This is a genomic window from Lachnospiraceae bacterium oral taxon 500, from assembly GCA_002999035.1.
Taxonomy (GTDB): Bacteria; Bacillota; Clostridia; order Lachnospirales; family Vallitaleaceae; genus W11650.
Genome location: CP027241.1, coordinates 1,586,102 through 2,047,474 on the forward strand (window position 1 = coordinate 1,586,102; position 461,373 = coordinate 2,047,474).

The 461,373-nt window shown below is 43.2% G+C and carries 391 protein-coding genes, 2 tRNA genes and 13 pseudogenes (2 of these 406 only partly in view); 350 read left to right on the forward strand and 56 right to left on the reverse strand.

What is annotated here, in order from left to right:
* From C3V36_07280 to C3V36_07515, 48 genes and pseudogenes are all read left to right on the forward strand, one after another.
* Positions 1–176: the 3' portion of a hypothetical protein gene (locus C3V36_07280; protein AVM69058.1), read on the forward strand. The gene continues 106 nt to the left of window position 1, outside the view; 176 of the gene's 282 nt are visible here — the last part of the coding sequence; its start codon lies off the left edge, out of view; the stop codon is at positions 174–176.
* A complete protein-coding gene (locus C3V36_07285; protein ID AVM69059.1) occupies positions 173–532 on the forward strand; it encodes a hypothetical protein in 360 nt (119 codons plus the stop codon). The genes C3V36_07280 and C3V36_07285 overlap by 4 nt, the downstream gene beginning before the upstream one ends.
* On the forward strand, positions 504–1,661 hold the full coding sequence (locus C3V36_07290; GenBank protein ID AVM69060.1) for a hypothetical protein: 1,158 nt from the start codon (positions 504–506) through the stop codon (positions 1,659–1,661). Before C3V36_07285 ends, C3V36_07290 begins: the two co-directional genes overlap by 29 nt.
* Entirely contained in the window at positions 1,651–2,178 is a 528-nt protein-coding gene (locus tag C3V36_07295; GenBank protein ID AVM69061.1) for a hypothetical protein, read from the forward strand. Before C3V36_07290 ends, C3V36_07295 begins: the two co-directional genes overlap by 11 nt.
* 3 nt (positions 2,179–2,181) lie before the next feature.
* Positions 2,182–3,123 (forward strand): hypothetical protein, encoded by a 942-nt coding sequence (locus C3V36_07300; GenBank protein AVM69062.1) that lies wholly within the window; start codon positions 2,182–2,184, stop codon positions 3,121–3,123.
* A 317-nt stretch (positions 3,124–3,440) separates the two neighbouring features.
* Entirely contained in the window at positions 3,441–4,415 is a 975-nt protein-coding gene (locus C3V36_07305) for a hypothetical protein (GenBank protein ID AVM69063.1), read from the forward strand.
* Positions 4,416–4,484: 69 nt separating this feature from the next.
* Complete coding sequence (locus C3V36_07310) at positions 4,485–4,787, forward strand: hypothetical protein (protein ID AVM69064.1); 303 nt, start codon at positions 4,485–4,487, stop codon at positions 4,785–4,787.
* A gap of 281 nt (positions 4,788–5,068) precedes the next feature.
* The gene (locus tag C3V36_07315; GenBank protein ID AVM69065.1) at positions 5,069–6,319 is read left to right on the forward strand and encodes a hypothetical protein; all 1,251 of its coding nucleotides are present in this window, start codon (positions 5,069–5,071) and stop codon (positions 6,317–6,319) included.
* Positions 6,320–6,331: 12 nt separating this feature from the next.
* A complete protein-coding gene (locus C3V36_07320) occupies positions 6,332–6,583 on the forward strand; it encodes a hypothetical protein (GenBank protein ID AVM69066.1) in 252 nt (83 codons plus the stop codon).
* Between the two features lie 675 nt (positions 6,584–7,258).
* A complete protein-coding gene (locus C3V36_07325) occupies positions 7,259–7,375 on the forward strand; it encodes a hypothetical protein (GenBank protein ID AVM70477.1) in 117 nt (38 codons plus the stop codon).
* Positions 7,376–7,385: 10 nt separating this feature from the next.
* Positions 7,386–7,595, forward strand: coding sequence for a hypothetical protein (locus tag C3V36_07330; GenBank protein AVM69067.1), 210 nt, complete (start codon positions 7,386–7,388; stop codon positions 7,593–7,595).
* A 101-nt stretch (positions 7,596–7,696) separates the two neighbouring features.
* Positions 7,697–8,440 carry a DNA methylase gene (locus tag C3V36_07335; protein ID AVM69068.1) on the forward strand — a complete coding sequence of 248 codons (744 nt, stop codon included), beginning with the start codon at positions 7,697–7,699 and terminating at the stop codon, positions 8,438–8,440.
* A gap of 106 nt (positions 8,441–8,546) precedes the next feature.
* Positions 8,547–8,810: an XRE family transcriptional regulator gene (locus C3V36_07340; protein ID AVM69069.1), complete on the forward strand. Its 264-nt coding sequence runs from the start codon at positions 8,547–8,549 to the stop codon at positions 8,808–8,810.
* 130 nt (positions 8,811–8,940) lie between these two features.
* A complete protein-coding gene (locus tag C3V36_07345; protein ID AVM69070.1) occupies positions 8,941–9,261 on the forward strand; it encodes a hypothetical protein in 321 nt (106 codons plus the stop codon).
* Positions 9,236–9,424 carry a hypothetical protein gene (locus tag C3V36_07350; GenBank protein AVM69071.1) on the forward strand — a complete coding sequence of 63 codons (189 nt, stop codon included), beginning with the start codon at positions 9,236–9,238 and terminating at the stop codon, positions 9,422–9,424. Before C3V36_07345 ends, C3V36_07350 begins: the two co-directional genes overlap by 26 nt.
* Positions 9,425–9,503: 79 nt before the next feature.
* Positions 9,504–10,964, forward strand: coding sequence for a conjugal transfer protein TraA (locus C3V36_07355; protein ID AVM69072.1), 1,461 nt, complete (start codon positions 9,504–9,506; stop codon positions 10,962–10,964).
* 74 nt (positions 10,965–11,038) lie between these two features.
* Positions 11,039–11,509 (forward strand): N-acetyltransferase, encoded by a 471-nt coding sequence (locus C3V36_07360; GenBank protein ID AVM70478.1) that lies wholly within the window; start codon positions 11,039–11,041, stop codon positions 11,507–11,509.
* A gap of 151 nt (positions 11,510–11,660) precedes the next feature.
* A pseudogene (locus C3V36_07365) lies at positions 11,661–11,912 on the forward strand (conjugal transfer protein TraG).
* A gap of 42 nt (positions 11,913–11,954) precedes the next feature.
* Positions 11,955–13,625, forward strand: a complete 1,671-nt coding sequence (locus tag C3V36_07370; protein ID AVM69073.1) for a recombinase — start codon at positions 11,955–11,957, stop codon at positions 13,623–13,625.
* A gap of 67 nt (positions 13,626–13,692) precedes the next feature.
* Positions 13,693–14,445, forward strand: coding sequence for an alpha/beta hydrolase (locus C3V36_07375; protein ID AVM69074.1), 753 nt, complete (start codon positions 13,693–13,695; stop codon positions 14,443–14,445).
* 131 nt (positions 14,446–14,576) lie between these two features.
* Positions 14,577–14,897: a hypothetical protein gene (locus C3V36_07380; GenBank protein AVM69075.1), complete on the forward strand. Its 321-nt coding sequence runs from the start codon at positions 14,577–14,579 to the stop codon at positions 14,895–14,897.
* A 237-nt stretch (positions 14,898–15,134) separates the two neighbouring features.
* On the forward strand, positions 15,135–16,595 hold the full coding sequence (locus C3V36_07385) for a conjugal transfer protein TraA (GenBank protein AVM69076.1): 1,461 nt from the start codon (positions 15,135–15,137) through the stop codon (positions 16,593–16,595).
* Positions 16,596–16,656: 61 nt separating this feature from the next.
* Positions 16,657–17,076 carry a nuclear transport factor 2 family protein gene (locus tag C3V36_07390; GenBank protein AVM69077.1) on the forward strand — a complete coding sequence of 140 codons (420 nt, stop codon included), beginning with the start codon at positions 16,657–16,659 and terminating at the stop codon, positions 17,074–17,076.
* 15 nt (positions 17,077–17,091) lie between these two features.
* A complete protein-coding gene (locus C3V36_07395; GenBank protein AVM69078.1) occupies positions 17,092–17,706 on the forward strand; it encodes a hypothetical protein in 615 nt (204 codons plus the stop codon).
* Between the two features lie 107 nt (positions 17,707–17,813).
* Positions 17,814–17,978 carry a hypothetical protein gene (locus tag C3V36_07400; GenBank protein ID AVM69079.1) on the forward strand — a complete coding sequence of 55 codons (165 nt, stop codon included), beginning with the start codon at positions 17,814–17,816 and terminating at the stop codon, positions 17,976–17,978.
* Between the two features lie 41 nt (positions 17,979–18,019).
* Positions 18,020–19,255: pseudogene (locus C3V36_07405) on the forward strand (conjugal transfer protein TraG).
* A gap of 51 nt (positions 19,256–19,306) precedes the next feature.
* Positions 19,307–19,418, forward strand: a pseudogene (locus C3V36_07410) (conjugal transfer protein).
* Positions 19,419–19,422: 4 nt separating this feature from the next.
* A complete protein-coding gene (locus tag C3V36_07415; GenBank protein AVM69080.1) occupies positions 19,423–19,734 on the forward strand; it encodes a single-stranded DNA-binding protein in 312 nt (103 codons plus the stop codon).
* 1 nt (position 19,735) lies between these two features.
* The gene (locus C3V36_07420) at positions 19,736–19,876 is read left to right on the forward strand and encodes a hypothetical protein (GenBank protein ID AVM69081.1); all 141 of its coding nucleotides are present in this window, start codon (positions 19,736–19,738) and stop codon (positions 19,874–19,876) included.
* 262 nt (positions 19,877–20,138) lie between these two features.
* Positions 20,139–20,660 (forward strand): ATP-binding protein, encoded by a 522-nt coding sequence (locus tag C3V36_07425; protein ID AVM69082.1) that lies wholly within the window; start codon positions 20,139–20,141, stop codon positions 20,658–20,660.
* Positions 20,661–21,021: 361 nt separating this feature from the next.
* Positions 21,022–22,941, forward strand: a complete 1,920-nt coding sequence (locus C3V36_07430) for a tetracycline resistance ribosomal protection protein Tet(32) (protein AVM69083.1) — start codon at positions 21,022–21,024, stop codon at positions 22,939–22,941.
* 81 nt (positions 22,942–23,022) lie between these two features.
* The gene (locus C3V36_07435) at positions 23,023–23,478 is read left to right on the forward strand and encodes an XRE family transcriptional regulator (protein ID AVM69084.1); all 456 of its coding nucleotides are present in this window, start codon (positions 23,023–23,025) and stop codon (positions 23,476–23,478) included.
* Between the two features lie 213 nt (positions 23,479–23,691).
* Complete coding sequence (locus C3V36_07440; protein AVM69085.1) at positions 23,692–24,459, forward strand: class I SAM-dependent methyltransferase; 768 nt, start codon at positions 23,692–23,694, stop codon at positions 24,457–24,459.
* A gap of 204 nt (positions 24,460–24,663) precedes the next feature.
* The gene (locus tag C3V36_07445) at positions 24,664–25,110 is read left to right on the forward strand and encodes a sigma-70 family RNA polymerase sigma factor (protein AVM69086.1); all 447 of its coding nucleotides are present in this window, start codon (positions 24,664–24,666) and stop codon (positions 25,108–25,110) included.
* Positions 25,100–25,303, forward strand: coding sequence for a helix-turn-helix domain-containing protein (locus C3V36_07450; GenBank protein AVM69087.1), 204 nt, complete (start codon positions 25,100–25,102; stop codon positions 25,301–25,303). The genes C3V36_07445 and C3V36_07450 overlap by 11 nt, the downstream gene beginning before the upstream one ends.
* 624 nt (positions 25,304–25,927) lie before the next feature.
* Positions 25,928–26,326: a plasmid mobilization relaxosome protein MobC gene (locus C3V36_07455; protein AVM69088.1), complete on the forward strand. Its 399-nt coding sequence runs from the start codon at positions 25,928–25,930 to the stop codon at positions 26,324–26,326.
* Positions 26,298–27,920: a relaxase gene (locus C3V36_07460; protein AVM70479.1), complete on the forward strand. Its 1,623-nt coding sequence runs from the start codon at positions 26,298–26,300 to the stop codon at positions 27,918–27,920. The genes C3V36_07455 and C3V36_07460 overlap by 29 nt, the downstream gene beginning before the upstream one ends.
* 13 nt (positions 27,921–27,933) lie before the next feature.
* A complete protein-coding gene (locus C3V36_07465) occupies positions 27,934–28,203 on the forward strand; it encodes a hypothetical protein (protein ID AVM69089.1) in 270 nt (89 codons plus the stop codon).
* The gene (locus tag C3V36_07470) at positions 28,106–28,318 is read left to right on the forward strand and encodes a hypothetical protein (GenBank protein AVM69090.1); all 213 of its coding nucleotides are present in this window, start codon (positions 28,106–28,108) and stop codon (positions 28,316–28,318) included. Before C3V36_07465 ends, C3V36_07470 begins: the two co-directional genes overlap by 98 nt.
* Positions 28,308–29,057: a replication protein gene (locus C3V36_07475; protein ID AVM69091.1), complete on the forward strand. Its 750-nt coding sequence runs from the start codon at positions 28,308–28,310 to the stop codon at positions 29,055–29,057. The genes C3V36_07470 and C3V36_07475 overlap by 11 nt, the downstream gene beginning before the upstream one ends.
* The gene (locus C3V36_07480) at positions 29,054–29,908 is read left to right on the forward strand and encodes an ATP-binding protein (GenBank protein AVM69092.1); all 855 of its coding nucleotides are present in this window, start codon (positions 29,054–29,056) and stop codon (positions 29,906–29,908) included. Before C3V36_07475 ends, C3V36_07480 begins: the two co-directional genes overlap by 4 nt.
* On the forward strand, positions 29,905–30,093 hold the full coding sequence (locus tag C3V36_07485) for a hypothetical protein (GenBank protein ID AVM69093.1): 189 nt from the start codon (positions 29,905–29,907) through the stop codon (positions 30,091–30,093). Before C3V36_07480 ends, C3V36_07485 begins: the two co-directional genes overlap by 4 nt.
* 111 nt (positions 30,094–30,204) lie before the next feature.
* The gene (locus C3V36_07490) at positions 30,205–31,815 is read left to right on the forward strand and encodes a DUF4368 domain-containing protein (GenBank protein ID AVM69094.1); all 1,611 of its coding nucleotides are present in this window, start codon (positions 30,205–30,207) and stop codon (positions 31,813–31,815) included.
* A gap of 21 nt (positions 31,816–31,836) precedes the next feature.
* On the forward strand, positions 31,837–31,998 hold the full coding sequence (locus C3V36_07495) for a hypothetical protein (GenBank protein AVM69095.1): 162 nt from the start codon (positions 31,837–31,839) through the stop codon (positions 31,996–31,998).
* A 19-nt stretch (positions 31,999–32,017) separates the two neighbouring features.
* Positions 32,018–32,881, forward strand: a complete 864-nt coding sequence (locus C3V36_07500; protein ID AVM69096.1) for a hypothetical protein — start codon at positions 32,018–32,020, stop codon at positions 32,879–32,881.
* A 16-nt stretch (positions 32,882–32,897) separates the two neighbouring features.
* A complete protein-coding gene (locus C3V36_07505; protein AVM69097.1) occupies positions 32,898–33,161 on the forward strand; it encodes a conjugal transfer protein in 264 nt (87 codons plus the stop codon).
* A gap of 3 nt (positions 33,162–33,164) precedes the next feature.
* Entirely contained in the window at positions 33,165–33,554 is a 390-nt protein-coding gene (locus C3V36_07510; GenBank protein AVM69098.1) for a PrgI family protein, read from the forward strand.
* Positions 33,466–35,910 carry a conjugal transfer protein TraE gene (locus C3V36_07515; GenBank protein ID AVM69099.1) on the forward strand — a complete coding sequence of 815 codons (2,445 nt, stop codon included), beginning with the start codon at positions 33,466–33,468 and terminating at the stop codon, positions 35,908–35,910. The genes C3V36_07510 and C3V36_07515 overlap by 89 nt, the downstream gene beginning before the upstream one ends.
* 82 nt (positions 35,911–35,992) lie before the next feature.
* Here the strand turns inward: C3V36_07515 and C3V36_07520 are convergent, their stop codons facing one another.
* From C3V36_07520 to C3V36_07530, 3 genes are read right to left on the reverse strand one after another with little or no spacing between them, the layout of a single operon-like run.
* Positions 35,993–37,036 (reverse strand): recombinase XerD, encoded by a 1,044-nt coding sequence (locus C3V36_07520; GenBank protein ID AVM69100.1) that lies wholly within the window; start codon positions 37,034–37,036, stop codon positions 35,993–35,995.
* On the reverse strand, positions 37,026–38,021 hold the full coding sequence (locus tag C3V36_07525; protein AVM69101.1) for a hypothetical protein: 996 nt from the start codon (positions 38,019–38,021) through the stop codon (positions 37,026–37,028). The genes C3V36_07520 and C3V36_07525 overlap by 11 nt, the downstream gene beginning before the upstream one ends.
* Positions 38,005–39,246 (reverse strand): hypothetical protein, encoded by a 1,242-nt coding sequence (locus C3V36_07530; GenBank protein AVM69102.1) that lies wholly within the window; start codon positions 39,244–39,246, stop codon positions 38,005–38,007. The genes C3V36_07525 and C3V36_07530 overlap by 17 nt, the downstream gene beginning before the upstream one ends.
* A 184-nt stretch (positions 39,247–39,430) precedes the next feature.
* Here C3V36_07530 and C3V36_07535 point away from each other — a divergent pair, with 184 nt between their 5' ends.
* The 19 genes and pseudogenes from C3V36_07535 to C3V36_07625 all read left to right on the forward strand — a co-directional run bounded on the left by C3V36_07535 (position 39,431) and on the right by C3V36_07625 (position 64,919).
* Positions 39,431–41,746, forward strand: coding sequence for a CHAP domain-containing protein (locus tag C3V36_07535; GenBank protein AVM69103.1), 2,316 nt, complete (start codon positions 39,431–39,433; stop codon positions 41,744–41,746).
* 17 nt (positions 41,747–41,763) lie between these two features.
* Positions 41,764–42,000 (forward strand): conjugal transfer protein, encoded by a 237-nt coding sequence (locus C3V36_07540; GenBank protein ID AVM69104.1) that lies wholly within the window; start codon positions 41,764–41,766, stop codon positions 41,998–42,000.
* Entirely contained in the window at positions 41,978–42,835 is an 858-nt protein-coding gene (locus C3V36_07545) for a hypothetical protein (protein AVM69105.1), read from the forward strand. Before C3V36_07540 ends, C3V36_07545 begins: the two co-directional genes overlap by 23 nt.
* 85 nt (positions 42,836–42,920) lie before the next feature.
* Positions 42,921–44,294 (forward strand): annotated as a pseudogene (locus C3V36_07550) (DNA topoisomerase III).
* Between the two features lie 50 nt (positions 44,295–44,344).
* Positions 44,345–46,156: a recombinase gene (locus C3V36_07555; GenBank protein ID AVM69106.1), complete on the forward strand. Its 1,812-nt coding sequence runs from the start codon at positions 44,345–44,347 to the stop codon at positions 46,154–46,156.
* A gap of 135 nt (positions 46,157–46,291) precedes the next feature.
* Positions 46,292–46,909 (forward strand): TetR/AcrR family transcriptional regulator, encoded by a 618-nt coding sequence (locus C3V36_07560; GenBank protein AVM69107.1) that lies wholly within the window; start codon positions 46,292–46,294, stop codon positions 46,907–46,909.
* A gap of 111 nt (positions 46,910–47,020) precedes the next feature.
* Positions 47,021–47,749, forward strand: coding sequence for an ABC transporter ATP-binding protein (locus tag C3V36_07565; GenBank protein AVM69108.1), 729 nt, complete (start codon positions 47,021–47,023; stop codon positions 47,747–47,749).
* A complete protein-coding gene (locus C3V36_07570; protein AVM69109.1) occupies positions 47,724–49,280 on the forward strand; it encodes a hypothetical protein in 1,557 nt (518 codons plus the stop codon). The genes C3V36_07565 and C3V36_07570 overlap by 26 nt, the downstream gene beginning before the upstream one ends.
* 19 nt (positions 49,281–49,299) lie before the next feature.
* Complete coding sequence (locus C3V36_07575) at positions 49,300–49,518, forward strand: DUF1648 domain-containing protein (protein ID AVM69110.1); 219 nt, start codon at positions 49,300–49,302, stop codon at positions 49,516–49,518.
* Entirely contained in the window at positions 49,515–49,868 is a 354-nt protein-coding gene (locus C3V36_07580) for a GntR family transcriptional regulator (protein ID AVM69111.1), read from the forward strand. Before C3V36_07575 ends, C3V36_07580 begins: the two co-directional genes overlap by 4 nt.
* A gap of 292 nt (positions 49,869–50,160) precedes the next feature.
* Positions 50,161–50,583 carry an RNA polymerase subunit sigma-70 gene (locus C3V36_07585; protein AVM69112.1) on the forward strand — a complete coding sequence of 141 codons (423 nt, stop codon included), beginning with the start codon at positions 50,161–50,163 and terminating at the stop codon, positions 50,581–50,583.
* A gap of 86 nt (positions 50,584–50,669) precedes the next feature.
* On the forward strand, positions 50,670–51,044 hold the full coding sequence (locus C3V36_07590; GenBank protein ID AVM69113.1) for a hypothetical protein: 375 nt from the start codon (positions 50,670–50,672) through the stop codon (positions 51,042–51,044).
* Between the two features lie 392 nt (positions 51,045–51,436).
* Positions 51,437–53,080, forward strand: a complete 1,644-nt coding sequence (locus tag C3V36_07595; protein ID AVM69114.1) for a MobA/MobL protein — start codon at positions 51,437–51,439, stop codon at positions 53,078–53,080.
* A gap of 241 nt (positions 53,081–53,321) precedes the next feature.
* Positions 53,322–54,041, forward strand: coding sequence for a replisome organizer (locus C3V36_07600; GenBank protein ID AVM69115.1), 720 nt, complete (start codon positions 53,322–53,324; stop codon positions 54,039–54,041).
* Positions 54,042–54,222: 181 nt separating this feature from the next.
* Positions 54,223–54,408, forward strand: a complete 186-nt coding sequence (locus tag C3V36_07605; protein ID AVM69116.1) for a hypothetical protein — start codon at positions 54,223–54,225, stop codon at positions 54,406–54,408.
* 19 nt (positions 54,409–54,427) lie between these two features.
* Positions 54,428–54,775, forward strand: a pseudogene (locus C3V36_07610) (DNA topoisomerase III).
* 3 nt (positions 54,776–54,778) lie between these two features.
* Positions 54,779–55,330, forward strand: a complete 552-nt coding sequence (locus tag C3V36_07615) for a conjugal transfer protein (GenBank protein AVM69117.1) — start codon at positions 54,779–54,781, stop codon at positions 55,328–55,330.
* A 49-nt stretch (positions 55,331–55,379) separates the two neighbouring features.
* Positions 55,380–64,217 (forward strand): helicase, encoded by an 8,838-nt coding sequence (locus C3V36_07620; protein ID AVM69118.1) that lies wholly within the window; start codon positions 55,380–55,382, stop codon positions 64,215–64,217.
* Between the two features lie 42 nt (positions 64,218–64,259).
* Positions 64,260–64,919: a DNA-binding protein gene (locus C3V36_07625; protein AVM69119.1), complete on the forward strand. Its 660-nt coding sequence runs from the start codon at positions 64,260–64,262 to the stop codon at positions 64,917–64,919.
* A gap of 67 nt (positions 64,920–64,986) precedes the next feature.
* On the opposite strand, the gene C3V36_07630 is transcribed toward C3V36_07625, so the two are convergent.
* Both C3V36_07630 and C3V36_07635 read right to left on the reverse strand, forming a co-directional pair.
* Positions 64,987–66,318 carry an endonuclease gene (locus tag C3V36_07630; protein AVM69120.1) on the reverse strand — a complete coding sequence of 444 codons (1,332 nt, stop codon included), beginning with the start codon at positions 66,316–66,318 and terminating at the stop codon, positions 64,987–64,989.
* Between the two features lie 5 nt (positions 66,319–66,323).
* A complete protein-coding gene (locus C3V36_07635; protein AVM69121.1) occupies positions 66,324–66,674 on the reverse strand; it encodes a plasmid mobilization relaxosome protein MobC in 351 nt (116 codons plus the stop codon).
* Between the two features lie 334 nt (positions 66,675–67,008).
* Here C3V36_07635 and C3V36_07640 point away from each other — a divergent pair, with 334 nt between their 5' ends.
* The 36 genes and pseudogenes from C3V36_07640 (at position 67,009) to C3V36_07815 (ending at position 112,078) form a co-directional block, all read left to right on the forward strand.
* Positions 67,009–67,647, forward strand: coding sequence for a TetR/AcrR family transcriptional regulator (locus tag C3V36_07640; protein ID AVM69122.1), 639 nt, complete (start codon positions 67,009–67,011; stop codon positions 67,645–67,647).
* A 143-nt stretch (positions 67,648–67,790) separates the two neighbouring features.
* Positions 67,791–68,387, forward strand: coding sequence for a hypothetical protein (locus tag C3V36_07645; GenBank protein ID AVM69123.1), 597 nt, complete (start codon positions 67,791–67,793; stop codon positions 68,385–68,387).
* Positions 68,377–69,090 carry an ABC transporter permease gene (locus C3V36_07650; GenBank protein ID AVM69124.1) on the forward strand — a complete coding sequence of 238 codons (714 nt, stop codon included), beginning with the start codon at positions 68,377–68,379 and terminating at the stop codon, positions 69,088–69,090. The genes C3V36_07645 and C3V36_07650 overlap by 11 nt, the downstream gene beginning before the upstream one ends.
* Positions 69,075–70,544, forward strand: a complete 1,470-nt coding sequence (locus tag C3V36_07655; GenBank protein ID AVM69125.1) for an ABC transporter — start codon at positions 69,075–69,077, stop codon at positions 70,542–70,544. Before C3V36_07650 ends, C3V36_07655 begins: the two co-directional genes overlap by 16 nt.
* Positions 70,534–71,679 (forward strand): annotated as a pseudogene (locus C3V36_07660) (ABC transporter ATP-binding protein). Before C3V36_07655 ends, C3V36_07660 begins: the two are co-directional and overlap by 11 nt.
* A gap of 175 nt (positions 71,680–71,854) precedes the next feature.
* Positions 71,855–72,628 (forward strand): ParA family protein, encoded by a 774-nt coding sequence (locus tag C3V36_07665; protein AVM69126.1) that lies wholly within the window; start codon positions 71,855–71,857, stop codon positions 72,626–72,628.
* On the forward strand, positions 72,621–73,589 hold the full coding sequence (locus tag C3V36_07670) for a chromosome partitioning protein ParB (GenBank protein ID AVM69127.1): 969 nt from the start codon (positions 72,621–72,623) through the stop codon (positions 73,587–73,589). Before C3V36_07665 ends, C3V36_07670 begins: the two co-directional genes overlap by 8 nt.
* A gap of 95 nt (positions 73,590–73,684) precedes the next feature.
* Positions 73,685–74,563 carry a phage antirepressor protein gene (locus C3V36_07675; protein ID AVM69128.1) on the forward strand — a complete coding sequence of 293 codons (879 nt, stop codon included), beginning with the start codon at positions 73,685–73,687 and terminating at the stop codon, positions 74,561–74,563.
* A 97-nt stretch (positions 74,564–74,660) separates the two neighbouring features.
* Positions 74,661–75,650, forward strand: coding sequence for a replication initiator protein A (locus C3V36_07680; protein ID AVM69129.1), 990 nt, complete (start codon positions 74,661–74,663; stop codon positions 75,648–75,650).
* A gap of 91 nt (positions 75,651–75,741) precedes the next feature.
* The gene (locus C3V36_07685) at positions 75,742–76,596 is read left to right on the forward strand and encodes a DNA replication protein (GenBank protein AVM69130.1); all 855 of its coding nucleotides are present in this window, start codon (positions 75,742–75,744) and stop codon (positions 76,594–76,596) included.
* Between the two features lie 4 nt (positions 76,597–76,600).
* Positions 76,601–77,086, forward strand: coding sequence for a PcfB family protein (locus tag C3V36_07690; GenBank protein AVM69131.1), 486 nt, complete (start codon positions 76,601–76,603; stop codon positions 77,084–77,086).
* 6 nt (positions 77,087–77,092) lie between these two features.
* Entirely contained in the window at positions 77,093–78,901 is a 1,809-nt protein-coding gene (locus C3V36_07695; protein ID AVM69132.1) for a conjugal transfer protein TraG, read from the forward strand.
* Positions 78,902–79,156: 255 nt separating this feature from the next.
* A complete protein-coding gene (locus C3V36_07700; protein ID AVM69133.1) occupies positions 79,157–80,227 on the forward strand; it encodes a cytosine methyltransferase in 1,071 nt (356 codons plus the stop codon).
* Between the two features lie 119 nt (positions 80,228–80,346).
* Positions 80,347–80,691, forward strand: a complete 345-nt coding sequence (locus tag C3V36_07705; protein ID AVM69134.1) for a single-stranded DNA-binding protein — start codon at positions 80,347–80,349, stop codon at positions 80,689–80,691.
* Positions 80,692–80,694: 3 nt separating this feature from the next.
* Complete coding sequence (locus C3V36_07710; protein AVM69135.1) at positions 80,695–80,910, forward strand: conjugal transfer protein; 216 nt, start codon at positions 80,695–80,697, stop codon at positions 80,908–80,910.
* Complete coding sequence (locus C3V36_07715; protein ID AVM69136.1) at positions 80,910–81,773, forward strand: hypothetical protein; 864 nt, start codon at positions 80,910–80,912, stop codon at positions 81,771–81,773. The genes C3V36_07710 and C3V36_07715 overlap by 1 nt, the downstream gene beginning before the upstream one ends.
* A gap of 70 nt (positions 81,774–81,843) precedes the next feature.
* A complete protein-coding gene (locus tag C3V36_07720) occupies positions 81,844–82,296 on the forward strand; it encodes a stress response protein NST1 (GenBank protein ID AVM69137.1) in 453 nt (150 codons plus the stop codon).
* Between the two features lie 3 nt (positions 82,297–82,299).
* A complete protein-coding gene (locus C3V36_07725) occupies positions 82,300–82,710 on the forward strand; it encodes a PrgI family protein (GenBank protein AVM69138.1) in 411 nt (136 codons plus the stop codon).
* The gene (locus tag C3V36_07730) at positions 82,670–84,250 is read left to right on the forward strand and encodes a conjugal transfer protein TraE (protein AVM69139.1); all 1,581 of its coding nucleotides are present in this window, start codon (positions 82,670–82,672) and stop codon (positions 84,248–84,250) included. The genes C3V36_07725 and C3V36_07730 overlap by 41 nt, the downstream gene beginning before the upstream one ends.
* Positions 84,251–84,785: 535 nt before the next feature.
* The gene (ltrA, locus tag C3V36_07735) at positions 84,786–86,462 is read left to right on the forward strand and encodes a group II intron reverse transcriptase/maturase (protein ID AVM69140.1); all 1,677 of its coding nucleotides are present in this window, start codon (positions 84,786–84,788) and stop codon (positions 86,460–86,462) included.
* Positions 86,407–87,486 (forward strand): conjugal transfer protein, encoded by a 1,080-nt coding sequence (locus C3V36_07740; GenBank protein ID AVM69141.1) that lies wholly within the window; start codon positions 86,407–86,409, stop codon positions 87,484–87,486. Before ltrA (C3V36_07735) ends, C3V36_07740 begins: the two co-directional genes overlap by 56 nt.
* Before the next feature lie 126 nt (positions 87,487–87,612).
* Positions 87,613–88,854, forward strand: a complete 1,242-nt coding sequence (locus C3V36_07745; GenBank protein ID AVM69142.1) for a hypothetical protein — start codon at positions 87,613–87,615, stop codon at positions 88,852–88,854.
* Complete coding sequence (locus C3V36_07750) at positions 88,838–89,833, forward strand: hypothetical protein (protein ID AVM69143.1); 996 nt, start codon at positions 88,838–88,840, stop codon at positions 89,831–89,833. The genes C3V36_07745 and C3V36_07750 overlap by 17 nt, the downstream gene beginning before the upstream one ends.
* Positions 89,823–90,866 (forward strand): recombinase XerD, encoded by a 1,044-nt coding sequence (locus C3V36_07755; GenBank protein ID AVM69144.1) that lies wholly within the window; start codon positions 89,823–89,825, stop codon positions 90,864–90,866. The genes C3V36_07750 and C3V36_07755 overlap by 11 nt, the downstream gene beginning before the upstream one ends.
* Before the next feature lie 127 nt (positions 90,867–90,993).
* Positions 90,994–92,007, forward strand: a complete 1,014-nt coding sequence (locus tag C3V36_07760) for a site-specific DNA-methyltransferase (protein ID AVM69145.1) — start codon at positions 90,994–90,996, stop codon at positions 92,005–92,007.
* Positions 91,979–94,177 (forward strand): CHAP domain-containing protein, encoded by a 2,199-nt coding sequence (locus tag C3V36_07765; GenBank protein ID AVM69146.1) that lies wholly within the window; start codon positions 91,979–91,981, stop codon positions 94,175–94,177. The genes C3V36_07760 and C3V36_07765 overlap by 29 nt, the downstream gene beginning before the upstream one ends.
* 11 nt (positions 94,178–94,188) lie before the next feature.
* Positions 94,189–94,476 (forward strand): conjugal transfer protein, encoded by a 288-nt coding sequence (locus tag C3V36_07770; protein AVM69147.1) that lies wholly within the window; start codon positions 94,189–94,191, stop codon positions 94,474–94,476.
* Positions 94,454–95,299: a hypothetical protein gene (locus C3V36_07775; protein AVM69148.1), complete on the forward strand. Its 846-nt coding sequence runs from the start codon at positions 94,454–94,456 to the stop codon at positions 95,297–95,299. The genes C3V36_07770 and C3V36_07775 overlap by 23 nt, the downstream gene beginning before the upstream one ends.
* 92 nt (positions 95,300–95,391) lie before the next feature.
* Positions 95,392–95,985, forward strand: a complete 594-nt coding sequence (locus C3V36_07780) for an abortive phage infection protein (protein AVM69149.1) — start codon at positions 95,392–95,394, stop codon at positions 95,983–95,985.
* On the forward strand, positions 95,978–96,811 hold the full coding sequence (locus tag C3V36_07785; protein AVM69150.1) for an abortive phage infection protein: 834 nt from the start codon (positions 95,978–95,980) through the stop codon (positions 96,809–96,811). The genes C3V36_07780 and C3V36_07785 overlap by 8 nt, the downstream gene beginning before the upstream one ends.
* Before the next feature lie 77 nt (positions 96,812–96,888).
* Positions 96,889–97,194, forward strand: coding sequence for an HTH domain-containing protein (locus C3V36_07790; GenBank protein ID AVM69151.1), 306 nt, complete (start codon positions 96,889–96,891; stop codon positions 97,192–97,194).
* A gap of 109 nt (positions 97,195–97,303) precedes the next feature.
* Entirely contained in the window at positions 97,304–99,019 is a 1,716-nt protein-coding gene (locus C3V36_07795; protein AVM69152.1) for a DNA topoisomerase III, read from the forward strand.
* A gap of 3 nt (positions 99,020–99,022) precedes the next feature.
* Positions 99,023–99,574 carry a conjugal transfer protein gene (locus C3V36_07800; GenBank protein ID AVM69153.1) on the forward strand — a complete coding sequence of 184 codons (552 nt, stop codon included), beginning with the start codon at positions 99,023–99,025 and terminating at the stop codon, positions 99,572–99,574.
* 43 nt (positions 99,575–99,617) lie between these two features.
* Entirely contained in the window at positions 99,618–100,499 is an 882-nt protein-coding gene (locus tag C3V36_07805) for a conjugal transfer protein (protein AVM69154.1), read from the forward strand.
* 14 nt (positions 100,500–100,513) lie between these two features.
* Positions 100,514–110,635 carry a helicase gene (locus C3V36_07810; GenBank protein ID AVM69155.1) on the forward strand — a complete coding sequence of 3,374 codons (10,122 nt, stop codon included), beginning with the start codon at positions 100,514–100,516 and terminating at the stop codon, positions 110,633–110,635.
* 480 nt (positions 110,636–111,115) lie between these two features.
* Positions 111,116–112,078 (forward strand): single-stranded DNA-binding protein, encoded by a 963-nt coding sequence (locus C3V36_07815; protein AVM70480.1) that lies wholly within the window; start codon positions 111,116–111,118, stop codon positions 112,076–112,078.
* A 61-nt stretch (positions 112,079–112,139) separates the two neighbouring features.
* Here C3V36_07815 and C3V36_07820 read toward each other — a convergent pair whose 3' ends face one another.
* Positions 112,140–113,513, reverse strand: a complete 1,374-nt coding sequence (locus C3V36_07820; protein ID AVM69156.1) for an endonuclease — start codon at positions 113,511–113,513, stop codon at positions 112,140–112,142.
* Between the two features lie 23 nt (positions 113,514–113,536).
* A complete protein-coding gene (locus C3V36_07825; GenBank protein AVM69157.1) occupies positions 113,537–113,881 on the reverse strand; it encodes a plasmid mobilization relaxosome protein MobC in 345 nt (114 codons plus the stop codon).
* Positions 113,882–114,574: 693 nt separating this feature from the next.
* Here C3V36_07825 and C3V36_07830 point away from each other — a divergent pair.
* The 15 genes and pseudogenes from C3V36_07830 (at position 114,575) to C3V36_07900 (ending at position 137,998) form a co-directional block, all read left to right on the forward strand.
* Positions 114,575–115,327 carry a DNA-binding response regulator gene (locus C3V36_07830; protein AVM69158.1) on the forward strand — a complete coding sequence of 251 codons (753 nt, stop codon included), beginning with the start codon at positions 114,575–114,577 and terminating at the stop codon, positions 115,325–115,327.
* Entirely contained in the window at positions 115,324–116,646 is a 1,323-nt protein-coding gene (locus tag C3V36_07835; GenBank protein AVM69159.1) for a histidine kinase, read from the forward strand. Before C3V36_07830 ends, C3V36_07835 begins: the two co-directional genes overlap by 4 nt.
* Before the next feature lie 405 nt (positions 116,647–117,051).
* Positions 117,052–124,470, forward strand: coding sequence for a hypothetical protein (locus C3V36_07840; protein ID AVM69160.1), 7,419 nt, complete (start codon positions 117,052–117,054; stop codon positions 124,468–124,470).
* A gap of 435 nt (positions 124,471–124,905) precedes the next feature.
* Positions 124,906–125,307, forward strand: coding sequence for an RNA polymerase subunit sigma (locus C3V36_07845; GenBank protein ID AVM69161.1), 402 nt, complete (start codon positions 124,906–124,908; stop codon positions 125,305–125,307).
* A 529-nt stretch (positions 125,308–125,836) separates the two neighbouring features.
* The gene (locus C3V36_07850; protein AVM69162.1) at positions 125,837–126,016 is read left to right on the forward strand and encodes a hypothetical protein; all 180 of its coding nucleotides are present in this window, start codon (positions 125,837–125,839) and stop codon (positions 126,014–126,016) included.
* 197 nt (positions 126,017–126,213) lie between these two features.
* Positions 126,214–127,935 carry a recombinase gene (locus C3V36_07855; GenBank protein ID AVM69163.1) on the forward strand — a complete coding sequence of 574 codons (1,722 nt, stop codon included), beginning with the start codon at positions 126,214–126,216 and terminating at the stop codon, positions 127,933–127,935.
* Entirely contained in the window at positions 127,928–129,604 is a 1,677-nt protein-coding gene (locus C3V36_07860; GenBank protein AVM69164.1) for a recombinase, read from the forward strand. Before C3V36_07855 ends, C3V36_07860 begins: the two co-directional genes overlap by 8 nt.
* Complete coding sequence (locus C3V36_07865; GenBank protein AVM69165.1) at positions 129,597–131,120, forward strand: conjugal transfer protein; 1,524 nt, start codon at positions 129,597–129,599, stop codon at positions 131,118–131,120. The genes C3V36_07860 and C3V36_07865 overlap by 8 nt, the downstream gene beginning before the upstream one ends.
* 125 nt (positions 131,121–131,245) lie before the next feature.
* Positions 131,246–132,394, forward strand: a complete 1,149-nt coding sequence (locus C3V36_07870; protein ID AVM69166.1) for a Fic family protein — start codon at positions 131,246–131,248, stop codon at positions 132,392–132,394.
* Positions 132,395–132,462: 68 nt separating this feature from the next.
* A pseudogene (locus tag C3V36_07875) lies at positions 132,463–133,110 on the forward strand (ABC transporter ATP-binding protein).
* Positions 133,103–134,848, forward strand: coding sequence for an ABC transporter ATP-binding protein (locus C3V36_07880; GenBank protein AVM69167.1), 1,746 nt, complete (start codon positions 133,103–133,105; stop codon positions 134,846–134,848). The pseudogene C3V36_07875 and the gene C3V36_07880 overlap by 8 nt, the downstream one beginning before the upstream one ends.
* 30 nt (positions 134,849–134,878) lie before the next feature.
* Entirely contained in the window at positions 134,879–136,225 is a 1,347-nt protein-coding gene (locus C3V36_07885; GenBank protein AVM69168.1) for an MATE family efflux transporter, read from the forward strand.
* Positions 136,226–136,544: 319 nt separating this feature from the next.
* A complete protein-coding gene (locus C3V36_07890; protein ID AVM69169.1) occupies positions 136,545–136,955 on the forward strand; it encodes a sigma-70 family RNA polymerase sigma factor in 411 nt (136 codons plus the stop codon).
* A 464-nt stretch (positions 136,956–137,419) separates the two neighbouring features.
* On the forward strand, positions 137,420–137,650 hold the full coding sequence (locus C3V36_07895) for a hypothetical protein (GenBank protein ID AVM69170.1): 231 nt from the start codon (positions 137,420–137,422) through the stop codon (positions 137,648–137,650).
* A 144-nt stretch (positions 137,651–137,794) separates the two neighbouring features.
* A pseudogene (locus C3V36_07900) lies at positions 137,795–137,998 on the forward strand (recombinase).
* Positions 137,999–138,056: 58 nt separating this feature from the next.
* On the opposite strand, the gene C3V36_07905 reads toward C3V36_07900, so the two are convergent.
* Positions 138,057–139,730 (reverse strand): recombinase, encoded by a 1,674-nt coding sequence (locus C3V36_07905; GenBank protein AVM69171.1) that lies wholly within the window; start codon positions 139,728–139,730, stop codon positions 138,057–138,059.
* A gap of 90 nt (positions 139,731–139,820) precedes the next feature.
* Positions 139,821–140,009 (reverse strand): transposase, encoded by a 189-nt coding sequence (locus C3V36_07910; GenBank protein AVM69172.1) that lies wholly within the window; start codon positions 140,007–140,009, stop codon positions 139,821–139,823.
* A 59-nt stretch (positions 140,010–140,068) separates the two neighbouring features.
* Here C3V36_07910 and C3V36_07915 point away from each other — a divergent pair, with 59 nt between their 5' ends.
* Positions 140,069–140,344, forward strand: coding sequence for a hypothetical protein (locus C3V36_07915; GenBank protein ID AVM69173.1), 276 nt, complete (start codon positions 140,069–140,071; stop codon positions 140,342–140,344).
* A gap of 96 nt (positions 140,345–140,440) precedes the next feature.
* On the opposite strand, the gene C3V36_07920 is transcribed toward C3V36_07915, so the two are convergent.
* From C3V36_07920 to C3V36_07960, 9 genes are all read right to left on the reverse strand, one after another.
* Positions 140,441–140,692: a helix-turn-helix domain-containing protein gene (locus tag C3V36_07920; GenBank protein AVM69174.1), complete on the reverse strand. Its 252-nt coding sequence runs from the start codon at positions 140,690–140,692 to the stop codon at positions 140,441–140,443.
* The gene (locus C3V36_07925) at positions 140,673–141,116 is read right to left on the reverse strand and encodes an RNA polymerase subunit sigma (protein ID AVM69175.1); all 444 of its coding nucleotides are present in this window, start codon (positions 141,114–141,116) and stop codon (positions 140,673–140,675) included. The genes C3V36_07920 and C3V36_07925 overlap by 20 nt, the downstream gene beginning before the upstream one ends.
* 440 nt (positions 141,117–141,556) lie before the next feature.
* Positions 141,557–143,047 carry an ABC transporter gene (locus C3V36_07930; protein AVM69176.1) on the reverse strand — a complete coding sequence of 497 codons (1,491 nt, stop codon included), beginning with the start codon at positions 143,045–143,047 and terminating at the stop codon, positions 141,557–141,559.
* A complete protein-coding gene (locus C3V36_07935; protein AVM69177.1) occupies positions 143,044–143,787 on the reverse strand; it encodes an energy-coupling factor transporter transmembrane protein EcfT in 744 nt (247 codons plus the stop codon). The genes C3V36_07930 and C3V36_07935 overlap by 4 nt, the downstream gene beginning before the upstream one ends.
* Positions 143,787–144,374, reverse strand: coding sequence for a hypothetical protein (locus C3V36_07940; GenBank protein AVM69178.1), 588 nt, complete (start codon positions 144,372–144,374; stop codon positions 143,787–143,789). The genes C3V36_07935 and C3V36_07940 overlap by 1 nt, the downstream gene beginning before the upstream one ends.
* A gap of 18 nt (positions 144,375–144,392) precedes the next feature.
* Complete coding sequence (locus tag C3V36_07945; protein AVM69179.1) at positions 144,393–146,141, reverse strand: multidrug ABC transporter ATP-binding protein; 1,749 nt, start codon at positions 146,139–146,141, stop codon at positions 144,393–144,395.
* Positions 146,138–147,886, reverse strand: a complete 1,749-nt coding sequence (locus tag C3V36_07950; GenBank protein ID AVM69180.1) for a multidrug ABC transporter permease — start codon at positions 147,884–147,886, stop codon at positions 146,138–146,140. Before C3V36_07950 ends, C3V36_07945 begins: the two co-directional genes overlap by 4 nt.
* A gap of 84 nt (positions 147,887–147,970) precedes the next feature.
* Positions 147,971–148,183 (reverse strand): conjugal transfer protein, encoded by a 213-nt coding sequence (locus C3V36_07955; protein ID AVM69181.1) that lies wholly within the window; start codon positions 148,181–148,183, stop codon positions 147,971–147,973.
* Between the two features lie 22 nt (positions 148,184–148,205).
* Complete coding sequence (locus C3V36_07960; protein AVM69182.1) at positions 148,206–148,823, reverse strand: TetR/AcrR family transcriptional regulator; 618 nt, start codon at positions 148,821–148,823, stop codon at positions 148,206–148,208.
* Positions 148,824–149,182: 359 nt separating this feature from the next.
* Between C3V36_07960 and C3V36_07965 the strand changes: the two genes are divergently transcribed.
* From C3V36_07965 to C3V36_07975, 3 genes are all read left to right on the forward strand, one after another.
* A complete protein-coding gene (locus tag C3V36_07965; GenBank protein ID AVM69183.1) occupies positions 149,183–149,512 on the forward strand; it encodes a plasmid mobilization relaxosome protein MobC in 330 nt (109 codons plus the stop codon).
* On the forward strand, positions 149,473–150,816 hold the full coding sequence (locus tag C3V36_07970) for an endonuclease (GenBank protein ID AVM69184.1): 1,344 nt from the start codon (positions 149,473–149,475) through the stop codon (positions 150,814–150,816). Before C3V36_07965 ends, C3V36_07970 begins: the two co-directional genes overlap by 40 nt.
* Positions 150,817–150,930: 114 nt before the next feature.
* The gene (locus C3V36_07975; protein AVM69185.1) at positions 150,931–151,263 is read left to right on the forward strand and encodes a hypothetical protein; all 333 of its coding nucleotides are present in this window, start codon (positions 150,931–150,933) and stop codon (positions 151,261–151,263) included.
* A gap of 186 nt (positions 151,264–151,449) precedes the next feature.
* On the opposite strand, the gene C3V36_07980 is transcribed toward C3V36_07975, so the two are convergent.
* The 20 genes and pseudogenes from C3V36_07980 to C3V36_08075 form a co-directional block, all read right to left on the reverse strand.
* On the reverse strand, positions 151,450–151,815 hold the full coding sequence (locus tag C3V36_07980) for a conjugal transfer protein (protein ID AVM69186.1): 366 nt from the start codon (positions 151,813–151,815) through the stop codon (positions 151,450–151,452).
* Positions 151,812–152,018: a conjugal transfer protein gene (locus tag C3V36_07985; GenBank protein AVM69187.1), complete on the reverse strand. Its 207-nt coding sequence runs from the start codon at positions 152,016–152,018 to the stop codon at positions 151,812–151,814. Before C3V36_07985 ends, C3V36_07980 begins: the two co-directional genes overlap by 4 nt.
* Before the next feature lies 1 nt (position 152,019).
* Complete coding sequence (locus tag C3V36_07990; protein AVM69188.1) at positions 152,020–154,872, reverse strand: hypothetical protein; 2,853 nt, start codon at positions 154,870–154,872, stop codon at positions 152,020–152,022.
* Between the two features lie 111 nt (positions 154,873–154,983).
* On the reverse strand, positions 154,984–157,074 hold the full coding sequence (locus tag C3V36_07995; protein AVM69189.1) for a DNA topoisomerase III: 2,091 nt from the start codon (positions 157,072–157,074) through the stop codon (positions 154,984–154,986).
* Between the two features lie 12 nt (positions 157,075–157,086).
* A pseudogene (locus C3V36_08000) lies at positions 157,087–157,270 on the reverse strand (hypothetical protein).
* Positions 157,267–157,935 (reverse strand): DUF4366 domain-containing protein, encoded by a 669-nt coding sequence (locus C3V36_08005; protein AVM69190.1) that lies wholly within the window; start codon positions 157,933–157,935, stop codon positions 157,267–157,269. Before C3V36_08005 ends, C3V36_08000 begins: the two are co-directional and overlap by 4 nt.
* Positions 157,925–158,179 (reverse strand): DUF4315 domain-containing protein, encoded by a 255-nt coding sequence (locus C3V36_08010; protein AVM69191.1) that lies wholly within the window; start codon positions 158,177–158,179, stop codon positions 157,925–157,927. The genes C3V36_08005 and C3V36_08010 overlap by 11 nt, the downstream gene beginning before the upstream one ends.
* A 25-nt stretch (positions 158,180–158,204) precedes the next feature.
* On the reverse strand, positions 158,205–160,109 hold the full coding sequence (locus C3V36_08015; protein AVM69192.1) for a CHAP domain-containing protein: 1,905 nt from the start codon (positions 160,107–160,109) through the stop codon (positions 158,205–158,207).
* Positions 160,106–161,023: a DNA cytosine methyltransferase gene (locus C3V36_08020; GenBank protein AVM69193.1), complete on the reverse strand. Its 918-nt coding sequence runs from the start codon at positions 161,021–161,023 to the stop codon at positions 160,106–160,108. The genes C3V36_08015 and C3V36_08020 overlap by 4 nt, the downstream gene beginning before the upstream one ends.
* On the reverse strand, positions 161,020–163,425 hold the full coding sequence (locus tag C3V36_08025) for a conjugal transfer protein TraE (protein ID AVM69194.1): 2,406 nt from the start codon (positions 163,423–163,425) through the stop codon (positions 161,020–161,022). Before C3V36_08025 ends, C3V36_08020 begins: the two co-directional genes overlap by 4 nt.
* Positions 163,382–163,777 (reverse strand): PrgI family protein, encoded by a 396-nt coding sequence (locus C3V36_08030; protein AVM69195.1) that lies wholly within the window; start codon positions 163,775–163,777, stop codon positions 163,382–163,384. Before C3V36_08030 ends, C3V36_08025 begins: the two co-directional genes overlap by 44 nt.
* Before the next feature lie 16 nt (positions 163,778–163,793).
* Positions 163,794–164,330 carry a DNA methyltransferase gene (locus C3V36_08035; GenBank protein ID AVM69196.1) on the reverse strand — a complete coding sequence of 179 codons (537 nt, stop codon included), beginning with the start codon at positions 164,328–164,330 and terminating at the stop codon, positions 163,794–163,796.
* A 27-nt stretch (positions 164,331–164,357) separates the two neighbouring features.
* Positions 164,358–165,227: a hypothetical protein gene (locus tag C3V36_08040; protein ID AVM69197.1), complete on the reverse strand. Its 870-nt coding sequence runs from the start codon at positions 165,225–165,227 to the stop codon at positions 164,358–164,360.
* Positions 165,228–165,238: 11 nt separating this feature from the next.
* A pseudogene (locus C3V36_08045) lies at positions 165,239–165,337 on the reverse strand (conjugal transfer protein).
* 152 nt (positions 165,338–165,489) lie between these two features.
* Positions 165,490–167,349 (reverse strand): group II intron reverse transcriptase/maturase, encoded by a 1,860-nt coding sequence (gene ltrA / locus C3V36_08050; protein ID AVM69198.1) that lies wholly within the window; start codon positions 167,347–167,349, stop codon positions 165,490–165,492.
* A 722-nt stretch (positions 167,350–168,071) separates the two neighbouring features.
* Positions 168,072–168,203 (reverse strand): hypothetical protein, encoded by a 132-nt coding sequence (locus tag C3V36_08055; GenBank protein AVM70481.1) that lies wholly within the window; start codon positions 168,201–168,203, stop codon positions 168,072–168,074.
* 153 nt (positions 168,204–168,356) lie between these two features.
* Positions 168,357–170,132 carry a conjugal transfer protein TraG gene (locus C3V36_08060; protein ID AVM69199.1) on the reverse strand — a complete coding sequence of 592 codons (1,776 nt, stop codon included), beginning with the start codon at positions 170,130–170,132 and terminating at the stop codon, positions 168,357–168,359.
* Positions 170,129–170,611: a PcfB family protein gene (locus C3V36_08065; protein AVM69200.1), complete on the reverse strand. Its 483-nt coding sequence runs from the start codon at positions 170,609–170,611 to the stop codon at positions 170,129–170,131. Before C3V36_08065 ends, C3V36_08060 begins: the two co-directional genes overlap by 4 nt.
* A gap of 33 nt (positions 170,612–170,644) precedes the next feature.
* Complete coding sequence (locus C3V36_08070) at positions 170,645–170,866, reverse strand: hypothetical protein (protein ID AVM69201.1); 222 nt, start codon at positions 170,864–170,866, stop codon at positions 170,645–170,647.
* A 12-nt stretch (positions 170,867–170,878) separates the two neighbouring features.
* Entirely contained in the window at positions 170,879–171,796 is a 918-nt protein-coding gene (locus C3V36_08075) for a helix-turn-helix domain-containing protein (protein ID AVM69202.1), read from the reverse strand.
* Between the two features lie 303 nt (positions 171,797–172,099).
* Here C3V36_08075 and C3V36_08080 point away from each other — a divergent pair.
* The 59 genes and pseudogenes from C3V36_08080 to C3V36_08370 all read left to right on the forward strand — a co-directional run bounded on the left by C3V36_08080 (position 172,100) and on the right by C3V36_08370 (position 240,187).
* Positions 172,100–173,560 (forward strand): annotated as a pseudogene (locus C3V36_08080) (recombinase).
* 57 nt (positions 173,561–173,617) lie between these two features.
* Positions 173,618–175,135: a recombinase gene (locus C3V36_08085; GenBank protein ID AVM70483.1), complete on the forward strand. Its 1,518-nt coding sequence runs from the start codon at positions 173,618–173,620 to the stop codon at positions 175,133–175,135.
* A gap of 13 nt (positions 175,136–175,148) precedes the next feature.
* Complete coding sequence (locus tag C3V36_08090) at positions 175,149–176,195, forward strand: DNA-binding protein (GenBank protein ID AVM70482.1); 1,047 nt, start codon at positions 175,149–175,151, stop codon at positions 176,193–176,195.
* Positions 176,196–176,281: 86 nt separating this feature from the next.
* Positions 176,282–176,389, forward strand: a pseudogene (locus tag C3V36_08095) (single-stranded DNA-binding protein).
* Between the two features lie 103 nt (positions 176,390–176,492).
* The gene (locus C3V36_08100; protein AVM69203.1) at positions 176,493–177,086 is read left to right on the forward strand and encodes an abortive phage infection protein; all 594 of its coding nucleotides are present in this window, start codon (positions 176,493–176,495) and stop codon (positions 177,084–177,086) included.
* Positions 177,086–177,952: a nucleotidyl transferase AbiEii/AbiGii toxin family protein gene (locus C3V36_08105; GenBank protein ID AVM69204.1), complete on the forward strand. Its 867-nt coding sequence runs from the start codon at positions 177,086–177,088 to the stop codon at positions 177,950–177,952. Before C3V36_08100 ends, C3V36_08105 begins: the two co-directional genes overlap by 1 nt.
* A gap of 124 nt (positions 177,953–178,076) precedes the next feature.
* Positions 178,077–178,691 (forward strand): TetR/AcrR family transcriptional regulator, encoded by a 615-nt coding sequence (locus C3V36_08110; GenBank protein AVM69205.1) that lies wholly within the window; start codon positions 178,077–178,079, stop codon positions 178,689–178,691.
* A 61-nt stretch (positions 178,692–178,752) separates the two neighbouring features.
* Positions 178,753–179,355: a hypothetical protein gene (locus C3V36_08115; protein ID AVM69206.1), complete on the forward strand. Its 603-nt coding sequence runs from the start codon at positions 178,753–178,755 to the stop codon at positions 179,353–179,355.
* On the forward strand, positions 179,356–180,048 hold the full coding sequence (locus C3V36_08120; GenBank protein ID AVM69207.1) for an energy-coupling factor transporter transmembrane protein EcfT: 693 nt from the start codon (positions 179,356–179,358) through the stop codon (positions 180,046–180,048).
* Positions 180,049–180,129: 81 nt separating this feature from the next.
* The gene (locus tag C3V36_08125; GenBank protein AVM69208.1) at positions 180,130–181,569 is read left to right on the forward strand and encodes an ABC transporter ATP-binding protein; all 1,440 of its coding nucleotides are present in this window, start codon (positions 180,130–180,132) and stop codon (positions 181,567–181,569) included.
* Positions 181,570–181,759: 190 nt separating this feature from the next.
* On the forward strand, positions 181,760–183,526 hold the full coding sequence (locus C3V36_08130) for a multidrug ABC transporter permease (protein ID AVM69209.1): 1,767 nt from the start codon (positions 181,760–181,762) through the stop codon (positions 183,524–183,526).
* Positions 183,519–185,267 carry a multidrug ABC transporter ATP-binding protein gene (locus tag C3V36_08135; GenBank protein ID AVM69210.1) on the forward strand — a complete coding sequence of 583 codons (1,749 nt, stop codon included), beginning with the start codon at positions 183,519–183,521 and terminating at the stop codon, positions 185,265–185,267. Before C3V36_08130 ends, C3V36_08135 begins: the two co-directional genes overlap by 8 nt.
* A gap of 1 nt (position 185,268) precedes the next feature.
* Positions 185,269–185,856 carry an L-2-amino-thiazoline-4-carboxylic acid hydrolase gene (locus tag C3V36_08140; protein AVM69211.1) on the forward strand — a complete coding sequence of 196 codons (588 nt, stop codon included), beginning with the start codon at positions 185,269–185,271 and terminating at the stop codon, positions 185,854–185,856.
* 66 nt (positions 185,857–185,922) lie between these two features.
* Positions 185,923–187,284: an MATE family efflux transporter gene (locus C3V36_08145; GenBank protein ID AVM69212.1), complete on the forward strand. Its 1,362-nt coding sequence runs from the start codon at positions 185,923–185,925 to the stop codon at positions 187,282–187,284.
* Positions 187,285–187,387: 103 nt separating this feature from the next.
* Complete coding sequence (locus C3V36_08150; GenBank protein ID AVM69213.1) at positions 187,388–189,559, forward strand: hypothetical protein; 2,172 nt, start codon at positions 187,388–187,390, stop codon at positions 189,557–189,559.
* A gap of 346 nt (positions 189,560–189,905) precedes the next feature.
* Positions 189,906–190,877 carry a hypothetical protein gene (locus tag C3V36_08155; protein ID AVM69214.1) on the forward strand — a complete coding sequence of 324 codons (972 nt, stop codon included), beginning with the start codon at positions 189,906–189,908 and terminating at the stop codon, positions 190,875–190,877.
* 249 nt (positions 190,878–191,126) lie between these two features.
* A complete protein-coding gene (locus C3V36_08160) occupies positions 191,127–192,794 on the forward strand; it encodes a hypothetical protein (protein AVM69215.1) in 1,668 nt (555 codons plus the stop codon).
* A gap of 100 nt (positions 192,795–192,894) precedes the next feature.
* The gene (locus tag C3V36_08165) at positions 192,895–194,880 is read left to right on the forward strand and encodes a hypothetical protein (protein ID AVM69216.1); all 1,986 of its coding nucleotides are present in this window, start codon (positions 192,895–192,897) and stop codon (positions 194,878–194,880) included.
* Between the two features lie 4 nt (positions 194,881–194,884).
* Positions 194,885–195,724 carry a carbohydrate ABC transporter permease gene (locus tag C3V36_08170; protein ID AVM69217.1) on the forward strand — a complete coding sequence of 280 codons (840 nt, stop codon included), beginning with the start codon at positions 194,885–194,887 and terminating at the stop codon, positions 195,722–195,724.
* A 20-nt stretch (positions 195,725–195,744) separates the two neighbouring features.
* Positions 195,745–198,528 (forward strand): alfa-L-rhamnosidase RamA, encoded by a 2,784-nt coding sequence (locus C3V36_08175; protein AVM69218.1) that lies wholly within the window; start codon positions 195,745–195,747, stop codon positions 198,526–198,528.
* Between the two features lie 260 nt (positions 198,529–198,788).
* Positions 198,789–199,307, forward strand: coding sequence for an RNA polymerase sigma factor (locus C3V36_08180; GenBank protein ID AVM70484.1), 519 nt, complete (start codon positions 198,789–198,791; stop codon positions 199,305–199,307).
* A gap of 1 nt (position 199,308) precedes the next feature.
* Complete coding sequence (locus tag C3V36_08185) at positions 199,309–200,064, forward strand: hypothetical protein (GenBank protein AVM69219.1); 756 nt, start codon at positions 199,309–199,311, stop codon at positions 200,062–200,064.
* Positions 200,045–200,923: an ABC transporter ATP-binding protein gene (locus tag C3V36_08190; GenBank protein ID AVM69220.1), complete on the forward strand. Its 879-nt coding sequence runs from the start codon at positions 200,045–200,047 to the stop codon at positions 200,921–200,923. The genes C3V36_08185 and C3V36_08190 overlap by 20 nt, the downstream gene beginning before the upstream one ends.
* On the forward strand, positions 200,920–202,083 hold the full coding sequence (locus C3V36_08195; GenBank protein AVM69221.1) for an ABC transporter permease: 1,164 nt from the start codon (positions 200,920–200,922) through the stop codon (positions 202,081–202,083). Before C3V36_08190 ends, C3V36_08195 begins: the two co-directional genes overlap by 4 nt.
* Before the next feature lie 158 nt (positions 202,084–202,241).
* Entirely contained in the window at positions 202,242–203,219 is a 978-nt protein-coding gene (locus C3V36_08200; protein ID AVM69222.1) for a fructosamine deglycase, read from the forward strand.
* 104 nt (positions 203,220–203,323) lie between these two features.
* Positions 203,324–204,655, forward strand: a complete 1,332-nt coding sequence (locus C3V36_08205) for an ABC transporter substrate-binding protein (GenBank protein AVM70485.1) — start codon at positions 203,324–203,326, stop codon at positions 204,653–204,655.
* A gap of 63 nt (positions 204,656–204,718) precedes the next feature.
* On the forward strand, positions 204,719–205,612 hold the full coding sequence (locus C3V36_08210) for an ABC transporter permease (protein AVM69223.1): 894 nt from the start codon (positions 204,719–204,721) through the stop codon (positions 205,610–205,612).
* Positions 205,609–206,454: an ABC transporter permease gene (locus C3V36_08215; protein AVM69224.1), complete on the forward strand. Its 846-nt coding sequence runs from the start codon at positions 205,609–205,611 to the stop codon at positions 206,452–206,454. Before C3V36_08210 ends, C3V36_08215 begins: the two co-directional genes overlap by 4 nt.
* A gap of 60 nt (positions 206,455–206,514) precedes the next feature.
* Positions 206,515–207,330, forward strand: a complete 816-nt coding sequence (locus C3V36_08220; protein AVM69225.1) for a carbohydrate kinase — start codon at positions 206,515–206,517, stop codon at positions 207,328–207,330.
* Positions 207,331–207,578: 248 nt separating this feature from the next.
* Entirely contained in the window at positions 207,579–208,346 is a 768-nt protein-coding gene (locus tag C3V36_08225; GenBank protein AVM69226.1) for a GntR family transcriptional regulator, read from the forward strand.
* Between the two features lie 819 nt (positions 208,347–209,165).
* Positions 209,166–210,260: a redox-regulated ATPase YchF gene (locus C3V36_08230; GenBank protein ID AVM69227.1), complete on the forward strand. Its 1,095-nt coding sequence runs from the start codon at positions 209,166–209,168 to the stop codon at positions 210,258–210,260.
* A gap of 367 nt (positions 210,261–210,627) precedes the next feature.
* Entirely contained in the window at positions 210,628–211,455 is an 828-nt protein-coding gene (locus C3V36_08235; protein AVM69228.1) for a metal-dependent hydrolase, read from the forward strand.
* Positions 211,456–211,710: 255 nt separating this feature from the next.
* Positions 211,711–212,154: a 50S ribosomal protein L13 gene (locus tag C3V36_08240; protein ID AVM69229.1), complete on the forward strand. Its 444-nt coding sequence runs from the start codon at positions 211,711–211,713 to the stop codon at positions 212,152–212,154.
* A 16-nt stretch (positions 212,155–212,170) separates the two neighbouring features.
* Positions 212,171–212,563 (forward strand): 30S ribosomal protein S9, encoded by a 393-nt coding sequence (locus C3V36_08245; GenBank protein AVM69230.1) that lies wholly within the window; start codon positions 212,171–212,173, stop codon positions 212,561–212,563.
* 111 nt (positions 212,564–212,674) lie between these two features.
* Positions 212,675–212,899 carry a hypothetical protein gene (locus C3V36_08250; GenBank protein AVM69231.1) on the forward strand — a complete coding sequence of 75 codons (225 nt, stop codon included), beginning with the start codon at positions 212,675–212,677 and terminating at the stop codon, positions 212,897–212,899.
* Between the two features lie 41 nt (positions 212,900–212,940).
* Positions 212,941–213,165, forward strand: a complete 225-nt coding sequence (locus C3V36_08255; protein ID AVM69232.1) for a hypothetical protein — start codon at positions 212,941–212,943, stop codon at positions 213,163–213,165.
* A 496-nt stretch (positions 213,166–213,661) separates the two neighbouring features.
* Positions 213,662–214,402: a hypothetical protein gene (locus tag C3V36_08260; GenBank protein AVM69233.1), complete on the forward strand. Its 741-nt coding sequence runs from the start codon at positions 213,662–213,664 to the stop codon at positions 214,400–214,402.
* A 331-nt stretch (positions 214,403–214,733) separates the two neighbouring features.
* The gene (locus tag C3V36_08265; GenBank protein AVM69234.1) at positions 214,734–215,138 is read left to right on the forward strand and encodes a DUF1722 domain-containing protein; all 405 of its coding nucleotides are present in this window, start codon (positions 214,734–214,736) and stop codon (positions 215,136–215,138) included.
* Positions 215,122–215,490, forward strand: coding sequence for a hypothetical protein (locus C3V36_08270; GenBank protein AVM69235.1), 369 nt, complete (start codon positions 215,122–215,124; stop codon positions 215,488–215,490). Before C3V36_08265 ends, C3V36_08270 begins: the two co-directional genes overlap by 17 nt.
* Before the next feature lie 111 nt (positions 215,491–215,601).
* Positions 215,602–217,110, forward strand: coding sequence for a dehydrosqualene desaturase (locus C3V36_08275; protein AVM69236.1), 1,509 nt, complete (start codon positions 215,602–215,604; stop codon positions 217,108–217,110).
* Positions 217,107–217,772 carry a hypothetical protein gene (locus C3V36_08280; protein ID AVM69237.1) on the forward strand — a complete coding sequence of 222 codons (666 nt, stop codon included), beginning with the start codon at positions 217,107–217,109 and terminating at the stop codon, positions 217,770–217,772. Before C3V36_08275 ends, C3V36_08280 begins: the two co-directional genes overlap by 4 nt.
* Before the next feature lie 45 nt (positions 217,773–217,817).
* Positions 217,818–218,123: a hypothetical protein gene (locus tag C3V36_08285; GenBank protein AVM69238.1), complete on the forward strand. Its 306-nt coding sequence runs from the start codon at positions 217,818–217,820 to the stop codon at positions 218,121–218,123.
* Positions 218,120–219,571, forward strand: a complete 1,452-nt coding sequence (locus C3V36_08290) for a hypothetical protein (GenBank protein ID AVM69239.1) — start codon at positions 218,120–218,122, stop codon at positions 219,569–219,571. The genes C3V36_08285 and C3V36_08290 overlap by 4 nt, the downstream gene beginning before the upstream one ends.
* Positions 219,572–219,579: 8 nt before the next feature.
* Positions 219,580–219,927, forward strand: coding sequence for a hypothetical protein (locus C3V36_08295; GenBank protein AVM69240.1), 348 nt, complete (start codon positions 219,580–219,582; stop codon positions 219,925–219,927).
* Between the two features lie 155 nt (positions 219,928–220,082).
* Complete coding sequence (locus C3V36_08300) at positions 220,083–220,745, forward strand: TetR/AcrR family transcriptional regulator (GenBank protein AVM69241.1); 663 nt, start codon at positions 220,083–220,085, stop codon at positions 220,743–220,745.
* A gap of 161 nt (positions 220,746–220,906) precedes the next feature.
* Positions 220,907–222,622 (forward strand): ABC transporter ATP-binding protein, encoded by a 1,716-nt coding sequence (locus C3V36_08305; protein AVM69242.1) that lies wholly within the window; start codon positions 220,907–220,909, stop codon positions 222,620–222,622.
* A 1-nt stretch (position 222,623) separates the two neighbouring features.
* Complete coding sequence (locus tag C3V36_08310) at positions 222,624–224,372, forward strand: ABC transporter ATP-binding protein (protein ID AVM69243.1); 1,749 nt, start codon at positions 222,624–222,626, stop codon at positions 224,370–224,372.
* Positions 224,373–224,684: 312 nt separating this feature from the next.
* On the forward strand, positions 224,685–226,232 hold the full coding sequence (locus C3V36_08315) for a hypothetical protein (GenBank protein ID AVM69244.1): 1,548 nt from the start codon (positions 224,685–224,687) through the stop codon (positions 226,230–226,232).
* Positions 226,233–226,234: 2 nt separating this feature from the next.
* Positions 226,235–228,361: an RNA degradosome polyphosphate kinase gene (locus C3V36_08320; protein ID AVM70486.1), complete on the forward strand. Its 2,127-nt coding sequence runs from the start codon at positions 226,235–226,237 to the stop codon at positions 228,359–228,361.
* Between the two features lie 281 nt (positions 228,362–228,642).
* On the forward strand, positions 228,643–229,758 hold the full coding sequence (locus tag C3V36_08325; GenBank protein ID AVM69245.1) for a hypothetical protein: 1,116 nt from the start codon (positions 228,643–228,645) through the stop codon (positions 229,756–229,758).
* A gap of 1 nt (position 229,759) precedes the next feature.
* Positions 229,760–231,145 (forward strand): hypothetical protein, encoded by a 1,386-nt coding sequence (locus tag C3V36_08330; protein ID AVM69246.1) that lies wholly within the window; start codon positions 229,760–229,762, stop codon positions 231,143–231,145.
* Positions 231,146–231,282: 137 nt separating this feature from the next.
* On the forward strand, positions 231,283–232,047 hold the full coding sequence (locus tag C3V36_08335; protein AVM69247.1) for a glycosyltransferase: 765 nt from the start codon (positions 231,283–231,285) through the stop codon (positions 232,045–232,047).
* A complete protein-coding gene (locus C3V36_08340; GenBank protein ID AVM69248.1) occupies positions 232,041–232,943 on the forward strand; it encodes a YitT family protein in 903 nt (300 codons plus the stop codon). The genes C3V36_08335 and C3V36_08340 overlap by 7 nt, the downstream gene beginning before the upstream one ends.
* Before the next feature lie 271 nt (positions 232,944–233,214).
* Positions 233,215–234,324 carry a sugar ABC transporter ATP-binding protein gene (locus C3V36_08345; GenBank protein AVM69249.1) on the forward strand — a complete coding sequence of 370 codons (1,110 nt, stop codon included), beginning with the start codon at positions 233,215–233,217 and terminating at the stop codon, positions 234,322–234,324.
* A gap of 275 nt (positions 234,325–234,599) precedes the next feature.
* Positions 234,600–235,694 (forward strand): CdaR family transcriptional regulator, encoded by a 1,095-nt coding sequence (locus C3V36_08350; GenBank protein ID AVM69250.1) that lies wholly within the window; start codon positions 234,600–234,602, stop codon positions 235,692–235,694.
* A gap of 211 nt (positions 235,695–235,905) precedes the next feature.
* Positions 235,906–236,607, forward strand: coding sequence for a cell division ATP-binding protein FtsE (gene ftsE, locus C3V36_08355; GenBank protein AVM69251.1), 702 nt, complete (start codon positions 235,906–235,908; stop codon positions 236,605–236,607).
* Entirely contained in the window at positions 236,582–237,490 is a 909-nt protein-coding gene (locus tag C3V36_08360; GenBank protein ID AVM69252.1) for an ABC transporter permease, read from the forward strand. The genes ftsE and C3V36_08360 overlap by 26 nt, the downstream gene beginning before the upstream one ends.
* A 209-nt stretch (positions 237,491–237,699) precedes the next feature.
* Positions 237,700–238,884, forward strand: coding sequence for a hypothetical protein (locus C3V36_08365; protein ID AVM69253.1), 1,185 nt, complete (start codon positions 237,700–237,702; stop codon positions 238,882–238,884).
* A gap of 1 nt (position 238,885) precedes the next feature.
* Entirely contained in the window at positions 238,886–240,187 is a 1,302-nt protein-coding gene (locus tag C3V36_08370) for a hypothetical protein (protein AVM69254.1), read from the forward strand.
* A gap of 228 nt (positions 240,188–240,415) precedes the next feature.
* On the opposite strand, the gene C3V36_08375 is transcribed toward C3V36_08370, so the two are convergent.
* Together C3V36_08375 and C3V36_08380 are read right to left on the reverse strand one after the other, a co-directional pair.
* Positions 240,416–240,832, reverse strand: coding sequence for a hypothetical protein (locus C3V36_08375; protein AVM69255.1), 417 nt, complete (start codon positions 240,830–240,832; stop codon positions 240,416–240,418).
* Positions 240,823–241,368: a hypothetical protein gene (locus tag C3V36_08380; GenBank protein ID AVM69256.1), complete on the reverse strand. Its 546-nt coding sequence runs from the start codon at positions 241,366–241,368 to the stop codon at positions 240,823–240,825. Before C3V36_08380 ends, C3V36_08375 begins: the two co-directional genes overlap by 10 nt.
* Before the next feature lie 332 nt (positions 241,369–241,700).
* Between C3V36_08380 and C3V36_08385 the strand changes: the two genes are divergently transcribed.
* From C3V36_08385 to C3V36_08430, 10 genes are all read left to right on the forward strand, one after another.
* Positions 241,701–243,683, forward strand: coding sequence for an excinuclease ABC subunit B (locus C3V36_08385; GenBank protein AVM69257.1), 1,983 nt, complete (start codon positions 241,701–241,703; stop codon positions 243,681–243,683).
* A gap of 16 nt (positions 243,684–243,699) precedes the next feature.
* Positions 243,700–246,519: an ABC-ATPase UvrA gene (gene uvrA / locus C3V36_08390; protein ID AVM69258.1), complete on the forward strand. Its 2,820-nt coding sequence runs from the start codon at positions 243,700–243,702 to the stop codon at positions 246,517–246,519.
* A gap of 147 nt (positions 246,520–246,666) precedes the next feature.
* Positions 246,667–247,158 (forward strand): hypothetical protein, encoded by a 492-nt coding sequence (locus C3V36_08395; protein AVM70487.1) that lies wholly within the window; start codon positions 246,667–246,669, stop codon positions 247,156–247,158.
* Between the two features lie 223 nt (positions 247,159–247,381).
* Complete coding sequence (locus tag C3V36_08400; protein ID AVM70488.1) at positions 247,382–247,882, forward strand: translation initiation factor IF-3; 501 nt, start codon at positions 247,382–247,384, stop codon at positions 247,880–247,882.
* A 26-nt stretch (positions 247,883–247,908) separates the two neighbouring features.
* The gene (locus C3V36_08405) at positions 247,909–248,106 is read left to right on the forward strand and encodes a 50S ribosomal protein L35 (protein ID AVM69259.1); all 198 of its coding nucleotides are present in this window, start codon (positions 247,909–247,911) and stop codon (positions 248,104–248,106) included.
* Positions 248,107–248,118: 12 nt separating this feature from the next.
* Entirely contained in the window at positions 248,119–248,472 is a 354-nt protein-coding gene (locus C3V36_08410) for a 50S ribosomal protein L20 (protein AVM69260.1), read from the forward strand.
* Positions 248,473–248,763: 291 nt separating this feature from the next.
* Entirely contained in the window at positions 248,764–249,174 is a 411-nt protein-coding gene (locus C3V36_08415) for a GNAT family N-acetyltransferase (protein ID AVM69261.1), read from the forward strand.
* Positions 249,175–249,399: 225 nt separating this feature from the next.
* Positions 249,400–250,383 (forward strand): oxidoreductase, encoded by a 984-nt coding sequence (locus C3V36_08420; protein AVM69262.1) that lies wholly within the window; start codon positions 249,400–249,402, stop codon positions 250,381–250,383.
* A gap of 148 nt (positions 250,384–250,531) precedes the next feature.
* Positions 250,532–251,776: a beta-hexosaminidase gene (locus C3V36_08425; protein AVM69263.1), complete on the forward strand. Its 1,245-nt coding sequence runs from the start codon at positions 250,532–250,534 to the stop codon at positions 251,774–251,776.
* 186 nt (positions 251,777–251,962) lie between these two features.
* Positions 251,963–253,234: a hypothetical protein gene (locus C3V36_08430; protein AVM69264.1), complete on the forward strand. Its 1,272-nt coding sequence runs from the start codon at positions 251,963–251,965 to the stop codon at positions 253,232–253,234.
* A gap of 152 nt (positions 253,235–253,386) precedes the next feature.
* Here the strand turns inward: C3V36_08430 and C3V36_08435 are convergent, their stop codons facing one another.
* The gene (locus tag C3V36_08435) at positions 253,387–253,572 is read right to left on the reverse strand and encodes a 50S ribosomal protein L28 (GenBank protein ID AVM69265.1); all 186 of its coding nucleotides are present in this window, start codon (positions 253,570–253,572) and stop codon (positions 253,387–253,389) included.
* Between the two features lie 319 nt (positions 253,573–253,891).
* Here C3V36_08435 and C3V36_08440 point away from each other — a divergent pair, with 319 nt between their 5' ends.
* The 20 genes from C3V36_08440 (at position 253,892) to C3V36_08535 (ending at position 278,506) form a co-directional block, all read left to right on the forward strand.
* On the forward strand, positions 253,892–254,668 hold the full coding sequence (locus C3V36_08440) for an ABC transporter ATP-binding protein (protein ID AVM69266.1): 777 nt from the start codon (positions 253,892–253,894) through the stop codon (positions 254,666–254,668).
* Position 254,669: 1 nt separating this feature from the next.
* Complete coding sequence (locus tag C3V36_08445; protein AVM69267.1) at positions 254,670–255,884, forward strand: hypothetical protein; 1,215 nt, start codon at positions 254,670–254,672, stop codon at positions 255,882–255,884.
* Between the two features lie 98 nt (positions 255,885–255,982).
* The gene (locus C3V36_08450) at positions 255,983–256,372 is read left to right on the forward strand and encodes a GntR family transcriptional regulator (GenBank protein AVM69268.1); all 390 of its coding nucleotides are present in this window, start codon (positions 255,983–255,985) and stop codon (positions 256,370–256,372) included.
* 4 nt (positions 256,373–256,376) lie between these two features.
* Positions 256,377–257,249, forward strand: a complete 873-nt coding sequence (locus C3V36_08455; protein AVM69269.1) for a hypothetical protein — start codon at positions 256,377–256,379, stop codon at positions 257,247–257,249.
* Entirely contained in the window at positions 257,246–257,941 is a 696-nt protein-coding gene (locus C3V36_08460) for a hypothetical protein (GenBank protein AVM69270.1), read from the forward strand. Before C3V36_08455 ends, C3V36_08460 begins: the two co-directional genes overlap by 4 nt.
* Positions 257,941–258,462, forward strand: a complete 522-nt coding sequence (locus C3V36_08465) for a hypothetical protein (GenBank protein ID AVM69271.1) — start codon at positions 257,941–257,943, stop codon at positions 258,460–258,462. The genes C3V36_08460 and C3V36_08465 overlap by 1 nt, the downstream gene beginning before the upstream one ends.
* Before the next feature lie 78 nt (positions 258,463–258,540).
* A tRNA-Pro gene (locus C3V36_08470) sits at positions 258,541–258,614 on the forward strand.
* A gap of 554 nt (positions 258,615–259,168) precedes the next feature.
* On the forward strand, positions 259,169–259,567 hold the full coding sequence (locus C3V36_08475) for a conjugal transfer protein (protein ID AVM69272.1): 399 nt from the start codon (positions 259,169–259,171) through the stop codon (positions 259,565–259,567).
* A gap of 70 nt (positions 259,568–259,637) precedes the next feature.
* A complete protein-coding gene (mutY, locus tag C3V36_08480) occupies positions 259,638–260,855 on the forward strand; it encodes an A/G-specific adenine glycosylase (GenBank protein AVM69273.1) in 1,218 nt (405 codons plus the stop codon).
* Positions 260,856–261,015: 160 nt separating this feature from the next.
* Entirely contained in the window at positions 261,016–262,977 is a 1,962-nt protein-coding gene (locus C3V36_08485; protein AVM69274.1) for a DNA mismatch repair protein MutL, read from the forward strand.
* A 17-nt stretch (positions 262,978–262,994) separates the two neighbouring features.
* On the forward strand, positions 262,995–263,936 hold the full coding sequence (locus tag C3V36_08490; GenBank protein AVM69275.1) for a tRNA (adenosine(37)-N6)-dimethylallyltransferase MiaA: 942 nt from the start codon (positions 262,995–262,997) through the stop codon (positions 263,934–263,936).
* 23 nt (positions 263,937–263,959) lie between these two features.
* Positions 263,960–264,199 (forward strand): RNA chaperone Hfq, encoded by a 240-nt coding sequence (locus tag C3V36_08495; GenBank protein AVM69276.1) that lies wholly within the window; start codon positions 263,960–263,962, stop codon positions 264,197–264,199.
* Between the two features lie 2 nt (positions 264,200–264,201).
* On the forward strand, positions 264,202–266,001 hold the full coding sequence (locus C3V36_08500; GenBank protein ID AVM69277.1) for a hypothetical protein: 1,800 nt from the start codon (positions 264,202–264,204) through the stop codon (positions 265,999–266,001).
* Between the two features lie 394 nt (positions 266,002–266,395).
* On the forward strand, positions 266,396–266,572 hold the full coding sequence (locus tag C3V36_08505; GenBank protein ID AVM69278.1) for a 30S ribosomal protein S21: 177 nt from the start codon (positions 266,396–266,398) through the stop codon (positions 266,570–266,572).
* Between the two features lie 256 nt (positions 266,573–266,828).
* Positions 266,829–267,371: a ribosome-associated translation inhibitor RaiA gene (raiA, locus tag C3V36_08510; protein AVM69279.1), complete on the forward strand. Its 543-nt coding sequence runs from the start codon at positions 266,829–266,831 to the stop codon at positions 267,369–267,371.
* A 414-nt stretch (positions 267,372–267,785) separates the two neighbouring features.
* Complete coding sequence (locus C3V36_08515) at positions 267,786–270,362, forward strand: preprotein translocase subunit SecA (GenBank protein ID AVM69280.1); 2,577 nt, start codon at positions 267,786–267,788, stop codon at positions 270,360–270,362.
* A gap of 74 nt (positions 270,363–270,436) precedes the next feature.
* Positions 270,437–271,556, forward strand: a protein-coding gene (locus C3V36_08520; GenBank protein AVM69281.1) for a peptide chain release factor 2 whose coding sequence is annotated in 2 segments (ribosomal slippage) — positions 270,437–270,511 and positions 270,513–271,556 — 1,119 coding nt in all. Because the reading frame shifts where the segments join, the coding sequence is not laid out codon by codon here.
* A gap of 26 nt (positions 271,557–271,582) precedes the next feature.
* Positions 271,583–272,050: a chemotaxis protein CheW gene (locus C3V36_08525; protein ID AVM69282.1), complete on the forward strand. Its 468-nt coding sequence runs from the start codon at positions 271,583–271,585 to the stop codon at positions 272,048–272,050.
* Between the two features lie 68 nt (positions 272,051–272,118).
* Positions 272,119–273,330, forward strand: a complete 1,212-nt coding sequence (locus C3V36_08530) for an aspartate kinase (GenBank protein ID AVM69283.1) — start codon at positions 272,119–272,121, stop codon at positions 273,328–273,330.
* A gap of 391 nt (positions 273,331–273,721) precedes the next feature.
* Entirely contained in the window at positions 273,722–278,506 is a 4,785-nt protein-coding gene (locus tag C3V36_08535; GenBank protein AVM69284.1) for a hypothetical protein, read from the forward strand.
* A 111-nt stretch (positions 278,507–278,617) separates the two neighbouring features.
* On the opposite strand, the gene C3V36_08540 is transcribed toward C3V36_08535, so the two are convergent.
* On the reverse strand, positions 278,618–279,646 hold the full coding sequence (locus tag C3V36_08540; GenBank protein ID AVM69285.1) for a LacI family transcriptional regulator: 1,029 nt from the start codon (positions 279,644–279,646) through the stop codon (positions 278,618–278,620).
* A 473-nt stretch (positions 279,647–280,119) separates the two neighbouring features.
* On the opposite strand from C3V36_08540, the gene C3V36_08545 reads away from it, so the two are divergent.
* The 11 genes and pseudogenes from C3V36_08545 (at position 280,120) to C3V36_08595 (ending at position 294,418) form a co-directional block, all read left to right on the forward strand.
* Positions 280,120–283,248 carry an alpha-mannosidase gene (locus tag C3V36_08545; protein AVM69286.1) on the forward strand — a complete coding sequence of 1,043 codons (3,129 nt, stop codon included), beginning with the start codon at positions 280,120–280,122 and terminating at the stop codon, positions 283,246–283,248.
* Between the two features lie 529 nt (positions 283,249–283,777).
* A complete protein-coding gene (locus C3V36_08550; GenBank protein ID AVM69287.1) occupies positions 283,778–284,737 on the forward strand; it encodes a sugar ABC transporter permease in 960 nt (319 codons plus the stop codon).
* Between the two features lie 10 nt (positions 284,738–284,747).
* Entirely contained in the window at positions 284,748–285,641 is an 894-nt protein-coding gene (locus C3V36_08555) for a sugar ABC transporter permease (GenBank protein ID AVM69288.1), read from the forward strand.
* A gap of 236 nt (positions 285,642–285,877) precedes the next feature.
* Positions 285,878–287,389 (forward strand): ABC transporter substrate-binding protein, encoded by a 1,512-nt coding sequence (locus C3V36_08560; protein ID AVM69289.1) that lies wholly within the window; start codon positions 285,878–285,880, stop codon positions 287,387–287,389.
* A gap of 110 nt (positions 287,390–287,499) precedes the next feature.
* Complete coding sequence (locus tag C3V36_08565; GenBank protein ID AVM69290.1) at positions 287,500–288,489, forward strand: glycosidase; 990 nt, start codon at positions 287,500–287,502, stop codon at positions 288,487–288,489.
* Positions 288,490–288,708: 219 nt separating this feature from the next.
* Complete coding sequence (locus tag C3V36_08570; protein AVM69291.1) at positions 288,709–289,398, forward strand: DNA-binding response regulator; 690 nt, start codon at positions 288,709–288,711, stop codon at positions 289,396–289,398.
* Complete coding sequence (locus C3V36_08575) at positions 289,391–290,404, forward strand: sensor histidine kinase (protein ID AVM69292.1); 1,014 nt, start codon at positions 289,391–289,393, stop codon at positions 290,402–290,404. Before C3V36_08570 ends, C3V36_08575 begins: the two co-directional genes overlap by 8 nt.
* 354 nt (positions 290,405–290,758) lie before the next feature.
* Positions 290,759–291,511, forward strand: coding sequence for an ABC transporter ATP-binding protein (locus tag C3V36_08580; GenBank protein ID AVM69293.1), 753 nt, complete (start codon positions 290,759–290,761; stop codon positions 291,509–291,511).
* An 87-nt stretch (positions 291,512–291,598) separates the two neighbouring features.
* Positions 291,599–293,641, forward strand: coding sequence for a hypothetical protein (locus C3V36_08585; GenBank protein ID AVM69294.1), 2,043 nt, complete (start codon positions 291,599–291,601; stop codon positions 293,639–293,641).
* Positions 293,642–293,763: 122 nt separating this feature from the next.
* Positions 293,764–293,907 carry a hypothetical protein gene (locus tag C3V36_08590; GenBank protein AVM69295.1) on the forward strand — a complete coding sequence of 48 codons (144 nt, stop codon included), beginning with the start codon at positions 293,764–293,766 and terminating at the stop codon, positions 293,905–293,907.
* Positions 293,882–294,418: pseudogene (locus tag C3V36_08595) on the forward strand (recombinase). Before C3V36_08590 ends, C3V36_08595 begins: the two are co-directional and overlap by 26 nt.
* Positions 294,419–294,438: 20 nt before the next feature.
* On the opposite strand, the gene C3V36_08600 reads toward C3V36_08595, so the two are convergent.
* Positions 294,439–295,401 carry an AraC family transcriptional regulator gene (locus C3V36_08600; GenBank protein AVM69296.1) on the reverse strand — a complete coding sequence of 321 codons (963 nt, stop codon included), beginning with the start codon at positions 295,399–295,401 and terminating at the stop codon, positions 294,439–294,441.
* Between the two features lie 225 nt (positions 295,402–295,626).
* Between C3V36_08600 and C3V36_08605 the strand changes: the two genes are divergently transcribed.
* The 8 genes from C3V36_08605 to C3V36_08640 all read left to right on the forward strand — a co-directional run bounded on the left by C3V36_08605 (position 295,627) and on the right by C3V36_08640 (position 304,478).
* The gene (locus tag C3V36_08605) at positions 295,627–297,384 is read left to right on the forward strand and encodes an ABC transporter ATP-binding protein (protein ID AVM69297.1); all 1,758 of its coding nucleotides are present in this window, start codon (positions 295,627–295,629) and stop codon (positions 297,382–297,384) included.
* 3 nt (positions 297,385–297,387) lie between these two features.
* Positions 297,388–299,112, forward strand: a complete 1,725-nt coding sequence (locus C3V36_08610) for an ABC transporter ATP-binding protein (GenBank protein ID AVM69298.1) — start codon at positions 297,388–297,390, stop codon at positions 299,110–299,112.
* 10 nt (positions 299,113–299,122) lie between these two features.
* Entirely contained in the window at positions 299,123–299,710 is a 588-nt protein-coding gene (locus C3V36_08615; protein ID AVM69299.1) for a hypothetical protein, read from the forward strand.
* The gene (locus C3V36_08620; GenBank protein AVM69300.1) at positions 299,710–300,399 is read left to right on the forward strand and encodes an energy-coupling factor transporter transmembrane protein EcfT; all 690 of its coding nucleotides are present in this window, start codon (positions 299,710–299,712) and stop codon (positions 300,397–300,399) included. Before C3V36_08615 ends, C3V36_08620 begins: the two co-directional genes overlap by 1 nt.
* Positions 300,393–301,763 carry an ABC transporter ATP-binding protein gene (locus C3V36_08625; protein ID AVM69301.1) on the forward strand — a complete coding sequence of 457 codons (1,371 nt, stop codon included), beginning with the start codon at positions 300,393–300,395 and terminating at the stop codon, positions 301,761–301,763. Before C3V36_08620 ends, C3V36_08625 begins: the two co-directional genes overlap by 7 nt.
* Positions 301,764–301,947: 184 nt before the next feature.
* On the forward strand, positions 301,948–303,075 hold the full coding sequence (locus tag C3V36_08630; protein ID AVM69302.1) for a glycoside hydrolase 105 family protein: 1,128 nt from the start codon (positions 301,948–301,950) through the stop codon (positions 303,073–303,075).
* A 14-nt stretch (positions 303,076–303,089) separates the two neighbouring features.
* Positions 303,090–303,908, forward strand: a complete 819-nt coding sequence (locus C3V36_08635) for a sugar phosphate isomerase/epimerase (protein AVM69303.1) — start codon at positions 303,090–303,092, stop codon at positions 303,906–303,908.
* 381 nt (positions 303,909–304,289) lie between these two features.
* A complete protein-coding gene (locus tag C3V36_08640; GenBank protein AVM69304.1) occupies positions 304,290–304,478 on the forward strand; it encodes a hypothetical protein in 189 nt (62 codons plus the stop codon).
* Positions 304,479–304,570: 92 nt separating this feature from the next.
* Here C3V36_08640 and C3V36_08645 read toward each other — a convergent pair whose 3' ends face one another.
* Positions 304,571–304,969: a reactive intermediate/imine deaminase gene (locus tag C3V36_08645; protein AVM69305.1), complete on the reverse strand. Its 399-nt coding sequence runs from the start codon at positions 304,967–304,969 to the stop codon at positions 304,571–304,573.
* Between the two features lie 572 nt (positions 304,970–305,541).
* Here C3V36_08645 and C3V36_08650 point away from each other — a divergent pair.
* From C3V36_08650 to C3V36_08665, 4 genes are all read left to right on the forward strand, one after another.
* Positions 305,542–306,228 (forward strand): Crp/Fnr family transcriptional regulator, encoded by a 687-nt coding sequence (locus C3V36_08650; protein ID AVM69306.1) that lies wholly within the window; start codon positions 305,542–305,544, stop codon positions 306,226–306,228.
* A gap of 285 nt (positions 306,229–306,513) precedes the next feature.
* Positions 306,514–306,741 (forward strand): hypothetical protein, encoded by a 228-nt coding sequence (locus C3V36_08655; protein AVM69307.1) that lies wholly within the window; start codon positions 306,514–306,516, stop codon positions 306,739–306,741.
* Positions 306,742–306,745: 4 nt separating this feature from the next.
* Complete coding sequence (locus C3V36_08660; GenBank protein AVM69308.1) at positions 306,746–307,399, forward strand: cupin domain-containing protein; 654 nt, start codon at positions 306,746–306,748, stop codon at positions 307,397–307,399.
* A 336-nt stretch (positions 307,400–307,735) separates the two neighbouring features.
* Entirely contained in the window at positions 307,736–311,638 is a 3,903-nt protein-coding gene (locus C3V36_08665) for a CoA-substrate-specific enzyme activase (GenBank protein ID AVM69309.1), read from the forward strand.
* A gap of 154 nt (positions 311,639–311,792) precedes the next feature.
* On the opposite strand, the gene C3V36_08670 is transcribed toward C3V36_08665, so the two are convergent.
* Positions 311,793–311,999 (reverse strand): hypothetical protein, encoded by a 207-nt coding sequence (locus C3V36_08670; protein AVM69310.1) that lies wholly within the window; start codon positions 311,997–311,999, stop codon positions 311,793–311,795.
* A 398-nt stretch (positions 312,000–312,397) separates the two neighbouring features.
* Here C3V36_08670 and C3V36_08675 point away from each other — a divergent pair, with 398 nt between their 5' ends.
* Positions 312,398–312,886 (forward strand): hypothetical protein, encoded by a 489-nt coding sequence (locus C3V36_08675; protein ID AVM69311.1) that lies wholly within the window; start codon positions 312,398–312,400, stop codon positions 312,884–312,886.
* Positions 312,887–312,908: 22 nt separating this feature from the next.
* Here C3V36_08675 and C3V36_08680 read toward each other — a convergent pair whose 3' ends face one another.
* Positions 312,909–313,244, reverse strand: a complete 336-nt coding sequence (locus C3V36_08680; GenBank protein AVM69312.1) for a hypothetical protein — start codon at positions 313,242–313,244, stop codon at positions 312,909–312,911.
* Between the two features lie 24 nt (positions 313,245–313,268).
* On the opposite strand from C3V36_08680, the gene C3V36_08685 reads away from it, so the two are divergent.
* The 11 genes from C3V36_08685 (at position 313,269) to C3V36_08735 (ending at position 326,510) form a co-directional block, all read left to right on the forward strand.
* Positions 313,269–313,490, forward strand: coding sequence for a hypothetical protein (locus C3V36_08685; GenBank protein ID AVM69313.1), 222 nt, complete (start codon positions 313,269–313,271; stop codon positions 313,488–313,490).
* On the forward strand, positions 313,487–314,074 hold the full coding sequence (locus tag C3V36_08690; protein AVM69314.1) for a hypothetical protein: 588 nt from the start codon (positions 313,487–313,489) through the stop codon (positions 314,072–314,074). The genes C3V36_08685 and C3V36_08690 overlap by 4 nt, the downstream gene beginning before the upstream one ends.
* A 638-nt stretch (positions 314,075–314,712) precedes the next feature.
* Positions 314,713–315,363, forward strand: a complete 651-nt coding sequence (locus tag C3V36_08695; GenBank protein ID AVM69315.1) for a hypothetical protein — start codon at positions 314,713–314,715, stop codon at positions 315,361–315,363.
* A 169-nt stretch (positions 315,364–315,532) separates the two neighbouring features.
* Positions 315,533–316,234 carry a hypothetical protein gene (locus C3V36_08700; GenBank protein AVM69316.1) on the forward strand — a complete coding sequence of 234 codons (702 nt, stop codon included), beginning with the start codon at positions 315,533–315,535 and terminating at the stop codon, positions 316,232–316,234.
* Between the two features lie 222 nt (positions 316,235–316,456).
* Positions 316,457–318,862 carry an ATP-dependent Clp protease ATP-binding subunit ClpC gene (locus tag C3V36_08705; protein AVM69317.1) on the forward strand — a complete coding sequence of 802 codons (2,406 nt, stop codon included), beginning with the start codon at positions 316,457–316,459 and terminating at the stop codon, positions 318,860–318,862.
* 9 nt (positions 318,863–318,871) lie between these two features.
* Complete coding sequence (locus tag C3V36_08710) at positions 318,872–319,276, forward strand: endosialidase (protein ID AVM69318.1); 405 nt, start codon at positions 318,872–318,874, stop codon at positions 319,274–319,276.
* Between the two features lies 1 nt (position 319,277).
* A complete protein-coding gene (locus C3V36_08715; protein AVM69319.1) occupies positions 319,278–320,657 on the forward strand; it encodes a DNA repair protein RadA in 1,380 nt (459 codons plus the stop codon).
* Positions 320,658–320,869: 212 nt separating this feature from the next.
* Positions 320,870–321,718 (forward strand): DegV family protein, encoded by an 849-nt coding sequence (locus C3V36_08720; GenBank protein AVM69320.1) that lies wholly within the window; start codon positions 320,870–320,872, stop codon positions 321,716–321,718.
* A 20-nt stretch (positions 321,719–321,738) separates the two neighbouring features.
* Complete coding sequence (locus C3V36_08725) at positions 321,739–322,611, forward strand: hypothetical protein (GenBank protein ID AVM69321.1); 873 nt, start codon at positions 321,739–321,741, stop codon at positions 322,609–322,611.
* Positions 322,612–322,850: 239 nt separating this feature from the next.
* Positions 322,851–325,253 carry a leucine--tRNA ligase gene (locus C3V36_08730; GenBank protein AVM70489.1) on the forward strand — a complete coding sequence of 801 codons (2,403 nt, stop codon included), beginning with the start codon at positions 322,851–322,853 and terminating at the stop codon, positions 325,251–325,253.
* Between the two features lie 102 nt (positions 325,254–325,355).
* The gene (locus C3V36_08735) at positions 325,356–326,510 is read left to right on the forward strand and encodes an isocitrate dehydrogenase (protein AVM69322.1); all 1,155 of its coding nucleotides are present in this window, start codon (positions 325,356–325,358) and stop codon (positions 326,508–326,510) included.
* On the opposite strand, the gene C3V36_08740 is transcribed toward C3V36_08735, so the two are convergent.
* A complete protein-coding gene (locus tag C3V36_08740) occupies positions 326,491–328,299 on the reverse strand; it encodes a heparinase (protein AVM70490.1) in 1,809 nt (602 codons plus the stop codon). The genes C3V36_08735 and C3V36_08740 overlap by 20 nt on opposite strands.
* 246 nt (positions 328,300–328,545) lie before the next feature.
* Between C3V36_08740 and C3V36_08745 the strand changes: the two genes are divergently transcribed.
* The 23 genes from C3V36_08745 (at position 328,546) to C3V36_08855 (ending at position 354,148) form a co-directional block, all read left to right on the forward strand.
* Positions 328,546–328,833: a hypothetical protein gene (locus tag C3V36_08745; protein AVM69323.1), complete on the forward strand. Its 288-nt coding sequence runs from the start codon at positions 328,546–328,548 to the stop codon at positions 328,831–328,833.
* 201 nt (positions 328,834–329,034) lie between these two features.
* Positions 329,035–331,224, forward strand: a complete 2,190-nt coding sequence (locus C3V36_08750) for a hypothetical protein (GenBank protein AVM69324.1) — start codon at positions 329,035–329,037, stop codon at positions 331,222–331,224.
* Positions 331,225–331,603: 379 nt separating this feature from the next.
* Positions 331,604–332,275 carry a DUF1961 domain-containing protein gene (locus C3V36_08755; GenBank protein AVM69325.1) on the forward strand — a complete coding sequence of 224 codons (672 nt, stop codon included), beginning with the start codon at positions 331,604–331,606 and terminating at the stop codon, positions 332,273–332,275.
* A gap of 62 nt (positions 332,276–332,337) precedes the next feature.
* Positions 332,338–334,872 carry a hypothetical protein gene (locus C3V36_08760; protein AVM69326.1) on the forward strand — a complete coding sequence of 845 codons (2,535 nt, stop codon included), beginning with the start codon at positions 332,338–332,340 and terminating at the stop codon, positions 334,870–334,872.
* A gap of 64 nt (positions 334,873–334,936) precedes the next feature.
* A complete protein-coding gene (locus tag C3V36_08765; protein ID AVM70491.1) occupies positions 334,937–336,511 on the forward strand; it encodes an ABC transporter substrate-binding protein in 1,575 nt (524 codons plus the stop codon).
* Between the two features lie 6 nt (positions 336,512–336,517).
* Positions 336,518–337,468 carry a protein lplB gene (locus tag C3V36_08770; protein AVM70492.1) on the forward strand — a complete coding sequence of 317 codons (951 nt, stop codon included), beginning with the start codon at positions 336,518–336,520 and terminating at the stop codon, positions 337,466–337,468.
* 19 nt (positions 337,469–337,487) lie between these two features.
* Positions 337,488–338,369 (forward strand): ABC transporter permease, encoded by an 882-nt coding sequence (locus tag C3V36_08775; GenBank protein AVM69327.1) that lies wholly within the window; start codon positions 337,488–337,490, stop codon positions 338,367–338,369.
* Between the two features lie 3 nt (positions 338,370–338,372).
* Positions 338,373–339,059: a hypothetical protein gene (locus tag C3V36_08780; GenBank protein AVM69328.1), complete on the forward strand. Its 687-nt coding sequence runs from the start codon at positions 338,373–338,375 to the stop codon at positions 339,057–339,059.
* Between the two features lie 21 nt (positions 339,060–339,080).
* Complete coding sequence (locus tag C3V36_08785) at positions 339,081–340,208, forward strand: glycoside hydrolase 105 family protein (protein AVM69329.1); 1,128 nt, start codon at positions 339,081–339,083, stop codon at positions 340,206–340,208.
* A 38-nt stretch (positions 340,209–340,246) separates the two neighbouring features.
* Positions 340,247–341,062 (forward strand): sugar phosphate isomerase/epimerase, encoded by an 816-nt coding sequence (locus C3V36_08790; GenBank protein ID AVM69330.1) that lies wholly within the window; start codon positions 340,247–340,249, stop codon positions 341,060–341,062.
* 93 nt (positions 341,063–341,155) lie between these two features.
* A complete protein-coding gene (locus C3V36_08795; GenBank protein ID AVM69331.1) occupies positions 341,156–341,815 on the forward strand; it encodes a cupin domain-containing protein in 660 nt (219 codons plus the stop codon).
* A gap of 529 nt (positions 341,816–342,344) precedes the next feature.
* Positions 342,345–344,687, forward strand: a complete 2,343-nt coding sequence (locus tag C3V36_08800) for a copper-translocating P-type ATPase (protein ID AVM69332.1) — start codon at positions 342,345–342,347, stop codon at positions 344,685–344,687.
* Complete coding sequence (locus C3V36_08805) at positions 344,687–345,484, forward strand: Cof-type HAD-IIB family hydrolase (GenBank protein ID AVM70493.1); 798 nt, start codon at positions 344,687–344,689, stop codon at positions 345,482–345,484. The genes C3V36_08800 and C3V36_08805 overlap by 1 nt, the downstream gene beginning before the upstream one ends.
* A 7-nt stretch (positions 345,485–345,491) precedes the next feature.
* Entirely contained in the window at positions 345,492–345,758 is a 267-nt protein-coding gene (locus C3V36_08810) for a hypothetical protein (protein ID AVM69333.1), read from the forward strand.
* Complete coding sequence (locus tag C3V36_08815; protein ID AVM69334.1) at positions 345,736–346,404, forward strand: hypothetical protein; 669 nt, start codon at positions 345,736–345,738, stop codon at positions 346,402–346,404. Before C3V36_08810 ends, C3V36_08815 begins: the two co-directional genes overlap by 23 nt.
* A gap of 101 nt (positions 346,405–346,505) precedes the next feature.
* Positions 346,506–347,342 carry a rod shape-determining protein MreC gene (gene mreC, locus C3V36_08820; GenBank protein ID AVM69335.1) on the forward strand — a complete coding sequence of 279 codons (837 nt, stop codon included), beginning with the start codon at positions 346,506–346,508 and terminating at the stop codon, positions 347,340–347,342.
* Positions 347,339–347,860: a rod shape-determining protein MreD gene (gene mreD, locus C3V36_08825; protein ID AVM69336.1), complete on the forward strand. Its 522-nt coding sequence runs from the start codon at positions 347,339–347,341 to the stop codon at positions 347,858–347,860. Before mreC ends, mreD begins: the two co-directional genes overlap by 4 nt.
* Positions 347,857–350,637, forward strand: coding sequence for a hypothetical protein (locus C3V36_08830; GenBank protein AVM69337.1), 2,781 nt, complete (start codon positions 347,857–347,859; stop codon positions 350,635–350,637). Before mreD ends, C3V36_08830 begins: the two co-directional genes overlap by 4 nt.
* Before the next feature lie 105 nt (positions 350,638–350,742).
* Complete coding sequence (locus tag C3V36_08835; GenBank protein ID AVM69338.1) at positions 350,743–351,414, forward strand: hypothetical protein; 672 nt, start codon at positions 350,743–350,745, stop codon at positions 351,412–351,414.
* A 17-nt stretch (positions 351,415–351,431) separates the two neighbouring features.
* Positions 351,432–352,229 (forward strand): septum site-determining protein MinD, encoded by a 798-nt coding sequence (gene minD, locus C3V36_08840; protein AVM69339.1) that lies wholly within the window; start codon positions 351,432–351,434, stop codon positions 352,227–352,229.
* A gap of 10 nt (positions 352,230–352,239) precedes the next feature.
* A complete protein-coding gene (locus C3V36_08845; GenBank protein AVM69340.1) occupies positions 352,240–352,515 on the forward strand; it encodes a cell division topological specificity factor MinE in 276 nt (91 codons plus the stop codon).
* On the forward strand, positions 352,516–353,652 hold the full coding sequence (locus C3V36_08850) for a hypothetical protein (GenBank protein ID AVM69341.1): 1,137 nt from the start codon (positions 352,516–352,518) through the stop codon (positions 353,650–353,652).
* Positions 353,653–353,752: 100 nt separating this feature from the next.
* Positions 353,753–354,148, forward strand: coding sequence for a methylglyoxal synthase (locus C3V36_08855; GenBank protein ID AVM69342.1), 396 nt, complete (start codon positions 353,753–353,755; stop codon positions 354,146–354,148).
* A 120-nt stretch (positions 354,149–354,268) separates the two neighbouring features.
* Here C3V36_08855 and C3V36_08860 read toward each other — a convergent pair whose 3' ends face one another.
* From C3V36_08860 to C3V36_08870, 3 genes are all read right to left on the reverse strand, one after another.
* Complete coding sequence (locus C3V36_08860) at positions 354,269–354,688, reverse strand: twitching motility protein PilT (GenBank protein ID AVM69343.1); 420 nt, start codon at positions 354,686–354,688, stop codon at positions 354,269–354,271.
* Between the two features lie 118 nt (positions 354,689–354,806).
* Complete coding sequence (locus C3V36_08865) at positions 354,807–355,418, reverse strand: cytidylate kinase-like family protein (GenBank protein AVM69344.1); 612 nt, start codon at positions 355,416–355,418, stop codon at positions 354,807–354,809.
* A gap of 85 nt (positions 355,419–355,503) precedes the next feature.
* Positions 355,504–355,576: transfer RNA gene (locus C3V36_08870), tRNA-Ala, on the reverse strand.
* Between the two features lie 597 nt (positions 355,577–356,173).
* On the opposite strand from C3V36_08870, the gene C3V36_08875 reads away from it, so the two are divergent.
* The 14 genes from C3V36_08875 (at position 356,174) to C3V36_08940 (ending at position 373,548) form a co-directional block, all read left to right on the forward strand.
* Positions 356,174–358,132 carry a multifunctional 2',3'-cyclic-nucleotide 2'-phosphodiesterase/5'-nucleotidase/3'-nucleotidase gene (locus C3V36_08875; protein ID AVM70494.1) on the forward strand — a complete coding sequence of 653 codons (1,959 nt, stop codon included), beginning with the start codon at positions 356,174–356,176 and terminating at the stop codon, positions 358,130–358,132.
* A gap of 99 nt (positions 358,133–358,231) precedes the next feature.
* Complete coding sequence (locus tag C3V36_08880; protein AVM69345.1) at positions 358,232–359,407, forward strand: YibE/F family protein; 1,176 nt, start codon at positions 358,232–358,234, stop codon at positions 359,405–359,407.
* On the forward strand, positions 359,400–360,683 hold the full coding sequence (locus tag C3V36_08885; protein ID AVM69346.1) for a M18 family aminopeptidase: 1,284 nt from the start codon (positions 359,400–359,402) through the stop codon (positions 360,681–360,683). The genes C3V36_08880 and C3V36_08885 overlap by 8 nt, the downstream gene beginning before the upstream one ends.
* Positions 360,684–360,939: 256 nt before the next feature.
* On the forward strand, positions 360,940–361,773 hold the full coding sequence (locus C3V36_08890; GenBank protein ID AVM69347.1) for a DegV family protein: 834 nt from the start codon (positions 360,940–360,942) through the stop codon (positions 361,771–361,773).
* Between the two features lie 54 nt (positions 361,774–361,827).
* Positions 361,828–364,050, forward strand: coding sequence for a DNA helicase PcrA (gene pcrA / locus C3V36_08895; GenBank protein ID AVM69348.1), 2,223 nt, complete (start codon positions 361,828–361,830; stop codon positions 364,048–364,050).
* A gap of 192 nt (positions 364,051–364,242) precedes the next feature.
* Positions 364,243–364,824, forward strand: a complete 582-nt coding sequence (locus C3V36_08900) for a hydrolase (GenBank protein AVM70495.1) — start codon at positions 364,243–364,245, stop codon at positions 364,822–364,824.
* Between the two features lie 216 nt (positions 364,825–365,040).
* Entirely contained in the window at positions 365,041–365,658 is a 618-nt protein-coding gene (locus C3V36_08905) for a hypothetical protein (protein AVM69349.1), read from the forward strand.
* Positions 365,636–366,445 carry a hypothetical protein gene (locus tag C3V36_08910; protein ID AVM69350.1) on the forward strand — a complete coding sequence of 270 codons (810 nt, stop codon included), beginning with the start codon at positions 365,636–365,638 and terminating at the stop codon, positions 366,443–366,445. Before C3V36_08905 ends, C3V36_08910 begins: the two co-directional genes overlap by 23 nt.
* 226 nt (positions 366,446–366,671) lie before the next feature.
* Positions 366,672–368,099, forward strand: a complete 1,428-nt coding sequence (locus C3V36_08915; protein AVM69351.1) for a hypothetical protein — start codon at positions 366,672–366,674, stop codon at positions 368,097–368,099.
* Positions 368,100–368,690: 591 nt separating this feature from the next.
* Positions 368,691–369,887: an amidohydrolase gene (locus tag C3V36_08920; protein ID AVM69352.1), complete on the forward strand. Its 1,197-nt coding sequence runs from the start codon at positions 368,691–368,693 to the stop codon at positions 369,885–369,887.
* 24 nt (positions 369,888–369,911) lie between these two features.
* Positions 369,912–370,940: a methionine ABC transporter ATP-binding protein gene (locus C3V36_08925; protein AVM69353.1), complete on the forward strand. Its 1,029-nt coding sequence runs from the start codon at positions 369,912–369,914 to the stop codon at positions 370,938–370,940.
* A complete protein-coding gene (locus C3V36_08930; protein ID AVM69354.1) occupies positions 370,937–371,617 on the forward strand; it encodes an ABC transporter permease in 681 nt (226 codons plus the stop codon). The genes C3V36_08925 and C3V36_08930 overlap by 4 nt, the downstream gene beginning before the upstream one ends.
* 49 nt (positions 371,618–371,666) lie before the next feature.
* The gene (locus tag C3V36_08935) at positions 371,667–372,563 is read left to right on the forward strand and encodes a metal ABC transporter substrate-binding protein (GenBank protein ID AVM69355.1); all 897 of its coding nucleotides are present in this window, start codon (positions 371,667–371,669) and stop codon (positions 372,561–372,563) included.
* Positions 372,564–372,852: 289 nt separating this feature from the next.
* The gene (locus tag C3V36_08940) at positions 372,853–373,548 is read left to right on the forward strand and encodes a hypothetical protein (protein AVM69356.1); all 696 of its coding nucleotides are present in this window, start codon (positions 372,853–372,855) and stop codon (positions 373,546–373,548) included.
* Between the two features lie 13 nt (positions 373,549–373,561).
* On the opposite strand, the gene C3V36_08945 is transcribed toward C3V36_08940, so the two are convergent.
* Together C3V36_08945 and C3V36_08950 are read right to left on the reverse strand one after the other, a co-directional pair.
* Entirely contained in the window at positions 373,562–374,824 is a 1,263-nt protein-coding gene (locus tag C3V36_08945) for an MFS transporter (protein AVM69357.1), read from the reverse strand.
* Between the two features lie 34 nt (positions 374,825–374,858).
* Complete coding sequence (locus tag C3V36_08950) at positions 374,859–376,460, reverse strand: hypothetical protein (GenBank protein AVM69358.1); 1,602 nt, start codon at positions 376,458–376,460, stop codon at positions 374,859–374,861.
* Positions 376,461–377,008: 548 nt separating this feature from the next.
* Between C3V36_08950 and C3V36_08955 the strand changes: the two genes are divergently transcribed.
* The 16 genes from C3V36_08955 (at position 377,009) to C3V36_09030 (ending at position 391,869) form a co-directional block, all read left to right on the forward strand.
* Positions 377,009–378,475, forward strand: coding sequence for a glutamate--tRNA ligase (locus C3V36_08955; protein AVM69359.1), 1,467 nt, complete (start codon positions 377,009–377,011; stop codon positions 378,473–378,475).
* Between the two features lie 150 nt (positions 378,476–378,625).
* Positions 378,626–379,297 carry a uracil-DNA glycosylase gene (locus C3V36_08960; protein ID AVM70496.1) on the forward strand — a complete coding sequence of 224 codons (672 nt, stop codon included), beginning with the start codon at positions 378,626–378,628 and terminating at the stop codon, positions 379,295–379,297.
* Positions 379,245–380,591 (forward strand): homoserine dehydrogenase, encoded by a 1,347-nt coding sequence (locus C3V36_08965; protein ID AVM69360.1) that lies wholly within the window; start codon positions 379,245–379,247, stop codon positions 380,589–380,591. The genes C3V36_08960 and C3V36_08965 overlap by 53 nt, the downstream gene beginning before the upstream one ends.
* Positions 380,592–380,912: 321 nt before the next feature.
* Positions 380,913–381,755, forward strand: a complete 843-nt coding sequence (locus tag C3V36_08970; protein ID AVM69361.1) for a hypothetical protein — start codon at positions 380,913–380,915, stop codon at positions 381,753–381,755.
* A gap of 264 nt (positions 381,756–382,019) precedes the next feature.
* Positions 382,020–382,760, forward strand: a complete 741-nt coding sequence (gene sufC, locus C3V36_08975; protein ID AVM69362.1) for a Fe-S cluster assembly ATPase SufC — start codon at positions 382,020–382,022, stop codon at positions 382,758–382,760.
* A gap of 151 nt (positions 382,761–382,911) precedes the next feature.
* The gene (gene sufB / locus C3V36_08980) at positions 382,912–384,321 is read left to right on the forward strand and encodes a Fe-S cluster assembly protein SufB (protein ID AVM69363.1); all 1,410 of its coding nucleotides are present in this window, start codon (positions 382,912–382,914) and stop codon (positions 384,319–384,321) included.
* A gap of 9 nt (positions 384,322–384,330) precedes the next feature.
* Positions 384,331–385,464 carry a Fe-S cluster assembly protein SufD gene (gene sufD / locus C3V36_08985; protein AVM69364.1) on the forward strand — a complete coding sequence of 378 codons (1,134 nt, stop codon included), beginning with the start codon at positions 384,331–384,333 and terminating at the stop codon, positions 385,462–385,464.
* Positions 385,454–386,677 (forward strand): cysteine desulfurase, encoded by a 1,224-nt coding sequence (locus C3V36_08990; GenBank protein AVM69365.1) that lies wholly within the window; start codon positions 385,454–385,456, stop codon positions 386,675–386,677. Before sufD ends, C3V36_08990 begins: the two co-directional genes overlap by 11 nt.
* Positions 386,667–387,104: an SUF system NifU family Fe-S cluster assembly protein gene (locus tag C3V36_08995; protein AVM69366.1), complete on the forward strand. Its 438-nt coding sequence runs from the start codon at positions 386,667–386,669 to the stop codon at positions 387,102–387,104. Before C3V36_08990 ends, C3V36_08995 begins: the two co-directional genes overlap by 11 nt.
* A 28-nt stretch (positions 387,105–387,132) precedes the next feature.
* On the forward strand, positions 387,133–388,194 hold the full coding sequence (locus C3V36_09000) for a type IV pili twitching motility protein PilT (GenBank protein AVM70497.1): 1,062 nt from the start codon (positions 387,133–387,135) through the stop codon (positions 388,192–388,194).
* 13 nt (positions 388,195–388,207) lie between these two features.
* A complete protein-coding gene (locus tag C3V36_09005; GenBank protein ID AVM69367.1) occupies positions 388,208–389,260 on the forward strand; it encodes a hypothetical protein in 1,053 nt (350 codons plus the stop codon).
* 24 nt (positions 389,261–389,284) lie between these two features.
* Entirely contained in the window at positions 389,285–389,596 is a 312-nt protein-coding gene (locus C3V36_09010) for a hypothetical protein (GenBank protein ID AVM70498.1), read from the forward strand.
* Positions 389,589–390,071: a hypothetical protein gene (locus tag C3V36_09015; protein AVM69368.1), complete on the forward strand. Its 483-nt coding sequence runs from the start codon at positions 389,589–389,591 to the stop codon at positions 390,069–390,071. The genes C3V36_09010 and C3V36_09015 overlap by 8 nt, the downstream gene beginning before the upstream one ends.
* Positions 390,068–390,523 carry a hypothetical protein gene (locus C3V36_09020; GenBank protein ID AVM69369.1) on the forward strand — a complete coding sequence of 152 codons (456 nt, stop codon included), beginning with the start codon at positions 390,068–390,070 and terminating at the stop codon, positions 390,521–390,523. The genes C3V36_09015 and C3V36_09020 overlap by 4 nt, the downstream gene beginning before the upstream one ends.
* A complete protein-coding gene (locus C3V36_09025; GenBank protein AVM69370.1) occupies positions 390,504–391,040 on the forward strand; it encodes a hypothetical protein in 537 nt (178 codons plus the stop codon). Before C3V36_09020 ends, C3V36_09025 begins: the two co-directional genes overlap by 20 nt.
* 94 nt (positions 391,041–391,134) lie before the next feature.
* On the forward strand, positions 391,135–391,869 hold the full coding sequence (locus C3V36_09030) for an HAD-IB family hydrolase (GenBank protein AVM69371.1): 735 nt from the start codon (positions 391,135–391,137) through the stop codon (positions 391,867–391,869).
* A 212-nt stretch (positions 391,870–392,081) separates the two neighbouring features.
* Here C3V36_09030 and C3V36_09035 read toward each other — a convergent pair whose 3' ends face one another.
* Entirely contained in the window at positions 392,082–392,555 is a 474-nt protein-coding gene (locus C3V36_09035) for a PTS glucose transporter subunit IIABC (GenBank protein ID AVM69372.1), read from the reverse strand.
* A 189-nt stretch (positions 392,556–392,744) separates the two neighbouring features.
* Here C3V36_09035 and C3V36_09040 point away from each other — a divergent pair, with 189 nt between their 5' ends.
* Both C3V36_09040 and C3V36_09045 read left to right on the forward strand, forming a co-directional pair.
* A complete protein-coding gene (locus C3V36_09040) occupies positions 392,745–393,656 on the forward strand; it encodes an ATPase (GenBank protein AVM69373.1) in 912 nt (303 codons plus the stop codon).
* Positions 393,657–393,686: 30 nt separating this feature from the next.
* Positions 393,687–395,477, forward strand: a complete 1,791-nt coding sequence (locus C3V36_09045) for a hypothetical protein (protein AVM69374.1) — start codon at positions 393,687–393,689, stop codon at positions 395,475–395,477.
* A gap of 13 nt (positions 395,478–395,490) precedes the next feature.
* Here the strand turns inward: C3V36_09045 and C3V36_09050 are convergent, their stop codons facing one another.
* Positions 395,491–397,455 carry an ABC transporter gene (locus C3V36_09050; GenBank protein AVM69375.1) on the reverse strand — a complete coding sequence of 655 codons (1,965 nt, stop codon included), beginning with the start codon at positions 397,453–397,455 and terminating at the stop codon, positions 395,491–395,493.
* A 292-nt stretch (positions 397,456–397,747) separates the two neighbouring features.
* Here C3V36_09050 and C3V36_09055 point away from each other — a divergent pair, with 292 nt between their 5' ends.
* The 5 genes from C3V36_09055 to C3V36_09075 all read left to right on the forward strand — a co-directional run bounded on the left by C3V36_09055 (position 397,748) and on the right by C3V36_09075 (position 404,027).
* Positions 397,748–399,013, forward strand: a complete 1,266-nt coding sequence (locus tag C3V36_09055; GenBank protein AVM69376.1) for a hypothetical protein — start codon at positions 397,748–397,750, stop codon at positions 399,011–399,013.
* Positions 399,014–399,095: 82 nt separating this feature from the next.
* Positions 399,096–400,817, forward strand: coding sequence for a hypothetical protein (locus C3V36_09060; protein ID AVM69377.1), 1,722 nt, complete (start codon positions 399,096–399,098; stop codon positions 400,815–400,817).
* 249 nt (positions 400,818–401,066) lie between these two features.
* The gene (mvk, locus tag C3V36_09065; protein ID AVM69378.1) at positions 401,067–402,014 is read left to right on the forward strand and encodes a mevalonate kinase; all 948 of its coding nucleotides are present in this window, start codon (positions 401,067–401,069) and stop codon (positions 402,012–402,014) included.
* On the forward strand, positions 401,987–402,994 hold the full coding sequence (gene mvaD, locus C3V36_09070; GenBank protein AVM69379.1) for a diphosphomevalonate decarboxylase: 1,008 nt from the start codon (positions 401,987–401,989) through the stop codon (positions 402,992–402,994). Before mvk ends, mvaD begins: the two co-directional genes overlap by 28 nt.
* Positions 402,972–404,027, forward strand: a complete 1,056-nt coding sequence (locus C3V36_09075; GenBank protein ID AVM69380.1) for a phosphomevalonate kinase — start codon at positions 402,972–402,974, stop codon at positions 404,025–404,027. Before mvaD ends, C3V36_09075 begins: the two co-directional genes overlap by 23 nt.
* Positions 404,028–404,316: 289 nt before the next feature.
* Here C3V36_09075 and pepF read toward each other — a convergent pair whose 3' ends face one another.
* Positions 404,317–406,116, reverse strand: coding sequence for an oligoendopeptidase F (gene pepF, locus C3V36_09080; protein ID AVM69381.1), 1,800 nt, complete (start codon positions 406,114–406,116; stop codon positions 404,317–404,319).
* Positions 406,117–406,287: 171 nt separating this feature from the next.
* Between pepF and C3V36_09085 the strand changes: the two genes are divergently transcribed.
* The 44 genes from C3V36_09085 to C3V36_09300 all read left to right on the forward strand — a co-directional run bounded on the left by C3V36_09085 (position 406,288) and on the right by C3V36_09300 (position 460,592).
* Positions 406,288–406,503, forward strand: a complete 216-nt coding sequence (locus C3V36_09085) for a hypothetical protein (GenBank protein ID AVM69382.1) — start codon at positions 406,288–406,290, stop codon at positions 406,501–406,503.
* A gap of 81 nt (positions 406,504–406,584) precedes the next feature.
* Positions 406,585–406,872, forward strand: coding sequence for a cupin domain-containing protein (locus C3V36_09090; protein AVM70499.1), 288 nt, complete (start codon positions 406,585–406,587; stop codon positions 406,870–406,872).
* 174 nt (positions 406,873–407,046) lie between these two features.
* Positions 407,047–408,996: a hypothetical protein gene (locus tag C3V36_09095; protein AVM69383.1), complete on the forward strand. Its 1,950-nt coding sequence runs from the start codon at positions 407,047–407,049 to the stop codon at positions 408,994–408,996.
* 189 nt (positions 408,997–409,185) lie between these two features.
* Positions 409,186–409,779 carry a hypothetical protein gene (locus C3V36_09100; protein ID AVM69384.1) on the forward strand — a complete coding sequence of 198 codons (594 nt, stop codon included), beginning with the start codon at positions 409,186–409,188 and terminating at the stop codon, positions 409,777–409,779.
* Positions 409,780–410,025: 246 nt separating this feature from the next.
* On the forward strand, positions 410,026–411,054 hold the full coding sequence (locus C3V36_09105) for a deoxyguanosinetriphosphate triphosphohydrolase (protein AVM69385.1): 1,029 nt from the start codon (positions 410,026–410,028) through the stop codon (positions 411,052–411,054).
* 2 nt (positions 411,055–411,056) lie between these two features.
* Entirely contained in the window at positions 411,057–412,817 is a 1,761-nt protein-coding gene (locus tag C3V36_09110; protein AVM69386.1) for a DNA primase, read from the forward strand.
* An 86-nt stretch (positions 412,818–412,903) separates the two neighbouring features.
* On the forward strand, positions 412,904–413,992 hold the full coding sequence (locus C3V36_09115) for an RNA polymerase sigma factor RpoD (GenBank protein ID AVM69387.1): 1,089 nt from the start codon (positions 412,904–412,906) through the stop codon (positions 413,990–413,992).
* A 32-nt stretch (positions 413,993–414,024) separates the two neighbouring features.
* Positions 414,025–414,723: a hypothetical protein gene (locus C3V36_09120; protein AVM69388.1), complete on the forward strand. Its 699-nt coding sequence runs from the start codon at positions 414,025–414,027 to the stop codon at positions 414,721–414,723.
* A gap of 36 nt (positions 414,724–414,759) precedes the next feature.
* Positions 414,760–416,421: a nucleoside kinase gene (locus C3V36_09125; GenBank protein ID AVM70500.1), complete on the forward strand. Its 1,662-nt coding sequence runs from the start codon at positions 414,760–414,762 to the stop codon at positions 416,419–416,421.
* A 50-nt stretch (positions 416,422–416,471) separates the two neighbouring features.
* On the forward strand, positions 416,472–416,837 hold the full coding sequence (locus C3V36_09130) for a hypothetical protein (protein ID AVM69389.1): 366 nt from the start codon (positions 416,472–416,474) through the stop codon (positions 416,835–416,837).
* Positions 416,838–416,866: 29 nt separating this feature from the next.
* On the forward strand, positions 416,867–417,796 hold the full coding sequence (locus C3V36_09135; protein AVM69390.1) for a DUF368 domain-containing protein: 930 nt from the start codon (positions 416,867–416,869) through the stop codon (positions 417,794–417,796).
* A gap of 114 nt (positions 417,797–417,910) precedes the next feature.
* The gene (xth, locus tag C3V36_09140) at positions 417,911–418,672 is read left to right on the forward strand and encodes an exodeoxyribonuclease III (GenBank protein AVM69391.1); all 762 of its coding nucleotides are present in this window, start codon (positions 417,911–417,913) and stop codon (positions 418,670–418,672) included.
* Positions 418,673–418,701: 29 nt separating this feature from the next.
* Positions 418,702–419,706: a glycosyl transferase family 1 gene (locus C3V36_09145; GenBank protein ID AVM69392.1), complete on the forward strand. Its 1,005-nt coding sequence runs from the start codon at positions 418,702–418,704 to the stop codon at positions 419,704–419,706.
* A 1-nt stretch (position 419,707) separates the two neighbouring features.
* Entirely contained in the window at positions 419,708–420,220 is a 513-nt protein-coding gene (locus tag C3V36_09150) for a shikimate kinase (protein AVM69393.1), read from the forward strand.
* Between the two features lie 148 nt (positions 420,221–420,368).
* The gene (gene asnB / locus C3V36_09155; protein ID AVM69394.1) at positions 420,369–422,237 is read left to right on the forward strand and encodes an asparagine synthase (glutamine-hydrolyzing); all 1,869 of its coding nucleotides are present in this window, start codon (positions 420,369–420,371) and stop codon (positions 422,235–422,237) included.
* A gap of 270 nt (positions 422,238–422,507) precedes the next feature.
* Positions 422,508–424,559: a hypothetical protein gene (locus C3V36_09160; protein ID AVM69395.1), complete on the forward strand. Its 2,052-nt coding sequence runs from the start codon at positions 422,508–422,510 to the stop codon at positions 424,557–424,559.
* Positions 424,560–424,753: 194 nt separating this feature from the next.
* Positions 424,754–425,005 carry a type B 50S ribosomal protein L31 gene (rpmE2, locus tag C3V36_09165; protein ID AVM69396.1) on the forward strand — a complete coding sequence of 84 codons (252 nt, stop codon included), beginning with the start codon at positions 424,754–424,756 and terminating at the stop codon, positions 425,003–425,005.
* 292 nt (positions 425,006–425,297) lie between these two features.
* Positions 425,298–427,340, forward strand: a complete 2,043-nt coding sequence (locus C3V36_09170; GenBank protein ID AVM69397.1) for a hypothetical protein — start codon at positions 425,298–425,300, stop codon at positions 427,338–427,340.
* Positions 427,341–427,380: 40 nt separating this feature from the next.
* Entirely contained in the window at positions 427,381–427,614 is a 234-nt protein-coding gene (locus C3V36_09175; GenBank protein AVM69398.1) for a hypothetical protein, read from the forward strand.
* Positions 427,583–427,897: a hypothetical protein gene (locus tag C3V36_09180; GenBank protein AVM69399.1), complete on the forward strand. Its 315-nt coding sequence runs from the start codon at positions 427,583–427,585 to the stop codon at positions 427,895–427,897. Before C3V36_09175 ends, C3V36_09180 begins: the two co-directional genes overlap by 32 nt.
* Before the next feature lie 193 nt (positions 427,898–428,090).
* Positions 428,091–430,904, forward strand: coding sequence for a hypothetical protein (locus C3V36_09185; GenBank protein ID AVM69400.1), 2,814 nt, complete (start codon positions 428,091–428,093; stop codon positions 430,902–430,904).
* Positions 430,905–431,038: 134 nt separating this feature from the next.
* Entirely contained in the window at positions 431,039–432,400 is a 1,362-nt protein-coding gene (locus C3V36_09190; GenBank protein ID AVM69401.1) for a flagellin protein FlaA, read from the forward strand.
* A 44-nt stretch (positions 432,401–432,444) separates the two neighbouring features.
* Positions 432,445–432,912 carry a hypothetical protein gene (locus C3V36_09195; GenBank protein ID AVM69402.1) on the forward strand — a complete coding sequence of 156 codons (468 nt, stop codon included), beginning with the start codon at positions 432,445–432,447 and terminating at the stop codon, positions 432,910–432,912.
* 385 nt (positions 432,913–433,297) lie between these two features.
* Positions 433,298–434,209: a nucleotidyltransferase gene (locus tag C3V36_09200; GenBank protein AVM69403.1), complete on the forward strand. Its 912-nt coding sequence runs from the start codon at positions 433,298–433,300 to the stop codon at positions 434,207–434,209.
* A gap of 3 nt (positions 434,210–434,212) precedes the next feature.
* Positions 434,213–435,295: a mucin desulfatase gene (locus tag C3V36_09205; protein ID AVM69404.1), complete on the forward strand. Its 1,083-nt coding sequence runs from the start codon at positions 434,213–434,215 to the stop codon at positions 435,293–435,295.
* 299 nt (positions 435,296–435,594) lie between these two features.
* Complete coding sequence (locus C3V36_09210) at positions 435,595–436,014, forward strand: flavodoxin (GenBank protein AVM69405.1); 420 nt, start codon at positions 435,595–435,597, stop codon at positions 436,012–436,014.
* Positions 436,015–436,282: 268 nt separating this feature from the next.
* Positions 436,283–437,272 carry a diaminopimelate dehydrogenase gene (locus C3V36_09215; protein ID AVM69406.1) on the forward strand — a complete coding sequence of 330 codons (990 nt, stop codon included), beginning with the start codon at positions 436,283–436,285 and terminating at the stop codon, positions 437,270–437,272.
* 67 nt (positions 437,273–437,339) lie between these two features.
* Positions 437,340–439,301: a hypothetical protein gene (locus C3V36_09220; GenBank protein AVM69407.1), complete on the forward strand. Its 1,962-nt coding sequence runs from the start codon at positions 437,340–437,342 to the stop codon at positions 439,299–439,301.
* A 339-nt stretch (positions 439,302–439,640) separates the two neighbouring features.
* Positions 439,641–440,660, forward strand: a complete 1,020-nt coding sequence (trpS, locus tag C3V36_09225; protein AVM70501.1) for a tryptophan--tRNA ligase — start codon at positions 439,641–439,643, stop codon at positions 440,658–440,660.
* Positions 440,661–440,666: 6 nt separating this feature from the next.
* On the forward strand, positions 440,667–441,413 hold the full coding sequence (gene recO / locus C3V36_09230; GenBank protein AVM69408.1) for a DNA repair protein RecO: 747 nt from the start codon (positions 440,667–440,669) through the stop codon (positions 441,411–441,413).
* A gap of 114 nt (positions 441,414–441,527) precedes the next feature.
* Positions 441,528–442,037: a hypothetical protein gene (locus tag C3V36_09235; GenBank protein AVM69409.1), complete on the forward strand. Its 510-nt coding sequence runs from the start codon at positions 441,528–441,530 to the stop codon at positions 442,035–442,037.
* A gap of 234 nt (positions 442,038–442,271) precedes the next feature.
* Positions 442,272–443,141, forward strand: coding sequence for an amino acid ABC transporter (locus tag C3V36_09240; GenBank protein ID AVM70502.1), 870 nt, complete (start codon positions 442,272–442,274; stop codon positions 443,139–443,141).
* A gap of 36 nt (positions 443,142–443,177) precedes the next feature.
* Positions 443,178–443,840 carry an arginine ABC transporter permease gene (locus tag C3V36_09245; GenBank protein AVM70503.1) on the forward strand — a complete coding sequence of 221 codons (663 nt, stop codon included), beginning with the start codon at positions 443,178–443,180 and terminating at the stop codon, positions 443,838–443,840.
* On the forward strand, positions 443,830–444,594 hold the full coding sequence (gene glnQ / locus C3V36_09250; GenBank protein AVM69410.1) for a glutamine ABC transporter ATP-binding protein: 765 nt from the start codon (positions 443,830–443,832) through the stop codon (positions 444,592–444,594). The genes C3V36_09245 and glnQ overlap by 11 nt, the downstream gene beginning before the upstream one ends.
* Before the next feature lie 131 nt (positions 444,595–444,725).
* On the forward strand, positions 444,726–445,079 hold the full coding sequence (gene rplS / locus C3V36_09255; protein AVM69411.1) for a 50S ribosomal protein L19: 354 nt from the start codon (positions 444,726–444,728) through the stop codon (positions 445,077–445,079).
* Between the two features lie 138 nt (positions 445,080–445,217).
* Positions 445,218–446,105 (forward strand): ribosome biogenesis GTPase YlqF, encoded by an 888-nt coding sequence (gene ylqF / locus C3V36_09260; protein ID AVM69412.1) that lies wholly within the window; start codon positions 445,218–445,220, stop codon positions 446,103–446,105.
* 103 nt (positions 446,106–446,208) lie between these two features.
* Positions 446,209–446,925 (forward strand): hypothetical protein, encoded by a 717-nt coding sequence (locus C3V36_09265; GenBank protein AVM69413.1) that lies wholly within the window; start codon positions 446,209–446,211, stop codon positions 446,923–446,925.
* A 44-nt stretch (positions 446,926–446,969) separates the two neighbouring features.
* A complete protein-coding gene (locus C3V36_09270) occupies positions 446,970–451,724 on the forward strand; it encodes a hypothetical protein (protein AVM69414.1) in 4,755 nt (1,584 codons plus the stop codon).
* Positions 451,725–452,108: 384 nt separating this feature from the next.
* Complete coding sequence (nifJ, locus tag C3V36_09275) at positions 452,109–455,648, forward strand: pyruvate:ferredoxin (flavodoxin) oxidoreductase (protein AVM69415.1); 3,540 nt, start codon at positions 452,109–452,111, stop codon at positions 455,646–455,648.
* A 181-nt stretch (positions 455,649–455,829) separates the two neighbouring features.
* Positions 455,830–456,090, forward strand: coding sequence for a hypothetical protein (locus tag C3V36_09280; GenBank protein AVM69416.1), 261 nt, complete (start codon positions 455,830–455,832; stop codon positions 456,088–456,090).
* A complete protein-coding gene (locus C3V36_09285; protein ID AVM69417.1) occupies positions 456,083–456,361 on the forward strand; it encodes a type II toxin-antitoxin system mRNA interferase toxin, RelE/StbE family in 279 nt (92 codons plus the stop codon). Before C3V36_09280 ends, C3V36_09285 begins: the two co-directional genes overlap by 8 nt.
* 35 nt (positions 456,362–456,396) lie before the next feature.
* Positions 456,397–457,398 carry a serine/threonine protein phosphatase gene (locus tag C3V36_09290; protein ID AVM69418.1) on the forward strand — a complete coding sequence of 334 codons (1,002 nt, stop codon included), beginning with the start codon at positions 456,397–456,399 and terminating at the stop codon, positions 457,396–457,398.
* Positions 457,399–457,524: 126 nt separating this feature from the next.
* Positions 457,525–458,085, forward strand: a complete 561-nt coding sequence (locus tag C3V36_09295) for an RNA polymerase subunit sigma-70 (protein AVM69419.1) — start codon at positions 457,525–457,527, stop codon at positions 458,083–458,085.
* Positions 458,055–460,592: a hypothetical protein gene (locus C3V36_09300; GenBank protein ID AVM69420.1), complete on the forward strand. Its 2,538-nt coding sequence runs from the start codon at positions 458,055–458,057 to the stop codon at positions 460,590–460,592. The genes C3V36_09295 and C3V36_09300 overlap by 31 nt, the downstream gene beginning before the upstream one ends.
* A 257-nt stretch (positions 460,593–460,849) precedes the next feature.
* Here the strand turns inward: C3V36_09300 and C3V36_09305 are convergent, their stop codons facing one another.
* Positions 460,850–461,373, reverse strand: partial view of a hypothetical protein gene (locus C3V36_09305; protein ID AVM69421.1) — the 3' portion only. 1,159 nt of this gene lie beyond the right edge of the window; the window shows 524 of its 1,683 coding nt (coding positions 1,160–1,683); its start codon lies off the right edge, out of view — the gene reads right to left on this strand; its stop codon occupies positions 460,850–460,852.

Sequence of the window (461,373 nt, forward strand, 5' to 3'; positions counted from 1 at the left end):
TACCGCTTTTCGGGAACAAAACACAAGTGGAAAAGCCGATGCTATTGGGAAGTGCGGTTTATGAAGTTGGAGACATTGTGCTTTTAGGTGTTTTGCAAGAGTATGCGGAGGGTGGCATAACGCGAAGATTTGATTTATCAGATGCAGTAGTCTTAGGGAAGGTATTTAATTTATGAAAGATTTACAGGTAAAGGGGAATGACCTTGTGCTGGAAAATGGGGATTTTAAAATAATATCAGGAGAGGATGAGATTTTGCAGTCCTTAGAAAGGATATTGACAACGAGAAAGGGCGAATGGTTTTTAAATGAAGAGATAGGCCTTGATTATTCGGAATTAGAAAAGAAAGAAGTCGACCAGGAACTGCTGCGGCTTTCTGTTATAGAAGCGGTATTGCAGGAAGAAAGAGTGCAGGAGGTTTTGGATTTAATAATCGAATGGGACAGGGCTAAAAGAGCGTTAAAACTAAGTTTTAATCTGGTTTTAAAAGGGAAAGGTGATTTGTATGGCGGGCATTACGAAGTTTGGCTTTGAGAGAAAACGATATGCGGATATTGAAAAAGAAATGTTCCTTTCCGCAAAAGAAAAATGGGGAGAAGAAATCAATTTATCGGAAAAAAGCGCACTGGGGATATTGCTGCGGATTTTTGCGTGGAGCATTGCCAAAATCTGGCAATTAGGGGAATCTATTTATTTTCAATCCTTTCTTCGATATGCTGAAGGAATTCAACTGGACTATATTGCGGAAAGAGGTGGGATAAAAAGATTCCCAAAAGCAAAGTCTAAAGGTAAGCTGATCATTCGTGGGAATACAGGGAAAGAAGTTTATCGTGGATTTCAAGTACGAACAGAAAGCGGAAAGGAATATCAGGTAACAAGGCCGGGTGTTATTTCGGAAAACGGAACGGTTGTTCTTCCGGCAGAAAGCCTGCTATGTGGCTCAGAGCAAAATGCAGAGGTTGGAGAAATAACGATAGTCAGTTATCCAGAGACGGGGATTACTTCAGTAACAAATGAAGAAGCATTCGTGGGTGCAAGAGAAGAAGAAACGGATGAAGAATTAAGACGCCGATATAAGGCGGGTTTAAAAAACAAAGGAAAATCAACGATTGCTGGCATTGAAAAGCGGATTTTAGAAAATCCTTCCGTAAAGAGTGTAATCATTGAAGAAAACGACACGGAAACGGCGAATTACGGTATACCAGCGCATGGAATCCGGGTGATCGTGCAGGGCGGAAGCGATGAGGAAATTGCCAGAGCGATTTTGGAGTCGAAAGCGGCCGGTATTAGCACGGCGGGCGCTGTGGCGGTAACGATACAGGATAACAAAGGAAAAAGCCGGGTAGTGCGGTTTCAAAGAACGACAGCAATCATGGTTTATGCGGTGATTAGACTGTCTTTTTATTTGGGCGTAGAAAATAAAGAGCAGCTAAAAGAAAAAGTACAAACGGATGTTTTAAATTATTTGTTGGGGCTTTATGCAGGGGAAGATATTGTAGTTAGCCGGTTAGTATCCCTTGTTATGGGAAATAAGGAAATTAAGGACGCGGCGGTCAAAATCGGCAAAACAGAGCAAAGTTTGGAAGCAAAAAATATTGTATTAGCCGAGGGCGAGACCGTTATCACGGACAAGGGGAAAGTGAAGGTGAGCGATGACCTTTAAAGAAATATGGCAGCGACTTCCTCAAAATTACAGAAAAGTAAGCGGTAATATGGAAAAACTATTAAGGGTGATTAGCGAGCAGTTTTATTTTGCCGCCTCAATGCTGCGCAGTTTATCAAGTTTGCCTTCCCTTGAAAAAGTAAGCGGTCAGACTTTAGATCTTTTGGGGGAAGAAGAAGGAACGGATCGAAATGGAAAAAGCGACGAGGAGTTTAAGCAAGTCATTCGGTTTCAAATTGCTTCCAAGGACAGAGGAGAGGATATCCATTCTCTTAATTCAGCGCTTGATTTTTATTTGCAAGCGGATTTTGTTGAAATCATAGAAGGCGACGCCAAGATAATCGTTGTGGCCGGCCGTTTTTTAACGGCAGAAGAAAAGAGAAAAATCAAAACTTTGGCGGCTGCCGGAGTAGGAGTTGACTTTAAAACGCAGCATACTCTATATCCAGCGAAGGGGAAGACAAAAAGTATCTGTTTAAGCGGGGAAGAGACAAAATTAGAAACCAGAAAGGGGTAAAAAGTGGCGCAGGAATTTTATACCATAATTACTAAGATTGGGCAGGAGAAATTGGTCAGTGCAACAACCGGGCAAAAATTAGAATTTTACCAGTTTGCGGTTGGCGATGGAAATGGGAGATATTATGAGCCAATGGTTTCTCAGTATGCGTTGGTTAATGAAAAGTATCGCGCGAACACAAATGCAACCACGATCGAAGAAAACAGAATTACCATTGAATGCCTGATACCGGCGCATATCGGCGGATTTACGATTCGGGAAATTGGCATTTTTGATAAGCAAGGAAGTTTGGTTTTAGTTGGGAAATATCCGCAAACGGAAAAACCGGTTGATTCATTCGGCGGATTAAAGGATCTTTATATCAAGGTTCAGCTTGAGGTGGATAACCCGGAAACGATTGCTATGACAGTAGACCCCAATGTGGTTATTGTAACCAAACAAAACTTGAATCAGGAGCTATCAAAGTATTTAAAGAAGAACGAAACTGTGAATGATCTGGATTCGTCTGACAAGGATAGACCGCTGTCAGCCGCGCAAGGGAAGCGGCTGAATGAAAATAAGCTGGGGATAACAGAAAAGGCCGCCGACAGCGATAAGCTGGATGGACAAGACTGCACTTATTTTGCAACATCGCAAAAAGCGGACAGTCTGGAAACACAGATTGAGCAGCTGCGGGCGGACATCCAGAATCTTACCCAGCAATTGAATAATAAAGCGGATAAAAATATGATTACAGCCATTCATTTACCCAGTGTAACTCAAGCATGGATTACAAATGCAGGAATGATTGAAACACAAGTGATTTTTGGCAGAACCGAAAAAGTTATGCAAAACATTGATGGTATTCCAATTTATGGGCAAAATGGGCAAACAGTTCAAGTGTCTGTTGGTATGCATGCGTTGATGTATAGCAAGACGGATCAACGATTTTACTTGATTTTTTAAAAATTTACCCATTCCGTCCAAGGACCATTATTGATTTTGTGCCGCCGTTGATATTGGCCATTTGTATTCCGGCGTTCCTGCCAAATCCAGTTGTCAATATTATTATGTTCCTGATTGGATGAGTTTTGTACTGTTAAAACTCCATAGCCAAAACCGGTTTCTAATCCGAATGTGTACCAGCCTGTTTTCAGGCATTCATCAAAGTTTTTTGTCCATCCGTGATAAATGAATGTATTAGCATTTTTATCCGCTTTATTATTCTAAAGCAGGCGAAAGATGGCATGCTATAATCATTGCAAAAAGGAGATAAAGAGGCAATGATTAAGCTATCAGATGAGATTTACAGGGCAATTAAGAAGTTTACCAATCTAAGCAGGGGGGAGTTTAAGCAGCTAACGAGAGAGGTGATGGAAAAATATGAGATAATCCCCAAAAAAGAACAAAAGGAATATCAGTTGTTGGTTTTGCTGGAAAAATTTCTGTTCTCTTTACGGACGGAAAAGAAGTCAGAAAAAACGATTGATGGTTATCGATTGCAGATTACGAAGTTCAGCGAAAGAGTAAATAAGGATATTCGCCGGATAAGTACAGACGACATCCGGGAATACATCAGCTATTTGGTCAATACCAGAAAGAACGCAGATGGTACAATTAATAATTACCTGCATATTTTGCAAAGCTTTTTTAAGTGGTGCATCGTAGAAGGCTATCTTAGCCAAAATCCCATTGCCAGAATAAAAATCAATAATTTTAAACCAAAAAGAAACAGGGTAGGATTAGATGGTGAGAAGCTGGAAGCGGTCAAATATGCTTGCGAGGATTTGCGGGAAAAGCTGATTATTGAATTATATGTTTCTACTGGTTGTCGGTTATCGGAAATTGCAGAGATAGACGTTAAGGATATAAATCAAAAAGAGCGCAGCATTGAGGTAATTGGGAAAGGGAATAAGAAAAGAACTGTATTTTGCAGTGAAAAATGCAAGTTATTAATAGAAGAGTATATGAAAAAAGAAGCAATTACGGATGGAGCGCTGTTACGAAGTAATAAAAAGCCGCATGGGCGGCTAAAGCCATCGGCAATCCAATCTATTATCAAAGAAATTGGCGAAAGAACCAATATTAAGCTATATCCGCACTTGTTGCGGCATACTTTCGCAACAAATAGCCGGAAGCATGGAATGAGTTTGGAAACTATTCAAATCTTGCTTGGCCATGCAAGTATAACAACAACGCAGATATATGCTAAAGAAGATATGGAAAAGATAAAAAACGAGTATAACAGGATAGCATAAAGCATTTTTAATATGTGAGAAGACACGTTGAAGACGTGTCTTCTTGTCATGCTGAGGAAGGAAAAGAGAATGAAAAAACTGTTAATATGCATTGAAGAATTACAAAATGAGAAACCGAAAATGATAGAATCCCGCTTACTGATAGAGAGCGGGGCGGTGAAATGGAAAGTGATAGATAACCCACCAGTGATAGAAGACCGGCCCGGTGAAGTTGGGAAATATGACATTAACGAACAAGGAGAAATCATGGTTCGTTATGAACAGCGGGAAAAAACGGAAGCGGAAAAACTGAAAGAAGAAATCCAAGAAATCAAAAAAGAGCAGCTTGACATGATGGAAGCATTGGCAGAAATGAAGGAAGGCGGTGCGTAAGATGAAAGATAGATTACTTCTATTTCTCATAAAAATACTATTGAGGGAAGGGGGTGAAGAAATGGTGTGGCGTGATATTTATGTGAAATTAATTATCGCGAAGCGGAGAACCATCGACAAAATCAAGGATCCGGCTCTGAAGCAGTTAGTTTTAGAGGATTTGAAAGAACTTGGTTTTGATGGTTACGGCAATCCGCTGCCGGAACTGGCGGAAGAATAAGGCATAATGGCATGGGGCGGCGGCAGCTGCCCCATAGTCAAAAAAGAGGGAGGATTGATACATGGAAGAAACAATCAGAGTGAGCGAGCAAATTTTTGGTGCGCTTCCGTCTAATAGAAGTCCAAAAGATTTTCCGGTTTTGGCGGAAAGCGGAATCACCTTAGAAGTGGCTTATAAGCCGGAGAACATTGAAACCATATTGAATATGGTTATGTATAATCAGCTGCTTTCCGGTAGCTGTGTCGGGCAGGCGCTGGCCAAGGCAAAATCTTTGCTGGAGTATATTCAGAACCCGGACAATATATTTTTGTTCAGCGGCTGGTTTTTATGGATGAACCGGCCAAAGAATATTAGCTACTTGCTGGACACGGAAGGAACATCACTAAAAGATCAGGCCGAAAAGCTGGTCGAGGATGGTGTTTGTTTTCTGGCGCAATATGACTTAAACCCTAAGCAGACAAGTGAGCGCATTTCCTACAAGGACAATAAAGATAAGTTCTATAGGGAAGTACGGCCAGCGCTGTTAAATTCGGCTGCTGGGTACAAGGCAGATAAATACCTTTTTCCAGAAACGGAGTTAGAAATTAAGCAGGCGATTAAAAAGCTTGGGTGTGTCTGTATCTGCATTCCCTTGTATCCATCGTTTAGCTTTGTCCAGAGCAATGGGATTATTCCCAACCCGCAAGACGGTGAAAGCTTAAAGGGCTTTCATACCATGCTAATTTATGGCTGGGACGATAGTAAGGCCGTTTGGTACGGCCATAATTCTTACGGCCGAGGTTGGGGAAAGAACGGCTTTTTCACCATTCGGAAAGATTACCCGATCAAGGAATATGTCGCGATTGCCGATGACAGCTTACTTCATTGGGCGGACAAATATTTTTACTTCCTTTGGAAGAAGGGTGTGACGCTGCATGAACGGAACTTTGACCGGAACATTAGCCGGGGTGAAACAATGGCTATTTTGGCCAGAGTGCTGGCGGGCGGAGATAAGAATGTGTTCCCTGTGATAAACGCTGAACATTGGGCTGACAAGTATTTCAAATATCTTAACAGCCACGGCTGCAAGGTATTTGAAAAGAATTACGACAATAAAGTTACACGCGGCGAGTTTATGACTTTGCTTTACCGAATGCTTAACAAAAATGACGCGACTGACGTGCTGCCGAAAAAGGGCGGACATTGGGCGGAAGCGTATTTTGAAGCACTGCAAAAAAGAGGAATAACAATCCATGAAAAGCGCTTTGACGACTGTATTACCAGAGGTGAAACAATGGCGCTGGTAAGCCGGGCGTTAGGCTACAAAAAATAGAGAGGATTAGCAATGGGAAATAATGAGTTTCAAGAACTTTGCAAAGAACAAGTTGCAGCATACCATAACGAGCGTTTTGAAACGAAAATTTCAAAAGGAAATGTGTATGTGGTGTGGTTATGCAAGGTATTGCAAAACAATAAAGCGCTGCTAAGTACAACACTTTCGGACGGTATGTATTATGAGGTCACTCATAATGAGGACAAAAAGGAATTGTACTTTGACGCGTACAAGAAACAGGAAAATATCAAGATTGACTTATAGGAGGCAATATTGAAAAGAATTGTACTTGATATCGGCCATGGGCAAAATACTTTTCCGCCTTCAAAAGGCGTTTATTTTGACGGGGAGTCTTTGACAGGAAGACCGACAAGCAAATGGTTTGAAGAATACGACTTTAATTCAAAAGTTGCTATACTAGCAAGAGAAAAATTAAAAGAATATGACATTGAAGTTTTGTTTACGCAACAGCCGAGTGCAGATGATGTACCACTTAATGCAAGAATTAATATGGCGAACAAATGGCATAAAGAACAAGCAATTAATCTGCTGGTTTCAATTCATGCCAACGCTCATTATCCAGGAAGTTCCGCGAAAGGGTATGAGTCGTATTACTGGCAAGGTGACGAAGCGGGGGAAAAATTTTGCGGGTTGTGGCACAGATGCATGAAAAACACTGGAATGGTTGACCGAGGGATTAAAGTATCAAGCAATTTAAAAAATGCTTGGTATATCATCAGAAAAAGCCCTTGTACAGCAGTTTTGTTAGAACATTTCTTTTACACTAACTATGCCGAATTGATAAAATTTACAAAACCGGAATGGATTGAGGTTTTGGCAGACAATCTTGTAAATGCAATCATTGAATATTTCAAACTGAGTAGGAATGAGAAAAAAAAGAACACCCTAACAGTTAATATTAACGGCATTGAAAAAGAAATGGATTTTATTGTAAAGGATAACAGGAACTTTGTATCCATTCGGGAAATTGCCGAAAGCTTAGGGGCCGCCGTGGAATGGGACAATGTAAATAAAAAAGTATTAATCAGCAAATGAGGAGGTAAAAATTATGAAAATTGATTGGAAAAGAAAATTAACAAGCAGAAAGTTTTGGCTATCGGTTGCGGGATTTGTAACTTTAGTTATGATCGCATTAGGTCAAGACAAAAGCCAAGCGGAACAAATTGCTGCAATTATTATGGCAGGGGCAACAGTGGTAGGATATACCCTTGGTGAGGGGCTGGCAGACAGCAGACCGATTGAACCAGAAGAATAATTCAAGGGTAGAAAAACGAAAAGGGGTATTGCGAAATATCCCTTTTAAAAGCGTTTAAATGGTATTAAAATAATAGTTAGACAGCATAGGAGGACTGGAATATGAATAGTTTTATTAGTTGGATTGGCGGGAAGAAGTTATTAAGAAAGCAGATAATAAGTCAGTTTCCCAAGGAAATGGATAGGTACATAGAGGTATTTGGAGGAGCGGGCTGGGTTTTATTTGGAAAGGCAAAAGGCCGTGAATTAGAAGTGTTTAATGATATTGATGGAGAGTTGATCAATCTATATCGCTGTGTAAAGTATCATTGTAAGGCGTTGCAGGAAGAATTGGCATATTCTTTATCATCAAGAGAAATCTTTTATACGGATAAGGAACGAATAAGGGTAAAAGGAACAACAGATATTCAAAGGGCTGCGGCCTATTTTAGACTAATAAGGACAAGCTTTGGCTCAGATAGAAGAAGTTTTAATACGAGTTCCAGAAGACTATCCGATAAAATTGAGTATCTATCAGAAATTAGCCAAAGATTGGAATCTGTAGTGATTGAAAATAAGGATTTTCAAAATTTAATTGAAGTTTATGACAGAAAAAATGCGTTGTTTTATCTTGATCCACCCTATTACAAAAGTGAAAAATATTATGATGAGGAATTCGGGGAACACGACCATATAAGATTGTTTGAAACGCTTAAAAAGATAAAAGGGAAATGGATTCTTTCCTATAATAATCATGATAGGATTAAAGAAATATACCGGGAGTTTCAAATCGTAGAAATAAACAGGTTCAATAACCTGTCTAACAAAAATAGGGAATATAAGGAGTTGCTTATCAAGAATTATTAAAGTGTATTTTTTTTATGATATAAATAACCAATAAAGTTATATTATAACAAAAACACATTTTAAATATCACAAAATGATATCATCATTTGGTAGGAGGTACTAAGTGATGATAAAGATACATCTATCAAAGCTGCTTGGAGAAAGGAAGATGAGCCAAAAAGAACTTGCGCAGCTAACCGGAATAAGGCCAAATACAATTTCGGAATATTATCATGAGTTGACGGGAAAATTTGAGCAGCTGGATTTGATATGTGAAGCGTTAAATTGCAGTGTAAGCGACATTCTTGAGTATATTCCAAATCAGCAAAAAAGGACTGGTGAGCATAGGATTATTGAGCAGCACGGCAACAGAAAGAGCATAGAAAAATGACTGAAATTTCTTCTATGCTCTTTTTTATTTTGCGTGTCAGATTTTTTTGATTTGCGCGTCAAGCAACAGTAAATCAAAAAAGGTTTACTGTTTTTCTTTACTCAAAATTAGAAAGGGAGGAAACGAGAAAATGAAAAACATTGAAGAAAAAATCTTAATGGCAGATGAAGAAATCAAGCAGTTACAAAACAAAAGGAAAAAGCTCATCAGTCAGCAGAAACAGGAAGAAAGAAAAAAGAGAGATAAAAGAATATATGAAAAAGGAGCAGTCTTTGAAAGTATCTTTACCGAAAGCAAGAACTTAACCAAAGATGAATTTTATCAGCTAATCACATCTCTAATTCGTAAAGAAGAAGCCAATCTCAAAATACAGAAAATCATAGAGAAAAGAGAACAAACAGGAGCAGAAAATACAGGAAAAGAAGATGAAGAAATGGACATCGAAGAATAGTCCCTTGTTTACAAGGGCGCACATATACACCTTAACAGGTGCGTGCGTTCTCCGAAGGCTCTTAGCAGAGGGCATATCAGCTAACGCTGATACAGGGGAACTACATTCCCCTACGGAAATAAATTTCCTACCCCTTGTGTACTTCCCAAAAGAAATCGGATAAAAAGCTATCCAATTTTTTTAGGAAGTCTTATCTATCGCCACCATAACCATATCGAAAAATGGAAAGGAGGTTTTCTTTTATGGCGATATATCATCTTTGCATAAAGATTATTTCAAGAGGCAAAGGCAAAAGTGCAGTAGCAGCTTCCGCCTATCGAAGTGGCGAAAAGATAAAAAACGAATATGACGGAATAGTCCATGACTTTACAAGAAAAGGTGGAATAGCCCATACAGAAATTCTTTTACCACAAAATGCACCACAGAAATTTTCAGATAGAGGAACATTATGGAACAGTGTAGAGAAAATAGAAAAGAATAAAAATTCACAGCTTGCAAGAGAAATTGAAGTAGCCTTACCCAAAGAATTAGACCGAGAAAAACAAATAAATCTTGTAAGAGAATATGTAAAAGAAAATTTTGTAAAAGTAGGTATGTGTGCCGATATTGCCTTACATGATAAAAATGATGGAAACCCACACTGTCATATCCTACTTACTATGCGACCACTAAACGAAGATACAACATGGGGAGCAAAATCAAAAAAGGAATATATCATTGATGAAAACGGAGAAAAGGTAAAACTAAAAAATGGCAATTACAAAACAAGAAAAATAAATACAACCGATTGGAACGAGCAAGACAAAGCAGAAGAGTGGAGAAAATCATGGGCAGACATTACAAACAAATATCTTGAAGAAAATAGCATACAGGACAAAGTGGATCATCGTTCTTATCAAAGACAGGGCATAGAACAAATACCGACCATTCATTTAGGAATATCAGCAACCCAAATGGAGAAGAAAGGCATAGCCACAGACAGAGGGAATATCAACCGAGAAATCAAAAAGCAAAATGCGATTTTAAGAGAAATTTCAAGAAGAATAAAGGCATTACTAAATTGGATAAGAGGAATAGGAAAAGAAGAAAAAGCAGATAGTGAAAATATAAAGTCCACCCTCCCACCCAAAGAAAATTTATTGTCAATCTTTGAAAATCTTATCCGTAAAAATGCAGATAAGAATAATGCAGACTTGGAAAAATATATTGAGAGTTGTCAATTACTAAAAGAAAAAAATATCACTTCATTATCTGAACTGAAAGAGAGCATTACTAATTTACGAGATAAGAATTATAAGACCACAAGAGCCTTAAAAGATACCGAGAAAAAGATTGATGAAAAAACACAACTTATTGACCAATCAGAAAAATATTTGAAGAATAAAGACACCTACAAAGTCTATGCAAAATTAAAGAAAAGTAAACAGGAAGATTTTTATAACGAACATGCGGCAGAGCTTATTTTATTTGAAAGTGCTAAGAGATATCTCAAAGAACATTTAGGAGAAAGTAAAACCTTAGCCATCAGTAAATGGAAATCAGAACTTGCCAATTTGAAGAAAGATAAAAAGAGCCTATACAATAAAATATTAGAGATACGAGAAGAAGTAGAACAATCAGAAAAAGTTAAAACCTGTATAGAGCAGATACAGGAACAAGAAAAGCAACTATTACAGGTAAAGCGGAACGAGTTAGACCTATAAAACTTGGCTTAAATGTGGTATAATATTACAAATATTGCGTAAAACAAATTTGAAGTTGTGGGGGAGTAATGGACATGGGTGTTGAACTTATTCAAGCAATAAAAGAAGATATGGAGACTATTTGGAAGATGCAACTGGAAGCATTTGCAGGGCTTTTGGAAAAATATAATGATTATGATATAAGCCCTGCCGCTGAAACATTTGACAAGGTAATGGCAAGGTTTGAACAGCCATGGACAACTTATTATTTTATTGTTGCTAATTCCGAAAGAATTGGTGTAGTTCGTATCATTGATAAGAAAGATGGAAGCAGGAAGAAAATAGCTCCAATATGGATAATGCCGGAGTTCAGAAATAAAGGATATGCTCAACAAGCCATCAAGGCTGCTGAAAAAATACATGGCAGTGAAAATTGGTGTTTAGACACTATTTTACAGGAAAAAGGTAATTGTCATCTCTATGAAAAGCTTGGATATCACAGAATCGGAAAGATAGATAATATCAGCGATATTATGGATATAGTGTACTATGAGAAAGATAGCTGAGGCTGATAGATCCCATTTGTCGAAATGAAATAATTAAATAAAAACACTAATATAGTGACTTATGAAGCAGTAAACCAAATCGATTTATTGCTTTTTCTTTATCAAATGTCAAAATAAAAAGTGTCCATAAATATAAAAAGGTACTTGACAAAACGCTTTCTGGGGAAATAAAAAAGACATTGAGCCGTACATGGATGAAAAGTTTCAAAATAATATCCTGCTTACCCAGACAGAACGATTAACCATGAACGGCAGACCGGCTAATCCAAAGTATGCAAGAAATAAAAATGTACTTGTCATAGGTGGATCAGGAAGTGGCAAGACTCGATTTTTTGTAAAACCCAACCTTATGCAAATGCACTCGTCATATTGTGTTACCGATCCGAAAGGATTAACCTTTTAGGGACAGAGAAAATAACAAAAACTTGGAAAGGAGGTAATTCTCATGTCAAATACGAAAAGAACAGGACAAACAGCCCTTTATGAGCGTTTAAGTCGAGATGATGAAATGCAAGGAGAAAGCAATTCCATCACCAATCAAAAGCAACTACTTGAAAGCTATGCCAAAAGAAACGGCTTTGTAAATATCTATCACTATACCGATGATGGAGTAAGCGGAACAACCTTTGATAGAGAGGGATTTCAAAAAATGATAAAAGCAGTAGAAGAAAACAAAGTATCTACTGTGATAGTAAAAGATATGAGTAGGTTTGGCAGAGACTACCTCAAAGTAGGTTTTTACACCGAAATACTTTTCAAAGAAAAGGGAGTAAGGTTTATCGCCATCAATAACGGAATAGACAGTGAAAAACAAGCAGAAAGCGACTTTACCCCATTTCTAAATATCATGAACGAATGGTATGCAAGAGATACATCAAGAAAAATACAATCTATCTTCAGGGCAAGAATGGAAGAGGGGAAAAGAGTATCTCCAAGCGTACCATACGGCTATTATAGAAACCCAAAGAACAAACAGGAGCTACTTGTCGATAAAGAGAGTGCAAAGGTCGTAAAACGCATTTACAGGCTTGTAATAGAGGGATATGGAGTAACACAGATAGCAGATATACTAACCAAAGACAAAATCCTTATCCCATCAGCCTATGCAGAAACCCATTATCCCGAAAATAACCATAGCTCAAAGAAAAGAGGAATAGAAGACCCATATTTTTGGACACCGACCACAGTAGGTTATATCTTAGAAAAAAGAGAATATATGGGGCATACTGTATTAGGAAAGACAATTAGTTTAGACTATAAAACCAAAAAAAGAAGAAAGGCAAAAGAAAATGAACTCATTATCTTCAAAAATACCCACGAAGCCATCATTGACGAAGAAACATGGAATAACGCCCAAAGGTTAAGAAAAACAGTGAGAAGAAGTCCAAAGTATGGTACAACCTCACACCCATTCACAGGGCTTTTAATCTGTTCCGACTGTGGAGGAAAGCTAAGCTATAGAGAGCCGGCAGAACATAAAGAAAAGAAGTACGATTGCGATTATTGTTTTGTATGTCAACATTACAGACACAGAAAAGGCTCTTGCAGTATGCACTACATCAAAGTAAAAACAGTAAATGAAATTCTCCTAAAATCAATCAAAGAAATCACAGACTTTGCAAAAGAAGAAAAGCAAGAGTTTCTAAAAGTGATGAACAAGTTATCCGACGAAAAAAGAGAAGAAAAGTATCAAGAGGATAAAGAAAAGTTAGAAAAACTGTCATCAAGAAATGCAGAGCTAACAACACTCATTACAAAGCTGTATGAAGACCACGCACTTGGTAAAATTCCTGTAAAACATTTTGACAGATTATTTAATACCTATGATATGGAGCAACAAGACTTAGAAAAGCAAATACAGTATTTTGAACAAGAAATAGAAAGCTATCATCAGAGAAAAGTTGATACCGATAAATTCTTAAAGATGATAGAAAAATATACAGATATTGAAAAACTTACAGTACCAATGATAAATGAGTATATAGAAAAAGTTGTAGTCTACGAAGCGACAGGAGGAAGACAAGGCAAATATAGAAAACAACAAGTTGATGTGTACTTTAACTTTATAGGTAACTGTCAAGTGCCACAGAAAGTAGATATAGAAAAAATGGCTTAAAAGTGGTATAATATTATGAGTATTGAGTGAAGTAAATTAGAATTTGTACACAGGATGGATTAGACTAATGAATATACATGAATTTGGAAAAGGTAATGAACAAGCAATTCTGCTGATACATCCTTCTGTTGTAAGATGGGATTATTTTGAACATTTAATTCCGCTTCTCAAAAACAAATATCATCTGATTATTCCGGCTCTTCCCGGATATGATTCTGAGGATGAAAGTGACTTTACAAGCATTGAGAAGATCGCTGCCGAATTGAATGAGTGGCTTCAGGCTGAAGAGATTGCCGAATTGTATGCAGTATATGGGTGCTCGATGGGCGGCTCCGTTGCTTTAATGGTAACGCTTGGACAACTTATTCCAATCAGACACTGCATTATGGACGGAGGCATTACACCATATCAGCTACCATGGCTTGTCACACGCTTTATCGCCTTGAGAGACTATCTCATGATGATGCTGGGCAGGACAGGTGGAGTGCGCTTGCTTGAGAAGGCTTTTGCTACCGATGAATATTCGAAGGAAGATCTTCAATATGTTGCAGATGTTTTGAAGTGCTCCAGTAGAAAAACGTTATGGAGAACTTTTGACTCATGCAACAACTATAAGATTCCACAGCCCATTCCGAAGGTCGATACGCAAATGCATTACTGGTATGCCGATGGCGAAGAAAAGGAGCGAAAACTTGATATCGCCTACATGAATCAGCATTTTCCGCAAACAGAATTCAAGGTTTTGCCTAAACTGGGGCATGCAGGTCTTGTTTTATTGAAACCGGATTTATTTGTGACAATGATAAACGAATTGTTTTGAGACAGACAAATTCCAGTTTGTCGAAATGAAATAATTAAATAGAAACAATAGTATAGCAGCTTACGAAACAGTAAATCAAATCGGTTTACTGTTTTTTCTTTGCTCAAAACATAAAGAAAGGAAAACAGAAGATGAAAAACATAGACGAAAAAATTTTAATGACAGAAGAAAAAATCAAGCAGTTACAAAACAAAAGGAAAAAACTTATCAGTCAGCAGAAACAGAAGGAACGAAAAAAGAGAGATAGACGGCTTTATGAAAAAGGAGCAGTCTTTGAAAGTATCTTTACTGAAAGCAAGGACTTCACCAAAGATGAATTTTATCAGCTAATCACATATCCAAATCTCAAAGAAATAGTCAATCAAAAAATCAAGAAAATCATAGACAGCAGAGAAGAAAGTAAAAATCAAAATACAGAAAATCGAGAGGAAAGAATGGAAACAGAGGAATAGTCCCTTGTTTACAAGGGCGCACTTATACACCCTAAAGGGTGTGTGCGTTCTCCGAAGGCTCTTGCAGAGAGCATATCAGCTAAAGCTGATACAGGGGAGCTACACTCCCCTACGGAAATAAATTTCCTACCCCTTGTGTACTTACCAAAAGAAATCGGATAAAAACAATCCGATTTTTTTAGTAAGTCTTTATCATCGCCACCTTGCCCACATCAAAAAGAGAGGAGGTTTTTTCTTATGGCGATATATCATCTTTGCATAAAGATTATCTCAAGAGGTAAAGGCAAAAGTGCAGTAGCAGCTTCCGCTTATCGAAGTGGCGAAAAGATAAAAAACGAATATGACGGCATAGTCCACGACTTTACAAGAAAAGGCGGAATAGCCCATACAGAAATCCTATTGCCTCAAAATGCACCACAGGAATTTTCAGGCAGAGGAACATTATGGAATAGCGTAGAGAAAATCGAAAAGAGTAAAAACTCACAGCTTGCAAGAGAAATTGAAGTTGCCTTACCCAAAGAATTAGACAGGGAAAAACAGATTGAGCTTGTAAGAGAGTATGTAAAAGAAAATTTTGTGAAAGTTGGTATGTGTGCCGACATTGCCCTACATGATAAAAATGACGGAAACCCACATGCACATATTCTATTAACTATGCGACCGCTAAACGAAGATACAACATGGGGAGCAAAATCAAAAAAGGAATATATACTTGATGAAAACGGAGAGAAAGTAAAACTTAAAAATGGCAACTTCAAAACAAGAAAAATCAATACAGTGGACTGGAACGAACAAGACAAAGCAGAGCATTGGCGAAAAGCATGGGCAGATATTACAAATAAATATCTTGAAGAAAATAGCATACAGGAAAAAGTGGATCACCGTTCCTATGAAAGACAGGGCATAGAACAAATACCGACCATTCATTTAGGCGTATCAGCCACCCAAATGGAAAAGAAAGGCATAACTACCGACAGGGGAAATATCAACCGAGAAATCAAACATCAGAATAAGATATTAAAAGAGATTGCAAGAAGAATAAAAGCCTTACTAAATTGGATAAGAGGAATAGGAAAAGAAGAAAAGGCAGAAACTGATAATTTCAAATCTACCCTCCCATTCAAAGAAAATTTGCTATCCGTTTTTGAAAATCTTATCCGTAAAAATGCAGATAACCATAATACAGATTTAGAACAATACATCGGAAGCTATCAATTCTTAAAAGAGAAAAATATCATTTCCGTATCTGAACTGAAAGAAAACATAGTTACTTTAAGAGATAAGAACTACAAGACCACAAGAGCTATTAAAGATACCGAAAAGCGGATTGACAATAAAGTACAACTTATCGACCACGCCGAAAAATATTTGAAGCATAAAGATACCTATACAGCTTATACCAAGCTAAAGAAAAACAAACAAGATACTTTCTACAATGAGCATACCGCAGAGATTATTTTGTTTGAAAGTGCCAAGAAATATCTGAAAGAACATTTAGGAGAAAGCAAGACCTTAAATATATCCAAATGGAAATCGGAAGTTGCCAATATGAAGAAAGAGAAAAATAGCCTATACAATCAAATATTAGAGATACGAGAGGAAGTAGAACAGGCTGAAAAAGTTAAGACTTGTATTGAACAGTTACAGGAACATTCAAAGCAACTAACACAGGTAAAACGGAACGAGTTAGACCTATAAAATCAAGCGAAAAAATGGTATAATATTAGACAAGTATTTGATTTTGGAGGTGCTTAAATTCATGGATGAAAGAGAGAAAATCATTCGTTTATGGTTTGATATGTGGCTTACACAACAAGACTTAGGAATAGATGATATTTTTTTGGATGATGTGATTTATATTGAGAGTTGGTGTCCTAAGTATGAAAATCGGCAAACAGTAAAGCACTGGTTTAATGAGTGGAATACAAGAGGAAAAGTTCTTGCGTGGGATATAAAGCAATTTTTTCATAAGGATAATCAAACTATTGTAGAATGGCACTTCAAAAATAAAATGAATGAGGGGAAAGTTGAAGAATTTGACGGTATCTCTTTGATTGTTTGGACAGCCGATAATAAGATAAAAGCGTTGAAAGAGTTTGGTTGTAATTGTAACAACTACAATCCTTACAAAGAGAGTGAAACACCATTATTTAGAGATGAAAAAGTAAATTGGTTTTGAGGAGATAAAATATTGATGGAAAGTAGACCTGAGTTTGACAAAATTACATCGTTTGATGAATTTACTAAATACTATTGGTATCGTGAAGAACTTTCACAGATATGCAAGTCATTAGGATTAGAATATAGAGGCACAAAACAGGAACTCAATTATATTATTGAGCAATACTTTAAGGGCAATTTGATTAAAAAATCATCAATAAAAAATGAAAAGAAGCAAGTGGAAAATATTACTTTAGATACACCATTACTTGAATGTGGTTTTTCTTTTAATGCAAAGTTCAGAGAATATTTCGCTGTTTTAACAGGTATCTCACCATTTAAATTTACTGCTGATATGGCAACAGTTTGGAGAAAAGTAAAAAGAGAAAATGATTTGAGTTTTACAATTCAAGATATGCTAAAAGTTTATTATGGGAAATCAGATTATGCAAAGTATGATAATTCGGTTTGTCAATGGAATCAATTTTTAAAGGATTTCTGTGCAGACGAAAATAGTTGCAACTACTCAAACAAATTAAAAGTAGCTTCTATTCTTTGGAAAGAAGTCAGAAATTCAAGAAATGAAAAAATTTATTCAAAGAATCTTTTGACTGAATATGCCGATAAAATAAAAGAGTATTGCAAGTAGGATATTTTTAGCTTGCTAAACTAACAATTCAATAAAAGCTAACACGAAAGCAGTAAATCAAAAAGGTTTGCTGTTTTTTCTTTGCTTAAAAACGGAAAGGAGGACACATGGAAGAAGAAAAAAGAGTAATAAAAGAACCACAACATAAACAGTTAATAATGGATATTGGAAAAACAAAATACACCGTAAACCTATATTTCAAGCAAGGTACAGGGGAAACATACAAGGATAAAATACTAAAGCTAATCAAGAGAGAAACAGAGAAGATATAAATTTATCAAAAAAATTTTGTTTATGTCCTTGACAAATCTTCCCAAAAGGAACGATAGTTCTTGAATGTGGTAAAATGCTTGAAGATAATGGCTATGAGATAAAAATCTTAAACACCATTAACTTCAAAAAGAGTATGAAATACAATCCATTTGCTTATCTTAGAAGTGAAAAAGACATACTCAAATTAGTACAGACAATCATTGCAAACACCAAGGGTGAAGGAGAAAAAGCAGGTGAAGATTTCTGGGTGAAAGCCGAAAAACTCTACTATACGGCTTTGATAGGATATATCTTCTACGAAGCACCAAGAGAGGAAAAGAACTTTGCAACACTCCTTGATATGATTGATGCTTCAGAAGTCAGAGAAGATGACGAAACATACATGAATCCGATAGATAGACTCTTTGAAGCACTGGAAAAGAAAGAACCGACACACTTTGCGGTGAAGCAATACAAAAAGTACAAATTGGCAGCCGGAAAAACAGCGAAATCTATTTTAATTTCCTGTGGTGCAAGGCTTGCTCCATTTGACATTCAGGAACTTAGGGACTTGATGCAAGAAGATGAATTGGAACTGGATACTCTTGGTGATAGAAAGACTGCCCTCTTTGTTATTATCTCCGATACCGATGATACTTTTAACTTTGTAGTGTCCATTATGTACTCGCAATTATTTAATCTGCTCTGTGATAAGGCGGATGATGTTTACGGCGGAAGATTACCTGTTCATGTAAGATGCCTACTTGATGAGTTTGCAAACATCGGCTTAATTCCAAAGTTTGAAAAGCTCATAGCTACAATCCGTTCCAGAGAAATATCCGCAAGTATTATCTTACAGGCACAATCTCAGCTAAAGGCAATCTACAAAGATAACGCCGATACAATCGTGGGTAACTGTGATAGTACCTTGTTTCTTGGTGGAAAAGAAAAGACCACATTAAAAGAGCTTTCGGAAACACTTGGAAAAGAAACCATCGACCTTTACAACACTTCGGAAACAAGAAGTAATCAAAAGAGCTTTGGACTGAATTACCAAAAGACCGGTAAAGAGCTGATGAGCCAAGATGAAATAACAGTAATGGACGGCAGTAAATGTATCTTTCAACTTCGTGGTGTTCGCCCTTTCCTATCGGATAAATTCGACATTACAAAGCACAAGAATTACAAACTCCTTGAGGACTATGACAAGAAGAATTTGTTTGATATTGAAAGCTACATGAAGCGAAAAGGAAAAGCAAAACTGAATAGGGATACGGTTATTACAAGAATGCAGTAAGTCTAAAAAATAGATTTGCTGCTTTTTTATTACTCAAAATCAGGAGGAAAGATGATAAGGATAAGAAGTCCCACTAAGGAAAAAACTAAATAGCAAAAGCATCAGCGATTGGAAAATGAAACTTTCAGTCGCTTTTTTTATTGAAAAGAAAAGGAGAAATTAAAAATATGAAGCAGGAAATGATGAACATCAATGCCAACTTGGTTGCAGAGCCTACTTTCTCAAGTTTTGAAAAAGACGGAGAAACAGTAGAAGTCGTTAATTTTGCACTTGTAAAGAAGTACGGGAAAGGCAAGGAGTATATCAACTGTGCCGCTTACGGTGAAAAGGTGGAAACAGCGAAAGACTTTGTAAAAGGCGATCTCATTCATATCTTTGGATATTTCAAAGAGCGTGAAAAAGGCGGTAAGACTTACAAAAACTTTGTAGTAAAGTCATACAACAAAATTGAGAAGAAAGAAAATAAGGAGGAAAAATAAAATGGAATTTTTTACACAGGCAGTAGATGTACTGAAAGTATTGGTAATGGCGGTAGGAGCAGGACTCGGTGCGTGGGGCGTGATCAACTTGATGGAAGGTTACGGGAACGATAATCCCGGCGCAAATGCTCATGTACGGTAAGGAAGCAAGCAACCGAAAACAAGAGATAGACCGCCAGCACTACACTATTCCGAACCAAAGACCAAAAGATAAGCATTGTGGGAAAATCTAAACTTTTGGATTTTCCTACAATGCCGACTACGGCGGAATCCCTCCCACTCCTTATATCTTTCTTTCCGTATACATTGAATTTGTATTTAGTAAATGCTATAATGTCCCTATTCAAATTATAAATGTGTTGAATTAGTTACATGTACATATTTTTTGTGCCGGAGGAAGTGAAATGAAACAAAAAATTTATCTCATTACAGGCTTAATGGCTTCTGGAAAATCTACAGTTTCCGATTTACTGGCAAAATCAATAGAAAAATGCGTCCATCTTCGTGGTGATGTGTTCCGAAAAATGATTATTTCAGGCAGAGAAAATATGTCAGCTACCCCATCAGCGGAAGCAGTCCGCCAGCTGTACCTTCGATACAAATTGACTGCTGATGCGGCAAGGTCATACTTTGACAACGGCTTTTCTGTAGTGATCCAAGATAACTACTACGGTGATGAATTAAACCGAATGATAAATTATCTGCATAAATACCCTGTTGAGGTTGTCGTTCTTTGTCCAGATGTGGAAACAATAAAAGAAAGGGAACGATACAGGGAGAAAACAGGCTATTCCGGCTTTACGGTTGAAACCTTATACGATACATTTATGCAGACAACACCACGGATCGGCTTTTGGCTGGACAATTCCAATCAAACACCACAGCAGACAGCAGAAACCATTCTGAACACCAGGAAGCCGGTATGATTGTTACATATAAGGGGAAGAAAAATTTCTTTTAAGTACTTTCTTTCCTAAAACTGATGTGATATAATAGCTTCATTCCAGAAAAGGAGTAAAAAATATGCGGCAAGGTATTCTTAAATAAAACTATAATCAAATAGTGGGAACAAAGAATTATGATAGCTCCTTTTGTGGGGGCTTGGTTTTTTGTACCCAATTTAAGAATACTTTTGCCTTATCAATTTTGACATATTCAAAAAACAGCAATCACAAATAGGTGTATGCTGTATATGTGTATGTCCGCAAATTAGAATCCCCAGTGGTAAAAGTATTTTACTGCTGGGGATTTTTATGCCCTTTGGGGCTGTAAAGGGAGGACAATCACATGAAAATAATCAATATCGGCATTCTGGCCCATGTAGACGCAGGAAAAACTACATTGACAGAAAGTCTGCTATACACCAGTGGAGCGATTGCGGAACAGGGAAACGTGGATAAAGGGACCACAAGAACAGACACTATGATTTTGGAACGGCAACGGGGAATTACCATTCAGACAGCGGTTACTTCTTTTTATTGGAATGATTATAAAATCAATATCGTGGACACTCCCGGTCATATGGATTTTTTAACCGAAGCATACCGCTCTTTATCTGTCCTTGACGGAGCTGTTTTAGTCATTTCAGCAAAAGACGGCGTACAGGCACAAACCCGTATATTATTCCATGCGCTTCAGAAAATGGACATTCCGACAATTATCTTTATAAATAAGATAGACCAAAATGGGATCGACCTGCAGTGTGTTTACCAAAGCATTAAAGATAAACTTACCAGTGATATGATTGTCATGCAGGAGGTTTCCCTGTCGCCAAAGATAACCATGACCGATATTTCTGATTTAGACAAATGGGATATGATTATTTCCGGAAGCGATGAACTATTAGAACGATATGTTGCAGAGGATTCTTTGGATATACAGGAATTACAATATGAAAAGTGCAAAAGAACCAGATGCTGCTCTTTGTTTCCTGTTTATCATGGGAGTGCAAAAGACAATTTAGGAACAGAAAAACTGATTGAAGCGATTATAGAAACTTTCATTACAGAAACGGACGATATTCAGTCTGAATTATGTGGATATGTTTTTAAGGTTGAGTATACAGAGCGGAAAAAACGGCTTTCTTATTTACGCCTGTATCATGGGACGCTCCATTTACGGGATACCCTGCTGCTGTCAAAAAAGGAAAAAATAAAGATTACAGAAATGTGTATTCCGTCAAATGGTGAAATCGTCCCGGCTGACCATGCCTGTCCGGGAGAAATTGTTATTTTAGCTGATGATACTTTGAAACTGAACGATATCCTGGGAAATGAAAAACTCCTGCCTCACAAAACACGGATTGATAATCCCATGCCATTACTTCGGACAACGGTAGAGCCGCAAAAGCCGGAGCAAAGGGAAGCCCTGTTAAATGCCCTCGCAGAGATTGCTGATACAGACCCTCTTTTGCATTTTGACATTGATACTGTTACCCATGAGATTATGTTATCTTTTTTGGGAAAAGTACAGTTAGAAGTTATTTGTTCGCTATTAGAAGAAAAATATCATGTGGGCGTGGCTATGAAAGAGCCTTCGGTTATTTATCTGGAAAGACCGCAAAAAAAAGCGAGCTGCACGATTCATATTGAAGTGCCGCCGAATCCGTTTTGGGCATCTATTGGTTTGACTGTAACACCGCTTCCTGTTGGAAGCGGAACACAATATAAAAGCGAGGTATCTCTCGGCTATTTAAACCAAAGTTTTCAAAATGCCGTCATGGAGGGTGTGCGTTATGGAATGGAGCAGGGCTTATATGGCTGGGGAGTGACAGACTGCCAAATTTGTTTTGATTATGGAGTTTATTACAGCCCGGTCAGCACCCCCGCTGATTTTCGTTTTCTTGCGCCTGTCGTGTTGGAGCAGGCATTGAAAAAAGCAGGGACACAACTGTTGGAACCATACCTTTCCTTTACCCTTTTTGCACCGCAGGAATATCTTTCACGGGCTTATAATGATGCACCAAAGTATTGCGCAATCATTGAATCAACCAGACTTGAAAAAGATGAAGTTATTTTTAAGGGTGAAATCCCTGCCCGTTGTATCGGTGAATATAGGAATGATCTGAATTTTTATACAAATGGAAGAAGTGTCTGCATTACAGAATTAAAAGGGTATCAGGAAACTTCCGGCGAGCCTGTATTTCAGCCACGCCGCCCGAACAGCCGTTTAGACAAGATCCGGCATATGTTTCAGAAGATAATGTAACGTCTTGCGCAATGCAAGCGTTCATTGCTGGCTATTGCGAAATATCATTGATAAAATCAGCATCAGAGAGGAGGAACCATTTTGAACCAGAAACAGACGGATATTACAACAGGAAAGCAAATACGTCATCTGCGAACACAATCGGGAATGACACAGGAAGAACTGGCTGGGGAATTGAATGTTACCCGGCAGGCGCTATCGAATTGGGAGAGAGATGTTAATGAACCCGATTTAAATACGTTGAAAAAAATTTGTTTTCTTTTTGGAGTCCACATGGACGATTTTGCGAAGGAGGTAATAACAAAAATGGAAACATGTGAAAAAAAAGAGAAACGACAATTTAATAAGTATGATATGGCAATTGGACTTTTTTATGGTGTCGGGATATTTCTTGGCATTGGTATTTTCTTTGTTGGCGGTTTTATGACAATGTCGGGTGCAGGGTGGGGAGCATCACTATTTGGCGGTGGCTGTTTTTCTCTTGTATTTGGCTTGATATGCCATGCAGTTATTACATTGAGAAGAAATGACAAATGATGACATATCCTGCTTTCTAGACTTTTCGGTCATATCGCGTAAAAAAGCCGCTGCTTTTGGCTTTCCAATAGCGGCGGCAAAGGGAAATATCCTTTGAATACCTTACAGAAGAAAAGTTTTGCAGCATTATAAAAATAAAAGCCTATACCATTTTGGAAAGAAAAGATACATAATAGTCAAGACGGCAACAATCAGAAGTTATGGAGGGTAACAATGGAATATAGTAAGGAAGATTTAATGGAAGCAAAAAGGCAAATTTTGGGAGTGGGAGAGAACATGGGAACAGAGGAAAGTAAAAAAATCTGGGAGAAAAACGCACAATTTTGGGATAATGCAATGGGTGACAAATCTAATGAATTTCACAGAGAGGTAGTGCGTCCCAAAGTAACGGAACTTCTATCTCCTAATCCTGCGGATTACATTTTGGATATTGCGTGTGGCAATGGAAATTATTCTTCGTATCTTGCACAAAGAGGCGCTTCGATTGTCGCTTTTGATTACAGCAAAAAAATGATAGAATTGGCTAAAAGACGGCAATCACAATATGCAAAACAAATTGAATTTTGTGTAGCGGATGCGACCAATAGAGAAAGTATATTAGAATTAAAAAGAAATCGAGCCTTTACGAAAGCAGTTTCTAATATGGCAATTATGGATATTACGGATATTGAACCACTTCTTATGGCTGTTTATGAACTGTTGGAGGAAAGCGGAATTTTTGTCTTTGCAACGCAACACCCTTGTTTTATCACGTTGACTGAAAAATATATGACACCGCACAGTTACTATGGTATAGCGATTGAAGGGCAACCGGAGGAGCAGATTTATTATCATCGTTCCATACAAGATATTTTTAACCTTTGTTTTAGAGCTGGATTTGTCATTGATGGATTTTATGAAGAATGTTTCAAAAACAACAAAGAAATTCCTATGGTAATGATAGTAAGGCTTAAAAAGGTAAAACGTGATAGCTTAAAATAAATTCAAGTTTGCCGGATAAATAGCAAACCTGGCCGAGCCAGTCAACGGTCAAGATGAACGGGCTTCGCCCGCCGTTGACAGCCCCGCCCGGTTTTGCAGTTAGGCAGTCAAGGAGCGACAGCCTAAAGTGCTGCCGCCCCTTACTATCATAAAAAGCAACTACTAACCAGCCACAGCCCTTTTGGGAGGAAAGGGGGATTTTCCATGACCTGTACAGAAGAATATCGGGAACATATCGAGTACACTTTCCATGCCTTTTGCAAAGTCGTTATCCGAAATGCAACGATCAACGCAGCGAGGACACGGAGCAGGAAGCACAAAAGAGAAATATCCCTTGAATACCTCACAGACGAAAAGCACTACCCTTTAGGCACGACAGATGAATATTTCCAAGCCCCGGAGCCGGACGAGGAATACATACTTACCCTTTGCGGCGATACGGTCATTTTCAGCAGCGGCTTACTTGCGGAAGCCCTGTCACGGCTGGACGAACGGGAGCGGGAAATGATTTACCTGTCCTTTTTCAAGCGTATTCCACAGCACGAAATTGGCAGACAGTACGGGCGCAGCCGCAGCACAGCGGGCTACCATATCCGAAAAGTCCTACGGCAGCTCCAAGCGGAAATGGAGGGAATGGCATATGAGAAATAATAGGCTTCTCCCCTATGAAACAATCGTCCAAGCCACCAGCGGGGAGCCGGAAGCGGTGGGAACTGTATTGCAGTATTACCGCCGCCGCATACAATGTGCCGCCCGTGTGAATGGACGGGTAGACCAAGATACAGAGGACTACATCACCCAGACGCTTCTCACAGCTATTTTCAAGTTCCGCTTTGGGAGATAGCCCTACCGCCTACAACTGAATAACCGCCGCTTCGCCGGCAACCAGAAAGCAGTAAATCTATTCAACAGATTTGCTGCTTTTTTTCGTTCCTGTTTGGCATTTTTGAAAATCCCCAGTATGAAAAAACAAAAGGGAAAATTGCCGCCGCAGTTGGCAAAATCCCTTACTTATCCGTGGAGGGTATCAAAGAAAAAAATACTGCCATTGTCCGCCTTTTTCGGCTTGCGTGGTGTTGTAGGGAATAAGGGGAAATTCTAAAAATCTCCGTCCATTTTGCTTTGCGTGGTGTTGTAGGTAGTGAAAGGAAAATTTTCAAGATATGCCGGAATAGCGGGTAGCAAAGCCCTTTTGAAACGTCTTGTTAGCGGAAAGTACGGAAGCCGGGGAACGCCGGAGTTTTTCAGAGCAAGATTCTACCGCAGTACCAAAATTCGCTTATCGCTCATTTTGCCCCTGCGGGAATCTTGTTGGGGAGTGCCTTCCCCAAACCCTGCTTATGCGGCTTACGCCGCTGGAAAATCCCTCAAAATAATTTTTCGGATTTTTCAAAAACAGTTCCGCTTTACACCCTGTTTTTCTCCTATTAGTGAGAGGACACCACGCACAGCCGAAGGAGGTTTTACCATGCGAAAACGATATAACACGCCGCACCGCAGCCGGGTAGTCAAGACACGCATGACCGAGGAAGAATACGCCGAGTTTGCGGAAAGGCTTTCTGCTTACAACATGAGCCAAGCCGAGTTTATCCGGCAAGCCATAACCGGGGCAGCCATACGCCCCATCATAACCGTTTCCCCCGTCAATGACGAGTTGCTTGCCGCTGTCGGGAAGCTGACCGCCGAATACGGCAGGATCGGCGGCAACTTAAACCAGATAGCCCGGACGCTGAACGAGTGGCACAGCCCCTACCCGCAGCTTGCCGGGGAGGTACGGGCGGCGGTTTCCGACCTTGCTGCCCTAAAGTTTGAAGTCTTGCAGAAAGTGGGTGACGCTGTTGGCAACATTCAAACATATCAGCTCTAAAAATGCGGACTATGGCGCAGCGGAAGCCTATCTCACATTTGAGCATGACGAGTTTACCATGAAGCCCACCCTTGATGAAAACGGGCGGCTGATACCGAGGGAGGATTACCGCATTTCTTCCCTCAACTGTGGGGGCGAGGATTTCGCTGTTGCCTGTATGCGGGCTAATCTCCGCTATGAGAAAAACCAAAAACGGGAAGATGTGAAAAGCCACCACTATATCATCAGCTTTGACCCACGGGACGGGACAGACAACGGCTTGACCGTAGACCGGGCGCAGGAGCTGGGCGAGCAGTTCTGTAAAGAGCATTTCCCCGGACACCAAGCCTTAGTCTGCACCCACCCGGACGGGCATAACCACAGCGGCAATATCCATGTGCATATCGTCATCAACTCCCTGCGGATTTATGAAGTCCCGCTTCTGCCCTACATGGACAGACCAGCCGACACACGGGAGGGCTGCAAGCACCGCTGCACCAACGCCGCTATGGAATATTTCAAGAGTGAAGTCATGGAGATGTGCCACCGGGAGGGGCTTTACCAAATCGACCTCCTAAGCGGCAGCAAGGAACGGATAACCGAACGGGAATACTGGGCGGCAAAGAAAGGACAGCTTGCCCTTGATAAAGAGAACGCTGTCAGAGAAGCCGCAGGACAGCCGACCAAGCCCACCAAGTTTGAAACGGACAAGGCGAAGCTGCGCCGGACGATACGGCAGGCACTTTCCCAAGCTGGCAGCTTTGACGAATTTTCTTCCCTTTTGCTGCGGGAGGGTGTGACCGTCAAGGAGAGCCGGGGGCGGCTTTCCTACCTCACGCCGGACAGGACAAAGCCTATCACAGCCCGGAAGCTGGGGGACGATTTTGACAAGGCTGCTGTCCTTGTCCTGCTTACGCAGAACGCCCACAGAGCCGCCGAACAGAGCAAAGCCATACTCGAATACCCTGCCGCGGTTAAAAAGCTGTCACAAGGGGAAAAAACCACAAAAACCACCCCGGCAGACAACACCTTGCAGCGCATGGTTGACCGGGAAGCCAAGCGAGCCGAGGGCAAGGGCGTGGGCTATGACCGCTGGGCGGCAAAGCACAACCTAAAGCAAATGGCAGCTACCGTTACCGCCTATCAGCAGTACGGCTTTTCTTCCCCGGAGGAACTGGACGAAGCCTGTTCTGCCGCCTATACCGCCATGCGGGAAAGCCTTACAGAGCTGAAGCAGATGGAAAAGACGCTGAACGGGAAAAAGGAGCTGCAACGGCAGGTGCTTGCCTATTCCAAGACCCGCCCTGTCCGGGACGGGCTGAAACAGCAGAAAAACGCCAAAGCAAAAGCAGCCTACCGTCAGAAGTACGAAAGCGACTTTATCATAGCAGACGCAGCCGCCCGCTATTTCAGGGAAAACGGCATTTCCAAGCTGCCGAGCTATAAAGCCCTGCAAGCAGAGATTGAAACCCTTATCCAAGAGAAAAACAGCGGCTACAACGATTACCGGGCAAAACGGGAGGAATACCGCCGCTTACAGACTGTCAAGGGCAATATCGACCAGATTTTACACCGGGAGCGCAAGCCTGTGAAAAGGCAGGAACAGGAACGATAAAAACCGCCCCAAAATGTACCCGAACCTATACAGAACAAGGGGGCTGCCCCGTACCCTATCCGCAAATACCAAAGGATTTTTTAACGGGCTTATAGGGCAGAAAAAACCCGAAAATGATACCGAGATGATACAGAATTACCGCCGATACCGCCACACCAGCGGAAACGGCAGAAAGGAGCGCACCCATGCCAAGAATGAGCAAGAAACGGCGGCTGGAATGGTCTTTTTTCCTGCGGCAAGTGAAAGTCGGGAATTCCACCTGCGATCGTATCACATACAATGACCTCTGCCGGGGCTGTACCCATAGCTGCAAGCAGAGCTTCCGGGCGGTTATCATACTCTGCCCCCACTACTACTCCAAACGCCGGAAAAAGGAGGACAGGGACAATGGCAGATAACCGCAAGTATTACTACCTCAAGCTGAAAGAGAACTTTTTTGACAGCGACTCCATTGTGCTGCTGGAAGATATGAAAGACGGGATTTTATACTCCAATATCCTCTTGAAGCTGTACTTAAAATCGCTGAAAAACGGCGGGAAATTGCAGCTTGACGAGCATATCCCCTACACAGCGCAGATGATAGCGACACTGACCCGCCACCAGATAGGGACGGTTGAGAGGGCTTTAGAGATTTTCCGGCAGTTGGGGCTTGTGGAGCAGCTTGACAGCGGGGCTTTCTATATGACCGACATTGAGCTGATGATAGGACAGTCCTCTACCGAAGCCGAGCGGAAACGGGCTGCAAGACTGGAAAACAAGGCACTTTTACCGCCCCGGACAAAAGGCGGACATTTGTCCGACATTCGTCCACCAGAGATAGAGATAGAGTTAGAGAAAGAGATAGAGATAGAAAAAGAGAGAGAGGGAGAAACGGGACACCCCGCCCCCGCCGCTTATGGCAGATACAACAATGTGATACTGACCGATACAGAGCTTTCCGGGCTAAAAACAGAGTTGCCCGACAAGTGGGAGTATTATATTGACCGGCTTTCCTGCCATATCGCTTCCACCGGGAAACAGTACCACAGCCATGCAGCCACCATTTACAAGTGGGCGCAGGAGGACGCTGCCAAAGGCAAGGCTGCCCCGAAACAGGGCATACCCGATTATTCATGCAAGGAGGGCGAGAGCTTATGAAAAACGGAATTGAAGCTATGATTACGGACATTACAGCCACTACCGCCGAAGCGGAGGACTACACAGGCGAGGACGGGCTTTTATACTGCGGTAAGTGCCATACGCCCAAAGAAGCCTATTTTGCAGAGGGAAAGACTTGTTTCGGGCGTGACCGCCACCCGGCAGAGTGCGACTGCCAGCGGGCAGCCCGTGAAAAGCAGCAAGCCGCCGAAAGCCGACAGAAGCACCTTGAAAAAGTGGAGGACTTGAAACGCCGGGGCTTTACCGACCCTGCTATGCGGAACTGGACATTTGAGCATGACAACGGCAGAAACCCGCAGACCGAAACCGCCCGCTTTTATGTGGAGAGCTGGGAAACCATGCAGGCTGAAAATATCGGCTACCTGTTTTGGGGCGGCGTGGGGACGGGAAAAAGCTACCTTGCCGCCTGTATCGCCAACGCCCTTATGGAAAAAGAGGTTGCCGTCTGCATGACAAACTTTGCAACGATACTGGGTGACCTTGCCGCCAGCTTTGAGGGCAGGAACGAATATATTTCCCGCCTTTGCAGCTACCCTCTGCTGATACTTGATGATTTCGGTATGGAGCGAGGAACAGAATACGGGCTGGAACAGGTTTACAGCGTGATTGACAGCCGTTACCGAAGCGGCAAGCCGCTGATCGCCACGACCAACCTCACGCTGGAGGAATTGCAGCACCCGCAGGACACGCCCCACGCCCGTATCTATGACAGGCTGACTTCCATGTGCGCCCCCGTCCGCTTCACGGGCAGCAACTTCCGAAAGGAAACCGCACAGGAAAAGCTGGAACGCTTAAAGCAACTGATGAAGCAGCGAAAGGAGAGCCTATGACAGAAACGAAACAGACAAGCACCACCAAAACAGACCGCCGCCCGGACTGTGTGACGGAAATCCGCATGGGCAACTCCGTCCTTACCGTTTCCGGCTTCTTCAAGCAGGGCGCAACCGACACCGCAGCCGACAAGATGATGAAAGTGCTGGAAGCGGAAGCTGCTACACAAAAAACGGCGATTTGACCGACCATAAAGAAGCAGATTTGACGCTTTTGCCGCTATACAGACAGCCGCCCCATGTGGTACAATCAAGGTACGGAATAGTGGGGCTGGCTGTCGGAAACGGAGGATTTTATGTTAAGACAGACCAACCAACAACCAATTACCGCCCTTTACCCAAGACTATCCCATGAGGACGAGCTGCAAGGCGAAAGCAATTCCATTTCCAATCAGAAGCGTATCCTTGAAACCTATGCAAAGCAGAACGGCTTTTCCAATCTGCGCTGGTACACGGACGACGGTTATTCTGGTGCGAACTTTCAAAGACCCGGTTTTCAAGCCATGCTTGCGGACATTGAAGCCGGAAAAGTCGGGACAGTTATCGTAAAGGATATGTCGAGGTTAGGGCGAAACTACCTGCAAGTGGGAATGTACACGGAAATGATTTTCCCACAGAAAGGTGTCCGCTTCATCGCTATCAATGACGGAGTGGACAGCGCACAGGGCGACAATGACTTTGCCCCGCTGCGGAATATCTTTAACGAATGGCTGGTGAGAGATACGAGCAAGAAAATCAAAGCAGTAAAACGCTCAAAAGGCATGAATGGCAAGCCCATCACAAGCAAGCCTGTGTATGGCTACCTCATGGACGAGGATGAAAATTTCATTATTGACGAGGAAGCTGCACCCGTAGTCAAGCAGATATACAACCTCTGTCTTGCCGGGAATGGTCCGACCAAGATAGCCCGTATGCTCACAGAGCAGCAAATCCCCACGCCGGGAACGCTTGAATACCGCAGGACGGGCAGCACCCGCCGCTACCACCCCGGCTATGAGTGCAAGTGGGCGACCAATACCGTAGTGCATATCCTTGAAAACCGGGAATACACAGGCTGTCTGGTAAATTTCAAGACAGAAAAACTTTCTTACAAAGTCAAGCACAGTGTAGAAAATCCCCCGGAAAAGCAAGTGATTTTCGAGAACCACCACGAGCCTATCATAGACACCCAAACATGGGAACGGGTGCAGGAGCTTCGCAAACAGCGCAAACGCCCAAACCGCTATGATGAAGTGGGTTTGTTCTCCGGCATACTGTTCTGTGCGGACTGCGGCAGCGTGATGTATCAGCAGCGATACCAGACGGACAAGCGCAAGCAGGACTGTTATATCTGCGGCAACTACAAGAAACGCACCCATGACTGTACGGCGCACTTTATCCGCACCGACCTCTTGACCGCTGGTGTACTCTCCAATCTGCGGAAAGTGACCAGCTATGCGGCAAAGCATGAAGCCCGGTTTATGAAACTCTTGATTGAGCAGAACGAGGACGGGGGCAAACGCAGGAACGCCGCCAAGAAAAAGGAACTGGAAGCCTCCGAGAAACGCATAGCCGAGTTATCCGCTATCTTCAAGCGGCTGTATGAGGACAGCGTGACCGGGCGCATATCAGACGAGCGTTTCACAGAGCTGTCGGCAGACTATGAAGCAGAGCAACGGGAGCTGAAAGAAAGAGCCGCTGCTATTCAAGCGGAGCTTTCCAAAGCACAGGAAGCCACCGTGAACGCAGAAAAGTTTATGAATGTTGTCCGGCGGCATACCAGCTTTGAAGAACTTACCCCTACTCTGCTGCGGGAGTTTGTAGAGAAAATCGTTGTGCATGAGTGCAGCTATGACGAGAACAAGACCCGCAGACAGGACATTGAGATTTATTATTCTTTTGTTGGCAAGGTGGACTTGCCCGAATAACCGCCCGACCTATCCGACACAATGCGCAAGTGCCGGATAGGAACGGCAAAATTTTTTACACTTCTATTACTTCTTTATCGCACATCAGTAAAGAGTCAAGGCGTGAAGCAGCTCATGGCGGGAGGCGGTATCGTCCTTATCGGCTTAAAACTCATTCCGCTTCTTGCCAATGTACTAAAGTAGGAAGAAAAGGAGCGATGAAATGTTTGGGATATTCGACAAGATAGAAGAATTTTTCAAGGAGCTTCTACTGGGCGGTATCCAAGCAAACTTAGAGTCTATGTTTCTTGACATTAACAATCAGGTTGGGAAAGTGGCAGCAGATGTAGGACAGACACCGATGGGATGGAACGGAGAAGTATTTAACTTTATCAAGAGTATTAACGACTCCGTTATCATTCCAATAGCAGGACTAATCATAACGGCAGTCCTTTGTATCGAGCTTATCAATATGGTCATGCAAAAGAACAATATGCACGATACGGACACCTTTGACTTTTTCAAATACATCATCAAGATGTGGGTTGCCGTATGGTTAGTATCCCATGCCTTTGAATTTTCGATGGCAGTCTTTGATGTGGCACAAAGTATGGTAAACAAAGCGGCGGGGGTGATTAACACCTCTGCTGTTGTTTCCGGAGATCAAATTGTTCAGATGGTAGAAGCTTTAAAAGATAAGGGACTTGGAGAACTCATTATGATTCTCTTTGAAACCTCACTCATTAAGGTTGCCATACAGGGAATCTCCATTGTTATCATGCTCGTTGTATATGGAAGAATGTTTGAAATCTATGTTTACTCATCGGTTTCAGCCATACCGTTTGCGACAATGGGCAATAAAGAATGGGGACAGATCGGAACAAACTACATTAAAGGACTGTTTGCCCTTGGACTGCAAGGACTCTTTTTAATGGTTTGCCTTGGAATTTACGCAGTATTAGTTAAGACCATACAGATTACAGACATTCATACCAGTACCTTTACGATACTTGGGTATGCGATTTTGTTGGGACTGATGATGTTAAAAAGCGGAACACTGGCAAAAAGTGTTCTCAATGCTCACTAAAAGAAAGGAAGATAGTATGAAGAAAAGAAAAAAAATATGGAAAGCAGCCCTTCTTGTAACAGGCATTGCCTTTGTGATGGATAGCATAAAAAAACATAAGAAAATGAAAGAATTGAGCGAAAGAATCACAAGAATCGGACATTGCCACAATGATTTTTGTCTGATGCAGGGAAGAATCAATCAAAGCACAGATGAACAGCTTGCCAGTATTCAGGAAGAAATCGGCTCCGTATATGAACACATGGAGGAGCTGTCAAAGGAAAAAGAAGATGGGAGGTAAGCTATGGCGTATGTACCGATCCCGAAAGACTTAAAGAAAGTAAAAACGAAGGTCGCTTTTAACTTAACCAAAAGACAGCTAATCGGCTTTACTTTCGCAGGACTGGTAGGAATACCGGTCTATTTATTTATGAGAAAGTTTGTAGCAAATGATATAGCGATTCTATTTCTCATCGTGTCCACACTTCCCATTTTTTTCATTACACTGTTTGAAAAAGACGGACTGACCTTTGAAAAATATTTTAAGTATATTTATTTACACAAGTTTTACCAACCGCAAAAGCGTGTGAGAAAGGAGGTTTACCTTGAACAGCAAAAGAAAAATTCAGCAGATAAAGCTCACGCAAAACAAAAAGGCGTTAAGAAGGGAGAAACAGGAATTAAAGCAAGATAAAACAAAGATAAAAAAAGAGAAAGGCGGATTTTTAAGCCTTATCTTTAAGAAAGAGCCGAAACGCTATACCGTAGAAGATACCCTTCCCTATCTTAGACTCTTGAAAAACGGGATATGTCAGCTTGACGAAAAGCATTTCAGTAAGAGCATTGTCTTTGAGGATATTAACTATCAGCTTGCCTTAGAGGAAGATCGAGATTTGATTTTTAATCAGTTTGCCAACTTCTTAAATTCCTTTGATCCGAGTGTCGGGATTGAACTGTCATATATCAATCAGCTTGGAAGAAACGAAGAAATGCAGTCGGCAATTCAGATACCGGATAAAAAAGACGGCTTTGACGAGATACGCCTTGAGTTTCGAGAAATGCTAAAAAATCAGATTGTAAAGGGAAATAACGGGATTAGAAAATCAAAGTATATTACTTTTACTGTCGAAGCGGACAATTTAGAGCAGGCAATCTCAAAACTGGAAAGACTGGAGATTGACATCTTATCGTCCCTAAAAAGTATGGGCGTGCGTGCAGAAAGCCTAAATGGAGAAGAAAGGCTGAAAATCCTTCACGATATATTAAATCCGGGCAAGACCTTTGAGTTTTCCTACAAAGACTTAAAGAAAAAAGAAAGCACCAAAAGCTACATTACTCCTAATGAATTTAACTTTACACCGAGTAGATACTTTAAGTTCGGGAAGTTTATCGGAGCGACAAGCCATTTTCAAATCCTTGCCAGTGAGCTTTCAGACCGTATGCTTGCCGAGTTTTTGGATATTGATGATAACATCAATATTTCCTTTCATATTAAGGCAATCGAGCAGTCGGAAGCCATTAAGATGGTAAAGAGAAAAAACACCGACATCGACAAAATGAGAATTGAGGAAAACAAAAAGGCGGTAAGAGCGGGTTATGATATGGACATTTTACCCTCAGACCTAATCACCTATGGTGAAGATGTGAAAAGCCTACTCAAAGACTTGCAGACAAGAGATGAGCGTATGTTTGTCGTAACCATTGTCTTTATGAACTTTGCAAGGACAGTACAGAAACTGGAAAACACCATTGCACAAATCAGCTCCATTGCCAATAAGCATAATTGCAAGATAAAAAGACTTGACCATGCACAGGAGCAAGGACTTATAAGCGTACTTCCTCTTGGAGTAAATAAGCTTGAGATTAACAGAGGACTAACTTCCTCATCAACAGCCGTCTTTATACCGTTTACCACAGAGGAGCTTTTTATCAATTCAAGCAACAGTCTTTACTACGGACTGAATGCACTAAGTCATAACCTAATTATGGCGGATCGAAAGAAACTCAAAAATCCAAATGGGTTAATCTTAGGAACTCCGGGCAGTGGTAAGTCATTCTCGGCAAAGCGTGAAATGGCAAATGCGATTTTGGTAACGGACGATGATGTCATCATCTGCGATCCGGAGGGCGAATATGGCAACCTTGTGCGTCAGTTTAACGGAGAGGTCATTAAGGTTAGCAGTAAATCAAAAGACTACCTCAATCCCCTTGACATCAATATGAACTACGGCGATGGAGACGCACCGCTGAAAGACAAGGCAAATTTTATCATGAGTATGCTTGAGCTTGTAGTAGGCGGTAGTGGTCTTACTGCAGAAGAAAAGTCGGTCATAGACAGGTGCTTACCTAAGATTTATGAAAAGTATTTTAACGAACCTGAACCGAAAAACATGCCTATCTTACAAGACCTATACGATATGTTAAAAAATCAGGAAGAAAAGGTCGGGAAAAAACTGGCAACGGAGATGGAGATTTATGTAACAGGCTCTCTTAATGTCTTTAACCATCAGTCCAATGTGGACTTAAATAAACAGCTCCTTTGTTTCGATATTAAGGAATTGGGATCGCAACTTAAAAAAATAGGTATGCTTGTGATTCAGGATCAGGTTTGGAATAAGGTATCCCAAAACAGAGGAAACAAGGCAACAAGGTATTACATCGATGAGTTTCACCTACTTTTAAAAGAAGAACAGACCGCCTCCTACTCCGTTGAGATATGGAAACGATTCAGAAAATGGGGAGGAATTCCGACAGGCATTACGCAGAATGTCAAAGACCTACTGATGAGTAAGGAGATAGAAAACATCTTTGATAACACAGATTTTGTTTTAATGCTCAATCAAGCAAGCGGAGATCGGGAAATTTTAGCAAGAAAACTGAAAATCTCCAAACCGCAGCTTAAATATGTTACCAATTCCAATGCGGGAGAAGGACTGTTATTCTTTGGGAACACCATTGTTCCCTTTATTGACAAGTTCCCGAAAGATACCATTCTCTATCAGAAGATGACAACTAAATTATCCGACATGTCAGATAATTTAGTTTATTAGGTAACTATTGTTATTAGAGAAGCCCATAAAACACTCCAATATGGAAGTGTTTTCGAGCTTCTCACCGAATAACGATACAGTATTATTTCAGAAAATCAGGGATCTGATTATTATCCTTTAGAATCTCTGTATCGCTCGGATTATTTTGTGAAAACCATTTTTCGTTCCATTCTTCCAATGTACGATCAACAGTCTGCTGAGAAATATCCAAGTAAATCTGAGTTGTTTGTATCGAAGAATGTCCTAAAATGTTTTTCACAATAGCTAATGGAACACCTGCTTCTATCAGATGTGTTGCCGTTGTGTGTCTCATTACATGAGGGGTATACGGTCCATGAACAAACATCTCCGGATGTTCTGATTTGGCAAGAGTAACATATTTTGCAAATATGTCTTCAATTGCCGATACAGATAAATGTTCATTTCTTTGACTTGGAAAAACATGTCGTTCATAGTCGATGCTAATTTTCCTTGAGGCAACATATTTATCCAAAAGTCTTGTTGCCTCAGATGTTATTTTTACACGGCGTGCCTTATCCCCTTTTCCAATAAGAGTAAGGATTGCATTCCCTTTTTCATCGTGTGCAATATCTCCAACAGTCAGGTCACAGATCTCTTGCGCTCGTGCTCCACTGGAATACATCACAGTAAAAAGAACTAGATCCCGCCACCCAAGTTTTTCAGACGGATCCGGCAATGAAAATAGGATGCTCAATTCAGGACGTGTAAATGATGTTCGGCTTTTCCCTTTTACTTTGCGTAATGATTTCTTTGAAATTTTCTGCAAACTGTTTTTGAAAACATATGCGGCCGTAAGATTCCTTCCCCCGGCATAGTCTGCAAATGAAGCAAGTGCTCCCATGCGCTGTTTCGCTGTTGTTCGGCTGTTACCACGCTCTGTAATAAGCCAGTCGAAAAAATCGGTTAACAGTTCAAAGTTCAGAAATTCAAAGGTGATAGCTTCAAACTTTGTACCGGTATTATCTCTGATATATTGAAATAGCAGTCGGAAGGCACATTTATACGAGGTCATTGTATTCGGACTTGCATTTACTGTATTTGGAAGATAGTTCGTAAAGAATCTTCCAAGTAGAGCGATAAATTCTTCTTCTGTTTTATTCTTCATAAGGCACCTCCACAGACGGAATCAAGCCTGATGAAAAAGTCTCAAAAGCATCCAGAGAATCCGAAACCTGCACACCGGAAAAACGCATGTATTTATCTGTATCAAGCAGACACTCATGCCCTAAATAGGTTGGCAACAAGAGATCATTCATATCAACAGATCTTCCCGCCGTTTCCAATTGCTTAATAGCTTTCAAAACAAAAAGATGACGAAAGCTATGCAGGCAGGCTCCACGCTTATTAGGAGATTTTTCCCGCTGATCAATATTTGCAAGCTTCAATATTTCAGAGAACCAAGTAACAACTTGTCTGGTTGTATAGTGGGTGCCGGATTTCATTCCGGGAAAAAGATAGGCGTCCGGCTGTTCCATTATTCCGGTAACTACGCAATAATGGAACAGGATTTTATTCAGAGAATCATGAATCGGGATTAGACGTTCTTTAGAATTCTTTGTTTCTCTAAGAAATAAGGTTCTATTTTGGAAATCAATATCGCTTCTTTTAATGGCGACGGTTTCTCCGATTCTTGTTCCACACCCATATAGAATCCGCAGAATCATCGGTACTTTAATGGTATGATACGGTCTTTTGTGACTTGTTTGTTTTAAGGGAAGACGATCGGCATAGTAGAAAATCTTCTGTATCTCTTCGTTAGAATAGATATACGGCATAAAATCTGATTTGACAGTGGGTACATCCGGAATGAAAGCTGTGTATCCAAGTGCGTTAAGAAAACGTGTAAACCCTCGAATTGTACCGACCTTGTTATAAATGGTTTTGCTTTTTCCGGTTAATGTAGCAATAAAATCGGTCAGAATTTCTTCCGTCAACTCTTTGTCTGTGACTTCGGCTTTTACAAGAAATTCGTCTAGGTCATCCAAGACTTTTTCATCCGCATTTGCGGTGGATACAGATACAAAAGCATATCTGAGTCTTATATAATCTGCTATTTCAGAAGAAAGCAGGCTGTTAAGCATTTGAATCATCTCCTTTCGGGTGGAGTTCTTTTAAAAATGTTCCACTTGGAGAAATGACTTCAAGTGGACAAAGACGCATGCTTTCTATGTCCAGCCTTGCATAATGTTTGATAGCATGTTTCGTTCCGTGACCTAAAATACGACGAACAACCTCTGTAGGAACATGGTCATTTACCATGTTGCTTGCAATTGATGAACGGAATGCTCGACTGCCATGTCGTCGTCCGGATATTTCTATCCCTGATTTCTTGAAAAGTGTCCAAACTGCTGTATCAATAGCAAGATAATTCAATGGTTTATATGGTATCTGTGATGTAATAAAAAGGGTTGGGGAATTCGTAAGATTGGCTCTGACAGAGAGAAGATAGTTCAAAATCGCCTCTTTTACTTCGGGAAGCAATTCACTTTCCCATGGCTTATCTGTCTTTAATTGAACGAATTGGATTCGATTGTTTTCGAAATCGAAGTTATCCAAAGTAAGTGCCGCAATATCCCTTGAGCGAATGCCATATCTGGACATCAGTAACATAATGGCATAATTTCTGATTCCGGCCGGGGTAGAACGCTCGATAGACCTTTCTACAATTGCTATCTCATCGGGCGAATATACCGTAGGAAAAGGATTCTTTTTCTTACGATAAACAAACAGTTTATCATAGTTACGAGATACCATTCCTTGTTCATACAGAAAGCGCAGAAAAAGACGGATACGACACCAGTACTCATCGTATTTCAGAGCAAGAAATGCTTGCAGCACTTGCTCTCCTGTGAGCTTGGATAAATTCGGACACCTGAGACCGGCAACATTTTCTAAGAATTTGCCACAAACAAGAAATTTGATATGAACAGTGGATGCTCTGTTGCCGGCTTTAAGACAATGATTCGCATATTTGTTCAATACATCCATATATTCGCCTGGAATATCCGGAACATAGCATTTATTGCCCCATAAAGCTGCATCCCCATCCAATCCTTGCGATAAGCGATTCAGCTTTCTTACAATTCCTTTTGCACGCTTTACTCGGGATTTACAAACATGAAGCTTATCGCTACAGTATTCGACCATTTGGTCACCAATTTCCGGAGAATATTCTTCCAGCTTCATCACCTTCATATAAGAAGCAAACGCTTGAAGAACAAACTCCATATCTTTTGTAGTGGAATCACTGTAGGAAGCTTTCTTCATAAGTTCCCGCAAATGTAATTCCAACTTAAAATAATTTGATTGATTCATTTAAAAATCCTCCTCTGTATATTTGTATCGGGTCGACACGATTTTATTATACAGAAGAGTTCATATAGATAATTATTATTCAAGAAGTTTTTAAAAAATATAGTAAATATAAGGAGGAAATATGACTTACCGAATAACATTACTTGCCGAATACACGAAACCGGAAGAAGTGAGGTGATAGCTTGTGGAAAAGAAATTAAGGCGAGATTTTAAGGAAAGGCAGAAAATCAAAGAGGAAGCAAAACTGTTAGGGAAAGAATATATGGATGCGGATGAAGCCGGTAAATTAAAGCATGGCGATGATTACCGAGGGAAAATTATTCACGAGAAAGACCGATTTCAGGATAAGATCCACGAAAAGGAAAGCAAAAGAAATTCCAAGAATGAGCTTTTGCAAGGAAGTCCTAAAAGAAAGGGAAAACAGCCTAAAAATGTTGTAAAAGACAAGGAAACAGATACATTAAAAGAAGATACTAAATCCCCTCTTGTATCCGGCGATGAAAACAGTGCTTTTAATCCCTTTGCAAATGATGAAACCATAGCCGGTGAGATAGTTTCTGCATCAGAAGGCGTAAAAAAAGAGAAAGTTTTTCCTCAAAGGTCAAATGAAAATTCCTTTGAGAAACAAAAAGCCGAGCTTTTAAATAAAAGAAAAATGGCTGAAAAGGTCAGAAAAGACCTAAACTCAAAAGAAACATCTCAACAAAATGAAGAAGTCTATGATCCTTTAGGAAAAGACCTTGATAATGACGGGATCATCGACCGTTATGACAATGATTTTAGGGACAGCGACTATTTTGAATCGACTTATGATGTGGAAGATAATCTTCATACCAAAGAGGATATAACGGAAAGCTCTTCTAAAAAGCACAATGCTCAAAAGAAGCTGTATAAACGAAAAAACTACTCGGATAAGGTCTATACAAGGAAAAAGGAAGATAATCCCGCAGACGATAAGACGGAAGGGAAAAAGTCTTCCAAAGAGATGATTCAGGGCAGAGAAAAGAAAAAGTCTGCAAAGGTATCCGTTCTGTCAGGCTTAGCAAAAGGAAGTGAAGCGGTAAGGGATTACTTATCCCATGGCAGCGATGAAAATCAGGGTGTGGAAACAGGAGAAAAGATTGCAGACGCAAATTCAAAATTACTTCATGGGATAAAAAACTATGCCGATAAGAAAAAGGCTAAAAAAAGCTATAACCTAAGCAAAAAAGATTACAAGATACGAAAGCGTAAATCAAAATTGGAGTTTCGGGAAGCCAAAGAGGAATTAAAGAAAACAAAGGAATATAAGCAAGCAAAAGCCTTTAAGAAGTTTCAAAAGAAAAAGCAGATGAAATCCACTATTGGAAAACGAAATAAATCAAGGCTTAGAGATCGTATCAAAGAAAGTCTGATCGGAACACTGAAAAGCTCCAAAGAAATGCTGATACGAAAAGCAAAGGGACTTATGATGATTGTCATAGGTCTTATTATTTTGGGGACTTTTATCATTCAATTTGCAGGCACCTCCATGACCGGAATGATAAACTCTACAAGCGGCGTATTAACTACAACCTATCTTTCCGACCAAAATGTACTAAGTGAAATCAATCAGCAGTTTTCGGGATTGGAGGAAGGACTACAGGACGAGATAGATTCCGTAGAGGGAAATTATCCCGGCTATGATGAATATCTCATAGAAAAAGAGGGAGAAATCGGACATAACACCCATGAGCTTTTATCCTATATCACTTCAAGATGTGGAGAAATTAAGGATTCAAAGGAAGTTCAAAGTATCATCCATGACCTTTTTACAAAGATGTATGATTTATCTTATCGGGAAGAAATTGAAATCCGATACAGGACAGTTACGGAAACATATACCGATGAAGATGGCAATGAGCATACCGAAAGTCATGAAGAAGCCTACGAATATAAGAAGCTCATAGTAACACTGAAGAAAAGGGAAATGGACAGTATCGTAAGAGAAATCTTTGAAGAGTATCCCGATAATGTTCTTCACTATGAAGCCTTGCTTGCCTCTAAAGGAAATATGGAAACTGTCTTTGGAAGCGGAAACGGAAATTTATCGGAGATTGTAGACAATCCCGACTTTTCAAATCCGGGGATTGCCTTTGATGATGTAACGGTGAAGGCATTGTTTAACGAAGCGGAAAAGCATATCGGAAAGAGATATGTATTTGGGGCGAACGGGCCGAATAACTTCGACTGTTCGTCCTTTGTGTGTTGGAGCTTTACCCATTTGGGCGTAAAAAATATGCCAAGGACGACCGCTTGGGGAATTTACAAAACTTACTGCAATCCTGTATCTCCATCGGAAGCAAAGGCGGGAGATATAATCTTTTTCAAAAACACCTATAACAGTGGAAGTCCAATATCTCACGTTGGCATTTACGCAGGAAACGGAATGATGATACACGCCGGTGATCCGATTCGCTTTGTCAGTATCAATACACCTTACTGGAGGGAGCATTTTTACGGCTTCGGCAGAGTAAAATAAAGAAAGGACGGTAAAATGTGAAAAAAGAACTTACAGCAGTAAAAAACAGGATAAAGAAGTTAAAGGATAAAAAGGCTCTGATTGATGAAGAATTGGAGCCTTTATTGATTCGTGAAGAAGAACTTGAAAATGAGGAGATTATTGCCATTTGCAGGAAGAACAACATCACAATTACGGATTTAATGGCAAAGGCTAAAAAGGAACAAACGGAAATAAAAAAGGAGAAAAATCATGAGAACAGTTATGAAAAATAAGGTATTTACAAGGTTAATGACAGCATTACTTCTTGCTGTTATGGTCATTATGGCAACTTACCCATCGGTAGTCTATGCACAAGTTGATGAAAAAGAAGCAGCACAGGAAACACTAAAAGAAGAACCGAAAAAACCGGAAATTACAGTTATTAAAAAGGAAGAAGAAAAAGAAGTGCGTTATCCCAATAAATTGACTGCAAAAGAGCCGGAGAATTTAAAGCAAAAAATGGCTTCAAACGGAGAAACAACCAATACCAATAAAGGGATTCCGACCGAACCTACCAAATCAAGGGCAAGTGTTACAGAGAATGTAAATAATGCCAATCAGGAGTATCCCATTCATCATGGAGATAGTAGCGATAACAAAGAAACAGACAAATATTCAGCCGATGCAAGACAGTTTATTACCTTTCAGACGAAGAACGGTAAGACCTTTCACCTGATTATCAATCACGATGAACAGGGAGAAAATGTAATGCTCCTTACCGAAGTTTCCGAAGATGATTTACTAAATATGGTTGAAGCAAAGGAAAAACCGAAAGAAGTAGTTAAGGAAGAACCTGTAAAACAAGAGAAAACGGAAGAAGCAAAGTCTGAAAAAAAGGAAGAAAAAAGCAGCACCGGAACATATATCCTGCTTGCTCTTGTAACTTTGGGGGCATTGGGAGCGGGCTATTATTTTAAGGTGGCAAAAAAGAAAGAAGATAAGGAACTGGAAGCCTTCGAGGAAGATGATGATTTCTTCTCGGAAGCGGAAGGCAGTGAAGAAACGGAAAATGAAGAAGTTGAAAATCAGGAACTGGAAGATGAAACAGAGGACAGCGAAGAAGATTAGGAGTAAAAAAGATACTATTTGCTGTAAAACACAGGGCGAGAGAAAATCTTTCGCCCTCTTATATTGAAACAGGAGGAAAATATACATGGAACATAAACTTGTGATAGCAGAAAAACCGAGCGTAGCCATATCTATCGCAAAGGTTATCGGAGCGAAAAATAAAAAGGACGGATATTACGAGGGAAACGGCTATAAAGTATCATGGTGCGTTGGACACTTAATTCAGATGGCAAATCCCGATGCTTACGATGAAAAATATGCAAAATGGAAGATTGATGACTTGCCGATTATTCCAAAAGAGTACAAATATGAAGTGGCAAAGGCAACAAAGAAGCAGTTTGCAGTCCTAAAAAAACTGATGAATGATAAGGAGATTGATACTGTTATCAATGCCTGCGATGCAGGTCGTGAGGGAGAAGCAATCTTTAGACTTGTATATCTTCAGGCAAGCTGTAAAAAGAAAATGAAAAGGCTTTGGATTTCCTCCATGGAAGATAGTGCTATTAAAGAGGGCTTTGATAATCTAAAAGACGGAAATGTTTATGATAATCTCTTTGAATCAGCACAGGCAAGAGCCATTGCAGATTGGCTTGTTGGAATGAACATCAGCAGGCTATACTCTTGCCTATATAAGCAAAATTACAGTGTTGGGAGAGTTCAGACACCTACCCTTTCCATGATTGTTAAAAGAGATGACGAGATAGCAAACTTTAAGAAAGAAAAATACTATACGGTAGAACTTGAACTTGACGGCTTTACTCTCTCGACAGAACGAATTGACAGCTTGGAAGTGGCGGAACAGCTTAAAAACTTACTCGAAAACAGAATAGAAATTGCGGATGTGGTACAGAAAGAAAAAGTTACAAAACCTGACTTGCCATTTGATTTGACAACACTTCAAAGAGAGTGCAATAAGCATTTCGGATACTCAGCCAAACAGACACTTGATTATGCTCAAAGTCTTTATGAGAAAAAGCTTATCACCTATCCAAGAACAGACAGCAGATGTCTTACCGAAGATATGATTACAAGTACAGTCAATAATATACTGGGACAAAATGATTTTGATACAGAGCGTATCAAGGTAGTATTCAACTCTAAAAAAGTTACGGATCATCATGCGATTATTCCTACAGTAAGCTCACTGAGTGAAGATTTATCGGGTATTCCTGAGAGTGAAGCAAAGGTATATAGGCTTATTTCTAATAAGCTCCATGCAAGTGTGGGCTATCCTTTAGTGGAAAATACAACGAAGATTGTAGCTGAATTTGACGGCTTTCAATTTACGAGTACTGGTAAGGTTATTAAAGACGAGGGATTTACTAAGTATTTGAAAGAATATATGTCTAAGAAAAATGAGGAACCTGTTTTGCCGGAGGTAAATGTGGGAGATGTCCTTGAAATAAAGGAGAAAGAGATTAAAGAAAAGTACACTCAAGCTCCGAAACACTTTACAGAGGTTATATTCTATGAAGTGTAGATTAGAAAAATAAAAAGGGGGAAAAGTCAATGGCTACAAACAAAAAGATAACTGCCCTCTACGAAAGACTTTCTCGTGATGATGAAATGGTAGGGGACAGTAATTCAATTATAAACCAAAAGAAAATGCTTGAAGATTATGCTAATAAAAATGGCTATACCAATATCTTGCATTTTACCGATGACGGATATTCAGGAGGCTCATTTGAAAGACCGGCTTGGAAGAAACTCATTGAGGGAGTAGAAAATAACATCATAGATACTGTGATAGTTAAGGATATGAGTCGTGTCGGGCGTGATTATCTTCAGGTAGGCTTTTATACCGAAGTGATGTTTAGAGAAAAGGGAGTACACTTTATAGCTGTCGCAAATAGTGTTGATAGCAATAAAACAGAAAGTGCCGAATTTGCTCCATTTCTAAATATTATGAATGAATGGTACATTAGAGATGCCAGTAAAAAGATAAAGAGTGTATTAAAGTCAAGAGGATTGGAGGGAGGACATCATACATCAAACCATGCTATATATGGCTATCGTAAAGATAAAGACAATCCAAGCAAATGGATTATTGATGAAGAAGCTGCTGAAGTAGTAAGACGCATATTTCAAATGAGTTTAGAGGGAAACGGTCCGTATCAAATAGCCAAGATTCTAACAGAAGAAAAGGTTGAAAGACCATCGTATTATCTTGCTCAAAGAGGAATGGGAAACCATATATCTAACTATAACTCAACAGAGCCATATCTTTGGAGAGGAACAACTATAAGCAATATTCTAAGTAGACCTGAGTATATGGGACATACTGTGAACTTTCGTACCTACAAAGAGTCCTATAAAAGTCATAAAAGCAAGAAAACGTCCAAAGACGAATGGGTAATCTTTGAAAATACACAAGAAGCCATTATTGATGAAGAAACCTTTAATACAGTTCAAAAACTTAGAAAGACCATTAGAAGAACGGATAGCGTAGGCATAGCAAATCCATTAACCGGACTTGTTTTTTGTGCAGATTGCGGAGCTAAAATGTATAATCATCGTGGAAAAGCAGGATTTAAGAGAGATTGGTTAGGGAGAAAAACAGATAAAAGGCGTCCTCTAAAAGATGAATATATTTGCTCAACCTATAACTTGGCAAGGGGAAATTTTGAAGAAAAATGCTCATCACACTATATCCGAAGTGAAGTTATCAATAAATTAGTTTTAGATACCATAAGGGAAGTAAGCGAATATGTAAAATTGAATGAAGAAGAGTTTATTAAAAAAGTATATCGGGCATCAAAGGAGCAACAGGAAAAAACCTCAAAGCTATTAAAGAAAAGATTAGCAAAAGAAGAAAAAAGAATATCTGAAATAAATAGTTTAATCCGAAAGCTATATGAAGATAATGTAAGCGGAAAACTCTCTAATAAGCATTTTGATATGATGTTAAAAGACTTTGAAACAGAACAGACGGCATTAGAAAAATCAATAGAGCAAACAAAAGACACATTAAGAGATTTTGAAGAAGACAGTATCAGAGCGGATAAGTTTATTGCACTTGTAAAGAAATATACTGACTTTAGCGAACTCACAACCCAAATGATCAATGAATTTGTAGATAAAATATTGGTTCATGAGGGTAAGTGGGAAAACTATGAGAGAATACAGGAAGTTGAAATCTACCTAAATTTTATCGGTAAGTTTGAACTACCACAGAAAGAAGCTAAAGAACTGACACAAGAAGAACTTGAGGAACTCGAAAAACTAAGGAAAAAGAGAGAAAAGAAGCGTGAGTACAATTATAGGTATATGAAAAAAGTAAAGGATAGAATTGAAGCAGAGGGAATATCAGGAAAGGTATAAAGTAAGGAGAGAGAAAAAAACATGAAAAGCTAAAGAGTTTAAGAAAAGACTATGAAAAAGCATAAAATAACAAGATTAAAATCAATTGACAATTTGTCAGTTTAGATGTATTATATAAATAATAGGAGGTATAAAATGAGAGATGTAAAAGAACCTGAAATACGACGTGCAGAGATTATGGATGCTGCAATGATACTCTTTATGGAGAAAGGATATACTAATACAACAACTCAGGATATAGTTGATAAAGTAAATATATCAAGAGGGTTGTTATATTATCACTTTAAGAATAAAGAGGATATCTTATATTGTCTTGTAGAACAATATTCAGATAGACTACTGAAAGATATTTATATTATTGCTTATGATGAAGATAAAACTGCCATAGAAAAAATCAGATCTTTTATAGATGTCACAATTATATCTTCGGAAAATATTTCAGCAGAGGGTATAGTGCTACAAAAAACTGTTGACCTTAAAGAAAATCAATATATGATAGATAAGTTATCTCATAAACTTGTCGAAAAACTAACAATATATTTTGAAAAGATTATAAATCAAGGAATAACAGAAAAAGTTTTTTCTGTAAAATATCCATTAGAAACAGCAGAATTTCTTATGACAGCTTATGTTTTTGTTTCAAATAACATAAGTATAAGATATCTAAAGAAAGAACCTGTTAATAGTTACTTAAATGCATTTAAGGTAATGCTTGAACAAAGCTTAAATACGAAAAAGCTCTTTAGTAATTAAAAAAAGAATAGAATGTTTACAAGGAGAATAATATGCCGATAGCTACTGCTAAACAAGTTATCGGTTTTATTTCAAGGAATAACTGACAAATTGTCAATGGAGGTGGAAATTATGTTAGAGATAAAGAATTTTAGTAAATTCTATGGGAACAAAAAGGCTGTTGAAAACTTATCCATTTCAGTACAGTCTGGAGATATTTATGGATTCATTGGTGCAAATGGAGCCGGAAAAACTACAACGATAAAAGCGGTAGTTGGAATTCATGATTTTGAGAATGGAAGTATAACGATTGACGGGCATTCTATTAAAGAAGAGCCTGTTATTTGTAAGAAAATAATGGCATACATTCCGGATAATCCGGATTTATATGAACATCTGACAGGATTTCAGTACATCAATTTTATTGCAGATTTATTTGAAGTTTCTACTGAAATACGCAGAGAAAGAATTCAGAGATACGGCGATTTATTTGAAATGACGAAACATCTTTCGGGAATGATATCTTCGTATTCACATGGCATGAAGCAAAGAACGGCGATTATTTCTGCACTGGTGCATTCTCCAAAGTTACTAATTTTAGATGAACCTTTTGTTGGACTTGATCCGAAAGCAACTTTTCTACTAAAGAAAATAATGCACGAATGCGTATCAGATGGAGGAGCTATTTTCTTTTCAACACATGTATTGGATGTTGCAGAAAAATTATGTAATAAAATTGCAATTATAAAAAATGGAAAGTTAATTGCGAGCGGAAATACAGAAGAAGTCAAAGGCAATAAATCTTTGGAAACTTTTTTCATGGAGGTGCAGGATAATGAGCAAAATTTGGATACTAATTAGAGCACAATTGATAAATTTCTTTCCGATCAACGAAATGAAAGAGCCGGGAAATAAAAAACAAAGTTCAATTGTTATTGCAAGTTTTGGAATAATAACTCTTGCTATATTTTTCTTTGTTTATAATATCATAACAGCCAAAACATTGGTACAACTGGGACAGCAGGAGTTGATACCGGCATATATGGTATCGGTATCAAGCTTTGCAATATTATTTTTGACAATATTTTATTCGAATGGGATTTTATTTGGCAGTCGTGATATGGAAAATCTTTTGTCATTGCCTGTAAAAAGTTCGGATATTATAAGCAGCAAGTTTATGTTTATGTATTTATTGAATTTTTTAATAGGATTGATGTTTATGCTTCCGGGGGGAATTGTTTGGGTGTTAAACGGAAGTTTAAATGCATTACAGATTATATTGTATTTTACTTCCATAATTTTTGTTCCGTTGATACCTATGTGTATAGCAGCATGTATGGGAATCATTATTGTTGTTGCTTCATCTTTCTTTAAGAGAAAAAATGTTATTGCTTTAATTTTTTCATTTGCAATGATAGGGATAATTGGATATATTGCAGTGTCAGCTATGAAATCAGGTAATGAAAATAGTATTGGGATTATGCTTTCTAAGCAAATTACCGGATTGTACCCGTTATCTAAGCTATTTATGGAATACTATAATTTTCCAATGTACATTGGAGTAGGATTATTTATTGTTCTTTCAATAGTATTTTTTTATATATTTGCCAAAGTGGTTTCATTGAAGTATGGGTTGCTTAATACTCTTGCTAAAACAACAACAAGATATTCTGACAACAAAAATTCGAATAATAGAAAATCAGTATTTTTTGCCCTATATAAAAAAGAAATGGGACGATTTCTAAATTCATATATGGCAGTATTGAATGCAGGTCTTGGTGTAATACTTTTATGTGTTTTCAGCATATTTCTTCTTTTTAATTCTTTACAACAAATAGGGGAATATTCGGGAATCGAAAATGTTAATGAATATCTTTCAAATTTTGCTCCGATGTGTATTGCTTCAATGTTTTTACTTAGTTGTCCGGCAGCATTTTCCATATCTTTAGAAGGTAAAAATGTTTGGATTTTGCAAAGTTCTCCTATTAGGGTAAAAACGATTTTAAATTCTAAGATTGCAGTAAATCTTACGCTTCATTTAATTGGATATATTGTTTCTGTGTTTATATTTTTGCTAAAGCTTGATATGGACATTATTCAAACCATCAGCTTAATAATTGTTCCTATTTGTTATTCCGTTTTTATAACAGTGATTGGAATTTCTTTGAATAAAAAATTTCCCAACTTTGAATGGGAAAGTGAGATGATGATAGTAAAACAGAGTATGCCTGTTATTGTGTCTGCAATTATTGGAATGGCTGCGTTAGTTATACCAATTCTTCTCCATTGGTTTTTGCATTTTCCTATATTATTAACATTGTTAGGAGTAGCATTTATTTTGCTTATTATTGCAGGTGGTGTTTATATAAAAACTTGTAAATTAAATTTTTAGTTTAAGGAGGCGATGTTCTATGAAAAAAAGATTTTTAAAAGATGTATTGGTGTTGATAGGGATAATGTTTGTAATATTTATTGTTTGCATATTTCTCCCAGAGAAAATTCCTGTTCATTTCAATGCAAAAGGAATCCCCGATATGTTTGCTAATAAATATTATCTTCTATTTGCTGCGGTTATTCCATATTCTGCATATTGGAAATTCGTACGAGGAAGAAAAAATAAAAATAAATGAATGTATATCTATATTTGCAAATTGCTTCAGCGTTAAGAGTGTCTATTTTAAGAGGCGATTATATTACGGAACAACAGATGCCACCTATAAGGGCTTTAGCACAGAGGGAGGGATGTAATCCTGCAACAGTTCAAAAAGCTTTAAAAGTTCTTGAGAAACAGGGACTGATTGTTAGTCGTGGAAGTAAAGGATATTTTGTTATTGAAAGTGATCAGAAAATAATTGAGTTAAGAAATCAGGATTCGAATACACTAACAAAAATGTTGTTGGAAAAACTATATGAGTTAGGATTTTCGGATACTGAGATAATCAAGATGTTTGAAGAATATGTTGCAACTAAAAATAAATGATTAACATGGAAAAACTAATCTAAGAAGGGAGAAAGATTTGATTTATATAAGTTTTATGGAGGGATAAATAATGGGAACATCAAATTCTGTTATTAGCATAAGATATATTTATCCTTTTTTATGTTTGTAATTGCTTACACATAGCAATATCATTTTATCAAAACCAACAAAGTAGAAAATCATATAAAGTATTAGTTTTTAACCTAAGAGGACATTTTACGCCAAAGTGTAGAAGTCCTCCTTTTTTATTCTCAAAAAGCAAAATCAGAGAATAGAAAAGGAGGAATACTGGGTGGATAAAGATAAAAGAGAATATTTCATTTATGTCAAAGGAAAAGCGGTTAAGGTAAGTGAAGAAGTATATAAAGCCTATTGGAAGATAACCGAGCATGAAAAATACCTTATCAAGAAAGATTGGAAAAACAATGTAATACCGTTTTCAGCACTGGATTATGACGGACACTTTGTAGACAATATCATAGATGAAAGAGTAGACTTAGAAAAAATTGTAGAGGTCAAAATGCAGATTGAAGAATTAAACAAGGCGTTGGCAACACTCACAAAAAAAGAAAGAGAGCTGATAGAAGCCATTTTCTACAAAGAAGAAAGTCTAAGGTCGATTGGTAAAAAAGAAAAAGTAAGCTATCAAGCAATCGGAAAAAGGAGGGACAAGATTTTAGAAAAACTAAGAAAACTTTTAGAAGATAAATTCTAAAAAATGCTGAAAGGTTAAGTATCAAAGAAAGGTGCTTAGCCTTTCTTTGTTTGGAACACAACAATATTGAAATGGAGGAATGAAAAATGAAAGAGTTAGAAAATGTAATGAGCCAGTTGGAAAAAGAAACTAAGAAAAAAGAACAGGCGGAAAACAAAATCAAGCAACTAAGACAAAAGAAATCACAGCTAAAAAGAAAGGCGGACACGAAACGAAAAGTAGAAAAAGGAGGCGTGTTTGAGAAATTTGAAAAACAGATAACCGGAGTAGAAGAAAATACAGATAATGATTTAATCTATGCCTTTTTAGATTATGTACTTTCTGATAATCGAAATAGAGAAAAGCTAAAAGAACTTACAGAAATTCATTTAAGAGAAAAAGAAATCTCATTAGAAGAAAATCCAAATCTTGAAGAAGAAAACACAAATGATAATTTTGAAGAACCGACTGATGAAGAATAAGAAAAACAGAAAATGTATTAGGAATTGAGATGGAGCAAAGTGAGAAACATTTTAACACTTTGCTTTTTTGTGGATTTAAAAATCTACAAAAAGCAAAGTTCACAGGGGTCTAAGGGGGAGTAGCCCCCTTGAACAAATAAAAATGCTTTAGCGTTTTTGTTTCCTTAGCGGAGCGTATAGCTTTCCGCAGGAACGCAAAGCACCGAATGTAGTCGGTGTATCTTTGCGCCCTTTGAAAAAGGGAGTAAAGATACCTTTCAACATCAGGATATTAAAATATGAAAATTAAATAATGGATAAAGATAAGCAGATAGAAAATTATTAAAGAAAATCTATCTGCTTTTCTTATGCCCGAAAATACAAAAATCATAAATCAAAAGGAGCGAAAAAGAATGGAAATCAAAAGTTTGCATACCCATGTAGATATTGTTACAAGGTCAAAGGGACATAGCGTAATTGCAAAAGCTGCATATAATGCAAGAGATAAATTACAAGATGAATACTATGGAAAAACACATGACTATTCTAAAAAAGAAGACCTTGTATTTTCAAAAATCTTTCTGCCGGAACATATCCCAAAAGAGTTTTCAAACAGAGAATACCTATGGAATAGTGTTGAAAAAATCGAAAAAAGTAAAAACTCACAACTTGCAAGAAATCTACTCTTTGAATTGCCAAGAGAATTAAATGAACAGAACAGAATAAAGTTAATCAGCGAATTTATAGAAGAAAACTTTACTTCGAAAGGTATGATAGCGGACTGTAATATTCATAATCCTATGGCAAGCGATCATGAAGAACAACCACACGCACATATCTTACTTACCCTAAGAGAAATGGATAGTGAGGGAAAATGGAAACCGAAATGCAGAAAAGAATATATCCTTGATGAAGACGGAGAAAAGATAAAACTGAAAAGCGGAAACTATAAATCAAGAAAAGTAAACTTAAATGATTGGAACGAACCTGACAAAGCAAAAGAGTGGAGAGAAAACTTTTCAAAAAAAGCAAACGAATATTTAGCAAGGAACAACATAGCTAAAAGGATAGATCCACGCACCTTTGAAGAACAAGGCAGAGAAGAACTCCCGCAAATCCATTTAGGAACAAGCAGTTACCAAATGGAGAAAAAAGGCATACAGACAGAAAGAGGGAACCAAAACAGAAAAATCATCGCCTTGAATTTAGAATTTAGAAAATTAAAAGAGGAGCTATCCAAACTTACAGCTTGGATAGGCTCGTTACTTGGAAGTCTGCAAGTAAAATATGATGAATACAAACAGGAGAAAAAAGAAGAATATGAGAACAAGGCGGAACTCTTTAATCTCTATGAGTACATCAGTATTTATTATGACTTACAGGGAGAAAAAGCAAGAAAGCTAAACCCCTATGTAAGCAACAAAAAGATAGGTGCAGACTTAAGACGATTTTCAAAGGCAAGAATATATCTGAAAGACAATAACCTTAAAACCATAGCAGACCTACAAGAAAAGATAAGCACATTACAATCCCAAAATAAGAAGATTAGTCAAGACATCAAAGTCAAAACCCAAAGAATAGAAACACTTCATCAGTGCCTTGTCTATGCAGACATCATCAAAGCAAACAGAAAGGTTTATGAGGAGTGGAAAGGTAAAACCTTTTTGTTCAAAGATAGCTTCTACAATGTCCATCAAGAGGAAATCGACAAATACCAAAGAGCAAAAGGACGGATTGAAAAACTAAGCGGTGAAAGTGCCTTAAAGCCAAAGAGTTGGAAGAAAGAGATTGAAAGCCTTGAACAAGAGATAAAGAACTTAAACCGTCAATCTCAGCGAATAAAAGACGAATACGAGCAAATCAATCATATCAAGTATGCCGTAAAAACCGTCAATGATGATTATGGAATAGACCTATCCATTGAGATTGATAAGGCAGTCAAGAGAGGAGAAAAACCGAGTGTCATTGCTCAGATTAAGAAGTACCAAGAGCAACAAGAAGCCTATGAAAAACGAAAGGAAAGGACAAAAGATTATTACAGGAATGAGGAAAGATGAAGTCCTGAAATGGGATACCATTTAAGGGGGGTGAACAAATCGTTCACTCCTACAAGCAGACGCACTGTTTCAGTGAATAAGGTCTGTATACCCATTTTAGGAACGCAGATATAAAGCAGAGTCCTTGTTTTAGGGACTTGCACAAAAACGAAGGGTGTCGTAAATCACGACTTCCTTAAAGACTATGAGGGGAGTAATGATTTGTTACTCCCTTTTGCGTAAGAAAAGAAAGGAGAGAAAAATGGCAGAAAGACGAATGTTTTCCAAGTCCGTTATCTGGTGCGATATGTTTTTAGAAATGCCTTTATCCTCACAGGCACTTTATATGCACCTGAATATGAGTGCCGATGATGATGGATTTGTAGGCAATCCCAAAACAATCTTGAGAATGATAGGAGCAAGTGAAGATGATTTTAAGATATTAGTTACCAAAGGCTTTGTGATTGTATTTGAGAGCGGAATTATTGTGATTACCCATTGGAAACGAAACAACTACATTCAGAAAGATAGGTACAAGGGGACAATCTATAAAGACGAAAAAAGCTATCTAAACATCAGTAACAACAATCTTTACGAGAAAACGGAGCGTATCTGTATCCAAAATGTATCCGATTTGGATACACAGGATAGGATAGGTAAGGATAGGTTAGATAAGGGTAGTATAGATAAGGGTAGAGGAGAAGAAGAAAGCCCCCCACCCCCAAACTCAAAAACCTACGGGGAATTTCATAATGTCAAATTAAGCGATGAAGAATATCAAAGACTAAAGGAAAAGTTAAAAAGCCACACAAACACAATGATTGAAAAACTGTCAAGATATATCAAGAGTACAGGAAAGACATATCAAGACCACTATGTAACTATCCTTAATTGGTATGAACAGGATAAAGAAAAACTATCACAGAAAAAGACCGGCAAGATTCCGACTATTGAAGATTATGACAAGGGAGAACATTTATAGTTATCCTATAAGGCGGTGTAAAGGCATTTTTAGAGCGTTAAGACTAAAAGAGGTATCAAAGTATACCTAAGATAAAAATTAAGCTTTAAAACTCGATTTATCCCTTAATCAAATAAAAATATTTAGAGTGATTAGAAAAATAAAAGTCTAATCGCTTTTTTTTATTGCAAGGAAAGGAGCAATGCAAATGACAGATGTGAAAAGCAAAGCTGAAAATACATTCCATAAAAAGATTGGAAAAACAAATTATAAAGTTACAGTACATTTCAGCGAAACAAGTAATGAAACAATTACAGATAAAATAAATAGGCTTATTCAAAAAGAATGTGAATATATGAGTTATAAAAAAGGCGAAGAAATTTCTTAAATACCCTTGACAAAAGCTATCAGAGGACACACTTTTAAAGGCGATGGAGATAGCCGGAAATGACAGTTTAGACAAGAATGTGGAAGTCGAACGAAAAGGACTGGGAACTCCTGCAACTCGTGCCGGAATCATAGAGAACTTGATCTACAAAGGCTTTATTGAAAGGGATAAGAAAAATTTGATTGCAACACTGAAAGGAAAAAGTCTGATTGAGATTGTTGCAGATAACTTTAAATCAGCAGAAATGACGGCACAGTGGGAAATGGAGTTGTCTGATATAGCACAGGGCAAATCTTCCAAAAAAGAGTTTTTAGAGGGTATAGAGGCGGAAATAAAAAATACTATAGCTAAGTATAAAGAGGTTTAGCCTATGTTTGATACTTTAATGAAACTTGATGAAAATAGAGAGATTTTAGATTTTTATGCAACTGATAAAAGAGCCATAGAAGAACTTTTAAATAGAGAAAAATTCAGAACAACAGTCTATGAGCCTGCGTGCGGACAAGGACATATTGGTAAGGTGCTTAAAGAATATGGATATAAAGTGAAAGCGACAGATATTTGTTACAGAGGTTATGGAGAAGAAAGAGAAGTAGATTTTTTCACAGTTAAAGAAAATACCTTAGACATAGTAACTAATCCGCCCTATTTTTGTGCTGACAAGTTTATAAAACACGCTCTTGAAATATCTAAATCAGGAACAAAAATAGCGATGCTTTTTCGTTTGGCATTTTTGGAAGGACAAAAAAGATATGAGATGTTTAAAAAATATCCGCCTGAAAGAGTATATGTATTTTCCAAAAGGCTTAATTGTGCTAAGAATGCTGAATTTGAGAAGTATAAAAGCAGTGCGATCGCTTTTGCATGGTTTGTATGGGAGGTGGGCTATACAGGAATAACAGAGCTTAGGTGGATAAAATAATTTAGTTTAAATCCCTCGAAATCGGGGGAATTAGAAGAAGGAGGTAAAAATGCGAATCAATGATTTTCATAACATTTTGGAGCTTGTAAAACAGGATATTTTGCAAAGTGAAGCGGAATATTTAAAGCTCCTAAAGGTTGTCGGAAACAATCAACGATATGATTTTAGAAGTCAGTTAAGTATCTATGATAAAAATCCGGAAGCAGTGGCTTGTGCCAAGTTCGATTATTGGCGTGAACGCTTTCACCGAACTGTTATGCGAGGACAAAAAGGGATTCCGATTTTAGAGGACTACGGCACATACAAAAAGGTTGACTACATTTTTGATGTAAGTCAAACCGTTTCAAGGAACAGAGATGTTAATGAGGTCAATCTTTGGAAATTTGATAAAGAAGCTCATCAAGATGTCTTAAAGGAAATGATAGCAAGTGAAGGCTATGAAGAAAGCGAAAGTAACCTTGAAAATATCTTTTCTTTAAGCAGAATTTACGGTGATGAAAAGATAGACAGCCTGATGAATGAGCTTAGAATCGCCGATGAGGACAGCATATCCTTTGTCAAATTTGTAAGGGATTCCATCAGCTATGCGGTAGCTTCAAGATTTAAGATGGATTATCCGATGGATAAGGAGCTGTTAAGAGAAAATTTCAAAAGACTGGACAGCATATCCATTATGAGTCTTGGTGAAACCGTATCGGATATTAGCGGAAATATTATAGATACAACCATTCAAAAGAGCAAAGAGATAGAGCTTCAAAAAGGAGTTTTAAGAAGCAGAGAAGCAGGATATAATAAGATTAGAGAAGAAATTGAGAAAGGAGATAACCATGTACTTCGACGAGATGATCAGGAAAGAATTAGTGAAACAGAGCGAGTTCTCCGAAATGGAGAGTACGGACGAGATAGCAGGCAAAATCAGGGAGAATACACTGAACAGTTTGGAGGAACAGACGGAATTCATCGAGAAATATCCCAATCCGACCTACGCAGTGATGAGGCTGGATTATCTTTCACAGAGCGAGGAACAGAGCCGCTTCGAGATGTTAGTGGATCTATACAAGGAGAAGAAGCTGACAGAACACCTGATGGACATTCAGAAACAGGCGATAGCATTTATGAGAACAGAGAAGCCGAAACTGATGGAAGCTTGGAAAATAGAGAGCGAGGAAAGTCCTCAGTATGGAGCGATGATTTCAGCCCTGAAGGAAATGACCATCAAGGAAATCGTGGAAATCTAAAAGAAAATACCGAATCAGAGATAAGAGAAGCGGACGAGGCTTCTTTTTCTTTGCCTGAAAATGCTTATGGACAACTGATCCTGACTATTCCTCTTAGTCAAAAGGAAAAAGATGTGTTCTTGATCAACGGAGGAAATCATGATGGCGGCAGACTTCCTGTTATCGCCGAGTTTTCTAAAGGAAAAAGCAATGAAGAATTAGGAGAATACCTTAAAAACACTTTTCAAGGGGGAAACGGCTATATCATTGACGGAAATGAAATCTCAGCGTGGTATTCGGATAAGGGGATTCATTTTGCTTCCGGAACATCGGCAAGAGAGGATCATACGCAGGTTTTAAGTTGGAGTGATGCTGCAAGTAGGATAAATGAACTTCTTAATAGCGGAGAGTTTGCCACAAATGTGGAGCTGAAAGAAGCCTTAGACTATGAAAGAGATCGGATTTCAGAGTCCCTATGGTATCTCATTCACGATTTGAGTGAGGAAGGAAAAGAACAAGGCTTTTTTGAATTTCTCGAAAAGGGAGGTGGCTTTCCGGATGAAACAAAACGATTATCCGAGGCACTGAAAAATCCTGAATACCTAAAGGAAACAATCAAAGAATATGATAGATTTTTAGCAGGATACAAAGAAAACAGAGATATACTAAGGTTTCACTATCATAAGGTGGACAGCCTTTATCAGAAGTTACAGGAGCTTGCACTGCCAAGAAAAGAATATACTTCTAATCTTATTGAACTTCCGATAGTGAATGCCTTTATTACGGAAGATGAAGTCCTTGCTACCCTTTCAAGGGGAAGCGGAATTGATAGAGGAAAAGAGCGAATTACAAAGTTTTTCAAAGAAAATCACACTTTACAGGAAAAAGCCAACTTTTTAAAAGATGAGTATGGAACAGGAGGAAGAAGCCATGCGGTATCAGGCTTGACAGGTAGTGGAGAATGGCACGATGCCAAAGGAATAAAACTGGAAAAGGATAATTGTAAAGATGTGTTTCTTACTTGGTCAAGCGTGGCAAAGCATATTGATGAGCTGCTTTCTAAAAATCTTTATCTTGAAGAAAAGACGGTAGAGGAAAAGAAAGCGGAAGATCAGAAACCAAGCTATTACTCGAAAGATAATCCCGAAAACCTGATGACTGAGGAAATGCTGAAAAGAGTACCGGAGCTTTATGCACAGGAAGATGTGGAGTTAGCGGATAAGGAAGTTCATGCAGCATATATCATTCCTTTCCGTTCTAACTGGACTTGGTATATGACAGAGTACGACAGAGAAAGCGGTGATGCTTTTGGTCTTGTTTTAGGGATTGAACCTGAATGGGGATATTTTAACCTTGAAGAATTAAAGGAACTTAATGCTGAGAGGCTTATCTTGGAAGATTTTCCAAAGACTTTTCGAGAAATCAAAGATACCGAGCTTGTAAAACAGATGAGCGAGGAAGAAATAGACCGAGTATTTAACGGACAGCTTTCCTCAAAAGATAATCATAAGGAACAGGAAATTTTTTATCTTAGTGATAAAATGGGAATTTCCTTAGAAGAAGCCGAGGGTATTATCAACGATAGGAGCAGGTTGTCAGGGGTTAGTACAGAGAATACAAACAACAAAGATAATTTACTTGATGAAAAAAGTCCTGTTCAATCTACCCTATTTGACTACATTCAGCAAAAAGAAGAAGTAGAGCTGAATGAAAAAGAAGAAAGTCTTGCAGAACAATTTGCAGTGAAACAAGGTGATACCGTATATTTTGACCATGAAGCATATATCGCAAGGGATATTGAAAAAAATAAGGTAAATGGAAAACCGGAGGTATGGCTTTATCCGGCAAGAGATGGGAATAGGCAAATTGCAATCGTACCGTTTATGGATAATGAGGATCTGTTAAGAAAGATAAGCCTTGAAAGACCGAGCTTTTTAGTTGGCGATGAAGTGAAATACAAGGATAAGGACTGTACTATCACACGCTTTGACAATATGGGAAACAACTTAAAGACGGTAACGGTTAAGGATAATACCGAATATCTTGGAGGCATGATAACAGGCTCCGATGTCATTCCCTATCGTTTAGAAAGCGATCTTGATCGAATATTTGAAAATCTGACATACACGAAAGCTAAAGATACGATTCAAGATATTGATGAAAAGGCAGAAAAACCTAAAATAGAAGCTCATAACTTTAAGATTACCGAAGAAATCCTCCCTGAAAAAATAACGCCAAGTGAAAGGTTAAACCAAAACCTTGAAGCAATCTCCATGCTTAAACGAGTGGAGAGTGGACAAAGAGAGCTTGACAATACAGCTCAGGAAGTCTTGGTAAAATATGTCGGTTGGGGCGGATTATCTGAAGTATTTGATGAAGACAGAGGTGGTCAATGGAAAGAAGCAAGAGCATTCTTAAAAGAAAATCTATCGCCATCAGAATACGAAGCTGCTAAGGAATCAACCTTAACAGCTTTTTATACGCCTAAAACAGTCATTGACAGTATCTACTCTACCCTCTCAGGAATGGGTTTTAAGAGTGGTAATATCTTAGAGCCGTCAATGGGCATCGGAAACTTTATCGGCAATCTTCCTGATGAAATGAGTGAGTCAAAGTTTTATGGCGTGGAGATTGACAGTATAAGCGGTCGCATTGGAAAACTCCTTTATCCGGAAAGTGATATACAGATTAAAGGATTTGAGGAAACTTCCTTTTCCAATAACTTCTTTGATGCGGTGATTGGAAACGTGCCGTTCGGAGAATACAGGCTCAATGACAGAGAGTACAACAAAAATAACTTTCTTATCCACGATTATTTCTTTGCAAAATCCATTGATAAGGTAAGAAATGGCGGTGTTATCGCCTTTATCACATCTTCAGGTACGATGGATAAAAAGGACGAAAGTGTTAGACGATACCTTGCAGCAAGAGCGGGGTTTTTAGGAGCAATCAGACTTCCGAACGATACTTTTAAGGGTGTTGCCGGAACAGAAGTAACCTCGGATATTATCTTCCTAAAGAAAAGGGACAGTATCAGAGAGCGTGAGGAGGACTGGATACATCTATCTGAAGATGAAAATGGTCTGACATATAACAAATACTTTGTAGATCATCCTGAACAGGTACTCGGCACAATGCGTGAAGTATCAGGCAGATTTGGAAATACCCTTGCTTGTTTGCCAAAAGAAAATACAGACATAAAGGAACTTCTTACAAAAGCAAGCGAAGAAATTTCTAAAGATGCTAATTATGAAGAAATAGAGCTGCTTGATGATGAAATCACATCTATCCCTGCCACAGATGATGTCAAAAATTTTTCATATACTATCATTGATGACGAAGTGTATTACAGAGAAAATTCCCTTTTTGTAAAGAAAGAGATAATCGACAAAAATAAGGAAAAGATTAAGGACTATCTTGAACTGAATACTGCCCTTAAAGATGTTATCTACAAGCAGAAAGAGGACTATTCCGATGACGAAGTGAAAAAAGCTCAGGAAAAGCTCAATGAAGTCTATGACGGTTTTTCAAAGAAACATGGCTTTGTAAATAACCTTTCCAATACCAGAGCCTTGAAAGAGGACAGTAACTTCCCGCTTGTTTCCTCCATTGAAATCCTTGATGAAGAAGAAAACTTTAAGGCAAAGGGAGATATTTTTTCAAAAAGAACAATAACAAAGGCAAAGACAATCGAACATGTAGATACTTCCCTTGAAGCCCTTGTCTTATCTATGTCTGAAAAAGGTTATGTGGACTTTGACTATATGGAAAGCTTGACAGGAAAAGAGCGACCTACTTTGATTGAGGAGCTTCGAGGAGAAATCTATCTAAATATCAGAGAGGAGCAAAACTTTTACAGACCGATATCCTTTAACTTGGAAGATGGGGATTTACCTTTCGCCTGTGCAAATGGCAGCAATTCATATAAGTATGGCTATGTTACAAAGGACGAATACCTATCCGGAAATATCAGAGAAAAGATTACCATCGTAGACAGTTATCTTGCAAAGTTAAGACAGACGGAACGGGAACTACCTCATCTTGGCTATGCGGAAGATGGCAAAGAAAAAGAGCTGATAAGCTATGAGATGAACCGTTTGGAATATCAAAAAGCTGAACTTACCAAAGTATTACCGAAAGAGCTTGAAGCAAGTGAGATTAGTGTTCGTCTTGGTGCTACTTGGATACCGATGAAGGATATTGAAAAATTTATCTTTGAAACACTGAAAACTCCGGGTTATGCCAAATGGGATATTAAGGTTAAATTTTCAAATCTTACAAGTGAATGGAATATTGAAGGAAAGAGCAGAGATAAGGGTAACGATCTTGCAGAAATGACCTATGGAACATCAAGGGTAAACGGATATAAGCTGATTGAAGATGCCTTAAACCTTAAAGAAACGAAAGTATTTGACCAGATTGAAAATCTGGATGGCTCGAAAAGTTCTGTACTAAATAAAAAGGAAACTCTCCTTGCAGGACAAAAGCAGGAGCTTCTAAAAGAAGAATTTAAGAACTGGATATTTAGCGATCAGGAAAGAAGAAACAGACTCGTAAAACTGTATAATGAGCGTTTTAACTCTATCCGAAATCGTGAATATGACGGAAGTAATCTCTCTTTTGAAGGAATGAATACGGAAATCAAACTCAGACCACACCAAAGAAATGCCATTGCACGAAGTTTGTATGGAGGAAATACCTTGCTTGCCCATGTGGTGGGAAGCGGAAAGACCTTTGAGATGGTCGCTTCCGCAATGGAAAGTAAAAGGCTTGGAATGTGCAGTAAATCTCTCTTTGTTGTACCGAATCACCTAACAGGACAGATTGGCAGAGAGTTTATGCAGCTTTATCCGTCAGCTAACATTATGGTGGCGGATAAAAAAGACTTTGAGCCGAAAAACAGAAAAAGATTTATCGGCAAAATTGCAACAGGCGAATATGATGCGGTTGTAATCGGTCATACGCAATTTGAAAAAATCTCGATGTCAAAAGAATACCAAGAGAAGCATATTCAGGATCAGATTGATGAAATTTTGAACTATATTGAGGAATATAAGCACGACAGAAACCAAAATTTTACGGTTAAGCAACTTGAAAAGACCAAGAAAAAACTGGAAGCAAGGCTTGAGAAACTAAACGATGATTTTAAGAAAGACGATGTCATTACTTTCGAGGAACTTGGTGTAGATAAGCTTTTTGTGGACGAAGCACATGGATTTAAGAATTTGTATCTTCATACAAAAATGCGTAATGTTGCAGGAATCGGGCAATCGGAAGCCTTTAAGTCCTCCGATATGTTTATGAAATGCAGATACATGGATGAGATGACAAACGGGAAAGGTATTGTCTTTGCCACAGGGACTCCTGTATCAAATTCCATGACAGAGCTTTATACTATGCAGCGTTATCTTCAGTATGAAAACCTAAAGAAAAATCACTTGGAGCATTTTGATGCTTGGGCAAGTACCTTTGGAGAAACTCAGTCCGCCTTTGAACTTGCTCCTGAAGGAACAGGATACAGAGTGAAAACAAGATTTTCCAAGTTCTACAATCTGCCTGAGCTGATGAGTATGTTTAAGGAAGTGGCTGACATTCAGACCGCAGATATGCTTAATCTTCCTACACCTGAAGCTAATTATGAAGTTATTAAGACTGAGCCGTCTGAGGAACAAAAGGAAATTCTAAAGAGCCTTTCTGAAAGGGCAGATGATGTAAGAAATAAGGTTGTTGAGCCTGATGTTGATAATATGCTTAAAATTACCAACGATGGTAAAAAGCTTGCCTTAGATCAGCGTTTAATCAATCCCCTACTTCCTGATAATCCTGACAGCAAGGTGAATGTTTGCGTGAAAAATGTCTTTAGTATTTGGGATAAGACAAAAGATGATAGGTCAACACAGCTTCTATTTTCCGATATGTCCACACCGAAAGGCGATGGAGAGTTTAATATCTATGATGATATTCGAGAAAAACTTGTAGCTATGGGCATACCGAAAGAAGAAATCGCCTTTATCCATGAAGCTAATTCAGATAAACAAAAAGATGAACTCTTTGCAAAGGTGCGAAAAGGAGATGTGAGGATATTACTCGGTTCAACACAGAAAATGGGAGCCGGTACAAATGTTCAAAACAAGCTGATTGCACTTCATGATTTAGATGTCCCTTGGCGTCCAGCGGATTTAGAGCAGCGTGCGGGTAGAATTGTTCGTCAGGGAAATGAAAATAAGGAAGTGAATATCTATCGTTATGTAACGGAAAATACCTTTGATGCCTATTTGTGGCAGACCATAGAGAATAAGCAGAAGTTCATTTCTCAGATTATGACAAGTAAAACACCTGTCAGAGTGGCAGAAGATGTGGACGAAAGTTCCCTTAATTATGCAGAGATTAAAGCACTTGCCACAGGTGATCCGAAGATTAAGGAAAAGATGGATTTGGACAATGAGGTTACGAAACTTAAAATGCTGGAAGCAAACTTCAAGTCCAATCGTTATAGATTAGAGGACAAGGTTGCTAAAAATTATCCGGAAGAAATCACAAGAACGGAAAAGCTGATTGAAGCTGTAAAGAAAGATATAGCTGATGTAGAGCCGCAAGGAGAAGGCGAAAATAAATTTACTTCCATTACCATTTTGGGAGAAAAGATTACTGATAAGAAATTAGCAGGAGAAAAGCTCCTTGAAGCCATTTCTAAAGTAAAACTCAATGAAAGCAAAGTCATCGGTCAGTATCGAAATATGGATTTAGAGGTCAGTTACAACTTCTTTACCAATGAGCATAACTTCAGCTTAAACGGTGCTGCAAAGCATTCAGGAGAGCTTGGCACAAGTGCAGACGGAAATATCATAAGATTGGATAATGCTCTTGAGAAAATGCCTGAGAAATTAAATAGACTTGAAGAAAAACTCATCAGCACCAAAGAACAGCTGGAAAATGCTAAAGAAGAACTTAAAAAGCCGTTTGAAAAGGCTGATGAGCTGAAAACTAAGGTATTAAGACTTGCGGAACTGAATAAACTGCTTGATATGGGAGAAGTGGAAGAAAAGAGAAATGACAATCCTCTTGTGGAAGATGTAAAAAGAGCGATTATTGACTTCTGCAACAGAGAGTATGAAGAAAACCACAGCTATGATGAGTTTGACAAGTTATACCCTGACTTAAAGCATATCGGGATTGCCTATACCGATACACCGGATGAAAGGCATGGGATTCAGTACGAACTGAATTTAGAAGCTAAAACATGGACACAGTATATTGATGATACTCCAATCAAAACAGAGAGCTTCGACTATGAAAACAAGGGAGAAAATGAAGCTCTAAAGAACATGAAAAATGAGATTGAGCTATCCTCTTTTGAAGATTTGATCTATGTGGATTCCGAAGATTTAAGAGCAGCAACGGGACTTGATATTGATGATGAGGGGAACTTCTACGATCCGCTTGCAAAAGACCTCGATAATGACGGTATCATCGACAGATATGACAATGATTTCAGGGACAGTGATTACTTTGAATCAACCTATGATGTGGAAGATAATCTTCATACAAAAGAAGAAACTGCTCAAAGAACAGATGACAAGCCTTCTATTTTAGGACAGATAAGAGCTTATCAAAGTGAAAGCAAAACGGAAGAAAAACAAACTACAAAAGAACAGGAATATGCAAGATAAGGGAGCGAACAGCTCCCTTTTACCATGAAAGGAGATAAAAACATGGATTACAAAACAATAAGGGATAGGATTGAAGATATGGCAAAGGATAACCACAAAGATTTTGTGAAGGCGGTTATCAGCATGGAAAAAGGCATCAATGATGAGAGTGCCTTGGATAAGCTTTATGATGCTTATATGGCAAATGATACCATCAATCTGCTTCATGAAGATTTCGACTATATGATTGAAGATTTAAGAGAACAGGGACAGATAAAAGACCTGCCCTATGTTCAGCAGGAGAAAGATGACCTTGTAAATATCGTCGGAAATGTTGTAGGAGAGGTCGATGTAATCGAAAGAGAAAATAAGAACGGAGAAGCCTTTAAGGTGGCAAATTTCTCTGTTGTGTCCAAAGATGATGCAGGAAACAAGGTCTATCATAATTGCTCCGCTTATGGAGAAAAGAGTGATATTCCAAAGGACTTTAAACAGGGAGATTTTGTGAAACTCTTTGGACAAATCAGAACTTCCGTTGATGATAACGGCAAGGAACATACTAACATCAGGATACTTTCTTCAAAACTGTTAAAGGCAAAAGAACAGATGAAAGGACAGGAGGAAAAGAAAGAATCCGTCCTTGGAGCTATCAAGAAATATCAGGTGGAAGATAAGGAAAAGCCTAAAGTAAAGCAGGAATCGTCAAAAGAAGCAGAGAGATAAATTTATGGTCGGTGCGGTCTTCGGATTGCACCGGCTCTTTTTTGTTGCTCAAAAAAGGAGATAAAGATTATCTCTCCATCTCCTTACCCATGTAAATTCCATAGTTTTTGCGTATCTTGTAAAGTTCGTCCATTGTGGATTTTGAGGAAGAATACTCTTTCATCAGGGTATTCTTTTTTTCTTGCAGATTATCAAGTCTTTCTAAAATATCTTTTGAATTTGGAAGTTTGGAATAAGACTTTTTAAGTTCAGAAAGAGCATTTTCATAGAGGGTAATCTGAGTTTTGTATTCTTCAAAGAATGCCTTATCAGATGGATTAGAACGATATTCTTTGTAGTATCCTCGATATTTTTTAACGGTATGGACTTGCTCCATCGTAGCGGATAACTGTTCCATTTCCTTATCAATGGATTTGATTTTATCTTGCAGATGTTGTCTTTCATCAGCGGTTTTTTGAATGTATTCGTCAAGCTGCTGAACGGATTTAATCCCATGTTCTCTGATAAAGATAACGGATTCCGCCATCGTATTAAGATTATGTTTCGTTGCCCAGTATTCATAGCCTTTACTCTCTTTGACTTTAGCATTGGTATTCATATCAATGATATTTCCGATGCGTTTTTTAACAGGAGGAGTCTTAATCATTTCCCTTTCTGCTATGCGTTCTTTTAATCGTTCTTCAGTATAATCTTCACCAATCGTCTTAGCTCTTGTAAATCTCGGTTTATCTTTCGGCTTAAAAGCGATGTGCTTGCCATGCTTTATTTCATAGCCAAGCTCAGCCATTTTCTTTAGAAATTCGTCCCAATCCTTAGACTGTTTTATCATGCGATCAATATCAAATTGTAACCTGCTTTTCCAAGAAGTACCTTTCTTTGCTTGCTCATTTTCATACCAAGACTTACCGTTCGTCCTATATTTTTTCTTAAAGCTTTCGTAGTGTTCATCAATGACGGAGAGGTTGTTTTCTTTGCATAGCTTATCACTCTGGTAACGGATCTTATGATAGCTTTTCTTGTTCGACTGATAGCATTTACCGGTAACCATATTTACATTATTGAAGATGATATGATTATGGATATGCCCTTTATCTATGTGCGTCGATAACACAAACTCATACTCATCTTTGAGTATCTTTTTACATAATTCAAGACCGATTCGATGTGCCATTTCAGGCGTTGTTTCTCCCGGTAAAAAAGATTGAATCAGATGTCTTGCAAGGACAGTTCCCTTAGTTCCCGCCTCCCCTCTTGTCCTTAAAAACTGAGTATGAGCAGTTGACTGATGGCATTTATGCGTACTGACTAAAAGCTGTTCATCTGTTTTATCTCCATTAACAATATAGTCAATAGCAAGATGAAGGGTTGATTTTATAGGATGTATTTTTGTAATCGCCATAAATTTTAATCACCTCCGGAAGTCCTGTTTAGAAGCAAGGAATGAATTTGCCACAGTTCTTTTGAAAAATGTTCAATCTCTTGTTTCATATCGCCTATGTCCTCTTTGTAGATAACACCGGTCGAATTTACACGCTTTGCAATCTGATTGATGTTGTTTGTTGCGTTGGAAAGTAAGCCTTGTAAATCCCTAAAAGGCTCTAAATCTACCTGATAAATTTCCTTTTCCAAAACGCATTTGCGGATAAAGTGGCTCATATTTCTACACTTTGCAAGTTTCCTTTTCTCCTCAAAAAGAGCTTTTTCTTCTTTGGTCAACTTAATTTCAAGTCGTTCATTTCGTATTCTGTTTGCCATAGATATTTCCTCCTTTGTATGATTTTCGGGGTATTAGGGTTCTCCCTAACAAGCTAAAAATTGATAAAAAAAGAAGCAGATCCCGAAGGGCTGCTTCATCAATTTTCCGTAAGTGTCCGTACACTTACTGTGCTTGCTCTTATACTAATAGTATAAGAACAGCGTTAAGCATAAATTAGATTCAATGATTTATTATAACATGGAAAAAGAGGTGTTGTCACATTTATTGTTATTCTTTTAGAAAATGAAAAAATAATTATTTTTACTTGAAATGAAATATAACAAGTGTTATAATATAACAAAGTTATTTTTGGAGAAAGGAGGTTGAAATAAGGTGGCAAATGGAGATTATGATTTAACTCATAAAAAGATATTGGAGAGTGGCAAGAAGATTTTTAAAGAGCAAGGATTTGAAAAAGCAAATTTAAGGGCTATATGCAAAGAAGCGGGTGTTACGACTGGTGCTTTTTATGGTCATTTTGAGGATAAAGAAAGTCTTTTTGCAGAATTAGTAGAACCTCTTATAGCTGAAATTAAAAGATATTATGCTATGTATGAGAATAAGAGCTTTGATGCTTATAAAAAGGAAAAAAGAATAGGAAAAGAAACTATTCAAAAGATTTTGGAGTCAAAAGCACAGGGCACGATTGATACAGTTTTGCATTTTTTTGAAAACAAAGATGTGTTTGAACTTTTAGTATTTGGATCTTATGGAACTAAATATAGCAGTTTTTTAGATGAACTTATAGAAATTGAAGATAAAAATCATTTTAAAATATTAAGTATGATTTATGGTGCAAATCATGTTAATGACAGAATAACAAACAGAGGTATTCATTTGCTTAATCATGCGTATTTTTATGCCTTGTCTGAGATTGCTGTACATTCTGAAGATAAAGAAGAAGTAAGACAAAACGCAATTCTAATTTCAAACTTTTTTAATGAAGGATGGGGGAAAATACGAGGATTATAAAAAAGTTTTTTTTACACTAAAAATAACTAAGTTATTTTTAAGTTCAATAAGACTATATTTTTTCTTTCAAAAATAAAATTAAGAATATTATTTCTGGAGGATAAACAGAAAAATATTAAATAAAAAACTAAGGAGGAAGTATCATGAATTTAAAAGGTATTGTAAAGATAGCAGTATTCTCTGTTATTGGATTTGTTTTGACGATGGGATTGGGATTTTTGACAGGATCATTTGGTATGATTCCAAGTTTGTATTTGTCATCTGCATTGCCAACAATCATTGTTGCACCCGTTTTTGTAATTATGTGCAAGCAGGTTGGACAGAGAGGAACTGCTTTTTCATACTTTCTGTTGCTGGGGGTATTCTATGCTCTCATGGGAATGTGGCCCGTAATTGTTGTTTGTGCTATTGCAGGAATTTTGGCGGAATTTGTAATTGGTAAAAAAGAGAACTATACAAGCAAAAATATGAAAGTTGGAATTGCTTTTGGAACAGGTATGTTTATCTATTCCTTACATGCTATGTATTTTGCTTTTGTATTTGGTGTCGAAGGACTTACAAAGCAATTTCCAAAGATGTTTACAACCGATTACGCAACATTCCTTTACAATTTTTACACACCTAAAAATATCTTGATTTGTTTATTGATTGCAATTGTGGCTTCAGTTATAGGTGCTTATTTTGGAACATATATTTACAACAAATTTTTTAGCGATAGGAAGAAAAAAAGTGTTTTGTAAAAATGATAAAAAGAATATAAATCAATACCAACTATCAGATAAAATCAACCCACTTACTATAGTTGGGTTGATTTTATTCTTTTCGGTGGTTTTAACAGTGGGCGAACAATTACACTACCTCATTTCACTTGTTTTTGTTTTAGTGTTACTACTATTATTCTCTCCTAAAAAAGCATTTAGAATGATATGCTCATTGATCATAGTATGGGGAATTGTTCATTTACTAAAACCTTATTTAGGAAATGTTTTGATTGGTTCCATATATATGATGCTACTTATAGTATTGAAATTTTCGCCGCTTTTCATTTTGGGGAGAGTCTTATCTTCATATAGTTCATCTCATCTCATGGCGGCATTTAGAAAAGTTGGTATAGATGGTGGAATAGGTATAGGAATTACAGTGTTTTTTCGCTTTATTCCAGAAATTTCTATTCGAATGAAAGAAATAAACAACGGCATGAAAATTAGAGGATTCAGAGCAAGTATATTTAAACCACTGAAGACATTTGAATTATATTTTGTTCCGCTTATGTATAAGTGCATAGATATAAGTGATACTTTGACTTGTTCAATCATATCAAAAGGTATTGAGTATGACGGTAAAAAAACAAGTTTTCATGAAGTGAAAATCACATTGATTGATATTGCAATGCTGATGGGTGGAATAGCTTTAGTGGGGGTGAGTGCATGGAAAATATTTTAGAAGCAGAAATACGAGCTTTTTCTTATGGAGAAGATTTAATACTAAAAGATTTAAAACTATCTGTGAAAAAAGGCGAAATCGTTGTTTTGACAGGACTTTCAGGTTGTGGCAAAACCACGCTTTTAAGGCTTTTGAATGGGTTGATACCATCCTTTTATGATGGTTGTCTAAACGGCGAAATCAAGTTATTAGGAAAGGATATAACTCTATATAAAAAAGGAGAACTTGCAAAATATATAGGGAATGTATTCCAAAACCCTAAAGATCAATTTTTCTGTGATGTGGTTGAAGATGAAATTGCTTTAGTGGGTGAAAATTTAGGGTTAGAGAAAAAAATCTTAAGAGAAAAAGTTGACGAAGCAATGCAGTTACTTGAAATAGAGTATCTAAGAAAAAAGTCTATCTTCGAGTTATCCGGAGGTGAAAGACAAAAAGTAGCAATAGCAGGAACTCTTATTTATGACACAGACATTATCTTTTTTGATGAACCATCAAGCAGTTTGGATTATAACAGTATAAGGAAATTTACGGAGATCCTTATTAATTTAAAAGCATTAGGAAAGACAATCATTATAGCCGAACATAGACTTTACTACTTAAAAGATATGTTTAGTAGATTAGTCTATATCAAAGATGGAACAATACAAGATGTTTTTCAAAATGGACAGCTTAATAATGAAAAATGTAGAGAACTTGAATTGAGGACATTTAATGAAAAGGAGCTTGTGTCAGAAATGGAGCATATTGATACTGAAATCTGTATCAAAGTCAATAAAGCTAATATTCATCAAGGCAAAAGACTTTTGATAAAAGATTTGACTTTTGATATTAAAGAAAAAGAAATCATGGGAATCATCGGCTCTAATGGAATTGGGAAAACGACATTGGGGAAAGCGTTGTGCGGACTTTCTGAAAAATATTTAGATGTCAGCTATGGGCAGAAACAAAGAGAAAGGCTTAAAAATTCATATTGCGTGTTACAAGATGTAGATGCTCAGATTTTTTTAGACACAGTAGAAAATGAATTGATATTTTGTAAAGATAAAAACTCGGAAAGTGATTTAGAAAAAATACGAGAATATCTAAAAGATACAGACCTGTGGCATAAAAAAACCAATCATCCGCAGAAATTATCCGGTGGACAAAAACAACGATTGGCGATTATTACTTCGTTTTTATCTGGTCGTAAACTGATAATTTTGGATGAACCAACATCAGGTCTTGATTATAAAAGTATGAAAATTATGTCCGATTTAATGACAGAAAAAGCAAAGGAGATTCCAATTATAATAATTACTCATGACTTAGAGTTGTTATTTAAAACCTGTAATTCCGTCTTAATGCTCGGCGATAAGGATTATAAAAAAATATCTGTAAAGGGAAATGAAGCGTTAATCATGGATTTTATGGATAAAAAAGGAAATTTATTGAAGGAGAAAAACTATGTTAAATAAGGTTTTTGAATATGCAGGTTCGCATAAAAAATCAATTCACTTAGCAAGTTTTATTATGCTTATTAGTGTAATTATGGGTGTGCTACCCTTTCTATTTGCATATCAGATTATCAATCCACTTATTTTAGGTGAGCAATTAGAATTTGAAAGACTTGCTATTTTATTGATCAGTATTTTAGTTTGTTTAGTGTTGCAAGCTGTCTTAGGAGGTTTAGGTCTTAATGTATCCCATAAAGCAGCATACAACACGCTACTTGGACTTCGAACATCCTTACAGAAAAAAATGGAAAATCTACCATTGGGTGTTGTTGAAGAAAAAGGGACTGGTACAATCAAAAAAATGTTCGTGGATGATATTGGCAGTTTAGAAGTGCTTTTAGCTCATTCACTTCCTGAAGGAATAGCGAACCTAATTGTACCTATTATGGTTTATATTTCAATGTTTTTTATTGACTGGAGATTAGCGTTAATGTCATTAGCTTCTATTCCGATTAGCATTCTTGCAATGATGATTATGTACTCTGTAGGTATGAAGCAAATGGGACCATATTATATGGCAAGTGGAAAAATGAACAATACCATTATTGAGTATGTAAATGGTATGGAAGTTGTAAAAGTATTTAATAAGCAAACAGAGTCTTATGAACGTCTTTCTAAAGATATCAGCAGTTATAGAGATTATGCACTCGCTTGGTATAAGACGGCATGGCCATGGATGGCGTTATATAGTGCCTTACTTCCATGCACGATTATTTTAACATTGCCTCTTGGTGGTTACTTTGTGTATATGGGCTATGCAAGTCTTTCTAACTTAATATTAGTGTTATGTCTTTCTTTAAGTATAGGATTGCCACTCTTGAAAGCTCTCGGATTTTTACCAACTATGCCGCAGTTAAATTATAAGATTTCTGCTTTAGAACAAGCCTTAAATATGGCTCCTTTAAAGCAGGGAGAAAATGATTTTAAGGGAACAGGACAGACTATTTTATATGATAATGTTACCTTTGGCTATCAGCTAAACAAGATGGGAGAAAATGGACAGCCCGAAACCTATATTAAGAATGTTATTCATAATGTAAGTTTTACGGCAAGAGCTGGTGAAAAGACAGCGATTGTCGGTGAATCAGGTTCAGGAGATAATGATATAATGATGATAGTGCAATAAATCCAAGAAAAATCAATGGTTAAAGGCTTCCACAAAACTTTTAAACTTGATGATGGATTGAGACTATCATCTTTTTTTATACTTAAAATCATATAAAAGTATATCACAAAATGAAATCTCTGTATAGAGAAGAAAGGGGCGTTCTATGGCACAAGTTATAACTATAGCTAATCGAAAAGGCGGAGTCGGTAAAACAACCACAACTCTAAACCTTGCCTGCTCGCTAAGAGAACTGGGTAAAAAAATATTAGTAATTGACCTTGATCCGCAAGCTAATCTTACAAGATGTTTTGATGTGGGAAATTCAGAAAACATAAAAACAGTAGGACATTTGCTGACAGCTGAATTAGAAGAGGAAAGTTATTCAGTAGAGGAATATATCCTATCTTATGATGAAATGGATATTATCCCCTCAAGCATTTTCTTATCAGCCGTTGAAACACAAATGAGGTCAGAAACAGGGAGCGAAAGAATATTATCAGAAATTATCAATCAGATAAGAGAGCATTACGACTATATCCTTATAGATACATCTCCATCACTTAATATTCTAAACATCAATGCCCTTTGTGCATCAGACAGTGTGCTTATCACAGCCGATACCGGAGTTTTTGCAGTAGTAGGAATTGGTGAACTCTTAAAAACCGTTCAGAAAATTAAAAAGAGAGTGAATCCGAAACTGAAAGTGCAGGGGATTTTACTAACCATGTGCGATAACAGAACAAATCTTTCAAAACTCCTTACTCAGCAGGTAGAAGAAATGTACCAAGGAAAGATAGCGGTATTTAAAACCAAAATACCCAAAACGGTCAAAGTGGGAGAAGCCATATACAGCGGACAAAGCATAAAAAAATATGCAAAAGGCAGCAGTGTAGATATTGCATACGACAATCTGGCAAAGGAGATCTGCTATGAGTAAAAAACTTGTAAAAAGAGAAATAACCGATGCCGTAGATTTTTTACTTGATGATACAGGCACCTTGGAACAGGGAGATATACAGAATATAGAAATCAATCTACTTGAAAACTACCACGACCATCCATTTACCCTATACACAGGCAAGAGATTAGACGATATGGTGGAAAGTATCAAAGAAAATGGGATACTTAATCCAATCATTGTTCTAAAAAAAGAGGATGGAGCTTATGAAATACTTTCTGGACATAACAGAGTAAATGCAGCCAGACTTGTGAATCTAAAAACTGTTCCTTGTATTATTAAAGAAAATCTTTCCGAAGAACAAACCTATACCTATGTGATTGAAACCAACCTTATGCAGCGTTCTTTCTCCGACTTGCTGCCGACAGAAAAAGCCTTTGTTCTTAAAATGCGATATGAAAAAATAGCAAGTCAGGGAAAGAGAAATGATTTGCAAAAAGATATAAACAATTTAGAGCAGGGTATCATAGAAAAAGAAAGCAAGGAAGAAGATAAGACAGACAGCAGAAAAGTACTTGGAAAAGAATACAATCTTTCAGGTGCATCTATTGCAAGGTATCTTAGATTAAATGAATTGTCAGACTCTTGGAAAAAAGAGATTGATAATGAAAAAATAGGACTGACAATGGCAGTAGACTTATCCTATCTTTCAAAAGAAATACAGGAATATCTGTATCAGCAGAGCGAAGAACTGGAACTAACCTTAAAACCAAGCGACACCAAAGCACTTCATCTGATGAACCGACAGGAAGAGCTAAATCAAGAGATGGTTACAGCATATTTGTTGAACTTGAAAAAACCGAAGATAAAAGAGTATCAGAATATCAAGCTGTCTCGGAGTGTATACAAAAAATTCTTTCATGATGAAACAAAAGAAGATGTGGAGGAAATCATAGAAAAAGCACTAGAAATATATTTTAAAGGGTATACCGACAAGTGAAAAGACAAAATTATAAATTTAGGGTATAATATAAAACAATACACAAGAGAAAAGGCTGTTTAACAAACTAATATATAAAAGAGGCAGGTGTCATAATGGACGAAATAAAACTATATGAAAATAAAGAGATACGCTCCGTTTGGGACGAAGAAAAAGAAGAATGGTATTTTTCAGTAGTAGATGTAGTATCGGTACTGACAGAAAGTAAAGATCCACAAGTATACTGGAGAGTACTGAAAAAGAGATTAAAAGATGAAGGCAACGAAACCGTTACAAATTGTAACGCTTTGAAAATGAAAGCAGCAGATGGGAAAATGCGTCTAACTGATGTGGCGGATATGCAGGGAATTTTCCGTATTATCCAGTCCATTCCATCACCAAAGGCAGAACCTTTCAAATTATGGCTTGCGGAAGTAGGAAAAGAGCGAATTGATGAAATCATCGATCCGGAACTTACGATTGACAGAGCCTTAGAAACCTATTTGAAGAAAGGGTACAGTCGCGAATGGATTAACCAACGCCTTCAAGCAATCCAAGTGAGAAAAGAGCTAACCGATGCTTGGGATGATCATGGGATTGAAAAAGGAATTGAATATGCAATACTAACCGATGAAATTACAAAAGCATGGTCAGGCATGACAACAAGAGGATATAAAAATCTGAAAGGTTTGAAAAAAGAAAATCTAAGAGATAATATGACCACTCTTGAAATTGTTCTAAATATGCTTGCAGAAGCTACAACAACAGAGCTTACAAAAACCACCAACCCACAGGGTTTGGAAGAAAATAAGAAAGTTGCAAAAAGAGGAGGCAGTATAGCAGGAAACACAAGGAAAGAAATTGAGAAAGAAACCGGGAAACCTGTAATTACCTCAAAAAATGCAGTAGATTTATCAAGACTGATTGAAGATGTGGTCAAAGAACCTTTCAATAAAAAACAAGATAAAAAAGACGATACCGATAAGGAAAAATAGATAAAAATAAAAGATAAAGAATTCATTTATCAAGAGATAGCAAAGAAAAACAGCTATCTCTTTTTTGATGCTTAAAACATAGGAGGAGGTAGAGAGCATGGATATAAAATTTAACTACTATTACGGAAAAGAAGCGGAAAACTTCTCTTTTTTTCGTATTCCCAAGCTGTTATTTACAGATCCCATATTTACAAAACTGAGTAGTGATGCCAAAGTGCTATACGGGATTTTACTTGACCGAATGAACCTGTCCATGAAAAATAACTGGATTGATGAAGAAAACAAGGTATATATCATCTTTACCATAGAAGAGATTGCAGAAATTATGTGTTGTGCCACCCAGAAAGCGACAAAGATACTTCAGGAATTGGATGATAAAAAAGGGATAGGACTTATTGAAAAGAAAAGATTGGGACTTGGCAAACCCAACATACTCTATGTGAAGAACTTTATCATTCAGGAAACAAATGAGCAGGAAAATTCTGTGCAGGATAAAATCACCAATCAGGAATTATGGAAATCACAATTTAAGAATGATGAAAATCACAATTCAGGAAATGTGAATTTCACAAAACAAGAATTGTTAAAATCACAATGTAATAAGACTAATATAAATAAGACTGAATATAGTGATACTGAATATAATAACACCTCCCCCATATCCCCCTCAAAAGAAAATAAAAAAGAGGATATGGAAGTAGAGGAAATAACAAAAATACTCAAACAAAATATTAACTACACTTTTCTTGTGGAAGAACAATTAAAAGACAAAGAAAAAATTGACCTTATCGTAAACTTAATGGCAGAGGCAATTCAAAGTAAGACAGACATAAGAATCAATCAGAAGATGACAGCGTATGAAACCGTAAAAGAACAGTTTTTATCACTACAAAAAGAACATATCAGCTATGTTCTGCTTGTTCTTGATGAAAACAAGAGAAAAATTACAAACCTGAGAGCCTATTTGTTATCCCTGCTATATAATGCACCCATCAATATCTTAGGGATGACAGCATATCAAGAGACAGATGATGCTGATTACAGCAAAGATAAAGAAATATGGCAGGAGCTTTTCAATGCCACGTAGTAGTTACACATAGCAGTTAAAGATGATGATAGGAAATATGTTTAAGGTTTAGGAAAATTAAATGAAACTATAAAGATTACGGAGGAATCATATGGATAATACGGAAAACATCTTCGGGAGAGTATTTGAACGTTTGCAAAAAGATATTTTAAACGAAAAGAACGGAGATTATGTCAATGAGAATGACGGACTTGTTTATTGTGGAGTATGTCATAGTCCCAAACAGCAAATCAGTAATATAGGTGGAGGTTTAAGGAAAATACCTAAAAACTGTATTTGCAGAGAAAAAGAATTGGAGAAGGAAAGACAGCATTGGAAAGAACTGGAGCATCAAAGTATCCTGTCGGATTTAAGAAAACAGGCATTTGAAGATAAGCTGTTGCAAAATCAAACCTTTGAAGCGGAAGATGGCAGCTTAGAGCATAGAAAAATCGGAGAAAACTATGTGAAAAAATTTGAAGAAATGGAAAAGGAAAATATAGGCTTACTCCTTACAGGACCTGTGGGAACCGGAAAAACCTATTTGGCATCGGCAATAGCAAATGCCCTAATTGAAAAAGAAATTTCCGTTAAAATGACCAACTTTGCCACCATTCTAAACGATATGATGAATTTGGACATCAACAAAAATAAGTATATTGAAAAGCTTAATAAACATAGACTTCTTATCATTGATGATTTCGGAATGGAAAGAGATACCCCTTTTGCCACAGAGCATATCTTTAATATCATTGACAGCAGATACAGAGCAAATAAACCGATAATTTTGACTACGAATCTTAGTGCAAAGCAGCTTACAAGCCCCAATAATCTAAAAGAACAGAGAATTTATTCAAGGCTTCTTGAAATGGCAACACCCATTCTTTTTACAGGAGAAAACAGAAGAATATCAAAGATGAAAGAAAAAGCACGAAAGGTAAACACAATACTCATGGAAAGCAGGTGATATATTGATCAATGAAGAAGTTACAAGGCAAGTAATTGCAGTAAAGAAAAAAGCACTTCATCTAACGGCAAGAGAAGTAATAAAACTGATGAAAATGATACTTAACAAGGCGGAAAAAGAGAAAAACGGATTGAAGGATTTCATCGGCAAGCAAAAGCCAACTACGGTAAAAGATTTAGTAAAAAAGGGAAAAGTTGAAACCTTAGAGTTAAATGATGTGGACTTAAAGAACTTAAAAAGAGACTTAAATAAAAATGGAGTGAAATTCAGTATTAAAAAAGATTTGACAACAGGAAACAATATTATCTTTTTTCAGGCAAAAGATGAAAAGGTAATGGAACAGGCATTTAAAGAAGCAGTAGCAAAATTTGCAGGAAAGAATAAGAAAAGAGAATCTGTAATAGACAAGCTAAATCACTTTAAAGAGAAAGTGAAAAATACACCTCAAAAAGATAAAATCAAAGAAAAACATAAGGAGCAGAGTTTGTAGGAAGGAGTGGTAAAGACGAAGATTGTAAAAGAAATACTAAAAGATATAAAAAATATATTTCACATAAGAGATAAGAAAAAGTTTGTAATTAAAAACTTTCCTTATCTCTTTTTCTTTTATCTGGCGAATATATTTTCAAGGCATATAAACAGTTATGTAGGTAGTGATTATGTAGATAAGATGATAGTAGCTTTATCTGATATAGGAACACTGTCTTATCTGCCATCATTTCATATAGATGACTTATTTGCAGGTATTTGTTTTTCAGCAGTTATTTGGCTTATTGTTTATCAAAAAAAGAAAAATGCAAAGAAATTTCGCCAAGGAGTAGAATACGGTTCGGCAAGATGGGGAGGTCCGAAAGACATCGAACCGTACTTGGATGAAAGGTTTGATAATAATATCTTACTGACCAATACGGAACGATTGACTATGAATTCAAGACCGAAAAATCCTAAATTTGCCCGTAATAAAAATGTGCTTGTAGTAGGAGGATCCGGAAGTGGAAAGACCCGATTTTTCTTAAAACCCAATTTAATGCAAATGCACTCATCCTATGTTGTAACCGATCCGAAAGGCACCGTTCTTGTCGAATGCGGAAAGATGCTTGAGAAAAACGGATATGATATTAAGGTGCTAAACACCATCAATTTCAAAAAATCCATGCACTACAATCCCTTTGCATATTTAAGGAGTGAGAAAGACATATTAAAACTGGTACAGACGATTATGGCAAATACAAAGGGGGAAGGAGAAAAGGCTACGGAGGATTTTTGGAGTAAAGCGGAACGCCTGTATTATACGGCACTTATCGGATACCTTTACTATGAAGCACCGCAGGAAGAACAAAACTTTGAAAGTCTGCTTGCCTTTATTGATGCAAGTGAAGTCAGGGAAGAAGATGAAAATTTCAAAAATGCGGTAGACTATATCTTTGATGCACTGGAAAAAGAAAAGCCGAATCATTTTGCAGTCAAACAATATAAAAAGTATAAACTGGCTGCCGGAAAAACGGCGAAAAGTATATTGATTAGTTGTGGTGCAAGACTTGCAGCATTTGACATTGAAGAACTTAAAAACCTTATGGAATATGATGAAATGGGCTTGGATACCATAGGAGATAAAAAGACAGCCCTTTTTATTATCATATCAGACACTGATGATACCTTTAACTTTGTGGTAGCAATGATGTATACCCAGCTTTTTAATCTTTTATGTGATAAGGCAGATGATGTATATGGCGGTAGACTCCCTGTTCATGTGAGGTGCCTGCTTGATGAGTTCAGCAACATCGGGCAGATACCCAAGTTTGAAAAACTCATTGCCACCATTCGTTCCAGAGAAATATCGGCAAGCATTATCTTGCAAGCAAAATCACAACTAAAAGCCATATATAAAGACCATGCCGACACCATTCTGGGCAATTGTGATAGTGAGCTGTTTTTAGGAGGAAAGGAAGGAACAACAATAAAGGAACTTTCAGAAAACTTAGGGAAGGAAACCATAGACCTTTACAATACAAGTGAAACACGCTCCAATCAAAAATCTTTCGGACTAAACTATCAAAAACTTGGGAAGGAACTCATGAGCAGGGATGAACTGAAAGTAATGGACGGTGGAAAGTGCATCTTGGAAATAAGGGGAGCAAGACCTTTTTACTCCGATAAATTTGATATTACCAAGCATAAGAATTACAAACTGCTTTCCGATTACAATAAGAAAAATGCCTTTGATATAGAAAAATATCTAAAGAGAAAAGATAAAGTTAAGCTAAAAGAAAATATGCAAGTAACAGTGGTTGATATGGATGTATAAGAATTTAAGGCGACCTTTGTTCAAAATGAGCAGAAGTGCCTATCGAATTAAACTTTGTAAAGGAATATTAAAAAATGACTGAGCCTAAAAAATAGAAAGATGAATTGAAAAAATAAAGGAGAAATAATTCAATGAAAGAAAAAGGAAGAAGCCCGCCAACTTTTGTTCATAATGAACAGAAGTAAGACGGATAAAAATATGAAGTAAATATAGGAAATTATAAAAATAGAAAAGAGGTGATGTAAGGTAAAAGAAATAACACTTGGAAGCTTATTTGACGGAATCGGAGTATTTCCTTTAGCGGCAAGAAAAGTAGGGATAAAGACAGTATGGGCAAGCGAAATTGATAAAAATGCAATCTCTATATCAAAGAGGCATTTTCCTGATGTAGAGCATTTAGGGGACATCACAAAATTAAAGGCAAGAGATATAAAGCCGGTGGATATTATTACATTCGGCTCTCCTTGTCAAAATTTTTCAAAAGCAGGAGATTTAACAGGACTTAGTGGAGAAAAATCATCTCTTTTTTATCATGCAATAAGAATTATTAAAGAGATGAGGAGGTTTACAAATGGCAAGTATCCAACTTTCGCTATTTGGGAGAACGTCATGGGAGCTTTTGTATCAGGAAATAGGTTGGATTTTAGAGCCGTCCTCGAATCCTTCAGCAGCACCTGCCTTCCAATGCCTGAGTCTAAATGGGCAAATGCAGGAGTGGTGCGAGGGAGGGAATTTGAACTTTCTTGGAGAGTCTTGGATGCCCAATATTTCGGAGAGCCTAAGCTCCTTCAAAGAAGAAAGAGAATATTTATTGTCTGTGATTTTGGAGGATTCCGTTCCCACAAAATACTATATAAGCCCGAAAACCTGTTCAAAAATTCTAAGATTATCAGAAAACTCGAAGATAAGAATACCCGATCCAATCGAAGGTATTCTGATAAAGCAGGGAGGCAAATACCAAACGTCAGACCCTTTCAAGATAGAAAAATGCGAGGAGGAGCAAAAAGAAAAAATAAAACCCTTTTTAGAAACAGCTTCGTGAAGCCAAATGAACCTTTTCCAACCCTATTAGCATCCAATCCTACAATGTTTGCGTACTGGAAAAATGGAAAAGAAGAGGAGGGATTTATCAGGTATTTAACACCGGTAGAATGCGAAAGGCTGATGGGACTGCCGGATAACTACACAAAGTACGGAGCGGATGGGAATATCATACTTGACAGTGCAAGGTATAAGGCACTGGGAAATGCGATAGCACTGCCCTGTGTAGAGTATATTATGGCAGGAATAAAAGAAGAATTTCTAACCTCTGCTCAAAATGAATAGAAGTTGGAATGAACAAAGGATAAAATTGAATATGAAAAAATATAGACAAGACCATAACAAAGTAAAACGTTGTGGTCTTTTTTTTATGGAATCAAAAGAAATGAAAATGGAGGAAAGAGATGCAAAAAGAAATGCTGAATATTAACGGAAACCTGATAGGTGATGTAGAAATCAAAACCATTTTAGGAAAAGATGGGGAAGTTTCAGTTGCAAACTTTACACTTTTTAGAAAGATGGGAAAGACAGGAGAAAAAAAGAAAGAATATATCAACTGTAATGTCTACGGTGAAAAGACGCAGCTTGTGAAAGACTTTGAAAAAGGCGATTTTATCCATGTCTACGGATATTACAAAGAGGTTCAAAAAGCGGATAAGACATACAGGAATTTTATTGTAAAGCATGTCAACAAAATTGATAAAGAAATGGAAAATAAAAAAGAACAGGAAGAAAATGAGGAGGAATAAGTTATGGATTTTTTTGTACAGGCGGTAAATATATTAAAGATACTCGTTACGGCAATCGGAGCAGGACTTGGTGCATGGGGAATTGTTAATCTGCTTGAAGGATACGGCTCGGATAATCCCGGAGCCAAATCACAGGGTATAAAGCAGCTTATGAGCGGTGGAGGAATTGTTTTAATAGGGCTAAAACTTATTCCGCTACTTGCTAATGTCTTGAAATAATGTTTGATTTATTTGAAAAGATACATGAGTTTTTCAAGAATATTATGATTGATATTATTAAAGATAATCTTTCTGCAATGCTTGTAGATATTAACGACAAAGTAGGAACCGTTGCAGGAGAAGTGGGAAAGACCCCGAGTTCTTGGAACTCGGAGGTCTTTGCCTTCATCAAATCAATCAATACCAATGTTGTTTTGCCCATAGCAGCCATAATTCTAACCGCAATACTTTGTATAGAGTTAATTCAAGTTGTGCTTAGGAAAAATTCCATGCAAGACACGGATACCTTTGAATTTTTTAAATACATTATCAAAATGTGGATTGCCGTATGGCTTGTTTCTCACGCTTTTGAATTTTCTATGGCAGTCTTTGATGCCTCACAGGTCATGATAGGAAAGGCGGCAGGTGTTGTGGGAAGCAGTGCAAATATTACGCCGGGTAATTTTGATGCTATGGTCGATGCCCTAAAAACAAAGGAACTTGGAACACTCATCGGGATTGCACTTGAGACGGGATTGGTTAAATTTTCTTTAATGATTCTGTCAGTTTTAATCACTGTAATCCTATATGGAAGAATGATTGAAATATATGTCTATTGCTCCATTTGTGCAATACCGTTTGCTACAATGGGAAACAGGGACTGGTCAAGTATCGGAACAAACTATATTAAAAGTCTGTTTGCCCTTGGGCTTCAGGGATTTTTCATCCTAATCTTTTTTGGAATCTATGCAGTTTTAGTAAAAACCGTAAACTTTACGGATATTCATGCAAGTATTTTACAAGTGCTTGCATATGGACTGATTCTTGGAGTTATGATGATGAAATCCGGAAGTATCGCAAAGGCAATCTTAAACAGCCATTAGAAAACTTTTGTTCATAATGAGCAGAAGTTGATGAAATAATCCAAGCAAAAAAATATACAAGGAGGCAGTTATGAAAAATATCAACAAGAAAACAGGAATATTTTTAGGAGTTGCAACGGTAATCTCACTTGCCTTTGCAGTGGCAAGAGTGGCAGGAATGATAAAAGTGAAAAGCAAAAAGCAGGACAGATTTTGCGAATTTGAAGAAGATGATATGGAAACGGACGATGATATTCAGTTTTGGAAAGAAGAATATCTTAAAGAGGAAGAAAAACAGCAGGAATTTAGAGAACTGTCAATTACGGCATTAGAGGCTCTTTTCAAAGAAGTTCTTTTCATTAGTGAAACGGTAAAGAATGTGGAGGAAGAAGTAAAAAAACAAAGCGAATATAAAGGACTGTTAGAAGAATTGGAGAGAGGGAAAGAGGAAATCATCTCACTTTGGGAGCATTTAGAAGCACTTTCCAATATGAGAGAAGAAAACATAATAGAAAAAGATAGTATAGAAAAAGATAGGAGATAAGCGATGGCATATGTAAAAATACCAAAGGATCTGACAAAAGTAAAAACTAAAGTAGCCCTGAATATGACAAAAAGGCAGCTGATTGGATTTAGCATAGCGGGGCTTATCGGTTTTCCTGTATATATGCTTTGTAAAAATTATCTGAGTACGGATATTTCTATGATTGTAATGAGTATAGTAGTCTTACCTGTTCTTTTTGCAACGCTTTATGAAAAGGACAATTTACCCTTTGAAAAACATTTGGCATATATCTTGAAGTTTCATAACAGTAAAAAGATTAGGCTATACAAAGCAAAAAGTATTTATCATACCAAGAGAACAAAAAAGCAGGATGCAGGAAGTAAAAATAAGGCAAACGGAAGGAGGAAAAAAATTGAACAAAGACAAAAGAAAAAAACAGGAACAACGAATTAAAAAAGAAGAGTTGGAGCTTAGGAAAAATAAAAAAGAGTTATCGGAACTTAAAAAATCAGGAAAGAAAAAAATAAAGTCTAAAACAAATGGGAAATCATCAAGGAAAAACGGGTGGTTTCCTTTTTTTATGAAAGAGGAGAAAAAGGAAACCGTACAAGATACCATTCCCTATAAGCGAATGTTAAAGGACGGAATTTGCCAGATTGAAAAGAATAAATTTAATAAAACCATTCGATTTTTGGATATCAACTATCGCTTAATGGAAGAAGCAGATCAAGAAAGTATTTTCTCGGAATTTTCTTCTTTTCTAAATTTCTTTAATTCCTCTGTGGAAGTGGAATTCAGTTATGTCAACAGTATCGGTGAAAATGACGAAATAAGTAAACTGATTGACATTAAAGAAAATATAGATGATTTTAACGAAATTAGAAATGAATACAGACAAATGCTCTTAAACCAAAGCTCTAAAGGAAATAACGGACTGTCCAAGAGTATGTACCTTACCTTTACCATAGAGGCGGAGGACTTAAAGCAGGCAAAGAGCAGACTTGAGAGAATGGAAATGGATGTGTTAAATAACTTTAAGCAGATGGGAGTAAAAGCCTATGTACTTGATGGTGAGGAGCGTTTAAAAGTTATTCATGATATTTTAAATCCCAACGATAAACTTGTTTTTTCCTTTGAAGATTTAAAATACAGTGGACTGACGACGAAAGAATATATTGTTCCTCCGTCTTTTAATTTTTCCAAACCGACCTATTTTAAAAGTGGAGAAGTCTTTGCTGAAGTGAATTTCTTACAGCTTTTAGCATCAGATATTAAAGATGAGATGTTATCGGAGTTTTTGGCATTGGAAGAAAATATGGTTGTTACCTTTCATATCAAAGCCATTGATCAGATGGAAGCGATTAAAAATGTAAAAAGAAAAATAACGGATTTAGACAAGATGAAGCTTGAGGAAAATAAGAAAGCCATACGTGCAGGCTATGATATCGACATCTTGCCGAGCGACCTTGTAACTTATGGGACAGAAGCAAAGAACCTGCTATCAGAACTACAAAATCATGATGAAAAGATGTTTTTGGTAACCATTCTCTTTATGAATATGAGTAAAAGTAAGGGGAAACTGGACAATACGGTATTTACCTTAAAATCTATTGCAAACAGACATAATTGCAGTTTGAAAAACCTAAATTACAGACAAGAACAGGGACTTGTTGCAAGTTTGCCGCTTGGAATCAATGAAGTGGAGATAGAACGAGGACTTACCACAAGTGCAGCCGCTATCTTTATACCATTTACAACGGAAGAACTCTTTATCAAGGGAGAAAGTCTATACTATGGTTTAAATGCACTAAGCAGAAATATTATTATGGCAGACCGTAAAAAGTTAAAAAATCCGAATGGACTTATCTTAGGTACACCGGGTTCCGGTAAATCCTTTGCAGCGAAGAGGGAGATTACCAATGCGTTTTTGATTACCGATGATGATATTATCATCGCAGATCCGGAAGCCGAGGTGCGACACGAAGTTGCATAATGAATTGCTGTAATAAACAGATACTCTATCCATTTGGAGTAATCCTACCATAGACCGCTTAACTGGTAACGGTTTCGTTGGTGAGCCTATGGGACAATACAGAAAATCTGACAGCCTAAGTTGGACGTACTGTTAGGATAAGAGTGCTATGGTGAACGTAAAGTGATTCATCGTAAGAGTCGTTACAGGGAATAAGTGAAATAAGGCTGATACACTTACACCAAAATGGTGCAGAGGTGGTTGTTGGAACTTTCTGCTTCGAACAACAAATGGACAAAAATCCTCTCGGCTCAAAGATGGCACCTAAGGCATTCATAATTATTCATTATGTAGAACGTGGTAAGCCCTATATGTTCCTTTTATAACAAAAGGTATGAAACTCGTAAGAGTAACAAAAGACATAGAGGGTAGGGGAAAAGATAAAAAGCGAAAGGTACTGCCGTAATGGCGGTGCATAGGGGTTCAAAATTTGCCCTGACTCGAAAGAGTGCAGACTTATCTTAGGTATTTTATGACAAGAAATGGAGGTAAACCTATGAAAGGTAATAATTCAACGACAGCGAAAGCTGAGAGATTGCCAAACAACAAAGAGCTTTCATATCAATGGAAAACTATTGACTGGAAGAAAGCTGAAAAAGAAGTGAATAGGCTACAAGTCAGGATTGTCAAGGCAACAATGGAAAAGAACTATTTCACAGTAAAAAGACTTCAATATTTACTGACACATTCATTTTATGCGAAAGCTATTGCCGTAAGACGTGTAACAACGAATAAGGGCAAGAAAACAGCGGGAGTAGATAAACAATTGTGGACTACACCTGCAATGAAAATGAAAGCATTGCTTTCATTAACGGATAAAGGCTATAAAGCCAAACCATTAAGACGTGTCTATATCGATAAGAAAAACAAGAAAAAGAAACGCCCTCTTGGTATTCCAACAATGTATGATAGAGCAATGCAAGCATTATATGCACTTGCGTTAGAACCGGTGGCAGAAGCAACTGCTGATACTAAATCATTCGGATTTAGAAAAAGTAGATGCTGTCAAGATGCTTGCGAGTGGATTTTTCACGCACTGTCAAGGGAAACAAGCCCTAAATGGATACTTGAAGGCGATATAAAAGGCTGTTTTGATAACATAAGCCACGACTGGCTTATTGAAAATATTCCTATGGATAAGTCAATATTAAAACAGTTTTTAAAGGCTGGATTTATTTTTAAAGGGGAACTATTTCCTACAGAAGATGGAACGCCACAAGGTGGAGTAATTTCTCCAATCTTAGCAAATATGGCACTCGATGGAATGCAAAAAGTCTTATCTGACAAATTTCACACAAATAGGTTAGGAAAAATAGACCTAAGATTAAAAAATGTTCATAAAGTGAACTTAGTAAGATACGCTGATGATTTTATTGTTACAGCAGCAACTAAGGAAATCGCAGAAGAAGCAAAAGAACTAATTAAGAATTTCTTAACTGAAAGAGGATTAGAATTATCAGAAGAAAAAACTATTATTACACATATTGATGATGGATTTGATATGCTTGGTTGGAATTTCCGTAAATATAAGGGAAAACTAATTGTAAAGCCATCAAAGAAATCTATTCAAACAGTTGTAAGGAGTTTATCTGATACAATACTAAGACGAGGAAAAGCGTGGAATCAAGATGTGTTAATTATGAAGTTAAATCAACAAATCAGAGGGTGGACAAATTACCATCAATCAGTATGTGCAAGCGAAGCATTTGCTCACTTAGACTATATACTGTATGAATTACTATGGAGATGGGCAAAAAGAAGACACCCTAAGAAAGGCAAATGGTGGATATCTACAAGATATTGGCATAGAAAAGGAAGTCGTAACTGGGTTTTCAGTACGGACAAACACGAGCTTATACGAGTAGACCATACACCAATAGTAAGACACACAAAAATCAAACTTTCAGCCAATCCATACCTTGATACAGAATATTTTACAGAACGAAAATTTAATCAAGGAATGAAACGTCTTTCGGGTCGTTTTAAAATAATATGGAGAAATCAAAAAGGCTGTTGTTATCACTGTGGAATGCCACTTGAGGTTGCGGAAAATAGAGAGATATTCTTTAAAGTTCCAAAAGCTGATGGTGGAAAAGAGGAAGTGACAAACATGGCGTATGTACATGCTGATTGTCAACGAATATACATTGAAAGCCGCTCGAAAGAGTTATAAAATGCTTGAGCCGTATGAGGGGAAACTCTCACGTACGGTTCTTAGAGGAGAAGGCGGTAGTAATACCGCTGACTCACTCGACTACGCACCACTGGTAGAAGCTCTAAAAGGTCAGGTTGTTAGAATTTCTCCGACAAGTAAAGACTATGTTAATCCGCTTGATATTAACATAGATTATGCTGATGAAGATAATCCGCTATCCTTAAAATCGGATTTTGTTCTTTCGCTTTTTGAATTGGTAGTTGGAGAAAAGAAATTAAGTGCAGAAGAAATCTCTGTCATAGACCGTTGCTTGCCGATTTTATACAAAGCCTATTTTGAAAATCCTGTGCCGGAGAATATGCCTATTTTAGAAGATTTATATAACCTTCTTCAAAAACAGGAAGAAACAGTAGGAAAGAAACTTGCAGTAGAAATGGAGATTTATGTAAAGGGAAGTTTAAATGTATTTAACCACAGAACGAATGTAGACACTAATAACAGAGTGGTTTGCTATGACATCAAGGAACTGGGAAAACAGCTTAAAAAAATCGGAATGTTAATTATACAAGATCAGGTTTGGAATAGAGTTACTGTCAACAGGGCAAGTAAAAAAACAACAAGATATTTTGTTGATGAATTTCATTTGCTCTTAAAAGAACCGCAAACCGCCAATTATTCCATTGAAATTTGGAAGCGATTTAGAAAATGGGGAGGTATGCCGACTGGACTTACCCAAAACATAAAGGATCTGCTTGCAAGTCCGGAGATTGAAAATATCTTTGACAATACCGACTTTATTTTAATGCTTAATCAGGCAGGAACGGATCGAGATATTTTAGCTAAAAAACTGAATATCTCCAAACACCAGCTTTCCTATGTAACCAATAGCAATGAGGGAGAAGGACTTATCTTTTATGGAAATACGATTGTTCCTTTTATCGATCAGTTTCCGAAAAATACAAAGCTGTACTCCCTAATAACAACGAAATTATCTGACATGTCGGATAATTTAGTGTATTCGGCAAGTAATGTTATTCGGTAAGTCATATTTCCTCCTTATATTTACTATATTTTTTAAAAACTTCTTGAATAATAATTATCTATATGAACTCTTCTGTATAATAAAATCGTGTCGACCCGATACAAATATACAGAGGAGGATTTTTAAATGAATCAATCAAATTATTTTAAGTTGGAATTACATTTGCGGGAACTTATGAAGAAAGCTTCCTACAGTGATTCCACTACAAAAGATATGGAGTTTGTTCTTCAAGCGTTTGCTTCTTATATGAAGGTGATGAAGCTGGAAGAATATTCTCCGGAAATTGGTGACCAAATGGTCGAATACTGTAGCGATAAGCTTCATGTTTGTAAATCCCGAGTAAAGCGTGCAAAAGGAATTGTAAGAAAGCTGAATCGCTTATCGCAAGGATTGGATGGGGATGCAGCTTTATGGGGCAATAAATGCTATGTTCCGGATATTCCAGGCGAATATATGGATGTATTGAACAAATATGCGAATCATTGTCTTAAAGCCGGCAACAGAGCATCCACTGTTCATATCAAATTTCTTGTTTGTGGCAAATTCTTAGAAAATGTTGCCGGTCTCAGGTGTCCGAATTTATCCAAGCTCACAGGAGAGCAAGTGCTGCAAGCATTTCTTGCTCTGAAATACGATGAGTACTGGTGTCGTATCCGTCTTTTTCTGCGCTTTCTGTATGAACAAGGAATGGTATCTCGTAACTATGATAAACTGTTTGTTTATCGTAAGAAAAAGAATCCTTTTCCTACGGTATATTCGCCCGATGAGATAGCAATTGTAGAAAGGTCTATCGAGCGTTCTACCCCGGCCGGAATCAGAAATTATGCCATTATGTTACTGATGTCCAGATATGGCATTCGCTCAAGGGATATTGCGGCACTTACTTTGGATAACTTCGATTTCGAAAACAATCGAATCCAATTCGTTCAATTAAAGACAGATAAGCCATGGGAAAGTGAATTGCTTCCCGAAGTAAAAGAGGCGATTTTGAACTATCTTCTCTCTGTCAGAGCCAATCTTACGAATTCCCCAACCCTTTTTATTACATCACAGATACCATATAAACCATTGAATTATCTTGCTATTGATACAGCAGTTTGGACACTTTTCAAGAAATCAGGGATAGAAATATCCGGACGACGACATGGCAGTCGAGCATTCCGTTCATCAATTGCAAGCAACATGGTAAATGACCATGTTCCTACAGAGGTTGTTCGTCGTATTTTAGGTCACGGAACGAAACATGCTATCAAACATTATGCAAGGCTGGACATAGAAAGCATGCGTCTTTGTCCACTTGAAGTCATTTCTCCAAGTGGAACATTTTTAAAAGAACTCCACCCGAAAGGAGATGATTCAAATGCTTAACAGCCTGCTTTCTTCTGAAATAGCAGATTATATAAGACTCAGATATGCTTTTGTATCTGTATCCACCGCAAATGCGGATGAAAAAGTCTTGGATGACCTAGACGAATTTCTTGTAAAAGCCGAAGTCACAGACAAAGAGTTGACGGAAGAAATTCTGACCGATTTTATTGCTACATTAACCGGAAAAAGCAAAACCATTTATAACAAGGTCGGTACAATTCGAGGGTTTACACGTTTTCTTAACGCACTTGGATACACAGCTTTCATTCCGGATGTACCCACTGTCAAATCAGATTTTATGCCGTATATCTATTCTAACGAAGAGATACAGAAGATTTTCTACTATGCCGATCGTCTTCCCTTAAAACAAACAAGTCACAAAAGACCGTATCATACCATTAAAGTACCGATGATTCTGCGGATTCTATATGGGTGTGGAACAAGAATCGGAGAAACCGTCGCCATTAAAAGAAGCGATATTGATTTCCAAAATAGAACCTTATTTCTTAGAGAAACAAAGAATTCTAAAGAACGTCTAATCCCGATTCATGATTCTCTGAATAAAATCCTGTTCCATTATTGCGTAGTTACCGGAATAATGGAACAGCCGGACGCCTATCTTTTTCCCGGAATGAAATCCGGCACCCACTATACAACCAGACAAGTTGTTACTTGGTTCTCTGAAATATTGAAGCTTGCAAATATTGATCAGCGGGAAAAATCTCCTAATAAGCGTGGAGCCTGCCTGCATAGCTTTCGTCATCTTTTTGTTTTGAAAGCTATTAAGCAATTGGAAACGGCGGGAAGATCTGTTGATATGAATGATCTCTTGTTGCCAACCTATTTAGGGCATGAGTGTCTGCTTGATACAGATAAATACATGCGTTTTTCCGGTGTGCAGGTTTCGGATTCTCTGGATGCTTTTGAGACTTTTTCATCAGGCTTGATTCCGTCTGTGGAGGTGCCTTATGAAGAATAAAACAGAAGAAGAATTTATCGCTCTACTTGGAAGATTCTTTACGAACTATCTTCCAAATACAGTAAATGCAAGTCCGAATACAATGACCTCGTATAAATGTGCCTTCCGACTGCTATTTCAATATATCAGAGATAATACCGGTACAAAGTTTGAAGCTATCACCTTTGAATTTCTGAACTTTGAACTGTTAACCGATTTTTTCGACTGGCTTATTACAGAGCGTGGTAACAGCCGAACAACAGCGAAACAGCGCATGGGAGCACTTGCTTCATTTGCAGACTATGCCGGGGGAAGGAATCTTACGGCCGCATATGTTTTCAAAAACAGTTTGCAGAAAATTTCAAAGAAATCATTACGCAAAGTAAAAGGGAAAAGCCGAACATCATTTACACGTCCTGAATTGAGCATCCTATTTTCATTGCCGGATCCGTCTGAAAAACTTGGGTGGCGGGATCTAGTTCTTTTTACTGTGATGTATTCCAGTGGAGCACGAGCGCAAGAGATCTGTGACCTGACTGTTGGAGATATTGCACACGATGAAAAAGGGAATGCAATCCTTACTCTTATTGGAAAAGGGGATAAGGCACGCCGTGTAAAAATAACATCTGAGGCAACAAGACTTTTGGATAAATATGTTGCCTCAAGGAAAATTAGCATCGACTATGAACGACATGTTTTTCCAAGTCAAAGAAATGAACATTTATCTGTATCGGCAATTGAAGACATATTTGCAAAATATGTTACTCTTGCCAAATCAGAACATCCGGAGATGTTTGTTCATGGACCGTATACCCCTCATGTAATGAGACACACAACGGCAACACATCTGATAGAAGCAGGTGTTCCATTAGCTATTGTGAAAAACATTTTAGGACATTCTTCGATACAAACAACTCAGATTTACTTGGATATTTCTCAGCAGACTGTTGATCGTACATTGGAAGAATGGAACGAAAAATGGTTTTCACAAAATAATCCGAGCGATACAGAGATTCTAAAGGATAATAATCAGATCCCTGATTTTCTGAAATAATACTGTATCGTTATTCGGTGAGAAGCTCGAAAACACTTCCATATTGGAGTGTTTTATGGGCTTCTCTAATAACAATAGTTACCTAATAAACTAAACCTGAAGAAGTAAAAAAGGCAGGTGAATAGGGATGAGCGTGGACAGAAGTAAAGAGGCATTTCTAAAAGAAAATGAAAATAGAATTATTTGTGGGGATGCACTTGAAACATTAAAGAATTTTCCGGATGAAAGTATAAATTGCTCAATTACATCACCCCCGTATTATGGGCTTAGGGATTACCATAAAAAAGAGCAAATCGGAAGAGAAAAAACGGTAGAAGAATACCTCGACAGGCTAATAAATGTATTTAGAGAGGTAAGAAGAGTATTAAAAAAAGACGGCACTTGCTTTATTGTGATTGGGGACTCTTATGCAGGAACAAGCAGTAAGAAAGAACAAAGAGATCCTAAATATCCAAAGGGAAGAAACGGGCAAAATCCCTCGATTACACAAAAGGTGTTAGGATACAAGTCAAAGGATTTAATGGGAATACCTTGGAGATTGGCTTTTGCTTTAAGAGAGGACGGATGGTATCTTCGCTCGGATATTATCTGGCATAAGGAAAATGCCATGCCGGAGGCTTGCAAGGATAGACCTACTCGTTCTTATGAACATATCTTTTTACTTTCCAAATCGCCAAGATACTACTATGACTATGATTCTTTAGCAGAGCCGATGAAAGAAGTCAGTAAAAAAAGATATGTAAGAGGAAGAAGTAAGGAAAATAAGTATCTAAACGAAAATTCCGGAGCAAAGATACAAAAAATCAATGAAGCAAGAGGATATGGGCAGTACAAAGGAGATAATATCCCTCAGTTTCGCAACAAAAGGGATATTTGGACCATCAATACCACCTCTTTTAGGGGAAATCACTATGCAGCCTTTCCTCCAAAATTGGCTGAGATTTGTATGATTGCAGGTTGCCCGAAAGGTGGGATAATCCTTGATCCTTTTATTGGAAGTGGAACAGTTGGACTTATAGCACTGCTTCATAATCGAAAGTATATCGGAATTGAATTAAATGAGGAATATGTAAATCTTACAAAGAAAAGAATTGAAACGGAGGTGAAAAAACTTGGCAAAGAAAAGGAAGATACAGTATAGAAATAACAGGGCAAAATCATTAAATCAAGAAAAGCAGCCTTTGCAGGTTCAAACTCAGGATAATTATAAAGCAGAATATCTCAAAAATCAGAATGAAACTTTTCACTTATCCGATAAGGGAGATATAAAGCAAAATCAGTCTGTCTTTCAAGCCGAAAAACGTAGAAAAAAGATGCAAAAGCAGATCAATAAATTTCATAAGCAAGAAAAAGAGGTTTATGATCTATTGTCTAAAGATATGGATAATGATGGCGTAATAGACAGGTACGATGTGGATTTTAGGGATAGTAAAGTATCGTATCGAACTCTTGCAGATGATGAAAAGTACGATAACAGGCAAAATGATAAGGAAAAAAATTATGATGAATATGTAAAAAATCCAAAACTCAAGAATAAGAGATATAAAAATTATGCAAAAGATACCTTTTTAAAAGAAAGTCCAAAATCGGAAAAGCAGAAGAAATATGTGAGGAGTAATTTTGAGGATAAGGAGTTTACAAGAAATAAGGATACAAAAAAGAATTCCGCTCAGGATGGAAAGGATAAAAGAAAAACTACAAAAACGACGGATAAAAACATATCACAAAAAAAGGCAAGGAAATTTGAAAATAAGGAAAAGAAAATATCTAAGTTACGCAAAAAAAAGCAAAAACAAGAGCAGAAACTAAAAAATAATGGACTTGACGGAAAAACGCAAAGTGCTAAAAGTGCAGTGATAGCAACGGGGATGGTAAATCGGTATTTGGAAAGTGGAAAAGAGGATAATGCCGCAGTTGCGGCTGCTTATAAGGTTACAGATCAAGTCGAAAATATTTCAAGGAAAATATATCATTCTGGAAAAAAGAAAAATTTAAAAAGGCAAAAAAAGATAACAAAATTAGGTAAAAGGATTGAAAATCAAGAAAAGAAACTCTTTTTTCAAAAGAATATGGAAGAGATGAAAAAAAGTGCGGATTACCAAAATACCTCAAGGCTCAGACAGTTCTTTAAGAGAAGGCAGTATAAAAAGCAGATTCAAAAGAAGTATAAAGACAGTGTAAAAAACAGAATAAAAAAATCCTTGATAGAGTCAAGCAAACACTTTGGCGAATTTGTAAAATCCAGAGGGAAAAAGATAGTATTTCTATCGCTCTTAGCGTTAGGAATATTTTTTATGCTCTTTCAGGCGGGAAGTATGATGATGAATATGGGAACGGGGATGGTAGGCAATACCGTTTCAACCACCTACTTATCATCAGAAGATGTACTCAAAGAAACCAATCAGGAGTTTTCATCTTTAGAACAGGCTTTGCAAGAAGAAATGGACAGTGTAGAGGAAAATCATCCGGGTTATGATGAATATATTATAAACGGGAAAGAAAAAATTGGTCATAATGTCCATGAACTCTTGTCTTATATCACAGCCCGTTATGGAATTGTAAAGAATATCTCTGAGGTGGAAAGTGAACTTCAAAGTCTGTTTCAAAATATGTATACCTTAACCTATAAGGAAGAGATCGAAATCAGATATAAAACCGTTACAACAAGCTATACGGATGCTGACGGCAATGAACATACGGAAAGTCATGAAGAACCGTATGAGTATAAGAAACTCATTGTAACCTTAGAAAAAAGAGAGATGGACGATATTATCAGAGAGGCATTTCAGGCTTATCCCGACAACTTATCTCATTACGAAATCTTACTTGCAAGCAAAGGAAATATGGAGCGGGTCTTTGGAACCGGAAGCGGAAATCTGTCGGAGATTGTAGATAATCCCGATTTTTCAAATCCCGGACTTGAGTTTAATGAGGAAAGTGTAAAGAGAATTGTTCATGAGGCGGAAAAACATATCGGAAAAAGATATGTTTTCGGGGCAAATGGACCGAATAACTTTGACTGTTCTTCTTTTGTCTGCTGGGTGTATACCCATTCGGGGATAAAAAACATGCCAAGAACAACAGCTTGGGGAATTTATAAAAATTACTGTAATCCCATTTCACCAAGTGAAGCAAAACCGGGAGATATTATCTTTTTTAAAGGAACATACAATTCAGGCTCGCCAATAAGCCATGTCGGTATCTATGTAGGTGGTGGTTATATGATTCATGCCGGAGATCCGATTCGGTATGCAAAAATAGATACGCCCTATTGGAGAGAGCATCTTTACGGCTACGGCAGACCAAAGTAGGAGGTGGAAATTTGAATAAAAAATACAGAAAAAATATAGAAAAGCAAAAAGATATTCAGAAAAAAATAGAAGAACTGAAGTTAAAACAGGAGATGTTAAAAGAAGAACAGGTGGAAATGGAAAATACCCATGTTCTAAAAGAGTATCGAAGTATTGATATTTCCATAGATGACTTTTTAGAGATGATGAGAAATTATAAAAAAGAGGAAAAACAGGAAAAAAGGAAGTTACAGGAAATGACACATACCAAAAATCATAATAATATGGAGGAAAATCATGAAAATCAAATTGAAAAATAGGAGAACACAATTAAAAAGAGTATTTTGCGTATGGATGCTGCTTCTTATTGCTATCATCCATACAAATACGGCTTTTGCTCAGGTAAAAGAAAGCGAAGCGGAAAAACAAACGGAGCAGGAAACAGAGCAGGTACAGGAGAAAAAAGAAGAAAAAGTGCTGCGATTTCCAAATAAACTGGAAGCCAAAGAACCGCCAAAGAACAGTCAGGATAATGAAAACAGTTCAAACAATAAAGGAACTCCCACAGAGCCAAGCACTGCCAAAGCACAGCTCATAGAAAATGTAAACAATGCCAACGGGAACTATCCGATTCATCATGGAGATGCAGAAGGAGAGATAAAAGATAAATACTCCGCCGATGCCAGACAGTTTATCACCTTTAAGACCAAATCCGGCAAAACCTTTCATCTCATCATTAATCACGATGAAGAAGGACAAAATGTCATGCTCTTAACCGAGGTTAGTGAAGATGATCTGCTCAATATGGTTGAAGTAAAAGAAAAACCGAAAGAGGAAATTAAAAAGATTGAAGATACAGAGATTAAACCTGAAATAAAAAAAGAAGATCCGAAAATAGAAGAAAGCAAAGGCGGAGGCTCTTATATTTTCTTAGGAATCATCGTTCTTGCAGTAGTTGGAGCAGGATACTACTTTAAGATTTATAAGAAGAAGCAAGATGATGACACGGAAGATGAGGAAGAATATGACGAATTGGAAGATGAGTATGAAAGAGAGGATAGTGCAGAAGATATGGCAGAAAAAGAGCCGCAAAACATAGATGATATGGCAATAGATTCCTATGATGATGAAGATGAGGAATAAAGTTATAAAGAGAAATACAAACCTTAATGTTGTAATCGTGCGTACCATATGATATAATGTAAGCATTATTGCAACAAGAAAGGGAATGTACTATGGATTATATAAAAATGATAAAAGAAAAATTGGATAAAACAGGTGGAGTTATTACAAGTAAAGAACTTAAAAACTCTAATATTCCTACCATATATCTCACACGAATGATGGAGAAAGGGGAACTGATTCGTGCGGATAGAGGAATATATATAGATTTAAATGGAGATTATGATGAGTATTATTTTTTTCATAACAGGTGTAAGGTCGCTGTTTTTTCTTATGTATCCGCTCTTTATCTTCAGGGATTTACAGACATTATCCCAAATGAAATGGAAGTTACAGTATACAAAGGGTACAATCCACATCGTATAAGCAAAAATGTGAGAATTCACTATGTAACAAGAACAATTTATAATTTGGGGATTACAAAGTGTCAAACAATGTTTGGGAATATAGTAAAAGTTTATGATTTGGAAAGAACGGTTTGCGACCTTATTAAAAACAGAAGCGAAATAGAAACTGAACTGTTTTCAAAAACGATTAACAAGTATGTCCATTATGAACATAAGGATTTGAACAAACTATATGAGTATTCAAAAACGATGAAGATATATGAAAAAGTAAAAGAAATTTTGGAGGTTGTTTATGAATAAGGATAAGCTAAGGGCTATATGCCAAAAACTGTCAAAAGAAACAGGCCTTAGTTTTAATGCTGTGCAAACACACTATTTTTTAGAAAGTATTTTAGGAAAGATAGCAGATAGTGAAGAAAATGAAAACTTTATTTTCAAAGGAGGTTTTTTACTTGCAAATGTAATCGGAATCAGGCAGAGAAACACAGTAGATATTGATTTTTTGATAAGAAGATTTTCTCTTACCGAAGAAAATATAAAGCAAAGATTTGAAAAAATATTCCAAAGCGGAAAAGATATGGGTATTACTTATGAGATTCAGAAAATAGAAGAAATCCGCAAAGAAGATGAATATGGCGGATTTAGGATTACAGTTCTTTGCAGACTAGAAAATATTAGGCAAATTATTCCGCTTGATATAACAACAGGCGATCCTATTACACCAAGTGAAATATCCTATGAATATAAAAGTATTTTTGATGATAGCATTTTTGAGATTTGTGCATATAATATAGAAACAATCCTTGCCGAGAAGATTCAGACAGTATATCAAAGAGGGGTATTCAACAGCAGGAGTAAAGATTTTTACGATATTTACATTTTATATCATTTGAAAAAAGAAGAGATTGATTTTGAGCGGTTAGAGAAAGCGTGCCAAAATACATTTAAGCATAGGAGCACAATTTTTAATATTGACAGCATTCTTGAGGTATTAAATACTCTAAAAGCTGAGAAAGATCTTAAAATACGATGGAGCAGTTATCAAAAAAGATTTAGTTATGCAGGAGAAATAAGCTTTGATGATGTAATAGATACGATGATAGGATTGGTAAAAAACATAAAATAAATTTAATAAAAAGACGTGACTTCGGACTTAGAAAAATTATTGAAGCCTATGAGTCCTGCAAAAATTATAGAGAAGAATTGAAACCTAAATTCAGGTCAACAGAAAGTGCATTTTTTACGGTTTTGAAAAATCTAAATTATGAGGGTCAAAATGTCGGTCAAAATGTCGGTCAAAGTGTCGGTCAAAAACTAAAGCCTGATGATAGGCGAAAGCATATTATTGAGATTATTGAGGGAAATTCAAAAGTTACTGCCCTTGATCTATCAAAAATATTCTATGTTTCAGAGCGAACAATAGAGAGGGATTTGAAAAAATTAACTGAAGAAAAAGTCATCGAATATGTCGGTGGTGCCAAAGACGGCCATTGGACAGTAAAGAAATAAATAGTAATAAGTAAATATAAACGTTCTTAAATATGGTGCAGTATTTAAGAGAAAACTTTGAGCGAGAGAAAAATCTTTCGCTCTTTTTTTATGGAAAAAGGAGGAATTTATGAAACATAAATTGGTGGTAGCAGAAAAACCGAGCGTTGCCCTATCTATTTCAAAGGTACTTGGGGCAACAAAAAAACAGGACGGATATTATGAAGGAAACGGATACAGGGTTTCTTGGTGTGTGGGACACTTAATTCAGATGGCAAATCCGGAGATTTACGATGAAAAGTATGCAAAATGGAATATAGAGGACTTGCCAATTATTCCAAAACACTACAAGTATGAAGTATCTAAGGCAACGAAGAAGCAGTTTGCTATCCTTAAAAAGCTGATGAATGATAAAGAGCTTGATACTGTTATCAATGCCTGTGATGCAGGACGAGAAGGAGAAAGTATATTTAGACTTGTATATCATAAGGCAAATTGCAAAAAGAAAATAAAACGCCTTTGGATTTCCTCAATGGAAGATAGTGCAATAAAAGAGGGATTTGAGAATTTAAAAGACGGAAAAGATTATGACAATCTCTTTGAATCGGCACAAGCAAGAGCCATAGCCGATTGGCTTGTCGGAATGAATATCAGCAGGTTTTATTCTTGTTTATATAAGCAAAATTACAGCGTTGGCAGAGTTCAAACCCCTACTCTTGCCATGATTGTAAAAAGAGATGATGAGATAGCAAATTTCAAAAAAGAAAAATATTACACGGTTGAGCTTTCTATGAATGATTTTACGCTATCGACAGATAGAATTGATAATTTGGAGATAGCAGAGCAGCTTAAAAATTTAGTCGGAGAAAAAATTGAAATCACTGATGTGATTCAGAAAGAAAAAATCACGAAACCAGACTTACCCTTTGATTTAACCACCTTGCAAAGAGAGTGCAATAAATACTTTGGATATAGTGCAAAACAGACACTTGATTACGCCCAGAGTCTATACGAAAAGAAACTTATTACTTATCCGAGAACGGACAGCAGATACCTTACAACAGATATGGTTACAAGTACGATAAATAACGTATTGGAAAAAAATGAATTTGATAAAGAGCGTATTAAGGTCATTTTTAATTCAAGTAAGGTTACGGATCACCATGCCATTATTCCGACAGCAAGCTCATTGAATGAAGATTTATCGAGTATTCCGGGAAGTGAAACAAAGGTGTATCGGCTTATTTTAAGTAAACTACACGCAAGTGTGGGCTATCCTTTAATTGAAAACACAACAAAGATTGTAGCTTCATTTAATGGATTTCAGTTTACAAGTAACGGCAAAGTGATTGCAGATGAGGGCTTTACTAAGTATTTGAAGGAATATAAGTCTAAAAAGAATGAAGATATTATCTTACCAAGTGTTAGTGTTGGAGATATTCTTGAAATTAAGAAGAAATCAATCAAAGAAAAATATACGCAGCCGCCAAAGCACTTTACAGAGGACACTTTGCTTAAAGCTATGGAGATTGCAGGAAGTGAAGCCTTAGAAAAAGGTGTTGAGGTTGAAAGAAAAGGGCTGGGAACACCTGCAACAAGGGCAGGAATAATTGAGAACCTGATTTACAAAGGCTTTATTGAAAGAGATAAGAAAAATTTGAAAGCAACCCATAAAGGAATCAGCCTTGTAACGATTGTTGCAGATGTCTTTAAGTCCGCTGAAACCACCGCTAAATGGGAAATGGAATTATCGGATATTGCACAGGGAAAATCTTCCAAAGAAAAATTCTTAGAAGGCATTGAAACTGAAATAAAAAATGCTGTTACCAAGTATCAGGAGGCTTAGCCTATGTTTGATACTTTAATAAAATTTGATAAAGACAGAGAAAAATTAGATTTTTATGCCACTGACCAAAGAGCGATTAAGGAATTGCTTAAAAGAGAAACTTTTAGAGAACATATCTATGAACCGGCTTGTGGACAGGGGCATATCGGAAAAGTATTAGAAGAATACGGTTATAGAGTAAAAGCGACAGATATTTATTATAGAGGCTATGGAGAAGAAAAGGAAATTGATTTTTTCACAGTTAAAGAAAATACCTTAGATATTGTAACCAATCCACCCTATTTTTGTGCAGGCGAATTTTTAAGACACGCACTTAAAATATCAAAAGAAGGAGTAAAAATAGCAATGCTTTTTCGGTTGGCATTTTTAGAAGGTCAATCAAGATATGAGTTATTTAGAAAGTATCCGCCAAAAAAAGTGTATGTTTTTTCTAAAAGACTGAATTGTGCAAAAAATGGAGAGTTTGAAAAATGTAAAAGCAGTGCCATAGCATTTGCGTGGTTTCTATGGGAGGTGGGCTATAAAGGATATACAGAGTTAAAGTGGATTCGATAAAAAAATGGAATAAAACGATTGAAAAAAAACGAAGGAGGAAAACATGGATAAGAACAAAGTATTACAATCACAGCAATCACAGGAAAACAGAACAAAAGAAGTAATGAGCGAGATTAAAGAGGAATATACAAAGACAACAGGCTTTTTAGAAGAAAACACTAATCAGCAGCTTAATATAGCTAAGGAAATGAAAGATGAGATGAAAAATAAGGACTTTGATACAAATATCGAAGAATTAAAAGCCTTAAAAGAAGAAATCACAGGACTGAAAGCAGAGATTAAGCGATTAAATGAAATGGAAAACATAGGGTTAAGTTCACTGATTGTGCGAGATATTAAGTCTGTAGGAAATGCCCTTATGAGTTTACAGGAAAAAGCGATAGGAAGTATCAAACATCTGTATGACAATATGAAACATCAGCTTTCCTATAACCTCACCAAAGCACAGGAAAAATTTGTACAGATAAAAATAGGAATTGTAAAAGGGCTGGTAAACTCCATGCAGGATTTTATCAGGGAACAACAAAAGAAACTGGATAGCTGCCTTGAAAAGTTAGATAATCTATCCAAAGAAATTCAAAAAGACGAAGAAAAACTTATCCAAGATGGGCAAAACCATGAAGATAATACACGAAAAGAAGATATATCTATAAAACACAATGAGGATAAACAGCAAGAAGAGAAAGAAACTACTCCAACAGAAAATGAAGAGAAAAAGGAAATAAGCTCAAAAGAAATATTAAAAGCGGAAATGGCGGACAAGGGCATAGTGAAAAGGGAAGAAAAAGAAAAACCAAAAGAAAGACCGGCAGAGAAAAAACCGTCTGTACTCAAAAAATTAAAAGAAAATCAGCAAAAAATCAAGAAGGAGGAAAAAGCAAGGGATGTAAAAGTACCCAAAAAAGATAAGGGAATGGAGCTATAATAGAGGTAAATATTATGGATAATCTCATAAAAAATTATGAAAACATTCCTGATAATCTTAAAAAAGAGAAACGCTGGTGCTTATATAAAATCATTCAAAGAGATGGGAAAAATACAAAACTACCCTTAATGCCAAGTGCAAAACCTGCCAAGTCCAATGATAAAGCGACATGGTATTCCTATGAAGATTGTATAGCCGCACTTAATCGAAATATTGGAGAGGGGCTTGGCTTTTTCTTAGGCGATGGATATATCGGAATTGACATTGACAAAGTAAGCGATGATATTATGGCATATAGTTTAGATTATGATGCAAGCTCTATGACAGCCGATTTTTTAAGAGAAATTTCCACTTATGCCGAATTATCACCGTCCAAGACGGGATTACATTTTATCGGCAAGGGTAAAGTTCCGGGAGAAAGAAAAAGGCATAAAAATTTAGAGATTTATGATGAGGGACGATTTTTTACAGTAACAGGGAATGTAATAAAAGACAAGGATAGAAGCCATATCAAACCTATCGAGCAAGAGTTATTGCCTCTTTATCAAAAGTATATGCCTGCTGTGGGCAATCAAAGTGAAGATAAAGAAAAAAGGAATGAAAAAGAGAAAAAAAGTATAAAAGAGAATCCTTTTGTGCAAAGATACAGGCAATCATCTAATGATGTGTTGGAATTACTCTTTGAAAAAGGATATTTTTCATACACCGGAGAAGATTTAAGAAGAATCTATTATGGTAATTATGAAAGCTATTTTAACAGCCGATCGGAGGCTGATTTTTTTATGCTACAAAGGCTACTTTACTATACAGGAAATGTAGAAATGGCAATATCATTAATGGAAAACAGCGGACTAAAAAGAGAAAAATGGTATAAAAGACGAGGAAATACCAACTATATCCACTATATAGCAAATAAAGCAATAAGCTCTATCAATCAATTTTATCATTGGGAAAAAGCATATAGACCTAAGAGAAAAACAGACAAAGAAGAACAGAAAAAGATAAAGGAGGGAAATGTAGTGCCAAGATATAAATTTGATGAAATCAAACAGATTCTTGATTTTGCAAAAGAAGAATTTAGGGAAAATACAAACAGGTATGAAAGCTATCTAAAAGTTGTAGGAAACAACTATAAATATCCGTATTTTAATCAGCTTAGCATATATACGGTAAATGAAAAGGCAACCGCCTGTGCGGAATACGACTATTGGAAAAGTATTGGAAGAAATGTAAGCAGGGGAGAAAAAGGGATTCCCGTTTTAGATATTCAAAGGGAGAAAATAAAATATATCTTTGATGTAAGTCAGACAGTGAGCTTAAATCATAGTATTTCTGAGGTGAAATTATGGAAATATCATAATGAAAGGCATATCACCGCTTTAGATACCTTGATTGATACTTTTAAAGAAAAAAACAGCAACCTTATATTTTCTACAGAAGATAAGATAAATACGCTTGTTTTGCTATATACAAGGCAGATATTAAATAAGGTGCTTGATTCTTTAAGTGATGAAACCCTAAAAGAAAACAGTAAAGTAAATATACTTCATTTTTTAGAAGAATCTGCAAAGGTGTCGGTATATGAAAGAATGGGGCTTCCTTTTTTAGTTGATAGGGAAAAATTAAATCTGCTATCAAGAGTTTCAAGTACGCAAGATATTGACAGATTACTTGCCTATACTTCAAACAATGTGAAAAGAATCCTTATGGATATAGGTAGAGAAATTTCAAAAGTGGAAGAAAGAGAAAAATTTTCAGAAATTCAAAAAAGGGAGCAGACAAAAAAGGAGCAGGAGCGTTATAATAAGGTTGCAGATGAAATTAACAAAGCTACTGAAATGATAGAAAATGAAAGAAATAAAGGAGGCTTGGAAGATGAAAGAAACCGTAGTATTGGCGAAGAAGGAATACATCTTGGAAAACGAGATTTATACACCGATCGTGAAAGAAAGTCCGTTCGAGAGACAGGGAGGAACTTACAGACTGGAGAAGATGGCAGACGGAGCGGAAGTGTTAATTCCGAATATGAAACTGCCGGAGAAAATCGAGCTTGGCAAGCTGAACCGATTCGGCAAAGCGAGACTGAAATATCTCAAAGAGGAAAGACAGGAAGATTATCAGATTATGCTTATGGAAGAAACCCTGATGAATCATCTGACAGATATTCAGGAACAAGTGGAGAATTTCTTAGAGATGGAGGAGCTGAGAATGAAAGAAGCTTGGGGAATGACACAAGAAATGCAGGATCAGGACTTTCTAAAATACGCAGGGCTGAAGAAGAACTTGGATATGACACTGACAAAAATGGCAATGGAACAAATCGTTTGGGCATAAGTGAGCAACATGAAGAAAATACACAAAACTTAGAACAGGAACATATAGAAGACGAGGAAAAAGAAGTCAATCAGGCTTCTTTTTCTTTTGCTCAAAACGAAAGCTCTAAATGGGACAGACAAAGAGAACAGGAAATCCTAATGCTTCAAGATGAAAGAGAAATATCCTATGAAGAGGCAAAGAAAATTTATGAAAGCAAAATGGAAATAGGGAATAATGGTTTTTCGGCAGATAATGCAGTGCCAAATCAAACTCAAAACGATTATTGGGTTGTAGAGTTTCATGAAGATGGAGGGCTTATAGAAAAAAATTATACCGGAGAGCTTGTTACGAAAGAGTTGCTTGATGAAATCAAAGAAATAGATGAAAAAATTAGAGTTCATAACAAAACGGTAGGTGAAGATGAATATGGAGAAATGACTGACGAGTGGGTAGGTTATTCTAAATTCTATTTTGATCATATTGTAGACGGAGAAGTGGAAGAACACTTCAGAATGGATATCGGGGATGGAAATGAGGTAAACCAAAGAGGTTTTCAGTATCTTTATGAACAGATGAACATAAGCAGAGAAACCGAAGAACACAGTGCAGAAGATATAGATAATACCTTAAAGGATATTTTAGAAAATGAGTCTATGACTGTGGTATCGAGTAAAGATGATTATAAGAAACTGTTACCACATTTTAGAAACTTTGTATATACCGATGGTTTAAAGTTTGATGAATATAATCCTTTTGAGGAAGATAAAGAATTATCCGATTTAGCCCGTTTTACTTTTTTCAAAAATAATGACGGAGAGTATAGAGTAGTATACAACAATACGGACAGCTTAATCTATTCAAGTAATGTTGACAGGTTCTTAGAAAAAATAAAGGCTGTAGAAACTGAGGTAGAAGATGACATAGCAAAGACAGCTACTGAAGATAAGATTGCAGTCAAAGTCGGTAATTACTATGCCGTTGTAGAAAAGGAAAAAGTAAAGGATATATCTTTAGAAGAAACAGGACTTAGAATTTATCCGAAAGAAAATAACTTTGAGGGGAAAATCTATCCGCTATATCGAGGAACAACCTTTGAAGAAAGCACCAAGATTGATGCACTTTTTGACGAGATTGCTGCAAGTATGAAAGAGGTAAATTTAACCTATTTAAATGATGTATTTTATCTTGAAAATCAAGGGATTTATGAAATTTCATCGGATAAGGTAACGGAAGAAAAAGGCGGTTTTGATTTTGAGGTGGCAAGTTTTAATGAACGGTTTCCGGACTACTATAACGATATTTATGTGTATAACAGAAACTTAAAAATAGATGATGCCTATCAAAATATTGCCTATATCAACCGAGAAAATGAAATACACTTTAATGTAAATCTACCGGAAGAAGAAAAAGCCAAAATACTGGAAATCAGAGATAAAAAAGAAATTTTATCAGCCCTTATTTTTAAAGATATAAAGGAAATTGGTGAGTATCAGTTTCGTCCTCAAAGCGAAGAGTTTATCTTAAATGAAAAAAATATATCTAAAGAACACTTAACAGCACCAAAGCATATAACAGACAGCATTGATGGAAGAAAAGGCTATGAGGCAGAGCTTGTTTTGGATATGAAAAATAAGCAGTTAAAACAAAATTTAAGATACAACGGATATATGCTAAACACCAATGTTGCAGTTTCCTATGACAGCTATCATGAAATGCTGCAAAACCTGCCTTATCTGCTTGATGATAATCATAGAAATGTTATGCTCACAGGTTATATTAATCAGCAGATTGAAAGAGCCAACGAGGAAAAGAAAGAACAGACAAAAGAGCCGATTTATCAAGAAAGAATGCAGGTAAAGTATCAGGGCAAAGAATATGTGATTTCTGAAATTCAGGACTATAAAACATATAAGACAATAAAATTAGATGATAATGAAGGCTATTTAAACGGCTTTATAACAGGCAGTGAAATACTTTCTTTTAGAAATGAAAGTGAACTTGATTTAGAGATACTTTCTGAAATGAAAGAGGACAGGGAAAAAAGAGGAGTTCCGAGAGTAGCAGGTTCTTCCATTACCTCACCTATTACGGATGAAATGTTTTGGCAGATGCAGGAATATAAGGAAAAAATAAAAGAAAAAGAAAGATATGCCGAAGATGATGAATATATGGGCGGGATTCCACCGGTTAATTATAAAATAACAAGAGAAGATGAAATCTTGCCGCCGTCGGAAAGGCTTAGAAACAATATTGAGGCAATCAAAGTTTTAAAAGAAATCGAAGAAAGACATAGCCATGCCACCAAGGAAGAACAGGACATATTAAGTAAATACGTTGGTTGGGGCGGACTTTCCGATGTGTTTGATGAAGAAAAACAGGGACAATGGAAAGATGCAAGAGATTTTCTAAAAGAAAACCTGTCATCAGATGAATATGATGCGGCAAGAGAAAGCACCCTTACCGCCTTTTATACCCCAAAGGCAGTGATTGACAGTATCTATCAGACATTATCTAATATGGGTTTTGAAAGCGGAAACATCTTAGAACCGAGCTGTGCAACAGGCAGGTTTATTGGCAATCTGCCTGACAGTATGCAGGAAAGTAAATTTTATGGCGTAGAGCTTGACAGTATCAGCGGACAAATCGCTAAAAAGCTATATCCTAATGCCAATATTCAAATAAAAGGCTTTGAAGAAACAGTCTTTTCAAATAACCTGTTTGATGTAGCGGTGGGAAATGTACCGTTTGGAGAATATAAAATATCGGATCGTGAGTATGAAAAAAATAATTTTCTTATTCACGATTATTTTTTGGCAAAAACTTTAGACAAAATGCGTTCAGGCGGTGTAATAGCCTTTATAACCTCATCCGGCACAATGGATAAAAAAAGCGAAGATGTAAGAAGATATATCAGTGAGAAAGCAGAGTTTTTAGGAGCAATTAGATTACCTAATAACACATTTAAAGCAGAAGCCGGAACAGAGGTAACAAGCGATATTATCTTCCTTAAAAAAAGAGACAGATTATTAAAACTTGATGAAGATTGGATAAAGCTTGATACCGATGAACAAGGACTGACATATAACAAATACTTTGTAGATAATCCCACCATGGTGCTTGGGAATATGCAGGAAATATCAAGCAGGTTCGGGACAGCCTTAGCCTGCATTGCAGATGAAAGTATTACGCTAAAAGAACAGCTAAACCATGCAATCAAAAATATTAAGGGCAGTTATGAAAAAGTAGAGTTAAATAATGAACTGGAAACCGAAACCGTCTCGGCAGATGACAGTGTGAAAAACTATTCCTACGCAGTAATTGATGACAAGATATATTTTAGAGAAAATTCTGTAATGCAAAAGGTGGATTTAAGTAAAACCGATGAGGAGAAAGTAAAGGCATATCTTAAAATTGAAAAAGCATTAAGACAGGTAATTACCTATCAAAAAGAAGATTATTCCGATGAAGAAATTAAAGAAAAGCAAGGGGAGTTAAACCGCCTTTATGATGAGTTTTCTAAGAAATACGGAATTTTAAACAGCAAGGCAAATAAAAAGCTGTTTCGTGAAGATGCCAACTATTCCCTACTTTCCACTTTGGAAAAGCTGGATAAAGAAGGGGCTTTTATCGGCAAATCAGATATATTTACAAAAAGAACCATAAAAAAAGCGGTGGCAATTACTCATACGAATAATTTGATGCAAGCCCTTATTTTATCCGTTTCCCAAAAAGGAAACGTCAATTTTGACTATATTAAGGAGCTGACGGATAAAACAAGAGCAGAAATTATTGACGGACTAAAAGGAGAGATATTCTTAAATCTCGACAGCTTTGAACCGACAGAGATTACGCCTTTTACATCGGCAATAGACTTGGGAGATTTTTCAAGAGCTTATGTAACTTCGGATGAATATTTATCAGGCAATATCAGAGAAAAGATAGAAATAATAGATTCGTATATAAAAAATGTAGAGCATGAAATTAAGCAAAATGAAGCCGATTTTGAAGCTGATTTAGAAAAATTATATGATTTGCAAGGCAGCAATGGATTAGATATAGCAAACAAAGAAGAAATGCCAAATAAAGAAGAAATACGAAAAGACAATGAAATATTAAATAAAGAACTGTCCGCCCTTCATTACCAGAAACAAAAACTATTGGAAGTAATGCCAAAAGAACTTGATGCAAGTGAAATAACCGTAAGAATGGGGGCAACTTGGATACCTGAGAAAGATTATAAGAGTTTTATGTTTCATCTGTTAAAGACATCTGCTTCACATAGATGGAAGATTGATATTAAATATACCAATTTCACAGGGGAATACAAAGTAGAAGGTAAAAGCGTAGATAAAGGAAATGACCTTGCCGATTTCACATACGGAACAATCAGGGTAAGTGCCTATAAGCTGATTGAAGATACCTTAAACCTTAGAGATACCAATGTATACGATCAAATCATTGATGAAGAAGGCAGGAGAAGATCGGTCTTAAACCAAAAAGAAACAATGCTTGCAAGGAGTAAACAGGAAATCATCAAGGAAGAGTTTAAAAACTGGATTTTTGATGATATAGACAGAAGAACAAGACTGGTAGGAGAATACAACAAGAGATTCAATTCCATAAGGCTTAGAGAATATGACGGCAGCAACCTTACTTTTGACGGAATGAATCCCGAAATAGAGCTTAGACCTCATCAAAGAGATGCGATTGCACGAGGACTTTTTGGCGGAAATACTCTGCTTGCACACGAAGTAGGAGCCGGAAAGACCTTTGAAATGATAGGAATTGCTATGGAATCTAAAAGACTTGGTATGAGCAGCAAGTCGATGATTGTAGTTCCCAACCATATCGTGGAACAATTTGGCAGAGAATTTAATGAATTGTATCCTTCCGCTAATATTCTTTGTGCCACAGAAAAAGACTTTGCACCGGATAAACGAAAAAGATTTTGCTCAAGGATTGCAACCGGTGATTACGATGCGGTAATTATAGGGCATAGTCAATACGAGAAAATTCCAATTTCAAAGGAAAGACAGGAGTATGAACTGCAAAGCCAGATTAATGAAATTTTGGATTATATATATGAGTATAAAAGGGATAAAGACCAGAGGTTTACGGTTAAGCAACTGGAAAAAACAAAGAAAAACTTGGAGGCAAAACTTAAAAAACTAAATGATGATTACAAAAAGGATGACGTTGTAACCTTTGAAGAATTGGGGATAGATAAGCTCTTTGTAGACGAGGTGCAGGCGTTTAAAAATTTATATGTATTTACTAAGATGAGAAATGTAGCCGGAATTACAACCACGGATTCACAAAAATCAAGCGATATGTTAATGAAGTGCAGGTATATGGATGAAATTACAAATAATAAAGGCATTGTATTTGCAACGGGAACTCCCGTAAGTAATAGTATGGCAGAGCTTTATACTATGCAGCGTTATCTTCAGTATGATGAGCTTAAAAAGATGCACCATCAGCATTTTGATTCTTGGGCTTCCACCTTTGGAGAAACCGTAACAGCGATTGAACTGAATCCGGAAGGAAACGGATACAGGAGCAAGACCAGATTTGCAAAATTTTTTAATTTACCGGAACTGATGAATATTGTAAAACAGTTTATGGATATAAAGACGGCGGATGTATTAAATTTACCAACGCCAAATGCCCATTATGAAACCATAAAGACAAAGCCGACTGGGGAGCAAAAACAAATTCTTGAAACTTTTTCCGAACGAGCGGATAAGGTTCGCTCAAAACAGGTAGCTTCCTCTGTCGACAATATGCTCCTTATTACCAATGACGGTAAGAAAATGGCACTTGACCAAAGGTTAATCAATCCGTTGCTTCCGGATGATGAAAACAGTAAGGTAAATGCTTGTGTCAGTAATGTATTTAGCATTTGGGATAAATACAAAGATAAGAAGTCAGCACAGTTAGTTTTTTGCGATATGTCTATACCAAGTAATGAATTTAACATCTATAATGATATAAAGGAAAAACTTATAAAAATGGGAGTGCCGGAAAATGAAATAGAATTTATTCATAATGCAAAAAACAACAAAGAAAAAGATGCTATTTTTAATAAGGTGAGAAAAGGAGAAATCAGAGTATTACTGGGTTCTACCGGCAAGTGCGGGGCAGGAACAAACTGTCAGGATAAGCTGATTGCCATTCATGATCTAGATATACCATGGAGACCTGCGGATTTGGCACAAAGAGCAGGTCGTATAGTCCGTCAGGGCAATGAAAATCAAGATGTTTATATCTTTCGCTATATAACGGAAAACACCTTTGATGCTTATCTTTTCCAGACACTTGAAAATAAGCAAAAATATATCTCTCAAATTATGACAAGTAAAACGCCTGTGCGTATTGCAGAAGATGTCGATGAAGCTACATTAAATTATGCCGAAATCAAGGCACTTGCTACAGGAAATCCGCTTATTCGTGAGAAGATGGATCTTGATGTCGAGGTAAGTAAACTTAAAATGCTGGAGTCCAACTTTAAATCCAACTTGTATAAAATGGAAGATAAGGTTGTAAAGGTATATCCAAAAGAAATTGAACGCCTAAAAGAAAAAATAGAAAATTTGAAAAAGGATATCAAAAAAGTAGAGCCGTATGGAGAAGAAAAGACAGCAAAAACAGAAAAGTACGCTCAGACCGCTTTAGAAAATATAGAAAATATAGAGAATATAGAGAATAATAAAAAAGAAACAGAAACAGAGAAAAAGGCGGATAAAGAAACCGCATCAAAATTCACCTCTTTAACTTTAAGTGGGAAAAAATATACCGATAAAAAGCAAGCCGGAGAGTTTTTAATAAACAGAATAAAAGCTATAAAAAAGACAGATGATTTTAAGTCTGAGCAAGTAAAAATCGGAGAGTATCGAAACTTTGATTTATTCGTATATTATGACAGTTTTTCCAATCAGTATAAATTCAATCTCAAAGGAGAAGAGAGTCATTACGGAGAGTTTGGAACAGACGAGATAGGAAATATCACAAGAATGGATAATGTCCTTGATAAGCTGCCGGAGAGATTGGAGCAGACACTTGGAAAACTGAAAGACACCGAAAATCAATTAGAAACGGCAAGACTTGAAATTATTAAGAAATTTACACAGGCAGAGCTTTTAAAAGAAAAGACATTAAGACTTGCAGAGGTAAATCGCTTGCTTGATATGGGACGAAAAGAAGATATAAAAGAAGAGAAAAATCCGCTTTTGGAAGAAGTAAAGGAAGAACTCATTCATTTTCTTAACAAAGAATATGACGAAGCCCATAATGTAGAGGATTTTGACACCATGTTTCCTGATTTGACAGATGTGGGCGTGGCTTATACAACTACACCGGATGAAAAGCATGAAATACAGACAAGCCTTGATTTAATTAATTACAAGCTAAATACCTATGTAGACAGTACCTTAATTGACAGCTTCCAGTATACCTATGATCCGCTTGATGCAAGTGATACAAAGGAACTGATACAAATTAAAACAGGGATTGCATTTTGGGATTTTAATGAACTGGTCTATGTTGATGAAGAAAAGCTAAAAGCAGCACTTGGACTTGAAATAGATGATGACGGCAATTTCTATGATCCGCTCTCAAAGGATATGGACTTAGACGGAGTAGCCGACAGGTACGATGCAGATTTTAGAGATAGTACGGTTCAAAATATCGGTGATTTATATAAAAGAGAAAAAAGTTCGGTAATAGACAGGCTTGGATATTTCAAAGAAAAAATAGAAAAAAGAGATTTACAAGATGAAAATATAGATAGGAAAATAGAGTGTAAGGAGGATGTTAGATAATTGGAATATCACAAAAATATTAGAGCAACAACTATTCAAATGCAACAACTTTTTGAAAATGAGGAGTATAACTACTTAGTAAGATATTTTGAAAGAATAGGAGAAGATTTGTTTAAAACAGTGATTCGTACACCGGAGAATATAGAGTTTCCAAAATCTAAAACTCTGTCTATAAACACAATAAAAAAACTCTTAGAAACAAAAGAAAACATTAATCCTATGTATATAGAAGATGAATTTACAAAAATGAAAGATAAGGTGCATGAATTTAATCAAAGGAAATATCCGGGTTATGAGGATATGGATATAAAACTGATAATATCCAATATTAAGGGTATCGAGGATTTCGATGCCCTTAATGATTTTTATGAAGATTTAAAAAGACAGGGATATTTAAAGGATATAAAAGAAAGCATTAAAAATATTATTGACAAAGAATTAAAAGAAAACACACAAGGTAAAAAACAGGGGGATAATACTATGAGATTAGAAAAAGGCGATGTTATAAAAACGGCATTAAGTGAAAATACAACAGTTTTAGATGTGAAAGACAATCAGGCAATCTTGTTTTCAGGTACTCAGTTTGTACTTGCAACAGGGGTAAAAGAAAACAAGGAAAGCGGAAAATTTGAATGGGATAACGGACGATATGCCGATGACTTAAAAAGCATTTCCGATATGCAAAACAATAACTTTGAAATGATGAAAGATACACTTTCCTTTTTAGCGGAGTACAATCATAGCGATTTTGTAAAAGGAATGATCTCTTTGGAAACCGGAATAGAAAACGAAGATACCCTTGATACTGCCTATGATAACTATATGAATGATAAGATTATGGGCTTGATTGATGAAACATTTTATCATTATATAGATGAAAATGAGATTAAAACGCCTGCTTTAGAAAGCGGAAAAGAAGATAAGAGCAGTGCCTTATCTGCAAAAGAAAATACAAAAGAAAATGAGAACACTATGACAAATGATAAGTCAGATGAAAATATGGAAAAAGCAGATACTATAAATATTGACGGCAATATTGCTTCGGATATAGACATTAAACATTTGACATCAAAAGACGGCAAAGATTTTACGGTTGCAAGTTTTGCGATTGCTGAAAATGACAAAGAAGGAAAAGTAAAATATACCAACTGTTTAGCCTATAACGATAAGGTAAGCAGCGTGGAAAACTTAAAAAAAGGAGATTTTGTGCATATATTCGGAAAAGAAAAAATCAGTCAGGGAAAGGACGGGAAGGAATATATGTCCCTTAAAGTGTACTCTGCGAAGCTGTTAAAAGCCAAAGAACAGGTCAAAACAAATCAAAAGACAAAGGAAACAAAGAAATCTTCAGCACTTGGCAAGTTAAAGGAATATAAGGAAAAGGCAGGCGAAAAATCAAGAGAACAAAGCGGTATCAAGAAAGAGAAAAATGTAGAGCGATAAAATTATAAAAAATTAAAATAGTGGGTAAATAGCTGATATGGCTGTTTATCCACTATTTTTTTTATTTCTCCAAATGATTATCAAGATACAAATCTGTATTTTTCTTTGCCTGTTGCAGGCTATGAAGCATAGAGTTTTGAGAGGAATATTTTTCCATAAGTGTAGCTTTTTCCTGTTCTAAAAGCATATATTTATCAGATAAATTTTGAATGCTTAATAGTTTATGCTTGGAATTTTCAATCCCTTTCATAGCCATTTCATAGGCGATTATCTGCGGCTTATACTCCTCATAAAAGGCTTTATTTTCCTTATCTTTCCTATACATATCATAGATTAGTTGATTTTTAGAGATTGTATTTTTATTTTCAATGGCAGAATAGATTTCTTTCATAGAGCTTTCTATTTGCTTGATTTTACCTAATGTATCTTGCCTTTTGGAAGCCGTTTCTTGCAGTTTTTTATCAAGCTCATTATAAGAATTTACACCATAGTTTCTCATTTCATTTAAGGCATCTGCCATAGTTTTCATATTATGTTTGCCTGCCCATATTTCATAGCCCTTAGAGGATTTTACCTTTTCATTGTTTTTCATATCTACAATAGTATCCGGTTTCTTGTAGAAGCATTTTTCATAATGCCGTTTCTTATTGGCATAAATCTGATATTTATTCGGCTCTTCGATGCGTTCCTTGATTCTCTCTTTTGTATAATCTTCCCCTAAAGTAGATGCTTTGGCACGAGTAAATCTTCCCTTATCTCTTTTATCTTTATGCCGAAAGGAAAGATACTTGCCAATCTTAATTTCATAACCGAACTCTTCCATTGTCTTTAGAAATTCCTCGTAGGTTTTGGCCTTTAAAACAGCTTTATCAATCGCAAGCTGTAGCATATTTTTCCAAGAATTTCCCCTCTTAAATTCCGTATATTCCATATAGCTTTTGCCATTTGTAGAGTATCTGCTTTTGAATTTTTTGTAGTTTTCATCAATAACGGATAAGCCATTTTCTCTACATAAATCATCACTGACCGTTCGGATTTGATGATAGCTTCTTTTGTTACTTTGATATGCCTTGCCTGTTTCAAAGCTGACATTGTTAAACAGAATATGATTGTGCAGATGTCCTTTGTCGATATGGGTAGTAAGTACATACTCATATTTTCCTTGCAATACTCTCTCGCATAGTTCCAGCCCTATTTGATGTGCCTGCTCAGGCGTAGTTTCACCCGGAGCGAATGCTTGGATTAGATGCCTTGCCAAGATTTTTGCTTTGGAATTACATTCTCTTTTTGTCTGTTCAAACTCAAGATGGGCTGTTTTAGGATTGCAGCCAAAAGAGGAAATAAGGATTTTTCCATCGGTTTTATCCTCATTCATAATATAGTCTAAGGCTAAATATAGTGTTTTTTTAATCGGATGAATTTTTGTAACTGCCATTAGATCTCCTCCGTGGGATTTGTTCATAAGTTCCCTAATTCATACAGCTTTTTGCGAAGAAAATAGATGTCTTTTCCTTGCTTTTCCAAAAGTTTTTTTAAATCATTGATGTCATCTTTGTAGATTACAGCTGTTGAATTTACTCTTTTTGCAATTTGATTGATACTGCCTGTAATTCTTCCGATATTTGCGGACATCTCCTTAAACACTTTCATATCCAGTACAAAAATATCTTTTTCCAATATACATTTCATCATAAACTGACGGAGAGTTTTACAACCGGACAGTTCATATTTTTTGTTCAAAATTTCAAGTTCATCATCGGAAAGCATAAGGTATATTCCGTTTTTTCTTATTCTGTTTGCCATATCATATCCCCCAATTCATAGATGTATTAAAAATTTACAAAAGAAAAAAACCTGCAAAATCAAGTCCAAACTCGATTTACAGGTTTCATTTATCTATATATTTCTTTGTCAAGAAATCTCCTGCTAAGAGATAAAATTATCATATAAAATTACAAGGATAGTATATCATTTTTTGAAGAAAAATTCAATAAAATAAAGGCATCACACGACTGAATTTTTGAAAAAATTTCGATAGAAAAATAAAAAATATTGTATTTTTCATAGGGGTTTGGGGACTTCCCCAACAAGCTGAAATGGACGAAAAGAGCAGTTCCCTTGTGGAACGCTAAAGTCCATTTTTTCGTAAGTGCATATGCACTTACTGTGCTTGCTCAATTACCCGGAATTCCGGATAATAATAGTTATACCGACTTTAATATTATGCTGACTTTTAAATGAATTTCTTATATTAAAATGAATTTCGCATAGTTGACAAAACTATAATAGTAAGATTCTGTAAAATAAGTTTCTTATAAATAAACGACAGTATAATAACTTTTAATCCAATAGATTATTCTTCTACTATATGATACAATATACCATATAGTATTATGCAAACTTGTTGAAAGAAAATAAGTATGATCAATCTTATTTACATAAAAATGTCGGTATCTTACCCCCACAACCTGACAATAGAAAAGAGAGTTGATAACTATGAACATTGCCATTGTAGATGACAGGAAAGAGGACAGAGAAAAGCTTGGCGGCATTCTTTTAAAGTATGCGAATGCCGGCGGTGAAAAACTGAATATAGAGCATTTTGAAAGTGCAGAAGCTTTGCTTGACAACTATCAGCCTTTCCTCTATACGATTCTTTTTCTGGACATCTATATGGACGGGATGAGCGGAATGCAGGCGGCTGAAATTATTCGTAAAACAGATTCCGATATTATTTTGGTTTTTCTGACGACCAGTGCGGAACACCATGTAGCAGCCTTGCACAATCATGCCTTTGATTATATCGAAAAACCGGCAAAGCAGGTGCAGGTTTTTCGGATTATGGACGATATTTTAAAGAGAAAGACAGATTTAACTCAGAGCCTTTCCTTTTCTGTAAACAGGACAGAGTATCATCTTGCCCTTAATGATATTGTGGCAGTAAGTGCCTCTGCCCACAATGTTGAGATTTATGATAAATACGGAAATACCTATGCACCCCGCTTGACCTTTTCAAGCGTTTGTGATGAGATTTTTCAGGATAAAAGATTTCTCCTCATCCTACGGGGCGTGATAGTCAATATGGACTTTATACAGAGCTTTAAAAGCGGAGTCTGCTACCTTGAAAGCGGGGTTGAATTTCCCTGCAATCTCAGAAAAGAAAAGCAGTTTGTATCCACTTGGCAAAATTATATTTTCCAGAAATTAAGAAAAGAAGCTATGGAAAGGAGGCACAAGACAAAACAATGAATGAACAGCTTGCCCGAACCTTATTGGAATATTTTGTGCTGATACCGGCGGCTATCCTTTGTTATCTTCCGATGAGAAAGCAGATTAGATACCTGCTTTGCCGGCTTTTGATAATGGCAGTCCTTGCGTTCCTTATCCTTTCCGTTTTAGGCTCTTTTGCGGAGATATATTTTCCTTCCGATGCCAATGTCATCCTGCTTCCTGTACTGATAGGGTGCTTTACTTTTTATGTCCACAGTATAAAGGCACCTATCAGCAAGGCGGCTGCAATATTTGTAAATGTGATGGCGGTGATGTCCATACTGGCAAATTTTGCCGCCTGTTTTGATGCGGCAAAACATCCGAGTCTCGGTATCAATTCTGCGAGCATGGACTACACCCTTTTTCTCTTAGCGGCAAGTACGATACTGGCAATTCCTGTCGGATTTTTCTTTGGAAAATATGGGAGTAAACTGGTGGAACGACTGCATATTGCAAACGTGTATCTTATGACACTCCCTTTTTCAGGCGCTATCTTAATGATTAATCTTTTTATGCGTCCGCTAAAATACGAAACCTTTTATGTAAACAGGGTCGGTACTGCGGTACGGATTATCCTTTCGATTGTCTTTTTTATCTGGATGGTCATGAATGTCGTGTTTTATTTCATTGTAAGTATATTGCTGGATGCAGCAAAGTCCGAGCAGGAAAGAAAAATCCTGAAAATACAGGAAAAGCAATACGATACCCAGATGAAATATATCAGTGATTCGGCGAGGGCAAGACATGATTTCAGACAGATACTGATAACCTTAAAAAATATGGCAGAATTGGGCAATACAGATGCCGTCAATGCCTACCTTGCAGACTATATGAGAGAGCTTCCGACAAACGAAACGCTTATCTATACCAAAAACAATGCCGTAAATGCCGTTTTGAATTTTTATGCGGCACAGGCAAAAAACGAGGGAATAGATGTCAGTTTCAGCATTGACATTGATAAATGGCAGATACTTTCCGATGTTGAGCTGTGTACGATGATTGGCAACCTTTTAGAAAATGCGATAGATGCCGCGAAAAATGCTGACGACAAAGAGCGTTTTATTGAACTCACTATGACGACACACGGAGGCTGTTGGCTCTATATTGTGGAAACCAACGGCTTTGACGGAAATATAAAGAGGAAAAGCGGAGAATATTATTCCACAAAAAGAAACGGCAGAGGTCTTGGGATTGCCTCTATCAAATCCACAGTGGAGAAATACAACGGGCAAGTGGAGTTTTCCCATGACGAACAGGAATTTTATGTCAATATCGCCATTCCGCTTAATGAAGATTAATTTGTCATCTCGTGCCGTTTTGATTGCAACTCATGCCGCTTTTCTTGTATAATTTTCAATTTTATGTTTTAAATAGAATAGACAAATTATGTAGAAAAGGAGTTGACATCCATGGCAAGTAAGAATAGAATTTTCACAGCACAGCACAGCACAGCACAGCACAGCACAGCACAGCACAGCACAGGGATAATTGCGTCTATTTTTACGCTACAATTTTATATAAATCAGGCTAAACGCTACATTTAAGTCTATGACTTGGGTGTGGCGTTTTTACGTGCAAAAAAACAGATTGGCTGAACTATATTTTGGTTTAGTTTGAATATTGTTGCAAGGATTGCGAGAAGCGTAAGCCGTAGCAATCCTGTATCAATTAGCTGTAATATTTAAGATAGGAGATGAAAAAATATGGAAAATAACAAAAGGCGAAGAATGTATCAAAACAGGAGAAGTTTGCCGACCCGTTTGCTTGCTTTTGTCCTGTGCATGGTATTGACTTTGACCTATTCGGGGGTGAATACTTTTGCCATGTCAGACGATGCAAGAGGGGATAGCGAAAAGGAAATTATCGCCTTTTCTTCCTTGCCTGACGGCGTGCGGGAACAGGAAATCCGGCAAGGTGAGGACTTATCGGCAGTAACATTTCCTGATACCTTGCAAATCTTAGTGGAAGAAACTGCCCTTGTAGATAAAAACAGTACGAGCAAGGATAAAGCACTTCCCAAAGCAATGCAAAGTGAACTTCCTTTAGTAGAAACAAAAGAGGAAGAAGCGGAAAACTCTGTAAAAGCAGATGTAGAGGAAACAGCAGAACCGGCAAAAGATAATACATCAGCAGAAGAATCGGTAGAAGCAGAAAAATCTGATACATCAGTAGAGCCGGCTCAAAGCTCCGATGAAAATGAACTGCTAAAAGAAACTACATTAAAAGATGTAACTCTCCAAAATGTAAGATGGGAGATAGACGAAGAAAATAGCAGTAAACCTGTCTTTTCATCCGAAAATATTGGAGATAGCTTTGTATTTGAGCCTGTTATACCGGAGCAGTACAGGATAGCGGAGGATGTGGAACTTCCTAAGATTCATGTAAGCATTAGGGATAAGGAAAGTGTCAAAATAGGCTTTGAGCAGTCGGCAGTTGTAGACGGCGTTAAGATATCCGTCAAAGCGGATGATGGCGTATTCCAAGACGCCAAGGCATTAAAGGTCAGAAAAGTCAGCAATTCAGAGGCAGAAAAGGTCGAAGAGGCCATCGAGGACAAAAGAGAAGGAGACAGAAAGGTCGCCGTCTCTTATACCTTTGATATTTCAGTATTAGACCATGAGGGCAATGAAGTGCAACCTGATACGACAAAGGGAGAAGTGTCTGTCAGCTTTCAGATGGAAGAGGCAAAAAATCAAAACCTAAGTGCAGACATCTATCATGTGGATGAGGACAGTCAAGCAGAAAAGCTTGAGACCGAGGTAAAAGGGGAAGAAGTCAGTGCCAAAACCGACGGTTTTTCTTTCTATACCGTCGAGTTCACTTATGGTAATATGCAGTATGTCCTTGCCGGAGATAGCACAATTGACCTATCCGAGATTTTGGCGAAAGTGGGTCTTAGTGGCGAGGTGACAGCAGTCTCTGTCAGCAATAGCGCCCTCTTTTCTGCCACAAAAAACGCCGACAATCAGTGGCTGATTACAGCACACAGGGCTTTTGACACCAAAGAGTGGATGAAAGTCACGATAAATGGTGTGGTACACGAGATTGCCGTCACAGATAGTCAACACCCTCTAACCGTAACCGGTGGAACGGAGCATGTAGACTATGAATGGAGAGATTACGGCTACATTGAAACTTTAAATAATCACTCTGCTTTTAAAGTAGAAATTAGAAAGAAGTATATCCTTCATATTTTAACCTCGAAAGCCATGGTGATTGAGGGTGATGCCACTAAGTTTAAAGAAACGGACGGTATACTTGCCGGACAAGGCGGTGCCATTGTCATAGCTGAGGGCGTACAGGCAAATATCACCTTAAAAAATACGAAGATATTTCCTATGGTTAATATTCCTCCAATGGTTGTGATGAAAAATGCGGAATGTAAGCTTACCCTTGAGGGAGAGAACACCCTGACACCAAGACTGCTCCATGTAACCGCCGGTGCGGGAGCATTTGATAAAGTGCCTGCCATCTGGGTGCCGGAAGGAGCAAAGCTTACGGTTACCAAAGAAAGCACCGGTACGCTGACAGCAGACTCCGCTTATCAAAATGCTGTTATCGGTGGCTGGCGGTATGGACATGCGGGCACTATTACGATAGATGGCGGAACCTTAAAACTGAATAATGATGGAGATATAAACAGCATAACCAATATATCCGGCCCCTGTATCGGCGGACATGGGAAACTTGACGGTATTACCATCAACGGTGGCAAAATAGAGGCGACCTGTGTGCAAAGTGCCCCTATCGGAATGAGTTATGAGCCTATAGTCGACGTAGACGCAAAAGGAAGAGTTATTGTAAATGGCGGCACGATTGTTACAAAACATCAGACCCGTGATGGTGTTAATCCTTATTATGCAGACGGTATAGGAGATACACAGCATCATACAGCGGTAGACGTTAGAATAAAAGGCGGCAATGTGGATACGGATTTTGATCGGACAAGACCAAAAAATGACAGTGCCGATGTCTATAGAGTAAAGATAAGCTTATCAGGAGTAGGGGAAGGACAGACGATTACAAGCTATACTATGCTTGACGGTACAACTGTCAGCCTAAAAGATGCCAAGACCTTGCCAAACGGAGAGTTGTATCTATGGTTGCCCGTAGATACGATAGTAACAGGCGTTCACTGCAATGGACAGGACTATACAGGTGTGGTAAAAGCGGTAAACAATGATAATGACGCTCAGGCAGTGTTCAGACCGGCAATCGGCACATTAACAGCAGCTATCGGTAAGGCGGAGGATTTTCAAGAGGTTAAGCTTAGTAATACCACAGGCTTGTCAGCAGGGGATACGGTATATCTGTTCTATGCCATAAAACCTGATTGGCGTATATCGGGTATGGCTCTGCGTAAAGCGACAAATCCTGCCATAGTGCCACAGGAAATCAGCAGCGACTTTACTAAGGTCTATGATAACATATACAAGTTTACCATGCCTGATTATAATGTGTGCGTAGACTTAAAATGTGAGGAGATACCAACAAGCGAAACAGAAGCAGGTGATTTTATCATCGATGCCAACTGCAATCACAGCTTTGATGATGTAAGGCGTGTGCTTAGGTTGTCAGGTAATGGCAAAGCAACCATATCAATGAAGCCCGGCGTATCCTCCACTTCAGACCATATCAGAGTAGAACCGGGCTCAAGCATCAATCTGACGATTAGAGACCTGACCGTTTCAACTTCAATTGAAGGTCTATCGGGACTGACTTTCTCTAATAATATCGGAGATTGCCAGCTGATTTTAGAAGGAACGAATAAATTTACCTCAGATGATGAAAATACGCCGGCTGTACGCAAACAAACATTTGGTAAACTGACCATCTCAGGAAAGGGAAAGCTGATAGCGATTGCAACAGGGGCTAAAAGTAACGGGATAGGGTCAGGCGATTGTGGAGATTTGTATATTGAGGGCGGAACCATCTATGCCAAAGCGAGCCATGATAATATGGCAATTGGACATGCAAAAAATGGTTCTGATTCTGTCGTATATTATACAGGAGGCACCGTAGAGGGCATATGCGAAAACGTTCAACTCTACGGCGGACTGACAGGAAAGAATGCACAGGTAATCATTACAGGCGGCAGTCTCCATTCTGTGAATTGGGGCAATTTACCACAAATCCATACTCACCCAACCAACGGCTCTACTAATGTCTATCTGACCACTATCACCCTCGGCGAGGGAGCGACCCTTGCTGCGCAGGCGTATGTAACGGCACTGACAGGCGCAGGCAATTATGGTATCAACCAGATGCACACCGATGATGAGGGTAAGCTCTACCTCTGGTTGCCGGAGAATACAACTGTTACCAAAGTAGAGACGGATAAAGGCATCTATCAAGGCTCAGTGACAACCAATACCGCAAACTATTTTGGCACGGCTAATGCTGTATTTACTTTAGCAGAAAAGCAAGAGGGCAGCGGAAGCGTAGCGATTGAAGGCTGGACTTATGGAGAAAGTGCCAAAGCCCCTGTGCCGACCAGCACAACCAACGGCACAGCTAACGTCAGCTACACCTACTTTACCGATGAAGCTTGCACGACTAAGACCACAAGCGATAACAGCGGTACCGACAACATAGGCAGTGTACCGAAAAATGTAGGAAGATACTGGGTACAGGCAACCTTTGCCGAAACCCCACGCTATAAAGCAGTGATAGCCAAAGCCGGCTTTGCCATCAGCAAGGCGACGGTGTCCTTCACCCCACCGACCCCAAAAACAGGTCTTACCTATACAGGCGAGAGGCAGGAACTTATCAATACCGGCACAGTGGATACTGGCATAGGGAAACTAGCCTATAGCCTAAGTGAAACAGGCACTTATAGCGAAACCATACCGAGGGCACAAGATGCCGGCACCTATCGTGTGTACTACAAAGTTGTCGGCACCAATGCCAACTATGATTACACTAACGCTAAGGGCAGTGTCAATGTATCAATTGCCAAAGTATCAATCACGCCGACAGTGGCGATTACCGGCTGGACTTATAAAGCAAGCCCAAATGCACCGACTGTTACAGGAAATAAAGGAAACGGTGCGGTAACATACGAATACTTTACCGATGAAAATTGCACGACTAAGACCACAGCGGCGAACAGCCTTTCAAACAGCGAGGGCGGAGTGCCTAAAAATGCAGGTAAATACCGGGTTAAGGCAACGATAGCAGAAACAGAAAATTATAATGGTGCTACTGCGAAAGCAGGCTTTGAAATAAAAAAAGCAAATCAGACGGCACTTAGTATTAAGAGTGTTACTGATAAAAAATACGGCGATGCGGATTTTACACTGGAAACAACAGGCGGCAGCGGAAACGGAGCGGTCAGCTACAGCGTGCCTATGGGTAACGGCATACTGGAAATAACCGGCGACACGGCAAAAATCGTCGGAGTCGGTACGGTAACCGTTACGGCAGTAAAAGCCGGCGGCAATAACTACAACGAAACAAGCGCGACCCTTGATATAACCATAGCCAAAGGCGATGAACCTGCGATTGCTTTTCCTACGGCAAGTGAATTGACCTACGGACAAACATTATCCGAAAGCACGCTTACAGGTGGAAGCACCCAGTATGGAACATTTGCGTGGAAAGACGGCAGTATCATTCCTACGATAGATAATACAGGCTATGATGTGGTATTTAAGCCAAATGCTACGGCATTAAAAAACTATAATATTGAGGAAAAAACAAGAACAATAGAAGTAAAAGTAAAGAAAGGAAATCAAACAGGCTTTGCAATTACAGCAATACCTCAAAAGACTTACGGCGATAGCGAATTTAAGCTGACCACAACAGGCGGCAGCGGAAACGGAGCGGTAAGCTACAGCGTATCTGCAAATAACGGCGTGCTTTTCATTGCCGGCGATACTACAAAAATAATAGGAGCCGGAACCGTAGAGATAACAGCCGTAAAAGCAGCAGATGCTAACTACAATGAAGCAAGCAGTAGTATCAGCATTACCATAGCCAAGAAAAAGCTGATAGTAAGAGCCGATGACAAAATGATTGCAAGGAATGACCCGATGCCAACCTTTACAAGTACGGCAGAGGGGCTTGTAAACGGAGATACCTTGATAAATCCAACTTTTACGACAACTGCCGCAAATACAGGCACTAACGGAAAATATGAGATCATAGTAAATGGCGGTACGGTGAAAAATACAGCAGAGGCAGAGGTAACAGGCAACTATGAAATCACCTACCAAAAGGGAGAACTGACAATCGTAGAGAAGCTCTACGAAGCAGAAGTCATAAATGGAAGCGGCAGCGGCAGATACCTTGACGGACAGACCGTTCATATCAAGGCACTTGACAAGTCCGGCTATACCTTTAGCGGCTGGACAAGCCCTGACGGAGTCGTTTTTGCCAAACCATTAGAAAAAGAAACCGACTTTGTAATGCCTGCAAAAGATGTTAAAGTAACAGCAACTTACCGGTCAAACAGCAGCGGTTCCTCGTATGGATATGACAGCAGCGATCCGAAAGACGACGACAGCAGTATAAGCATAAAAACCGAAAAAGCACCGGATTTACCGACAATAGCGGAAATCACTGTCAAAGCCAAAAAAGGAGAGGACAAAACAGCAACGGCGAAACTTTCCGAAAAGACGACCGAAAAAGCCATAAAAAAAGCAAAAGAAGAAGCAAAGAAAAAAGGTAAGGAAGCAAACGGAATAGCCCTTGAAATAAATATGACTATGCCGAAAGGCACAGATAAAGTACAAATGCACCTTTCTGAAAGTACTTTGGAAAAAATGGTAAGTGGTGAAGTAAAACACCTTACTGTAAACGGCTCTTTTGCAAAAGTGGTATTTGATAAAAACGCCATGTTTGAAATCCAAAAGCAAAGCAGTGGAAATGTTACAGTAAATGTCATTCCTGTTAAAAAACTTTCCAAAGCAGCCGAAAAACTCATTGGCAAAAGACCGGTCTATGACATCAGTCTAAGAAGTGGAAACGGCAAGAAAATAACCGCTTTTGGAAACGGCACGGCAACCGTCTTTCTTTCCTATAAGGCAGAGAAAAAGGAAGCAATCGGCGGACTGTATGCAGTGTATGTGGACGAAAAAGAAAAAGCTTCCAAAATAGAGGCTTCCGCATATGATGTAAACAGCAGCTCGGTGATATTTACGACCAATCATTTATCCGTATACGGCGTAGGCTACACCGCACCTTCTGAAAGATTTGACGACACCAAAAACCACTGGGCGAAAGATTATATCGACTATGTGGCAGGCAGAGGACTTATTACCGGAAGCACGGAAAATACATTTTCTCCGAATGAGAAAATGACCAGAGGAATGCTTGTAACGGCACTTGGCAGACTTGCCGGAGTAAATAGTAAAGATTACGATACAAACAGTTTTTCCGATGTGCAAAAGGACAGCACATACCGTCCGTATATCGAATGGGCGTACAGCAAGGGCATTGTTTATGGAATCGGAGACGGAACATTTGCACCGGATAAAAGCATAACGAGAGAAGAAATGGCGATCATCTTGGAAAGATATGCAAAGGCGACAGGCTATAACATTCCCGCATCCCGTGAAGCAAGCACTTATGCAGATAAAGAAAACATCGGAAGCGAGTATAGGACGGCAGTGACAGCTATGCAGCAATCAGGAATTATGATGGGCATAGACGGAAATAAATTCAATCCGAAAGGAACTGCTACCCGTGCGGAAGTATCTGCAATGTTAAGTCGCTATATTAAGCTGACGATTACACCCGAAACGGCACAAGGATTTGCCATAGACGATGCCGGAAAATACCACTGCTACAAAGACGGCAAAGCTATGACAGGAAAACAGACAATTAACGGCATGGTATATTTCTTTGATGAAAGCGGAGTGCTTCAAACAGGCTGGGTCAAAGACGGAAACCGCTGGAGATACTATGACGGAGCTAAGGCACATAAAGGCTGGCTTCACTTAAAAACAGACGGAGAAGAAAAAATCTACTATCTGAATAAGGAAGGACTGCTCGAATCCGGCAAATGGGTAAAGATAGACGGAAAATGGTATTACTTCTATCCCGACGGCACACTTGCGGTAAATACCAAAATAGACGGATACGAGATCGACAGTAAAGGAGTGAGGAAAGAAAAATAGCGATAGTAAAAAAGGCGTTCTACGGGATTTATTCCTAACATAAATTAGCTAAACGCATTAGCGGCTGTTTTTGCACACAGGTGCAGGGATAGCCGCTATTTTTTATGTAATAGAGAATTTCTCTGAAATTCCCTATTACATAAAAAAATCACATTGCGGCAGAACCTGATAATTTTCTTATACGACCCGCCACAGGCGGAAAATCCGGCAAGATTGATTATTTGCTTCTTGAGCAAAACCGTAAACAAGTTGAGGTGCGCAATAAACTTTTGAATGTGATTGGAAAACTTTCGTCAATAACAGAATATAATAAAAATCAAAGAACTTTTCATTGTTTACATCAAAGAGGATTTCGCATGTCAAAATGCCGAGATCCTCCTTTTTTTGTTCAAAGCAGGAATTGTAAAGGTTTGAACAAAAAGGAGGATTTTGCAAATGACAGATGAGAACAAATACATTTATGTCAGAGGCAGGAAGATAAGGGTATCTGACGAGGTGTATAAGGCATATAAAAAAGAATTAAATCACGAAGCTCATTTAAATAGACAAAGCAGAAAGTATAAAGTCTACGGATTTGAGGACTATAAGCTCGATTTAAATTCCATTGCAGATGAACATGTAGATATCGAAAAAATCATTGAAACAAAGATGAGGATTGAGGATCTGTATAAAGCATTGGAAAAGTTAAATGATGAAGAGAAAGAACTGATTTATGCAATCTACTTTGAAGAAAAGACACTCAAAGATATTGCAAATACACACGATACCAATCTGATGAAGATCAGCCGTATTAGAGATAAGATTCTAAGAAAGCTGAGAGATATGTTGGATAGGTAGTTTTTGTGGGGAAGGCAAAGAGATTTATGCTCCTTGCCTTTTCTTTTTTCTCTTAAAAATAAATTTTTCAAAAAAAGTGTTAAAAGCACTTCTGAAAGTAAGGTTTATATATAGAGGGAAAATTTTACCTTGGAAAAATTGAATATATTCTTTTGAAATATAAGAGCGTTGTTCTTTGACAATTTCATAGACCAAAACAGGACGTTAACCATTTATGGAGCAACCTATCTTAAAACGCCAAGACCTTTCTGCTGAGAAAAGATGTATCATAGCAAACGGATATATCCGTTAAAATCTCGGTTTTAATGAATACTTGCAAATGCAGAGGATAAAAGAAAGTGAGCGACAAATTGCAAGGTAAAAAATAGGTGTGGCAGCCTATGTGCGAAGATATAAATGGGGATAATGATACATCTACAGTTGATTGCCGGCTCATCTGGAAAAGGGGCGGAGGTGAAATTCCTATGTTGTCAGCCAAGACACCTGTTAATGTCGTAAAACTTAAAGAAAATGGAAGGAGAAATTTCTTATGAAAGAAAATAACAGAAATCCCACAAAAAAGAAAGCAGGAATGGGACTGCCATATAAAGATAAGCAGAAGATAAATCAAATAGAGGGATATACCGTAACCGTAAGATTTTCCGATAGCGGACTTCACTTAGAATCCTTAATTGACGCATATATCAAAGAAAAACTTTTTGTAACATGATATTAAATCATAATAAAAAGAAAGATATAACGGAAAATAACGGAAACTGACGGAAAATAGAGGAAATTAACGAAAAAGCAGAAGCTTCAGCTTAAAAATCGGTATTGCAATCATTTTTAAGGAGCGGTATAATAAGTACGTGGAAGCCTAACCTTTGTTTGGTTTATTGTATAAATCAAATTGAAGGAGGCTTTTTTATGTTTAAAAATAAGGCTTGTATGTATTTAAGGCTATCAAAAGATGACGGTATGAATAGCGAAAGCAACTCAATTACCAATCAAAGAGAGTTGATACAAAGCTATGCAAAAAACAATGAAATCGAGCTTGTCAAGGAATATGCAGATGACGGATATTCTGGCACAAACTATGACAGACCGGCACTAAAAAATATGTTGGAGGAAATCAGCAAAAAAGACAGGGCATTTGACATCATCCTTGTAAAAGACCTGTCCAGATTCGGAAGAGATTATATCGGAGCCGGAAAGTATATTCAAAAAATATTTCCGCAGCTTCATATCAGATTCATCTCCATCGATGACAACTACGACAGCAAAAATGCGGATATGAGTGATAGTAACCTGATCTTGCCGATTAGAAACTTTATCAATGACAGCTATGCCAGAGATATATCCAATAAGATAAAAAGCTCACAGAAGATTAAAAGAGAAAAAGGAGAGTACATCGGCTCTTTTGCTCCCTACGGCTACAAGAAATCGCAGGAAAATAAGAATAAGCTGATCGCAGATGAAAATGTCAGGGATATTATTAAAAGTATCTTTGATATGAAACTAAAAGGCTATTCTTCTAAAGCCATTGCAGAGGAATTAAATGATTTAGGGATAGATTCTCCTAAAGTATACAAGGAAAAGCAAGGACTAAACTATAAAGGCGGATTTAAGGTAAAAAAGGGAAGAAACTGGTCGGCTAAGTCCATTAACCGAATCATCGAAAATGAAGTATATATCGGCACCATGCTGCAAGGCAAAAGTGCCACAATCAATTACAAAAATAAGAAACAAATTGAAAAAGACAAAAGAGATTGGGTTAAGGTGGAAGATACCCACGAAGGAATCATCAGTAAAGAAGTATTTTACATTGCAAACCGTATGTTAAAAAGAGATTTTTATAATACAAAAGAGAAAAAGACAGACCTTTTCAGTGGAATGTTATTTTGTAAAGATTGCAACAGTGCTCTTGTAAGACGAGTTGTAAAATATAAAGAAAAAGAGCAGGTGTTTTATATCTGCTCAAAGTACAACAAAGAAAAATCCTGCACAAGACACAGCATTAAAAACGAAGATTTGGAAGAAATAATGGCAGGCATTTTTGACCATTACCTGATATTTCACGAAAATTTGTATCGAAAAATTAAAGAGATTGATGTTTCCAAAAATATTACAGACACTCATATAGGGATACTTGAAAGAGAAAAAGAAATGACACAAAATCTATTGTCCTCCCTATATGCAGATTTGGAAGAAGATATTATTTCCAAAGAAGAATATCAGATGTTTCGTGCCAATTACTTGGAGCAAATTGCAAAATTAAATGAAAATATTGAATGCAGGAAGAAAAAACAGGAAACGGTCAAAGAGAGAATTAAAAATAATGAGAGCTGGCTGATAGACATCAAAAAATATAAGGCACTCACAAAACCGGACAGGCTTTCCATTGTTATGCTAATTGATAAAATCCTTGTAGGAGAAAACAAAGAAATTGAAGTAATTTTTAATCATCAGGAAGAAGTCGCCCTGTTGGAAGCTATGGCAAGTAATAGTGAAGAAAAAAACATAACAGATAAAACAGGGATAAACGATAAAAAAGATAAGGAACAATTCTCTCAAGGCTATAAGCAGCAAACATCATTACAGTTTGTAACAACTCAAAAAGCTGTAGGAAGTGAGGTTTGCCATGGCTAGAACAAAAAAGAGGTATGAGGTATCTGTTACAGAGAGAAAAAGCGGAAAGAACAATATTTTCTATCGGGCAGGGATTTATACCAGATTATCCCAAGAGAGAAAAGAAGAATACAGGGATAAAAGCAATTCTCTTGCTATGCAGGAAGAACTTTGTATCAAAGAAGCCAAAGAAAAGGGAATCAGCATAGTTAAAGTCTATCAGGACTATGAATATACCGGAACAAATTTTAAAAGACCTGCTTTTAATGAAATGATGGCAGACATTAAGGAAAGAAAAATCAACTGCATTATTGTAAAAGACCTTTCCAGATTTGGAAGAGAATACTTGGAGATTGGAAACTACATCGAAAAAATATTTCCTTTCTTGGAAGTTCGCTTCATATCCGTAAATGATCATTTTGATACGGAAAATAAAACAGATGATAAAAAATCCTTTGAAGTTACAATCAAAAATATCATCAATGACCTGTATGCGAAAGATATTTCCAAAAAGGTAAGCAGCACCAAGCAGGCAAAGATGAAGCAGGGATACTTTATAGGAACTTTTGCCCCTTACGGCTATAAGGCGGTAAGAAAAGATAAGGGAAAAGTCTTAATCATAGATGAAAAGGTGAGGGAAGTGGTAGAGCTTATGTTTGACTTAGCCTGCAAAGGAGCATCTCAGGTAGAAATTGCAAGAGAGCTGACGAAAAAGTACACAACCCCATGGCAGTATATGAAAACTGGAGAAGTTTTAAGAAGTCCGGATAATAAAAAACAATGGAATCCCGGTGCGATTGGACAGTTTTTTGAAAATGAAGTCTATATCGGAAATATGGTACAGGGGATGCACGAGAAAAAAAGCGTCCGAAAAGAAAAAGGAGCATATAAGCCTGTAGAAGAATGGGTTAAAGTGGAAGATACGCATGAAGCGATTATTGATAAAGAAACATTCTTTGAAGTTCAAAATCTTAGAAAAGAAAAAGGAAATATTCAAAGAGAAAAATATAATTTATATACAAAGACCGAAACAACAGATAACAAATACAAAGGACTTTTGATATGTAAACACTGCGGGCGGTTATTAAAAATGCGGTACAGAAATATTTCTAATGAATATTATTTCTTTTGCAGAGGAGAAGACTGTCTGTTTGAAAATGAAGTACACTGCAAGATACGGGAAAGTGAAATTGACAAAATCCTGTTTCACACTGTAAAAGAGAGCATCGGCAGTTTAAGCCCAAAAGACGACTGGAAGAATAAGCTGGAATATTTTTACAAATGTCAATTAAAAGATATGGAAAATAAGCTTAAAAAGCTTCAAGGAAAGAAAGAGCATAAATTATCAGAGCTTCAAAGGAAATATGAAGAATACGTGAAAGGAGAGCTTTTATTAGAAAATTACCAAAAAGAAAAAGCTGATATTCAAAGGCAAATTTGTTCTGTTGAAAAAGAAAGTGGGATATATTTTGAAAAGCAAAAAATAGCAAAACAAAAAAGAAGAGAGCTTGAATGTTTTATCAACAGTCTGTTTGATATAAAGTCTAAGGATACGGACAGTATAGACGAGGAGTTTATCCGTAAAATCATTGATTTTATTACCATATCAAAGGATAGAAAAGTGATAATACACTTTAAGTTCGATATAGTAGAAGAAATGGAGCTGTTAGGAGGGCTTGGTTATGAGTAAATTAGCTATTTATCTAAGATTATCCATAGAGGATTATCAAAAAGAAGGAGAAAGTGAAAGCATTCATAACCAAAGGGAATATATCAAAAGTTATATAAAAGAGCATAACGATTTAACAGGATATGAAGTATCGGAATATGTAGATGACGGATTTTCAGGCACCAATCCGAACAGACCGGCATACCAAAGATTGCTTGAGGACTTAAAAAACAATCAGATAGACAGCATTATCGTAAAGGATATGTCCAGATTTTCAAGAGATTATATCGAAATGGGAAACTATTTAGAGAATATCTTTCCATTTATGGGCATTCGGTTTATTGCTATCAATGATGCTTATGACAGCTCAAAAGAAAGAAATAACGGAACAGAAATTGATACCCAGTTTAAAAGCCTGTTATATGATTTCTATTCAAAAGAATTATCCCAAAAAATAAGGGGTATCTCTCAAGAGCTAAAATCGCAAGGAAAAAACACGAATGGCTTGGCACCGTTCGGCTACCTGAAAGACCCGAATAATAAACACCGTATTATCATAGATGAAAAGACGGCATTTATTGTAAAAGAAGCCTTTGAACTTATCTTGCAAGGATATTCTTGCAGACAAATAGCAGGAATATTTAATGAAAAAGGATATATTACCCGCTCCGGAAGAAAAGAAGAGCTGGGAATCATAAGCTATGAGAAGAGTTTAAAAACCGGAACGGAAGTAAAAAAGAGAATGTGGCAGGGAATGACAATTACCCAGATGACCGGTATGGAGCTATATACCGGAGATTATGTGTATAATAAACTGAAAGAAACCCATATAGGCGGACGAAAAGTGGAAAGGCTGCCCAAAGAAGAGTGGAAAAGAGTAGAAAACACGCATGAAGCAATTATATCCAAAGAAATCTTTCTAAAAGTGCAGGAGATAAAAAAACAAAGGAGAGGTGAAAATTTTAATCATCGAAAAGAAGCTACAGATGAGTTTATTCCAATATTCAAAAGAAAAGTATTCTGTAAAGAATGTGGAAGCTCGATGTACTATAGAGGAGAAAGCTATCAATTAAAAAAAGGCGTATATCGGTATAAGCGCTATTATTGTCTATATTGCAAAGAGAATAAAAGAAGTAATAATATAAAAGAACAAACTTTGGAAGAAGCTGTGTTGAAACGGTTGAAGAATGCCCCTGCTCTGACGAGTAAAGAAAACCCTGCACTTGATACAAAAGTAAATCAAAATTATATCAAAGAGATTGAGGATATAAACAGCAGCCTGCAAAAAGAATATGAAAAATATAAAAATAAAGAGCTATCGAAGGAGGAATATTTACAGGAAAAACAAAATCTCTTGCTGAAAAAACAAAAGTTAGAGCAGGAATTGGAAAAAGAGAGTATTTCCAAACCTGCAAATGAGCTACCCGATTTCGCAGGTGGTAGCAAAATCACGAAAGAACTTGTGGATACTATGGTGGAAAAAATTGTGGTATCAAGATATGGAGAGGTAGAAATTGAATTAAAAGAAAGGGAATAATTTATGACAAAAAATTTTACTTATAAGGATAACAGATATTTTAAGTAAAAAAAGTGATTGAAAATTTTACTTAAAACTGATATTCTGATTGTAAGTAAAAAAAATTTAACTTAGAGGATTGGATTATGAAATTAGAAACAAATAGAGCCGGTATATTGAAAAGGATGCAAAGTGATTATGAGTGCTTTATTCCCCATAATTTAAAAGAATTGAAATTGGACATAGATGATCAGCTTCAGAGTTTGATAAATAAAGCCTATTTGCTTTTAGGAAGGTTAGACGGTATGGCAATTACCTTGCCGGACATTGATCTTTTTGTGTCTATGTATGTGCAAAAAGAAGCAGTTATCAGCTCTCAAATAGAGGGGACACAGGCTTCTTTGATTGATGTTTTACAAAAAGATAGAAATAACGAAAAAATAAAAGACACAGAGGAAATTGTCAATTATATAAAAGCAACAAATTATGCGTTTAAAAGATTGGAAGAGCTGCCTTTATGTATGAGATTGATTAAAGAAACGCATTCTGTTTTATTGTCGGGTGTCAGAGGCAATGAAAAATCACCGGGAGAGTTTAGAAAATCTCAAAATTGGATTGGATATACCGGATGTACATTAAATACAGCAAGCTTTGTTCCGCCCTCTCCGGAGGAAATGGAGCATTCTCTGAGTGATTTAGAGAAATATATACATGAAGACAGTTCTATTTCAAATCTGATAAAGACTGCATTGATTCACTATCAGTTTGAAACGATACACCCATTCTTAGACGGTAACGGGAGAATGGGAAGATTGCTTATTGTATTGTTTTTGAAAGAGCGAGGGTTGATTGAATATCCCGTTTTGTATTTAAGTTACTTTTTCAAAAAAAATAGAAACAGATATTATGAATTATTGAATAATGTTCGTATCAAAGGAGAATTTGAAGAATGGATTAAATTTTTCATAGAAGGAATATGTGAAATATCTGAGGATGCTATTTCATCAATCCAAAAAATTCTAAAATTAAAAAGGATTGATATGGAAAAAATTCGTAATATACCAAAGGGAAATATTTCAAGTCTTCTTTTGGTATATGATTACCTGTTAAAGCATCCATTCTTGGAAACGGAAGACATCAGGCTCTTGTCAGATTTGAGTAAACCAACGGTAAATAAATTACTTGAAACTTTAACAGAACTTGAAATATTGGAACTCGTGGAGGAAAAGAAAAGATATAAGCAATATGTATATAAAAAGTATGTCGATATTCTTTCTGAAGGAACAATATTATAAAGAACGATTAGAAGAATCACTTAAAGAAATTTAGGTGATTTTTTTATATCATATACTTGACATTGTAGGGAAAAAGTACTTTAGCTAAACTTTTAATTCACTACTATGATGTTTTAGATGGAAGCATAAGCATTGGGGGACAAGACTTACGAGATATAAGATTGGAATCTCTCAATAAGCAAATTTCTTATGTAGCACAAGACCAATATTTATTTAATACTTCGCTTTTAGAGAATATTCGTATTGGTAATTTAGCTGCAAGCGATGATGAGGTTATGGAAGCAGCTAAAAAAGCCCAGTGCATGGAATTCTTAAATAGACTTCCGGATGGTATTTATTCTTTAGCTGGGGAAGCAGGAAAGATGCTTTCAGGTGGAGAAAGGCAAAGAATATCATTAGCGAGAGCTATTTTGAAGAATGCTCCGATTGTTGTACTTGATGAGGCAACAGCCTACGCAGATCCGGAAAATGAAGAAAAAATGGAAGGGGCTATTCGTGAACTTGTAAAAGGAAAAACCTTAATTGTTATTGCACATAAGTTGCCATCTATTGTAGATGCAGATCAGATATTGGTCATGGATCATGGTAATTTAGTTGCGAATGGAAAGCATAAAGATTTATTGGAATCTTCAGCAGAATATCGTAAATTATGGGATGCGACACTATTTAGTAAAGATTGGAAAATCAGCAGAAAGGAAGGTGAAATGAATGTTTAGACTAATTTCAAGAATTTTAAATTTATCAGGTAAATACAAAAACAGAATAAAGTCCGCATTTATATTTGCCTTTGTTGAATCTATATTAAGTAAAATGCCTATATTTGTTGCATTTACCGTTTTGATTGGATTTTATGAAAAAACGAACACCTCCAAAACTTTTCTATATGTAGGAGTAGGACTTGTTTTAGTGGTTTTATTACAAGCAGTGGATCACTTCTTAAGCGATAAATTGCAAAGTGCCGCCGGCTTTATGATTTTTGCTGATAAAAGAATGGAGCTTGGAAATCATCTTAGAAAGCTCCCGATGGGATACTTTACAACAGGTAATTTAGGAAAAATAAATTCTGTTTTAAGTTCGGACATGGCTTTTATTGAAGAAGTTTCCATGAGTACGATTGCAAATATGATGAGCTATGTATTATCAACGCTTGTACTAACAATATTCATGTTTGTTTTAGATTACAGAATTGGACTGATTGCGGTGTGTGTAACATTGGTTGCAACACTGCTTGCAAATAGCATGAATAAGATGTCTTTATCGGAAGCGGCTATTAGACAAGAACAAAGTGAAAAACTAACGGATGCAGTTTTATCATTTGCTGAGGGTATAGGTGTCATTAAAAGTTACAACCTTTTAGGCGAAAATTCTAAATCTCTTACAGATAATTTTGTATCCTCAAAGGACACATCTATAAAATTTGAAAATAAAATAACACCATGGACAACCGGTTTAAATATTATTTATGGAATTGGCATTACATTTATTTTAGCAGCAGCTCTATATCTTAATTATCAAGGAACTTTGGGACTTGCGTATATGTTGGGGCTTATTTTGTTTGTGTTTGACTTATTCAGCCCTTTAAAAACACTTTACGGAGAAGCTACAAGGCTTACCGTAATGAACGCTGCTTTGGATCGCATTGAAGAAGTGTTAAATGAAACTGAATTACAAGATGTAGGCAAAAAACATATCTCAAAATCTGATACCTCAGAACCTGAAATTTGTTTTAATCATGTTAAATTTTCTTATGGCGAAAAAGAGGTCTTACATGATATGAGTTTCAAAATGAATAAGAATACAATGACGGCTTTAGTTGGACAGTCCGGAGGAGGAAAATCCACAGTGGCAAATCTTTTGGCAAGATTCTGGGATGTAGACTCCGGTGAAATTTTGATTAGAGGAGTGAATATAAAGGATGTTTCACTGTCTGAATTGATGTCGGAAATCAGTATGGTTTTCCAGAGAGTTTATTTATTCCAAGATACAATTTTTAATAATATTGCTATGGGAAAAGAAAATGCAACGAAAGAAGAAGTTATAGAAGCTGCCCAAAAAGCAAGATGCTATGATTTTATTATGGCACTTCCTGATGGATTTGACACTATGATTGGAGAGGGAGGAGCAACTCTATCCGGTGGTGAAAAACAAAGAATTTCTATTGCTCGCTGCATATTAAAAGATGCTCCTATTGTAATTCTTGACGAGGCAACAGCAAGTGTTGATGTGGACAATGAAAGCTATATACAGGAAGCAATCAGTGAATTGGTAAAGAATAAAACCTTATTAGTTATTGCTCACAGATTAAATACGATTAGGGATGCCGACAATATTGTTGTAATCAAGGAAGGGAATATTGCAGAACAAGGAAACCATGAGGATTTAATGAATTCAAATGGAATCTATAAAAATATGGTTGAGTTACAAGAAAAGAATAAAGGCATAAAAATCTTATAGAAATATATTTATAGCAATGGAGGAAAATAATTGAAACAAGAAATGAAAGAACAACTACTAAGCAAAAGACCGATAGACTTGCTCTTTCAGCTATCTGTTCCGGCAGTTATAGGAATGATAGTCATCGGTCTATATCCGTTAATGGATGGGATTTTTGCAGGTAAAATCATAGGACAAACAGCAATGACCGCTTGTGGTGTTGCAATGCCCCTCACCTTTTTTAACAGCGGTGTTTCAACCTTGCTTGGTGTAGGTTCTGCGTCTGTCCTATCACGAGCCATTGGAAAAGGGGATCAGAAAACTGTAGATAAAATTATGGGTAACTTAATCTTTTGGGTGATTTTGTTCTCTGCTATCATCACAGTCGGAGGAATCCTCCTCGCACCACACTTTTTAGATATGGTCGGTGCAACAGGTGAAATTAAAGCCTATGGTATCAGATACCTTAGAGTGATTTTTATAGGTTCTCTATTTGTGAACTTTACACAGTCTGCCAATATGGTGATGCGTGGCGAAGGACTGATGAAAAAAGCCATGCTGATTATGGGTTTTGGTGCTTTGCTTAATATCATACTTGATCCGATACTAATGACCGTTATGGGTGAATACGCTATTGAAGGTGCTGCCCTTGCAACGATCACAGCCCAATTTGTTCAAGCTGCTGTAACACTACATTATTTCTTGAAAAAGAGTAAGGTCGTTAAAATTCATAAGATACAGTCTGATGCGGAAATTAAAAAAGAAATGTTTTCTGTCGGTTCATCCGCTATGATGATGCAGCTCTTATTTATGATACAACAAACAATGCTTTATAAAATGGCATTTAAGTATGGTGGGGATACGAACGGAATTTTGATGGCAGCATCGCTTCGTGTATATGCCTTTTCATTTATTCCGCTTTGGGGAATGAGTCAGGGGCTGCAACCTGTGGTTGGTACAAACTTCGGAGCAAAACAGTTTGACAGAGTAAGACAAGGTATGAAGGTATTTTCTATTGGCGGACTTATCCTTGCAGCAATCTTTTGGCTTCCATCTTTACTGTTTTCAAGTCAGATCCTTTCCTTGTTCGGTGTAGAAGCAGGCATTATTGCACAGGGAGTAGGAAACTTCAGATTGTTCTATTCTGTATTTATCTTGTACGGAGTAATGGTGATGACTATTACATTCTTCCAATCAATCGGAAACGGAAAGAAAGCCGGAACTATTGTTATGCTTAGACAGTTATTCTTATTTGTTCCTGCAATGATCTTTTTACCAATGGTATTTGGAATAAAAGCGGTATGGTTCACACAACCACTGGTGGATTTCATTATGATTATGGTTGGAATACTTATGATGCTTAGTGAACTTAATAAAATGGGAAAAGACAAAGCGTAAATACAAGGACATTTGATATAAAAGCGAAAATAATCAAAAGAGGCTGTAGGTATGGATGCTATTTATCTATAATGAACGGAGGGAAAGGGAGATGAACAAGTGTATAAGTTACCTTGTAGAATTGAAATGGAATAAAAACACTCCTTTTTTCTATAATCCTTGTAGTTGTCTGTGATTACGCATACTTTCTTAAACAATTAAATATAATTAGTGTAAAGATACATTTCTTTCATTGTGTAGGACTTCTTATGCCCAGATGCAGAAGTCCTCCTTTTTTTGTCTGAAAAACGGTCAGTCAGAAGAAACGGAGGACTTCAAAATGAAAAAAGAATTTTATCTATATGTAAACGGACAAAAGGTAAAAGTCAGTGAGGAGATATACAAAGTCTACTGGCGGGAAAGAGAACATGAAAAGTATTTAGAGCAGGTGGACAGAAAAAACCACTTGCTCTTTTTTTCGTCCTTGGATCAGGATGGACATTTTGCAGAGAACATCATTGATGAAAGTGTTGATGTCGAAAAGATTGTCGAAACACAGATGATGATTGAAGCAGTCAGAAATGCCATATCAAGACTCAATGCAGAAGAAAGGGACATCATAGAGCGGTTGTACTTTCAGGACGAAACCGTCCGCTCGGTAGCAAGGCTAAAAAGTATCACACACCCGGCTTTGATTAAGAAAAGAAATAAAATCTTAGAGAAGCTGAAGAAATTTATCGAAGAAATTTAGAATTTCGGTAACCAAAGGGGTCAAATTTTCCTTATATAAAGTGAAGGGGAGTTTGACCTCTTTTACTTTCTTTTATTAAGAGATAGGTTGCTATGGCAAATTGGAAAATAGAAAGAAAAATCCCTTTCAAATATTTTGTTCTTTGACAACTGAATAGACCAAGGTAGGACTTTATCTGCTTGTGGAGGATTATGACTTACGCCAAGACCTTTCTGCTGATTGATTTCGGTTTTATGAATACTGGGTAAACCAAGGAAATAAGAAAGTGAGCGACAAATAAGAAAACATAAAAAACAGATGTGGCAGTCTGTTCGTTGATACAAGCAGTGATAATGATACTTCAATAGTTTATGCCGGCTCGTCTGGAATAAGAGGCGGAGGTGAGATTCCTATGTTGTCAGCCAAGACACCTACCAATGTCAAAAAACTTAAAGAAAGAAAATAACGGTGGAAGGAGCTTTTTTATGAACACAGAAGAATTAACAAGATATAAAAATATGTCGGTGAATGAGATTGATCAAAGACTCGTTCCGGACATTGAAGATATAAAGAATAAGAAAAATATGGATCCGCTTTCCATGTATTTTATGAAAGTCGGAAATGTTATCGTCAAATGCAGTTATGCAGGGAACGGAAGAAGCTTAGCGGATTGCTTTTTGTCCTATTTAGAAAAGAAAGCGATGCTGCTTGATTAAAAATATGATAAAAGGGGCAGACTTTTTTACGAATTTATGGTATAATACGAATCAAATAGGGATACAACTTAAATAAGTGCTTGAAAAGACTCCAAGTTATCATATTTCTCTTGAAAAAGAATATGAAAGTTTGGAGGTTTTGTTATGTCTAAAAGAATTTCGGATACCTGTCGGGTAGCCATGTATCTTCGACTATCTCAGGATGACGAAAAATACGATAAAGATTTCAAGGCGGAAAGCAACAGTATTTCCAATCAAAGACTTCAAATCCAAGATTACATTGATAAAAACGAGGAGATGGAGCTTGCAAAGGAATATGTGGATGACGGATATTCAGGAATCAATTTTGTTGAAGTGGGATAACGTAACTTTTTCAAGGGGTGCGTTGTCCCGCTTATTTTTTGCGTCAAATTGCATAGCTCTTGACATTTGCTCCTATCTGTCTGAAATAGGAGATGCTTTCCGTGGGCTGATCGCCCGTTTCTACTCGACCCACAAAGCTATACATGATTTCAATTTTCCGCGTATTTGTTTCCTTGTCCAGCTCGTGGATTAGGATGCGGTCAATAAATTCATGGACATTCTCGTAAGTCAGTTCTTGAATTGCCGTGTACTTGCGCACAATGGCAACAAATTTTCTTACGTCTACGCTGCGCTCGGTAACCTTGTCGATCTCCTGTGACAGCTCTGCAATCCGGCGGGTTAATGTTTCTTTTTCCTCATCATAACCGGAAGTCAGAAACACAAACTGCTCGTCCGAAAGTTTCCCCAAAGCGTTATCCTCATATAGCTTGCGGAACAGGATGTTCAACTCGTTCATTCTTACGGTTGCTTTTTCCAGCTCCTTTTTCTGCCGAGACAATGCCTTTTGCATGGACTTTGCGTTATATTCATTGGCATGCCGGATAAATTCCTTTTCGTGAGTTTTGACATAAGATAATACCCTTTGCAGGTCGGCAAGGACAAGCTCTTTTAGGACACTCTTGCGAATATAGTGGGTGGTGCAAATTTCGCCTGTCCTGATACGGTTACGGTATTTACCGCAGGTGTAGGCGTGTTTTCGCTCCGGCGTTCCGGCTCCCTGTTGTAGATACATCTTGTAGCCACAATCTCCGCAAAAGAGAAGCCCAGAAAACAAATCAATCTCATTTATTTTGTTTGGTCGGTGTTTTGTAGCAATCCGCTTTTGTGCGAGATCGAAGGTTTCTTCGTCAATCAATGCTTCATGGGTATTTGGGAAAAAATATTGCTTTTCTTCAGGGTTTTTCTTTGTCTTTTTTGACTTGTATGACACCTTATAGCTCTTTCCCGTGATAGTATGTCCCAGATATTCCTTTCGGGAGAGAATATCATACAGCGTCTTATCCGGCCAGTTATAGATGCAAGTCGGATGCGGGCGCGGGTGACGGCATTTCCCTGTACGCCGATAGCGTAGTTCGGCGACGGTCAGAATTTTGTTTTCTTTCAGCCAATTCTGTATTTCGCAGATACGGTCGCCTCTTATATACATAGCGAAAATTTGTTTTACTACATGTGTCGTTTCAGGATCGGGCAGGAGATGATTTCGGTTATTTGGATCAGCAATGTATCCGTAAGGTACTTCTCCGTTGACGCGCTCTCCCTTTTGAGCTTTTGCCTGTTTCACGGCACGGATTTTCTTTGAGGTATCGCGGGCATAAAATTCGTTAAACCAATTCCGCAAAGGAGTGAACTCGTTGTCCTCTCTTGCAGTATCCACACCATCATTTATGGCAATATAGCGTACTTCATATTCCGGGAACACAATCTCAATCAGTTCGCCGGTTTTCAAATAGTTACGCCCCAGACGGGAAAGATCTTTGGTGATGACGGTTGACACATTTCCGGCTTCTACCTCTTGTAACATAGCTTGAAGTCCCTTGCGTTCAAAGCTCACTCCGGAAAAACCATCGTCAATGAAAAATCGAGTATTGAAAAAATGGTGTTCATCCGCATACTTCTGTAAAATCAATTTTTGATTTTGTATGGATTCACTCTCACCGGTTTGTACATCCTCTTGACTTAATCGACAATATAAGGCAGTTATCTTGTCTGCTATCATAAAGTAGCCTCCTTTCTATCAGCAGACAAGCATGGTATGTGTACTAATAATATTATACCATAAACCGCTGCTTATATCATGGCTTAAATATTAAAGAACACCCTGATTTCGGGCGTTCTCTTCAATATCTTTTCGGATCAGCTTTTCAATTTTTTTATCAAGGTTGTCCGTTGCTTTATCGCTGAACGACGAACATATAATGTAGGTCGTCTTGCCTATCTTATGCTCCGTCTTTGTGACGGCAAGTTTCTTTTCATTCAAAAGATCAACCCCTTTCATCTGATGTTAAATCAGTCTCTGAATAATGGTTTGTCCATTATTCAGAGTTAATTGATAAAATGGGCTTTAATCGGATGGCTATAAGCATTAGCCTCACGGGAATTTCACCCCTGCATGGTTCTCATCCAGCCCTACCCATTGCCTGCGACGCTTTGAACGCTCGGACTGTGGCTGTAGGGGAGTATCATTATGTATTTTGTGCCGTCATGGCTTGCAAGGTGCTACGCTTGCTTTACGGTAGAATATTTCTCGCTCGGCTTCCGTGTAGGGAAGCGTCATGGCGTATTCTCCGTACAGCTAAGGCACAAAAGGAAAGTGTCCGGTTTGCCCTATGATACGCCGCCGTTATCTTACGGGTATATTTGTCAAAGTACAGGCGGCAGCTTCTTTCTGCCTTGTCTGCGGAAAGGGGAAGGCAGACAGCTGCATTCTTAAATCTTAAAAATCAGGACAGCCTGCATGAGCTTTGAGCGAAGGCGATCCCGCATATCCTCATCTATGCCGTAATAGGTATTTCCCCGTTCATCACGGAGCTTTCTCATAGAAAGGTGTGCGATATAGCCTGCGTAGTGCTGGCAGACAATATTCATTGCCTGCGGCTCTCCTTTGGTTGCGGCTATGATTACCGGATAAGGTAACAGGCCGCGTTCATCGTTTCCTGTTTTACCAGTCGTGGTAGTCATAAGCGTGTTCCTCCAAATAGCGTTTTAACAGCTCAAATGAGCTGGTTCTCCGATACTGCACTGTGCTTCTTGGAATCTGATAGAGCGCTGCTATTTCCGCATCACTCATATCAAAGAAGTAGTAGAGCAGGACGGCTCTTCTTTTTTCTTCCGGCAAGCTGTGGATTGCATCAGCGATAAGCTTTGCACTCAATTCTTTTCCGCCTGCAAAAAAGGTCTGTTCTTCTTTATCTTCTGCAAAGAAATCTTCACAGGTATAAAGCTGATTTTCCTCTTTCGGTGTCAGGTCGGAAAAGTTAATTTCGTTTGCCTGCCGCTTTCTAAGCTCTTTATGGGCATTGATACTTTCGTTCTTCAATGTCCGCTTGCAGAAGCCGTTAAATGCGCAGCGTATCTGCCATTCGGTTCTTTCAGGTTCATCCATGGTATTCACCTCCTTTCGCAGCCGCGAAAGCGGGTAGAATTTCCCCTTTCGTAAACCCTCAACAACGCAGAGCCCAAAACTGCCAAAGAAAAGCGAATATTTTTAGAAAAGAGTTTTTGCGAATGCAAAAAATCCCGACTGCACAGGGCAGCCGGGATCGGACATGAAAAGATAGCTATATGGATATGATTCAACAGGTTATCTGTAAAGACACGGAAACCCGGAAATAGAATATATCCCTTTTAACAAGATTTTAAGATAACGAAGAATGAACACGGCGATACCTCCTTTGATACCGCCGCTTTTCGTAAGCTATGATTGAGTTTAAACTTCCGCTCCTTTATTCATAAGATTAAAACGGCGGCCTTATACAACTCGTATATTGCATTTCTTTGCATAAGAGACTCTCTCCTTTGTAAAATAAGCCGGTAATTACAGCTTCATAAAGTGAAAAATCTTCGTAATCTTTTTCTGCTTATGCTGTTCCAGCCATCACTCCATAACACCCTTCCGTTTTCAATAAATACAAAGTAATTGCAGCACTCCACAATCAATTCGGGATCATGTGTGATTATAAAAATTGTTTTCCCTGTCAGGCTCAATTTTTGCAGATTCTCTGCCACATTTTTCATATGGCGATAATCTAATCCGCTTGTAGGCTCGTCAAAGATAATGACCTGTTTATCGGACGCAATCGCACCGGCAATCGCTACTCGCTGTTTCTGCCCGCCAGACAATGACATAGGATGGGCATCTCTAAATTCTGAAATATGCAGACTTTCCATAATGCTTTCTGCCTCATGCACCGCTTTTTCTTCGTCCGAATTATCCAGACTAAGCAAGATTTCATCCATTACGCTTTCCGTAAAAAGCTGGTGGTTTACATCCTGCATAACCATATAGCAGGTCTTGATTCTCTGATTTGCCATATAAGTTTTTCCATCCATACTCATACAGCCTTTTGCGCTTTGGAGCAATCCGCATAGATTGTGAGCAAATGTCGTTTTTCCGGCTCCATTGTTGCCGACTACTCCAACCACTGAACCTTGCGGAATCATCAAATCTGATATATCAAGCACCTTTCGCTTTTTCTTCTTCCCGCTGGAAGCGCTTTTATAAGAGGCTTCAAAGTCCCTGATATATAGCTGCCTTGTCGCACACACCGCGCTCTGCATTTTGCTAAAATCTTCGGACTGTAAAGCTCTAAGGCCCAGCACGTGCAATTCATCCGTAGATTTCTTTTTGAAGTCAGAAATGGAAAGATTTTCTTTTATTTGCCCGTCCTGCATATACAGAACACGATCTGCAATATCCATCAGGTAATACAGACGGTGTTCTGCAATCACAATCGTTTTTCCTTGTGCTTTCCATTCCCGCAATACATTTTTTAATTCTCTGATTGATTTAATATCCAAATTGGAAGATGGCTCGTCCAATACAAATATATCCGGCTCCATTGCGGAAATGGACGCACAGGCAATTTTTTGTTTTTCACCGCCAGATAATGCAAACAGACTCCGGTTCAACAAATCTTTAATTTTTAATACACCTACGGTTTTTTCTATCCGCAAATTGATTTCATCTGCGTCTATTGCTAAATTCTCGCATCCAAAGGCAATTTCACTGGTGGTATCCACCGTAAAAAACTGTGTTCTTGGATTCTGAAAGACGGAACCAACCACACCGGACAAAGCATAAAGAGATACATTTTTTACATCTATCCCTTTCACAATCGTCTGCCCGGTAAGCGTTCCCTCATAATAATGTGGGATTAAACCATTGATTAAACGTGTGAGCGTTGTCTTTCCGCAGCCGGATTCTCCGCAGATCAAAACAACCTCGCCGTCATGGATTGTCAAATTTATATTTTCGATTTTTCCTTTGGAATTGCCTTGCTCATACTGAAAGGACACATCCTTAAACTCTATCATTTCAGCCCTCCTGAAAAAAGCAGGAACACCAACAGGGCGACAGTAACAATGAACATAAGCGCAAAATCTTTCCAATGGAAACCGATTTTGCAAATGCTTGTACGCTTTTTACCGTTTCCTAATCCCCTTGTCAAAGCTGCCGCAGACAGGTCATTCCCTATTGTTACTACGGACATCATAAGGGGAACAATTCGATATTCTAATACTGCTTGTGGATTCTTGAAGAAATTTTTCCCTGTAATTCCTCTCATACGCATAGCGTTTTCAATAGATTCCGCTTCTTCGGAAATTGTAGGAAAGAACCGGAACATAACAGAAAACGGAATAATAAATGCTTCTGGTATGTGCATACGCTGCATGGCAAGAACAAATTCACTAACCTTTGTAGTCGAAAGAAGATAGTAGCCCATCATGGCGCTGGGAAACCATCTTGTTCCGAATTGAGCCAGCAGCGATATTATAATTGTCCCTATCAGTCCCATATACGGAACAAGAAACACGTTTACCGTCCATGAAACAACAAAAACAATCAGATAGATGATGGCAACCTTTTTCCTCCTGCCCGAAAGCAGGAGGAAGAAGGGTACTAATGCCAGAACCGGCTTTAACCAGAAACTAATACCGTCCGTCTTTCCATCAATCATTACAATACTGAATATTACCAGCATATATAGCTTTGTTCTTGGGTCAAGCCATAAACGCCGCTCCGAATCAACTGACAGTAATAACTCTGGTTTCATTAAACAATGCCCGCCTTTACAAAATGCTTCTTTAAAATGGCCTTGCCTAAATAAGCTCCGATCAATCCGCCAACGATACCTAAAACAATAACCACCGGCAGCATCCAGTTGGCGGTAAGGCCCATCACCGCATTGATGTATTCATCTGTACCTCCTTTGTTTTTGTACGCTTCAAAGAAAGTATCTCTCATAATCCACATAGGCAGCATGGAGCCGATTACCCATTCAGTAAACACACAATATCCCAACACAGTATGCTTCCAGCTTTTATATTCGCCAGCCTTGAACAGCAGATCAGCCAGAAAGCCGAACACGATTCCGAATGGAATTGAAATCCAGCTTTGTCCCATCAAAAAGCAGAGAACACTCACCAGCGTACCCATAATGGTAACAGCGCCGAATTTCCCGGTCTTTGTCAGAAACAGCATGAGCGGGATGCCGCCCAGTATTCCCAACACCAGCGGGATAATGACTGCAAAGATCGGGATGTAGCCCAGCATACCCGCGATGAAGAACATCACAAAGTAGATAACAGTAAAGATACCGATGTTGATAAAATCTTTCGCGTTCAATTTTTTCTTGTCCATTGTAGGAACTCCTTTCTTTTATGCAAGGCTGTCAGCCTTGATTTTCCAACCGATGGCTTTTTCTCTCATTCCAACAAAATCCGCATAAATACCAGCTTGTTTAATAAGCTCGTCATGCGTACCTTGTTGAGAGATTTCGCCCCGGTTGATAACGATGATTTGATCCGCATTTTTTACGGTTTTCAACCGATGAGCAATCATAATGATCGTCTTTCCCCGTGTCAATGCTTCAATCGCTTTCTGAAGCTCTGCCTCGTTTTCAGGATCGACATTTGCCGTGGCTTCGTCAAGAATAATGATGGGAGCATCTTTCATAATTGCCCTTGCAATAGAAATTCTTTGTTTTTCGCCGCCGGAAATGGTTGCGCCGCTTTCTCCAATCACAGTCTGGTAGTCCTCCGACAATGCTGAGATAAAGTCGTGGCACCTTGCAGCCTTTGCCGCCTTTACCACATCTTCATGGGTGGCATTAGGGGAGCCGAATTTGATATTGTTCTCAATCGTGTCCGGGAATAGATACACATTCTGAAATACCATGCTGATATTTTTCATCAGGCTGTCCAGCTTGTAATCTTTGACATCAATACCGCCGATACGGACACTTCCGCTGTCAACATCCCAAAAACGTGCAATCAGATTTACCAGCGTGGTTTTTCCAGAGCCGGACGGACCGACAATCGCTGTCGTGGTTCCTTGTGGAATCGTGAGAGATATATGGTCGATCACTTTTTTATCTCCGTAGGAGAAACTCACATCCTGCATTTCAATATCTAACCGGGCGGGGGACTGCTCCTTACCGTCAATGTCAATCTGAGGACTTTGATTGATTTCCTCTACACGGTCAATAGAGGCGTCGATCATGGAAAGCATAAAGAACATTTCTCCCGCGCTTTCCAACTGGCTATATACCATAAATGCCGACACTAAGATTATCAGGCAATACGTTAATTCCAGCGTACCATTTATAAAAAGCGCGATAGAACAGAAAACGGCGGCGGCACTGGCAATCCGAAGGACAACCTGCTCGGCAGCTATATAGGGAATCCTTTGCCTTTCAATAAGCTGGTTCTTCTTCTGTGTTTCATCAATGGATTTTTCCAGTGTAGTATTTGACTGCTTTGCCATGTGAAACGCCCGCACAACGCCCATTCCCTGTATGTATTCCAGTACGGCATCCATAAATTCCGTTTGCGCCTCTAACCGTTTGGGGGATAATCTTTTTGAGCAGCGCAGGAGCATTGTGTTGATTACCATAAACAAAATCACGCCAGCCAAAAAGATCAAACTGATCTTCCAGCTAAAGTAGCACATGGCGACAGAAAAGATACTGGCGTGGATTACACCTACCAAAGTTCGCACGATGATAGCAAAGGACATACTTTCAAGGTCGCTCATGGTCGCTGTTGAAACGGATGTGAGATTGCCCAGACTATGGCTGTTGAAATAGCCCATCGGCATATATTTCATGCGGTTGCCAATTTGAATCCTCTTGTCCTCACACATTCGGTAGCTACCTTCGCCTTCCTTGCCATGCGCCAGATACCAGAAAATAATGGTGCCGATCACACTGACTAACATAATGCCAAAGGCAAACAGAGCGGTCTGTGCGGTAATATTGTCACGAACCAGTCCATCCAAAACTACCAGAAGGGCGGCAAATTGCAGAGCTTCTAAAATGCAACGTATGATTTCATAAAAGAGTCCCAAATACCAATTCCGGCTCTGGCGGCCTGCAAATTCAAAGAATTTCCGAAAAGAACGTATCATACTGTTTTCACCTCCTTTGCGTCCATATGAGCTGTCCACATCGTATGATAAAGACTGCACTCTTTTAATAATTCCTCGTGCGTTCCTTTTGCCTGAATTGTCCCATCCTTCACAACAACAATCTGGTCGGAATCCGTTGTTGTTGACAGGCGGTGAGCAATTACAATCAATGTTTTTCCCTTTGTCAATCGGCTGATTGCCTCCTGTATCACCGCTTCATTTTCTGGGTCAGTGTAGGAAGTTGCTTCATCAAGAATCACAATCGGGGCGTTTTTCAGCATGGCTCTGGCAATCGCGATTCTCTGGCGTTCTCCACCAGACAAATGCCCTCCGGCACCGCCAACCACAGTTTCATATCCATGATCAAGGTTCATAATAAACTCATGGCAGCCGGAAGCCTTTGCAATCTGTTCCACTTCGGAATCACTCGCCTCCGGCTTTCCCATACGGATATTGTTACGCACCGTATCGTTAAACAGATAATTGTCCTGCGATACATAGGAAATTAAATCGTTCAGTTGGTCGCTGGAGATTTCTTTTACGCTTTTATCGCCAATCGTAATCAATCCCCCTGTCACATCCCAAAATGACGCAATCAATTTTGCAATCGTTGATTTTCCGCTGCCGGACGGACCTACAAAAGCTGTAATCTTTCCCTGTGGAATTGTCAGATCAATTCCTTTCAATACCTCTTTTTCCTCGTATGCAAAATGAACATTTTCCAGAGAAATATCAAGGTTTTGCAAATCGCATTTCCCCTCTGGCCGGACAAGCTCCGGCTGGTTTAATATACTGTCAATCTCACCCATTACAGTGCCTATTTTTGCAATATCATCGGTAAAGAACATTGCGGCTACAAGCGGGCCTGCAATTCCCAACGACAGGACAGTTACCGTAATAAAGGTGGCGGCTGATAGGGAACCATTTATGTAAAACAGGCATCCAACGGGGAGTACACTAATCAACGCTGCAGGCCACACACTCATCATAATCGCTGAATATTTTTGTGTATCTTTCATCCAGTCTAAAATCAAGTCTGCGTTTGCATGGACGGCATCTGTAAATTTCTGATAGGAATTATCTGCCTGATTAAACGCTTTAATGACTTCGATACCGCCGATGTATTCTACCGTTGTTGCGCTCATGTGATTTCCGGCTTTTACAACTTCACCATACTTCTTGGGATATTCCTTCATCATTCCCATGTAACACATCATTCCAACAGGAATAGTAATCAGCGATACTAACGCCATTCGCCAGTCCAGAATGAACAGATAAACGATGATTGCGATTGGGACAAGAAGATTTGAAGTCATTTCCGGGATTACATGAGCAAGGGGAACCTCTAACTGTTCAATTCGCTCCACCATACCGTTTTTTAACTGCCCGGACGGAGTATTGAGAATATAACCCATAGGCACTCTGGTAAGTTTTGAAGCAATTTTCCGCCTTGCCTCGGACAGGACTTCAAAGGTCGCTTCATGGGACGCCCTTGTGGAAATCCCCATCAATATTGCTTTTAGGACAAAGCAGCCGCCGGAAATCAGACACCACACCATGTAAAATAATAAATCCCGATTCCCGGAGAGCAATTCAATCGTCATTCTGGCTGTTGCAAAATATGGAACGATACCAAAGGCAACTCCCAACACAGCAAGGACGACAGAAACGATGTAGCCAGTCTTATGCGGTCTTGCAAACTCTACAAGTCTGCCAAATGGATTGCCGCCCTGTGACTGATTCATATAAATCCCTCCTTTGGTTAGATTTTGCTAACTCTTATTCAAAAGAATAAGCCGATAATCTGTCATGTGATTTACACAAACAAATTATCGGCTCTGCGTCTTAGCGTCTGGCACTACTGATAATCGTATTTTCATGTTGTCAACATTTATCAAACATTCCTGTTTGCATTTAGGGCAAAATATTGGAAAGTTCTTCAATGAAGTGTCTGCCCGTATCTTTGTTCGCGTTCTGCATTTACAAAAGGGACAGTGTATCCATCCGCTTTCGTCCACACAAAATTCTTCTGTCTTCTGCATTTCCTTCGCACCTTCTTTCCTCCTATTTTCGGTAATATTCCTTCCAGCCATTCCCATAAAAAGCACGCAGCTCATTGATATAATTCTTTGCTTCTTCCATCGGCATATCGTGAATCACTACTTCAAAGATACCAGAGTAAAAAGCACTGGAAACAACGTGTAAGAATCCATCTGTAATTCGCCCTTCCGCCAGAGCTTTACTTTTAACTTGAATCAAGAATTTCTTTGTGCAGTCCGTATCCAGTTCTACCAATCCTTCTAAAAATTCCTGATAATAGTTTCCCGGCGCTCTGGTAATCAGCAACTTAAATTCAAAAAAATATTCATAAATATATGCGATCATCTCTTCAAAACCACGATCTGAATGTTCCATAAGTTTTTCGTTCTGCTCGCGCTCCGTCAAAGAAGAAAAACCATTTAATAATTGTCGCAATAATTCTTTCAGACCTTCAGCCGCCGGTTCCACAAGAAAGCGGAACAATCCCTCTTTATCTGAATATCGCGTATATATCGTGCTGGTACTGACACCTGCATTTTGGGCAATCGTTCGTATGGAAGCATCTGCATAACCCTTATTTAAGAATTCTTCTTTTGCACAGGCAATAATTCTTGCGTCAAATCCTTCAATCCTACTTGCCATTGTTATCGCCTTTCTATATAAAACAACGTATTAAAAACATTGTTTTTATTATAGCACCGTACTACGTTAGAGTCAACTAACAAGTTGAATGTTCTCAAAATAAACACAAACTCACAAAATAATTAGCAACCTTACAAATAGATATTTTGCACTTATTAAAGAAGTCAGTATACTTTATAGTATTTTGGTCAAAAACAACTTTTTATTGTTGTAGGGATTAAGGAATAAGAAGAATAGCAAGCATAGGAAAGGGGTACCCTTTCCGTATTTTCAACTCCTTGCACCATTAGTGCATAGGCTGAAAATTGCTTGTTGGGAAGTATCCCAAACCCTCTATGAAAACGGAAAGGAAATTCACCATGAATAACAGAAAAAGAAATGTGCAGATTAAATTTCGTGTGACGAAAGAAGAACGATCCTTGATTGAAGAAAAAATGAAACAGGTGCCTACAAGAAATATGGAAGCGTACCTTCGGAAAATGGCGATAGACGGATATATCATTCAGGTCGATCACAGCGATATAAAGAAAATGACGGCAGAGCTTCAAAAAATCGGGATCAACATCAATCAGATTGCAAAGAGAGCTAATGCCACAGGAAATGTGTATCAGGAAGATATAGAAGAAATCAAAGGAGCCTTAAAAGAGATATGGCGGTTACAAAGATTAAGCCTATTAAAAGCACATTAAAAAAAGCCCTTGAATATATCCAAAACCCTGATAAAACCGATGATAAAATGCTCGTTTCCTCCTTCGGATGCAGCTATGAAACCGCAGATATTGAATTTGAATTTACCTTATCGCAGGCACTTGATAAAGGGAATAACTTAGCCCATCATCTGATACAGTCCTTTGAGCCGGGAGAGGTCAGCTTTGAAAAAGCCCATGAGATCGGAAAACAGCTTGCGGACGCTGTAACAAAAGGTCAGTATGAATATGTCCTAACCACTCATATTGATAAAGGGCACGTCCATAATCACATCATTTTTTGCGCCGTCAATTTCGTGGATTATCACAAATATAATTCCAACAAAAGAAGCTATTACGGGATCAGAAATATCAGTGACCGTTTATGTTATGAAAATGGATTGTCGGTTATTACTCCGGAAAAAGGGCGAAAAGGGAAAAGCTATATTGAGTATCAAACGGCAAAGACAGGTACAAGCTGGAAAGGAAAGCTGAAAGAAGCGGTTGATCTTCTGATTCCTCAGGTAAAGAATTTTGAAGAGCTTTTAGAGAAGCTTCAAGCTTCCGGCTATGAAATAAAACGCGGGAAATATATATCTTGCAGGGCACCCGGACAGGAGCGATTTACAAGATTGAAAACGCTGGGAGCCGATTATACGGAAGAAGCAATCAGAAAACGGATTGCCGGAATAAAGAGCCGCGCTGTAAAGAAATTGACACAGGAGAACGAAATATCTCTACTGATTGATATTGAAAACAATATCAAGCTGCAGCAGTCGGCAGGCTATGAGCATTGGGCGAAAATCCATAATCTGAAACAGGCTGCAAAGACAATGAATTTTCTTACGGAAAATAACATTAGGCAGTATGAGGATTTAATCAGTCGAATAGATGAAATCGTCCTTGATAGTGAGCAGACAGCAGATAACTTGAAGCAGGTGGAAAAGAAGCTTTCCGATATGTCTGTTATGATAAAAAACATCTCAACCTATCAAAAGACAAAGGATATTCACAGAGCATATATCAAGGCAAAAGATAAGGAAGCATATAGAAATGAGCATGAAAGCAGTCTGATTCTTTATGAAGCTTCCGGAAAGGCTCTAAAGGATGCAGGTGTTACGAAACTTCCGGATCTTACTGCATTACAGAAAGAATATTCTGCCCTGCAAAAGAAGAAAGAAGCCATATATTCCGACTACGGAAAGCTGAAAAGGAAAGTAAAGGAATATCAGAAAATCAAGCATAATGTTGATACGATTTTACAAAGAGAAAATACAGGCAAGGAGCATACAAAGACCCTTGAATGATTCTTCTTGTGGATGGGTAATCAACTTCATGGTATGATATAGCTAATTAAAAAACGGGAAAGACAAGATATTTAAGGACAGAAAGCAGTTCCCTAACGAAAAGGAGCTGATATTATGACGCGCGGAGAAATATGGAAAGATTTTTTCAAGAAAGTAATAGTACCTGTTTTGCTGACAGCATTTCTCTTTTATTGGGGAACGAAGATATTTACGCAAAACGGAGAAACAAACTATTTCTATGTATGGCTGTTTTGCGGCGTTCCTTTCGGTATCAGAAGAATGTTTTTATGGCTGATTCCGATAAATCATGACTTTACTGCAACGGTGGGAATATTTGCCGTAAATATCATAGCAGGCGGATTGATCGGCTGCATTGTGATTGTCTGGCAGCTTCTCGTTGCGACGTGGTATATTCCGCTTACGATATACAGACTTATAAAGGAATAACGGATTTTCGGACATAAAAAATACGGACGCAGCGGCCACAAATTCATGGCTGCCGCATCCGTTTTTCTCTTGAAATTTTTCCTTATGTTACGCAGTTAAACCTCGTTTTTAAGGATTTAGGTATGAGTCCCTGTCATACGCTGAAATGCTTCTAAAAAGCAAGGTTTTATAAGGCATTTGCACCCTCTATTTCGTAACAAGGCTCCGTTTTTTTCTCATGCGCTCTGCCGCCTGTTTTCTTGTGATTTTCTTTCTGCAATCGGGGCAATATTTCGCATTGTTGGATTTTGATGCAAAAGGCATCCCGCATACTGTGCAGCGGCGTTTTTCCTCCGGTGCGTAAAGCTCTGCAAAAAGTTCTCCGTCAAGAGGAAGCACCGCATCTGAAAACCAGCGGCAAATAAGCGAACAGGATATAAGCTGCGGACAATGGCAGGCTTCCCCGTCATCAAGTAAAATGCAGTTTCCGTTATCAAAGTTACAGCATTCTTTTCTTACAAGGCGATTGACACGCTTTACCTGCTTAGGTGAAAGCGGCTTTGTTTTTCTCATATTTCATCGGCAGGATCAATGGAAAGCGCGGCAAATTCCTGATCGGACAGGCTGTTTACCTTTTTGACCGTGCGCTTTGCAAGCTCCCGCATATCAGGATCCATAAAGGAAAGTGCAAATGCAATCTTCTCCGTTACTTCCTCCTTGGTTTCGCCTCTGTAAATGCTTAACAAATTCATTTCTTCAACTGTAAAAGGATTCATGCTATACCTCCAATTCATGATTTTTTATTTTCGTGTTATGTTTTTTCTGTTCAGACTGTTTCTTTGCTTCCTTTAGCTGCTCCCTGATAGACGGCTTTTTCTGGGGCTCTCCGGTGCTGCGATTTTCCGCTTTAACCGCCTTTGCAAGCTCGGTAAGGGAAATGGCTTCTCCCGCCTTTATCTTTTGTTCAAGCTCACTTACGGTAGGCGCATTCGGAGTATTGTTGATAATCCCGTCAAAATTATTGTCGTTTTGCTCTACTATATCCTCCACATGCTTTAAGTAATTTTGCGGTTTCAGAAATTCCGGTGCATCCTTGTAACCGAAACGGTCAACATAGTGGGCGCTGTCCTTTCCGTCCTTATGAAGCACGACCACATCGGAAACGGAAAGGCTATGTCCGTAAAAATCCTTTGGATGATCGATATTAAAACGGGTGTAAATATCTTCAAGGGAAAGTCCATTTGTAAGCTCCGCCTCATATACCTTGACATAGTTATCCGTATTAAGTACCTGTCCCGATTCTTTTAAGCGGTCGTAGGATTCAAATTGAAGCTCTCTTGTTTTTTCTCCACGCTTTAGCTGATAAATCCGAAAGGTGTCTTTTTCAGGCTCGGAATTTTCAGCCTTTGCATAAAGCTCTTTTATCTGTCCGTTTGTGAGCTTGCCGGACTGCACCTCATCTAAAAGCTTCTTGCATTGCTCCTTTGTTCCGCCATATAAAAGCTCGGACTGTGCCTTTCCGTTTTCCTTTACGATATAGGCTTCAAGGCGAAAGTTTTTCATGCTGTCTTTTTCAGCAGGATCTTCCAGCACCTTGTAGATATATTCCGGGGCAGCTTTAATGCTGTCTTTCTTTCTGAAATTTCTTTGAAGCTCTATTACCCGTTCTCCCGTAAGGGGCTTTATGCTGCTGACAGCATCCGCCGCATAAATTGCATTGGAATTAAGCTGCCTTTGCCATGCTGAAGCCTTCGGCGACCAGCGAAAGCCGTTTGCCTTTAACTCATCTCTGATTTTGCCGTCCGGCTTATCGTCAAAGAAAAGCTGCAGGCGGTTATCCTTTACATTGATTTCGGCTCTGCCTCCCGCAAACTCCCAGCCGGTATAAAGCTCTTCCTTATTTACGGAAAGGCTTTGAATACGGTCTTTAATTCTTCTGATTTCCGAATTGTTGTTGGAAAGTGTCCATGACGGATAGGGCTTATCATGAACGCCTCTGATTTCCATTCTTGCCTTTAGCTTTTCGATTGCTTCGCTGTCAAGCTCCGGGCAGCCCTCAAGGCTTTTATGCTTTCGGTAGTAGGCGTTGACCGCTTTCATGGTTTCCTGTGCCTTTGTCAGTTTTTCAAGCTTTGCATTCAGTTTTTTTACAGCGTCCGGATCGTCTGCACTGATTCCGCCCATTCCGGTGCTTCTGATTTTTTCAAGAAGTCCTTGAATTTCTTTCCATTCTCCATAGTTTTTATCACGGGCGGCGTTTTGCTTTTCCTTTTTCCGTGTGGGGAAATTGGAACCTCCCGCAATCAAGACAGAGGGAACGCGGGCATCGATGGCAAATCCGTTATTCATATTTGCTGCAAGCTTTTTTGAGTAGGTATCAAGCAGGGCGTCGATTTTGTTATGAAAGGACGGATCAACTCTCTTTTTCTGATTTTCAGCAATTTCCGCCGCCTGATCCACAAGGCTTTTATATTCAAGGGTTGCACTTCCCGGCGTGTAGCCCGCAAAGCTGTTCATTTCCTTTGCCCTCTTTGCCGAAGCCTCATTGATGGGATAATACCTTACTTGTGTGCCTGCATCCCTTTCCTGTGAAGCTTCTTCCTGTTTTTCTTCCTGCAGGGAAGGCTCTGCTTCCTTTTCCGTAAGCTCATTTTCTTTTGTCCTTTGAAGTTCCTTAAAATGCTCGTCTATGCTGTCGATAAGTTCCGATGCGGCAAGGCGGATGGTTTCAAGAGAGCCTTTGAGTTCTGACAGTTCCTTTCCGCTGCTCCAGCCTGCAACATATCCGAAAGAATAGTCGGAGGTATCAAGCCCGTAGTGCCGGCATACCGTATATGCGATACTTTCCGCCTCAACCTCGCGGGTACGCTGATCGAGGCGATTTTCCTGTTTTTCTTTCGGCGCGTTTAAGTCAATATCATAAAGCTTTGCATGGGCGATTTCGTGAATGGCGGTCTTTAATGTTTGCAGCTCGCTCATGTTATCGTCAATGGCAATTCTTTTTTCTGCAAGGTGATAGTAACCGTGGGCGCTTCCCTCGATATGCTCAAGGGCAATCGGAACAGGGGATGCCTTTTTCAGTGCCGTAAAGAAGTCCTCATACTGCGACACATCGCCGGTCAGCTCATTTACTCCGATAGAGGGAATCTCTTTTCCTTCCGTCTGCGATACATCAAAGACAGATACCACCTTGTAGGCCGGGATGGTGATTTCCCTTTCTTCGGTAACTGCCTTTCCGTCCGCTCCCATAACAGGCATATTGGTTTTCGGATCAAGCTTTTCCATTTCCTGCTTTACCTTAAAGGGTGCAGGAGCGATAATGCGGATTCCTTTTTCTCCTTTTTTGACCGTTCTTCCGTGGCTGTTTTTCCATGCACTAAAGCCTGCAATCAGAGAAGCGTCGGGCTTTTGCAGAGCAATCAGCATGGTATTATTAAAGCTGTAATGATGAAACTTTGATATGACGCGAAGATACTCCTTGTACCTTTCGCTTTCAAAAACTTCTAAAATCCCTTGCTCCAAACGATCCGTGATTTCCTTTAGCCTGTCCTTTTGATTTTCAGAGGTCAGGACAATGGGTTGAACTTCTTTTGTTTCTTCCGTTATTTCCGTTTTTTCCATATATGGCATAGTTTTTCTCCTTTCGTTTTTTTAAGGGCCCGGGACTATCCCGGAAAGCAAAAATCTCCGCCGCCGCATCTGCGGAAAACGGAGATTTTTTACGGAAAGGGTACCCCTTTCCTATGCTTGCTGTTCTTCTTTTTTCTTCCTCTCTATCTTAATACGATAGTTCACATACTTATCTCCGGTATCATAAAGAACGACATTTCCGTCATAGGTTTTTCCTGTCTTGTGAGAGTAGATGTTTTTAATCTTTGCCTTTTTATCTTTCAAAAGTGCAGAAGCTATCTTTTGAGTAAAGGTGATTTTCCTGCCCTCAAAGAAGCGGTCGTTTTTCCACATGGAGAAGAGGCAATCCCTGTTACTGCAATAGTAATTTTTCTTTCCCTCATAAACGGGACTTTTACAGCGCGGGCATAAGCCGATTACCGTTTTTTCCTGCTTGAAAAGTTCTGCTTTTACTTTTTCGGCGTCTGCTTTTTCTACAAGCTCTTTTGTCAAGGCTTCTATCTTTTCCATAAAGCTGTCCGCCTCCGTTTCTCCCTTTGCAATCCTTGAAAGCTCATTTTCCCATTCGGCTGTAAGAAGCGGAGAGGTCAGGGCTTCGGGAAGTACGGAGATAAGATTCATTCCGTCTTTGGTCGGGATAAGCTGTTTTCCTTTTCTTGTAACAAAGCCTGCCTTAATGATTTTTTCAATTACGCCTGCACGGGTTGCAGGAGTACCTAAGCCTTTGCGCTCTGCATCCTCTGTTGTTTCCTTGTTTCCTGCACGCTCCATAGAAGATAGAAGCGTGCTTTCCGTGTATGCCTTCGGCGGAAGCGTATCATGCTCCGTAACTTTTATCGGGAAGCTGTCAAAGCGTTCTCCCTCACAAAATGCCGGAAGCTCTTTTTCGTTTTCTTTTTCCTGCTTTTCTTTTACGCTCATAAGAAAGAATCTTTCTATTTCTTTCCAGCCGGAAGAAAGCACCGTTTTTCCCTTTGCTGTAAAGGTATGATCCTCGCAGCTAAATGTAGCCGTAACCGTTTCATAGACATGAGAGGATGCGGAAGCCATAAGAAGCCTTGCACCTGCAAGAAAGAGAATGTTTCTCTCACTTTCGGGAAGCAGGGAAAAATCCGTTTTTTCAAGCTCCATTGTAGGAATCACGGCATGGTGATCCGATACCTTTTTGCTGTTAAGAAGCCTTGTAATCTCCGGTGTAAATTCTATGCTTTGCATAAAGGAAAGCTTTGAAAGAAGCATGAGAATAACCTTATCCGCCGTTTCTTTCATATCGTCCGTCAGGTAATTGCTGTCCGTTCTCGGATAGGTTAAAAGCTTCTTTTCATAAAGGCTCTGCGCAAGGTCAAGGGTCTGCTTTGCGGTGTACCCGAAAATGCGGTTTGCTTCCTTTTGAAGTGCGGTAAGATCAAAGAGCTTCGGCGGCAGCGCTTCTTTTTTTTCAGAGGTAATAGAAGTGCAGACTGCCGTTTTTCCTTTGCAGGATGTTGCTATTTTTTCTGCCGCTTCCTTACTTGAAAATCTATCGCTTACAGCTTCCGTACCGTCTAAAACAAGGTGCACATGGTAATACTTTTCTTTCTTGAAATTGGTAATCGCATCGCTTCGATCCGCAAGTATTTTTAAGGTCGGGCTCTGCACCCGTCCTACATTCAAGGTATGGTTATATAAAAGGGAAAAGAGGCGGGTTGCATTGATTCCGACAATCCAGTCCGCTTTTGCTCTGCACAGGGCGGACTGATAAAGGCTGTCATAGTCCGCTCCGTCTTTCAGGTTTTCAAAGCCTTTTCGGATTGCGCTTTCTTCCATTGAGGAAATCCACAGCCTTTTTACAGGCTTCTTGCAACCTGTTTTTTCCATAACAAAACGGAAAATGAGTTCTCCCTCGCGTCCGGCATCGCAACTGTTTATAACCTCGGTAACATCCTTTCTAAAAAGAAGTGCCTTTAGAATAGAAAATTGCTTTTCCTTATCCTTTGATACGGTAAGCTGCCATGTTTCAGGCAGGATGGGTAAGGCTTCAAGGCTCCACTTTTCATAGCACTTTCCATAACAGGACGGCGCGGAAAGCTCTGCAAGGTGTCCGATGCACCAAGACACAAGAAAGTCCTCGCTTTCCATATATCCGTCTTTTTTCGTTTCGATTCCAAGTGCGGACGCAATCGCTATTCCGACACTCGGTTTTTCACATATAATAAGTTTCATATCTAATCCTTTCTAAAGCTCCGGTTCGCTTTTTTCTTTTATTTTCCTGATACAGTAACCTATGCATGGGGACTTTCCCCTGTAAGGGCAGTTCGCATTTTAAGGAAAAGGAAACGGGCGGCTCTTTTTCAGGCCGCCCGCATTTCGGTTTTTCCGTCATCAGTCGTTCATAGATACTGTCTGTAAACCATGTCATAGTGTTTCATCCGGCTCTGCTTCTTCTAAAGTTTCCTCGCCGTCCTCGTTATCATCCTCTATAAAATCGTCCTCATAGTCCTCAAAGTCGAACTCGTCAAGGTCGGTCGTTCCCTTTATATCCTGCTTCGGTTTTAGGAACTTAAAATAATAGAAGGCTCCGCCTGTAAGTCCAAGAATGAGAATAAGGGATAAAGCGATCATGCCGGCAGGATTCTTTTTCTCCGATTTTTCTTCTTCCTTTGGTTTTTCCGTCTCCGGCTCTTTCTTTTCCTCCTCTTTTGGAAGCTCCGGCTTTGCGGTCAGGCTGCTTTTTTCGTCAATGATAGAGAGCAGATCCTTTTCATCCACCTGATTTAAGAAATGAACCGTGTTTTCTCCCTGCGCCGCATGGTCGATTACAATATAGAAGTAATTTCCTCCCTTGCTTTTTACAATGATAAATTCCTTATCCTTTGCGGCATATCCCTTGACATTATCCACAAGACTCATGTTGCCGTCAGGAGTAAGGGGCGTTTTTTCTTCTTTCTTTTCCTCTGTTTTTACATTGCTGTCATTGGTAGCTTCACCGCCGCCGTTTGCATAAGCGGGAATAGAAAAGCCGCCCATAAGGATCAGGGCGGCAAAGAGAGCTGTCGTTATTCTCATCAAAATTTTATTCTTCATTTTCTATATCCTCCATATACTCATTTTCATCTGCAGACATATCAGCAGGAATCACGCCTTTGGCTAAAAATTCTTCAAGCTCTGCAGGGGTCATGTGAAGCGACCTTACCATTTGCACGATTTCAAGGTTTTCCGCCTCTGTTTTCTGCATCTCAAGTCCTTTCAGCTTGTTCTGATATTCCGTGATTTTCTCACGGGTCTTTTTGATCTCGTTTTCGATTTTCAAGATTTTTCTGTTTGCCATAAATGTTTTCTCCTTTCATTTTTTGTTAATCCCAGTTCATCAGGCCATAGCCTTTAATATAGCCGGAATTTAGGTCATAGCTTTTAATCTTGCAGGCATCGCCTGAATTTCCTTCAACGGTATAAACACGGCTTCCGTCCGTTCCAATGACAATTCCCACATGATCCGCACCGCCGTCACCGTCCCAGTCAAAGAAAATGGCGTCGCCCGGTGCAATGTTTTTGTAGCCTCGGTTTCCCCATTGACCATGAGAGGTAAACCACGGAACGCCCTGCGACTGACAGCCTGCAAAACGCGGCTCGCTTTTTCCAGCCTTGTGATAGCACCACGATACAAAGCAGGCGCACCATTCCACACGTCCGTTAAAGCCGTACCAGCTCCAATAAGGATAACCGCCTACATTTCCGACCTGCTTTTTTGCAAGATTTACAAGCTCCGGATTTCCGGGGCGGGTGCCGTTTACAAAATGAACGCCGCTTAAATCCTCCGAAGCACTGCCGTCAGGGGAACCTCCGCCAAAGACAAGGGGTTTGTTTCCGCTGGTTTCAAGGTAGACACGGTACATTTTAAGCTGCTCTTCATTCAGTATTTCCTTTGCAATATCGGAAAGCGGCATCGTTTTCAGCTTTACATGAAGAATGTAATAGTTGTATGGGACTTCTTCCTCTGTGGTTTCTCCGGTGTCCGGATCGGTATGGGTTTCCGTTTTGTAGCGCACCTCAATTTCTTCCTTAAGAGTAAAAGAATACTGCTCTGTGAAAATTTTCTGTAAGTCAGCCTGCACTTTGGAAAGGGTATAGCTTTGGTGTTTTGCCGTAAGAATAGAAGCAAGCTCATGGGGATTATGTCCGATACTGTCAAGCTCATATTTGTACTCGTCATAGCCGGGATGATTCTTTTCCACCTTGTCGATTTTTCCCTGCAGCTCATTTTCCATAGCAGCATAGGCATTTTCTACCGCCACAAGATCGCTGTCCTCGGATGTATAGCTTGTACCTAAAATCCCGTTTAAGCCTCCCGATAAAAGAGAGGAGCAGGACGATAAGCCGGTAAAGATCAGAATGAAGATTAAAAGCAGGGAAATGATAAGGGCAAGCCCTCGTCTGTGGCGTATGATAAAAGAGCCTGCCTGTTTTATCTTTTCTGCGGATGTTTTTGCCGCCTTTGCCGCACTCTTACCTTTTTTACGAAGCTCCGCCGCATACTTTCTTTTTAGCTTCCTTTTCTGCCACATACGGCTAAAGGGATTTGCAGATGAAAGATTCGGATTTTCATACATGGTTTTTTTGTAAAAGTATTTTGCATTTGCTTTCTCTGCGGCTTTCTCCGCTTTCCTTGCCTTGCGGTAGGGCTTTAGCCTCTGATTTCTGTAATTTTCTCTTGCCTTTCTTACGCTGAATCTTCCAAGTATTTCTGCGGCTTTTTCGGTTTTGTGGGCTGCTTCAACGCCTGCATTGTCATGCTCCGTTTCATGGATTTTCTTATGCACAAAAGCGCCTGCTTTATTAAGGGTAGGAGAAAGAGGATTTGCAGACTTACCGGAGACTATGGGCTTTTCCTTTTCTTCAAAGTGAAGCCTCGTTTTTCCTTTGCCTGTTTTTTCATCAAACTCCCGCTCAAAGGAAAGACTCTTTTTCTTTGGTATTTTATCCCTTGCCTTATCCAGACGGTCCGCCGCCTGATCGGATTTTTTGATATACCTTTGAAGCTCCGGGATATTTCTTTCTTCCTCGGTAAAGGTAAGCCTTGAGGATTTTCTTTTCGGCATTTCCTTATCCGATATAGGATTTTGGGGAATATCATTTTCGGGATTTTCCTGAATCCTTTTTGATATATTTTCCGTTTCTCCGGTTGTCATATTTTCTCTTAAAAGTCCGTCCCGGCTCATTTTCTGCCTGAACTTATCACGGGGCTTTAGCGGTTCTTTCAAAGTGCATCACCTTCCTTTCCTGAAAAGACGCAAGCGCTTTTGCAGCGTCCAAGCTCAATATCCGCAATGTATTTAAGTATCGGGTAAACCTGCGCGGGAACGACGGCATTGCCCAGTGCCTTTAAGCGTTTTACCCTGTCTTTTTTATCCTCTGTAAGCCTCGGAATATCCGTAGGCTCCGTTATCCAGAGGAAATTTCCGTCCATGCTCGCGGGAATCCCATCAGCCACTCTGCCCACTCCGGATTGAAGCGAAGATTGGGATCGGCATCCTTTTCCAGATAATAGATTGCCTCCGAAAGATTCGCCGACCAGTGCCCCGTTTTCTTCTTTCTGCGAAAGGAGCCCGCAGGAGATAGGACTACCTGCGGCACCTTTGGGCGCGTTCCCGTGTCGGAAGCAAGGGGCGTAGGAAACATCTGCCCCCACGATAAAAGTTCGCTTGCGTTCATGCCACGCGCCGACGCTGCAAGCAGGAAGTACGAATGTCCAAACGGCATATCCCGCTTTCTCCAAGTCAAGGATCGTTTTGTTGAGCCCCATATTGATGAAGTTAGCAACATTTTCGCCAAGCACGAAACGGGGCTTAAGTTCTCTAATAACTCTGCACATCTGCGGCCAGAGATAACGGGGGTCTGTAAAGCCCTTCTTTGCTCCGATGGCGGAAAAGGGCTGACACGGGAAGCCTCCGGATATGAGGGTAATGCTGTCTTGTCCTGTTTTTTCAATAAATGCCTCCTTTGTAACTGTGGTAATATCCTGAAAACGCGGAACATCCGGCCAATGCTTTTTTAATACGGCAGTCGGAAAGTCCGCCCATTCGCATTTACAAACAGTAGAAAAGCCTGCGGCCTCCGCCGCAAAGTCGATTCCTCCGATTCCGGTAAACAGGCTGAAATGCGTCAGTTTCTTCATTCGCTGCTCACTTCCTCCGGCTTTGTCGTCATGACCTTGTAGAGCTTTGTATATTTCGGGAAGTGATCTACAAATGGCAGGATCACATTTCCGTAAAAGAGAAGTCCTTCGCCGGATTCCGTATGGGTTACATATTTCATCTGCTGTGGAGAAATATTAAGCTGCTTTGCAAGGATATTTCTGTCGCTTACCGCCTGATTAAGCATCAAGACAAAGTCGCTGTTTTCAAAGATATTTTCCACTTCTCTGCTGGATAAAAGATCCTTTACATTTTGAGTAATCCCTGTGGGAATACCCGACCACTTCCTGAAACGCTTCCAGATTTCAACGCTGTATGCTGCGGTCTGTTCCTCACGGAGCAGAAGATGAAATTCGTCCATGTAGTAGCGGGTTGCTTTCTTTTTTGCTCTGTTTATGGTTACGCGGTTCCAAATCTGATCCTGCACGATTAACATTCCAAGCTTTTTTAGCTGCTTTCCAAGGCTCTTTATATCAAAGCAGACAAGGCGATTATTAAGCTCTACATTGGTTCTGTGATTAAACACATTAAGAGAGCCTGTTACATAAAGCTCAAGGGCTGCCGCAACTCTTGCAGCTTCCGGCTCCGGCTGTCTTAAAAGCTCCTCATAAAGATCCCCTAAAATAGGCATCCTTTCAGGCACGGGTTCTGCAAGAAACTCCCTGTAAACCGTTCTTACTGCACGGTCGATGACCGTTTTTTCCACAGGTGCAAGTCCTTCCTTTCCTCCGACTACAAGCTCACAAAGGGAAAGGATAAAGTCCGATTTTAGGGCAAGGGGGTTATCATCCTCGCTGTAATTTAAGTTTATATCCATCGGGTTGATATATTCTTTACTTGTTGGAGAAATGCGGATGACCTGTCCTAAAAGGCTGTTTACCAAAGGGGCATACTCGGCTTCGGGATCGGATATATAGATGTCATCGTCCGTAATTAAAAAGGCGTTTGTAATTTCACGCTTTGCCGCAAAGGATTTACCGGAACCGGGCGTTCCGAGTATCAGGCCGTTGGGGTTTTTAAGCTGCTTTCTGTCGCATAAAATCATGTTGTTTGAAAGAGCGTTAAGCCCATAATAGAGGGCTTCTCCGCCCTGAAAAAGCTCCTGCGTGATAAAGGGAATGAATACAGCGGTGCTTGAGGTAGTAAGCCCTCTTTGGATTTCAATTTCATTTCTTCCAAGCGGAATACTTGACATCAGGCCTTCCTCCTGCTGAAAGTCAAGACGGGTTAAGGCACAGTTATATTTCTGTGCGATTCCTGCGGCGGCGAACACATCGTTATCCAGCTTTCTTTTACTATTCGCCATATTCACCACTAAAAAGGTAACAAGAAACATTCTTTCGTTTCTGCTCTGTAAATCCTGCAACAGATTTTTCGCTTCGCCTCCGTAGGTGGCAAGGTCGGACGGGATAATATCCATGTCATAGCCGCTTCTGACGGCTTTTTTCTGCTCGTCAATTTTCATCTTGTCAAGGTCGGTGATTTTTCTTTTAATCGTCTTAATTGCCTCCGCCTGATCGATGCTTTTGATATGCAGGTTTACGATCATTCCCGTTTCCAAATCCAAAAGGTCGGATAAAATGCGGTCGTTTAATTCCGGCGCCAAGATTTCAAGAAAGCTCACCGCGCCAAGCTTACTACCCATGCGAAAGGTTCTTCCTTCTCCGAAGTAAAAAGAGGACGGTGCGATAAAATCCTTTGTCGATAATCCCGACGGAACAAGATAGTCCCAAGAGAAGAAAAAAGGCTCTCCCTCCGGGTGAAAGATGCCGTGCATGGTTTTCAGCCTTTCATAGCCGTTCATGGAATGGGCACTTACACCAAGCACCTTAAAATTGTTTAACATATCCGTTTCAATGCGGTTAAGCCTTGCCTTTGCCGCATTCATATTTTCCGCTTCCACGCTGAATGTTACGAATTTCAGCTTTACAAGACCGTTGTTTCCTTTGGAAAGCTGATTAGAAAGCATTGTCTGATACTCGCTTCTTATGGACTGAAAACCATCCTCACGCATTGGAATTTCGATTGCGGCCTTTGCTTCTCCGCGGCTTCCCTGATTGATAAAGGAAAGCTGCACATCCACAGAGGAATCAAAGTAGTTTAGAAAGTCGCACCAGTTTTCAAAGATAGCGGTTTTTTCATCCGCACCTGCAAGCTGATAATTGATGTCGGAAAAATAAATGCACTTGCTGTATCTGTTTTCTGTTACTCTGCATATCCCGTCCGGGTGCATGGAAAGATAGGGGATGCTCTCCTGCGAGGAAGAAGCCTTTTTATCCGGCTTTGCTTTTCGGATAAGCTCCGCAATCTGCTTTTTCTCACTTCTTGTCAGCTTTCTTTTATTTTTGACGCTGTTTTTTTCCTTTGTTTTGTCCTTTAACAATATGAAATACCTCCTTTTCAAGTTCTCGCTGCCTTATGAGCAGGGCATAATAATTTCTCGTCCTGTAGGGACGCTCTTTCTTTCTGATAAACTTTGTCTGCACGATATGCTTTAGGACGACCTCAAGGGGCTGTCCGTGCTTTTCGTACATGGCAAAGAGAAAAAAGGGAAGCATCACTAAAATCATGAAAAATGTCGCAAGGCTTGTTCCTGTGCTTCCCTTTAGGAGAAAGAAAACAGGCAGCCCTGCGATTAAGGCTGCCGTAAAGCAAATGATCTGCCTTTTTGTAAGATTAAAGGCAACCTTTGTTTTGACCTTTGTTAAGTCCTTTGGTACGGGTACATATGCCATAAAAACCTCCTTTCCGTTAAAGCGTAATACTGCTTTTTACTTCGTTTCCCCATACATCCCAGCCGGGACTTTCTTTTCTTGCAAAAAGCTCTATTTTAGGAAGATCTCCCATAAGGGCAACTATGTTTTCCCTTGCTTTCTCCGGCTTTTTGCTGTGTGCTTCAATGGGGCTTACGATAAGCTGATGAACATTTTTCGCCTGCCTTTTGGGATGACCTTTTGTTGCAAGAAGGCAGATTTCCGCATTTCCTCTTGTCCAAAAGCCAAGCCCGTAAAACCATGTTTTCGCTTTTTTATTTGTTTTTAGCCATACGAAAGCAACCGTCTTATACTGAAAGCCCCATGCTTTGATTAGCTGCAGGGCTTCTTTCAGCTGCGGGAAAGTCGCCCATAAAAAAAGTGCGCAGTCCTTTTCCGCGATTTCAGAAACAGGAAGTGCACAAAGCTTTTCTATGCTCATGGTTTTGTAGTGATTTTCCGCCGCACCTTGTACCTTGCTTCGTTCGTACTTCCACGGCGGATCGGCATAGATAATATTATATTTTTTACTGATTGTTCTGATCCCTCCTTTACATTAGGGCTAATGTGCCCCGAAAATTGATTTTGAAATAGCACTTGATTTTAAGAGCATAAAGCAAAGCAGCACGGTATATGCCGCAAGAGAAAATATCGCGGTATGCAGGTTGTCCGATACGGTCATAGCCTTTACCAAGACAGCATATATTCCGACGCATACCATGATTAAAAAGCCCTGAAAACCGAGTGCGAATAAGCTTTTCAGATAGTTGTTTCCGATCTGTCCCCATTCTTTATTTGTCATAGTGGCAAATGGAATCGGGGCGACGGAGCAGACTAAATAGATCTCTATCATTCTGCCGTAGATGACAACGGTAATAAAAACGGACATGATTTTCATAGAAATGCTCACAAGTCCGGTTTCTATGGAAAGCCGTAAAAGCTCCGGTATTTCCATGTCCTTCAGCTTTCCTTGTAGTGCGGTAAGAGAGGATGCCACATCAATGCTTGTGTCCGAGCTGATAACGCCGGATGCGCCCGATACAACGTGCTGCGCCACATCGAATACCGCCATGGTAATATCAAAGGTATGGGTAACGATAAATACCGCTACCCACGCCTTGAAAAACCACTTAAAAAACATAAAGGTGTCCAACTCGTGCAGATTATTTTTATCAATAATCATGCTGATCAGCTCGTAGCAAAGAACATAGGTAATGACAAGCCCCGCAATGGGGACGATCACATTTTCCGACAAGGTTTTTATCATGGAAAATACGCTGCCGTTCCAGCCCTGCGGGGTCTTGCCTACCTCTGCCGCTATGGTTCCTACCTTTTCGTTGACATCTCCGAACAGAGCTTCAAGATTTCCCTGAATGGATCCAATTAAAATTTCCTTGATCCATTCATTGATTGCATCAAGTATGCTCTGCACCTTTTACCTCCTTATCCGAACAGTCCGCGAAGAAGCGGAACAAGGGTTGTACCGATAAGGGCAACGCCTCCTCCTGCCATAAGCTGCTTGATTCCCTGTGATTTAGCGCCCGATAGTGATAGGTAATCCTTTGATTTTATCTCCGGATTTTCCCCCACTTCACACCGTGCATGCGACTTTCACCGCACACGGCGTTCCATCACAAGAAAGATTTTCACGTTTTAACTAAGACTTACACACTTCGTAACAAATTATTTTTTCTCTAAATTAGTGGCAATTCTGCCATTTTTCTAAGCTTATTACATTTCTCAATCTGCTTGACTGTTAACCCAAGCTCTTTTATATATTTTTGGATTGTATCTTCTTTTGTTGCATGGATGAGTATATGAACTGCTTCCGTAACAAGAATTAAGTTGCTGTAACTGTCTGTACCGCCTTGTTCAAGCGGTATCTTGTGATGGCAATGTATATCGTTTGGTATAAGTTTTACACCTGTTACTCCACATCTGCCATATTGAGCTGCAAAGAGCGAGATTCTGTTGTCTGCAAACTCTATACTTTTATCAAGCACAGGGTGTTTCATCAGCCAGACAAGTGTATCTACATCAATTTGTAGATTTTTATGAATGAAAGCTCTGCCCTTTACAGTGTATTTATTTACAACCTTTTTCTTGTGTTTTGCGTCCTTTGTCCTTATATATCCCACCGGAATTAACGGATATCCATTAAGGAAGCGAAGCTGTTTACTTTTTCCATATTTTTCTTTGACAAATCCTTTGTTTAGTGTTCCACTGGTTTTAATATCAAGTCTGTTGTTCATCTGCTTTTTAATGTGAAAGGCTATTTTAGTAAAGTCCAAACTCACGTTTGTTGCTATTTGGTAATAATTATGCAAGCCTGAAACAGTGGCATTATACTTAGCTATTGCTTTGTACTGCTCCTTTTCATTTGCAGGTCTTTTTATATCCGCAACACATTTAGAAATATTTTCTTTTGCCTTTTTCAGTGCCTTATCACTTATATGCGACTGTACAACAAACTTTTTGCCTTTTGGTTTAACCTTAAGCTTGAAGCCTAAGAACTCCGAGTACCTTTGTTTTAGATTTGTTATTTTAGATTTTTCTTCACTTACATTTAGTTTTAATCTGTCTTGCAACCATTTTGTAACTGCCTGATAGGTTCTTTTTGCATCGTAGTAATTACGGCAAAATATCTTGAAATCATCGGCATACCTTACAATGTATATTTCTTTCAGGTTGCTTGTTCTTAAAGCTCTGTAGGTATGGCTTTTTATCTCTGTTCCTTGACTGTTCGTTCTCTGTTTATATGGATAATGAGTGGGCATTGTCAGCCACTGGGAGGACACCCACCAATCTAATTCGTTCAAGACTACATTAGATAGTAGCGGTGATAATATTCCGCCTTGTGGTGTTCCCCTTGTTGGTGTAATTACCTCTTTATCGGGCATAACAATATCTGCTTTCAGCATTTCCTTAATGATACAAAGTAACTTTTTGTCTTGGATTCCCAAATTCCAAAGCTGCCTTATGAGCTTTGCATGATATACATTATCGAAAAATCCTTGTATATCAATATCAACCACATAATGTAAGTGCTGTATCTGCATTAGTCTTGCACATTCTGCGATTGCATGTTCCGTACTCCTGTTAGGTCGAAACCCATAGGAGCTGTCATGAAACTTGGCTTCACATATCGGCTCCAATATTTGCAAGATACATTGTTGTACAATTCTGTCTACAATAGTCGGTATTCCTAAAGGTCTTATTTTCCCATTAGGCTTTAGTATCTCCACTCTCTTTACAGGGCGTGATTTATACCAATGAAACTGTTTTTGTATGAGAGAAATGTATTCTTCTTCATTTAGCCTTGATAGATGTTTTATTGTTCTGCCATCTACTCCGGCTGTATGACTGCCTTTGTTCCCTTTGATACTGCGATAGGCAAGTTTTATATTTTCTCTTGAAGTTATCAACTCCATTAAATTTGAAAATATTTTATTCTTACTACTATCTTCATATAAATCATCAAGGACTTTTTGCAAGTCATAGTATTCCGTATAACGGATTTTGCTTTGTTTCAGTGTTTGTTTCGAAGTGGACACAGTCACCATCTCCTTTCGGATTTGATTTTCTTTGTCATACTCGAAGCTGTGTTTGTCTTAATTTCAGTTCTTGTACTTTCCTGTGACTGGTGGCTATCCCTCCACGAACTTATTATTTTCGCTTCATAGGTACTGTGCCACCGCTTTCACCAAAATAAAGAACGGTTATATGCCGTTTTTACAGTCATTTTCCCATTCAACACTTCATTAGCATTAGACTGCTTCCATGTTCCTGGCTTACCACGTTCCGACAATCTTATCTTTGAATACGTTTAGGGTCTTCCTCTAAGCCTGTGTTTAGCTTTCGCCATATCGCCTGTAACGATATATGGATTTTCATAACAACCATTCTTACTCATCCACAAACACCCCATCTTTGATGGGAATTGCCGTTAGGCAAATTCAAACGTTTAGACTTGTACATTCGGAAGTACGTCAGTGCTTTGGTATACACATTCTCACCATGCGTATTCGACACCCGACATATAGGTAGCACCGTCCACCTCTGAACAGCTTTCGTGTCTGATATGAAATATCAGTCTTACGGCTACTCTCTGCCGACTTCACCGAGCTTTTGACAATGAAATAGTCTAATATTCATTGCCAATCGGAGTATCAGTGTAGGCATTTCAGGGCGTTACCCCATCATTCTACCTATCAGATTGTCAGTTCTCCTAAGTTTTGAACTTTATGTCCTTTGACTTAGTGCATAAGCTTTTCACCTATGAACGTGTCGCACGGTTATCGTTCCCATATCCTTCCAAAAGGTTTACAATGCCCCAGATTCCAAGGCCTGCGCCAAGTGCGATAACAAGTGTCTGTAATACTCCGACTGCTGAATTAAAAAATCCCATAGATTCATCCTTTCTGCCGATACCTCGGCTAAACATAATTTTTGCTGTTTCCCTCATAAAAAAACCGCCGGATTCGGCGGATAAGCATTCAGGCATCAGGTGCCCGCGCTCTATATACTGCTGTCTTATATATCAAGCTTTTTCCTCCTTCTTTTATTCTTCCGTTAATTTTTCCGCATCGATTTCATAGTAGTCAAAGACTTCATTTTGCCTTACGATAGCGGGGCGGCGTTTTATATATCTTTCCGCATCAAAAGAGTTTTTCTTGTCATAGTCGGAAAGATATTTGTAATTTGGGTGAGCTGTAATATCGTACTTATCCGAAAAGAACGGTCTTACGCCTCTTATTTGCAGGATGCATTTTCCTCCGTCCATTACCGCAATCTCATCCTGTGTCATAAGCTCTTTACCGAGCTTTTGGTAGTTCAGCCCGTGAGATAATTCCCGACCTCTTGTTTCAGAGGTGTTAAAGCTGTCGATGGTTTCCTTACCGAGTATTTCAGATACGTCCTTTAGTGTTGTTTTTTCCTTTCCTCCAAGAAAGAGGAAGCTGTCGCAATTTCCTGTGATGGTGTCCGCATTTTCCTTATAGATTGCTTTAAGCTGGGACTGGGACTGCAAAATAATAGAAGCCGATATTTCACGGCTTCTAATGGTGGCAATCAGTTTTTCAAACTTTGGAATCTGCCCGATATTCGCAAATTCATCAAGTAGGCAGCGTACATGAACAGGCAGCCTTCCGCCGTACACATCGTCCGCCTTATCGCAGAGAAGATTAAAAAGCTGAGTGTAAAGAATACTTACAACAAAGTTAAAAGTATCATCGGTATCGCTTATGATAACAAAGAGGGCTGTTTTTCGATCCCCTATGGTATCAAGCTCCATTTCGTCCTTTTCAAGAAGCTCCCTAAGCTCTCGGATGTCAAAGGGGGCAAGACGGGCGCCGCAGGAAATTAATATTGAGGATCTTGTTTTTCCGGCAGAAAGAAGAAACTTCTTATACTGCCTTACCGCAAAATGCTCCGGGTCTTTTTCCTCCAATCTCTGAAACATAAGGTCAACAGGGCTTTGAAACTCCGGATCGTCCTCCCTTGCTTCCGATGCGTTTATCATTTCAAGAAGCGTGGTGAAATTCTTTTCTTCCTCCGGCGCTTCATAGAAGATATATCCGATCAGGGCAGAGTAGAAAAGGCGTTCTGATTTCGTCCAGAAGTCCTCAGCGGCTTTTTCACCGTCGCCTTTGGTGTTCATGATGATTGTGTTTACCAGCTTCAAAATGTCCTTTTCACTGCGAAGATATGCAAAGGGATTGTACCGCATGGATTTTTTGAAATTGATGGTATTAAGTACCTTTATCTTATATCCACCTCGCTGCAGGAGCTTCCCGCAGGAGAGAAGCAGCTCGCCTTTGGGGTCGGTAACCACATAGGAGCTGTGCATCTGCATCAATGACGGCTTTACAAAAAATCTCGTCTTTCCGCTACCGGAGCCTCCGACCACAAGAATGTTTTTGTTTCTTGCGTATTTGGGATTTTTCGGACGGCTATTCATGGTAATGCACTCCGTTTTGGTAAGAGGAATGTTGTTCCTAAATACCGGATCAATATATGGTTTTATGTCTTTTTTATTTCCAAAACGGGCTGATCCGTACTCTGTACCTTTCCTGTATTTTTTTGCATTTTTTCCTTTCACATAGACAGCAAAACGAATGAGTGCAGCCGCTATAACTCCGATAAAAAGATCGGATAAGTGAAAGCTGATAAGGGGAGAAGAAAAGGCTTCTGTAAGTCCTTCAGGAAAATGGAGAAGCTTTATTCCCATATCTATTCCGTATGATAGACGAAAGCCTTGTGCTATCTTGTCAAAGAGATAGACAAAGAACAGATAAGGCAGATGCAGTAAAATTTGTTTCTTTGTTTCTTCCGTCATCTCTCAATCCCCCTGTCCTTATGTTTTACGATATCTCGTCCTTTGTTGATTGCCTTCGCCTGCTCCTTAAAGGCGGAAAGCACTTTTCTTATAGAGGGCAGCTTTTCCCTTGACAATTTCTTTTGTGAAAACTCGGTAAATGCCGCCTTTAGAACATCCGCATCCCGACCCTTAAAAAATACAAGGTGCCGGGGCGGCGAAGTGCTGCTGTCTTTTTTCAGTGCAAAGTCGATTCCGTATTTCTTTGCCGTCGCTTCAAAGGCTTTGATATTCTCATCTGTGATTTCAATGTTGGAAACGCCGGCGTTCTGCTTCATAAGTTGTTTTAGGCTTTGCTTTCCGTGGGGAAGCTGCCGCCTTGCTTCTTGCTTTTTCATCTCCGCAAGGAAAAGCTTTATCGCCTTTTGTAACAGCTTTGCCGTGATTTTTCCACCCTTGATATATAGGGCGATCACTTTTTCGTTCATTTCATCCTGCAAATGTCATCCTCCTTTCCTATAAGCAAAGTTTTCTCACTCCTTTATTCTTACGCGAAGCCCGTTTAACTCTCCGCGGATTCCTTTCAAATACCATTCATCGCTTTTGTTTATGTCCATCTCGGTTTTTTTCCATTTTCCATAGGCAAAGACTTCAAGCTGATCTCCGGGATAAAGACCTCCTAAATAGTCTTTTAGGTCAAAACGGATGTCGTAGCGGTCACGGTATTCGTCAAAAATAAGGGTTCCCTGTTTCATAAATTTTCTCCTTTAGAAGTCATTTCCTCCGTACATATCGTGATTGACAAGTGCGGTGTAATAGTTTCCGATTGTGGACGGAGCATTGAAAAGCACCGCTTTTAGATACTGCTTGATGTTTCTTACCTTTGTGGTATTTTCCTGCATACAGTCAAGGACAAATTCAATATGGCTGCTGTTAAGTTTCATGAATTTTGCCTTTACAAGCTCCGCCGGGTATTCATCACCTGCAATTAAGATTTTCTTTCTTTTGCTGCATACGGTTTCAAGAATGAGGTCAAGGATTTCATCAATTCGATCACGGTCAAGTCGTTTTGCGTTTATGAGGTGTTCATACTCGATATTGTCCTTGATAATTTCCTCATAGATTTTGTATGCGTCTTTCTCATCCGTTCCTTTCTTTTCCGGTAAAGGCTCCTGCTCACGCAAAGGAGAGGGGACAGGGGAAAGGATAGGAATGGAATCGGTATTTAATCCATCTTTATTTTTTTCTTCTTTTTTTGATAGATCCGTATTTTGTATATCTTTATTTAATTGCATTGGATTTTCCGATGTCGGATTATCCGCTTTCGGTTTTTCCAATATCGGCTTATCCGATGTTGGATTTTCCAATACCGGCTGGTCTAATACTGGACTAATCGGCTGCTCATAAATGGTGTAGGTAATGGCTGTCATTTTTCCTTTTTCATCTCTGCCTTGCGTTCTCGTGATATATCCCGCTTTTTCAAGTTCTAAAACTGCTGTACGAATAGCATCGATGCTTTCTTTGTTGATATGGGATAGTCCTGCAAGGGTATAGTCCCAGTTTTCCGGAAGCGACAGCATTTGAGAAAGTAAGCCTTTCGCTTTTAGTGTCAGTTCCTTGTTTCGCAGGTGGTGATTGCTCATGACGGTATAGCCCCTGTTTTTCTCTACTCTGAAAACTGCCATGATTTCTGCTCCTTTCGTTTTTTATTTGTTACGCAGTTAAAGGGCGATTTTGAAAGAAAAGGTATATTGCCCTTACTTTGTCAAAACCGCCCTCAAAAAGCCTTGTATTTCAAGCCTGTATATGCTTCAACTTCGTAACATGGACATGAAAAAAGCGGTGTCCTTATGCTTCCTTTGACAGAAGCGAAAGATCACCGCTTGGGATGTGATATATTCAGTTTTTTGTACAATACCAGCTTGTCTGCTGTTATAAAAATGTTGGATTTACTTGTGTTTTAGAAGTATCGTTATCTAACATCAGCTTTTGAGCGACCGGCATTTAAAGAAATGATGGAGGATGTAATCACAGGCAGTATCAACTGTATTGTGGTAAAAGATTTATCCCGTTTCGGCAGAGATTATATTGATAGCGGGAGATATTTGCAAAGGGTGTTCCCCTCTCTTGATATTCGGTTTATTGCCTTAAATGACAATTATGACAGCTTCACAGCCAGTGAAACGGAAAAGAATTTGGTGATTCCTTTCAAGAATTTCATCAACGACAACTATTGCAGAGATACCTCCGCAAAGGTCAGAAGTGTTTGTAAAGTAAAGAGAAAACAAGGACAGTTTATATCAAACTATGCTCCTTACGGCTATGAAAAAGATAAGGAAGATAAGCACAAAATAGTAATTGATAAAGAAGCGGAATATGTGGTGCGAAAAATCTTCTCCATGAAACTGGAAGGATACAGCTCCTATTCGATTGCCAAACACTTAAACGATAATGGAATCCCCTCACCGATGGAGCATAAAAAGGCAAAGGGAATACGGTATAAGACAGGCTTCAGCACAAAGGCGGTTGCCAAGTGGGATACGCCTGCGGTCAATCGCATTTTAACCAATGAGATCTATATTGGAACACTTCAACAGGGAAAACGAGAAAAGATCAATTATAAACTGGATAAAGTGGTTTCCAAAGATAGAAGCGATTGGATTGAAATTGAAGATAACCATGAGGCGATTATTGATCCCCATGACTTTGAAATCGTCCAAAAACTTTTAAAATGCGATATCAAGGCGAAAACTGTCGGAGAAAAAGCGGATTTGTTTTCCGGACTTCTCTTTTGCAAAGACTGTAACGCACAGATGACAAAGAAAGTCGATAAACGAGGGAAAACACCGACCGTCTATTATATTTGCTCCTCATACAATAAGGGGCAAGATTGTAGCAGGCACTCTATAAAGCAGGAAGAATTGCAAAGGACAGTGCTTGAAATGATTCGGCATTATATTCAGTATCTTGGGGAATACGAAAGTGTTTCAGAGAAAATCAAAGAGATGGAAGTATCCTATGAACTGTTTCAAAAAATAGATAAAAGACAGGAATACACCAAGAAAAGCAAGGCAAAATTTGAGCTTTTAAAATCTTCTCTTTACCAAGATTTGAAAGAAGGCATTATTGCGGAAGAATAATTCTATGATATGAGGGAGTTTTACACGAATCGTATCGTAGAAAGTGAGCTGGTTTTAGAAAAGCAGAGCAAAGAAATTGCAAGGCTCTATAAAAAGAGTGTGGGCAATCAGAATTTCCTTACAGATATCAACAAGTATCAAAACATCGGTACTTTAGAAAGAGGACTTCTTGTTCGACTTGTTGATAAAATCTATGTTTCGGAAGACAAGAAAATAGAAATTCAGTTTAATTATGACGAAACGATCGAGATTCTGGATAAGTTGAGCAGCTATACCTCTCAAACTCCTGAAATCAGGGAGGTGGTATAGATGGCAAGAACAGCAAATCGAAGGATGAAGTCGGAAGAAATGCTTAGCAAAGAAAATATAAACAGCTTTCAAACGGCAATCTATGCAAGAATCTCAAGAGATAAAAAAGAAAAACCGAGTGATTCCATTGAAAATCAAATTGCTCTTTGCGAGAGCTTTATTCAAAAAAGTGAGGATTTCAGTTTAGCAGGAATCTATAAAGATATTGCAAAGACGGGAACGGACTTTAATCGCCCCGCATTTCAAAAGATGATTGCTATGGTCAAGAAAAATGAAGTAAAGACTATACTTGTAAAAGACTTATCTCGTTTTGCCAGAGATTATATCGAATCTGGAGCCTATATTGAGCAAATTTTTCCCTTTATGCAAGTTCGGTTTATTTCTGTGAATGACAATTATGACAGTAAGAACAACGAAAACGGAATCAGCAGTTTGGAAATTCCTTTTAAGAATCTTGTCTATGACTACTATTCCAAGGACATCTCACAGAAAATTCGTTCCTCCGTTAAAATCAGACAAGATAAAGGCTATTACTTCGGTTCAAAAGCACCCTATGGATATGTAAAAGACGAAAATGACCATCATCAGCTCATTGTCGATGAAGCAGTAAGACCGATCGTGAAAGAAGTGTTTGCAAGATATTTAAGCGGAGAAAGTATGCTTGCGATTGCCAAAGACTTGAATGAGAGAAAAGTCTTAACACCCGGAAAGCACATAGGACTGAAAAGAGGAAGCGGAATTTGGACAGGACAGATTGTTCGCTATCTCTTAACCCAACGAGTTTATACCGGAGCAATTGTCGGCGGAAAGACCAGAGTGTATGAAGTCGGCTCGGATCATCGACAATGGACGGATAGCGAGGACTGGATTATACGGGAAAATATGCACGAAGCCATCATATCCCAAGAGGATTTTGCGGAAGTTCAAAACCGATTAAGCAGCAATGCAAAACATATCAGCCGAGAACGGAAGCATTTTCATATTCTTCAGGATAAAGTCTATTGTGGGCAATGCTATCATAAGATGAGTTATACCATTTACTCCGGAAAAAGTGACGGATATTATTGTCCATATCGGTACAAGGCAAAAGACTGCGGCTGCATGAAAGGAAAGATACAAGCCTCGGTACTGGAAGAAATCGTGTCAAAAGAAATTCAGCTTCATACCGAACATTTTCTTGAGGAAGAACAGACGAGAAGGATTGAGTATAGAGTCAAGGAAAGTATTTGTGAGAGCCTGCTTGAGCGAAAGAAAAAGCTGGAAGCGGAACAACAAAAAAATCAAATTTCCAAAATGCAGTGTTATGAAAGGCATAAACAAGGTATCATAGAGAAAGAAGAATACCTTTCAAAACGGGAATCCCTGACACAAAGAGCAAAAAACATCGAGCAGGAAATATTGATCATAGAGGACAAGATACAAGAAAATACCGCTTCAAGACATCATCTAAATGTCGATAAACTAAGAGAAGCAGTAGCCGAAGGAGAACTTGTTTTAGACTGGATCAACGAAGTGATAGACAGAATCTATGTTTATGACAAGGACAAGGTGGAGATTGTTTGGAAATTTGAATAAAGAGGACAAAGAAATGGATAAAAAAGATGAAATGATGATTGTAAATCATGAATCCCTTGTAAAAAAGATTTATATTATTAGGGAACAAAAGGTTATGCTTGACTTTGAATTAGCTGAAATCTATGGATATGAAACGAAAAATTTCAACAGGCAGGTCAAGAATAATATTGAGAAATTTGAAGGCGAAGATTTTATGTTTCAACTAACAACTCAAGAAGTTGAAGAACTTTCAAGGTGCAAAAATTTCACCTTGAACAGAGGCACCGGACGAGGGAGTAATATTAAGTACAATCCTTATGTCTTTACAGAGCAAGGAATCTATATGTTGATGACTGTATTAAAGGGTGATCTTGCAGTAAGGCAAAGTAGAGCTTTAGTTCGTACTTTCAAACAAATGAAAGACCACATTGTAGAAAATCAAGGTTTGATTGGGAAAAGAGAGTTTTTGCAGCTTTCGATGCAGATTACAAGCAATGTCGTGGAAATGCAGGATTTAAGACGGGATTTAATGAATGTGGAAGATAAGGTGGCAGGATTAGTGGACAATTTAGGGAATGTTGTGCATAAATCCGAACTGTCTGACCTGATTCTTGACCTCAGTAATCCACAACTCAAATACGGATTTTTACTCTTGAACGGACAGCCGATCGAAGCCAATCTTGCTTATAAGGACATTTACAGAATAGCGAAACAGAGTATCTATATCGTCGATAACTACATCGGAGTGAAAACTTTGGTCTTGTTAAAAGATGTTCCTTCATCAGTAGAGGTCATTATATTCAGTGATAACATCGGCAAAGGACTGCACAGTCTTGAATATCAGGATTTTTGCCAAGAATATCCTTTTAGAAAGATAACATTCCAAAAATCCGGTGGCGAGTTTCATGACAGGTACATCATTATCGACTGTAATACCGAACAACAACGAATCTATCATTGTGGAGCGTCTTCCAAAGATGCAGGGCAAAGAATCACAAGCATAACGGAAGTGGTCGATCAGATGATTTACACCGACCTTATCAATAATCTCTTGAAAAATCCGGTGTTGCAATTAAAATAGAAGTAAATCAGATTGGAAATTTGAAAAAATATGTATCCAATACTTGACACAAGGGTGGGAATGCAAATATCATATTGGACTATAGTCAAGAAAATGGTAAAAAATCTATATTTGGTGCTATCAAAGAATATCAGGCAGAAGATAAGCAAAAGCCGAAAGTAAAGCAGGAATCGTCAAAAGAAGCAGAAAGATAATGATGGTCGGTGTGGTCTTAGGGCTGCACCGGCTCTTTTTTTTCTATATGTTTACTTTTACGCTTATATAATATATAATAAGAGCGTGAAAGGAAGTGAGTTCATGAACCAGTTAGAACAGATTGGGGAAATTTCAACTGTGGGTAATGGAGTTTTAAGAACTTCAGAAGTCATCAGTAAAGGAATTTCTAAAACGACTTTGGCAAAATTTGTAGAAAAATATAATTATGAGCGTATTTCACATGGAATTTATTGTTCTCCAGATGTATGGAAAGATGGACTGTACTTATTACAGCTTCGTTGCCCGAAAACAATCTTTTCTCACGATACAGCCTTGTTTCTGCTTGATATGACAGATCAAGAGCCGCTGCAATATACTGTTACGGTAAAAAGCGGATATAATGCCACTCATTTAAGAGAAGATGGTGTAAAAGTATTCTCTATTAAAAAAGACTTTTTTGAACTTGGGATTTCAAAAGCAAAAACACCTTTTGGAAATGAAGTTTTCATCTATAATCCTGAGCGTACTGTTTGTGATATGATTCGTAGTCGTTCACAAATTGAAATTCAAATTTTTCAGGATGCAATAAAGCAGTATATCAGGCGTAAAGACAAGAATTTGCATCTACTTATGGAATATGCAAAAAAACTTCGAGTAAATCATATGTTAAGTAAATATTTGGAGGTGTTATTATAATGATTCATTCATCAAAACAACTAAAAGATTTGATACGAAATTTGTCAAAAGAAGTCGGTATTGAAGCCCATGTACTGATTAGAAAATATATGATGGAGCGGTTTTTAGAGCGAGTATCTTCATCAAAATACAATGGAAGTTTTATCCTAAAAGGCGGAATGTTGGTAGCAGCTTTTGTAGGGGTAGAGGCAAGGGCTACAATGGATATAGACACTACCATTAAAGGTATTCCTGTAACGATGGTTGATATGGAGCGTACAATTACAGAAATTTCAAATATAGATTTAGAGGATAATGTGAAGTTCAGAATTAAAAAAGTATCGGAAATTATGGATGAAGCAGAATATTCAGGAATACGATTCAGTATGGATGCTGTATTAGATGGAGCAGTTATTCCTTTGAAGATAGATATTTCTACAGGCGATGTAATTACTCCAAGAGAAATAGCCTATTCATACAAACTGATGTTTGAAGATAGAACAATCCCCATTATGACATATCCTATTGAAACAGTCTTGGCAGAAAAGCTGGAGACTGTCATTTCAAGATCCGTAACCAATACAAGAATGAGGGATTTTTATGATATTCACATACTCTTAAAATCACAAAATATAGATGCTGATATATTAGCTTTAGCGTTAGAGAGAACTGCTAAGAAACGAGGAAATTTTAACCTTTTAGAAAATGCAGAAAGTGTATTGAAGGTAGTAAAATCAGATGAAGATATGAAAAGGCTGTGGGATATTTATCAGAAAAAATTTAAATATGCAGGCGAATATACTTGGGATGAAGTAATACATTCGGTTAGGGAACTATCCATAGAAGCTAAATTAGATGTTGAAAAAATATCTGTTGCAGAAAAATAGAGTGAATACAAAAAAAAGACAATGTAGATCCAGGAAACTCAAGATCAAAAATCTTGACGCAACTTTAAATATATGTTAATATACCAGTGGTATATACCACTGGTATATTAACATGGAGGAAAATATGAGTATATCGGAAACACAGCGGAAGATATTGGAAATCGGCAAAAAAGAGTTCTTAGCCAAGGGCTTTAAAGACGCTTCGCTTAGAAAAATCGTGGCGGAGGCGGGTTTTACCAAAGGCGCTTTTTACGGCTATTACCCGGATAAGGCGGCTCTGTTTGAAGCGCTGGTATCAGAGGCGGCAGACGGACTGGTTAAAATGTTCAAGGACGCGCAGGCGGCACATTTTGATTTAGTACCGGCGAATAAGACGGCGGAAAGCAGGGAACTGTCAACCGAGTATTTGCGGCATTTTGTTAATTATGTTTATGACCATTTTGCGGAGTTTAAACTGGTCATTTGCAGTGCGGAAGGTACAAAATATGCGAATTATATCCATGAGTTGGTGGAGCTGGATGTGGAGCGCACCGAGAGGTATTATCAAATCCTGCGCGAGAAAGGGAAAATCAAGGGGCAGGTTAGCCATGAACTGCATCATATGATTACCAGTGCCTATTTTACCGGGGTATTTGAGACGGTTGTCCATGATATGACCAGAAAGCAGGCGCTGGAATACATAGAAGAACTGGCGGTTTTCTTTAATTCTGGCTGGGACGGACTTTTAAGGCTTTTATAGCCTTAAAAAATTTAGAAGCGGGTTAGTTAAAACTAACATGATGACACAAGGAGAAAGAATTATGACAAGCCAAAAGACAGATTCCTTACAAACCAAAGATTTTATTTCCATCGGCATTTTTTCACTGATTTATTTTGTGATTGCCTTTACCATCGGCGGCGTCGCGCAAATGACACCGGTTACCTTTCCGTTTATGCCGATGATTGTGGCCCTCTTTACCGGCAGCATTTTTATGCTGTATACCGCTAAAATCCCGAAACGGGGCGCGATCAGCGTTTTGGGGATTTTATCAGGCATTTTGTTATTTGTGACCGGAATGTTTTGGATGATGTCGGTGTTTTTCATTTTATTTGGCTTTATCGCTGACGCGATTGTATCGGCCGGCGGTTTTCGGTCTTTTAAGAAAAATTTGACAGCTTATTGCGTTTTCGCGTTGGGGCCGATGGGAGCGTATGTGCCGATGGCGGTACTGCCGGAGCAATTTGATCGGTTTATGCGTAAAAAAGGAGATTTTTCGTCTTTTGCCGCGGTAATCAGCTCAATCGGCGCCAATCGGTGGGTAATTCCGGCCATGCTGCTCGGAACGATTATCTGCGCGGCTATTGGCGGCATAATCGGCAAAAAACTGTTGAAGAAACATTTTGAAAAGGCAGGAATTGTATAAATGCGGCTGGATCCAAGAACTAAATTACTAATTCTCGCTCTGACCAGCATATCGGTCTTTTTGAATGAAAACCTTTGGATTGAGTGCGCCTTTGTGCTGATTCCTTTCTTATTGCTTTTACAAGCCAAAAAAATTGGGATTGCTCTTAAAAGCGGCACGTTCTTTATTATTTTGCTGATGATACAGCTATGGGCGGTACCGGCGCTTCCGGCGGCGGCCGGCGGTATTGTCTATATGTTTGCGGTATATATCCGCAAGCTGATTCCCTGCTTTCTGCTCAGTTCCTTTTTAATTCAGACGACTAAGGTCAGCACTTTTCTGGCGGCGATTAGCCGGCTGCCCTTGCCGAAGGGCTTTACGATTGCTCTAGCCATTACGCTCCGCTATTTTCCGACCATGACCGAGGAATGGGGCTTTATCAAAGATGCGATGTCGCTGCGGGGGATATTGGTTTCGCCTTTGGGTTTGCTGCATCATCCGCTGCGGACAATGGAATATGTATATGTGCCGATGCTGGTGTCAGCCTCAAAAATATCGGATGAGATAACCATGGCGGCGGTTACCAGAGGAATTGATCATACCGGAAAGCGAAGCTGTCTGGAAAATGTCCGGTTTTCTGTCCGGGATGGAATATTGCTTGTTATTTACACCGGCATTATTATTTTGCTGATTATTTTTAACTTTATGATATAAGCTAAAAGCATGAAAATCCAATGCGGAACTTCGCGGTAAAAAGATTTATTAATTTCGTTTTGTAAAGGAAGGTATTTTTCTTTGATTACTTTAAATAATGTTTTCTTTTCCTATAAGGGCACGGAAGAAAATAGCCTGCGTGATGTCTCACTTCATATTCCCCGCGGGCAGTGCGTGCTTTTATGCGGCCCGTCCGGCTGCGGCAAAACAACTTTGACCCGGCTGCTAAATGGTCTGATTCCGGATTTTTTTGACGGCGACTTTACAGGAGAAGCGGAAGTGAAGGGGATAAATATCGCGAAAGCGGATATTTTGCAGCTTTCCGAAGTGGTCGGCACGGTGTTCCAAAACCCCAGAACCCAGTTTTTTAATACCGATGCCGACAGTGAAATTGTTTTTGGACTGGAAAATCGAGGGCTGCCGACGGAGCAATTGGTTAGTCGGCTGGAACAGGTGACGGAAGATTTAGGGCTGCGGGATTTGCGGGGGCGCAGTATCTTTGAACTTTCCGGCGGGGAAAAACAGAAGATTGCCTTTGCCTCGGTTTACGCGGCCGGGCCCGAATTATTTGTTCTGGATGAACCGTCCTCCAATCTGGATTATCAATCCATCAAGGAACTAAAAAGACTGATCCAAAAGATAAAAGCGCAGGGCAAAACCATTGTCATTGCCGAGCACCGGATCTGGTATTTAATGGATATTGCCGACCGGGTGATTTTGATGGAAAACGGACAGATTACGGGAGATATGAATATTTCGGAGTTTAATCAGCTTGCGCAAATCAGGCAGAGGAAGCTGCGCTGCCGAAACCTGTCGGAAGTTAAAGCAGAAGCGGCCGGCGCGGCCCTAGGAAAGCATCGTTTTGAAGTGGCCGGACTGAGTGTAAAGCTCGGACATAAAATGGTTTTGCGGAATATTTCATTTAAGGCGGCCGGCGGAGAAATCATCGCTATTACCGGAGAAAACGGCGCCGGCAAGACGACATTAGCCCGCGTTTTGTGCGGTCTTGAACAAGAAGAAATCGGTCAAATCGCCTTTGACGGCCTGACTTTGTCGGGAAAAGCACGGCGGGAAAAGTCCTATCTGGTAATGCAGGATGTGGGGCATCAGCTTTTTACCGACAGCGTCGATGCCGAGTGCCGGCTGGGCATAAAAAAGGACAAGGAGCCCTTTATTGACCGGACTTTAGCGGCGCTTTCACTGGCGGCACTGAAAGACCGGCATCCGCTGTCCCTCTCCGGCGGTCAAAAGCAAAGGCTGGCGGTGGCGGTCAGCCTGCTGTGCGGCAAGGAGGTGCTGATTTTTGACGAACCGACCAGTGGTCTTGACCTTAACAGCATGGAAGAAGTCGGCGGTTTGATTAAAAAACTGGCGGCGGAGCACAAAATCATCTTGATTATGACTCATGATATTGAGTTTATCAAGACTATTTGCTCACGGGTTTTGATTTTATCGCAGGGGGAAATGGCGGGCGAACTTGGCGGGGAAGAAAAAGATGAATTAGAGAAATATCTAAAATAGAGGAAAATAGAGGAAAATAGAGGAAAATAGAGGAAAATAGAGGAAAATAGAGACATAAGCGGCTCTGTCAAGGGGCTGTCTGTTTTGGTACGGGCGTGCGCTCAGCCTAAAAAGGCGGTTCTGACGCAATAGGAAAATGTGAGTAAAAAGAGCAAAAATAAAGAGGGAATGCGCTTCCAAGGGAGAAAAAATGAAAACATCGGAAAACAACATGCGAAAAAGTTCTGCCCGGTATCTGCTTGAATTTGCGGAGCCTTGCCGAAAACTGCTGGTCAGCTCAGTAATTTTGGCAGTATTGGGAGCGGCAGCGGGGATTATCCCGTATCTGGCCGTTTCCAAAGGCATCATTTGGATTTGCGCGGGTGATTACAGGATGTCGGATATTCTTTTAATGGCTTTGGCCGCGCTGACAGGTTATCTGGGACAGCTGGTTTTGTCCACGCTTTCGACGATCCGGTCGCATCGGGCGGCCTTTCTTGTGCTGAAAAACATTCGAACGCGGCTGACAGCCAAGCTTGCGCACGTGCCGATGGGCTTTATTCTGGATACGCCCTCCGGAAAGTTTAAAACCATGCTGGTCGATACAATCGAAAAGCTGGAGCTGCCGCTGGCCCATATGCTCCCGGAGCTGACAGCGAATCTCCTGATTCCGGTTTTGATGCTGATTTATTTCTTTTACCTTGACTGGCGATTAGCATTGACCGCGCTTGCTACTTTTCCGCTGGGATTGCTTTGCTATATGGGCATGATGGAGGATTATGAGAACCGATATGCTAAAGTTTCGGCAGCCGGCAAAAATATGGACGCGGCCATTGTCGAATATATCAGTGGCATTGAGGTGATTAAAGCATTTAATCAAAGCAGCAGCTCATACCGGAAATATACGGATGCTGTCCGGGAAAACGAAGCATCCAAAGCCGAGTGGTTTAAACAAACAAATCCGTATTATGCGGCAGGAATGGCCGTGGCGCCGTCAAGCCTTTTGGGCGTATTGCCGCTGGGCAGTTGGTTTTTTATAAACGGAAGTATCTCCGCCGGCAGTTTTATCGCCTGTATTATTTTATCGCTCGGACTGATTGCGCCGCTGATTCAGGCGCTGCGCTACACCGACAGCTTTGCCATGGTGGACTCGACCATCAAGGAGATTGCCGGCCTTTTGGAAGCGGAGGAAATCCGGCGGCCGCAGGAAGAAGCGGAGCTGGTCGGCAATGAAATTGAGTTTTCCCATGTTTCCTTTGCTTACGGGGTGACGGAAGTGCTGCATGATATCTCTTTCCAGACGGTTACTGACGGGATTACCGCCCTGGTCGGGCCATCCGGTTCAGGCAAGTCCACGGTCGCCCGCCTGATTGCCTCGTTTTGGGAAGCGAGCGCCGGGACTGTCCGAATCGGCGGGCAGGACGCGCGCAATATTCCGCTGGCGCAAGTGATGAAGCAGATTGCCTATGTTTCGCAGGATAATTATTTATTTCATTTATCGATCAAAGAAAATATCCGGCTGGGCAGGCCGAACGCCACGGACGAGGAGGTTAAGCGGGCGGCTGAAAAGGCAAGCTGCCATGATTTTATTGCTGCTCTGCCAAATGGTTATGATACGATGGCAGGCGATGGCGGAAACAGCCTTTCCGGCGGAGAAAAACAGCGGATTGCCATAGCCAGGGCTATTTTAAAGGACAGCCCGATTATTGTGCTGGATGAGGCCACCGCCTTTACCGATCCGGAAAATGAGGCGGTTATTCAGCGCTCGATTGGCGAACTGGTATCCGGCAAGACGCTGATTGTCATTGCTCATCGGCTTTCCACCATTACTATGGCCGATAAAATCATCGTCATGAATCACGGCCGAATTGAGGCCGAGGGTGTTCACGAGGATTTGCTGGAGAGTTGTGCGCTTTACCGGACGCTCTGGAATGCGCATATCAGCGCCAGTGACAGAAAGGAGACGGCGTATGCTTAAAATGTTTAAACGGCTGTTAGCTTTTTCGGGACAGGAAAGCAAAAGGCTGGTTTTATCTTTTGTGTTTCATATGTGCCATTCCTTTTTTGAAATGCTCCCGATTATGGCGATTTTGACGGTTCTGTCGGCGATATTGGGAGCGGTGGCCGGTCGGCCGATGTCCAATCGGGTAATAGGAAGCTCATTGGCAATTATGCTGCTTAGTATTATAGGAAAAATCTTTTTTATCAATTTGTCTGCCGTCAAAAGAACCCTGGGCAGCTTTGCCATGTGCAGCAACTGGCGAATAGAACTTGGTGAAAAATTAAAGCGGGCGCCGATGGGCTATTTCAGCGCGCACCGTTTAGGTAATATTACGGCGGCGGTGACAACCACGCTCGGTGATTTGGAAGCCAGTGCGGTAACCATAATGGAGTCGGTTGCCGGCGGATTTATCCATGCTTTTATTATTGGGATATGGCTTTTGACGTATGAATGGAGAATCGGTCTGCTGATGATAGCGGGGCTTCTTATTTCCTTTCTGATTTATGCTCAAACTCAGGCGGCGGGAGAAAAATATTCCCCCAGACGGCAAGCGGCGCAGGCGCAGCTGGTCGCCGGAATTTTGGAATATATTCAGGGTATGGCAGTGGTTAAGGCTTTTGGACTGGGAGAAAGAGCGGGCAAAGCGGTCGATATTGCCATCGCAGAAAGCGCGGAGGCCAATATTGTTTTGGAAAAAGTTTTCTCCTCTTTAGCGGCGGCGTTTCAAACCGTATTTAAGTTAATCCGAGCGCTGATTCTGACAGCGGCGCCATATCTTTTGCTGCATGGAGAAATTACCGCCGAAAAATGCCTGCTGCTTATGGTTGCCAGCTTTATGATTTATTCGACGGTGGAATTGGCCGGCAGTACGGCGGCGGTTGCCAGGGTAGTGGATGCTTCTCTTGACCGGCTGGAGAAAATATCGAATATGCCGCTTTTGGATGAAAGCGGTCAGGAACAAAGCCCGGATAATTATGATATTAGCGTTCAAAGTGTATCGTTTGCTTATGACCAAAAAGAAGTGCTGCAAGACGTCAGCTTTTTCATACCGCAGGGTACGAGCTGCGCGCTGGTCGGTGCTTCCGGCTCGGGCAAGACTACTTTATGCAGCCTGATTGCCCGGTTTTGGGATGTCAGCCGGGGTGAAATCTTACTGGGCGGCATAAATGTCAAGGATTATACCTGCGACAGCCTTTTAAAGAACTTTTCCATTGTTTTTCAGCAGGTGTATTTATTTGAAGATACGATTGAAAATAATATCCGGTTCGGAAAGCCCGATGCTACGGAAGCAGAAGTAATTGCGGCTGCCAAAAAGGCCTGCTGTCATGAATTTATTGCTGCGCTGCCCGACGGCTATCAGACGAAAATAGGCGAAAACGGGGCGACTTTGTCCGGCGGAGAAAAGCAGAGAATTTCCATTGCCAGGGCAATCTTAAAGGACGCACCGGTAGTAATCTTAGATGAAGCGACCGCCAGCGTTGATCCGGAAAATGAGCAGGAATTGCAGACGGCAATCACAGAACTGACGCAAAATAAAACTTTGCTGATGATTGCTCACCGGCTCAATACAGTGCGCCGGGCGGATCAGATTCTGGTGTTGGAAAACGGGCGGATTACGCAGCGGGGAACGCACAGCGAGCTGATGCAGCAGGAAGGAATGTATAAGCGCTTTGTCGATATTCGGGAAGAAGCCATCGGCTGGAAGGTAGGTGAATAAAATGACATATAAAAAGTTTTATCAGGGAAAGCTGCCGCCGCACTTATTGGAGCAGATTGACGCGGAGCATAAAGCCAAAATGAGTTTGCTGGTTCAAAAAACGGAGCACGGAAACTGGACCAAAGAGCAAAGGAAACGACAAAAAAGCAGTATTTTGCCAAATATTGCCCTATATCAGACTTTTCTGGAGAACGGCATACCGCCGGAAAAGGCGAAAGCACTGGTCAGGGCATATTCGTTTTATAAGGCTGAAAAGTTTCATGGCATTTTGGAAACATTGTTTTATTTGCCCGGCTTTTTCCGGCTGTTCCGTTTTTTTATGCGAATGGGAATGAAAGGACGGGAAATTTGGATCAGTAAACTTCGGACGGATAATACCGCCGAGTATTCCATGGATGTCTTAAAATGCCTGTGGGCGGATACCTGCGCGGCTTTTGGCTGTCCGGAAATTTGCGAGATATTTTGCCTGTGCGACTTCATTGTATTTGGCAATATAAAGCAAATGCGGTTCAAGCGGAGCCAGACCTTGGGCATGGGCGGCGGTAAGTGTGATTTTTGCTTTCGGTCTAAAAAGTCCAAACACCCATGATGAAGAATTGATAGTAAAATGTTGTGATTACAGGTTAAAAATGAAAATTATACGGGGGTATTTGCGATGGATGTGCGAAATAAATTATTGACGGAAAAACCCTGGAAGCTGATGATTAGTTTGAGTATTCCGGCGATTTTAGGGCAATTTATTGTAGGGCTGTATGCTTTTGTGGACTCGATTTACGTGGGGCAAATGGTTGGCACGGACGCGATGAGCGCGGTGTCGGCTGCCTCGCCGTTTGTGCTGGTTAATAATGCGATTGCCGTATTGGTGGGGATTGGTTCCGGTTCGGTGCTTTCCCGGGCGATTGGCCATAAGGATCAAAAAACGGTCGATAAGATTATGGGCAATCTGGCATTTTTGGTGATTTTATTGTCGACGGTCGTGATGGCAATGGGGATTTTATTTGCACCGGCCTTGCTGCAATTATCCGGCGCACAGGGAGAGGTTCTTGAAATGGGCGTTTCTTATCTGAGGACCGTATATTTAGGCTCTGTTTTTGTGAACTTTATGCAGGGCGCCAATATGGTTATTCGGGCAGAAGGACGCATGGGCACGGCGATGGGGATTATGGCGGCGGGGGCGATTTTAAATATTATTTTAGACCCGGTACTGATTCTACTGCTGCCTAACCGCGGTCCGCAGGCAGTGGCAATCGCAACGGTGCTATCTCAGTTCGTTCAGGCGGCGGTAACCTTGCTTTATTTTCTGAAAAAGAGTCCGGTAGTGCGTTTTCATGGAGTAAAACCGGCGAAAGAGTTAAACCCGGAAATCTTTTCGGTCGGGGCCAGCGCTATGCTGATGCAGATTATGATGCTTGTTCAAATGACGGTTGTATATAACACAGCGGTGCGGTTTGGCGGGGACAGTCAAATTGCCCTGATGGGAGCGGCGCAAAGGGTTATGCAGCTGGCTTTTGTTCCGATTTGGGGAATGAGTCAGGGCATGCAGCCGGCGGTTGGGACCAATTTCGGAGCCAAAGAGTACGTCCGGGTGAAAAAGCTGACCAATGTGTTTATCATTGGTTCTACTTGTTTGGCCGGATTATTTTTCCTTGTCATTGAAGTATTTGCAGCGCAGATTTTGTCGGCTTTTATCACCAATCCCGATATCGTTAAAGCAGGTTTATCCAATTTCAGGCTGATGTACTGTATTTTTCCGACTTACGGACTGCTGATTATGGTAGTTACTTATTTTCAATCGCTGGGGAAGGCCAAACAGGCTGGTTTTTTAGTCATCCTCCGTCAACTGGCCCTGGTGATTCCTTTGGTTCTGATCCTGCCTCGTTTATTAGGGGGAAATGTGCTGGGGGTATGGCTGGCTTTGCCGGTGAATGACATTATCATTCTCTTGGCGGCGTTGTTGCTGCTGGTGCGGGAATATAAGGAATTAAAGAAGATGGCAAAGATATTACCTGAACAGTAGCACAATATTTTTTATTTTTCTGATTTTATACACTTTAATTGACAAATTAAACGAAAGAGAGGTATAATGCAAGTGAATTAACACAAATGAGAGGAGGAAAGTCATGAACGGAAAAGGGAGAGAGAAAAAGAAATGGAATAAGCTGTGGAGTTTGCTGCTGTCTGCGGCATTAGTGCTGACCTTGCTGCCGGCGGCAAAAGTCTCGTCATTGGCGGCGGCGCACCCGACCGCGGAGGAGATAATCATAAACAAATTTGATTTTAGCGCTGCTCCGTATTATAAAAATGGCGGGCAAGCGGGAACAGCAACGGACTATAATGTCTGGTACAACGCGGAAACAGGCGTATTGGAACTGAAAGACTTTCACGGAACCGACAGCCCTATTTGGAATCAATCAGCGCTGCCTCTGACCATTAAGGTAACAGGAAAGAATACTTTAAAAATAGCGGTCGGTGATACGGCCAGTGCGATAGGAATAGATTCTTATTATGGTGAGCTTTCCTTTGTCGGCGACGGCTCATTAAATATTGATATCACCGGCGGAAACCCGATGTGTTACGCGATAGGAGGAAAGCGGGTAACGGTTGGCGACCGGGTGACAATGAATATTTCTGCACAGAGCAAGGCGGATGTCTGCGGTATTTACGCGGTGGAGGGTGTCCGAATTAAGGAGAAAGCCGCGGTGAATATCACCAGTACCGGCACCGGCGCCGGTTATGAGGGAATAGCGATATTTGTTGATGGGGGAGATGACTCGGGGGAAATACGGTTTGAGTCCGAAAGACCTACCACCATCAAGTTAGCGGGTGAAACCGGAAAGTTTAATTATGCGGTATATAATACGGTCTATGTTAATCAGAACCCGGGGGCTTTAAATAACGGCAACAGCAATATTTCTTTTTTAGGTAAGGGCCGGGTCAGCATCATCAATACGGGAAAAGTTTATGCAGCCGGGATTGTATCGGATAGTAATCTTGATGGAAAGCCCGGAGAAATCCTGCTGCGGGGAGCAGAGGTTGAAATCCGGGATTGTAATGACGATATTGTGAATAGATATAACAAGACGCCTTTGAACAAGGCTGACATTATCATTAAAGATAACAGCAAAGTGACGGTCGTGTCAGATAAAGAAGCGGGATTCTTTTTGACCGATCGCAAGGGGATCGTATCGGCTGCGAACGGTATTTTGATCGAAGACAGTGAGGTGTCGGTGACAGCAGTAAAAGGCGGACTTGATGTTAATTGGTATTATGAGCATGCCGCTAATCAATCCCCTTATGGGATAGATATCAAGGGAACCTCCAAGGTTTCCCTGACTGGCGGAGAAAACGGAGAAAACAGTTATATTTTGGCAGGCAACAACCGGGCGGTTTGTGATTTTGACCTTTTGCCGGGCGGGTGGATTACGATTAAAGATGGCAGCGGCAAAGCTGCAGATATAACCAGGAATGTTTTCATAAAAACGGGTGCCTGCACCAAAGCTGCGGGAGAAAAAAAGACACAGCACAGTACAGACCCGAATGCTTTTACCTATGTCAATCCTGGCGAAGCACTAAAATTCACGGGAGAGACAGGGATTGCAGATAGAAAAGAGCCAAGTAAGGAAGCGAACAAAGAGCTGATTAAAAACATTGTCGACCCGGAACAGGCAAGGCTGGTGGAAAAACTGTTTGCAAACGGGCCGGTCACAGAAAAGAAAACAGCACTGAGAGCCCTGACTGCGGACACTAAAGCGGCGCTGGCAGCGGGGATGCTGCCGAAGTATACCGATGTCAAAACAGGCCGGTGGTACTCCAGTGATTTGGCTGTGATCATGGCGCTGGGGCTGGCCAAGGGTACCGGCGCAGGTACCTTTTCTCCGGATAGGAATGTTACCGGTCAGGAAATGATGGCTATGCTGGTCAGATGTATGGGCAAAGAAGTAACGCCGGTTACGGGCAATAACTGGTATGCTCCCTATAAGAGCGAAGCGGCAGCGCTGAAGCTGGACGAGGGGCTTCGGTTTGATCTGGCCAAAGAGTTGACCAGAGCGGAAGCAGCGCAAATGATGTACCGGTATATTAAGCTGAACGAAAAAACAGCGGCAAAACCCGATAGCAATGCCCTTGCCCAAATAAAGGATAGGGCAGAAATCCCGACGGAATACCAGACAGCGGTGGCGTATATGTACCAAAAGGGCATCTTCAAGGGGTACGAGGATGGCAGCTTTGCGCCGAATAAGAGTGTTTCCCGAATTGAGGTGATTGTTCTGCTGGTCCGACTGTTGGTAATGTAAAATTATGAATATTTATTGAGGTTTGCACAGGTTTTGTTGTAAAAATAGCCGAAATATATTTACAAAAGAGTGAAGATATGATATACTTTATACAAATAAACGGTTCGAGTGAGCCGATTGCAGTTCGGCAAAATGCAAAATGCAAAATGCAAAATGCAAAATGCAAAATGCAAAATGCAAAATGCAAAATGCAAAATGATTATATGCTAATCATGCTAATAAAAAATGAGTTTTGATGAATTATTCAGGTGAGGGATGAGCAGACATAGATATCTGCTCATCTGAATTACAGCAAATAAGTTACGCGGGTAAATACCTGGCAGAAATCTTTTGAAGGGATGATAAAGTGATAGCTACCAGAAAAGATGTGGCGGAGCTGGCAGGCGTATCGGTGGCAACCGTATCTTATGTCATAAATAGAACGAAAAATGTTACTGCGGAAGTACAGGAGCGGGTTGAGGCGGCGATAAGAGAATTGAATTATTCGCCCAATTTAGTTGCCCGCAGCTTAGCTACCCGTAAGACTCAGCATGTGGCAATGCTTGTCAATAACTTAAAGAATCCATATTATACTGAGATGTTAGCCGGAGCCCAAGCAGTTGCCAGTAAAAAAGGCTATATCGTATCGATTATCATGGTGGATTACGCTGCTCCGGAAGAAACGCTAAAGCTGGCTTCCAGAGGACTGGACGGCGTGATAGTGGCGACAGTTCAGGCGGATGAGACAATAAGGTTCTTAGACGGCCGGATTCCATATGCCACGGCGAGTGAAAATTTGTATTGCAGTTATAAAGAAGGGATTTTTGAAGCGGTTAAATCACTCAAGGAATATGGACATACCGATATTGCCTTTCTTAGCGGTTTGCGGATGGGGGAGAGTCATGAACGGTACCGCTATTTAACGGAAGCCCTGAAATATTATAATCTGCCGGTAAACCGGAACTTAATGGTCGATGGGAATCAGCGGGAGGAAACCAATGAAGCGGCCGGGGTTGAGGCCATGCAGGATCTTATAGACCGGCGGGAATCATTTACGGCGGTTTTTGCGGTAAATGATTTGATGGCATTCGGGGCGATGAGTGCACTGGCTAAGAATGGCCTAAAGGTGCCGGAGGATGTTTCGGTCATAGGCTGCGATAATCTGGAAATCGGGCGCTATTTTTTGCCGGCCCTTTCCACATTGGATGTGTCTGCATTTAAAATGGGAAAATATTTGATGAAAGAACTGATTTCTAAAATTGAAAATAAATCGGAAACAAGAAAAATTGTGATTTCTGCTTATGTGGAGCGAGCGAGCGTAGGCAGACGCAAAGAGTAAGAAAAGGGAAATATTGCGCCGGATATTATTTTTTGGCGCTCAAGTTACACGGGTAACTTTTCCCGTACCCAATCGAACAGCCTTTTTGCTTGGCGGTGTGCGGAATGTCCGTACTGTTTTGATGGAAGTGCACAGCGGAAAATGGCGCCTTTTCGCTGAGCAGGCCGTAGTCAGAAAGACTGTGCCTTTGGATAGGGGAAAGCTGAGTTAAGAACTTTTTCACAATGAAGACTTGAAGGAGGAATAATTATGAAAATGAAGAAACTCATGGCATTGGCCATGGCGGCGGCGATGACTCTCAGCCTTGCCGCATGCGGTTCTAACTCCGCAGATAAGGGGAAAACGGTGACGGATCAACCCACTCAGAATCAAACCGTTAAGGAAGAGACCCCTAAAGACAAGGAAGAAGCCGCTCCCAAAACCGACACAGCGACCATTACCATTTGCACAACGAATGATCCGGGAAAGCAAGCGGCCTGGACAGCGGTGGCGGAAGCTTACATGAAAAAGCACTCGGATGTTAAGGTAGTGGTCGATTTAAAGGCTTCAGAAAACTATGACCAATGGGTTCAGACCGAATTTACATCAAAGGAACCAACCGCGGATATTGTCAATATTAACTTAGCGGGTGATACCAGCAAGGGCAAGTCCATCAACTATATGGAATATTTTGACAATAAGAGCCCTTATTCCGACGGGACATGGGCAGAGCAGTTTGATGTTTCCAAACAAAAGGTGAATATGGCTGACAATACCATGGATGCGTTAAGCCTTGATACCGTTCAGGTTATTTGGCTGTATAATGCGGACATCTTTAATAAGGCCGGAGCCGAGCCGCCGAAAACATGGGATGAGATGATTGCGGCCTGTGAGAAGATTCAAGCCGCGGGCTATCAGCCAATCGCGTGCGATGGGGACTACACCAGCTTCTACGCGTTGACGATGGGCTGGCTGGCACAAATTTACCATGACCAGACCAACAGAAGTGAGGTAGAAATTACCCGGGCGAAAGAAGGCGACTATTGCTATGACCCGGATATTGATGGCAAGTGGAAATATGACCCCACCGATCCCTACAATGATGATGCAGATCATTTGACCCAGAACCCGATCAGAGCGTTTGCAGCCGTTAAAGACGGCTCCAGAAGCGGCAATACAGAAGGATTTAAGGCGGTATGGACTAATCTGGCCAAGGTATATCCTAAATATGCCGGCGGTGAATCCTTCTTCGGGACAAACTTTAATGGTTCAAAGGCATTATTTTATCAGGGCAAGGCGGCGATGATGGTTAATGTTGCCTCCGGTATCGTGGAATTTAACAATGATATGAAGGCGCTGGCTTCCGGTGAAAAGGTACAGGATTCCGAAGGAAAAGCAATTGAGAATGTGCAGAAGTTCACGCTGGGTACATTTAATATGCCTTCCATGGAAGGGCCGGAGTTTGAAGCCAAAGCCAGAACGATTGAAGTTGCGAATGGATTTATTGGCTGTATTTCTAAGGATCAGGATCATGATGACAAAGTTATTGATTTCTTAATGTACTTCTCATCAAGTGAAGGGCAGAGCGTGTACATTGATGCCGGTTTGGAAAACGGTATGGTTCCCGCCGGTCAGAGTCTGGTTTATAATATTTCCTATCCGGATGAAATTCAGAATGCGTTTGATTCGTTGAAACTGATCGGTAATGTCCAGAAAGATTTTAATAATCAGCTGGCCAGAGGAATTGGTGAGTCGGCTGACAACTTCCGTAATTTCTATGAATACAGCTATGATTTCTTAACCGCTAAAATTGATGTTAACGCATGGGCGCAAAAACATCAGGAAAATATTACCAGTCATTTTGAAAAGGCGATGGCAGAAAAAGGCGTTGGCGCAAGCGATTTGGCCAACCCGCAGAATGCACCGACGGGCAACTGATAAATAGTAAGAGAGGTCGTGGGATTTAAGACTGACAGATACGGCAGAGAGACGGGCTTTCTCTGCCGTATTTAAAAAGCGCGGTGAAGGAGACGGAAGGATGAAGGATAAAGTTGCAAAAAATAATATTATCCTTATAGTGATAGCTGCGGTGTGTTTAATAGCCGGCGTCGTTCTGCTGCTGGGCCAGAGATACTGTAATCGTAAAACCCAGGGAATCGAAAGCAGCGGAATTGCGATAGGCGCTCAAAACGGTTGTATCGCTTATGCTGCCGAAAATGATATTCTGATGGTGGGCAATCAAAATAATGAAGCCGTAGCGTTTCGGGGCGGAAATGAGATATGGAGGACTTCCGCCAATGGCGCTTATCGAACGTTTGTCATTGACGCGGATAACAGCAAAGTATATGCGGGCAATGAGGATAATCATATCTATATATATAACATTATAGATGGAACGCTGATTTCAGACATTGATACGCGGCGCAGGATTGTGGCTATGGATGTGGCGGCGGACGGTAAAATTGCAGTCGCGACCAGTACCGGTGCCACCAAGGCCAATGTTATTATTTACGATAAAGACGGGAATGAGCTTTTAAACAGCGGCTATAAGATAAAAATAAATGGGATTCGGTTTACGGCAGACAGTCAAAATATTATTATCGGTAATAACCGCGGTGAGCTAATCAAGTTGGATATAGCCGGCAGTGAGACTGGTATGTTCGCAGCCAAATATACGGTTTTGCAGATGATAAGGTATGGCGAGTATCATTTGGCGGTCTGCAAAAACGGCGGTTACTTTGGATTTGACGATGATTTACAGATAGTCAGAAAAGGAGTGATTACCAATACTGCTCAGGCGGTGGTAAACAGTATCGGAACGGATGCCGCCGGGGAATATATAGCCGTAGGTTCGCAGGAAGGATATGTATATATTTTAGATAAAAAGGATAATCAGGTTTATGTCCAAAACACACATGCGACAGTAAATGCCTTTGCGCCATACGGCGATTATATTTATATGGCAGGTGCCCATGCGTCAATTCAGATTATTCATGTCGCCGATATGGCTCATGTTCGGCTATACGGCACATTGGCTGCGGTCTTACTCGGTGCAGGCGCAATCATCTTTGCTATTGGTATATTTTTGGCGTTTCTGGCTATTCCGGCTGCCAACCGGAAGCTGCGTAAGCTGGGAAAAAATATGTGGAAAAATAAAATCGCATATATTTTGCTGCTGCCGACATTTTTGCTGTTATGGTTCTTTAATTATAGAGGGATTTTAACGGCATTTGTACGAGCCTTTACCAATTGGTCGACTACCAATAATACCGTAGCCAAAATGGATTTTGTCGGCTTAGAGAACTTTCGCCGGATGTTTCATGAAGGCTATTTTCTGATGGGCATGAAAAACTTGGCACTGCTTATTGTGACCGGTATTTTAAAGACAGTTACGATGCCACTGGTAACAGCATGGCTAGTGTATGCCGTCAGAGGAAGTAGAAAAAAATATTTATACCGCTTTCTGTTTGTGCTGCCCGTAGTTGTTCCGGGGGTAGTCATGGCGATGACCTGGCAAAAAATATACGACCCCAATATTGGTCTCTTAAATGAAATTTTAAGGGCAGTGGGGCTTTTTAAGTGGCAGCAGGTTTGGCTGGGGAATTCTAAGACGGCTATCTGGTCAATCATATTTATGGGCTTTCCGTTTATATCGGCAATGGCATTCTTGGTTTATTATGGCGGATTTATCAATATTGGCAGGGAAGTGGAAGAGTCGGCGCGGGTAGACGGCGCCAGCAGAAGCCAGGTGTTTTGGAAGATTCAGCTGCCGATTATAAAGCCGCAGCTGAGCATTATGGTAACCTTAACATTAATCGGTGTCATGCAGGACTTTAATAATATTTATATCATGACTGGCGGCGGTCCGGGAACATCAACCTATGTGCCGGCTTTGGAATTATATTTGAATGTTGCCCAGTTCGGCCGATATGGATATGCTTGTGCGTTGGGCGTGGTGTTGTTTGTCTTTACAATGACGGTCATTTTAGTCAATATGCGGCTGACCCGGGAGAAGGAGGTGTAAGCGGATGGGAAAGAAGCGGGCAAACTTTCGTTTTCAAGTGATGATAACGCTGATTATCCTTTTCCTGATTCTGATATCCTTTGTCCCGATTGCGCTGATGATTATGCTGTCTTTCAAGACCAATGCCGAAGTATACAGCAACTTTTTCGCGCTGCCCAAGAGCTTTAACTGGGGTAATTACTCGTCCGCGCTGGGACTTTTAGGGCAAAATATGTTTAATACCGTAGCGGTTGTGGCGATAGCGGTAGCATTTACACTGGTGCTGTCGGCGGTGGGGGGATATGTCTTTGCGAGAATGAACTTTCCCGGTAAGAAAATGCTGTATCTGCTGCTTATGGCGCTGCTGATGATTCCCGGAATCCTTTACCTGGCGCCCAATTATGCTTTGATTCAGCAATACGGTATATTTAACACATGGTGGGCTCTGATCCTGCCGTGGGTTTCAGGCGGACAGGTGTTGGGCATTATTCTTTGCCGCAACTCCGTAGAGGCTCTGCCGATTGATTTATTTGAGTCGGCCAGGCTGGAAGGCTGCGGAGAAATCCGAACGCTGATTTATATTACCACGCCGTTGATCAAGCCGATTCTGTCAACCATCGCCGTGCTTAAAATGGTGGATTATTACAATGATTTTATTTGGCCGATGATGGTTATTGAATCAAACAGCAAGCAGGTTATTACCGTGGCGGTTCGTGTGTTTGCCGCGTCCCAGTCGGCAGGCGGCGGCCGGATCGGCCCAATGTTTGCCGGTTATGTGATAGCAACCATTCCTGTTTTTGTTCTTTTTTTATTTACTTCTCGGCTATATATGGAAGGAATGACAGCCGGCGCGATAAAAGGATGATTTTTGAAAGGTGAAAAATTATGCGCATTAGAAATTTAAAAACAAATCATTTTGAAAACCCTATCGGATATCAGATTTCGTCCCTTTCCCTATCATGGAAAGTGGAAGCGGCCAAGGGAAAGAAAACAGCACAGGCCCGTGTAAAGATTGCGGAAGATGAAGCATTTGAAAATATTGTATGGGACAGCGGATTAAGAAGCAATATGGACAGTGCGGCTTTTGCACCGGATTTTAAGCCGGCGGCAAGAAGCAGATATTATTGGCAGGTAGAGGTAATTGACGATGCGGGGGAAGGCGGAGTCAGCGATATTGCCTTTTTTGAAACGGCGCCGGAAAAAGTCGAGGGAAAGTGGATAACGATGCCTTTTGCCAAGGAGATTCATGGTCTATATCGGAAATTAATAGAAGTTCCGGCCGAAACCGGAATAAAAGCAGCCCGGCTTTATATTTCCGGTCTTGGACTCTATGAGGCATATCTAAATGGAAAAAAGATTGGTGATGAGTATTTAACGCCTTTTTATAATGACTATAACTACTGGGTTCAGTATCAAAGTTATGATGTGACGGATATGCTGGCAGCGGGCACGAACGAACTGAGAGTTATGCTGGGCAACGGCTGGTACAAAGGGCGGTTTGGCTTTATTGACAAATTGGATAGACTCTATGGCGATACCCAGACCATGATCTGTCAGCTGATAATAGAACTGGCTGATGGAAACCGAATTTCTGTCGGCTCGGATGAAAGTTTTCAGTGCCGGCAGTCGCCCGTATTAGAGAGCAGCATTTATGACGGAGAAGTTTACGATGCCAATCTGGAAGTGGTTGAAGAAAATTGGGAACCGGCAGTTTTGGCTGATGAGGAGATTCAGCGCTGGTCAGAAAAGCTGATGCCGCGCTATAGCTTGCCGCTGACGATTCATGAAGAATTTAAGCCGATAGAGATTATTCATACGCCGGCCGGAGAAACGGTGCTGGATTTCGGGCAGAACCTGACGGGGCTGTTTTACTTTACCTGTGATGAACCGAAAGGTACGCGCGTTTATCTTCAGATGGGAGAAATCCTGCAAAACGGTAATTTTTATAATGAGAATCTGCGGACTGCCAAACAGGAGTTTGTCTATATTTCTGGCGGGAGCTGCCGCGTAGTCAGACCGCATTTTACATTTTACGGATTCCGCTATATGAAAGTCGAGGGGATTGGAGATATCAAGGCGGCTGATGTTACGGCGTGCGCTCTTTATTCGGATATGGAGGAAACGGGGCGGATTCAGACCTCTAATCCGAAAGTCAATAGATTGTTTTTAAATGCGCTGTGGGGTCAAAAAGGTAACTTTGTAGATATACCGACCGATTGTCCGCAGCGGGATGAGCGGATGGGCTGGACCGGTGACGCGCAAGTGTTTGCGGCTACCGCATCTTTTAATATGTATACGCCGGCGTTTTACAGCAAGTTTTTATACGATATGCGTTTGGAACAAGAGGATTTGGATGGGGCAGTACCGCATGTTGTGCCGGATATCTTAGATCAGATTAATGTTGTCCTGAAAGACCCGGAAAGAGCCGGTCAATTGGGGATAAAGACCAAAAAGGCGGACAATGGCAGCGGAGTAGCGCATGCGGTCGGAGCAGATGAGGAAGACGAGGCGGCGGCACCGGTTGAGGAAGGCGGGGCTGATTTGGCCGAGCCGGAAAAAGCGGCGGGTTCCTGCGCATGGGGGGACGCGGCTACTGTGATTCCCTGGACCACTTATATGTTTTATGGAGATAAAGCATTGCTGGCAGCGGAATATCCCAATATGAAGATGTGGATTGATTATATTCATAAGATTGACCGGACAAAGTGCGGTGGTCAATATCTATGGACCCATGGATTTCATTATGGCGATTGGCTGGCCTTGGATAATTTTCACAAGGACACCTGTATCGGGGCGACGGATACTTATTATGTGGCAAGCAGCTACTATTTATATTCAGCTGAACTGACAGCCAAAGCGGCAGCGGCACTTGGCAAGGCGGAGGATGCTGATTATTATGTGAAGCTGGCTGAAAAAGTAAGAGCGGCTATGCGCAGGGAATACTTTACGGCAAGCGGCAGACTGGTGGTAGACACGCAGACCGCTTTGGTCTTGGCTCTTTATTTTAACATTGTCCCGGAGGAAGCAAGAGAGAGGACAATAAAGGCTCTTCAGCGGAAACTGGATGAGGAAAATATTCATCATACGACCGGATTTGTCGGCACGCCGTATTTGTGTCCTACCCTTACCGGGAACGGCCTTGTCGATTATGCGTATACCTTGCTGCTCAACGAGGATTTTCCCAGCTGGCTTTATGAAGTAAACATGGGCGCTACGACTATATGGGAAAGATGGAATTCCGTTCTTCCCGATGGCAGTATAAGCGATACCGGAATGAACAGCTTGAATCACTATGCGTATGGCTCCATTGTTGAGTGGATGTACCGCTATATGTGCGGCATCAATCCAGATGAGAAAAAAGCCGGATTTAAAGAGTTTGTTATAAAGCCCTATCCGGACAGGCGCTTTGAGTATGCCAAGGCAGAATATCAATCGGTTTATGGATTGATTGAAAGCGGTTGGCAAAAGATAGAAAATGGCTGGAGATTTAATATCACCGTTCCATTTGACACCCGGGCGATATTTGTTCTGGAAGATAGATTGGCGGGTGCGGTAACAGTGGAAACCGAAGCGAATATAGAGGCAGCGGATATTGAAAAATTATTAAACGGTGAGCGTCAGGCGGTTTTGCAGCCGGGCAAATATGAAATCCAAGTGACGGAGCGTTAGGCGATAATATAAACTTTCACTGCAAAACAGGCGAAGCTGTCCGGTCAGGGAGATTTGGCGAAACAGGCCCAAGCCGTGTATTATCGGAATGGCAGGCCTGAATCACCGGTGCGTTAATCGCAAGTTGTTGTCCAGTTTAATAGGTTAGAGAAGGCGGTCAGAAGTGGCTGCCTTTTTTGATAACAATACTATCTTTTTTGGTTTCGCAGTTGTTATACAAAGTAAATGGAGATTTTTCCGGAACAGAAAGCAGGGTGCATGTGGATACGGATTATAAGCTGATAAAAAGAATGCGGCAAGGCGACGACGCTGCCTTTAACATTTTTATTCATAAATATTACACGGATATATTGAGGTATTGCACATACCATTGTTACGACAGTGAAGAAGCCAAAGACCTCACGCAAGATACATTTTTGCGCTTTTTTGCCGGATTTTCCGGTTACACGCATAGCGGCAAGGCAAAAAACTATCTTTACACGATTGCCGGCAACCTTTGCAAAAATTATTACAAAAAAGCAAGAGTCCGGTCGGGGGAAGCACTTGATGAGGGAATACTTTCGGAAGACTTAGAAGATGAATTGACTTCTCAAATTACAGTTCGCATGGGTCTTGACCGATTGCCGGAAGAATTGCGGGAGGTGATTATCCTGTATTACTATCAGGGGTTGAAGCAGACCGAAATTGCAAGTATTTTGGGAATCGGACTTCCGCTGGTGAAGTACCGGCTGAAAAAAGCGAGAGAGCAACTGGAAGAATTATTAAGGATGGAGGGATAATGTGGATATAAAGAAATTGCTGGACCAAGGACGCATAGAAATTGCAGCTGAGGAGACGGAGATTCAAGCCGTCACCCGGAAAGCAAAAACAATTTTTCTGGAAAGTGAAAGCAGGCAGCTTCTTTCCTGCCATGAGTTTATCCGGGCGCAATTCCGTATGCTCCGTAAGAGATGGTGGGTGCTTCAATTTGCTGTTTTGTACTTGGCATGGCTGTTCCTTTTAACTGAAAACGAAGCATTTTATGTGCGGCGCGGAATGGGGGTATTTGCGGCTTTATTTGCGGTCATTTTGATTCCGGAATTATGGCGGAATTTGACAAACCGTTGTATGGAAGTTGAGATAGCCTCCTACTATTCCCTGCATCAGATTTATGCGGCAAGAATACTTTTGTTTGGCGCTGTAGATGTACTATTACTGACAGCATTTATTGGCGGTGCACATTATTTTCTTAGGATTGCATTGACGGACCTTGTTACACAATTCCTGTTGCCTATGGTCGTGACCGCCTGCATTTGCTTTGTGGCACTCGGCAAGCAGCACCGTAACGAATGGCTTGCGATAGGACTTTGTGTTTTGTGGAGTGGTGTTTGGTGGGCGATTATTGCTAACGATTCATTATATTTGGCAATTACTCTGCCAATCTGGGTGGCTGTTTTCGCTTTTGCATTTTTGTTCCTTGCATTTTCCGTTTATCGGCTGCTGAAAAACTGTAATAAGTACAGGGAGGTGAATCTAAGTGGAACTGTCTTTGAATAGTTTAACCAAAAAATACGATGCGCTCACGGCGGTAAAAGATGTGAATCTGACCATGACGAGTGGTGTTTATGGCCTACTGGGTGTGAATGGGGCAGGAAAAACAACGCTGATGCGAATGATCTGTACCCTAATCCGACCATCTCGGGGAAACATTACTTACGATGGCAAAGACATCTGGGAAATGGAAGGAACTTATCGGCGGCAGTTAGGGTATCTTCCGCAGGATTTTGGCTATTATCCTGATCTGACGGTGACAGATTACCTGATGTATATCGCGTCCATAAAGGGATTGCGGCCGGCCTTTGCCAAGAGCCGGATTAACGGTCTTTTGGAGCGGGTCGGCATGATAAAGGCGGCTAAAACCAAGATGCGAAAACTATCCGGTGGTATGCTGCGGCGGGTCGGTATTGCGCAAGCCATATTAAATGACCCTAAAATTCTGATTCTGGACGAGCCGACCGCCGGTCTTGACCCGAATGAGCGAATCCGGTTCCGAAATCTTATCAGTGAGCTTGCTGAGGACAGGTTGGTTTTGCTGTCAACCCACATCGTTTCGGATGTTGAGTTTATTGCAAACGAAATTATCCTGATGAACAAGGGCGAGTTTTTCTTTACCGGAACGGCCGCGGAAATCGTGGCTGCCATCGGCAAAGAGGTATGGACTTGCACGGTTCCCCGGCAGGAAGTCGATGAATATTTGAAACGCTATTTGGTGGCAAATGTGAAAACGGCCCCGCACGGTGCGGAACTGCGTATTCTTTCGGCTTATCCTCCCGTGGCGGATGCCCGGCAGGAACAGGTCACTTTGGAAGATGCGTTCCTCTTTTATTTTGGGGAGAAAGCAGGTGAAGCAGAATGATATTGAAATATGAACTAAAGAAAATCCTGAATAAGCGGATGAATCGTGTATTGCTTGCGGCTGCGCTGCTGCTGATGGTTGTTTTCAGCATCTTTGCAGTTGGCAGTTTTCGCGCCCGGACTGTAAGCACCGGCGGAGAAATCGTGACCGGTCTTTCGGCTGCGCGCATTATGATTGCCGATAAAAACCGGTGGCAAGGAGAACTGACGCCGGAAGTAATTGCCAAGAGCGTAGAAAGCAGTCGAGCCGGTGATTCCCAGTCTACCATAGACATCATATTTTGGGCCAGCAGAATGTTGGTTGGTGAGTTTAATAGCTTTGATGACTATGAAGCGATTCTCTCCGCAGATTCAGCTCAAATTGCCTCGCTCTATGATATTTATCATAAGAACTTGAGAAAAATGAGCAAGGAATATGGAGATACCCCGGAGAAACAAGCGTTCCTGATGGAGCAGTATGAAAAAATCGACACTCCTTTTATCTATGAGGCATACGATTCTTGGGAGACGATGCTGCTGTATGCTACAACAGGCAGTCTTATTCTGATTATTGTGATTGGCTTTTTATCTGCCGGCATCTTTGCAGAGGAATTTCAGTATAAGGCTGATGCAGTGTTCTTTTCGACAAGGCATGGACGGAGCAATGCGGTATACGCGAAAATCTGTGCCGGTTTGATTGTTGCAACCTTGGTTTACTGGATTGGGATTGGCGTTCTTTCTGCTATTTCCTTTGCTTTTATGGGTATCAGCGGCGCAGCCACTACGTATCGGTTAAGTCGGCCGTATGCTGTTTATTCTGTTACGTTTGGCCAGATGTATGGCATTCTCGTTTTAGGGGGGTATATCGCAAGCCTGCTTGCCGCCTCTGTGGCCATGTTGATTGCCTCAAAAACAAGGACGATGAGTATTGCGGCAGTGGTTCCGTTTGTTTTATTCTGCGTGTCGCCGTTTATCGGACGCGTCCTGCCGTTTCGCACATTTTTCAGCCTGACGCCGGATCAGTTGACGAACATATTAAACTGCGCCCGTATCCCATACGTCTACCAGATCGGAGGCATCGTTTTCCGGCAAATTCCTTTCATCATAGTTTTTTATGCCGTGCTTGCTGTTGCCCTGCTTCCGCTGGTATATCGAAACTTCCACAGGCTGCTTTTGAAATAAGGGGAAGGCAAAAATCCACGTCCCCCCTTCCGTGTGGAAATTACTTTTTCACTTTACAGTCAAAAAATAATTGACAAACGGCATAATATAATATATTATATTATCACATTATATAACGTTATATACAATGCGAACTAATATAAAAATGGAGGGCGATTATGAAGCAGGAACACATTGACCAGATTAACAAAGCGGTTGCAGCAGTTGCAGCCAAAAAGCGTATCAATCATTTTTATTTTGTGGCGTGTGGGGGATCTCAAGCCTTTATGATGCCGGTGCGGTTTATGTTTGACAAAGAGATTGAGATTCCGGCGAGTATTTATACGGCAAATGAGTTTGTACATGAAAAGCCCAAAGCGTTAGGGGCAGATTCGGTTGTTATTACCTGCTCTCATTCCGGAAATACACCGGAGACAGTCAAGGCGGTTGAGGTTTCCAGGGAAAAGGGAGCAACTACTATCGCATTATCTAATTTGGTAGATTCTCCATTATGGAAAGCGGCAGAGTATCCCATTCATTATGATTGGGGGAAGGATGCGGATGCTAGTGATTTAAATAAAGCTATATTGTATTCTTTGGCATTCCGTATTTTAGATGCTATTTCGCCTTGCGATAAATTCAAAGAAGGAGTCGTTTCGGTAGATCATATAAACGAAGTCTTAAATAAAGCAAAAACACAATATGCAGAGACCTTAAAACAGTGGGGAAAGCAGTATAAGAGAGAAAACTTAATCTATACTATGGGAAGCGGTGCTTGTTACGGCGAGGCGTATTCTTTTGCTATTTGCTTGCTGATGGAAATGCAATGGATTCATTCCAACTGTATCCATGCCGGTGAATATTTCCATGGGCCGTTTGAGGTTACAGATTATGATGTTCCGTTCATTATTATCAAAGGGCTTGGCTCTACCAGACCTTTGGATGAAAGAGCCTATAATTTTTGCCAGAAATATTCGGATAAGATTATGCTGGTGGACTGCGAAAAGTTTGACATGACAGGTATTGCTGAGAGTGTCAGAGAGTACTTTGCCCCATTGGTTGCCGGTGCGGTTCTTCGGGCTTTGGCAGACGAATTTGCATACCAGAGAGGTCATGAACTTAGTGTTCGTCGTTATATGTGGAAATTAGAATATTAATTGGATATTCGATTTTGACGGAAGAAGATGATGTAAGAAGCATAAAAAGGGTGATTTTTCATTGTTTTGTTACCAAGAAGTGATAAGGAGGAAACATTATGAAGATGAAACGAGCAGCAGCAGTATTATTATCCGTAGTCACATTGGCTGTACTTTCTTTGGCAGGATGCGGAAGTAACAGCAAAGAAACAGATACGACAAAGCCGGTAGATGCTTCAAAGCCGGCAGATACCTCAAGTTCTGGTGAGAAAGTGGTGATTAATTTCTTTCATCGCTGGCCAAATGATCCGAAAAACTCTATGTTTAAGGAATTGATTCAGAAATATATGGATGAAAATCCAAACGTTACCATTAACATGGACTGTATTTTGAACGATCAGTACAAAGAGAAAATTCGTATGGTTGTTGGTACGGATGAGATTCCGGATATTTTCTCTTCTTGGTCGGGTACTTTCGCTCAGGAAATGATTGCTCCGGGCAATGTTGCTTCATTAAATGATATGTATAAAGACGATACGGAATGGTCTTCCAAAATTGCTCAAGCCAGCATCGACAAGTTTACATTTGACGGTAAAATTTATGGTGTGCCATGGTCTCAGGACGGCAAAGTGTTTTATTACAATAAGAAAATTTTTGAAGAAAATAAGTTAACGATTCCAAAAACTTGGAACGAGTTTATTGCAGTATTGGATACTTTAAAGGCAGCTGGTTATGAGACGCCGGTTATTGCCGGTTTAGCCGATGGCTTTGAATCTCTTCACTATTTGGGAAGCATGAATCAGAGAATGATTGATCCGGAAGTTTTAGCAAAAGATTATAATGCGGCAACGGGTGAATTTACAGATCCCGGTTATACGGAAGTTTTGAAAAAATGGCAACAGTTAACGACTTATATGGGAATGATGAGTACGGCAATTGATCATCAAACTGCAAGAAATACTTATTTTGCAGCCGAAAAGGCGCCGATTATGTACTTGCAGTTCGCAGAAATTACTATGTTAGAAAAGTCTATTCCGGAGGGGTTTGAGTATGGCTTCTTCAATTTCCCTGCATTTGAAGAGGGGAAGGGTGATGTGAATGCTCTGACAGGCGCACCGGAAGGATTTATGATTAGCAATAAAACGAAAAATCCCGAAGAATGTAAAAAGTTCTTGAAATGGTTGGTAAGTAAGAACGGCGGAGAATATTTGACAACAAAATGTGGCGATATTTCATCTGTTGCAGGTGCGGTAGATGAAACCAATGCGTTACCGGCACAATTAGAGGCTATGAGTATTATTCAAAATGCAAGCCAATTAGTTCCTTGGTTTGATAATGCGTGTGATCCGGCTGTATATACTGTATATGGCCAAATGGCACAGGCAATAGCAACCGGGGATGAAACGCCGGAAAGTGCAATGGAACAGGTAAGAGCAGCAGCGGCATCGTTACATTAATCCTAGATTCAAAGGGGTTCAGGGGCAAAAGCTGCCCCTGAACCAAACAAAAGATGGGGGTGGATGATTTTGACAAAGAAAAAGAACTTGGAAGCATTTATTTTTGCGGTACCAGCACTTCTGCTCCTTGGAACATTTATATATTTTCCCTTGATTGAAAATATTGTATATAGTTTTCAGTCTTTTACGCTTTCTTCGGTTAGCAGAGAATGGGTGGGGCTGACCAATTATAAATATCTGTTTTCTGATAAAACTATTTTGACCTGCTTGGGAAATAATATTCTCTATGCAGTGATTTCAATTATTATTCAGGTAGGATTTGGGCTGTTACTTGCGGCTGTACTGGAGGATACGGTATTTCGTAAAGTGGCTCCATTTTTCAGGAGTGTGTATTTTATCCCGACCGTTATTTCGATGACGGTTGTATGCTTATTGTTCAAATTTATTTATAATCCTCAAATGGGATTGCTAAATAGTTTTTTAAAAACGATGGGGTTGGAAAGCCTTGCCAAGATTTGGCTGGGAAGCAAAAAAACGGCTATGCTTGCTGTTATTGCGGTATCCCAGTGGCAGAGTACGGGCTATGTGGCTATGCTCTTTATTGTAGCAATTCAGAAAATTCCGAAAGATTTGTATGAGTCTGCAGAAATAGACGGTGCTGGAAAAATCAAAAGATTTTTTTATATTACGGTTCCGCAAGTAAAACAAATGTTTTTTGTCACGATGATTTTGACGGTTGTAGGTGCTTTTACCGTATTTAATGAGCCGTATATTTTAACCGGCGGAGGTCCGGGTACAGCGACTATGGTATTATCCTTGCATATGTATCAGACTGGCTTTATAAAAAACAATATGGGCTACGCATCGACGATTGCGATGTTGATTTTTGTAATTACCGCTACACTATCTTCCGTGCAATTTTTCAGTTATGGCACAGAAAAGGAGGATGGCAGATGATGAAAAAACGATTAAAACGGAAAAAAATTGGGATAGGAGAGGCAATATGGTTTATAATCCTTTGTATTTTGGCCGTTTTGATTATTTATCCTTTGTTATGGATTTTAATGTCTTCTTTTAAGGACTATCAAGGGATATATGGTGATGTTTGGGGCTTTCCTCAGAAGTGGCTATGGGGAAATTATGTGACCGCCTGGAATAAGGGAATTTCGCTATACTTTGTAAATAGTTTAATCGTAACTATCGTAACCCTAATCGGAGTAGTGTTCGTGGCATCTTTTGCCGCTTTTGGAGTGTGTCAAATTAAAGGAAAGTTTGGCAATTTTGTGTTTTTACTTTTTTTGTGCGGATTGTTGCTTTCCCCGCAGGTATGCCTACTTCCTTTGTTTATGCTGTTAAAGACGCTAAAACTAAAAAATACGCTCTGGGCAATGATTTTGCCGTACATTGCGTTTCGACTTCCGGTTTCGATTATGCTTGTTCGGTCGTTTTTTGTCACCATTTCCAAGGAGTTGGAGGAAGCGGCTATCATTGATGGAGCAAAACTATTTGGAATTTATAAAAGCATTTATTTGCCGTTATCCAAGCCGATTTTGTCTACGGTGGTGATTATGACGGCATATTATGCATGGAACGAGTTTGTGTTTGCGACAATTTTTGTGGATAGTTCTGCGCTTCGCACGATTCCAGTCGGCTTGATGACTTTTAGCGATGGCTTGATGACGGAATGGGGTGTGGTTTTGGCTGGTATGGTAATTGCTTGTTCCCCGATTATGATTTTATTTATTATCATGCAGAAGAACTTTGTTCGGGGTATGACTGCCGGTGCGGTGAAAGGATAGAGGCCTGCCTATCATAACCAATATTTGAAACTTTGATAAGAAGAGGAAGGGTTTTAAGATATGAGATTGATTGCGATTGGTGATAATGTGACGGATTGCTATATAGATGAAAAAATATATTTTCCGGGTGGAAATGCCCTTAATGTAGCGGTGAATTGTAAAAAAAATGGGGCGGAAAGAGTCAATTATATCGGAATATTTGGAGATGATGAACGTGCGGAGTATATCAAGCAGTGTTTGACGGAAGAGGGGGTTACTTTTGAGCGATCCAGAAAGGTATACGCTCCCACAGCTCAGCCAAGAGTGTATTTAAAAGATGGAGATCGAGTGTTTGCGCCGGGGATACGGGATAGCTGTCAGCACTTGTTTGCTATTAGAATTGTCGAAGAGGACGAAGCGATTATCAAAGAATACGATGTTTGCCATACCAGCTGCTATTCCAGTTTAGAATATGAATTGGAAAGGCTTTCGCAGATTTGCCGGATATCGTTTGATTTTTCTGATAAAAAAGAGCAAGAGTATTTACGGAGAGTCTGTCCATATCTGACATATGCGTTTTTTTCCGGTTCGGATATGACGGTTGAGGAATGTGAAACGTTCTTAAAACAGGTGCACAAGTTGGGAACCAAGATTGGAGGGATTACCAGAGGATCCAAAGGGGCAATTTTTTATGATGGAGAAAAATTTTATCACCAGGGGATTAAAAAAATAAATATAGTAGATACGATGGGAGCGGGGGATAGTTTTATTGCTGGATTTTTGACTGCTTATGAAGATGGAAAAATAATGGAAGATGCTTTGGACTATGCAGCGGAACGAGCGGCTGTCAGTTGCACTATTCATGGAGGATTTGGGCATCCTCATTCGATGGATTAAAGAGCATAGCCGGATAAGGTAAGTTGACAATTTGATTTTAAAAAGGTATGATAAGCAATTGCGAGATATTGAAAGGGAACTTGTAAAAGAAAAGGTTAAAAGAGGAGATTTGGACAGTATGAATCCCGGGTATGACATTGAGGCAAAATAGAAATGAAAAGATTTCTAAAAGGCTCAGTTTTACCTGTACCAGCAGGTTTCATTGAGGAAAGACGTCGTAAAATAAGAGAAAATAGGAGAAGAAGTCAATGCTGGATCAAAATGTGTCAACACCGCTGTATGAACAACTCAAAAATGTAATAAAAAAGGAAATTGAAAGTAAGAAGTATAGCTATAGAGATCGTATGCCCAGTGAAGCGGAATTAGAAAAACAATACAACGTCAGTAGAATTACGGTTCGCCGGGCGATTAAGGAGTTGTGCGACGAGGAGGTATTGGTTAAAAAGCAGGGAAAAGGAACTTTCGTTATTGGTCCGGAAACTAAGGCGAGACTGGATCAAGGCGTGAGCGGCTTTCATGAGGCTATTACCCAAAACGGGAAAAAAGTCAATTCAGAAATCATAGAAAAACAGATTATTAAAGTGACGGAGTCTTACGCAAAAGATTTGGAAATTAACTCGGATGATGAAGTAATTTATTTGAAACGTGTTATGTATGCAGACGAAAGACCGATTATGATTGATAATAATTATATTCCGCTAAAACGATTTCCGGGAATTTATGAAAAGTTAACAGGTGATTTTTCTTTGTATAAGTTGTTAGAACTGGAATATGGAGTAGTTTTAGAAAAGTATTATAAGGTTTTGAAAGTGCAGAAGGCAAATAAAGAGATAAGCCGGATACTACTATGCAAAACCGGCGATCCAATCTTTGATTTGTTTAAACTTACCTTTGATAAAAAAGGAAATGCTCAAATTGTATCCGTGTCTTTGTTAAGGGGAGAAGGTACTTATTATGTACTTTCGAATGAAGAGAGCGATGAAATTAAACATAATGGGATGAAGTGGAAAATATAAATTTTGTTAGTCTAATTTTGAATGGAAAGATTATGAATTTAAATGTCATAGAATGGAATCTTAATTTTGGAAGTTACAATAAGGCGAAACCGGCAGAATTTAGCAGAGATACGGAACATTCTGATGTTCAAGATTTATATCAATATAAAATAAAACCGGAACGAAAGAGCCAAGTGAGTTGAGGTTTTATAATTTTCATAAAATAAGGGATCTACTGGAGAAAAAATATGTATTAAAAGAAATCGAGGGTGAGGAGAACTCGTGGGGCTTAATAAAAAAACGACAAGATTGAGTTTGGGTATGGTTGTGTGAAAAATGATTTGATTTTTTGGTCTATAGATATCAAAGGAGAAGCGGAAGAAGAATTTTTCTTTTGAAAGCTCAAGAGTAGAAGAAAAACCAAGAAGCCCCTTTTTTTAATGGATAGGAAGATAGACTCTTTGTCAAATGGTGTTGGTCAGTTTTTGAGAATAAAATCAGGGCTTAAGGTGAGATGGCATTTGGCTATCTCGCCTTTTATAGTAATATGACAATTCGCTTTTCAAACTTTTGGCCTGCGACAACAAAAATGTCGGGGGTTATTCTGAGAGAGCTTCTGCTCCCTGCCAATTGACAAAGCCCGAAATGCTGATATAATGTTACTGTTATGGCAACAGCCGGTGAAAAGATAAGAATAGATAATGCCCTTAATGCAATTATGACGGCAGCGATAAAAGGGTGTATTTCCAGTGTTTTCATGGGTTTGCCGCTGAATTGGATGAAACAGCAAGTCACAAAATATTCGCAAAATAAAACACAATCAAAGGAGAAGTATATATTATGAAATTAGGAATCATAGGCCTCCCCAATGTGGGCAAGAGTACATTATTCAATTCTTTGACCAAGGATAAGGCAGAGGCTGCCAATTATCCGTTTTGTACGATTGACCCCAATGTCGGGATTGTTACCGTACCGGATAAGCGGCTGCAGGTTTTGACGGAGTTATATCAGTCGCAAAAAACAACGCCGGCGGTGATTGAGTTTGTGGATATTGCGGGCTTGGTGAAAGGAGCCAGTCAAGGCGAAGGACTGGGAAATAAGTTTTTAAGCCATATTCGTGAAGTTGATGCGGTGGTGCATGTTGTTCGCTGTTTCGAGGACAGCAATATCGTCCATGTAGATGGTTCGATTCAGCCTTTGCGCGATATTGAAACCATTCAGCTGGAGCTGATTTTTTCGGATTTGGAAATCTTGGAACGCCGGATTGCCAAAACGGCAAAGACGGTGAAAGCTGATAAATCATTACAGGGCGAGATGGACTTTTTATTGCGGATCAAAGAAGTCTTAGAAGGCGGAAAATCCGTTCGGCGGATGACGATGACGGAAGAAGAAGCCGAAATGCTGAAAGAATTCAATCTGCTCAGCGCCAAGCCGACGATTTATGCGGCCAATGTGGCGGAAGAAGATTTGGCGGACGACGGTGCGGCCAATCCTTTTGTGCAGTCGGTGAAAGAACTGGCGGCAGCTGAGGGGTCAGAGGCTTTTGTGGTCAGTGCTAAGTTAGAGTCGGAAATTGCCGATTTGGACGAAGCGGAAAAGAAAGAGTTTTTGGAAGAACTGGGCTTAAAGGATTCGGGCCTGGATAAATTGATTCATGCTTCCTATTCGCTTCTTGGCCTAATCAGCTATCTGACGGCCGGAGAAAAAGAGGTGCGGGCGTGGACGATTACCAAGGGAACTAAGGCTCCCGGAGCGGCCGGTAAGATTCACAGTGATTTTGAGCGAGGCTTTATCAAAGCGGAGATAGTGTCCTATGATGACCTGATTGCCTGCGGCAATTATCAGGCGGCCAAGGAAAAGGGACTGGTGCGGCAGGAAGGCAAGGAATATGTGGTCAAGGACGGCGACGTTATTCTGTTCCGGTTTAATGTTTAAATAATTAACTCAACTTTCCCATGTTCGCCAGAACAGTCTTTTTTAGACTCGTTGCATGGACTCACTCCCGCGATTTGCAAAGCAAATCGCGGGAGTGAGTCCATGCAGACTGCCCGCCCGGGCAGAAAGCGAAGCTTTCGATCAGGGCATCTGCTCTCCGAGCGGGATAGAGTCAAAAAAGACTATGGCAGATTGCCCGCCCGGGCAGAAGTACGAAGCACTTCGATCAGGGGAAAGTTGAGTAATTAAGTACCGGCAGTTTGACAGGGATGTTGAAAGCGTTAGCCAGGGATTGCTGATGCCGGCGGGTGACAACATCGGCTAAGTTGTCAAGCAAGTTACCGGCGAAAAAGAAAGCAGGGAAAGCATGAAGATAGATAGCCATATTCATATTACGCCACCGGATATTATTCGGGATTTTAAGAAAATCGGAGAAAAAGAGCCCTATTTCCGGCTGTTATCGGAAACGCCGCATAATCGCTTTGCTACTTATGAGCAAGTGACCGCTCATTTGCAGGACAATGATTTTGATAAAGGAGTTGTCTTTGGCTTTGGCTTTCAGGATATGGGGCTGTGTCGCTATGTCAATGATTACACAATGGAAGCGGTGCGGCAAAATCCTGACCGCTTGATTGGGTTTATGGTTTTGCCGGTGCGCCATCCCGATATGGCTCAGGAAATCCGCCGCTGCTATGAAGGTGGATTAAGGGGCGTGGGTGAGCTTTTTCCCGAGGGGCAAAAAATGGATCTGACGACGCTTCATCAGACTCACTTCAAAAATTATTTGCAGGAATACCGACTGCCGCTTTTGCTGCATACGAATGAAACCGTAGGACATGTCTATGCCGGAAAAACCAAGGTAACGATGAAGGAAGTGGAAACCTTTATTTATCACCATCAGGAGTTACCGATTATTTTAGCGCATTTTGGCGGCGGGCTGCTGTTTTTTGAACTAATGAAAGAAATACGGGCGGCGTTTGCAAATGTTTATTATGATACGGCGGCTGCCGTCTTTTTATATGATAAGGCGATTTATCGGGCTGTCCGTGAGATTGGTATTTTGGATAAGATTTTATTTGCAACCGATTATCCGCTGTTGCCGATTTCCAGATATCAGGAAAGTCTGACCGAGTTAAATGATCAGGAACGGGAAAAAGTGCTGGGCACAAATGCAGTCAAGGTTTTGGGTTTATAAAAAAGGATTGCGGCCAGGTGCGTTACGGTTCAGGCATAGCGTTAGAAAATAGGCATAAATGATGGATATACTTTTTTAAGCTAAGATTTTCGCTGGTATCAACCATGCTGGCCGGAACTCTAATCAAAATTCAAAAAAGGTACTTGACAGCAGAAGATAATTTTAATATAATAACTAAATGTGAATTCATATATCCCTTAGCCCCGGATCTTATGAATGACAAAGAAAACCGGAAAAGAACAAGGAGGAAGATTGATGAAAACATTCATGCCAAAGGCAGCCGAAATCAGTAGAAAATGGTATGTTGTTGATGCTGAGGGACAAACTTTAGGAAGACTTGCATCGGAAGTAGCTAAGGTGCTGCGCGGAAAAAATAAACCGACATTTACCCCCCACGCTGATATGGGAGATTTTGTGATTGTAGTGAACGCCGATAAGGTGGTATTGACCGGAAATAAATTGGACAAGAAGTTCCATTATCATCACACCGGATATCCCGGCGGATTGAAGTCAGTTAAGTACAGGGATTTATTAAAGAATAAACCGGAAGAAGTTGTTATGCATGCCGTTAAGGGTATGCTGCCGAAAAACTCTTTGGGCCGTCAGACCTTGAAGAAGCTTCGGGTGTACAGCGGTGCGGAGCATCCGCATGCAGCACAGAAACCGGAAACGATGACACTGAACATTCAATTAGGCTAATAAAGGAGGGTAATCCATGGCTTCAGTACAATATTACGGCACAGGTCGCAGAAAAAGCAGTGTAGCAAGAGTATATTTAGTTCCCGGTAATGGGAATATTACGATAAACGGAAAGAGTATTGACGAATATTTTGGTTTGGAAACCTTAAAGACGATTGTTCGTCAGCCGTTGACTTTGATTGGCGCATTGGGACGCTATGATGCCAAAATCACCGTTAAAGGCGGTGGATTTACCGGTCAGGCCGGTGCAATCCGGCACGGTATTGCCAGAGCACTTTTGGAAGTAGATGCCGACAATCGTCCGGCTCTGAAAAAAGAAGGCTTCTTAACTCGCGACCCGCGGATGAAAGAGAGAAAGAAATACGGTCTCAAAAAAGCCCGTCGCGCCCCTCAATTTTCCAAAAGATAAGCAGATTTGCATTTTCAATCAAAAAAGAAAGCCGGAATGCTTGCATTCAAGGGCTTTCTTTTTTGATTGAAAATATAAGAATGCCAGAAAGGACCGAGGGCGAAGCCCGAGGTGGTTTCTGGCAGCAAATCTGCTTATCGGAGAAGAAGGAAAGGGAAAGAAAGCCGGAATGCTTGCATTCAAGGGCTTTCTTTTTTGATTGAAAATATAAGAATGCCAGAAAGGACCGAGGGCGAAGCCCGAGGTGGTTTCTGGCAGCAAATCTGCTTATCGGAGAAGAAGGAAAGGGAAAGAAAGCCGGAATGCTTGCATTCAAGGGCTTTCTTTTTTGATTGAAAATATAAGAATGCCAGAAAGGACCGAGGGCGAAGCCCGAGGTGATTTCAGGCAGCAAATCTGCTTATCGGAGAAGAAGGAAAGGGAAAGAAAGCCGGAATGCTTGCATTCAAGGGCTTTCTTTTTTGATTGAAAATATAAGAATGCCAGAAAGGACCGAGGGCGAAGCCCGAGGTGGTTTCTGGCAGCAAATCTGTTTATCGGAGAAGAAGGAAAGGGAAAGAAAGCCCGAATGCTTGCATTCAAGGGCTTTCTTTTTTGATTGAAAATATAAGAATGCCAGAAAGGACCGAGGGCGAAGCCCGAGGTGATTTCAGGCAGCAAATCTGCTTATCGGAGAAGAAGGAAAGGGGAAGAAAGCCCGAATGCTTGGCATTCAAGGGCTTTCTTTTTTGATTGAAAATATAAGGATGCCAGAAAGGACCGAGGGCGAAGCCCGAGGTGGTTTCAGGCAGCAAATCTGCTTATCGGAGAAGAAGGAAAGGGGAAGAAAGCCCGAATGCTTGCATTCAAGGGCTTTCTTTTTTGATTGAAAATATAAGGTTCTTTGTCAAATGGTGTTGGTAAAGAATAAAATGATTCTTTGTCAAATGGTGCTGGCAGAAATTAAAGAATAAAATCAAGTTTCAAGGTGAGACGGCGTTAGTGATCTCACCTTTTATAGTTGATGGAATTTTGATATAAAATGAAAAGTTAAAAATACCGTTCATTGATATTGCTAACAGTTTAGAGTATAATAACTTTTTGAAGGGGGGATGTCTTGTGGATTCAAAAACTTTAAAATCAATATTGAAAATCGGTGAAACTGTCGCAGTTGAGTTTAAACGCTGTGGTAATGGTATTGAATCTGATACTTATGAAAGTGTATGCTCCTTTTTGAATCGATTTGGCGGAGACATATTTATGGGAGTACTGGATGATGGAACGGTTAGTGGTATTCCACCGAGAGCCGCACCAGATATGGTGAAGAATTTTATCGCTGTTATCAGCAACCCTGCTATTTTCACTCCAACAATTAACGGATTCATTACGCCGGAAAATCTGGAGCCAAATCCGAAAAATCCATTGATTGCATCTTTTTTCAGAAATATTGGCAGAGCTGACAGATTAGGTTCTGGTGTGCATAAGTTGTTCAAATATACAAGAGCCTATTCTGGAAAAGATCCTGTGTTTGAGGAGGGGGATGTGTTTCGGATTGTTGTGCCATTAGATGATAAGTATTCATTTGATAGGGAAATCGGTTCAGAAACCAATCGAGAAACCAATCGAGAAACCAATCGAGAAACCAATCGAGAAGATTTTCTAAAAATCAATATGGCGAAGGCGTTGGTAATTCTTACAGAGGAACCGTCAATTACACAGCTGGAATTAAAAGATAAACTACAAATTTCTCTGATGTCTGTTAAGCGTGTTATGAAAGGGCTGCAGGACAGCAGCATGATTGAACGAATAGGTTCCAGCCGAAAGGGATATTGGAAGATTATAAAAAGGGATAAGAAATAATTTGGCAATCCGATGGTTTCGGATTGTCGGATCGTGAGATAAATACAAAAACTTTTGAAAGCCCGAATGCTTGGCATTCAAGGGCTTTCTTTTTTGATTGAAAATATAAGAATGCCAGAAAGGACCGAGGGCGAAGCCCGAGGTGGTTTCTGGCAGCAAATGGACGGAAGCTTGATAAAAAATAGATTATAATGTTTTAAGCTATGAGTTGATTAATATGGCTATACATGATAGTATAATAAATATATAGATTTAGGGCATATTTGAATAGGTATAAAGTACTGAGATATTTCATAGATGATGCTGAGAATATTTTGAAAGAAGGCGCAAAGTGAAGCACAAGAATATAAAAAAAGAATGTGAAGATGTATGGGCAAAAAATAAATATTATGTGCTGAGTAAATCGCATAAGGCATATCTGGAGATAAGAGAGTATTTGAAAGCAAAAGAAGTAGATATTTTATTTTTAAATGAAAAAATACAAAAAGCAAGGGATCTAAAAGAAAGTAAAAAAGATTTTAGTAATGCTATTCTTCATGTATGGGGATATTTCAAAAAAGAGGCAAGCGAAATTGAAAAACAAGGATTATTTAATATATTAGAAGAATATATGGCAGGGAAGAATAATCAGAAATCTGTGATTGAATATATCAATACCTTACTAAAGAAATATCCAAATAAATATTTACAAGAATCTACTTTATTAACAGGAGAACAAGATGAGACTCTGGCATGAACAAATGATTCATCTATTGCCTAAAAATCAGCTTCTTGGACAACATAGAGAATGCTGTGCGCTTAGGGGAAATGGGTGGAATAAGAAACATAAAACAGTAGATTATGTATTTTTATATTCTCCATATCACTTATTTATGTATCATTCATTAGTTATGGATGAAATGGAAAAAAGAGGATATAAGGTTTCTGAAGAATGGAGAGATAAGAATTATAGAGGAAAGAAAGCAGAAAATTACTATAATCTTGAAGAAAAAAAGATAGATAGCCCAATTTACAAAGAACATAATACGGAATATCTATTTGAGTGTATAGAAAACTTACGAAAAAAAGGGATACAATTGGAACTATAAAAGTTTTGATTGATTTTACTACTACAACTCATTGTCCCACAAGGGAGGCACGAGCCAATGATTTTTGTAGTGATTTTTTGAGCTGACAAAAAACGCTATTGAAGGAGGATTATGAAAAAAGTATTGGTTATAGGTGCTGGAATTGGTGGACTTTCTGCTGCAATTCGTCTCCAAAATGCCGGATATGAAGTAGAGATTTATGAGAAAAATGCTGTTCCCGGCGGAAAGATGCATCGATTGGAATTTGATGGTCATTCTTTTGATGTCGGGCCGACCTTGGTGATGATGCCGTCAGTTTATCGAGAAATTTTTGAAATCGCGGGGCGCAATCCGGACGACTACATTCCTATGGTCAAATTGGCTCCGATGTATGATGTATATTTTAATTCGTCGACTTTAAGATCCTATTCTATTTCGAATGATTTGGAAGAACTGCATAAAACTTTTGAAAGCAAGGGCTTTGAAAATTCGATGGGATTGTATGATTATCTCAGCTCGATTTACAAGCGCTATCAGGTTGCGTTGGAGCATTTTATTACCAAGCCTTTTAGGCATAAACGTGATTTTTACAACCCGAAGGTTCTTTGGAATGCCTTGAAATTAAAAACTTTTGACAGTGCGGATCAAATGATGGCAAAGTTCATACCGGACAAAGACTTCCAACAGATGCTCAGCTTTCAAACTTTATATATTGGGGTTTCTCCGAAAAAAGGACCTTCTTTATACAATATCATTCCCATGATTGAGTTGCTTTACGGAGTTTGGTTTATAAAAGGCGGAATGTTTACGATGGCTGGTCAGATGGCGAAACTGTTTGAAGAACTTGGCGGGGTGATTCATTACGAGATGCCTGTGGAAGAAATTATTACGAAAAATAATAAGGTGAGAGGTATTTCGGTTTTGGGCAAAGAAATTCCGGCAGATTTGGTGGTTTGTAATGCCGATTTTCCATACGCGATGAAAAATCTGATCCGGGATGATTCCGCCAAAGGAAAATATGATTCCGCCAAGATCGATTCTATGGATTATTCCTGTTCCTGCCTTGTCTTTTATTGGGGAGTGGAAGGAGTTTATCCGGATCTTGCTGCCCATACCTTTGTCGTCGCAGATGATTTGGATTCAAATTTGAAAAGTATTTTTGACGGAAGTAAAATCAAAGAACCATCCGTATATCTTCATATTCCTTCCAATGTCGATTCAACAATGGCACCTGAGGGTAAATCTTCTTTTTATCTTCTGATTCCGGTCTCGGATGTGGAGGCATCGCAGTACGAATGGGATGATGCGACAGTCGGTTATTATAGAGAGCATGCCATTTCTGCATTGGAGAAGTTGCCTTCTTTGAAAAACTTGAGAGAGAAAATCTCTTCCGAGCGCTATTTTACGCCTCGCGATTTTATGAACTCTTTCAATGCCTATCGAGGTGCGACTTTTGGATTGCAGCCTACTTTAACTCAAAGCAATCATCTGAGACCACAGGCAAAATGTCTTTCCTGCGAAGGGTTATATTTTGCCGGCAGCAGCATGCATCCGGGAGCCGGAGTGCCTATTGTGATGCAGAGCGGCAAAATATGCGCCGAGGAACTTCGCCTTGATGTGGAAGGAGCGAATTTCTCATGAACTTACAGCCATCATACCAAGTCGCCGAAGAGATTATGCAAAAAAACGCATCAAGTTTCCATGCGGCATTGGAGAAAATTGAGCGAACCAAGTTTTTAGATATAACGGCGGTCTATGCATTTTGTCGATATGCGGATGATTTGGCAGATATAGAATCGCAGAGCAAGGAGACGCGGCTTCAACTCTTAAACCTTTTGGAAGAAGATGTGAAATCTTTGTATAACGGCAGTAGTCAGAGAGAAAATTATAAAAAATATGCCTGGTGGCCTGCTTTTGAAAATGCCGTTCGAATTCGGCAAATTCCACTTGAAGCATTGCTTGAGCAAATTGACGGACAAAAAAGCGATATTGATTTTAAAATCATAGAGGACAAAGATGATTTAATCCTATACTGCAAAAAAGTAGCCGGTACGGTAGGGCTGATGTTAGCACCGATGCTGCGAGGTGAGAACGCGGATGAGCGCTATGGATCGATGTGTGAAGAATTGGGAATTGCGATGCAGATTACAAATATTCTCAGAGATATCGGAGAGGATTTGAGAAACAGAAACAGAATCTATATTCCGCAAACTTTTATGAAAAAATATAGCGTTACAAGAAAAGAATTGGAAAATCTTTCGGCTTTACCCACCGTTTGGCAAAGATGGCATTCATTTTTTTAACCGAATTTTAAGGTGGCGGATAAAGTGGTTCATCTATGGGAGGAGATGGCTCTGCTCGCGGAGTATTACTATGATAAATTTTATAAGCATTTATATATGTTCAGTTCGGATGCGCTCTTTCCGGTGACGGCTGCGGCTGTATTTTATCAGACGATTTTGGAAGAAGTCAGAAAAAATAATTACAATTGTTTTACCAAAAGATGCTACACCAACGCCAAGTGCAAGAGTGATTTGCTGAAAATGGTGGCGAGCAGAGTTGAGCAAGTTAAGAGGAAGAACTTCAATTGTAACGAAGGACATGAGGAAAAAGGAAAGGTGAACGAACGAGTTCAGGATAAGGAGAATCTATGAATATTTTGTTGATAGGACTATCTTTTATATATATTTTTGCTATAATTGGTTTTTCAACATTGTTTTTTAAGAAGAATCAAGGCGAGCTGAGCCGTAAATTTATTCATATTATGCTGGGGAATTGGGTTTTTGCTTCCGCTTTTTTTACCGATGTCAAAGCGGCAATCTTCGTCCCGGCACTGTTTGTCATTATCAATGCATTGAGCCGAAAATACAATTTGATTTCTTCAATGGAAAGACAGGATGACAGTTGGGGAACGGTATATTATTCCATCAGTCTTTGCGTGACGATCGTGGTTCGCTTTGCTACCGGATGGGATATGTTTCCGATAATCGGAGTCCTGATCATGGCTTATGGTGATGGTTTGGCGGCACTGGTTGGAGCAAAATTCGGAAAGAAAAAGCCCTATTATTTTGCGCCGGATAAAACTTTGGCAGGCAGTGTGACAGTCTTTGTTGTAGCGACGGTGGTCACCGCCATCACTCTACTGACGGTCGGAGAGGCTGAACATATCTTGCGACTCGGCATAGGCATGATTATTTTAATCGCTGTATGCAACGGATTTTTGTCTGCATTTATCGAAGCAGCGGGAATCAAAGGCGCGGATAATTTGACACTGCCAATCGGTTCGGCGCTCTTTGCCACCTTGTCATTTTACTATGGCGATATTTTCTTTTTCATCTACTTCATATTCTCAATTGGCGTTCTTTTGGTGAGTTTCAAGTTCCGATTGCTGACATCAGATGGTGCTGTGGCTGCTATTTTGACGGCGATAACCCTTTATCTTCTGGGTGGCGTTTGGATTGCTTTGAGTCTGTATGCTTTTTATTTTCTGGGAAGCGGTGTCAGCAAGATTAAGAATGAACGAAAGCTGGAAGCAGATCGATTTCAAGAATCTGGTGGTGCCAGGACATGGCGGCAGGTGGTATCCAATTCTTTGCCGGCTTGTATATTGGTATTTTGTAAATATTTTTCGCCGAATAATATGGTGTTTTCTTTACTGAGTTTTGTGGTTTTTGCAGCAGCAACCGCGGATACTTTTTCGTCAGAGATTGGTGTACTCGGGAAAGGAAGGGTTTTTAGCATTATCACAGGAAAAAATGTTCAGCGAGGTGTTTCGGGTGGAATAAGTTGGCTGGGATTGTGGGCAGGATTGACAGGAGGATTTTTATCAGCTTGGCTTGCTTTTCCGCAGTTTGGATATCAGGGCATGGCATTCGTAACACTTATGGCTTTTGCAGGAACTTTGATTGACAGCGTTTTGGGAGCGTTGTTCCAACGAAAATATTTAACAGCGGAAGGTGTTTTTAGCGATAAAAAAATCTATGCGGGGCAAAATCCTGTTCAGGGTTTCTCATGGATGTCCAACAATGCCGTGAATCTATTCACTCTGTTTATTATCGTTATCGTAGGGCATTTCGTAAATTTGATTTGGAAAATTGCTTAAAAAATATATTGCTTTACAGGATTGGAGATAAGCAATGTTGTTTAACGAGGGAAGCAGAAGCCGCAAATGTTTTCCGCGTCATACGGCGTTTGGAGGCACCTCATAGATTTCCTTCCGAAAAGCAAGGAATAAAAAAGTATTTTCCCCGGAGAGAGAACTCTCTTGCTTTTGGGGATAGCATAGAAAAGTGCTTGCAGAGCATCTTGGAGAAATCCGGGGTGCTTTTCTTTTTTGGAATCGATGTGGCGGAGACATATTTATGGAAGTACCGGATGCTGCAGCGGTCAGCAACGTTCCACCCAAAGCCGCACCGGCAGGGTGAAGAACTTTTGTACGCCGTTATATACAAAAAATAAAATGCTATTGACAATCATTCTCAAAAGTGATATCTTTTAGTAAACATTGTTTACCAATCAAGCTTTTTTGATGGCAGACTTTATATTTTTAGCCGTATACGCTCAGCCCTGTCAAAACGCTGCGTACAGTCAGCTTAAAAATATGATTTTTTGGCATGAGCAAGCCAAGCTACCAAAAGAAAGAAGGGATAACTTTGCCTAAGGATAAAACGGATTCTCATCGGCTGATTCTGGAGAATGCGAAGCAGGAGTTTTTGCAGTGCGGCTTTGAAAAAGCATCAATCCGCTCCATCGCGAAAAAATCGGGGTTAACCGGCGGAGCGCTGTACAAGCATTTCGGCAGTAAGGAAGAAATCTTCAATGCGCTGGTTGAACCGGCTTATCGCAAGCTTTTGCGGCTGTTTGACCGGCACACAGATGCGGTGATGAATGATATGAAAGAAAATCCGGAAGAGATGTTTGCAGATTCTCTGCGGGGAACAAGAGAAGCGCTGGCGCTGATTTATGAAAACTTTGATGCGTTTCGGCTGATGTTTAACTGTGCCGGCGGAACAAGATTTGAACACATCAGAGAAACGATTGTTGATATTGAAGCGGCATCGGCCAGGCAGTTCCTTAAAACGGCGGAGAAGCACGGACTGAATCCGGCAAAGTTGTCAGATCAGGAGATTCATATCTTTTCAACCATGTCATTAACACCGATGTTTGAGATGATAACGCATGGTTATCCGTATAAAGAAGCGGTCAAGATAGCAGAACGGATGGCCGAGGCGCAGAATTATGCCTGGGAAAAAATAATAGATTTAAAACTGAAATGATACTTTTGAAATCGAGCTTCGGCTCGGTTTCTTGCATTTTAGGAACAGTAAACAATTTTGCAAAACGATTACTTATGATACAAGAGCATAGGAAAGCTTCAGCCGGAGCCATTGCATCATGGGTACCAAATATTTTTGACATTATAAGGAGAAAAACGAAAGTGAAGGTTTTAAAAAATCATACCGGTCAAATTGTATTTTCGGTTTTGACGGCAATCATCGGAGTAGCCTGCGGCGTGCTGCCGTATTACGGGTTGGCGGATATTGTGGTGAAAATCATCGGTGAGGAGAAAGTGTTTGCGGGTTATCAAAGCGATTTGCTTCTGATTTTTGGCGGATTCATTTTAAATGTTGTTTTTCATGAAATATCGACGCTGACCTCCCACAATTTGGCGTTTCGTATTATTGAAAGCCAAAGAAAAGAACTGACCGGAAAACTGAGCCGGCTGTCGATGGGAGAGATAGAGAAAAAAAGCAGCGGCCAATGGGTGCAGTTTATGGTTGAAACCCTGGATAAGCTGGAACAACCGATTGCGCATGTGATTCCGGAAGTGCTGGCCAATGTCATTATTCCGGTAGTAATTGTAGTTATTATTTTCACGCTGGACTGGCGGATCGGGGTGGCCAATCTTTTGACTTTGCCGCTGGGACTGCTTTTTTCCATGCTGATGATGTCGGGCTATACGGAAAGGTCAAAACGCTATCAGGAAGCGGCTAAGGCTATGAATACAAGCATTGTTGAATATATTCGGGGGATTGAGGTGATTAAGGCTTTCAATCAGTCGGCATCTTCCTACGGCAAGTTCAAAGCGGCAGTTAACAATAACCGCGACGCGATGCTGGACTGGTACCTGCATGTTTGTTTTGCCATGACGGCGGCTATGGAAAGCCTGCCGTCGACCCTTTTCTTTGTCCTGCCGACGGCGCTGTACCTTTATATGACGGGCGGAATCACAGTCAGCACGGCGGTGATGGCCATTCTGCTGTCGTATGCTTCCTACCGGCCGTTGATCAAGGCCATGAGTCATGCCGATACGATGGCCAATGTGGGTGTTATTTTAAATGAAATTAGCCGGGTAATGGAACTGCCGGAGTTAAAACGGGGAGATAAGGCGCTGGATGTTTCGTCTTACGGGGTCAGGTTTGACCATGTGGGCTTTAGTTATGACGGTGATCAGCCGGTATTTGACAATCTCTCCTTTACAGCCGGGGAAAAGAAGCTGACGGCGATTGTCGGCTATTCGGGCAGTGGAAAGTCAACGATTGCCAAGCTTCTGGCCGGGTTTTGGAATGTCAGCGCCGGTCATATTTATATCGGCGAGGCAGATTTATCAGCCATGCCGCTCAGTCAAAACATGGATTTGGTGACTTATGTTTCGCAGGAAAACTTTTTATTTCGGAAAAGCATTCTGGAAAATATGAGATTGGCTAAGTCGGATGCGAGCCTGGCGGAGGTAAAAGCAGCCTGTCAAAAAGCCAGCTGCCATGATTTTATTATGAGCCTGCCAAGGGGCTATGATACGGTGGTGGGCGATGCCGGCGATACTCTTTCCGGTGGGGAAAGGCAGCGGATTACGATTGCCAGAGCCCTGTTAAAGGACAGTCCGATTGTGCTTTTGGACGAAGCGACGGCCTATTCCGACCCGGATAACGAGGCGGAAATCCAAAAGTCAATCAATGAGCTGATTCGGAGCAAAACGGTCATCATGATTGCGCATCGACTTTCGACCATCACTCACGCCGATAATATTTTGGTAATGGACAGGGGCAGGATTGAAAATCAGGGCACACATCCGGAGCTTTTGGCTAAAAGTCCGGTTTACAGAGAACTTTGGGAGGCTCATATCGGAACGGAAAAGCCGGAGGAGGGCAGATAAGATGAGAGAGTTGGTACGCAAACTTTATTTGGTGGCAGGTGAACAGTCCGGCCGGATTACGCAGATGCTGATATTTCATACCCTGAAATCTTTTTTTGAAAGTTTTATGCTGGGCGGGATTTTGTTTTTGCTAATGAAGGCATGTGCAAACATATTTGAAAGCAGGCCGGTGGTTATAAGCGATGTTTACACGCTTGCCTTGATCGCAGCGGCTGGAGTGACGGGAAAAATTATATTCGGATATTTGGCCGATAAAAACAAAAACATTGCTTCCTACAGTTTTGGGGCAGAAAACCGGCTGATCGTCGGTGACCGGCTGAAAAAGGTCAATATGGGATATTTCAGTGATAACGGTCCGGGCGATATTTCCGGTCAGATGTCGGCGGCGATCACTGAGCTGGAAACGGTTGGTATTTTTATTATCACGGCGTTAATTACCGGCACGATTCAAACCGTGATGATGGGGCTGTTTTTGCTCCCCTTTGACGCCGTTACCGGTATTTTGGTCTTAGCCACTATCTTTATAGGTGTTTTTATCAATACCCTGGTTCAGAAAAAAGCGGATCAGCTGACGACGGTGCTGCTGAAAATTAAAATTAAATTAAGTGCCAAAACACTGGAATATGTAAAAGGAATCAGCGTCTTAAAGGCCTTTGGCAAAAATAAAGAGGCAGCAGCGGAACTGCAGACCGCTATTGCCGAAACCAGAAAAGGCTTTCTGGATATTGAAAAAATAACAGCGCCCATTCAGCTTGTGTATTTATCGGTCTTTAAGCTGGGCATAGTCACTATTATTGGGATTTCGCTGCTGCGTTTTATAGCTGGCGGTATTTCTGCCGAAAAAGCCATTATGCTTATCGTTTCAAGTTTTGTGGTATTTTCCGGTATTGAAATGGTGGGCGGAATGCAGAACTTAAAAGGAATTGCGGTACAGGATTTGGATACGGTGATAAAACTCCGGTCTCTGCCGGTGATAGAGGAAGGGAAGCAAACGGAGGTAAAAGAAGCAAAGGTAGAACTGAAAAATGTCAGCTTTTCTTACGGCCAGGGCGAACTGTTTCATAATCTTAATCTGACGATACCGGCCGGCAAAACGACCGCCATTGTCGGATTTTCCGGCAGCGGTAAGACAACGCTCTGCCACTTGGCATCGCGATTTTGGGATGTAACCGGCGGCGAGGTGCTGGTTGACGGCAAAAATGTAAAAGACTTCAATTATGATGCTTTTCTGGCTAACTTTAGCTTTGTGTTTCAGGATGTGTATTTGTTTGATGATACGGTGCGCAGCAATATTAAGTTCGGCAGTCCGGCCGCTTCTGATGAAGAAATGATGGAAGTGGCCAAAAAAGCCAGGTGCCATGATTTTATTATGAGTTTGCCGGCCGGCTATGACACGGTTTTGCAGGAGGGCGGTTCGAACCTTTCCGGCGGGGAGCGGCAGCGGATAGCCATTGCTCGGGCGATGTTAAAGCCCAGCAAAATCGTCATTTTAGATGAAGCTACCTCCAGCATTGACCCGGAAAATGAAAAACAGCTTTTGCAGGCGCTGGCAAATCTGTTAAAGGATAAGACGACCATAGTAATTGCCCATAAGCTGAATACGATTAAAAATGCCGATCAAATCGTGGTGCTGGGGCGGGGCGGCATTGAAAGCAGCGGCACGCATGCCGAGCTGATGGCGAAATCGCCGATTTATCAAAGGTTTGTGGCTTACCGGGAAAGCGCGGCCGGCTGGGAAGTCGGGGTGTAGGCAGGGAGCAGGCGGCAGCCAAGTTGATGGAAAAAGGCTGCGTCAGCTTTGAGTTTATATTTTAACAAGGAAATGTTAAAAGAAAGAAGTGTTGCCAAAATCATCAAACCAGTTAGCAGATAAAACGAAATATGAAAAAAGCACGTTGATGGCAGCGTGCTTTTTTAAATGAAATTTAGCAAAACCGCTTTACTGTTTGATAGATATGAGTTAAAATGAAAAGATAAGGATTAAAGAAAGAAATGCCGGTTGTTTTGGATTTGTGCCTATCATTAAAAAAACGGCTTTTCTTTTACAAGCAGGAGGAGAATTATGCCCAGAAAACAAATCGCAGCCATTGACGTCGGTTCGCATTCGATTCAAATGACCGTCGGCGAGATTAACCGCAAAGGCGAATATCGGGAATTGGATCATTTTTATAAAACGACAACCTTGGGTCGGGATACTTTTAACGACGGCAAGATCAGCTTTGAGTCAGTCGATAAGCTGTGCGAGCTGCTGGAGGTTTTTGCTCAGGTGATTCGAGACTATCAGGTCTCCTATTATAAGGCGGTGGCCACTTCCGCGCTCAGAGAGGCCGGCAACCGGGACTATATTATCGATCAGATTAAACAGAAGACCGGGATTGAGATTCAGGTAATCAGCAATTCGGAGGAGCAGTTTTATCATCACCGGGCGATTAAATCATGCATGAGCGGAATTGATAATATTTTAACAGAAAATACGCTGATGATTGCCGTGGGAGCGGGCAGTATTCAAATTACGGCGTATCATGACCAGACGCTTCATTCCACTCAAAACATCAAAATTGGAGCGCTTCGGCTGCGTGAGGTGTTCGGCACCTTGGAGAATGAGCTTCTGGATTATCAAATGGTGATTGAAGAATATATCAAGGCCAATCTGGATGCGATTGATATTTTTCAGGAAAATCTCTGCTATAAGAATTTGATTGTAGTCGGCGGAGAAATCGAGTTGCTGAACCGGATTCAGCAGTCCTTTTTTGGGCAGAGCAGCGATCGTTTTCCGGCCGAAGATTTTTACCGGCTGTATCAGTTTATTCTCCGGCAAAATGTGGAAGAACTGGGAAAAAATTATGAGATTTCTTATGAGAGAGCGGAAATTCTGCATCCGATCGTTATGCTGTTGGGGAACCTGATTATGCAGATTGATGCCAAACAGATTATTTTGTCCAAGGCCGGTTTAAACGAAGGCATCATCAACGAAATGCATGAAGAAATTTATTCGCTGACCAGCAAAGCGGCTTATGCCGATGATATTTTGGAAAATGCCAGAGAAGTGGCGGGGCGCTTTTATTATCATGAAAAGCATCAGAAAATATTGGAAAACTACGCCGCTTTTATCTTTAAAAAGACAAAGCGCCTGCACGGCATGAATGAAGAAGAGCTGCTGCTGCGGGCGGCCATCATTTTGCAGGATGTGGGCAAAGCGATTGACCAAAGCAATCATTCGCTGCATTCTTATCATATTATCGGAGCGTTGGAGATTTTGGGCTTATCGGAGCGGGAAGTTAATATTATTGCACATGTGGCCGGCAATCATACCGACAGCCGACCGAAGCTGACGGACGCGGCCTACCGGGCTTTGCCGCAGCGGGATCGGATTTTGGTATCTAAGCTGACGGCGATTATCGGTTTGGCCAATGCTCTGGATAAATCGCATCAGGGCAAGTATGTGTTGCAGTCGATCAATATTAAGAATAAAGAATTGATGGTAATTGCCACGACCCGGTTTTTGACCAATACCACTTTAGAAGAATGGAGCTTTCGGTCCAAAGCCAAGTTTTTTAAAGAAGTCTTTGGTATTATGCCGATTTTAAAGATTAAAAAGGAGTATCAATGATGATGCAAAAAGCAGGACAAGCCGTTGATTTATCAAATCCGCAGTATTATGAAAACAGGGAGCTGAGCTGGCTGGAGTTTAACCAAAGAGTATTGGAGGAAGCGGAAAATCCGGAAAATCCTTTATTTGAAAGATTAAAGTTCCTGTCGATTGTCAGTTCCAATTTGGACGAGTTTTTTATGGTTCGGGTTGCCTCGCTCAAAGAACAGGTTGACGCCGGTTATACGAAAGAAGATTTTGCCGGTTTTACGCCGAAAGGTCAGTTAAAAGCGATTTCGGTGCGGACGCATGTGATGGTGGAAGAACAGGTGCAGCATTTTAAAAGAGGAATTTTGCCGCAGCTGCGCAAAAAGAAGATTATTTTTCATTCGGAGCTGCCAAAACTGACGGCCACGCAAAAAAGCTTTGTTGAGCAGTATTTTACCAATATGCTATATCCGATTTTAACACCGATGGGCGTTGATTCTTCGCGGCCTTTTCCGCTGATTATGAATAAAACCCTGAATATCGGGGTGATTGTTGAAAATAAGGGCAGGGAGGAGTTTGCCACCATTCAGGTGCCGTCGATCATTGACCGGCTGATTAAGATTCCGGCGGCGGAGGATGGATATCATGAATTTGTGTACCTGGAAGATGTTATCACGGAATATATCGACCGCCTGTTTGTCGGCCGGCAGGTGCTGGCCTGCGGACAGTACCGGATTACGCGCAATTCTGACCTCTTGATTGATGAAGAAGAAGCCGAAGATTTATTGCTGGAGATTGAAAAGTCCATTCAGCAGCGAAAATGGGGGCAGGCGATCCGGCTGGAGCTGAAAAAAGATATTGACCAGCGGATTGTCGATCATTTGCAGAAATCCCTGGAAATTCACCGCAAAGATGTTTATGCCATTGACGGGCCGCTGGACTTTACTTTTTTGATGAAGTTTTACGGCGACGAGTGCGGCGCTGATATGAAATATTCTGAGTTTACGCCGTGTCAGCCGTGGGCGCTGAAAGAGGATATTTTTGCGACCATAAGGGAGCGCGATTTGTTCTTGCACCATCCGTTTGAAAGTTTTCAGCCGGTGGTTGATTTTGTTAAGACGGCGGCAGAGGATCCGCGGGTGTTGGCGATTAAGCAGACGCTTTACCGGGTCAGCGGCAAATCGCCGATTATTCAGGCACTGGCCAGAGCCGCTCAATCCGGCAAGCAGGTGACGGTGCTTGTCGAATTAAAAGCCAGATTTGATGAGGAGAATAATATTCAGTGGGCCAGAAGCTTGGAAAGAGCGGGCTGCCATGTTATTTACGGCTTGGTTGGTCTGAAAACGCATAGCAAAATTACGCTGGTCGTGCGCCAGGAGGAGGACGGGATCCGCCGTTATGTTCACTTAGGCACCGGCAATTATAACGATGTGACGGCCCGGTTTTATACTGACATGGGCCTGTTGACTTGCAATGAATTGATTGGGGCGGATGCCTCGGCAGTCTTTAACACGCTGTCCGGTTATTCCGAACCGCCGAAGCTCCATAAGCTGACCATGGCGCCGACCGGGCTTAGGGAAAAGTTTTATCAGCTGATTCGCCGGGAAGCGGAGCATGCCCGGCAGGGGCGGCCGGCCAAAATGATTTGCAAGATGAACTCGTTGTGCGACCTCGGCATCATGAAGGAAATCTATCAGGCGGCGATGGCCGGTGTTCAGGTTGAGTTGATTGTCCGGGGAATTTGCGGCCTGATTCCGGGGATTCCGGGCGTCAGCGAAAATATCAGTGTCCGTTCCATTGTCGGCAAATATTTGGAGCACAGCCGGATTTATTATTTTTATAATGACGGCCGGGAGGAAGTTTATTTGTCGAGTGCGGATTTTATGCCGAGAAACTTAGACCGCCGGGTGGAACTTCTCTTTCCGATTGAAGACGAAGAAATCAAGCAAGGCCTTTTTCGGATTTTAGAGATTGTTTTAAAGGATACCGTTAAAGCCAAGCTGAAAACCTTAGAAAAGCAATACCGCAATATTGACCGGCGCGGCAAGGAAGTTTTGAACTCACAGGCTAAGTTCGAAGAATTAGCCCGGGGAAAAAGCAGGCAGCTGGCGGAAAAGGAGCATGCCGATATTTTCATTCCGATTACGGCTCAAAGCGAATAAAAATTTGATTAGAATGAAAAGATAGACTACTCAAATTCGGTCTTTTGTGATATGATGAGTCAGGTGATTACAATGCTGCCGTTTTTAACGGCAAAAGAAAGCCGGTAATTTGGCGCTGTGCATTTTGTTCTGGCGGAAAGAGAGAAGTTCTTTCGGCAGTTTAGGCGTGCCTTGCGTTTTTGCTGCCGCATGGACGATGGTTCTTTGCAGCCGGCAAGAGGTACGGCTCTGAATTTGACTTTCGGAATAAAGATTAAAGTATAGGAGCGTTTTTAAAGAAAATGGGGAAACAAAGTAAGATATTGGCGGTGCTGTGTGGCCTGATTGTTATTTTATTGGTTGGCAGTTATGCGCTGATCCAGATGACAGACAAGGCCAAGGCAAATCAGGCGGAAACGGTTGAACCGGAGCAGGAAAAACAGTCAGAGCCGGAAAAGGAACCGGAACCGGAAAAGGAGGTTGTGCCGGAATCAAAAACCGGCTTAATGATTGGCTTTGACCAGTCCAATAAGCTGACCGATGTGCTGATGGTGGGACGGGTTGATACCGAGCAGAATAAGATTAAGGTTATCTCTGTGCCGCGGGATTTTTATATTGATTTTAGTCAGGAGCCGTTTAAAAGTATTAAAAAGGCCAACCCGAATATTCAGATTGCCCACTGCCGGATTAATGAAATTTATATCAATATGGGCGCTAAAGAAGAGGGGCTGCAAGTACTGAAGCAGGTAATTGAGGCTTTGACCGGCCTGACCGTTGATTATATGGCGACCATCAATGTCAGCGGGTTTAAGGAAGTGGTTGATATTGTCGGCGGCGTTGAGTTTGACGTGCCGGAGCGGATGTACAAAATGGATCCGTACCAAAACCCGCCGCTGCGGATTGATTTACAGCCGGGTCTGCAGCTTCTAAACGGTGAACAAGCGCAGGGCCTGGTCCGGTTCCGTGGCTATAAAATGGGTGATTTTCAGCGGATTAAGGTGCAGCAGAGCTTCATTACGGCTCTGTTTCATAAGATTACCGCCAGCAGTACCGAGCAGATGACGAGCCTTGTAAAGCAGGTTTTTACCATGTTTAAAGCAGATTTCGGCATCGTTGTCATCATGGATTATTTAAATTATTTTTTGGATAAAGATATTGCTCATGTTATGGATACCGACAATATGATTACTTTGGAGGGCTATAACGACAATGTTAACGGGGCGGCTATTCTGCGTTTTGATGTTGAGAAAAATCGTGAAAAGGTTAAACAGCTCCTGACCGGGGAGGCGGCCGAGACAGAAAAAGACGCGGAAAAAGCGGCAGACGAGCCGAAAACAAACGAATCAAAAAAGGCGGACGGCCAAAAGGATTCGGCCGACCGGAATAAGACAGAAGAAAAACAGCAGGAAAAGAAATGAGGTGAAGTTGTTGGCAAATAAAAACAAAGTTCGCAGAAATAAGTTTTTTCGGGTATTTTTTATGGCCGTGGCCGTTTTTGCGGTCATCTCTGCGCTGGCAACGACGATTTATGTGCTGGTTGCCAAAAATAATTTGCTGAGCAAGGTTTTGCAGAATCCGGTCTTAAAAAATGAAGATGCCAAGACATCAGCCAAGGATAAAGCTTTTACCGTAGTTGCTTTGTTTGGGGTCGATCAGGTTGGCGCATACCGGACCGATGTCAATATGCTGGTATTTTTTAATCATAAAAATCAGGAAATCAATGTGGTTTCCGTGCCGAGAGATACCAAGTTTAATTGGCCGGAGGAACTGTATACCGAAATTTCGGCCAAGCGCAGGGACATACCGAAGATTATACCGATTAATGAGGTGCCGGCCTATGTTAATGCCGATGCCCGGAACGAAGCTTCGGTCAAGGTACTGGAAAATGCATTTCATATGAATATTGATTATTATGTTAATTTGGATTTGACGGCCTTTAAATATATTGTTGACGTTGTTGGTCCGATTCCGTTTGAGGTGCCGGAGGACATGAACTATTCCGATCCGGCCCAGAATCTGCACATTCAATTAAGTAAGGGATTACAGAACTTGAACGGAGCCGAGGCTGAGCAGCTGGTTCGCTATCGCGGCTATCCGGACGCCGATTTAGGCCGGATTAAAACCCAGCAGGCATTTTTAAAAGCCTTTATCGAGCAGGTCTTAAAACCGGAAAACAAGGTAAATCTGCCCGGTATTATCAAGGGGATTTATCCTTATATTCAAACGAACTTTAAAGACGCGGCCGATTATTTGGTATACTTGGATCAAATCAGTTTGGATAAGGTTCAGATGACGACGCTGCCCGGCAGCGCCACCGAAGATAAGAAATATGCTTATGATTCGGCCAAGTCCAAGGAATTGTTTGAAACAATTCTGACAACCAAAAACTTGACGCAGGACAGTGAGAAGCCGGGAGAGGCGCCGCAGCCCGATCCGAATCAAAAACCGGATAATCAGGCGCAGCCGGTACCGGATCCGGCACCGGAAAACGATCCCAACACCGGTGTTCAGGTTAAAGAAGTATACGATGTCAAGCTGATGCCGATCGGTGTTTATAACGGCACGGATATCAGCGGCTTAGCGGCGAAGACCAAGGAAACTTTGGAAAAAGCCGGTTATCGGGTGGTAAAAACCGGCAATTATCCGACTAAGCCGGTGGAAAAAACAATTTTAAAGGTTTACGCCGAAGCCATCGGCGAAGAATTACTGCCTTATTTTGCCGGTGCGGAGATTCAGGTCGATGAATCCCTGAAGGGCAAGGAAGAAGAAATTGTGATTGTCTTAGGTCTGACCGAAAAACGGTAAGTCAAGATTACTTTTTTTGGTCGCTCCGAGTTTGGCGGTTTGCCGGCAGAGGGAATGGCGGCCGGAGAAAGAGGAATCAGTATAAAAAAGACGACCCTATCAGTGATAGGGTCATCTTGTGTTAACAGGAGGAAAGAATGCAGCCCCAAAAACAGGAAAAAGAGAAAAAGACAAAAAAAATAGAAATTTTGGGCGTGGGAATTGATGTGCTGACTATGGATCAGGCGGTCAATACCGTCCGTCGCTGGCTGACGGAGCCGGAAAAAAGAATGATTTTTACGGTCAACCCGGAGATCATTATGCTGGCTAAGGATGATCCGGATTTCAGCCGGACGTTAAATCAGGCGGATATGGTGACCGCGGACGGAATCGGTGTGGTGATGGCGGCTAAAAAGTTAGGAACACCCCTGCCGGAGCGGGTAGCCGGTTATGATTTGCAGCTGCGCCTGTTTGCCGAAACAGAAGCAAGTTATTATTTTTTGGGGGCAGCCGAAGGCGTGGCGGCGGAAGCCGCCCAAAAAATCATGGCCAAATATCCGACAGCGAAGGTACTGGGAACGCATAACGGTTACTTTAAAGACATTGAGGAAATTGCCGAGGAAATTAATCGCTGTGCCCCCGATATTCTGTTGGTCGGACTGGGCGCTAAAAAGCAGGAGGAATTGATTGCCCGCTGCAAGGACCGGCTGAATGCCAAAGTTTTTATTGGGGTCGGCGGTTCCTTTGACGGTTTTTCCGGCCGGGTGAAACGGGCACCGCAGTTTTTTATCCGCCTGCATTTGGAATGGTTTTATCGTTTGCTCAAGCAGCCCAGCCGTTGGCGGCGGATGCTGAAGCTTCCGCAGTTTTTACGGGAGGTTCAAAAATACAAAAAAAATAAATCAGGAGTAGTCAAATGTTAAGATGGAAGCAGAAATATAAGGCAATAGATTATGTTTTGATTATAGTAGGAACAACTTTGCTGGCGATTGCGCTCAATGTTTATTTTGAAGCAATGGGACTGGTTATCGGCGGGGTGACGGGACTGGCTATTATCATCAAGGATTTTACACAGGGACTTTGGGCGGGCGGCATACCGCTGTCGGTGACAAACTTGGGAATCAATATTCCGCTGTTTTTCATTGCTTTTATGATCCGGGGCAAAGAGTTCGGCGGCAAGAGCTTATTTGCGACCGTCTTTTTGTCGATTGCACTGGAATATACCAAGTTTTTGCCGAAACTGACGCATGATTTTTTCTTGGGTTCTGTATTTGGCGGGCTTTTGGCCGGACTGGGGATTGGTCTGGTTTTTGCGGCTAACGCGACGACCGGCGGCACGGATCTGGCAGGCGGAATCCTGCACCATTTTTTTCCGGGCTTAAGTATGGCTCGTTGGATGCAGGTTATTGATATTTTCATCATCTTGGGCGGATTTATGGTATTCGGCAGCGAACGGACGATGTACGCAATCATCAGTGTTTATGTTTCGATGAAGGTGATTGATGCGATTTTAGAGGGCCTGAACTTTTCCAAGGCGGCTTATATCATTTCCGACCGGCACGAAGCAATCGCTGCTGAGATTATGAAGCAGATTGAGCGGGGAGTGACCTCACTTCACGGTGTCGGTAAATATACCGGCAATCAAAAAGAGGTGCTGCTGTGTGTTATGTCCAAGCGCCAGATTATTACGGTTAAGGAAATTGTCAAGCGGATCGATCCCCGGGCATTTATGATTGTGACCGATGCCAGAGAGGTGTTTGGTGAAGGTTTTATTGAGCACCCGGAAATTGCCAAGGCCGAAAGCACTATGTCAAAATGACTAAAATATAACAAAGCGTGGTTCAGCGGCCGCAAAATTTGGTTGAAAGCATAAGGATTTGTTTGCTTTTTGTGAAAAACTTTGTAAAAAAAACAGGGAGATGACATTTCCAACAGAAAGCTTTCCTTATTTTTGGGTATTTTATCCATTGTCGATTATTTGAAATTAAGGTATATTAATAGCGATGAAGCTTGAAGAGCAGGGATGCGGCTGCTGGTAAGAGTTAGCGGTGTTCAGGCCAAATATTTTTTTCAGAAGGGAGCTATTGTTAATGGCAAGTTTATCTTTAAGAGGTGTAAAAAAGGTGTATTCCGGTAATGTTACAGCAGTTTCGGATTTTAATCTGGAAATTGCGGACAAGGAATTTATTATTTTCGTTGGTCCGTCCGGCTGTGGTAAGACCACTACGCTGCGGATGATTGCAGGTCTGGAAGAAATTACCGAGGGTGAGCTTTATATCGGCGACCGGTTGGTCAATGATGTTGAGCCGAAGGATAGAGATATCGCCATGGTATTCCAAAACTATGCACTGTATCCGCATATGACCGTATATGACAATATGGCCTTTGGTTTAAAGCTGCGGAAAACACCGAAGGAAGAAATTGAAAGAAGAGTTCGGGAAGCTGCTAAGATTCTTGGTATTGAAGCGCTCCTTGATCGTCGGCCGAAGGCTTTGTCCGGCGGACAAAGACAGCGGGTAGCAATGGGTCGGGCCATCGTGCGGGAACCGAAAGTATTCTTAATGGATGAACCGTTGTCGAACCTTGATGCAAAACTGCGTGTCCAGATGCGGGTTGAGATTTCCAAACTTCATAAAAAGCTGCAAACAACGATTATTTATGTAACGCATGATCAGGTGGAGGCAATGACCCTGGGTACGCGGATTGTTGTTATGAAGGACGGTGTTATTCAGCAGGTGGATTCTCCGTCAACCCTGTACTCCAAGCCGGCTAATCTGTTTGTAGCCGGATTTATCGGTTCGCCGCAGATGAACTTTATTGAAGCAAAAGTATCCAAGGAAGGCGAGCGGGCGAAGTTAACCTTTGGTGCTAACGCGGTTGTTTTATCGGCCGAAAAGTCCAAGGCTGTATTGGGCGGCGGTTATGAAGGCAAGACGGTTATTTTGGGTATCCGGCCGGAAGATATTCATGATGAGGGAGAGTACATGTCCAATAAGGACGCGATTGTTAATTTTGAAGTAGCCGTTACTGAAATGCTGGGTGCGGAAGTAATCTTAATCGGAAGCATTGAAAACTTTGATACCACCGCTAAGGTTGGCCCGCGGACAGTTGCTAAGGCCGGTGATAAGATTCAGCTGGCTTTTGATTTGGAAAGAATTCATGTTTTTGATAAGGATACGGAAAAAGTAATAACAAATTAGTCTGAAATATGTAAAAAAAAGAGGAAATGCACAAATTTTTGCTTTCCTCTTTTTTTTTTGCGCAAAATGCTATACAATATATAATGAGTAATAGTATGACATAAGTGTCAAAAGGATTTAGCGTTTTTTGACAAGCCAAACACATGAGTAAGCAGCCGTTTTTGCAAGGATTACGAATATTTTTTTTGCAAGGATGATGGGAGGCGTTAGCCGAAGCAATTCTGTATCATGGGTGTCCAGGAAATTGGTTCACGGAACCGGTAAAGGAGAAGACAATGATATCAAATCAAATTTTACAGACAACAATTGAGGGACTGAAAACGATCACCCGGATGGATCTGACGGTCATGGATGCCGAAGGCCGGGTACTGGCATCGACGGAAGAGGATGCCTTTAGCGATTATAATTTTTCAGTGGTGGATTTTGTTAATTCACAGGCGGAAAGCCAGTTAGTGCAGGGCTATCAATTTTTTAAGGTGTTTGACGAAACATCGGTCGAATATATCATTACGGTCAAGGGCGAGGCCGAGGATGTTTACAAAATTGGTAAAATTGCTTCTTTTCAAATTCAAAATCTTTTGGTGGCGTACAAAGAACGTTTTGATAAAGATAATTTTATTAAGAACCTGTTGCTGGATAACCTGTTGTTGGTTGATATCTATAATCGCTCCAAAAAGCTGCACATTGAAGTCGATACGCCCCGGGTGGCTTTGATTGTGGAAACGAAGTTAGAAAAAGACAACAGTTCGCTGGAAGTGGTTAAGAGCCTGTTTTCGCCGAAGTCGCAGGATTTTATTACGGCAGTGGATGAAAAGAATATTATTATTGTCAAAGCCTTAAAACCGACCGATACGCGCAAGGATATCATCAATTTGGCCAATATGATTGTCGATACCATTAATTCGGAAGCGATGAGTCAGGCCTATGTAGCGATCGGCACGGTGGTTAATGATATTAAGGATGTATCCAAATCCTATAAGGAAGCCAAAATGTCGCTGGAGGTAGGCAAGATTTTTTATCAGGAATATAATGTCATTGCCTATGAGAATCTGGGGATTGGCCGCTTAATTTATCAGCTGCCGGTAGCGCTTTGCCGGATGTTTATTGATGAAATTTTCCACGGCAAATCGCCGGATCAATTTGATGAGGAAACCTTGACAACGATCAATAAGTTCTTTGAAAACAGTCTGAATGTGTCGGAAACCTCAAGACAGCTGTATATTCACCGTAATACTTTGGTTTACCGGCTGGATAAGCTGCAAAAAAATACCGGCCTTGATTTGCGCGTGTTTGAGGATGCGATTACCTTTAAGATTGCTTTAATGGTTGTCCGCTATATGCGCTATATGCAGGATAACAGCATGTATTAAGAATATACTCAACTTTCCCATGTTCGACAGAACAGTCTTTTTTAGGCTCGTTGCTTCCAGAAAGGCTACGCCTTTCGGCGGCGGGCAGGAATGAAATGCGATTTGCGAAGCAAATTGCGAGAGTGAGTCCATGCAGACCGCCCGCCCGGGCAGAAGTGCGAAGCACTTCGATCAGGGGAAAGTTGAGTAATATATCTATTAAGGAGAAGAAATGATTAGGCTGGAGGATGTAAGTAAGGAATATCCGGGCGGGATTAAGGCATTGGACCGGGTTTCTTTTAAAATCGGCAAGGGCGAGTTTGTTTTTATTGTCGGCGACAGCGGTTCGGGCAAAACAACCTTGTTTAAACTCTTGCTCAGAGAAATTGAAGCCAGCAGCGGCTCAATTTATATTGAGGACGTGGATATCGCCAGACTTCATAAAAATAAAATACCCAAGCTTCGCCGTAGTTTAGGTGTAGTATTTCAGGACTTTCGCCTGCTCAAGGACCGGACGGTTTATGAAAACGTGGCTTTTGCACTGGAAGTGACGGAAACGCCGCGCAGTATGATTCGCAAGACGGTTCCGGCGCTGCTGAATATGGTCGGTTTAAAGGGCTATGAAAAAAAGAAGCCGAACCAGCTCTCCGGCGGTGAACAGCAGCGGGTGGCTTTGGCCAGAGCGATTGCCAATAATCCGCCCATTCTTTTGGCGGATGAGCCAACCGGCAATCTGGATTCGGAACGGTCGTGGGCCATTATTCGCTTGCTCAAGGATATCAATTTGCGCGGCACGACGGTGGTAGTGATCACGCATGACCGGGAAATTGTCAATTCCATGAAAAAAAGGGTCATTACCATTCAGGACGGCAAAGTGATTCGGGACGACGCAAAAGGAGAATACTGGCATGAGCTTACGCACACTGGGATATAGCTTTTCCAAAGGCTTGCAGAATATGTTTAAAAATGGCTGGATGTCAGTGATTTCCATTATGACGATTGCGGTCAATGTCTTTGTCATTATCGTATTTTATACCGTCGTGACCAATGTTGACTTTATGATGACGGAGTTTGAGAAAAACATCGGCGTAGCCGTATTTTTTGAAAAGAATACGACCGAAGAGCAGATTTTGGAACTGAAAGCCAAGATGGAAAAACGAGCCGAAGTGTACCGGGTAGAATATATTTCGGCGGCGGAGGCATGGGAAAGCTTTAAAAGTCAGTATTTCGATCAAAGAGAGGAGCTCCTTACCGGTTTCGGCGAGGATAACCCGCTGGCCGAATCGGCTTCCCTGCAGATTTCACTGGCTGATATTTCTAAGCAGGGAACTTTGGTTCAGGTTTTAAAAGCGGAAAACATTGTCCGCTATGTCCGTGAAACCAGAGATGTTACCTATGTGGTCGAGGCGGTAAATAAGCTGGTTACTTATATCAGCGTCGGATTGCTGACTATTTTGATTTTGCTGGCGCTGTTTTTGATTTCCAATACGATTCGATTGGCGGTGACGCTGCGCAATGAGGAGATTGGAATTATGCGCTATATCGGTGCCAGAAATATGATGATTCGCGGGCCTTTTTTAGTGGAAGGAATTTTGATCGGCTTGATTGGTGCCAGTATTCCGCTGATTTTGTTTTATTATGTCTATCCGGATGTGGTCATTCAAATTCAAAAGAGTTATGCGATTTTAAGCGATTATCTTATCTTTTTAAGCCGTGACCGGATTTTGCAGACATTGATTCCGATTGCCCTGCTTTCAGGCGCGGGAATCGGCTATTTAGGCAGTCGGTTTACCGTTGGAAAATATTTAAAGGTCTGAGCAGTTGTTGCAGTTTTGGGCAGTGCCGTGGTGAAATTTGGCGCTTTGGCTGACCGGCGGCGATGCCGGTAGGCGGCTCAGCCAGCAGGCGGCGTGCCAGCAGGCGGCAATGCCAGCAGGCGGCAATGCTTTAACGAGAGTGAGGGGAGCCGGAACGCTTGAGTTGAACAGGGAAGCGGCCGTGATTTTAGCCGGAAGGAGGAAACAGTTTGAAGCGAGTTTTTTGGCGAGCGGGACTGGCGCTGGTAATTGCTTTGGCTTTTTCCAGTATTATATATGGAACAAGTACCCTGAAAAATATGCAGGAGCAAAAAAAGGCGATTCAGCAGCAGATTAAGAAAGAGTACGAGGAACTGAAAGCCAAGAAAGATGAAATTTCTTTGGTTTATCAGGAAATTTTGAAATATGATCAGCAGTATTTTGAGGTGCAGCAGGTGCTGGATGTACTCGAGACCCGGCTGACGGAAAAAAAGACGGAAATTGAAACTACGCAGGCGCAGTTGGTGACAGCCAAAGAAAAAGAGGATGTTTATTATAAAAATACCAAGGAACGGATTAAAGTCATGTACGAGTACGGCAATACCGAATATATTGCGGTACTGCTTGAATCCAGCAACGCCATGGATTTTTACAATCGGCTGGAGTATTTAAATAAGGTTGTTGAGTATGACAAGACCATGCTTCGGCGCTTAGAGGATATCCGTGAGGAAATTGAGGAAACGGAAGGCCGGCTGATTATTGAAAAGGCGGAAATGGAGCACACGCAAGCGGAGGCTCTTATTCGCAAAAATGATATTGAAAATATCCGGGTCTTAAAATCGCAGCAGATTGCGGCAGCCAATAAGAAAAAAGAATTTATTGAAAGCGAGATTAAGGAGCGCCAGCGGGAAGAAGCGCTGCTGGATAAAAAAATTGAGGAGCATATCGCGGCCATTGAGCGGGAGCGGCAAAAACAGAACAATAACGCGCTTAAGTTTAAAGAAGGGTTTTTAAAATGGCCTTTACCGGGACATTATCGAATTACCTCGCCTTTTGAAAAGAGGGAAGACCCTTTCACACACAAAATTGCCATGCATAATGGTACCGATATTGGCGCGCCGAACGGCACGCCGATTTATGCGGCGGCTGACGGCGAGGTGATTTACGCGGCTTGGATGAACGGCTACGGCAATACGATCATGATTGACCATGGCAAGAATTCGAGCGGCCAGCATGTAATTACGCTTTATGCCCATTGTTCCAGTTTAGTGGCGACCAAGGGCGCGCAGGTGGTCGGCGGCCAGACGGTGGTGGCCAAGGTCGGCAGTACCGGCCGGTCAACCGGCAATCATTTGCATTTTGGCCTGAAAATCGGCGGCGCTTGGGTTGATCCGATGAAGAATACCAAGAAATAATATGGAAGGAAATAAAATGAAAGCAAAATACTATGGACTTGGGGTACTGTCCACCTTGTTAGTGGCGGCCGTGATTTGGCTGGGCGTTTTGGTGGTCAGCAATACCCGCGATATTTTAGAGCAGCTGCCGGCGGCTGAAACCGGAAAAACAGCAGCAAGCGCTTCGGCCGAAGGCAAAACGGCCGAGAGCAAAACCGACAAGTGGTTTCGAGCCAAGATAAGAGATATTGATCAGCAGTTAAATTTGCGCTACATTGAAAAAATTGATAAGAATCAGATGTATGAATCGGCTTTGAAGGCTTATGTTGAGGGCTTAGGCGATCCTTACACCAATTACTTTACCAAAGAAGAATATCAGGCCTTTGAGCAGGATATGTCGGCTACCTATGACGGAATCGGTGCGCCTATATCGAAGGATCAGGAAACCAAGCTGGTGATGATTGTTTCGCCGTATAAAGATTCTCCGGCGGAAAAAGCGGGTTTGAGGACTGGCGATATCATTTTGGCAGTCAACGGAGAGGACGCAACGGCGCTGGATCCGGACGAAGTGGCGAAAAGAATTCGGGGCAAGAAGGGGACACAGGTAACACTGACCATTCAAAGAAAAGCGGGTGAGAAGACGACGATACTGGAAGTTCCGATTATTCGCGATACCATTGAGATTCCGACAATTGCGGCCAGAATGTTAGAGGATAAAATCGGTTATATTGCCATTTACGGCTTTGATGCGCCGACGGCCGATCAGTTCAAAAAAGAGCTGCGCACTTTGAAAAGTCAGGGTATGAAAGGGCTGGTGATTGACCTGCGGGGTAATCCCGGCGGATATTTAGAGATGGCGGTGGAGATTGCCGATGAAATCATATCTCAGGGTCTGGTCGTTTATATTGAAGATAAAAACGGCAACAGGGAGGATTTTTCGGCGGTTAATGCGGCTAAACTGGATATGCCGATTGCCGTCTTAGTCAATAAAGGCAGCGCTTCGGCTTCGGAAATTTTGGCCGGTGCGCTGAAAGATCATGGTTTGGCTACGATTGTTGGTACGACCACTTTTGGTAAGGGGCTGGTGCAAAATACTTTCCCGTTTGCCGATGGTTCGGCGCTGAAGGTCACCATTGCCAAATATTATACGCCAAACGGCAATTATATTCACAGTAAAGGAATTGAGCCGGATGTGACCGTCGAGCTGAAAACAAGCCAAAACGGGGAAGATACGGAAAAACCGGAAAATACGCAGACCGATCAGAAAAAAATGGACAATCAGCTGCAAAAGGCTTGGGAGATATTAAAGAAAAAGCTGAAGTAGCGCGGGAAAAAAACCACGGTCTATGAGTTGGCTTGGGACGAAACAGAGCGCCTGCGCTTGAGTCAGGGAAAAATGAAAAGCCTTGCGGGCTTCTTATCCGCAAGGCTTTTTTGTGTGCCTGGCAACGCATATTTTTAAGGGGTAAAAGTCCTGAATGCATCGGACAGTGGAAGGAGTCGCTGAACCCCAATTTAAAATCCTTTGTATGGCTAACGATAACAGGGCTTTTTACAGCATCAGTCCGGTTACCTTTTGAATATCATCCAAGGAAAAGCCCATGCGTTTCATCTTTTGGGCGATACTCTGTTTTTCATCATTTCGGCCTTCCTCGCGGCCTTTTTCCATTCCTTCTGCCAAAAGATCGTCTCGAGCAGTATCTATTACTTCCGCTCGAATCCGCTCTTCCCACCTCTCTATACTGGTTTTGCTCATAGAATCGACTCCTTTCAAAAGGTCAAGTAAATCTTTGTTTTCTTCTTTTAAATCGTTTCTGGTATTTTCTGCATAAATCAAGATGCGCCGGAAAATAGTGATAAATGTCGCCGAATCTTCACCGGCTGCTTGGTTAATGAAATATAATATCTCAATTAACTGTTTTAAAAAGGTTTCCTTATCTTCTAAATATACGGTTTGAATTATCTGCAATAGCTTTTTAATTCGATGCTTTCCGGCAATTTTTGCAACTTGTTTTCCAAGGAAAAATCAAAAAACAAGGTTTCATACAGTGGTAAATATGCTTTCCACTCATCCGGCAAGTCTTTAAAATATTCCCCTATCTGCGGGTAATTCCATTTGTTTTTGCCTTCATAAATCACGACCGGCAAAATCGGTGTCAGTTTCTCTTTTTTCGCTAACTGGCTTTCCCAGATATCAACAAAATAACGCAAAATCTGAAACGGTGTTTTTCGGTCTTTATAGCTTTTATGTTCCATCAGAAATAGGATATAAATCGGTTTGCCCATCGCCTGTACTTTAACCAGCAAATCCGATTCATTTAGTTGAAAGGTTTCACTGATAAAAGATGGGTTGACCTCTTCAACGGTTGATAAATCAATTTCTTTGGATAGTTCCATCGGCAGATAAGTCTGAAGAAAGCTTTCTTTTACACCTTTGTCTGTAAAAGTTAACTTAAAAAACTTATCATGTGCCTGATACACGGATGGTTTCTTTGCTTTGGCCATGTTTGGATTCCTTTCTGTATCTTTATTTTAAGCATTTTCAGCGTTTTTGTCAAGAAAATTGATGGGGTATAGAGACCCGTTATAATTCTAGTTCAGGCAAGCCATTCGCAATTTGCCGAAATAAATTTCGTCAAATTGCTCATGTATGCGTTAAGCAAATGGGTATTTATGCTTGATATGCCCTTGGAGAGCAAGCTCTCCAGATGCAAATCAATCATAAATACCCGCTTGCCTGAACTAGAACAAACATTCGCTTTGGTGCTGTACTTTTTATTTTTTTTGTGGTATGATAGTCGAGGCATAGAAAAGTGTGCGGCGCAAAGGAGAAAACAATGGAGCATTTTAAATTACATTCCGAATTTCAGCCGACCGGCGATCAGCCGCAGGCAATTGATACGCTGGTTAAAGGCTATCAGGCCGGTAAAAAGAACGGTACTCTTTTGGGTGTGACCGGTTCGGGCAAGACATTTACCATGGCCAATGTGATTGAGCGGCTGAATGTGCCGACGCTGGTGATTGCTCATAACAAAACACTGGCTGCCCAGCTTTACAGCGAGTTTAAGGATTTTTTTCCGGAAAATGCGGTTGAATATTTTGTATCCTATTATGATTATTATCAGCCGGAGGCCTATGTTCCGTCCTCGGATACTTATATTGAAAAGGATTCGTCGATTAACGATGAAATTGATAAGCTGCGCCACTCGGCTACGGCGGCGCTGAGCGAGCGGCGGGATGTCATCATTGTGGCGTCGGTGTCGTGTATTTACGGCCTGGGTTCGCCGATTGATTATCAGCAAATGGTGATTTCACTGCGGCCGGGGATTGAAAAAGAACGGGACGAGTTGCTCCGTAAGCTGATTGATATTCAGTATACCCGCAACGACCTGGACTTTAACCGGACGAACTTTCGGGTGCGTGGTGATGTGGTTGAAATTTTTCCGGCCGGGTCAAGTGAAAATGCGATTCGGGTGGAGTTTTTCGGTGATGAGATTGAGCGCATCAGCGAAATCAATTCCCTGACCGGCGAGATTGTTTGCGAGTTAAGCCATGTGGCTATTTTCCCGGCCTCGCATTATGTTATTCCGCCGGATAAGATGGAAAAAGCAATTGTTGAGATTGAGCGGGAAATGGAAGAAAGAATTGCTTATTTTAAAGCCAATGATAAATTGATTGAGGCACAGCGGATTAAGGAAAGAACGCGGTTTGATATTGAAATGCTGAAAGAAACCGGCTTTTGTTCGGGAATTGAAAACTATTCCCGGGTGCTGGCCGGCAATCCGCCCGGAGCCAAGCCGCATACTCTGCTGGATTATTTTCCCGATGATTTTTTGCTGATTGTCGATGAGTCGCACATGACGATTCCACAGGTCGGGGCAATGTACGCCGGTGACCGGTCACGCAAAACGACATTGGTGGAATATGGTTTTCGGCTGCCGTCAGCACTGGATAACCGGCCGCTGAACTTTGCCGAGTTTGAAAAAATGATTGGTAAGGCGCTGTATGTGTCGGCTACACCGGCCAAATATGAGCGGGAGCGGGAAGAAATTTTTGCCGAGCAAATCATTCGGCCGACCGGCCTTTTGGATCCGGAAATTGATGTTCGCAAAATTGAAGGACAGATTGACGATTTGTTAAATGAACTGCAAAAAACGATTGGAGCGGGCGGTAAGGCGCTGGTAACAACTTTAACCAAAAAAATGGCGGAAAACCTGACCGACTTTTTAAAAGAAGCGGGTGTGCGGGTGCGCTATTTGCATTCCGATATTCAAACCTTGGAACGGGTTGAGATTGTGCGTGATTTGAGAATGAATGTGTTTGATGTGCTGGTCGGCATTAACTTGCTGCGCGAGGGCTTAGACATTCCGGAAGTGTCCTTGATTGCTATTTTGGATGCGGATAAAGAAGGTTTTTTGCGGTCGGAAACCTCGTTGATTCAAACCATTGGCCGGGCGGCTCGAAACGTTGACGGACATGTGATTATGTATGCCGATACGATTACCGGTTCTATGGAGCGGGCCATGAAAGAAACCGAGCGGCGGCGGAGCTTGCAGCAGGCATATAACGATGAGCATGATATTACGCCGCAGTCAGTACGCAAGGCGGTTCGGGATTTGATCAGTGTTTCCAAGGCGGCGGAACCGAGGGCGAAATATACCTTGGATAAAGATGTGGAATCCATGTCGGCCAAGGAGTTGGAGGCACATTTGTTGAAGCTGACCAAGGCGATGAAAAAAGCATCCGATAACTTAAACTTTGAAGAAGCCGCCCTGATTCGGGACGAGATTTTGGAGATAAAAAAGAGCCGGCTGGGCTGATAAAAAGGAGAATAAGGTGTCTAAAAACGAAATAAAAATTAACGGAGCAAAAGAAAATAATTTAAAAAATATCAGTTTGGCGGTGCCCAGGGATAAGCTGGTCGTCTTTACCGGCCTATCCGGTTCGGGCAAAACCTCACTGGCTTTTGATACGATTTACGCCGAAGGGCAAAGGCGCTATATGGAGTCCTTATCTTCCTATTCCCGCCAGTTTTTGGGGCAAATGGAAAAACCGGACGTAGAAAGCATTGAGGGACTTAGCCCGGCGATCTCCATCGACCAGAAAACAACTTCCAAAAACCCGCGTTCGACTGTGGGGACAGTCACCGAGATCTATGATTATTTTCGGCTGCTGTATGCCCGTGTCGGTCGGGTATACTGCCCCAAATGCGGCAAGCCGATTGCACGGCAAACCATTGACCAGATTGTTGATCAGGTCATGGCACTGCCGGAAAAAACCAGAATTCAGCTGCTGGCACCGATTGTCAGGGGGCGTAAGGGTCAGCATGAAAAGGTGCTGGAGCAGGCTAAAAAAAGCGGTTATGTCCGGGTGCTGATTGACGGGCAGATGTATGAACTGTCCGAGGAAATTGCGCTGGAAAAGAATAAAAAACATAGCATTTCGATTGTGGTTGACCGGCTGATTATGAAGCCGGGGATTGAAAAACGGCTGACCGATTCGATTGAAACGGTAATGAAGCTGAGCGGCGGCCTGCTGGAAGTCGATCAAGGCGATAAAATCAGCACTTACAGCCAAAACTTTGCCTGTGTGGATGATGATATCAGTATGCCGGAGTTGGAGCCGCGTTTATTTTCGTTTAATAATCCGTTCGGCGCGTGTAAGGAATGTCATGGTTTGGGTTTTAAAATGGAGTTTGACCCGGATTTGATTATTCCGGATCCGGGTAAAAGCATCAGCGGCGGAGCAATTCAGGTTTTGGGGCAAATGGGGACGCATGAACAAAGCCATACCCGCCGCTTATATGAAGCGCTGGCTCAAAAATATCATTTTTCTCTGGATACGCCCTTTGCCGATTATCCGCAGGAAATCAAGGACTTGCTGTTTTACGGGAGCGGGACGGACACGCTGGAGATTCATTACGAAAACCGAAGCGGTCAGGGCGTTTACAAGACGGTCTTTGAGGGGATTATCCCGATTTTGGAACGGCGCTACCGGGAAACTTCATCGGAATATGCCAAGCAGGAATATGAGTCGCTGATGACCAACTATGACTGTACGGCCTGCCACGGTGCCAGATTAAACGAAGCGGCGCTGTCGGTCCGGGTCGGCAGCAAAAACATTGCAGAACTGATGAATGATTCGATTGTCGAAATTCAAAAGTATGTGAAAAACTTGGAATTAAGCGACCGGGAAAAGCTGATTGGCGAGCGGATTTTAAAGGAGATTACTGCCCGGATTGATTTTTTGGTTGATGTCGGACTGGATTATCTGACGCTTTCCCGCTCGGCCGGTACCCTGTCCGGTGGCGAGGCGCAGCGGATCCGGCTGGCGACGCAAATCGGTTCCGGTCTGATGGGGGTTTTGTATATTTTAGACGAGCCGTCCATCGGTCTGCACCAAAGAGATAATAAAAGGCTGCTGGCGACGCTGAAGCATTTGCGGGATTTGGGCAATACGCTGATTGTGGTTGAGCATGACGAGGAAACGATGTTAGAGTCCGATTTTATTGTAGATATCGGGCCGGGAGCGGGCGTGCATGGCGGGGAAGTGGTTTATGCCGGAACGCCGAAAGGGATTTTAAAATGCAAAAAATCCATTACCGGCGCATATTTAAGCAAGAAAATTGAAATTGCCGTACTGCCGCGCCGTCAGCCCGATGACCGCTGGCTGACGATTGTCGGGGCGGCGGAAAACAATCTCCAAAATATTGATGTCGCCATTCCGCTGGGAGTGCAAACCTGTGTGACCGGCGTGTCCGGCTCCGGCAAATCGTCTTTGGTCAATGAGATTTTGTATAAGCGCTTGGCTCGGGATTTAAACCACGCCAAGACCAAACCGGGCGCGCATCGGGATATTTTGGGACTGGAGCATTTGGATAAGGTGATTGCCATTGACCAGTCGCCAATTGGCCGGACGCCGCGCTCCAACCCAGCTACTTATACGGGTGTTTTTGATGCGATCCGGGATTTGTTTGCCGAAACAAATGACGCCAAGATGCGGGGCTATAAGAAAGGCCGATTCAGCTTTAATGTCAAGGGCGGCCGTTGTGAGGCGTGTGGCGGTGACGGCATTATTACGATTGAAATGCATTTCCTGCCCGATATTTATGTGCCCTGCGAGGTCTGCGCCGGCGCCCGATACAACCGGGAAACACTGGAGGTTCGCTATAAGGGCAAAAATATCTCCGATGTTTTAAATATGACAGTAGAAGAAGCATTGGCTTTTTTTGAAAATATTCCGTCGATTCAGCGCAAGATGCAGACTCTTTATGATGTGGGTTTAAGCTATATCAAGTTAGGGCAGGCCTCGACTACCTTGTCCGGCGGCGAAGCGCAGCGGGTTAAGCTGGCAACGGAACTGTCTAAGCGCTCGACCGGTAAAACGCTGTATATTTTGGATGAACCGACGACCGGCCTGCATTTTGATGATGTCAATAAATTAGTCGGCATTTTGCGGCGCCTGGTTGATCAGGGCAACTCGGTCGTGGTCATTGAGCATAATTTGGATATTATCAAGACTTCCGATTATATCATTGATATCGGGCCGGAGGGCGGCAATCGCGGCGGTACAGTGGTAGCAAAAGGTACGCCGGAAGAAGTGGCCAAGGTCAAGAATTCGTATACCGGCCAGTTTTTGCGGGATTTACTGAATTAATTGTTTAACAAAGCCCGAAAGCCTAATCGAAAAATTGCTAATGTTGCGGGGAAAACGCAAGTGGCAAGAAACCAGTGATTTTGAGTCGGGCTTTTCTACGTAAGGTTTTTAGCGTGAATTGATTTTTGGGGAGGAATGGCTAAAAAAATGGAATCAATAGAAATAAAACTTTTATATGGAGTCTTATTGTTGGGCTTGGGTTTCTTTTTTCTGCGTAAGATGCTAAATCCGCCCCAAGGGCCGAAATATACTTTGAAGTCTATTGCTTTTCGCTCCGGCCGGCTGCCGGCAGATGTTCTTGGCAGTTTGCTCTATACGGCGAAGGGAGCCGGTTTGATTTTGCCGACGGAGTTGGATTTATGGAGCGAAGTGCGCCTGTATGAACATGGGCTTGTTCTGCGTCGAAATAAGAAAGAAAAAACACTTTTTTTCAGTGAAATAGCAGCCATTGAGCCGTTCCTGGTTAATTCCTTATTTGTTAAAGGCAAGTATTACGGCTATGATATTCAGTTGCGGAATAAAGACAGAGGTGGTTCTATCCTGTTAAAAAGTAGCGATATTCCACAGCTGGGAGAGTTGATAGACAAATTGATAGAAACAGCGGGAGAAGAAATAGAGGAAATTGTTAAAATCGGTTGACGAAAAAATTGCTTGACAAACCGAAACGAATCTGATAAGATACAAAAAGCAAGAAGCAGAGATATTCCTCTCACCTAAGGGTAAAGGCGCGCTTGGGTTCATAGATTCCGGTTTCCTTATTTTATTAAGGAAGTTTTTGTGAGCATATGAGAGGATAGAAATATCCTCTTTTTTTGCGGGAAAAATCAAATCAAAACAGGAGGTGCTTACCATTAGCGAACACATCATTAACGAACAAATCAGGGATAAGGAAGTAAGAGTTATCGGCGCGGATGGAGCGCAGTTAGGAATTATGTCCTCGAAAGAAGCCCAAATGTTAGCCAGAGAAGCTAATTTGGACTTAATTAAGATCGCTCCGAAAGCGGTTCCGCCTGTATGCAAAATCATTGATTACGGTAAATACCGCTATGAACAGGCTAAGCGGGAAAAGGAAAACCGTAAGAAGCAAACCGTGATCAGCGTCAAAGAAATTCGCCTGTCACCAAACATTGAAGATCATGACATCAATACCAAAATGAATATGGCGACCAAGTTCTTAAATAATGGCGACAAAGTAAAGGTAGTTGTTCGTTTCCGTGGACGCGAAATGGCACATACTGAATTTGGCAGAGAGATATTAACAGATTGCTTTGCAAAATTAGAGGAAATTGCTGACATCGAAAGCCAGCCGAAGCTTGAAGGCAAGAATATGGTGATGGTTTTGATGCCCAAGAAGACAAAGTAAATTGCAGAAAAAAGGAGGTTATCATTATGCCTAAGATTAAAACACATAGTGGTGCAGCAAAAAGATTTAAGAAGACGGGAACCGGCAAGTTCAAGAGAAGCCAAGCTTTTACCAGCCATATTCTGGAAAAAAAGAGCCCGAAAAGAAAGCGTAATCTGAGAAAGAACGTTGTTGTTTCGGAAGCCGATCAAAAAGAATTGAAGAGATTATTACCATACTTATAGGAGGAAATCAGAATGGCAAGAGTAAAAGGTGCAATGCACACCAGAAAAAGACGCAAGAGAATAATGAAGTTAGCCAAGGGCTATTATGGCGCCAGAAGCCGCCAATTTAGAACCGCGAAACAAGCGGTAATGAAAGCAGGCGTATACGCTTACGCCGGCCGGAAAATGAGGAAGCGGGATTTCCGTCAATTATGGATTGCCCGGATTAACGCCGCTGCCAGAATCGGCGGTCTGAGCTACTCCAAGTTTATGCATGGCTTGAAGTTGGCCGGAATTGAAATGAATAGAAAAATGTTGGCTGAGATGGCAGTAAACGACAGCCAGGGCTTTGCTTCGCTGGTAGAAACAGCCAAAGCGGCGCTCTAAAAAAGAAAAGTATAAGCCGGTTCTGATAGTGAAACCCCTATCCGAACCGGCTTCTTTGTTTCCAGTTCTGGCAAGCAGATATTTAGACGTGCTACGACAAGGGAGAGCGTGCTCTCAATTGTCGTAGCATGGATAAATATCTATTTGCGGAACGCATACACCGATAATTCGCAGCAAGCGAATTATCGGTGCAGCTTGCCTGAACGATAGAGGCAGACAGTTAGGTGGATACGCGGGGAGAGCTTGCCAGAACATTAGGGACGACAGCCTTGTGGTTGAATGGAGGTACCAATGAAATTAAGATTGGAAAATATAGAATCAAAAAGAACACAAGAACTGGGAGATTTGATCAGAGCATATAATAAATCAAAGAGAGAACCGTCGAAAAAGGAACCTCTTAATATCTATGTGGAAGATGAACAAGGAAATCTAATAGCCGGTGTGGCAGCGGAAACTTTTGGAAATTGGCTTGAGATTGAATATTTGTATGTGAGAGAGGATTTGCGGAGACAAGGAATAGGTTCGAAAATTTTAAACAGGGCAGAAAAGGAGGCCGAAGAAAGGAAGTGTAAATATTCATTTGTGAATACTTTTAATTTTCAGGCACCGGTTTTTTATAAAAAGCACGGTTATAAAGAAGTGTTTGCATTGAAAGAATACCCCTATACCGGCGAAAGATACTATTATACAAAAGAGTTATGATTTGGCTGCAAAAATATAGAATCAATTAAGGAAGAAAAGGCAATAATCTGTCGGCAAAGCTCGGATTGGCAATAGTTTGAACTGAATTTCGGTGATTGTACTTGCGTCGTAAAGCGCTTTCGGGTAAAATAAAGAGGAAAATCGATAAACAGGCGGTTAGGCAGGGGAGTTGCCGCGCTGCCGGTTATTTTATGAAACGGCGGTTTGCGGGGAAAGGAGAACGAGATGGTTCGATTTGGCGTAGTGGGAACAAACTTTATTACCGATGAATTGATTCGCTGCGGCCGGCAGGTACAGGATTTTCAGCTGACGGCAGTATATTCCAGGACGGAAGAACGAGCGCGGGAGTATGCCGGCCGGCACGGAGCGACGCATTGGTTCACGGACTTGGCGGCGATGGCGCAAAGCCAGGAGGTGGACGCGGTATATATTGCCAGTCCCAATTCGTTTCACGCATCGCAGGCAATCCTGTGCATGCAGCAGGGCAAACATGTGTTATGTGAAAAGCCGCTGGCTTCCAATGTCAGGGAGGCGGAGGCCATGTTTCAGGCGGCTCGGGAAAACGGCGTTTTGTTAATGGAAGCAATGAAAACCTTATTTTTGCCTAATTTTCAGGCGGTGAAAGATGCCCTGCCGGAAATCGGACGGGTGCGGCGCTATATGGCGCAGTTTTGTCAGTATTCTTCCCGGTATGACCGCTATTTGCAAGGGGAAAGGCCAAATACTTTTCAGCCGGAGTTTTCTAACGGTGCGTTGATGGATTTGGGAGTATACTGTATTCAGCCTTTGATAGCCCTATTTGGCCGGCCGAAAGAAGTAAGGGCCAATGCCGTTATGCTGCCGACGGGGGTTGACGGTGAGGGGAGTCTGCTTTTAAATTATGGGGAAATGGAAGCGGTTATTTTTTATTCCAAGATATCCGATTCGGCTCTGCCGGCTGAGATTCAGGGCGAGCAGGGACGGCTGCAAATGGATAAAGTTTCCCGGCCGGATAAAATCACTTTGATTAAGAACGGACAAAGTTTTGACCGGTCGCGGCAGCAGGCCGATCACATGACTTATGAAATTGCCGAATTTATTCGTTTAATACAGAATGGACAAACCGAATCGCCGGTGCAGAGTTTTGACCAAAGCCTGGCGGTTATGGAAATTGTCGAAGCAGCCAGAAGGCAAACCGGAATTCGCTATCCGGCGGATTTGGATGATTAGGCTGCAATTTGTCGCGGGAAGGCTTTGGCGTTTTTGTTGGTGTGCTAGGAGCGAAATGCGATTGCCGGATTTGGTCAAAAAGGGGAAGCCTTTCGATAGGGCAAAGTTGAGCATAGAAAAATTCAGTTAGGGAAAATGGTGAAAAGCTATGAAAAAAAAGAAAATGATAAAAACGGCCGGTTTGCTGCTTTTATGCCTGCTAATCAGCGCCTGCGGGAAAATGATTGCCGATGAGCCGTTTACACCGATGCCGAAAAAAGAGGATTTGAGGAGTACGAAGCAAAAACAGGCGGATAATAAGGCACAAACACCGGTTCAGGAAACGAAAAAGACACCGGAGCAAACTCCTCCGGATGAATCGCTTTCATCTGACCCCAATTTGGCATTGGCGGATATTGAAACGCTTTTAGCCGGAATGAGTTTGGAACAAAAGGTGGGACAAATGTTTCTGGCCAGATGTCCAGAAACTGGAGCAGCCGAATCGTTAAAAAAATATCATTTGGGCGGTTATCTTTTATTTGGCCGAGATTTTAAGGATAAAAGCAAGGAAGAAGTGATTGCGGTGATTGCCTCTTATCAGAAAGCGGCTGCTGTTCCGCTGTGGATTGCAGTTGACGAGGAGGGCGGCGTGGTTAATCGGGTCAGCCGAAATCCGGCACTGCGGCTGACGCCGTTTGCTTCCCCGCAGTTTTTATACCAAAACGGCGGCTGGGACCGGATTAAAAACGATACTGCCGAGAAAGCCGAACTGTTGAAGTCCTTGGGGATTAACCTCAATATGGCACCGGTTTGCGATATTCCGGAAAAAGAAACGGATTTTATCTATGACCGGGCGGTCAGTACGGATCCCCAGGTGGTTCAGGAATATGCGGGGCGCGTGGTGGCGGTGATGAATGAAGGAAAAATGGGGTCGGTGCTGAAACATTTTCCGGGCTATGGCAATAATATTGATACCCATACCGAGTTTGCCTATGATCAGCGTCCGCTGGAAACCTTTAAAACCCGTGATTTTTTGCCGTTCTTGGCCGGAATTAAAAATGGTGCCGGAGCGGTTTTAGTATCGCATAATGTGATGACAGCGGTGGATGACCGGATGCCGGCTTCTTTATCGGCGCCGGTGCATCAGCTTTTGCGCAAGGATTTAGCCTTTAAAGGAGTGGTTATAACCGACGATTTGATGATGGATGCTGTTAAAAAGCTGATGACGGAGGAAGAAGCAGCGATTTTGGCGGTATTGGCCGGAAATGACATGCTGTGCGCCACTTCCTTTGAAGTACAGGTGCCGGCAGTTATTGAAGCAGTCCGTTCCGGCCGGATTCCGTCAGCCCAAATTGACGCCTCTGTCCGCCGGATTCTTTTATGGAAGCAAAGTTTTTTAAAGGCACAGGATTAGGATTCGATTAAAGCCGGATTAGGAATCGCCGCCCGCCATTGACAAGCCACCAGAAAAAAGCTATGATAAAAATATGGATATTTTATTCAGCTTTTGTCCGGTGAAATGCTGCGCTTTTGGCAGCTTGTCTGAAAAAGAGAAAGCTGAGGTATTATTGACAGGCGAAAGAAGCGGAAAGGAAAAGAAATGCGGAAGATCAGCCGAAAGGGCGAAAAGAAGAGAACTTTGCTGAGGCAGAGTAAGGGCTTTTTTTGGCTGTGTCTGTTTTTACTGCCTTTGCTGGCCGGCTGCGTTCAGGAGAAGAAGGCTGAGGCTTCGGATTTCAAGGGGAGCACCGCAGCAGCGGAATCAAAAGCGGCGGATCCGGTTATGCGGGAGCGGAGCCTGAAAGCGCAGGAGCAAATCGGAACGGAAATAGACAGCACACCGGTTACGGAGACGGAATTTCGGCCGGAACAGGCAGACGGAGAGCAAAAAGAAAAAAAATATATCCGGTCCGTTTATTTAAACGGCAATAAGAACTGGATTGCGCCGGTTTTTTTGCTGGGGTCAGAAGCCGCTGCCGCAGCGAATCGGGAAATCAGAGCAGAGCTTCAGGAAATTACGAAAAACAGCGGCAAAGCCGGGAAAATGCGGATAACATACCAGTCATGGGTTAAAGAAAATATATTGTCAGTTCTCATTCAAGCAGAAAACGGGACGGAAGCCGAGACCTATTTTTCGGCTTACAATTTTGACATCGGCACCGGAGAAAAACTGACGGTTGATCAGCTTTTGCAGACAGCGGGTATGGACTGGCAGGCAGCCGGAGAAATTTTTGCCGGTGAGCGGAAAGCGTATTGGCGGGCAGTAGCCGTTCAAAATGGCCGAATGCAGGACAGCTATCTGCCTTATGCGGAAAAAGAAATAGAAACCTTACGGAACTTTTATGCGGAAGGCCGGTTGGCGATTGTTTTGGATGAAGATAAGCTCCTCAATTTACTTGTTTTTTTAGAGGATGGATACGGGGAATCCTATTGGCGGCTGTATTGCCTGACGACGAACCGGACAACGCTGCTGCAGCGCAACGCTTACGGCGGCGATTTTCCGGCGGTTGTGCTGGCTGATCCGAGTGCGGAGGAGCTGGCCAATGTCAAGATTGTTAAGAAGTTTTTGGAATCGTCCGGAGGTAAGAAAAAGACATATTTACTTTTGCCTTTGTGGGATGGTTTGAGCTTTGAGTGGAGCAAGAAAAATGCGGCTTTGGTCAGATCCGGGGCGGAAACCAAGCTGCTTTGGATGTCAGGCGAGCTGCCTGGTGAAGATACGATTTATATTGAATTAAACGCGGAGAATGAATCCGATGCCTATTATTACGGAGTTTTTCGCCAGTATGGAGAGAAGAGTATCTTTGAGCCAAAAGATTTTCGAACACTGAGTCAGGAAGAAAGAGGAATTTTATATCTGCCGGTACAGTAAGGCCGGCAAACAAAAAAGCGGGAATATCTTGCGCGGTTAAGCATAGCCTAAAATCTAATGCTTGAAAACCGACACAAGAAGCCCGCTTTTTTTGATTCCCTGCCAAGGCAGTTTTTGCCTGAACGCCAAATCCGCTTTAATTGCCCGGCGGCTTATACTCTTTCTACTAAGCCGGAACGCAATGCCTTAGTTGAAACATACATTCTCTTGACTTGTCCATCAATCTTAACCCGAACCTTCTGCAAATTTGATTTCCATTTACGTCTTGATTTATTGACGGCATGGCTTACCTTATTTCCGAATGCCGTAGTTTTTCCGGTGATCGCACATCTTGCCATTTTCCCACCTCCTTGCTCTCAATCTACATAACTTCTATATAATATCAAAAAAAGCGCTAAATAGCAAGAAAAAAATTAAAATCCCTCAAAAAAAGTAATGGCTCCGGCAAGACATTTGTAATCTGCCTGCCGAACCGGAAATAAAATTTTTTTTAAAAAAAGGGGTTGACAATTTTCATTATATGGTATATAGTTAGTTACACAAGTAATTAACCACTTAACGAAATAACAAGTAAACCATGAGAATAATTAAAGCCGGTTCCGATACTGAAACAGCATGCGTTCTCAGTGGGGAAGCGGCATCAGGAAGGAGAAAATGATGTTAGAAGTAAAAGATTTTACCAAAATATATAAGCTCAGCCAAAAGCAGAGAAAAGAAATGCGGACGGACGAGCACAACAAAATAGCGGCTAATCATATTAGCTTTCAGGCCCAGAAGGGTGAGATTTTTGGTTTGCTCGGGCCGAATGGAGCCGGCAAGACCACAACGCTGCGCAGCGTAGCAACACTCCTGGTTCCGACCGAGGGAGAAATTACCGTCGACGGTATCAATGTGGTCAAGGAACCGGATAAAGTCAGAAGTATGATTGGTTTTTTAACCAATGAAATCAAATTAGATGAGCATTTTACCGCGGAATATATGTTTGAGTTTTTCGGCCGACTGCGCGGTATGAGCAAGGAACAGATTGAAAAGCGGAAGCAGGAGTTATTTACTTACTTTCAAATTAATGAATATAAGGACAAAAAGATTGAGGAGCTGTCAACCGGCATGAAGCAAAAGCTGGCGATTGCCGTATGCATCATCCACGATCCGGAACTGATTATTTTTGATGAGCCGACCAATGGACTGGATATCATTACTGCCAGAGCGGTGACGGACTATTTGCAGGAACTGCGGACCCGGGGCAAGACGATCATTATTTCCACACACATTATGGGAGTGGCGGAAAAGATTTGTGACCGGGTGGCAATCATTATTCAGGGCAAAAAGATTGAGGACGGAACAATTCCGGAAATACTGGAACGTTGGCAAAGTGATGATTTAGAGGATGCTTTTTTCAAAATGTATGTGACCCACGGAAAGGAAGATAAATAAAATGTTAAAAACAATTATCGATAAAGAATTAAAACGGATTTTTTCGGACCGGAGGATGGTATTTTCGGTATTTTTATTACCGGCGCTCAGCATTTTTTTGATTTATAATTTAATGGGTATTTTGGCCAGCAACCGCATTAATGAGATTAAGGAGCATCAGGCCAGAGTGGCCGTTGTCCGCGCACCCGAATCTTTTCAGAACTTTTGGGCGGGCTATGAGGAAAAAGAAAAGTATGACCTTAGCTATGATACGCAAATCAGTGCCGAACTCAAAGAAATGGTCAGAAGCGGTGAAGTGGAGGCAATTGTTGAGTTCCCGGCTGACTTTGGCGAAAAGATGACGGCTTATGAGCGGGAGACGACACCGGACATTCATATTTATTACAATCCGACCGAGGATTATTCAGCTACAGCCAATCAGCAGCTGCAAACTTCGCTGCTGAAAAATTATCAGGATGCTTTGCTTCAGGAAAGATTTGGTGATTTAAAAAAGATTAGAGCCTTTACCACCAACGAAGACTTTAAAAATAAGCCGCAGGAATATGAGATTAAAAATGAAAAGAAATCTTCCGGTTTTGGTATCGCTCAGCTTTTGCCGATGATGCTGTCGATTATGCTTTTTGCCAGCGCTATGGGCATTGGCTTGGAAACGATTGCCGGGGAGAAGGAGAGAGGGACGATGGCGGCGCTCCTGTTGACACCGGTCAGCCGCAATACGATTGCCTTGGGCAAAATGATCAGTTTAGGGATATTGGCGATTATCAGCACCTTGACCTCAGTGATAGCGCTGGTGGCCGCATTTCCAAAATTAGCGGCTATTTCCGGCACTATGCCAACCAACCTGATGTATGGTATGACGGATTATCTGCAAATATCTGTTATTCTTCTGTTGGAAGTGGGGATTTTTGTCGGGATGATTTGCCTGATATCGGTCCTTTCCCGCACGGTCAAAGAAGCAAGTACATATGTTACGCCGGCTTATATGGTGGTCATGATGGGAGCATTTGCAGCTATGTTTTCTTTCGGAAAGCCCGGACTTTATGTCTTTGCCATTCCGGTAGCCGGCAATATTTTCGCTTTGAAGTCGGCACTGAACTTTGAGTTGACATTGTCCCAGCTCCTGCTGACCTGCGTGGTTTCGCTAATCAGCATTGCTCTGTTGGTGCTGGCTACGGCGAAGGCCTTTAAGAGCGAAAAAATTATGTTTAACGCATAACTCAGTTTTCCGTACTTGCCGGATATTTCGGAAATATGCAGTTTGCGCAGTCTGAATGTTCCGGCAAGGGAAAGAAAGAGATAAGAGGTGTATGACTTATGAAAGGAGGAGTTGTTTTGATTGATGAAAAGTTGACGATCCCGATTTATCAGCAGATCGCCAATGAAATCGAAGATATGATACTAAACGGAGAATTAAAGGAAGAAAGTCAAGCGCCGTCAATGAATCAGCTGGCCGATCATTACAAGATCAACCCGGCGACGGCCAGAAAAGGGCTGGAGCTGCTGACCAATGAAAATATTTTGTACAAAAAAAGAGGAATTGGCATGTTTATCAGCCTGGGCGCGGCTGACCGGATTATTCTAAGCCGCCGGGAAGCGTTTATGCAGGATTTTATCATTAAATTATTGGAAGAAGCGCAAAAACTGGGATTTAGCAAAGCGGAAGTTATTGCGCTGATTGAAAAAAGCGGAGAAGGAAGGAAGTGATAACATGGATCAGTCCTGTATTTTAGAAATCAAAGAATTGACGAAGCAGTTTGAAGAAACAATGGCGCTGGATCATATTAACCTGAAGCTGGAAAAAGGAAAGGTATACGGTCTGATTGGCCGTAACGGCGCCGGCAAAACCACTCTGCTGAAGTTGATCGGTCGATTGCTTTTTCCGACCGAAGGAGAAGTTGCCGTCAACAGCGATTGGATAAAGGAAAAGACGGAAATTTCTTTTGGCCGGGCGTACAGTATTAAATATTTTTCCTATAAAATAAAAGATATTTTGAAAATTGCAGCGTTGTCTTGTCCGAATTGGAATGAGGAATACGCTGGAGAATTAATTGAGCGTTTTGAGTTGAATACCAAAAAATATTATCACAGCGCCTCGGCCGGGATGCAGACGATGACCAGCTTAGTGCTGGCACTGGCAGCTGATCCGCAGCTTTTGCTGCTGGATGAGCCATATATCGGGCTTGACCCGATTAACCGGGAAGTGCTGTATGACTTTTTGCGACATCATTATTTTGACGGCGAAAAAACGGTGGTCATCTCCAGCCATATGATTAAGGAGATTGAAGGCTATTTTGAACGGGCGGTTATCCTTGATAAAGGCCGGTTACTTTTAAATGAAGAAGTAGAAACTTTGAAAGAGCAGAGCTTTATTATTTCCGCCGATGCGGTGCTGGCCGGGGTAGTGGAGGAAAGCTGCAAGGTGCTGGATCGGGAGAGTCTGGGGCGGCGCAGCACTTATTATGTTTACGGGCGGTTAAGCGAGCAGCAGCGGGAACAAATTTTAGCCGGCGGCGGTGAGCTGCAGAGCATGGATTTGCAGACTTTGATGATTAAAATGCTGACCCGGAAGGAGAGAATATGAGTTTAGCGGCACAATTTAAGATTTTATTCAAGATTATGAAATTAAAAGTGTTTTTAAGCGTGACGGCGATTTATACCATAATTTACGGCCCGATATTTAGCCTGCTGGGAAGAAAAGGATTAAAAGTTGCGATATTTCAAACTTTAGTACAGATGATATTTTTTACATTCATATTTTTGGGCACGGCTTTCGGCTCGGGGATTTTATCTGCGTTTTATATGATGACTTCCTTCGGCTGGGAACGCAAGAAAATCTTTAAACTGTGGTCCAAGGCGATATGGCTTAATTTGCTGATCGGGGGGCTGGTGAGTGGCTTGCTGGTGCTGGTCGGGATTACCTTAAACGCGGATACCAGAGGGGCACTCAACCTTCTTCCGTGGCTGACCATTAATTGGATGGCTAAGCCCGGCGTGCTGGCGGCGATGCTGCTGTTGGGGATGGGCTGCAGTTTGCTGCTGATGCTGCTGATTGCTTTTTTCTGTGTGCTCGGCGGGCGATACGGCTGGCAGATTACAGTCGGGGCGATATTACTGGCACTTGCTTTATTCCTGGTGACTTTTGTGGCTAATATTAATATTTTAGTACTGACCGGTTGCTTTTTGTATCATTATTTAGCCGGAGTTTACGCGGCCTCAGCCCTGCTTTATACGGCCATTTATTTTTTGAGTCAAAAATTGGAGGTGAAAAGCTGATGAATCGGAATGTGGTCAGATATCTTTTTTTATCGGTCAGTATGCTATTGCTTGGCCTTAGCATTTGGTGGCTGGTGCTTCATTTCCAAAAGCCCAATCTGCGGACGGTTAAAATTGAGCAGGATTTTTATGGGGAAGTTCTTAGGCAAAAGGAAAAAGAGAAAGCCGAAGCGCCCATTCTCGTGGAAAACGAAGAGGAGTTTGCAGTTCATGAAAATGAGCGGGTTTATCTAACATTTCGCAAGGGCGGGCAGCTGGCAGGATTGATAGACAGCGGTAAGCTGACACTGCAAAATGCAGAGGGCATTGTCTTTGAACAGGATTTGCTGGCCGATGCTTTCAGCGGAGAAATCCGGCTGGCGGCGGGAAAGTACCGATTGACGGAAAAAGCGGTTATCAATCCGCAGTATTTTGCCAAGGTGGTTTGGCAGGAAGGACAAAGCATGATGCCCGGGGAAAAGAAAAGCGGCGGTTTTGAGCTTTATCCGGAACAGTATGAGCTGGTAATTCAAATTTTTTAAAGAAAATGAAAAAATGGGTTGACAAATTGGTCAAACTTTTATATAATGCTACTTGTCGCTGAGAAATCAGCTGACAATCGAAGTGTGGCTCAGCTTGGTAGAGCGCTGCGTTCGGGACGCAGAGGTCGTGGGTTCGAATCCCGCCACTTCGACTTATTATATATTTGAGCTTTAAAGAGGAAATCTGCTTTCAGGTTTCCTCTTTATTTATCGTTCAGGCAAGAGGCAGTGATGCTTAATGCTGGTATTTGCAATTTACCGCAAACGAATTGCAAGTGCATACCTGAAGGGGAGCCGGTAATGAGTACAGCGCTATTTTGAACTTTCTAATTATTTTCTAATCGTTTCATAATAAGTATTTAACCAAATTCCACAATCAGCGGACGACTTTTGTAAATTGATTTGATATAATCAGCCTAAAGCATGAGAGATATTCAAATCAAAGCAAGTTCTTTGCTTTACCGCTTTTTTCTGGGCGCCAGCCATATCGGGGAATAAAAGAAAGACAAGCAGATAGTTATGCCTGATACGACCGGAAAGTTTACTTTCACGGGAAGTATCAGGCATAACTATCTATTTGCGTGAGTGAAAGCATTTTTCCGAACAGACTATATGAGCGCTGATGCGGAGAGAAAATCCGTAAGGATTTTCTCGCACTCACGCTGAGTTTGTGGTATAATGATAAAACACAAACGGAGGATGCCTAATGAAAGAACGGGAAAAAATCATCAACTTGTGGTTTGATATGTGGCTGCAACAAAAAGATTTGGGAATAGACGATATTTTTACTGAAGATACCATTTATACGGAAAGCTGGGGTCCGAAATATGAAGATCGGCGGACGGTAAAGCATTGGTTTACTGAATGGAATACCCGAGGGAAGGTAGTGGAGTGGGATATCAGACAATATTTTCACGGCGAAAATCAAACCGTAGTGGAATGGTATTTTAAAGCCGAGATGAATGATAGCAGGGTAGATGAGTTTGACGGTATGACCCTGATTGAGTGGACGAAAGACAACAAAATCAAAAGCTTAAAAGAATTCGGCTGCGATATCGATAATTATAACCCCTATCAAAATGGCGAGATCCCTCGGTTTAGATAATAATTCAAAACGGCGAAGCTTTCCGTGGGGGAAGGTTTAGATATTCATTTCCATTGCCGATAAGCTGCATTTGGTGCTGGAAGCAAAGGTTAAAAGGCGCAAGGCCGATAAAAGGACAAAAAAGATGACAGGAAAAGAGCAGGAACAGGATTTAACCGCTGCGATTTTGACGCATTATGACCGGCATAAGCGAAAGCTGCCGTGGCGGGATACCGGCAATCCCTATTATATCTGGCTGTCGGAGATTATGCTCCAGCAAACCAGAGTGGAGGCGGTAAAAGATTATTTTACCCGCTTTGTGGCTGAACTTCCGGATATTAAAGCCTTGGCGGCCTGTGAGGAAGACCGGCTGCTTAAGTTGTGGGAAGGGCTGGGTTATTATTCCCGGGCGCGTAATTTAAAAAAAGCTGCCGGTCAGATTATGGCAGAGTATAACGGGCGCTTGCCGGAAACCAAAGCGGAGTTGCTGCAATTAGCGGGAATCGGTGAATATACGGCGGCGGCGATTGCGGCGATTGCCTTTGGCCAGCCGGAGGTGGCATTAGACGGGAACCTGATTCGGGTGTTTAGCCGGATTTGGGCGAGGGAAGAGGACTTTAGCCGGCAAGCGGCCAAAAATGAACTGCGGGCTAGGATTTCTGTGTATTTGCCGGAAAATCGTGCCGGTGATTTTAACCAAGCGGTGATGGATATCGGTGCGCTGATTTGTCTGCCGAACGGCCGGCCGTTATGCGGAGAGTGTCCGGCGGCTCATTTTTGCCGGGCGAAGGCGGCCGGAGAAGTGATGCGCTATCCCTTAAAAAAAGAAAAGAAAAGCCGGAAAATTGAGGCGAGAACGATTTTAATTATTCAGCGGGGGGAAGCGGTCAGGCTCTGCCGGCGCGGAAACAAAGGTGTGCTGGCGGGATTATGGGAATTTCCGGGATTATCGGGTCATTGCAGTCAGGAAGAGATTCGGGAACAGTTAGCCGAGGAATTTTCGGTACTGGCGGCGGTAACTGCGGAAATAGAAGCGCTGCCGCCCGCAAGGCATATTTTCAGCCATTTGGAATGGGATATGACGGCATATTGGATTTATTTGCCGGAGCCGGATTTGGTGGCGGAAACGGGCGGAGATTATCATGCGAGTGCGGACGGACCGGCGGTTATAGCGGCGGCTGGGCAGTCCTTTGAATTGACCGGGCAAGCAGCAGTCTGGGCAGACAGCCGGATGATTCGGCAGGAGTTATCTTTGCCGTCGGCTTTTAAGCCCTATCAGCAAGAAGCGCTGAAGCGGCTGGACGGGTAAGCAATAGAAAAAAACGGCAATCCGGTAGTTATGGGCTAAGCAGCGGAAAACAGGCGGAAAGTCTTAAAAAGGCTAACACCAAGCGGCAGAATCAAAGGACAAAGTTAGAGGCAGCCGGGTAAGCAAAGCCGGTAAAAAGCGGCGAATAGAAAGGGAAGCAATGAGCAAGCAAATTCGAGAATTAGACGCGCTGACGGTTAATCAGATTGCGGCCGGCGAGGTGGTGGAGCGCCCGCTGTCGGTGGTTAAAGAGCTGGTAGAAAACGCGATTGATGCGGGAGCCACGGCTATTACTGTGGAAATCAGAGAAGGCGGGCTGAAGCTGATTCGCGTGACCGATAATGGCAGCGGGATTGATAAGGAACAGGTCAGAATGGCTTTCCGCCGGCATTTTACCAGCAAACTCCAAAAAATTGAAGATTTGTATGCGATTGAAAGTCTCGGCTTTCGGGGTGAGGCTTTGGCGGCGATTGCCGGGGTCTCGGTCAGCGAAATTATTACCAAAACCGAAGAGGCGCTGACCGGTGTGCGGCTGGTTCAGGAAGGAGTCAGCGAAACGGCGTTTGAGGAAATCGGTGCCCCGAAAGGAACAACACTGCTGATTAAGGAGCTTTTCTTTAATACGCCGGCTCGTAAAAAGTTTTTAAAGTCGGAAAAAACGGAAGGCTCTTATGTGATTGAGTTTATGCAGCGGATTTCATTGGCCTATCGCCAGATTGCCTTTAAGCTGATTACCGACGGCAAGGTCAGGCTGCAAACAAACGGCGACGGTGATTTGCGGGCGGCGATTCTGTATATTTTCGGTGCCGAAACAGCCAAAAAATTAAAGGAAGTCCAATATTCAGAAAAGGGCGTTACAATCAATGGTTTTGTCGGTACGCCGGAATTAAACCGGGGCAACCGCAGTTATGAGATTTATTTTGTTAACGGCCGCTATGTGAAAAGCAAATGGATTCAGGAGGGCATTGAAGAGGGCGCATTTGGCTATGTGATGCAGCATCAGTTTCCGTTTGCGGTTTTGGAAATTGAAGTTGAGCCGGACAAGCTGGATGTCAATGTTCATCCGCAAAAAGCCGAGGTGCGGTTCGAAAACGGCTATTTGGTTAAAGAAGCAGTACGGCGGGCAGTAGCGCAGGCATTTGCGGAAAAAGAAGTTATTCCGGCGGTTCGGCTGGAGGACCGGCCGGCGCCGCATTTTCAACCGGATCAGGCGCAAAAAGCGGCCTATAACCGAGCGGAGCCGTTTGAAATCAATCGGCTGAAAGCGGAAGAAACTAGGACAGATTTTGCGCCAAATCAGAGCAATGCACCGGATTTTGGCAGAGAAGCATTTCCGGTGCCGGCGGAAGGAAAACCGGAAGCACCGAATGAAGCGGGCGCTTTTATCCGTGAGCCGGCAGGAAGCTTTGTGCCTGAATTTTCGGAGTATTCCACCCAACCGGTGGTTATACCGGCCGAGCAGCGCGCCGACCTGCCTTCAAGGGGAAACCAAATGACGCTTTCCGGGCCGGAGGCGACTCAGGAGTTCATTGATTTGAGCAGTGTCAAAAGCCACAAGGTGATTGGTCAGTTGTTTGATACTTATTGGCTGATTGAGTTTCAGGGCGCTTTATACATTATCGACCAGCATGCGGCTCATGAAAAGGTGCTGTATGAGCGGTTTGTTAAGCGCTTTAACGAGAGTGATATTCATACGCAGCAGCTGCTTGAACCGCTGGTGATTGAAGTCAGTGCCGGAGAAATGCAAAACTTTTTGGCGGCGCAGCCCTTTTTTGATCGGCTCGGCTTTGAAACAGAGCCGTTCGGTGCGGGGGCAATTAAAATCAGCGGTGTGCCGTATTTATTCAATCAGGCTATGAAAAAAGAGAACTTCATTTATTTGCTCGATCAAATGGAAGAAAAAAACTTTAAGCTAAATGCCGAAACCATTGACCATGAGCTGGCGACAATGGCCTGTAAAGCGGCGGTCAAGGGCAATGACCGTTTGAGCCGGCAGGAATACGAGGGCTTAATCAGCGAACTTTTAACCTTGAAAAATCCCTATCATTGCCCGCATGGGCGGCCGACTCTGATTAAAATGACGAGGTACGAGCTGGACCGGAAGTTTAAACGAATCCTGTAACAGAAAGCGGAGAGATTATGGCAAAACAACCATTGATTATTATTGCCGGGCCGACGGCGACCGGTAAGACCAAGCTGGCAGTGATGCTGGCCAAACAATTAAACGGAAGTATTATTTCCGCTGACTCAATGCAGGTTTACCGCGGCATGGATATTGGCTCGGCCAAAGCCAGTGCCGAGGAGCAGGCAGCAGTGAAGCACTATTTGCTGGATATTCGCGAACCGGAGGAGAGTTTCAGCGTTTGGGAGTTTCAAAAAGCAGCCAAGGAGGCAATCGCTGAAATTACGGCGGCCGGGAAGATTCCGATCTTAGTCGGCGGAACGGGTTTTTATATTCAGGCGCTGCTCTATGATATTGCCTTTGAGGAAAGCGGACCGACACAGGTCAGGGAAAAATGGGAAGAAATCGCAGCTGACAGGGGGTATGAATATTTATACGAAGAGCTAAAGCGGATTGACCCGGAATCAACGTCTAAAATTCACGCCAATAACCACAAGCGGATTTTACGGGCGCTGGAGTATTATGACCTGACCGGTGAGAAAATCAGCCTGCACAACCAAAGGGAAAGTCAGAAAGAAAGCAGCTATCAGGAGTTATTTTATGTTCTTACCATGGATCGGGCGATGCTGTATCAAAGGATTGAGCAAAGAGTGGATGCGATGCTGGCCGGCGGGCTGATTGAGGAAGTGCAGAAGCTGTATGACCGGGGCTGCCGCCGGGAAATGACGGCAATGCAGGGCCTTGGTTATAAGGAAATTTTAAATTACTTATCCGGCGAGTGGAGCTTGGAAAAGGCGGCCGAGGAACTTAAAAAAGGAACCCGCCATTTTGCCAAACGGCAGATTACTTGGTTTAAGCGGGAAAAAAATGTAGAATGGATTGATTTAAACAATTATACATTTGACTATCAGCAAATATGTGATAAAATAAAGAGAGATTATGCAGTTATTAATAGATAGACTAAAAGAAAGAGAGAAAAACTATGAATAAAACGGTTAATTTACAGGATATATTTTTAAATCAGGTCAGGAAGGAAAAAATTTCAGTTGTGCTTTATTTGACAAATGGCTTTCAAATGAAAGGCTATGTCAAAGGCTTTGACAATTATATTGTGATTTTAGAGGCGGACGGCAAGCAGCAGCTTATTTTTAAGCATGCGATTTCAACGGTTATGCCGTCGCGGGATATTCATTTATCCCTGACGGCTGAGGACGGAGAATAATAATGGGGCAAGCTATGAAATTTCATGAATTGGTAACGAATCCGAAACTGTTAAGAGCAATTAAGGAAATGGGATATGAGGAAGCGACACCGATTCAGGAAGCCGTTATTCCCATGATTGCGGGCGGCGGTGATGTCATTGCCCGGTCGCAGACCGGTACCGGCAAGACGGCAGCTTTTTCTATTCCGGTGTTGGATAAAATTGACGAGAATTTATCAAGACCTCAGGTTTTGATTTTATGCCCGACCAGAGAATTGGCCGTGCAGGTAGCCGGAGAAATTCGAAAGCTGCTTAGCTTTTCCCATAATATTAAGGTTTTGCCGGTTTATGGCGGCGAGCCGATTTATAAGCAGATTATGGCGCTGAAAAAAGGCGTGCAGGTGATTGTCGGCACGCCGGGGCGGATTATGGATCATATGGAGCGGAAAACCCTGCGCTTTAGCGAAGTACATACCGTTATCCTGGATGAGGCGGATGAAATGCTGAAAATGGGATTTCGTGAGGATATTGAGTTCATTTTGACGGCAGTTCCGGCAGAGGTGCAAAAACTGCTCTTTTCGGCCACTATGCCGGCAGAAATTATTGAACTGGCCGGCAAATATTTGAAAGAACCGGGCGAGGTCAAAATCGAGGCCAGCGGCATTACTACCGATACGGTGCTGCAAAGCTACTGCGCGGTGAAAAAGGAATTAAAGCCGGAGGCGCTGTTTCGGATTTTGGATGATAAATCGCCGGAGCGGTGCATGGTATTCTGCAATACGAAAAAAATGGTTGATGAGATCACCGATGCTTTGCAGGAAAGAGGCTTTTGGGGCGATAAGATTCATGGTGATTTAAAGCAGGAACTGCGCATGGGCGTGCTGGAAAAGTTCAATAAGGGTATTTTGCATATTTTGGTCTGCACCGATGTCGCGGCCAGAGGGCTGGACATTCAAAATGTTGATCTGGTAGTCAATTATGACGTACCGGATAAGGAAGAATACTATGTTCACCGGATTGGTCGTTCCGGCCGGGCAGGCAAGGCGGGCGAGTCGATTACGATTGTGACGCGTCCTGACCGGATTCGCTTCCGTAACGTGGAGATTTATATTCAAAAAAAGATTGAGCGGATGGAGATTCCTTCCAGAGTTGAAGTGCGGGAGAAGCAAATTACCCGCTTTACCGAAAACCTGCTAAGTAACATGGAAACCGAGCTTTTGTATGATTATGAAGAAATGGTGGAAAAGTTACAGGCCAAGGGCTATTCGGCCAAGCAGATAGCAGCTGCGCTTTTGAGGCAAACACTGGCCGTTGAGGCAGCGGACGAGGAAAGAGATGTCAATGACTATCGTTTTGACGCGCCCAAACGGGAGCGCTCTGTGCCGGAACGCGGCCGGGAGCGGGGAAAGGAACGCGAACGCAGCAAAGACGGAGGTGCAGAGCGAAAAAGAGAGCGGGCGGAAAAGCCGGCCGGCAGTGAGCGCCGGGAGCGGCCGTTTGAGGAACGGAGTAAGCACGGTAAGCGGAAAGGAAAACCGGAAGAAGTATTTTTCGAGCGGGGCAAAAGAAAGGGGAAAGCGGTAGCCGAGCAGGTTCGGTTGTTCCTGTCGGCCGGCAAGAAGCACAAGGTATCAGTTGGTGATGTGGTCGGTGCGATTGTCGGCGAAGCCGGTATTGATGCGGCACATATCGGTACGATTGATATGTATGATAAGTTTTCCTTTGTCGATGTCAGCAAGGAAAGCGCCAAAAAAGTGCTGAACTCTTTGCAGAATAAGCGGATCAAAGGCCGTAAGCTGAATGTAGAGATTGCCAAGGGCTAATCCTCCATGTTTGTAATTGCTGTAGATGAGCAAGGCTGATGAGCCGAACTTGCAGCCTTTGAGATTGCGGGGGCTTGTATTTACAGGCACAATTCCTTGATATTTCAATGGATTATCAGCGGCTTATCTCATGGCTGCAATTTTTTAAAATAAGTAGTTGACGAAATACCGCTTCATGCGATATAATAAACAAAGTGCTTGAAAAAAAGCTTTTTTGTAGAGTTTTGTTTCGAGGCTTGACGGGCGGCAAATTTGCCGTATCCATCAGAGTTGCAAAGCTTTCTTGAGCTGAGTAACAGCGCAGAGCTTTTTGAAGTCGTAAGGGAATGCTTTGGGTTTGCCGGAGTTTTACCAAGCGGCCAAGCATAAATCGTAACCGGAGGGGGTGTAAAAGGTGTCAACTGTAAAAGTCAAAGAAAACGAGAGCTTGGACAGCGCATTGCGTCGTTTTAAGAGAAACTGCGCCAAGGCCGGTATCATGCAGGAGTTGCGTAAACGCGAGCATTATGAGAAGCCGAGCGTTCGCCGCAAGAAAAAGTCAGAAGCAGCCAGAAAACGGAAGCATAAATAAGCTGGCTTGGTTTCGATGAAATATGCTGAAAAATAAAGAACTCTTTTCCGATTACGGGAAGGGGTTCTTTTAAAATTTAAATCTGAAAAAAGGATTTTCAGTGTGTAAAGAGAATATTAAAATGATATAAGAATTGCGAAGGCGTTAGCTGAAGCAATCCTGTATCGTGGGGACACCACATTATATAATAGGGAAGCCGGCGCAAGCGGCAAGGCTGACATTTTCTCGGAACACGGAGAGGTGAAAGGAGTTTGTTATGAGGTATATTATCAGTGGTAAGAACATGACCGTAAAAGAGGGATTAAAGGAGAGAATCGAGGAAAAGCTGAATAAGCTGGATAAGTTCTTTTCCGAAGAAACAAAGGTGCAGGTAACATTAAGCACCGAAAAAAGAGATAGTATCATTGAAGTAACGATTCCAATCCGTGGGTCGGTGATTCGAGCCGAAGAGCGCGGCGAAACCATGTATATTGCCCTGGATAATGCGGTTGATAAGCTGGAGCGGCAAATGGTTAAGCACCGGAAAAAATTGGTTGACGGTCATCGTCAGGCCAAGGAATTAAAAATTGATTATTTTGAGCAAATCAGCGCTGAGCCTGAGGATGCCATCAATATTGAGCGGACGAAAAAAATCAGCGTGAAGCCGATGGATCCGGAGGAGGCCTGCTTGCAGATGGATTTGCTGGGACATGATTTTTATGTTTTCCGTAACCGCTATACCAATGATATCAATGTAGTTTATAAAAGAAAGAATACCGGTTACGGCCTGATTGAAACAGATGGGGAAGAGGCCGAATAAGCCCAGCCGTTTATCGGAAAATTAAGCGGGCCGCGAATATCATCACAAGGCTGCGGCAAGCGTTAGCCGAAAGATAGAGGCCTGCGTAATTTTATAAAAAATCAGAAAAACAAGGGGCTGTTGCACTTTAAGTCCATTATACAAGATATTGAAAAGATTTATCTGTACCAAAGCAATATCTTGATATCAATCTTAATTATGCAACAGTCCCTTTTCCGTGTCAAAGTTTGGCAGTCAAGTATCGGCCGGCCTAAGCAGTAACGGCTGTGGGAGTGTCAGGGCATTCCCCGCCGGAAAATTTGCCTCCGGAAAACTTTTGCTTGCAAGTCAAAAAGGATAGTGTTAAAATAGAAATAATTATGATTATATGAAGTTTGAAAGCGAAAAGTAAGATAGAGAAAAGAAAGGGAAGGCATGAAACTACTGGAAAAAATATTTGGAACCCACAGCAGCCGGGAGCTGAAAAGAATAGAGCCGATTGTTGAAGAAATTGAAGGGCTGCAGGCGGAATACCGGCAAAAATCCGATGAGGAACTGTTAGCCAAGACAGCAGAGTTTAAAGAAAGACTAAGCAAGGGGGAAACCCTGGATGATATTTTGCCGGAGGCTTTTGCCACGGTCAGAGAAGCGGCGACGCGTACCTTGCAGATGACACCTTACCGGGTTCAGTTGATCGGCGGTATTGTTTTGCACCAAGGCCGGATTGCGGAAATGAAGACCGGTGAAGGTAAGACTTTGGTTGCGCCGCTGGCGGCGTACTTAAATGCGCTTGAAGGCAAAGGCGTACATGTCGTGACGGTCAATGACTATCTGGCTGCCCGTGACGCTGAATGGATGGGAGCTATTTATCGCTTTTTGGGTTTGAGCGTCGGCGTGATTTTAAATGATATGGATAATGACAAGCGTCGGGAAGCCTATAACTGCGATATTACTTATGGCACGAACAATGAGTTCGGTTTTGACTATCTGCGGGATAATATGGTGGTGTATAAGGAAAATCGGGTGCAGCGGGATTTGCATTATGCCATCATTGACGAGGTTGACTCGGTGCTGATTGACGAAGCCAGAACGCCGCTGATTATTTCCGGCAGTTCCAGCAAGTCAACGCATTTGTATGATCAGGCCGATATGATTGCCCGCCGTTTGAAAAAAGGCCGGGTCATCGGTGAGGTCAGTAAATTAGCAGCCGTACTGAATGAAGAAGTAACCGAAGAAGGCGATTTTGTGGTTGATGAAAAATCAAAGCAGGTCAGTCTGACGGCCGAGGGTGTTGCCAAGGTGGAAAGCTTTTTCCAGATTGAAAATCTGTCCGATCCCAATAATATGGAGATTCAGCATCATATCAATTTGGCCTTAAAAGCCAATAACCTGATGCATTTGGATAAGGACTATGTAATCAAAGATGATGAGATTATCATTGTGGACGAGTTTACCGGCCGTCTGATGCCGGGACGGCGGTACAGCAACGGCCTGCATCAGGCAATTGAAGCCAAGGAAAAGGTTAAGGTAAAAAGAGAGTCAAAAACGTTGGCGACGATTACGTTTCAGAATTATTTTAACCGTTATGTCAAAAAGGCCGGTATGACCGGTACGGCGCAGACGGAGGAAGAAGAGTTCCGGGAGATTTACGGCATGGATGTTATTGTCATTCCGCCGAATCGGCCGGTAATTCGGGTGGATCAGGACGATCAGGTTTACCGTAGCCATGAGGAAAAGATCAACGCCATTGTGGAAGCGGTTAAGGAAAGCCATGCCAAAGGTCAGCCGGTGCTGGTCGGCACGATTACAATTGACGCCTCGGAGGAATTAAGCAATCGCCTGCGCAAGGAAGGAATTCAGCATAATGTCTTAAATGCCAAGTTCCATGAAAAGGAAGCCGAAATCGTGGCGGATGCCGGTCAGTTCGGAGCGGTCACGATTGCGACCAATATGGCGGGCCGCGGTACCGATATTAAGCTGGGTGATAAGGTAGTCGAGGCCGGTGGGCTGCGGATTATCGGTACGGAGCGGCATGAGTCGCGGCGGATTGATAATCAGCTGCGGGGCCGGGCCGGACGGCAGGGTGATCCCGGCGAGTCGATTTTTTACATTTCGATGGATGATGAGTTGATGCGCCTGTTTGGCAGCGAGCGGATGAAGGGCACGATTGAACGGCTGCGGCTGCCGGAAGGCGAGCCGATTGCGGCCGGAATTTTAAGCAATACGATTGAAGGTGCCCAGAAGAAGGTGGAAGCCAATAACTTTAGTATCCGTAAGCATTTGCTGGAATACGACCAGGTTATGAACGACCAGCGTGAGATTATTTATGAGGAACGGCTGAAAGTGCTGGGCAATCAAAATCTGCGCCATGTTATTTTGCAGATGATGGATGAAGTCATTACCCGCATGGTTAATAAATACTCTGCTGGTGTCGATGAAATAGATGAATGGGATTTAGCGGGATTAAACGACGCGCTGCGGGAAATTATTCCTTTCCGGACGCTGACCCTGCCGGATACCGAGAAAGAGGACATTACCAGAGAAAAGTTTATTGAATTTTTAAAAGAAGAAGCGCATAAGCTCTATGAGAAGAAAGAGCAGGAGTTTGACGATATTGAAGAGTTCCGGGAAGCGGAAAGAATTCTGCTGCTGAAGGTGATTGACCAGAAGTGGATGGATCATATCGATAACATGGATCAAATGCGGCAGGGCATTGGTTTGCGCTCTTTTGGACAAAAGGATCCGCTGGTTGAGTACAAGTTTATCGGTTTTGAAATGTTTGACGAAACGATTGAAAGTATTCAGGAAGACACCGTGAAGGTGCTGTACCGGGTTGTGCCGAGGGAAAAACTGGAAAGAGAACAGGTTGCTAAAAATATTACCACCAACCGCGGCGGAGAAGAAGTCAGGAGAAGACCGGTTCGCCGGACAGCCGAAAAAATCGGTCGGAATGACCCGTGTCCTTGCGGCAGCGGCAAGAAATACAAGCAGTGCCACGGCCGGGAGGCGTAAAGCAACAGAAAGCGATAACATAATATAACATAACTCAAATAAAACAAATTGACTCTGAAGAAGGAAGTGATTTTGTGCTGGAACTGGAACAGTTAAACGACAGTTTAAAGACCTATACCGACAAGCTTAAAGAATTGGGTGTTTCCCTTTGACCTCGCCGGGATTAGGGAAAGAACAAAAGAATTAGAAGAAAAAATGCTGGCGGACGGCTTTTGGGATGACCCGGAAGCGGCCCAGAAAGTAAATCAGGAGTTAAAGTCGCTGAAAGCCAAAGCTGCCCGGATGGATAAGCTGACCGGTGATTTTGAAGATATGCAGGTGATGATTGAGCTGGGAATCGAGGAAAACTCCGAAGAAATGGTGCGGGAAGTGACGGAGATGCTGGCGGACTTTGAACGGGAAATAGAAAGCCTGCGGGTGGAAACGTTGCTAAACGGCGAGTTTGACCGGGGATCGGCCATTGTTTCGCTCCATGCCGGTGCCGGCGGAACAGAGTCTTGCGACTGGGCATCGATGCTTTACCGGATGTACTGCCGCTGGGCGGAAAACAAGGATTTTCAGGTTGAGGTACTGGATTATCTGGACGGGGAAGAAGCGGGTATTAAATCGGTTACTTTTCAGATTAACGGGGAAAATGCTTACGGCTATTTACAGGCGGAAAAAGGCGTGCACCGTTTGGTTCGGATTTCACCATTTGATGCTTCGGGGCGGCGCCATACTTCTTTTGCTTCCTGCGACGTCCTGCCGGATGTGGAAGCGGACAGCGATATTGAGATTAAAGAAGAAGAAATTCGGGTGGATACTTATCGAGCCAGCGGAGCCGGCGGTCAGCATATCAATAAGACTGATTCGGCCATTCGAATTACGCATTTGCCGACCGGAATTGTGGTGCAGTGCCAAAATGAGCGCTCTCAGCATAAGAATAAGGAAAGAGCCATTAAAATGCTGAAGGCCAAGCTCTATGAGATTAAAGAACGGGAGCACTTGGAAAGAATTCAGGATATTCGCGGCGAAATGAAGGACATCGGCTGGGGCAGCCAAATTCGCTCGTATGTGATGCATCCTTACAGTTTGGTCAAGGATCACCGTACAAACGAAGAGACAGGTAATGTTGATAAGGTAATGGACGGCTACATAGATCCGTTTATCAATGCTTATCTGATTTGGAAATCACAAAAAAATATAGGGATATAAGACATTTGCTTAAAGGAGGTATAAAATTGGCGTCAACCAAACAAGTAGTATTTCATTTGGATAATGAAGAATATGGCGTAGATATTATGAAGGTCAATGTGATTGAAAAATATCAGGAAATTGTGAAAGTCCCGAACAGCCCGGAGTATGTCGAGGGAATCATCAATTTGCGCGGTGAAATTCTGCCGATTTTTAATCTGCGCAAAAAGTTTGGCTTGAAAGAAAAGCCGGTTGATGAAAATACCAAGATTATCGTAGTTTTTTTGGGGCAGATGAAAGTCGGTTTTATTGTGGATTCGGTTTCGCAGATTATTAATATTGATGATACGCAAACCGAAGCGGCACCACGGATTGTAACCGGTGTCAGCCGCCGCTATATTCAATCGGTCGCTAAGGTTGACGAGCGGATGATTGTGCTGCTGGACGTTGATTTGATGCTGGAAGATGAGGAAAAGCTTTCATTGGGAGCCATTCTTGAAGAAGACAGTAAATAACTCTCAAGATAACAATAACTAAGGATAGTAGGCCGGAAATCCTATATTTTCGGCGGTTGGAGCAAAGAATGTTAATTGTAAAAAAGTTTGGCGGCAGTTCGGTGGCGGATGCCGTAAAGATAAAAAACGTAGCAAATCGAATTATTGAAGACTACAATAAAGGGCATCAGATTGTAGTTGTGTTGTCGGCGCAGGGAGATACGACCGATCTTTTACTGGAAAAAGCGGCGGAGATTACGGAAGTACCATCCAAGCGGGAGTTGGATATGCTCCTGACGACCGGCGAACAGCAGTCGGTCGCTTTGATGGCGATGGCGATTAAAGCAGCGGGGTATCCGGCGATCTCGTTGAATGCGTTTCAAACCGGGATATCGACGACCCGGGTTTACGGCAATGCCCGAATTAAAAATATTGAAGTGGAGCGGCTGCAAAATGAGCTGGAAAGACGCAGTATTATTTTGGTCACGGGCTTTCAGGGAATCAATCGTTACGAGGATTATACGACTCTGGGTCGGGGGGGCTCTGATACGACGGCAGTGGCACTGGCAGCAGCGCTCAATGCCGATTTATGTGAGATTTATACAGATGTGGACGGCGTTTACACGGCTGACCCCAGAGTGGTTCCGGATGCTCGCAAGATTGAGGAGATTACCTACGATGAAATGCTGGAACTGGCCTCGCTGGGCGCCAAGGTGCTGCACAACCGTTCGGTTGAATTGGCGAAAAAGTACAAGGTCAATTTGGTGGTGCGTTCCAGTCTGAATAATCATAGCGGAACTTATGTTAAGGAGGAAACAAAAGTGGAAAGAATGTTGATCAGCGGCGTGGCAAGCGATGCCAATGTTTGCCGGCTGGCGGTATCAAATATTAAGGACGAGCCGGGAAAAGCATATGCAATTTTCTCCCTGCTGGCCAGAAACAATGTCAATGTGGATATTATCCTGCAGTCAATCGGCCGGGCGGATAAGAAAGATATTTCCTTTACGGTTGAAAAGAAGGACAAAGACGAGGCTATCCGACTGTTGCAGGAGCATCAGACGACAATTGGCTTTGAAACGATTGAGGCCGAGGACAATATCGCCAAGGTATCCATCGTCGGCGCCGGGATGGCGGCTAATGCCGGCGTAGCATCCAAGATGTTTGAAGCACTTTATGATGCGGGTGTTAATATCAATATGATTTCCACCAGTGAGATTAAGATTTCGGTGCTGGTTAGTGCCGAGGACGAAGAGAAAGCCGTGACGGCGATTCACAATGCCTTTTTCCGCAAGGAGAAATAAGTAATTGCTAGTTTTAAACTTAACAAGACCTATTCCTTTAAAGATAAGGGATAGGTTTTTTTTGTTAGAAAAGATGAGAGAAATATAATAAAGTATTACCAATAACGTTAACAAAAGATAATCAAAAATATATAAAAATAGCAGAATAAAAAAGCAAAAATGTAGAAAAGTTGGAAAATACTTGACGAAAGATAATAAAAAATATATTATCTTACATAAGAGATAAATTAGAAATGCAAAAAAATACAAAAATGATTTAGAAAAGGAAGGAGGAAATTTATACTAAAACAAAATAATTTGTTATGTTTTTGTTTACGAAAAGTTGTTTACAAATATTCAAAGAACTGTAAGCAATGAAAGAAATTATGATTCAAGATTTAAGGAGAAATTGATGAAAAAGCACTTAAACTGGAAGAAAAAGACGAATAAGATAGTATCCTTACTATTAGCGGTGCTGCTTTTGGCAGGAACTTTTGCCAATAATGCTTATGCGGTCAAGGTCAGAGAAAATGAAGAATATAAAGCCGGCTTGACTTTAAGGCCAATCTCGGAGATGTTTTATTTGGATAGAATCTTAGAGTGGACAGCTTGGAAAAACCCGGACGATAATTTAAATCGAGCTAGTGTGCCGCTCAGAGAGAGATTTACCGGTCATGTGGTCAATCCTCTGGCCAGCGCCGAAGCCAAGGTGCAGTCGGTGCCACTGATGAACTCCAAAAATGATGAAGACAACTCGGTCAACGGTGATGAGTTTGACTGTTTTGCTTTTGATTTTTGGCAATATGTTGATCAAATGGTCTTTTGGGATGGCCCGATTCCGACGGCCGATGTAATTGACGCCGGTCATAGAAATGGGGTTCCGGTTTATGGCACTTTGTTTTTTAACTGGTCAAGTTCAGCGTCTGATCGGGAAATTTTGAAAAAGTTTTTAACGAAGCAAATCGTTGATGGAAAAACAATTTTTCCGGTAGCGGATAAACTGATTGATATGGTTGAATTCTATGGTTTTGACGGTTATTTCATCAATCAGGAAACTGATATGTTTGAGCCGTGGGGTGAAACCATGCGTGAGTTTATGCTGTATGCACAGCGTAAAGCTAAAGAACGCAAAGGCCGGATTCGTTTTTCTTGGTATGACGCAATGTCGAACAGTGGTGATAGATTTCATTACGATGGGGTAACGACCGGCAATGATTATTTTGTCAAACCCTATGGTGCGGATCAGCAGTATGCCGCTGATGAGTTTTTTGCTAACTTTAACTGGTCAAGTGCGAAAAATGACAATACGGTCAGACATATGGAAGAAATCGGCCGCAATCCGTTTGATGCCTATGCTGGTTTTGAATTACAGCAAAGAAGCTATAACACGGGTATCAGTTATAGAAGCCTATTGGATGGTGAAGGTAAATTGAAGCTGTCAATCGGTCTTTATACGCCGGACTCGATTCGGGGAATGGCGGTTAGTCCAGAAGATTATCATGAACAGGAAAGAAACTTCTGGGTGGGCTTTGATGGCGATCCGACAACCAGCGGTGATTCTAACAGCAAGGGAAAGATGTGGCGGGGAATTGCCCGATTTGTAGCCGATAAGTCAGCGGTGATGGAGCTGCCGTTTAATACCTATTTTAATACCGGACATGGCCGGCAATGGTTTATCGACGGACAAGTATCCAAAGATGCCGAATGGAACAGCCGCGGCGTGCAGGATATTCTGCCGACTTGGCGCTGGTGGATTCGGACGGAAACAGGAGCCGGGGAGGCGCTAGCGGCCAAATATGACTTTACCGATGCTTATAACAGCGGCGATTCGGTTCAGTTTTACGGGAGCCTGGAAAAGGACAATGCCAATCAGATTATGCTGTACAGCACTCATTTGGAAGCGGGAGCCGATACCAAGCTGAAGGTAGCCTATAAGGGCGGCAAAAACAGCAAAGCATATCTTGAACTGGGAACAGCCGAAGATTATGCTGAGGATGGATTTTATTCCTTTGAACTGCCGCAGGCAGCAGATGAAAACTGGCAGACAGCGGAGATTGGCGTGGGTTCTTTGGCCGGTCAAACGATTCACTCCATTCGGCTGCGTTTGGAAGCCACGGAAAATGAAGCGGATTACCGTTTTAACTTAGGCCAGTTGGCGCTATATGACGATGGGGAAAAGCCGGAGAAAGTGGAAGATTTGCAGGCGGATGAGGTTATGTTCCGCACTTCCGCCAATGCCGAAGCAAGACTTTCTTGGACTCCGGTCAAAGACGCGGAATATTATGAGGTTTATCAGGAGAATGCCGATGGAAGCAAAACCATCGTCAATGCGACCTCCAGTCAATATTTTTACGCTGAAAAGATTTTTCGGACAGCCGATATGACCGGAACAACACAAAAACTTTTTGTGGTAACGGTCGGCAAAAACGGCGTTAAATCCGATCCGGCGGAAATGATACTGGACTGGCAGATGGAAGTAGCGGATACCGATGCACTGCCGAAGAAAAATCCTAATCTTTGCTTAGAAGCGGAAGTAACGGATAAATCACATGAAAATGATTCGGAACCGGCGCGCAATGCTATCAACGGAACAATCAGCGGTAATACGGATAAGTGGTGTGCATCGGGAGCGTCTGGCTGGATGAGCATTGCTTTTCCGGAAGCAAAAACGGTGCGCCGGGTAGCGGTTTATCATGCTGAAGCCGGTGGTGAAGGCGCAATCATGAATACACGTGATTTCAGTATTCAGTATAAGGACAACAATGGCCAGTGGCAGATTGCGCATAGTATTTGGGGCAATACTCAGGCGGTAACGGACTTTGATTTGAGCGAACCGATTACGGCCAAGGAATGGAAACTGGATATTACGCGGGGCGATATGTCCCCATGGACAGCAATTCGGATTTATGAATGGCAGATGTTTGAGCAGGCCAAGGACAATAAGACGAATTATATCCCAATGCGCTGGGTAGAGGCCAAGAATATAGCTGACGATCAATATCAGGTTACTTTCAAAAATATCGAAAAAGATATGGAAGTGAGGATTTATAAAGATAAGGATTTGACGGAACTCTTAGCGGAAAAAACGGCGGATCAAAAGGGCGATTTGGTATTTGACGACCTGACACTGACGATACCGGCCGGTGAAAAATACGGCAAGGTCTATTATGTGTCCAAAGCAGCAGGGATGCTGGACAGTATCCGCATGACTTTGATTTATCATAAGAAAGAAACAGAGATTAAAGAAGTTGAGTTGGTAAAGGTACCGGAAAAGAAGATTTATGCCTTTGGCAGTCCGCTGCGGGTTGGTGACGGAAGATTGAAGTTGATTTATGAGGATGATTCGGAGCAGGAAATTGCACTTACCCCGAGTATGGTAAAAGGCTTTAACTCCAATTCTCCGACCGAGCAGGAACTAACAGTTGAGTACAAAGGCTTTACCGCACCGCAGACTTTTACAGTCACAGTAAAGGCCAAGACGGAAACGATGGCTGTTACAGGTTTAACGATTAAGGAAGAACCGAAAAAGAATTATTTCTTAAATGAACCGCTGGATCTGAGCGGCGGCAAGCTGGAAATAATTTATGAAGATTTGGAAAAAGAAGTGATTACCATGACCGGTGCCGGCATTGAGGTCAGTGGTTTTGATTCGACCACAGAGGGCGAAAAGCAGTTGACATTTACTTATATGGATGTGCAGGCGGTTATGACGATTTATGTCAGCAAGAAGGAACCGGTTAATAAAGAAAAGTTGCAGGAAATCATTGGTCAAGTCCGCCTCTTGATGGAAGAAGAAATGTTTGAAAAAGCGGAAGAAGACTTGCAGCAGGATTTAAAAGCAGCACTTGCCGCAGCGAACGCTGTTTTTGAAGATGAGGACGCAGACAAAGACCAGGTGGCTGAAGCGGCAGCGAGCCTTCAGCAGGCGATTGACCGCTACCTGCAAAGAGTAATCAAGAGCGTCGAGTTGAAACAGGCTCCGGCTAAGATAGAATATGATTTTGGCGAAGAACTGGATCCGGATGGCGGCGTACTGATGCTGACTTATGGCAATGGCCGAACGGAAGAGGTGCCGATGACCAAGGGCATGATTCGGGGCTATGAGGCAGAAAAAGCCGGATATCAGACGTTGACGGTAGTTTATGAAAGCTACTTGGCCGGAGAAATTAAGATTCGGGTCAGAATTGAACAAACCGAAAAAATCAAAGCCCTGAAAGCGGCAATCGAAGCAGGCAAGGCGGCCAAAAACGGTCCGGAATATGAAAGAGCAAGTCGGTTGGCCAAAGAAGCGCTGGATAATATTCTTGACCGAGCCGAACTTTTGGCTGAAGAAGGAGCGGACGAAAATACGCTGACGCAGGTAATTCGTGAAATTGAACAGGCAATTTTGGATTTATCAAGAGAAATTGCGCCGTTGGTACCGTATACGCCTTCGGAAAGCCAAGAACCGCAAACTCCGAGTTTCCCGATTCTTCCCGGTAAAAAAGAGGAAAGAATTGAAGATGAGAAAATCGCACAGGCTTCCGCAGAAACTTTGCGGGCGCAGGAATTATCCAAGACACTGAGTCAGGAAGACGATAAAAGCCGGATTATGGATTGGGCGGCGAAGAGGATTACCGATCGTCAGCTGATTCAAAGTCTGAGTGATACGGCATTAACGGAGTTGGCGGAAAATGTGGCAGCCAAGTTTAAAGACGAAGCCAAAACCAATTGGTACGCCAAGGAATTAAGTGCAATTCAGTTGATCGGCTTGGTAAATGGTTATGAGGATGGTACTTTTGGAGCGAATAAGGAAGTAACCGGTAAAGAATTGACGGCAATATTGCTACGGGCAGCCGGAATGGCACCGGCGAAAGGCGAAAAGGCCGGTGACTGGTTTGCTCCGTATTTACAGGCAGTGGAAAAAGCGGGCTTGCTGAAGAAAGTTTCCTTTGATTTAAGCAAGGAATTGACCCGGGAAGAGGTTGCAGCTTTAGCCTATGCTTTTGCAGAGCTTATCGGCAAGAAACCGTTGGTAGCCGGAACAGAAGTGAAGTTTACGGATAAAGAAATGTTTAGTGCCGGTTATGAGGAAGCAATTACTTATCTGACACAAAACGAAATCCTAAAAGGCTATGAGGACGGCAGCTATCAGCCGAAAGCGCCGGTAAAACGGTCGGAAGTTGTTGCGATTGTATACCGTTTGCTGAAAAAATAGGATTTGGCTGGTATGGCGAGTTTAACAGCAAAAAAATAAAAAACTAAAATAAAAGACGCCGGTTGTTCTGGTAAAAAGAGAACAATCGGCGTTTTTGGTCTTAACTGATCTTTAATCTCCGGTTGAAGCCTTAAATATCAATTCGGACAGAACGTAGGTTACCGCGTAGGCGGAGGTCGGGTATTTCATCCGAAATAAAAGCTGGGCAGCTAAGCGCTTGCCTAAGTTGTCGGTCTGAACCAGCGCTGTGGTCAGCATATCGGCTACATTGCTGTATTCCTTTCGGCCGTCAAAGCCGGTCATAAGAATGTCGCCCGGAATCGAATAACCGTTAGCGGATAAGTAGCTTTCTACATATTGAGCAACAAAATCACTGACGCAGACAAAGGCTTCGGGCATTGATTTCAGCCCTTTTAAAAAGGTATGGATTTCTTCCTCGTAGTGATAAATATTGATCGGATCGGTCAGGCAGATTGCGGGGTCGACCTTTAGCGAGCAGTCGGCCATGGCATCTAAATAGCCGTGGTAGCGTTCAAAATTGGTTTGGGCATAATGGATATCGCCGATAAAGCCGATGCGGGACCGGCCCTTGGCCAGAATATGCGCTGTCAGCCGTTGAGTAGCGGAACGCCCTTCAATCAGCACCAAATCGCCCTTTAGGTTTTCTGTCTTGGTCTGCGGCGGAATATCCAGAAAAACCAGAGGAATCTTTAATTGATTAATCAGCTTCGTCATTTCGGGGTCATTGACATTTAAAACGATAGCGCCGGCAATCTGACCGGAGGTTAAAATGGCCGGCAGCTGATAGCTGCCCTTGCGCTGGGTGGGAACATAGGTATACATTAGATTAATATTATATTTATTTAATTCCTTGGCAATCTGATGAATAATATCCATCCAAAACTTGGAGGAATCCGGTCGGGAAACAATAACTGATACCGTTTGTTCGGCTTCTTTTTCTTGATCGGGGGGAAGCATAGAAGTGATATTATTTTTTAAATAACCCATTTCTTTGGCTTTTAAAAAGATTTCTTCTTTCAGCCGTGCTGAAATTCCGGGATAGTCATGAAAGGCTTTCCAAACAGAAATTCTGAAAATACCGATTGCATCGGCAATATCCTGCATCGTTGTTTTTTTCATAGTCTGCAAACTCCCTCTTTAATGTAAGTAACTCAATTTTATGTTACTCAACTTTCTCCTGATTGAAAGCTCCGCTTTCTGCCCGGGTGGGCAACCTACCTGAAAAAGATTGTTATGGTTTGGCAGAACATAGGAAAGTTGATTATGTTACATAACATTTTACCATAATTTTTTTTTGAGTACAATGGAAAAATGTTATTTTTGTTTACAAAAAAGCAAAAAATGGCAATCTGTCGTGATGCCCTTTGCTCAAAGCAAAAGAGAATAATTAAAAAAAGAAAAGCCATAGAATTTCAAATAGATAGTTAAGTAGGATTTTAACATTTTATAACAGATTTTGTATATAAAAAGTATTTTTCCTCTTTCTTTTTTTAGGTTTTCCGATTATAATAAGAGAGAATTGAGAGTTGGTTAATTGGCGAACATGGGAAAGTTAAGTTAATGAAATATCATATTTCAGACAGGAGGTATTTATGTTTTTTGAAGCAGAGAGAATTCAAAAGATTACGGCTGATTTGCAGGAGTTGATTACCGTCGATAAGCTGGAGCTGGCGGAAATAAAGATGAAAAGGGGATTGTATAACAGTCCGGCCGAGGCGGAAGCGGCAGTCGAGCCGTTTCAGAGTTTTGGCTTTCACGACCGCTGGGGCGGGAAAAATATTTACGTTTGGTTTCGGGCGGAATTTTCTGTGCCGGAGGCCTTTGCCGGCAAGCGCTTGGTTTATCGGGTAACAACCTCGCACGAGGGCGAATGGGACGCCAAGAATCCGCAGTTTTTGATTTTTGTCAATGGCCGGTTAATACAGGGGCTGGACGTTAATCATACGGAAGTTCTGCTGACGGAGCAGGCAGCGGCCGGTCAGAAATATGTTGTTGATTTACAGGCGTTCAGCGGCATGGAAGAACATTTATCAGAGTGCAAAAATGTCGTCTGTGTTTCCGACAGCCGGATTGAGCAGCTTTATTATGATATTCTGGTGCCGTTAGAGGCGGCCAAACTGTTAGCTAAAACCGATTATTACCGGATTGAGATTTTACGCTATTTAACGGCGACTGTTAATTTGATTGATTTGCGTCAGCCTTATTCGCCGGAGTTTTATGCCAGTGTTGACCGGGCGCTGGCCTATATGGCGGATGAGTTTTACGGCAAATACTGCGGTCATTCCGATATGATCGCTAACTGCGTGGGACATACGCATATTGACGTGGCGTGGCTGTGGGATTTGGATCAAACCAAGCATAAGGTAGAGCGGAGCTTTAGTACAGTGCTTGAGCTGATGCGCCAATATAAGGAATACATTTTTATGTCCAGTCAGCCGCAGTTGTATCGCTTTTTGCAAAAGTCCAGACCGGAGCTTTATGATCAGATTAAGGAAAGAGTAAAAGAGGGGCGCTGGGAGCCGGAGGGGGCAATGTGGCTGGAGGCTGACTGCAACCTGAGTTCGGGCGAGTCGTTGATCCGGCAGGTTGTTTTGGGCAAGCGCTTTTTCCGGGAGGAATTCGGCGTGGAAAGCAAGATTCTCTGGCTGCCGGACGTATTCGGCTACAGTGCTGCCTTGCCGCAAATTTTACAAAAGGCGCATATTCCTTATTTTATGACGACCAAAATCAGCTGGAATGAATACAATAAGCTGCCCTATGATACTTTCCGCTGGGTGGGTCTGGACGGCAGCAGTGTTTTGACGCATTTTATCACGACGGCCAATTTTGATGAACTGCCGGAGAAGTTCTTTACTACCTATAACGGCGATATCAATGCCAATTCGGTGCGCGGTGCGTGGGAAAGATACCAGCAAAAGGATTTGAGCAATGAAGTGCTGATTAGTTACGGCTGGGGCGACGGCGGCGGCGGACCGACCAAGCGGATGATTGAATACGGCAAGCGGCTGGCCAAGGGGATTCCGACAATGCCGAAAGTCGAGTTTACCAATTCGCTTAGTTTCTTTGAAAAATTAGAGCAAAAGACGAAAAATAATAAGAAAACGCCGAGCTGGGTGGGTGAGCTGTATTTTGAATATCATCGCGGCACCCTGACCGGTATGGCGCGCAATAAAAAGTATAATCGGAAATCCGAGTTTTTATATGAGGAAATTGAATGGCTGTCGGATATGGCGCTCGAGCTGGGCGGCCAGAGCTATCCGCAGCAGGAAATTACAGATGCATGGGAAATTATCTGCTTGAACCAATTTCATGATATTATTCCCGGTTCTTCGATTAAAAAGGTTTACGAGGATTCCAAGGAACAGTATGAGCAGATATTGGCGGATGGTCAAAAGCTGAAGGATAACGCTTTGAGCAGCTTACTGCCGCAGATTACGGCTGACGGCAAATCAGTGGTGGTGTTTAATCCGACCGGTTTTGAGCGGACAGATGTGGTTGATGTGGCGCTGCCGTCTGCCCATGGTGCATATTTTGCCGGTCAAAAGCTGGCCTCTTATTATTGCCCGAACTGCGGCGAGCTTAGCTTTTTAGCGGAAAAAGTTCCGGCCAAGGGCTATAAGGTCTTTCTCTTAAAGGAGGAAGAAAACGCCGCGCCGGAATATTTGACGGTTAGTCCGACCCATTTGGAAAATGAGTTTTTGCGGATTTCCTTAAATGACAAAGGACAGTTTACCTCGATTTATGATAAGAAAGCGGCGCGGGAGATTTTGCCGGCCGGCAGACTCGGCAATGTCTTGCAGGCGTTTGAAGATCGGCCGCATAACTGGGACGCGTGGGATATCAATATTTACTATCAGGAGAAAATGTGGGAAATCACGGAGATCAGCCAAATAAAAGTGGAAAGAGTTACGCCGCTTAAAGCGGTGCTGAAAATTGTCCGGCCGTTCCTATCTTCAACGATTACGCAGTGGATTACGATTTACGCCCATACGGCCAGAGTCGATATTGTAAATGAAATTGACTGGAAAGAAAAGCAAATCCTTTTGAAAGCGGCCTTCCCGGTGGATATTCATGCCGAAAAGGCAACATATGATATTCAGCTGGGCAATGTCGAGCGGCCGACGCACTGGAATACCAGCTGGGATACGGCCAAGTTTGAGGTGTGCGGCCATAAGTGGGCGGATTTAAGCGAGTATGGTTATGGCGTCAGTTTGCTCAATGACTGCAAATATGGCCATGATATCAAGGACAATGTCATGCGGCTAACGCTCCTTAAGTCGGCGGTGATTCCCAATGAGGATGCGGATCGGGAGGTGCATCACTTTACCTATTCGCTCTTCCCGCACAGCGGCGATTTCCGCAGCGGCCGGGTGGTGCAGGAGGCTTATTTCCTAAATCAGCCGTTGACAGCCCGTCTTGTGGAAAAGCAGGCCGGAAAGCTGCCGGCGGAGATGTCGTTTGCTTTTGTCGATGCAGAAAATGTGGTCATGGAGGTAGTGAAAAGGTCGGAGTATGACGACGCGCTGATTTTGCGGGTGCATGAATGTTACAATCAGCGGACAACAACCAGTATCTGCACCTATTTGCCAATCGAAAGCGTCTGCGAATGTGATTTGGAAGAAAGGGAAACCCTGGAAACCTTAAAAGCAGAGGGCAATCGCTTTGTCTTTACCATCAAACCTTATGAAATCAAGACTTTTAAGATTGTGTTTAAAAAATAGCAGGCTCTCCATTGTTATATTTGGCATAAATATTGGTTTGCCTTAAACTGTAATCAAATAACCGAAACGGTCAAAACAGCCTTTGAGTGGTGGTTTTGACCGTTTTTATTGCAGGGGCTTTAACGTATAAAAAAAGTTGAGTAAACAGAGGCGGAAAAAGTTAAGAATGAGATTAACTTTTTTAATATAAAGAAACAAAAAAAGAAACAAAAGGGCAAGTACTTAGTAATAATCAATGGATTAGAAAGTAATTACTCACCAAAATGCATAAATAAAAAAAGAATCTCTTTAAAAATATAGTAATAAATAAGTGGAAACAGAAAAAAGCCCTTGACATTTAAGAAAGCAAATGTTAAAATCGAGTTAATAAAAGGACGGCAATAAAAAAGAAAATGTTAACTAATTATTTGTTGGTACAGATGACAGCGGTAAATGGCGGGATAAAAAGCAAAATGTTCGCTGTTTTGCGGCCAGGTGAAGGCGCAAGATGCTTAAAGAAAACAAGATGCCAAAAGAAACGAGGAGGAATATGGCAGATCAAAGTAAAAAAAGGCTGAAGAAGAAAAGCTGGACAATGGATGATACCGAATTGGCTTTGTTGGGGCTGCCGACTTTTGTCTGGTATGTGATTTTTTGCTATTTGCCGATGTTTGGATTGATTATTGCATTTAAGAAATATAAGATTGCGACCGGCAAGAGCTTTTTAGTCAGCCTGCTGCAAAGTAAATGGGCGGGTTTCAGCAATTTTACTTTTTTTATTAAATCCAATGCGTTTGGACTTTTGCTGCGCAATACTATTTTATATAATATAGTTTTTATTGTTTTGGGAATTGCAATACCGGTTGTTTTGGCAATGATGATTAGTCAGCTTTACTCAAAATGGAAATCCAAGACCTATCAGACGATGATGTTTTTTCCGCATTTTATGTCATGGGTAGTTGTTAGCTTTTTTGTATATGCTTTCTTAAACCCGGATAAAGGTCTTTTTAATACGATTTTGCAGGCTTTGGGCAAAGATAAAATTGATTGGTACACTGAAGCCGGATATTGGCCGTTTATTTTAACCTTTATGGCATTGTGGAAATCAACCGGTTACAGTATGGTTGTGTATTTGGCCAGTATTACCGGGATTGACCAGAGTTTATATGAGGCAGCGGTGCTGGACGGAGCCAGTAAGTTTCAGCAGGCCAGATATATTACGCTGCCGTCAATCAAGCCGATTATCATTATGATGTTTATTTTGAGTTCAGGGCGAATTTTTTATTCGGATTTCGGTCTGTTTTATCAGGTCACGCAAGGCGTGCCGTCTACGCTTTACGAGGTGGCATCAACCTTTGATACCTATATCTATAATGCGGTTATGAATGGTACTATTAAGTTGGAGAGAATAGCGGCCGCCGGACTCTTTCAATCGGTTGCCTGCTGCCTGACGATTTTGCTGACGAATTACATTGTAACTAAAATTGACAACGACAGCGCTATTATATAAGGAGAAGAAAATGAAGAAAAGAGCCTTAAATCAAATCAAGCCGGCGACAAACTTCATCTTTAATATTATCTTTGCTGTAGCGGCGGCTGTTTCGATTGTACCGGTTATTTTTGTGCTGATGATTTCTTTTAGTTCGGAGTTTTCGTTAAATCATTATGGTTACCGGTTCATCCCGACAGAGTTTTCGATGGCGGCCTATAATTATTTGTGGAGAGAGCGCCGGATTATTTTTAACGCCTTTGGGATTTCAGTGTTTGTTACAGTGGTCGGTGTACTTTTGGGTTTGGTTTTGACAACAACGATGGGCTATGTCCTATCACGGCGGGAATTTAAATTAAGAGGCTTTTATACCGGCGTTGTGTTTGTGCCGATGATTTTTAACGGCGGTATGATTGCCAGCTATGTTGTTATGGTTCATGTGTTGGGACTAAAAGACAGCATTTGGGCGCTGATTTTGCCGATTGCGGTTTCTTCCTTTAATATTATTATCTGTAAGACTTTTTTCCGCAGTACGATTCCCGATTCCATTATTGAATCCGGAAAAATAGACGGTGCTTCACAGCTTCAGATTTTCGGTCAGATTGTACTGCCGATTTCCAAGCCGGTTCTGGCGACCATTGGTTTATTCTTATCCTTTGGCTACTGGAATGACTGGTTTCAGGCGGCACTTTATATTACCAGCACGGAAAAGAACTCTTTGCAGTCGCTCTTAAATCAAATTTTGCAGAATGTGGAATATATGAACAAGCATCCGGAATATGCAACGGCGCTGCAAGAGCAGATTCCGTCCGAGTCAGTGCGGATGGCGATTGCGATTGTGGTTATTATACCGATTGCGCTGGCATATCCGTTCTTTCAAAAATATTTTATTACCGGCCTGACGATTGGTGCGGTTAAGGGCTGATACTTGAAAGATTATCAGGGCAGGTGGTGCGGCTGCTCGGAAAGGGCAAGTCTTTCCGCAGGGGAAAGCAAGTTAAGAAAGGGTATCAGATAGCAGCAGATACTTCCGGCAGCGGAAGGCTGTTTCTATAAAAAAATGTGGCGGCATTTTGAGTGCTGCTGTAAGGAAAGCCGATTTTGACATGCTGTGTCAGGCTTTCAGGAAAAATAACATGCAAAATAAAAGGAGGAAACAACATGAAGAAACTAATGGCGCTGATGTTGTCGCTGGTTATGGCTTTGTCTTTAGCGGCCTGCGGACAGACGACGGAACAGCCGAAAAAGGAAGACACCAAAAAGGAAAATACGGACAAACCGGAGACGAAAGACGAAAAGACGCCGGAAGCAAAGAATGATGAAAAACAGCCGGAAATGAACAAGGATATTGTTCCGTTAAAGTGGGTCTTAATCGGCGGCGGTCAGCCGAAGAATTATGATGCATGGAAAGAGCATATCAACAAGTATTTGGCTGAAAAAATCGGCGTAGAGTTGGATGTTCAGATTATTTCATGGGGTGATTGGGACAGCAAAAGAAAGCTGATGATTAACTCCAATGAGCCGTATGACATTATGTTCACCAATGTAGGAACTTTTGTTGACGATGTAAATGTAGGCGCTTTTGCCGATATTACCGAAATGCTGGATACCGTTCCGGAATTAAAGAAACTGATGCCGGAAAAATACTGGGATGCAGTCAAGGTAAACGGTCAAATCTATGGCGTACCGACCTACAAAGACAGCTCTTTGACCGGATATTTTATCTGGGATAAGGAAATGCTGGATAAGTATGAAGTAAAAGATGTAGAAAAATTAGATACCTTGGAAAAAGCCAAGGATACTTTGCAGAAGATGACGGACGGCGAAAAGAAGCCGGCTTTATATCTGACGACGATTAATAGTATTGATCCGATTGAGTTTTACGATGGCATGGGCTTAAATCTGCCGATTGGCGTTAAGATTGACGATGCTTCCCGCAAGGTAGTTAAGACTTATGAGCAGGAAAATATCATAAAGCATTATGAAACTTTGCACAGCATGTTTAAGAGCGGAATTATCAATTCGGATGCAGCGACCTTAAAGGAAATGCCGAAAATTCGGACTTTCTTCTGGGCACAGGGCTGGAGCGGTGCTGCTAAGACGGTTTGGGGTCCGCAAATGGGCAAAGAAGTAATAGCGATTCAAAACGGCGAAACGATTTTGACCAACGATACGGTTCGCGGTTCGATCAACTGTATTTCGGCGAATTGCAAACATCCGGAAAAGGCATTGCAGCTTTTACAGCTGGTTAATACCGATACTTATGTTCGGGATGCTTTCTTCTATGGCTTAGAAGGCGATAACTTTGATTATACTGCCGATAAAAAAGTACATAAGAATAATACCGATTGGAGCATGGCCGGTTATGCACAGGGAACTTTCTTTAATGTCAGTATGCTGGATGATGTTGATTTCAATCAATGGGACGAAGTAAGGGCATTAAACGAAAAAGCAATCGCTTCTGTTTTACTGGGCTTTAACATTAATACGGAAGAGTTTGAAGATGAATTGGCTAACTGCGCAGAAATTTTCAATAAGTACAGAGATCAAATCGTTACCGGTATAGGCGAACCGTCGGAAGTATTTGCGAAATTGGACGAAGAATTAGAAAAAGCTGGTATTCAGACGATTATAGAAAAAGTACAGGCCCAGATTGACGCAGCGTATAAATAAAACTGCTTGCCTGAACTGACGTAAAGTGTTAAGAGGGAATACCCGGAAAATATGTATGGTATGAACCGGTGTATTTCCTCTTTTCCTTAAAATGTGATAGGAGAAAAGAAATGGCAAAAATTATTGGACATGACCTGCCGAATATTCCGTGGGAAGAAAAACCGGCGAACTGCCGGGAGCCGATTTGGCGTTATAGCCGGAATCCGATTATTGGCCGGAATGTAAGCAAACGCTCGAACAGCGTGTTTAACAGTGCGGTTGTACCCCTTGGCGATGAATTTATCGGCGTTTTTCGGTGCGACAGCCGGTCGATTAGTATGGATATTTTCTTAGGCCGGAGCAAGGACGGACTTGATTGGGAAATTGAAAGTGAGCCGATTCAGTTTGTCGGCGCGGATAAAGAGATTCTGAATCGAGAGTATCGCTATGACCCACGAGTCTGTTTTTTGGAGGATCGCTATTATATTACCTGGTGCAACGGTTATCACGGACCGACCATCGGCGTGGCATATACTTTTGATTTTAAAGAGTTTATTCAGCTGGAGAACGCATTTTTACCGTTTAACCGCAACGGCGTGTTATTTCCCCGCCGGATTGGCGGCAATTATATGATGATGAGCCGACCCAGCGATAACGGTCATACTCCGTTTGGCGATATTTTTGTCAGTCAGTCAAAGGATTTGGAGTTTTGGGGCAGACATCGCTATATGATGGGGGCGGTCAAAGGGGATGTGTCGGCTTGGCAGTCAACTAAAATCGGGCCGGGGCCGATTCCGATTGAAACCGATGAAGGCTGGCTCTTGATTTATCATGGTGTCATTACTACCTGCAACGGTTTTGTCTATCGGATGGGAACAGCGCTGCTGGATTTGGAGGAGCCTTGGAAGGTGCTTAGCCGCAGCCGGGATTATTTGCTGGCGCCGTATGAATATTATGAATGTGTTGGCGATGTGCCGAATGTGGTCTTTCCCTGCGCTGCGCTGACCGATGCTGCCACCGGCCGGATTGCGGTATATTACGGCTGCGCCGATACCGTAACCGGTGTGGCGTTTACAACAATTGATGAATTATTAACATTTACGAAAGAAAATGCGATGTAAAATTGTTTGACAGTTTTTTACTTGCTGCCGGTTGGTTTAATTTCCGACTGGCAGCAGTTTTTTTATCCGCAAAGATAGGCGGTTGATTCCGTAAAATTGGCTGATTTGCTAATCTGACCATGCTTTCTGTAAAAATGTCAATAATCCCAAAAATCTTGACATTTCTTTGCAAATACCGTACGATACAAAAAAATAGTCTACAAAAAATGGAGAATACTTATGTATAAAATAATGCTAATTGAAGATGATCCGGTGATTGCCGGGCAGTTGGCCGATTTTTTAAGAAGCTGGAATTATGAGGTGGTGTTGGCGGTTGATTATACGGCGGTTTTGGCGGAATTCTGCCGGGAGATGCCGCAGCTGGTGCTGTTGGATATCAGCCTCCCCTATTATAACGGCTATTACTGGTGCGAGCAGATTCGCAAGGTATCGAAAGTGCCGATTATTTTTATTTCCGGACAGGCGGATAATATGAATATCATTATGGCGGTCAATCAAGGCGGCGATGATTTTATTGCCAAGCCTTTTGATTTGTCGGTGCTGGCGGCGAAAGTCAGCGCGCTGCTGCGCCGGACGTATGATTTCGGCGAAAGCAGCAGTTTTATGGAATATCAGGGCTTTATCCTGAACTTGGCGGAAGCGCGGCTTTTATATCAGGAAAGAAGTGTGGAGCTGACCAAGAATGAGTACCGCATTTTGCAGACTTTATTTGAAGCCGGCGGCTCGCTGGTCAGCCGGGAGGAAATGATGCGCCGGCTCTGGGAGAGTGAACTGTTTATTGATGATAATACCTTGACTGTGAATATGACCCGGCTGCGAAAAAAGCTGGAAAAAGAGCAGATTCCGGAAATCATTGAAACCAAAAAAGGAATTGGCTATCGGCTCGGAAAGGCAGAAAAAAATGAGTAAAATAGGAGAAACGCTGCGGGCTTATTTGGCCGACCGCTTGGGCGGGGCGCTGCTGTTTTTGGCTGAGGGCGCTGTGATATGGCTGGTATTGTGGTTGGGCGAAGTGGCAATGGATATCCGGGATTATATTCTGCTGCTGCATTTCGTGCTGTGGGGATTGGCGTTTTGTTTTGATTTTAGCAGCTACCACCGGCAGTACCGGTATTTGCAAAAGCTTCGGGATAAAAAGGGTGAGCTTGACCGGCAGGAAAACCGAATCGGTTTAGGGGATAAAAAGCTGTTTCAGCTTTGCGATGAGATCTTGGAAGAACAAAATCATCTGCTCCGTCAGCGGGAAGAGGAAGAAAAAAACCGGCTGAAATCGTATCAGGAATATTACAGTTTGTGGGTACACCAGATAAAAACGCCGATTTTTGCATTAGAGCTTTTGTTGCGCGGCGTAGCTGAGCCGGGACTTTCTTCGCAAATGAACGCGGAGCTTTTAAAAATCAAGGATTATACCCAGTTGGCGCTGCAATATATCCGGCTGGAGGATATGGCGGCTGATTTGGATTTAAAGACATACGCGCTGGAAAACATTGTTAAAAACCAGTTAAAAAAATATGCGCTGCTGTTTATCAACCGAAAAGTTCGGTTGGAGCTGGCGGAGTTTCAGCTGGATGTTATCACCGATGAAAAATGGCTGGCCTTTGTTTTGGGGCAGATTTTAACCAATGCCTTAAAATATACGGCGCCGGGTGGTCAAATTCGGATTTGGTTAAAAGACCGAACGCTGATCATTGCCGATACGGGACTGGGGATTCGGGCGGAAGATATCCCGCGTCTTTTTACCAAGGGCTTTACCGGCGACAATGGCCGGCGGCAAAAAGAGGCCAGCGGTATGGGCCTGTATTTATCGGCCAAGGTCATGCAGACTTTGGGTCATGCGATTTGGCTGGAGTCGGAGCAGGGGAAGGGAACACAGGTGTTTCTAAACTTCCCGGAGCAGTCTTTGCAGGAGTATTAAAGTTGTTTTATGCCTCTTTCTCATTACTGACGTGCAGGCGGTAGCCGCTGTTTGCGCGCATATGGGGAAGAGGATTTTATTTTTCGGTATTCGGTCTTTTAGCAGCTTATATGGCAGAGGACGGTTTCTTACAGTTAAACTTACGATTTTGTAAGATGAAACGGCTTTTTGTAAGTCAGCGGCAAGGACAAAAACGGAAAAACCGGATATAATATTTTCAGACAGAAGGAAAGCCGATGGCCAGAAAAACGCCTTAAAGCAAATCCAAAGAGGCGGCTTTCAGGCGCTCACAGAGGGAAGAAGCTTGCTTCAAACTTCGGAGAAAGCAGAAAAACAGACAAATGGGAGGAATTTATGAAAATATTGGAAGTTCGGGAATTACGAAAGGTATATACGACCAGGTTTAACTTAAATAAATGTGAGGCACTGCGCAGCGTCAGTTTTCAGGTGGAGCCGCAGGAATTCGTGGCGATTATGGGCGAGTCCGGTTCCGGGAAAAGCACCTTGCTCAATATTATTGCCTCATTGCTGAAACCGACCTCCGGTCAGATTTTGCTGAACGGCCGCGATATGGCGGAGGTGAAAGACAGCCAGCTGTCGGCTTTTCGGCGGGAGCACTTGGGCTTTGTTTTTCAGGATTTTAATTTGCTGGATAATTTCAGCGTTAAGGATAATATGCTGCTGCCGCTGGTACTGGCGCAAAAACCCTATCCGGAAATGATGAAAAAGGTAACGGAGGTGGCCGAACTTCTCCGGATCAGCGATTTGCTGGAAAAGTTTCCCTATGAGATTTCCGGCGGTGAAAAGCAGCGGACGGCGATCGGCCGGGCAGTTATTACTGCGCCGGAGCTGCTGCTGGCGGATGAGCCGACCGGGGCGCTGGATTCTAAAGCGTCGGAGCGGATTTTAAAATTATTTCAGCAGATTAACGAGAGCGGACAGACCATTTTGATGGTAACGCATAGTGTCCGGGCGGCCAGTAAGGCAAAGCGGGTGCTGTTTATCAAAGACGGTCAGGTATTTAACGAGATTTATAAAGCGGAGCAGAGCGATGATGATTTCTACCAAAGAATTATGAATACTCTGTCTGTTATGGCGAATAATTAACTCAACTTAAATAATGGATGATATAGAAACCAAGAAAGGAAAATAGACAGTGAATTTCCAGAGGAGTTCATTGTGAAAGGTGAGTAAATGAACAGTCGTTTTTTTTATCTTCAGTTGGCGCGGAATAACCTGAAAAGAAATCAGCGCAATTTTATTCCGTATTGGCTGTCCTGCGTGGTGGTAGTGGCGTTTTTCTTTAATTTGGCCAATTTGCAGAAAATTATAGGGGCAGCCGAGCATGTTTATGGCAATACGACGGTGGCTGGTATTTTGAGTTTTGGTACGGTGATTGTGGCGGTACTGGCGGCGATTTTTATTTTTTATGCCAATAGTTTTTTAATGCGGAACCGGAAAAAAGAGATTGGCTTGTATGGCATTTTGGGACTGGAAAAAAGACATGTGGCCAGGATGCTCTTTTATGAAAGCCTGGCGGTGGCTGTTACTTCGATTGCCGTTGGGCTTTTGCTGGGGATTGTTTTCGGTAAACTCCTGTTTTTGCTGATGGCCAAACTGATTCGCTATCAGGTTGGAGTTAGCTATATGATTTACGGCCAAGCAATCCTGTACAGTATTTTGGTGTTTGCGCTGCTTTTTGTGATGGTACTGATTTTTAATTTGATTTCTATGCACTTGACTGAGCCGATTGAACTGCTTAAAAGCAAGAATCAGGGCGAGAAGAAAATGCGTTTTGTGAAGCTGATAGCGTTGCTGGGGCTGCTTTGCCTATCCGGCGGCTATTATATCGCCATTGCCGTAACTGCCCCGCTGACGGCGCTGCTCCTCTTTTTTGTAGCGGTGCTGCTGGTAATTGCGGCGACGCATTACCTGTTTCGGGCGGGCAGCGTGGTGCTTTTGGGGGCATTAAAGAAAAACCGGCATTTTTATTATCGGCCGTCCAACTTTATTTCAACTTCGGCGCTGATTTACCGGATGAAGAAAAATGCAGCTGGCCTAGCCAATATTTGTATTTTAAGCTGTATGGTGATGGTGACGGTGGCTGGGACGGCGGCGGTCTACCATACGACCGAACGCCGAACGCAGGCGGAGTTTCCGACCGCTTACACGGCATCATGGGGGTGGCAAGAAGACAAGGACTGGTTTTCGCTTTATCGGGATGTGGTGCTGAAATATGCGGAAGAAAGCCATGTCACTGTCGACAGGCTTTATGATACGCAAAGGCTGGGGCTGATGGTGCAGGAAAAAGACGGTGGGTTTATCGGGGTACAGGGCTGGGACAGCAATGAAGCATCGACTTACCGGTATCTGTCTATTCTCCGGCAGGAGGACTATGCCAAAATTACCGGTGAAGATTTGCCGGTTTCTTTGCAGGGCAAAGAGATTGCACTGTCGACCGGGCAGGGCGAAAAACTGCCGGCTGAGTTTGTCCTAGAAGGGGTAAGCTATCCGGTCAAAACCGGACTAAATGAGGAAAAGCTAAAAGACGCGCGCATGGTCGGGCTATCCGGGCAGATTATTTTGCTGGTGGCCGGCGAGGAAGAACTGCGGGCGGTACGGACCAGCATAAAAGAAGCGCAGGCTGCGCGCTCCGATGTGCCGGAATTCAGCAGAGAAGCCTGCTGGATTGAGCAGACTATGTTTTTTGATGTCAAGGGCGATGCGGAAGCAATTGCTGAGTTTGAGCAAAAAGCTAAGGCCGGTACCGGTTTGCCGGAAGAAGAGCGGCCGTTGGGGCTGAGGATTCGGGAAGAGTATCAGGCGGAGTTATACAGTGCGAACGGGGGACTTTATTTTATCGGTATCTTTTTAGGGAGTCTATTTTTGCTGCTGACGGTTTTAATTATTTACTTTAAGCAAATTTCCGAGGGCGAGGAGGACAGAGAGCGTTTTGCTATCTTAAAGCAGGTCGGCTTATCGCAGCGGGAAGCTAAACAGGTGATTCACAAGCAGCTTTTAATGATCTTTTTCCTGCCGCTGGCGACAGCTATTTTGCATGTCAGCGTGGCGACCGTGATTATCGGCCGGATTTTGACGGTCAGCTTTGGGATTTTGACGGCGGAAGTGATTCCCTATATGGCAGTGACGATAGCGGTCTTTGCGCTTCTGTATCTGGTGGTTTATCTGTGGACATCAAGAGTGTATTATGTTACCGTTCAGACCAGCCGTTCGTAATGAGGTGAACGAAGAAAGAGCAGACCAGGGCTATTTTTTAAAACAAGAAAGACGAGGCAGAATGTACCGCCCCCAAAAGTTAGACCAAAAAATCTAAAGACAAGGACGATAAAAATCAGTGGATTATCGACGAAAAAGCGGCAGAGATTGTCCGAAGAATATTTCATCTGACAATGGACGGAAAAGGGCCCTATGCCATTGCAAGGATATTGGAAGCCGACAAGATAGATATACCCGCTTATGATACTGGAGAAGATACCGAATAACCGATATGAAATTCTAAACAATCAGTATGAAACCGAAGGGAACTTAGCAAAGAAATTGATGGGTTGGAAAAAGCCGTCAAGCGATACGAAAAAGAAACAGACAGAGCCAAAAAGTTTATCCGGTTGATTGAACGCTATGATAACTTTGACGAACTGACACCGACCATCATCAACGAGTTTGTAGAAAAAATCTTAGTCTACGAACGAGATCGAAAAGGCAGTCAAACCGCCAATCAGAAAGTCGAAATCTACTTCAACTTTATTGGTAACTATGAACCGTCGAAAGAAGAATTATCTGAAGAAGAAATGTAGAAATTAAAGGAGGAGGAAGAAAAAGAAAGAGCAAGAAAAGACAGGCTTCATCAAAACTACCTCAAGCGTAAAGCAAACGGCAAGCAAAAAGAATATGAGGACAGATATAGGGCAAGGAGAGAGGAGAAAAAAACAGGAGAAACTAAAGGTTTTGAAAAGAGCAGGGATACCGGTAAGTGAATATGAAAAGAGAGATTGAGGTTAATCAATCTCTTTTCATTATGAAGAACCGGTATTTTTTGTGTATTTTTTGATGTCTTTAGGGTAAAACCCTTTGTATTTTTTGAAACAGGTACTAAATTTACTGTGAGAGGAATATCCTACAGCTTCCGCTATATCCAGAATTCTAAGTGTGGAGTTCAACAAAAGAATTTCCGCCATATTCATTCGCCGTCTTTGAGTATATTCTGTAATTGTGCATTGATATTTTTGCTTAAATAATTTTTTTAGCTTTGTACCGCTCATAGTGGATATTTTTTCTAAAGTATCTTGTGAGATTGATGTTGCATAATGATCGTCTATATAATTAGCAACATTTTTCAAAGCTTCATCATCAGCAATTGATATAGGATTGTTGTATTTATTTAAAAATGAGTCTATTGTAATGCTTAGCCATTCTTTTGCCTTTGATTCAAAAAAGATTTCAGCAGCAGGAGATATCATCTTGCAATTAAGTATATCTTTTGCAATTCTTTCTAAAGGTTTGTTTATGATGGTACTGGTATTGAAAAATAAATCTTCATAGTTACAAACTTTATTTTTATAAGAGGACAGGCATTCATCTATCATAGATTGTTTGAAGTTTATGCCTATTCCTAAATATGGAGAATTTTTATGAAGTATGAACCTATAATTCTTAGAATTTTTTGTATTTATAATATAGAGTGAGTTTGAAGAAAGATTTTGATAAGGATTAAAACATTCTCCATTTGCAGTAACTAAATAAGAGGAGTAAAAGGAATAGAAATTATCCAAGCCGGAAAAACTTGTATGGATAATTTCTTTTTTTATGAAGACATCATGGATGTCGATTGTAAAATTTTCTCCTTCATAAAACCAAAATATGCCTTCTGCATCATCCGTATCGAAACGGAATGTATGCCCTACAGCGGAGTATTTTGTATTACCCACACATTCATCTGTAGAAAAAAAGCTTTTAACGAAGTTATAAAAATCACTCATAGAATGCCTCCATCCTTATATTTTATCCCAAACAGACATTATCCCGAATAGACATAGTTATCTGTGTTTAATTGATTAAAATTCTCATTTATTATACAATAAATAAGAGATAAAAACAAGGAAAAGGCATGTGTATTAAAGATGAATTAAAAACAAGTTCATGCAATTAGTCTGGAAAGGCTATTTTTAGAGCTTATTGATTTCAAGAAAAGGAGGAGTTATTCAGTGGAGAATAAGAAAAAATCAATACTGAAAAGATTAATGCCTTACGGTGGTAAAAAAAGTTTTTTGCTGTATATTGCTATGGTTATGTCTGCTGTATCAGGAATCATGGTTTTGATGCCTATGGTTTATATTCATAGAATTGTAAATAACTTAATTTTGAACGGGGCGGTAAATTTTGATTATGTAAAGGAAAACTCGATATATGCGGCAGTCTTTGCCGGAATTGGTCTATTTATATACTTAATAGGTCTAATTTTATCTCATATTTTTGCATTTGAAGTGGAAGATAACATTATTAAGAGTTCAGTGACAAAACTAATAAACAAACCGCTTGGGTATTTCGATGACAAAGAAAGCGGAAGGATAAGAAATGTCATTGTATCCGGAGCTTCTGAAACCCATTCTTTTTTAGCACATCAACTTCCTGATATGGCGATGACGATTATATCACCGATCGTTCTAATTGTGTTTTTCTTTATGTTTAACTGGAAGTTAGGACTTGCCAGCATGATACCGATGATTATCGGCATGACATTAATGTCATCAATGATGACAGCCGAAACCAAGAAAATGAAAGATGAGTATTATGCAGAGCTTTCCAACTTATCTTCTCAGACTGTGGAATATGTTAGAGGAATTCCGGTTGTTAAAACATTTGCGCAAAGTGTTGAGAGTTTTGATAAGCTATATGCCTTAATCATAAAAATAAAAGATAATGTACTTAAACTTACTATGAGTTACACGAATAAAATGTCATGGTTTGAAACAGTTTCTACATCGACTGCATTTTTCTTAGTGCCTGTGGCATTACTCTTAATAAAATTTAATGGAAACTTATCTAATGTAGTTGCAGATTCTGTTATTTACTTTCTGATAGGACCGGCATTTGCTATTTTTATTATGAGAACTGCGACGATTACACAATTCAGCTACTTTGCAGAACTTGCTTTAGATAAAATTGAAAAGATACTTGAATTTGATGATTTTGTTTATGGAGATAAGACAAGTTCAGAGGTTGGGATAGAATTCAAAAATGTAAGCTTTTCTTATGGCGGCGAAAATGTCTTAGATAATATTTCATTTAAAGTAAACAAGGGAGAACGAGTTGCTTTAGTTGGAATGTCGGGCAGTGGTAAAACCACTGTAGCAAGGCTTGCTGCCAGATTTTATGATATTAAATCAGGTGAAATTTTAATTGGTGGGGTTCATATAAAGGATTTTGAAAAAGAGGCTTTGATGAAAAAAATCGCTTTTGTTTTTCAAAATTCCAAGCTATTTAAAATGAGTTTAAGAGATAATCTTTTGCTCGCAAAACCTGATGCGCTGGATAAAGAAATAGATAGTGCTTTGATAAGTTCAGGATCTAAAGATATTGTTCAGGGTTTGGAAGAGGGACTCGATACGGTTTACGGGACAAAAGGCACATATTTTTCGGGCGGAGAAGCTCAAAGGCTTTCTATAGCGAGAGCGTTTCTAAAAGACGCAGATATTATCATTTTGGACGAAGCCACAGCTTTTGCAGATCCTGAAAATGAACATTTGATTCAGGAGTCTTTTAAGAAGCTGTCAAAAAATAAGACAACACTAATGATCGCTCATAGATTATCTACAGTAATCGATGCGGACAAGATTCTCGTTATTGATAAGGGAAAAATTGTAGAAGAAGGCAAGCATGCAGATTTAATAGATATAAATGGGCATTATAAAAAGCTTTGGGATGAATATCAGAGATCCATAAATTGGAAGATAGGAGGTTAAAATATGGTTTCTTATTTTATGAAACGCTATGCCATGTCGGAAAAAGGAGCGATTAACTTAAAAAAAGCCATCCTTTCGCACACCCTTGTTAATTTAACAAAATTATTTTCGCCCATCATTGCCTTTATGTTTTTATTCCAGTATATAGGCATTTTAAAAGGCGTTGAGAGCTATAATTTTACTCCTGTTCATTATATGGCACTAATTGTAGTGATGATGATAGTGATGTTTTTAATAGCAAGGTGGGATTATGTAAGGCTTTACACCAATGTGTACAACGAGAGTGCAAGTTCAAGAATTGATTTGGCGGAAAGATTAAAGAAATTACCTCTTTCTTATTTTGCTAAAAGAGATTTGGCAGACCTTGCTGAAACCATGATGAATGACATGAACTTATATGAAACAATTTTTTCTCACGCTGTACCTCATATATATTCAACGGCTATCTCCACAAGCATTATTGCTTTCATGCTCGTTATCTATAATTGGAAGCTTGCGCTTGCAGCGTTATGGGTGATTCCTATTTCCATCCTGATAATATTCTTAACAAAGAAAAGCCAGAAGAAAATAGTACAAAGCTGGATAGACGATAACCGCATGGTATTTGATGATTTACAGGAAAAGATAGAGCAGATTGAACAAATAAAATCTTACAATTTAGAAGAACGAATGCTGAATGATTTTTTTGAAAAATTAAACAAATCCACAAAACAGAAAACGAAAGGGGAAGTTGTTGCCGGAACGCTTACAGGAGTAGCTACTGCAATTTTAAAGCTTGGAATTATAAGTGTTGCCGTTATCGGAGTAAACATGCTTATGGCAGGTGAGGTAAGTGTGCTGGTTTATATAGCTTTTCTAATGCTGACAACAAGCATTTATCTTCCTATAGAAGGAATCATCACCTTCATGTCCATGATAGTTATGCTTGATGCTGTTGTTGGAAGAATAAAGGAAATAAAAACTATGCCTGTCCAAGAGGGTAAAAAGCATATGAACATCAAAAATTATGATATTGAGTTCAAGGATGTTCATTTCGGTTATGATGATTATTCCGTTATAAACGGTGTGAGTTTTACGGCAAAGCAGGGTGAAATTACGGCTCTAATCGGCTCAAGCGGAAGTGGAAAAACAACACTTACCAAGCTTGCTGCAAGATTTTGGGATGTAGATAAGGGGGAAATCTCTATAGGCGGAGAGGATGTAAGTGAGATTGATCCGGAAGTACTCCTTAAAAATTTCTCTATAGTATTTCAAGATGTTACTCTCTTTAATTCAAGCATCAAAGATAATATAAAAATCGGTAAAAAAGGAGCTACGGACGAAGAGATTGTAAGAGCAGCTAAAATAGCAAGATGCTATGAATTTATTAATAAAATGCCGGAAGGGATAGATACCATAATAGGGGAGAATGGACAAAGACTTTCAGGAGGAGAAAGACAGAGAATATCCATAGCAAGAGCTATTCTGAAAGACGCACCGATTATACTTCTCGATGAGGCTAGTGCTTCTCTTGATGTTGAGAATGAGAGTTTTATTCAAGAAGCACTGTCCGAACTTATAAAAGAAAAGACGGTTATGGTAATTGCCCATAGATTAAGAACGATTAGAAATGCAGATAAAATCGTTTTGTTAAATGCTGGGAAAATAGAAGCCATGGGAACTGATGATGAACTTTGTAAAAGTTCAAAATATTATAAAAATATGTTAGAAAAATCTATCGCAGGTTAAGGAGGGCATTATGAAAACGGAAAAATTAAGAATCAAGGACTTAGTCACAATAGGCGTATTCACAGTAATATATTTTGTGGTGATGTTTATTTCCGGAATGCCTGGTATGATTCCGATTTTATTCTTGGCAAATCCTGCAATAGCCGGAATTACAACCGGTATTGTAATGATGCTGTTTATGGCGAAGATTCAAAAACCTTATGCAGTATTTATTTTAGGCATAATTTGTGCTCTTATTGTATTTGCGATGGGAAACACATATATAGTGTTAATTCATACGATAATTATCATGGTAATTGCTGAACTTTTAAGAAAAAAAGGTGAATATAAATCTTTCAAATATAACACGATCTCTTTTGCTGTGTTTAACACATGGAATTGTGGAATGATCATGCAAATAGCATTAGCAAAAGATAGATTTATAGAAATGGCTAATGCAAGAAATATGAGGCAAGAATTCACAACAGGTCTTTTGAATCTTATCAATTATAGAAACATTTTACTTGTGTACATTGCCGCAATCGTAGGTGCTATTATAGGTGCTTATATTGGGAAACTTTTCTTGAAAAAGCATTTTGAAAAAGCGGGTATTGTATAATGCCTGCTTTTCAAGATAACCCTTATAATCCCAATCCTATTACCAAGATGTGCATTATTATTTTACTTGGATTTACAGTGTTTCATCAAGTAAATATATATTTTGAATGGGGCATAATATTTTTAATTTCATTTCTTTTTTATAAAAATGGATTAAAAAAAGAAGCTTTAAAAAATGCAGCTTTTTTTGCTGTATTTTCTTGCATAGTTCCTAATATTGGGGTTATTAAAAATATGAACCCTTTTATTATGATGTTTTTCATAGTGTTTGTAGTTTGCAGGATGATTTATTTGCCGTATAGTGCCGGTAAATTTTTTATAAGGACATCCGACGTGGGGAGCATTATATCTTCGATGGATAAAATAAAAGTTCCTCAGAATATTTCTATACCTATCGCTGTAATGTTTCGTTTTTTTCCATCATTTAAGGAAGAGTGGAAAAATATAAAAATGGCAATGAAGATCAGAGGAATTACCTTTAAAACCCCTTTTTCTTATATGGAGTATGTAATTGTTCCATTGCTTGTGGTTTCATCAAACATTGCTGATGATATTGCAAAGGCGGCGGAAACAAAATGTATTGAAAATCCTATTAAAAAAACAAGGTATATATCTGTTAAGATAAAAGCAGTTGATTTTGTCTATGTGTTTTTAATGCTAATTATGATTGTAGGAGGAATTTTATGGTAGAAATTGAAAATTTATCTCTATCTTATGGGAATTCCCCCAAAGTGTTAAAAGACATTTCTTTAAGTATAAATAAAGGTGAATGTGTATTATTTACAGGAAAAAGTGGAAGCGGAAAATCTTCGATTATAAATTCTATCAATGGATTAGCTGTACGATATGATGGGGCTATCATGGAGGGGGCTATCAAGATAGAAAATAGAGATGTTAGAGATCTCCAATTGTATGAAATTTCCAGTTTGGTATCAAGCGTATTTCAAAATCCAAAGACACACTTTTTTAATATAAATACTACCCTTGAATTACTTTTTTATTTAGAAAATATAGGGCTTTCAAAAAAACAAATGGATGAAAGACTAAATAATATGTTGGAGTTATTTCCGATAAGGCACCTTTTGAATAGGGATATTTTCAAGCTTTCAGGTGGAGAAAAGCAGATTTTATGTATTGCTGCAAGTTATATAGCAGGAACGGAAATAATTGTTTTAGATGAGCCTTCCTCAAATCTTGACGAAGAAAACATTAAAGTCATAAAAGAAATGCTTACCAAACTTAAAGATAAGGGGAAAACTCTTATAATTTCAGAGCATAGAATATTTTATCTCATGGATATTGTAGATAAAGTTTTTTTGATTAAAGATGGTGAACTACAAAAGGAATATACGAAAACAGATTTTATGAAAATACCGTCTGAAAAACTAAACGAGTTAGGTTTAAGAGATAAAGCTAAAGTAAATCTTACAGTACCTGAAATTCAAAATGGGGGAAGTTTTCAGATAAAAAATATTGAATTTAAGTTTGGCAGAGAAAACAATAAATTGCTTTTCAAAGATATCTCGTTTGAAATGGGCAAAATTTATGGAATAGTGGGAACAAACGGACTTGGGAAATCTACTTTATTGAGGTGTCTTATAGGCTTAGAAAGAAAATCTAAGGATGAAATTTATCTGGATGGTAAAAAACTTTCAAAAACAGACAGGCTTAAGATATCTTCACTTGTAATGCAAGATGTTAATCATCAGCTTTTTACAGATTCTGTTATAAATGAAGTAAGACTTGGAATAAAAAATATTGAAAGTAGTTATGTTGAAAATATTCTAAAAAAGCTTGATTTGTATGAATTGAAAGATTGTCATCCAATGAGCTTATCAGGCGGGCAAAAACAAAGAGTGGCAATTGCATCCGTATTGTGTAAGAATTCTAAACTTATATTTTTTGACGAACCGACAAGCGGAATGGATTATTATAACATGATGAATATATCGCATCTAATTAATGAATGCAAAAGTGATAATAAAATAATATTCATTGTTTCCCATGACCAAGAATTTTTAAATTCTACAGCTGATTATGTTATGCATTTATAAATATCAACAGAGGATACTACTATTTTTCAAGACTAAAATAAAGGAGATTAAAAAATGTTAATGTTAAGGAGATAAAGTTATGCGATGGTATGACATGATAACAGAAAAGAAATGAATGGATATTAGCTAATGACGATTAGAGAAAATCACGAATCGTCATTTTTTATTGCAATGAAGGAAAGCGATGGAGATTAAAAGAGCGGAAATTATTGAAAAATTAGATTTGGTGATTGATAAACTGATGAACTTAGAGGGGCCGGAAAATGAGGAAGAATTGAAAGCCAAAGGCGGCGAGGCGATCGGTTACTTTAAAAGAGATTTCGGCATCAAGGAATGGGACTGGCCGCAGGGCGTCGGTTTATATGGCTTGTTTAAGCTGATTAAATGCCTCGGCCGCGAAGAGTACAAAGATTTCTTGTATCGCTGGTTTAAGGATAATTTAAAAGCCGGTCTGGGGTCGCGCAATATCAATACCACCGCGCCGCTTTTGACCTTGGTGGAGGTCAATGAGTTTTTTCATGATCCGGAGTTTGAGGCGCTGTGTTTGGACTGGGCGGCATGGCTGATGAACTGCCTGCCGCGGACCGAGGAAGGCGGCTTTCAGCATGTGACCAGCGCCAACGGCGACCGTTACGGTGTCCGCTTAAATGAGAACGAGATGTGGATTGACACCATTTTTATGACGGTTTTGTTCTTAAACAAGATGGGCCATCGCTACGGGCGGGCCGACTGGGTGGCGGAAGCCGAGCATCAGGTGCTGATGCATATCAAATATTTGTATGATAAGCAAACCGGGCTGTTTTATCACGGCTGGACCTTTAACGGCCGCAATAACTTCGGCGGTATTTTTTGGTGCCGGGGCAACAGCTGGTTCACCGCCGGGATTCTGGAATATATCGAGGCCTTTGACGGCCGGATGAACGCCGGTTTAAAGACCTTTATCGTTGACACCTATAAAGCCCAGGTCAAAAAGCTGAAGGAACTGCAGGCCCCCTCCGGCTTATGGCACACCGTGCTGACGGATGAGTCCAGCTATGAGGAAGTATCCGGTTCGGCGGCAATCGCGGCCGGCATCCTGCGCGGCGTTAAGACCGGGATTTTAAGCGATGAATACTTAGAATGCGCTTTTCGGGCGATTAAGGCGATCCTGCAAAACATTGCCGCCGACGGAACGGTGCTGAATGTTTCCGGCGGCACCGGCATGGGCTATGACGCCGAGCATTATAAAAATATCCTGATCGCGCCGATGGCGTATGGTCAGTCCTTGACCATTCTGGCGCTGGTCCGGGCGATTGAGTATTTGTCCCGATAAATAAGGAGATTATGATGAAAATAGGAGTTCGGGCCCATGATTATGGGCGGTTTACAGTGGCGGAGCTGGCGGCGCTCTTAAGGCGTGAGGGCTATGACGCAGCCCAGCTGGCACTGCCCAAGGTATTTACCGGGGTGGATAGCTACGCCGTGATTGATGGCCGGCTGATCGAAAGCATTCGGCAGGAGTTTGACCGGCAAAAGATAGAAATCGCCGTATTTGGCTGTTACATGGATCTGGCCAATCCCGATCGGGAAATCCGGCGCAAGGCGGTGGAGACGTTTTGCGCTTGTCTGAAGTGGGCCAAAGAGTTAGGTGCTAGGGTGATCGGCACGGAAACGGCTTATGCTAGGTTAAGCGGTGATGACCGCAAGGCGTGGCGGCCGGATATGCTCGACAGTATTTGGCGCATATTAGAAGCAGCCAACCGGATCGATATGACGGTAGCGCTTGAGCCGGTGTATTGGCACCCGCTGACGGGTTTAGAAGAGGTGCAGGAGCTTTTGCGTCAGGCGCAGGATAAGACGCATTTAAAACTGATTTTTGACCCAGCCAATTTGTTGGAGTTGCCGGAGGCGACCGATCAGGACGCTTACTGGCGGAAGTGGCTGGGCGCGGTCGGCGAGTGGATTGAGATTTTTCATATCAAGGATTTTACGGTATCGCCGGCCGGCGAGTATGTACCCAGACTTTTGGGGGAAGGCGTCATTCGGTACAAGCCGATCGCAGCTTGGATCAAGGCCAACCGGCCGGATAGTTGTCTGATCCGCGAGGAAATGGCGCCGGCCGAGGCGCAAAAGGACATTCGGTTTTTAAAAGAAATGTTTTGCTAAAGCGGAAGATTACCGTCAGGATTCGCGGAAAATTGGCAGATCAGACCATAACCTGCCGGTCTGAATGGTGGGTAAAAAGGAAAGCCTGCCGGATTTTAATCAGAAATCTGGCAGGCTTTTCGATGCTTTTGTGCTAAGGATGACCCGGCGGCGGAAAATCTTGGCGGGCAAAAAAGGATTCGCTTTATTGGCGCCTTACTTTTGAGCGGCGCCGGCTTTTTGTTCTCCTTTTTGGATCTTTGCCGGAACAGAAGAATCCCGCTATCGGCCAATTAGAAATTTATACCGGAGACTTTCCCTGAAAATAAGTCCATCCAACCAGTCCTATCGAAGCGCTCTGTGTTTCTACCATGAGTGCGAGAAACGAGAAGCGTTTCCGCAATGCCGCGCAACCTGCCCTGTCGAAAGGCTTCGCCTTTCTGCGCGGGCGCGCAACCTGCCAAGCAAAACGCCATAGGCGTTCTGCAAACGGCAAATATCGAAGCGCTCCGTGCTTCTGCCAACAACGCAAGCGACCTACTAAGCGGAATACCCAGCGAAAAGGCGAAGCTCTTTGGCGAACATAATTAAGATATTTGACGATCTCTTACCTAAATAAAAAAGATTGCTTTGACGAATGTGGAAAAGTTGAGTAAATCGCTTTGCTCAAACGGAGATAAAAATCATTCGTAAGAAATAGCGCCTCGGACACAGGTGACTTCAATTTCCACTTTCGCGCCCAGCGGCAAGGCAGCTACCTGAACGCAGGAACGAACCGGATAAGGCTCCTCGACATATTCAGCATAAGCTTCGTTGACCGCGGCGAAATCATGGATATCCGCCAAAAAGATAGTGGTACGGACGATATCCCGGTAAGTCAGGTCAGCGTCTTTTAGCAGCGCGCCGATATTTTTCATGGCTTGCCGGGTTTGTTCCCTAATGTCCTCGGTCTCGATCCGGCCGCTGGCGGGGTTGATTGGGAGCTGGCCGGACAGCAAAACCAAACCATTTAGACAAAGGCCGGGCGAATAGCTGCCGATGGCTTTGGGCGCGTTTTCTGATGAAATCACATTATGAAACATTTTATTTTCCTCCTTGGAAAGCTGAAAATTTTCCCCGGTAAGCGCGGCGCGCAATTGCCCCAAAGGCCGTAACCGGGAAAGCTTGGTTTATAATTTCATAAATTTTCCGCTCCGGCCGGGCCGGCGGAACGGGCGATCCCATGCTTTTGGCGCGGCAGCTTTTGTATCGCTGCCGCGCCTGACCGGGAAAAGCAAAGGGTTTTCCACTATTATAATTACTTTTGGCGGATAAGTCAAAGAGTTTATTCGCTTTGACCGGTTCTTATAAGGCACAAATGAAAATGTTCCGTTTATGCCGAGAAAACTAGTTGATAGTGAGTTAACTTTTTGATATACTTGTAGACCAGATAGCTTCATGAAAACGCCCGGCTTAGATAAGCCGCTGAAATGGCGGCGGATCATGAGGATGACTTAAGCCGGCTGGGGGGGCGACCAATATTGGGACTTGACTTACTTTTCCCCTGTTTTATATAATATTCTTAGAAACGACGGGCGCTGGCATACGGCGGCCTATTACATAGGAAGAAAGCGGAAAGCAAGTCAGACCGCTCTTTCCTAGGAATGGAGGGAATATGGAGATTCCGGCAAAATGCCGCCGCTGTCAGCAGCGGTGCATTGACAATGTGACGTTTTTAACGGATCTGACTGAGGAAAAGCAGCAAAAGATCATGCAAAGCGCGGTCAGAAAAAAGTATAAAAAAGACAGTTATCTTTTCATGGCAGAAGACCCGATCGACGCGATTTATATCGTCCACAGCGGAAAAGTAAAGCTAAGCGTGTGCGACCGGGAAGGCCGAGAGCAGATCATCGGCGTTTTCACCGAGCGCGATACTATTTGGGAAGGCATTTTTACCGAGGAAAACAAATATCCCTACGGAGCGGTCTGTATGACGGACGTGGATTGCTGTAAGCTTTATCGCCGGGACGTGGAAAGTATCATGCGGGACTCGGCGGTTGCCCTTCGGGTGATTGGACTGTTGAGCCGGAAGCTGAGTGACGCCAATGAGCGGATCTTGCTGCTGGCGACCGATTCGCCGAAAGCGCGGCTAGCCGGGTTTCTGTTGCAGCGGAGCCGGCAGCTTGGCCGGGATATCTTTGTTTCAAGGCTGGAAGAGATCGCCGCCTCGATCCATTTGCGGCCGGAAACGGTCAGCCGCAAAATTAAGGAAATGGAAAGAGAAGGCCTGATCGTTAAGAGCGGGCAGAGCGGCATTCAGATTTTGGACAGCGAAGGGCTGCGCCGGGTCTTTCAGGAATAGCGGCCATGAAGGAGATAAGTTTTTGCTTTTAGCGGATGGTAAGACAAGCGGCCTTGGTTGAGGAAAATATACGCAGCTTTTGCCGGCCAAAAATAAAGTATTAAAATTTGATTCCAATCAAGTTTTTACTAAAAAGAATAAGATATACTGTCTTCATCAACAGCCAGAAAGGCGGAGCTTTAATTAAAAATATTTCGCGGGCAGGCGGGGCGGAAGAAGCCTAGTCCGAAAGCGGTAATGCTTTGAGCCCGCGTCACTTATCAATAGCAAAACGGAGGAATTAAAATGGCTAAAGTTTTAGATTTAAAGAAAACAGTATTTGAATTGGTGCAGGAAAACCCGGAAGTGGCTGAGGTATTAAGCAGCATTGGACTAACGGAAGTTAAAAATCCTACGGTCTTAAACACGGTCGGCAAGCAGTTTACTATCCCGCAAGGAGTGGGCCAAAGAGGCGTCAGCCTAGAAACTGTGATCGCCGCCTTTCGGGCGCACGGCTTTGAGATCAAGGAATAAAGCGATGGCGCAAGTCTTTTCGATTGCCGCGGACCGGCCGCCCCGAAGCGGCATGACGATATCAACCGTTTCCGGGCTACGGGCTAAGGCGGAGGTCGTTTATTTTTCGCTAGGAGCGGGCACCGATATCAGCGCCGAAACCTATCCCTCACCGAAACTATATATCGGTGCGGCCGGAATGACGGTATTTGAGCTGGGCGGTAAGGAACACAGAAAAAAGGCGGAAGTTAGATCTGGCGAGCTGCTGATCGTACCGGCTGGGACTTTATGCGGCATGGCGGCGGCAGACGGATCAGTTTACACGGAAATTATTCCGGGAGAGGAGCTTACTATGAATCAAGCGGTCAAAGCCGGGGAAGTTTTTCAATTGGCGGATCTGGTCGCCTATGAACCGGGCAGTATCGTGAATATGGATGTGGCCTCGAATGAGGCGATGAAGTTTGTAATCATGGCTTTTGACGAGGGCACGGGGTTATCTCCGCACAGCGCTCCGGGTGACGCGCTGGTGTTTGCGCTGGAAGGTAAAGCCGTAATCGGCTATGAGGGGCAGGATCATCCGATTCGGGCCGGCGAGAACTTTCGTTTTGCCAAGGGCGGATTGCACAGCGTAACGGCTGACGGCCGCTTTAAAATGGCGCTGCTGCTGACGCTGAAATAAGAAAGCGCCGGCCGCTTACGGCGGTCAAAGAAAAGATGGACTAAGCAGAAGCAACCGATGCCATCAGGTTTCCGGTCTTCTGCTTTTTGTTAATTGTGCAGACAAGAAGCCTTTAGGCGGACAGGCCGTAGAAAGCCTGCTCACTATGGTCTGTAAGTCTATTAGGCTATTGGGATGAACGCCCATATGTGTCGCTTAATACGAATTATGCGTGGCTTGTCTGAATTATGGCGCGCAGTAAGCCAGGCAAGATCTCAGCGATACGCCAACGGAAAACTTGTCGTAAATGGCTTGGTAGGGATAAACGGTTATGGTATAACGAAAGGAACATAGGATATGAAACAACTGGGAATGGATATCGGAACGTCCAGTGTCAAGCTGGTGCTGATGGAAGACGGCGTAATTCGCGGGAAGTGGATGGGTAAGCACCACGGGCGGCTGCTGGCAACGATTTTGGCCGGACTGGAGAGCCTTGCACCCCGGGATGAGGATTGGCTGTGCGCTGTGACCGGCGCTAACGCTAGGATCGTGACGGAGCGGACGGACGTCTTTCGCTTGGGGGATGTTCCGGCGCTGACCGAGGGCCTAAAAAAGATTTGCCCAGAAGCCGGGAGCGTGATTGATATCGGCGGTCAGGGTGCCCGGTTTGTCACCGGTCTAACTGCGGGAATGCCGGAATTTAATATCAACGAGCATTGCGCGGGCGGAACCGGTTCTTTTTTTGAGGATCAGATGTCCCGGCTGAACATGAAGATCGAGGATTATTCGGCACTGGTTCGGCAGGCGCGGTCGGTGCCGAGATTATCCGGGCGCTGCGCGGTCTTTGCCAAAAGCGATATTATCCATCATCAGCAGGAAGGTGTGCCGGCACCGGATATTTTGCTGGGGCTATGCTATGCGATGGTCAGAAATTACAAAGCGGCGATTGTCAAAAACTTGCCGGTCGTTAAACCGGTTGCCTTTGTCGGCGGAGTAACCCTGAATGAAGGCGTGGTACGGGCGGTGCGGGAAGTCTTCGCGCTGATGGATGGAGAATTGCTGATCCCGGAGGAGGCGCTTTATGTCTCGGCTATCGGCGCGGCGGTTAAGGCGGAAACGGTAGTATCCTTGGAAGGGCTGACCGCCGACTTGACCAAAGCCGGCGAGCGGGAGGCGGAGCGGATCTTGCCCAAGCTGCTCTTAACGCCCGGAACGGTGCTGGCGGAGCCGAAAATGACCGGACTGATCCCGGCGGACGGCTGCGCGCTGGGAATAGATATCGGCTCGACCAGCACCAATTTGGTACTGATCGGCCGCGATGGCAGGCTGCTTGACGCCCAATACCTGCGGACGGCCGGCGATCCGGAAGCAGCGGTTCGGCGCGGCCTAAACACGATCCGGCGCAAGTACGGGGAAATTCCTTTTCTGTCAGTCGGCGTGACCGGCTCTGGCCGGGAGAGGATCGGCCGGATGATCGGTGCGGACGCGATCAGGGACGAGATTACCGCCCAAGCGAAAGGAGCGGTTTTTGCCGTACCGGAAGCGGATACGGTCTTTGAGATCGGCGGGCAGGACTCCAAGTATATTTCCCTGAAAAACGGAGAAGTTGCTGATTTTCAAATGAATAAAATTTGCGCGGCCGGAACCGGCTCGTTTGTCGAGGAACAGGCGGCTCGAATGAATATTCCGATTGGGGAGTTCGGGGATTTGGCGCTGACCGCAGAAATGCCGGCCGAACTAGGCGAGCGGTGTACAGTTTTTATCGAGACGGCGATTGAGTCAAAACAGGCCGAAGGCGCCGAGCCCAAGGATATTGCCGCTGGGCTTTGCCATGCGATTGTCCGGAATTATCTGCATAAGGTGGTCGGCAATCGGCCGGTCGGCCGGCATATTGTTCTTCAGGGCGGGGTTGCTTATAATCCGGGAATTGTGGCGGCGTTCCAGCAGGAGTACCGGGAGCGGCTGACGGTCTCGCCTTGTTTTTCCGTCAGCGGGGCATTTGGCGTGGCACTGCTGGCGCTGGAAGCGGCCGGTACCGAGCCAAGCGGTTTTAAGGGCTATGATTTTCCGGGCGCCGAAGCCGGGAGCGCGGTCTATTCGGCCGAAGTGGAAAAAAATATTGCGTTTTACCGCCGGGCTAAGCAGTCCTTTTTCAAAGGCTATGAGCCGGCAGCCGTCCCGGGCCGAAAAACCGTGGGTATTCCCTATGTTCTGATGATGCATAAGTTTTTTCCGCTGGCCAACGCGTTTTTTAAAGCGCTGGGCTTTAACGTGCTGTTATCCGACCCGTCTAACCGGGAAACGATCCGGCTCTCCCAGGAAAGCGCCCGGGGCGAAACCTGCTATCCGGTCAAATTGATTTACGGGCATATGCTGGAGCTGGCTGCCAAAAAGGTCGATTATATTTTTCTGCCGCATGTGCGGACAATCAAACATGAAAAATCAGGGGCGGTGTCCAATTATGGCTGCGTTTACATGCAGTCGGCAGCGGTTTCAATTGCCCGTGTCCTTAGACTTGAGGAAAAGGGGATCAAGCTTTTAAATCCAACCTTTGATCTGGACTTTGGCAAAGAAGCAATGGCCGCGGCGATGCTGGCGGTCGGTCAGGAGCTGGGGCGGCCGAAGCCGCTGTGTGTACCGGCGCTGATGGCGGGGGCGATGGCGGTTCGGCAGTATACCGCTGCCGCCGAAAAACTAGGCCGGGAGCTACTGGATACTTTGCGGCCGGAGGACAAGGTGCTGGTCATGATCACCCGAAACTACGGTCTGCAAGATCCGGTGCTGAATATGGGAATTCCGGAGCTGCTGCTGGAAAGAGGCTACAAGGTCATTAATTTGGAGCATTTGCCGGCACATGATCTGTCGCTGGAAGAGGATTACCCCAATCTGTACTGGCCGTTTGGGCAGCATATCCTATCCGGCGCCAAACTGATCGCCCGCCACCCGAACTTATACGCGGTTTATCTGACCAATCACGGCTGCGGGCCGGATACGATGCTGGCGCATATGTTTAAGGAAGAAATGGGCGAAAAACCCTATCTGCAAATTGAGGTTGATGAACATTTTTCCAAGGTTGGGGTAATCACCCGGATCGAGGCGTTTTTGAACAGTCTGTCGCGCCGGCCGGCTCTGCCGCTGCCGGATGATTTTGAGCTGACAGCGGTTAAGCCGCGGCACCGGCGGTTGTTTGTCCGACCGGAGGAGCTGCGCCGGGAGCGGGATTTGTACCTGCCGGAGCTGGGCGCCTACACCGAGTATATCCGCGATTATTTCCGCCGGGCCTATGGTCTGGAAACCAAAGTAATGCCCGGCGCCGGCCGGCTGCAGCTGATGCTGGGCCGGGCGGAAACGAGCGCCAAAGAATACCTGCCGTTTACGGCGCTGCTGGGCAGCGTCTTGCACCAACTGCAAAAAATTAAGCCGGAGGAAAGAGCGCGCGCCGATTTTCTGATTCCGATGACGGAAGGGGCGGAAGCGGACGGACAGTATGCCGGCGGGATTCGCAGCGTGTTAAACGGCAAGGGCTATGAGCAGACGGGGATTTTTGCGCCGATCTTGGAGCAGGCGCCGATCACGCTGAAAGAACCGGAACTCCTGTTTCGAGCCTTGCTGGCCGGTGACCTGTTTTACGCGGCACCGCCGGAGAAGCGGGAAAATACCAAGCGGCAGCGGATACCAGACGCAGCCGAGCTGGTACGGCTGGCGGCCGAGAGCCGGCCGGAGCAAGCGGCGGGGGCGGTCATTGCCGTAGTTGGGACGCCGCTGTGTCAAACCGTCTTAAATGAGGGCGTGCTGGATACGCTGGAAGCGGAAGGGATCCGGATCGTCCGTGCGCCGTTGGCGGAAGCCTTACTCTTTCAGTGGCGGGAAGAGGCGCATGTCCAAAAAAACGGCGCCGAAACGCTGCGGCGAATGCGGGCACTATTAGCGGAAGTGTTTGCTTGTCTTGGTCAGGCATCGGCCGTTACGGCCGATATGGATCAGTTGACGCAAACGGCCGACCGCTATGTGAAAGGCGTGCAGGGCGGGAACCTGCGTTATCGCTACGCCAAAGCGGTGGAGCTTGGGGAGCGCTTTTCGGCGGTCTTGGCGCTGGCACCGCGCTATGAAAACGCCGCTATGGTGATGGAAATGAGAAATCTTTCGGCCGAGGTCAAAGCCCGGTTTATGCAGATATATTTTGACGGCGACTGGGACGAAACCGCCTGGGCCAGACTCCGCTCATTTTTGTATTATTTAAAGGCTGGGAAAAACCAATAAACGGACGTGGCTAAGCGCTTCATCGGATTGCGCTACACTCGTGATTTGCCGATATTTCGGTGAAGTACGAGTGACTTATTTGGACGGTAATTCCTTGTTCGGAGCTTTTGTTTTTGAAATTAAATGCTTATAAAATACTGAAAATTTAATCAATCTATCCGGCGTGATTGACAAAACCGGAAAAACCATTTAAAATAAAGATGTTAGGGAATATTTCTGGACATTTTATTTTCCGTTTTGCGCCGATATACTCTGGCAGCGGGATAGAGCGGAATTTCAGGAAAAAATTCAGCCGAAAACCGGTCAAAAACTTTTTGCGCCGATAAATGAATTTTAGCCCGCTCCCAGAGCCGGATTGCAAGGATGGGGTATGAACTAACAAATCCCCGCAAGGGGACGGAAACTATGTTACATACCCATGCAAAACTAAGAAATTTCGTGTATGAACTAACAAATCCCCGCAAGGGGACGGAAACCATATACTCTTCTTTCTTATCAATTGAAATCTTAATATTGTATGAACTAACTAATCCCCGCGAGGGGACGGAAACGACTTCTATCATCTCAAGAACCGTGAACAGATCCTTCGTATGAATTAATAAATCCCCGCGAGGGGACGATTTCGCAATCTTTATGTAACTGTAAACAAAATAAGACTTTGCTTTGGGCAGGTCTTATTTTGTTATAGTGCGGACGATCGAAAGCGGTTGTGGGCAGTGCATATTTGGGGGGAAGTCTGGGGAAAGGAAGAAATAAACCATGAAAATAGCAATTATCAGTGATACGCATAAAGTACTGGGCAACTTGGTCTCAAGTTTGCGGCGGCAGGCGCCGGACTGTCTGATTCATTTGGGTGATGGGATTCGGGAAGCGGCGCTGCTGAAAGAGGAACTGGAAATCAAGGTTTACGCGGTCAAGGGTAAGATGGACTCGGAAGACGACGAGCTGGCAATGCCCAGCACCAAGGAAACGTTGGTGTTGGAGCTGGAGGGGATTCGTTTTTTGCTGACGCATGGCCACCGATTTGGTGTGAAAGAAGGAAAAGTTGCCTTGCTGGCTGAAGCCAAGAAACAGAGGGCAGCGATCGCGCTGCATGGCCATACGCATATATTTTGCGATGAAACGGTAGACGGCATTCGGATCATTAACCTCGGATCGCCGGTTCTGCCGAAAAACGGCGATTCGGCCGGCTATGTAATTTTTGACACCGAAACCGGCCGAGCGGAGCGGATTTTTATAGAGGTATAGAAAAAACAATGAAATATCAAGTTTATTTCCTCCCATAATTATTAGGCCAATTTTTATTAATGTTCCGTTTCCTGTTTCCGTGTTTAATTAAATCTATTCGACTTATCTGATTACAGTACAGACCCCGACAATAAGTGTTGTGAAAACTGCTGAAATTAAAAATTTTATTTTGTGGATGAGCAAGAGCATTTCGGAGCAACCTGAGGATAGGAATCTGGAAATGCTTTTTTTCGTCAGGCAGATGGCTTCTTTTGTTGGTTTTTCCCTTCATTTTCTCTTTTTCTTCGTAGTTATCCACAGTCAAAATGACGAGAGCCCTTTTGGGGGAAACTTGCTTTTTTTCTTTTTTCCGGTACAATGGTTTTCATCAGGGAGGGGAAAAATGGGTACTATGAATTTTAATCAAAAAACGGAGAAATATATTAAAGAACTGAAAACTCAGATAGAGCTTCAAGATAAATTGATTGAATCGCAGGACGAGATTATTACAAATCTGAAAACGGAGATAGAGTACTATAAAAAATACATCCAAGACATTGAAAAACGGTTTGATCGAATGCTCCAGTTAGGAAAAGAATTAATGGAAAAGGGCTCCAAAAAATGAAGAATCCTTTCGAATCGCTCACCACGGTACAATATCATCTTAAGGCAGTGAGGAAGGAATTAGCCGCCTTTAAAAGCGGAGAAAAATATATTCAGATGAAAGCCTATTTTTTGGGCATTATCCGGGGGCTGGAAGCGAAAGTCAAAAAGGCAGAACAGGAACTGGCCAAGGCGCATGTTCAAATCGTAACGGTACGCAATTACTGGTTTGAAGTAGCCAATGATCTGGAACGAGAAAAGCAGAGGCAAGTGCAAAAAGTTGAAAAAGAATTAGAAAAGATGAAAAATCGGGCGCTAAAGGCAGAAAAAGAGAGAGACGATGCCAAGGATAAAATAACCGCCCAAAGACAGGAAATCTATCGTTTGGGAACCGCATTAGAAGAAGAGAAAGGAGAGCATATGCAAGAAAAAAGAAATGAACAAAATACAGGAACAAAGACAACAAAGAAGATTGGAAAGACCAGTTATGAGGTGATTGTCCATTTTAATGATAAAAGCAGTGAAACTATGCAGGATAAGCTAAAAAGGATAATGCTGAGGGAGCTTAGGAGAGAATCGAACGAAAAAAAAGATGATTTTGATTAAAAAGTCCTTGACAAGTAGCAACAGGTAAGACTGCTTGATGTAGATGTCTTGATTGCCTTTATTTCCAGTAATAGATACATACACAATGCTTTTTTCCTGTAAAAAAAATTTGGTTTTCTTTATTATACCACAAAGCGTACAAAACAGCACTATAAAAATCATAAAATTTGACAAAAATAAGCCGAAAATAAGCCGAAAATGGCTTAAATAAAGAAGCTGCATTAAACCGCTAAAAAAAGAAGTGTCAAACTCCCGGCTTAAAAAAGGAAAAACTGCAAGGATTCTCTCGCACTCAGGCTGAGTTTGTGGTATAATATTGCGCATTAAAAGCGTGAGTGCAAGGTGTGAGGGAAATGAGCGGGACATGCTTGCATGTCCAAGCGCATTTTCCGAGCAGCTTATATGAGCGCTGATGCGGGGAGAAAATCCGTAAGGATTTTCTCATGCACGCACGTTACGGGCCTTAATAAGTGAGTGCAAGGTGTGAGGGAAATGAGCGGGACATGCTTGCATGTCCAAGCGCATTTTCCGAGCAGCTTATATGAGCGCTGATGCGGAGAGAAAATCCGCAGGATTTTCTCATGCACGCACGCTAAATTTATGATATACTTAAAGAAATAAGGCAAGTTGGAGGAACCATGGAAAAATACGGTAAGAGTTTTAAAGAACTAAATAATCGGGAAAAGAAAGAATACATCATAGAATATTATAAATTTCATATTATCGGCGGAATTGCGGCGCTGGTGATAGTATTTTCGCTGCTGAACCACTATGTTTTTAATCCGCCGAAGCAAGTGATTGTTGATATTACGATTACCGCACCCTATGCTGATCCGGAGGGAGTTGAAGAACTTCAGGCGGAAATAAAAAAATGCGTAGAAGCAAAAACAGCGGATAAAACCGGTCTGGTTGAGATTCTTTATTTTTCTGAAAAAAACGATCCGCAGATGCAGATGGCGATGACGGCGAAGCTGATGGGTAAGGCCGGCACCGGCGAATTAGACATTTTGATTTTGGATCAGGATCATTTGGCCTATTTTATGGAAAATGAAATATTGCTGCCCTTAGCCGATTATCTGACCGCGGACGAGCAGGCAGAATATGCCGCCAAATCACCGGTAATGGGGGTAAAGGACGGTCAAAAAACGGCAGTGGCTTTTGCCGTTCCCAAAGACAGCCCCGTCGGGCGGCTTTTGCCGAGTGATTTTCAGGGATATTTGGCGGTTTATGTGAACGCGCGGGATATGGAACTGGTTAAGGAATTGCTGCCGATTTTACTGCGGAAATAAACAAGCCGCTTCTAGTGGCAAAGGAAAAATGGTGTTTTAGACTTGGCGAAAAATAAAGCTGCTGTTTAGGCAAGAAAGCTTGGTTATAAAATGCCAAGGAAAATACGGAGAAAATATTTTATTTTTGGGGAATCTATGGTATACTAAGACGACCCCAAAAGGAGAAATCATGGCACAGATTATAAAAAAATCAAATCATTTGCATTCTCAAATCCGCAAGCTGTACCTAGAGTGGCTGTTTTACGGAATACTGGCGGCGGCTTGTCTGGCGCTGCTTGAGATTACGCAAATGTTTTCTTTTTTGGGCATTCAGTTGATTTTTCTGAAGATACTGGACAGTCTGAATAATTACCGGATTTTAAAAACCGGTCTGGGCGGCGAAAAGAAAGTGTTTGAACTCATCAACCGGCTGCCCAGGGGCTATAAGATTCTGACGGATGTTAAGCTGGTCAGCGGCAATAAGTCCAGTCAGATTGACTTTGTGATTATCGGCCGAAACGGTATTTTTATCATGGAGGCCAAAAATATGCGGGGCATCATTCGCGGCAAAGAAAGCGATAAAATGCTGAAAAAAACTAAAATCGGTAAGAGTAAGGATAAGTATGTGTCGGAAATTTACAATCCGATTCTGCAAATCCTAGGGCATAAAAAGGGAATCGACAGCTTTTTGGCCAGCCGCGGCCACTCCTACCGGGCGATACCGATTCTGTACTTTTCGGGAGAAGGGCGGCTTGAGGTGGAAAGCGAGAAAGTAAAAATCATTGACCAGCCGGTGCTGGTGATTGATTATATCAAGAGGCATGACCAGGATCATATTTCTGATTTTGTCCAGAACAAAATCATTGAAGATTTGATGGAAACCATTGATTAAACTTGTCTATGTTCGTTAAAGCAGTTTTTGGGCAGCCTGAAATGGCAGATACATTGTCAGGCTGCCGGCTGACAGAAAACCATGCGGGCGGCTGCGTCCGGCCGGAATCACTTTTGGCAGGGTCAGCCCGGCGGTTGGTGAAAAATGAAAATGAAAAATCAGGGCCGGTGACAGTAGCCGGTGCGCCGGATGGAATAAACGGAAAAACAGGAGGAAAGTTCCTTGAAAGAATTGACATTAAAAGCCCGGGAGGCTTTGGAACATGCCGCCGCGGCGGCGCAGAATTTGAGCAGCGGCCAAATCGGCACGGAGCATATTCTGCTGGGGCTTTTGCACAGCGCCAATTTAGCCTCGGAGGTGCTGGAAGCGCATAATTTAACCTATGGCGCAGTATCGGAAAAATTAAAAGAAATGAAGCGAAAGGAGCCGGTTGTCCGCAAGGAAGCCAAGGGCTATACGCCGGGCGCAGAGCGGGTGCTGGCGGGAGCGGCAGAGGTTGCCGCCAAAATGAAAAGCCAGCAGACGGGTACGGAGCATATTTTAATCGCCATTTTACAGGATGCTGACAGCATGGGCAGCCGGATGCTTGACCTTTTGGGTGTGTCCGGCACCAATGTCTATCAGGCCCTTTTAAAATCAATCGGTCAGGATTACCGCAGCCAAAAATTAAAATATACCCGCGATAAAAAAGAGGGCGGCGTGTTGGAAAAATATGCCAAAGACTTAACGGAAGAAGCCAGGGCTAAAGTTTTTGATCCGATTATCGGCCGTCGCCGGGAAATCAACAGGCTGATTCAAATTTTAAGCCGCCGGACCAAAAACAATCCCTGTTTAGTCGGCGGGCCGGGTGTAGGCAAAACCGCTATTGTGGAGGGCTTGGCGCAGCGGATTGCCGCCGGAGAAGTGCCGGATAATCTGAAAAAGAAAAGATTGATGGCCTTAAATCTGTCCTCAATGGTGGCCGGGTCAAAGTACCGGGGCGAGTTTGAGGAGCGGATTCGGGCAGTACTGGAAGAAGTGATGAGCAGCGGTCAGATTATTCTGTTTATTGACGAGATTCATACCATGATTGGGGCGGGCGGTGCGGAAGGCTCTCTGGATGCAGCCAATATTTTAAAACCGCAGCTGGCCAGAGGAAATCTGCAAGTTATCGGCGCTACCACGCAGGAGGAATACCGGAAATATTTTGAAAAGGACGGGGCACTGGAAAGACGCTTTCAGCCAATCCATGTCGAGGAACCGACGGAAGAAGAAACGATTCAGATTTTGCGTGAGTTAAAGCCGATTTATGAAGAGTTTCATCAGGTCAGCATTACCGATGAGGCGCTGATCGATGCAGTCCGGTTGTCGGTTCGCTATATTTCCGACCGGCTACTGCCGGATAAAGCAATTGATGTTTTGGACGAGGCGGCTTCCAAGACCAAAATGGGGCGCTGGGAGCTGCTGCCGGAAACGGGCGGACGGGAAATCCGCAAATGGCAGGCGGAAAGAGCCGAAGCACTGAGACAAGGGGATTTGCCGTTGGTGAAAATGCTGCAGCGCAAGTTGGAGCGGAAAAAAGAAGGGCTGAAGCAAAGCGGCGATGGCAGCTATGTGGTGGATAAAGAACGGATTGCCGAGGTAGTGTCAGACTGGTCAGGCATTCCCGTTAAGCAGCTAAGCGAAGAGGAAAGCGAGCGGCTGCGGCATTTGGAAGAGCGTTTAAAGCAAAAGATTATCGGTCAGGATGAAGCGGTGGAAGCGGTCAGCCGGGCAATCAAAAGAGGCCGGGTCGGGGTCAAAGATCCGGCGAAACCGGTTGGTTCGTTTATGTTTTTAGGGCCGACCGGTGTAGGTAAGACGGAACTGTCCAAGGCTTTAGCCGAGATTTTATTCGGGGATAAAAATATGCTGATTCGGGTTGATATGTCCGAATACATGGAAAAGCACAGTGTGGCCAAGTTTATCGGCTCGCCGCCCGGTTATGTCGGGCATGAGGACGGCGGTCAGCTCAGTGAAAAAATCCGGCAGAAGCCTTATTCCATCATCTTATTTGACGAGATTGAAAAGGCTCATCCCGATGTGTTCAATATTTTGCTGCAGGTGCTGGATGACGGGCATATTACCGATTCGCACGGCCGCCGGGTTGATTTCAAAAATACAATCATTATTATGACATCGAACTTAGGTGCGCAAAATCTGGTCAATCAAAATTCACTCGGTTTTCAGACGACGGAGAACCGGGAACAGGATCATAAGGCCATGAAGAAGAAAGTCATGGACGAGGTCAAGCGCCTGTTCCGGCCGGAGTTTATTAACCGTCTGGATGAGTTGATTGTTTTTCACAGCTTATCCGAGGACGATATTAAACGCATTGTCGGTTTGCTGTTTGAAGATTTGGCGAAGCGGCTTTCGGCCGCCCGGGGGATTTTCCTGCGTCTGACCCCGACAGCGGTCAGCTTTATCGCCCGGAAAGGCTATAATAAAAGTTACGGAGCCAGACCGATTAAGCGGGCGATACAGGAACATATTGAAGATGAACTGGCCAATCAGATCTTAGAGGGCCGGATCAAAGCGGGCGATACCGTCAGTATCCGGGCTGTCAAAGAGAAGTTGACCTTTACGATAAAACAAGGAAAAGAAAATTAGGAGGACAAAATGAAACTGGAAAAATTGATCTCGGCGGCTAAGGGTTTACTTAATTTCGGCGATTGTGAGAGTGTCGAAAAGCAAAAGCAGGAGGGCTTTGAATTAGACGGAAACATTTATAACATCAAAAGCCATAAGGAGATCACCCGACTGGAAAAGAATTCGTATCTTTTATATGAATCGGTGCCGGGAACGGTGGTAACGGATTTTTGTGTCGGAGCGAGTGAAGTGACATTTACGGTTAACGGAGTGGAGCCGGTGCAGGTTACGCTGGGCCTGGAGCCGGACGCAGAATACCGGCTGCTGATCAATTCAACTCAGGTTGGTAAAGTCAATGCCAATCATTCCGGCAAGATTAGCTTTAGTTTGAGCTTTGATGCCGGCGCACAAAAGATTAAAATGGAAAAGAAATAAGATGGCCAAGGAAAAAGCGGCTAAATCGGTTTTTTTCTGCAGCGAATGCGGCAATGAAAGTCCTAAATGGCTGGGTAAATGTCCGGCTTGCGGCGTCTGGAACAGCTATGTGGAAGAGCCGAAGGCAAGGGAAAAAGGGGTCTCAGGGCCGGTCAGACGGAATCTGCTGCCGGAAGCCGCCCGGCCGGAAAAGCTGAAAGATATTTCACTGAGCGAAGAAATCCGGATCAGTACCGGCTTGCAGGAACTCGACCGGGTTCTGGGCGGCGGCGTGGTGGAAGGTTCGGTTATCTTGATCGGCGGCGATCCGGGCATCGGCAAAAGTACTTTGCTCTTGCAGATTTGTCAAAGGCTCGGCCATCAGGATAAAAAAATCTTATATGTGTCCGGTGAAGAAGCACTTCGCCAGATTAAGCTGCGGGCTGACCGTTTGGGCGTGAATGAGGAAAATTTGCTGATTTATTCGGAAGTGGGTTTTGACGCGATTGCTGATACCATTGCTCAGGAGAAACCGGATATTTTGATGCTGGATTCCATTCAAACGATTTATCAGCCGGAAATCAGTTCGGCGGCAGGTTCTATTAGCCAAGTGCGGGAAGTGACGGCCGAACTGGTGCGACTGGCCAAAACAACGGGCATGGCGGTTTTTATCGTTGGTCATGTTACCAAGGAAGGCCTGATTGCAGGCCCGCGGGTGCTGGAGCATATGGTGGATACGGTTCTTTATTTTGAAGGCGATAAAAATGCCGCTTACCGCTTGCTGCGGGCGGTTAAAAACCGGTTCGGCGCGACCAATGAAGTCGGCATCTTTGAAATGAAGCAAACCGGTTTACAGGAAGTCCTGAATCCATCCGAATATATGCTGAACGGCCGGCCGGTGAATGAATATGGCTCGGTGGCTGCCTGCGTGATGGAAGGTACCCGGCCGCTGATTATTGAAGTACAGGCGTTGCTGGCGGGGATGGCCTTTAATATTGCCCGCCGGACGGTAACCGGTTATGATTATAACCGGCTGCTGATGCTGTTGGCGGTTTTAGAGCGCAAGGGCGGCTTGAAGCTGAATATGCTGGACTGCTTTGTCAATTTAGCCGGCGGTTTAAAGGTCGATGAAACGGCCGTTGATCTGGGTGTAGCTACGGCGATTTATTCGGCTTATTTGGAGATCCCGCTGCCGCAGCCGGTGCTGGTCATGGGTGAGGTTGGTTTGACCGGTGAAATCCGGGGGATTCCCTTTGGCGAACAAAGGATTAAGGAAGCAAAAAAGCTGGGCTTTGAAAAGGTGATTATTCCGCAGGCTAATCTTACCAAGTCAAATGCGGATAAAAGCATAGAACTGATCGGCATCAGGCATATTAAACAGTTAAAAGAACTTTTGTTTTAAGCAGCTGATTCAGTTGTTAGGCGGGTCATATTTTGACTGCGGCCGGTAGGAAAATCGAGCTGTTAAATAAGGCCGGTGTCAGAAGTATAAAACAGGTATTCCGGATCGGACAGGCATGTGCAGTTTGTCGAGATAAATGCGGATGTTAAGCCGATAGATATTTATGCTTGCCAGAACCGGAAAACAAATATATAAGTGGAAAGGAACCAGAGATGATTAAATTGATAGTGGATTCTTCGGCGGATTGTCCGGATTTTGTAGTTAATGATGAGAGAGTGACAATTTTGCCCTTAAGCATTAACTTTGGCGATAAGGAATATTTTGACCGGAGAACCCTTACTCCGAATGAGTTTTTCGAGAAACTGAAAACCGAAAAAGAAATGCCGAAAACGTCGCAGGTAACACCTGAGGCTTTTATCGGAGAGTTTAAAAAAGAACTGGCAGCCGGCAATCAGGTGGTTTGCCTGACGATTGCGTCAGTGGCCAGCGGCACCTTTCAATCAGCCATGATTGCCAAGGAAGAAGTCGGCGGCGGGGATGATATTTTGCTGATTGATTCCAATATGCTGTGTCTGGGCGAGGCATACCTGGCAATTAAGATTTTAAACTGGATCGGGGAAGGCAAGAGTCTGACAGAGATTGAAGAACTGGCGAAGCCTTACACTAAAAACAAAATTGAGCATTTGTTTTCAGTCGATACTTTGGAGTTTTTAAAACGAGGCGGCCGGATTACCGGAACCAAAGCCTTTGTGGCTGAGCTTTTGGATTTAAAGCCGATTTTGATCGTCGAGGATGGGATGACCAAGCCAATTAGCAAGGTCAGAGGCCGCAAGCGCGTCATTCCCTACTATATTAAACACATGAAAGAAAATCTTGACCGTGAGCAGACCGAGTTTATCTGTCTGGGGCACGGAGCCGATCCGGCGATTGCAAAGCAGCTGGAACAGACCATTCGGGAAGAACTGCAATGGGAAAAGCCGATTTTTATTTCCGAGATTGGGCCGACGATCGGTACACATGCCGGTCCGGGCGTATTTGCGGTCTTTTATGTAAAAAAATAATGATACAATAAGGAGGCAATTTGTTGCGGTGTTTTTTTTCTAATCAAAGAAAGTTTTTGGTATTGGCAGTTTTGCTTTTAGCCATTCTGACGGCCTGCGGCCAGAAAGCAGAGCCGAAAACGGAGCCTGAACCGGCAGAACAGAAAGCGGAAACGGGCAGCGAAGTGAAAACGGATGAAAGTACGGAGGAAGTGATTTCCAAAAGTTTTGTGCCGGTGCCGGTCAAGGATATTACCGAGATAAAGAGAATGAAAGCCTGGCTGGAGTATTTTTATTATAATAATCTGTTTGATAAGGAGTTAAACAATGAGACCGGTGAGATTTCACCGGACGCGATGCTTAGTTTTGCCGTTTCCTATATCATGCAGATGGAAAGTCAGGGTCTGCGCTTTGACACGGATACTTTCCGGCTGTATATTCCCAAAAAACAAATGGAGGAAGTCGTGCTGCGTTTTTTTGACAAAAAGATTGAGGCGCATCATTCCTTGAGTCAGCACGAGATTTTGTTTGAGGACGATAATTATGTAATCAAGGCTGACCTGAGAGAATGGCCGACGCGACTGGATATTTTATCGGTGACGGAAACAGCGCCCAAGGTGTATTCGGCGGTTTTAAACGGCAACAATACCGAGGTCGGTCAAATTGACCATCAGGTTAAGGCCGAGTTTCAACTGGTCAGCGACCGCTATGTGTTAAAGAAATATCAAATGATTACCGATCCGGCCGCTTTTGTCAGCGGCAATCCGATTGATGTCGGCAATCCGCCGGAAGATGAAAGTACGGTCGAAGATTCCGGCAAATATGAAGAAAGCGGCGAGCAGCAGGGAAGTTCCGATAAAACGCCTGCTCCGTCCGAGGGCCAGCCAGAGCAGCCGGCAAATCCTGCACCGTAAGGCGCTGCATACACGCCATTCAGCGCCGGCGAAAGCAAGGTGCGGGTACGAAAGAACAGGTGTATTTTGGCAGCAGGCAAGGTATTTTGCACAAAGGATCAGAACAAAAAAAGGAATTTTAACAGAGAAACGTGAGGGCGTTTCGATCAGAGGAAAGCGGAGTTAAAAACTGTTTTAGAAAACAGGGAAAAATGAAGCGAAAGATTGAAGCAATATCAGAAAAGGAAAAGGGGCAAATCATGAAATATGAACATCGAAGCATAGAAGCTAAATGGAGAAAACATTGGCAGGAAAATCCAATCAATCAGCCGGGAGCGGGCAAGAAAAAATATTATTGCCTGGATATGTTTCCCTATCCGTCCGGCAGCGGACTGCATGTCGGGCATTGGCGGGGATATGTCTTAAGTGACGCCTGGAGCCGTTATAAGGTGCTGCAGGGCTATCATGTCCTGCATCCGATGGGCTGGGACGCTTTCGGACTGCCGGCAGAGAATTATGCAATTCAGCAGGGAGAACATCCGGCAGTCAGTACGGCGGCCAATATTGCCAATTTTAAAAAGCAGCTCCATGATATCAGCGCGATTTATGATTGGGAAAAAGAAGTCAATACGACCGATCCTGACTACTATCGCTGGACACAATGGATTTTTGCCAAGATGTTCGAGGCGGGTTTAGCCTATGAAAAGGAAATGCCGATTAACTGGTGTCCGTCGTGCAAAACGGGTCTGGCTAATGAGGAAGTAAAAGAGGGCCGGTGCGACCGCTGTGGCATGGAAGTAACCAAAAAAAATCTGCGTCAGTGGATGCTGAAGATTACCGCTTACGCCGAGCGGCTGCTGCAGGATTTGGACAAGCTGGATTGGCCGGAGAAGGTAAAAAAGATGCAGGCCGATTGGATTGGCAAGAGCTTCGGTGCGGAAGTGGATTTTCAGATTGAGGGCCGCGAGCAGAAAATAAAGGTCTTTACTACTCGGCCGGATACGCTGTACGGCGCGACCTTTATGGTTTTGGCGCCGGAACATGCTTTGGCTCAAAGCCTTGCCACCGAGGACAACCAAGCGGCTGTTGAGAAATATATTTTTGAAACTTCCATGCGTTCGTCGGTTGACCGGATGCAGGGCAAGGAAAAAACCGGCGTATTTACCGGCAGCTATGCGCTTAATCCGTTCAGCGGCGAGAAGATGCCAATCTGGCTGTCGGATTATGTTCTGGCTGATTACGGCACGGGCGCAATCATGTGTGTACCGGCCCATGATGAACGGGACTTTGAGTTCGCCAAAAAGTTTGGCCTGAAAATTACCCCGGTTATTGCTAAAAGCGGTCAGGCCGAGGAATTGCAGGCCGCCTATATCGAGCCGGGCATCATGATTAATTCCGGTCAGTTTAACGGCCTGGATTCGGAAGAAGCCAAAGCGGTTATTTCTGATTATGTCGAGCAGCAAGGCATCGGCAAAAAGACGATTAACTATAAGCTGCGGGACTGGGTATTTTCGCGGCAGCGCTATTGGGGCGAGCCGATTCCGATTGTGCATTGCGCCAAATGCGGTGCGGTAGCCGTGCCGGAAACCGAGCTGCCGGTGCGTCTGCCCGAGGTCAGCTCTTATGAGCCGACCGGTACCGGCGAATCACCGCTGGCAGCGATTGAGGAATGGGTTAACACCACCTGTCCCAAATGCGGCGGGCCGGCCAAAAGAGAAACCAATACCATGCCGCAGTGGGCGGGGTCGTCTTGGTATTTTCTGCGCTATCCTGATCCGAAAAATGATAAGGCATTGGCAGACCCGGCCATTTTAAAGGAATGGCTGCCGGTTGATATGTATGTCGGCGGGATTGAGCATGCGGTTTTGCACCTGTTGTATTCCCGCTTTTATACCAAGTTTTTATATGATATCAAGGCAGTTGACTTTGAAGAACCGTTTACGCGCCTGTTCAATCAGGGTATGATTGGCCGGAATGGTGTTAAAATGAGTAAATCCAAGGGCAATGTGGTTTCGCCCGATGAATTGGTTGAGAATTACGGCAGTGATTCCCTGCGGATGTATGAATTATTTGTCGGCCCGCCGGAGCTGGATGCCGAGTGGGATGACAAAGGCATTGACGGTGTATACCGCTTTTTAAATAAGCTGTGGAACTTAATCAGTGCCAATATCGGCAAATCCGGCCGGGAAACCAAAGAGAGCTTAAAACTGCGGCATCAGCTGACTTATGAAATTACCGAGCGGCTGAATGCCTTTCGGCTGAATACGGTGGTCAGCAGCTTTATGGAGTTTACCAATAAATTAAATGAGTATGCCAAAAAAGAAGCCTTGGATCAAAGGACGATGGAAACACTGCTGATTTTATTGTCGCCGTTTGCGCCGCATATCGCCGAGGAGCTGTGGGAGCAGTTAGGCCATAAAACCTCGATTTTTGAGGAAAGCTGGCCGGAATACGAAGCCGAGCATATGAAGGAAGAAGTGCTGAATATTCCGATTCAAATTAACGGCAAGATGAGAGGAATGGTGGAAGTAGCGGCGAGCGCATCCAAGGAGGAAGTGCTGGAGCAGGCCAGACAAGCGGTCGCCGGACGGCTGACCGGGGTTTCTCTGGTCAAAGAGATTTATGTGCCGGGTAAGATTGTAAACCTGGTTGTGAAGGAATAACTTAATTTGACGGCAAAAGCCGCGGCGTTGCTGACTGATTTATGAAAACTGCCGGTTGACCGGCTGCAGAGGCGGTCGCCGGCGGCAAGGGAGAAAGGGAAAATGGATTACAGCAGGCATTTTGAAGAATTGGTAAAGGAACAATTAGCCCGGGTAGAGCGGATAAAAAATGATCATACCATGATTGATTATTCGGCCTTATCCCCGGTTATCATCGGCGTAATCGGCGGCGACGGTATTGGCCCGGCGATTACGGCAGTCGCCCGGCAGCTGCTGGAATATTCCTTAAAGGACGAAATTGCAGCCGGCAAGGTGGAAATTCGGACGATTGAGGGCCTGACTATTGAAAATCGGGCCAAAGAAAATGCCGCCATTCCGGCGGCGGTCCTGGCGGAAATCAAGCAGTGTCATGTGCTGCTCAAAGGCCCGACTACCACGCCTCGAGCCGGTGATGGCTATCCCAATGTCGAATCGGCCAATGTGGCGATGCGTAAGGAGCTGGATTTATTTGCCAATGTCCGACCGGTCAGTGTACCGGAGGAGGGGATTGACTGGACTTTCTTTCGGGAAAATACCGAGGGTGCTTATGTCTTAGGCAGCAAGGGGATTGAGATTACCGAGGATTTGGCCTTTGACTTTAAGGTTATTACCAGTCCCGGAGCCGAGCGGATTGCCAGGGCGGCGTTTGATTTTGCCCGCCGAAACGGCAAAAAAAAGGTAACTGCCGTCACCAAAGCTAATGTCATAAAAACGACGGACGGCAAGTTTTTGCAAATTTGTCAGGAAGTGGCCAAGGAATATCCGGAAATTGAGTTTGATGACTGGTATATTGATATTATGACGGCCAAGCTGATTGATCCCAAGCGGCGGACGGATTTTCAGGTGTTTGTCCTGCCGAATCTGTACGGTGATATTTTAACCGATGAAGCGGCGGAGTTTCAGGGCGGGGTCGGAACGGCCGGCTCGGCTAATATCGGTAACCGCTACGCCATGTTTGAGGCCATTCACGGTTCCGCTCCCCGAATGGTGGCTGAGGGCCGGGACAAGTATGCCGATCCGTCGTCGATTATTCGGGCGGCAGCCATGCTGCTGGCGCATATCGGCTATGCCGATCGGGCAGCGGCGATCGTTCAGGCGCTGGAGGCGGCGGCCAAAGAGCCGAAATGCCGCCTGACCGGCCGAGCAGGCGGTATGACCGGTCAGGAATACGGTCAGTTTTTAATGGAGCATTTGCAGACTAACAAATCGTCATTTTAAAATCGGAGCCGGTCATCTTTAGGCGCAGGCGATAGAGGTCGTGATCCCAGGACCACTTTAGCCGGGCATCGGTGATGGCCAGGGTTTCCAGGGCGAAAAACTCGGCGCCTTCAGTCAAAACCTCACAGTTTTGGCCGATTTGCAGCCGGCCGGGAGCGGTCAGCACCGGTTTTTCATAGGTGATAAAGTTTAAGATAACATTTTCGGCATTGGTGTGATCGTGCAGATCAACCGTGCCGATTTCTTTATTTAAGACCATTTCCCGGGTATAGGAAATCGCTTCCGGCAGAGAATAGGCGGTGGCCAATTCCATTGAGATAGCGGGCGCGGCCGCATCCGGCCGGGCAAGGACATGGCTGGCCTGAAACTCTTTGCCGGCCTGCTGCTGCTGGCCGTTAATGGTCGGCAGATTATGATAATCGCTTTGCATTGTCCAGATTTCATAGCGCTCGGCAGAAAAGGTTTTTTTGGTATAAGTTTCAACGCCGATATCGGCAAAAAGCGGCTGCCCGTCCTTATATAGGATAAAGCTGCCGGTATCGTTGTGATTATGGCTGTCGCCGTTGCCGCCGGCCTTGACGGCCAGAGCCAGGCTGCTGCTGCGGGCAATCAATAAACCGGTGCTGGGATAAAAAATATCATCGCAGGCGACGGGCCGGCTGGTATCAAACCGCATAATTTCCGAATAGTGAAACACCGTTTGCAGCAGATAATAAAGATTGATATGCGGCTCCTGACCGGCAAATAAATCCTGCGCTCCGGCCTGAAAATCCTGCGCAGCAAACAGCATCAAATTCGGCAGCCCGGCGGCCCGGCCAAATAAGTATTCTCTGGCGCCGCAGGGGCCGGGAGCGGCTGCGCAGTCAGCAAAGTTAAAGTAATATTTGCCGCTGACATGCACATTTAAAATATAGGCGGCGATATTTTGGATTTTGCTCCAGCGGTACAAGGATTGGAAATGTCCGGCGCTGACCTGATTTAAAATGTCCAAGGCGCCGAATAAAGTCAGGCCGGCATGGCGGTAATAGCCGGCGCCTTCTTCGCAGCAGCCGTCCTCGCCGTAGTCTTTCAAAAAGAAATCGCAGCTTTGGCCGGCTTTGTGAATGCATTGCCGCCGGATGTCATCGGTAAAAGGCGCCAGGAAAACTGTTAGCAGGACATTTTGGGTACACCAGGTCGTCCAGTTGCACATCGGTTCAGTGCCGTGCCCCATCCACCAGAAATGCCGATTCAGGTACGGGCGGATAATCCGGTGATTTAATTCCCGGATGATGCGCGCGCCGATTTGACTGCTGATTTCTTCTAATTTAGTGTGCAGCAAATAAAAAACGCAGGCCAGCAGCGCACCGGTTTCGCAGGCAAAAAGATCCAGCACCGGCGCGGCGGTATCGGGCAACAGGTGAGTAGTAGTATTCCTGATATAGCTGTTATGCGCTGGCAGCTGCCAGGCACTTTCTTCACAAATCGCCCAAATACCGTTAATGATGTCATCCAGGAATCGGCCCTGATCTTCAACACATTCGGCTAAAACTAAAAAGTTTAAAGCCTGACGGCGGGCAAAATAACGGGCCTCAAAATCAGCCCGGTTGCCTCTGCGCTTGAAGCTCATAAAATCGGTGGCCCGCAGCACCGGAAAGTTATAGTTTAAATAGCTTTCCCCCATTTTTAAAATTTGATTTTTCACTTCCGGCGGCAGGGCGGCATAAGCTGTCCGGTCAACGGCAGCGGGAAAAGGAGAAAAGCGTTGCAGCTTTTCGGGTAAAGAATTGACTAATCGGGAAAAACGCATTTCCATATTGATATCCTCCTGATGTTCTTATTTTAATAAACGCTTATTTTTTTAAATCTTACAGAAACATTTTGTCGAAGGCGTTGTTTCGACCGGGATTAAGGGATAACGGATTCCAATACTGGTCAAAGAGCGGTTAAAGACCTTGCCCGGGAAATAGATTTCTACGGAAATTATGAATGTTGGCGGAACAGTAACATTTTTGGCCGAAACAGCCGATGTTAGAATTAGGCAGTAATAAATTAAATGAAAAAGCCAATGCAAGCCAAACTCAAAGATAGGAGATGTCTAATTGGACAAGAAAAGTTTATCACAGATGGCATGGAATGTAAATCTAAACATATGTTTACAAAATCTAAAAACAGAGGGATGAATATGACAGACAGAAATCAAAAATATATAAATACAGCAAAGGTTGAGGAAATACCTTGGCACCGGCTGACGACATCTTATGGCAGAGCAACCTTATTTCCTCAATATTTTAAAGTGCTGGAAACGATGCAGGATACGGATATTATTCTTTTGAGGTTTTAAAAACATATCGGGAAGAACTTGCAAAATTGAAAGATACGGAATTTGCCGATTTTGATTAACTGCCATACTTGCTTACCTGAACGCAAAAAACAACTATAAATTTTTCGCGACTTATGATATACTGGTATACAGTAAGAGCGTGAGCACGAACCGCTGCCAAAGGGTATTTGGCGGATATCTAAGCGAAATAAGGGGGTTGGTTTGAAAAGAGCATGGGGTTATCAATCGATTTTTAAATATTTTATTTTACTATCCTGTCTGCCGTTGATTATTATTTCCATCGGTGTATTTTTGGTGACCAATTATACGATTCGGGAGCGTCTTTTAGAAGAGCAGATCAGGATTGTGGAGAATCAAAACTACCGTTTCCATGAGCAGATTACGCAGCTGGAACTGGAATTTCGCTATTTTGGCTATGAACTGCAAAAAAAGGTAAGCGAAATTCAGAGTGTGGATTATGAAAACAGCCGGCGAATCAATGAAGTGGCTGGTTCGCTTTTTTATTTTACCAACAGCAATCTTTTGGTGACCAGCGCGGAAGCACTGCTGACCGGAATTGAACAAAATGATTTTTACGCGGCGATCGGCGAGCAGGGCAGCTTTTATAAAAAAAGAGAAGGTGAATATGCCCTGTTTGACCAAGGGATCGCGGCCGGAGGCTGGCTTGAATACTCCGGCCAAATTTATTTTGTACAAAAATTGAACGTCAATTCTTATTTGCAGGTCAAACTGAACATCGCGGAATTAAAAAAACTATTGTTTTCCGAAAGCGAAAATTCCTATACCGCCTTTTTATTTGACGGCCAAAAAATTATCAGCAGCGATGACGGGGCCGACCGGTACGATAGTTTGACGGATTCGGCTGCGGCTCAGGCTTTTAATCAAAAAAACAGAGGGCGGCACGCGGTCTTAAATACCGGCCGGCATTTGTTGTCCGAATGGAAGATCCTGACGGTTTTAGATATGGAGAGTGCTTTTCGGCCACTGATTCTGTATTTTAAGATTGTATTTTTTATGATTTTGGGTTTGCTCCTGGTGATGCTGGCGATAGAAGGGCTTCTTTATACCCGTTTTTCCGGCTATGTCAAAACAATTTTAAGAAGCATGTTCGGCAGTGATGAGTTGGGGCAGACCGGTGAACTGGAGCTGATGCAGGCCAAATGGACATCCATTGTGCAAGATAAATCTTCTTTGCAGGGGGAGTTATTGACTAAAAATCAAAGACTGATTTCTTCCTTATTGCAGCAATTAGTGAATGGGCGAAGCAGCCGGTATATTGATAGCATTGCCAAGGAGATTGAAAAACTGGGATTTCCTGCGGCGGAGGGTTTTCAGATTTTAAACTTGACCCTGACTGAGCAAATTGGCCGGCCGGGGACGCATGTCTTTGCCGGTGAGGGACTCCAGCCGCTGTCGGAAGCGCTTCAGCCGATTCTGGCGGAGCTTTTGCCGGAGACGGAATATTTTATTTTGGCGCAGGGCCACTATTCGGTCTTTATTCTGATTGCCGGTCAGACTAAGAAGCTTGCTCAGGAACGGCTGGCGGAGCGGATTAATACCGCACTCAACCGCTATGTGACGGTGATCAGTCATGATAAAAAAGTACAGTTAAATGAGCTGTATGAGGAAGCGGCCACACTGCTGGCGTACCGGACGTATCAAAAGCTGATTTTGGCTAACCAATTTATTGAAGTCAGCAGCTTTGACCCGGCTAAGCTGGAGTATCACCCGTCAATTGCCGACGTATATTTGAACTCTTTGCTGTCGGCTTTTGAAAGCGAAGATTTGAAAACCATTGAAGTTCAGTACTTTCGCTGGATTGAAAGCTTAGCGGAAAATTATCGTTATCAGTTTATGATTATGCAGGAAGTTCAAGTCTTTTACGAAAAATTAAAGCTGCTGCTGCGTACAAACAAGCTGAACTTGACGGAACTGGAGGATTATTATGATATTTCCCGCAGTTTGATTGGTCAAGTCAGTATTGAGTCAATCGGCGATATGATTTGGGAGCGGCTGCTGATTCCCTGTTATTCTTTATATGCCGAGGAAAAAGGACAAAGGATTGAAAACTCGGTGCAGCTGTTGATTGAAAATATCAATCAAAATTATCAGGATCAATATTTATCGCTGGATCAGCAGGCGGACGAGCTGAATATTCCGGTGGCTAATCTGAGCCGCTGGTTTAAAAATGTGGTCGGTGTCAGCTATATTGATTATTTAACCAAAATTCGAATGGAACAGGCGGTCAAGCTCCTGATTACGACCGAGGAGCCGGTTAAACAGGTGGCGGTTCGGGTCGGCTATGAACCGACCTATTTCAGCCGGATTTTCAAAAAGCAGTACGGTGTTACGCCGGGAACATATCGGCAGGAAAACCAGTCGGCGGAGTAAATCGCGGAGATTAGTAAGGCATTCCGCAAGCTGCCAATTAAAAAGAGTATTCGGACCAATAGGGAAAAATAAAGTTTTTCAATGCTCAAGGCAAGGCGCTTTGAGTATTTTTTTGCAGTTTGGCAGGAAAAAAGAAATGATTTTTGGTCGGTTGAGTTCATAGGGCGCAAGACATTATGAACAAAACAAGGCAAAAAAAATATGAAATATGACGATTGTAAGGGATTGGACTTTTTTGCAGAACAAAAAAACAGTGTATTATCAACGGTTTTTAGAAAAAATTCCAATTGAATTTAATGAAATAGAGCAATAAAATAGGTGATGAAAAGGAAGCATTGAATCATACAGCAGCATATTGGATAGCGCGAAGGGAGAACCCATGAAAGAGTTAAAGGAAATTTATTTCAATTCTCTTTGTCAAAAAAATGCCATTCAGGATTGGGTGGCGGAAGGCAATATTTTAATAGAAGAAAATGAGGCTGGGATTATTTTAGCAAACGGTGATGATGAAAGTCTGGGTGACCACGCGCACTGGACGATCTGGCTGCCGCAGAAGTTTCCGGACAATCTGCAAATTGAATGGGAGTTTTTTCCGCTGAGAGAGCCGGGCTTATGTATGACATTTTTTTCGGCGCTCGGCCGTCGGGGGGAAAGTATTTTTGATGAGAGTTTAGCCAAGCGGACCGGTTATTATCCGCAGTACCATTCAGGCGATATTAATGCTTATCACATTTCTTATTTTCGGCATAAATATGAGTCGGAAAGGCAGTTTCGAACCTGTAATTTAAGGAAGAGTTATGGTTTTCACTTTGCTCACCAAGGTGCCGATCCGCTGCCGCCGACAGAGGATGCCAGAGAGTTTTTCCGGATGAAGATTGTCAAGGATGGCAATCAAATCAGTTTTTCCATTAATGACTTGGACATTTTCTGCTGGACGGATGACGGCGAGACTTTTGGTCCGGTTCTGAAGGAAGGCTATATCGGCTTCCGGCAGATGGCACCGATGAAGGCGCAGTACCGGAACCTGAAAATCTCTCAGATTTTATCATAGATTCGGCTAGAAAGTGAAAGTTTAGTAATAAAACAAATGCAAAGATTATAAAGGAGAAAAAAATGCTGACATGGTTAGGACTTCCCCCGGAGGGGAAAGCGGGGAAAAGCTTCGGCCTGCCGTGGAGTCAGGGCCGGCTGGAGCCAGAGGAACTGGCGGCAAAAGATTTTTATTTGAATGATGTTCCGGTACAGAGCCGGATTATGGCGTACTGGCCGGACGGGAGCGTCAAATGGACGGAACACGCGGCGGTGATAGAAGCGGATGGTACGCGGTTGGAGCTTACGGAAAAGTCAAAGGTTGAAAGTGATGAGTCGGATCTGCTGACGGAAAAGTTTAACGCCTTTTATATTCAATCGGGCCGGATGCGGGTTAAGGTTTCCAAACACAGCAATCGCCGCAATTTAATTGATTATGTTAAGATAAATGAGCAGATCGTTGCCAAAGATTTTCAGTTGATTTTAGGTCTTGATGGCCGGCAGACCCGCTCCTGGGTTGAAAGCCTGACCGTCCGGCAAAATGGGCCGGTGAAAGCGGTGCTGCGTTTAGCCGGCAGATATGTGCCCGCCGAAAGCAGTCTGTTTGGCGGCAGCACCGGGGAAAGCGGCAATCGCTTTGTGATTTACCTGACAGTTTATAAAGAGCTGAACCAGATTGAGGTTTCACATACTCTGGAAATCGGCCGGGTGGAAAAACTGCAAAGTGTCGGCCTAAGCTATAAGGTTGAATTAAAGGGCGAGTTGTGGAACCGCTTTATCGGCCTACCCAATCAGGAAAATGTTTATTTTGAAGCGGCTCAGTCCCTACTGTCGCGGCGCCACATGAAAAATAACACCGAATATGCCCGGCAGGTGGAAGGGAAGATCACCCAGCCGGAGGAAAATACCGATTTTCCGCAGTTATTGGCGCATGCTAAAGAAAATGCCGTTTGGGACAGCTTTAGTCTGTATCAGGCAGCGCATAATGCCTTTGAACTTACTAAGGGGACACGCAGCGGGCTAGCCCGGATTAAGATCGGCGACGGACAGCATAGCGATGGAGTGCTTTATGTAGGTGGAGCGTCCGGTGGAACGGCAGTTAGCGTCGATAAGTTCTGGCAAAAATATCCGGCAGAGTTGGAAGTATCGGGCCTGAGCAGGGAAGAAGCCGAGGTTCGGGTCTGGTTTTGGAGTCCCAAGGCAGAGCCGATGGATCTGCGCCATTATGACGACCGGGATCATATGCTGAGTGCTTATGAAGGGATGAAGGAAGTACGCTCTACGCCCGAGGGTATTGCCAATACATCATTGCTGCGGCTGGCTTTTTATGACCGGGCTGTCTCGCGGGAAGAGCTCTCGGCTTTTCGCCGGGACAGCTTAGATAATCCCAGAATTGTTTGCCGGCCGGAAGATTATTACACTACCGGTGTGTTTGGCCCGTTCAGTCTGCCGGATATGGAAAAGCATAAAGCCTTGGAAGATAAACTGAACTTTTTCTTTGACTTCTATCAAAGACAGGTCGAGCAGCAGGGCTGGTACGGTTACTGGAATTACGGCGATTTTATGCACACTTATGACCCGTACCGGCATACATGGCTTTATGATTTTGGCGGATATGCCTGGCAAAACACGGAGCTGGTGCCGAATATGTGGCTGTGGCTTTATTTTCTGCGGACTGGCCGCCGGGAAGTATTTGATCTGGCCGAAGCCATGACCCGGCATACATCGGAAGTTGATATATATCACTCCGGTGAATATGAAGGGCTGGGCTCGCGCCATAACGTCATTCATTGGGGCTGTCAGGCCAAGGAAGTTCGGATTTCGATGGCTGGTCTGCATAAATATTACTATTACTTGAGTTGTGACGAGCGCAGCCGGGAAATATTGGAGTCCTTAGCCGAAAATGAAAAGGCGTTTGAAAGATTAGAGCCGCTGCGTGAGTTTTATCACCGCCCCGCTGACCGAATGCCGATCCGAACCGGGCCGGACTGGACGGCACTGGTGTCAAATTGGTTCACTAACTTTGAACTGACGGGTCGGGATAACTTTCTGCGAAACATTGAGCGGGGGATTGAGGACATTTACGCCATGGAAGATAAGCTGCTGTCGGGGCCGACGGTACTGTTTGACGCAAAGACCAAGCAGCTGGAGTACTATGGTACCGGTAATGTCGGTGAATACCATATGGTCATTTCCTTCGGCGCGCCGGAAGTGCTGATTGAGTACGCTGAGGCTAAGGGAAATGATAAACTTCGCCAAATGATCGCTGAGTTTGGCCGGTATTACACTTACACCAATGAGGAAATGCTGGAACGGTCAAACGGCCGTTTGCATGAAAAAAGATTTGCCTGGCGGATGTTTGCGACTACCATGATGGCCTACGCAGCTAAATACTACCAAGATGAGAGCTTAGCGCAAAGAGCCTGGCACTTTCTGCTGGATCCAGAGCTATCCGGTGTGCCGAAAGATCCGGCCGCAACGCTGCGGGCAGTCAACAACTGGAAAACAGTGGAAGAAATGCCGTGGGTTACGACCAATGTGGTTTCACAGTGGTGTCTGAACACCATTATGTGTCTGGAGCTGATCGGCGGCAGCTTACCGTCGGAACGATACTTTTAAATCCAATAAACATGACAAATAAAAGGAGAATAATATGAAGAAAAAGAGCTTTTTGAAAACAGGTATGATACTGGCCATGTGTGTAGCACTTTTGGCAACCGGCTGCGGACAGACTGCGCAGCAGCCGGGCAACGATCAGACCACGGCGCAGGACAATAAAGACACGGGTAAAACCGAAACACCGGTCAAAGAGTTGATTCCGGAAATTAAGATTATGTCGCCGTTCTTAGAGCCGACTGCGCCGGAAGAGGGCAACCTGATCGATGCTAAGCTGGAAGAAATGACCGGCAAGAAAGTAACAGTTTCCTGGGTACCGAACAGCAACTATGAAGACCGGATGAATATTGTTTTGGCTTCCGGCGACCTGCCGCATATCATGGTCGTTACCCAAAAATCCGGCGGCTTTGTAACTTCGGCAAATGCCGGTGCATTCTGGGATTTAACCGATTACTTGGCAGATTATCCGAATCTGGCAAAGGCTGACGCGGCAACCACCCAGAACGCCAGCTTAAACGGCAAGGTCTTTGGCATTTATCGTAAGCGTGACCTGATCCGCTCCTGCGTTGTACTGCGTAAGGACTGGCTGACTAAGCTGGGACTGGAAGAACCGAAGACGGCAGAAGACCTGTATAATATTGCTAAGGCCTTTACCGAGAAGGATCCGGACGGCAACGGCAAGAACGATACGACCGGTATCATTATTCCGCAGTGGCCGGCATCCATCAATACCAACAGTCCGCTGGACGTGATCGTTAACTGGTACGGTGCGGCTAATGCCTGGGGCAAGGACAAGGACGGCAATTTAGCACCCAGCTTTATGCAGGAAGAATATATGCAGGGCTTGGAGTTTATCAAGAAGATGTACGATGAAAAATTGATCAATGCCGACTTTGCCACCCTTTCTTCCAATAACTGGAACGATGAATTCTTAAACGGTCACGGCGGCATCATCATTGATACCTATTCCCGGGGCTTGCAGCTTCAGAAAAAATTAAAAGAAGCCTACCCGGATACTTTCGGTGATATGATCACCATGACCGGAAATCTGGCCAGTGAAAACGGCAGCTTTGCTTTGCCGACAGCCGGCTATGCGGGATTTTTGGTTATCCCCAAAACCAGCGTTAAAACTGAGGAAGAATTAAGAGAAGTATTGAGTTTTATTGACAAAACCAACGAAAAAGATGTTCAAGTCGTGATGAACAATGGTTTGGAAGGTGTTAACTTTGAAGTCAGCGAGGGCTTTTCGCAAAGCATCAACTCGGATTCGGCCGAAACGAAAGCTTTGATCAGCCTGGTTAGATGCTATGCTCAGATTGGTACCAATGTCGGCGGAAATCAATATTATGTAGATAAGCCGGCGACTGATGTGGAAAAGGCAAATTATGAAAAGCAAAAGCAGCAGATGGCAACGGACTCCGGAAAAGCGGTGCATAATCCGGCAGCATCTTTCATCTCGGAAACCTACACCAAGAACGGTGTCCAACTGGACAATATTATTCAGGACGCAAGAATTCAGTTTATTGCCGGTCAGATTGACAAAGCCGGTTTTGAGCAGGCAGTTGAGTTATGGAAGACTTCCGGCGGCAATAAGGTGATTGAAGAAATGAATACCCTTTATAAAGCAACAGGAGAGAAATAAACTATGATGAACGGAATAGCAAAACAAAAGACGACCAATGCCGGTTTTTTTTCCAAGCAAAACGTTAAGAATATTAAAAAACATAAGTGGTTATATGTTTTGCTGATGCCGGGATTGATTTACTTTATTATCTTTCGTTATCTGCCGATGTATGGATTGATTATTGCCTTTAAAAATTATGTTCCGTTTTTGGGCATCAACGGCAGTGAGTGGGTGTATTTTGAGAACTTTAAAAACTTTTTCATTAATCCCGATTTTTTCCGGTTGCTGAAGAACACTTTGGCGATTGCCTTTTTGAATATCGGGATAGGGTTTCCGATTGCGATTTTATTAGCCTTGCTGCTTAATGAACTGCGTTGTCAGACCTATAAGAAATTAATCCAAAGCTTCATTTATATTCCGCACTTTATCTCCTGGACGATTACCGCCAGTATTACCTTTATCCTGCTGTCGGTTAATACCGGAGTGGTGACTGAAATCATAGAAGCTTTGACCGGTCAAAGAATTGATCTGTTGACGAGTGTGGGGGCGTTTCGCCCCCTGATCGTCCTGCAGAGTATCTGGAAAGAATCCGGATGGGGCACCATTATTTATTTGGCGGCTTTGGCCGGAGTTGACCAGGAGCAGTATGAGGCGGCGATCATGGACGGTGCGGGGCGGTTTCGGCGAGTCTGGCACATCACCCTGCCGGCTATCCGCAGCACGATTGTAGTCATGCTGATTTTGCGGGTAGGCAGCTTTTTAAGTACTGGCTTTGATCAGATTTATCTGATGACCAATTCCCTGAACCGGACGGTGGCGGACGTTTTTGACACCTATGTTTATACGGTCGGTATCACTCAGGGAGCATACAGTTACAGTACGGCGGTTGGTTTATTCAAGTCCCTGGTCGGAATTATCCTGGTGATGACGACGAACAAGATTGCCCGGTCAATGGGCGAAAACGGATTATATTAAGAAGGAGGACGATATTATTATGGATAGCAAACGATTTAATACGCCTCTGGGCAGAGTATTTGATGTTTTCAATATCATCTTTTTGGGGTTGATTGCTCTGGTTATGATTTTGCCGTTTTTGTATATTTTAGCCGGTTCATTTGCCACGGAAACAGAACTGACGGCGCGTTCTTTCTTTATTTGGCCGAACGAGTTCAGCGTTGAGGCGTACCGCTATACTTTTTCCACGCCGACTTTTTTGCGGTCGCTGTTTGTCACGGTCGGTGTAACGGTGGTTGGAACGATGATTCAGCTCTTTGCCACTTTGACAATGGCCTATCCGCTGTCGCGGACGGATATGCCGGGCAGAAAGTTTTTCCTGAATATGGTCATTTTCTGTATGCTCTTTTCCGGCGGTATGATTCCGACGTTTTTGGTGGTAAAAAATCTGAAACTTTTGGACAGCTACTGGGCACTGATTTTGCCGATCGCTGTCAGTCCTTTTAATCTGTTGATCATCAAAAACTTTTTCCAAGAACTCCCCAAAGAGCTGGAAGAAGCGGCTCGAATTGATGGCTGCTCGGATATCGGGGTGTTTGCTAAAATTATTTTGCCGTTGTCCAAGCCGACTATCGCGACCTTTACACTTTTTTACGCCGTTGGCATCTGGAACGACTTTATGAGCGGTTTACTGTATATCAGCGATAACAAAAAATGGCCGATTCAGCTGCTGCTTAGGCAAATTACTATGTCGTCGAGCGGCGCCAATGCGCTGGGGACGATGGACATGAACTATACGCCGCCGGAGCAGGGTATTAAGTTTGCGGTAATTGTAATTGCGACTGTGCCGATCCTGCTGTTTTATCCCTTCCTGCAAAAGCATTTTGCTAAGGGATTGCTGGTTGGCTCGGTGAAGGGATAGGATATGATTAAGATATTTATTGCGGGCGATTCAACTGCTTCGATTAAAGACGCAGCGGCTTATCCGGAAACAGGTTGGGGCGAGGCCTTCCGTTTTTTTCTGCGCAAAGGGGCGGAGCTGCGTAACTACGCATATAACGCCAAAAGTACCAAAAGTTTTCGGGACGAAGGAAGACTGGCGCGGATTTTAGAAGAAGCCGGGCCGGGAGATTTTGTTCTGATTCAGTTTGGCCATAATGATGGCAAGGAAGATGATCCCGCCCGCTATGCTGCTCCGTTTGGAGCGTATCAGGAAAACCTAAAGGATTATATTCAGAAGATCCGGCAGCGGGGGGCGACGCCGATTTTATTGACGTCCTGTTCCCGGCGGCTGTTTGGCGCTGATGGGAAACTACAGCCGGATACACTTGGGCCCTATCCGCAGGCAATGCGGGAAGCGGCCGAGCGGGAACAGACCGAATGGGTCGATATGTACGCCCGGTCAACGGAATTGCTGGAAGCGTACGGCAGCGAAAAAAGTAAAGATTTGTTTATGCATCTGGCGGCGGGCGAACATGAAAATTATCCGGAGGGAAAAGAGGACGATACGCATTTTTCTCCGTTGGGGGCTTATCAGCTGGCGAAGATATTGGCTACAGAGCTGCTAAAGACCTCAGCCGGAAAATGGATTTGTCCGGAGGTTACCGAATAACAGCAAACGGGAAGGAAAGCCATGGAGATTAAAAGAGCGGAAATTATTGAAAAACTGGATTTGGTCATTGATAAGCTGATGCATCTGGAAGGGCCGGAGAATGAGGAAGAACTCAAGGCAAAGGGCGGCGAGGCAATCGGCTACTTTAAAAGAGACTTTGGCATCAAGGAATGGGACTGGCCGCAGGGAGTCGGCTTATATGGGCTTTTTAAGCTGATCAAGTGCCTGGGCCGGGAAGAATACAAGGATTTTTTATACCGCTGGTTCAAGGATAATTTGCAGGCCGGTCTTGGTTCGCGCAATATCAATACGACCGCGCCGCTTTTGACCTTAGTGGAAATCAATGAATTTTTTAACGATCCGGAGTTTGAAGCGCTTTGCCTGGATTGGGCCGAATGGTTGATGAACTGCCTGCCGCGGACCGAAGAAGGCGGCTTTCAGCATGTGACCAGCGCCAACGGCGACCGCTACGGTGTCCGCTTAAATGAAAATGAAATGTGGATTGACACCATTTTTATGACGGTTTTGTTCTTAAATAAAATGGGACATCGCTATCAGCGGCCGGATTGGGTGGCGGAGGCCGAGCATCAGGTGCTGATGCATATAAAATACCTGTATGACAAGCAAACCGGTCTGTTTTATCATGGCTGGACCTTTAACGACCGCAATAATTTTGGCGGCGTTTTCTGGTGCCGAGGCAACAGCTGGTTTACCGCTGGTATTTTGGAATATATTGAGGCCTTTGACGGCAAGATGAATGCCGGCTTAAAAACATTTATCGTCAATACCTATAAAGCGCAGGTGAAAAAGCTGAAAGAGTTGCAGGCACCGTCCGGTTTGTGGTATACTGTGTTGACGGATGCGACCAGTTATGAGGAAGTATCCGGTTCGGCTGCCATTGCTGCCGGAATCCTGCGGGGCGTTAAGACCGGAATTTTAGGCGACGAATATTTGGACTGTGCTTTTCGGGCGATTAAGGCAATTTTGCAGAACATTGACGCCGACGGAACGGTGCTGAATGTTTCTGCCGGCACCGGCATGGGATATAATGCGGAGCATTATAAAAATATCGTGATTGCGCCGATGGCCTATGGCCAGTCTTTAACCATTCTGGCGCTGGTGCGGGCAATTGAGTATTTATCCAGATAAATGAAAACGTTCAGGCAGGCAAAGGCAAGGAGAACAGGATGAAAATAGGAGTTCGGGCTCATGATTACGGGCGTTTTGAAGTTAAAGAGCTGGCGCAGCTTTTAAAGCAGGAAGGCTATGACGCGGCCCAGCTGGTGCTGCCTAAGGTATTTGCCGGCGTGGACAGTTATGCCGCCATCGACGGCCGGCTGATTGAAACCATCCGGGAAGAGTTTGACCGGCAGAAGATAGAAATTGCTGTATTTGGCTGCTATATGGATTTGGCGAACCCCGATCAGGAAATCCGGCGAAAGGCGGTGGCAACCTTTTGCGATTGCCTGATTTGGGCTAAAGAACTGGGAGCCGGGGTGATCGGCACGGAAACGGCTTATGCCCGGCTATCGGCGAAGGAGCGAAAAGAGTGGCAGCCCTATATGTTAGACAGTATCTGGCGGATATTGGAAAAGGCCAACGCGGTGGATATGACGCTGGCGCTGGAACCGGTGTATTGGCATCCGCTGACCGGTCTGGAGGTGGTTCAGGAAGTCCTGCACAAGGCACAGGATAACAAGCATTTGAAACTGATCTTTGATCCGGCCAATCTTTTGGAGTTTCCGGCAACGACCGATCAGGATGCTTATTGGACAAAATGGCTGAGCGCGGTGGGGGAGCAGATTGAAGTCTTTCATATCAAAGACTTTACTGTGTCGCCGGCCGGTGAATATGTGCCGAGGCTTTTGGGGGAAGGCGTCCTTAAATACAATGCGATTGCCGCCTGGGTCAGAGCCAACCGGCCGGACAGCTGCCTGATTCGGGAGGAAATGGTGCCGGCTGAAGCGCAGAGGGATATTCGTTTTTTAAAAGAAATGTTTTAAGCGGCGCTCCGGGCGAACGGGCTTTTGAGCTGATGCCAGGGTGCCGGATATCTTGCCTCGAATTACGATATCACAAGCAATGAAGGAGTGACAATGGCTGAAAATCAAGTTTTTTCAATTGCGAAAGATCGGCCGCCCAGAAGCGGCATGACAATATCCACGGTTTCCGGGATACGAGCCAAAGCGGATATTGTTTACTTTTCTTTGGGAGCGGGAACCGATATCAGTGCTGAAACTTATCCTACACCGAAGTTCTATATCGGCGCGGCCGGAAGAACAGTATTTGAATTGGGCGGTCGAGAGAACGGAAAGCAGATGGCCGTTCAAGCCGGCGAGTTGCTGATTGTCCCAGCCGGGACTTTATGCGGCATGGAAACAGTAAATGGGTCAGTTTATACGGAAGTTATTCCGGGAGAGGAGTTTTTGATGAATCAGGCGGTAAAAGCTGGTGAAGTTTTTAAATTGGCGGAACTTGTTGCCTATGAGCCGGGCAGCATTGTTAATATGGATGTGGCTTCCAATGAAGCGATGAAGTTTGTGATTATGGCTTTTGACGAGGGAACGGGTCTTTCTCCGCACAGCGCTCCGGGCGATGCGCTGGTCTTTGCCCTTGAAGGAAAAGCCGTAATCGGCTATGAAGGACAGGATCATCCGATTCAGGCCGGCGAGAACTTTCGGTTTGCCAAGGGCGGCCTGCACAGCGTGACAGCTAACGGCAGATTTAAAATGGCGCTGCTGTTGACGCTGAAATAAGAGACTGCAGCGGGCGTTAAGTGCAGGGTCATAAGAGAATAAATAATAAGCAGAAGCAGCAGATACTAAGAGTTTTCTGTGCTTCTGCTTTTTGGTTTATTTTCGGGATATAATCCTGGCATTATGACCGGCGCGAAAGAAGCGGAAAACGCATCAAAACAAACAAATTGACAAACCGCCGGATTTTAAATTGACAAACCAGTCGGCTTTTTCTATAATAAGGATAAGGCTTTTTAAGCAAAGGATGGCTGCCTGCCCGGCAGAAAGCGGAGTTTTCGACATTTTTCTGCTTGTAAGAAGATGCGTCTTTTCGTTCAGCCGGATGCCGCCCGGGCAGAACCGGGAAGCGGTTTGACCGGAGCCGGCCGCTCGTTCTGGCAGGATAGAGAAGTTTTGGGCAGGGCAAGTTAAAAAAAAGGCGGTGGACGCAAGGACAGCAGCTTTTTACTGGCAGTATTTGGTATTTGAGCTTGAGCGGAGATAGAACGGAGATAGAACGGAGATAGAACGGAGATAGAACGGAGTAGGTATGAAAAAAGAAAAGTTTGATATTATGGGGATGAGCTGTTCCGCCTGTTCGGCGGCGGTGGAACGGACAATCCGCAAAATGGAAGGCGTAGCGGCCGTAGAGGTTAATTTGCTGGCTAATAATATGCAGGTCGAATATGATGAAGCCAAGGTCAGCGCCCAGCAGATGGTGGCTGCCATTGAAAAGATTGGCTATGGGGCTTGTCCGGTCGCACCGCCGGAAACTGCCGACCGAAAGAAGGAAAATACCGCTTTGCAGGAGCAAAAAAGTATTCAGGCAGCGGAGCAGAAGGAAATGCGGATTCGACTGTGGGGATCGGTTATCTTTATGCTGCCGCTGATGTACCTAAGCATGGGGCATATGATTGCCGCACCTTTGCCGGCTTTTTTAAGCGGCGTGGAAAACGGCGTTGCCTTTACCCTGACCCAGTTTTTGCTGACTTTACCGATTGTGCTTTTAAATAAAAAATATTATACCGGCGGCTTTAAGGGACTGGTACATCGGGCGCCCAATATGGATAGCCTGGTGGCGCTCGGCTCGTCGGCTGCCCTTGTTTACGGCATTTTTGCTTTGTACCGGATTAGTTACGGGATTGGTCACGGTCAACTGGAAATTGCGCACCAATATTTACATGACCTTTATTTTGAGAGTGCGGCGATGATTTTAACCTTGATCACGCTCGGCAAAAGTTTGGAGAGCATCAGCAAGGGCAAAACCAAGGCAGCGATGGAAGCGCTGATGAATCTGGCACCTAAAACGGCGATTCGTTTAAGCGGCGGGCAGGAGCAGGAGGTGCTGCTGGAGGAAGTCAGGGTTGGCGATATCTTGGCGGTTAAGCCGGGCAGCCGGGTACCGCTGGACGGCTTGGTGCTGGAAGGGGTGTCGGCGGTGGATGAATCGGCTTTGACCGGTGAAAGCATGCCGGCAGAAAAGCGGAGCGGTGATACGGTTACCGGTGCGACGCTCAATACCAGCGGTTATTTTACTATGAAAGTGACTAAAACCGGTGAAGATACGGCGCTGGCTAAAATCATAGCCTTAGTTGAAGAAGCGGGCAGCTCGAAAGCGCCGATTGCCAAATTGGCGGATAAAATCGCCGGTGTTTTCGTGCCGACGGTGATCGGACTGGCGCTTTTAACGATGGCAGGCTGGCTCTTGGCCGGACAAAGCTTTGAATTTGCGCTGGTCAGGGCGATCTCGGTGTTGGTTATTTCCTGTCCCTGCGCACTTGGATTGGCTACGCCGGTAGCGATTATGGTTGGCACAGGAGTAGGTGCCAAACACGGAATCTTATATAAAAACGCGGAAGCGTTGGAAAATCTTTGTCATGTCAAGGTCATGGCGATGGATAAAACCGGTACGATTACCGAGGGGAAACCGGCGGTAACAGATATGGAAGCCTTTGCGGTTTCACCGGAGCGGCTGTTAGCCATTGCGGCCGCTTTGGAAGCAAGATCCGAGCATCCGCTGGCGGCTGCGGTTTTGCGGGAAGCGGAGGCCAAAGGAATCAAAGCACCGGAAGCTTCTGATTTTCAGGCTTTATCAGGTCTGGGCGTCAAAGCCCAAATCGACGGTCAGGATTATTTTGCCGGAAATGAAAGACTGATGCGGGAGCAGGGCTTAGCAGCCGAAGACAGCCTGCACTGGCAGGCCGGATACAGGGCAGCCGAAAAGTATGCAGCCGAAGGCAAGACGCCGCTTTATTTTGCCGGAAAAGATGGGCTTTTGGGCATGATTGGCGTGGCTGATTTACCGAAGGAAAGCAGCAGGGCGGCAATTACCGGCTTACAGGCCGAGGGAATTCAGGTGGTGATGCTGACCGGCGACAATAAGGAAACGGCCGAGGCGGTCAGAAAAAGCGTGGGGGCTGATCAGGTGATTGCCGAGGTCTTGCCGCAGGATAAGGATAATGAAATTCAAAAATTAATGGCGGCCGGCAGCCGGGTGGCGATGATCGGCGATGGAATCAATGACGCCCCGGCTTTGGCCAGAGCTGACGTCGGCATTGCGATTGGGGCGGGGACCGATGTGGCGCTGGAGTCGGCGGACGTTGTGCTGATGCGGAGCGATTTGGCAGACGCTTTGACGGCGTATGAGCTGTCGGGCGCGACTTTGCGCAATATCAAAATGAATTTGTTCTGGGCGTTTTTTTACAATGTGATTGGGATTCCGGTGGCAGCCGGGCTTTTGTACCGCTGGGGGATTTTGCTCAGTCCGATGATTGGTGCGGCAGCGATGAGTTTTTCCAGTGTCTTTGTAGTGACGAATGCCCTGCGGCTGAATCGGTTTCGGCCGAAAAATCTGTACGCGTATAAAAATATAAAGGAGCAGCCGAAAAAATGATGATTCCCAAAGATTATGGCAAAGTTGAGCTGTTATTGTTTGATTTGGACGGAACGCTTTTACGCAGCGATAAAACAATATCCCCGGTTGTGCTGGCAGCGCTTCGGGATTGCCGCCGGCAAGGGCTTCCAATTGGAATTTGTACTGCCCGCGGTGAGCAGAACAGTTTAGTTTTTTTGAGAGAGCTGCAGCCGGATTTTTTGATTGTCAGCGGCGGTGCTTTGATCAAAGCAGGTGGGCGATGCATTTATGAAGCTGCTTTTTCGGCTGAAGAAACCCGGCAGATGATTCAGGCGGCCAGGGAAATTTGCGGCGCCGAGTGTCAAATTACGGTTGATACGGCGGCGGCTCATTATTGGAATTATAAAGTCGATCCCAGAAGTTCCGAAAAAAATTGGAGCGGCAGCGTCTATACCGATTTTAGTGATTTTTGCCAGGATGCGTTAAAGCTGTGCGTTGAGATTTTTGAGACGGAGCAGGCGGAAAAACTTAAAAAAGCCTTGCCGGAGACGGACAGTATTCGTTTTTCTGACAGCTTCTGGTATAAGTTTACCAAAAAAGACGTAACCAAAGAGACGGCGATTCGGAAACTCTGTGCGGCCAGCGGTATTTTGCCCGATAATATCATTGCTTTTGGCGATGATTTGGCCGATATCGGTATGCTGCGCCTGGCCGGAGTGGGCGTGGCGATGGGCAATGCGCTGACCGAGGTTAAACAGGCGGCCGATATCGTCATTGGCAGCAATGACGAGGACGGGATTGCCGAGTATTTGCGGGAGCTGATAGGAGAATCCTAAATTTCCCTTGATTACTGACGGTCAGCTTCAGACGGATATTTTGGAAGTTATCGGTAAGGACGGGCATAGAAAGGCATGGCAAGTTGAGTTTGTAAAAAACGAATTTTTATTGTTTTTTACAAATAGGTATGCTAAAATATTTTTTAAGACACATCTTCTTTCTTTTATTTCCCTTGACCAGAAGGACCTAATTTCAGACTGTTTGTTCTTGGCCGGTTCGGGCCTTAGAACTTTGAAGCGAGGGAAAAGATATGATGAATTTATTGGCATGTGAGATGCCTTATGAAAAGCTGGCTAGGTATGGGGCGGAAAACCTGACGGATGTTGAGTTATTAGCGATTTTGCTGCGAACCGGCACTAGGGAAAAATCGCCGCTTGATTTGGCCAGAGAAATTTTGCAGGCAGGTCAGGGCTTTCGCGGAATCGGGAAACTCACTTTGGCGGAGCTGCAAAAAATAAAGGGAATTGGTGCGGTTAAGTCGATTCAGCTGACAGCGGCACTGGAAATTGCCAGACGTTACAGCCGGGAAAAGGGCAAAGCCTGTTACCGAATCGGCAGCCCGAAGGAAGTGGCCGAGTATTATATGGAAGAAATGTGCGAACTGGGGCAGGAGCATTTTAAAGTAATTCTGCTCAATACCAAAAATGAAATTATTTCTGACCGCAACCTGTTTGTCGGTACCATCAACCGTTCGCTGGTCAGCCCGCGCGAAGTGCTGGAATATGCTTTGAAAAATTCGGCGGTGTCGCTCGTATTTATGCATAATCATCCCAGCGGCGACCCGGAGCCTTCGGCTGAGGATGTGCTGATTACCAAAAAGTGCAATGAAGCTGCGAGGCTGATGGATATTACGCTGTTAGACCATATCATTATCGGCCGGCATCAGTTTGTCAGTTTAAAACAAAGAGGATTATATTAAAGGACTCAACTTTTCGCTGTCAAAAGATATTGTCTTTGTGTGAGGAGAGCGGCAGCGAAAAAGTTTGATAGTAAGGGAAACGTAAGTAAAGGATAGCAAAAATGAAAGAACCGAAAAAGGTCAAGAATATAATCATTGTACTGGGCGTATTGGCGCTGGTCATGAGTTTTTTAACCAGCGGTAATTCCGGGTTTCCGGGCCGGGTAGTGTCTTTTGTGTTGACTCCGGTGCAAAAAATCGGAAGCGATTTGTTTCAGCGTTTAAACCGCTCCTGGGAAAATGTTAAAGATGCGCAGGAGCTGGAGGCGGAAAACGAGCAGCTGAAAAAAGAGATTGATACGCTTCGCTATGAAAAAAAGCTGTTGGAGCAGGAAAAAAATGAGTTGGACCGGTTAAGGGCTTTGTATCAGTTGGATAAGCGCTATGCCGACTATCCCAAGACCGGCGCCCGAGTGATTGGCAAAAATCCGGGCAACTGGTATGAAACTTTTATTATTGACAAGGGTGCGGCGCAGGGGATGAAGGTCGATATGGCAGTGACTGCCGGCAATGGCCTGGTCGGCAAGATTATTCAGGTTCGGGAGCAGGATTCAACGGTGATTTCCCTTCTGGACGAGTTGTCCGGTGTCAGTGCCAAGATTCTCAGAACTTCGGATCTTTGTACGGTTTCGGGCAATAAAAAGCTGGGCGAGGACGGAATGGCGCTGATTGAACAAATGGCTGAGGATACGCATTTGATTATCGGAGATGAGATTGTCACCTCGCATTTGGGCAAGATTTATCCGCCGGGCATTTTGATCGGAACGGTCAGGGATATCAATGTCAATCCCAATAAATTATCAAAAACCGCAGTTTTGGAGCCGGCGGTTGACTTTAAGCACCTGGAAGAAGTGCTGGTCATTATCGGTGAAACGGCGGATGCGGAGAAAACAGAATGAAGCGGGTCGGAATCATAGCATTTTTGATAGTGCTGATTTATTTTTTACAGACTACGGTTTTTACCTGGATTGCGATCAACGGGATTAAGCCGAACTTTATCATTGTGGCGGTGACTTTGATTGCGTTTTTGCGGGGCGAATATTATGGACTGGCATTTGGCGCCTCTCTGGGGCTATTGCTTGACCTTTTTTTCGGCCGGTCGCTGGGTTTGAACTTTTTTCTGTATGCCTGTGTGGGGCTGTTAACCGGTAAGACCTATTATGTATTTTCCAAGGAAAACTTTATGTTTCCGCTATTAATTATTGGCTTGGCGGACATGAGCTATAATTTATGCATTTATATCATCGGTTATTTATTCCGTGGGAATTTGAACTTTATTTATTTTTTGGGACGGATTATTTTACCGGATATGATTTACACGGTTTTGGTCGGTGCGGCTTTTTACCGGCTGTTTGTGTTTATTCATCACAAGTTCCTGAAATGGGAAAAGAAATTGGAAGAAAGTGAACTGGAATGAAAGAAATCTTAAAATATATTTTTTCCCTGGTGACGCATCGGATGGTGGTGCTGCTTTTTGTCATCGTCTTTGCGTTCAGCATTTTGGCAGCCCGGCTTTTTCAAATGCAGATTGTCAACGGTCAAAAGTTTGACCAGGAGTTTGAATTAAAAGTCCTGCGGGAAGTGGCGATTGACGGGCGGCGGGGGAATATCTATGACCGCAACGGCGTACCTTTAACCGAAAACCAAATCTCATACAGTGTTACTTATGATACCGGCGTTTATACGAAAAGCCAGGTTCAGGATCTGTTGACTTTTTCCCGAATTCTGCTGCGCAACGGCGAACATTTGAATATTGATTTTCCGGTATTTTTAAATGAAAATGGCGAATTCCGCTATAAGCCTGAACTAAGCGAAACCAAAATCAGCCGTTTTCAAAAGGATCTGTTTGAAAAAGAAAATATTTCGGCGGCGGAAGTAATGAGCGCTTTGGCGGAGCGCTGGTTTAAAAAATCCTTTAAAGATGAGGCGGCCTATGGTGAGTGGCTGAAAGAGCTTCTGCCGACGGAAAAGTTGTATTTGATTTCCCTGCGCTACGCTATTTGGGCCAATGGCTTTTATAAGTTCATTCCCGAAAAGATTGCCCGCAATATCAAACCGGAAACCTTGGCCGAGCTTCAGGAAAACCGGGAAAAGCTGCCGGGCTTTCAAATTGTCGAGGACTATAACCGGGTGTATTTTTATCCGGAATATTTTTCTCATATTATTGGCTATATCGGCTCAATCAATGAGGAAACTTTTAAAGAATACGAAGAATACGGCTACAGCCGGGAGGACCAGGCGGGCCGGATCGGGATTGAAAAAAGTATGGAGCTGATGCTGCACGGAGCCAAGGGCTATCAAACCGTGGAAGTCGATAGTCTGGGCCGGATTAAAAAGGTTTTGGCTACGGTAGAGGCCAAGGGCGGCAAAAATATTTTTCTGACGATTGATAAGGATTTACAAATCAAGACGCAGGATATTTTAGTCCGGCAAATGGCTAATATTATCAAGACCCGGCTGGTGCTCCGCCGCGGGCAGAACAAAGATCGCACCGCCCCCTTATTAAAGGAGGCCTATGTCAATCTGGTCGATAATAATACCATTAATCTGGCCAGGCTTTTGCAGGCGCAGCCGGACGGAGAAAATCAGGTCTATCAGTCCTCTCTGAAAAAAGCGGCACAAAACTACAAGCAGAAAAGACTGGATAAAATAAAAAAAGTGCTGGAAACTTCCGATGTTTCGGCCAATGAGGATTTAAAGGAGTTTTTTGCTTATTATCTGGAGAGCCTGGTGCATGACGGGATTTTAAGCAAGGATTATAAAAAAACGACCGGTTATGAAGATTTTGAAAAAAAAGCGATCAGCTTTAAGGGGCTGCTGGAGTTTTACTTTAAAGAGGGCTTTATTCCGGCAGAGTACAGCTATGACCAAGTCAGCCGGGAAAAGATAGCGGAAAAATATTCAGAAAACTTCACTTTTGAGAAAAAGCTGTTTTTGGAAATGCTGGATAAAGAGCTTTTGCCTTACCGGGAATTATCACTGACTTTAATCGAGCAGGGAGCGGTTGAGGTGGACGAGGCCACTTATCAGGCGGTCAAAGCCGGACGGCTCACGCCGCTGGAGTTTATGAAAAAAATGATTGGCGAACTGAAATTGACACCGGCACAGGTGGCACTGGATCCGTGTACCGGAGCGGCGGTGGTAACTGACGTCAATACCGGCGAAGTCTTGGCGCTGGCGATGTATCCCAGCTATGACAACAACCGTTTGGTCAATCAATTTGATAATGAATATTACCAGCAGCTCTTAGCAGATAAGGCCAATCCTCTTTATCCGACGGCTACTCAGGGCAGGACTGCGCCCGGCTCGACCTTTAAAGTGCTGTCGGCAATTGCCGGCCTGGAGGAAGGGGTTATCACTAAAAACTCACTGCTGCCGTGTACCGGTGTCTTTACCAAGCTGACACCGCATATCAGCTGCTGGATTGGCTCGTTGGGTGGAAGTCACGGCAGCATTCCGCTGCGGCGGGCAATCGGCGTCAGCTGTAATTCTTATTTTAACGAAGTCGGTTACCGGCTGGCTACCGAAAAAGGAAATTATGATCCGGCGGCCGGCGATGAAGTGCTGCGCAAGTATACGGCGATGTTTGGACTGTCAACTTTGTCCGGCATTGAATTGCCGGAAGCAATGCCGATTGCGCCGGGGAGTCTGAATCCGGTTGAACATATTGCCAATCCGGCTACGGCTGCGATGGGACAGGAACAAAATGCTTATGCGGCGGTGCATTTGGCCCGTTATATGAATACCGTCGGTAATGGCGGCACGCTCTATTATTTGACCCTGATTCACCAGATTAACGAAGCGGACGGCAGTATTTACTATAAACAGGTACCGAAGATAGAAACGGAAACTGGTATCCCGGAAGAAACTTTTCGGGCGGTTTATGAGGGAATGAAGGATGTAAACTTTTCCTCTTACGGAACTGGTTTGGCTGTTTTCAGGGGCTTTCCGATTGAAGTCGGCGGCAAGACCGGTACGGCGCAGCAGACTAATCTCCGGCCGGATCACTCGGTTTATGTTTCGCTGGCGCCGATGTCCGATCCGGAAATAGCGGTCGTGGTCACGCTCCCCTTCGGCAGTACGCCGCTGATCTCCTCAGCCGGCATCACCGGAGCGGTTGCCAAGGATATATATGCGTATTATTACGAACTGGAAAAAGAATACGGCAGCCCGCCCGATTCTTTAACACAGTAAATTTGAGGATTTTTGAAAAATCACTATACAAACGATTTTTTTTTGGTATAATAAAAGACGAGAGTTTTGACGGTAATTAAAATTCAGGAAGCGAGGGAAATCCTTATGAGTAAAGAGGCGGTTTCGATCAAAGGAACGCAGGACGGCCTGATTATACAAATAGAAGAAACAGCCGGGTTGTCGGAAATGATCGCAGCGCTGCAAAAAAAATTAACGCAGGCCAAGGGATATTTTGATGATGCCAAAGTTGCTTTGGAATTTTCCGGCAAGGCTCTATCCGAAACCGAAAAGCATGAGCTTTTGGAAGTGATTCGCAGGTACTCGAAAATGGAGATTCTGTCGGTTGGGGATCATGACAAAAACGAAGCCCCGATTCTGAAAGAAAAAGTAACGGAGCTCAGTCATTTGCTGGCAGCGGCTCAAAAGAAAGGCATTTCCTTTCATAACGGCACGCTTCGTTCCGGTCAAAGCCTATCGGTCGATACGGCAATTGTTATTTTGGGCGATGTCAATAACGGGGCAATCGTGAACGCCGGCAGCAGTGCCATTATTTTGGGCAAACTCCGGGGAGTGGTTAACTGCGGTTTGGCCGATAAGCCCAATGCTTTTGTTTTTGCTTTGGAAATGCGGCCAACCTTGCTGCAAATCAACAATGTATACGGACGTTTTGAGAACGAAGGCGAAGCGGGCGGCGATCCGATGATTGCGTATATTCATGCTGAGCAGATTGCGATTGAACCGCTTTCGCACAGTCTTAGTAAAAATCTGGAATTATAGAGCGTAAGGAGTAGAAAATGAGTGAAGTAATCGTAGTAACATCCGGTAAAGGCGGAGTAGGAAAAACCACGACTTCAGCCAATATCGGTTCGGGGCTGGCACTGAGCGGCAAAAAGGTAGTATTGGTGGATGCAGATATCGGACTGCGCAACCTGGATGTGGTCTTGGGGCTGGAAAACCGAATCGTTTATAATATTGTCGATGCGGTTGAGGGAAACTGCCGGGTGTCGCAGGCCCTGATTCGAGACAAGAAAAATCAAAATCTGTATTTGCTGCCGGCTGCCCAGACCAGGGATAAAGACGCGGTCAATACCGAGCAAATGAAGAAATTAACCGACGAACTGCGGACAGAGTTTGATTATATTATTATTGACTCACCGGCGGGCATTGAGCAGGGGTTTAAAAACTCGATTGCAGCAGCTGACCGGGCGCTGATTGTAACGATGCCGGAGATTTCGGCGATTCGGGATGCCGACCGGATTATCGGCTTATTGGAAGCCAATGACATTAAAAATAACCGGCTGATTGTCAACCGGCTGCGGCCGGATATGGTTAAGCGCGGTGAAATGATGTCGGTCGATGACGTCATTGAGATTTTGGCAATCGAGCTGATCGGTGTGGTACCGGACGATGAGAATGTAGTCATATCAACCAATACCGGTGATCCGATTGTGTTAAAGTTTGAAAACTCTTTAGCCGGTCGGGCGTATTTGAATATCGCTAAAAGAATCATGGGCGAGGATGTTGAGTATTTGAATCTGTTTGAGCAAAAAAACCTGTTTCAGCGGCTCATGAAGGCAATTAAAGGAAATTAGGAGGTGCGGCATGGGATTAATGGACTTTTTTAAGAAGAAAGACACCTCAAAAGATATCGCCAAGGATAGACTGAAGCTGGTTTTGATTCATGACCGGGCGGATTGTAATACTGAGCTGTTGGAAATGATTCGGGCAGATATTTTGCAGGTCATTAAAAAATATATGGATTATGATGAAAGAGAAATGGATATTAAGATTGGAACAACCGATTCGGACACGTCACATTCACCGGTACCGGCTTTGTTTGCTAATATTCCAATCAAGAACATCCATAAGCCCCGCTAAATGTTGAAAAAATATCAATTAAAGCGCTTTGACTGGTTTAGCCTGCTCCTGGTGACAGCAATTGCCGGTATCGGAATTGTGGCCATCAGCAGTGCAACTTACGGTACGGATTATTATGTCAAAAGACAGGTTTTAGGCTTTGCGACCGGCTTGGTGCTGCTTTTGATTACGGCCTTTGTCGATTATCATTTTATAGCCAGGCTTTCGCCCCTGATTTATTTGCTTAATTTGGGGCTTCTCTTAGCGGTTTGGAAGTTTGGCGAAGCCAAATACGGCGGTACCAGATGGCTGGGAATCGGCGGCTTTCAGATTCAGCCGTCCGAGTTTGGCAAGCTTTTTATGATTATCGTTCTGGCCAAGTATTTTGACCTTTTTAAAGAAAAGATCAATCAGCCCCTTGTTATTCTTGGCTCTTTGATACTGATCGGTGTTCCGTTTGTGCTGGTGCTGAAACAGCCGGATTTATCGACCAGTATGGTTTTTATTGTTTTGTTTGCGGTTATGATTTACGGCGCAAAGCTCAGCTATAAATATATTGTCGCGGTGCTGATGGTAGTGCTGCCGGGAGGGATTTTTCTGTTTGGCTATATTCAGCGGCCGGATCAGGTCCTTTTAAGTGCCAATCAGTACCGGCGGGTGATGGCAATGCTGCATCCGGAAAACTTTCCGGATATTTATTATCAAACCATTAACTCGATGCAGGCCATTGGTTCCGGAATGCTTTCCGGCAAAGGCTTGTATCAGGGTAAGCTGCATCAGTATGATTATTTGCCGGTACCGGAATCTGATTTTATTTTCAGCATTATTGGCGAAGAGTTTGGATTTATCGGCTGCAGTATTTTATTGGTGCTGTTTTTTCTTTTGCTGATTCGGATTTTGCTGATTGTCAAGGACAGTCCGGATATGACCGGGCGGCTGATCGGTATGGGTTATGTCGGGATGCTGACGGCACAGATTTTTATCAATATCGGTGTCACGACCGGAATCCTGCCCAATACCGGATTGCCTTTGCCCTATGTCAGCTATGGGATTAGTTCTTTATGGGGTAATATGATTATCATGGGCCTGGTTTTAAATGTCAGCATGCAGCGGACAACGGAGTTGATGAGGCGAAAGGGCGAGTTTGAGGCGTACTGATGGGGTAGTGCGCTTGATGTAAGACGGAGAACGTAGGCTTGTGTTTCTATTTTTACAGGGGTAGTATTTTGTTTCGATGTTGAAGAAAGAGGGGTAGAAAATGAGGATAGGATTAGTCGCTCATAATGCCAAGAAGAAGTTGATGCAAAACTTTTGCATCGCGTACCGCAGCATTTTGCATAAGCATGAATTGTACAGTACCGGCACGACCGGCCGGTTGATTGAGGATGTCACCAACTTATCGGTGCATAAATATTTGGCGGGACATTTGGGAGGCGAACAGCAGCTTAGTTCGCGGATTTCCCATAATGAAATTGATATGGTGATTTTCTTAAGAGACCCGGTTACCAAGCAGCAGCATGAGCCGGATGTTTCGATTATTGTGTCGATGTGCGATATGCACAATATTCCGGTGGCAACCAATTTGGCGACGGCCGAGCTTTTGATTAAGGCTTTGGAACGCGGCGATTTGGAATGGCGGGAAATTATCCGCTGAGGTAAAAATATGGCAGTTCAGACAAAAGACGGTGCATTAGGCTTAAGGCCGGGTAATGCACCGTCTTTACTGTTTCATTCAATTTTTCTGCCAAAGGGGCAGATTGCAAATAAGTTTATTTTATTCCGCACGTTCAAACTCATGGAAAGCAGCCGGTAATTTGTCCGATGAGCAGCCGATTCCCAGAGTCAGGTTAATACCGAACTTTTCTGCCAGAACTTTTAATTTTTCGGTAAACTTTTCGGGATTGTCGATTGCTTTTAAGTTAGCCAGTTTAAGCAGGCCGTCAACATAAATATCACTGATATCGCTATCGCGGGAAAGGATTCCGCAAAGGAAGCCGAAGAATTCATAATGATTGTCAAAGGGGAAGTCAGAAGTGCTGATATAACGAATTTGATGCTTTAATTCATACATGTGTGAGCCGTCGCCGTCAATAAAAACGACATGACCCTTGGTTACCTTCAAGTTTTCGTTGGCCATAGCGATCAAGCTTTGGCTTTTTCCTTCGCCGGTGGCTTTTGTGACTACTCTTATCATAATAATTTACCTCCTGATTTGTCAAAAATTATGCAGCATCGGTCTTCCTGGTGTATGCTTATATATTCGCTGAAAAGGACAAATTTCCTTTTTTATTTAAAAAGTTTATGAACAGCCTTTATTGTACTGAATTGATATAGTAGGCCAAAACGTCAACCGCCTGATCAATGCTTAAATCCGAAGTGTTTAAGCATAAATGATAATTCGCCGGCTGACCCCATTTCCGGTCGGTGTAAAACTCATAATATTTGGCCCGCTGCTTATCGACATAGCGGATTTGCTTTTTCATTTCTTCAGCTGAAATCATGGGCTCGTTATTTTCCTTTAACAGGGAAAGCTTTCGCTCAATCTTGGATTCCATGGAAGCGTAAACAAAGAAATTGAGCGGATTAAACTCGTGCAGAACATAGTCCGAGCAGCGCCCGACAATGATGCAGGGGCCTTTGGCGGCGATATCCTTGAGCACATGACTGATGGAAAAAAAGACCTTATCGGTCGAAATCTGCGGATAAAAAGAAGTGTGTCCGCTGCCGTAAAAGGGGCCGTTTAAAAGCGAGGGCACCTGTTCCTCGTTTTCCAGTAAATAGGCTTCGGAATAGTGGGTTTTTTCTTCGACAATGCGTAAAATATTTTTATCATAAAAAGGCAAATCCAGCCGCTTGGACAGGCGTTTGGCAATTTCGTGACCGCCGCTGCCGAATTGCCGGCTGAGGGTAATAATCCGATCCATAATAACCTCCGTTGGGTCAGCTATTGATATAATATCATAAAAAAACGCTTCGCAAAGGAAGCGTTTTTGAGAAACATTTTTGCGATGGAGATAAGGGGACTTGAACCCCTGGCCTCTTGAATGCCATTCAAGCGCGCTCCCAGCTGCGCCATACCCCCGAAAAATAAAGGCCGGAATGCTGCTGCCATTCCTATGATGAAAAATAAAATGTTTCCTAACTGATTAGAAAATAACATAAATAGATTGATTTGTCAAGAAATTTTTTCTGAAAAGGAGAAAAAAGGGAAAGGAAAAGGAGTAAACGGGAAAAACGGGAACAAACCGAAAGAAACCGCAAAAGAAATCGGGAAAGTTTAAGAGCGAAAGCGGAAAGCGGGCGGGAAAGTTGAAGAGGGAATTGACTTAAAGAAAAATTTATATTATAATTAAACATGACACAGATAATTTCGCGGAATACCCGGCAGGAGGTTTGTTTTTATGAGGAAAACGGACGAAAGCGGAAATGACGAGGAGAGTCGTTTCAGAGAGGGATGAGGGCGAAATTATTTTTTTTGGGGTTATTTTAAGGAGGTGCTTCTATGAGGAAGTATGCAGCAATACTGATGGCACTTGTTTTGTGCCTGTCAGCACCGGGATTTGTGAGGGCGGCGGAAAGAGATGCAGTCAACAGCCTGCAGGAATTGAACTTGCTGGATAGAGAGGGAAATACGGCGGAAAAATTGGACGCCCAGCTTTCCCGGGCGGAAGGCTTGACCATGGTATTAAAAGCCATCGGTTATTCACAGGCCGAAGCAGAAAAAGAAGAATATGTTAAATTAAACACTTTCGAAGATGTGCCGGAATGGTTTAAAGGTTATGCCGGTTTGGGACTTTCCCTGAATATCACGACCGGTAAGAGCGAAAAAGAGTTTGACCCGCAGGCCAAACTGACGCATCATGACTTTATTACCTTCCTGCTCCGGGCTTTAAAGCATGATGTTAAGAAAGCCTGGACGGCGGCGGACAGTTTAGCAAAAGAGTTTGCCCTAATAGCGGCGGATACCGATATTGAAACGCCGGTCAGCAAAAGAGCGGCGGCCGCTATTGTTTTAAATGCCTTAAATGCACCGATGCAGACGGGTGTGGCCAATGAAACCTTAGGTCAGTTTTTGGTTTACCGCGGACGTATTTCCAAGGAAAAAGCCAAAGAGCTCGGCTTAAAAGAATTAACCCAGCCGGAAAACCGGGTAGACATTATTTATTTTAATGACTTTCACGGCAATATTAAAGAAGAAATTACCGGCCGCAAGAGAAATATAGGCATGAGTAAGTTAGTTGGCTTTGTCAATGAATATATCGCGCAGAATCCCAATTCCTTTGTGCTTTCGGGAGGCGATAACTATCAGGGAACGGCAGAATCCAATCTGACCTACGGTAAGCCGGTCAGTGCCATGATGAAGGGCATGCAGGTTGTTGCCTCGGCAGTCGGCAATCATGAGTTTGACTGGGGTTCGGAAAGAATTCCGAAATGGGCGGAAGAAGGTAACTTCAAATATGTAGCTGCTAATATCATTGATCAGAAAACCGGCAAACCGGCTACATGGACGGAGCCGTATCTGATCGTGGAAAAAGCGGGGATTAAAATCGGTCTGATCGGGCTGGCGCATCCGGATACGCCGTCTTTGGTCAACAAGGGCGCAACCGACGGCTATACCTTTGCCGATCCGGTCAAGACGGCACAGGAATGGGTTGATTACTTAAAGGCCGGTAAAGCCAAAGAAGGCAAGCCCGATGTGATTATTGCTTTAACCCATATTGATTCGATTCAAGACAATAAGACCAATGAAATTACCGGTAACGCCGTAACTTTGGCAAATCAGGTTAAGGGGCTGGACGGTATTTTATCGGCACACAGCCATCGGCCGGTTTCCGGTAAGGTCAACGGCGTTGAAATTATGCAGGCATTTTGCTACGGCAGAACGGTTGGTATTATGAGTGTCGAGAAGAAAGACGGCAAGTTTGTCCTCAGTTCCAAGCTGAATCAGGGATCTGACATGAAAGACGTTATTTTGAAAGACAATGCCACCGAAAAGTTTTATGCTGATTTGCAAAAGGAACTGGAGCCGATAACCAAGGAAGTAATCGGTCAGGCAACCGAAGCCTTTACCCACAACCGGGCTGATAAAGGCACCATTACTTTATTGGGCAGATGGGCCTGTGATGTCATGGCGGAAAAGACCGGCGCGCAGATTGCCATTCAAAACGGCGGAAGCTTGCGCCGAACCTTGGAAAAGGGTGATATTACCATGGGCGATATGTATGAGATTATGCCGTTTGATAACTATCTGGTAGTAATGGACTTGCCGGGTGAGGATATTAAGAAGGCAATTGACCACGGTATCATGAATCCGAGTGTAACTGACGGTGCGTTCACCGGTCTGATTGTTGAATATGATTCTTCCAAGGAGTTTGAAAACCGGATTACTAAGATTACATTATCCGACGGTACGCCGTTAGATATGAAAAAGACCTATCGGGTAGTGGTAAATGACTTTATGTTTACCGGCGGCGATAACTATAACTTTAAGAATGCGGTTAACGTCGATGAAACCTATATTCCGGTCAGAGACATTTTTGTTGAAACCATTAAAAAAGCAAAACAAATTACGCCGAAAAAGACGGATTATCTAAAAGATATAAAGAAAACGGCTATGGTTTTGGCTCCGGCGGCATAACGCGGAGTTACGCAAAAAGGCAAATAAAGACGCGGGGAAGATCGTCAGGTCTTCCTCGCCTTTATAAAGGAGAGCAATTTGAGAATATACAGACGACAGATGGCCTGGGGTTGGCTGCTGCTGTTCCTTTTGGGGATATTTGGCGGCAGTGCGGCGGCGGCTCAAAATGACGATACCGATCTGCGGGCGTTTTATGAAGCCGAAATGCAGGAAAAGGATTATAAGATTGCCAAGGCGATTGTGCGAGGGATAGAGTATGATGATACGGCCGAGATCCGCAGTGACATCCCGGTTGAAGCGGACATCCGCTATCAGCATTTGATTTTGGAAATTCTGACCGGGGAGCACCGCTCGGAGGTGCTGACGGTTCGCCATACGATTGAAATGATTATGCCCGGAAATTATATATTTAAAGTCAATGATCAGGTTTTGATTCGGTTGACGGAGAACGCAGAGCGGGAAATAGAAACCGTTAAAATAGAAGAAAGGGTCAGGGATACTTCCATTTATGTCATTACCGCCTTATTTGCGGTGATGATGCTGTTAATCGGCCGAAAACAAGGACTGAAAGCGCTGCTGTCACTGATTATAATGGTTAGTCTTATTTTTTTTGCCTACATTCCCATGATTTTGAAAGGCTTTTCGCCGATTCTCCTGTCGGTGGCGATATCGGCGCTGGCGATTACGGTTACGCTGGTGATTATCAGCGGCCGGCATAAAAAAACAGCGGCGGCAATTTTAGGGACAATCAGCGGTGTGCTGATTGCCGGGCTTTTAGCAGTGATTTTCGGCGAGGCCGGTCGGCTGACTGGTTTATCAGCCGATACGGCTATTAGTTTGGCGTATATTCCACATTTCCGAGGGCTGGATTACAAAGGGCTTTTGTTCGGCACAATTATTATCGGCTCAATCGGAGCGATTATGGACGTGTCGCTGTCGATTGCTTCTTCGTTATGGGAGATTTGGGAGCTGAATCCGGCAATTCCCGTAAGGCAGCTGATTCGTTCCGGCATGAATATCGGCCGCGATATTATGGGCTCAATGTCAAACACGCTGATACTGGCTTATGTTGGTACTTCGCTGCATTTGATTATTTTATTTATGGTTTATCAGATTAGTTTTACGGAAATTATTAATTATGATTCGGTCAGTTCCGAAATATTAAGGGCAATGGCGGGCAGTATCGGCCTGATGTTTACGATTCCGGCGACGGTTTGGATTTCGGCGGCGCTTTACCCCGGATTAAAGAAAATAGGAGAAAAGAAACATGGATAAGGGACAAGATTTTTTTGAATATATGCAAAAGGCGACAGTGGCAGTCTGTACTGTTCGGGAAACCAAAAACCGACTGCGGCAGGCCGGATTTGAAGAACTATCGCCGGCGGGCAAGTGGCAGTTACAGGCCGGGCAAGGCTATTATACGCAGACTTCGCCGTCAATGCTGTTGGCCTTTCAGACGGCGGCAAATGGCAATTATGAAGAGTTGCGGATTATCGGCGCTCATACCGATAATCCGGCCTTAAAGCTAAAGCCCGCTCCGGAAGTAGATAATGACGGCTATCGCCGCTTAAATATGGAAATATACGGCGGCCCGATTTTTCATACCTGGTTTGACCGCCCGCTCAGCATTGCCGGAACGGTTGCCCTGCGCAGTGACCGGCCGCTGGCTCCGGAATTAAGGATTGTAGATTTGCAAAAGCCGGTGGTTACGATTCCGTCGTTGGCGATTCATATGAACCGGGAAGTGAACAAAGGCGTTGAAATTAAGGCACAGAAAGAGATGCTGCCGCTGATTGCCACCCTGAAAGAAAAAATGGAAAAGGAAAATTATCTGCTGCGTCTTTTGGCGGCGGAACTGGGAGTGGAGCCGGCGGCGATTTTGGACTTTGATTTATTTGTTTACTGTGCCGAAGCAGGAAGTTTAGTGGGAGCGGAGGAAGAGTTTATTTCCTGCCCCAGAATTGATGATACGGCCATGGTCTATGCAGCCATGCAGGCGCTGATTGCCGGAAAACCGCAAACCGGCGTCAATGCGGCGCTGTTTGTTGACCATGAAGAAATCGGGAGCTTAAGCCGGCAGGGGGCGGATTCGATGAACTTTAACCTGCTGCTGGAAAAGCTGCGTCAGGGTCTTTCCATCGAAGCAGCAGCCTGGACGGATACGCTGCTGCGTTCTTTCTTTATCTCGGCGGATGGGGCGCATGCCTGCCATCCGGCTTATCCGGAAAAATGCGACCCGACCAATCGCCCAAAAGTGAATCGGGGGATTGTGATTAAGCAGAGCGGTAACAAGGCTTATGCGTCCGAAGCATTCAGCACCGCAGCTTGGCAGCAGGTGTGCGAGCAGGCGCAGGTACCTTATCAAAAGTTTGTCAATCATGCCGATATTCCGGGCGGAAAGACAATTGGTTCTTTAATCAGCCGGTACCTGCCGATTCCGATTGTCGATACGGGTCTGGCGATGCTGGCAATGCATTCGGCCAGAGAATTGGCCGGCTGGCAGGATATGGAAGATATGATTCGGGCAATGACTGCTTTTTACAGCTTATAGCGTTCTGCAATTTTTTGCAAAAAGGCTTGAAAGCGGCAGCAAAATAACATATAATTGATTCAACTTTCCCATGTTCCGCAAAGCCAAAACAGCCTTTTGCAGGCAGACTGCCCGCCCGGGCAGAAGTATGCAGCACTTCGGTCAGGGGAAAGGGAGTAAATGAGTTCGGCTTTTCCATGCTCATTAAGGCGCTTTTCATTTAGCGGCTTACCGGAAAAGAGCAGCTTTTTCACATCTTTAAAAAAGGGAGCAAGATATGGCATATAAAATTGTAGCAGATAGTAGCTGTGATGTTACTGATAAAATGAAAAGAGAAATGAATATTACTTTGGTTCCGCTGACCTTGGAGGTTGACGGCGAGTTTTTTGTCGATGACGACACGATGGACGTGGACGCTTTCTTAAAAAAGCAGTCGGCTTCCAAAACAGTTTCGAAATCGGCTTGTCCGTCGCCGGAGGCTTATATGCAGTCCTATCTGGGAGAGGAAGAAGTATTTTGTATTACGATTTCTGCTAAGTTAAGCGGCAGTTATGCTTCGGCGATGCTGGCTAAGGATTTGTACTTGGAGGAATATCCGGCTAAAAATATTCATGTTTTTGACAGCAAGGGTGCTTCTTCGACTCAAGTGGCGATTGCCTTCAAGCTTGAGGAATTGATTCAAAAGGGTTTGAACTTTGAGCAAATTGTGGAAAAGGTCGAGCAGTATATCAGCGAACTGAAAACGGTATTTGTCCTGCAAAAACTGGATAATTTGGAGCGTTCCGGGCGCCTCAGCCTGCTGCAAAGCAAAATCGCCAGTGTCCTGAATATTAACTTGATTTTGGGCAGCAATGACGGTGAGATTGAACTGCTGCAAAAAGCGCGGGGCGTTAAGAAGGCGATTGAAAAAATGGTGGCGATGATTGCCGACTTAGGCGGAGATGTGACCGAAAAACGGCTGGTCATTGCTCATTGCCAGGCAGCGGAATATGCTAAGCTGGCAATGGAACGGGCCAGTGAACTCTATAATTTTAAGGATATTATTGTGGTGGCTACCAGAGGCTTAAGTTCCAATTATGCCAATTCCGGCGGTTTAATTTTGGCGTACTGAGTGCTTCATGGCGGATAGCCGGCGAAAAGTATATTTTAAAAGTTTGAGGTTGAAATGAATAGAGATGCGGAATTAAATAAGGAACAAAGAGAAGCGGTTCAGTCTACGGAAGGGCCTTTGCTTTTGCTGGCCGGAGCGGGTTCCGGCAAAACCAAGGTGCTGACCCATCGAATCGCTTATTTGATTGAAGAAAAGGGTGTGAGGCCTTGGCATATCATGGCGATTACTTTCACCAATAAAGCGGCCAAGGAAATGCGCGAGCGAATTGACCGTCTAATTGGCGATGCCGCGGCGGAGATTTGGGTCAGCACTTTTCACAGCAGTTGTGTCCGGATTTTAAGGCGGCATGCCGATGCGGTTGGCTTTGACCGGAGCTTCAGCATCTATGACGCGGAAGATTCCAAGAAGCTGATTAAGCAGGTTTTAAAGGAAATGAATATTGACACCAAGGCGCTGTCGGAGTCTTATGTTGCCAATTTGATCAGCTCTGCCAAAAACCGTAAGCTGACGCCGCCGGAGCTGGCAAGAGAGGTCAGGGGCGATTTTCGCCGGGAAATGGCAGTCAGAGTGTATGAGAATTATCAGCAGCAGCTCCATCAAAATAACGCCATGGATTTTGACGATTTATTGATGATGACGGTACAGCTGTTTGAATCAAATCCGGATATTTTAGCGGTTTATCAGGAAAAGTTTCATTATATTATGGTTGATGAATATCAGGACACCAATGGCGTACAGTTTGAGCTGGTCAGCCTGCTGGCCGGAAAATACAAGAACTTATGCGTGGTCGGTGATGACGACCAGTCAATTTATGCCTTTCGGGGAGCGGATATCACCAATATTTTAAACTTTGAAGAGGTGTACCCGCAGGCCAAGGTTATTCGGCTGGAGCAGAATTATCGCTCGACCAAAAATATTTTGGCTGCGGCCAATGCCGTGATTGCCAATAACAACAGCCGAAAGGATAAAGCACTGTGGACGGAAAATACGACCGGCTATAAGTTGAAATACAAAAGTGCGGAAAACGAAAAGGAAGAAGCCCGTTTCCTGACGGAGGAGATTAATCGGCAGCGCCAAAACGGCCGGGATTATAATGATTTTGCTGTGCTGTACCGGACGAACGCGCAGTCCCGAAGCGTGGAGGAAGGCTTTGTCAAGGCTGGGATTCCCTATACGCTGATTGGCGGAGTCGCCTTTTATCAGCGTAAGGAAATAAAGGATATCATCGCCTATTTAAGAATGATTAGCAATCATAGGGATAATGTGTCTTTCCTGCGGATTATCAATGAGCCCAGACGCGGCATCGGCGACAAAAGTTTGGAAGAGTTGCAGAAAATTGCGCTGCAAAAGGACTGCTCCTTTCTGGAAGCGGCCGGGCAGTGCCGGACTGCCGGTTTTCGGGGAGCAGCGGCGGTATCGGAGTTTTATGAAATCATACAGTATTTAAAAGCTAAGCTGGCAGAGGGGATAGCTTTAGAGGACTGGATTAAGCTGGTGCTGGAAAAGACCAAATATACGGCAGAACTGCTTAAAGAGGGCACGCCGGAAAGTCTTGGCCGGATTGACAATATCAACGAACTGATTTCCAAGGCCAAGGAATATACCCTGCAAAATGAAGAACCGACTTTGGACGGCTTTTTGGAGGATGTGGCTTTGGTGGCATCGGTGGATACCTTGGAAGAAGATGCCAAAAGAGTGGTGCTGATGACGATTCACTCCGCCAAAGGCTTGGAGTTTCCGGTTGTCTTTATGATTGGCATGGAGGAAAATTTGTTTCCCAGCTATATGAGTGTTAATTCCGGTCTGGAAAAAGATGTTGAGGAAGAAAGGCGTTTAGCTTATGTCGGCATTACCCGGGCCAAGGAGGAGTTGTTTTTGACGAATGCCAAAGAGAGGCTGATGTACGGCAAAACTCAGGTCAATCCCAAGTCCCGCTTTTTAAAAGAGATTCCGCCGGAATATGTGGAGGAGATTGTGCCCGTGAAAGAAAAGACATCGCTTTTTGCGGTCGAGAGCAAGGCCGGTCGGGACTTTGGTAGGAGCAAAGCGGCGATGAACCGCAAGCCTTATGCCGCCGGCAAAACGGAAATTCCGGCACCGCAGGGCAAAGCTTTGGATTACGGAGTCGGCGATTTGGTTAAGCATAAAAAATATGGAATCGGTCAGGTGCTGAGCATTGAAAACGGCGGGGCTGATTATCAGGTTAAGGTGCTGTTTCCGGGACATGGCGAGAAAAAGCTGCTGGCGCAGTTAGCAGGGCTGACGAAGCAGGAATAAGGGGGATAAGCGGGAGCATTTCTGCTTTCCTGCTTTGAAATTGTAAGCCGCTGCGTTTCGGCAAAAGCGGGTTGGCGGCAAAGGGTTTTTAACAGTTCCAGTGCCGCCGCAGTTTGGTGCCGGGAAACGGAGCAGCTGTCAGCGGATAACCGGATAGGCAGGAGTATTTAAAGTTGCGGAGGAATCGTTATGATGAATGAACGCATGGAAAAACAATTAGCCTTTGCTTTGGAAATAGACAAGGCGAAAAATGTATTTCGGCAAACTCATTTATCCGGGCACGGCCGAAATGAAAATGATGCGGAACACTCATGGCACATGGCGATTATGGCGTATCTGCTTAAAGAATATGCCAATGAGCAGATAGATATTGCCAAGGTAATGCTGATGTGTTTGATTCATGATATTGTGGAAATTGATGCCGGCGACACCTACGCGTATGACGCAGAGGGGCTGAAAACCCAAAAAGCTCGTGAGGACGCCGCCAAAGAACGAATATTCTCGATTTTGCCGGCAGATCAAAAAGCAGAGCTGGTGGCCTTGTTTGATGAATTTGAGGCATACGAAACCGCAGAATCACGGTTTGCGCACGTGATGGACAATCTCCAGCCTTTGCTTTTAAATAACAGCAATAACGGCGGTGATTGGAAGGAGCGGGCAACTGCGGAACAGGTTTACGCGCGGCAAAGCAAAACAAGGCTGGGCTCGGAAGCGCTGTTTGAGGTAACAGACCGGATCCTGCGGGAGCATATAGAAAAGGGCAATTTGAATTAGAACTAACAATTCCCCGCAAGGGGACGGATTCACAATCTTTTATTTTTTACACAGCTGTAAACTCCCAAGACCTGCCGGGGCAAAGTCTTGGGAGTTTATCGTTCAGGCAGGACTTATACTTGCTGTGACCGGAGGACTTGCTTTTAAACTCAAAAAAATTTATAATATTTGAAACAAAACCCAACCTTCATGACGCTTAAGTAATAAGAAAAGAGAATTCTCATTCGAAAGGGGGCAGGACAAGTGGAAAAACGGCAAGAGGTAGAATGTTTTGACCAAATCTACGCGCAGACGCGGGAGGCGGTTTTGACGCAGATTACCGCTAAATGCGGCAATCCGGCCGATATTCAGGATATTTTTCAGGATACCTATACGGAAGTTTTTACGATTATCTGCCGCAAAGGAATAGATTATATCAAGCAGCCGGAGGCCTTTGTCCGGCAGGTTGCCCGGCAAAAGATTTACCGCTATTACCGGCTAACTGATCGGCTGAAAAGCCTGTTTTTATGGCCGAAGGCAGCGGGGGCGGATGAGGACGAACCGGATATGACGGAACTGGCGATAGATACCTTTGAAATCGAGGACTGGCTCGATCAAAAGGATATGAGCCGAAAAATTGAGACTTTTCTGGCGGAACGGCCGGCAGAGATTCAAAAAATTTTTTATTTGTTTTATTCCCGGGAAATGCGGATTGCCGAAATCGCCGAATTAATGGAGATTAGTCAGTCAAATGTCAAAAATAAGCTCTACCGGACAATTAAGGAAATGAGAAAACAGTATCACACAGCAGAAAAAGAGGAGGTGAGCGGGTATGAAGGAAAAAGCGCTGATTAAAGCGGTATTAGATAAAAATATGCCGGATTTTGCCGAAGTCCGGCAGCATTGCCTGCAAAATGTGCCGACAAATCAAAGGCTGCCGCTGCGCCGGATTGCTTTTGCCGGAGCACTGGGCTGCACGGCGATAGCAGCGGGGCTTAGTTTTTATCTTTATATTACGGAGCCATCCAAAAGCGAGGCGGTGAATTTGAGCGAGGGAGCTAAGACGGAGGAAGCCGGGATTGCAGCGGAAAGTATGGCCGAAGACAGGGATGGTGCAGTGCTGAAAGGGGCATCGAAAGAGGCTTTCAACACGCTTGGCAGCGAGGAACAAATTGTTATCAATGAAGTCAAAGAGGAAGCTGCCGCTAAGATTGCGGCGGAAGGCAGAGAAGTTTCTCCGGCGGAAGCGGAGGCGTGGGGCTTTGATTTTATGAAAGACTTGTATCTGCCGGCGGAGTTAACGAAAAGCTGGTATGCGGAAGTTTACACTCCGGATCAAGACTGGCGCTATACGGTGCTGCATGATTATAAAATTTCTTATTGGGACGGAAAGAATGACGGCAAGTCGCTGCGTATTTCTTTTTCCCAGGAATTTACGCCGCTGCGCGATTGCTTTTATTCGGCGGATGACCAAAAGGAATCGCAGATTGGAGATACCCCGGTGATTATTTATCATCGTGGGGATGTTTATATCGCCTGGTTCACCTGCCGGGGGATTAACTTTGATATTGAGGCATATCATTGGTCAGAGCGGGAGTTTTTAACCATGCTCCGTTCTATTATAGAGCAGAGTGGGGATTAAACTATTTTACTCAACTTTTTCCTGATTGAAGTGCTGCGCGCTTCTTCCGGGCGGTCTAAAAAAATGGTTATAGTTTTACAGCACATGGAAAAGTTGAGGGTTTTACTTGCCTTATTGCCTGATTCGGGTTGCGGCTGCGATGGGAAAGTGCTGTAATCGGAGCAAAAGGCGGTAACTGTTCAACCTAACGAAAAGCGAGTAAAAAAATGAAGGGAGGATTCAGGTTATGAAAAAAATAGTTTGGGTATTGGCGTTGATTTTAGCGCTGTCCGGCTGCACCGGCGGAGCAGCGCAAACAGAAGCGGGGAATGGAGCAAAGGAAAACACCGACAAGAGCGGAAGCAGGATGGAGGAAACTACTGTTCCGGGAGATGTCGCTCAAAAGGACTCAGGCGTTTCAATGGCCAAGGAGGACATTATCCGCCAGCAGGAATGGATTGACTATACGCTGCCGGAAAATCAGGAGAAGCTCCGCCGGCAGGACAATGAGGCGTGGCTGGTAAATCAGAAAAAATATCAGGACTTTTGCCGCGACTATTGGGCATTTGCCAATACGGTTTTTAGTCAGATTGCCGGAGAAGGAAATGTGATTTATTCGCCGCTGTCGGCATATTTGCCGCTGAGTGAGCTGTCCTATGCCTTAGAGGATGGGAGCGAGCCAAAAGCCGATTTGATTCGGCTGCTGCGGGCAAACGCACCGGAGGAGTATTGGACGGATAAGCTGATGCAGCATTTTCAGAGGCGGGGATATTTAACGGCCAGTTCGATTTGGATTAGCAAAGAAGACCAGCCGGATTTGGAGTTTTTACAAAAAAACTTAACTTCGGACATCTACCGGATTGATTTTGCGGACAAAGATGCGCCGCAGCTGCAAATGGACTGGATTAACCGCTGGACGAAGGGATTTTTAAAGGATCAGGTGAAGCCGGAAGATTTTAAAGATCAAAATAAAGATCAAAATGGAGAAATTTCGGCCGGTAGAGAGGAACTGTTTTGCCGGCTGATTGGAACCACTTATGTCAAAGCGGCGTGGCGGGAACCTTTTTTCCATGAGAAAGAGGACATTTTCTATGGGGCTAACGGGCAGGAACAGAAAGTGCCGTTTCTGCTGTCGAATCCGGTAAATATGATGTGTTATTTTACCGACCGCTATCAGGCGGTGCGGGTGCCGCTGGAAAACGGCGATATGCTGGTGCTTTTGCCGAGAGAGGGTGAAAGCGTCGAGCAGCTTTTGCAAGCCGGCGTTTTACAGGAAATAGCAGCGCAGCCGGAGTGGACGAAAAAAAGAGTAACCCTGCATATGCCGGATTTTACTCAGAGCAGCCGGATTGAGCTGCTGCCGGTTTTGGAAAAACTGGGCTATACCGAAATCAGCCAGCGTCATACCGGCTATGTTAACCTGGCGGGTAAAAATCCGGATGGGAGCGAGAAAGTGTGCCGGATTTCGCAGGTTTTGCAGGAGAGCAAGATTGAGGTCAAAAAGACCGGAATTGAGGCGGCTTCGTTTACCAAGGTGGATGGTTTAAAAACAACAGCAATCGAAGAAGAACCGGAAAATGTGGAAGTTTATGTCAATCGGCCGTATCTTTATGTTATTACCGAAAGTAGCGGTCTGCCCAGCTTTTTGGGGGTAAACCGGGATTTTGTCAAATAACGGCACGATAAGCAGAAAAGGCGGTCTGCTTTTTCCCCTTTGGTGGTGTTGAGAAACAGGATATTTATGTTTAATGCTTGTCGGGAGAGTATACTTTCCGGCGCAAATATCGGTTTATCAGATCCGCAAGATGTTAAAAAAATAACTTTTATTTTTTAAAAAAGTGCTTGACAAATCATTTTTTTTCGGTATAATCTTGACCATTACCAAACAGCATAATTAAATACATTTAAAAACTATGACAAGAATAGTAGTTCTTTGAAGACGGTGACAGAGAGTCCGCGTAAGGTGAAAGCGGAACCGGGGTAGGAGAATGAAGATGGCCTTTGAGTTGTGTATCCGATAGGTAGGGTATGCCGGGATCGCCCGTTAAAGCGATAGAGTATGTCTGTACTCGAAGAGGTATCAATCGTGAGGTTGATATGAAATAAGGTGGTATCACGAGCTAATCGTCCTTTGTGGGGGATTAGCTCTTTTTGCGTTTATCCGCGGTAAACGCCGGGAGCTTCCCTTGCGGCGGCTGTTTGGTCTGAGAGATTATTAAACAAGAATGAAAGATAATATAAAAAAAACGGAACGGAGGAAGTAAGAATGGGTTTGGAAAAAAGCAGAATTGACCGGGTGGTGGATGAGAGAATTGACGCATATAAACAAATTGCTTTGGATATTCACGGCAAACCGGAAGTGAGTAATTATGAATTCTTTGCCTGTCAAAAGCTGGCTGACCAGCTGAAGCAGGAAGGTTTTGAGGTTAAGGTTGATGTTGCCGGACATCGAACCGGCTTTGATGCCAGATACCGGGCAGCCAAACCCGGACCGGTAGTGGCCTTTTATGCCGAATATGACGCTCTCGGCGGAATCGGCCATGCCTGCGGGCACAATCTGCTCGGGACAACTTCTTCGCTGGCTGCGGTCGCACTCAAGTCACTGATTGATGAAACCGGCGGTGAGATTCGGGTGTATGGTACACCGGGCGAGGAAGGCGGTGAGAACGGCAGTGCCAAAGGCAGCTTTGTGCACGAAGGATTTTTCAGGGATGTGGATTTTTCCCTGGGGGCGCATCCGGGGCATCTGCATCACCGGACCAGTGAAACATTGGCGGTCAACCCGATTGATATTGAGTTTTTTGGTCGGTCGGCACATGCCGCTTCCAGTCCGGAAAAAGGAATCAATGCTTTAGACGGAGTGATTCAGGTCTACAACAGCGTGAATGCGTTGCGCCAGCATTTGCCGTCGGATGTGCGGGTTCATGGCATTATCACCAACGGCGGTTTGGCACCGAATGTAGTACCCGATTATGCCAGTGCCCGGTTTTATCTGCGGGCCAGATTTCGCCCGACTTTGGACGAGCTGCAGGAGAAGTTTGAGCAGATCGTAAAAGGCGCAGCACTGGCGACAGGCGCCGAGTCGAAGGTAACGCTCTTTCAAAACAGCGTGGATAATACCGTGATTACACCGCTTTTTGATGATGTGTATGAAAAAGTGCTGAACTCTTACGGGCAGGAGATGACGGTGCGGGAGGATATCCTCTCTCGAGGCTCATCGGATGTCGGCAACATCAGTCAAGTAATTCCGGTCATTCAGCCGGTCATTAGCATTTCGGATGAATATATCGCCGGACACAGTGTAGAGTTTCGGGAAGCGGCAAAAAGCGAAAAGGGCTTAGAGTCCATTCGGCTGGGAGCAAAGGTTTTGGCACATACCGCCCTGACGGTTTTGCTTGATGCCGAGCTTTTACAAAGGATTAAAGCACAGCACCGGGAAAGGGTGGAAAATCAAGGGAAATAAGGAGATAACCGGAACGGAGATAATATGATAGAGATAAAAAACTTAAGCAAAACATTTGCAGATGCCAAAAGACAGGTTCACGCAGTCAAAGATGTAGCCCTGACAATTCAAGACGGTGAGATTTTTGGCGTGATTGGGTATAGTGGCGCCGGCAAGTCCACCTTGGTTCGCTGCATCAATCTGTTAGAAAAACCGACGCAGGGGCAAGTAATCATCAATGGCAAAGATATTACGCAGCTAAAGGATAAGGAACTGCGAGGAGAGCGCAAAAAGATCGGTATGATTTTTCAGCAGTTTAATCTGCTCAGTTCTTTGACCGTGGGTCAAAACGTTGCCTTTAACCTAAAGGGACAAGGGTTAGAGAAAAAGGCTGTTGATAGCAGGGTAGATGAACTGCTGGATCTGGTCGGGATTTCCGAGAAAAAAAGCGCCTATCCGTCGCAGCTATCCGGCGGGCAAAAGCAGCGGGTGGCAATTGCCAGAGCGCTGGCAAACAATCCGGATATTTTATTATGTGATGAGGCGACATCGGCACTGGATCCGCAGACGACCAATCAGATTTTAAGCCTGCTTAAACAGCTGAACCAGACGCTGAATATCACGATTATCATTATCACACATGAAATGAATGTGATAAAATCCATTTGCGACCGGGTAGCGGTCATGGAAAACGGCAAGGTAGCCGAGACCGGAACGGTGCTTGAACTCTTTTCTGCACCCAAGTCGGAAATCGCCAAGCAGTTTATTCGCTCGACAACCCGAATTGAGCATATTGAGGAGCTGCTTGCCAGTGGCGGCAATCTGCTGCCGGAAGCCGAGGATCAGGTACTGCTCAAGCTGAGGTTCTTTGGTCCCAGCACCAGAGAGGCGCTGATTCATGAGGTTAGTCAAAAGTTTCAAACCAGCTTTAATATCGCTTTTGCCGATACAGAGCTGATTCAGGGACAGGTTCTGGGCTGGATTGTTTTGGCAATGAAAGGTGAAACAAAAGCAAGAGAGCTGTCAATTCAAGCGTTTCAGGAGAAAGGGCTTTATGTGGAGGTGTTAAAATGAATGGTTTTTTACAGCAATATCTGCCGAACTTTTTGGACTATCGGGCGGAGTTCCTGCTGAGCTTGCGGGAAACGCTGATTATGATGGTTGCCTCCGGTGTTTTTATCCTGCTGTTTGGCTTGATTATCGGAACAGCACTGGTGGTTACCCGGGAAGGCAATATTTTGGAAAATCAGTGGGTAAATAAAGCCATTGATATCATTGTCAATGTGTTCCGGGCGATTCCCTTTGTTATCCTGATTTCGCTTCTGATTCCGATTACCAAGACAATCATGGGCACTTTTATCGGGGTAAAGGGGGCGATTTTCCCGCTGATTATCGGAGCAACGCCGTTTTTTGTCAGGCAGGTGGACGCGGCTCTGTCTGATGTGGACAAAGGCATCATTGAAGCAGCGCAGTCAATGGGACTTTCGCCGCTGGAGATTATCTTCCGCGTGTATTTAAGGGAAAGCGTTCCGGCTCTGACCCGGTCGATTACGATTACGGCGATCAGCCTGTTGGGGTTGACGACGATGGGCGGAGCGGTTGGCGGCGGCGGAATCGGCGCGTTTGTTCTGCGCTATGGCCACCAACGAAGATTTTATGATATTTCCTTTGTATCGGTGCTGACAATTTTGATTTTTGTTACACTGATTCAAAGTTTAGGGAATATAATTGCGCAAAAGGCAAAACATTAAACCAAAAAACAAAACATTAAATCAAAAAGCAAAGAAAGAGGAGAATAAGATGAAAAAAAGAGTTTTAGCAATTTTAACAGCATTAATCCTGACAGCCGTTTTGGCAGCCTGCGGCGGACAAAAGAACGACAATCCAAAAGCGGAAACGAAAACCGCGCAAACGGAAGAAAATAAGGCTGATCAGGCCAAGACGCCGGAAAAAGAGGAAGTCAAAGGCGAGCCGGTGACGGTCAAGGTCGGACTGACCGGAACGGACAGCAAGGTGTGGAACTATATCAAGGAAGAAGCCGCCAAGGAAAACATCAAAATCGAGTTGGTTTTCTTTGATGCCTATAACCTGCCGAACGCCGCGCTCAATGACGGCGAACTGGATCTGAACGCTTTTCAGCATCATTTTTACTTAGACAAAGAGGTTGAGGAATTGGGTTATCAGATTGAAGCGATTGCCGATACGGTGGTTGCGCCGCTGGGGCTTTATTCCAAGAAAATTACATCCATTGACCAGCTCGAGGATGGTGTGAAGGTTGCGATTCCGGAAGATGTAACCAACGGCGGCCGGGCGCTGGTGCTGTTGCAGCAGGCTGGCTTGATTAAACTGGATGAAGCTGCCGGCAAGTTACCGACCATTAAAGATATCACCGAGAACCCGAAAAACCTGCAGGTGCTTGAACTGGCGGCGACCAATATTCCGCCGGCTTTAGATGAAGTGCAGATTGCGGCTATCAATTCCGGTGTGGCATCCGATGCCGGTTATGTTCCAGCTCAGGACGCGCTGGTGTTGGAGGACTATCAAAACAGCGGTAATCTGTATGTCAATGTAATTGCTGCCAGAAGTGGGGACAAGGATCGGCCGGAGTTTAAAAAGATCATAGACATTTATCATACCGATGCGGTCAAAAAGATTATTGAAGACGATACCAAGGGTTCGTCCATTCCGGTTTGGTAAAATTAAGAACAGCGGAAAGGGGCGGCTGTATTTTAAGGCGCTGATGCGGGGAGAAAATCCGTAAGGATTTTCTCACACTCACGCTTAATTTATGATATAATGCTGCGCACTAAAAGCGTGAGTGCAGGCTGTTCGGCAAAATGCGGTCACGCTTGCGTGCAAAAGCATTTTGAGCGAACAGACTATATGAGCGCTGATGCGGAGAGAAAATCCGTAAGGATTTTCTCACACTCACGCTTAATTTATGATATAATGCAATAAACATAAAAAAGCGGGAGGAAAATAACAAATGAAACATGCGGGAAAAATAATTATCATTGGAGTTGGTATCGGTGTGGTGCTGTTAATTGTGCAAAAGAGCCTTCGGATTGACGAGGCTGCCTTTAGCAGAGCGTATTGGCTGGCCGCCCCGATCGTTATTATCGGCGTGGTGCTGATTAATCTGCTGTATAACCTGTTTTATATCAATAAGATGCGGGAAATCGGCCGCTTGCTGTATACGGGGAAGGCGCGCGAATATGTTGCCGGCATGGAGGCTTTGCTTAGAACCGCCAAGGGCAAAAACTTACGCCATATCTTAGCACTGAATTTGACAGCCGGTTATGTGGAACTGAAAGAGTTTGATGCTGCGATCGGCATATTGGAAGAGCTGTCCGCCCAAGGTTTGAAAGGTGATGCCGCCAATGTTGTCCATCATATCAACCTGTGTACAAGCTATTTTGAAACCGGACAATATGAAAAAGCAATGGCACTGTACCGGGAAAGCCGGCCGCTTTTCGAGAAATTTCGCTCCAACCAAAGTTACGGCGCTTATATCGCGGTTTTGGATATGCTGGCCGCGGTCAGGGAACAAGATTATGATCGGGCGGAAGAACTGTTGAAAGCGGCAGTGCAAATGTATGACGATCCCCGGGTGCAAAAAGCCTTTCTCAAGATCGGACAGAAATTAGAGGAAGGGAAAGACAGCTCCATGAAAATCAAATAAAAAGTGTGCCGTCTTATTTTCCCTTAACGGCTTCCGGCTTGGCACTGAAATCGACTTTCAGCAGGAAAACCAGTCCCAGAAGAAACAGCGGAATCAGGCTCAGCACGCCGAGTCGGGTATTATTAGTCAAATAGCCGACGCCGCCGATAATCATCGGTCCCATTGCTGCCGAAAACTTTCCGAAGATACTGAAAAATCCAAAAAACTCGGCTGAGTTTTCCTTGGGAATCAGCTTACCGAAAGAGGAACGGGAAATGGCCTGAATCCCGCCCTGCTGCGTGGCAACCAGTACCGCCAACAGCCAAAAGTGAGTCGGTGTCGTCATCCGGTAGCCGATATAGGTAATCAGTACATAAACCAAGATAGCGACTGTCAGCAAAATCTTGGCGGAAAACTTATTAATAACATGGCCGAAAATAATTGCGGCCGGAAAGGCAATGATTTGAACGACCAGCAGGGCAATCATCAGGGTATTGCTGGAAATACCGATGCCGCTGGCGTAAACTGTCGCCATACTGATAATGGTATGTACGCCGTCAATATAAAAGAAATAAGCAATTAAAAACAGGACGACGTTGCGGTAATGGTTGATTTTCTTTAAGGTGTTGAACAAACGGCGGAGCGAGGAGCGAACCGGATTTTTTTCCTGCTCGACATAATACTGTTGGTCGACATTTTTTAAGATCGGCACCGAGAAAACCAGCCACCAGACGGCAGTAATAATAAAGGAAATCTGCGTGGCCAGCAGCGTGGTCAGGCCAATCGCCTCGGCTTTCATGATGATAGCGATTGAAATGACAAAGGGAATACAGCTGCCGATATAGCCAAAGGCATAGCCATAGGTCGATACTTTATCGTATCGATCCTCGGTCGTTGCGTCGGTCAGGAAGGAGTCGTAGAACAGGTTGCTGCCGCTGAAGCCAAGAACGGACAGGACGTAAATGGTCAGACAAAAGATATAATTATCTTCCCGCACCAGCGACAGGGCGGCAGTTGAGAGCAGACCGATTGCCAGAAAAGCCGAGAAAAACTTTTTCTTAAAGCCTTTATAATCGGCAATTGTGCCTAAAACCGGTGCCAGTACCGCGACCATGATCGTTGCAATCGTATTGGAGATTCCCCAATAATATTGTTTTTCAACGGCAGTTAAACTTTTGGCAGCCACATTGGTATAAAAAATCGGCAAAATGGTTGAAGTGACGGCCATAGAATACGCGGAATTGGCCCAATCATAAGCAATCCAGCTTAATTCTTTTTTCGTGAACTTGTTTTTCATTCAGGAACCTCCTAATAGAATAATGACATAGTTGCTATTTATAAAAGGAAATCGGATCATGCTCAAAAAAAGCACGGGGATTGACATAATATCCGTTGACGATAACGCCGTAAGTAAAAACCGGAGCCGGCGTTTCTTCCGTTTTGGCGCAGCGGCCCACTTTCTGCCGGGCAAAAACATAGCTGCCGGCACTGACCGATAGCTCAGACAGTTCGGAATAGACGCTGAACACCCCCAGTCCGTGGTCGATCACAACGGTATAACCGCCTTCAGGCGTTTGCTCGGCTACCCGGACGCTGCCGTTGGCAGCAGCTGAAATATCCGCATCGCCGGTAAAAGCATAAAGCTGACAAAAAGGCTGATAGGAAAAATCCCGGTGAGTTAATGTTTGCCCGTAGATATAGGTAACGGGAACGGCGGCCGGATAGTTAAAAACACCATACCACAGTTTTTCGGCGTGGGAAGAGCCGGTGATTTTTTTAGCCAGAGCCAGATAATAGGGGTCAGTTTCGGCCTTTTTGCTTAGCAGGGCGGCGTTTTTGGCACTGACGGCGGCTTTCTCGGGCGTGCCGGTCGATACAGTCAGGTTTTCCTTACACAGTAAGGTTTCACTGCTGCCGCTGCCGGTAATTGTCAGCTCATATTCGCCGGCGGCCGTACCTGCCGGCACCGGCAACAGGCCGTAATACTTTCCATTGATCAGGGTCAGGCCGATTTCATTTTCCCACAGGGCCGAAGCGGCGCTGATGCGGCCGCCGGAATCGTAGTTTTCAATCGTCACCGCAATCGGAAAACCGGCAGCCACAGCCAAGTCCAATTTAATCTTTGGCGGATAATTCACTTCAATTTGAAAAACATAGGTTAGTGCTGCGTTATAGGGCAGCTCCGAATCAGACCAGACTGCTTCCACCTCATAGGTATAATCGCCTTCCTGCACAGGAATTTCAAGGCTGTTTGAGCTTAACAGGGCGTGATTTTTAACCGTTTGGCCGCCAACCCGAATCGTTTCATAGACATGATCGGGCGGCTTTTCCGCAAAGGTATAGGTCAAATGAAAATCAGTATCCGTCACAATATAATTGGTTGACTGCTCCTGCTGGCTGTTAATTTGATAGGATAAAAAATTATTTTGGTAGGTTTCATAGTTCCATGTGCCGGAAACGGAGTATTTAATATCCTTGCTGTTTAAATAAAACTGCGCGGCCGGAGCGTGATTTTTGCGAAAAATCATGTTAAAATAGCCGGTTTCGATAATCTGATGAAAGTATTCCGGTGCCACGGCGTAAATATGGCGTTCGTTTTGGAGGAAAGCAATATCCTTTTCAAAGTCGAAGGACAGCCGGTAGATGGCTGTTAAGACCGTGCCGGAAAAAAGCTGTAAGGAAAAAGTATGAGGAAGTCCGGGCAGGTCGGCATCATCGTCAATTTGGCCGTGAGCAAAGGTATCATCAAAAACTGCCAAAAAAAGCTGAAGCTGTTCCTGATGCTGGGCGGCGGAAAGGGTAAACTCGCCTAAATTGCTGTACGGGAAGTTAAGCGGGGTAAAACGGATGGAAGTTACCGGCCGCGAGTCTGCTTTCGAGGCGCAGGCAATCAGGAAAATACAGAAAAAAATTAAACAGAAACCTCGCCGCATACTCTCTCTCCTTTTTTTATTATCCGGCTCCCCCTTCGCCGAAAAATGCAGTCTTTTACCGCAGTGCGCTCCGGTTGAAACATTCGCTTTCTGCCCGGGCGGGCGACCTACCCTGATCGAAAGCTCCGCTTTCTGCCCGGGCGGGCAGTCTGCCTAAAAAAGATGATTTTGACGAACATAGGAAAGCTGAGTTTATTATAATGTTTTTTATGGGATTTGACAACTGATATATTTAAAAATAATATGTATTTGCTTGTTAGCTGTATTTGCCTATATTGAAAGTGAACTTTCATATAGGCAACATAAGCTAACAATCTTGATAATATGTTTTTGTTGCCTATATAAGAGCTTGCTTTTAATATGGGCAAACAGAGCATATTAGCGTGTGTAAGCGTCCATGCCCGCAGTTTGCCGACGGTTTCACAAATTATCAGTCGCTTATCGATGGTAACTTTTAAAAAACAAAGAAAGTTCAATGACAAAACCATTGAAAAAAAACAGGCCTTATAGTAAAATGGGAAATATCATCAGAAAAGAGGGAAAGGAAAATGAAAAATCAAAGAATCAGAACCAGATTTGCGCCCAGTCCGACCGGCAGAATGCATGTCGGCAACCTAAGAACCGCATTATATGCCTATTTGATTGCCAAGCACGGCGACGGCGACTTTTTGCTGCGGATTGAGGACACCGATCAGGTCAGACAGGTGGACGGGGCGCTGGATATTATTTACCGGACAATGGATTTTGCCGGCCTAAAGCATGACGAAGGCCCGGATAAGGACGGCGGCTACGGACCTTATGTCCAGAGCGATCGTCAGAAAGAAGGGCTTTATTTAAAATACGCCAAAGAATTGATTGAAAAGGGCGAAGCCTATTACTGCTTTTGCAGCGAGGAGCGTTTGGAGAAGCTGAAAAATGAGCAGGAAGCAGAAAAGGGAGTGTACCGCTATGATAAGCATTGCCTGCACCTCAGCCCCGAGGAAATTGAGGCGAAGCTTGCAGCCGGAGAGCCTTATGTGATTCGGCAGAACAATCCGAGCGAAGGCACGACGACTTTTTCCGACGTGATTTTCGGCGATATTACCGTACCCAACAATGAATTAGAGGATATGATTTTGATTAAATCAGACGGCTATCCGACCTATAATTTTGCCAATGTGGTAGACGACCATCTGATGGCCATTAGCCATGTGGTCAGAGGCAATGAGTATTTGTCCAGTTCGCCCAAGTATAACCGGCTGTATGAAGCATTTGGCTGGGAGATTCCAACTTATGTGCATGTGCCGCTGATTACCGATGAGGAGCATAAAAAACTGAGCAAACGTCTGGGGCATTCTTCCTATGAGGACTTGCTGGAGCAGGGCTTTTTAAATGAAGCGATTATTAACTTTGTGGCGCTTTTGGGCTGGAGCCCGAAGGATGAAAATGAAATCCTGTCTTTAGAGGAACTGGTGGAGCAGTTTGACTATCATCAGATTAAAAAGTCACCGGCGGTGTTTGATATGCAGAAGTTCCGCTGGCTGAACGGTGAATATATTAAAAAGTTGTCGGATGAGAGTTTTTACCAAAAGGTGGAGCCGATGCTGAAAGCGTATTTTGATACCAATCCGGATCTGGATTTGCCGTTTATGGCAGCTTTGGCCAAAACCAGAGTGGAAACCTTAAACGATGCGGTTCCGTTATTGGCCTTTTTCAAAGAAATGCCGGAGTTTGGCGAAGAACTTTATACCAATAAAAAGATGAAGACAAGCCCGGAAACGGCGCTGACCATGCTGGAGCAGATTTTGCCGGTGCTGGAACAGATTGAGGACTGGACGCAGGATAATCTTCATAATACGGTCATGGACTATTTAAAGGCGCATGAGATTAAAACCGGTATGATGCTCTGGCCGCTGCGGATAGCGGTTTCCGGTCAGGAATCAACGCCCGGCGGCGCTTTTGAAATCCTGAAAATATTGGGTAAAAATGAGGCGTTAAAGAGAGTCAGAAGCTCAATTGAAAAGTTAAAAAAATAAAAGCTCGGGGCGGTCAAAAGCCGATAGAAGCTTTTACCGGAAAGTTGTGCTTGGATTTTTAGTGCTTCAGAGAAACGGGCCTGCTTTTATAACTTACCCGGAAGGAATACAAACGGAAGCCTATGTAATAGGAAGAAACAGGGGATGGCAATGAAACAGATATTTCATAATGACTGGCAGGCAATATTGCAGCCGGAGCTGGAAAAGCCGTATTATCAGGAACTGCGTTCGTTTTTGATTCAGGAGTACCGCAGCCGGAAAGTTTTTCCGCCGATGCAGGAGATTTATTCAGCGTTCCATAAGACGGCCTATCAGGACGTGAAGGTTTTGATTTTGGGACAAGACCCTTATTTTAATGACCGGCAGGCGAATGGTCTGGCTTTTAGTGTGTCGAAAGAGGTTGAGATTCCGCCGTCCTTAGTTAATATTTATAAAGAGTTGGCAGATGATTTGGGAATTCCGCCGGCGGCGCACGGCGACCTGAGTGCTTGGGCGGAGCAGGGGGTGATGCTGCTGAACGCAGTTTTGACGGTCAGAGCTTATCATGCCGCTTCCCATCGGGGCATGGGTTGGGAAACCTTTACGGCCGAGGTGATCCGTAAGCTGGATCAGAGAGAGAAGCCGGTGGTTTTTATCTTATGGGGCAATGATGCCCGCCGCCAGAAAAGTCTGATTACCGGGCGGCAGCATTTGATTTTAGAATCGGCGCATCCCTCACCGCTGTCGGCTTACCGGGGATTTTTCGGCTCCCGGCCGTTCAGCAAAGCCAATGAGTTTTTGCGCCGAAACGGAGAAACTGAGATTGATTGGACGATCAGATAGGAGAAGAGGATTGAAGATTGGGATTGGATTATTGGGTCTGGGGACGGTCGGCGGCGGAGTATATAAGCTGCTGACTGACCGCGCGGCGGCGATTGCTCAGCAGATCAACAGTGAGTTGACGATTAAAAAGATTTTGGTCAGGGATATTGCCAAAGCCAGAAAACTGGAAATTCCGGCGGAACTGTTGACAACGGATTACAGCCGGATTGTAAATGACCCGGAAATTGATATCATAGTTGAGCTTTTGGGCGGGCTGGAGCCGGCGTATCAGTATATTACCGAGGCACTGCAAAACGGCAAGTCGGTGGTGACGGCCAACAAGGATGTGATTGCCGGTTATGGCGTGCGGCTGCACCGGCTGGCGGCCGAGTATGAAGCGGATTTGTGCTATGAAGCCAGCGTGGCCGGAGGAATTCCGGTTTTGCGCGGGCTGGTGCAGGGCTTGGCTTCGGATGAAATCTATAAGGTGATGGGCATTGTCAACGGTACGACCAATTATATCATGACCCAGATGGCGGAAAGCGGGCTGGATTATCAGGTGGCGCTGAAACAGGCGCAGGAGCTTGGCTTTGCCGAGCCGGATCCGACCAATGATGTTGAGGGCTTTGATGCGGCCCGGAAAATGACGATTTTGGCATCTCTGGCGTTTTCAATGGGACTAAAGTTGGAGGACGTTAAGGTTAAAGGCATTTCCGATGTGACCTTAGAGGACATTCGGGCGGTGAAAGAGTTTGGCTATGTCATTAAGCTGATTGGTGTAGCCAAGCAGGATAACGGCAAAGCGGAAATATCGGTTGAGCCGACGCTGCTCAAAGAAACGCATCCGCTGGCTTCGGTCAAAAATGAGTTTAACGCCATTTACCTGTACGGCAGCGCTGTCGGCCAAACCATGTTTTACGGGCCGGGCGCGGGCGAGATGCCGACGGCGATGGCGGTGGTATCGGATATTATGGAGAGTGCCAAAAACAGAAAAATGGGCGTGGGCGGCAAGGGCTTATGGCGGCCGAATCTGCCGGCGGTGATGAAAACGGCGGAGGAGATGGAGGCCAAGTATTTCCTGCGGCTGGTAGTCAAGGATGAAATCGGGGTGCTTAATAAGATTACCGAGGTTTTTGCCCGATACCAGATCAGTATTGAGAATATTTTGCAGGAGCTCCACGAGCAGTCGGGACAGGCCGGGATTATCATTATTACGCACCGGCTGGTGCAGAGCAACTTTGAAAAAGCGATGGCGGCTTTGCAGCACATGAAGGAATTGATCGATTTAAAAAGCTGCTACCGGGTCGAAGAATAAAACAGCGCTTTTGCCGAACCGAGCGGAGGCTAAGTTTGTCCTGAAAATAAAAATGAGCTTGTAAATTTGTGAAAAGTGCTGACGGAAAGCGGTTAAAATAAGATTTTGACCGCTTTTTTGCAGTTAATTGTGCGCGAAAATATTAAGATACTTTAAAACTTAAAAATGGGCTTGTAAATTTGACGAAAGAAGTTTATAATGACCATGAGTACAAGGAGGTACTCGGAACTTTAATTTTGCCGGTTTGAGCGGGCGTTAATCAAACAGCGGTGCTTTGGCCGGAAAAATGAAGTCGGTGGCCAAAAGAAAGGAGTTGAAAAAATGGTAACAGGAGTGAACAGTACACAGTTATACCCTTATAAGCTGTACGGCAGAACCAGCCAGTCGATGACGGTGGCGCAGATTAAGGAACTGAATCAGGCCAATCAGCCGATGGCAGCCAAAAAGAAAGAGAACCCGGAAGTACAGAAGAGGACATCTTTTGTTGAAAGCTTATCCAAAAAGTATCCGGGAATTACTTTTGGCATCGGCAAAAATACGGTAACTTCAAAAGGCGTCAGCGATAAACCGGCAGTGAATCTGGCGGAAGAACTGGTTGACAAAATGCGGACGGATTCGAAGTTTGCCAGGAAAATGGAAACAAAAATCCAAAACGCAGCCGAAATGCAGCGGGGAGCAGCCGCTAACGCAGCCGCAGCCGGAGCGTCCTATGAATCGCTGGCCGTTAATTTTGATAAGGACGGCAAAGCCGAACTAAACGCCAAGCTGTCGGATAAGAAACCGGATTACTCCACGGCCGGAATGTATCAAAGATATCTGCTAAATGCAGGTCGGGAAAACGGACTCGGACAGCAGACGACAGGAACAAATACCGGTGCGCAGACTTACAAGGTAACGGCGGCAACGGATTCGTATGAGCGGGTGAAGAATTCGCTGAATCAAAATTGGGCAGAAAAGCCTAAAACAGCATCTAAGGATAAGTACGCCGGGATAGACGACGCTTATGGCCGGATTGCCAGAAGCCAGGAATATCAGCGCTATTCCCAGGCGGATAAGCTTGCTTCGGGTAAGGGAATAAGAGATTCTTTATTACAAAACTCTTATAAAAACAGCTTTACGGCGGATCCTTTCTCCTATCGGGGCGGAATGAATTATTTTTTATAGACAGAACGTAAGCGAAGGCTTTCGGGATTTTTCCGGAAGCCTTTTAATTTTGTTTTGTGAAAAGAAAAACGAACATAATTAAAAAACCAAAAGACAAGACTTTTAATACGGCAAGAAATGTGGTATACTTAGAAGAAGTAAAATTTACAGGCTAATACGGCTGGTGTTTGACGGAAGATTTTTGATGGCGCCAGGAGCGCCGGAATATGGTTTTCAGCCGCCGAAAAAGCCGAATGAAAATAAAGCAGAAAAGGAAGAGAACTTATGAGCGCATTATTAGAAGTAAAAAACTTACATTCTCGGATTGCCGAGAGAGAAATATTAAAGGGCATTGATTTAACGGTCAAAGCCGGTGAGATTCATATTATCATGGGGCCGAACGGCGCGGGCAAATCAACGCTGGCCTATACGCTGATGGGGCATGAAGCCTACGAAGTAACAGCAGGCGATGCTTTTTTGGATGGTCAGGAACTGCTCAATATGAGAGTTGACGAAAGAGCGAAAGCCGGCTTATTCATGAGCTTTCAGACACCGGAGATCATTCCCGGCGTTACGGTCGAAAACTTCCTGCGGACAGCGAAGGTGGCAGTGACCGGTCAGGCTCAGAAGGTGATTCCTTTTAAGCGGGAACTGATGAAAAATATGGATCTTTTAAATATGGACGTGAAATATGCCAGCCGCTATTTGAATGAAGGCTTTTCCGGGGGCGAAAAGAAGAAAAACGAAATTTTGCAGATGCTGACCTTGCAGCCGAAAGTGGCGATTTTGGATGAAACCGATTCGGGACTTGACGTTGATGCCATCAAAGTGGTGGCTGACGGGGTCAAGGCCTTTGCCAATGATACCAACGCGATTATCGTGATTACCCATTATGATAAATTATTGTCGTATTTAGATCCGGATTATGTTCATATCTTAGTGGACGGAAAGTTTGTTAAGACCGGCGGAGCGGAGTTGACCAAGGTCATCAATGAACAGGGCTTTGAAGCCTTTTTGGAGAAATAAGAACCTGTGACGGCAGAAAGACAATGAGGCCGCTGGCTGCCGGGAACGCTAAGCCCTTTAATAAGGGAAAGCGGAACGGATAACGAGGCAAAAGAGGTTGGCGCCGGTTAAATCATAAGCGGCGGAAGATGAGGAAAACAAGGAGAAAACAGTGGAAGAGAAAAGAAAAACATATGTCGCCGATGTGGAAAGGGGCATTTACGATATTAAAGACGAAGAAAACTTCGAGTTTAAAACCGATTCCGGTTTGACCGAAGAAATCGTCCGGGAAATATCCGAAGAGAAAAAAGAACCGGCCTGGATGCTGGAAACCAGATTAAAGGCCTTACAGATATATAACAGCAAACCGTTTCCAACCTGGGGCCCGGATATTTCGGGACTGGATATGGATAACATCATTACCTATGTCCGGCCCAAGACAGCCATGCAGCATACCTGGGACGAAGTGCCAAGCGATATTAAAAATACCTTTGAGCGCTTAGGTATTCCGCAGGCGGAAAGGGAATCCTTAGCCGGAGTAGGCGCACAGTATGATTCGGAAGTGGTTTATCACAATTTGCAAAAGGAACTGGCCGATCAGGGTGTGGTTTATCTGGATATTGAAACGGCTGTCAGGGAATATGAGGATATTGTCAAGGCTCATTTTATGAAGCTGGTGCCGCCGACCGATCACAAGTTTGCGGCGCTGCACGGGGCAGTCTGGTCGGGCGGCTCGTTTGTGTATGTGCCGGCCGGAGTGCAGGTCGAGATTCCCTTGCAGTCCTATTTTCGGCTGAATGCCAAGGGGGCGGGTCAGTTTGAGCATACTTTGATTATTGTGGAAAAAGGCGCAAGACTGCATTTTATTGAGGGCTGCTCGGCGCCGAAATATGATGTGGCCAATCTTCACGCTGGCTGCGTTGAGCTTTATGTTCGGGAAAATGCGTCTTTGCGTTATTCAACCATTGAGAACTGGTCGAAAAATATGTATAACTTAAATACCAAGCGGGCAGTGGTCGGGAAAAACGCCCGGATGGAATGGGTATCCGGTTCCTTTGGTTCCAGAGTGTCAATGCTTTACCCGATGACGATTTTAAAGGGCGAGTATGCCCAGGCCGAGTTTACCGGTATTACCTTTGCCGGTGAAGGGCAGCATTTGGACACCGGCTGCAAGGTAATTCACGCCGCCAGCCATACGACCAGCAATGTCAATACCAAGTCGATTTCCAAAGACGGCGGCTTTGCCTTTTACCGGGGGCTGGTGAAAACGACGCCGGAAGCCGAGCATTGTAAATCAACGGTATCCTGCGAATCGCTGATGATGGATAATCAGTCCAAGTCCGATACTTTGCCGATTATCACGCTGGCCAATGATAAAATTGATATGGGACATGAAGCCAAAATCGGCCGGATCAGCGATGATGCGATTTTTTATCTGATGTCCAGAGGAATTGATGAAATCGAGGCCAAGACTATGATTGTCAGCGGCTTTGTTGAGCCGATTACCAAGGAGCTGCCGCTGGAATATGCGGTCGAGCTGAATAACCTGATCAGTTTGGAATTTGTCGGTTCGATAGGATAGGAGAAAGCAATGGGAAATTATTTGAAATACAGAGAAGCGGCGAAACAGAGCTTTGCTGCGCTGCCTTATCCGGTCTGGAAACGAATCGGCTTTGGCGGTTATGAGGTGCCCGCACCGGAGTCGGCGTCGGCGGAAGCCAGGGCCGAGATTGTTTCGGAGATTCCGCTGGCTGGCCTGGAGAGTTTAAGCGAAGAGCAGGCGCAGGCTTTTTACCAGAGAATCAATCAGTATAAATATGGGGTTGACCCTAAGTTTGTTCATTTAACGGAGGGCTGGAGCAATTTCAGCCGGGTGTATCATTTAAAGCGGAATCAAGTTGCGGCTGAGCCGATTCATATTTGCTTTGACTTATCCGGGGAAGCGCTGCTGGCGGATGAGCATTTGATTTATGCCGAGCCGGGTGCGGAAATGACTTTAGTTTTGGAATATCGGGCGCAGAAGGCGGACGTTCCCAAGGCCGGTGAATATCATGTCGGTCTGATTAAAGTCATTGCCGGGGAAAATGCGCAGATTAAGGTTTATGTGGCGCAGACCCTGCCGGAAAACAAGGTCCATATCATGAATGCCGTCGCCGAATGCGCGGCCGACGCCAAGGTGTCGTTTTACACTGTGGATTTAGGCGCCGAGGTCGTTGCTTCCGATTATCACAGCTATTTGCTGGGCGAAAGCGCGGCGGGGGCGATGGAAGGCGTTTATTTGGGCGAGGCGGAAAACCGGCTGGATTTGAGCTACAATATTCAGCATTACGGGGTGCGGACGGATTCCTTCATTGAGGTCAATGGCGCGCTGGCCGGCAGCGCCAAAAAGGTGTTTCGCGGTGATATATATTTCCACAAAGGTTCCGGTCAGTCCACCGGCCGGGAAGCGGAATATGTGATTTTGCTGAGTGAAAATGCCCGGGCTGACGCGATTCCGGCACTGTTTTGCGATGAAGATGACGTCTCCGGCGAGCATGCCGCCAATGCCGGAACGGTTGATGAAAATAAAATGTTTTATTTGATGAGCCGCGGTTTTACGGAAGCGGAAGCCAAAAAACTGATTATCCGGGCGTCCTTTTCCGGTGTATTTGATCAGCTGCCGCTGCCGGATTTAACTGAGCGGATGGAGAAAGAGCTGGAAGGGAAGTTGGGAAATGTACGATAACAGTCAAATCCGAAAGCAATTTCCGGCGATTGCAAACCACCCTGAGGTGATTTACTTTGATAATGCGGCTTCCACCCAGAAACCGGAGGCGGTTTTGCGATGCCTGACCCGCTACAATCAGGCCGGTCACGCCAACATTCACCGCGGCGCCTATCGCTGGTCAGTGGAAGCAACGGAAGCTTATGAGCGAACCAGAAAAAAAACGGCGGCCTTTCTTCATGCCGCTGCGCCGGAGCAGATCATATTTACTGCCGGAACGACGGCTGGTATCAATTTGGTGGCCTCGACTTACGGCCGGGCGAATATAAAAGCCGGAGATAAGATTGTGGTCAGCCTGCTGGAACATCACAGCAATTTTGTGCCTTGGCAGCAGTTGGCGGAGCAGACCGGCGCAGAACTGATTTTTTTAAATATTGACGAACAGGGCGCTTTGATAGAAGCGGAATGGGACAAGGTGATTGTCCCCGGTGTTAAGCTGGTGGCGGTGACTATGATGTCCAATGTACTGGGGATAGCAACGCCGATTGAAAAATTGATTGAGCGGGCACATGCCGTCGGGGCAGTGGTGATGATTGATGCCGCACAGATGGTTTCACACCGGCCGATTGACGTTCAGGCCTTAGATGCGGATTTTTTAGCGTTCAGCGCCCATAAATGCTTCGGCCCGACCGGAACCGGCGTGCTTTATGGCCGGAGAGAGCTGCTGGAAGCGATGCCGCCGTATCAATTCGGCGGTGATATGATTGAATATGTGACCAAAGAGAAAACAACCTTTGCCCCCCTGCCGCAGAAGTTTGAGGCCGGGACGACCAATATTGACGCTGTCATTGCCTTTGCGGCGGCGCTGGATTTGATGGAGCAAATCGGCTGGCCGGCGATTCAAAAGATAGAAGGAGAGCTAACGGCCTATGCTTTGGATAAGCTTCGCCGGACGGAGCATATTCAGCTTTACGGTGATGTGCCCGGAGCGGATAAAGGGCCGGTAATTGCCTTTAATATCGAGGGCGTTCATCCGCATGACGCAGCCAGTATTTTGGATAATGCCGGCATTGCCGTGCGGGCCGGGCATCACTGCGCGCAGCCGCTGATGAAAGAACTGAAAATACCGGCGGCGGTCAGAGCCAGCTTTAGCATATACAATACCAAAGAGGAGATTGATGTGTTTGTCGAGAGGTTAAAGGAAGTCAGGAGGTGGTTGGGCTATGGATCTTAGTCAGATTTACACGGAGGTGATTACCGAGCACAGCCGGGCGGCGCATAACCGCAAACAGCTGGCCGAAGTCACCCACAAGGAGCATGGACATAACCCCAGTTGCGGCGATGATATTATGCTGGAACTGGATATTAAGGACGGCAGGATTGCAGATGCGGCTTTTTCCGGCAGCGGCTGCGCCATCAGTCAGGCATCGACTTCAATGATGATTGATTTGATTCGGGGGCTGCCGGTAGCGGAAGCAAAGGAAAAAGCCGAGAGCTTTTTGGCCATGATCAAAGGAGAAAAAACAGAGGAAGAATTGGCAGACGTCTTAGAAGATGCAGCGATTTTGGCGAATATTAAAAACATGCCGGCCAGAGTAAAGTGTGCAGTTTTGGCCTGGCACACCTTAGATGAGATTCTAAAGAAGGAGTCAGGAGAATAGTATGGAAACTTCGTCGCAGCTGGATTATATGGATTTTTTGCTCAATAAAACAATGGAAATGAAAGGAACCGATTTGCATTTATGTGCCGGCAGTAAGCCTTTGGTTCGGGTCAATTCCAGTTTGATTGATATTGAAGGGAGCGAGCGGCTGCGGCCGGATCAAATTTCCGAATTTGTGCATGAATATTTAACCGAGTTTCAAATACAGGAACTGCAGCGGGAAAAGTCACTGGATTTTTCCTATTCCCGGCGAAGCTTAGGCCGGTTTCGCTGCAATGTTTATTATCAGCGGGGCACTTACGCGATTGCCATTCGGGCGCTGCCGATTGAAATTCCGAAGTTTGAGGATCTGGGTCTGCCGGAAGTGATTAAGAGTTTTGCGAATAAATCCAAAGGTCTGGTGTTGATTACCGGTGCTACCGGCAGCGGAAAATCTACGACTTTGGCCAGTTTGGTCGATTACATCAATGAGAATAAGAAATATCATATCATTACGGTTGAGGACCCTTTGGAGTATCTGCATAGTCATAAAAACAGCATGATTACGCAGCGGGAAGTGGGGGGCGATGCCATTAATTTTGCTTCGGCTTTAAAATCTGCTTTAAGAGAGGATCCGGATGTGATTATGGTTGGGGAAATGCGGGATATGGAAACGATGCAGACCGCGCTTACAGCCGCCGAAACCGGACATTTGGTGCTGACTACGCTCCACACCGGCAGCGCGGTCAAGGCGATTGACCGGATTTTGGACGGTTTCAGCAAAGAGCAGCATACTCTGGTGCAGAGCCAGCTGGCAAGCGTACTGGAAGGCGTTGTATCGCAGCAGCTTCTGCCCCGAGCCGATAAAAGAGGATTGATTGCCGTGGCTGAGGTGCTGTGCGTAACACCGGCCGTGCGCAATATGATTCGCGAGGGCAAGCATTTTCAGATTTCCAATTTGATCCAGATGGGCGATAAACAGGGGATGGTGTCAATGGAAAGAACCTTGGCCAAACTTGCCAGGGATGGTGTGATTAGCCATGAGGTCGGCTATCTGAAGTCGGCGGATTCGCAGCTTTTTGAAAACTATTTCAAGCAACCTAGTCTCTAAGTAGGAGGAAAGAATGAAAGCAAGCAAAGGAAAATTAAGCAAGCCGGCCCGGATTCTATTTTCCCGGCAGCTGGCACTGGCTCTTAACTCGGATATTACGATTACCGAGGCCTTGGACATTATCCGTTCCAAATCCGAGGAGCCGCTGTTAACCAAAGCGTTGGAGGAAATGACGGCGAAGATTTACATGGGCTACAGTTTTGGCGATGTAATTAAGGAGCATGAAGAAATCTTTTCCAGTTTTTATGTCAGTATGGTTGGAATCGGTGAGGAAAGCGGCAACTTGGCTGAGATTTTGGAGCAGCTCGCCCAGACCTATGAGCGAGATATGCTGACTCTGAAAAAAGTACGGCAGGCGGTTACTTATCCCTTGATTTTAACGGTGTTAATGTTTGGCGTAATTGTTCTGCTGATTACCGAGGTCATGCCGATGTTTGACCGGGTATTAAAATCCCTGGGCGGAGAGATGCCGCAGGCAACGAAAGCTATTTTACAGGTGGGCTTATTTTTAAGAGGTTACGGCTGGATAATTTTGTTGGTACTTATTTTACTGGGAGTCGGGATTTATTATTACGGCCGGACGGAAAAGGGCAAAGTGTTCTTTGACGCTTTGAAGTTTCATATTCCCTATCAAAAGGAATTGACGGCATCCATGCTGGCGGCTCGATTTGCCCGGAATTTGGGCCTTTTGATGAACAGCGGCATTGCGGTCAGCCGGGCGCTGGAGATGATTTACCCGGTAATTGACAATGAATACCTGGCGGAGGGGATTAAAGGCAGCATCCGTTTGGTCAATGAGGGTACAAGCTTAGACGAAGTGATTGAGCGGCTGCGGCTTTTCCCCCGGCTTCTGATTAAACTGTTTGCGGTCGGCGTGGCCACCGGTCAAATGGATAAGGCGCTTTTGCGGGCGGCGGAGGAAATGGACAGAGAGGTTGATGATAAGCTGGCCAGACTGACCAGCGTATTAGAGCCGATGCTGATTATTATTTTATCGGTGATTGTGGGTATTATTTTGATTTCGGTAGTTCTGCCGGTGGTCAGTATTATGAATAATATCGGATAAGGAGGGACTATGAAACGTGTCTCGATGAATACCAGTTTTGTGGCGCTTTTTTTTATCGCCGCCGCACTGATTATTATTGTCTGGCAGCTGAACAGCTATGATATTTCGGATAAAGAAATGGGCACGGAACAAATCGAAGATATTATCCGCCATTACGCCACGGCCTGCTATGCCTTGGAAGGAAGTTATCCCTCCAGTTTAAAGTATTTGCAGAAAAATTACGGCCTGATTTTGGATGAGGAGCAGTATGCCTATTATTATGATGCTTTTGCTTCCAATATTTTGCCAGATATTAAGGTGATGAAAAAAACAGAAAGCGAGGCCGGATATGAATAAGAAAGCGCTTTCGATTGAATCGCTGTTTGTTATGGTACTGTTTATGGTGTTTGCCGTTTCCATGGTGATGATGATTATCAGCGGCCGCAGCAGTTACAGCAAAATCCTGGATGAAAAGGAACAGGCCGAAGATTTGCGGATTGCAACTTCTTATTTGCGGATGAAGCTGAAACAAAACAATCAGGTGGATTCGGTTTTTACTGCGCGGCTGCCGCAGACGGATGAGGAAGCTTTGGAAATTTGGCAGGATGGCGAGGAGAAACAATATCGGACGGTGATTTATTTTCGGGAAAACAAAATTTGGGAAGCCTATATGGCAGCCGAAGATGAGTTTGACTTGGCTCTCGGCGAGCCGGTCATTGAACTGGACATGGAATCGGTTCATTTTAACCGGACGGAAAAAGGGATATGGATTATTTATGATACGGGGCGCGAAGAAATTCGGCAGTTTGTAGCGCTGCAAGCGGAGGAATGAAGATGCTGAAACGAAATAATAAAGGCTTTACCTTGATTGAAATTATCATTTCGATTGCCGTTTTGTCCATTATTTCCGCGATTTTTTTGGAGCTTTTTATTAAAGCGGATTCCGTACAGAAACAGGGAAAAAATATCGATGACAAGGTGTTTTTGGTCAGCAATTTGCTGGAAATGCTGACGGCCGAGAAGGATATTGACAGTTTTATTCAGCAAAGCGCACCGGCAGCGGAAAGAGCGGAAAACAGCCGGCGGGAGTTGGACTTTTACTATGATAAGGCACTAAAAGCTGTACCCCAAGAGGAGAGCGTGTATTATCTGTGTCTGGTGCTGGAGAAAAAGGAAACCTTAAAAACCGGCGTTTTGTACTCAGCCAGAGTAAGCGCCTTTGAAGATACGGAGGAAGCCCCGCTGCAAATGGCGACCAGTTTTTATGAACGGAAAGGGGAATGAAATGCAGACAGTAAAAAATCATCTCCAGAATAACCGAGGGGCGACTTCGGTTCTGATTATGATTATGATGATTATTTTAATGGTTTTTGGCGTAGCAGCCCTGACTACGTCCGTTGCTTCCCGCAAGCTGGCGCAGAAAAATGCCGGCTGGCTGACCGAGTATTACGCCTTGCAGGGAGAAGCGCAAGTTGTTTATGCTCATTTGGATGAGGCCCTAAATTTGGCGGATGCCGGCGAAGATATCAGCCGGATTGAAGCTTCGCTGAACCGGTTCTTACAGGAGAACACCAATTGCAGTTTTCAAAGAACGGATTTGGAAAGCCAGCCCTTTATCATCAATATGAAGGTCAGAGAATCCGGTAAGGAAGTGCCCAAAGAGATTCAAATGGGCTTTATCCTGTATAAAGGCGAGGGCCGTTATCATTTGAAGGCAACCAAATGGCTGCAGTATCAGGCCGAGATTTTTGATCCCGAAGACGAACCGCATTTTTCCGATATAAATATAAAGATAAAGTGATATTAGGGGAAATTCGATACGAAGATTCTCTGCAAAAGGATGTTTATAGGAAAAAGCAGATTGCGGCAGAACCGGTACCGGCAAGGAGGAGTTTATGAAAACAGCGGCTTTTTTTGATATTGACGGAACGCTTTACCGGGAAGGACTGATTACCAGTATTTTCAAAAAGTTTATTAAATCCGATATCATTGATCAAAGTGTGTGGTATCAGGAAGTGCGGGACAAATACAATAAATGGGATAAGCGGGTCGGCAATTACGACGATTATCTGGTTAAAATGGCGGAGATTTATATCGAAGCCGTGCGCGGCCTGCATAAGAGCCAGGTTGAGTATATTGCTCAAAAGGTGGTTGAGCAAAAAGGCGATAAAGTTTATATTTACACCCGGGATCAGATTTTATGGCATAAGGCGCAGGGGCACATGGTGATTACCGTATCCGGCTCGCCCTATGAGCTGGTGCGGGCAATGAGCATCAAGCATGGGTTTGATGCCTGTCGGGGAACCGTTTATGAACTGGATGAAAATGACCGCTATACCGGCCGCTTATTGCCGCTGTGGGACAGCCGCAGCAAACAAACGGAAATTCAAAAATTAGCCGACGAGTATGAGATTGATTTGGCCGCGTCCTACGCTTACGGTGATACGGCCGGCGATTTTCTGATGCTTCGGGCGGTTGGCCATCCGGTGGCCATGAATCCGACCAGAGAACTGCTGCAGCAAATTACGCAGGATGAGGCAATGAAGCGGAAAGCCAAAATTGTGGTGGAGCGGAAGGATAATATTTATCAGCTGACGCCGGAGATGCTGCAGCCGCAAAAGGACGGCTGATGAGCAGCGAAAAACCCTGTAAGCCAAACTCAGGATGAGCGGCTTTCAGCCCAACCGGAGAAGAACAAGTGTCGCCGCAGACGGCAAGAGAAAAACGGAGCAAGCGCCAAAGTCTACTTTGCTTTGATGCTTGCTCCGCCTTAGTATATATTAGGATACGGGTGCCAAAAGGATTTGACATCCATGATACCGGCTTGCTTCGGCTGACGCCATTACTTCAGCTTAATCTTGCAGACCGGTTCGTTAGCGGCAATTTCGCCGTAGGTAACGTCAAAATTATTGATTTTATCGGGATTCATCAGAACGACAATAACATCGGTTTTCTTGCCCTGTTCCTTGATATAATCAAAGTCAGCTGTGATTAGAGGCTCGCCGGCTTTCATTTTTTGACCGTCGCTGACATGAAGGGTCATGCCGTCGCCTTTTAATTCAACGGTATCAAGGCCGACATGAATCAGCAGGTCAATTCCGCCGCCGGTATGGAAGACAACCGCATGCTTTGTTTTAAAGGCCTGTGTTACCACACCGTCAGCCGGTGCATAAATGACGCCGTCTTTGGGCCGGATGGCATAGCCGTCACCCATCATTTTTTGGGAAAAGACTTCGTCTTCTACTTCGGTAATCGGGATAACCTTGCCGCTGACGGAGGCATTTAGAGTTTCTGTCTTTTTAAATAAACCAAACATAAGATATCCTTTCTAAATAAAACTGTTTTGCCAAAAATAATAAATTCTTTTGTCGCGGGACTGACATGGATTTTTATGATTTTGGCGCTTGTATCATAAAATTATTATAAACATAAAATACCATTTTTGATAGGGAAAGTCAAGAGCTATCCGCGAATGCTTTCCTGATAGAAGCACAAAGGAGAAAACATGATTGACTTTTTAACGGAACAGGGAGTTTCTGATAAATTGATTGAAGATTTAAAGGCATTTCGGCGCTTTTATCAAACGGCGGAGGAAGTCAAAGACCGGATCCCTCAGCCATATTATCGCTATCATGGCCGGGAGATTTGGGAAATGGCACTGGCGGCGCTGCTGGGTGGTGAAAACTTACTTTTATCCGGGATGAAAGCAACCGGTAAAAACGTATTGGCGGAAAATCTGACGGCGGCTTTCGGCCGGCCGCAGTGGACGGTGTCTTTTCACACCAATACCGATCATGGTGATTTAATCGGCACGGATACTTTTATCGGCGGTGAGGTTCGTTTTCGGCCCGGTAGTGTGTATCAATGTGCAGTTTATGGCGGATTTGGCGTACTGGACGAGGTCAATATGGCCAAAAATGAAGCGATTGCCGTGCTTTATCCGGCGCTTGATCATCGGCGGCAAATTGATGTGCCGGGTTATCATGCGGTTCGGCTGCATGAGGCGGCGCGATTTATCGGCACTATGAATTATGGCTATATCGGTACCAGAGAAATGAACGAAGCCTTTGCTTCCCGGTTTATGGTGATTGATGTTCCGCCGCTGGCAGAGGAAAATATCCGGCTTATCTTGCAAGCCGAGTTTCCGGACTTGACGGCAGAGGGGGCGGCGGTGCTGGCCGGAATTTTTCTGGATTTGCAAAAGAAATCGCTTCATTCCGAAATTTCAACCAAAGCCATTGATTTCCGGGGCCTTTTGGGTGCAATTCGGGCAATGAAACGGGGCTTGGCACCGCAGATTGCTTTGAAAATGGGAATTGTTGACCGGGTGTTTGATGAGTTTGAAAAAGAACTGGTACAGGATGTGATTGATTTGCGGCTGCCCAAAAGCAGTGCGGACAGTATGTTTGTATCTTAAAATAGATGTCAGAGAATCAGGAAAAAAATCATGATTGATACAGAATTAACGAAAGAACAAATAGAAGCATTAAAACTGAGAAGCCAAAATATTTTTTGGACGGTGCAGGGCGATTATTCCCAAAAGCTGCCGGAGGTCTTTTGGCTGCCGGAAACGGTAAAAGCCAAGCATGACGCGGTTTTATGGGCAGCAGTTTTTTTATATGCCGATCCGGCTTTGATTAGCCGGTTTATTGGATATCTGGCCGCTAAGCCAAACTTTTATGCGGTTTTTTCCCGAATTCTTTGGATTGCTTTGGAAGAATACTGTATGCCTAAGCTGTATCTGGAAAGGCCGGCGGTCAGGGAGCTTTTTTTCGGATATTATCGACAGGCGGCGCAGCCGGAAACAGGCATACTGCCCGATGCTGCCCGGATGATTGAGCGGGCCTACGGCGAAGAAAAATTAGGCCGGCTGGCGGAGGAGGAGCGCTGGCTCAAGGCTTTGCTGAGAGACATTTTTCAAATAGCGGCATCGGCGCCGGATACGGCCGGACTGTTGGCGGCATTGGAAGAACTATACGGCCGGTATTTTCGGGAAAAGCATTGGACGGACGCATTGACCGCCGGGGCAGCCGACCGCCGGGCAGTTCAAACCATGCCGACCGGCTATCAGCCGGAAGAGAGCTTTTTTCAGAAAAAGCGAATCAGTGCCGGCGCAGACGTTGAGCAGATAAAAATTGTGGATGCTGAGTTTAACCCCAACAGCTATCGCGGCAAAGCTTCGGCTGAATATTTGGCGCGGGAACGGGAAAAGAGTGCCGGACTGGCAAATCCGCTGAGGAAAAAGAAACTGACCGACCGGGAAAAGGTTTGGCAGTTTTTTGGGGAGCTGCTGCTGCCGAAAGCGGAAGTGGAGCAAATCGAGCAGCGAATCAGCACCGGAATCCATCAGCATAAGCGGCTGTATATCAGCGATGGCAGTTTTGCTACGGTTTTCAGCGAATATCAGCTTCGCTTTTTGCAGGAACAAAGGCGCCTGAATCTGGAATATTTAGAAGCAAATTATCACGCCTGCCGCCGCCATATTGAAAATATGCGTCTGTTGTTAGCCAATACTTTGCTGCCGGACAGTCAGGCCGAAAGCTGCCGGGCGGATGCCGGCCGCTTTCAGGCAGGTCTGGTGTGGCGGGCGGAGCGACTGCATGACAGTGCGGTTTTTAAGCGCCAGATCAGGAATGAAATCGGCAATTTTGCCGTGGAGCTGCTGCTCGACGGGAGCGGTTCGCAAAGCGAAAGACAGGCGCAGGTGACGTTTCAGGGCTATATTATTGCTGAGGCCCTGAGTTTATGCGGGATTCCCTGCCGGGTCAGTGCTTACGCTGCTTTTTTGGACTATACGATTTTGCGCCAGTATAAAGACTATGACTCGCCCCGGGAACAAAATAAAAAGATATTTGATTTTTTCGGAACAGGCATGAACCGGGATGGTTTTGCTCTGCGGGCAGTGGGAGAGAGAATGGCCAAACGGCCGGAAGAAAATAAGATTTTGATTGTTTTAAGTGACGGTAAGCCCAATGACGTCCGGGTTTTTAAAAAGGACGCGGAAAATCCCGAGGCCAGTGAATACACCGGCGATATCGCTGTGAAAGACACCGCCGCCGAAGTCAGAAAGCTCCGTTTTCAGGGCATTTCTGTCCTTGGTGTTTTCACCGGCCTGGAAGTCGACCTTCCCGCCCAGCAAAAAATATACGGCCGGGACTTTGCCTATATTAAGGATTTAAGTAAGTTTGCAAAAATAGTGGGAACCTATCTAAAGAAAGAACTGCGCAAACGGATATAAAAAACCGGCCCATTTACATTAATTCATCTAATTCCTCATAATAGCCGAGCAGCTTTTCCTCCAGCTGCTCCTTTTGCATGGAGATTTCATGCGCCTTTTCATAGTTGGTAAAAACTTCCTCGCTGGCCAGCAAAAGGTCCAATTCCGTGATGCGCTGCTCCGTTTGGTCAATCATTTCTTCCAGTTTCTTTTGCCGGCTGATCCTCTTTTGACTGCGGGCCTTTTCTTCTTTTTCCAGCAGCCAGTCTTTTTTGGCGCGGCTTTCCGCTTTTCCGCTGCAGGGTTCTATCCGGTTAGACGGCGCCAAATCCAAGAAGCTGGCCGGTCGAGCCGGGGTCGTTTCGCCGGAAAAAACCGGATTTTGGCGCTCGCTTTTCTTGGTGATAAAATCATCATAATTTCCCAAATATTCGGTTAAAGTCAGATTTTCCAGTTCGGCTACCCTGGTGGCAATTCGATTGATAAAATAGCGGTCGTGGGAAATAAATAAAATCGTACCGCTGTAATGAACCAGTGCATTTTCCAAGACCTCGCGGCTGACTAAGTCAAGATGATTGGTCGGTTCGTCCAGCAGCAGAAAGTTTCCTTCGGCCAGCATCATTTTAGCCAAGGACAAACGCCCTTTTTCCCCGCCGGAAAGGGAACTGATTTTTTGAAAAACATCATCGCCGGTAAATAAAAAAGCGGCCAGGAGATTCCGGATTTCGGTATTGGTCATTTTGGGAAACTGATTGGAAATCTCATCAAACAGGCTGTTATTCGGGTTTAAGTTGCTGTGCTCCTGATCGTAATAACTGATTTGCACGTTTTTGCCCAAACGGACAGTGCCGCTGTCGGGTGTGAGTTCATTTTGCAGGATACGGAAAAGTGTGGTTTTGCCGCTGCCGTTCTCGCCGACCAGCGCAATCCGGTCGCCTTTAAAAATCGAATAGTTCAAATCCTGAAACAAAGTCAGTTCGCCGAAGGCTTTGCTGATATGTTCCAGCGCCAGCACATCATGGCCGGATTCCTGTTTGGGCGCAAATGAGATGTGCATGGCTTCGTTTTCGGTCAGCGGTTTTTCCAAACGTTCTATCTTATTTAAAAGTTTTTCCCGGCTTTCCGCCCGGCGCACGAACTTTTCCCGGTTGCGCGCCCGCAGGGTATCGATAATGTTCTGCTGGCGGTCGATTTCCTTTTGCTGGTTGAGATAGGCTTTTTCAGCCAGTTCCTGCCGAATTTCCCGCTGCTCCAAATAATAAGAATAATTGCCTTCATAAAAATCCAATTGGCCGAAAGATAGTTCAAAGACCCGGTTGACAACCTTATCTAAGAAATAACGATCGTGACTGATAATAAATAAAGCGCCCTGATACTCCGCTAAAAAGTTTTCCAGCCAGGTGATGGCCTTTAAATCCAAATGGTTGGTTGGCTCGTCCAACAGCAGCAGATCCGGCTTTTGCAGCAGGAGCTTGGCCAGAGCCAAGCGGGTTTTTTGTCCGCCGGAGAGGGTGGCGACCGGCTGGTTAAACCGGTCTTCCTCAAACCCTAAGCCCCGCAGGATGCCGTGGACAAAGCTCTTATAGCTGTAACCGCTTAACCGGTCAAAGCGCTGATGCAGTTCGTCATATTCATGAATGATGCGAAGCTGTGTTTCTTCGTCATTGGCCGGAGCAGCCATCTGTTCATTTAGCCGAGCCAGCTTTTTTTCCAGCGAAACGATTTCCGCATTGGCGGAGTACAGCTCGTCATACAAAGTTTTAACCGATTCAAACTCGGCGTTTTGCGCCAGATAGCCCAGACGCAGGTCGGCTTTTTGATAAATTTGTCCGGCAGCCGGTGCCAACTCGCCGGTTAAAATCTTGAACAAAGTGGTTTTTCCGGCACCGTTGTTGCCGATCAGGGCAATTTTTTCATTTTCATTAATATGACAGGATAAATCCTTTAAAATCCAGTCTTCAATATAAGCAAAGGATAAGTCTTTGACCGACAGCAGCATAATTTATTCCTCATTTCTTTATTTTGGCTGCAATTCAGGCAAGCCGCTCGCAATCAATGGAAATGCCAGTGAATCTGCTTGCATGAATGGCAGCTCATTTTCTTCGCCTATTTTATCATCAATTTAGCGGAAAGTCAAAACAACTGTTATCAATAGGCTCTGTATGGCAGGGTTTTTGTTAAACTTTTTGTAAAAAAAACTAAAAAGATTGACGTTTGGCTGGGCACATGATAGCATGAAATCATAGACTTTCAGTTCAGATGTTGGTATGTGAGAAAGAAGGTGCTGACGGATGAGGAATATTTTAGTTGTTTTATTATTGATGGTGTTATTGATTGCCGGCTGTCAGACAAGGGAAAAACCGGTTGATGGTGAGCCGCAGGCAAAAGCACCGGAGCAGATAACCGAGGACAGCGACGCGGCGCAGCAGTCGGAAAAAACAGCAGCGGAAGGAGCAAAGGAAACCAAGCCGGGGCAGTTGACCGAGGACAGAAGCGCTGAGCAGCAGCCGGGGAAAACAGACGATCAGAAAGTGACCGACACGAGAAAAACAGAGGGAGCAAAAGAACCGGAAAAAATAGGAGACGGGGAAATGCCGATGTCAGCGCTAAAAATCGCACTTGACTATGTGCCGCTGCCGGACATTAATCCGGAAATGGTCAGGGAAAAACATTTAGAAGCAGGGCAGGCGGTAGCAAGTGACGGCCGGGTTTTCCGGGATACGCCGGGATATGGGAAAATACTGAAATATCAGCAGTCGCCTGAGTTAATCCTAAATGAGCACGGAAATTATATCCTCATGCAGCGGATAGGCGGGCAAGAAGAGGATTGGCTGTTTAAATGTAATCCGGCCGGTGATGTTATCCTGAAGCAAAGCGCCAGGAGCTTAGGCTGGGATGACCTGGATCAGCTTCAGTATCATCAGGGGATGGGCATTGTGATTAGCGGCCGGCAGTCGGATGGTCGTAATTTTTTAGCTTGTCTTGATTCGGAAAGTTTAGCGCCGCGCTGGACCTATTCGGTATGGGGAACGGTTGATGCTTTCTACACGACCGGTAAAGCGGTAGTGGCCGTGCTGGAGAACTCAGCGGAGCAAAAAATCAGAGTAATAAAGCTAAACTTCGAAGGGCAGGAACTTTGGTGCAGTGAAGTGCCGGGGCGGTGGCCGGAAGTGAGCGTAACGGAATTATCGGACGGCCGGGTGATTGCCATGAGAAACAACAGAGGGGAAAAGGGTGCCGCTGTGATGGACAGCTATGCTGCAGCGGACGGTGCAAAGACAGCAGAAATAGCGATGGATTATTATGGAGAGCTTACGCCGACGGATGATGGCGGATTTATTCTGGCAGGCTATCGGCCGATCAAAACTGTGCCGCAGCCAGAGGTGATTTCAGCGATTTGGTTTGACTATGAAACGGTGGCGGCCAAGTATGATAAAGATTTTAAGTTGGAGTGGCGGAAAACCTATGACAGCTTGAAAGATACCATCGGTCGGGATATTATTATTCCGCAGCCGGGCGGCAGCGTAGTCCTCACATTAAGTGATGCGCCGTTTTAAGTTTCTTAGCTTTCCCAAAAGACATTCTGACAGGCAAGAGAAAGCGGAGTAAGGTTGATATATTTTTGGATAGCAAGTTGGTATGGAGGACATTATGGAGTTTCAGTTAGTCAGTTCACTGGAAAAAGTATTTTTTAATCAAGCACCGAAAGCAATGGTGCGAAAGTATTTGTCAGGCTTACGCGGCGAGGTGCTGTCTTTTCAGGTCGCCTGCTTCGGCGAAAAAAGGAGCATTGATATTTTAGACTGTGCGGTCAGTCTTAGGCTGAAAAGCCCTTTGCACAGCCAGCTTCGCTGCCGGGTAGTGGGCTCGGTACCGTCAGATTATCCGGCGCATCCGGCCGAGGAAAGAGATGATAATTATTTGCGGACGGAGCCGGGGCTGTTTCCCGATGTGCTGCTGCCATTGACGGTTCGGTTCGGCCGGTGGGAGCAGGAGGAGGACGCGGCACTTTTGCAGCTGCGGATGCCCTTTGGCCAGTGGCGGACTTTTTGGTTTGATTTAGAACTGCTGCCGGAGCAGCCGGCCGGTCGATATCCGCTGGAGATTTTGGCGGCGGACAAAGACGGTCAGATGCTATGGCAGACAGAACTGGAAATAGAAGTGATCGGGGCACAGCTGCCGAAGCAGGAGCTGATTCATACGGAATGGTTTCACGCCGATTGTTTGGCGGATTATTACAGAGTGCCGGTTTTTTCCGAGGAACATTGGCGGATTATTGAAAACTTTATGCGCACCGCCGGCCGGAGCGGAGTAAATGCGATTTTAACGCCGGTGTTTACTCTGCCTTTAGATACTATGGTCGGCGGCGAGCGGACAACGCATCAGCTAGTTGATATCACTTGGACGGAAGCGGGCTATGAGTTTGCCTTTGACCGACTGACCCGCTGGATCGAGTTAGCTTCTGACTGTGGGCTGGAATATATTGAGTTTGCCCATTTATTTACGCAGTGGGGAGCAAAGGCCGCGCCCAAGATTATGGTTTGGGAAAACGGCGAATTAAAGAAACGTTTCGGCTGGGAAACGGCAGCGACCAGCCCGGAATATACTGCTTTTTTGCGGGCATTTTTGCCGGCGCTGAAAGAGTATTTGGCAGCGAAGGGGCTGAAAGACAAAGCGATTTTCCATATTTCCGATGAACCGCATAATGATGCCGATAAGGAAAGCTATTTGCGGGCTAAGAATACGGTTAAGGATTTGCTGGCAGACTGCTTTGTAACGGATGCGCTCAGCAGCTACGATATTTACATTCAGGGCGTGATTGAGCATCCGGTGGTAGCCACCAACCGGATTGATTACTTTATTGAAAACGGCGCCAAAGACTTATGGGCATATTATTGCTGCTCTCAGAAAGACAAAGTCAGCAATCGCTTTTTTGCCATGCCCGCAGCGCGCACCCGGATTTTGGGAGTGCAGCTGTATAAGTTTGATATCAAGGGCTTTCTGCATTGGGGCTACAATTTTTATAATTCCCAGTTTTCATTGGAAAAAATTGATCCGTACCGGGTAACGGACGCAGGCGAGGCTTTTCCGTCGGGCGATACTTTTTTGGTCTATCCGGGTGAAAACGGCGAAGCGGTTGAATCGCTGAGGCTGATGGTTTTGGCGCAGGCGTTTTATGATTTTAGGGCTTTGAAGTATTTAGAGAGCCTGACGGATAAAAGCTTTGTACTGGAACTGATAGAAGGGGAACTGGCGCAGAAAATCAGTTTTGCCGACTATCCGGCGGAAGAAGATTATTTATGGCGGCTGCGGGAGCGGGTCAATCGGGAAATCGGTAAGAGAATGGCAGAGGGAAATTGAGAAATATCTTTAAAAATATTTTTATAGATATTTCCGGCACAATCGGCTATAATAAATAAAGTGCTGTAGTTTGGAAAAATTACTCGGAATCCGGCGAAATGCGGACGAATTCCAAGTGTGGATGTTAAGCAAATAGATATTTATGTTTGCTGTGTTTCTGGAGAATGAGTACTCGGTTGGCATGTCAAGCATAGATATCGGCTTGCCTGAACGGTAACTCAAAATCAAAGTTTCAGTGAGGACAAGAATATGAAAGGTTGCGGAGACGCCCACGGCAAGGTGATTTTGATGGGCGAGCATTCCGTTGTATATGGCTATCCGGCGATTGCATTGCCGTTTATGCAGGTAACGGTCAAGAGCGAGGTCAGCCGGCGCGAGGGCGAGATATGGCTGGAATCCGATTTTTATACCGGCGCTTTAAAAGACGCGCCGCCGGAACGGGCGCATGTCGTTACAGCCATACACGCCGGTTTGGACTATTTGCAAAAAGAGAAAAAAAACTTAAAAATTGTAATTTTGAGCGACTTGCCGGCCAGCCGGGGACTGGGTTCTTCGGCGGCAGTGGCGGTCGCTGTTATTCGTTCACTGTTTCAGTATTTTGAGCGGCAGCTGACAGATGAAGAACTGATTCTTTTGGCTGATCAGGCCGAGCGGGTCGCTCACGGCAATCCGAGCGGCATTGATGTGCTGACAACGGCTTTTCCGCAGCCGATTTGGTTTCGCAAGTTGCCGGATAAAAAGGGAATGAAAGAGTTGAAAGTTTTTCCGATTTCTTTACCGGCCTATTTGGTAGTAGCCGATACGGCTATTTACGGTCAAACCAAGGAAGCGATTGCTGTCATTGCCCAAAAGAGGCAGGAGCAGCCGAAGGAAACGGAGCGGCTGTTAAATGAGTTGGGTGATTTTGCTGGGCAGGCGGAAACGGCGATTAACCGGCAGGACTGTCGCCGCCTAGGGGAACTGATGACCGGTGCACACCGGAACTTACAGGCACTGGGAGTCAGCCATTTGGTGCTGGATCATTTGGTTGAACAGGCACTGCGACTGGGGGCGCTTGGCGCCAAGATGACCGGCGGCGGTTTGGGCGGCTGTATGATTTGTTTGGCGGACGAGGAAAAGACCGCTCAGGTGATAGCGGATGCATTACAGCAAGAGGGAGCAAAAAAGACATGGATTTATCCGATGAAAGGAAAATAAAAAGCTATGCCAGAGCCGGGGCTAATATTGCCTTGGTTAAATATTGGGGCAAAAAGCAGGAAGATTTGAAAATTCCCTATAACAGCAGCTTGTCCATGACTTTGGAGCAACTGTATACCGATACGGGGATTTGTTTTCATTCGGGCGGAGAGGATATTTTTTATTTAAACGGTCAGCGGCAGGAGCAAGCCGAAACCCGAAAAATAAGTATTTTTTTAGACCGTTTCCGGCAGCTTTCCGGTCGGCGGGAAAGGGTTTTTATCAGCAGTTACAATAATTTTCCGACGGCGGCGGGCCTGGCTTCGTCCGCTTCGGGCTATGCGGCCTTAACAGCGGCGGCGGGGCGCTTGTTCTTACCGGAAATGGACGATAAGGGTCTGTCCCGGCTGGCCCGGCAAGGCTCCGGCTCAGCCTGCCGCAGTTTATTTGGCGGCTTTGTCGTTTGGTATGCCGGAACAAATGATGCCGGCAGCTATGCCGAGTCCTTAGCGCCGGCGGACGAATACGCGATGTTGATTTTGGTTTTAAACAGCGGGCAGAAAAGCCGGCCGTCAACTGCCGGCATGAAAACAGTTGTGGACAGCTCAATTTTTTATCCGGCTTGGGTTAAGCAGGCGGAACAGGACTTTGCGGAAATGCGGCGGGCGGTTTTAGCCGGGGATTTTAGCCGGATTGGTCAAATTGCCGAGGCGAATTGCCTGAAAATGCACGCAACCACCTGGGGCTGCGCCGAGCCGTTTACCTATTTGCAGCCGGAAAGCATCGCAGCGATGGAGCGGGTGCGCCAGCTTCGCCGGCAGGGAACAGAGGCGTATTTTACGGTTGATGCCGGGCCGAATATTAAGATTTTTTGCCGGAAGGAAGATTTGCCGCAAATAACGAAAGAAATGCAAAAGCATTATGCTAAGGAGCAGCTGCTGCCGGCTTATGCCGGGAGGGGCTATCAGATAAAGGAGTGTGAAGGCTTTGGTCAACGTTAAGGTAGGGGGAAAGCTGTATTGGGGCGGCGAGTACGCGGTGGTGGAAGCCGGACATACGGCGGTTGTCATGGCGGTCAACCGCTATTTGGAGGCAAAATTGGATTTTTCAGCCGGTTTGGGTAATATCCACTCAACGCTGTATCATCATCATTTGCTGTGGTCTTATAAAAACGGCAAGCTCCATATTGACCATCATGATGATTACAGCCTGATTATAAAGACGGTTGAGTTGATGAGCGAGTATTTGAGCGAGCAGGAAATTCCGTTAAGAGTATTTGATTTGGAAATTGACAGTGATTTGCATGACAGCGCCTTTCAAAAATACGGTTTTGGTTCGAGCGGCGCGGTGGTAGTGGCGGTTGTTCGCGGGATTTTGCGCCTGTACGGGCAAAAGGAAGATGATTTGCTGGTCTTTAAGCTGGCTTGTTTGATTTTACTGAAAATCGGTAACAACGGATCGATGGGTGATGTGGCCAGTTGTACCTACGGTGGGCTGATTGCGTATACATCCTTTGACCGGCGGCAGATTACGGACTGGCTGGAGCAGAAACCGATAAAGGAAATTGTAGCAGCCGACTGGCGCGGTTTAATGATTCGGCGGCTGACAAATCATTTGCCGGTGGAAACGGTGATTGGCTGGACGGGAAAAGAAGCGATTTCTTCGCAGTTGGTTTATGAGGTCGGTCTGGCCAAAGAGAAAAAAGAATATGCTGAATTTTTACGGCATAGTCAAAAATGGGTGGAGCATTTGATTCAGGCCATAGAAGCCGGAGAAAAAGAGGATTTTAAGCAGGCGATTCGCCGGCTCCGGCAAGGGTTGGCGGAATTGGCCGCTGTGTGCCGGATTCAAATTGAAACTGTTGAATTAAAGGCTTTAGCGGAATTGGCCGAGCGCTATGACGCAGTGGGGAAGCTCTCCGGCGCGGGCGGCGGCGACTGCGGGATTATTTTCCTGTTTGCGCCCCAGCAGAAGCAGGCACTGCTAAAGGATATGGCCGAGCAGGGGATTTACCGGCTGAGTTTTGCGGAATAACTGCCGAGGAAAAAATGCGGAATCCGCAAATAAATTTCAAGGAGAGGGTGTCAACAGAATGGAATTTGCCAGAAAACAATGCAGGAAAAGGCTAATGAATACACCACAATACTGCTGGAATATGAAATAGAATTATTACGAATAAAATAAAAGAACCCCGCTTTTTATAGGCTTCTTAGGCCTGTAAAGAGCGGGGGTTTCATTAAATGGGGTTATGTCATTGATATCCCGATAGGATTGGCAATCCGCCGTATATTATGGGGACATCAAAAGTATAAAATCCTTATCATTAAATCAACTTTTCCATTTCATCCATCATGTTCTCAAACACTTTAATCGCGCGGAGCATCGGTTCTTTTTGAGTGATATCGACGCCGGTGTTTTTCAGAATATCCAAGGGGTATTTGGAGCGGCCGGCTGACAGGAACTCGTTGGTGTAGCGGTCAACAGCCGTTTGTCCTTCGGTCAAAATCATGTCGGCAATCGCAACCGAACTGATCAGGCCGGTGGCATATTGGAAAACATAATAATTATAGTAAAAATGCGGAATTCTGGACCATTCATAACGAATGTCATCATCGGATACGACCGCGTCGCCGTAATATTTTTGATTTAAGCGGTAGTACATTTCGCTTAAAGCCTCGGCGGTAATCGCTTCGCCCTTTTCCACCAATTCATGGGTGGCGCGTTCATACTCGGCAAACATGGTCTGGCGGAAGACCGTACCCCGGAAGCCTTCTAAGAAATGGTTCATATAGGCCAGCCGCAGCTTCTTGTCCTCGGTATTTTTCAGCAGATACTGAATCAGCAGGTTTTCGTTGCAGGTCGAAGCAATTTCCGCTAAGAAAATCGAATAGTCATGGTTGACATAAGCCTGTTTTTCACTGGACAGGTAAGAATGCATAGCATGACCCATTTCATGTGCCAAGGTAAACATATTGTTTAAAGTATTGGTATGATTGAGCAGAACATAGGGATGAACGCCGTGAACGCCCCAGGAATAAGCGCCGCTGCGTTTGCCCTTGTTTTCGTAAACGTCCAGCCAGCGGTTGTCAAAAGCGTGTCTAACCGTGTTGACATATTTTTCGCCCATCGGGGCAATTGCTTTTAACACGGTTTCCTTAGCGTCCTCAAAGCTGATTTTGGTATCGGTATCCGGGAAAAGCGGTGTATAAATATCATACATATGCAGTTCCGGCAGCTTTAAAATCTTTTTGCGCAGGCGCATATAGCGGTGAAAAACCGGCAGAGATTCATTGATGGTGCTAAGGAGCTGGTCATAAATGGAAACGGGAACATTATTGACAAATAAAGCGGCTTCGCAAGTGGAGGCAAAGCCTCTGGCCCGCATATTCAGCAGATGGCTTTTTAAGTTCATATTATAAATCGAAGCCAGGGTGTTGATATTGGCCTTATAAGCGGCATACATTGAGGAAAAAGCCGCTTGCCGGACTTGCCGGTCAGCACTTTCCATAAAGCCGATATAATTACCGTGGGTCAGTTCAACCGTTTCGCCATTCTCGTCGGTAATCGGCTGAAAGCGGATATCGGCGTTGTTGAACATGGAGAAGGTATTGTCAATCCCGGCGGTCACGTCACCGACCAAAGCCAGCAGTTCTTCCTGCTCTTTGGGCAGAACATGCTGCTGGGTGCGGAATAAGTTGTCAAAATACTGACGGTAGACAGTCAGTTCCGGCTTTTCGGTGAAATACCGCTCTAAATCAGCAGCGGATAAGGTTAACAGCATTGGCTCCACAAAGGAAAGCTGTGACTGAATCAGTACTAATAAAGCCTCTGATTTTTGCGCCAGGGCTTGTTTTTCGGCATTGGAGGTGTCCTGATGCCAGCCCATTTGGGCATAGCCGTAAATTCGGCCGAAGTTTTCTTCCAGCCGGTCCTTGGTTTGCAGGAAATGAAGGAGCTTTTCGGATGAGCTTAAAAATTCCTGCTCTAAGCCAGTTAATTCTGTAACGGTTTGCTCGCACTGCCGGTAAAGCTCCTGCCAGGCGGCGTCGTCTTTAACAATATGAGACAGATCCCATGTAGTTTCCGGGGCAACCTCGGAACGCTTAGGTAATGTTTTAGCCATAATATAAATCCTTTCTGTGTGGTGTCAAAAAATATGGAAAATCACCTTTTTTATACTACCAGATTTGAAGGAATTCGTAAAGAGATTCTTTATTCAATTTTCCCCTGATTGAACCGCTTTGTACTTCTGCCCGGGCGGGCGGTCTACCTAAAAAAGACTGTTCTGACGAACATGGGAAAGCTGAGTTCTTTATTTAACATTTCTATGACAAAATTGGGAAAGGGCTTTGCTTTTCAGATAAAATATGATATATTTTACACATTGGAAAGAGAAAACAGGGATCAAAATCAAAACGTAACACCGGACTTTCTGCAGACTGTGCCGGCGGCATCCGCGGCGTTTCGGCGGAGAAAGTCAGGTAAGGCACAGATAAAAACCAGAGTTTAGAGCAACATGGCCGGTGGGCTTTAGTCAAGGAAGGAGTATAAAATGCAGGTAGTCAGAAATGAAGAAGCAATTACCAGAAAAATGGGAGAGGGGACGCTGCATAAGGTCCTGAGTTATGATGACAATTTAATGGTCTGCGAGCTGACCTTTGAGGCCGGAGCAACCGGCAAAGAGCATTCACATCCGCATACCCAGATTACTTATGTGATTTCAGGTGAGCATTCCTTTATTATTGATGGAGAAACCACGGTCTTAAAGGCGGGCGATTCGATTTATATTCCGTCGGGAGCGATGCATAATGCCACTTGTATTAAACCGGGCAAGATTGTAGATATTTTTTCCCCCAAGCGGGATGACTTTTTGTTATAAGTTCAGGCAATTATATATGTTTATTTGCTTATCGTTCAGATAAGCAGATATGTATGATTGTTACGCCGGGAAAGCTTGCTTTTCAAAGACGTAGCAATCATACATAGCTATTTGCTTAACGTCTGAAGTATAACGGTTTTTTGAAATAAAGAAAGTAAAGAAAGAAGAATAAAAATGAAGCGAAAAAGAATAACAGTAGCCGTGCTGGCACTTTGTATTCTATGGCTGCAAATGCCGGGAGCACTGGCCGCTAACGGGCAGATGACAGTTAAAATCGGCGGGCAGGCCTATACCGCGTTTGCCGCACAGGTTAAATTAAACGGGCAGGAGGTACCGATGGCGGTGCCGCCGTATGTGCTGGACTCCCGGATTGTAGTGCCGGTGCGGTTTTTGGCGGAGCATGTCGGCGCCGATGTAAAATGGGATCAGGCGGCGCAAAGAGTGGTAATTACCACCCTGAAAAAAGAAATTGAGTTGTGGATAGGCCAAAACCGAATGTTGGTCAACGGACAGGAGATTACACTTGATAATGGCTCAATTCCGCGGATTGCCGTTTTTGAAAACGGGGAAATGAGGACAATGGTGCCGCTTCGGGCAATCGGCGAAGCGCTTGGCTTTACCGTGGGTTATGAAGCGGCCAGCCGAACCGGAACGTTGACACCGGCTGAAGTCAGTGATTCTCCGGCCGTACCCGGTCAGCCCTCTTATCCCGGCAGCCCGGCGGGCAACAGCATTGAAAAAGCCGAGGTCATGGTTTATAACGGTAAGGTGGTGCTGCGCCTAAGCGGCATTGGCCAAAAGAAAGTAAAAGTTTCCGCTCTGGAGGAGCCGAATCGGATTATTTTTGATGTTGATGGAGCGGTGTTTACTCCGGGCAAATGGGAGTTTTTACCGATTTCCTATGATAATATCAATAAAATTCGAGTGGCGCAGTTTCAGGGCAATGGCGATGGCAAGGAAGCAATCAGCCGGGTTGTCTTTGAAGTGTCTAAAATCGCCAATTTAAGCGAATTGCAGTATTTCTTTGAGGATAATTCCCTGCAAATTGATATTCGGGCGATCGAGGCAATGGCCGAAGGACGGCGGCAGGAAGATGTGGCCGATAAAACCGCGCCGGATAAAAAAAATAATGAAGGTTCCGTCAATCCTTCCCCAACTGACCCGACCGGGCCGCAGCTGGTGGAAGACTGGCGGGATACGCTGGAAAGACGGATCAGTCAGGCGAAGCTGTTGCCGCTGCCCGGCGGAGCGGAGATATCGGAACAAAATAAATATGTTCATATTTTAATTGATCCGGGGCATGGCGGCCGGGATTCGGGCACGATTTCCGCCGGTCAAAAAATGGAAAAGGATTATGCTCTGGCGGCTTCTTTAAAGCTAAAAGAAGATTTGCAGGCGATGGGCTATGTTGTGTATATGACCAGAGAAACGGATACCTATCCGGATTTGATGACCAGAGCGAATATGGCCAATTCCCTGAAGGTGGATATTTTCATCAGTATGCATGCCAATTCGGCCGATCCGAATCGGGCGGCCAATGGGATTGAGGTCTGGTACAGCGGCGTCGGCAAGGTCGGCGAATATGCCTCCCTGGAGAAGAAATTAGCCGCGAAAGTCAATAAAACTTTAATTAACGCAACTTCGGCGATTGACCGCGGAGTGAAAACCGCCAAACATGTGGTAACAGCCAATTCCAAGATGACGGCGATTTTGGTCGAAGCCGGATTTTTGAGTAATCCGGTGGAGGAAGCGCTGCTCTTTACCGATAACTACCGCAGTGTTATTGCCAGAGCGGTGGCAGTGGGGGTGAATGAGTTTGTTCAGGAATACCGCAGCGCCTTGGCTAACTCTAAGAACAGCATGATTGCGGCCGAGCCGATTGCGCCGGTGATTCCCTCGGGCAGTAAGCGGGTCAGTTACCGGGTGAATGCCGATGCGTTAAATGTCCGGAAAAATCCGGGTTTGGATGCTCCCAGCTTAGGAAAAGTTTATGGCGGCGAAATCCTGACAGTTGAGTATGGTGTCGAGGAAATTAAGAAAGACGGCTACACTTGGCTGTATACGACCGATAATTCCGGTAATATTTCCGGCTGGCTGGCCAAGGAATTTTTAATTGAGCAGTGATTGGAAGGGCAAAAACGAAATTAAAGAAAAAGTGAAATTGGCCGATAAAGAAAGAGTAATCATTTGATTTGGTTTTCTAAAGCCGCCGGGAGGCGGAAGAAGGCCGCACCGGAGAAAGGGATTGATCCGGCAGCGGAATGAAGCAAAGAAAGCTGAATCCAAACCAATAGCACAAGGAGGAATGCTATCATGGTAAATCAGGTAATGCAGGCAGGTTATGAGTACGCTAAGGAAATACTGCCCAAGAACGAAACGGTAAAAAAGGAAGAAGTAAAGGAAGAAACTCAGGAAAAACCGGCAGCGACGCTGGAGGTGTCGGAGCAGGAAGCGGCGAAAAAAGCCGGCTATGTTAAGCCGGACCTAGTTAAGATTCGGCAGATGCAGGCGGAAAGTCAGCAGAAGATGCTGCAAAAAATGCTGGGTACAGCCAAGGATACCTTTATCAAGCAGGCCGGCGGCTTAAAAAATATTTTAGGCCGGGCATTGGCTGGGGAAAAGGTGGAAGGTTTTGACTTTGACTTTACGGCGGCTGATATTGAGCAGGCGAAGAAAGATGTAGCAGACGGCGGTTATTGGAGTGCAGAAAGCACATCGGACCGGTTGGTTGAATTTGCCAAAGCGATTTCCGGCGGCGATGTCAAGCAAAAAGATGCCTTGGTAGCGTCGATCAAGGAAGGTTTTAAACAGGCCGAGGAACTGTGGGGCGGAAAGCTGCCGCAGATCAGCCAGGATACCTATCGCCTGACCATGGAAAAACTGGATAACTGGGCCAAAGGCGAATAGTAATTCTTTTTTGGTTAAAATCATAGTTCCGGTTCAAACGCCATTTGCAATTCGCGAAATGCAAAACAGCTGTAAACAAATCATGACAGTCCTATAAGCTCCTTTTACCGATATTTTGGAAAAGGAGCTTATTATTTCAATTTTTTAAAAGGATTCCGCTCAGATAGGTCGAATAATAAAAGGCGATACCGGGAAAATCAAAGACCACGAAAAGGCGGCGCGGCAGCGGCGCAAGGGAGGTTTTGGATGAATTTAAGAGAGCGGCAATATGAACGGGAAAAATTATTGTTAAGTCCGTATGCCTGTTTCAGCGAAAATGCGCAGAACAGTCGGGAGTGGTTGGAGGCGCCCTGCGATATGCGGACGGATTTTCAAAGAGACCGGGACAGGATTCTGCATTCTAAGTCCTTTCGCCGGTTAAAGCATAAGACGCAGGTCTTTATTGCGCCGGAGGGCGACCATTACCGGACGCGGCTGACGCATACCTTAGAGGTGGCGCAGATTGCCCGGACGATTGCCCGGTCGCTGTCACTGAACGAGGATCTAACTGAAGCGATTGCACTGGGGCATGATTTGGGGCATACCCCCTTTGGCCATGCTGGTGAGCGGGCGCTAGCTGATGCCTGCCGGGAAATCCTTCCGGAAGATCCGATTTCTTTTGAGCACAATGAGCAAAGCCTGCGGATTGTGGAATGTCTGGAAAATAATTATCAGGGTTTAAATCTGACCAAAGAGGTCAGGGACGGGATTTTAAATCATCCCAGCCGCTGTCAGCCCTCTACGCTCGAAGGTAAGGCTGTCCGGCTGGCAGATAAGATTGCCTATATCAATCATGATATTGACGATGCACTGCGGGGCAAGGTGCTGCAGGAGGAAGATTTGCCGGAGCATTTGACGCGGGTTCTGGGCAGAAACATCAAGGAGCGTTTAGATACCTTGATTCATGATGTGGTGTGGAACTCTCTGGATAAGCCGGATGTCTATATGTCACCGGAAATTGACAAGGCGATGATGGAACTGCGCCAGTATATGTTTCAGCATGTTTATACCGGCTCGCGGGCTAAAGATGAGGATTTTAAAGCTCAGCGCATGCTGAAAGCGTTGTTTGAACATTTTATTCGCCACCCGGAGGAGCTGCCGGAGGAATATGTCCGGCAGATAAGTAAATATCCTTCGCCCAAGCGAGTGGTGCTGGATTATATTTCCGGCATGACGGATCAATATGCGATTCGCAGGTTTGAGGAAATCTTTGTTCCCGGCGTCTGGAAGGAATAGCTATGTATTACAAGGAAGACCTGATTGAAGAGATCAGACAGCAAAACGACATCGTGGAAGTGGTCGGGCAATATGTGCATTTGGAAAAAAAGGGCGGTTCGTATTTTGGGCTATGCCCTTTTCATAATGAAAAAACTCCGTCCTTTTCCGTCAGCCCCGACAAGCAGATGTACTACTGTTTCGGCTGCGGCAACGGCGGTAATGTTTTTACCTTTATCATGGAGTATGAAAACTTCAATTTTCAGGAGGCGATTGCCTATTTGGCGGATCGGGCCAAGATTCGCCTGCCGGAAGCGGAACTGAGTGAAGCGGAACGGAAAAAGCAGGAATACAGGAAAAGCCTGTATGACGCTAATTACCAGGCGGCGCGGTACTATTATTATTGTTTAACGCATGAAGCCTACGGCCGGGTGGCTAGACAGTATTTAGAGCAGAGAAATATTTCCGCGGAAACGGCTAAAAAGTTTGCGCTGGGCTATGCTACGGTCTACCGGGACGATTTGTTCCGCTTTTTAACCGGCAAGGGTTTTTCCCCGCAGCAGTTAGTGGATGCGGGCCTGGCCATGCCGGATAAGCAGAAAAAAGACAGATATTATGACCGTTTTTTTAACCGGCTGATGTTTCCCATCTGGGACAGCCAAAACCGGGTGATTGCTTTCGGCGGTCGGGTTTTTGGCGACGCTTTGCCCAAGTATTTAAACTCGCCGGAAACGGAGATTTTTGACAAATCGAAAAACCTATATGGTTTGAACCTGGCCAAATCCAGCCGCCAGCCGTATTTTTTGCTGGCTGAGGGCTATATGGATGTAATCAGTTTGCAGGAAGCGGGGTTTGACAATACGGTGGCCTCTTTAGGCACGGCTTTTACCAAAAATCATGCCCATACGATTAAGCGCTATGTGCAAAAGGTGTATTTGAGTTATGACTCGGACGGAGCCGGTGTTCAGGCAGCGCTGCGGGCGATTCCAATCCTGAAATCCGAAGGGATTGAAGCCCGGGTGATTCGCCTGCAAACAGCCAAGGATCCGGATGAATTGATTCAAAAGCAGGGGAAAGCTGCTTTTGAACAGGCGATTGAACAGGCGCTGCCCAGTTTTATGTTTGAGATTGAGCAGGAAGCGAAAAAATATGACTTGGCTGATCCGGCCGATCAAGTCCGTTTTTCCGAGGAAGTTGTCCGCCGGCTTTTGACACTGGATTCCAAATTGGAGATTAACAGCTACCGGGATGCGATTATTCGCCGGTATGCCTTGAATGCCGAAGGAATAAATGATTTTCTGGCAAAAAAAGGAAAAGAGCAGGGGATAGCGAAATTTAATAATAGCGAAAATTACAAAAAAGAAAGGCAGAGAGCCTTTGGCGGAGCGGAAGAAGAACTGATCAGCGTGATTGTATCGCATCGCCGGGTCTTTGCAGCGGTGCAGCCGTATATCAAAGCCGAGCATTTTCAAAATGAGTTTTATCGGAAGCTGTTTGAATTGACGGCGGCGGTCTATGAAGAGGGAGGGACACCGGATCCGGTGGTTATGATGCATCATTTTCCGGAGGTCGGTGACCAGAAAAAGATTGCGTCGCTCTTCAGCCGCAGACTGGAGCCGGATAATCAGGCGCAGCTGGAGCAGCTGATTACCGATGCGGTGCGGACGATGCGGGAGTTTGCCTTGAAAGAAAAGCAGAAACAGGAAAAGGATCCAAACGAGCTGCTGAAGATGATTGAGGAAAAGAAAAAATTATTGCAGTTTAAAATAGAGTTGGGCGATTAGATAATGAGGGCGGTCGGCAATGCGGTTTAAAACGGCAGGGCAGAAAGCGGGGATGGTTTTATCATGTCAGCAGAAAGGAAAGAAAAATGGGCGATATTGAAAATCCAAAATTAACGGAATATTTAGAAAAACTGGTCAATGAAGCAAAACGGAAGAAGAATGTGCTGGAATACCGTCAAATTGAGGATTCTTTGAAAGATATCGAACTGGACTCGGAAGATATCGAGCATATGTATGACTATCTCGATAAAATGGGAATTGACGTTCTGGGCATGGCCGTTGACGAGGAAGAGGAAGAAGATGACGACGAAGAAATCGAGTTGGATCTGACTCTGCCCGACGGTATCAATATTGACGATCCGGTCAGGATGTATTTAAAAGAAATCGGAAAAGTGCCGCTGCTGTCGGCGGATGAGGAAGTAGAACTGGCTCAAAAAATGGGCGAGGGCGATGTTAAGGCCAGACAGCAGCTGACGGAAGCCAATTTGCGTTTGGTGGTCAGCATTGCCAAGCGCTATGTCGGCCGGGGAATGCTGTTCTTGGACTTGATTCAGGAAGGCAATCTGGGCCTGATGAAAGCGGTGGAAAAGTTTGATTATACCAAGGGCTATAAGTTCAGTACCTATGCTACCTGGTGGATTCGGCAGGCGATTACCAGAGCCATTGCCGATCAGGCCAGAACGATTCGGATTCCGGTGCATATGGTCGAAACAATCAATAAGCTGATTCGGGTATCGCGTCAGCTCTTGCAGGAACTGGGCCGCGACCCGCTGCCGGAGGAAATTGCCGAGGAACTGGATATGCCGGTTGATAAGGTGAGAGAGATTTTAAAGATTTCGCAGGAACCGGTTTCTTTGGAAACGCCGATCGGCGAAGAAGAGGACAGCCATTTGGGCGACTTTATTCAGGATGACAATGTGCCGGTACCGGCTGATGCGGCGGCTTTTACCCTGCTGAAAGAGCAGCTGGTTGATGTCCTTAAAACCTTAACTGACCGGGAGCAGAAGGTGCTCAATCTCCGTTTTGGCCTGACGGACGGCCGGGCCAGAACGCTGGAAGAAGTGGGCAAGGAGTTTAATGTTACCAGAGAGCGGATTCGTCAGATTGAGGCCAAGGCGCTGCGCAAGCTCCGTCACCCCAGCCGCAGCCGGAAATTGAAAGATTATTTGGAATAGGCTTACAGGTCAGGTAAGCGGGTAGTTAAGTTATGAAATTAACAAGAAGATTGCAGCTGATTGCCGATTTGGTCAGACATCCGGGCGGTATATTAGCTGATGTCGGAACAGATCACGGCTTGATTCCGATTTATTTGGCGAAGCGCTTTCCCGAACGGGAGATTTATGGACTGGATGTACGGGAACGTCCGCTTTTGCGGGCGGCGGCTAATGCCGCCAGTTACGGCGTGCCGGGACAAATTCATTTTTTGCAGTCGGATGGTTTGGCCGCCTGCCGGGGCAGGAAGCTGACCACGCTGATTATTACCGGCATGGGCGGCATCATTATGGACGCGATTCTGCAAAATGGAGCAGACTGTCTGACTGAAAAGACAGAATTGATTTTATCGCCTCATGCCGACCGGCATTTGGTGCGGCGCTGTCTGCACCGGCTGGGCTACCGGATTCGGCAGGAGCATTATCTGAAAGAAGCCGGCAAGTATTATGCGGTGATTTATGCCGACTGGGGGCAGGATGAACCGTACAGCGAGAGCGAATACTATTTCGGAAAAGCCGAAAAGACAAAAGATAAGGAAATGTTGCGGGAATTAAGGCAGTTGGAATTGCAGGAATTGAAATTGATTTGGCAAAGCCTAAAGGACGCGCCGCCGGAAAACTCGGCAGCCGGGCAAAAAAAAGCCGATACCGAAAGGCAGATCAAAGGTTTGGAGGCTTTGCTGCGGGAAGAATAGTTGCCGACCCCAAAGGAGAAAGAAGTGATTCATTTGATGCAAACCGAAAAAAAACAGGAAAAAAATCTTTGTTTAAAAGATCTGGCAGAAAAAGAACAAAAGAGTTTTGCCGGCCGGATTGTATTAGCGGAAGTCAATGGCAGCCTGAAGGAATTGACCAGAAAAGTGAAAGCAAATGATCAAGTCCGCTGGCTGGATGCGACAACACCGGACGGGTATCGGACGGTGCAGAGAGGGCTGTCTTTTTTGCTGGTGTGGGCAGTACAGCAGGTACTGGAAAAGCAGGGCAAACAAGGTTATGAAACGGAGATTGAGTTTTCCATTAATCAGGGCTTTTATTGTGAAATCAGGGCGCTGAAAGATGGCACCTGTCTGCCGGCGGATGCCGCTTTTTTGCAGCAGGTGTCAGAGCAAATGAAAAAGTGCATCAAAGAAGATATGCCGCTGCGCAAGCATCAGTTAAAAACCAAGGAAGTGGCCGGGCTTTTTCACAAACAGGGCATGCCGGACAAAGCCAAGCTGATGAAATACCGTCGGGCATCGGAAACCAATGTTTATGAGCTTGAAGGCTATTTGGATTATTTTTACGGCTATATGGTGCCGAGTGCCGGATATTTGCCGGATTTTTCGCTGCATCCCTATGAAAACGGCTTTATTTTGCAGATGCCGGAGCGGCAGACGCCGGATAAGGCGGCTGTTTTTGCACCGGACCGGAAACTGTTTGAAGTCTTAAAAACAACGATGGACTGGGGACGTCTGATTCGGGTGGAAAACGCGGCGGAACTAAACGGCATGATTGAAAACGGCCGAATGAAAGATTTGATTTTGGTGACGGAAGCGCTGATGGAGAAAACGATTTCCGAGATCGGCGCCCAGATTGCCGCTAATATTGATAAGAAAAAGTTTGTCTTTATTGCCGGTCCCTCGTCTTCCGGCAAAACAACCTTTGCTCACCGGCTGGCGATTCAGCTATTGGCGAACGGAATTCGGGCTAAGATTATTTCGGTCGATGACTATTTTGTTGACCGGGAAAAAACACCGCGGGATGAAAACGGCAATTATGATTTTGAAACGATTGAAGCAATTGACGTGGCCGGCTTTAACCGGGATATGGCTGACCTTTTGGCCGGTAAGCCCGTGCGTTTGCCGAGGTTTGACTTTGTGGCCGGAGTCAGGGAGTACGCCGATACTCCGACCGAGCTGCTGGAGCATGAGATTTTGGTGGTTGAGGGGATTCATTGCTTAAACGATGCCCTGACCTACTCTTTGCCGGCGGAAAATAAATATAAAATTTATATCAGTGCGTTGACTCAGCTGAACTTGGATGAGCACAACCGGATTCCGACCACTGACGGCCGCTGTATTCGCCGGATGGTGCGGGATTTTCAGTATCGCGGGGCATCGGCTGAAAAAACTTTAATGATGTGGAACTCGGTGCGCCGGGGCGAGGAGAAATATATTTTCCCCTATCAGGAATCGGCGGACTTTATGTTTAATTCGGCGCATATTTATGAACTGGCGATTTTAAAACAATATGCCGATCCGCTGCTGTTTCATATTCCGGAAACTTCTCCGGTTTATAATGAGGCTCGGCGGCTGTTAAAGTTTTTGGACTATTTTCTGGGCTACGGCAGTGAAAATGTGCCTGGTAATTCAATCCTGCGCGAATTTATCGGCGGCAGTGTATTTCGCAGTTAAACGCCCGGCTTCTTAGCAGTGCTGAGCATAATAAGGTAAAATGAGGAATTATGGATAAGAAGAAAATAAAAAGACTAAGTAATGGCATTTTTGCAGTGGCCATTGGTTTTGCTGCTGTCACGCTGGCGATTGTGGCGAAAGATTATCTGCCGGCAATCAGCCAGGGCGCTTGCCCGTTTAACCGGCATTGGACTCTGGTTTATACAGCCGTGGCGCTTTTGCTGGTGTCGGTGGTGATGACATCAATATTAGACGCTAAAGTTAAGAAACTGGCGCAAGCCGATGAAACAATGGCGGCAGAGAAAAGCGCAGAACCGGCGGAAAAACCGGCAGCAGAGGAAAATGCAGAGCCGGCGGAGAGACCGGCAGCAGAGGAAAGTGAAATAACCGCTGAAACACCGGCGGCAGAAAAATAGAGTTATCAGGAAAGCAAACGGAGGAAGAAGTGAAACCGGAGGAACAGACTTTACAGACAGACAGGAAAAATTATGGCCTGACAGCGCTGATTTTAATGCTGAAAGGTTTTTTTATGGGGGTGGCGGACGTGATTCCCGGAGTGTCCGGCGGTACGATTGCCTTGATTGTCGGGATTTATGAGGAATTGATTGACACCATCAGCGGTTATGACGGGCAGATGCTGGGACTGTTATTCGCCGGCAAATGGCAGGCGCTGATTAAACGAATGAACCTGCGCTTTTTGCTGCCCTTGGTATTGGGCATTGGGGCGGCAATTTTCAGCCTGGCCAGCGTAATGACTTATTTACTGACCTATCATGAAGCACTGACTTTTGCCGTGTTTTTCGGTTTGATTTTAGGCTCGGTTGTTTTGATGAGCAAGGATTTGAAGCGGACAGCCGTCAGTTTTGGCTTTTTGGCGGCAGGGGCGGTTCTCCTTTTTTGGCTGGTCGGTTTGTTGCCGATGGAAACGCCGGCAACGCTGGCAGCTTTCTTTTTCAGCGGAGTGGTAGCGATTTGCGCCATGATTTTGCCGGGCATATCGGGTTCTTTTATCCTGCTGCTGCTGGGCAAATATAAACAGATTATGGCAGTGGTCAAATCGCCTTTTGCCGATAATCATATTTTTATTATCTTGGTTTTTGCCGCCGGCGCGGTCATCGGCATTATCGGTTTTTCTAAGCTGTTAAAATGGGCGTTAAAGCACTATCATGATGCTTTGTTTGCTTTTTTAATTGGTATGATGCTCGGTTCGCTTCGCAAGCTCTGGCCTTTTAGCGGTATCACTAACCCGTTTTCAGCGGCGGCGCTGGCTCGGGTCGGACTGGCTTTTGCGGGACTGGCAGTTATTTTGGTTATTCATCGAATAGAAGCTTGTCGGGCGGGGAAAAGCTGTCCGCTGAAAAAAAAGCAGAACTGAGAATGGAAGCGGAGTCAAGTCCGGTTATCAGGAGCAATTAGGGAAGCCGGCTTTTCAGAGTGTTGCGCAGCTTAAACAGAAATCAAAAAGTTTTTATCAAGAAGCGGAGAAAGTATGAAACAATTTATTTCATGGAATGTCAATGGAATCCGGGCTGCTGTCGGCAAGGGTTTTTATGAATATTTTCAAAATCAGCAGGCAGATTTTTTTTGTTTGCAGGAAACAAAAATTCAGCCGGAGCAAGTAACGCTTGATTTGCCGGGCTATCATCAATATTTTAATTATGCCAAGACCAAGAAGGGCTATTCGGGCACAGCCATTTTCAGTAAAGAAGAGCCGCTGGCCGTGACTTATGATATCGGCGTGCCGGAGCATGATCAGGAGGGGCGGGTGATTACGCTGGAAATGCCGGAGTTCTTTCTGGTGACGGTCTACACGCCTAATTCCAAGCGGGAACTGGAGCGTTTGCCCGACCGCATGAACTTTGAGGATGCGTTTCGCCAATATCTTGTCAGCTTAAATCAAAAGAAGCCGGTTATTGTTTGCGGTGACTTAAATGTGGCGCATCAGGAGATTGATTTGGCCAATCCCAAGTCGAACCGCCGCAATGCCGGATTTACCGATGAGGAAAGGGAAAAGATGACCGCTCTTTTGGCGGCCGGATTTACGGATTCTTTTCGCTATTTGTATCCGAATAAAACCGAGGCGTATTCGTGGTGGTCTTATTTCGGTAAGGCCAGAGAGCGGAATATCGGCTGGAGAATCGACTATTTTCTGGTGTCGAATGATTTTAAGGACAGAATCGCGGATGCGGAGATTCATGCCGATGTGATGGGGAGCGACCATTGTCCGGTGGTATTATATCTCTCTGAGTAATCAAGTTGACAACATGGGAGGTAATAAAAATGAGAGTACAAATCTATATGGGAGGATTTCGTTATATTCGTAAAAGCGGAATCGGGAGAGCGATTTTGCATCAAACCAGAAGTTTGGAAGCGGCAGGAATCGAAACGACCAATTCATGGTGGAAACCCGCGGATATAATTCATATTAATACCATCTTTCCGGATTCTGTGATTGCCAGCCGTATTGCCAAGATGCAGGGAAAGTCGGTCGTTTATTATGCTCATTCTACGGAAGAAGATTTTCGCAATTCCTTTAAGGGTTCAAATTGGCTGGCTCCGTTTTTTAAGCGCTGGATACAGTTTTGTTATAATTTGGGGGATATTATTATTACTCCCACTGAGTATTCCAAGAGTTTACTCCGAAAATACGGAATTGATAAACAAATTTATCCGATTTCCAATGGAATTGATATTTATTTTTTCTTGCCGAATGATAAGAAAAAGCAAAGTTTTCGTCAAAAGTATGGCATTGCCGAGGGGACACCGGTGATTATATCGGCTGGTCATTTTATTGCCAGAAAAGGAATTATCGAATTTGCCGATTTGGCAAGGCAAATGCCAAATGCCGAGTTTATGTGGTTTGGCAATACCAATTTGTCCATTGTTCCGCAAGCAGTTCGGGATGTAGTGGAAAATCCGCCGAAAAACTTGCATTTTCCGGGATTTGTTACACCGAATGAATTGCGGGATGCCTATTGTGGTGCGGATGTATTTGCGTTTATGACCCATGAAGAAACCGAGGGCATTGTGGTACTGGAAGCATTGGCGTGCGGGATATCGGTGGTTGTTCGGGATATTCCGGTGTATGACCATTGGCTGGAAGCGGATGTTCATGTCTGCAAAGCAAAGACGACAGAAGAATTTAAAGAAAAGATTGAATCTATTTTGCGTGGAGAAAAGCTGCAATTAAGAGAAAACGGATTGAAAATAGCAAGGCAAAGAAGTATGAAAGAAATTGGCTTAAAGCTCAAAGCCATTTATGAAAAAGAAGGATTTGTGAAATAATATGAAGCAAAACAATGTGATTCTGATTGGTATGTCGGGTTCGGGCAAATCAACACTGGGAGTAATTTTAGCCAAGCGCATCGGCTATGACTTTGTGGATACGGATTTGCTGATTCAACAGAAATATCATAAGTTATTGCAGGAAATTATTGATACCGAGGGCAATGCCGAGTTTGCCCGCAAGGAAGAAGCCGTCCTCAGGGAGGTTGATTTTAAGCGGACCGTCATTTCTACCGGCGGCAGTGCGGTTTATTATGAAAAAGCAATGGAAAACCTGAAACGGCAGGGCATAGTCGTATATTTGGCAGTTCCTTATCAGGAAATCCTGCGCCGGATTATTTCGCCGGGCAAGCGGGGAATTCTGATTCCGGAAGGCCTGACCCTGGAAGATGTTTGCCGGGAAAGAGAGCCGCTGTACCGTAAGTACGCCGATATTATTTTGCCGGTCACGCGGGAGAGAACAGAAAAAACGGTTCAAAGGCTGCAGCAGGCAGTCAAGGAATTTGTATTATAGTTCAGGTAGAGATGGTTCAATTTTGTTTCTGCGCGAGTGGGGAGCATTTTCAGCCGGAAAGGCGATCTCCCGGCGTGCAAGAGCGGCTGCTTGTGCACCGCTGGGGAAAGATGAATGAAAAAGCGGAGAGCGGAATGGAAGGAAAGATATGTGCGGATTTGTAGGTTTTATTGATGAAATTGAAAGAAAAGAGCAGATTATAAAGGATATGGCCGATAAGATTATTCATCGCGGCCCGGACGAGGATGGTTACTATGTAGGGGAACATGCTGCACTTGGCTTTCGCCGGCTCAGTATTGTGGATTTGGAGTTATCGCATCAGCCGATGTACAGCGCCGACCGCAAAAAAGTAATGGTCTTTAATGGCGAAATCTATAATTATCGGGAGCTGAAAGCGGAACTGACGGCGCAGGGCAAAACCTTTCAGACCAACGGCGATACCGAGGTTTTGCTGACGGCCTATGAAACTTACGGTCAGGATGTGCTGAATAAATTAAGAGGGATGTTTGCCTTTGCTGTTTATGATATTGAAAAGAAACAGCTGTTTGCAGCCAGAGACTTTTTTGGCATCAAACCGTTTTATTATGCGCCGAACATGGGCGGCAGCTTTTTATTCGGTTCGGAAATTAAGGCTTTTTTGCCGCATCCGAACTTTGTCAAAGAGCTGGATGAGGCGGTGCTGGAAAATTATTTGTCGTTTCAGTATTCGGTCACTGAGGACTGCTTTTTTAAAGGCGTCAAAAAACTGCCGCCGGCACATTATTTGATTTATGATGAAACCGGCTGCCGGACTTACCGCTATTGGGAGCCGAAGTTTGCCGCCAGGGAAATGCCCCTGGAGGAGGCGGTTGATGCGATTGACCGGCAGATGATGGAGTCGGTCGAGGCGCATAAAATCGCCGATGTTGAAGTTGGCTGCTTTTTGTCCTCAGGCGTCGATTCCAGCTATGTCGCCTCGGTCTTTTCCGGCAACCGCAAGACTTTTACGGTTGGGTTTGATTATGATAAATATAATGAAACCGAATATGCCAAAAGCTTATCGCAAAAAATAGGGGTCGAGTGTTATGACAAGATCATTGACACCAGGGAATATTGGGAAGTCCTGCCCCGGCTTCAGTATTATTTGGATGAACCGCTGGCCGACCCGGCGGCAATTGCGCTGTATTTTGTATCCAATATTGCTAGAGAGCATGTCAAGGTAGTGATGTCGGGCGAGGGGGCTGATGAGATTTTCGGCGGTTACCGGATTTATCACGAGCCGCTCAGTTTGGCTAAATATGAAAAACTGCCTTTGTTCCTGCGAAAGGGTGCGGCAGCGGTGGCCGGGGTTTTGCCGAATATTAAGGGCAAGAGCTTTTTGCGTCGGGGGGCTTTGACGGTCGAGGAGCGATTTATCGGCAACGCCAATATTTTTTCGGTCAGGGAGCGGCAGAAGCTGTTGAAACGTTCCGGTCTGGCCAAGACGCCGCAGGAGATTACAAGACCCTTTTACGATAAAGTTAAGGATCAGCCGGATATTACCAAAATGCAGTATTTGGATCTGCATCTGTGGATGGTCGGTGATATTTTGCTGAAAGCCGATAAAATGAGTATGGCTAATTCGCTTGAACTCCGGGTACCGTTTTTGGATAAGGAAGTGATGGCCTTAGCCGGCGAGTTGCCGGTGGATTACCGGGTCAATCAAAAAAACACCAAATACGCCATGCGGCTGGCTGCTAAAAGGCATTTGCCGGAGGAAGTAGCGAAACGGCGCAAACTCGGTTTTCCGGTGCCGATTCGGGTCTGGCTGCGGCAGGATAAGTTTTATTATATGGTCAGGAACGCTTTTTTGTCGGAAACGGCCGAGCGCTATTTTCATACCGATCAGCTGCTGCGCCTGTTAGAGCGGCACCGGGCGGATGAGGAGGATAACAGCCGCAAGATTTGGACGGTATATATGTTCCTGCTCTGGTATGAAAAATATTTTACGGAAATTCATGGGCTGGAGTCAGCGATTAAAGAAGCATTTGAGAGGTAGGCGGAATGCTGCCTCCGAATCGGCTCTCCGGTCAGATCAAAACTGCCGGATGCTTGGCCTGAACTTAAAAAAAGCATTTGCGGCCTGCCCGAAAATATGCTATACTGAAATTGTTATTTATGGGAGAGCGGAAGGCCTATGAAAGCTGAAAAGAAAAGAGGTGAAAAAGGAATTTATCCGCTGATGTCAGCCTTTTGCCGGTAAGCCGGTATCCAATTTTCATGCTGTGGTACTTTTATTATCAAATGAGAAATTGTTAAAGGAGAAATTGTGAAAAAAACTCATCAGTCCAATGGAAATGTATCAAAGTTAAAAAGCGTTCGGGTAAAATTACTTTTATCGACAATAGGAGTTATGTTTTTTCTGATTGCGGCACTGATTGGCTATTCTTCATTTAGTATAATGAGAAATATTGAGCAGGAAACCAAGGATAAGCTCCGAACCACGGCCGACAGCTTAGCGGATGTTGTATATGAAAAGATTAACAGCGAATTAAAATATTTATCTGGACTAGGCAGGAGAGATGCTTTTAATGTAGCCAAAAGCAGCAAAACAGAAGTTAGTATGCAGCTGAAACGGGAAGTCGAAAAAACAGATTATATAGATTTTGATACCTTTGATCAAAAGGGGCTTGCGCTTTCTGATGGCCGAGATGTTAATGCTAGAGAATATTTTCAGCAGGGAATGCAGGGCAAAGCAACAATTTCTGATTTGATTATTAATGTGAAAGACGGCAGCAAGATTTTTGTTGTTTCGGCTCCGATTATGGATGGTGATAAACCGGCTGGTGTCATTTCTGGTGTCCGGGCGGCCTCTTTTGTATCGGATTTTGCTAAGGAATTTAAGTACGGTCAAAGCGGCTATGCCTATATTTTAAACGATAAGGGACAGATCTTAGGCCATCCTAATCAAAACCTGGTTGATCAAAACAAGACGATCCATGAATTGGCGGCGGCTGACAGTTCCTACAGTTCTTTTATTAATGTGTTTCAAAATGATATGCAGTCTCTGCGCACCGGCGGCGTGCAGGACGGTGTGACCGAATATGACTGGCATGGTAAAAAAATAATGGCCTTTTGCCGGATCAAAGGCACCAACTGGGCAGTGTTGGTTCAGGTTGAGAGACAGGAAATCATGGGGCCGATTTGGAGTATGGTGCTTTCTTTGATTTTAATCGGTCTGGTCTTTTTGATTTTGGGCGGCGCCGCCATGTATCTGGTGTCCAATTCGGTGACGGTGCCGATTGGCAATATCAGCCAGTTGATCGGACGGATAGCGGATTTTAATCTGATTTTGGAAGAAAACCGTCCGACTAAAAAATATTTGACCCGGCCGGATGAAATCGGCGCGATGACCAGAGCAATGTCGCAAATGATTGGCAATCTGCAGGAGGTGATTACATCGATCAGCAGCAATGCCGAGCATTTGTCGTCTTCCTCACAGGAGTTGACGGCGGTGGCCAATCAGACCGCCAGCTCGGCCGATGATATTGCCAAGACGGTGGAAGAAATCGCCAACGGCGCGTCGATGCAGGCGGAGGATACGCAAAGAGGAGCCGAGGCGATGGAAACCTTAAGCTCGGTTTTGCAGACCAATTTGAAGCTGCTGCAGGACTTGAATGAGAGTACCGAGAAGGTAAATCAGCTCAAGAACAGCGGTTTGGAAACGATTAAGATATTGAATAAGACTACCGCTCAAAATAAAGAAGCGGCCGGACAGGTCTATGAGGTGATTGAAAGAACCAACGAATCAACCAAGAAGATTGAAGCGGCTTCGGATATGATTAGCTCGATTGCCGATCAGACCAATCTGTTGGCCTTAAATGCGGCCATTGAAGCGGCTCGGGCCGGAGAGGCCGGTAAGGGCTTTTCGGTGGTAGCTGACGAAATCCGAAAATTAGCCGAGGATTCAACCCGCTTTACCAAGGAGATTAAAGAGATTATTGCTGATTTGGCGAAAAAGGCTGAATTTGCGGTTGGAGCGATGAACGGGGTTGGTAAGATTGTAGCAGAACAGGAGCGGAGCGTAGACGACACCAATCGGCAGTTTGAAGGTATCGCCGAGGCAATTGAAAGCATCAAGGCGATTATTGTTCAGATTAACGAGATGCAGAAAAACATTGAAAACAAGAAAGAAACGGTTATGGATATGTTGGAAAATCTGTCGTCTATTTCTGAAGAAAACGCGGCCAGCACCGAGGAAACGGCAGCTTCGATTGAGCAACAGACCACTCTGATCAGCGAGGTATCCAATGCCAGTGCCCAATTGGCAGGAATTGCCGAAGATTTAACTAATTTAACACATCGTTTTCAGTTAGATTAAGCGAATCGGAACACGGAATCACCATGAATGCAAGATTTTCGATTGTATCAATATAGATATTTAACCATAGATATTTGCTTGCTTGAACTAGAAAAAAGTATTTGCAAATTGTTTTAAAATGTGATATACTTGCTTGGTTCTTTGTGGGAGACTCCAACTCTCATAAAAATTGAAAAGGAAAGAGGTGAAAAAAAGTGAAAAAGGGAATTCATCCGGATTATCATCCAGTTGTATTTATGGATTCTACCTCCGGTTTTAAGTTTTTAAGTGCGTCGACCAGAACTTCAAGCGAAAAGGTGGAATGGGAAGATGGGAACAGCTACCCGCTGATTCGCATGGAAGTGACGTCCGACTCGCATCCGTTCTATACCGGTCAGCAGAAGGCAACCGCTGCCAGAGGCCGTATCGAACAATTTAATCGTAAGTACGGAATCAAAGCCGAATAATTTCAAGTCTCTGGAATTAGAAGTATGGCCGCTAAAAAGATTACTATTTAGCGGCTTTTATTTGTTAATCAAAAATTATCAAGATTGTTAGCTTATGTTGCCTATATGAAAGTTCACTTTCAATATAGGCAAATACAGCTAATCATCAATCAGAAGATTATCAATCAAAAAATCAACAATTAAAAATTATCAATCTAAAAACTTACGGTTTGGGTAAGTATAAGCAACGGCTTGCCTGAACCACGATACACATTGAAATTTTATACTAGAACCATAACATAAGGAGAAACACGTGAGCAGAATTCAACGACAAAATGAGAAGTTGCAGGGTTTAAAGAGCGTTCGGCTGAAAATGATTCTTTTGACGGGGGGAATCATGGTTTTACTGACAGCGGCGCTGGTGGGCTACGGATCTTTGAAAGTAGCAGGAAATATTGAAGAAGAAACAAAGGATAAGTTGCTGACCACAGCCAATAGCTTATCGGATACGATTTATGAAAAGATAAACGGTGAACTTAAATATTTATCCAGTCTTGGCCGGAGAGAGTCAGTTAATATAGAAAAAACAAGTAAAGATGAGATTATGGCGGCTTTAGCCATAGAAGCGAAAAATACGGATTATTTAGAGTTCGATACTTTTAATAAAAACGGGATTGCTCTTTCCGACGGGCGGGACGTTACTGCCCGGGCATATTTCCAGCAGGGAATGAAGGGACAGGCAACCATTTCCGATTTGATCATTAATATGAAAGACGGCAACAAGATTTTTGTTGTTTCCGCTCCGATTATGAACGGAAATACCCCGGTCGGTGTAATTTCCGGTGTTCGGCAGGCGAGCTTTGTATCTGATTTTGCCAAAAACTTTACTTATGGAAAAACCGGATATGCCTATATTTTGAATGATAAGGGTCAAATTTTGGGGCATGCCGATCAAAATATAGTTAACCAAAATAAAACGTTAAAGGAACTGGCAGAGAGCGACAGCAACTTTGCGCCGATGCTTAAAGTGTTTGAGCAGGGGATGCAGTCTTTGCGCGGGCCGGAGTCCGGCGTTGTGAAATATCAGTGGAAAGGCGAGAAAATAGCGGCGTATTCCCGGATTGAGGGTACAACTTGGGCGGTAGTGGTTCAAGTTGGAGAGGCCGAAATTTTGGGACCGACTCGTTCGGTGATGTTGTCTCTGGTTCTGATCAGTGTTTTATTTTTGGTTTTAGGTTTGACAGCCGTTTATTTTGCAGTAGGTACACTGACAGTTCCGATTACCAATATCAGCCGTTTAGTAGAAAAGTTTGCTGCGTTTGACTTGACTTTGGAAGAAGACCGGCCGACTAAAAAATATGTGTATCGGGCAGATGAGATCGGGATTATATCCAGAGCCATGGCGAAAATGAATAGCAATATGAAGGAGTTGATTGCGGCCATCAGCAGCAATGCCGAAAGTTTGTCGTCTTCGTCGCAGGAATTAACGGCAGCGGCCAGCCAGACAGCCAATTCAGCCGAGGATGTTGCCAGAACGATTGAAGAAATTGCTAACGGCGTTTCCCTCCAGGCCGATGATATGCAAAAGGGCGGAGAAGCTATGAAAGAATTAAGCGCGGCTTTGCAGGTTAATTTGCAGCTCCTGCGCGATTTGAATGACAGCACCGAGCAGGTAAATCAACTGAAAGACAGCGGTCTGGAAACAATTAAGGTATTAAACAAGACCACCAGCCAAAGCAAAGAAGCGTCCGATAAGATTTATGAGGTGATTCAAAATACCAATGAATCAACCAAGAAGATTGAAGCGGCGTCAGATATGATTAGCTCAATTGCCGATCAAACCAATTTATTGGCCTTAAATGCTGCGATTGAGGCGGCCCGGGCTGGGGAAGCCGGCAAGGGCTTTTCGGTGGTAGCCGATGAAATTCGAAAGCTGGCGGAGGATTCGACTCATTTTACCAAAGAAATTAAGGAAATTATTTCTGAATTGTCGAGAAAGGCTGCGTTTGCGGTTGAGGCAATGAATGGAGCCGGAAAAATCGTAACTGAGCAGGAGCGGAGTGTAGACGAGACCAACCGTCAGTTTGAAGGAATCGCGCAGGCGATTGAAAATATTAAGGAAGTTATTCTGCAGATTAATGAGATGCAGAATAATATTGAGGAGAAGAAAGAAAGCGTCATCGAAAAACTGGAAAACTTAGCTTCTGTTTCGGATGAAAATGCAGCCGGCACAGAGGAAGCGGCGGCTACGATGGAGGAACAGGCGGGGATGATTGGCGAAGTATCCAATGCCAGTGCACAGCTGGCTGCGATTGCCGATGATTTAACCGGTTTAACGAATCGTTTTCGGATTTAAGCAACCATAAAACAGCAGATTCCATAAAGGAGGGAAGACTATGGATTTAATGGAATTGATGAAGGAACGGTTTTCGGCGCGTGCTTTTGAGGATAAGCCGGTCAGCCAGGAAATGCAGGAGCAGATATTGGCAGCGGGCTTGGCGGCTCCGACTGCCCGTAACAGCCAGCCTTTTCGGTTTTATGTGGCGGGAGCGGACTGTTCGGAAGAGCTTATGAAGCAATGCACCCGGGCCAACTTTCATGCCCCCCCTCAATATTCTGATTACGGTTAAACCAGAAGAAGCTTGGGTCAGAGTAATTGACGGCTGGAATGCGGCGGAGGTTGACAGCGCGATTGCCGGTACGCAAATGATGTACATGGCGGAAAGCCTTGGTCTGGGGACCTGCTGGATTTGTGCTTTTTCGCCGGAGGATGCCAGAAAAGCCTTTGGCATCGGCGAAGGAGAAAGACCGGTATCTATTCTCTCCATCGGTTATAAATCTTCGGACTGCAAACCCGGACCGATGCATGCAACCAGAAGGGCGGCAGAAGAACTGGTTACGTACTGTAAATAACTCAACAATAAATAAAGCTGCTTTGGGCCGAGTGTCCGAAGCGGCTTTTTTAATAGGCTGACAGAAGCAGCAAAAAAGTTTTACTAAAGATTTTACCGGAATTAACCGATTTAATAGTAAGAAGGATTCTGATTGCAAACGCAGGGAGAGCGGATTTAGGCGGTAAATTTGGTGCTGACAAAAGGAAATGAATATGGTAAAAAAAATTGATAATGTGATGCAGAGCATTGCCAGTGAGGCCTATCAAAAGACATCCCGCCGCACTCCGGCCTGGTCGGTGGCGGGTGAGGAGGAAACCGGTTCTTTTAAACGGGAATATTTGCAGGCGCTGGTCAGGGATTATTTTTATTCGGGGCATCAAAGCGAAGCCCCTAAAGAAAAAATGGTGCATTTGCAGAAGCTGAAAGCCAGTATTGACAGTCTCCGGCTCCCGGATAATTTGAAGCTGGCTGCCTCAAGTGAGGAGATTTCACTGGGCAGCTTTGTTCGTTTGCTGGAAGAAGAAATGGCCGGTTTTGAAGAGAACAAGGAAGAAAAAATTAAAGAAGAAGAGAAAAAGCTGAAAGAATTGACGCCGGAGGAAATAGAAAATGTCGCCGCCAGAGGGAAGGATAATTTGACTTTGGGTGACGTGGAGAAATACCGGCACGGTCACATCAAAACCGAGCGCAAAGAACTGCCGTCGGAAATGGCTGCGCAAATTAAAAAACATTTTGAAAATCAAGGCATCACGCCGACACCGGAGCATGAAGCGATTGCCGGGAATCTCCTGGAGAAGGGAGTAGAATTGTCGGAAACCGTCTGTGCCAATATTGATGTGCTGATTCAGGCCAAAAATAAGGAATTGAGTCAGGAACGGGTTGAAGAATTGGCCAGACAGTACGCGGCGGTGCAAAAGATTGGTTTGGCGGAATGGAATCGCGACTTTCCGCTGACATCCGGCCGGGTCAAGGAGATTGTTGAGGAACTGGCCAATCTGGAGGATGGTTATCAGCAAAAGATCGGTACCAGTTTTCACACGATTGAGGAAGCGCTGGACAACTATCGCCAGAATAAAGCGAATGCGGTTAAGCAGCCGGTCAGTGAACTGAGCCGAAGCCAAATCAGCTTTCAGTATATTCGTTATAAAATGACAATGGAAAAGGCAATCACCTTAAACAGCCGGGGAATTCCAATTGATAAAGCGGAATTGATTACGATTGAAAAAGAGCTCCTGCGCTTAGAACTGACAACGGAAAATCTGGAGCAGGCAGCCAGCGGCAGCGGCAAGACGGAAGACGTCGTGCTGACGGAAATGCTGGATGTTGAGCATGCCATGATGAATATCATGGGGAGCGACTACGGCAGCATCACCCAGATGATGACAGTTTTTTCACTGAGGCAGGTCAGCGGTCTGACAGCGGCCAATCAGGCGGCAGCGGCCATTCATCGCTATGACGCTTTGGGGACACAGGTACGGCCTTCCTTGGGCGATAGTATGAACAAAGCCTTTTACCGGCTGAACTCGCTCCTGTTGGCTAATGGGATTGAAGTAACCGAAGACAATTTGCGGGCGGCCGAAATCTTGGGCCGAGGACAGGCGGAAATCAATGACCGGTCGATTGACCGGATTAAAGAAATTGACCAAAAGTTACAGCTGGTGCTGCGCGGTTTAACGCCGGAAACAGTGCTGGAATATTTAACAGCCGGTCAGGACTTATTAGAAGCAAGTTTGGATGATTTGGCGGCGCTGGCGGATCAAAGAGAAAGCAAGGATTTGCGAAAATTAAGTGACCGGGTGGCGCGGAAGATTAATCAGTTGGAAAAGGCAGGCAAGCTGGCAGCCGAAGACAGACAGCAGTTGATTTTGTTTTACCGGTTGCTGCATACTATTGAAAAATCAGAAGGCGGCGCGGCGGCGTTTTTGCTTAAGGACGGCCGGACGGTTAATTTGGAAAACCTGTATGATGCAGCCAAATATTTGCGGGACCGGACTTCGATTGACGAGAAAGTTACGGCCGAAACAGGGATGTTGGAAAGCAATGATTTTATTGATTTAAAAGAGCAGATTAAAAAAGGCTTTTTGGAGCGGAAAAGAGAAATCAGGGAAACTCTCAGGGCAGCGGAAGAAAGCCTGTTGGGCGATGCAGCCGAAGAATCGGCTAAGGACAGGCTGGAACTGCTGAAGAGCTATTCTCTGCGCGAGCTGGAAGCACTGTTTAATGCCTTTAAACAGCCGAGTATGCGGGATGTGGAAATGTATAAGGAATTTCAGAAGATGCCGTTTTTATGGTCGGATTCCCTGCGCAGACTGGAAAAAACAACGGAAAACAATGAAAAAGCCAGGCAGAAGCTGGACGCCCTGAAAAAGGTTTTAACAGCCGGTCAGCCGGCAGCCGAGCAAGATGAGGAAATCCGGCAGATTTTAAAGGACTTGGAAACGGATTTGATTGCGGGCAGCACTGCCGAGGAAAAGGAAATGTTTTCTTCGCTCATAGAGGCTAAAAAGCAATGGGAATACGGGAGACGTTTGCAGGATAAACATGAATTTATTCAGATTCCGCTTTGGGTTGGCGGCAATCTTCGTCAGGTTAATTTGTATTATCCCAAGGATAAGCAGGCCGAAGCGCGGGAACGCGGCGAACTGAGAACTTTGCTTTCCTTTGAAACGGCTGGGACGGGCAAGGTATCCGGCTTTCTGCAAATATCACCGGAACGGGGCGAACTGCTTTTGCAGGCGGATTCGGCGGCGACGGAAAATGCGTTTAAGGCCAAAAAGGATGAGCTGTGTCAAGTTTTTCGGGAAGCCGCGATTCCACTGACTTCTTTGGCGATTGGCAGTTTTACCGAATTGACGCCGTTTCATGAAACCGGCAAAGAAGCCAGACCGGTCAAGCAGACAGAGCTGCTGACGGCGGGCGAAGAAGCGGCGGTCGGAGAAGTTACGGTAGAGGTACTGGAAGAAAAGCTGCCGCAGCTGGCCAAAGCGCTGGCGGGTTTGCTTTATCAACTGGAAACGGCGGCATAGATGGCACGGAAAAGGAAAGTTACGGCCTGAACTGAGTCTAAAGTTACAGCTTAAAATAGCCGATAAATAAAAAAGGAATGGAAAAGGAATTAAAAAATGCAGGGAAGCGGAACCATAAAGAGAGGAGATCATAAATGAAGATCAATCACAATATGCCGGCGCTCAGAGCGCTGCGACAGTTAGGCAAATCGGAAACACTGCTGTCCGATTCCTTATATAAACTGAGTTCGGGCAATCGTATCAACCGCTCGGCTGATGATGCGGCGGGGCTGGCGATTGCACATAAGCTGAAAATTCAGCTTAATGGCTTGTCGCAGTCAAGTAATAACGCCTGGGACGGAATATCGCTGATTCAGACAGCGGAGGGAGCGTTGAATGAGGTTCACGCCATGCTGCAAAGAATGAATGAGTTGTCGGTTCAGGCAGCGAACGGCTCGAATCTGGCGGAAGACCGGATGAATATTCAAAGAGAGTTAAATCAATTAAAGCAAGAAGTCGACCGGCTGGCGAACTCAATGGATTTTAACGGTGTTAAAATCTTAAACGGCGAGCTGGATTTGATGGGGCAGATTTCGGATAAGACCAAGGCACAGCTGGAAGCGATTCATGAATCTGTCAATCCCGGAAAATACGGTTTTACCGTGACGCGGAAGGCAACCAAAGCGCAAGTTACCGGCAGTGCAATGACCGGTACGATGGCAGCCGATGGAACGATTCAAATCAATGGCGAAAGTTTTTCCTATAAACAAGGCGAGAGTAAAACGGAGGTATACGGCCGGCTGCAGCAATTTGCCAATGATTTGGGAATTACGGCCGGACTGAATGCCGGTAATTTGTTTTTGGAAAGACAGGAGTACGGTTCTAAGCCGATTACGCTGGAAGGCACGCCGGCGGCGCTGGCTGAGTTTGGTCTGACAGCCGGCACAGTAACCGGACAAGACGCCGATGCGGCACCGACCGGGACTGATTTTCCGGCGGGAACGATTGTCAAGGCTTCCGGACAAGAACTGACATTCCAAGGTCCGGACGGTTTCAGCATCAAGGTTAAGATTAAGGACGCCGCGAATGCCGGCGATACGATTGGCATGGAATTGCTGAAAGAAGGGCCGGCGGTTTTGCAGATCGGTGCGAATTACGGGCATACCATGCAGGTCAGAATCCCCAATATTTCATCGGCGGCAATCGGCATCACCGATGTTGATGTCCGCAGCCAAAAAGAAGCGCAGGACAGTATTGGCTTGGTTAAAGATGCAATCACCCTTGTTTCATCCATTCGCTCTAAGATGGGAGCCTATCAGAATCGGCTGGAGTATACGATTACGAATATTGATACCTCCAGTTTAAATATGACAGAGGCTCATTCGCGGATTATGCACATTGATATGAGTGTGGAAATGACGGAATATACCAAGCAAAATGTAATTCAGCAGGCGGCGACCGCTTTGCTGGCACAGGCCAACCAGAAGCCGCAGGAAATGTTGCAGCTGCTGCGTTAAGGATTAGCATTTAAAACTTTTCAGATAAGCCGGGAGAATAAGAAATGGATGAAGTATTAAAAAAAGAGTTTCAAAACCGGATTGTCAGTGCCGGGCGCAAGGAATTGCTGCTGATTCATCTGGAAATGATTTTGGCCGAAGTGAAACTGGCCGAACAGGAAATGACGGAGAATGAGGAACGTTTTCGCCGGAGCATTGGCCTGACCATGGAAATGGTCAAAAAGCTGGCGGAGAGTTTGGATTTTAGTTATGAGATCAGCCATGTGCTGCTGCGGGCATATCAGCAGGTCAATGCTGATTTGATTGAAGCCAGGTGCAAAAAAGATTCGGCTGCGCTGACCCGGGCCAGGCAAATGATGGAACAGCTTCGGGAAGCTTTTGCCGGTTTGGAATTGCCGGCCGATACTTCGGTGGTGCAAAACGGGGAAACAATTTATGCCGGGCTGACCTATGGCCGGAATAATCAGCTTAAAGAAAGCGTGGATTACCAGAAAAGGGGCTTTCAGGCTTAGTTTTTAATGGCAGGATGTGCCTAAAAAATCAGACTTTTTTAGGGCTGTTGCACGATGGGATTGACATCAGGATATTGTATTGATACGGATAAATCTTTTCAATATCTTGTATGATGAACTTAAAGTGCAGCGGCTCTATTTTTATGCAGTCAAAAGAGAATGAGGTCTTTTGCCGGAAATGTTACGCCGGATTTTCGGACTTTGGCTGCTTACCGCTTAAAGCATTAAAAAAAAATAAAATTAGCTGTGAAAAAGGCTAAGGACTTTACGGAAAAGGATTGGTATGATAAAATAGTAAAGTATTTGGGAAAAAATAGGGCGGTTGATTTTTTGGGAAAGAAATTGCTCTAAAATATTAACAGCAGCAGGAACGCAGGAGGAAGTTATGAAAAAGCCAATTTTAGTTGTTTTGGCCGCGGGTATGGGCAGTCGTTACGGCGGATTGAAGCAAATCGACCCGGTTGGTCAGAGCGGTGAGAAAATTATTGATTACTCGGTTTATGATGCGATTGACGCAGGTTTTGAGCGGGTAGTTTTTATTATTAATCATAAAATTGAAAAGGATTTTAAAGAGTTGGTCGGAGCGGAGATTGAAAAGCACGCAGAAGTGCGTTATGCCTTTCAGGAATTGACAGATTTACCGGCAGGCGTGACGATTCCGGCTGACCGGCAAAAGCCCTGGGGAACTTCTCATGCCGTTTATGCGGCCCGCGACCTGCTGGATGCTCCGTTTGCGGTCATCAATGCTGATGACTTTTACGGCCGGGAAGCCTATCATCAGATTTATCAATTTTTGACGGAAACCGCAGAGCGTGAAGACGAATACTGCATGATCGGCTATCTGGTTAAGAACACAGTGACCGATAAGGGCTCGGTTTCCCGCGGCGTATGTGAAACCAAAGATGGCTATTTAACTGCCATTGTAGAAAGAACCAAAATTGAATCGAGAAAAGACGGGATTGTTTATATTGAGGATGATCAGGCTTATCCGCTGGCGGACGATACGGTCGTATCAATGAACCTGTTTGGCTTTAAGCCGAGCATTGTCCGTGAGATTCAAAACCGGATAGTCGGTTATCTGAATGAAAAACTGCCGGCCAATCCTTTAAAGTGTGAATATTTTCTGCCGGCCACCGTTGATTCTTTGTTGAAGGAAGGCAAGGCAACGGTTAAGGTGCTGCCGACCAGGGAAAAATGGTACGGCGTGACCTATCACGAGGACAAAGCGGAAGTGGTAGCGGCGCTGAAGGCTTTGGCGGAGCAGGGAAAATATCCGAAGAGTTTGTGGGGGAAATAGGACATGAACGATAAGAAAAGAATTTGTGATCAATTTAATTTCGACGGGGATTTTGTTTCGGCGGAGTCTTACGGCGGCGGTCATATCAACGACACCTATAAAGTCGTTTATCAGGCCGGCAATAAAGAAAATCAATATATCCTGCAAAGGATTAATTCCCATGTGTTTAAAAAGCCGGATGAAGTAATGGCCAATATTGGTAAGGTGACGTCGTATTTGAACGGCTTGGGTAAAAATGGCCAGTACGAAGTCATGGAACTGATTCTGACCAGAGACGGACAGACCTATTATCAGGAAAACGGCAATTTCTACCGGGCATTTGTATTTGTCAAAGATGCGCTGTCCTATGATTATTCCAAAGATTTAGAAACGATTTATGAATCGGGCCGGGCATTTGGCAATTTTCAAAAAATGCTGTCGGATTTTCCGCAGGCCGAACTGTATGAAACAATTCCCAATTTTCATAACACCTTTGAACGTTATAAGACTTTTTGCCGTTCTTTGGAAAAGGATGTGCAGTTCCGCAAAGACGATTGTTTAGCGGAGATTAAGTTTGCTCTGGAGCATGAAGCTCTGACGCATATTGTAGTGGACGAGATTGCCAAGGGAACGGTACCGGTCAGAGTAACGCATAATGACACCAAAATCAATAATGTTCTCTTTGATGTTCATACCGGCAAAGGGAAATGCGTGATTGACTTAGATACTGTTATGCCGGGCAGCCTTTTGTACGATTACGGCGATTCGATTCGATCGTCGGCGGCAACGGCGATTGAGGATGAACCGGATTTGGATAAGGTGTGGTGGGATAAGGAACGCTTTACTGCCTTTACCAAGGGCTATTTGGAGGAAGTAAAGGATACTTTGACCGATAAGGAAAAGGAACTTTTGCCCTATGCTGGCATTCTGATTACCTATGAAATCGGACTGCGCTTTTTGACTGACTATCTGGATGGAGATATTTACTTTAAGACCCACTACCCGAAGCATAATCTGGTTCGGGCCAAAAATCAGTTTAAGTTTGCGGCTGATATGGAAAAGCATATTGATGAGCTGAAACAAATTGTGGAAAGTTGTTTGGCGTAAGTGCGGAAACTTTTATCTTTTAGCCGACTGAACAAAAGCCTGAAATGTATTGCTTAAAGGCTATGGTTACTTATAAAACTTTTATCTTTTAGCCGAATGAATCAAAGCCGGCAGTGTATTGCTTAAAGGCTGCTGTTCCTTATAAAACTTTTATCATTTAGCCGACTGAACAAAAACCGGAAATGTATTGCTGAAAGGCTGCTGTTCCTTATGAAACTTTTATCTTTTAGAACTTGAAAGTTTATTGAGAAATCGCTAAAATAAAAGAGTAGCGACGTTTGGTTTGGCAGGAGATAGGAATGAAAGTAGCGATTCGATATTACTCAAAGACCGGAAATACTAAAAAATTAGCATGTGCAATACAGGAGCAGCTGGGAGTGGCAGCGGAGACGATTGATATTCCAGTTCCGTATGATATTGACTTGCTTTTTTTGGGGACATCGACCTATGGCGGTCGGATGGCCAGAGAGATTGCTGATTTTATTCCGACTTTAAAGGACAGGCAGATTAAAGTAGTGGCTTTCAGTTCGTCGTTTTTTCGGAAATCGAACTATAATTTTCTGCATAAACAACTAAACAGTGTGAAAATTGCTCTTTTACCGGAAAACTTTCATTCCGGCAGTATTTTCAATTTATTCCGTCACCGCTATCCGAACGAGGTGGATTTAAAGAAAATCAAGAGCTTTTCGCAGGAGATTGTCAGAAAGTATTTGGGATAAGAAAAGTGACCGGCCGATATTATCAATGATAATAATAGGCCGGTCTTTGCATACAGTTCAGACAAGCAGATATTTATATTTAATACGCAACGGAGAGCGAGCTCTCCAGAGGCGTATTAAATATAAATATCTATTTGCTTAACGCAAACACGCATAATTCGCCTACGGCGAATTATGCGTGCAGCTTGCCTGAACTGTATGCAAACTCACTTCAACAAATTGCGAATGGCTTGCCTGAACCTCACTCGCAAAGGAAAGGAACTTTACTATGTCAAAAATAAAAATTGGAATTGTCGGCTATGGTAATTTGGGTAAAAGTGCAGAAATTGGCATCCGGCAACAAGAGGATATGGAACTGAAGGGAATTTTTACCCGCCGGGATCCGGGCAGCTTAATGCTGGCGACTCCGGGGGTAAAGGCGTATTCGCTGGAAGCGGCTTTTGCGCTGAAAGAAGAAATTGACGTTATGATTCTGTGCGGCGGCAGCAAAGATGATATTCCCAGCCAAGGCCCGCAGTTTGCCGCCGGTTTTAATACCGTGGACGGCTATGACACGCATGCTCATATTCCGGAATATTATCAGGCCATGGAGCGGGCGGCGCAAACAGCCGGCAAGCTGGCCGTTATTTCCAGCGGCTGGGATCCGGGCATGTTTTCACTGCAAAGGATTTATGCCGAGGCCGTACTGCCGCAGGGAAAGACCTATACTTTTTGGGGGCGGGGGGTCAGTCAGGGACATTCCGACGCCATTCGCCGGATTGCAGGGGTAAAGGATGCCAAGCAATATACCATTCCGGCGGAAGAAGCGATTGCGCAGGTCAAAAGTGGAGTGATGCCGGAGCTGACCGCCCGGCAGAAGCACCAAAGAGAGTGCTTTGTTGTGGCCGAGGAAGGCGCTGATTTAGAAGTAATTGCACAGCAGATTAAAACGATGCCGGATTATTTTGCCGATTATGATACGACGGTACATTTTATCAGTCAGGCGGAACTGAAAGAAAAGCACGCCGGACTGCCGCATGGCGGCCGGGTCATCCGCATGGGTCGGACGGGCGCGGCTGAGGAAAATATGCATGAAATTGAATATCGGCTAAAGCTGGAGTCCAATCCCGATTTTACCGCCAGTGTGCTGCTGGCCTATGCCAGAGCAGCCTATCGCTTAAACTGTGAAGGCGTCTGCGGTGCTAAAACGGTGGCCGATATTGCTCCGGCCTATTTGCTGAATAAAACGGCGGAAGAGATTCGGCGGAATTATATTTAGATTTGAGATAAAGATACTGACGGTTAAGTGGCGGAGGCGATGAGCATACGAAGATGAGGAGGACAAAGTGAAAAACATTTGGCGGCAGTACGGGCGGATTTTAGCCGTTGCAGGGCTGGTGATTGTGATTAACAGTATTTTTTACGGTTACAGTTTATTGCCGGTATTGGCAAAAAAAGATATTTTTTGGGCAATTACAGCCACATCCGCGGCCGAATTGATTTTATTTTATCCGCGGCGCGGCTTAAAAAAATGGCTGCGCCGGGTTCAGGCGGCGGTATATTTGGCGGCTGCTTTTTTTAAACTGGCGGAGATGATATTTTTTAAGCAGTACGGCAGTTATGATTTGTTCAGCCGGGTCAGACAGGCCAAATATCTGGCCGACGTGGTCGGCTATATTTTAGGCCAGATAACGGCGCCGATGATCTGCTTTTTGGCGCTGTCCCTGTTTTTCCTGGTCATTTTGCTGTGGCCGGAAAAAAGTCAAGCTGGCAGTAAGAGCGGCAGTCATCCGGCGGTCAGCGAACAGAAGCAAGAAACGGAAAATGGTGAAAGCAAGCGACTGCTCCCAACAGGCAGCCGGAAAGTGCGGATCGCGGCGGCGCTTATCCTATTGGCTGCTTGGGCGCTGTTTTGCCGGCAGACCGAGATTTTACGAAGTATTGAGGTTTATCATGCGCTGGGTGGTTCGGCCTACCGGGCAGCGGTGGGAAAAAGTGGCGCCGCCGGCAGTATGACGGAAAATGAGATACAGCAGTTGTTGTTTCGCAATTACCGGCATCAAAACGAATATACCGGCATCGGAGCCGGGAAAAATCTGCTGATTATTCAGGTGGAAAGCCTGCAAGACAGCTTTATTGGCCAAAGCTATGACGGCAAAGAGATTACGCCCTATCTTAACGGCTTAATTAAGAAATCTTTTTATTTTCAGGATTATTTTGAACTCCTGGGCTTCGGCAATTCTTCAGATGCCGAGTATGTTTCACTGCAAAGCACTTTTTCTGATACCGAACTGGGAGCGTACGAGGACTATGCCGGGACGGAAACGATGGGGCTGCCCAAGCTGGCCCGGAGTCAAGGCTATCATACCTTTTCCATGCACGGCAATACCGGCACTTTTTATAGCCGGCAGGAGGCGCATGCCCGGGTTGGCTTTGAGCAGGTATATATGGGCGAAAGCTATGAGCAGGATGAGATTATCGGCATGGGCTTATCGGATGAATCCTTTTTCCGGCAATCGCTGCCGCGCATTGAAGCGGCCGACCGCGCCGGTAAGTTTATGGGCTTTATGATTACGCTGACCTGTCACGGCCCGTTTGATATGCCGGAAAAAGATCAAGTCTTTGCGGTTGAGCCGGAGCTGCAAAACACTACCTTTGCCCGTTATTTAAATGCCGTTTTCTATACCGATAGGGTACTGGCGGAGCTGATGGCTGCGCTGGAAGAAAGAGGGATTTTGCAAAATACGGTCGTGGCCATTTATGGGGATCATCATGCTTTTGCCAATGTCGATCCGGAAAGCAGTAAGTATTTGGCGAAGTTTTTGGGCAAGCCCTTTGATTTTGACGAAATGATGCGGATTCCGCTGATTGTGTATGTACCGGGCTATGAAAAACAGGTGACGCTGGAAAATATCGGCAGTCAAATTGATTTTATGCCGACGCTTGCCAATATTATGGGCTGGAACGATATCGCTGCGCCAATGTTCGGTGTTGATTTGCTGGATCCGGAGTTAAGCCGGGATAACATTGTTTTTCCGCAGACCTACATGCTGCGGGGCAGTTATATCACCGATGAAGAGCTGTTTGAGCGTTCCCGGTTAAAAGGCGGTGCAGCCGGTCGGTTAATTGATCGTCACAGCCGGGTGCAGTTGCCGGAAGAAAATGCCCGGCCGAATTATGAGGAGGCCAACCGCCGGATTGAAACAGCGCAGCAGATGTATTTGCATAATCAGGTGATGGACAGCATTCAGGAGTTTCATTTCCTGCTTGACAAAAAAGGGGAAAAGCATTATAATCAAAAAAATTAAGGAAACCGTTACAGTTCAGCAATTTGTCAAAGCGAAGAAGTAGCTGAACTGTACAGTAAACCGATGATGCGGAGATAAAGGCAAATACTAAGCAGACAGAGAGCCGGCGGCGCTGAGAAACCGGCAGCGGATAGGTTGTCAAATGGACCGCGGAGGGCATAGTCAAAAAGGCGAAAGCCTTGAGTATTCTATGACGGGAGACGGCCGTTATTTTGTCAGAAATATGTTGGTATTTTATGAGTGCGGGAATTTCCCGAAACAAGGTGGCACCACGGAATGATAACCGTCCTTGACAGAAGTTTTTGTCATGGGCGGCTTTTTTATGAGGAGGAAAAAGTTATGGAAGCACAAGAGAAAAAATCAGTGATATACAGTGGGATTCAGCCAACCGGCGTCATCACAATCGGCAATTATTTCGGTGCCGTTAAGAACTGGCTGGAGCTGAACAAAAGCCATGCCGATTATCTCACCTATTGCAGTATTGTTGATTTGCACAGCATTACCGTGCGCCAGGAGCCGAAGGCGCTGCGGGAAAACACCAGAAAGCTGCTGGCCTTTTATATTGCAGCCGGACTCGACCCGCAGAAAAATATTTTATACTTACAGTCCTCGGTTCGTCAGCATGCGGAACTGGCTTGGATTTTGAACTGTTTTACCTATATGGGTGAACTGAGCCGGATGACCCAGTTTAAGGATAAGTCACAGCGGCATGGCGAAAATATCAACGCCGGTTTATTTACCTATCCGGTTTTGATGGCGGCTGACATTTTGCTGTATCAAACAGATTTGGTGCCGATTGGCGATGATCAGAAACAGCATTTGGAACTGGCCAGAGATATTGCGATTCGCTTAAATAATGAGTATCAGGGGCTGTTTAAAGTACCGGAGGGCTATTTCGGCAAGGTCGGCGCCCGGATTAAGAGTCTGCAGGAGCCGGAGAAAAAAATGAGCAAGTCCGATGATAATGCCAATGGCTATATCAGTGTTTTGGATGACCCGGCTGAGATCCGGAACAAAATCAAAAGAGCAGTTACCGATTCGCGGGCGGAAATCAATTACAGTGATGATCAGCCGGGGGTTAAAAACCTGCTGGATATTTATATGTGCGCTACCGGCGAGAGCAAGGAAGAGTGTTTGACTAAGTTTGCCGGTCAGGGCTACGGTTATTTAAAGGAAGAAACGGCGAATGCCTTGATTGCCGAATTGGCGCCGCTGCAAAAGGAATTTGCCAGGATTTTGGCGGATAAGGCGTATCTGGAAGAGGTGCTGAAGGAAAACGGACAAAAAGCCGCTTATGCCGCTGAAAAAACTTTGCGCAAGGTTAAAAAGAAGATCGGTTTTTTGGAAACCAACTTTTAAAGTGCAATGAAAGCAGAAAAGCAGAAAAAAACGGTCGGTGTGGTCTTGGCCGAAGCGGCGTATGGCGAAAATGGGAAAAGGCTGACTCTCTTTACCAAAGAGCTGGGGCTGGTGACGGCCTTTGCCAGCGGAGCCAAAAAGGCCAAATCACCGCTGCTGGCCGGGACGCAGTTGTTTGTTTTCGGCAATTATGAACTTTATCGGGGAAAAGAAGCGTATACCTTAACCGGTGCGGATATCATTGAAAGCTTTTATGGCTTGCGCTCCGATCTGGAATTAACGGCCTACGCGGCGTATTTGTCAGAATTGAGTCTGGCTTTTTTGCAGGACGGAATTGTCGGCGAGGAATTGCTCCGGCTCATTTATATCGGCTTTGAAGAATTGGTGAAAGGCGAAATCAAACCGGCGCAGATTAAAGCGGCCTTCGCCTTAAAGCTTCTGGCTTTGGCCGGCTATACACCGGAGCTGGATGTATGCGTCCGCTGTGGCCGCAAAGAGGAATTACCTTTCTTTTCCGCGGCTGATGGCGGAGCAATTTGTCCGGTCTGTGCGGTCGGAGCGGATGATGCACTGCCGGCACCGGTTCGACAGGCTATGGCCTATGTCTTGACGATACCGGCGGAAAAGCTGTTTCGGTTTCGGCTGAAACCGGAATATGAACAGGCGTTTTTTTCTTTAATGAAAAAATATACAGACTATTATTTGGATTATCCTTTGAAATCCGAGCGCTTTTTGCAGGAAATCGGGATTTAAATCGGGGATGCTGCCCGTCTGAAAGCGGCAGAGAGTCTCCGCTTCTAAGCAGGCAATGAGAAAGCTGCCGCATTACCGGCCGGCAAAAAGAAAAGTTTGGAAGGAAGCAGCAACATGGAAATCAAAAGAAAGCCAAAACCTAAAAATGTATTAGTATACATGGTTGTATTTTTATGCATGTTAGGGGCGGCTTTTTTCTTTTTTTTCAGCAGTCAGGGAACTTGGCGGCTGTTTTGGACGCCGGAGCAGCCGGCAGCAGATAATGGAGCGGAACAAGGTTTATCACAGGCGGAACGAGAGTTTATCGACAAAAACCAAACGCAAATCGAAGCACTCCGTCAGACTGTCGCTAAGCTGGAGGAAACTTTGCCGGATTTGGGCGTAACCAGCCGTGAGTTTAATGAGGGACTTTTGCCGTTGATTGAACTGCTGCAGGGGCTGGGGGCGGAGCTGCGGCCGGAGGACTGGCCGCAGTTTCAGACACAATTTGCATATCAATATGATAAACTGAATACACTTCGGCAGGAGCGGACAAATTTGCCAACGCAGGTAACAGAGAGCGAAGATAAAGTTATGCAGGTTTTACAGGAATTGAATCAGATCATTCAGAGAATGAATAAATAATAATAAAATAGAATAAATATAAAATTTTGACTTGACGCCGCCGAATTTTAGGCATATAATAACGTTCATAGCAAATAAGCTGAGTTACTGACTCGCTAAAGCAGGCAAAGCGGGAATTGAAACAAGGAATCGGCACGGTTTGATAGTTAAACGGAAAACACGGCCGAAGGAAACAATAACTGCCGGCGGCAGAAAAGGGAGGAAAATATTATGAAGAAAATGACGAGTTTAATCATGGCGTTATTGGTGGCCGTGTCTTTAGCGGCTTGTGGCGGGCAGACCCAGACCGGAGAGAAAAAAGAGGAAGTTAAAGCCGAAACCAAAACTGAAACCAAAACTGAAACTGAAACCAAAACCGAAAACACAGCGGCCGAAGCGACCAATAAATTGGAGCAGATAAAGGCCAAAGGCGTACTGGTGATGGGTACCTGCGCCGATTATCCACCGTATGAGACCCATGCGATTATTGACGGAAAAGATGAAATTGTCGGATTTGATATTGAAATCGGCAAAGAAATCGCCAAGGCGCTGGGTGTGGAATTAAAGATTGAAGATATGGATTTTGATGCGCTGCTGGTATCGCTTAATTCCGATAAGGTCGATATGGTCATTGCCGGGATGTCAGCCACGGAAGAACGGGCGAAAGCGGTTGATTTTTCCGTGATTTATTATAATCCGCAGCAAAAAATTGTAATCCGCAAGGAAAATCTGGATACCTTAACCAGTCTGGAAGCGTTTAACGGCAAAACCATCGGCGTGCAGAAGGGAACGATTCAGGAGGAGTTTGCTGACAAAAATATGACCGGTGCCAATAAAATTGCTTTGGGCAAGATTCCGGCTTTGATTATGGAATTAAAATCCGGTAAGAGCGACGGTATTGTGCTGGAAGAACCGGTTGCGGCTGCTTATATCAGCAAAAATGAGGATTTGGCAATGGCTACTCTGGAGGTGGCAATTGAGGAAGACAGCGGTTCTTCGGTGGCATTGAAAAAAGGGGAAAGTGAACTTTTAGCAGTAGTGGATCAAACAATTAAGGCACTGGTCGAGGAAAAAAAGATTGACGAGATGGTAGTGGAAGCCAATAAATGGATGGAACAGGACTAAGCCATGTGGATACTGGAACTGATAAAGCAACCGCTTATTGATTTTGTAGATATGGTGGCAAAGTATTATCCGTACTTTTTGAAAGGTACGGTTAATACTTTGCTGCTGTCTTTGCTGGCGACCACCATAGGTTTTCTGCTGGGTATGATTTTAGCGCTGCTGCGCATCAATTCTTCTAAAAACTGGTTTTTGAAACTGCTGCGGACACTGGCCGGAGCCTATATTGAACTGATCCGGGGGACACCGCTGCTGGTGCAGCTGCTTTTAATCTTTAATTCCACAACCGGAATGTCGCGCTACGCGGCCGGGGTAATTGCTCTGTCGCTGAACTCGGCGGCTTATGTGGCGGAAATTATCCGGGCGGGGATTCAATCGGTTGATAAGGGCCAAATGGAAGCCGCCCGTTCTTTGGGTTTATCTTCTTTTATTACTTATAAGGAAATTATTTTACCGCAGGCGGTTAAAAATATTTTGCCGGCGCTGGGCAATGAATTTATTGTTTTGATTAAAGAAACGGCAATAGTGTCAATGGTCGGCATTGTTGATTTGATGTACGGTGTCAGCATTGTTCAAAGCAAGACCTATAAGCCGGTGCCGCCGCTGATTGTGGCGCTGCTGATTTATTTGGCGTTAACCCTGACCTTATCTAAAGGTGTGAAAGGTGCGGAAAGGAGATTGAACCGGAGCGATGGACGATAATGCAAAAGAAAAAAAATTAAGCGGTGAGGTTCTGCTGTCGGTGAAAGACCTGCACAAAACCTTCGGCAAACTCCATGTCTTAAAGGGCGTGTCTGAGGAGATTCGTCGGGGCGAGGTGGTGTTTGTCATCGGGCCGAGCGGTTCGGGCAAAAGCACCTTTTTACGTTGCCTCAATTTACTGGAGGTTCCGGAGTCCGGGTCAATTATTTTTGAGGGCAGTGAGCTGCTGGCGAATGATTTGAACTTAGATAAACACCGGCAGAAAATAGGCATGGTATTTCAACATTTTAATTTGTTTCCCCATAAAACGGTGCTGGAAAATATTACCTTAGCGCCGATGAAGCTCTTGGGATTATCGGCGGCCGAGGCGGAGGAAAGAGCCGACCGGTTGCTGGAACAGGTGGGATTGACCGAGAAAAAATACGCTTACCCCAGTACCTTATCCGGCGGGCAAAAGCAGCGGATTGCCATTGCCCGGGCGCTGGCGATGCAGCCGGATGTGATGCTCTTTGATGAGCCGACATCGGCGCTTGATCCGGAAATGGTAGGCGATGTGCTTCTGTTGATGCAGAAACTGGCGAATGACGGCATGACCATGGTGATAGTCTCGCATGAGATGGGCTTTGCCAAGAACGCAGCCGATAGAGTTGTGTTTATGGACGAAGGCGTCATCATTGAACGCGGCACGCCGGCTGAAATCTTTGACCAGCCGAAAGAGCAGCGGACAAAGGACTTTTTATCGAAGGTGCTGTAGGTTAGGTGTTTTTTATAAAAAAACCGCTTGCATTTCTCCTGAAAGTGTGATATAGTGCTTGGGTATGAGCATGGGTGTTCCGCTGGCAGACAGGCTGCGTAAGAACACATTGGCAGGAAGGAGAAAAACTCATGAATGAAATTATCAGAAAGATTGAGCAGGAACAGTTAAGAGACAATGTAGCAGACTTTAAAGTGGGTGACACGATAAAGGTACATGCTTTGATCAAGGAAGGAAACCGGGAAAGAATTCAGGTTTTTGAAGGAACTGTTCTGAAAAGACAAGGCGGCGGTTCGAAAGAAACTTTCACCGTCAGACGGATTTCTTACGGTGTCGGCGTGGAAAAAAGCTGGCCGCTGCATTCGCCGGTTATTCATCATATCGAAGTGGTTCGCCGCGGTAAAGTTCGCCGGGCAAAACTGAACTACTTAAGAGAAAGATCCGGTAAGAGTGCTAAGATCAGAGAAAAAGTAGAAGCTCGCTAAGAGGTGTTTGACCGGAACTGTGTGCAAACACGTTTTTAGGGAAGCACAACCATGGACATGAAAAGCCTATCTTGAAGAAAAAAAGATAGGCTTTTTTCCTGAATTCAGAAATATGGCAAGGGAGGACAGGAGGAATTTATGAATATACAATGGTATCCGGGCCATATGACCAAAGCCAAACGCATGATGGCCGAGAACCTGAAACTGATAGATATTGTGATCGAATTGGTTGATGCCAGAGCGCCGCTTTCTTCAGCCAACCCGGATTTGCGGACTCTGACCAACGGCAAGCAGCATTTGATCCTGCTGACAAAGCCCGATTTGGCGGATGCAGAAGCAACCGAAGCATGGCTTGAATATTTGAAGAGCCAGAATAAGTTTGCGCTGGCCGTGAATGCCAAGACGGAAACAAATATGAAAAAAGTACAGGCCATGATTGACCGGATTATGCAGCCGATTTTGGAGCGTTATAAAAAGAGGGGCCTGATCAATAAACCGGTCAGAGCGATGATTGTCGGTATTCCCAATGTGGGCAAATCCACCTTTATCAATAAAATGGCCGGAAAAAATATGGCCAAAACCGGCAACAAACCGGGGGTAACTAAAGGCAAGCAATGGATTAAGCTGAAAAACGGACTGGAGCTGCTGGATACGCCGGGCGTGTTGTGGCCCAAGTTTGAGGATCCGCTGGTCGGCCGGAAACTGGCCTATATCGGTACGATTCGGGAGGAAGTGATTGACAGCTATCAACTGGCACTGTCTTTATTTGAATTTTTAGCAGAATATTTTCCGGCAAGGTTTATGGAATGTTTTCCTTTTGCCGATATAAATAAGGAAAGCAGCCAGAACTTTGAACAGTTAGCCAAGGAACGCCATTTTGTGAAAAGCGGCGGCGAGGCCGATACGGAAAGGCTGTCCCATGTTTTTTTAGAAAACTTTCGTAACGGCAAATATGGGCGGTTTACTCTGGAAAAGCCGGAGCAGTTTGAGACGGCGGAAAGCACAGCCGGTAAGCCGGTGAATTGAGAAATAGTTATCAAGTTCCGGCTAAACCGAAAGACACCGCTGCGAACCGGGGAAGTTTCGGCGGCTGGCAAGGAAAAGCCGGGTAAATAACGAGGAAGAAAAAATGCAGGAAACGGATTTGTTTTTGCCGCTGAAACAGTTTTATGAGCAGCTGGGTTATTCGGTTGAGGGCGAGGTTAAGGACTGCGATGTTTTAGTGAAAGCCGGAGAGGACTTTTTAGCGGTTGAACTGAAAAAAGATTTGAATCTGAAAGTGATTTTACAGGCAGTCAATCGGCAAAAGCTCTTTGATTTGGTTTATATTGCTGTGCCAATGCAGAAGATTAAGCCAAAAAGCCGAAATTACTTAGATAAGCTGCACCTGCTCAGGCGTTTGGGGATTGGGCTTTTGCTGGTTCATACCGTCACCGGCGAGGTGGTTTGTGTGCAGCAGCCGGTAGAAGCCGAGCGCGGTCGGGTGATGGCGGCAGCCAAAAAGAAAAGGGCAGCAGTGATTGCTGAGTTTGAACAAAGACTGCTGAAAAACAATACCGGCGGTGCTGTCCGTAAGCCGATTACCACCGCTTACCGGGAGCAATGCTACCGATTGGCCTATTTATTAAAGGACGGGCCCAGAACGCCGGCGGAACTGGCCGAAACGGGACTTGTCTCCAAGCGGGTGTCCGCGATTTTAAATGCCAATTTTTACGGCTGGTTTGAGAAAGAAAAAAGAGGCGTCTACCGGTTATCGCCGCTGGGCCGGGAAGTTTTAAAAACTGAAAAAAAGACGGTTGCGGCGCTGATGAAACAGGCGAGTCTTGAAAACGGCTGTGGATTATGATAGAATGGAAATATTGAGGTAGAAACCGTAATAAGTTTAAAGTAATGGGTGAAAAAATGCAAAATGTAGGCAAAGAATTTCAAAAGAAATATAAGATCCTATCTGTGCGGGACGAAAAAGAAACCTATTCCTTATATGAAGCGGAAGAAATCGGCACGGGGCATTTGTATGTTGTCAAATATTATCGGTTAAGTCTTTTTTCTCAGGCACTGGGCTCTTTGAAGCAGCAGCTGGAAAAATTAGCAGCTGATGAAACCGAATTTTTACCGGCTATTTATGATATTGGGGAAGAAAATAACGAGCTTTATGTTGTTACGGAAAAAATAGAAGGCTATAAGCTAAGCGATTTGATTAACCGTAAGGAGAAGTATGATATTGCCTGGGTGCTGCGGCTGATTAAAAAAATTGCCGAGGGGATTCAATATTTTTTCAAGAGTGGCATCGCCATGTATTTGGTCAATCCCAAAAATATTTTTATTGATATGGGGGAAAACGGAGAAAGTCTGAGTGTCAAGTTCAGTGAGCTGGTTTCCGGCGAATATGTGGAAGAAAAAGACAGCGATTTTATGATGGAGCAGGCCGTTTACATGGCGCCGGAGCAGGTGGGAATAAACCGGAAAAAGTTTGATGTCCGCAGTGATTTGTATTCCCTGGGCGTCATTACCTACCAGCTTTTGGCCGGCCGGCTTCCGTTCAGGGCCAAATCTTTAAACCAATATATGTACCTGCAAATTGCGCAGGTCCCGAGCAGTATTTCCCAGTATAATCTGGATGTTAACAGCAGTTTGGATCAGATGATTCTTTGTCTGCTGGAAAAAGATCCGGCCAATCGCTATCAGTCGGTTGAAAGTTTACTGTATGATATCCGGGAATATTTAAACGGAAATGTTAATTTTACTTTCAACGCCTATGATGCGATTTCTAAAATTACCTTTCATGAAAAAGACTTTTTGCCCAGTCGGCAGATTCAGCAGTTAGAAGTTCTTATTGGTCAGAATAAGGGCTTTGTTGTTGCGTCCGGAGAAAAAAACACCGGTAAAAGCGTAGTCATGGATTTGGTTAAGCTGGGAAGCACAAAGCAGAAAAATGTTTTGCTGTACAGTGATTGCAGTTATGAGCCTTTTCGGTTGGAAACTCTTTGGGGCTTATTGGCTGAATATTGGAAAATATTTGATACCTATCCGATGCGGCGCAAGGATATTTTACGGCAGGAAGTAGCCCGGAGGGGTAATGTTTCCCGGGAGGTTATCTGCGCCAGAGGCAAGTATTTTAGCGACTTTTTTGAAGAAGACTTCACTGCCGCCGCGGGGAATTCGCAAGATGAACTGGAAAATCTGCTGAATCTGTGGCAGGCAATCAGTGAAGTGGAGGATCCGCTAGCGGTAATTCTGGAAAATTTAACGCTTGATGAGGTCAGCAATGAGCTGCTGCTCCGCTTTTATGAGAACTTTAAAAAAATATTCCTGGCGGTCAGCGGCCGGCAGGCGGTGCCGGATTATGAACAGCTGGATTTGAAGATTGAGCTGGAAAAATTAACACAGGCCGATGTTTTAGATACTTTAAATAAAGTGTTGGAGCATCGGCTGGAAGACGCGGCCGGCATAGCTGAATATGTTTATCATAGAAGCAAGGGCAATATTTATTTATCAGCCGAGGTGGCTAACTGGCTGTTTCAAAAGGATGCGCTGACTTACCGGGAAGGCCGGTGGCGGGTTAATCCTTTAATTTTGGTTGATTTGGGTTTACCGGCTGAGATTGCGACCGAGATTATCAGTCAAAGCGATCGGCTTTCGGCCGAGGCGGAAAAGCTGTTGGCTATTTTAGCAACGCTGGAAGAGCCTATTCCGTGGACTTATGTCAAGCGGGCGGCGGAAATGGAAAGGATTCATACCGATGCGGTGCTGGAGGAATTGGAAAAAGGCCAGTTTGTCGAGCAAAAGATTAAAGATACGGTTTATTATACTTTTACCGATAAAGAGATTTATCTTCATTTCCGCAAACGTCTGAACAAGCAGGATATTTTATATTACAGCGAAAGGATTGCCCGGGTGCTGGAGGCGGAGTATCTGCGTTTCCGCAAAGCGGAAGAAGCGATTGCCATGGCGCATTATTATCTGCGGGCGCAGAATAACGAAAAAATCAAGGCTTATTCGCTGGAGGCGGCTCAGTTTTTAAAGAATCAGGGTAAAAATGAGCAGGCAATTGAAGCGTTGAACGGCTTCTTAAATGCGCTGGAATATCAGGACGATCAGATTGAACTCTTTTATAAGGCGCAGAAAATGGCCGGTGAAATTTATATTGCCGAGGGCCGGCCCGATGATGCCAAAAAGACCTTTGAGGAGCTTCTGCAGCTGGACTTGAACTCGGAAATGAGGGCCGATATTTTAGAGGAACGGTCTTGGGTGGCCTTTTATAAAGGAAATTTTCAAGGGGCGCTGCATTATGTCAAGGAGGCGCTGCGGGCAAAGAAAATTCATTTTCCGGAAACCGGTTTTGAATTGTATGTCAGTATTTTGTGGCAGATCATCATTCGGCTCGGTCAAAGCCTGCTGGGAGAAGTGAAGATAACATCCGAGGAAAAGCCTCAGCGGAGCCTTAGACAAAATATCAATCAAAATATCTGGTGGGCCTGCCTGCTGGTTGACATTCGTTACTTTGCTTATTTTTCGCTGTGGACGACCAATCGTTTCTGGGCGCGGCGCAAGATCTCGCAGGAGTTGGCAATTTCTTATTTCAATATGGGACAAATGTTTATGGGCACGCCGCTGCGTAAATTGGCAGACAGTTATTTTGCCAAGGGACTGAAGGTGGCCGAGGAGATTGGCGATGACCATATCACCATGATTTCATATACTTTGCTGGCGTATAAAAGTGAGACTTTGGGTGATTATGAAACGCAGCTCAATTATGCGCTGATGGCTCTGCAGATTCATAAAAAATTACAGTTTTCCCCATTCCACGGTCTGACCATCAATGCGCTGATTCATGCGTATAATTATTTGGGCGATTTCAGCAATATGCTGCGCTATAATGATTTTTATCAGAAGAAAGCCTATGAAAGCGGCGATAATTACGGCGTGATTTCGGCTGATATTTATTATGTTCAATATTACCGGGGGCAGGGCAATACGGTCAGCGCTGTTAAGGCCGGACAAAAAGCATTGGCTCTGGCGGAAGAAACCAATGATTATTTCGATCAGTTCTGCAGCTTGGCTGAGCTCGGCGTGACTTATTTTTATGCCAATCAGGATGACAAGGCAATGGAATGTTTTGAAAAGGCGATGGCAATTAAGCAGGGAAGATTCTTTCCGCTGCAGTATACTTTGGTGGCCTATTCTTATTATGCCATGGTGCTGTGCCGCCGGCAAAAAAAGATTCAGCAGGATTTTCCGGAGGATAAATCGCTCCTGAGTCTGATTCAGCAGATGTTGAGTGTACCACTCCGGGAAAAGAAATATCCGACTTATTACGGGTCGGCATTACGGGCGCTGGCAGAATGGCATGTTCTGCGCGGCAATCCTGTCAAAGCTAAAAAATATTATCAGGCCAGTATTGACCATTGCATCAAGTATAAACGGCAATGGCTGACGGCCTCTACCCAGATGGCTTACGGCAAGTTTTTGACGGAAATCGGCGAACAGGCGGCGGCTATGCAGCAGTTTATATTAGCCGAATATAATTTCCGGCATTTGAAGATTGAAGCCTATGCTCTGCTGGCGCAGCGGGAAATGGAAAGCCTGCAGGCCGGCTTTGGCGGAGCGGAAACCGAGTTTGATAAGTTTCAGCGGCGTTTGCAGCTGGAACGGAACAATATGTTTTTTACTGATTTGCTGCGGGACTTGAGTTCGGTGCTGGACTACCGGGAGTTGATTCAAAAAATAATCATGGTGCTGCTGGAAGCATCCGGCGCACAGCAGGTAGCGGTCTTCTTGCCGGAGGAAAACAGCGGCGAGCTGAAGGTGGAAGAGTTTTATACCAATGAAAAGCAAAGGCTGAAGAAGGATGACATTCCTCAGGAAATGCCGATGAAGCTGATTCGGATGGCACTGAAAACCAAGGAGATATTGGCACTGGATAATGCCGAAAAGAGCGAATATGCCAAAATTGATGAAATGCTGACAGAAAAGCATATTAAATCGCTGATGATCCTGCCGGTCATGTATAAAAACAGTCTGCGGGCCATTTGCTATTTAGAAAACTCATTGTCAACCGGTATTTTTACTAAAGAAATCATTGAAAATATGAAGATTGTTGCCAGTCAAATGGCGATTTCCATGGAAAACGCGATGCTTTATAAGATTGCGACAACCGATGATTTGACCGGTTTATATACGCGGAAGCATTTTGACTATCTGTTTCAGGAAGAACTGCGGCTGGCCAAGGAAAGCGGTACCCATGTAGGCGTGGTCTTTATTGACATTGATAAGTTCAAAAGAATCAATGATACTTACGGGCATATGATCGGCGACAAGGTGTTGATTGAGCTATCAGCCTTTTTAAGGAATAATTGCCGGACGACGGATGTAATCGGCCGCTTCGGCGGGGAGGAAATCATTCTGCTTTTACGCGGCAATTCTTTGGCGGACAGCTATACCTTTGCCGAACGCCTGCGCCGCAAACTGGAAACCTTCCCGATTGATACCGGTACGGCGGAGGGAGTTTTAAATATTACGGCCAGCTTTGGCATCAGCAGTTATCCGGAAAACGGTGAAACCATGACCGAGCTGATCAATAAAGCCGATACGGCGCTGTATCGTTCCAAGAACGAGGGAAGAAACCGGGTTACCTGCGCCAAATAAAGCGACAGATGAAAACACTCGTAATTTGCTTTCGGCAAGTTACGAGTGTTTTGTCTAAACGGAAATCCATGTTTGTAATCCGCTGCCATATCCATGAATAGAAGTGGCTCATCTGAAATTCCGGAGCAGGAACACTAATTTTCATTTTGCACTTGTATACAGGCAGTGAGAATGATATAATAAAAATATATGGGGTCAGGCAGCGGCCGAGCGGCAGCCGGAGAATTGCCGAATATTTCAAGGGTTACCAGCGGCTGGCCTGAACCGCAGAAGCTTTTTTGTAAGGCGTTATTTAAATTTTCCGGAGAAAGGTATTATTTTTGCCGAAACAGGTTATGGCAAAAATAACGGGAAAGGGAGACAATCATATTTAAGGAGGTTATTATGGGAAAACACATGAAAACAATGGACGGAAATACAGCGGCAGCTTATGTGTCCTATGCATTTACCGACGTAGCGGCAATTTATCCGATTACGCCTTCTTCGCCGATGGCGGAATATGTGGATGAATGGGCGGCTAAAGGTCAGAAAAATGTTTTTGGCGAAACGGTGACGGTATCCGAGCTCCAATCTGAGGGCGGTGCTTCCGGTGCAGTTCATGGTTCGCTTCAGGCAGGTGCTTTGACAACGACCTACACGGCTTCGCAGGGTCTGCTGCTGATGATTCCCAATATGTATAAAATTGCCGGTGAGCTTTTGCCGGGTGTATTTCATGTCAGTGCCCGGGCGCTGGCCGGACACGCACTGTCCATCTTCGGCGATCATTCCGACGTGATGGCGGCTCGTCAGACCGGTTTTGCTTTCTTAGCTTCCGGCAGCGTACAGGAGGTCATGGATTTGGGCGGAATTGCGCACTTGGCGGCGATTAAATCCCGAGTACCGTTTGTTCATTTCTTTGACGGCTTTCGGACCTCGCATGAGATTCAAAAAATTGAAGTAATTGAATATGATGATTTTAAAAAGATGCTGGACATGGAAGCGCTGAACGAATTTCGGCAGAGAGCGCTCAATCCTGAGCATCCGGTTACCCGCGGTACGGCGCAGAACCCGGATATTTTTTTCCAGGCCAAGGAAGCATCTAATCCTTTCTATGAAAAGGTACCGGGGATTGTTGAAGATTATATGAAGCAAATCAGCGATTTGACCGGCCGGAAATATGAATTGTTTAATTATGTCGGCGCACCGGACGCAACCGATGTTGTTATTTGTATGGGTTCGGTCACGGAAACAGCCGAAGAAGTAGTTAATTATTTAACAGCCAAAGGCGAAAAGGTCGGATTGGTTAAGGTTCACCTCTACCGTCCGTTCTCGGCTGAGCATTTCCTAAAAGCGTTGCCGAAGACGGTTAAGCGGATTGCGGTATTAGATAGAACCAAGGAGCCGGGCGCTCCGGCTGAGCCCCTGCACTTGGATATTCGGATGCTGTTTTACGGAACCGACTGGCAGCCGCTGATTGTCGGCGGACGTTATGGTTTGGGCTCGAAAGACACTACGCCGTCGCAGATTTTGGCAGTCTTTAAGAATCTGGCCTCAGATCAGCCGAGAAATAACTTTACGATTGGTATCGAGGATGATGTTACCCACTTATCCCTGCCGGTTACTGAGCAGATTCATACCGAAAAAGAAGGAGCCAAACGCTGCAAGTTCTGGGGTCTCGGCTCAGACGGAACGGTTGGCGCCAACAAAAACTCAATCAAGATTATCGGCGATAAGACGGATCTTTATGCGCAGGGATATTTCAGCTATGACTCCAAAAAATCCGGCGGTATCACGGTTTCGCACCTGCGTTTTGGCAAGGAGCCGATTCAGTCAACCTATTTATTGCAGGAAGTAGACTTTGTTGCCTGCCATCAGCAGTCCTATGTTGATAAGTACGACTTGCTGGAAGGTCTGAAAAAAGGCGGTGCTTTCCTCTTAAATACCAAGTGGAGCGCCAAGGAACTGGACGAGCATTTACCGGCTAAGCTGAAAAAGGAAATTGCCGATAAGGAAATTCGCCTGTATACGATTGATGCCCGCGACCATGCCGAGAGCATTGGTTTGGGCAACCGGATCAACACGATTATGCAGTCCGCTTTCTTTGCGATTGCGCAAGTTATCCCGACCGAAGAAGCAATCGGCTATATGAAGGAATATGCTGAAAAGACTTACGGCAAAAAGGGTGAAAAGATTATTCAAATGAACTTCCAGGCCATTGAGCTCGGCGCCAAAGCTTTTGAGCAGGTGACCGTGCCGGAAAGCTGGAAGAACGCCGAACCGGAAAAGAAAGAAGTTGTTCAGAACAGTAAAGAACCGGAATTCGTACAGAAGATTTTGCATCCGGTTAACGCTCAGCAGGGTGATAAGCTGCCGGTATCGGTTTTTGTCGGCAAAGAGGACGGTACCTTCCCGCAGGGCTTGGCTGCTTTTGAAAAACGCGGCATTGCCGCCTTTGTACCGGAGTGGATTCCGGCCAACTGTATCCAGTGTAACCAATGTTCGTTTGTCTGCCCACATGCTTCGATTCGTCCGTTCCTGGCGACCGAAGAAGAAATGAAGGGCGCACCGGAGGCTTTTGTCGGTGTTCAGGCCAAAGGTAAGGGCTTAGAGCCATATCAGTTCCGGATGCAGGTGGATATTTTGGACTGTCAGGGCTGCGGAAACTGTGCCGATATTTGTCCGTCCAAGGAAAAATCGCTGGTGATGAAGCCGATTGAAACTCAGGAAGTGGAAGTTGCCAATTGGGAATATGCGCATCATAATATTACTTATAAAGATACGATTTTGGCTAAAAATACAGTTAAGGGCAGCCAGTTTGCTCAGCCGCTGTTAGAATTCTCCGGTGCCTGTGCCGGCTGCGGCGAAACTCCGTATTTGAAGGACGTAACCCAGTTGTACGGCAGCCGAATGGTAATTGCCAATGCGACCGGCTGTTCCTCGATTTGGGGCGGTTCGGCGCCGTCAACCGTATACACCACCAACGCCGAAGGCTGCGGACCGGCTTGGGCAAACTCCTTATTTGAAGATAATGCCGAGTACGGTTACGGTATGGCAATTGGTATCCGTAAGCTTCGCCAGCAGCTGACCGGCCTGATGCAGCAGTTAGCGGCTTTAAATGTAGCCGAAGATGTAAAGGCGGCAGTGAATGAGTGGCTGGAAGTGAAAGATAATAAGGAATTGGACGAAGCAGCGTCCAAGAAAGTGAAAGCTCTGTTCGGCAAAGACCTGGGCAGCGCCGAAGCCAATCAGATTTTGGCGGAGATTGAAAAGCTGGGCAGCTATTTGGTCAAGAAGTCGGTTTGGATCGTCGGCGGCGACGGCTGGGCATACGATATCGGATACGGCGGATTGGATCAGGTGCTGGCTTCCGGTGAAAATGTCAATGTCCTGGTCTTTGATACCGAGGTTTACTCCAATACCGGCGGTCAATCGTCGAAATCGACGCCGACGGCAGCGGTTGCTAAGTTTGCCGCTTCCGGTAAGAAAACCAAGAAAAAAGATTTGGGTCTGATGGCAACGACCTATGGCTATGTTTATGTGGCACAGGTGGCAATGGGCGCGGATAAGAATCAGTTTATGAAGGCGCTGAAAGAGGCGGAAAGCTATGACGGCCCATCGCTGATCATTGCTTACTCGACCTGTATCAATCACGGTTTAAAGGTTGGCATGGGCAAATCGCAGGAGAGAATGAAGTTAGCGGTAGAAGCCGGTTACTGGCATCTGTGGCGGTTCAATCCGGAACTGGCCAAGGAAGGCAAGAATCCGTTCGTTTTGGATTCCAAAACGCCGACCACCGATTTCAAGGAATTCCTGCGCGGCGAGATTCGTTACACCAGTTTGGAGAAACAATTCCCGGAACTGGCACAGGAGCTCTTTGCCAGTGCCGAAGAAAACGCCAAGGAGAGATACGAATCCTATGTGCGGATGGCAAATATGGAATATTAAAAGAGCAGCTTAGGCGGGAAAGCCCGCAAGCGGCCTAATACACAGAAAAAAGGAAGCAGAGGAATCCGCTTCCTTTTTTCTGCTGTGAAGGCCTAAAACGCAGTTCTTGACATCTTAAGAAAAAGTATATATACTTATATTACTAAGTAAGGTTACTAAGCAATTGAAAGGAGGAGAGATTATGAATAAGAGCAATACAGTGACTTGTTCCTTTTCCATGGACAGAGAAGTCTATAATGCCTTTAAGAGCATTATTACTCGTAATGGCGAGAATGTAAAAGGCAATATCATAAGGTATATGCAGAATGTGATTGCATATGAGATACCAAATGCAGAAACCATTGCGGCAATCGAGGAAGTTCAGAGAATGAAAGCCGATCCTACGATTGGTAAGACCTACAACACGGTGGATGAAATGATGAGGGACTTGCTTGATGTATAAAATAAGACCCTCAATAAAATTTCAAAAAGACGTAAAGAGAGTGCGGAGAAGAGGCTATGATATTTCTTTATTAACGAATGTGCTTACTATTTTAGCAAATGGAGAGCCTCTTCCTGCCAAATACCAAGACCATAATTTAAGCGGAAATTATGAAGGGTGCAGGGAATGTCACATCACACCCGATTGGCTTTTGATTTATGAGATATCAGAGGGTGAGCTGATTTTATATTTAACTCGAACAGGAACAGGAACGCACAGCGACTTGTTTTAGGATTCAGGGGTTGGACTGTCAAAGGGGAGAATGAAATGAAAACGTTTGAAAGATTGGATGAATGTTATCAAAAAGCCAAGGTCATAGAGTTTGATGACAACGATAAGTTTATTTTATTCAGTGATGTTCATCGCGGAGACAATAGTATCAGCGATGATTTTGCTACCAATCAGCATCTGTATTTTTCAGCACTGCAGCATTATTATGACCGGGGCTTTACTTATATTGAGCTGGGCGATGGTGATGAATTGTGGGAGCACAGCAGCTTTGAGCATATTGCTTCGGCACATCATGAAGTGTTTATGCTGCAGCGGGAATTTTACCGGCAGGGGCGAATGTACCGGCTGTTTGGCAACCATGATATGATTTTGCGCGATAAAAACTGGGTCAGACGCAATTTAATGCATTTTGAGGACGATTATCAGGAAGTGGAAACCGATTTATTTGAAGGGATTGAAATTCCGGAAAGTTTGATTTTAAAATATCGTAAGACAGGTGATGAGTTTCTTTTGGTACACGGCCATCAGGGGGATTTGGTCAATGACCAGCTGTGGCTCCCGACAATGCTTTCTTTACGCTATTTTTGGCGGTTTCTGCATATCGTCGGTTTTCATAATCCGGCCAGTCCGGCCAAAAATCGGGTCAAGCGGCATAAGATTGAAAGGACTTTCAGCAAATGGATTTATAAAAATAAAAAAGCCATTATCTGCGGTCATACGCACCGGGCCAAGCTGGCTAAAACCGTAGAATTGCCATATTTTAATACCGGCTGCTGCGTTCAACCGCGGGCGGTTTCGGGAATTGAAATCGAAGACGGCAATTTGACTTTAATTCAGTGGAAGGTGGAGGCTGATTATAACGGCGTGCTGCGAACAATCCGCAAGGTGATTCAGGGGCCGCGCGATATTGAAAACTTCCTGTTTTTTAAAAATTATAAAAAATGGCGGCAGATGTATTTTAAGGGAAGCCGCCGGCAGAAGGCGGAAAACGCTGTTGCCGATAAGCTGATTAAAAAGGTAAGGAGTATATTGGATTAACTCCGTGAGGGCCGTAGCGCCGGGAAAAGAGAAAAAATAAAAAAAGTTCCGAAAGTTGTGCAATGAAAATCAAATTTTGTTGTGTATATGAGTGAAAGGCCTTTACATAAAGAGAAGGGAGGGCGTATGAACGATCAGGAAATCATTGATTTATATTGGACGCGGGAAGAAAGTGCCATCACAGCAACAGCCGAAAAATACGGCAGTTACTGTCATGCAATTGCCTACCGGATTTTGTATAATAATCAGGATGCGGAAGAATGTACTAACGATACCTATCTGGGAGCATGGAATTCGATGCCGCCGCGGCGACCCAATCGTTTATCAACTTACCTGGGGAAAATTACGCGTAACCTTGCTCTTAACCGGTATAAGCGGTATACCGCAGAAAAACGCGGCGGCGGACAGGTAGAGAGTGTATTATCGGAATTAGAGGACTGTATTCCGGCAGCAGGAAGCGTTGAGCAGGCGGCCGAGGAGGAAGTGCTGGTTTCGGTGATTAATCGCTTTTTGCAGGCGCAGCCGAGCGAAAAACGCAATATTTTCATTCGCCGTTACTGGCATTTGTGGGCAGTCCGAAACATTGCCGATGCCTATGGTATGAGCGAAAGCAAGGTGACTTCGATGCTTTTTCGGATGCGCGGCGAATTAAGAAGATGTCTGGAACAGGAGGATATTGTGCTATGAAAACCGAAAGACTGTTATATGCCATTGGTAAAATTGATGACCAGCTGATTGCTGATGTGGAAAGTGAAAGCAGAGCAGCTGCGAAAAGCACTTGGCTGAAATGGGGTCTCATGGTAGCCGGCTTAGCACTGGCGGTTGGCCTGGGGATTGCTGCAAGTTCCATTTACAGCAACATGGCGGTCGGAGCTTTTACAATGGATGTGAATCCGAGTGTCGAATATATTGTGGCGCGGAACGGAATGGTTAAAGATGCCGTTTTCCTGAACAGGGATGCCGAGCAGGCGCTGAAAAATGTGATGCTGAAAAAGCAAAGTGTGGAAACGGCGGTAACACGGACAATTGCTGCTTATGAAGCCGGCGGTTATATTAAGAACGGTCAGGCAGCGGTTTTGGTTTCTTTTGACTGCCGGCTCAGCGCTGACAGCAAGCTGAAAAATACACTTTCGGACTCCATTCAAAAGGCCTGGAAAAGAGCGGATGTGGACAGTGAGTTGATTTTTCAATCGGAATCAGGCAGTGCCGAAGCTGACAAGTTGGCGGCAGAATTAAATGTTTCCCGGGGCAAGGCGGATCGGATTTTGGCGGCGGCGGCTCAAACCGGCAAACCGGCGGCAGAGCTGGCACAGCTGCCATTAAACGAACTGCTTCAATTACCGGGTAAACCCAAGGAAAAGTCGGAAGAAAAACCTAAGGAAAAATTAGAAGAAAAGCCCAAGGAAGAGCCGGAGTTTATCGGTTTAGATGCAGCCAGGGCGATTGCGTTAAAGGACGCAGGGCTGGACGCTGCCGAGCAGAAGGTAGTCTTTACCCAGGAAGAGCTGAACCGCAATCAGGGCAAACCTTGCTATCTGCTGGCGTTCTACACCGGTCAGTATGAGTACTTTTATAAAATTGATGCTAAAACCGGCGATATATGGATGCGCCAGCGCTATATCCGGCTGGAAGAAGCCAAGCGGATTGCGATAGCAGACGCGGGCTGTGCGGATAGTGTCACCTTTAGCGAGGAGAGCTTAGTAGCACCCGAGGGTGTTAAAACGCCGTATTATCATTTGATTTTTGCCAATGCCGAAGCACAGTGGGAATATAAAATTGACGCGGTGCTGGCCAGCATTTTAGAGAAAAAGCAAAAGAATACGAGCGTCAAACCGGAGTTTATCGGCCTGGAAGCCGCCAAAGCGATTGCGTTAAAGGATGCCGGGCTGGATGTTGCCGAGCAGAAGGTGGTCTTTACTCTGGCTGAACTGAACCGTAATCAGGGCAAACCCTGTTATCTGCTGGAGTTCTACACCGGTCAGTATCAGTATTTTTATAAAATTGATGCCAAAACCGGCGATATATGGATGCGCCAGCGCTATATCCGGCTGGAAGAAGCCAAGCGGATTGCGATAGCAGATGCGGGCTGTGCGGATAAGGTCACTTTTACTCAGGAACTTCTGGTAGCACCCGAAGGAGTTAAGACGCCGTATTATCATTTGATTTTCGCCAATGCGCAAAGTCAGTGGGAATATAAAATTGATGCGGTGCTGGCCAGCATTTTGGAGAAGAAGCAAAAGGATATCGGCATTAAGCCGGAGTTTATTGGCTTAGAGACAGCCCAAGCGATTGCATTAAAGGATGCCGGGCTGGACGATGCGGCGCAGAAGGTGGTCTTTACTCTGGCCGAATTGAATCGCAATCAGGGTAAGCCCTGCTATCTGCTGGAGTTCTACACCGGTCAGTATCAGTATTTTTATAAAATTGATGCCAAAACCGGCGATATATGGATGCGCCAGCGCTATATCCGGCTGGAAGAAGCCAAGCGGATTGCGATAGCAGATGCGGGCTGCCGGAAGGAAGTAACCTTTATTCTGGAAGAGCTGGTAGCACCCGAAGGCGTTAAGACGCCGTATTATCATTTGATTTTCGCCAATGCGCAAAGTCAGTGGGAATATAAAATTGATGCCGTACTGGCCAGCATTTTGGAGAAGAAGCAAAAGGATATCGGCATTAAGCCGGAGTTTATTGGCTTAGAGACAGCCAAAGCGATTGCGTTAAAGGACGCCGGGCTGGACGAGACGGCGCAGAAGGTGGTCTTTACCAAAGAAGAATTGAACCGCAATCAGGGTAAGCCCTGCTATCTGCTGGAGTTCTACACCGGTCAGTATCAGTACTTTTATAAAATTGATGCCAAAACCGGTGATATATGGATGCGCCAGCGCTATATCCGGCTGGAAGAAGCCAAACGGATCGCGATAGCAGATGCGGGCTGCCGGGAGGAAGTAACTTTTATTCTGGAAGAGTTGGTAGCACCCGAAGGCGTTAAGATGCCATATTATCATTTGATTTTCGCCAATGCGCAAAGTCAGTGGGAATATAAAATTGATGCCGTACTGGCCAGCATTTTGGAGAAGAAGCAAAAGGATGTGGGGAATAAGTTGAAATCGGAATCTTCCGCAGAGTCGTATGAGCAGGAAAGCCGAGAAACTACAACGCCCGCACCGAAACCGGAGCCAAATAAAAAGTTTTAGACGATACTCAACTTTCCCATGTTCGTTAGAACAGTCACCCGGGCAGAAACGCATAGCGTTTCGACTAGGGGTAGACTGCCCGCTCGGGCAGAAGTGCGAAGCACTTCGATCAGGGGAAAGTTGAGACGATAATAAATGTAAGCAGGAAATATAAAAAGGGCTGTTGCACTTTAAGATTTTTACACAAGATTCAGGAAAAATCTTTGCGATATATCGCAATATCTTGTGAAAAATCCGGATTTTGCAACAGCCCCTTTTTACAGCTTAAAATACCGGACGGTCTGATCCTGCCATGACCAGATAATCAGTTCATTACCGTTTAAGGCAAAATCAACATCCTGGTTTTCGGAGCGAAAAGCGGCTTGCGCGATACCGTCGCTGGCACAGACAACGATATAGTGTTTGCCCTGATGAGTAGCGCGATAAACCAGATGTTCGGCATTGCGCTGGCAGCGGTAATCAATATCGGCCACCAGCCGCTGCCACTGGCCGTTATAACTGCGGTACAGATCCGAGGACTGATACTGAATTTGAACTAACATGGCCACGCCGTTATAGACCGACAGGGAGCGATATTCTTTTTGCGGCAGACTGATAAAGGTTTCGCTTTGACCGGTAGCGGGGTTTAGCCGGTAGAGCGGCGAATCGGTTTGATTTGCGGTATAGTAAATGCTGTTTTGATCGGCCAGATACTGATTGATATTGAAAGCTAATTTCTTCTGCTCATTGGTTTTTAAGTTAATTTGATAAAGATCTTGGCGGCCGCCGCTTTGATTTTTGG

Bases quoted from the DNA above. Each gene is read 5' to 3' on its own strand.
- C3V36_08020 (AVM69193.1), bottom strand. From the start codon at position 161,023: ATGAAGAAACTGACGCATTTCAGCCTGTTTACCGGAATCGGAGGAATC.
- C3V36_08720 (AVM69320.1), top strand. From the start codon at position 320,870: ATGATTAAATTGATAGTGGATTCTTCGGCGGATTGTCCGGATTTTGTA.
- pcrA (AVM69348.1), top strand. From the start codon at position 361,828: ATGAATAGAGATGCGGAATTAAATAAGGAACAAAGAGAAGCGGTTCAG.
- C3V36_08755 (AVM69325.1), top strand. From the start codon at position 331,604: ATGAAAGAGTTAAAGGAAATTTATTTCAATTCTCTTTGTCAAAAAAAT.
- C3V36_08555 (AVM69288.1), top strand. From the start codon at position 284,748: ATGAAGAAAAGAGCCTTAAATCAAATCAAGCCGGCGACAAACTTCATC.
- C3V36_07980 (AVM69186.1), bottom strand. From the start codon at position 151,815: ATGAGAAAAACAAAGCCGCTTTCACCTAAGCAGGTAAAGCGTGTCAAT.
- ftsE (AVM69251.1), top strand. From the start codon at position 235,906: ATGATTAGGCTGGAGGATGTAAGTAAGGAATATCCGGGCGGGATTAAG.
- C3V36_08990 (AVM69365.1), top strand. From the start codon at position 385,454: ATGTACGATAACAGTCAAATCCGAAAGCAATTTCCGGCGATTGCAAAC.
- C3V36_07990 (AVM69188.1), bottom strand. From the start codon at position 154,872: ATGCCATATATGGAAAAAACGGAAATAACGGAAGAAACAAAAGAAGTT.
- C3V36_08405 (AVM69259.1), top strand. From the start codon at position 247,909: ATGCCTAAGATTAAAACACATAGTGGTGCAGCAAAAAGATTTAAGAAG.
- C3V36_08380 (AVM69256.1), bottom strand. From the start codon at position 241,368: ATGGCCAAAGCAAAGAAACCATCCGTGTATCAGGCACATGATAAGTTT.
- C3V36_08560 (AVM69289.1), top strand. From the start codon at position 285,878: ATGAAGAAACTAATGGCGCTGATGTTGTCGCTGGTTATGGCTTTGTCT.
- C3V36_08075 (AVM69202.1), bottom strand. From the start codon at position 171,796: ATGGCAGTTTTCAGAGTAGAGAAAAACAGGGGCTATACCGTCATGAGC.
- C3V36_08320 (AVM70486.1), top strand. From the start codon at position 226,235: ATGCAAAAAGCAGGACAAGCCGTTGATTTATCAAATCCGCAGTATTAT.
- C3V36_07975 (AVM69185.1), top strand. From the start codon at position 150,931: ATGACGCGCGGAGAAATATGGAAAGATTTTTTCAAGAAAGTAATAGTA.
- C3V36_07845 (AVM69161.1), top strand. From the start codon at position 124,906: ATGACAGATGAGAACAAATACATTTATGTCAGAGGCAGGAAGATAAGG.
- C3V36_07820 (AVM69156.1), bottom strand. From the start codon at position 113,513: ATGGCAGTTACAAAAATTCATCCGATTAAAAAAACACTATATTTAGCC.
- C3V36_08780 (AVM69328.1), top strand. From the start codon at position 338,373: ATGATTAAGATATTTATTGCGGGCGATTCAACTGCTTCGATTAAAGAC.
- C3V36_07565 (AVM69108.1), top strand. From the start codon at position 47,021: ATGTTAGAGATAAAGAATTTTAGTAAATTCTATGGGAACAAAAAGGCT.
- C3V36_07400 (AVM69079.1), top strand. From the start codon at position 17,814: ATGGAAGAAGAAAAAAGAGTAATAAAAGAACCACAACATAAACAGTTA.
- C3V36_08395 (AVM70487.1), top strand. From the start codon at position 246,667: ATGGAATCAATAGAAATAAAACTTTTATATGGAGTCTTATTGTTGGGC.
- C3V36_07415 (AVM69080.1), top strand. From the start codon at position 19,423: ATGAAGCAGGAAATGATGAACATCAATGCCAACTTGGTTGCAGAGCCT.
- C3V36_08875 (AVM70494.1), top strand. From the start codon at position 356,174: ATGGTATTAAAAGCCATCGGTTATTCACAGGCCGAAGCAGAAAAAGAA.
- C3V36_08565 (AVM69290.1), top strand. From the start codon at position 287,500: ATGGCAAAAATTATTGGACATGACCTGCCGAATATTCCGTGGGAAGAA.
- C3V36_07795 (AVM69152.1), top strand. From the start codon at position 97,304: ATGAAACATAAATTGGTGGTAGCAGAAAAACCGAGCGTTGCCCTATCT.
- C3V36_07960 (AVM69182.1), bottom strand. From the start codon at position 148,823: ATGGCAAGTAGGATTGAAGGATTTGACGCAAGAATTATTGCCTGTGCA.
- C3V36_07930 (AVM69176.1), bottom strand. From the start codon at position 143,047: ATGATAGAGTTTAAGGATGTGTCCTTTCAGTATGAGCAAGGCAATTCC.
- C3V36_07710 (AVM69135.1), top strand. From the start codon at position 80,695: ATGGATTTTTTTGTACAGGCGGTAAATATATTAAAGATACTCGTTACG.
- C3V36_08930 (AVM69354.1), top strand. From the start codon at position 370,937: ATGAATGGTTTTTTACAGCAATATCTGCCGAACTTTTTGGACTATCGG.
- C3V36_09175 (AVM69398.1), top strand. From the start codon at position 427,381: ATGGATTTAATGGAATTGATGAAGGAACGGTTTTCGGCGCGTGCTTTT.
- C3V36_09190 (AVM69401.1), top strand. From the start codon at position 431,039: ATGAAGATCAATCACAATATGCCGGCGCTCAGAGCGCTGCGACAGTTA.
- C3V36_08370 (AVM69254.1), top strand. From the start codon at position 238,886: ATGGAAGGAAATAAAATGAAAGCAAAATACTATGGACTTGGGGTACTG.
- C3V36_07355 (AVM69072.1), top strand. From the start codon at position 9,504: ATGGCGATATATCATCTTTGCATAAAGATTATTTCAAGAGGCAAAGGC.
- C3V36_07860 (AVM69164.1), top strand. From the start codon at position 127,928: ATGGCTAGAACAAAAAAGAGGTATGAGGTATCTGTTACAGAGAGAAAA.
- C3V36_08135 (AVM69210.1), top strand. From the start codon at position 183,519: ATGCTTAAAATGTTTAAACGGCTGTTAGCTTTTTCGGGACAGGAAAGC.
- C3V36_09210 (AVM69405.1), top strand. From the start codon at position 435,595: ATGAAAGTAGCGATTCGATATTACTCAAAGACCGGAAATACTAAAAAA.
- C3V36_08430 (AVM69264.1), top strand. From the start codon at position 251,963: ATGCGGAAGATCAGCCGAAAGGGCGAAAAGAAGAGAACTTTGCTGAGG.
- C3V36_08735 (AVM69322.1), top strand. From the start codon at position 325,356: ATGGATTACAGCAGGCATTTTGAAGAATTGGTAAAGGAACAATTAGCC.
- C3V36_08845 (AVM69340.1), top strand. From the start codon at position 352,240: ATGGGATTAATGGACTTTTTTAAGAAGAAAGACACCTCAAAAGATATC.
- C3V36_08635 (AVM69303.1), top strand. From the start codon at position 303,090: ATGAAAATAGGAGTTCGGGCCCATGATTATGGGCGGTTTACAGTGGCG.
- C3V36_07630 (AVM69120.1), bottom strand. From the start codon at position 66,318: ATGGCGATTACAAAAATACATCCTATAAAATCAACCCTTCATCTTGCT.
- C3V36_07525 (AVM69101.1), bottom strand. From the start codon at position 38,021: ATGATTCAAATGCTTAACAGCCTGCTTTCTTCTGAAATAGCAGATTAT.
- C3V36_08665 (AVM69309.1), top strand. From the start codon at position 307,736: ATGAAACAACTGGGAATGGATATCGGAACGTCCAGTGTCAAGCTGGTG.
- C3V36_08225 (AVM69226.1), top strand. From the start codon at position 207,579: ATGCTGGATCAAAATGTGTCAACACCGCTGTATGAACAACTCAAAAAT.
- C3V36_07870 (AVM69166.1), top strand. From the start codon at position 131,246: ATGAAATTAGAAACAAATAGAGCCGGTATATTGAAAAGGATGCAAAGT.
- C3V36_09000 (AVM70497.1), top strand. From the start codon at position 387,133: ATGGATTTTTTGCTCAATAAAACAATGGAAATGAAAGGAACCGATTTG.
- C3V36_07490 (AVM69094.1), top strand. From the start codon at position 30,205: ATGTTAAGACAGACCAACCAACAACCAATTACCGCCCTTTACCCAAGA.
- C3V36_09030 (AVM69371.1), top strand. From the start codon at position 391,135: ATGAAAACAGCGGCTTTTTTTGATATTGACGGAACGCTTTACCGGGAA.
- C3V36_07950 (AVM69180.1), bottom strand. From the start codon at position 147,886: ATGAATCAGTCACAGGGCGGCAATCCATTTGGCAGACTTGTAGAGTTT.
- C3V36_07595 (AVM69114.1), top strand. From the start codon at position 51,437: ATGGAAATCAAAAGTTTGCATACCCATGTAGATATTGTTACAAGGTCA.
- C3V36_07335 (AVM69068.1), top strand. From the start codon at position 7,697: ATGAATAGTTTTATTAGTTGGATTGGCGGGAAGAAGTTATTAAGAAAG.
- C3V36_08110 (AVM69205.1), top strand. From the start codon at position 178,077: ATGAGTATATCGGAAACACAGCGGAAGATATTGGAAATCGGCAAAAAA.
- C3V36_09185 (AVM69400.1), top strand. From the start codon at position 428,091: ATGGTAAAAAAAATTGATAATGTGATGCAGAGCATTGCCAGTGAGGCC.
- C3V36_08945 (AVM69357.1), bottom strand. From the start codon at position 374,824: ATGAAAAACAAGTTCACGAAAAAAGAATTAAGCTGGATTGCTTATGAT.
- C3V36_08995 (AVM69366.1), top strand. From the start codon at position 386,667: ATGGATCTTAGTCAGATTTACACGGAGGTGATTACCGAGCACAGCCGG.
- C3V36_08150 (AVM69213.1), top strand. From the start codon at position 187,388: ATGAACGGAAAAGGGAGAGAGAAAAAGAAATGGAATAAGCTGTGGAGT.
- C3V36_07965 (AVM69183.1), top strand. From the start codon at position 149,183: ATGAATAACAGAAAAAGAAATGTGCAGATTAAATTTCGTGTGACGAAA.
- C3V36_09130 (AVM69389.1), top strand. From the start codon at position 416,472: ATGGATAAGAAGAAAATAAAAAGACTAAGTAATGGCATTTTTGCAGTG.
- C3V36_08965 (AVM69360.1), top strand. From the start codon at position 379,245: ATGAGTTTTTGCGCCGAAACGGAGAAACTGAGATTGATTGGACGATCA.
- C3V36_08325 (AVM69245.1), top strand. From the start codon at position 228,643: ATGGGGAAACAAAGTAAGATATTGGCGGTGCTGTGTGGCCTGATTGTT.
- ylqF (AVM69412.1), top strand. From the start codon at position 445,218: ATGAATATACAATGGTATCCGGGCCATATGACCAAAGCCAAACGCATG.
- C3V36_08175 (AVM69218.1), top strand. From the start codon at position 195,745: ATGCGCATTAGAAATTTAAAAACAAATCATTTTGAAAACCCTATCGGA.
- C3V36_08860 (AVM69343.1), bottom strand. From the start codon at position 354,688: ATGATAAGAGTAGTCACAAAAGCCACCGGCGAAGGAAAAAGCCAAAGC.
- C3V36_07645 (AVM69123.1), top strand. From the start codon at position 67,791: ATGAATTTAAAAGGTATTGTAAAGATAGCAGTATTCTCTGTTATTGGA.
- C3V36_07970 (AVM69184.1), top strand. From the start codon at position 149,473: ATGGCGGTTACAAAGATTAAGCCTATTAAAAGCACATTAAAAAAAGCC.
- C3V36_07620 (AVM69118.1), top strand. From the start codon at position 55,380: ATGCGAATCAATGATTTTCATAACATTTTGGAGCTTGTAAAACAGGAT.
- C3V36_07915 (AVM69173.1), top strand. From the start codon at position 140,069: ATGGGCTTTAATCGGATGGCTATAAGCATTAGCCTCACGGGAATTTCA.
- C3V36_08620 (AVM69300.1), top strand. From the start codon at position 299,710: ATGCCTGCTTTTCAAGATAACCCTTATAATCCCAATCCTATTACCAAG.
- C3V36_07720 (AVM69137.1), top strand. From the start codon at position 81,844: ATGAAAAATATCAACAAGAAAACAGGAATATTTTTAGGAGTTGCAACG.
- C3V36_07370 (AVM69073.1), top strand. From the start codon at position 11,955: ATGTCAAATACGAAAAGAACAGGACAAACAGCCCTTTATGAGCGTTTA.
- C3V36_08435 (AVM69265.1), bottom strand. From the start codon at position 253,572: ATGGCAAGATGTGCGATCACCGGAAAAACTACGGCATTCGGAAATAAG.
- C3V36_08275 (AVM69236.1), top strand. From the start codon at position 215,602: ATGAAAAAAGTATTGGTTATAGGTGCTGGAATTGGTGGACTTTCTGCT.
- C3V36_09115 (AVM69387.1), top strand. From the start codon at position 412,904: ATGGGCGATATTGAAAATCCAAAATTAACGGAATATTTAGAAAAACTG.
- C3V36_07615 (AVM69117.1), top strand. From the start codon at position 54,779: ATGTTTGATACTTTAATGAAACTTGATGAAAATAGAGAGATTTTAGAT.
- minD (AVM69339.1), top strand. From the start codon at position 351,432: ATGAGTGAAGTAATCGTAGTAACATCCGGTAAAGGCGGAGTAGGAAAA.
- C3V36_07810 (AVM69155.1), top strand. From the start codon at position 100,514: ATGGATAATCTCATAAAAAATTATGAAAACATTCCTGATAATCTTAAA.
- C3V36_08240 (AVM69229.1), top strand. From the start codon at position 211,711: ATGAAAACATTCATGCCAAAGGCAGCCGAAATCAGTAGAAAATGGTAT.
- C3V36_07910 (AVM69172.1), bottom strand. From the start codon at position 140,009: ATGAAAGGGGTTGATCTTTTGAATGAAAAGAAACTTGCCGTCACAAAG.
- C3V36_08160 (AVM69215.1), top strand. From the start codon at position 191,127: ATGAAAATGAAGAAACTCATGGCATTGGCCATGGCGGCGGCGATGACT.
- C3V36_08955 (AVM69359.1), top strand. From the start codon at position 377,009: ATGAAAAATCAAAGAATCAGAACCAGATTTGCGCCCAGTCCGACCGGC.
- C3V36_07285 (AVM69059.1), top strand. From the start codon at position 173: ATGAAAGATTTACAGGTAAAGGGGAATGACCTTGTGCTGGAAAATGGG.
- C3V36_08105 (AVM69204.1), top strand. From the start codon at position 177,086: ATGATTCATTCATCAAAACAACTAAAAGATTTGATACGAAATTTGTCA.
- mvk (AVM69378.1), top strand. From the start codon at position 401,067: ATGAAAGGTTGCGGAGACGCCCACGGCAAGGTGATTTTGATGGGCGAG.
- C3V36_08715 (AVM69319.1), top strand. From the start codon at position 319,278: ATGGCCAAGGAAAAAGCGGCTAAATCGGTTTTTTTCTGCAGCGAATGC.
- C3V36_07575 (AVM69110.1), top strand. From the start codon at position 49,300: ATGAAAAAAAGATTTTTAAAAGATGTATTGGTGTTGATAGGGATAATG.
- C3V36_08630 (AVM69302.1), top strand. From the start codon at position 301,948: ATGGAGATTAAAAGAGCGGAAATTATTGAAAAATTAGATTTGGTGATT.
- C3V36_07995 (AVM69189.1), bottom strand. From the start codon at position 157,074: ATGAAACTTATTATATGTGAAAAACCGAGTGTCGGAATAGCGATTGCG.
- C3V36_09100 (AVM69384.1), top strand. From the start codon at position 409,186: ATGGTAAATCAGGTAATGCAGGCAGGTTATGAGTACGCTAAGGAAATA.
- C3V36_08915 (AVM69351.1), top strand. From the start codon at position 366,672: ATGAAAAAAATAGTTTGGGTATTGGCGTTGATTTTAGCGCTGTCCGGC.
- C3V36_08100 (AVM69203.1), top strand. From the start codon at position 176,493: ATGAACCAGTTAGAACAGATTGGGGAAATTTCAACTGTGGGTAATGGA.
- C3V36_08455 (AVM69269.1), top strand. From the start codon at position 256,377: ATGGATCAGTCCTGTATTTTAGAAATCAAAGAATTGACGAAGCAGTTT.
- C3V36_08910 (AVM69350.1), top strand. From the start codon at position 365,636: ATGAAGGAAAAAGCGCTGATTAAAGCGGTATTAGATAAAAATATGCCG.
- C3V36_08070 (AVM69201.1), bottom strand. From the start codon at position 170,866: ATGAAACAGGGAACCCTTATTTTTGACGAATACCGTGACCGCTACGAC.
- C3V36_07315 (AVM69065.1), top strand. From the start codon at position 5,069: ATGGAAGAAACAATCAGAGTGAGCGAGCAAATTTTTGGTGCGCTTCCG.
- C3V36_09005 (AVM69367.1), top strand. From the start codon at position 388,208: ATGAAAGCAAGCAAAGGAAAATTAAGCAAGCCGGCCCGGATTCTATTT.
- C3V36_09150 (AVM69393.1), top strand. From the start codon at position 419,708: ATGAAGCAAAACAATGTGATTCTGATTGGTATGTCGGGTTCGGGCAAA.
- C3V36_07580 (AVM69111.1), top strand. From the start codon at position 49,515: ATGAATGTATATCTATATTTGCAAATTGCTTCAGCGTTAAGAGTGTCT.
- C3V36_07545 (AVM69105.1), top strand. From the start codon at position 41,978: ATGAGAACAGTTATGAAAAATAAGGTATTTACAAGGTTAATGACAGCA.
- C3V36_08385 (AVM69257.1), top strand. From the start codon at position 241,701: ATGGAGCATTTTAAATTACATTCCGAATTTCAGCCGACCGGCGATCAG.
- xth (AVM69391.1), top strand. From the start codon at position 417,911: ATGAAACAATTTATTTCATGGAATGTCAATGGAATCCGGGCTGCTGTC.
- C3V36_07605 (AVM69116.1), top strand. From the start codon at position 54,223: ATGCAAATGACAGATGTGAAAAGCAAAGCTGAAAATACATTCCATAAA.
- asnB (AVM69394.1), top strand. From the start codon at position 420,369: ATGTGCGGATTTGTAGGTTTTATTGATGAAATTGAAAGAAAAGAGCAG.
- C3V36_08170 (AVM69217.1), top strand. From the start codon at position 194,885: ATGGGAAAGAAGCGGGCAAACTTTCGTTTTCAAGTGATGATAACGCTG.
- C3V36_09265 (AVM69413.1), top strand. From the start codon at position 446,209: ATGCAGGAAACGGATTTGTTTTTGCCGCTGAAACAGTTTTATGAGCAG.
- C3V36_08425 (AVM69263.1), top strand. From the start codon at position 250,532: ATGAAAAAAAAGAAAATGATAAAAACGGCCGGTTTGCTGCTTTTATGC.
- C3V36_08805 (AVM70493.1), top strand. From the start codon at position 344,687: ATGATTCCCAAAGATTATGGCAAAGTTGAGCTGTTATTGTTTGATTTG.
- C3V36_08730 (AVM70489.1), top strand. From the start codon at position 322,851: ATGAAATATGAACATCGAAGCATAGAAGCTAAATGGAGAAAACATTGG.
- C3V36_08960 (AVM70496.1), top strand. From the start codon at position 378,626: ATGAAACAGATATTTCATAATGACTGGCAGGCAATATTGCAGCCGGAG.
- C3V36_07500 (AVM69096.1), top strand. From the start codon at position 32,018: ATGTTTGGGATATTCGACAAGATAGAAGAATTTTTCAAGGAGCTTCTA.
- C3V36_08115 (AVM69206.1), top strand. From the start codon at position 178,753: ATGACAAGCCAAAAGACAGATTCCTTACAAACCAAAGATTTTATTTCC.
- C3V36_07555 (AVM69106.1), top strand. From the start codon at position 44,345: ATGGCTACAAACAAAAAGATAACTGCCCTCTACGAAAGACTTTCTCGT.
- C3V36_07390 (AVM69077.1), top strand. From the start codon at position 16,657: ATGGATGAAAGAGAGAAAATCATTCGTTTATGGTTTGATATGTGGCTT.
- C3V36_08485 (AVM69274.1), top strand. From the start codon at position 261,016: ATGAGCAAGCAAATTCGAGAATTAGACGCGCTGACGGTTAATCAGATT.
- C3V36_07425 (AVM69082.1), top strand. From the start codon at position 20,139: ATGAAACAAAAAATTTATCTCATTACAGGCTTAATGGCTTCTGGAAAA.
- C3V36_08445 (AVM69267.1), top strand. From the start codon at position 254,670: ATGTTAAAAACAATTATCGATAAAGAATTAAAACGGATTTTTTCGGAC.
- C3V36_08710 (AVM69318.1), top strand. From the start codon at position 318,872: ATGAAACTGGAAAAATTGATCTCGGCGGCTAAGGGTTTACTTAATTTC.
- C3V36_08740 (AVM70490.1), bottom strand. From the start codon at position 328,299: ATGCGTTTTTCCCGATTAGTCAATTCTTTACCCGAAAAGCTGCAACGC.
- C3V36_09050 (AVM69375.1), bottom strand. From the start codon at position 397,455: ATGCTGCTGTCGGTCAAAGACTTATCCTTTGCTTATATTGAAGACTGG.
- C3V36_07360 (AVM70478.1), top strand. From the start codon at position 11,039: ATGGGTGTTGAACTTATTCAAGCAATAAAAGAAGATATGGAGACTATT.
- C3V36_08535 (AVM69284.1), top strand. From the start codon at position 273,722: ATGAAAAAGCACTTAAACTGGAAGAAAAAGACGAATAAGATAGTATCC.
- rplS (AVM69411.1), top strand. From the start codon at position 444,726: ATGAATGAAATTATCAGAAAGATTGAGCAGGAACAGTTAAGAGACAAT.
- C3V36_07890 (AVM69169.1), top strand. From the start codon at position 136,545: ATGAAAAAAGAATTTTATCTATATGTAAACGGACAAAAGGTAAAAGTC.
- C3V36_09040 (AVM69373.1), top strand. From the start codon at position 392,745: ATGATTGACTTTTTAACGGAACAGGGAGTTTCTGATAAATTGATTGAA.
- C3V36_07920 (AVM69174.1), bottom strand. From the start codon at position 140,692: ATGACTACCACGACTGGTAAAACAGGAAACGATGAACGCGGCCTGTTA.
- C3V36_08345 (AVM69249.1), top strand. From the start codon at position 233,215: ATGGCAAGTTTATCTTTAAGAGGTGTAAAAAAGGTGTATTCCGGTAAT.
- C3V36_09270 (AVM69414.1), top strand. From the start codon at position 446,970: ATGGGTGAAAAAATGCAAAATGTAGGCAAAGAATTTCAAAAGAAATAT.
- C3V36_07785 (AVM69150.1), top strand. From the start codon at position 95,978: ATGAATAAGGATAAGCTAAGGGCTATATGCCAAAAACTGTCAAAAGAA.
- C3V36_07495 (AVM69095.1), top strand. From the start codon at position 31,837: ATGCGCAAGTGCCGGATAGGAACGGCAAAATTTTTTACACTTCTATTA.
- C3V36_07305 (AVM69063.1), top strand. From the start codon at position 3,441: ATGATTAAGCTATCAGATGAGATTTACAGGGCAATTAAGAAGTTTACC.
- C3V36_07465 (AVM69089.1), top strand. From the start codon at position 27,934: ATGTACCCGAACCTATACAGAACAAGGGGGCTGCCCCGTACCCTATCC.
- C3V36_09095 (AVM69383.1), top strand. From the start codon at position 407,047: ATGAAGCGAAAAAGAATAACAGTAGCCGTGCTGGCACTTTGTATTCTA.
- C3V36_07750 (AVM69143.1), top strand. From the start codon at position 88,838: ATGATTCAAATGCTTAACAGCCTGCTTTCTTCTGAAATAGCAGATTAT.
- C3V36_08270 (AVM69235.1), top strand. From the start codon at position 215,122: ATGAGACTCTGGCATGAACAAATGATTCATCTATTGCCTAAAAATCAG.
- mreC (AVM69335.1), top strand. From the start codon at position 346,506: ATGAAAGAACCGAAAAAGGTCAAGAATATAATCATTGTACTGGGCGTA.
- C3V36_08580 (AVM69293.1), top strand. From the start codon at position 290,759: ATGAAAATATTGGAAGTTCGGGAATTACGAAAGGTATATACGACCAGG.
- C3V36_08220 (AVM69225.1), top strand. From the start codon at position 206,515: ATGAGATTGATTGCGATTGGTGATAATGTGACGGATTGCTATATAGAT.
- C3V36_08120 (AVM69207.1), top strand. From the start codon at position 179,356: ATGCGGCTGGATCCAAGAACTAAATTACTAATTCTCGCTCTGACCAGC.
- mvaD (AVM69379.1), top strand. From the start codon at position 401,987: ATGGATTTATCCGATGAAAGGAAAATAAAAAGCTATGCCAGAGCCGGG.
- C3V36_07420 (AVM69081.1), top strand. From the start codon at position 19,736: ATGGAATTTTTTACACAGGCAGTAGATGTACTGAAAGTATTGGTAATG.
- C3V36_09300 (AVM69420.1), top strand. From the start codon at position 458,055: ATGTCTGGAACAGGAGGATATTGTGCTATGAAAACCGAAAGACTGTTA.
- C3V36_07440 (AVM69085.1), top strand. From the start codon at position 23,692: ATGGAATATAGTAAGGAAGATTTAATGGAAGCAAAAAGGCAAATTTTG.
- C3V36_08570 (AVM69291.1), top strand. From the start codon at position 288,709: ATGTATAAAATAATGCTAATTGAAGATGATCCGGTGATTGCCGGGCAG.
- C3V36_08090 (AVM70482.1), top strand. From the start codon at position 175,149: ATGGATAAAAAAGATGAAATGATGATTGTAAATCATGAATCCCTTGTA.
- C3V36_08285 (AVM69238.1), top strand. From the start codon at position 217,818: ATGGCTCTGCTCGCGGAGTATTACTATGATAAATTTTATAAGCATTTA.
- C3V36_08890 (AVM69347.1), top strand. From the start codon at position 360,940: ATGGCATATAAAATTGTAGCAGATAGTAGCTGTGATGTTACTGATAAA.
- C3V36_08245 (AVM69230.1), top strand. From the start codon at position 212,171: ATGGCTTCAGTACAATATTACGGCACAGGTCGCAGAAAAAGCAGTGTA.
- pepF (AVM69381.1), bottom strand. From the start codon at position 406,116: ATGGCTAAAACATTACCTAAGCGTTCCGAGGTTGCCCCGGAAACTACA.
- C3V36_07760 (AVM69145.1), top strand. From the start codon at position 90,994: ATGAGCGTGGACAGAAGTAAAGAGGCATTTCTAAAAGAAAATGAAAAT.
- C3V36_07530 (AVM69102.1), bottom strand. From the start codon at position 39,246: ATGAATCAATCAAATTATTTTAAGTTGGAATTACATTTGCGGGAACTT.
- C3V36_08290 (AVM69239.1), top strand. From the start codon at position 218,120: ATGAATATTTTGTTGATAGGACTATCTTTTATATATATTTTTGCTATA.
- C3V36_08230 (AVM69227.1), top strand. From the start codon at position 209,166: ATGAAATTAGGAATCATAGGCCTCCCCAATGTGGGCAAGAGTACATTA.
- C3V36_07350 (AVM69071.1), top strand. From the start codon at position 9,236: ATGAAGAAATGGACATCGAAGAATAGTCCCTTGTTTACAAGGGCGCAC.
- C3V36_08415 (AVM69261.1), top strand. From the start codon at position 248,764: ATGAAATTAAGATTGGAAAATATAGAATCAAAAAGAACACAAGAACTG.
- C3V36_08360 (AVM69252.1), top strand. From the start codon at position 236,582: ATGAGCTTACGCACACTGGGATATAGCTTTTCCAAAGGCTTGCAGAAT.
- C3V36_07600 (AVM69115.1), top strand. From the start codon at position 53,322: ATGGCAGAAAGACGAATGTTTTCCAAGTCCGTTATCTGGTGCGATATG.
- C3V36_09045 (AVM69374.1), top strand. From the start codon at position 393,687: ATGATTGATACAGAATTAACGAAAGAACAAATAGAAGCATTAAAACTG.
- C3V36_08830 (AVM69337.1), top strand. From the start codon at position 347,857: ATGAAAGAAATCTTAAAATATATTTTTTCCCTGGTGACGCATCGGATG.
- C3V36_07475 (AVM69091.1), top strand. From the start codon at position 28,308: ATGGCAGATAACCGCAAGTATTACTACCTCAAGCTGAAAGAGAACTTT.
- C3V36_07510 (AVM69098.1), top strand. From the start codon at position 33,165: ATGGCGTATGTACCGATCCCGAAAGACTTAAAGAAAGTAAAAACGAAG.
- C3V36_08490 (AVM69275.1), top strand. From the start codon at position 262,995: ATGGCAAAACAACCATTGATTATTATTGCCGGGCCGACGGCGACCGGT.
- glnQ (AVM69410.1), top strand. From the start codon at position 443,830: ATGGACGATAATGCAAAAGAAAAAAAATTAAGCGGTGAGGTTCTGCTG.
- C3V36_07470 (AVM69090.1), top strand. From the start codon at position 28,106: ATGCCAAGAATGAGCAAGAAACGGCGGCTGGAATGGTCTTTTTTCCTG.
- C3V36_07855 (AVM69163.1), top strand. From the start codon at position 126,214: ATGTTTAAAAATAAGGCTTGTATGTATTTAAGGCTATCAAAAGATGAC.
- C3V36_08010 (AVM69191.1), bottom strand. From the start codon at position 158,179: ATGGCAAACAGAAAAATCTTGAAAATCGAAAACGAGATCAAAAAGACC.
- C3V36_08645 (AVM69305.1), bottom strand. From the start codon at position 304,969: ATGTTTCATAATGTGATTTCATCAGAAAACGCGCCCAAAGCCATCGGC.
- C3V36_08760 (AVM69326.1), top strand. From the start codon at position 332,338: ATGCTGACATGGTTAGGACTTCCCCCGGAGGGGAAAGCGGGGAAAAGC.
- C3V36_08800 (AVM69332.1), top strand. From the start codon at position 342,345: ATGAAAAAAGAAAAGTTTGATATTATGGGGATGAGCTGTTCCGCCTGT.
- C3V36_08420 (AVM69262.1), top strand. From the start codon at position 249,400: ATGGTTCGATTTGGCGTAGTGGGAACAAACTTTATTACCGATGAATTG.
- C3V36_07520 (AVM69100.1), bottom strand. From the start codon at position 37,036: ATGAAGAATAAAACAGAAGAAGAATTTATCGCTCTACTTGGAAGATTC.
- C3V36_08540 (AVM69285.1), bottom strand. From the start codon at position 279,646: ATGAAAAAAACAACGATGCAGGATATTGCCGATGCAATCGGTATTTTC.
- C3V36_08140 (AVM69211.1), top strand. From the start codon at position 185,269: ATGACATATAAAAAGTTTTATCAGGGAAAGCTGCCGCCGCACTTATTG.
- C3V36_08475 (AVM69272.1), top strand. From the start codon at position 259,169: ATGAAAGAACGGGAAAAAATCATCAACTTGTGGTTTGATATGTGGCTG.
- C3V36_08210 (AVM69223.1), top strand. From the start codon at position 204,719: ATGATTTTGACAAAGAAAAAGAACTTGGAAGCATTTATTTTTGCGGTA.
- C3V36_09125 (AVM70500.1), top strand. From the start codon at position 414,760: ATGCAAACCGAAAAAAAACAGGAAAAAAATCTTTGTTTAAAAGATCTG.
- C3V36_09090 (AVM70499.1), top strand. From the start codon at position 406,585: ATGGGAGAGGGGACGCTGCATAAGGTCCTGAGTTATGATGACAATTTA.
- C3V36_07755 (AVM69144.1), top strand. From the start codon at position 89,823: ATGAAGAATAAAACAGAAGAAGAATTTATCGCTCTACTTGGAAGATTC.
- C3V36_08925 (AVM69353.1), top strand. From the start codon at position 369,912: ATGATAGAGATAAAAAACTTAAGCAAAACATTTGCAGATGCCAAAAGA.
- raiA (AVM69279.1), top strand. From the start codon at position 266,829: ATGAGGTATATTATCAGTGGTAAGAACATGACCGTAAAAGAGGGATTA.
- C3V36_08005 (AVM69190.1), bottom strand. From the start codon at position 157,935: ATGAAGAATAAAATTTTGATGAGAATAACGACAGCTCTCTTTGCCGCC.
- C3V36_07740 (AVM69141.1), top strand. From the start codon at position 86,407: ATGTACATGCTGATTGTCAACGAATATACATTGAAAGCCGCTCGAAAG.
- C3V36_07380 (AVM69075.1), top strand. From the start codon at position 14,577: ATGAAAAACATAGACGAAAAAATTTTAATGACAGAAGAAAAAATCAAG.
- C3V36_08530 (AVM69283.1), top strand. From the start codon at position 272,119: ATGTTAATTGTAAAAAAGTTTGGCGGCAGTTCGGTGGCGGATGCCGTA.
- C3V36_07395 (AVM69078.1), top strand. From the start codon at position 17,092: ATGGAAAGTAGACCTGAGTTTGACAAAATTACATCGTTTGATGAATTT.
- C3V36_07780 (AVM69149.1), top strand. From the start codon at position 95,392: ATGGATTATATAAAAATGATAAAAGAAAAATTGGATAAAACAGGTGGA.
- C3V36_07725 (AVM69138.1), top strand. From the start codon at position 82,300: ATGGCATATGTAAAAATACCAAAGGATCTGACAAAAGTAAAAACTAAA.
- C3V36_08625 (AVM69301.1), top strand. From the start codon at position 300,393: ATGGTAGAAATTGAAAATTTATCTCTATCTTATGGGAATTCCCCCAAA.
- C3V36_08200 (AVM69222.1), top strand. From the start codon at position 202,242: ATGAAGCAGGAACACATTGACCAGATTAACAAAGCGGTTGCAGCAGTT.
- C3V36_08695 (AVM69315.1), top strand. From the start codon at position 314,713: ATGGAAAAATACGGTAAGAGTTTTAAAGAACTAAATAATCGGGAAAAG.
- C3V36_08865 (AVM69344.1), bottom strand. From the start codon at position 355,418: ATGGATCGGATTATTACCCTCAGCCGGCAATTCGGCAGCGGCGGTCAC.
- C3V36_09015 (AVM69368.1), top strand. From the start codon at position 389,589: ATGAATAAGAAAGCGCTTTCGATTGAATCGCTGTTTGTTATGGTACTG.
- C3V36_09290 (AVM69418.1), top strand. From the start codon at position 456,397: ATGAAAACGTTTGAAAGATTGGATGAATGTTATCAAAAAGCCAAGGTC.
- C3V36_07905 (AVM69171.1), bottom strand. From the start codon at position 139,730: ATGATAGCAGACAAGATAACTGCCTTATATTGTCGATTAAGTCAAGAG.
- C3V36_07325 (AVM70477.1), top strand. From the start codon at position 7,259: ATGGATTTTATTGTAAAGGATAACAGGAACTTTGTATCCATTCGGGAA.
- C3V36_07340 (AVM69069.1), top strand. From the start codon at position 8,547: ATGATAAAGATACATCTATCAAAGCTGCTTGGAGAAAGGAAGATGAGC.
- C3V36_07985 (AVM69187.1), bottom strand. From the start codon at position 152,018: ATGAATCCTTTTACAGTTGAAGAAATGAATTTGTTAAGCATTTACAGA.
- C3V36_07450 (AVM69087.1), top strand. From the start codon at position 25,100: ATGAGAAATAATAGGCTTCTCCCCTATGAAACAATCGTCCAAGCCACC.
- C3V36_07830 (AVM69158.1), top strand. From the start codon at position 114,575: ATGAACATTGCCATTGTAGATGACAGGAAAGAGGACAGAGAAAAGCTT.
- C3V36_09060 (AVM69377.1), top strand. From the start codon at position 399,096: ATGGAGGACATTATGGAGTTTCAGTTAGTCAGTTCACTGGAAAAAGTA.
- C3V36_09120 (AVM69388.1), top strand. From the start codon at position 414,025: ATGAAATTAACAAGAAGATTGCAGCTGATTGCCGATTTGGTCAGACAT.
- C3V36_08640 (AVM69304.1), top strand. From the start codon at position 304,290: ATGCCGCGCAACCTGCCCTGTCGAAAGGCTTCGCCTTTCTGCGCGGGC.
- C3V36_08650 (AVM69306.1), top strand. From the start codon at position 305,542: ATGGAGATTCCGGCAAAATGCCGCCGCTGTCAGCAGCGGTGCATTGAC.
- C3V36_08055 (AVM70481.1), bottom strand. From the start codon at position 168,203: ATGGGATTTTTTAATTCAGCAGTCGGAGTATTACAGACACTTGTTATC.
- C3V36_07320 (AVM69066.1), top strand. From the start codon at position 6,332: ATGGGAAATAATGAGTTTCAAGAACTTTGCAAAGAACAAGTTGCAGCA.
- C3V36_08500 (AVM69277.1), top strand. From the start codon at position 264,202: ATGGGGCAAGCTATGAAATTTCATGAATTGGTAACGAATCCGAAACTG.
- C3V36_07815 (AVM70480.1), top strand. From the start codon at position 111,116: ATGAGATTAGAAAAAGGCGATGTTATAAAAACGGCATTAAGTGAAAAT.
- C3V36_08700 (AVM69316.1), top strand. From the start codon at position 315,533: ATGGCACAGATTATAAAAAAATCAAATCATTTGCATTCTCAAATCCGC.
- C3V36_08765 (AVM70491.1), top strand. From the start codon at position 334,937: ATGATACTGGCCATGTGTGTAGCACTTTTGGCAACCGGCTGCGGACAG.
- C3V36_08675 (AVM69311.1), top strand. From the start codon at position 312,398: ATGAAAATAGCAATTATCAGTGATACGCATAAAGTACTGGGCAACTTG.
- C3V36_09240 (AVM70502.1), top strand. From the start codon at position 442,272: ATGGCGTTATTGGTGGCCGTGTCTTTAGCGGCTTGTGGCGGGCAGACC.
- C3V36_08350 (AVM69250.1), top strand. From the start codon at position 234,600: ATGATATCAAATCAAATTTTACAGACAACAATTGAGGGACTGAAAACG.
- C3V36_08410 (AVM69260.1), top strand. From the start codon at position 248,119: ATGGCAAGAGTAAAAGGTGCAATGCACACCAGAAAAAGACGCAAGAGA.
- C3V36_09145 (AVM69392.1), top strand. From the start codon at position 418,702: ATGAGAGTACAAATCTATATGGGAGGATTTCGTTATATTCGTAAAAGC.
- C3V36_08575 (AVM69292.1), top strand. From the start codon at position 289,391: ATGAGTAAAATAGGAGAAACGCTGCGGGCTTATTTGGCCGACCGCTTG.
- C3V36_07745 (AVM69142.1), top strand. From the start codon at position 87,613: ATGAATCAATCAAATTATTTTAAGTTGGAATTACATTTGCGGGAACTT.
- C3V36_07560 (AVM69107.1), top strand. From the start codon at position 46,292: ATGAGAGATGTAAAAGAACCTGAAATACGACGTGCAGAGATTATGGAT.
- C3V36_07955 (AVM69181.1), bottom strand. From the start codon at position 148,183: ATGCAGAAGACAGAAGAATTTTGTGTGGACGAAAGCGGATGGATACAC.
- C3V36_07375 (AVM69074.1), top strand. From the start codon at position 13,693: ATGAATATACATGAATTTGGAAAAGGTAATGAACAAGCAATTCTGCTG.
- C3V36_09020 (AVM69369.1), top strand. From the start codon at position 390,068: ATGAAGATGCTGAAACGAAATAATAAAGGCTTTACCTTGATTGAAATT.
- C3V36_07935 (AVM69177.1), bottom strand. From the start codon at position 143,787: ATGAAACCAGAGTTATTACTGTCAGTTGATTCGGAGCGGCGTTTATGG.
- C3V36_08300 (AVM69241.1), top strand. From the start codon at position 220,083: ATGAGCAAGCCAAGCTACCAAAAGAAAGAAGGGATAACTTTGCCTAAG.
- C3V36_09110 (AVM69386.1), top strand. From the start codon at position 411,057: ATGTATTACAAGGAAGACCTGATTGAAGAGATCAGACAGCAAAACGAC.
- C3V36_08745 (AVM69323.1), top strand. From the start codon at position 328,546: ATGAAAAAGCCAATGCAAGCCAAACTCAAAGATAGGAGATGTCTAATT.
- C3V36_07385 (AVM69076.1), top strand. From the start codon at position 15,135: ATGGCGATATATCATCTTTGCATAAAGATTATCTCAAGAGGTAAAGGC.
- C3V36_08215 (AVM69224.1), top strand. From the start codon at position 205,609: ATGATGAAAAAACGATTAAAACGGAAAAAAATTGGGATAGGAGAGGCA.
- C3V36_09295 (AVM69419.1), top strand. From the start codon at position 457,525: ATGAACGATCAGGAAATCATTGATTTATATTGGACGCGGGAAGAAAGT.
- C3V36_08030 (AVM69195.1), bottom strand. From the start codon at position 163,777: ATGGCATATGTACCCGTACCAAAGGACTTAACAAAGGTCAAAACAAAG.
- C3V36_07940 (AVM69178.1), bottom strand. From the start codon at position 144,374: ATGGACAAGAAAAAATTGAACGCGAAAGATTTTATCAACATCGGTATC.
- C3V36_08460 (AVM69270.1), top strand. From the start codon at position 257,246: ATGAGTTTAGCGGCACAATTTAAGATTTTATTCAAGATTATGAAATTA.
- C3V36_08545 (AVM69286.1), top strand. From the start codon at position 280,120: ATGTTTTTTGAAGCAGAGAGAATTCAAAAGATTACGGCTGATTTGCAG.
- C3V36_09205 (AVM69404.1), top strand. From the start codon at position 434,213: ATGAACGATAAGAAAAGAATTTGTGATCAATTTAATTTCGACGGGGAT.
- C3V36_08885 (AVM69346.1), top strand. From the start codon at position 359,400: ATGGATAAGGGACAAGATTTTTTTGAATATATGCAAAAGGCGACAGTG.
- C3V36_07775 (AVM69148.1), top strand. From the start codon at position 94,454: ATGAAAATCAAATTGAAAAATAGGAGAACACAATTAAAAAGAGTATTT.
- C3V36_07485 (AVM69093.1), top strand. From the start codon at position 29,905: ATGACAGAAACGAAACAGACAAGCACCACCAAAACAGACCGCCGCCCG.
- C3V36_07505 (AVM69097.1), top strand. From the start codon at position 32,898: ATGAAGAAAAGAAAAAAAATATGGAAAGCAGCCCTTCTTGTAACAGGC.
- C3V36_08790 (AVM69330.1), top strand. From the start codon at position 340,247: ATGAAAATAGGAGTTCGGGCTCATGATTACGGGCGTTTTGAAGTTAAA.
- C3V36_08900 (AVM70495.1), top strand. From the start codon at position 364,243: ATGAATGAACGCATGGAAAAACAATTAGCCTTTGCTTTGGAAATAGAC.
- C3V36_07685 (AVM69130.1), top strand. From the start codon at position 75,742: ATGGATAATACGGAAAACATCTTCGGGAGAGTATTTGAACGTTTGCAA.
- C3V36_08145 (AVM69212.1), top strand. From the start codon at position 185,923: ATGGATGTGCGAAATAAATTATTGACGGAAAAACCCTGGAAGCTGATG.
- C3V36_07670 (AVM69127.1), top strand. From the start codon at position 72,621: ATGAGTAAAAAACTTGTAAAAAGAGAAATAACCGATGCCGTAGATTTT.
- C3V36_08585 (AVM69294.1), top strand. From the start codon at position 291,599: ATGAACAGTCGTTTTTTTTATCTTCAGTTGGCGCGGAATAACCTGAAA.
- C3V36_08280 (AVM69237.1), top strand. From the start codon at position 217,107: ATGAACTTACAGCCATCATACCAAGTCGCCGAAGAGATTATGCAAAAA.
- C3V36_07945 (AVM69179.1), bottom strand. From the start codon at position 146,141: ATGATACGTTCTTTTCGGAAATTCTTTGAATTTGCAGGCCGCCAGAGC.
- C3V36_08775 (AVM69327.1), top strand. From the start codon at position 337,488: ATGGATAGCAAACGATTTAATACGCCTCTGGGCAGAGTATTTGATGTT.
- C3V36_07840 (AVM69160.1), top strand. From the start codon at position 117,052: ATGGAAAATAACAAAAGGCGAAGAATGTATCAAAACAGGAGAAGTTTG.
- C3V36_08550 (AVM69287.1), top strand. From the start codon at position 283,778: ATGGCAGATCAAAGTAAAAAAAGGCTGAAGAAGAAAAGCTGGACAATG.
- ltrA (AVM69140.1), top strand. From the start codon at position 84,786: ATGAAAGGTAATAATTCAACGACAGCGAAAGCTGAGAGATTGCCAAAC.
- C3V36_08615 (AVM69299.1), top strand. From the start codon at position 299,123: ATGAAAACGGAAAAATTAAGAATCAAGGACTTAGTCACAATAGGCGTA.
- C3V36_08815 (AVM69334.1), top strand. From the start codon at position 345,736: ATGATGAATTTATTGGCATGTGAGATGCCTTATGAAAAGCTGGCTAGG.
- C3V36_08450 (AVM69268.1), top strand. From the start codon at position 255,983: ATGAAAGGAGGAGTTGTTTTGATTGATGAAAAGTTGACGATCCCGATT.
- C3V36_08465 (AVM69271.1), top strand. From the start codon at position 257,941: ATGAATCGGAATGTGGTCAGATATCTTTTTTTATCGGTCAGTATGCTA.
- C3V36_08655 (AVM69307.1), top strand. From the start codon at position 306,514: ATGGCTAAAGTTTTAGATTTAAAGAAAACAGTATTTGAATTGGTGCAG.
- C3V36_07925 (AVM69175.1), bottom strand. From the start codon at position 141,116: ATGGATGAACCTGAAAGAACCGAATGGCAGATACGCTGCGCATTTAAC.
- C3V36_08340 (AVM69248.1), top strand. From the start codon at position 232,041: ATGTTAAGATGGAAGCAGAAATATAAGGCAATAGATTATGTTTTGATT.
- C3V36_08315 (AVM69244.1), top strand. From the start codon at position 224,685: ATGCCCAGAAAACAAATCGCAGCCATTGACGTCGGTTCGCATTCGATT.
- C3V36_07880 (AVM69167.1), top strand. From the start codon at position 133,103: ATGTTTAGACTAATTTCAAGAATTTTAAATTTATCAGGTAAATACAAA.
- C3V36_07480 (AVM69092.1), top strand. From the start codon at position 29,054: ATGAAAAACGGAATTGAAGCTATGATTACGGACATTACAGCCACTACC.
- C3V36_09215 (AVM69406.1), top strand. From the start codon at position 436,283: ATGTCAAAAATAAAAATTGGAATTGTCGGCTATGGTAATTTGGGTAAA.
- C3V36_09010 (AVM70498.1), top strand. From the start codon at position 389,285: ATGAATACCAGTTTTGTGGCGCTTTTTTTTATCGCCGCCGCACTGATT.
- recO (AVM69408.1), top strand. From the start codon at position 440,667: ATGAAAGCAGAAAAGCAGAAAAAAACGGTCGGTGTGGTCTTGGCCGAA.
- C3V36_09035 (AVM69372.1), bottom strand. From the start codon at position 392,555: ATGTTTGGTTTATTTAAAAAGACAGAAACTCTAAATGCCTCCGTCAGC.
- C3V36_08920 (AVM69352.1), top strand. From the start codon at position 368,691: ATGGGTTTGGAAAAAAGCAGAATTGACCGGGTGGTGGATGAGAGAATT.
- C3V36_08835 (AVM69338.1), top strand. From the start codon at position 350,743: ATGAGTAAAGAGGCGGTTTCGATCAAAGGAACGCAGGACGGCCTGATT.
- nifJ (AVM69415.1), top strand. From the start codon at position 452,109: ATGGGAAAACACATGAAAACAATGGACGGAAATACAGCGGCAGCTTAT.
- trpS (AVM70501.1), top strand. From the start codon at position 439,641: ATGGAAGCACAAGAGAAAAAATCAGTGATATACAGTGGGATTCAGCCA.
- C3V36_07675 (AVM69128.1), top strand. From the start codon at position 73,685: ATGGACGAAATAAAACTATATGAAAATAAAGAGATACGCTCCGTTTGG.
- C3V36_08205 (AVM70485.1), top strand. From the start codon at position 203,324: ATGAAACGAGCAGCAGCAGTATTATTATCCGTAGTCACATTGGCTGTA.
- C3V36_08660 (AVM69308.1), top strand. From the start codon at position 306,746: ATGGCGCAAGTCTTTTCGATTGCCGCGGACCGGCCGCCCCGAAGCGGC.
- C3V36_07345 (AVM69070.1), top strand. From the start codon at position 8,941: ATGAAAAACATTGAAGAAAAAATCTTAATGGCAGATGAAGAAATCAAG.
- C3V36_09195 (AVM69402.1), top strand. From the start codon at position 432,445: ATGGATGAAGTATTAAAAAAAGAGTTTCAAAACCGGATTGTCAGTGCC.
- C3V36_09200 (AVM69403.1), top strand. From the start codon at position 433,298: ATGAAAAAGCCAATTTTAGTTGTTTTGGCCGCGGGTATGGGCAGTCGT.
- sufD (AVM69364.1), top strand. From the start codon at position 384,331: ATGGGAAATTATTTGAAATACAGAGAAGCGGCGAAACAGAGCTTTGCT.
- C3V36_08795 (AVM69331.1), top strand. From the start codon at position 341,156: ATGGCTGAAAATCAAGTTTTTTCAATTGCGAAAGATCGGCCGCCCAGA.
- C3V36_07430 (AVM69083.1), top strand. From the start codon at position 21,022: ATGAAAATAATCAATATCGGCATTCTGGCCCATGTAGACGCAGGAAAA.
- C3V36_08855 (AVM69342.1), top strand. From the start codon at position 353,753: ATGAGGATAGGATTAGTCGCTCATAATGCCAAGAAGAAGTTGATGCAA.
- C3V36_08690 (AVM69314.1), top strand. From the start codon at position 313,487: ATGAAGAATCCTTTCGAATCGCTCACCACGGTACAATATCATCTTAAG.
- C3V36_08335 (AVM69247.1), top strand. From the start codon at position 231,283: ATGCAGCCCCAAAAACAGGAAAAAGAGAAAAAGACAAAAAAAATAGAA.
- C3V36_07445 (AVM69086.1), top strand. From the start codon at position 24,664: ATGACCTGTACAGAAGAATATCGGGAACATATCGAGTACACTTTCCAT.
- C3V36_09025 (AVM69370.1), top strand. From the start codon at position 390,504: ATGAACGGAAAGGGGAATGAAATGCAGACAGTAAAAAATCATCTCCAG.
- C3V36_07290 (AVM69060.1), top strand. From the start codon at position 504: ATGGCGGGCATTACGAAGTTTGGCTTTGAGAGAAAACGATATGCGGAT.
- C3V36_09085 (AVM69382.1), top strand. From the start codon at position 406,288: ATGGGAAAGCTGAGTTCTTTATTTAACATTTCTATGACAAAATTGGGA.
- C3V36_07295 (AVM69061.1), top strand. From the start codon at position 1,651: ATGACCTTTAAAGAAATATGGCAGCGACTTCCTCAAAATTACAGAAAA.
- C3V36_07665 (AVM69126.1), top strand. From the start codon at position 71,855: ATGGCACAAGTTATAACTATAGCTAATCGAAAAGGCGGAGTCGGTAAA.
- C3V36_07310 (AVM69064.1), top strand. From the start codon at position 4,485: ATGAAAAAACTGTTAATATGCATTGAAGAATTACAAAATGAGAAACCG.
- C3V36_08935 (AVM69355.1), top strand. From the start codon at position 371,667: ATGAAAAAAAGAGTTTTAGCAATTTTAACAGCATTAATCCTGACAGCC.
- C3V36_07590 (AVM69113.1), top strand. From the start codon at position 50,670: ATGAAAGAGTTAGAAAATGTAATGAGCCAGTTGGAAAAAGAAACTAAG.
- C3V36_07850 (AVM69162.1), top strand. From the start codon at position 125,837: ATGAAAGAAAATAACAGAAATCCCACAAAAAAGAAAGCAGGAATGGGA.
- C3V36_08440 (AVM69266.1), top strand. From the start codon at position 253,892: ATGTTAGAAGTAAAAGATTTTACCAAAATATATAAGCTCAGCCAAAAG.
- C3V36_08060 (AVM69199.1), bottom strand. From the start codon at position 170,132: ATGACGGAAGAAACAAAGAAACAAATTTTACTGCATCTGCCTTATCTG.
- C3V36_08495 (AVM69276.1), top strand. From the start codon at position 263,960: ATGAATAAAACGGTTAATTTACAGGATATATTTTTAAATCAGGTCAGG.
- C3V36_08610 (AVM69298.1), top strand. From the start codon at position 297,388: ATGGTTTCTTATTTTATGAAACGCTATGCCATGTCGGAAAAAGGAGCG.
- C3V36_07705 (AVM69134.1), top strand. From the start codon at position 80,347: ATGCAAAAAGAAATGCTGAATATTAACGGAAACCTGATAGGTGATGTA.
- C3V36_07835 (AVM69159.1), top strand. From the start codon at position 115,324: ATGAATGAACAGCTTGCCCGAACCTTATTGGAATATTTTGTGCTGATA.
- C3V36_07625 (AVM69119.1), top strand. From the start codon at position 64,260: ATGGATTACAAAACAATAAGGGATAGGATTGAAGATATGGCAAAGGAT.
- C3V36_08195 (AVM69221.1), top strand. From the start codon at position 200,920: ATGATATTGAAATATGAACTAAAGAAAATCCTGAATAAGCGGATGAAT.
- C3V36_09055 (AVM69376.1), top strand. From the start codon at position 397,748: ATGAGGAATATTTTAGTTGTTTTATTATTGATGGTGTTATTGATTGCC.
- C3V36_07805 (AVM69154.1), top strand. From the start codon at position 99,618: ATGGATAAGAACAAAGTATTACAATCACAGCAATCACAGGAAAACAGA.
- C3V36_08970 (AVM69361.1), top strand. From the start codon at position 380,913: ATGGTAACAGGAGTGAACAGTACACAGTTATACCCTTATAAGCTGTAC.
- C3V36_07635 (AVM69121.1), bottom strand. From the start codon at position 66,674: ATGGCAAACAGAATACGAAATGAACGACTTGAAATTAAGTTGACCAAA.
- C3V36_08880 (AVM69345.1), top strand. From the start codon at position 358,232: ATGGCCTGGGGTTGGCTGCTGCTGTTCCTTTTGGGGATATTTGGCGGC.
- C3V36_07655 (AVM69125.1), top strand. From the start codon at position 69,075: ATGGAAAATATTTTAGAAGCAGAAATACGAGCTTTTTCTTATGGAGAA.
- C3V36_09235 (AVM69409.1), top strand. From the start codon at position 441,528: ATGGAAATCAAAAGAAAGCCAAAACCTAAAAATGTATTAGTATACATG.
- C3V36_07825 (AVM69157.1), bottom strand. From the start codon at position 113,881: ATGGCAAACAGAATAAGAAAAAACGGAATATACCTTATGCTTTCCGAT.
- C3V36_08770 (AVM70492.1), top strand. From the start codon at position 336,518: ATGAACGGAATAGCAAAACAAAAGACGACCAATGCCGGTTTTTTTTCC.
- C3V36_08515 (AVM69280.1), top strand. From the start codon at position 267,786: ATGAAACTACTGGAAAAAATATTTGGAACCCACAGCAGCCGGGAGCTG.
- C3V36_07865 (AVM69165.1), top strand. From the start codon at position 129,597: ATGAGTAAATTAGCTATTTATCTAAGATTATCCATAGAGGATTATCAA.
- C3V36_08785 (AVM69329.1), top strand. From the start codon at position 339,081: ATGGAGATTAAAAGAGCGGAAATTATTGAAAAACTGGATTTGGTCATT.
- C3V36_07715 (AVM69136.1), top strand. From the start codon at position 80,910: ATGTTTGATTTATTTGAAAAGATACATGAGTTTTTCAAGAATATTATG.
- C3V36_08165 (AVM69216.1), top strand. From the start codon at position 192,895: ATGAAGGATAAAGTTGCAAAAAATAATATTATCCTTATAGTGATAGCT.
- mreD (AVM69336.1), top strand. From the start codon at position 347,339: ATGAAGCGGGTCGGAATCATAGCATTTTTGATAGTGCTGATTTATTTT.
- C3V36_08235 (AVM69228.1), top strand. From the start codon at position 210,628: ATGAAGATAGATAGCCATATTCATATTACGCCACCGGATATTATTCGG.
- C3V36_08130 (AVM69209.1), top strand. From the start codon at position 181,760: ATGAAAACATCGGAAAACAACATGCGAAAAAGTTCTGCCCGGTATCTG.
- C3V36_07895 (AVM69170.1), top strand. From the start codon at position 137,420: ATGAACACAGAAGAATTAACAAGATATAAAAATATGTCGGTGAATGAG.
- C3V36_08600 (AVM69296.1), bottom strand. From the start codon at position 295,401: ATGAGTGATTTTTATAACTTCGTTAAAAGCTTTTTTTCTACAGATGAA.
- C3V36_08685 (AVM69313.1), top strand. From the start codon at position 313,269: ATGGGTACTATGAATTTTAATCAAAAAACGGAGAAATATATTAAAGAA.
- C3V36_07570 (AVM69109.1), top strand. From the start codon at position 47,724: ATGAGCAAAATTTGGATACTAATTAGAGCACAATTGATAAATTTCTTT.
- sufC (AVM69362.1), top strand. From the start codon at position 382,020: ATGAGCGCATTATTAGAAGTAAAAAACTTACATTCTCGGATTGCCGAG.
- C3V36_08940 (AVM69356.1), top strand. From the start codon at position 372,853: ATGAAACATGCGGGAAAAATAATTATCATTGGAGTTGGTATCGGTGTG.
- C3V36_07455 (AVM69088.1), top strand. From the start codon at position 25,928: ATGCGAAAACGATATAACACGCCGCACCGCAGCCGGGTAGTCAAGACA.
- C3V36_09105 (AVM69385.1), top strand. From the start codon at position 410,026: ATGAATTTAAGAGAGCGGCAATATGAACGGGAAAAATTATTGTTAAGT.
- C3V36_07800 (AVM69153.1), top strand. From the start codon at position 99,023: ATGTTTGATACTTTAATAAAATTTGATAAAGACAGAGAAAAATTAGAT.
- C3V36_07680 (AVM69129.1), top strand. From the start codon at position 74,661: ATGGATATAAAATTTAACTACTATTACGGAAAAGAAGCGGAAAACTTC.
- C3V36_08310 (AVM69243.1), top strand. From the start codon at position 222,624: ATGAGAGAGTTGGTACGCAAACTTTATTTGGTGGCAGGTGAACAGTCC.
- C3V36_08950 (AVM69358.1), bottom strand. From the start codon at position 376,460: ATGCGGCGAGGTTTCTGTTTAATTTTTTTCTGTATTTTCCTGATTGCC.
- C3V36_09285 (AVM69417.1), top strand. From the start codon at position 456,083: ATGTATAAAATAAGACCCTCAATAAAATTTCAAAAAGACGTAAAGAGA.
- C3V36_09180 (AVM69399.1), top strand. From the start codon at position 427,583: ATGCCCCCCCTCAATATTCTGATTACGGTTAAACCAGAAGAAGCTTGG.
- C3V36_09280 (AVM69416.1), top strand. From the start codon at position 455,830: ATGAATAAGAGCAATACAGTGACTTGTTCCTTTTCCATGGACAGAGAA.
- C3V36_08850 (AVM69341.1), top strand. From the start codon at position 352,516: ATGTTGAAAAAATATCAATTAAAGCGCTTTGACTGGTTTAGCCTGCTC.